420 protein-coding genes, 4 tRNA genes, 5 pseudogenes and 1 riboswitch (1 of these 430 running past the window's edge) are annotated in these 443,075 nt (G+C 70.4%); of the genes and pseudogenes, 226 read left to right on the top strand and 203 right to left on the bottom strand.

All coding sequences use genetic code 11. The features are described from left to right. The first annotated feature begins 145 nt into the window (after positions 1-145). Positions 146-220, top strand: a tRNA-Ser gene (locus EPA64_RS16195). A gap of 89 nt (positions 221-309) precedes the next feature. Here the strand turns inward: EPA64_RS16195 and EPA64_RS00005 are convergent. Both EPA64_RS00005 and EPA64_RS00010 read right to left on the bottom strand, forming a co-directional pair. Beyond that, a complete protein-coding gene (locus EPA64_RS00005) occupies positions 310-873 on the bottom strand; it encodes a UbiX family flavin prenyltransferase (protein ID WP_134724208.1) in 564 nt (187 codons plus the stop codon). Next, the gene (locus tag EPA64_RS00010) at positions 870-2,363 is read right to left on the bottom strand and encodes a UbiD family decarboxylase (RefSeq protein WP_134724209.1); all 1,494 of its coding nucleotides are present in this window, start codon (positions 2,361-2,363) and stop codon (positions 870-872) included. Before EPA64_RS00010 ends, EPA64_RS00005 begins: the two co-directional genes overlap by 4 nt. Before the next feature lie 117 nt (positions 2,364-2,480). Between EPA64_RS00010 and ubiT the strand changes: the two genes are divergently transcribed. The 4 genes from ubiT (at position 2,481) to EPA64_RS00030 (ending at position 5,817) form a co-directional block, all read left to right on the top strand. Further along, on the top strand, positions 2,481-3,026 hold the full coding sequence (gene ubiT, locus EPA64_RS00015) for a ubiquinone anaerobic biosynthesis accessory factor UbiT (protein WP_134724210.1): 546 nt from the start codon (positions 2,481-2,483) through the stop codon (positions 3,024-3,026). After that, positions 3,026-4,003: a ubiquinone anaerobic biosynthesis protein UbiU gene (gene ubiU, locus EPA64_RS00020; RefSeq protein WP_134724708.1), complete on the top strand. Its 978-nt coding sequence runs from the start codon at positions 3,026-3,028 to the stop codon at positions 4,001-4,003. The genes ubiT and ubiU overlap by 1 nt, the downstream gene beginning before the upstream one ends. Before the next feature lie 4 nt (positions 4,004-4,007). Next, positions 4,008-4,901 carry a ubiquinone anaerobic biosynthesis protein UbiV gene (gene ubiV, locus EPA64_RS00025; protein WP_134724211.1) on the top strand — a complete coding sequence of 298 codons (894 nt, stop codon included), beginning with the start codon at positions 4,008-4,010 and terminating at the stop codon, positions 4,899-4,901. Positions 4,902-5,277: 376 nt separating this feature from the next. Next, on the top strand, positions 5,278-5,817 hold the full coding sequence (locus EPA64_RS00030; RefSeq protein WP_342773326.1) for a c-type cytochrome: 540 nt from the start codon (positions 5,278-5,280) through the stop codon (positions 5,815-5,817). Here EPA64_RS00030 and EPA64_RS00035 read toward each other — a convergent pair. From EPA64_RS00035 to EPA64_RS00050, 5 genes and pseudogenes are all read right to left on the bottom strand, one after another. After that, positions 5,814-6,083, bottom strand: coding sequence for a MerR family DNA-binding protein (locus tag EPA64_RS00035; RefSeq protein ID WP_342773327.1), 270 nt, complete (start codon positions 6,081-6,083; stop codon positions 5,814-5,816). The genes EPA64_RS00030 and EPA64_RS00035 overlap by 4 nt on opposite strands. Further along, positions 6,081-6,217, bottom strand: a pseudogene (locus tag EPA64_RS16970) (MerR family DNA-binding transcriptional regulator); the annotation flags it as partial. The gene EPA64_RS00035 and the pseudogene EPA64_RS16970, both read right to left, overlap by 3 nt. Positions 6,218-6,328: 111 nt before the next feature. After that, a complete protein-coding gene (locus tag EPA64_RS00040) occupies positions 6,329-6,739 on the bottom strand; it encodes a c-type cytochrome (protein WP_134724212.1) in 411 nt (136 codons plus the stop codon). A 124-nt stretch (positions 6,740-6,863) separates the two neighbouring features. Next, positions 6,864-8,387, bottom strand: a complete 1,524-nt coding sequence (gene copM / locus EPA64_RS00045; RefSeq protein ID WP_134724213.1) for a CopM family metallochaperone — start codon at positions 8,385-8,387, stop codon at positions 6,864-6,866. A gap of 136 nt (positions 8,388-8,523) precedes the next feature. Beyond that, positions 8,524-9,111: a hypothetical protein gene (locus tag EPA64_RS00050; protein WP_134724214.1), complete on the bottom strand. Its 588-nt coding sequence runs from the start codon at positions 9,109-9,111 to the stop codon at positions 8,524-8,526. Between the two features lie 121 nt (positions 9,112-9,232). Between EPA64_RS00050 and recJ the strand changes: the two genes are divergently transcribed. Continuing rightward, positions 9,233-10,975 (top strand): single-stranded-DNA-specific exonuclease RecJ, encoded by a 1,743-nt coding sequence (gene recJ, locus EPA64_RS00055; RefSeq protein WP_134724215.1) that lies wholly within the window; start codon positions 9,233-9,235, stop codon positions 10,973-10,975. 115 nt (positions 10,976-11,090) lie between these two features. Next, positions 11,091-11,165, top strand: a tRNA-Glu gene (locus EPA64_RS00060). A 563-nt stretch (positions 11,166-11,728) separates the two neighbouring features. Here the strand turns inward: EPA64_RS00060 and EPA64_RS00065 are convergent. Genes EPA64_RS00065 through EPA64_RS00075 form a run of 3 tightly spaced genes read right to left on the bottom strand, consistent with a single transcriptional unit; the run spans position 11,729 to position 14,934 of the window. Further along, complete coding sequence (locus EPA64_RS00065; RefSeq protein WP_134724216.1) at positions 11,729-12,313, bottom strand: Isoquinoline 1-oxidoreductase subunit; 585 nt, start codon at positions 12,311-12,313, stop codon at positions 11,729-11,731. Beyond that, positions 12,313-14,472 (bottom strand): xanthine dehydrogenase family protein molybdopterin-binding subunit, encoded by a 2,160-nt coding sequence (locus EPA64_RS00070; RefSeq protein ID WP_134724217.1) that lies wholly within the window; start codon positions 14,470-14,472, stop codon positions 12,313-12,315. The genes EPA64_RS00065 and EPA64_RS00070 overlap by 1 nt, the downstream gene beginning before the upstream one ends. Before the next feature lie 3 nt (positions 14,473-14,475). After that, a complete protein-coding gene (locus EPA64_RS00075) occupies positions 14,476-14,934 on the bottom strand; it encodes a (2Fe-2S)-binding protein (protein ID WP_134724218.1) in 459 nt (152 codons plus the stop codon). A 232-nt stretch (positions 14,935-15,166) separates the two neighbouring features. Here EPA64_RS00075 and osmF point away from each other — a divergent pair, with 232 nt between their 5' ends. The 4 genes from osmF to EPA64_RS00095 are packed head-to-tail and all read left to right on the top strand — an operon-like array spanning position 15,167 to position 18,974. After that, on the top strand, positions 15,167-16,072 hold the full coding sequence (gene osmF / locus EPA64_RS00080; protein WP_134724219.1) for a glycine betaine ABC transporter substrate-binding protein OsmF: 906 nt from the start codon (positions 15,167-15,169) through the stop codon (positions 16,070-16,072). Between the two features lie 22 nt (positions 16,073-16,094). Then, positions 16,095-17,282 (top strand): ABC transporter permease, encoded by a 1,188-nt coding sequence (locus EPA64_RS00085; RefSeq protein ID WP_134724220.1) that lies wholly within the window; start codon positions 16,095-16,097, stop codon positions 17,280-17,282. After that, positions 17,279-18,241, top strand: a complete 963-nt coding sequence (locus tag EPA64_RS00090; protein WP_134724221.1) for an ABC transporter ATP-binding protein — start codon at positions 17,279-17,281, stop codon at positions 18,239-18,241. Before EPA64_RS00085 ends, EPA64_RS00090 begins: the two co-directional genes overlap by 4 nt. Further along, the gene (locus EPA64_RS00095) at positions 18,207-18,974 is read left to right on the top strand and encodes an ABC transporter permease (RefSeq protein ID WP_134724222.1); all 768 of its coding nucleotides are present in this window, start codon (positions 18,207-18,209) and stop codon (positions 18,972-18,974) included. The genes EPA64_RS00090 and EPA64_RS00095 overlap by 35 nt, the downstream gene beginning before the upstream one ends. 12 nt (positions 18,975-18,986) lie before the next feature. Here EPA64_RS00095 and EPA64_RS00100 read toward each other — a convergent pair whose 3' ends face one another. From EPA64_RS00100 to EPA64_RS00115, 4 genes are read right to left on the bottom strand one after another with little or no spacing between them, the layout of a single operon-like run. After that, positions 18,987-19,754, bottom strand: a complete 768-nt coding sequence (locus EPA64_RS00100; protein ID WP_134724223.1) for an SDR family oxidoreductase — start codon at positions 19,752-19,754, stop codon at positions 18,987-18,989. Further along, positions 19,747-20,481 carry an SDR family oxidoreductase gene (locus tag EPA64_RS00105; protein WP_134724224.1) on the bottom strand — a complete coding sequence of 245 codons (735 nt, stop codon included), beginning with the start codon at positions 20,479-20,481 and terminating at the stop codon, positions 19,747-19,749. The genes EPA64_RS00100 and EPA64_RS00105 overlap by 8 nt, the downstream gene beginning before the upstream one ends. A gap of 5 nt (positions 20,482-20,486) precedes the next feature. Further along, positions 20,487-21,227: an SDR family oxidoreductase gene (locus EPA64_RS00110; RefSeq protein ID WP_134724225.1), complete on the bottom strand. Its 741-nt coding sequence runs from the start codon at positions 21,225-21,227 to the stop codon at positions 20,487-20,489. Between the two features lie 9 nt (positions 21,228-21,236). Beyond that, on the bottom strand, positions 21,237-23,006 hold the full coding sequence (locus EPA64_RS00115; protein ID WP_134724226.1) for an IlvD/Edd family dehydratase: 1,770 nt from the start codon (positions 23,004-23,006) through the stop codon (positions 21,237-21,239). 174 nt (positions 23,007-23,180) lie between these two features. On the opposite strand from EPA64_RS00115, the gene denD reads away from it, so the two are divergent. The 8 genes from denD to otnK all read left to right on the top strand — a co-directional run bounded on the left by denD (position 23,181) and on the right by otnK (position 31,503). Next, complete coding sequence (denD, locus tag EPA64_RS00120) at positions 23,181-24,203, top strand: D-erythronate dehydrogenase (protein WP_134724227.1); 1,023 nt, start codon at positions 23,181-23,183, stop codon at positions 24,201-24,203. Continuing rightward, positions 24,172-24,966, top strand: coding sequence for a GntR family transcriptional regulator (locus EPA64_RS00125; protein WP_220443682.1), 795 nt, complete (start codon positions 24,172-24,174; stop codon positions 24,964-24,966). Before denD ends, EPA64_RS00125 begins: the two co-directional genes overlap by 32 nt. A gap of 25 nt (positions 24,967-24,991) precedes the next feature. After that, entirely contained in the window at positions 24,992-25,726 is a 735-nt protein-coding gene (locus EPA64_RS00130; RefSeq protein WP_134724228.1) for an SDR family NAD(P)-dependent oxidoreductase, read from the top strand. A gap of 111 nt (positions 25,727-25,837) precedes the next feature. After that, positions 25,838-26,896, top strand: coding sequence for an ABC transporter ATP-binding protein (locus EPA64_RS00135; RefSeq protein WP_134724229.1), 1,059 nt, complete (start codon positions 25,838-25,840; stop codon positions 26,894-26,896). Positions 26,897-26,978: 82 nt separating this feature from the next. Continuing rightward, on the top strand, positions 26,979-28,310 hold the full coding sequence (locus tag EPA64_RS00140) for an ABC transporter substrate-binding protein (protein ID WP_134724230.1): 1,332 nt from the start codon (positions 26,979-26,981) through the stop codon (positions 28,308-28,310). Between the two features lie 60 nt (positions 28,311-28,370). Further along, on the top strand, positions 28,371-29,315 hold the full coding sequence (locus EPA64_RS00145; protein ID WP_134724231.1) for a carbohydrate ABC transporter permease: 945 nt from the start codon (positions 28,371-28,373) through the stop codon (positions 29,313-29,315). 12 nt (positions 29,316-29,327) lie between these two features. Next, on the top strand, positions 29,328-30,200 hold the full coding sequence (locus EPA64_RS00150) for a carbohydrate ABC transporter permease (RefSeq protein ID WP_134724232.1): 873 nt from the start codon (positions 29,328-29,330) through the stop codon (positions 30,198-30,200). A gap of 34 nt (positions 30,201-30,234) precedes the next feature. Continuing rightward, positions 30,235-31,503 carry a 3-oxo-tetronate kinase gene (gene otnK / locus EPA64_RS00155; protein WP_134724233.1) on the top strand — a complete coding sequence of 423 codons (1,269 nt, stop codon included), beginning with the start codon at positions 30,235-30,237 and terminating at the stop codon, positions 31,501-31,503. Here otnK and EPA64_RS00160 read toward each other — a convergent pair. Genes EPA64_RS00160 through EPA64_RS00170 form a run of 3 tightly spaced genes read right to left on the bottom strand, consistent with a single transcriptional unit; the run spans position 31,492 to position 34,424 of the window. Further along, positions 31,492-32,247, bottom strand: a complete 756-nt coding sequence (locus EPA64_RS00160) for a hydroxypyruvate isomerase family protein (RefSeq protein WP_134724234.1) — start codon at positions 32,245-32,247, stop codon at positions 31,492-31,494. The genes otnK and EPA64_RS00160 overlap by 12 nt on opposite strands. Next, complete coding sequence (otnC, locus tag EPA64_RS00165) at positions 32,244-32,897, bottom strand: 3-oxo-tetronate 4-phosphate decarboxylase (RefSeq protein WP_134724235.1); 654 nt, start codon at positions 32,895-32,897, stop codon at positions 32,244-32,246. Before otnC ends, EPA64_RS00160 begins: the two co-directional genes overlap by 4 nt. Positions 32,898-32,909: 12 nt before the next feature. Continuing rightward, a complete protein-coding gene (locus EPA64_RS00170; protein WP_134724236.1) occupies positions 32,910-34,424 on the bottom strand; it encodes an aldehyde dehydrogenase (NADP(+)) in 1,515 nt (504 codons plus the stop codon). Between the two features lie 174 nt (positions 34,425-34,598). Between EPA64_RS00170 and EPA64_RS00175 the strand changes: the two genes are divergently transcribed. Then, the gene (locus tag EPA64_RS00175; RefSeq protein WP_134724237.1) at positions 34,599-35,456 is read left to right on the top strand and encodes a fumarylacetoacetate hydrolase family protein; all 858 of its coding nucleotides are present in this window, start codon (positions 34,599-34,601) and stop codon (positions 35,454-35,456) included. 101 nt (positions 35,457-35,557) lie between these two features. On the opposite strand, the gene EPA64_RS00180 is transcribed toward EPA64_RS00175, so the two are convergent. After that, positions 35,558-36,307 carry a GntR family transcriptional regulator gene (locus tag EPA64_RS00180; RefSeq protein WP_134724238.1) on the bottom strand — a complete coding sequence of 250 codons (750 nt, stop codon included), beginning with the start codon at positions 36,305-36,307 and terminating at the stop codon, positions 35,558-35,560. A gap of 86 nt (positions 36,308-36,393) precedes the next feature. Between EPA64_RS00180 and EPA64_RS00185 the strand changes: the two genes are divergently transcribed. Both EPA64_RS00185 and EPA64_RS00190 read left to right on the top strand, forming a co-directional pair. Continuing rightward, positions 36,394-37,302, top strand: coding sequence for a dihydrodipicolinate synthase family protein (locus tag EPA64_RS00185; RefSeq protein WP_134724239.1), 909 nt, complete (start codon positions 36,394-36,396; stop codon positions 37,300-37,302). Continuing rightward, positions 37,302-38,519 (top strand): fumarylacetoacetate hydrolase family protein, encoded by a 1,218-nt coding sequence (locus EPA64_RS00190; protein WP_134724240.1) that lies wholly within the window; start codon positions 37,302-37,304, stop codon positions 38,517-38,519. The genes EPA64_RS00185 and EPA64_RS00190 overlap by 1 nt, the downstream gene beginning before the upstream one ends. Positions 38,520-38,546: 27 nt before the next feature. On the opposite strand, the gene EPA64_RS00195 is transcribed toward EPA64_RS00190, so the two are convergent. From EPA64_RS00195 to EPA64_RS00205, 3 genes are read right to left on the bottom strand one after another with little or no spacing between them, the layout of a single operon-like run. Beyond that, positions 38,547-40,754: a molybdopterin cofactor-binding domain-containing protein gene (locus tag EPA64_RS00195; protein WP_425467001.1), complete on the bottom strand. Its 2,208-nt coding sequence runs from the start codon at positions 40,752-40,754 to the stop codon at positions 38,547-38,549. Next, on the bottom strand, positions 40,751-41,731 hold the full coding sequence (locus EPA64_RS00200; RefSeq protein ID WP_134724241.1) for an FAD binding domain-containing protein: 981 nt from the start codon (positions 41,729-41,731) through the stop codon (positions 40,751-40,753). The genes EPA64_RS00195 and EPA64_RS00200 overlap by 4 nt, the downstream gene beginning before the upstream one ends. Then, positions 41,728-42,264: a 2Fe-2S iron-sulfur cluster-binding protein gene (locus EPA64_RS00205; protein ID WP_246026529.1), complete on the bottom strand. Its 537-nt coding sequence runs from the start codon at positions 42,262-42,264 to the stop codon at positions 41,728-41,730. Before EPA64_RS00205 ends, EPA64_RS00200 begins: the two co-directional genes overlap by 4 nt. 66 nt (positions 42,265-42,330) lie before the next feature. Between EPA64_RS00205 and EPA64_RS00210 the strand changes: the two genes are divergently transcribed. Next, complete coding sequence (locus EPA64_RS00210) at positions 42,331-43,299, top strand: XdhC family protein (protein WP_134724243.1); 969 nt, start codon at positions 42,331-42,333, stop codon at positions 43,297-43,299. 1 nt (position 43,300) lies between these two features. Then, entirely contained in the window at positions 43,301-43,852 is a 552-nt protein-coding gene (locus EPA64_RS00215; RefSeq protein WP_134724244.1) for an NTP transferase domain-containing protein, read from the top strand. Between the two features lie 317 nt (positions 43,853-44,169). Here EPA64_RS00215 and xylB read toward each other — a convergent pair whose 3' ends face one another. From xylB to EPA64_RS00255, 8 genes are all read right to left on the bottom strand, one after another. Continuing rightward, complete coding sequence (gene xylB, locus EPA64_RS00220; RefSeq protein WP_134724245.1) at positions 44,170-45,603, bottom strand: xylulokinase; 1,434 nt, start codon at positions 45,601-45,603, stop codon at positions 44,170-44,172. Between the two features lie 15 nt (positions 45,604-45,618). Then, positions 45,619-46,305 carry an HAD family hydrolase gene (locus tag EPA64_RS00225; RefSeq protein ID WP_134724246.1) on the bottom strand — a complete coding sequence of 229 codons (687 nt, stop codon included), beginning with the start codon at positions 46,303-46,305 and terminating at the stop codon, positions 45,619-45,621. Further along, positions 46,302-47,768: a mannitol dehydrogenase family protein gene (locus tag EPA64_RS00230; protein ID WP_134724247.1), complete on the bottom strand. Its 1,467-nt coding sequence runs from the start codon at positions 47,766-47,768 to the stop codon at positions 46,302-46,304. The genes EPA64_RS00225 and EPA64_RS00230 overlap by 4 nt, the downstream gene beginning before the upstream one ends. A gap of 3 nt (positions 47,769-47,771) precedes the next feature. Continuing rightward, complete coding sequence (locus EPA64_RS00235; RefSeq protein WP_134724248.1) at positions 47,772-48,536, bottom strand: L-iditol 2-dehydrogenase; 765 nt, start codon at positions 48,534-48,536, stop codon at positions 47,772-47,774. Continuing rightward, positions 48,533-49,531 carry an ABC transporter ATP-binding protein gene (locus EPA64_RS00240; protein ID WP_134724249.1) on the bottom strand — a complete coding sequence of 333 codons (999 nt, stop codon included), beginning with the start codon at positions 49,529-49,531 and terminating at the stop codon, positions 48,533-48,535. The genes EPA64_RS00235 and EPA64_RS00240 overlap by 4 nt, the downstream gene beginning before the upstream one ends. Before the next feature lie 15 nt (positions 49,532-49,546). Continuing rightward, positions 49,547-50,377: a carbohydrate ABC transporter permease gene (locus EPA64_RS00245; protein ID WP_134724250.1), complete on the bottom strand. Its 831-nt coding sequence runs from the start codon at positions 50,375-50,377 to the stop codon at positions 49,547-49,549. 4 nt (positions 50,378-50,381) lie between these two features. Next, on the bottom strand, positions 50,382-51,251 hold the full coding sequence (locus tag EPA64_RS00250; RefSeq protein ID WP_134724251.1) for a carbohydrate ABC transporter permease: 870 nt from the start codon (positions 51,249-51,251) through the stop codon (positions 50,382-50,384). Between the two features lie 69 nt (positions 51,252-51,320). After that, entirely contained in the window at positions 51,321-52,637 is a 1,317-nt protein-coding gene (locus EPA64_RS00255; RefSeq protein WP_134724252.1) for an ABC transporter substrate-binding protein, read from the bottom strand. 104 nt (positions 52,638-52,741) lie between these two features. On the opposite strand from EPA64_RS00255, the gene EPA64_RS00260 reads away from it, so the two are divergent. Both EPA64_RS00260 and EPA64_RS00265 read left to right on the top strand, forming a co-directional pair. Beyond that, positions 52,742-53,680 (top strand): sugar-binding transcriptional regulator, encoded by a 939-nt coding sequence (locus EPA64_RS00260; RefSeq protein ID WP_134724253.1) that lies wholly within the window; start codon positions 52,742-52,744, stop codon positions 53,678-53,680. Continuing rightward, positions 53,677-54,708: an aldose epimerase family protein gene (locus EPA64_RS00265; RefSeq protein WP_220443683.1), complete on the top strand. Its 1,032-nt coding sequence runs from the start codon at positions 53,677-53,679 to the stop codon at positions 54,706-54,708. The genes EPA64_RS00260 and EPA64_RS00265 overlap by 4 nt, the downstream gene beginning before the upstream one ends. 10 nt (positions 54,709-54,718) lie before the next feature. Here the strand turns inward: EPA64_RS00265 and EPA64_RS00270 are convergent, their stop codons facing one another. Genes EPA64_RS00270 through chvE form a run of 8 tightly spaced genes read right to left on the bottom strand, consistent with a single transcriptional unit; the run spans position 54,719 to position 63,695 of the window. Further along, positions 54,719-55,570 (bottom strand): SMP-30/gluconolactonase/LRE family protein, encoded by an 852-nt coding sequence (locus EPA64_RS00270; protein WP_134724255.1) that lies wholly within the window; start codon positions 55,568-55,570, stop codon positions 54,719-54,721. Then, a complete protein-coding gene (locus tag EPA64_RS00275) occupies positions 55,570-56,184 on the bottom strand; it encodes a 2-dehydro-3-deoxy-6-phosphogalactonate aldolase (RefSeq protein WP_134724256.1) in 615 nt (204 codons plus the stop codon). The genes EPA64_RS00270 and EPA64_RS00275 overlap by 1 nt, the downstream gene beginning before the upstream one ends. Then, a complete protein-coding gene (locus tag EPA64_RS00280) occupies positions 56,181-57,107 on the bottom strand; it encodes a 2-dehydro-3-deoxygalactonokinase (RefSeq protein WP_134724257.1) in 927 nt (308 codons plus the stop codon). The genes EPA64_RS00275 and EPA64_RS00280 overlap by 4 nt, the downstream gene beginning before the upstream one ends. Next, the gene (locus EPA64_RS00285) at positions 57,104-58,060 is read right to left on the bottom strand and encodes a Gfo/Idh/MocA family protein (protein WP_246026530.1); all 957 of its coding nucleotides are present in this window, start codon (positions 58,058-58,060) and stop codon (positions 57,104-57,106) included. Before EPA64_RS00285 ends, EPA64_RS00280 begins: the two co-directional genes overlap by 4 nt. Next, complete coding sequence (gene araD, locus EPA64_RS00290; protein ID WP_134724259.1) at positions 58,047-59,789, bottom strand: L-arabinonate dehydratase; 1,743 nt, start codon at positions 59,787-59,789, stop codon at positions 58,047-58,049. Before araD ends, EPA64_RS00285 begins: the two co-directional genes overlap by 14 nt. Positions 59,790-59,849: 60 nt before the next feature. Continuing rightward, the gene (gene mmsB / locus EPA64_RS00295) at positions 59,850-61,052 is read right to left on the bottom strand and encodes a multiple monosaccharide ABC transporter permease (protein ID WP_134724260.1); all 1,203 of its coding nucleotides are present in this window, start codon (positions 61,050-61,052) and stop codon (positions 59,850-59,852) included. Then, the gene (mmsA, locus tag EPA64_RS00300; RefSeq protein WP_134724261.1) at positions 61,049-62,575 is read right to left on the bottom strand and encodes a multiple monosaccharide ABC transporter ATP-binding protein; all 1,527 of its coding nucleotides are present in this window, start codon (positions 62,573-62,575) and stop codon (positions 61,049-61,051) included. The genes mmsB and mmsA overlap by 4 nt, the downstream gene beginning before the upstream one ends. Before the next feature lie 55 nt (positions 62,576-62,630). After that, a complete protein-coding gene (gene chvE / locus EPA64_RS00305; protein ID WP_134724262.1) occupies positions 62,631-63,695 on the bottom strand; it encodes a multiple monosaccharide ABC transporter substrate-binding protein in 1,065 nt (354 codons plus the stop codon). A gap of 143 nt (positions 63,696-63,838) precedes the next feature. Between chvE and EPA64_RS00310 the strand changes: the two genes are divergently transcribed. After that, positions 63,839-64,789, top strand: a complete 951-nt coding sequence (locus EPA64_RS00310) for a LysR family transcriptional regulator (RefSeq protein WP_134724263.1) — start codon at positions 63,839-63,841, stop codon at positions 64,787-64,789. Here the strand turns inward: EPA64_RS00310 and EPA64_RS00315 are convergent. After that, a complete protein-coding gene (locus tag EPA64_RS00315; protein ID WP_134724264.1) occupies positions 64,780-65,541 on the bottom strand; it encodes a DeoR/GlpR family DNA-binding transcription regulator in 762 nt (253 codons plus the stop codon). The genes EPA64_RS00310 and EPA64_RS00315 overlap by 10 nt on opposite strands. 117 nt (positions 65,542-65,658) lie before the next feature. Between EPA64_RS00315 and glpD the strand changes: the two genes are divergently transcribed. The 8 genes from glpD (at position 65,659) to glpK (ending at position 74,771) form a co-directional block, all read left to right on the top strand. Further along, positions 65,659-67,209: a glycerol-3-phosphate dehydrogenase gene (gene glpD, locus EPA64_RS00320; RefSeq protein WP_134724265.1), complete on the top strand. Its 1,551-nt coding sequence runs from the start codon at positions 65,659-65,661 to the stop codon at positions 67,207-67,209. Further along, positions 67,206-68,276, top strand: coding sequence for an ABC transporter ATP-binding protein (locus tag EPA64_RS00325; RefSeq protein ID WP_134724266.1), 1,071 nt, complete (start codon positions 67,206-67,208; stop codon positions 68,274-68,276). Before glpD ends, EPA64_RS00325 begins: the two co-directional genes overlap by 4 nt. Before the next feature lie 8 nt (positions 68,277-68,284). Next, the gene (locus EPA64_RS00330) at positions 68,285-69,391 is read left to right on the top strand and encodes an ABC transporter ATP-binding protein (RefSeq protein ID WP_134724267.1); all 1,107 of its coding nucleotides are present in this window, start codon (positions 68,285-68,287) and stop codon (positions 69,389-69,391) included. After that, positions 69,391-70,257 carry a carbohydrate ABC transporter permease gene (locus tag EPA64_RS00335; protein ID WP_134724268.1) on the top strand — a complete coding sequence of 289 codons (867 nt, stop codon included), beginning with the start codon at positions 69,391-69,393 and terminating at the stop codon, positions 70,255-70,257. The genes EPA64_RS00330 and EPA64_RS00335 overlap by 1 nt, the downstream gene beginning before the upstream one ends. Next, complete coding sequence (locus EPA64_RS00340; protein ID WP_134724269.1) at positions 70,257-71,078, top strand: carbohydrate ABC transporter permease; 822 nt, start codon at positions 70,257-70,259, stop codon at positions 71,076-71,078. The genes EPA64_RS00335 and EPA64_RS00340 overlap by 1 nt, the downstream gene beginning before the upstream one ends. Then, positions 71,078-71,473 carry a DUF2160 domain-containing protein gene (locus EPA64_RS00345; RefSeq protein ID WP_181953480.1) on the top strand — a complete coding sequence of 132 codons (396 nt, stop codon included), beginning with the start codon at positions 71,078-71,080 and terminating at the stop codon, positions 71,471-71,473. Before EPA64_RS00340 ends, EPA64_RS00345 begins: the two co-directional genes overlap by 1 nt. Positions 71,474-71,510: 37 nt before the next feature. Further along, positions 71,511-73,226: an ABC transporter substrate-binding protein gene (locus tag EPA64_RS00350; RefSeq protein ID WP_134724270.1), complete on the top strand. Its 1,716-nt coding sequence runs from the start codon at positions 71,511-71,513 to the stop codon at positions 73,224-73,226. A gap of 66 nt (positions 73,227-73,292) precedes the next feature. Next, the gene (gene glpK / locus EPA64_RS00355; RefSeq protein WP_134724271.1) at positions 73,293-74,771 is read left to right on the top strand and encodes a glycerol kinase GlpK; all 1,479 of its coding nucleotides are present in this window, start codon (positions 73,293-73,295) and stop codon (positions 74,769-74,771) included. Here the strand turns inward: glpK and EPA64_RS00360 are convergent. From EPA64_RS00360 to EPA64_RS00410, 11 genes are all read right to left on the bottom strand, one after another. After that, complete coding sequence (locus tag EPA64_RS00360) at positions 74,755-78,174, bottom strand: YhaN family protein (RefSeq protein WP_134724272.1); 3,420 nt, start codon at positions 78,172-78,174, stop codon at positions 74,755-74,757. The two genes, glpK and EPA64_RS00360, sit on opposite strands and share 17 nt — an antisense overlap. Beyond that, positions 78,171-79,445 carry a metallophosphoesterase family protein gene (locus EPA64_RS00365; RefSeq protein WP_134724273.1) on the bottom strand — a complete coding sequence of 425 codons (1,275 nt, stop codon included), beginning with the start codon at positions 79,443-79,445 and terminating at the stop codon, positions 78,171-78,173. Before EPA64_RS00365 ends, EPA64_RS00360 begins: the two co-directional genes overlap by 4 nt. Positions 79,446-79,535: 90 nt before the next feature. Beyond that, positions 79,536-79,862, bottom strand: a complete 327-nt coding sequence (locus EPA64_RS00370; RefSeq protein ID WP_134724274.1) for a DUF1491 family protein — start codon at positions 79,860-79,862, stop codon at positions 79,536-79,538. A gap of 6 nt (positions 79,863-79,868) precedes the next feature. Continuing rightward, a complete protein-coding gene (gene era, locus EPA64_RS00375) occupies positions 79,869-80,816 on the bottom strand; it encodes a GTPase Era (RefSeq protein WP_134724275.1) in 948 nt (315 codons plus the stop codon). 92 nt (positions 80,817-80,908) lie between these two features. Then, a complete protein-coding gene (rnc, locus tag EPA64_RS00380) occupies positions 80,909-81,622 on the bottom strand; it encodes a ribonuclease III (RefSeq protein WP_134724276.1) in 714 nt (237 codons plus the stop codon). Between the two features lie 10 nt (positions 81,623-81,632). Continuing rightward, positions 81,633-82,424, bottom strand: coding sequence for a signal peptidase I (lepB, locus tag EPA64_RS00385; protein WP_134724277.1), 792 nt, complete (start codon positions 82,422-82,424; stop codon positions 81,633-81,635). 104 nt (positions 82,425-82,528) lie between these two features. Further along, positions 82,529-82,927 carry a holo-ACP synthase gene (acpS, locus tag EPA64_RS00390; RefSeq protein ID WP_134724278.1) on the bottom strand — a complete coding sequence of 133 codons (399 nt, stop codon included), beginning with the start codon at positions 82,925-82,927 and terminating at the stop codon, positions 82,529-82,531. 133 nt (positions 82,928-83,060) lie between these two features. Beyond that, positions 83,061-83,798 carry a pyridoxine 5'-phosphate synthase gene (locus EPA64_RS00395; protein ID WP_134724279.1) on the bottom strand — a complete coding sequence of 246 codons (738 nt, stop codon included), beginning with the start codon at positions 83,796-83,798 and terminating at the stop codon, positions 83,061-83,063. A gap of 34 nt (positions 83,799-83,832) precedes the next feature. Beyond that, entirely contained in the window at positions 83,833-84,660 is an 828-nt protein-coding gene (locus EPA64_RS00400; protein WP_134724280.1) for a 4-(cytidine 5'-diphospho)-2-C-methyl-D-erythritol kinase, read from the bottom strand. A 186-nt stretch (positions 84,661-84,846) separates the two neighbouring features. Next, on the bottom strand, positions 84,847-86,982 hold the full coding sequence (locus tag EPA64_RS00405) for a tetratricopeptide repeat protein (RefSeq protein WP_134724281.1): 2,136 nt from the start codon (positions 86,980-86,982) through the stop codon (positions 84,847-84,849). A gap of 148 nt (positions 86,983-87,130) precedes the next feature. Next, on the bottom strand, positions 87,131-88,777 hold the full coding sequence (locus tag EPA64_RS00410) for an electron transfer flavoprotein-ubiquinone oxidoreductase (RefSeq protein ID WP_134724282.1): 1,647 nt from the start codon (positions 88,775-88,777) through the stop codon (positions 87,131-87,133). A gap of 210 nt (positions 88,778-88,987) precedes the next feature. Here EPA64_RS00410 and greA point away from each other — a divergent pair, with 210 nt between their 5' ends. Both greA and EPA64_RS00420 read left to right on the top strand, forming a co-directional pair. Continuing rightward, positions 88,988-89,458 (top strand): transcription elongation factor GreA, encoded by a 471-nt coding sequence (gene greA, locus EPA64_RS00415; protein WP_134724283.1) that lies wholly within the window; start codon positions 88,988-88,990, stop codon positions 89,456-89,458. Beyond that, positions 89,451-90,356: a hypothetical protein gene (locus EPA64_RS00420; RefSeq protein ID WP_134724284.1), complete on the top strand. Its 906-nt coding sequence runs from the start codon at positions 89,451-89,453 to the stop codon at positions 90,354-90,356. Before greA ends, EPA64_RS00420 begins: the two co-directional genes overlap by 8 nt. Here EPA64_RS00420 and EPA64_RS00425 read toward each other — a convergent pair. Continuing rightward, positions 90,351-90,932, bottom strand: a complete 582-nt coding sequence (locus tag EPA64_RS00425; protein WP_167626548.1) for a GNAT family N-acetyltransferase — start codon at positions 90,930-90,932, stop codon at positions 90,351-90,353. The genes EPA64_RS00420 and EPA64_RS00425 overlap by 6 nt on opposite strands. A 718-nt stretch (positions 90,933-91,650) precedes the next feature. Between EPA64_RS00425 and EPA64_RS00430 the strand changes: the two genes are divergently transcribed. Continuing rightward, entirely contained in the window at positions 91,651-92,439 is a 789-nt protein-coding gene (locus EPA64_RS00430) for an AzlC family ABC transporter permease (protein WP_134724286.1), read from the top strand. Further along, positions 92,436-92,777: an AzlD domain-containing protein gene (locus EPA64_RS00435; RefSeq protein ID WP_246026531.1), complete on the top strand. Its 342-nt coding sequence runs from the start codon at positions 92,436-92,438 to the stop codon at positions 92,775-92,777. The genes EPA64_RS00430 and EPA64_RS00435 overlap by 4 nt, the downstream gene beginning before the upstream one ends. A gap of 39 nt (positions 92,778-92,816) precedes the next feature. Here EPA64_RS00435 and EPA64_RS00440 read toward each other — a convergent pair whose 3' ends face one another. From EPA64_RS00440 to EPA64_RS00455, 4 genes are read right to left on the bottom strand one after another with little or no spacing between them, the layout of a single operon-like run. Further along, positions 92,817-93,461 (bottom strand): hypothetical protein, encoded by a 645-nt coding sequence (locus tag EPA64_RS00440; protein ID WP_134724287.1) that lies wholly within the window; start codon positions 93,459-93,461, stop codon positions 92,817-92,819. 51 nt (positions 93,462-93,512) lie between these two features. Then, on the bottom strand, positions 93,513-93,674 hold the full coding sequence (locus EPA64_RS00445) for an aa3-type cytochrome c oxidase subunit IV (protein ID WP_134724288.1): 162 nt from the start codon (positions 93,672-93,674) through the stop codon (positions 93,513-93,515). A 10-nt stretch (positions 93,675-93,684) separates the two neighbouring features. Beyond that, positions 93,685-94,794 (bottom strand): MBL fold metallo-hydrolase, encoded by a 1,110-nt coding sequence (locus EPA64_RS00450; protein ID WP_134724714.1) that lies wholly within the window; start codon positions 94,792-94,794, stop codon positions 93,685-93,687. A 53-nt stretch (positions 94,795-94,847) separates the two neighbouring features. After that, a complete protein-coding gene (locus EPA64_RS00455; protein ID WP_134724289.1) occupies positions 94,848-96,539 on the bottom strand; it encodes an acyl-CoA dehydrogenase in 1,692 nt (563 codons plus the stop codon). 121 nt (positions 96,540-96,660) lie between these two features. On the opposite strand from EPA64_RS00455, the gene EPA64_RS00460 reads away from it, so the two are divergent. Together EPA64_RS00460 and EPA64_RS00465 are read left to right on the top strand one after the other, a co-directional pair. Then, positions 96,661-97,611 (top strand): L-threonylcarbamoyladenylate synthase, encoded by a 951-nt coding sequence (locus EPA64_RS00460; RefSeq protein WP_134724290.1) that lies wholly within the window; start codon positions 96,661-96,663, stop codon positions 97,609-97,611. Positions 97,612-97,671: 60 nt separating this feature from the next. Further along, positions 97,672-98,502, top strand: coding sequence for a uracil-DNA glycosylase (locus EPA64_RS00465; protein ID WP_134724291.1), 831 nt, complete (start codon positions 97,672-97,674; stop codon positions 98,500-98,502). Here EPA64_RS00465 and EPA64_RS00470 read toward each other — a convergent pair. Further along, positions 98,484-99,275: a protein-disulfide reductase DsbD domain-containing protein gene (locus tag EPA64_RS00470; RefSeq protein ID WP_246026532.1), complete on the bottom strand. Its 792-nt coding sequence runs from the start codon at positions 99,273-99,275 to the stop codon at positions 98,484-98,486. The two genes, EPA64_RS00465 and EPA64_RS00470, sit on opposite strands and share 19 nt — an antisense overlap. A 126-nt stretch (positions 99,276-99,401) precedes the next feature. Here EPA64_RS00470 and EPA64_RS00475 point away from each other — a divergent pair, with 126 nt between their 5' ends. The 4 genes from EPA64_RS00475 (at position 99,402) to plsY (ending at position 103,009) form a co-directional block, all read left to right on the top strand. Continuing rightward, the gene (locus EPA64_RS00475) at positions 99,402-100,004 is read left to right on the top strand and encodes a YqgE/AlgH family protein (RefSeq protein WP_134724292.1); all 603 of its coding nucleotides are present in this window, start codon (positions 99,402-99,404) and stop codon (positions 100,002-100,004) included. Positions 100,005-100,092: 88 nt separating this feature from the next. Further along, positions 100,093-101,061, top strand: coding sequence for an aspartate carbamoyltransferase catalytic subunit (locus EPA64_RS00480; protein WP_134724293.1), 969 nt, complete (start codon positions 100,093-100,095; stop codon positions 101,059-101,061). Positions 101,062-101,139: 78 nt separating this feature from the next. After that, positions 101,140-102,414 carry a dihydroorotase gene (gene pyrC / locus EPA64_RS00485; RefSeq protein WP_134724294.1) on the top strand — a complete coding sequence of 425 codons (1,275 nt, stop codon included), beginning with the start codon at positions 101,140-101,142 and terminating at the stop codon, positions 102,412-102,414. Further along, positions 102,407-103,009: a glycerol-3-phosphate 1-O-acyltransferase PlsY gene (gene plsY / locus EPA64_RS00490; protein WP_134724295.1), complete on the top strand. Its 603-nt coding sequence runs from the start codon at positions 102,407-102,409 to the stop codon at positions 103,007-103,009. The genes pyrC and plsY overlap by 8 nt, the downstream gene beginning before the upstream one ends. A 28-nt stretch (positions 103,010-103,037) precedes the next feature. On the opposite strand, the gene EPA64_RS00495 is transcribed toward plsY, so the two are convergent. The 9 genes from EPA64_RS00495 to EPA64_RS16580 all read right to left on the bottom strand — a co-directional run bounded on the left by EPA64_RS00495 (position 103,038) and on the right by EPA64_RS16580 (position 109,530). Continuing rightward, the gene (locus EPA64_RS00495; RefSeq protein ID WP_167626549.1) at positions 103,038-103,520 is read right to left on the bottom strand and encodes an isoprenylcysteine carboxyl methyltransferase family protein; all 483 of its coding nucleotides are present in this window, start codon (positions 103,518-103,520) and stop codon (positions 103,038-103,040) included. Next, entirely contained in the window at positions 103,517-104,605 is a 1,089-nt protein-coding gene (locus EPA64_RS00500; protein WP_246026533.1) for a type III polyketide synthase, read from the bottom strand. Before EPA64_RS00500 ends, EPA64_RS00495 begins: the two co-directional genes overlap by 4 nt. 54 nt (positions 104,606-104,659) lie before the next feature. Further along, the gene (locus EPA64_RS00505) at positions 104,660-105,535 is read right to left on the bottom strand and encodes a 3-hydroxybutyryl-CoA dehydrogenase (RefSeq protein WP_134724297.1); all 876 of its coding nucleotides are present in this window, start codon (positions 105,533-105,535) and stop codon (positions 104,660-104,662) included. Positions 105,536-105,673: 138 nt separating this feature from the next. After that, the gene (locus EPA64_RS00510; RefSeq protein ID WP_134724298.1) at positions 105,674-106,609 is read right to left on the bottom strand and encodes an electron transfer flavoprotein subunit alpha/FixB family protein; all 936 of its coding nucleotides are present in this window, start codon (positions 106,607-106,609) and stop codon (positions 105,674-105,676) included. Beyond that, positions 106,609-107,367, bottom strand: a complete 759-nt coding sequence (locus EPA64_RS00515; RefSeq protein WP_134724299.1) for an electron transfer flavoprotein subunit beta/FixA family protein — start codon at positions 107,365-107,367, stop codon at positions 106,609-106,611. The genes EPA64_RS00510 and EPA64_RS00515 overlap by 1 nt, the downstream gene beginning before the upstream one ends. 131 nt (positions 107,368-107,498) lie before the next feature. Beyond that, entirely contained in the window at positions 107,499-108,071 is a 573-nt protein-coding gene (locus tag EPA64_RS00520; RefSeq protein ID WP_134724300.1) for a cob(I)yrinic acid a,c-diamide adenosyltransferase, read from the bottom strand. A 1-nt stretch (position 108,072) separates the two neighbouring features. Further along, on the bottom strand, positions 108,073-108,273 hold the full coding sequence (locus EPA64_RS00525) for a twin transmembrane helix small protein (protein ID WP_134724301.1): 201 nt from the start codon (positions 108,271-108,273) through the stop codon (positions 108,073-108,075). A 25-nt stretch (positions 108,274-108,298) separates the two neighbouring features. After that, entirely contained in the window at positions 108,299-109,069 is a 771-nt protein-coding gene (locus tag EPA64_RS00530; protein WP_246026577.1) for an SDR family NAD(P)-dependent oxidoreductase, read from the bottom strand. Between the two features lie 101 nt (positions 109,070-109,170). Then, positions 109,171-109,530 (bottom strand): SH3 domain-containing protein, encoded by a 360-nt coding sequence (locus EPA64_RS16580; protein WP_246026534.1) that lies wholly within the window; start codon positions 109,528-109,530, stop codon positions 109,171-109,173. Positions 109,531-109,759: 229 nt separating this feature from the next. Between EPA64_RS16580 and parC the strand changes: the two genes are divergently transcribed. Next, a complete protein-coding gene (parC, locus tag EPA64_RS00535) occupies positions 109,760-111,988 on the top strand; it encodes a DNA topoisomerase IV subunit A (protein WP_134724303.1) in 2,229 nt (742 codons plus the stop codon). 152 nt (positions 111,989-112,140) lie between these two features. On the opposite strand, the gene EPA64_RS00540 is transcribed toward parC, so the two are convergent. After that, entirely contained in the window at positions 112,141-112,920 is a 780-nt protein-coding gene (locus EPA64_RS00540; RefSeq protein ID WP_134724304.1) for an IclR family transcriptional regulator, read from the bottom strand. A gap of 104 nt (positions 112,921-113,024) precedes the next feature. Between EPA64_RS00540 and EPA64_RS00545 the strand changes: the two genes are divergently transcribed. Further along, positions 113,025-115,169, top strand: coding sequence for a malate synthase G (locus EPA64_RS00545; protein WP_134724305.1), 2,145 nt, complete (start codon positions 113,025-113,027; stop codon positions 115,167-115,169). Positions 115,170-115,271: 102 nt separating this feature from the next. Here the strand turns inward: EPA64_RS00545 and EPA64_RS00550 are convergent, their stop codons facing one another. From EPA64_RS00550 to EPA64_RS00560, 3 genes are all read right to left on the bottom strand, one after another. Next, positions 115,272-116,813, bottom strand: coding sequence for a phospholipase D family protein (locus EPA64_RS00550; RefSeq protein WP_425467002.1), 1,542 nt, complete (start codon positions 116,811-116,813; stop codon positions 115,272-115,274). Between the two features lie 96 nt (positions 116,814-116,909). Continuing rightward, positions 116,910-117,293 carry a host attachment family protein gene (locus EPA64_RS00555; protein WP_134724306.1) on the bottom strand — a complete coding sequence of 128 codons (384 nt, stop codon included), beginning with the start codon at positions 117,291-117,293 and terminating at the stop codon, positions 116,910-116,912. 76 nt (positions 117,294-117,369) lie between these two features. Further along, positions 117,370-118,572, bottom strand: a complete 1,203-nt coding sequence (locus tag EPA64_RS00560) for a pyridoxal phosphate-dependent aminotransferase (RefSeq protein ID WP_134724307.1) — start codon at positions 118,570-118,572, stop codon at positions 117,370-117,372. An 86-nt stretch (positions 118,573-118,658) separates the two neighbouring features. Between EPA64_RS00560 and EPA64_RS00565 the strand changes: the two genes are divergently transcribed. Both EPA64_RS00565 and EPA64_RS00570 read left to right on the top strand, forming a co-directional pair. Beyond that, positions 118,659-118,949 carry an FAD assembly factor SdhE gene (locus EPA64_RS00565; RefSeq protein ID WP_246026535.1) on the top strand — a complete coding sequence of 97 codons (291 nt, stop codon included), beginning with the start codon at positions 118,659-118,661 and terminating at the stop codon, positions 118,947-118,949. A 129-nt stretch (positions 118,950-119,078) separates the two neighbouring features. Continuing rightward, positions 119,079-119,534 (top strand): MarR family winged helix-turn-helix transcriptional regulator, encoded by a 456-nt coding sequence (locus tag EPA64_RS00570; protein WP_134724719.1) that lies wholly within the window; start codon positions 119,079-119,081, stop codon positions 119,532-119,534. 35 nt (positions 119,535-119,569) lie between these two features. On the opposite strand, the gene EPA64_RS00575 is transcribed toward EPA64_RS00570, so the two are convergent. Next, positions 119,570-119,998, bottom strand: coding sequence for a VOC family protein (locus EPA64_RS00575; RefSeq protein WP_134724308.1), 429 nt, complete (start codon positions 119,996-119,998; stop codon positions 119,570-119,572). A gap of 89 nt (positions 119,999-120,087) precedes the next feature. On the opposite strand from EPA64_RS00575, the gene thyX reads away from it, so the two are divergent. Further along, on the top strand, positions 120,088-120,996 hold the full coding sequence (gene thyX / locus EPA64_RS00580; protein ID WP_134724309.1) for an FAD-dependent thymidylate synthase: 909 nt from the start codon (positions 120,088-120,090) through the stop codon (positions 120,994-120,996). A 78-nt stretch (positions 120,997-121,074) separates the two neighbouring features. Continuing rightward, complete coding sequence (locus tag EPA64_RS00585) at positions 121,075-122,070, top strand: ParA family protein (protein WP_220443685.1); 996 nt, start codon at positions 121,075-121,077, stop codon at positions 122,068-122,070. Positions 122,071-122,114: 44 nt separating this feature from the next. Here EPA64_RS00585 and EPA64_RS00590 read toward each other — a convergent pair whose 3' ends face one another. The 6 genes from EPA64_RS00590 to EPA64_RS00615 form a co-directional block, all read right to left on the bottom strand. Continuing rightward, positions 122,115-122,957, bottom strand: a complete 843-nt coding sequence (locus tag EPA64_RS00590; RefSeq protein WP_134724310.1) for an alpha/beta fold hydrolase — start codon at positions 122,955-122,957, stop codon at positions 122,115-122,117. Positions 122,958-123,032: 75 nt separating this feature from the next. After that, positions 123,033-123,821, bottom strand: coding sequence for an enoyl-ACP reductase FabI (locus EPA64_RS00595; RefSeq protein WP_134724311.1), 789 nt, complete (start codon positions 123,819-123,821; stop codon positions 123,033-123,035). Positions 123,822-123,840: 19 nt separating this feature from the next. After that, a complete protein-coding gene (gene fabB / locus EPA64_RS00600) occupies positions 123,841-125,070 on the bottom strand; it encodes a beta-ketoacyl-ACP synthase I (RefSeq protein ID WP_134724312.1) in 1,230 nt (409 codons plus the stop codon). Positions 125,071-125,088: 18 nt separating this feature from the next. Beyond that, a complete protein-coding gene (gene fabA, locus EPA64_RS00605; protein WP_134724313.1) occupies positions 125,089-125,598 on the bottom strand; it encodes a bifunctional 3-hydroxydecanoyl-ACP dehydratase/trans-2-decenoyl-ACP isomerase in 510 nt (169 codons plus the stop codon). 119 nt (positions 125,599-125,717) lie between these two features. Further along, a complete protein-coding gene (locus tag EPA64_RS00610; protein ID WP_246026536.1) occupies positions 125,718-126,767 on the bottom strand; it encodes a glycosyltransferase family 2 protein in 1,050 nt (349 codons plus the stop codon). Next, positions 126,764-127,390, bottom strand: coding sequence for a hypothetical protein (locus EPA64_RS00615; protein ID WP_134724314.1), 627 nt, complete (start codon positions 127,388-127,390; stop codon positions 126,764-126,766). The genes EPA64_RS00610 and EPA64_RS00615 overlap by 4 nt, the downstream gene beginning before the upstream one ends. Positions 127,391-127,601: 211 nt before the next feature. Between EPA64_RS00615 and infC the strand changes: the two genes are divergently transcribed. After that, positions 127,602-128,141: a translation initiation factor IF-3 gene (gene infC / locus EPA64_RS00620; protein WP_134724722.1), complete on the top strand. Its 540-nt coding sequence runs from the start codon at positions 127,602-127,604 to the stop codon at positions 128,139-128,141. Between the two features lie 72 nt (positions 128,142-128,213). Here infC and EPA64_RS17025 read toward each other — a convergent pair. Both EPA64_RS17025 and EPA64_RS00630 read right to left on the bottom strand, forming a co-directional pair. After that, positions 128,214-128,336: pseudogene (locus EPA64_RS17025) on the bottom strand (4Fe-4S binding protein); the annotation flags it as partial. Positions 128,337-128,364: 28 nt separating this feature from the next. Next, on the bottom strand, positions 128,365-129,366 hold the full coding sequence (locus tag EPA64_RS00630) for a 2-hydroxyacid dehydrogenase (RefSeq protein WP_134724315.1): 1,002 nt from the start codon (positions 129,364-129,366) through the stop codon (positions 128,365-128,367). Between the two features lie 222 nt (positions 129,367-129,588). On the opposite strand from EPA64_RS00630, the gene EPA64_RS00635 reads away from it, so the two are divergent. Then, positions 129,589-130,224: an SH3 domain-containing protein gene (locus EPA64_RS00635; protein WP_134724316.1), complete on the top strand. Its 636-nt coding sequence runs from the start codon at positions 129,589-129,591 to the stop codon at positions 130,222-130,224. Between the two features lie 85 nt (positions 130,225-130,309). On the opposite strand, the gene EPA64_RS00640 is transcribed toward EPA64_RS00635, so the two are convergent. The 9 genes from EPA64_RS00640 to EPA64_RS00680 all read right to left on the bottom strand — a co-directional run bounded on the left by EPA64_RS00640 (position 130,310) and on the right by EPA64_RS00680 (position 139,500). Then, on the bottom strand, positions 130,310-130,747 hold the full coding sequence (locus EPA64_RS00640) for a hypothetical protein (protein ID WP_246026537.1): 438 nt from the start codon (positions 130,745-130,747) through the stop codon (positions 130,310-130,312). A gap of 7 nt (positions 130,748-130,754) precedes the next feature. Beyond that, complete coding sequence (locus EPA64_RS00645) at positions 130,755-132,803, bottom strand: M3 family metallopeptidase (protein WP_134724317.1); 2,049 nt, start codon at positions 132,801-132,803, stop codon at positions 130,755-130,757. A gap of 243 nt (positions 132,804-133,046) precedes the next feature. Next, complete coding sequence (locus EPA64_RS00650) at positions 133,047-134,162, bottom strand: HesA/MoeB/ThiF family protein (RefSeq protein WP_134724318.1); 1,116 nt, start codon at positions 134,160-134,162, stop codon at positions 133,047-133,049. Between the two features lies 1 nt (position 134,163). Then, positions 134,164-134,652: a dUTP diphosphatase gene (gene dut / locus EPA64_RS00655; RefSeq protein WP_246026538.1), complete on the bottom strand. Its 489-nt coding sequence runs from the start codon at positions 134,650-134,652 to the stop codon at positions 134,164-134,166. A gap of 326 nt (positions 134,653-134,978) precedes the next feature. Continuing rightward, positions 134,979-135,905 carry a prenyltransferase/squalene oxidase repeat-containing protein gene (locus EPA64_RS00660; protein ID WP_134724319.1) on the bottom strand — a complete coding sequence of 309 codons (927 nt, stop codon included), beginning with the start codon at positions 135,903-135,905 and terminating at the stop codon, positions 134,979-134,981. Continuing rightward, positions 135,893-137,023 (bottom strand): hypothetical protein, encoded by a 1,131-nt coding sequence (locus EPA64_RS00665; protein WP_134724320.1) that lies wholly within the window; start codon positions 137,021-137,023, stop codon positions 135,893-135,895. Before EPA64_RS00665 ends, EPA64_RS00660 begins: the two co-directional genes overlap by 13 nt. Then, complete coding sequence (locus EPA64_RS00670; RefSeq protein ID WP_134724321.1) at positions 137,020-137,754, bottom strand: hypothetical protein; 735 nt, start codon at positions 137,752-137,754, stop codon at positions 137,020-137,022. Before EPA64_RS00670 ends, EPA64_RS00665 begins: the two co-directional genes overlap by 4 nt. A gap of 2 nt (positions 137,755-137,756) precedes the next feature. Beyond that, positions 137,757-138,662 (bottom strand): hypothetical protein, encoded by a 906-nt coding sequence (locus EPA64_RS00675; RefSeq protein WP_134724322.1) that lies wholly within the window; start codon positions 138,660-138,662, stop codon positions 137,757-137,759. 10 nt (positions 138,663-138,672) lie between these two features. Next, positions 138,673-139,500 carry a hypothetical protein gene (locus tag EPA64_RS00680; protein WP_167626550.1) on the bottom strand — a complete coding sequence of 276 codons (828 nt, stop codon included), beginning with the start codon at positions 139,498-139,500 and terminating at the stop codon, positions 138,673-138,675. A gap of 582 nt (positions 139,501-140,082) precedes the next feature. On the opposite strand from EPA64_RS00680, the gene EPA64_RS00685 reads away from it, so the two are divergent. The 7 genes from EPA64_RS00685 to EPA64_RS00710 all read left to right on the top strand — a co-directional run bounded on the left by EPA64_RS00685 (position 140,083) and on the right by EPA64_RS00710 (position 149,322). After that, entirely contained in the window at positions 140,083-141,732 is a 1,650-nt protein-coding gene (locus EPA64_RS00685; RefSeq protein WP_134724324.1) for a hypothetical protein, read from the top strand. After that, positions 141,708-143,126, top strand: a complete 1,419-nt coding sequence (locus EPA64_RS00690) for a peptidoglycan-binding domain-containing protein (RefSeq protein ID WP_134724325.1) — start codon at positions 141,708-141,710, stop codon at positions 143,124-143,126. The genes EPA64_RS00685 and EPA64_RS00690 overlap by 25 nt, the downstream gene beginning before the upstream one ends. A 12-nt stretch (positions 143,127-143,138) precedes the next feature. Continuing rightward, positions 143,139-143,306 carry a hypothetical protein gene (locus EPA64_RS16200; protein ID WP_167626551.1) on the top strand — a complete coding sequence of 56 codons (168 nt, stop codon included), beginning with the start codon at positions 143,139-143,141 and terminating at the stop codon, positions 143,304-143,306. A gap of 63 nt (positions 143,307-143,369) precedes the next feature. Next, the gene (locus EPA64_RS00695; protein WP_134724326.1) at positions 143,370-145,181 is read left to right on the top strand and encodes a di-heme-cytochrome C peroxidase; all 1,812 of its coding nucleotides are present in this window, start codon (positions 143,370-143,372) and stop codon (positions 145,179-145,181) included. 13 nt (positions 145,182-145,194) lie between these two features. Beyond that, a complete protein-coding gene (locus EPA64_RS00700; protein WP_134724327.1) occupies positions 145,195-146,463 on the top strand; it encodes a cytochrome P450 in 1,269 nt (422 codons plus the stop codon). Between the two features lie 16 nt (positions 146,464-146,479). Further along, on the top strand, positions 146,480-148,375 hold the full coding sequence (locus EPA64_RS00705; RefSeq protein ID WP_134724328.1) for a peptidoglycan-binding protein: 1,896 nt from the start codon (positions 146,480-146,482) through the stop codon (positions 148,373-148,375). Beyond that, on the top strand, positions 148,372-149,322 hold the full coding sequence (locus EPA64_RS00710) for a S1 family peptidase (protein ID WP_134724329.1): 951 nt from the start codon (positions 148,372-148,374) through the stop codon (positions 149,320-149,322). Before EPA64_RS00705 ends, EPA64_RS00710 begins: the two co-directional genes overlap by 4 nt. Before the next feature lie 58 nt (positions 149,323-149,380). Here EPA64_RS00710 and EPA64_RS00715 read toward each other — a convergent pair whose 3' ends face one another. From EPA64_RS00715 to EPA64_RS00745, 7 genes are all read right to left on the bottom strand, one after another. Next, positions 149,381-150,061: a spermidine synthase gene (locus tag EPA64_RS00715; protein WP_134724330.1), complete on the bottom strand. Its 681-nt coding sequence runs from the start codon at positions 150,059-150,061 to the stop codon at positions 149,381-149,383. A gap of 502 nt (positions 150,062-150,563) precedes the next feature. Beyond that, positions 150,564-151,910, bottom strand: a complete 1,347-nt coding sequence (locus EPA64_RS00720) for an NAD(P)/FAD-dependent oxidoreductase (RefSeq protein ID WP_134724331.1) — start codon at positions 151,908-151,910, stop codon at positions 150,564-150,566. Position 151,911: 1 nt separating this feature from the next. After that, positions 151,912-152,676 (bottom strand): amino acid ABC transporter ATP-binding protein, encoded by a 765-nt coding sequence (locus tag EPA64_RS00725; protein ID WP_134724332.1) that lies wholly within the window; start codon positions 152,674-152,676, stop codon positions 151,912-151,914. Further along, complete coding sequence (locus EPA64_RS00730) at positions 152,676-153,728, bottom strand: amino acid ABC transporter permease (RefSeq protein ID WP_220443686.1); 1,053 nt, start codon at positions 153,726-153,728, stop codon at positions 152,676-152,678. Before EPA64_RS00730 ends, EPA64_RS00725 begins: the two co-directional genes overlap by 1 nt. After that, positions 153,659-154,486 carry an ABC transporter substrate-binding protein gene (locus EPA64_RS00735; protein WP_220443687.1) on the bottom strand — a complete coding sequence of 276 codons (828 nt, stop codon included), beginning with the start codon at positions 154,484-154,486 and terminating at the stop codon, positions 153,659-153,661. The genes EPA64_RS00730 and EPA64_RS00735 overlap by 70 nt, the downstream gene beginning before the upstream one ends. A gap of 559 nt (positions 154,487-155,045) precedes the next feature. Next, complete coding sequence (locus EPA64_RS00740; protein WP_167626552.1) at positions 155,046-155,570, bottom strand: TIGR02444 family protein; 525 nt, start codon at positions 155,568-155,570, stop codon at positions 155,046-155,048. Positions 155,571-155,610: 40 nt separating this feature from the next. Then, entirely contained in the window at positions 155,611-156,942 is a 1,332-nt protein-coding gene (locus EPA64_RS00745) for a formimidoylglutamate deiminase (protein WP_134724335.1), read from the bottom strand. Positions 156,943-157,118: 176 nt separating this feature from the next. Between EPA64_RS00745 and hutI the strand changes: the two genes are divergently transcribed. Genes hutI through EPA64_RS00770 form a run of 5 tightly spaced genes read left to right on the top strand, consistent with a single transcriptional unit; the run spans position 157,119 to position 162,890 of the window. Next, the gene (gene hutI / locus EPA64_RS00750; protein WP_134724336.1) at positions 157,119-158,318 is read left to right on the top strand and encodes an imidazolonepropionase; all 1,200 of its coding nucleotides are present in this window, start codon (positions 157,119-157,121) and stop codon (positions 158,316-158,318) included. 2 nt (positions 158,319-158,320) lie between these two features. Next, positions 158,321-159,850 (top strand): histidine ammonia-lyase, encoded by a 1,530-nt coding sequence (gene hutH, locus EPA64_RS00755; protein WP_134724337.1) that lies wholly within the window; start codon positions 158,321-158,323, stop codon positions 159,848-159,850. Further along, positions 159,850-160,653: an N-formylglutamate deformylase gene (gene hutG / locus EPA64_RS00760; RefSeq protein ID WP_134724726.1), complete on the top strand. Its 804-nt coding sequence runs from the start codon at positions 159,850-159,852 to the stop codon at positions 160,651-160,653. Before hutH ends, hutG begins: the two co-directional genes overlap by 1 nt. A 12-nt stretch (positions 160,654-160,665) precedes the next feature. Then, on the top strand, positions 160,666-162,360 hold the full coding sequence (hutU, locus tag EPA64_RS00765; protein WP_134724338.1) for a urocanate hydratase: 1,695 nt from the start codon (positions 160,666-160,668) through the stop codon (positions 162,358-162,360). Beyond that, positions 162,357-162,890, top strand: a complete 534-nt coding sequence (locus EPA64_RS00770; protein ID WP_220443688.1) for a HutD/Ves family protein — start codon at positions 162,357-162,359, stop codon at positions 162,888-162,890. Before hutU ends, EPA64_RS00770 begins: the two co-directional genes overlap by 4 nt. 8 nt (positions 162,891-162,898) lie before the next feature. On the opposite strand, the gene EPA64_RS00775 is transcribed toward EPA64_RS00770, so the two are convergent. From EPA64_RS00775 to hutC, 8 genes are all read right to left on the bottom strand, one after another. Then, positions 162,899-163,645, bottom strand: coding sequence for a histidine utilization transcriptional repressor HutC (locus tag EPA64_RS00775; protein WP_134724339.1), 747 nt, complete (start codon positions 163,643-163,645; stop codon positions 162,899-162,901). A 64-nt stretch (positions 163,646-163,709) separates the two neighbouring features. After that, positions 163,710-165,086, bottom strand: coding sequence for an FAD/NAD(P)-dependent oxidoreductase (locus EPA64_RS00780; protein WP_134724340.1), 1,377 nt, complete (start codon positions 165,084-165,086; stop codon positions 163,710-163,712). Next, a complete protein-coding gene (locus EPA64_RS00785) occupies positions 165,083-165,403 on the bottom strand; it encodes a (2Fe-2S)-binding protein (RefSeq protein WP_134724341.1) in 321 nt (106 codons plus the stop codon). Before EPA64_RS00785 ends, EPA64_RS00780 begins: the two co-directional genes overlap by 4 nt. Next, a complete protein-coding gene (locus EPA64_RS00790) occupies positions 165,384-166,496 on the bottom strand; it encodes an NAD(P)/FAD-dependent oxidoreductase (protein ID WP_134724342.1) in 1,113 nt (370 codons plus the stop codon). Before EPA64_RS00790 ends, EPA64_RS00785 begins: the two co-directional genes overlap by 20 nt. Next, entirely contained in the window at positions 166,480-167,217 is a 738-nt protein-coding gene (locus EPA64_RS00795; RefSeq protein ID WP_134724343.1) for an aspartate/glutamate racemase family protein, read from the bottom strand. Before EPA64_RS00795 ends, EPA64_RS00790 begins: the two co-directional genes overlap by 17 nt. Beyond that, the gene (locus tag EPA64_RS00800) at positions 167,214-167,810 is read right to left on the bottom strand and encodes a UbiX family flavin prenyltransferase (protein ID WP_134724344.1); all 597 of its coding nucleotides are present in this window, start codon (positions 167,808-167,810) and stop codon (positions 167,214-167,216) included. The genes EPA64_RS00795 and EPA64_RS00800 overlap by 4 nt, the downstream gene beginning before the upstream one ends. A gap of 3 nt (positions 167,811-167,813) precedes the next feature. Beyond that, positions 167,814-169,145: a UbiD family decarboxylase gene (locus tag EPA64_RS00805; RefSeq protein WP_134724345.1), complete on the bottom strand. Its 1,332-nt coding sequence runs from the start codon at positions 169,143-169,145 to the stop codon at positions 167,814-167,816. A 19-nt stretch (positions 169,146-169,164) separates the two neighbouring features. Then, on the bottom strand, positions 169,165-170,022 hold the full coding sequence (hutC, locus tag EPA64_RS00810; protein ID WP_167626553.1) for a histidine utilization transcriptional repressor HutC: 858 nt from the start codon (positions 170,020-170,022) through the stop codon (positions 169,165-169,167). A gap of 209 nt (positions 170,023-170,231) precedes the next feature. Here hutC and EPA64_RS00815 point away from each other — a divergent pair, with 209 nt between their 5' ends. The 7 genes from EPA64_RS00815 to EPA64_RS00845 all read left to right on the top strand — a co-directional run bounded on the left by EPA64_RS00815 (position 170,232) and on the right by EPA64_RS00845 (position 177,764). Continuing rightward, complete coding sequence (locus EPA64_RS00815; protein WP_246026539.1) at positions 170,232-171,692, top strand: aldehyde dehydrogenase; 1,461 nt, start codon at positions 170,232-170,234, stop codon at positions 171,690-171,692. A gap of 5 nt (positions 171,693-171,697) precedes the next feature. Continuing rightward, positions 171,698-173,392 carry a thiamine pyrophosphate-binding protein gene (locus tag EPA64_RS00820; protein ID WP_134724348.1) on the top strand — a complete coding sequence of 565 codons (1,695 nt, stop codon included), beginning with the start codon at positions 171,698-171,700 and terminating at the stop codon, positions 173,390-173,392. 94 nt (positions 173,393-173,486) lie between these two features. Next, positions 173,487-174,509 (top strand): ABC transporter substrate-binding protein, encoded by a 1,023-nt coding sequence (locus EPA64_RS00825; RefSeq protein ID WP_134724349.1) that lies wholly within the window; start codon positions 173,487-173,489, stop codon positions 174,507-174,509. Between the two features lie 94 nt (positions 174,510-174,603). After that, on the top strand, positions 174,604-175,695 hold the full coding sequence (locus EPA64_RS00830; RefSeq protein WP_134724350.1) for an ABC transporter ATP-binding protein: 1,092 nt from the start codon (positions 174,604-174,606) through the stop codon (positions 175,693-175,695). Further along, positions 175,692-176,552, top strand: a complete 861-nt coding sequence (locus EPA64_RS00835) for an ABC transporter permease (protein ID WP_134724351.1) — start codon at positions 175,692-175,694, stop codon at positions 176,550-176,552. The genes EPA64_RS00830 and EPA64_RS00835 overlap by 4 nt, the downstream gene beginning before the upstream one ends. Further along, positions 176,549-177,343 carry an ABC transporter permease gene (locus EPA64_RS00840; protein ID WP_134724352.1) on the top strand — a complete coding sequence of 265 codons (795 nt, stop codon included), beginning with the start codon at positions 176,549-176,551 and terminating at the stop codon, positions 177,341-177,343. Before EPA64_RS00835 ends, EPA64_RS00840 begins: the two co-directional genes overlap by 4 nt. Before the next feature lie 19 nt (positions 177,344-177,362). Continuing rightward, a complete protein-coding gene (locus EPA64_RS00845) occupies positions 177,363-177,764 on the top strand; it encodes a RidA family protein (protein ID WP_134724353.1) in 402 nt (133 codons plus the stop codon). A 424-nt stretch (positions 177,765-178,188) separates the two neighbouring features. On the opposite strand, the pseudogene EPA64_RS17030 reads toward EPA64_RS00845, so the two are convergent. The 3 genes and pseudogenes from EPA64_RS17030 to EPA64_RS00860 all read right to left on the bottom strand — a co-directional run. Continuing rightward, positions 178,189-179,019: pseudogene (locus EPA64_RS17030) on the bottom strand (IS110 family RNA-guided transposase); the annotation flags it as partial. Between the two features lie 98 nt (positions 179,020-179,117). Further along, positions 179,118-179,594, bottom strand: coding sequence for a transposase (locus EPA64_RS00855; protein WP_134724354.1), 477 nt, complete (start codon positions 179,592-179,594; stop codon positions 179,118-179,120). A 407-nt stretch (positions 179,595-180,001) separates the two neighbouring features. Further along, positions 180,002-180,076 (bottom strand) — tRNA-Gly (locus EPA64_RS00860). 144 nt (positions 180,077-180,220) lie between these two features. Here EPA64_RS00860 and EPA64_RS00865 point away from each other — a divergent pair. Both EPA64_RS00865 and EPA64_RS00870 read left to right on the top strand, forming a co-directional pair. Next, positions 180,221-180,844 (top strand): DUF5671 domain-containing protein, encoded by a 624-nt coding sequence (locus EPA64_RS00865; RefSeq protein ID WP_134724355.1) that lies wholly within the window; start codon positions 180,221-180,223, stop codon positions 180,842-180,844. Then, positions 180,834-181,313 carry a hypothetical protein gene (locus EPA64_RS00870; RefSeq protein ID WP_134724356.1) on the top strand — a complete coding sequence of 160 codons (480 nt, stop codon included), beginning with the start codon at positions 180,834-180,836 and terminating at the stop codon, positions 181,311-181,313. Before EPA64_RS00865 ends, EPA64_RS00870 begins: the two co-directional genes overlap by 11 nt. Here EPA64_RS00870 and EPA64_RS00875 read toward each other — a convergent pair. From EPA64_RS00875 to EPA64_RS00885, 3 genes are all read right to left on the bottom strand, one after another. Then, positions 181,280-181,714, bottom strand: a complete 435-nt coding sequence (locus tag EPA64_RS00875) for an OsmC family protein (RefSeq protein WP_134724357.1) — start codon at positions 181,712-181,714, stop codon at positions 181,280-181,282. The two genes, EPA64_RS00870 and EPA64_RS00875, sit on opposite strands and share 34 nt — an antisense overlap. 86 nt (positions 181,715-181,800) lie before the next feature. Beyond that, the gene (locus EPA64_RS00880; protein ID WP_134724358.1) at positions 181,801-185,229 is read right to left on the bottom strand and encodes a pyruvate carboxylase; all 3,429 of its coding nucleotides are present in this window, start codon (positions 185,227-185,229) and stop codon (positions 181,801-181,803) included. A 71-nt stretch (positions 185,230-185,300) separates the two neighbouring features. Continuing rightward, on the bottom strand, positions 185,301-185,750 hold the full coding sequence (locus EPA64_RS00885; RefSeq protein WP_134724359.1) for a nucleoside deaminase: 450 nt from the start codon (positions 185,748-185,750) through the stop codon (positions 185,301-185,303). Positions 185,751-186,987: 1,237 nt separating this feature from the next. Between EPA64_RS00885 and EPA64_RS16610 the strand changes: the two are divergent. After that, a pseudogene (locus EPA64_RS16610) lies at positions 186,988-187,536 on the top strand (pseudouridine synthase); the annotation flags it as partial. 1,326 nt (positions 187,537-188,862) lie between these two features. On the opposite strand, the gene hemP reads toward EPA64_RS16610, so the two are convergent. Together hemP and EPA64_RS00910 are read right to left on the bottom strand one after the other, a co-directional pair. Further along, positions 188,863-189,030, bottom strand: coding sequence for a hemin uptake protein HemP (gene hemP, locus EPA64_RS00905; protein ID WP_134724728.1), 168 nt, complete (start codon positions 189,028-189,030; stop codon positions 188,863-188,865). A 78-nt stretch (positions 189,031-189,108) separates the two neighbouring features. Continuing rightward, a complete protein-coding gene (locus EPA64_RS00910; RefSeq protein ID WP_134724360.1) occupies positions 189,109-190,008 on the bottom strand; it encodes a zinc ABC transporter substrate-binding protein in 900 nt (299 codons plus the stop codon). Positions 190,009-190,083: 75 nt separating this feature from the next. Between EPA64_RS00910 and EPA64_RS00915 the strand changes: the two genes are divergently transcribed. The 4 genes from EPA64_RS00915 to EPA64_RS00930 all read left to right on the top strand — a co-directional run bounded on the left by EPA64_RS00915 (position 190,084) and on the right by EPA64_RS00930 (position 192,596). Further along, positions 190,084-190,566, top strand: coding sequence for a Fur family transcriptional regulator (locus EPA64_RS00915; RefSeq protein WP_134724361.1), 483 nt, complete (start codon positions 190,084-190,086; stop codon positions 190,564-190,566). After that, on the top strand, positions 190,563-191,396 hold the full coding sequence (locus tag EPA64_RS00920; protein WP_134724362.1) for a metal ABC transporter ATP-binding protein: 834 nt from the start codon (positions 190,563-190,565) through the stop codon (positions 191,394-191,396). Before EPA64_RS00915 ends, EPA64_RS00920 begins: the two co-directional genes overlap by 4 nt. Next, positions 191,389-192,168, top strand: coding sequence for a metal ABC transporter permease (locus EPA64_RS00925; RefSeq protein WP_134724363.1), 780 nt, complete (start codon positions 191,389-191,391; stop codon positions 192,166-192,168). The genes EPA64_RS00920 and EPA64_RS00925 overlap by 8 nt, the downstream gene beginning before the upstream one ends. A 200-nt stretch (positions 192,169-192,368) precedes the next feature. Continuing rightward, positions 192,369-192,596, top strand: a complete 228-nt coding sequence (locus EPA64_RS00930) for a hypothetical protein (protein ID WP_246026544.1) — start codon at positions 192,369-192,371, stop codon at positions 192,594-192,596. Between the two features lie 145 nt (positions 192,597-192,741). On the opposite strand, the gene EPA64_RS00935 is transcribed toward EPA64_RS00930, so the two are convergent. From EPA64_RS00935 to EPA64_RS00950, 4 genes are all read right to left on the bottom strand, one after another. Continuing rightward, a complete protein-coding gene (locus tag EPA64_RS00935; protein WP_246026545.1) occupies positions 192,742-193,404 on the bottom strand; it encodes a YjbF family lipoprotein in 663 nt (220 codons plus the stop codon). Then, positions 193,383-195,623, bottom strand: coding sequence for a YjbH domain-containing protein (locus EPA64_RS00940; protein WP_134724365.1), 2,241 nt, complete (start codon positions 195,621-195,623; stop codon positions 193,383-193,385). The genes EPA64_RS00935 and EPA64_RS00940 overlap by 22 nt, the downstream gene beginning before the upstream one ends. 114 nt (positions 195,624-195,737) lie before the next feature. Next, on the bottom strand, positions 195,738-196,274 hold the full coding sequence (locus EPA64_RS00945) for a hypothetical protein (RefSeq protein ID WP_134724366.1): 537 nt from the start codon (positions 196,272-196,274) through the stop codon (positions 195,738-195,740). Positions 196,275-196,399: 125 nt separating this feature from the next. Further along, on the bottom strand, positions 196,400-197,782 hold the full coding sequence (locus EPA64_RS00950) for an L-serine ammonia-lyase (RefSeq protein ID WP_134724367.1): 1,383 nt from the start codon (positions 197,780-197,782) through the stop codon (positions 196,400-196,402). Between the two features lie 236 nt (positions 197,783-198,018). On the opposite strand from EPA64_RS00950, the gene dusB reads away from it, so the two are divergent. The 5 genes from dusB to ntrX all read left to right on the top strand — a co-directional run bounded on the left by dusB (position 198,019) and on the right by ntrX (position 205,481). After that, positions 198,019-199,047 (top strand): tRNA dihydrouridine synthase DusB, encoded by a 1,029-nt coding sequence (dusB, locus tag EPA64_RS00955; RefSeq protein ID WP_134724368.1) that lies wholly within the window; start codon positions 198,019-198,021, stop codon positions 199,045-199,047. Further along, positions 199,044-200,168 (top strand): two-component system sensor histidine kinase NtrB, encoded by a 1,125-nt coding sequence (locus EPA64_RS00960; RefSeq protein ID WP_134724369.1) that lies wholly within the window; start codon positions 199,044-199,046, stop codon positions 200,166-200,168. The genes dusB and EPA64_RS00960 overlap by 4 nt, the downstream gene beginning before the upstream one ends. Positions 200,169-200,283: 115 nt before the next feature. Continuing rightward, complete coding sequence (locus tag EPA64_RS00965; protein WP_134724370.1) at positions 200,284-201,747, top strand: response regulator; 1,464 nt, start codon at positions 200,284-200,286, stop codon at positions 201,745-201,747. An 84-nt stretch (positions 201,748-201,831) separates the two neighbouring features. Continuing rightward, complete coding sequence (locus EPA64_RS00970) at positions 201,832-204,099, top strand: sensor histidine kinase NtrY-like (RefSeq protein WP_246026546.1); 2,268 nt, start codon at positions 201,832-201,834, stop codon at positions 204,097-204,099. After that, positions 204,096-205,481, top strand: coding sequence for a nitrogen assimilation response regulator NtrX (gene ntrX, locus EPA64_RS00975; RefSeq protein WP_134724371.1), 1,386 nt, complete (start codon positions 204,096-204,098; stop codon positions 205,479-205,481). Before EPA64_RS00970 ends, ntrX begins: the two co-directional genes overlap by 4 nt. A gap of 186 nt (positions 205,482-205,667) precedes the next feature. Here the strand turns inward: ntrX and hflX are convergent, their stop codons facing one another. Further along, complete coding sequence (gene hflX, locus EPA64_RS00980) at positions 205,668-207,083, bottom strand: GTPase HflX (protein WP_134724372.1); 1,416 nt, start codon at positions 207,081-207,083, stop codon at positions 205,668-205,670. Continuing rightward, complete coding sequence (gene hfq, locus EPA64_RS00985) at positions 207,084-207,317, bottom strand: RNA chaperone Hfq (protein ID WP_020949330.1); 234 nt, start codon at positions 207,315-207,317, stop codon at positions 207,084-207,086. Positions 207,318-207,623: 306 nt separating this feature from the next. On the opposite strand from hfq, the gene hisC reads away from it, so the two are divergent. Beyond that, positions 207,624-208,727, top strand: a complete 1,104-nt coding sequence (hisC, locus tag EPA64_RS00990; protein WP_134724373.1) for a histidinol-phosphate transaminase — start codon at positions 207,624-207,626, stop codon at positions 208,725-208,727. After that, positions 208,724-209,791, top strand: coding sequence for a prephenate/arogenate dehydrogenase family protein (locus EPA64_RS00995; RefSeq protein WP_425467003.1), 1,068 nt, complete (start codon positions 208,724-208,726; stop codon positions 209,789-209,791). The genes hisC and EPA64_RS00995 overlap by 4 nt, the downstream gene beginning before the upstream one ends. Here the strand turns inward: EPA64_RS00995 and EPA64_RS01000 are convergent. Continuing rightward, positions 209,780-210,805 (bottom strand): DUF2125 domain-containing protein, encoded by a 1,026-nt coding sequence (locus EPA64_RS01000; protein ID WP_134724374.1) that lies wholly within the window; start codon positions 210,803-210,805, stop codon positions 209,780-209,782. The genes EPA64_RS00995 and EPA64_RS01000 overlap by 12 nt on opposite strands. A 70-nt stretch (positions 210,806-210,875) precedes the next feature. Between EPA64_RS01000 and EPA64_RS01005 the strand changes: the two genes are divergently transcribed. Beyond that, positions 210,876-211,421 (top strand): gamma-glutamylcyclotransferase, encoded by a 546-nt coding sequence (locus tag EPA64_RS01005; RefSeq protein WP_134724375.1) that lies wholly within the window; start codon positions 210,876-210,878, stop codon positions 211,419-211,421. Here the strand turns inward: EPA64_RS01005 and EPA64_RS01010 are convergent. Together EPA64_RS01010 and EPA64_RS01015 are read right to left on the bottom strand one after the other, a co-directional pair. Beyond that, on the bottom strand, positions 211,418-212,359 hold the full coding sequence (locus EPA64_RS01010) for a glycosyltransferase family 8 protein (RefSeq protein ID WP_134724376.1): 942 nt from the start codon (positions 212,357-212,359) through the stop codon (positions 211,418-211,420). The two genes, EPA64_RS01005 and EPA64_RS01010, sit on opposite strands and share 4 nt — an antisense overlap. 234 nt (positions 212,360-212,593) lie before the next feature. Beyond that, a complete protein-coding gene (locus tag EPA64_RS01015) occupies positions 212,594-213,634 on the bottom strand; it encodes a LacI family DNA-binding transcriptional regulator (protein WP_134724377.1) in 1,041 nt (346 codons plus the stop codon). A 116-nt stretch (positions 213,635-213,750) separates the two neighbouring features. On the opposite strand from EPA64_RS01015, the gene EPA64_RS01020 reads away from it, so the two are divergent. From EPA64_RS01020 to EPA64_RS01080, 13 genes are all read left to right on the top strand, one after another. Further along, on the top strand, positions 213,751-214,806 hold the full coding sequence (locus EPA64_RS01020) for a sugar phosphate isomerase/epimerase family protein (RefSeq protein WP_134724378.1): 1,056 nt from the start codon (positions 213,751-213,753) through the stop codon (positions 214,804-214,806). Next, positions 214,803-215,903, top strand: a complete 1,101-nt coding sequence (locus EPA64_RS01025; RefSeq protein WP_246026547.1) for a Gfo/Idh/MocA family protein — start codon at positions 214,803-214,805, stop codon at positions 215,901-215,903. The genes EPA64_RS01020 and EPA64_RS01025 overlap by 4 nt, the downstream gene beginning before the upstream one ends. After that, positions 215,900-217,393 (top strand): sugar ABC transporter ATP-binding protein, encoded by a 1,494-nt coding sequence (locus EPA64_RS01030; RefSeq protein WP_134724379.1) that lies wholly within the window; start codon positions 215,900-215,902, stop codon positions 217,391-217,393. Before EPA64_RS01025 ends, EPA64_RS01030 begins: the two co-directional genes overlap by 4 nt. Then, positions 217,390-218,361, top strand: a complete 972-nt coding sequence (locus tag EPA64_RS01035) for an ABC transporter permease (RefSeq protein ID WP_134724380.1) — start codon at positions 217,390-217,392, stop codon at positions 218,359-218,361. The genes EPA64_RS01030 and EPA64_RS01035 overlap by 4 nt, the downstream gene beginning before the upstream one ends. Before the next feature lie 16 nt (positions 218,362-218,377). Continuing rightward, positions 218,378-219,340: an ABC transporter substrate-binding protein gene (locus tag EPA64_RS01040; protein ID WP_134724381.1), complete on the top strand. Its 963-nt coding sequence runs from the start codon at positions 218,378-218,380 to the stop codon at positions 219,338-219,340. A 163-nt stretch (positions 219,341-219,503) separates the two neighbouring features. After that, positions 219,504-221,354 (top strand): sensor histidine kinase, encoded by a 1,851-nt coding sequence (locus EPA64_RS01045; protein WP_246026548.1) that lies wholly within the window; start codon positions 219,504-219,506, stop codon positions 221,352-221,354. Continuing rightward, on the top strand, positions 221,351-222,715 hold the full coding sequence (locus tag EPA64_RS01050; protein WP_134724382.1) for a sigma-54-dependent transcriptional regulator: 1,365 nt from the start codon (positions 221,351-221,353) through the stop codon (positions 222,713-222,715). The genes EPA64_RS01045 and EPA64_RS01050 overlap by 4 nt, the downstream gene beginning before the upstream one ends. Positions 222,716-222,906: 191 nt before the next feature. Then, positions 222,907-223,881 (top strand): tripartite tricarboxylate transporter substrate-binding protein, encoded by a 975-nt coding sequence (locus tag EPA64_RS01055; RefSeq protein ID WP_134724383.1) that lies wholly within the window; start codon positions 222,907-222,909, stop codon positions 223,879-223,881. A gap of 55 nt (positions 223,882-223,936) precedes the next feature. Then, positions 223,937-224,398 (top strand): tripartite tricarboxylate transporter TctB family protein, encoded by a 462-nt coding sequence (locus EPA64_RS01060; protein WP_134724384.1) that lies wholly within the window; start codon positions 223,937-223,939, stop codon positions 224,396-224,398. A gap of 9 nt (positions 224,399-224,407) precedes the next feature. Beyond that, complete coding sequence (locus tag EPA64_RS01065; protein WP_134724385.1) at positions 224,408-225,916, top strand: tripartite tricarboxylate transporter permease; 1,509 nt, start codon at positions 224,408-224,410, stop codon at positions 225,914-225,916. Between the two features lie 57 nt (positions 225,917-225,973). Then, a complete protein-coding gene (locus EPA64_RS01070; protein ID WP_134724386.1) occupies positions 225,974-226,939 on the top strand; it encodes a Bug family tripartite tricarboxylate transporter substrate binding protein in 966 nt (321 codons plus the stop codon). A gap of 188 nt (positions 226,940-227,127) precedes the next feature. Then, positions 227,128-228,936 carry a thiamine pyrophosphate-requiring protein gene (locus EPA64_RS01075; RefSeq protein ID WP_134724387.1) on the top strand — a complete coding sequence of 603 codons (1,809 nt, stop codon included), beginning with the start codon at positions 227,128-227,130 and terminating at the stop codon, positions 228,934-228,936. A gap of 26 nt (positions 228,937-228,962) precedes the next feature. After that, positions 228,963-229,469, top strand: coding sequence for a DUF421 domain-containing protein (locus EPA64_RS01080; RefSeq protein WP_134724388.1), 507 nt, complete (start codon positions 228,963-228,965; stop codon positions 229,467-229,469). 225 nt (positions 229,470-229,694) lie between these two features. On the opposite strand, the gene EPA64_RS01085 is transcribed toward EPA64_RS01080, so the two are convergent. From EPA64_RS01085 to EPA64_RS01100, 4 genes are all read right to left on the bottom strand, one after another. Further along, complete coding sequence (locus tag EPA64_RS01085; RefSeq protein ID WP_134724389.1) at positions 229,695-230,564, bottom strand: NAD(P)H-hydrate dehydratase; 870 nt, start codon at positions 230,562-230,564, stop codon at positions 229,695-229,697. Then, on the bottom strand, positions 230,561-231,328 hold the full coding sequence (locus EPA64_RS01090; protein ID WP_134724390.1) for a histidine phosphatase family protein: 768 nt from the start codon (positions 231,326-231,328) through the stop codon (positions 230,561-230,563). Before EPA64_RS01090 ends, EPA64_RS01085 begins: the two co-directional genes overlap by 4 nt. Positions 231,329-231,359: 31 nt before the next feature. Then, complete coding sequence (locus EPA64_RS01095) at positions 231,360-232,544, bottom strand: zinc-dependent alcohol dehydrogenase (protein ID WP_425467004.1); 1,185 nt, start codon at positions 232,542-232,544, stop codon at positions 231,360-231,362. 131 nt (positions 232,545-232,675) lie between these two features. After that, on the bottom strand, positions 232,676-233,605 hold the full coding sequence (locus EPA64_RS01100) for a class I fructose-bisphosphate aldolase (protein ID WP_134724391.1): 930 nt from the start codon (positions 233,603-233,605) through the stop codon (positions 232,676-232,678). Between the two features lie 157 nt (positions 233,606-233,762). Here EPA64_RS01100 and EPA64_RS01105 point away from each other — a divergent pair, with 157 nt between their 5' ends. Further along, entirely contained in the window at positions 233,763-233,993 is a 231-nt protein-coding gene (locus EPA64_RS01105; RefSeq protein ID WP_134724392.1) for a hypothetical protein, read from the top strand. Positions 233,994-234,053: 60 nt separating this feature from the next. On the opposite strand, the gene EPA64_RS01110 is transcribed toward EPA64_RS01105, so the two are convergent. After that, positions 234,054-235,256 (bottom strand): phosphoglycerate kinase, encoded by a 1,203-nt coding sequence (locus tag EPA64_RS01110; protein WP_134724393.1) that lies wholly within the window; start codon positions 235,254-235,256, stop codon positions 234,054-234,056. A 177-nt stretch (positions 235,257-235,433) separates the two neighbouring features. On the opposite strand from EPA64_RS01110, the gene EPA64_RS01115 reads away from it, so the two are divergent. Then, a complete protein-coding gene (locus tag EPA64_RS01115; RefSeq protein ID WP_134724394.1) occupies positions 235,434-235,940 on the top strand; it encodes a peptidylprolyl isomerase in 507 nt (168 codons plus the stop codon). Beyond that, positions 235,933-236,526, top strand: coding sequence for a peptidylprolyl isomerase (locus tag EPA64_RS01120; protein WP_134724395.1), 594 nt, complete (start codon positions 235,933-235,935; stop codon positions 236,524-236,526). Before EPA64_RS01115 ends, EPA64_RS01120 begins: the two co-directional genes overlap by 8 nt. A 64-nt stretch (positions 236,527-236,590) precedes the next feature. On the opposite strand, the gene EPA64_RS01125 is transcribed toward EPA64_RS01120, so the two are convergent. Continuing rightward, positions 236,591-237,217 (bottom strand): DnaJ domain-containing protein, encoded by a 627-nt coding sequence (locus EPA64_RS01125; RefSeq protein WP_134724396.1) that lies wholly within the window; start codon positions 237,215-237,217, stop codon positions 236,591-236,593. A gap of 72 nt (positions 237,218-237,289) precedes the next feature. On the opposite strand from EPA64_RS01125, the gene EPA64_RS01130 reads away from it, so the two are divergent. The 5 genes from EPA64_RS01130 to EPA64_RS01150 all read left to right on the top strand — a co-directional run bounded on the left by EPA64_RS01130 (position 237,290) and on the right by EPA64_RS01150 (position 242,379). Beyond that, positions 237,290-237,550: a BolA family protein gene (locus EPA64_RS01130; RefSeq protein ID WP_181953482.1), complete on the top strand. Its 261-nt coding sequence runs from the start codon at positions 237,290-237,292 to the stop codon at positions 237,548-237,550. A gap of 209 nt (positions 237,551-237,759) precedes the next feature. Next, entirely contained in the window at positions 237,760-238,725 is a 966-nt protein-coding gene (gene glpX, locus EPA64_RS01135; RefSeq protein WP_134724397.1) for a class II fructose-bisphosphatase, read from the top strand. 357 nt (positions 238,726-239,082) lie between these two features. Next, positions 239,083-240,201 carry an NADH:flavin oxidoreductase/NADH oxidase gene (locus tag EPA64_RS01140; RefSeq protein WP_134724398.1) on the top strand — a complete coding sequence of 373 codons (1,119 nt, stop codon included), beginning with the start codon at positions 239,083-239,085 and terminating at the stop codon, positions 240,199-240,201. A gap of 42 nt (positions 240,202-240,243) precedes the next feature. Continuing rightward, entirely contained in the window at positions 240,244-241,050 is an 807-nt protein-coding gene (locus EPA64_RS01145; RefSeq protein WP_134724399.1) for an HpcH/HpaI aldolase family protein, read from the top strand. 330 nt (positions 241,051-241,380) lie between these two features. Beyond that, a complete protein-coding gene (locus EPA64_RS01150; RefSeq protein WP_181953483.1) occupies positions 241,381-242,379 on the top strand; it encodes a PAS domain S-box protein in 999 nt (332 codons plus the stop codon). A gap of 76 nt (positions 242,380-242,455) precedes the next feature. Here the strand turns inward: EPA64_RS01150 and EPA64_RS01155 are convergent, their stop codons facing one another. After that, complete coding sequence (locus EPA64_RS01155; protein WP_134724401.1) at positions 242,456-243,493, bottom strand: fatty acid desaturase; 1,038 nt, start codon at positions 243,491-243,493, stop codon at positions 242,456-242,458. Between the two features lie 392 nt (positions 243,494-243,885). Further along, positions 243,886-245,208, bottom strand: a complete 1,323-nt coding sequence (locus EPA64_RS01160) for an aminotransferase-like domain-containing protein (protein ID WP_220443698.1) — start codon at positions 245,206-245,208, stop codon at positions 243,886-243,888. Between the two features lie 107 nt (positions 245,209-245,315). Here EPA64_RS01160 and EPA64_RS01165 point away from each other — a divergent pair, with 107 nt between their 5' ends. The 6 genes from EPA64_RS01165 (at position 245,316) to EPA64_RS01190 (ending at position 252,268) form a co-directional block, all read left to right on the top strand. Then, positions 245,316-246,272 carry a substrate-binding domain-containing protein gene (locus EPA64_RS01165; protein ID WP_134724403.1) on the top strand — a complete coding sequence of 319 codons (957 nt, stop codon included), beginning with the start codon at positions 245,316-245,318 and terminating at the stop codon, positions 246,270-246,272. Between the two features lie 40 nt (positions 246,273-246,312). After that, entirely contained in the window at positions 246,313-247,185 is an 873-nt protein-coding gene (locus EPA64_RS01170; RefSeq protein WP_246026549.1) for an ABC transporter substrate-binding protein, read from the top strand. Next, entirely contained in the window at positions 247,182-248,096 is a 915-nt protein-coding gene (locus tag EPA64_RS01175) for an amino acid ABC transporter permease (RefSeq protein WP_134724405.1), read from the top strand. The genes EPA64_RS01170 and EPA64_RS01175 overlap by 4 nt, the downstream gene beginning before the upstream one ends. Beyond that, positions 248,096-248,887 carry an amino acid ABC transporter ATP-binding protein gene (locus tag EPA64_RS01180; protein WP_134724736.1) on the top strand — a complete coding sequence of 264 codons (792 nt, stop codon included), beginning with the start codon at positions 248,096-248,098 and terminating at the stop codon, positions 248,885-248,887. Before EPA64_RS01175 ends, EPA64_RS01180 begins: the two co-directional genes overlap by 1 nt. Positions 248,888-248,907: 20 nt before the next feature. Further along, positions 248,908-250,080: a M20 aminoacylase family protein gene (locus EPA64_RS01185; RefSeq protein WP_220443691.1), complete on the top strand. Its 1,173-nt coding sequence runs from the start codon at positions 248,908-248,910 to the stop codon at positions 250,078-250,080. 247 nt (positions 250,081-250,327) lie between these two features. Continuing rightward, positions 250,328-252,268: an AAA family ATPase gene (locus EPA64_RS01190; RefSeq protein ID WP_167626554.1), complete on the top strand. Its 1,941-nt coding sequence runs from the start codon at positions 250,328-250,330 to the stop codon at positions 252,266-252,268. 411 nt (positions 252,269-252,679) lie between these two features. On the opposite strand, the gene EPA64_RS01195 is transcribed toward EPA64_RS01190, so the two are convergent. Beyond that, entirely contained in the window at positions 252,680-253,747 is a 1,068-nt protein-coding gene (locus tag EPA64_RS01195) for a TAXI family TRAP transporter solute-binding subunit (RefSeq protein WP_246026550.1), read from the bottom strand. A gap of 35 nt (positions 253,748-253,782) precedes the next feature. Beyond that, entirely contained in the window at positions 253,783-255,867 is a 2,085-nt protein-coding gene (locus EPA64_RS01200) for a coiled-coil domain-containing protein (protein WP_134724407.1), read from the bottom strand. Positions 255,868-256,100: 233 nt separating this feature from the next. On the opposite strand from EPA64_RS01200, the gene EPA64_RS01205 reads away from it, so the two are divergent. From EPA64_RS01205 to EPA64_RS01215, 3 genes are all read left to right on the top strand, one after another. Then, positions 256,101-256,724, top strand: a complete 624-nt coding sequence (locus EPA64_RS01205) for a hypothetical protein (RefSeq protein WP_134724408.1) — start codon at positions 256,101-256,103, stop codon at positions 256,722-256,724. Positions 256,725-256,967: 243 nt separating this feature from the next. Then, complete coding sequence (locus EPA64_RS01210; protein ID WP_167626555.1) at positions 256,968-257,750, top strand: Crp/Fnr family transcriptional regulator; 783 nt, start codon at positions 256,968-256,970, stop codon at positions 257,748-257,750. A gap of 122 nt (positions 257,751-257,872) precedes the next feature. Next, positions 257,873-259,144, top strand: coding sequence for an alpha/beta fold hydrolase (locus tag EPA64_RS01215; protein ID WP_181953485.1), 1,272 nt, complete (start codon positions 257,873-257,875; stop codon positions 259,142-259,144). Here the strand turns inward: EPA64_RS01215 and EPA64_RS01220 are convergent. From EPA64_RS01220 to EPA64_RS01230, 3 genes are all read right to left on the bottom strand, one after another. Then, the gene (locus EPA64_RS01220) at positions 259,045-260,544 is read right to left on the bottom strand and encodes a catalase (protein WP_134724411.1); all 1,500 of its coding nucleotides are present in this window, start codon (positions 260,542-260,544) and stop codon (positions 259,045-259,047) included. The two genes, EPA64_RS01215 and EPA64_RS01220, sit on opposite strands and share 100 nt — an antisense overlap. Positions 260,545-260,849: 305 nt before the next feature. Further along, the gene (locus EPA64_RS01225) at positions 260,850-261,257 is read right to left on the bottom strand and encodes a cupin (protein WP_134724412.1); all 408 of its coding nucleotides are present in this window, start codon (positions 261,255-261,257) and stop codon (positions 260,850-260,852) included. A 4-nt stretch (positions 261,258-261,261) separates the two neighbouring features. Further along, the gene (locus EPA64_RS01230) at positions 261,262-262,128 is read right to left on the bottom strand and encodes an NAD(P)-dependent oxidoreductase (RefSeq protein WP_134724413.1); all 867 of its coding nucleotides are present in this window, start codon (positions 262,126-262,128) and stop codon (positions 261,262-261,264) included. A gap of 131 nt (positions 262,129-262,259) precedes the next feature. Here EPA64_RS01230 and EPA64_RS01235 point away from each other — a divergent pair, with 131 nt between their 5' ends. Then, positions 262,260-264,851 (top strand): penicillin acylase family protein, encoded by a 2,592-nt coding sequence (locus EPA64_RS01235; RefSeq protein WP_134724414.1) that lies wholly within the window; start codon positions 262,260-262,262, stop codon positions 264,849-264,851. Positions 264,852-264,908: 57 nt separating this feature from the next. On the opposite strand, the gene metK is transcribed toward EPA64_RS01235, so the two are convergent. The 3 genes and pseudogenes from metK to EPA64_RS01255 all read right to left on the bottom strand — a co-directional run. Continuing rightward, positions 264,909-266,075, bottom strand: a complete 1,167-nt coding sequence (gene metK / locus EPA64_RS01240; protein WP_134724415.1) for a methionine adenosyltransferase — start codon at positions 266,073-266,075, stop codon at positions 264,909-264,911. Between the two features lie 5 nt (positions 266,076-266,080). Further along, positions 266,081-266,129: riboswitch (SAM-SAH riboswitch) on the bottom strand. A 45-nt stretch (positions 266,130-266,174) separates the two neighbouring features. Next, a complete protein-coding gene (lnt, locus tag EPA64_RS01245; protein WP_134724416.1) occupies positions 266,175-267,704 on the bottom strand; it encodes an apolipoprotein N-acyltransferase in 1,530 nt (509 codons plus the stop codon). 1,112 nt (positions 267,705-268,816) lie between these two features. Continuing rightward, positions 268,817-270,244 (bottom strand): annotated as a pseudogene (locus EPA64_RS01255) (DEAD/DEAH box helicase); the annotation flags it as partial. Between the two features lie 316 nt (positions 270,245-270,560). On the opposite strand from EPA64_RS01255, the gene argS reads away from it, so the two are divergent. The 3 genes from argS (at position 270,561) to nagZ (ending at position 274,549) form a co-directional block, all read left to right on the top strand. After that, entirely contained in the window at positions 270,561-272,306 is a 1,746-nt protein-coding gene (gene argS / locus EPA64_RS01260; RefSeq protein ID WP_134724417.1) for an arginine--tRNA ligase, read from the top strand. A gap of 78 nt (positions 272,307-272,384) precedes the next feature. Further along, entirely contained in the window at positions 272,385-273,539 is a 1,155-nt protein-coding gene (locus tag EPA64_RS01265; protein ID WP_134724418.1) for an SPOR domain-containing protein, read from the top strand. Then, positions 273,536-274,549: a beta-N-acetylhexosaminidase gene (gene nagZ / locus EPA64_RS01270; protein ID WP_134724419.1), complete on the top strand. Its 1,014-nt coding sequence runs from the start codon at positions 273,536-273,538 to the stop codon at positions 274,547-274,549. Before EPA64_RS01265 ends, nagZ begins: the two co-directional genes overlap by 4 nt. A gap of 31 nt (positions 274,550-274,580) precedes the next feature. Here nagZ and EPA64_RS01275 read toward each other — a convergent pair whose 3' ends face one another. From EPA64_RS01275 to EPA64_RS01290, 4 genes are all read right to left on the bottom strand, one after another. Next, entirely contained in the window at positions 274,581-276,236 is a 1,656-nt protein-coding gene (locus EPA64_RS01275) for a TrkH family potassium uptake protein (protein ID WP_134724420.1), read from the bottom strand. Continuing rightward, positions 276,236-277,609, bottom strand: a complete 1,374-nt coding sequence (trkA, locus tag EPA64_RS01280) for a Trk system potassium transporter TrkA (RefSeq protein WP_134724421.1) — start codon at positions 277,607-277,609, stop codon at positions 276,236-276,238. Before trkA ends, EPA64_RS01275 begins: the two co-directional genes overlap by 1 nt. A gap of 241 nt (positions 277,610-277,850) precedes the next feature. Beyond that, complete coding sequence (locus EPA64_RS01285; RefSeq protein ID WP_246026579.1) at positions 277,851-279,095, bottom strand: HlyD family type I secretion periplasmic adaptor subunit; 1,245 nt, start codon at positions 279,093-279,095, stop codon at positions 277,851-277,853. A 236-nt stretch (positions 279,096-279,331) separates the two neighbouring features. After that, on the bottom strand, positions 279,332-281,074 hold the full coding sequence (locus EPA64_RS01290) for a type I secretion system permease/ATPase (protein ID WP_134724423.1): 1,743 nt from the start codon (positions 281,072-281,074) through the stop codon (positions 279,332-279,334). Between the two features lie 241 nt (positions 281,075-281,315). Here EPA64_RS01290 and EPA64_RS01295 point away from each other — a divergent pair, with 241 nt between their 5' ends. Together EPA64_RS01295 and EPA64_RS01300 are read left to right on the top strand one after the other, a co-directional pair. Then, positions 281,316-282,068 (top strand): MlaA family lipoprotein, encoded by a 753-nt coding sequence (locus EPA64_RS01295; protein ID WP_134724424.1) that lies wholly within the window; start codon positions 281,316-281,318, stop codon positions 282,066-282,068. After that, positions 282,058-282,654 (top strand): MlaC/ttg2D family ABC transporter substrate-binding protein, encoded by a 597-nt coding sequence (locus EPA64_RS01300; protein WP_134724425.1) that lies wholly within the window; start codon positions 282,058-282,060, stop codon positions 282,652-282,654. The genes EPA64_RS01295 and EPA64_RS01300 overlap by 11 nt, the downstream gene beginning before the upstream one ends. A 112-nt stretch (positions 282,655-282,766) precedes the next feature. Here EPA64_RS01300 and EPA64_RS01305 read toward each other — a convergent pair whose 3' ends face one another. The 3 genes from EPA64_RS01305 to EPA64_RS01315 are packed head-to-tail and all read right to left on the bottom strand — an operon-like array spanning position 282,767 to position 283,972. Then, positions 282,767-282,931, bottom strand: a complete 165-nt coding sequence (locus EPA64_RS01305; RefSeq protein ID WP_134724426.1) for a YdcH family protein — start codon at positions 282,929-282,931, stop codon at positions 282,767-282,769. Between the two features lie 55 nt (positions 282,932-282,986). Beyond that, positions 282,987-283,769, bottom strand: a complete 783-nt coding sequence (locus EPA64_RS01310; RefSeq protein ID WP_134724427.1) for a tRNA1(Val) (adenine(37)-N6)-methyltransferase — start codon at positions 283,767-283,769, stop codon at positions 282,987-282,989. Further along, a complete protein-coding gene (locus tag EPA64_RS01315) occupies positions 283,766-283,972 on the bottom strand; it encodes a putative signal transducing protein (RefSeq protein WP_134724428.1) in 207 nt (68 codons plus the stop codon). The genes EPA64_RS01310 and EPA64_RS01315 overlap by 4 nt, the downstream gene beginning before the upstream one ends. A gap of 70 nt (positions 283,973-284,042) precedes the next feature. On the opposite strand from EPA64_RS01315, the gene EPA64_RS01320 reads away from it, so the two are divergent. Next, positions 284,043-285,044 carry a polyprenyl synthetase family protein gene (locus tag EPA64_RS01320; RefSeq protein ID WP_134724429.1) on the top strand — a complete coding sequence of 334 codons (1,002 nt, stop codon included), beginning with the start codon at positions 284,043-284,045 and terminating at the stop codon, positions 285,042-285,044. A gap of 82 nt (positions 285,045-285,126) precedes the next feature. On the opposite strand, the gene EPA64_RS01325 is transcribed toward EPA64_RS01320, so the two are convergent. After that, complete coding sequence (locus tag EPA64_RS01325; protein WP_134724430.1) at positions 285,127-286,506, bottom strand: ammonium transporter; 1,380 nt, start codon at positions 286,504-286,506, stop codon at positions 285,127-285,129. Positions 286,507-286,882: 376 nt separating this feature from the next. On the opposite strand from EPA64_RS01325, the gene EPA64_RS01330 reads away from it, so the two are divergent. Then, complete coding sequence (locus EPA64_RS01330; protein ID WP_134724431.1) at positions 286,883-289,429, top strand: transglycosylase domain-containing protein; 2,547 nt, start codon at positions 286,883-286,885, stop codon at positions 289,427-289,429. A 210-nt stretch (positions 289,430-289,639) separates the two neighbouring features. Here the strand turns inward: EPA64_RS01330 and phbB are convergent, their stop codons facing one another. Further along, entirely contained in the window at positions 289,640-290,365 is a 726-nt protein-coding gene (phbB, locus tag EPA64_RS01335) for an acetoacetyl-CoA reductase (RefSeq protein WP_134724432.1), read from the bottom strand. 226 nt (positions 290,366-290,591) lie between these two features. After that, a complete protein-coding gene (locus tag EPA64_RS01340) occupies positions 290,592-291,422 on the bottom strand; it encodes an EAL domain-containing protein (protein ID WP_246026551.1) in 831 nt (276 codons plus the stop codon). An 89-nt stretch (positions 291,423-291,511) separates the two neighbouring features. On the opposite strand from EPA64_RS01340, the gene EPA64_RS01345 reads away from it, so the two are divergent. Further along, positions 291,512-292,120, top strand: coding sequence for a DNA-3-methyladenine glycosylase I (locus EPA64_RS01345; RefSeq protein ID WP_134724434.1), 609 nt, complete (start codon positions 291,512-291,514; stop codon positions 292,118-292,120). Here the strand turns inward: EPA64_RS01345 and EPA64_RS01350 are convergent. After that, the gene (locus EPA64_RS01350; RefSeq protein WP_134724435.1) at positions 292,107-292,694 is read right to left on the bottom strand and encodes a TlpA disulfide reductase family protein; all 588 of its coding nucleotides are present in this window, start codon (positions 292,692-292,694) and stop codon (positions 292,107-292,109) included. The two genes, EPA64_RS01345 and EPA64_RS01350, sit on opposite strands and share 14 nt — an antisense overlap. Before the next feature lie 21 nt (positions 292,695-292,715). On the opposite strand from EPA64_RS01350, the gene argH reads away from it, so the two are divergent. The 6 genes from argH to EPA64_RS01380 all read left to right on the top strand — a co-directional run bounded on the left by argH (position 292,716) and on the right by EPA64_RS01380 (position 298,756). Continuing rightward, entirely contained in the window at positions 292,716-294,143 is a 1,428-nt protein-coding gene (gene argH / locus EPA64_RS01355) for an argininosuccinate lyase (RefSeq protein ID WP_134724436.1), read from the top strand. After that, positions 294,140-294,295 carry an argininosuccinate lyase gene (locus EPA64_RS01360; protein WP_134724437.1) on the top strand — a complete coding sequence of 52 codons (156 nt, stop codon included), beginning with the start codon at positions 294,140-294,142 and terminating at the stop codon, positions 294,293-294,295. The genes argH and EPA64_RS01360 overlap by 4 nt, the downstream gene beginning before the upstream one ends. A 69-nt stretch (positions 294,296-294,364) precedes the next feature. After that, positions 294,365-294,586, top strand: a complete 222-nt coding sequence (locus EPA64_RS01365) for a hypothetical protein (protein ID WP_134724438.1) — start codon at positions 294,365-294,367, stop codon at positions 294,584-294,586. An 8-nt stretch (positions 294,587-294,594) separates the two neighbouring features. Next, positions 294,595-294,846, top strand: a complete 252-nt coding sequence (locus EPA64_RS01370) for a DUF2834 domain-containing protein (RefSeq protein WP_246026552.1) — start codon at positions 294,595-294,597, stop codon at positions 294,844-294,846. Then, a complete protein-coding gene (gene lysA / locus EPA64_RS01375) occupies positions 294,846-296,111 on the top strand; it encodes a diaminopimelate decarboxylase (protein ID WP_134724439.1) in 1,266 nt (421 codons plus the stop codon). Before EPA64_RS01370 ends, lysA begins: the two co-directional genes overlap by 1 nt. Positions 296,112-296,215: 104 nt before the next feature. Further along, complete coding sequence (locus tag EPA64_RS01380) at positions 296,216-298,756, top strand: DUF4175 domain-containing protein (protein ID WP_246026553.1); 2,541 nt, start codon at positions 296,216-296,218, stop codon at positions 298,754-298,756. 264 nt (positions 298,757-299,020) lie between these two features. Here EPA64_RS01380 and EPA64_RS01385 read toward each other — a convergent pair whose 3' ends face one another. Then, a complete protein-coding gene (locus tag EPA64_RS01385) occupies positions 299,021-299,218 on the bottom strand; it encodes a hypothetical protein (RefSeq protein ID WP_134724440.1) in 198 nt (65 codons plus the stop codon). A gap of 235 nt (positions 299,219-299,453) precedes the next feature. Then, complete coding sequence (locus EPA64_RS01390; RefSeq protein WP_134724441.1) at positions 299,454-300,173, bottom strand: zinc-ribbon domain-containing protein; 720 nt, start codon at positions 300,171-300,173, stop codon at positions 299,454-299,456. 128 nt (positions 300,174-300,301) lie between these two features. Between EPA64_RS01390 and EPA64_RS01395 the strand changes: the two genes are divergently transcribed. The 6 genes from EPA64_RS01395 to EPA64_RS16620 all read left to right on the top strand — a co-directional run bounded on the left by EPA64_RS01395 (position 300,302) and on the right by EPA64_RS16620 (position 305,746). Continuing rightward, entirely contained in the window at positions 300,302-300,976 is a 675-nt protein-coding gene (locus EPA64_RS01395) for a cell division ATP-binding protein FtsE (protein ID WP_134724442.1), read from the top strand. 125 nt (positions 300,977-301,101) lie between these two features. Then, positions 301,102-301,998, top strand: a complete 897-nt coding sequence (locus tag EPA64_RS01400) for a cell division protein FtsX (protein ID WP_134724741.1) — start codon at positions 301,102-301,104, stop codon at positions 301,996-301,998. After that, complete coding sequence (locus EPA64_RS01405) at positions 301,998-302,786, top strand: lysophospholipid acyltransferase family protein (protein WP_134724443.1); 789 nt, start codon at positions 301,998-302,000, stop codon at positions 302,784-302,786. The genes EPA64_RS01400 and EPA64_RS01405 overlap by 1 nt, the downstream gene beginning before the upstream one ends. 63 nt (positions 302,787-302,849) lie before the next feature. After that, entirely contained in the window at positions 302,850-303,776 is a 927-nt protein-coding gene (locus EPA64_RS01410; RefSeq protein WP_134724444.1) for an ABC transporter ATP-binding protein, read from the top strand. A gap of 5 nt (positions 303,777-303,781) precedes the next feature. Next, the gene (locus tag EPA64_RS01415) at positions 303,782-304,543 is read left to right on the top strand and encodes an ABC transporter permease (RefSeq protein ID WP_134724742.1); all 762 of its coding nucleotides are present in this window, start codon (positions 303,782-303,784) and stop codon (positions 304,541-304,543) included. 126 nt (positions 304,544-304,669) lie between these two features. Beyond that, on the top strand, positions 304,670-305,746 hold the full coding sequence (locus EPA64_RS16620; protein ID WP_246026554.1) for a Hint domain-containing protein: 1,077 nt from the start codon (positions 304,670-304,672) through the stop codon (positions 305,744-305,746). Positions 305,747-305,753: 7 nt separating this feature from the next. Here EPA64_RS16620 and EPA64_RS01425 read toward each other — a convergent pair whose 3' ends face one another. Beyond that, positions 305,754-306,254 carry a hypothetical protein gene (locus EPA64_RS01425; protein ID WP_134724445.1) on the bottom strand — a complete coding sequence of 167 codons (501 nt, stop codon included), beginning with the start codon at positions 306,252-306,254 and terminating at the stop codon, positions 305,754-305,756. A 157-nt stretch (positions 306,255-306,411) separates the two neighbouring features. Here EPA64_RS01425 and rimO point away from each other — a divergent pair, with 157 nt between their 5' ends. The 5 genes from rimO (at position 306,412) to EPA64_RS01450 (ending at position 311,293) form a co-directional block, all read left to right on the top strand. After that, positions 306,412-307,794 (top strand): 30S ribosomal protein S12 methylthiotransferase RimO, encoded by a 1,383-nt coding sequence (gene rimO / locus EPA64_RS01430; RefSeq protein WP_134724446.1) that lies wholly within the window; start codon positions 306,412-306,414, stop codon positions 307,792-307,794. Next, positions 307,791-308,660: a sulfotransferase family protein gene (locus EPA64_RS01435; protein WP_246026555.1), complete on the top strand. Its 870-nt coding sequence runs from the start codon at positions 307,791-307,793 to the stop codon at positions 308,658-308,660. The genes rimO and EPA64_RS01435 overlap by 4 nt, the downstream gene beginning before the upstream one ends. A 67-nt stretch (positions 308,661-308,727) precedes the next feature. After that, complete coding sequence (gene ettA, locus EPA64_RS01440; RefSeq protein ID WP_134724447.1) at positions 308,728-310,383, top strand: energy-dependent translational throttle protein EttA; 1,656 nt, start codon at positions 308,728-308,730, stop codon at positions 310,381-310,383. A gap of 40 nt (positions 310,384-310,423) precedes the next feature. Then, entirely contained in the window at positions 310,424-310,633 is a 210-nt protein-coding gene (locus tag EPA64_RS01445; RefSeq protein WP_134724448.1) for a hypothetical protein, read from the top strand. Continuing rightward, positions 310,634-311,293 carry a hypothetical protein gene (locus EPA64_RS01450; RefSeq protein ID WP_134724449.1) on the top strand — a complete coding sequence of 220 codons (660 nt, stop codon included), beginning with the start codon at positions 310,634-310,636 and terminating at the stop codon, positions 311,291-311,293. Between the two features lie 231 nt (positions 311,294-311,524). Here EPA64_RS01450 and EPA64_RS01455 read toward each other — a convergent pair whose 3' ends face one another. Continuing rightward, positions 311,525-311,731, bottom strand: a complete 207-nt coding sequence (locus EPA64_RS01455) for a hypothetical protein (protein WP_134724450.1) — start codon at positions 311,729-311,731, stop codon at positions 311,525-311,527. 281 nt (positions 311,732-312,012) lie between these two features. Continuing rightward, positions 312,013-313,890: an acyl-CoA synthetase gene (locus EPA64_RS01460; protein WP_134724451.1), complete on the bottom strand. Its 1,878-nt coding sequence runs from the start codon at positions 313,888-313,890 to the stop codon at positions 312,013-312,015. 228 nt (positions 313,891-314,118) lie between these two features. Between EPA64_RS01460 and EPA64_RS01465 the strand changes: the two genes are divergently transcribed. Next, positions 314,119-314,643, top strand: coding sequence for a CAP domain-containing protein (locus EPA64_RS01465; protein ID WP_246026556.1), 525 nt, complete (start codon positions 314,119-314,121; stop codon positions 314,641-314,643). A 294-nt stretch (positions 314,644-314,937) separates the two neighbouring features. Here the strand turns inward: EPA64_RS01465 and EPA64_RS01470 are convergent. From EPA64_RS01470 to EPA64_RS16870, 4 genes are all read right to left on the bottom strand, one after another. Next, positions 314,938-315,013 (bottom strand) — tRNA-Thr (locus tag EPA64_RS01470). Between the two features lie 43 nt (positions 315,014-315,056). Beyond that, positions 315,057-316,826 carry a heme biosynthesis protein HemY gene (locus tag EPA64_RS01475; RefSeq protein ID WP_134724452.1) on the bottom strand — a complete coding sequence of 590 codons (1,770 nt, stop codon included), beginning with the start codon at positions 316,824-316,826 and terminating at the stop codon, positions 315,057-315,059. Between the two features lie 10 nt (positions 316,827-316,836). Beyond that, positions 316,837-318,738, bottom strand: coding sequence for a hypothetical protein (locus EPA64_RS01480; protein WP_181953486.1), 1,902 nt, complete (start codon positions 318,736-318,738; stop codon positions 316,837-316,839). 174 nt (positions 318,739-318,912) lie between these two features. After that, on the bottom strand, positions 318,913-319,614 hold the full coding sequence (locus tag EPA64_RS16870; protein WP_281278533.1) for a uroporphyrinogen-III synthase: 702 nt from the start codon (positions 319,612-319,614) through the stop codon (positions 318,913-318,915). Between the two features lie 91 nt (positions 319,615-319,705). Here EPA64_RS16870 and tsaD point away from each other — a divergent pair, with 91 nt between their 5' ends. The 6 genes from tsaD (at position 319,706) to EPA64_RS01515 (ending at position 324,989) form a co-directional block, all read left to right on the top strand. Beyond that, positions 319,706-320,770, top strand: a complete 1,065-nt coding sequence (gene tsaD, locus EPA64_RS01490; RefSeq protein ID WP_134724453.1) for a tRNA (adenosine(37)-N6)-threonylcarbamoyltransferase complex transferase subunit TsaD — start codon at positions 319,706-319,708, stop codon at positions 320,768-320,770. Further along, complete coding sequence (locus tag EPA64_RS01495) at positions 320,767-321,705, top strand: NAD(P)H-dependent glycerol-3-phosphate dehydrogenase (protein ID WP_134724454.1); 939 nt, start codon at positions 320,767-320,769, stop codon at positions 321,703-321,705. Before tsaD ends, EPA64_RS01495 begins: the two co-directional genes overlap by 4 nt. After that, positions 321,705-321,977: a YciI family protein gene (locus EPA64_RS01500; protein ID WP_134724455.1), complete on the top strand. Its 273-nt coding sequence runs from the start codon at positions 321,705-321,707 to the stop codon at positions 321,975-321,977. The genes EPA64_RS01495 and EPA64_RS01500 overlap by 1 nt, the downstream gene beginning before the upstream one ends. Further along, positions 321,974-322,417 (top strand): EVE domain-containing protein, encoded by a 444-nt coding sequence (locus EPA64_RS01505; RefSeq protein WP_134724456.1) that lies wholly within the window; start codon positions 321,974-321,976, stop codon positions 322,415-322,417. Before EPA64_RS01500 ends, EPA64_RS01505 begins: the two co-directional genes overlap by 4 nt. A gap of 1 nt (position 322,418) precedes the next feature. Next, positions 322,419-322,811 (top strand): DUF1761 domain-containing protein, encoded by a 393-nt coding sequence (locus EPA64_RS01510; RefSeq protein ID WP_134724457.1) that lies wholly within the window; start codon positions 322,419-322,421, stop codon positions 322,809-322,811. A gap of 402 nt (positions 322,812-323,213) precedes the next feature. Beyond that, positions 323,214-324,989 carry an ABC transporter transmembrane domain-containing protein gene (locus EPA64_RS01515; RefSeq protein ID WP_134724458.1) on the top strand — a complete coding sequence of 592 codons (1,776 nt, stop codon included), beginning with the start codon at positions 323,214-323,216 and terminating at the stop codon, positions 324,987-324,989. Here the strand turns inward: EPA64_RS01515 and EPA64_RS01520 are convergent. Then, positions 324,986-326,356, bottom strand: coding sequence for a coniferyl aldehyde dehydrogenase (locus EPA64_RS01520; protein ID WP_246026557.1), 1,371 nt, complete (start codon positions 326,354-326,356; stop codon positions 324,986-324,988). The two genes, EPA64_RS01515 and EPA64_RS01520, sit on opposite strands and share 4 nt — an antisense overlap. Before the next feature lie 122 nt (positions 326,357-326,478). On the opposite strand from EPA64_RS01520, the gene EPA64_RS01525 reads away from it, so the two are divergent. The 5 genes from EPA64_RS01525 to EPA64_RS01545 all read left to right on the top strand — a co-directional run bounded on the left by EPA64_RS01525 (position 326,479) and on the right by EPA64_RS01545 (position 330,817). Further along, positions 326,479-327,549 (top strand): bifunctional transcriptional activator/DNA repair enzyme AdaA, encoded by a 1,071-nt coding sequence (locus EPA64_RS01525; RefSeq protein WP_134724460.1) that lies wholly within the window; start codon positions 326,479-326,481, stop codon positions 327,547-327,549. Between the two features lie 94 nt (positions 327,550-327,643). Then, entirely contained in the window at positions 327,644-328,006 is a 363-nt protein-coding gene (locus EPA64_RS01530; protein ID WP_246026558.1) for a SoxS protein, read from the top strand. After that, entirely contained in the window at positions 328,003-328,356 is a 354-nt protein-coding gene (locus EPA64_RS01535) for an ArsR/SmtB family transcription factor (RefSeq protein WP_220443692.1), read from the top strand. The genes EPA64_RS01530 and EPA64_RS01535 overlap by 4 nt, the downstream gene beginning before the upstream one ends. 68 nt (positions 328,357-328,424) lie before the next feature. Further along, positions 328,425-329,717 carry a serine--tRNA ligase gene (serS, locus tag EPA64_RS01540; RefSeq protein WP_134724461.1) on the top strand — a complete coding sequence of 431 codons (1,293 nt, stop codon included), beginning with the start codon at positions 328,425-328,427 and terminating at the stop codon, positions 329,715-329,717. A gap of 347 nt (positions 329,718-330,064) precedes the next feature. After that, positions 330,065-330,817, top strand: coding sequence for a hypothetical protein (locus tag EPA64_RS01545; RefSeq protein ID WP_134724462.1), 753 nt, complete (start codon positions 330,065-330,067; stop codon positions 330,815-330,817). 1 nt (position 330,818) lies between these two features. Here EPA64_RS01545 and EPA64_RS16630 read toward each other — a convergent pair whose 3' ends face one another. Genes EPA64_RS16630 through EPA64_RS01555 form a run of 3 tightly spaced genes read right to left on the bottom strand, consistent with a single transcriptional unit; the run spans position 330,819 to position 332,275 of the window. Further along, complete coding sequence (locus EPA64_RS16630; RefSeq protein WP_246026559.1) at positions 330,819-331,127, bottom strand: GNAT family N-acetyltransferase; 309 nt, start codon at positions 331,125-331,127, stop codon at positions 330,819-330,821. Between the two features lie 6 nt (positions 331,128-331,133). Next, positions 331,134-331,538: a hypothetical protein gene (locus EPA64_RS16635; RefSeq protein ID WP_246026560.1), complete on the bottom strand. Its 405-nt coding sequence runs from the start codon at positions 331,536-331,538 to the stop codon at positions 331,134-331,136. After that, the gene (locus EPA64_RS01555) at positions 331,535-332,275 is read right to left on the bottom strand and encodes a competence/damage-inducible protein A (protein WP_134724463.1); all 741 of its coding nucleotides are present in this window, start codon (positions 332,273-332,275) and stop codon (positions 331,535-331,537) included. The genes EPA64_RS16635 and EPA64_RS01555 overlap by 4 nt, the downstream gene beginning before the upstream one ends. A 97-nt stretch (positions 332,276-332,372) precedes the next feature. On the opposite strand from EPA64_RS01555, the gene map reads away from it, so the two are divergent. Next, on the top strand, positions 332,373-333,173 hold the full coding sequence (gene map / locus EPA64_RS01560) for a type I methionyl aminopeptidase (protein WP_134724464.1): 801 nt from the start codon (positions 332,373-332,375) through the stop codon (positions 333,171-333,173). Between the two features lie 79 nt (positions 333,174-333,252). On the opposite strand, the gene EPA64_RS01565 is transcribed toward map, so the two are convergent. From EPA64_RS01565 to ccmI, 3 genes are read right to left on the bottom strand one after another with little or no spacing between them, the layout of a single operon-like run. Then, complete coding sequence (locus EPA64_RS01565; RefSeq protein WP_134724465.1) at positions 333,253-333,411, bottom strand: DUF1289 domain-containing protein; 159 nt, start codon at positions 333,409-333,411, stop codon at positions 333,253-333,255. Continuing rightward, positions 333,408-333,866: a Holliday junction resolvase RuvX gene (gene ruvX, locus EPA64_RS01570; RefSeq protein ID WP_425467006.1), complete on the bottom strand. Its 459-nt coding sequence runs from the start codon at positions 333,864-333,866 to the stop codon at positions 333,408-333,410. Before ruvX ends, EPA64_RS01565 begins: the two co-directional genes overlap by 4 nt. Before the next feature lie 11 nt (positions 333,867-333,877). Then, entirely contained in the window at positions 333,878-335,104 is a 1,227-nt protein-coding gene (gene ccmI / locus EPA64_RS01575) for a c-type cytochrome biogenesis protein CcmI (protein WP_167626557.1), read from the bottom strand. Positions 335,105-335,334: 230 nt separating this feature from the next. Between ccmI and EPA64_RS01580 the strand changes: the two genes are divergently transcribed. The 6 genes from EPA64_RS01580 to EPA64_RS01605 all read left to right on the top strand — a co-directional run bounded on the left by EPA64_RS01580 (position 335,335) and on the right by EPA64_RS01605 (position 341,452). Beyond that, positions 335,335-336,645, top strand: coding sequence for a sarcosine oxidase subunit beta family protein (locus tag EPA64_RS01580; protein ID WP_134724468.1), 1,311 nt, complete (start codon positions 335,335-335,337; stop codon positions 336,643-336,645). 67 nt (positions 336,646-336,712) lie between these two features. Next, positions 336,713-336,976 carry a hypothetical protein gene (locus tag EPA64_RS01585; RefSeq protein ID WP_134724469.1) on the top strand — a complete coding sequence of 88 codons (264 nt, stop codon included), beginning with the start codon at positions 336,713-336,715 and terminating at the stop codon, positions 336,974-336,976. A 153-nt stretch (positions 336,977-337,129) separates the two neighbouring features. Further along, positions 337,130-337,462 carry a hypothetical protein gene (locus tag EPA64_RS01590; protein ID WP_134724470.1) on the top strand — a complete coding sequence of 111 codons (333 nt, stop codon included), beginning with the start codon at positions 337,130-337,132 and terminating at the stop codon, positions 337,460-337,462. Positions 337,463-337,567: 105 nt separating this feature from the next. Next, entirely contained in the window at positions 337,568-337,987 is a 420-nt protein-coding gene (locus EPA64_RS01595; protein WP_134724471.1) for a sarcosine oxidase subunit delta, read from the top strand. Beyond that, positions 337,984-340,917, top strand: coding sequence for a sarcosine oxidase subunit alpha family protein (locus EPA64_RS01600; protein WP_134724472.1), 2,934 nt, complete (start codon positions 337,984-337,986; stop codon positions 340,915-340,917). Before EPA64_RS01595 ends, EPA64_RS01600 begins: the two co-directional genes overlap by 4 nt. Beyond that, entirely contained in the window at positions 340,910-341,452 is a 543-nt protein-coding gene (locus EPA64_RS01605) for a sarcosine oxidase subunit gamma (RefSeq protein ID WP_246026561.1), read from the top strand. Before EPA64_RS01600 ends, EPA64_RS01605 begins: the two co-directional genes overlap by 8 nt. Before the next feature lie 19 nt (positions 341,453-341,471). Here EPA64_RS01605 and rarD read toward each other — a convergent pair whose 3' ends face one another. The 3 genes from rarD to EPA64_RS01620 form a co-directional block, all read right to left on the bottom strand. Then, entirely contained in the window at positions 341,472-342,371 is a 900-nt protein-coding gene (gene rarD / locus EPA64_RS01610) for an EamA family transporter RarD (protein WP_134724473.1), read from the bottom strand. Between the two features lie 180 nt (positions 342,372-342,551). Further along, positions 342,552-343,487, bottom strand: coding sequence for a metallophosphoesterase (locus EPA64_RS01615; protein WP_134724474.1), 936 nt, complete (start codon positions 343,485-343,487; stop codon positions 342,552-342,554). Between the two features lie 94 nt (positions 343,488-343,581). Beyond that, the gene (locus EPA64_RS01620; protein WP_134724475.1) at positions 343,582-344,181 is read right to left on the bottom strand and encodes a superoxide dismutase; all 600 of its coding nucleotides are present in this window, start codon (positions 344,179-344,181) and stop codon (positions 343,582-343,584) included. Between the two features lie 207 nt (positions 344,182-344,388). Here EPA64_RS01620 and EPA64_RS01625 point away from each other — a divergent pair, with 207 nt between their 5' ends. The 3 genes from EPA64_RS01625 (at position 344,389) to der (ending at position 348,031) form a co-directional block, all read left to right on the top strand. Further along, positions 344,389-345,099, top strand: coding sequence for a tetratricopeptide repeat protein (locus tag EPA64_RS01625; RefSeq protein ID WP_134724476.1), 711 nt, complete (start codon positions 344,389-344,391; stop codon positions 345,097-345,099). A gap of 82 nt (positions 345,100-345,181) precedes the next feature. Next, positions 345,182-346,540: a PQQ-like beta-propeller repeat protein gene (locus EPA64_RS01630; protein WP_134724477.1), complete on the top strand. Its 1,359-nt coding sequence runs from the start codon at positions 345,182-345,184 to the stop codon at positions 346,538-346,540. Between the two features lie 9 nt (positions 346,541-346,549). After that, positions 346,550-348,031, top strand: coding sequence for a ribosome biogenesis GTPase Der (gene der / locus EPA64_RS01635; protein WP_134724478.1), 1,482 nt, complete (start codon positions 346,550-346,552; stop codon positions 348,029-348,031). A 434-nt stretch (positions 348,032-348,465) separates the two neighbouring features. Here der and EPA64_RS01640 read toward each other — a convergent pair whose 3' ends face one another. The 4 genes from EPA64_RS01640 to cls all read right to left on the bottom strand — a co-directional run bounded on the left by EPA64_RS01640 (position 348,466) and on the right by cls (position 352,903). Next, complete coding sequence (locus tag EPA64_RS01640) at positions 348,466-348,849, bottom strand: hypothetical protein (protein ID WP_134724479.1); 384 nt, start codon at positions 348,847-348,849, stop codon at positions 348,466-348,468. An 11-nt stretch (positions 348,850-348,860) separates the two neighbouring features. Next, on the bottom strand, positions 348,861-349,649 hold the full coding sequence (locus EPA64_RS01645; RefSeq protein WP_134724480.1) for a DUF6478 family protein: 789 nt from the start codon (positions 349,647-349,649) through the stop codon (positions 348,861-348,863). 9 nt (positions 349,650-349,658) lie between these two features. After that, complete coding sequence (ilvD, locus tag EPA64_RS01650) at positions 349,659-351,392, bottom strand: dihydroxy-acid dehydratase (protein WP_134724481.1); 1,734 nt, start codon at positions 351,390-351,392, stop codon at positions 349,659-349,661. 83 nt (positions 351,393-351,475) lie between these two features. Beyond that, positions 351,476-352,903 carry a cardiolipin synthase gene (cls, locus tag EPA64_RS01655; RefSeq protein ID WP_134724482.1) on the bottom strand — a complete coding sequence of 476 codons (1,428 nt, stop codon included), beginning with the start codon at positions 352,901-352,903 and terminating at the stop codon, positions 351,476-351,478. 91 nt (positions 352,904-352,994) lie between these two features. Between cls and accD the strand changes: the two genes are divergently transcribed. From accD to EPA64_RS01675, 4 genes are all read left to right on the top strand, one after another. Next, a complete protein-coding gene (gene accD, locus EPA64_RS01660; RefSeq protein ID WP_134724483.1) occupies positions 352,995-353,978 on the top strand; it encodes an acetyl-CoA carboxylase, carboxyltransferase subunit beta in 984 nt (327 codons plus the stop codon). Positions 353,979-353,985: 7 nt separating this feature from the next. Then, positions 353,986-355,263, top strand: a complete 1,278-nt coding sequence (locus tag EPA64_RS01665) for a bifunctional folylpolyglutamate synthase/dihydrofolate synthase (protein ID WP_134724484.1) — start codon at positions 353,986-353,988, stop codon at positions 355,261-355,263. Between the two features lie 83 nt (positions 355,264-355,346). Further along, complete coding sequence (locus tag EPA64_RS01670) at positions 355,347-356,378, top strand: ATP-binding protein (RefSeq protein ID WP_134724485.1); 1,032 nt, start codon at positions 355,347-355,349, stop codon at positions 356,376-356,378. Positions 356,379-356,507: 129 nt separating this feature from the next. Further along, the gene (locus EPA64_RS01675) at positions 356,508-357,416 is read left to right on the top strand and encodes a Hint domain-containing protein (RefSeq protein ID WP_134724486.1); all 909 of its coding nucleotides are present in this window, start codon (positions 356,508-356,510) and stop codon (positions 357,414-357,416) included. Between the two features lie 5 nt (positions 357,417-357,421). On the opposite strand, the gene zapE is transcribed toward EPA64_RS01675, so the two are convergent. After that, positions 357,422-358,549, bottom strand: coding sequence for a cell division protein ZapE (zapE, locus tag EPA64_RS01680; protein WP_134724487.1), 1,128 nt, complete (start codon positions 358,547-358,549; stop codon positions 357,422-357,424). Positions 358,550-358,609: 60 nt separating this feature from the next. After that, the gene (gene meaB, locus EPA64_RS01685) at positions 358,610-359,611 is read right to left on the bottom strand and encodes a methylmalonyl Co-A mutase-associated GTPase MeaB (RefSeq protein ID WP_134724488.1); all 1,002 of its coding nucleotides are present in this window, start codon (positions 359,609-359,611) and stop codon (positions 358,610-358,612) included. Between the two features lie 206 nt (positions 359,612-359,817). Between meaB and rpmB the strand changes: the two genes are divergently transcribed. The 3 genes from rpmB to EPA64_RS01700 all read left to right on the top strand — a co-directional run bounded on the left by rpmB (position 359,818) and on the right by EPA64_RS01700 (position 361,211). Next, positions 359,818-360,093 (top strand): 50S ribosomal protein L28, encoded by a 276-nt coding sequence (gene rpmB / locus EPA64_RS01690; RefSeq protein WP_134724489.1) that lies wholly within the window; start codon positions 359,818-359,820, stop codon positions 360,091-360,093. Positions 360,094-360,211: 118 nt separating this feature from the next. After that, a complete protein-coding gene (locus EPA64_RS01695; protein ID WP_134724490.1) occupies positions 360,212-360,550 on the top strand; it encodes a hypothetical protein in 339 nt (112 codons plus the stop codon). 40 nt (positions 360,551-360,590) lie between these two features. Then, positions 360,591-361,211, top strand: a complete 621-nt coding sequence (locus EPA64_RS01700; RefSeq protein WP_246026562.1) for a copper chaperone PCu(A)C — start codon at positions 360,591-360,593, stop codon at positions 361,209-361,211. A 178-nt stretch (positions 361,212-361,389) separates the two neighbouring features. On the opposite strand, the gene EPA64_RS01705 is transcribed toward EPA64_RS01700, so the two are convergent. Continuing rightward, the gene (locus tag EPA64_RS01705) at positions 361,390-363,813 is read right to left on the bottom strand and encodes a heavy metal translocating P-type ATPase (protein ID WP_134724491.1); all 2,424 of its coding nucleotides are present in this window, start codon (positions 363,811-363,813) and stop codon (positions 361,390-361,392) included. Positions 363,814-364,235: 422 nt separating this feature from the next. On the opposite strand from EPA64_RS01705, the gene EPA64_RS01710 reads away from it, so the two are divergent. Both EPA64_RS01710 and mnmH read left to right on the top strand, forming a co-directional pair. Then, positions 364,236-364,805 carry a L,D-transpeptidase gene (locus EPA64_RS01710; protein WP_134724492.1) on the top strand — a complete coding sequence of 190 codons (570 nt, stop codon included), beginning with the start codon at positions 364,236-364,238 and terminating at the stop codon, positions 364,803-364,805. Then, complete coding sequence (mnmH, locus tag EPA64_RS01715; protein WP_134724493.1) at positions 364,806-365,903, top strand: tRNA 2-selenouridine(34) synthase MnmH; 1,098 nt, start codon at positions 364,806-364,808, stop codon at positions 365,901-365,903. A gap of 134 nt (positions 365,904-366,037) precedes the next feature. On the opposite strand, the gene EPA64_RS01720 is transcribed toward mnmH, so the two are convergent. Then, on the bottom strand, positions 366,038-366,757 hold the full coding sequence (locus EPA64_RS01720) for an NAD-dependent deacylase (protein WP_134724494.1): 720 nt from the start codon (positions 366,755-366,757) through the stop codon (positions 366,038-366,040). Positions 366,758-366,768: 11 nt separating this feature from the next. Beyond that, positions 366,769-367,071, bottom strand: coding sequence for a hypothetical protein (locus EPA64_RS01725; protein ID WP_134724495.1), 303 nt, complete (start codon positions 367,069-367,071; stop codon positions 366,769-366,771). Positions 367,072-367,312: 241 nt separating this feature from the next. On the opposite strand from EPA64_RS01725, the gene EPA64_RS01730 reads away from it, so the two are divergent. Beyond that, on the top strand, positions 367,313-368,014 hold the full coding sequence (locus EPA64_RS01730) for an HAD family hydrolase (protein WP_134724496.1): 702 nt from the start codon (positions 367,313-367,315) through the stop codon (positions 368,012-368,014). Here the strand turns inward: EPA64_RS01730 and EPA64_RS01735 are convergent. Further along, entirely contained in the window at positions 367,990-368,178 is a 189-nt protein-coding gene (locus EPA64_RS01735; RefSeq protein WP_134724497.1) for a heavy-metal-associated domain-containing protein, read from the bottom strand. The genes EPA64_RS01730 and EPA64_RS01735 overlap by 25 nt on opposite strands. A gap of 52 nt (positions 368,179-368,230) precedes the next feature. On the opposite strand from EPA64_RS01735, the gene EPA64_RS01740 reads away from it, so the two are divergent. From EPA64_RS01740 to EPA64_RS01750, 3 genes are read left to right on the top strand one after another with little or no spacing between them, the layout of a single operon-like run. Next, on the top strand, positions 368,231-369,142 hold the full coding sequence (locus EPA64_RS01740) for a DMT family transporter (protein ID WP_134724498.1): 912 nt from the start codon (positions 368,231-368,233) through the stop codon (positions 369,140-369,142). Positions 369,143-369,181: 39 nt separating this feature from the next. Continuing rightward, the gene (lepA, locus tag EPA64_RS01745) at positions 369,182-370,981 is read left to right on the top strand and encodes a translation elongation factor 4 (RefSeq protein ID WP_134724499.1); all 1,800 of its coding nucleotides are present in this window, start codon (positions 369,182-369,184) and stop codon (positions 370,979-370,981) included. Further along, entirely contained in the window at positions 370,978-371,880 is a 903-nt protein-coding gene (locus EPA64_RS01750) for a DUF6602 domain-containing protein (RefSeq protein ID WP_134724500.1), read from the top strand. The genes lepA and EPA64_RS01750 overlap by 4 nt, the downstream gene beginning before the upstream one ends. A 207-nt stretch (positions 371,881-372,087) precedes the next feature. On the opposite strand, the gene EPA64_RS01755 is transcribed toward EPA64_RS01750, so the two are convergent. Then, positions 372,088-372,585, bottom strand: a complete 498-nt coding sequence (locus EPA64_RS01755; RefSeq protein WP_134724501.1) for an REP-associated tyrosine transposase — start codon at positions 372,583-372,585, stop codon at positions 372,088-372,090. A 244-nt stretch (positions 372,586-372,829) separates the two neighbouring features. Between EPA64_RS01755 and EPA64_RS01760 the strand changes: the two genes are divergently transcribed. From EPA64_RS01760 to EPA64_RS01770, 3 genes are all read left to right on the top strand, one after another. Further along, on the top strand, positions 372,830-373,141 hold the full coding sequence (locus EPA64_RS01760) for a TraR/DksA family transcriptional regulator (protein ID WP_134724502.1): 312 nt from the start codon (positions 372,830-372,832) through the stop codon (positions 373,139-373,141). 92 nt (positions 373,142-373,233) lie between these two features. Then, positions 373,234-373,761 (top strand): cytochrome b, encoded by a 528-nt coding sequence (locus EPA64_RS01765; RefSeq protein WP_134724503.1) that lies wholly within the window; start codon positions 373,234-373,236, stop codon positions 373,759-373,761. 27 nt (positions 373,762-373,788) lie between these two features. After that, positions 373,789-373,992: a hypothetical protein gene (locus EPA64_RS01770; RefSeq protein ID WP_134724504.1), complete on the top strand. Its 204-nt coding sequence runs from the start codon at positions 373,789-373,791 to the stop codon at positions 373,990-373,992. 10 nt (positions 373,993-374,002) lie between these two features. On the opposite strand, the gene EPA64_RS01775 is transcribed toward EPA64_RS01770, so the two are convergent. After that, positions 374,003-374,770, bottom strand: a complete 768-nt coding sequence (locus tag EPA64_RS01775) for an alpha/beta fold hydrolase (protein ID WP_134724505.1) — start codon at positions 374,768-374,770, stop codon at positions 374,003-374,005. Between the two features lie 74 nt (positions 374,771-374,844). Between EPA64_RS01775 and EPA64_RS01780 the strand changes: the two genes are divergently transcribed. Further along, positions 374,845-375,225, top strand: a complete 381-nt coding sequence (locus EPA64_RS01780) for a hypothetical protein (RefSeq protein WP_246026563.1) — start codon at positions 374,845-374,847, stop codon at positions 375,223-375,225. Positions 375,226-375,293: 68 nt separating this feature from the next. On the opposite strand, the gene glyA is transcribed toward EPA64_RS01780, so the two are convergent. Beyond that, the gene (gene glyA, locus EPA64_RS01785; protein WP_134724506.1) at positions 375,294-376,577 is read right to left on the bottom strand and encodes a serine hydroxymethyltransferase; all 1,284 of its coding nucleotides are present in this window, start codon (positions 376,575-376,577) and stop codon (positions 375,294-375,296) included. Positions 376,578-376,727: 150 nt separating this feature from the next. Here glyA and EPA64_RS01790 point away from each other — a divergent pair, with 150 nt between their 5' ends. Next, on the top strand, positions 376,728-377,480 hold the full coding sequence (locus EPA64_RS01790) for an NAD kinase (protein ID WP_134724507.1): 753 nt from the start codon (positions 376,728-376,730) through the stop codon (positions 377,478-377,480). A 113-nt stretch (positions 377,481-377,593) separates the two neighbouring features. Beyond that, on the top strand, positions 377,594-379,192 hold the full coding sequence (locus EPA64_RS01795; RefSeq protein ID WP_134724508.1) for a peptide chain release factor 3: 1,599 nt from the start codon (positions 377,594-377,596) through the stop codon (positions 379,190-379,192). Between the two features lie 37 nt (positions 379,193-379,229). On the opposite strand, the gene gdhA is transcribed toward EPA64_RS01795, so the two are convergent. Then, positions 379,230-380,579, bottom strand: coding sequence for an NADP-specific glutamate dehydrogenase (gene gdhA / locus EPA64_RS01800; RefSeq protein WP_134724509.1), 1,350 nt, complete (start codon positions 380,577-380,579; stop codon positions 379,230-379,232). A 162-nt stretch (positions 380,580-380,741) separates the two neighbouring features. Continuing rightward, on the bottom strand, positions 380,742-381,164 hold the full coding sequence (locus tag EPA64_RS01805; RefSeq protein WP_134724510.1) for an OsmC family peroxiredoxin: 423 nt from the start codon (positions 381,162-381,164) through the stop codon (positions 380,742-380,744). A gap of 95 nt (positions 381,165-381,259) precedes the next feature. Here EPA64_RS01805 and EPA64_RS01810 point away from each other — a divergent pair, with 95 nt between their 5' ends. The 3 genes from EPA64_RS01810 (at position 381,260) to EPA64_RS01820 (ending at position 384,359) form a co-directional block, all read left to right on the top strand. Continuing rightward, positions 381,260-382,144 carry a DMT family transporter gene (locus EPA64_RS01810; RefSeq protein ID WP_134724511.1) on the top strand — a complete coding sequence of 295 codons (885 nt, stop codon included), beginning with the start codon at positions 381,260-381,262 and terminating at the stop codon, positions 382,142-382,144. An 83-nt stretch (positions 382,145-382,227) separates the two neighbouring features. Continuing rightward, the gene (locus EPA64_RS01815; protein WP_134724512.1) at positions 382,228-383,484 is read left to right on the top strand and encodes a hypothetical protein; all 1,257 of its coding nucleotides are present in this window, start codon (positions 382,228-382,230) and stop codon (positions 383,482-383,484) included. Further along, complete coding sequence (locus EPA64_RS01820; RefSeq protein WP_134724513.1) at positions 383,484-384,359, top strand: hypothetical protein; 876 nt, start codon at positions 383,484-383,486, stop codon at positions 384,357-384,359. Before EPA64_RS01815 ends, EPA64_RS01820 begins: the two co-directional genes overlap by 1 nt. Here EPA64_RS01820 and EPA64_RS01825 read toward each other — a convergent pair. Continuing rightward, the gene (locus EPA64_RS01825; RefSeq protein ID WP_134724514.1) at positions 384,356-385,531 is read right to left on the bottom strand and encodes a deoxyguanosinetriphosphate triphosphohydrolase; all 1,176 of its coding nucleotides are present in this window, start codon (positions 385,529-385,531) and stop codon (positions 384,356-384,358) included. The genes EPA64_RS01820 and EPA64_RS01825 overlap by 4 nt on opposite strands. Before the next feature lie 147 nt (positions 385,532-385,678). On the opposite strand from EPA64_RS01825, the gene EPA64_RS01830 reads away from it, so the two are divergent. From EPA64_RS01830 to EPA64_RS01850, 5 genes are all read left to right on the top strand, one after another. Further along, entirely contained in the window at positions 385,679-386,002 is a 324-nt protein-coding gene (locus tag EPA64_RS01830; RefSeq protein ID WP_134724515.1) for a HesB/IscA family protein, read from the top strand. Positions 386,003-386,005: 3 nt separating this feature from the next. Further along, on the top strand, positions 386,006-387,274 hold the full coding sequence (locus tag EPA64_RS01835) for a hemolysin family protein (protein WP_134724516.1): 1,269 nt from the start codon (positions 386,006-386,008) through the stop codon (positions 387,272-387,274). Between the two features lie 46 nt (positions 387,275-387,320). Further along, positions 387,321-388,109: an exodeoxyribonuclease III gene (gene xth / locus EPA64_RS01840; RefSeq protein WP_134724517.1), complete on the top strand. Its 789-nt coding sequence runs from the start codon at positions 387,321-387,323 to the stop codon at positions 388,107-388,109. A gap of 74 nt (positions 388,110-388,183) precedes the next feature. Further along, entirely contained in the window at positions 388,184-390,748 is a 2,565-nt protein-coding gene (locus tag EPA64_RS01845; RefSeq protein ID WP_134724518.1) for a putative PEP-binding protein, read from the top strand. A 268-nt stretch (positions 390,749-391,016) separates the two neighbouring features. Then, complete coding sequence (locus EPA64_RS01850; protein WP_342773332.1) at positions 391,017-391,469, top strand: cell wall hydrolase; 453 nt, start codon at positions 391,017-391,019, stop codon at positions 391,467-391,469. Positions 391,470-391,544: 75 nt separating this feature from the next. Here EPA64_RS01850 and EPA64_RS01855 read toward each other — a convergent pair whose 3' ends face one another. Next, positions 391,545-392,696, bottom strand: coding sequence for a Hint domain-containing protein (locus tag EPA64_RS01855; protein WP_246026564.1), 1,152 nt, complete (start codon positions 392,694-392,696; stop codon positions 391,545-391,547). Between the two features lie 208 nt (positions 392,697-392,904). On the opposite strand from EPA64_RS01855, the gene EPA64_RS01860 reads away from it, so the two are divergent. Genes EPA64_RS01860 through glmM form a run of 3 tightly spaced genes read left to right on the top strand, consistent with a single transcriptional unit; the run spans position 392,905 to position 396,079 of the window. Further along, entirely contained in the window at positions 392,905-393,693 is a 789-nt protein-coding gene (locus EPA64_RS01860) for a dihydroneopterin aldolase (RefSeq protein ID WP_134724521.1), read from the top strand. Between the two features lie 56 nt (positions 393,694-393,749). Beyond that, entirely contained in the window at positions 393,750-394,736 is a 987-nt protein-coding gene (gene folP / locus EPA64_RS01865; RefSeq protein WP_134724522.1) for a dihydropteroate synthase, read from the top strand. Continuing rightward, positions 394,733-396,079 carry a phosphoglucosamine mutase gene (gene glmM / locus EPA64_RS01870; RefSeq protein WP_134724523.1) on the top strand — a complete coding sequence of 449 codons (1,347 nt, stop codon included), beginning with the start codon at positions 394,733-394,735 and terminating at the stop codon, positions 396,077-396,079. The genes folP and glmM overlap by 4 nt, the downstream gene beginning before the upstream one ends. Before the next feature lie 89 nt (positions 396,080-396,168). Here glmM and EPA64_RS01875 read toward each other — a convergent pair whose 3' ends face one another. Both EPA64_RS01875 and dksA read right to left on the bottom strand, forming a co-directional pair. Then, positions 396,169-397,338 (bottom strand): FAD-dependent oxidoreductase, encoded by a 1,170-nt coding sequence (locus tag EPA64_RS01875; protein ID WP_181953487.1) that lies wholly within the window; start codon positions 397,336-397,338, stop codon positions 396,169-396,171. A gap of 4 nt (positions 397,339-397,342) precedes the next feature. Continuing rightward, complete coding sequence (gene dksA / locus EPA64_RS01880) at positions 397,343-397,765, bottom strand: RNA polymerase-binding protein DksA (RefSeq protein ID WP_134724524.1); 423 nt, start codon at positions 397,763-397,765, stop codon at positions 397,343-397,345. A gap of 162 nt (positions 397,766-397,927) precedes the next feature. Between dksA and EPA64_RS01885 the strand changes: the two genes are divergently transcribed. Both EPA64_RS01885 and EPA64_RS01890 read left to right on the top strand, forming a co-directional pair. Further along, positions 397,928-398,770 (top strand): AAA family ATPase, encoded by an 843-nt coding sequence (locus tag EPA64_RS01885; protein ID WP_134724525.1) that lies wholly within the window; start codon positions 397,928-397,930, stop codon positions 398,768-398,770. 76 nt (positions 398,771-398,846) lie between these two features. Then, the gene (locus tag EPA64_RS01890; RefSeq protein ID WP_181953488.1) at positions 398,847-399,293 is read left to right on the top strand and encodes a GNAT family N-acetyltransferase; all 447 of its coding nucleotides are present in this window, start codon (positions 398,847-398,849) and stop codon (positions 399,291-399,293) included. 11 nt (positions 399,294-399,304) lie between these two features. Here the strand turns inward: EPA64_RS01890 and EPA64_RS01895 are convergent, their stop codons facing one another. The 9 genes from EPA64_RS01895 to sucC all read right to left on the bottom strand — a co-directional run bounded on the left by EPA64_RS01895 (position 399,305) and on the right by sucC (position 409,357). Next, positions 399,305-399,796 (bottom strand): lytic transglycosylase domain-containing protein, encoded by a 492-nt coding sequence (locus EPA64_RS01895; RefSeq protein ID WP_134724527.1) that lies wholly within the window; start codon positions 399,794-399,796, stop codon positions 399,305-399,307. 144 nt (positions 399,797-399,940) lie between these two features. Further along, on the bottom strand, positions 399,941-401,329 hold the full coding sequence (lpdA, locus tag EPA64_RS01900; RefSeq protein WP_134724528.1) for a dihydrolipoyl dehydrogenase: 1,389 nt from the start codon (positions 401,327-401,329) through the stop codon (positions 399,941-399,943). Between the two features lie 82 nt (positions 401,330-401,411). Further along, on the bottom strand, positions 401,412-401,813 hold the full coding sequence (locus tag EPA64_RS01905; protein WP_134724529.1) for an MAPEG family protein: 402 nt from the start codon (positions 401,811-401,813) through the stop codon (positions 401,412-401,414). Further along, a complete protein-coding gene (locus EPA64_RS01910; RefSeq protein ID WP_134724530.1) occupies positions 401,810-402,070 on the bottom strand; it encodes a hypothetical protein in 261 nt (86 codons plus the stop codon). Before EPA64_RS01910 ends, EPA64_RS01905 begins: the two co-directional genes overlap by 4 nt. Before the next feature lie 51 nt (positions 402,071-402,121). Next, a complete protein-coding gene (gene odhB, locus EPA64_RS01915) occupies positions 402,122-403,741 on the bottom strand; it encodes a 2-oxoglutarate dehydrogenase complex dihydrolipoyllysine-residue succinyltransferase (protein WP_134724531.1) in 1,620 nt (539 codons plus the stop codon). Between the two features lies 1 nt (position 403,742). After that, positions 403,743-406,709, bottom strand: coding sequence for a 2-oxoglutarate dehydrogenase E1 component (locus tag EPA64_RS01920; protein WP_134724532.1), 2,967 nt, complete (start codon positions 406,707-406,709; stop codon positions 403,743-403,745). A 119-nt stretch (positions 406,710-406,828) separates the two neighbouring features. Then, entirely contained in the window at positions 406,829-407,713 is an 885-nt protein-coding gene (gene sucD, locus EPA64_RS01925; RefSeq protein WP_134724533.1) for a succinate--CoA ligase subunit alpha, read from the bottom strand. 105 nt (positions 407,714-407,818) lie between these two features. Further along, positions 407,819-408,130, bottom strand: coding sequence for a hypothetical protein (locus EPA64_RS01930; RefSeq protein ID WP_134724534.1), 312 nt, complete (start codon positions 408,128-408,130; stop codon positions 407,819-407,821). A gap of 33 nt (positions 408,131-408,163) precedes the next feature. Beyond that, positions 408,164-409,357, bottom strand: coding sequence for an ADP-forming succinate--CoA ligase subunit beta (gene sucC, locus EPA64_RS01935; protein WP_134724535.1), 1,194 nt, complete (start codon positions 409,355-409,357; stop codon positions 408,164-408,166). A 275-nt stretch (positions 409,358-409,632) separates the two neighbouring features. Between sucC and EPA64_RS01940 the strand changes: the two genes are divergently transcribed. Further along, complete coding sequence (locus tag EPA64_RS01940; protein ID WP_134724536.1) at positions 409,633-411,921, top strand: calcium-binding protein; 2,289 nt, start codon at positions 409,633-409,635, stop codon at positions 411,919-411,921. A 116-nt stretch (positions 411,922-412,037) separates the two neighbouring features. On the opposite strand, the gene mdh is transcribed toward EPA64_RS01940, so the two are convergent. Next, positions 412,038-413,000, bottom strand: a complete 963-nt coding sequence (mdh, locus tag EPA64_RS01945; protein WP_134724537.1) for a malate dehydrogenase — start codon at positions 412,998-413,000, stop codon at positions 412,038-412,040. Positions 413,001-413,120: 120 nt separating this feature from the next. On the opposite strand from mdh, the gene EPA64_RS01950 reads away from it, so the two are divergent. Beyond that, the gene (locus EPA64_RS01950) at positions 413,121-413,861 is read left to right on the top strand and encodes a sulfite exporter TauE/SafE family protein (RefSeq protein ID WP_134724538.1); all 741 of its coding nucleotides are present in this window, start codon (positions 413,121-413,123) and stop codon (positions 413,859-413,861) included. A 78-nt stretch (positions 413,862-413,939) separates the two neighbouring features. On the opposite strand, the gene EPA64_RS01955 is transcribed toward EPA64_RS01950, so the two are convergent. Next, positions 413,940-414,488: a YciE/YciF ferroxidase family protein gene (locus tag EPA64_RS01955; RefSeq protein ID WP_134724539.1), complete on the bottom strand. Its 549-nt coding sequence runs from the start codon at positions 414,486-414,488 to the stop codon at positions 413,940-413,942. A gap of 191 nt (positions 414,489-414,679) precedes the next feature. Here EPA64_RS01955 and EPA64_RS01960 point away from each other — a divergent pair, with 191 nt between their 5' ends. From EPA64_RS01960 to EPA64_RS02015, 12 genes are all read left to right on the top strand, one after another. Further along, positions 414,680-415,525, top strand: coding sequence for an HpcH/HpaI aldolase/citrate lyase family protein (locus EPA64_RS01960; protein WP_134724540.1), 846 nt, complete (start codon positions 414,680-414,682; stop codon positions 415,523-415,525). A gap of 61 nt (positions 415,526-415,586) precedes the next feature. Next, the gene (locus tag EPA64_RS01965) at positions 415,587-416,141 is read left to right on the top strand and encodes an NnrU family protein (protein ID WP_134724541.1); all 555 of its coding nucleotides are present in this window, start codon (positions 415,587-415,589) and stop codon (positions 416,139-416,141) included. A 15-nt stretch (positions 416,142-416,156) separates the two neighbouring features. Next, positions 416,157-416,363, top strand: a complete 207-nt coding sequence (locus EPA64_RS01970; RefSeq protein WP_134724542.1) for a DUF1737 domain-containing protein — start codon at positions 416,157-416,159, stop codon at positions 416,361-416,363. Continuing rightward, a complete protein-coding gene (locus tag EPA64_RS01975) occupies positions 416,360-417,394 on the top strand; it encodes a MaoC family dehydratase (RefSeq protein ID WP_134724543.1) in 1,035 nt (344 codons plus the stop codon). The genes EPA64_RS01970 and EPA64_RS01975 overlap by 4 nt, the downstream gene beginning before the upstream one ends. Next, a complete protein-coding gene (locus EPA64_RS01980; protein ID WP_134724544.1) occupies positions 417,391-417,987 on the top strand; it encodes an O-methyltransferase in 597 nt (198 codons plus the stop codon). Before EPA64_RS01975 ends, EPA64_RS01980 begins: the two co-directional genes overlap by 4 nt. A gap of 165 nt (positions 417,988-418,152) precedes the next feature. After that, a complete protein-coding gene (sdhC, locus tag EPA64_RS01985) occupies positions 418,153-418,545 on the top strand; it encodes a succinate dehydrogenase, cytochrome b556 subunit (RefSeq protein ID WP_134724545.1) in 393 nt (130 codons plus the stop codon). Between the two features lie 14 nt (positions 418,546-418,559). Further along, complete coding sequence (locus tag EPA64_RS01990) at positions 418,560-418,949, top strand: succinate dehydrogenase, hydrophobic membrane anchor protein (RefSeq protein ID WP_134724546.1); 390 nt, start codon at positions 418,560-418,562, stop codon at positions 418,947-418,949. Positions 418,950-418,958: 9 nt separating this feature from the next. Beyond that, positions 418,959-420,761, top strand: coding sequence for a succinate dehydrogenase flavoprotein subunit (sdhA, locus tag EPA64_RS01995; protein ID WP_134724547.1), 1,803 nt, complete (start codon positions 418,959-418,961; stop codon positions 420,759-420,761). After that, entirely contained in the window at positions 420,761-421,120 is a 360-nt protein-coding gene (locus EPA64_RS02000) for a hypothetical protein (RefSeq protein ID WP_134724548.1), read from the top strand. Before sdhA ends, EPA64_RS02000 begins: the two co-directional genes overlap by 1 nt. After that, the gene (locus tag EPA64_RS02005; protein ID WP_134724549.1) at positions 421,120-421,440 is read left to right on the top strand and encodes a hypothetical protein; all 321 of its coding nucleotides are present in this window, start codon (positions 421,120-421,122) and stop codon (positions 421,438-421,440) included. Before EPA64_RS02000 ends, EPA64_RS02005 begins: the two co-directional genes overlap by 1 nt. Positions 421,441-421,549: 109 nt before the next feature. After that, positions 421,550-422,329 (top strand): succinate dehydrogenase iron-sulfur subunit, encoded by a 780-nt coding sequence (locus tag EPA64_RS02010; RefSeq protein ID WP_134724550.1) that lies wholly within the window; start codon positions 421,550-421,552, stop codon positions 422,327-422,329. 179 nt (positions 422,330-422,508) lie between these two features. After that, positions 422,509-422,694, top strand: coding sequence for a hypothetical protein (locus EPA64_RS02015; RefSeq protein ID WP_134724551.1), 186 nt, complete (start codon positions 422,509-422,511; stop codon positions 422,692-422,694). An 85-nt stretch (positions 422,695-422,779) separates the two neighbouring features. On the opposite strand, the gene EPA64_RS02020 is transcribed toward EPA64_RS02015, so the two are convergent. Beyond that, positions 422,780-423,151 carry an ArsR/SmtB family transcription factor gene (locus EPA64_RS02020; protein ID WP_134724552.1) on the bottom strand — a complete coding sequence of 124 codons (372 nt, stop codon included), beginning with the start codon at positions 423,149-423,151 and terminating at the stop codon, positions 422,780-422,782. A gap of 180 nt (positions 423,152-423,331) precedes the next feature. On the opposite strand from EPA64_RS02020, the gene EPA64_RS02025 reads away from it, so the two are divergent. The 5 genes from EPA64_RS02025 to EPA64_RS02045 all read left to right on the top strand — a co-directional run bounded on the left by EPA64_RS02025 (position 423,332) and on the right by EPA64_RS02045 (position 426,436). Next, positions 423,332-423,802, top strand: a complete 471-nt coding sequence (locus tag EPA64_RS02025; protein ID WP_425467005.1) for an AtpZ/AtpI family protein — start codon at positions 423,332-423,334, stop codon at positions 423,800-423,802. Beyond that, positions 423,792-424,589, top strand: a complete 798-nt coding sequence (locus tag EPA64_RS02030) for a F0F1 ATP synthase subunit A (protein WP_246026565.1) — start codon at positions 423,792-423,794, stop codon at positions 424,587-424,589. The genes EPA64_RS02025 and EPA64_RS02030 overlap by 11 nt, the downstream gene beginning before the upstream one ends. A gap of 54 nt (positions 424,590-424,643) precedes the next feature. After that, positions 424,644-424,886, top strand: coding sequence for a F0F1 ATP synthase subunit C (locus EPA64_RS02035; protein ID WP_036702121.1), 243 nt, complete (start codon positions 424,644-424,646; stop codon positions 424,884-424,886). Positions 424,887-425,309: 423 nt separating this feature from the next. Further along, the gene (locus EPA64_RS16640; RefSeq protein WP_134724755.1) at positions 425,310-425,879 is read left to right on the top strand and encodes a F0F1 ATP synthase subunit B'; all 570 of its coding nucleotides are present in this window, start codon (positions 425,310-425,312) and stop codon (positions 425,877-425,879) included. After that, positions 425,876-426,436: a F0F1 ATP synthase subunit B gene (locus EPA64_RS02045; protein ID WP_134724553.1), complete on the top strand. Its 561-nt coding sequence runs from the start codon at positions 425,876-425,878 to the stop codon at positions 426,434-426,436. The genes EPA64_RS16640 and EPA64_RS02045 overlap by 4 nt, the downstream gene beginning before the upstream one ends. A gap of 126 nt (positions 426,437-426,562) precedes the next feature. On the opposite strand, the gene EPA64_RS02050 is transcribed toward EPA64_RS02045, so the two are convergent. Beyond that, complete coding sequence (locus EPA64_RS02050; RefSeq protein ID WP_134724554.1) at positions 426,563-427,222, bottom strand: YiaD family glycine zipper/OmpA-like lipoprotein; 660 nt, start codon at positions 427,220-427,222, stop codon at positions 426,563-426,565. A 324-nt stretch (positions 427,223-427,546) separates the two neighbouring features. On the opposite strand from EPA64_RS02050, the gene nth reads away from it, so the two are divergent. Both nth and EPA64_RS02060 read left to right on the top strand, forming a co-directional pair. Next, complete coding sequence (gene nth, locus EPA64_RS02055) at positions 427,547-428,203, top strand: endonuclease III (protein WP_425467007.1); 657 nt, start codon at positions 427,547-427,549, stop codon at positions 428,201-428,203. Between the two features lie 68 nt (positions 428,204-428,271). Then, positions 428,272-429,267 carry an adenosine kinase gene (locus tag EPA64_RS02060; RefSeq protein ID WP_134724556.1) on the top strand — a complete coding sequence of 332 codons (996 nt, stop codon included), beginning with the start codon at positions 428,272-428,274 and terminating at the stop codon, positions 429,265-429,267. 157 nt (positions 429,268-429,424) lie between these two features. On the opposite strand, the gene EPA64_RS02065 is transcribed toward EPA64_RS02060, so the two are convergent. The 6 genes from EPA64_RS02065 to EPA64_RS02090 form a co-directional block, all read right to left on the bottom strand. Then, positions 429,425-431,614: a 3-hydroxyacyl-CoA dehydrogenase NAD-binding domain-containing protein gene (locus EPA64_RS02065; RefSeq protein WP_134724557.1), complete on the bottom strand. Its 2,190-nt coding sequence runs from the start codon at positions 431,612-431,614 to the stop codon at positions 429,425-429,427. After that, complete coding sequence (locus EPA64_RS02070) at positions 431,611-432,081, bottom strand: cupin domain-containing protein (protein ID WP_134724558.1); 471 nt, start codon at positions 432,079-432,081, stop codon at positions 431,611-431,613. Before EPA64_RS02070 ends, EPA64_RS02065 begins: the two co-directional genes overlap by 4 nt. Then, entirely contained in the window at positions 432,081-433,292 is a 1,212-nt protein-coding gene (locus EPA64_RS02075) for an acetyl-CoA C-acetyltransferase (RefSeq protein ID WP_134724559.1), read from the bottom strand. The genes EPA64_RS02070 and EPA64_RS02075 overlap by 1 nt, the downstream gene beginning before the upstream one ends. A gap of 301 nt (positions 433,293-433,593) precedes the next feature. Further along, entirely contained in the window at positions 433,594-435,369 is a 1,776-nt protein-coding gene (locus tag EPA64_RS02080) for an acyl-CoA dehydrogenase C-terminal domain-containing protein (RefSeq protein ID WP_134724560.1), read from the bottom strand. A 16-nt stretch (positions 435,370-435,385) separates the two neighbouring features. Beyond that, complete coding sequence (locus EPA64_RS02085; RefSeq protein WP_134724561.1) at positions 435,386-435,787, bottom strand: MerR family transcriptional regulator; 402 nt, start codon at positions 435,785-435,787, stop codon at positions 435,386-435,388. 101 nt (positions 435,788-435,888) lie between these two features. Continuing rightward, entirely contained in the window at positions 435,889-436,272 is a 384-nt protein-coding gene (locus EPA64_RS02090; protein WP_134724562.1) for a MerR family transcriptional regulator, read from the bottom strand. 106 nt (positions 436,273-436,378) lie between these two features. Here EPA64_RS02090 and EPA64_RS02095 point away from each other — a divergent pair, with 106 nt between their 5' ends. From EPA64_RS02095 to EPA64_RS02105, 3 genes are read left to right on the top strand one after another with little or no spacing between them, the layout of a single operon-like run. Beyond that, a complete protein-coding gene (locus tag EPA64_RS02095) occupies positions 436,379-436,894 on the top strand; it encodes a PaaI family thioesterase (protein WP_246026566.1) in 516 nt (171 codons plus the stop codon). 1 nt (position 436,895) lies between these two features. Beyond that, positions 436,896-437,396, top strand: coding sequence for a PaaI family thioesterase (locus EPA64_RS02100; protein ID WP_134724563.1), 501 nt, complete (start codon positions 436,896-436,898; stop codon positions 437,394-437,396). A 1-nt stretch (position 437,397) separates the two neighbouring features. Next, positions 437,398-438,717 (top strand): MATE family efflux transporter, encoded by a 1,320-nt coding sequence (locus tag EPA64_RS02105; RefSeq protein WP_134724564.1) that lies wholly within the window; start codon positions 437,398-437,400, stop codon positions 438,715-438,717. Positions 438,718-438,736: 19 nt separating this feature from the next. Here the strand turns inward: EPA64_RS02105 and EPA64_RS02110 are convergent, their stop codons facing one another. Further along, positions 438,737-439,051, bottom strand: coding sequence for a DUF1476 domain-containing protein (locus EPA64_RS02110; RefSeq protein WP_134724565.1), 315 nt, complete (start codon positions 439,049-439,051; stop codon positions 438,737-438,739). Between the two features lie 131 nt (positions 439,052-439,182). Between EPA64_RS02110 and purC the strand changes: the two genes are divergently transcribed. The 5 genes from purC to EPA64_RS02135 form a co-directional block, all read left to right on the top strand. Further along, a complete protein-coding gene (gene purC / locus EPA64_RS02115) occupies positions 439,183-439,941 on the top strand; it encodes a phosphoribosylaminoimidazolesuccinocarboxamide synthase (protein WP_134724566.1) in 759 nt (252 codons plus the stop codon). Positions 439,942-439,960: 19 nt separating this feature from the next. Continuing rightward, positions 439,961-440,200, top strand: a complete 240-nt coding sequence (purS, locus tag EPA64_RS02120; protein ID WP_134724567.1) for a phosphoribosylformylglycinamidine synthase subunit PurS — start codon at positions 439,961-439,963, stop codon at positions 440,198-440,200. Between the two features lie 70 nt (positions 440,201-440,270). Beyond that, entirely contained in the window at positions 440,271-441,128 is an 858-nt protein-coding gene (locus EPA64_RS02125) for a LysR family transcriptional regulator (RefSeq protein ID WP_134724568.1), read from the top strand. Positions 441,129-441,226: 98 nt separating this feature from the next. Continuing rightward, entirely contained in the window at positions 441,227-441,742 is a 516-nt protein-coding gene (locus tag EPA64_RS02130; RefSeq protein ID WP_134724569.1) for a formate dehydrogenase subunit gamma, read from the top strand. Continuing rightward, positions 441,742-443,075, top strand: the 5' portion of a protein-coding gene (locus EPA64_RS02135) for a formate dehydrogenase beta subunit (protein ID WP_134724570.1). The gene runs 199 nt beyond the window's last position; 1,334 of the gene's 1,533 nt are visible here — the first part of the coding sequence; its start codon is at positions 441,742-441,744; its stop codon lies off the right edge, out of view. Before EPA64_RS02130 ends, EPA64_RS02135 begins: the two co-directional genes overlap by 1 nt.

A 443,075-nucleotide genomic window follows, 5' to 3' on the forward strand; every position in this document is an offset into this window, starting at 1 on the left:
CCGCCTGAGTGTCCGGCGAAACAGGGGCAAGACCATCCGCTTTCAAAACTGCCGGCTCGGCTTTTGTGGCCGCCGCAGTTGGTTTGACACTCCTGTCGTAAGCAGTTGATCTTCCGTAGCCGGTTTGACGGGCTGCCCGATCAAAGCCTATTGATATTTAACAATAATCTTTGGATTGGAAATCCGCGTGTCGGCGGTTCAAATCCGTCTCCGGGCACCATTTCAACACCCTTCGTATGGCGCAAAATTGCAGTGGCCCTGATGCCGTCGTGCTTTCCGAAAATGGGCCTCCCGTTCTCAACGGAACGCTCAGCCTTCACCGTCCCATGCCGCCGCGACCGGAGGCCCCAGGCGCAGCAGATCGACGGCACGGGCGGCGATCTGGGTGACGATCTCGTCAACCGAATGGGGACGCAGATAGAAGGCGGGCACCGGCGGCAGGATCACCGCGCCCATTTCGGCGGCTGCCGTCATGTTGCGCAGGTGCGCCAGCGTCAGCGGCGCCTCGCGCGCCAGCAGGACAAGGGGGCGGCGCTCCTTCAGCTGGACGCCTGCCGCGCGGGTCAGCAGGTTGTCGTCAAGCCCGTGCGCGATGGCCGCAAGGCTGCGCATGGAACAGGGCGCGACGATCATCCCCGCCACGGGATGCGAGCCCGAGGCGATGGTCGCCCCCAGGTCGCGGATGTCGTGGCGGCGGGCGGCCATCCCTTCCAGTTCGCGCAGGGCGTCCGGCCCGACCTCGGTGTCCAGCGTCCGTTCCGCCATCGGCGACAGGACCAGGTCGATCCGTGTGCCAAGCCGCGCCAGATGCCGCGCGCAGGCCAGCGCCAGCGCCGCGCCGGATGCGCCCGAGACGCCCAGCGCGACCCTCATCGCGCAAGGCCCCGGCGCGCCAGAAGCTCGGCCGCGCGTTCCGCGTGCGCCGGGTCCAATGCCATGACCCGTCCCCATTCGCGCGAGGTCTCGCTGCCGATCTTGGTCGTGGCGTCGAGGCCGATCTTGCCAGCCAGTCCCTCCAGCGGCGAGGCGAAGTCGAGGTAGTCCATCGGCGTGCGGTCCAGGATCGTCACGTCGCGCCCGGGGTCCATGCGGGTGGACAGCGCCCAGGCCACGTCGTCCCAGTTCCGCGCGTCGATGTCGGCGTCCACGACGACCAGCATCTTGGTATAGCTGAACTGCGGCAGCATTCCCCACAGCGCCATCATCACCCGCCGCGCCTGCCCGGGATAGCGCTTGTCGATGGAGATCACCGCCATGCGATAGGAACAGGCGGCGGGCGGCAGCCAGAGGTCGCGGACCTCGGGGATCTGCGCGCGGATCACCGGCAGGGCAAGGTCGTTGAAGACCTCGCCGATTACGGAAGGCTCGTCGGGCGGGCGGCCGGTGACGGTGGACAGATACAGCGGGTCGCGCCGGTGGGTCAGGGCGCTGACGCGCATGACGGGGAAGGGCTCGACGGCGTTGTAATAGCCGGTGTGGTCGCCAAAGGGGCCTTCGGGCGCGGTCTCTCCGGGATGCACCCAGCCTTCGATCACCATCTCGGCCTGCGCCGGGACCAGCAGCGGCACGGTCTTCGCCGGGACCAGTTCGGTCCGGGCGCCGCGCAGGACGCCGGAAAAGGTCAGTTCGGACACGGTTTCCGGCAAGGGCAGGGCGGCGGCCAGCAGCGTGGCGGGATCGGCGCCAAGGACCACTGCGACGGGCATCGGCTCGCCGGCCCGCGCCCAAGTCCGGGCATGGGCCGCGCCGCCGCGATGGGCGAGCCAGCGCAGGATCAGCCGGTCGGTGCCGATCACCTGCGCCCGGTAGACCCCGAGGTTGTAGCGCGCGGCCTGCGCGGCTTCGCTGCCATGCGGCCGCGTCACCACAACCGGCCATGTCACCAGCGGCCCCGCGTCGCCGGGCCAGGGCACCTGCACGGGCAGGGCGGAAAGGTCCGGGGCGGCGTCCACCTGCTGGGCCGGCGCGCGGCCCACGATGCGGGGACGGGTGGACAGCGCCGCGCGCAGCATGGGCCAGCGGGACAGGGCGTCGCGCATCCCCTCCATCGGCGCAGGGCTGCGCAGTGCGGCAAGGAAGGCGCCGAAGCCGGGCACCTGATCCAGTGTCAGCCCCAGCCCCGCCGCGACCCGTTCCCGCGTGGCGAAGAGGTTGGTCACGACCGGGATGGTCGAGCGTTCGCCACCCTCCAGCACCGGCGCGTCGAAGCGCAGCACCGGCCCGCCCGCGCGCAGGGATGCCAGTTGAACCGCCGTCATCTCGTGGCGGATCGGGACGCGATCGGGGATGCGGGCAAGCTCTCCCCGGCTTTCGGTCCAGTCGAGGAAGGCGCGCAGGTCGGGAAAGACGGGAAGGCTTCGCAAGGCAGGCTCCGCAGGGATCAGGGCCGCAGCTAGCAGCGGAAAGGGCAGGGTGACTTGGCTTGGGTCAAGTCGGGGGCAGGGACGCTGCGTTAGGGGTCGGGCCAGAAAGGTGCCCCGATGTCTGATTCCGACCTGCCGCAGTGCCCGCGCCTGATCGCCCGCGCGCTGCGGCCCCTCCCGCCCCTGCCGCTGGGCCTTGCGCTCAGCGCCTTGTCCCGCCGCCTGTCGGCGCGCCATCCCTCGATGCTGCGCCGCCTAGGCGAATATGCCGAGCGCGCGGTGCTGATCGACCCGACCGACCTGCCCTTTGTCCTGCGGATAGAGCCTGCGGCGGGCCCGCGCGTCACCGCCCACCGGCGGGGAAGCGCGCCGCAGGCCGCCGCCCGCATTGCCGGGCCGCTCTCGGCGCTGACCGGGATGCTGCACGGGCGCTATGACGGGGACGCGCTGTTCTTTTCCCGCGACCTGGTGATCGAGGGCGACACCGAGGCCGTGCTGGCGCTGCGCAACGCGCTGGACGATGCCGAACTGGACTTGGCGGCGGAACTGGCGGCGCTGGCCGGTCCCTTCGGCTGGGCGGTCCGGCGGGTGGTGGCAGTGGCCGAGCGCGCCAGCGGGCTCAGCCTTCACCGCGAAGATCTGGCGAATGGAGCCTTCCGATGATGGAACTCGTCTGCCCGGCGGGCACCCCCGCCGCCCTGCGCGCCGCTGTCGAGGCAGGCGCCCACGCCGTCTACTGCGGCTTTGCGGACGAGACGAACGCCCGGAACTTCCCCGGCCTGAACTTCTCGCGCGCCGAGATGGCCGAGGCCGTGGCCCATGCCCATGCGCGCGGCGCCAAGGTGCTGGTCGCGATCAACACCTTCCCGCGCGCCGGGGCCGAGGCGATGTGGCACCGCGCCGTGGCCGATGCGGAAACCGCCGGCGCCGACGCGGTGATCCTGGCCGATCCCGGGCTGCTGGCCCATGCGGCGGAACACCACCCCGGGCTGCGGCGGCACCTCTCGGTGCAGGCGGCGGCCGCGAACCCCGACGCGATCAACTTCTATGCCGAGGCCTTCGGCGTGCGCCGCGTGGTGCTGCCGCGCGTGCTGACCGTGACCGAGATCACCGCCATCAACCGCGAGATCGACGTGGAAACCGAGGTCTTCGTCTTCGGCGGCCTTTGCGTCATGGCCGAGGGGCGCTGCTCGCTGTCGTCCTATGCGACGGGCCGCTCGCCCAACATGAACGGCGTCTGCTCGCCTGCAAGCCATGTCGTCTATTCCGAGGAAGCCGACGGGTTGCGCGCCGCGCTGGGCGGATTCACCATCCACCGCACGCCGCCGGGCCGCCCCGCGCCCTATCCGACGCTCTGCAAGGGCTGCTTCACCTCGGGCGAACAGACGGGGCACGTCTTCGAAGATCCCGTCAGCCTCGATGCCACGCAGCTGATCCCGGCGCTTTCCCGCGCGGGCGTCAGCGCGCTGAAGATCGAGGGGCGGCAGCGCTCGCGCGCCTATGTGGCCGAGGTGGTGCGCGCCTTCCGCGCCGCCGTCGAGGCCGAGGCCGCGGGCCAGCCCCTGCCGGTCAGCCTGCTGGCGCGGCTGACCGAGGGGCAGGCCGCGACAACCGGCGCCTATGCCAAGACCTGGAGGTGAGATCATGGACCTGACCATCGGACCCAACCAGTTCTTCTGGCCCGCCGAAACGGTGCGCGGCTTCTACCGCGAGATGGCCGCCACCCCCGCCACGCGGGTGGTTCTGGGTGAACTCGTCTGCTCCAAGCGCCTGCCGTTCTGGGAAGGCGAGATTCCGGGTGCGATCGAAGTCCTGCAGGCGGCGGGGAAAGAGGTCGCGCTGACCACGCTGGCCCTGATCACGCTGAAACGCGAACGCCGCCTGACCGCCGACCTGATGGACATGGGCTTGCCGGTCGAGGTCAACGACCTGACCGCGCTGCACCACCTGCCCGCAGGCCAGCCCTTCTGGGTCGGGCCGCTGGTCAATGTCTATAACGAGGGCACGCTGCGCTGGCTGGCCAAGCGCGGCGCGGTGCGGGTCTGCCTGCCGCCCGAACTGCCGCTGGCCTCTGTCGCCGTGCTGGTCCGGGCGGGGGCGGATCTCGGCGTCGCGGTCGAGGTCTGGGGCCACGGCCGCCTGCCTCTGGCGGTCTCGGGGCGCTGCTATCACGCGCGGCTGCATGACCGGGCCAAGGACTCCTGCCAGTTCGTCTGCGAGGACGACCCCGACGGCCGCGACGTGGAAACGCTGGACGGCCAGCCTTTCCTGGCCGTGAACGGCATCCAGACGCTCAGCCAGTCCACCGCCAGCGCCGCCCATCAGGTCGAGGCGTTGCGCGAGGCAGGGGTCAGCGCCCTGCGCCTGTCGCCGCAAAGCCGGGGCTTTGCCGAGACCGTCGCGCTGTATCATCGGCGGCTGGCCGGAGGAGTCGCTGCCGACAAGCTGGCCCAAGCGGTGCGCCCCTGGGTTCCCGGCGGGGCGCTTTCCGACGGGTTCCTGACTGGTCCCGCGGGTGCCGCCTGGTCAGGGGCCTGAGGGGTGCAAGGTCCATCGGGTGTCGTCCTTGGATATGTCGCGGTTCGATCAGGACGCTGCTGATCGGGCCATCCGGGTTGGTCGTATGCGGACGGGTCACAGTTCGCTGCTGGTTCGGCGATGATGATGCCGAACGCCCCCGCGCAGGGATCAGGCGCGCGGCCGGGGAACGCCGGGGTTTGACAAGCGCGATGGGGACGGTCCCCATGACCGGGGCAGCTGTGGGGTCGGCCTGCGGGTGGATCGGGCCATGACCTGCATGGATGGGGCCGCAGTGGGCATCGCCGGTGGAAAGACGGCCCGGCTGTGGCGCAATCATGGTGTCCCTGGCCTTGGCATGCCCGCCGGCGCACATCGACGGTGACGGACGCCATCCGTGGATCGGTTGCAGGCGGCGCATAAAGGTCAGGCGCATAAAGGTCAGGCCCGGACTCCCCAGGTTGACCTTTGCGCCAACCCTCGCAATCTGCCCGACATGGTCCGTCGTCTCTTCCTTCCAGCATGCCTGCTTGTTGCAGCTGTCGCATGCGTAGCCGTCTGGGCGGCATGGAGTTATCGCAGCTCAACCCAGATCCGGCACGGCGCGCGGCTTTACGCCGAGCATTGCGCGGCGTGCCACGGCGCCCGGCTGCAAGGTCAGCCCGACTGGCAGGTTGCCGACGACAGCGGGATTTTCCCTGCGCCGCCCCATGACGAAAACGGCCATACATGGCACCATGATGACGCCATGCTGACGGACTATATCCGCCGCGGCGGCCAGGCGGTTCTGGATGACATGGGGGTATCCATGACGTCCGGCATGCCTTCATTCGGCGGAATCCTGACGGACGGCGACATCGCCGCCATCCTCGCGTTCATCAAGTCCACTTGGCCTGACCGGATACGCGCGATCCAGACCGAACGGAATGGCGGCTAGTCCCGGCCCGGGACAGTGCAGTCTTTTGCCAGTGCATCCAGAATCGAGCAATCCGGCTGCCCGTCGCCCGCACAGCGAACAAGCTGCTGCAAGGCCGTGCGCAGCTGCGTCAGATCGGCCAGCCTTTCGTCGACCCGGGCGAGATGGCGCGCGGCAATCTCGCGCACATCGGCGCTGCTGCGGCCCGTGTCTTGGTCCGGCATCAGAAGGTCACGGCAGTCCTGCAGGGATAAATCCAGCCGTCGCGCACGGACGAGGAAGCGCAATCGGTGGACGTCGGCGCGGCTGAAATCGCGATAGCCGTTCGGCCCCGCTGCGGGGCTACAAGACCGATGTCCTCATAGTATCGGATCGTCCTGGAGGTGAGACGCGACGCACGCGCAGCTTGGGCGATGTTCATTCCCGTCGTCCCCTGGCGTGAAGGATACCACCTGCACGCTGACCGGGGATGCGGCAACCTTGCAGCCCGAAGACGCGCACGATCATGGTCGGGCTGCCGAAGACCGGCGGTTTACCGGATGCCGTTTGCAACCTGAACCTCGCGCACGAAACGGATGATGCCGGCCAGTTCGGCGTCCGTGAGGCCCGGCACCGGGGCCATGTCTCCATAGGACCAGTGGTGGGCGCGCACCCCGTTGCGTGCCGCCAGGACGAAAGCCATGTCGCCGTGGTGGCTCGGTTCGTAGACCTTGTGGATAAGCGGCGGCGCGATCCCCTCCCGCCCCTCGGCATCGGTGCCGTGGCAGGATGCGCAATTGGCGGCGAATGCCTGCTGACCGGCTTCGGCGCCGGGTGACAGCGTGGCCGGCATGGTCACGGCCACCAGAGCATCGCCCGTTGGCTTTGCATCGGATTGGCCCGATAGCCACCAGGCACCGCCTGCGGCGATTGCGGCAGTCGCCGCAAGAAGAACAGTTCGCATGATGTCTTTCCTCTGATCGGCCCGCGCGGAGGATGAGCCGCGCGCGGTGCCGGAGAAGCTTGGTCGGGTGAGGTGTCGCTTGGACCGGCGCCGGGATACCCCGGCGCCAGCTTCCGCGATCCGGTCAGTTCGACGGCCCGTGAACGATGCCGTTCGGACGGTCGCCGACCGGCACCGATCCGATCACCTCCTGGCGCGCGACGTCGATGACCGAGACGCTGTCGTCCGCGATGTTGGTCACGAACACGAAGGCGCCGTCCGCCGAAACCGACACCCCATGCGCGCCGGGGCCGGTTTTCAGCGTCTTGACCACCTGACCGGTTGCCGTGTCGATCACCGACACGGTGTCGTTCGGCGCGGCCTCGGTCCCCTGGTTGGCGACATAGACCTGCCTGCCGTCAGGGGTAGCAATCATCTGGATCGGATTGGGACCGACCTCGATCCTGCCCGTGACCTCGCGCGAGGCGGTGTCGATGACCGCCACGCGGTTCTCGTCGCGCAGCGAGACATAGACGCGGCTGCCGTCGGGGGTGAAGCCGACCTGAACCGGCGCCTTGCCCACCGGGATGCGTGCCGCCTCGGTGAGGCTGGCCGTGTCGATGACCGAGACCGATCCGTCCTCGACATTGGCGACGTATAGCTCGGTCCCGTCAGGGCTGAGGCGCAGCCCGTGCGGATAGGCGCCGGTCTTGATGCGGGTGGCGACGGCGGCCTGCGCCAGATCGACCACCGCAATCTCGTCGCCGCCCGACAGCGCGACGAAGGCGCGCCCCTGCCGGTCGGCGACCACATGGGCGGGATGCGCGCCGACCTCGACCGTGGCAGCGGGCTTCGACAGATCCTGCGGATCGAGCATCACCAGAAGTCCGGCGGTGTCGCCGCCCGCATGGTCGTGCCCGTCGCCGTGGTCGCCACTGGCCGGGGTGCCGACCGCCAGCAGGACGCGCCCGTCCGGCGTCAGATCGACGTTATGGGGCGCCACCGGGATCGGCGTCGTGGTCACGGTCCCGGTGCCCAGCTCGATGGCGCTGATCGAGCTGCCGCCCTCATCGGCGGACCAGACGGTGCCGCCGGTCTGGCCGAAGTCGATGGGCGCGGGGCTGGCCTTTTCTGCCAACCAAGCCTCCATCCCGGCGATCTCGCGCTCTTGCGCGGCGATGATCTCGGCCGCCCAGGCCTTTGTCTGGGGGTCGTCACCGTGTTGCTGGACGATCTTCGCCATGTCGATCGCGCCCTGATGATGCGGGATCATGCCCCGCACGAAGGCCGTATCGGGGTCATCGGCCATGATGCCTTCCATCATCGGCCCGTGCATCGCGTCCATCGAATCCACATAGGCGCGGGTGAAATCGGGAACGTTCCCGTCGGCTGGCGCCATCCCGGCAGGCTTCGTTGCATCGGCCGCACCGTGCATCATCCCGCCCTGCATCATCTGCTGCATGGCGGCGATGCACTCGGCAGGCATGGCCTGCATCATGGTCCGGTGTTGCTCTGGCATGTCCGACATCGGCACCGTCGGGGCGGCAGGCGGGGCGGCCTGTCCCTGCGCCTGTGCAGGGTGGTGGGCGTCATGCCCGGCCTGGGCCAGGGCAGCGGCGGGCAGCCCGGCGGCGAGGCCAAGGGAAAGTGCGATTGCGGTTCGTTTCATTGCTGTTCATCCATGCTGACGGGAAGGCAGCGTCACACAGCGGACGCGCGGTTCCCGGTGATCATTGCTGGCTGGTTGGCGTCGTCCCGTCGACCGAAGCGGCCGGACGGCTGGACCTGTCAGGCCCGGAACGCCTTTACGCGGCGATGGATGAACGGGGAGGCCGCAGAAAACCCTCGGGGGCCCGCCCCACGCGGTCCGCCATGACGCCAAGATGGGCTTCCCCACCGGGCGGCGGGCCCGCCCGCGCGCCTTCGGGCAGAAGGGCAGCGATCGTGCAGAACTGATCGCAGCAATCGTCCTGCGCGGCCGCGCCGCCGCAGCAAGCGTCATGGTCTTGCGGGGTCGGCTGGACACATTCTGCCGCCGCATGCGCGTGGTCGCAGCCTTGCTGCAGCGCGACGGCGGCGGCCGGGTTGGCATGGGTCATGTGTTCGGCCGGCAGCACATGGGCCTGGGCCTGCAAAGTCAGGGCGGCGAAAGCCACGAACAGCAATGCGGTCGCGAGCCACCGCCTCCAGCCGCCGCGGGGCGTCATGCCCTTTGTCGCACCCCTGTTCATCAGACCGTTCGTTCGCTTCCTATGGACCGGCTCAGGCTTGCTGCCCGCACATGGCGCATGACGCGGGCCATTTCCGGCAGCGCCATCATCAAACCACGTAATGCCGGATGATGACAGCTGAAAGCGGCCGGGAACAGGTTGCGTCATGATGCCGCCCGTCAAGGGCGCTGACGAACGACGCTGGCCGGGTGGCGGCGCAAGCTTGCCCGGCGATCCCCGGCGCAAGGCCGCCTTGCGCGCCATCCCCCTTGCCCCGGACCGCGCGCTTGGCCAAAACGCCGGTATGGCCGCATTCCTCAACGTCGAACGCTCGGTGACCGGGCGCGCCTGGATCGGGCCGGACCCCGCGCAGGACCGCCTGGCCGAGGCGCTGGCGCAGGAGGCCCGGCTGCCGCTGCCGGTGGCGCGGGTGCTGGCGTCGCGGGGCGTCGTGTCCGAACAGGTGCCGGGCTTTCTGGAACCAAGGCTGCGCGACCTGCTGCCCGATCCGCTGACCCTGCGCGACATGGCCGCCGCCGCGGCCCGGCTGGTCGCCGCCGCGATCGCCGGGCAGCGCATCGCGATATTCGCCGATTACGACGTGGACGGCGGCGCCTCGGCGGCGCTGATCCTGGGGTGGCTGGCGGCGATGGGGCGCGACGCCACGCTGTATGTCCCCGACCGCATCGACGAGGGGTATGGCCCCAACGCCCCCGCCATCGCCGCGCTGGCCGCCGGCCACGACCTGATCGTCTGCGTCGATTGCGGCACGCTCAGCCACGAGGCGCTGGCCGCGGCCACCGGCATTGCCGACGTGATCGTGCTGGATCACCATCAGGGGGGCGAGACGCTGCCGCCCGCGCTGGCCGTCGTGAACCCCAACCGCGCGGACGAGGACGGCGCGCTGGGCCATCTGTGCGCGGCGGGCGTCGTGTTCCTGACGCTGGTGCAGGCCAACCGGCTGCTGCGCGAACAAGCCCGCCCGCAGCCGGACCTGATCGGGATGCTGGACCTTGTCGCGCTGGCGACGGTCGCGGACGTGGCGCCGCTGGTCGGCGTCAACCGCGCCTTTGTCCGGCAGGGGCTGGCGATCATGGCGCGGCGGCAGCGGCCCGGTCTGGTTGCGCTGGCCGACGTGGCGCGGCTGGACAGCGCGCCCTCGGCGTTCCACCTGGGGTTTTTGCTGGGGCCGCGCATCAACGCCGGCGGCCGCGTCGGGCGCGCCGATCTGGGCGCGCGCTGCCTGTCCTGTTCCGATCCGCAGCAGGCCGCGCAGCTGGCCGCGCAGTTGGACGAGCTGAACCGCGACCGCCGCGCGATCGAGGCGGGGGTCCGGGAATCCGCGCTAGCGCAGGTCCAGGCGCGGGGCGATTCGATCCTCGCCTGGGCCGCTGACGACGACTGGCACCCCGGCGTGGTCGGCATCGTCGCCGCCCGCCTGAAAGAAGCGACGGGCCTGCCCGCCGTGGTGATCGGCGTCGCGGGCGGCGTGGGCAAGGGGTCGGCGCGGTCCGTCCCCGGCGTGGACATCGGCCGCGCGATGGCCCGGCTGGCGGCCGAGGGGCTGATCCTGAAGGGCGGCGGCCACGCGATGGCGGCGGGGCTGACCGTCGATCCGGCGATGATTCCCGCGGCAATGGCACGGCTGGCGGACCTGCTGTCGGCCGGCATGGCCGGGCGGCAGGGGGCAGGGCGGCTGCGCATATCCGGCCTGCTGGACCCCGCCGCGGCGTCCGTGGACCTGATCGAGGCGCTGGACAGCGCCGGTCCCTTTGGCGCGGCCGCGCCCGCCCCCCGCTTTGCCTTTGCCGACCAGATCATCGATCAGGTCCAGACGATGGGCGACGGGCATCTGCGCCTGCGCCTGCGCAGCCCCGGCGCGCCCGCGCTGGACGCGGTCGGCTGGGGCGCGATGACCGGCCCGCTCGGCCCCGCGCTCATGGGCGCGCGCGGCCGCCGCTTTCATCTGGCGGGCAAGCTGGAGCTGTCGGTCTGGGGCGGCCGCCAGCGCCTGCGCCTGCGCCTGGACGACGCGGCCGAGGCTTGACGCAGCCCGATCAGCCCGTTGCGCGCCCCGTCCGCATTTTGCGCTTGCGCCCCGCCGCGCTGTCCCCTAAACACCGCCCCACGCCGCGCGGCACAGACCGCGATGATGCGACGGTGGCCCGTTCGTCTATCGGTTAGGACACCAGGTTTTCAACCTGGGAAGAGGGGTTCGACTCCCCTACGGGCTGCCACTTTTCCACGGAAACGTTGTGTTTTAAACGGTTAGCGGCGCAGGCGGCTAACCTCGGGGCAGGTTAGTCCGGCGAACCTTATTTCGTCATGTGATCCTCTCCATCGCTTTGTCGGCCAGCCCGGCACGGGCGACCCCCTCGGTCTACCGCTGGACTTCGGCCAGTCTTGTGCCCCGTCACGGCCGATCTCATGCGGGCCAGCCCCACCTCTGCGATGCGTCTGGCGCACGCCTTGCCAAGCCCGTGGCCTGTGCAGAGCGGCAGACCGGCACTGCCGCACCAGTCGTGCATCGAGTTCCCTGGCCCAGCGGCGGATCGTTGCTTCCCGCCTTGCGTCTGCAAGAACGTGGGCGCCGGTGTCAGCGGGTCAATCCGCCTGACGAGTTCCGGTGCAGCGGGATGTCCACCAGCACGCCGTTCCTGTTCTTCATCTTCTGGCGGCGCTGACGCAGCCTGCGCTTTCCATCCACCGTGGCGCTGTCGTGCGCGATCCGACAGCTATGCCCGGTGTCGGCGATCTGGCGCTTCAGGCAGCGCGCCGGCCGCTGAGCGGGCGACCGGGATCAACCCGGACACGCCGCCCCGGTGTCGATCCAGGCGCGGGTCAGCTGGCCGAAGATGTCCTGCGTGCCGGGCGCGGGGGCGCGCCCCTCGCCGGGGTTCCAGCCCCAGCCGACCAGCCCGTCGGCGGCGTTGTGGTCGTGGATCGCCTCAAGATCCTTGCCGCCGTTGCGCGCGGGATCCTTGATCTGCTCGCAGATCTCGGCCAGCGACCGGCCCTGCCAGCCCATCGACACCGGCGCCAGCGACCACGGCTGATGGCCGGGGATCGATCCGGGCTGGGTGGCGAAGCTGACGTTTTCGGTGCCGTGGCAGGTGGTGCAGTTCATGCCGACCGGCCCGAAATCCGCCTCTCCGCGGACCATCGGCGGGTTGTGGGGGCGCATGTCGTCGCCCTGCGTCGGCCCGCCGGTCACGGGATGACAGTTCAGGCAGCGGGGGTGGGTCAGCACCTTGCCCATTTCCACGAACAGCGCGGCCGACCGGGCGGCGTCATCGGCGCCGGCGATCTGATCGGGCGCGCGCAGATCCTGCGCCAGGGCGGGCTGGACCAGCGCGGCGGCCACGGCAATCGCCACGAACCGCATCACACCACCCCCCCGGTCTGCAGCATGGGCAGGCTGCGGGTCCGCTGCCCGGTCAGCGCGCGCCAGGCGTTGGCGACGGCGGGGCCGATGGGCGGCACGCCGGGTTCGCCGACGCCGGTGGGGGCCTCGGCCGACTTGATGATCGTGACCTCGACCCGCGGCATCTCGCCCATCCTCAGCGTGGGATAATCGTCAAAGTTGCCTTCCTGCACCGCGCCGTTCTCTCCCAAAGTGATGGTGCTGTGCAGGATCGCGCCCAGGCCATAGCCGATCCCGCCCTCCATCTGGGCGCGGATGATGTTGGGGTTGACCGGGATGCCGCAATCGACGGCGCACCACGCGCGGGTGACATGCGGCTGGCCGTCGCGGCTTTCGACCTCGACGATCTGGGCGACATAGGTGCCGAAGCTTTTCGCGAAGGCGACGCCATAGGCCTTGTCGCCCCGCTTGCTGCCCTGCCAGCCGGCCATGTCGCGCACGGCCTCGATCACGGCGCGCTCGCGCAGCGCCTCGGGTTTCAGCAGGTCCAGCCGGCCCTGCACCGCGTCCTTGCCCGCCGCCTCAAGCAGCTCGTCCAGGAACATCTCGGTCGCCATCGCGGTGTGCGTGGAACCGACGGACCGCCACCACAGCACCGGCACCTTGCCGTCCACCCGCCGCCACGCGACGCGGTGGCCGCCGAAGGTCCAGGGCAGGCCGATCGACCCTTCGTAGGCGGTCGGGTCCAGCCCGTCCTGCATCATCATCTCCATCACGGTTCCGGCCACGATGGACTGGTTGGCGACGACGTTTTCCCAGGCGGCGATGCGGCCGTCGGCGTCGATGGCGCCGCGCATGCGGTGGACGGTCATAGGGCGGTAATAGCCGCCGCGGATGTCATCCTCGCGCGTCCACATCAGCTTGTAGCTGCCGTTGCCGCCGGCCTTGGCGACCTCGGCCAGCTCGATGGCGAAATGCGCGCTGCCCTGCGCGCGCCGCCCGAACGAGCCGCCCGCCAGCAGGACGTTGACCCTGACCGATTCGACCGGCAGACCCAGCGTCCTGGCGATGGCGGTGCGGTCCACGCCGGGGAACTGGCAGCCATACCACGCCTCGGCCTTGCCGTCCGAGAGCGTGATGACGCCGTCCAGCGTCTCCATCGGGGCGTGGGCCAGATAGGGAAAGCTGTATTCGGCCTCGACCAGCGTCACGCCCTCGGCGTCAAGGCCCGACAGGTCGCCCGATTCCTCGACCGTGCGGCCCGGCTCGCGGGCGGCGGCGGCCATCTCGGCCATCAGCGCCTGGCTGGTGCGGGTCTCGGCACCCGACAGATCCCAGTCCACCTTCAGCGCGGCGCGGGCCTTCAGCGCGGCAAAGGTGGTGTCGGCATAGACCGCGACACCTTGCGACAGCTGGCGGATCGCGCGCACGCCCGCGACCTGCTTCGCGTCCGTGTCGTCATAGGATTTCACCGTCGCGCCAAAGCTGCGCGGGCGTTCGATCACGACGACCTGCACGCCTTTGGGATACAGGTCCAGCGTGAACTGCGCGCGGCCGTCCGACTTTTCGGCGGTGTCCAGCTTGGGCAGGTCGGTGCCGATCAGCACCCATTGGTCGGGCGATTTCAGCGCGGGTTCCGCAGGCACCGGACGCTGCGCCGCCGCGTCGGCGAGCGCGCCAAAGCCCGACTCCTTGCCCGAGGGATGGGTGATCCGCCCCTTGGCGACGGCGATCTCGGCCGCGGGGACGCCCCATTCCTCGGCCGCGGTTTCCACCAGCATCTGGCGCACGGCGGCGCCAGCCGCGCGCATCTGCAGGAAACTGTTGCCCAGTGCGGTGGACCCGCCCGTGCCCTGCATCCCAAAGGCAAGGTTGGCGTAAAGCGCGTCGTCGGCGTGGGCCAGCGCGCCGCGCATCTGCGACCAGTCGGCGTCCAGTTCCTCGGCCACCAGCGTGGCAAGGCCGGTCAGCGGTCCCTGGCCGAACTCGATATGCTTGACGATCACGGTCACGGTGTCGTCGGGCGCGATGTGGATGAACGCGCCGGGCGGGATGGCGGGCGCGGCGGGGGCCGCCGCCGCCGCGGCGTCCTGCGCCCGGGCCTTCAGCGGCAGGGCGACCGCGACCAGCAGGCCGGACGCGGCGCGCAGGAATCCCCGGCGAGAGGTTGCAAAGCCCATGTCTCAGCCCTCCAGCGTCCTGGCGGCGTCGTGGATCGCGGCGCGGATGCGGTGATATGTGGCGCAGCGGCAGGCGTTGCCCGCCATCGCCTCGTCGATCTGGTCATCCGACGGCGCGGGCAACTGCTGCAGCAGCATCGTCGCGCTCATCACCTGGCCGGACTGGCACCAGCCGCATTGCGGCACGTCCAGCGCCCGCCATGCGGTCTGGATGGCGTCGAACTCGGGGCCGGCCATGCCCTCGATGGTGGTGATGTCCGCGCCGTCGATCATGCCGACGGGGGTGACGCAGGACCGGCGCGGGGCGCCGTCCATCATCACCGTGCAGGCGCCGCATTGCGCCACGCCGCAGCCGAACTTGGTTCCGGTCAGGCGCAGCTCGTCGCGCAGCACCCACAGCAGCGGCGTGTCGGGATCGACGTCCAGCGTGCGTTCGGTGCCGTTGATGGTCAGTGTCGTCATGGCCTGGCTCCGTTGCTGGGCAGCGGCATGTTAGCCCCGAATCGCCTGCGGCAAAAGCGCGCACCGCCCGTCCGGTGAAATCCGCAGCCGCCGCCCACGCGCCCCGGCGATATTTTCACGCCCGCTTGCCACCTTTTGCCCCATCCCGCGCGTTGGGGGACGCTGCAGCTTTCGGGTTGCGCCGACGGCCCGAACAAGTCCCGCTGGGGGCAGGCCCATCAGGAGAGTGCAGATGAAAAGAATCACGACAATCGCCACGGCCCTGCTGATCGGGCTCGCCTCGCAGGCGGCGGCGCGCGACATCGTGGTGTCGTCCAAGATCGACACCGAGGGCGGGCTGCTGGGCAACGTCATCCTGCTGGCGCTGGAAAACGCCGGGATGCCGGTCCAGAACCGGCTGCAACTGGGCGGCACGCCCATCGTGCGCGACGCCATCACCTCGGGGCAGATCGACGTCTATCCCGAATACACCGGCAACGCCGCGTTCTTTCACAATCAGGCCGACAGCCCCGTGTGGAAGGACGCGGCCAAGGCCTATGCAACGGCGGCCGAGCTGGACCGCGCGCAGGACATCGTCTGGCTGACGCCCGCGCCCGCCAACAACACCTGGGCCATCGCCGTGCGCCGCGACGTGGCCGACCAGAACAAGCTGGCCACCATGTCGGATTTCGGCGCCTGGGTGGCGGGGGGCGGGCAGGTGAAGCTGGCGGCCTCGGCCGAGTTCGTGACCTCGCCCGCCGCCTTGCCCGCGTTCCAGTCCACTTACGGGTTCCAGCTGGACCCCGCGCAGCTGGTGCAGCTGTCGGGCGGCGACACGGCGGCCACCATCGCCGCCGCCGCGCAGCAGACCTCGGGGGTGAACGCCGCGATGGTCTATGGCACCGACGGCGGGATCGAGCCTGCGGGGCTGGTCGTGATGACCGACGACAAGGCCGTGCAGCCGTTCTATCAGCCCGCGGCCGTGGTGCGCGCCCCGGTGCTGGCCGAATATCCGCAGATCGCCGAGGTGCTGGACCCGATCTTCGCCGGCTTTGACCTTGCCACGTTGCAGGGCCTGAACGCCCGCATCCAGGTCGGCGGCGAACCTGCGGCCGCCGTGGCGCGCGATTACCTGACGCAGCAGGGCATCCTCAAGTGAGGCGCCGGCGCGGCGCAGCGGGATGATCGAGGCGACGCGACCCACGACCGGCACGCGGCTGCCGCTCAGCCGCCCCGGCGTGCTGTTTGCGCTCGTCGGGCTGGTCGGTCTGGCGCTGCCGCTGGTGCAGTTCCGCGCCAACCGCATCGTCGCGGGCGAGGGCGCGGGCCTGCCCGCCGCGCTGGGCGCGACGGGCTGGGCGGTGGCGGCGGCGCTGGCCGCGGCGCTGATGGCGGGCGTTGCCGCGCGCATGACGCCGGGCCTGCGGCTGCTGATCGCGCTGGCGGGAACGCTTGCATCGGTCGCCGTGCTGGGCGCGGCCGCTGGCGCCCTGACCCCGCCCGGCGACGGCATCGCGCGGGTGTCGCCCGCCGCCGGTTTCTGGCTGCTGGCGCTGGCCTTTGCGCTGGCCGCCGCCGACGCGCTGGCGCGCATCGACCTTGCGCCGTGGCAACGCTGGGCGCTGCTGCTGGGGGCGGTCGCGGCGGTGGCGCTGATCCTGCGGTCGGGTCTGCTGGACGACGTGTCGGTCATGCGCGAATACCACGCCCGCCGCGACGTCTTCGCGCGAGAGGCGGCGCGCCACCTGATGCTGGCCTTCGGCTCGCTGGGGGCGGCGCTGGCGCTGGGGCTGCCGCTGGGCATCGCCGTCCATCAGGTGCCGCGGCTGCGGGCGGGGGTGCTGGGGGCGCTGAACATCGTCCAGACGATCCCGTCGCTGGCGCTGTTCGGCATCATGATCCCGCTGTTCGGCTGGGTCGCGGCCACCGTGCCCGGCGCGGCGGCGGCGGGCGTCGCGGGGATCGGGGCGTTTCCGGCGCTGGTCGCGCTGTTTCTCTATTCGCTGTTGCCGGTGGTGTCGAACATGGTCGTGGGCCTGTCCGCCGTTCCCGCGGCCGTCCGCGACGCCGCCGCCGGGCTGGGCATGACCCGCGCGCAGGTGCTGGCGCAGGTGATGATCCCGCTGACGCTGCCGGTGCTGCTGGCGGCGGTGCGGATCGTGCTGGTGCAGAACATCGGGCTGGCGGTGATCGCCGGGTTGATCGGCGGCGGGGGCTTCGGCAGCTTTGTCTTTCAGGGGCTGAACCAGACGGCGATGGACCTTGTCCTGCTGGGCGCGCTGCCGACCATCGCGCTGGCGCTGTTGTCCGGCATCGCGCTGGACCTGCTGGTTGCGCAGTTGGACGGACGACGGGGGCGCGGCGCATGATCCGGATCGAGCATCTGACGAAGCGATACGGCACCCGCGCGGTGGTCGAGGACGTCAGCCTGACGGTCGAGCGGGGACAGATCGCCGCGCTGGTCGGCACCTCGGGGTCGGGCAAGACGACGCTGTTGCGGATGATCAACCGGCTGGTGCAGCCGACGGCCGGGCGGGTGCTGATCGACGGCACCGACACGGCGACCCTGCCGCCCCACCTGCTGCGCCGCCGCATCGGATACGCGATCCAGGGTCACGGGCTGTTCCCGCATCGCACGGTGGCGCAGAACATCGCCACCGTGCCGCGCCTGCTGGGCTGGGACGCGGACCGAATCCGGGCGCGGGTGGACGAGCTGCTGGCCCTGTTCCAGCTGCCCCCGGCCGAGTTCCGCGACCGCCTGCCGCACCAGCTGTCGGGCGGCCAGCAGCAGCGCGTCGGCGTCTCGCGCGCGCTGGCCGCCCGGCCCGAGCTGTTGCTGATGGACGAGCCGTTCGGCGCGCTGGACCCGGTGATCCGCGCCAGCGCGCAGGCCGACCTGCGCCGCATCCAGCGCGATCTGGGCACGACGCTGGTCATCGTGACCCACGACATCGACGAGGCGATGGCGCTGGGGGACCGCATCGGCGTGATGGACCGCGGCCTGTTGCTGCAATACGCCGCCCCCGGCGCGATCCTGACCGCGCCCGCGACACCGTTCGTCGCCCGGCTGATCGGCACCGACCAGCGGCCGTTCCACCTGCTGTCGCTGACCCGCGTGGCGGATATTGCGACGCCGGGCATGGCCGGCGGCGCCCCGGTGCCGGCCGACGCCACGCTGCGCGACGCGCTGGCGCTGTGCCTGTGGTCGGGGCGCGACGCCCTGCCGGTCGAGGGCGGCGGCGTCGTCACGCTGGACGCGCTGCGCCGCGCCGCCCGGCCGGACGGCCGCCCTGATGACGGCCCCCCGGACGGCGGGGCCGCCGGATGATCGGGGCCGCGCGGTGATCGGCCGCGTCGCGCTGGCGCTGGCGGCGGCGGGACTGGCGGCGTTCCTGCTGTGGCCCCAAGCGTTCGCGCCGCTGCTGCGCCCGCTGACCCAGAACGGCGCGCCGCCGATCTATACCCAGACCAGCCTGCTGGCGCTGACGCTGTGGCATCTGGCGCTGGTGGCGGCGGCGGTCGCGGCCTCGGCCACTCTGGCGGTGGGGCTGGGCATCCTTGTGACGCGGCCGGGCTGGCGCGATTTCCTGCCTCTGGCGCGCACCGTTACCTCGGTCGGCCAGACGTTTCCGCCCGTCGCGGTGCTGGCGCTGGCGGTGCCGCTGATGGGTTTCGGCTCTGGTCCGACGCTGCTGGCGCTGTTCCTCTATGGGCTGCTGCCGATCTTTGAAAACACGCTGGCCGGGCTGACGAACCTGCCGCCCGCGGTGGCCGAGGCGGCGCGCGGCATGGGCATGACGCCCGCGCAACGGCTGGTGCAGGTCGAACTGCCGTTGGCGCTGCCGGTCATCCTGGCCGGGGTGCGGCTGTCGGCGGTGATCGCGCTGTCCACCGCGACCATCGGATCGACCGTGGCCGCGCGCACGCTGGGCGAGGTCATCATCGCCGGGCTGCTGTCGTCGAACACGGCCTTTGTCGTGCAGGGGGGCGTTGTCGTGGGCGTGCTGGCGCTGCTGATCCACGCGGGGTTCGTCTGGCTGGAACGGCGGCTGTCGGCCTGATCGGCCTGCGCGTCACAGGCAGGCGGTCACGCCGCCGTCGACATAAAGGATGTGCCCCGTCACAAAGCTGGCGGCGTCCGAACACAGGAACACCGCAGGGCCGCCCAGCTCCCCCACCTCGCCCCAGCGGCGCAGCGGGGTGCGGTTTTCCAGCCACCCCGAGAATGCCGCGTCCGCCGCCAGCGCCGCGTTCAGCTCGGTGCGGAAATAGCCGGGCGCAAGGCCGTTGACGCGGATGCCATGCGGCCCCCAGTCGGTGGCCATGCCCTTGGTCAGCATCTTCAGCCCGCCCTTGGACGCGGCATAGGGCGCGATGCCGGGGCGGGTCAGTTCGCTTTGGACCGAGCAGACGTTGACGATCACCCCCCGCCGTCGGGCGATCATCCCGCGCGCGACCGCCTGTCCGACCCGGAACGCCGCCGTCAGGTTGGTGGCGATGACCTCGTCGAAGGTTTCGGGCGGAAAGCTTTCCAGCGCGCCGCGGCGCTGGATGCCGGCGTTGTTGATCAGGATGTCCAGCGGCGCGGCATCCTCGATGGCCGCGATCTGCGCCGCCAGCGCGTCGGGGGCGTCCAGCACGTCGAACGGGGCGGCGCTCACCTCCAGCCTCTCGGCCGCCAGCGTGGCGCGGGCGGCGTCCAGCCGCGCCGGGTCGCGGCCGTTCAGCACGACGCGCGCGCCTGCGCGCCCCAGCGCGCGGGCAAGGCCCAGCCCGATCCCGGCGCTGGACCCGGTGACCAGCGCCGTCCGGCCGGTCAGGCCGAAACCCCTGTCAGACATTCGACCAGCCGCCGTCGATGGCGATGGCCTGCCCGGTCACGAACCCCGATTCGTCGGACCCCAGATAGACCGCCAGCGCCGCGATCTCGTCGGGCTGGCCAAGCCGGCCCATCGGCTGGCGCGCGACAAAGGCCGTGCGGGCGGCGGTTTCGTCCCCCGTCGCCCGCAGCCGGTCGGTCAGCGAGGGGCTGTCCACCGTGCCGGGGCAGATGGCGTTGCAGCGGATGCCCTGGGTCACATAGTCGGCGGCGATGGACTTGGTCATCCCGATCACCGCCGCCTTGGTCACGCCATAGACAAAGCGGTTCGGCGCCGCGATGACCGAGCTTGCGACCGACGCCACGTTGACGATCGACCCGGCCCCCGCCGCCAGCATCGCGGGCAGCAGGGCGCGGGTGACGTTATACGGCCCGGTCACGTTCAGCCCGACGGAAAAGTCCCACGCCGTCCGGTCGCAATCCATGATCGCGCCGTGGTGGACGAAGCCCGCGCAGTTGAACAGGATGTCCACCGTGCCCGCCTCGGCCGCCGCCGCGGCGACCTGATCGGGATCGGTCACGTCCAGCCGGCGCACCGTTATCCCCGCGTCGGCCAGCGGCCGCAGCGCGTCCGCGTCGATGTCGGTGGCGATGACCTCGGCCCCTTCGGCGGCGAAGGCGCGTGCGGTCGCCAGCCCGATGCCCGCGCCCGCGGCGGTGACAAAGGCGCGCTTGCCCTGCAGCCGCATCGCCCCTAGCCCCGCCCGATGAACGGCATGTTGGTCGCCATCACCGTCATGAACTGCACGTTCGCGCCCTCGGGCATGCCGGCCATGTGCCAGACGGCGCGCGCGACCTCGACCGCGTCCATCACCGGTTCGACCCGCGTGGACCCGTCGGCCTGGGTCACGCCCTTGGTCTGGGCGGCGGCCATGTCGGTCAGGGCGTTGCCGATGTCGATCTGGCCGCAGGCGATGCCGAACGGGCGGCCGTCCAGCGACACGGTGCGGGTCAGCCCGGTGACGGCGTGTTTCGACACCGTATAGGCGACCATGCCCGGTCGCGGCACATGCGCGCTGATCGAGCCGTTGTTGATGATCCGCCCGCCCTGCGGCGACTGCGCGCGCATCTGGCGGAACGCGGCGCGGGCGCAAAGGAACATCCCCGTGACGTTCACGTCGATGACGGTGCGCCAGTCGTCAAGGGTGGTTTCGTCCACGCTGCGCGGCGGCACGTTGGCGCCCGCGTTGTTGAACAGCACGTCGATGCGGCCCCATTCGGCGGCGGCGCGGGCGAAGGCCGCGTCCACCGCGCCCTCGTCGGTCACGTCGCAGGGCAGGACCAGCGCGCCGTCGTGACCCCCGCCCGCCTCGGCCAGCGCGTCCTGGCGCCGGCCGATCAGCCCGACGCGCCAGCCGTTCTGCAGGAAATGCCGCGCGGTGACGCGGCCGATGCCGCTGCCCGCGCCGGTGATGATGATGGATTGCTCGGTCATGTCCGTCCCTTAATGATTGTCGCGGGGCAGGGTGCGGGCGACCCGCTGGAACGCCGTGGCGCGTTCCAGGCAGCCGCCGTCGGCCAGCTGCCCCACCTCGCGGCGATAGATGTCCTCCCACGGGGTCTGGTTGACCATCTGCGGCGCGGTCCAGGCCGCCTTGCGCGCCTGCCATTCGGCATCGTCCACCAGCGCGTCCAGCCGCCCGGCCGTCAGGTCCAGCCGCACCGTGTCGCCGGTCTGCAGATAGGCGAGCCCGCCACCCACCACCGATTCGGGCGAGGCGTTCAGGATCGACGGGCTTTCCGAGGTGCCCGACTGCCGCCCGTCGCCCACGGTGGGCAGGTGCTTGATGCCCATCTTCAGGATCGCGTCCGGCGGCTGCATGTTCACAACCTCGGCCGAGCCGGGATAGCCGATGCAGCCGACGTTGCGCACGAACATCATCGTCTGCTCGTCGATGCCCAGGCTCTCGTCGTTGATGCGGGCGTGGTAATCCTCGGGGCCCTCGAACACGACCGCGCGCGCCTCGAAGACGCCGTTGCGCAGGAACCGGCGGCGGAAATCCTCGGATATGACGCTGGTCTTCATCAGGGCGCTGTCGAACAGGTTGCCGGTCAGCACGACGAAACCGGCGTTCTCGCGCAGGGGGCGGGACACGGGGCGGATCACCTCGGGGTCGCGGCTTTCCCAGCCCTTCAGGTTCTCGCCCATCGGGCGGCCGGTGGCGGTCATCGCGCCCTCGCGGATCAGGCCCGCGCGGGCCAGTTCGCCCATCACGGCGGGCACGCCGCCGGCGCGGAAAAAGCTTTCGCCCAGGTATTCGCCCGCCGGCTGCATGTTGACCAGCAGCGGGATTTCCAGCCCGATGGTCTGCCAGTCGCGCACGTCCAGCTGAACCCCCATGTGACGGGCCACGGCCTGCAGGTGCGGCGGGGCGTTGGTCGATCCGCCGATTGCCGAGTTCACGACGATCGCATTCTCGAACGCGGCGCGGGTCATGATGTCGCTGGGCTTCAGGTCGTCCAGCACCATCTGCACGATGCGCTTGCCGGTCTCGTAGGCCATCGCCATGCGCTCGCGGAAGGGCGCGGGAATGGCGGAGCAGCCGGTCAGCGACATCCCCAGCGCCTCGGCCATCGCGTTCATGGTGCTGGCGGTGCCCATCGTGTTGCAGTGGCCAAGGCTGGGGGCGCTGGCGCAGACGCGGCTGATGAACTCGTCATAGTCGATCCTGCCCTCGGCCAGCAGGCGGCGGCTTTCCCAGACGATGGTGCCCGACCCGGCGCGCTGTCCCTGCCACCAGCCGTCCAGCATCGGGCCGCCGTTCAGGGTGATCGCCGGAATGTCCACCGTCGCCGCGCCCATCAGCATCGCGGGCGTGGTCTTGTCGCAGCCGGTGGTCAGCACCACCCCGTCCAGCGGGTATCCGTGCAGCACCTCGACGAGGCCCAGATAGGCCAGGTTGCGGTCCAGCGCAGCGGTCGGGCGCTTGCCGGTCTCCTGGATCGGGTGGACCGGAAACTCCATCGGGACGCCGCCCGCCTCGCGGATGCCGGCCTTGATGCGGTCCATCAGGAAGACGTGGATCTTGTTGCAGGGCGACAGATCGCTGCCGGTCTGGGCAATGCCGATGATCGGGCGTTCGGCGGTCAGCTCCTCACGCGTGAAGGTGCTGTTCTGATAGCGTTCCAGATACAGCGCCGTCATGCCGGGGTTGTTGGGGTTGTCGAACCATTCCTGGCTGCGGAAACGCTTGTTGGCGCGGGTGTCGGACATGGGGGGCGATCCTTTGGCGGTCCGCCGGGATCGTAGCGCAAGCCGCAGGCAAGGCAAGGGCGGGCAGCAACGATGTATGCATTGCGTGGCCGTGGGCAGGTGCCGGGTGAAATCGCTTGACGCTGCGGCGCTGCGATGGTGCGTATACACTGCGGAACGCCAAAGGGGGATCACATGAAGGTTCTGGTCATCGGCGCGGCGGGCATGGTCGGCCGCCGCCTGTGCGAACGGCTGCTGGCCGCGGGAACGCTGGACGGGCAGGCCATCACCGCGCTGACCGTGTTCGACGTGGTGGACGCGGGCCTGCCGGCGGGCGCGTTCCCGGTCGATGAGATCGCGGGCGACATCGCCGACCGCGACACCGTGGCCCGGCTGGTCGCGCCCCGGCCGGACCTGATCTTTCACCTCGCCGCCATCGTCTCGGGCGAGGCCGAGGCCGAGTTCGACAAGGGCTATCGCATCAACCTGGACGGCACCCGCCACCTGTTCGAGGAGATCCGCGCCCAGGGGCCGGACTATCGGCCGCGCGTGGTCTATACCTCGTCCATCGCGGTGTTCGGCGCGCCGTTCCCTGACCGCATCGGCGACGATTTCGTCAACGCGCCGCTGACCAGCTATGGCACGCAGAAGATGATCGGCGAGCTGTTGCTGAACGACTATACCCGCAAGGGCATCCTTGACGGCGTGGGCATCCGGCTGCCGACCATCGTCGTGCGGCCCGGCAAGCCGAACAAGGCGGCCTCGGGGTTCTTTTCGGGCATCATCCGCGAACCTCTGGCCGGGCAGGACGCGGTGCTGCCGGTCGAGGATGACGTGCGCCACTGGGTCGCCTCGCCCGACGCGGCGGTCGGTTTCCTGATCCACGCGGCGACGATGGACCTGTCGGGGCTGGGGCCGCGCCGCTGCCTGACCATGCCGGGCCTGTCGATGACGGTGGGCGAGATGCTGCAATCGCTTGCCCGCGTGGCCGGTCCCGATGCGGCGGGCCGCGTCCGGCGGGTGCCGGACGAAACCATCCGGGGCATCGTCGCGGGATGGCCGCGCGATTTCGCCCCCGAACGCGCGCTGGCGGCGGGGTTCACCGCGGATGCCAGCTTTGACGACATCGTGCGCGCCCACATGCGCGACAGCGGTTATGCCGCAGGGGGGCAGGGGAACGGACAGCATGGGCAGCGGGATGGTGGCGCAGACGGCTGACCCGCCCGAACCGGGCGCGCGCACCCGGCCCGAGGGCTGGCCCGGCCGCGACGGGTCGGCGCGCGTCGGGCGGCCGTTGCCGACGCTGACCGGGCTTGCCGCGCTGGGGGCGCGGGACCGCGCCTATCACCATCTGCGCCACCGCATCCTGACCGGCAGCCTTGCGCCGGGCACCACGCTGCTGGAAACCGAACTGGCGGCGCTGCTGGGCGTATCGCGCACCCCCGTGCGCGAGGCGACGATCCGCCTGGCCGAGGAAGGGCTGGTCGAGATCCGCCCCCGCCACGGCGTGCGCGTCCGCGGCCTGACGCTGGCCGACGTGCGCGACATCCTGGACGTGTTCTCGGCGCTCGAGGTGCGGGCGGTGGAGCTGGTCGCCCGCCGGGGCCTTGCCGCGGACGAGGGGCGGGTGCTGACCGCCCTGCTGGCCCGGATGGAGCGGGCGACCGCCGCGGGCGACATCGCCGCCTGGTCGGACCTGGACGACGATTTTCATTCCGCCATCGTGGGGCTGTGCGGCAACCCGCGCCTGCTGGGCACGCTGGGCGAATACTGGGGCCAGCAGTTCCGCGCCCGCGCGCTGATCGTGCCGCTGCGGCCGGCGCCGGTGCAGTCGGACACCGAGCACCGCGCCATCGTGGCGGCGCTGATCGCGGGCGACGCGGGCCGCGCCCGGATGCTGCACGCCGCCCACCGCGACCGCGCCGACGCCCAGCAGATGGACCTGATGCGGCGCAGCCTTGGGGCCGGCGGCCACGTCTGACGCAACCAGCACCGCAGGAGACAGCATGAACCAGATCGACCTTTCCGACCGCCGCGCCGTCGTCACCGGCGGCGCGCAGGGCATCGGCCTTGCCATCGCCCGCCGGTTCGCCGCCAGCGGCGCGACCGTGGAACTGTGGGACCGCGAGGCCGCGCGGCTGGACGCCGCCGTGGCCGAAATTGGCCCCGCCGCCAGCGCCCGGGTCGTGGAACTGACCGACGACGCCGCGGTCGCGGATGCCGCGCGCGCGGCCGGCGCGGTGGACATCCTGGTCAACAACGCCGGGATCACCGGCGGCAACGGCAAGCTGTGGGAACTGGACCCCGCCGTCTGGCGGCAGGTGATGGAGGTCAACCTGACCGCCCCCTATCTGGTCTGCCGCGCGCTGGTCCCCGGCATGGTCGAACGGGGCTATGGGCGCATCGTCAACGTCGCCTCCGTCGCGGGGAAAGAGGGCAACCCCAACGCCTCGCATTACTCGGCGTCCAAAGCCGGGGTGATCGCGTTGACCAAGTCGCTGGGCAAGGAACTGGCGGGCACCGGCGTCATCTGCAACTGCATCACGCCCGCCGCCGCCCGCACGCCGATCTTTGACCAGATGAGCCAGGCGCATATCGACTATATGCTGTCGAAAATCCCCCTGAACCGCTTCCTCGAGGTGGACGAGGTCGCGGCCCTTGTCGCGTGGCTGTCGTCGGCGGACTGCAGCTTTTCCACGGGCGCGGTGTTCGACATCTCGGGCGGGCGGGCGACCTATTGATGTATACATAGTTTCGCGCGCCTGATGTCGGAGTAGGGCAAATAAAGCTTGCGCGGCGGGATGTGCTTTGCAACGCTGCCCTGACAACGGATACCCTGGGGAGGGGACTAGTTGGCTTCCGTAACGATTGATGACGTCCGCAAGTCCTATGGCGCGGTCGAGGTGCTGCATGGCGTCAGCATCCCGATCGACGAAGGCGAATTCGTCGTCCTGGTCGGCCCATCGGGCTGCGGGAAATCGACGCTGCTGCGGATGCTGGCGGGGCTGGAACACATCACCTCGGGGCGCATCCTGATCGGGGATCGGGTGGTCAACGACCTGCCGCCCAAGGATCGCGACATCGCGATGGTGTTCCAGAACTATGCGCTTTATCCGCATCTGACCGTGGCCGAGAACATGGGCTTTTCGCTGAAGCTGGCGGGCGAAAAGCGCGCGGCGATCGCCGAAAAGGTGCGCCCGGCGGCGGAAATCCTGGGCCTTGCGCATCTGCTGGACCGCTATCCGCGGATGCTGTCGGGCGGCCAGCGCCAGCGCGTCGCGATGGGCCGCGCCATCGTGCGCGACCCGCAGGTGTTCCTGTTCGACGAGCCGCTGTCGAACCTGGACGCGAAACTTCGCGTGTCCATGCGGACCGAGATCAAGAACCTGCACCAGCGCCTGAAGACGACGACCGTCTATGTCACCCACGACCAGATCGAGGCGATGACGATGGCCGACAAGATCGTCGTCATGCACGACGGCCGCGTCGAACAGATCGGCGCGCCGCTGGAACTGTATGACCGGCCCGCGAACCTGTTCGTCGCGGGTTTCATCGGCAGCCCGGCGATGAGCATGATCCACGGCACGCTGGCCGAGGACGGCGCCTTCGCCGCCGCCGACGGCACGCGCCTGCCTGTCGCCGACACCGGCCGCGCACGCGCCGGCCAGCCCCTTGTCTATGGCATCCGCCCCGAGGCGATGAGCCCCGGCGGAACGATCCCCCTGCGGGTCGAGGTGACGGAACCGACCGGGTCCGAGACCTATGTCGTGGGCACGATGGGCGGGACCGGCATCACCGGCGTCTTCCGCGACCGCATCGCGGTGGCGCCCGGCGGCACGCTGGACATCGGCATCGACCCGTCCGCCGTGCATCTGTTCGATGCCGGCAGCGGGCAGCGCCTGACGCGCTGACAAGGCAAACCTGTCGCGCCCGACGAGCGAGGCGCGAAGGACGAAAGGCGGGCCAGTCCGCCGCCAGCACGAGGAGGAATACATGACGATCGACCGCAGAACGCTGCTGAAAGGTTCGGCCGCGATGGTGGCGGCGGGCGCGCTGGTCGGGCCGTTCGGGGCCCGCCGCGCCGCCGCGCAGGCCGCAAGCCCCGCCGCCGGCGCCGCGATGTTCACCCCCGAAGAGGGCGCGTCCCTGCGCCTGCTGCGCTGGGTGCCCTTCGTCAAGGGCGAGGAGGAGGCGTGGAACGCCAACACCAAGGCGTTCACCGACGCGACCGGCGTGCAGGTCACCATCGACCAGGAAAGCTGGGAGGACGTCCGCCCCAAGGCCGCCGTCGCCGCCAACGTGGGTTCCGGCCCCGACATGGTGATGAGCTGGTTCGACGACCCCTTCCAATATCCCGACAAGCTGGTGGACGTGACCGACCTGTGCACCGCATTGGGCGAGGCGCACGGCGGCTGGTATGACGGGCTGGCGGCCTATGGCCAGCAGGATGGCAAGTGGATTTCCACGCCCCTTTGCGCCATCGGCAACGCCGTCTGCTATCGCGACAGCCACATGAAGGCGGCGGGTTTCGACCAGTTCCCGGCCGACACCGACGGCTTCCTCGCGCTCTGCACCGCGCTGAAGGAAAAGGGCACGCCGGCCGGTTTCCCGCACGGCAAGGCGGTGGGCGACGGCAACAACTATGCCCACTGGCTCTTGTGGTCGCACGGCGGGCAGACGGTGAACGAGGCGGGCGAGGTCACGATCAACAGCCCCGAGACGTTGGCCGCCATCGACTATGCCAAGAAGCTCTACGCGACCTTCATCCCCGGCACGGAAAGCTGGCTGGACATCAACAACAACCGCGCCTTCCTTGCCGGTGAGGTGTCGCTGACCGCCAACGGCGTGTCGCTGTATTACGCGGCGACGAAAGACCCCGCGATGGCCGAGATCGCTGCCGACATCCGCACGGTGAACCTGCCGGTCGGGCCGGTCGGCAAGTCGGTGGAACTGCACCAGACCTCGACCATCTCGATCTTCAACCACTGCAAGTTCCCGAACGCGGCCAAGGCGTATCTCGAGTTCATGTATCGGTCGGAAAACATGAACCGCTGGCTTGAGGCCGCCAGCGCCTATTGCTGCCAGGCGCTGAAAGAGTTTGCGGCGAACCCGGTCTGGACCTCGAACCCGATCCACGCGCCCTATGCCAAGGCATCGGAATCGCTGCGGGTGAACGGCTATGCCGGGCCGCTGGGACCGGCGTCGGCGGGCGCGATGGCCGATTACGTGCTGGTCGACATGTTCGCCGAGGCCGTGACCGGCCAGCGCACCCCGGAAGAGGCGATCGCCAACGCCGAACGCCGCCTGCAGCGTTACTATCGCTGATCCGTCGGCCGGCGGCGGCCCCGTCGCCGCCGGTCCCCCGCACGCATGCCGGAAATCCCCATGACCAGATCGTCCGCCACCGACGACGCAGCGCAGCGCAGGCCGGGCCTGATGGCGCGGCTGTCCCAAAGCCGCAACGGGTTGGGCTTTCTGTTCATGCTGCCCGCCGCGATCTTTCTGCTGTTCTTCCTGACCTATCCGCTGGGCCTTGGCGTCTGGCTGGGGTTCACCGACACCAAGATCGGCCGCAGCGGCGTCTTTGTCGGGCTTGAGAATTACCGCTGGCTGTTCGACGACCCGGTGTTCTGGCTCGCGGTGTTCAACACGCTGTTCTACACCGTGTTCGCGTCGATCGCGAAATTCGCGCTGGGCCTGTGGCTGGCGATGCTGCTGAACCGGCACCTGCCGTTCAAGAACTTTTTCCGCGCCATCATCCTGCTGCCCTGGGTGGTGCCCACGGTGCTGTCGGCGATGGCCTTCTGGTGGATCTTCGACAGCCAGTTTTCCATCATCTCGTGGGTGCTGATGCGGACCGGGTTCATCGACGCGCCGATCAACTTTCTGGGCGACCCGTGGAACGCGCGCTGGTCGGTGATCGCGGCCAACATCTGGCGCGGCATCCCGTTCGTCGCCATCTCGCTGCTGGCCGGGCTGCAGACCATCCCGCAGTCGCTGAACGAGGCCGCGGCCATCGACGGCGCGACGCCGTGGCAGCGTTTCACCAAGGTCACGCTGCCGCTGCTGACCCCGATCATCGCGGTGGTGATGACGTTCTCGGTGCTGTTCACCTTCACCGATTTCCAGCTGATCTATGTGCTGACCCGCGGCGGGCCGGTGAACGCCACCCACCTGATGGCCACGCTGTCGTTCCAGCGCGCCATCCCCGGCGGCCAGCTGGGCGAGGGGGCGGCCATCGCGGTGGCCATGATCCCGTTCCTGCTGGCGGCGATCCTGTTCAGCTTTTTCGGCCTGCAGCGCCGCAAGTGGCAGCAGGGCAACGATTGAAAGGGGCGCATCATGGCGACCGAGGATAATGTCAGCGCGCTGGAACAGTTCGAAAGCCCGGCCCGCCGCATCCTGATGGTCTGGCTGCCGCTGGCGGTGTTCGTCTTCGTTCTGCTGTTCCCGTTCTACTGGATGGCGATCACGGCGGTCAAACCGGACAACCAGCTGACCGACTACAACAACTACAGCCCGTTCTGGGTGGTCGGGCCGACGCTGGATCACATCAGGTTCCTGCTGTTCGAGACGACCTATCCCCGCTGGATGTGGAACACGGTGATCGTGTCGGTCGCGTCCACCGTGATCTCGCTGGTGGCGGCGGTGCTGGCCGCCTATGCGATCGAGCGGCTGCGCTTTCGCGGGTCGCGCGTCACCGGGCTGCTGATCTTTCTGGCCTATCTGGTGCCGCCGTCGATCCTGTTCATCCCGCTGGCCTTCATCGTGTTCCAGGTCGGCATCTTCGACTCGCGCCTCGCGCTGATCCTGACCTATCCGACCTTCCTGATCCCGTTCTGCACCTGGCTGCTGATGGGCTATTTCCGGTCGATCCCGTATGAGCTTGAGGAATCCGCCCTGGTGGACGGCGCAACGCGCTGGCAGATCCTGACCAAGATCGTCCTGCCGCTGGCGGTGCCGGGGCTGATCTCGGCCGGCATCTTCGCCTTTACGCTGTCGTGGAACGAGTTCATCTATGCGCTGACCTTCATTTCCAGTTCCGAAAACAAGACCGTGCCGGTGGGGGTGCTGACGGAACTGGTGCGGGGCGACATCTATGAATGGGGCGCGCTGATGTCGGGGGCGCTGCTGGGTTCGCTGCCGGTGGTGATCCTGTATTCGTTCTTCGTGGATTATTACGTCTCGTCGATGACCGGGGCCGTCAAGGAATGACGGTGTGGCGCGCCGCTGCGCCCGGTGGCGCGGCATGACCCCGGCGCTGGGCTGCATCGCCGATGACGTGACCGGCGCGTCCGATCTGGCCGCGCTGCTGGCGCGCAGCGGGGCGCGCGTCTCGCTGCGCTTTGGCGTGCCGGACGCGGACGAGGATGCCGACGAGATCGAGGTCATCGCGCTGAAGATCCGCACCGTGCCGGTGGCCGAGGCCGTCGCGCAGGCACGGGCGGCGCTGGGCTGGCTGCGCGCGGCCGGGGCGCGGCGGTTCTTCTGGAAATACTGCTCGACCTTCGACAGCACCCCGCAGGGCAACATCGGCCCCGTGGCCGAGGCGCTGACGGCCGATCTGGGCGCGCCCGCCACGATCTATGCGCCGTCATTTCCCGAAAACGGCCGCACCGTCTGGATGGGCAACCTGTTCGTCGGCCGCCAGCCGCTGGCCGAAAGCCCGATGCGCGACCACCCGCTGACGCCCATGCGCGACAGCGACCTGACGCGGCTGCTGGGCCGCCAGGTGCGCGGCCGGGTCGGGCTGGTGGACGGGCCGACCGTGGCGCAGGGGCCGGACGCGATCCGCGCGGCGTTCGACGCGGCCGTGGCGGACGGCGTGGCGCATGTCGTCGCCGACGCGGTGGATGACGCCGGGCTGGACGCCATCGCCGCGGCCTGCGCGGACCTGCCGCTGCTGACCGGGGGCAGCGCGCTGGCCCGCCCGCTGCCGGCCCTGCTGCGCGCGGCGGGCGAACTGGCGCCGCCGGCGGCGGCCGCATCGCTGGCGCTGCCGGCCGGTCCGGCGCTGGTGCTGTCGGGCAGCTGTTCTGCAATGACGCGCCGGCAGGTCGCCGCGATGATCGACGCGGGCGCCCCGGCCCTGCGGCTGGACCCGCTGGCCATCGCGCGGGACGGCATCGCCGCGGCCCGCGACTGGCTGGCCGCACAGACGCCCGACCGCCCTGCGCTGGTCTATGCCACCGCCGACCCCGACGCCGTGCGGCAGGCGCAGGACCGGCTGGGGCGCGAGGCTGCGGGCAGCCTGGTCGAGGATGCGATGGCGCGCCTGGCGCAGGACGCCCGCGCCCGCGGCGTCACCCGCATCGTCGTCGCGGGCGGCGAGACGTCGGGCGCGGTCGTGGCGGCGCTGGGCGTGCGGCGGCTGGCGATCGGACGCGAGATCGCGCCCGGGGTGCCGTGGACGCGGGCGCAGGATGCGGCGGGGCCGTTCGGGCTGGCGCTGAAATCCGGCAACTTCGGCGGCCCGGAGTTCTTTGCGCAGGCGCTGGCGGCGGCCTCAGCGGCCTAGCGTCGCCATCCACCCCAGCGAGGCGTCGGTGTCCCCCGGCGGCCGGTATTCCGCGCCCACCGGCCGGGTCCAGCCGATGTCGTCCAGCACCGCGCAGATGTGGCGGTAATCCAGCTCTCCGTGATCGGGCGCGCCGCGGTCGGGGACGGCGGCGACCTGCACATGGCCGATGATGCCCGCCATGTCGCGCAGGCGGCGCGTGATGTCGCCGTCCACGATCTGCAGGTGATAGCAGTCGAACATCAGTTTCAGGTTGGGCCGCCCCAGCGCGCCGATCAGCGCCGCCGCCTGATCCGATCCGCGCAGGAAACAGCCGGGCGCGTCGCGGGGGTTCAGCGGCTCGATCAGCACGGTCAACTCGGGGGCGCTGTCGCAGGCGTGGGCCAGGCTGGCGCGGAACGCGGCATCGGCGGCGGGACCATCCGCCACGCCCGCCATGACGTGGATCGCGCCCGCGCCGATGGCGCGGGCATAGGCGATGGTGGCGTCGATCTCGGCCCGCGCCTCGGCCTCGCGCCCCGGCAGGGCGGACAGCCCGTTTTCGCCCGGCCGCCCGCGCCGCGTGTTCATCCCCAGCATCGCAAGGCCGGTGTCCGCCAGCGCCGCGGCGATCGCATCCGGCGGCGTGTCATGGGGCCAGTGACATTCGACCGCGTCGAACCCCGCCGCCGCCGCCGCGCGGATCGCGCCGGGCAGCGGCCGGTCCGCCCACAGAAAGCCCAGATTGGCGGAAAATCGCGTCATGTGTCCCACTCGATCCGGTGAACGGCGACAAGGTCGGCCACCTGTTCGGGCGTCAGCAGCCGGGGCGACAGCCCGCGGGTCAGCAGCGCCAGCCGGGCGGTCGCCTCAAGCTCTTCGATGGCGTTGCAGGCGGCCTCGATGCTGCGGCCCGCGACGACCGGGCCGTGGTTGGCCAGCAGCACCGCCGCGCGCTTGCCGCCCAGACCCCGCACCGCGTCGCCCATCGCCGCGTCGCCGGGGCGGAAATAGGGCAGCAGCCGCACCCGCCCCAGCTGCATGATCGCATAGGGCGTGATCGGCGGCAGCACGTCGTCGGGGTCGATGCCGGGCAGGGTGGACAGCGCGACGGCATGGCAGGAATGCAGATGCACGACGGCACCCGCCGACTGCCGCGTGGCATAGAATGCGGCGTGCAGCGCCATTTCCTTGGTCGGCGGATCGCCGTCCACTTGCCGCCCCGCCGCGTCGAACCGCGCCAGCCGCGCCGGGTCCAGCCGGCCAAAGCTTGTGCCCGTCGGCGACACGATCAGCCCGCCATCCTCCGTCCGGGCCGAGATGTTGCCCGTCGATCCATGCGTCGCGCCGCGGGAAAACAGCGACGCGGCCATGTCGCACAGCGTCTCGCGCAGGCGGGTTTCGGCGGGGGACATCGGGCCGCCCCGTCAGCCCGCCAGATCGGCGGGCATCATATAGTCGGGCAGGTTCTGGAAACACACCGGCCGCAGGAAGCGGCGGATCGACAGCGTGCCGACGCTGGTCGCGCCAAAGTTGGTGCTGGCCGGATAGGGGCCGCCGTGGACCATCGCGTCCGCGACCTCGACCCCGGTCGGAAAGCCGTTGGCCAGCACCCGCCCCGCCTTGCGCGCCAACAGCGGCAGCAGGCGGCGCGCCAGTTCGGCGTCGCCCGCGTCGGTCTGCAGCGTGGCGGTCAGCTGGCCGGGAAAGCCGCGCGCGATGCGTTCCATGTCGGCGCCCGAGGCGGCGCGGACGACCAGCCCCAGCGGGCCGAACACCTCTTCGGCCAGATGATCCTCGCCCAGGAATGCGTCGGCCGTCGTCTCATACAGGTTGGGCGCGGCGTTGCGCCCCTCGCTGGGCGATGTCGCCACGGCGGTCACGGCGTTGCTGCGGCCCATGCGCTCGACCCCCTCGCGATAGGCCTTGGCGATGCCCTGCGTCAGCATGGTCTGGGGGGCGACCTGTTCCAGCGCGGCGCGCGCGGCGGCGACCAGCCGGTCGGCGTCGGGCCCGTCCATGACAACCGCGATGCCGGGGTTGGTGCAGAACTGGCCCGCGCCCATCGTCAGCGACGCGGCCCAACCGGCGCCGATCTCGTCCGCGCGGGCGGCGGCGGCGGGCAGCACGAACATCGGGTTCACCGACCCCAGTTCCCCAAAGAACGGGATCGGCTCGGGTCGGGCGGCGCACAGGTCAAAGAGCGCCCGTCCCCCCGCCAGCGACCCGGTGAAGCCCACGGCCTTGATGCGCGGGTCGGTCACCAGCGCCTCGCCGACCTTGCGGTCGCCGCCCTGGATCAGGGCAAAGACGCCTGCGGGCATGCCGGTGCGCAGGATGGCGGCCAGCACCGCCTCGGCCACGATCTCGGCGGTGCCGGGGTGGGCGGAATGGCCCTTGACGACGACCGGGCAGCCTGCGGCCAGCGCCGCCGCCGTGTCGCCCCCGGCGGTCGAGAAGGCCAGCGGAAAGTTCGACGCGCCGAACACCGCGACCGGCCCGACCGGCAACTGGATCACCCGCAATTCCGGGCGCGGGGCGGGCTGGCGGTCGGGCAGGGCGGCATCGACGCGGCGGTCGAGATAGTCGCCCTTGCGGATGTGGTCCGCGAACAGCCGCAGCTGCCCGGTCGTGCGCCCGCGTTCCCCGTTCAGCCGCGCCGCCGGCAGGCCGCTTTCCTGCGTGCCGATTTCGATGATGGCGTCGGCCCGCGCCTCGATCTCGTCGGCGATGGCGTCAAGGAATGCGGCGCGGTCGGTGCGCGTGGTGGCGGCAAAGGCGTCGAACGCGGCATCGGCCGCGGCGCAGGCCTGCGCGACCAGCTCCGGCGTGCCGACGGCAAAGTCATGCGCCGGCCCGTGCGCCGGGTCCGAGGCGAAGCTGCGGTCCCCCCCGACCCACTGGCCGTCGATCAGGTGCTTGCCGTGCGGGGTGAATGTCATCGCGATCTCCTGCTTGCATGGGGGGCGGCGGGCGGTCAGCCTGACATGGCGGGTCGCGGGCGGTAAGTCAAATCTGGTATGCCAGATTGCGCCGCCCGGCGTGCTTGCATAGGCTGCGGGCGAGCCGACAGGGCGCGCGCGGACGCCAGCCGCGCGCAATCAAGGAGGAATGGCATGAAGCTGCTGCGCTATGGTCCCGCCGGGGCCGAGAAACCGGGCATCCTGGACGCCGACGGCCGGGTCCGCGACCTGTCGGGCGAAATCGCCGACATCGCGGACGACGTGCTGACGCCCGCGGGGCTGGCGCGGCTGGCGGCGCTGGACGTGGCGGCCCTGCCGCTGGTCGAGGGCACCCCGCAGCAGGATCTGCGCCTGGGCCCCTGCGTGGGCAATGTCCGCAAGTTCGTCGCCATCGGGCTGAACTATGCCGACCACGCCGCCGAATCGAACTTGCCCGTCCCGTCCGAGCCGGTGGTTTTCAGCAAGTGGACCAGCTGCATCATCGGTCCCGACGATGACGTCCAGATCCCCCGCGAATCGACCAGGACCGACTGGGAGGTCGAGCTGGGCGTCGTCATCGGCACGCCCGCGTCCGACGTGACCGAGGCCGAGGCGCTGGCCCATGTCGCCGGTTACTGCGTCGTCAACGACGTCAGCGAGCGCGAATGGCAGCAGGAGCGCGGCGGCACCTGGGACAAGGGCAAGGGCTTTGACACCTTCGGTCCCATCGGTCCGTGGATGGTCACCGCCGACGAGATCGCCGACCCGCAGGATCTGGCCATGTGGCTTGAGGTGGACGGCAAGCGCTATCAGGACGGTTCGACCCGGACGATGGTGTTCGGGGTCGCCACGCTGGTCAGCTATTGCTCGCGGCTGATGACGCTGATGCCGGGCGACATCATCACCACCGGCACGCCGCCCGGCGTCGGCATGGGGCAGAACCCCAAGGTGTTTCTGAAGGGCGGCGAGGTGATGCGCCTGGGCGTCGCGGGCCTGGGCGAACAGACCCAGCGCGTCCGCCCCGCTGTCTGAGGCAGGCGCCCTGCCGGACCCTGCGTCCGGCGGGCCAGCCCGCGATCCGGCGCGGCTGGGCGAGGCAGACATGGAACGCGCGGTGCGCGCCGGGCACGCGGTCAGCCGGCAGGTGATCCGCCGCCGCGGGGCGCTGGTCGATCTGGCGTGACCGGGGTCGCGGCTGAGGCCGTGGCCGCATCCGCCGGGCGCAGCTGCCGAACGATGTTGCGTTCCAGCCCGTCGAAATGCGACTCGATCGCGCGTTCCATCGCGGCCGCGTCGCGGGTCTGCAGGGCGTGCAGCATGGCGTCGTGATCGGCCAGCACGCGGCCCGCATCGGCGCGTTCGCGCGCCGACAGGAACCGGACGCGGAACAGCCGCGACAGATATTCGGCATGCGTCCGCGTCAGCGCCGCATTGTGGCCCGCCGCGACGATGGCGCGGTGCATCCGCATGTCCAGGTCGAACACATCCAGCGCGTCCCCCGCCGCGTGGTCGCGCGCCACGGCGGCGACAAGATCGGCGATGGCGGCGATCTCGGCCGGGGTGGCGTTCCGGCACGCCAGTTCGCCCGAAAACAGCTCAAGCCGGCGGAGGACGGCGATTTCGTCCAGCACCTCGGTCAGGTCGGGGTCGGCGACCAGCGGGCTGCGCAGCGGACGCAGCGTGACCAGCCCCTCTTGCGCCAGGATGCGCACCGCCTCGCGCAGGGGGGTGCGACTGACGCCCAGCCGGTCGGCCTGATCGCGTTCCTTGATGGCGCTGCCGGGGGCAAGGACGCCGGTCAGGATCTCGCGCCGCAGCAGCCGGGCGAGCGCCGCCGGGCGGGTCCGGTCTGCGGCCGCGTCCGGTCGGGTGCGGTCGGTCATGGCGTGTCCCCCGTTCGTGGTCCCGGTTGCGGCGCATCCGAAATGGTATACCATCCGCGCCGACAGCAACGCAAAGGGGCGAAAGCATGGCGTATGAGGGGATCTGGCCGGTTGCGCCGACACCGTTCACCGACGACGGCGCGGTGGATCTGGACGGCATGCGCCGGGTGCTGGACTGCATGGTCGACCAGGGCGTGGACGGCATCTGCATCCTGGCCAATTTTTCCGAACAGTTCCTGATCTCGGATGAAGAACGTGAGACGCTGACCCGGCTGTCGCTGGACCATGTGGCGGGCCGGGTGCCGGTGATCGTGACGATCAGCCATTACGCCACGCCCATCGCCGTGGACCGCGCCCGCCGCGCCAGGGCGCAGGGGGCGGCCATCGTGATGATGATGGCGCCCTATCACGGCGCGACCCTGCGCGGCACGGCCGAGCAGACCTTTGACCAGTTCCGCGCCGTGGGCGAGGCGGGCATCCCGATCATGGTGCAGGACGCGCCGATGTCGGGGGTGGATCTGCCGGTGCCGCTGCTGGTGCGGATGGCGCGCGAGATCGAGATGGTGAAGCTGTTCAAGATCGAATGTCCGCAGGCCGCCGCCAAGCTGCGCGCGCTGATCGCCGAAGGCGGCGACGCGATCGAGGCGCCGATGGACGGCGAAGAGGCGATCACCCTGCTGGCCGACCTGGACGCGGGCGCAACGGGGTCGATGACCTCGGCCATGATCCCCGACCAGATCAGGCCGGTGCTGACGAAATGGGCGGCCGGCGACCGCGACGGCGCGACCGCGGCCTATGCCCGCATCCTGCCGGCGGTGAACCACGAAAACCGCCAGTGCGGGTTCCGCGCCGCCAAGGCGGTGATGAAGGAAGGCGGCGTGATCGCGTCCGAGTTCTGCCGCCACCCGATCCCGCCGCTGCACCCGGCGACACGGGCGATGCTGCTGGATCTGGTGCGCCCGCTGGACCCGGTCGCGCTGCGCTGGGGCCGCTGATGGCGGAAAACGCAGGGGCCGGGACCGCGGTGGGCGCCGCAACCGGCGGTGCATCGCGCGCCGGGGCGTCCCGGCAGGCCGCCCTCGGCCTGCCCGGCGGCGGGCGCCCGGTCGGCCGCGTCTGGCGGCCGGGCATCGGGCCTGCGCTGGTCACCATCCGCGCGGGTTCCGTCATCGACGTGACCGCGCCCGAGGCGCCGACGATGCGCGACCTGCTCGAGATGGACGACCCCGCCGGCTGGCTGGATGCGCAGGCGGGCGAGCGGGTCTGCGCGCCGGATGATCTGGCGCAGGCGGGGCAGGGCGCGGACGACCTGCGCCTGCTGTCGCCCGCCGACCTGCAGGCGATCAAGGCCAGCGGCGTCACCTTCGCCGACAGCATGGTGGAACGGGTGATTGAGGAGCAGGCCGCGGGCGATCCCGACCGCGCCGGCGCGATCCGCGCCCGCATCGGCGCGGCCATCGGCGCCAATCTGCGCGGCATCGTCCCCGGTTCGCCCCGCGCGGCCGAGGTCAGGCGCGCCCTGCAGGCCGAGGGGCTGTGGTCGCAATACCTGGAAGTCGGCATCGGTCCCGACGCGGAAATCTTTACCAAGTGCCAGCCGATGGCCTCGGTCGGCTGGGGCGCGGACGTGGGACTGCATCCGATCAGCCGCTGGAACAACCCGGAACCGGAAATCGTGCTGGCCGTGGACAGCCGCGGCCGCATCAAGGGCGCGACGCTTGGCAACGACGTCAACCTGCGCGACGTCGAGGGGCGTTCGGCGCTGCTGCTGGGCAAGGCCAAGGACAACAACGCCAGCGCCGCCATCGGCCCGTTCATCCGTCTGTTCGACGAGACTTACGGCCTGGACGACGTGCGCCGGGCGGAACTGACCCTGCGGGTCGAGGGCGCGGACGGCTTTGTGCTGCAAGGCGCGTCGTCGATGGCGCGGATCAGCCGCGATCCCGCCGATCTGGTGGCGCAGGCCTGCGGGCGGCATCACCAGTATCCCGACGGGTTCATGCTGTATCTGGGCACGCTGTTCGCCCCCACGCAGGACCGCGACGCGCCGGGGCAGGGGTTCACGCACCACAGGGGCGACGTGGTCACTATTGCGGAACCCTCGCTGGGGGCGCTGGTCAACCGCGTGGCGCTGTCCACCGAATGCCCGGAATGGACGTTCGGCGCGGGCGCGCTGATGCGGAACCTTGCCGGACGGGGCCTGCTGGGCTGACCCCGCCCCGCCGCCCGCCCGGTCAGGTCAGGGCAGGCGGTCCAGCAGCTTGTCCACCGTCACCGGGAAATCCCTGACCCGGATGCCGGTCGCGTTGTGGATCGCGTTGACGATCGCGCCCGCAGTGCCGCAGCAGGCCAGTTCCCCGATGCCCTTGGCCTGCATCGGATTGGCATAGGGGTCGCGGTCGGGCAGGAACGTCACCGTCATCGCGGGCACATCCAGGTTCGCCGGGATGTGGTATTCGGCCATGTCGCGGTTGACGAAATGCCCGTCGCGCGGGTCGTTCATCACCTCTTCGGTCAGGGCCGAGCCGATGCCGAAGGTCATGCCCCCAAGACACTGGGAACGCGCGGTCTTTTCGTTCAGGATGCGCCCGCAGGCGAAGGTCGCCTCAAGCCGGCGCAGCCGCACCTCGCCGGTCAGGGCGCTGACCGCCACCTCGGCGAACTGGGCGCCCCAGCTGGCCTGCCGGGTCGATTTCTCGGCCTTGCCGGGCTGGATCAGGCCATTGCCCTTCAGCGTGTCGCCGTCCAGCACCTCGGCCAGCGGGGTGACGCGGTTGCCGGCGATGGCCGCGCCGTCCTTCAGCGTCAGCTCGGCCTCGTCGCAGCCCAGCCGCTTGGCCAGCTGCATGCGGATCGCCTGCGCGGCCAGCATCACCGCGCTGCCGGACGAGGCCGCGCCGAACGACCCGCCCGACCCCGACGCGGGCGGCAGGTCGCTGTCGCCCAGCACCGTCGTCACCCGGTCCATCGGCAGCCCCAGCGCCTCGGCCGCGATCTGGGTCAGGATCGCATAGCTGCCGGTGCCGATGTCGGTCATGTCGGTTTCGACGCGGGCGGTGCCGTCGGGCAGCAGGATGACGCTCGCCTCGGACTCCTCCAGCATGTTGACGCGCACCGCGGACGCCATGCCCAGCCCGATCAGCCATTCCCCCTCGCGCCGCTGGCCGGGCTGCCGGCGCTGCGACCAGCCGAACGCCTCGGCCCCCGCCCGCAGGCAGTCGGCCAGCCGGTTGGACGAAAAATCCTTGCCGGTCGAGGGATCGGAGTCGGGAACGTTCAGGATGCGCAGCTCGACAGGGTCGATGCCCGCGGCCTCGGCCAGCTCGTCCATCGCGCATTCCATGATCGGGACGCCCACCGCCTCGCCGGGGGCGCGCATGGAACCCGCGGTGGTCTGGTTCACCCGCGCGACGTGGTGGCCGATGACGCGGTTCTCGCCGGCATAGGTGAAGGGCGTCGCCTGCGTCACGGGTTCCGAGAATGTCTCGCCTTTCAGGTTTGACACCCAGACCTCGTGCCCGACGCCGGTCAGCCGCCCGTCCGCGCCGCAGGCCAGCCGCACGCGCTGGCGGGTTTCCGACCGGCGCATCGTCGCCTCGAACACGGTGCGGCGGTGCAGGGCCACCGACACCGGGCGGCCCAGCCGCTTTGCGGCGATGGCGGCGGCCACCGATTCATGCGAGATGCCCAGCTTGCTGCCGAAGCCGCCGCCGACATACTGCGACAGGATGCGGACGTTCTTGGCCCGGATGCCGAGCGAATCCGCCAGTTCCGCGACGTTGTGTTTCAGCATCTGGTTCGAACAGCGCACCGTCAGCCGGTTGCCGTTCCATGACGCGACGGCGGCGTGCGGCTCCATCGAGGCGTGGCTCATCGCGGGGGTCGTATAGGTCACGTCGATGCGGTGCGCCGCGTCCGTCATCGCGGCGTCAAGATCGCCCTGCGAGGCCTGCTTGCCGGGCGGGGCGGCATAGTCCTGCCCGTCCACCAGCGCCACCGGCTCGCGCGCCTCATAGGTGGCGCGGATCGCCTGCGCCGCGTGGCGCGCCTGTTCCAGCGTCTCGGCCACGACCAGCGCGACGGGCTGGCCGACATAAAAGATCTCGGCCGGGTTCTGCACGGGCGCGCGCGCCGCCTGTCCCTGCGCCGGGCTGCGCAGCAGGCGCGGGTCGCGGATGACGTCCAGCACGCCCGGCATGGCACGGACCTCGGCGGTGTTCATGCCGACGACCCAGCCGCGCCCGATGGTGGCGCGGGCCAGCACGCCGTGGGCGATGTCGTCAGGATGGTCCTCGTCGGCATAGGTCGCGCGGCCGGTGACCTTCAGCGGCCCCTCGGGGCGGTCCAGCGGGGCCGAGATGACACCCTGCGCGGTGCGGTCCAGCAGGTTGTCGCTGTCCGGGCGGTCCATCTTGTGGTGCAGCTTCGATTCGATCGGGGCGCTCATGCGGCGGTCCTCACGTCGGTTCCGGTGGCCTCGGCCAGCGCCGCGATGATCGTGCGGCGGGCGAGGGGGATCTTGAAGTCGTTCTCGCCCCAGCCGCGCGCGCCCTGCAGGATCGCGTCGGCGGCGGCGGCAAAGCCCGCGGCGTCGGGGCTGCGCCCGACCAGCAGCGCCTCGGCCGCCGGATCGCGCCACGGCCGGGGGGCGATGCCGCCCAAGGCCAGCGCGGCGCGGGTGATGCTGCCGCCCGTGACGGTCACGTCGACCGCGACCGACACCAGCGCAAAGGCATAGGACCGCCGGTCGCGCACCTTGCGATAGACCTGCCGCCCGCCCGTGGGCGCGGGCAGGGTGACGGCGCGGATCAGATCGCCCGGTTCCAGCACCGTGTCGCGTTCGGGCGTGTCGCCGGGCAGGCGGCGGAAATCGCCCACCGGCACGCGGCGGGTGCCGCCCGCGCCCTCGATCTCGACCACGGCGTCCAGGGCGGTCAGGGCCACCGCCATGTCGCCGGGATAGGTGGCGATGCAGCGGTCCGACGCGCCAAGGATCGCGTGGTTGCGGTTCTTGCCCGCCAGCGCGTCGCAGCCGGTGCCCGGGTCGCGCTTGTTGCAGGCGGCGGCCAGGTCATAGAAATACGGGCAGCGCGTGCGCTGCATCAGGTTGCCGCCGGTCGTGGCGCGGTTGCGGATCTGGCCGCTGGCGCCCGCCAGCAGCGCGCGGGACAACAGCGGCCAGTCGCGCCGCACGCGGTCGTCGGCGGCAAGGTCGGCGTTGCGCACCAGCGCGCCCACCCGCAGCCCGTCGCCGTCGGGCGCGATCTCGTCCAGGCCGATGTGGTTCACGTCCAGCAGCCGGTCGGGCGTCTCGACCTCAAGCTTCATCAGGTCCAGCAGGTTGGTGCCGCCCGCGATCAGCCGCCCCGCCGCGCCGATGGCGTCGGCCGGGGTGGCGGCGCGGGCATAGGTGAACGCCCTCATGCCGCATCCTCCGGTGCGGTGTCGGCGACCTCGCGGATGGCGGCGACGATGTTGGGATAGGCGGCGCAGCGGCACAGATTGCCCGACATGCGCTCGCGGATCTCGTCGTCGCTGAGGCTTGGCGCGGTCAGGTCGCCCGACACGACGCTGGGCCAGCCGGCGCGCGCCTCGTCCAGCATGGCGGTCGCCGACATGATCTGGCCGGGGGTGCAATAGCCGCACTGGAACCCGTCGTGATGCAGGAACGCCGCCTGCATCGGGGCCAGCGCGCCGGGCGCGCCCAGCCCCTCGATGGTGGTGATCTGGTCGCCGTCGTGCATCACGGCCAGCGACAGGCAGCTGTTGATGCGCCGTCCGTTGACGATGACGGTGCAGGCGCCGCACTGGCCGTGGTCGCAGCCCTTCTTGGTGCCGGTCAGTTTCAGCCGCTGGCGCAGCGCGTCCAGCAGGCTGACGCGCGGATCGGGCAGGGTCAGCGTTTCGGCCGTGCCGTTGACGGTCAGGGTGATCGAGTGGTCTGATGGGGCGGGCACGGCGTGGCTCCTTGCGGCGGCTGCGTCGGCAGGGAACAAGCGGGTGCGGCAAGGGGTTCCCGTCCGATGGAATTGTTCGATCCTTTCGATACGCTCGCGCGGGCCGCCGATGCCGCGGCGGCCCCGACCGACCCCGTGGGCGACCCGCTTGCCGCGCTGGCCGATGGCGGCGTGATCGCCGTCGTGACCGGCGTCGAGGGGCCGCATTACCGCGCGCCGGGCGCCTTCATGGCGTTCCCGGCGGCGGGCGGGGCGGTTGGCCAGCTCAGCTCCGGCTGCATCGAGGCGGACTTGGCCCTGCATGCCGCCGACGTCGCGGCGACCGGCCGCGCGGTCCGGCTGCGATACGGGCGCGGGTCGCCCTTTGTCGATCTGACGCTGCCCTGCGGCGGGGGCCTGGACGTGGCGCTGGTGCCGGTCCGCGATCCCGCGCCGGTGACGGGCGCGCTGGCCCGGCTGGCGGCGCGGCGGCCCGCGGTGCTGCGGCTGTCCGAGACGGGGCTGGCGGACACTGGGCTGGCGGATGCGGGGCTGGGGCTGGGCGGCGCGGGCGCGGGGTTTGCCATCCACCTTGCCCCGCCGGTCCAGTGCCTGACCGCCGGCACCGGGGTCGAGGCGCTGGTCTTCGCCGCACTGGCCGCGGCGGCGGGGCATCCGGTGCGGCTGGCCACGCCCGATGCGGCCACCGCGCGGGCGGCGGCCGCGCGGGGCGTTCCGGTGACGATGCTGACCCCCGGCGCGACCGGGCTGGGCGCCGACCCCGACCCGTGGACGGCGGTGGTGCTGTTCTTCCACGACCACGACCGCGAGCCGCCGCTGCTGGCCGACGCGTTGCGCTCGCCCGCCTTCTATGTCGGCGCGCAGGGCAGCCTGCGGACGCATCGCGCACGGGTCGCCGCGCTGCGGGACATGGGCCTGCCCGACGTCGCGCTGGCGCGGCTGCGCGGGCCTATCGGGCTGATCCCGTCGGCCCGCGACCCGCAGGTGCTGGCGGTGTCGGTGCTGGCCGAGATCCTGGCCGAGGCCCCGCGCTGACATGCCGGGGACAAGGGTCGGGCTGCTGCTGGCGGCGGGCCACGGGCGGCGGTTCGGCGCGGGCGACAAGCTGGCGGCCGCGGACCGGGGCCGCCCGGTGCTGGGCTGGGCGGCGGACGCGCTGCGCGGCGTTGCGCTGGACGCGCGCATCGCCGTGGTCCGCAACCCGGCGCTGGTCCCCATGCTGGACGGGTTTGCCATCGTCGCGCCGGACGGCGAGGATCAATCCGCCAGCCTGCGCGCAGGCGTCGCGGCGGCGCGCGCCTTGGGCACGGGGCGGCTGCTGATCGCGCTGGGGGACATGCCGGGGATCACCGCCGACCATCTGGCGCGGGTGATCGACGCCTGCACGGACGACCGGCCCGCCGCCACCCTGCATAATGGACGGCCCGGCGTTCCGGCCTGCATCCCCGGCGCGCTGATCGCGGCGCTGGCCGGCGCGCAGGGCGACCGGGGGGCGGGACCGCTGCTGGCGGCGATGAACCCGGTCGGGCTGGCGCTGCCCGCGGGCGCGCGGCGCGACATCGACCGGCCGGGCGATCTGTTGCCCTAGCCGCGCGGCCCCTCGGCGCGGCACCGGGCCAGCGCGTCCCCGAACGCGGGGCGCTGCCCGCGGGCGCGCTGCGCGACATCGACCGGCCGGGCGATCTGCTGCCCTAGCCGCGCGGCCCCTCGGCGCGGCACCGGGCCAGCGCGTCCCCGAACGCGGGGCGCTGCCCGCGGGCGCGCTGCGCGACATCGACCGGCCGGGCGATCTGCTGCCCTAGCCGCGCGGCCCCTCGGCGCGGCACCGGGCCAGCGCGTCCCCGAACGCGGGGCGCTGCCCGCGGGCGCGCTGCGCGACATCGACCGGCCGGGCGATCTGCTGCCCTAGCCGCGCGGCCCCTCGGCGCGGAACCGGGCCAGCGCGTCCTGAAACGCGGGGCGCAGCGCGGCGTCCGGCGCGATCTCGGCCGCGATACGGGGGGCCGTGCAGACTGCCAGCGGGTCGGCCCCCGTGGCCGCCATCAGCCCCAGCCGCGCCGCGCCGAAGGCCGCGCCGAAATCGCCGCTTTCGGGGACCAGCACCGGCAGGTCCAGCGCCGTGGCGATCGCCGCCAGCCAGTAACGCGACCGCGCCCCGCCCCCCAGCGCCAGCAGCGCCTGCGGGTCCGACCCCGCGGCGCGCAGCGCGGCGAGGTTGTCGGCCAGCGCAAATGCCACGCCTTCAAGCACGGCGCGGGTCATCGCCGCGCGGTCGGTGCGGGCGGTCAGCCCGATGAGGCGCGCGGTCAGCGTGGCGTCGTTGTGGGGTGTGCGCTCGCCCGACAGATAGGGCAGGAACAGCGTCTCGGTGGGCGCGGCCAGCCGGTCGCCCAGCTCGGCGGTCAGCGCGGCGGCGGGCTGGCCCAGGATGCCCGCCAGCCATTCCAGCGCCGCGGACGCCGACAGGATCACCCCCATCTGGTGCCACATCCCCGGCAGCGCGTGGCAGAACGCGTGGACCGCGCTTTCCGGCAGCGGCAGGTAACGGTCGGTCGCCGCGAACAGCACCCCCGAGGTGCCCAGCGACACGAACCCCTGACCCCCCGCCACCGTCCCTGCGCCGATGGCGGTCGCGGCGTTGTCGCCCGCGCCGCCCGAGACCACCGTGCCGGGCCGCATCCCCCATTCGTCGGCCAGCGCCATGCGCAACCCGCCCGATGGCGCATTCCCCTCGATCAGCGCGGGCATCTGGTCGGGGCGCATGCCGGACGCGGCCAGCAGCTCGGGCGACCATGCGCGGGCGCCGGTGTCCAGCCAGCTGGTGCCGGCGGCGTCCGACATTTCGGCCACATGCTCGCCGGTCAGCCACAGGCGCAGATAGTCCTTGGGCAGCAGCACGCGGGCGACGCGGGCAAACGCCGCCGGCTCCTCGTCGGCCATCCAGACCAGCTTGGGCGCGGTGAAGCCGGGAAAGACGATGTTGCCCGAGATGGCGCGGAACCGCGGGTCGGCGTCCAGCCGCGCGGCTTGGCGGTGGCTGCGCCCGTCGTTCCACAGGATCGCCGGGCGGATCACCCGGTCGCCGGCGTCCAGCGTCACCGCGCCGTGCATCTGGCCCGAAAGGCCGATGCCCTGCACGCCCGACAGGTCATGGCGCGCGCGCAGATCGGCGACGGCCCTTTCGGTCGCGGCGATCCAGTCGGCGGGTTCCTGTTCCGACCACCCCGGCGCGGGACGCGAGACGGTCAGCGCCGCGGTCGCAGACCCCAGCACGCGCTGGTCCTCGTCCATCAGCAGCACCTTGACACCCGAGGTGCCCAGATCGATCCCCAGATACATCGCCGTCCTTTCCGGTCAGCCCTGCGCGGCCGCCAGCCGCGCCACAATGTCCGGCAGTTCGACGGCCTGCGCAATCACCGCCTCGGGGTCCAGCGCGGGCAGGCGTTCGGCCAGCCGCGCCGCCGCCGCATGGCTGCCGCCGGTAAAGGCGATGCAGCGCATGCCCGCAGCCTGTGCGGCGCGGATGCCGGCGATGCTGTCCTCGATCACGATGCAGTCGGCGGGGCGCACGCCCAGCCGGGCCGCGACATGCAGGAACAGGTCGGGCGCGGGCTTGCCGCGCGCAACCTCGGTCGCGGAATGGATATGCGGGGCGAAGGCGTCCCACAGCCCCGTCAGCCGCAGCGTCTGGTCCAGCCGCGCGGGCGTCGAGGACGAGGCGACCGCGCGCGGCAACCCCGAAAGCGCGGCCAGCGCCGCGGCGATGCCGGGGATGGGGCGCAGTTCGGCGGCAAAGCGTTCCGCCAGCCGCGCGCGATAGCCGGGCAGCAGGGGCGTCGCGTCGATGCCGTGTTCGCCGTGGACCAGCGCGGTGATCTCGGCCACCGACCGGCCGATCATCCGGTCATAGATGTCGGCGTCGCTGACCGGCGCGCCCGCCGCGCGCAGCGCCAGCCCCAGTTCGGCGACCGACAACGGCTCGCTGTCGATCAGCACCCCGTCGCAGTCGAAGATCAGCGCCGGGGCGGCCAGCCCCGTCATCGCCCCAGATACCGGCGCAGGGTCGCCGCCGTGCCGTCCGCCCACAGCATCGCCAGCCAGCGCGCGAACGGCTCGGCCAGCCGCGCGTCCTGTCCGGTCGCGCCATAGATGTCGGCCATGCCCAGCCATGCCGCCGGGTCGTGGCGTGCGGCCTGGGCGGCGGCGGTCAGGCGGTCCCAGTTGGGATCGTTCGGCTCGATCACCGCGCCGCTGTCGGTGGTCCCCGCGCAGTATCGGCACCACAGCGCCGATTCCAGCGCCAGCCCCTCGACCGGCAGACCCCGCGCCAGCCGGTCGGCGATGGTCGGGATGATGAACTTGGGCTGGCGGTTCGATCCGTCCAGACACAGGCGCCGGATCGTGTCGCCGATCTTGGGGTTGGCGCAGCGTTCCTTGACCTTGTCGAAATAGGCGGTCAGGTCGGTGCCGGGCACCGGCGGCACCACGGGGATGATCTCGTCGGTTTCTACCTTGTCGAGGAAGGCGCGGACCAGATCGTCCTGCATCCCCTCGTGGACGAAATGGATGTCCATCAGCCCGGCGGGATAGGCGATGACCGCGTGGCCGCCGTTCAGGATGCGGATCTTCATCATCTCCCACGGGGTCACGTCGGCGACGAACTCGACCCCCGCGCGTTCCAGCGGCGGGCGGCCGGCGGGGAAGTTGTCCTCAAGCACCCACTGGATGAAATCCTCGCAGAACACGGGTGCCGCATCCTCGATCCCGAAGTCGTCGCGGACCATCGCGCGCTCACGCTCGCTGGTGGCGGGGGTGATGCGGTCCACCATGCCGTTGGGGAACGCCACGTTCGCCGCGATCCAGTCGGCAAGCCGCGGGTCGGCCAGGCGGGCGGTTTCCACCACCGCCTCGCGGGTGACGACGCCATTGTGGGGGATGTTGTCGCAGGACATGACGGTGAACGGGACCGTCCCCGCGTCGCGCCGCGCGCGCAGGCCCGCGACGATCAGGCCAAAGACGGTTGCGGGCGCGGCGGGGTTGGCGGCGTCCGCCGCGATGGCGGGATGGGTCGGGTCGAAATGCCCGGTCGCCGCGTCGATGAAATAGCCGCCCTCGGTGATCGTCAGCGACACGATGCGGATCGCGGGGTCGGCCAGCGCCGCGATGGTGCGCGCGGGATCGCCCGGCGGCAGGTAATCGACGGTCGCGCCCAGAACGCGGGCGTCAGACGCGGCGGCGGATTGTTCGACGACGGTATACAGGTGGTCCTGCGCCGCCAGCACCTCGCGCATCCGCGCGTCGGACGGCATGACGCCCGCGCCGACGATGGCAAAGTCGTGGCCCAGCCCGTCATTCATCAGCCGGTCCAGATAGACCGCCTGATGCGCGCGGTGGAAATTGCCCAGCCCGAAATGGACGATGCCCGGCGTCAGCGCGGCGCGGTCATAGGACGGGGTGGCCGCGCCGGTCAGGCCGGGCAGGGTCGCGTTCGACAGTCGGGTCATGGGTCAGCTCATCCAGTTGCCGCCATCGACGTTATACGTCTGGGCGACGATGTAATCGGCCTCGGGCGAGGCGAGGAAAACGGCCATGCCGGTCAGGTCGGCGGCGGTGCCCATCCGGCCAAAGGGGACGGCGGCGCCGACTTCGGCCTTTTTCTGGCCGCGGGGCTTGCCCTCATATGCGGCGAACTTGGCGTCCACGCCGTCCCAATGCTCGCCGTCCACGACGCCCGGCGCGATGGCGTTCACGTTGATGCCGTGGGCGATCAGGTTCAGCCCCGCCGATTGCGTCAGGCTGATGACGGCGGCCTTGGTCGCGCAATAGACGGCGACCAGCGGTTCCCCGCGCCTGCCCGCCTGGCTTGCCATGTTGATGATCTTGCCCCGCCTGCCGGTGTCGATCATGTGCCGCGCCACCGCCTGCAGGGTGAACAGCGCGCCGCCCACGTTGATCGAGAACAGCCGGTCATAGCTGTCGCGGGTGATGTCCACGATGGGCGCCAGGTCGAACAGCGCGGCGTTGTTGATCAGGATGTCGATGCCGCCCAGGTCGGCCACCGCCTGCGCGACGCCCGCGTCGATGCTGGCCTGATCGGTCACGTCCATCACGATCGGCACCGCGCCGATGTCCGCGGCGGTCTGCGCCACGCGGGCCGCGTCGATGTCGGCGATGGCGACGCGCGCGCCCTCGGCGATATAGGCCTCGGCAAAGGCGCGGCCGATGCCGCGCGCGGCCCCGGTGATCAGGGCGGTCTTGCCGGCAAGTCTCATAGTGCCATTCCTTGTGCGTCGAAACGATAGATGCGGCCGTCCTGCGGGGTCAGCCAGATGCGGTCGCCGTGGTGGACGGGCACCTCGCCCGGCGCGCGCACGACGATGGGGGTGCCGCCGTCCAGCCCCACATGCAGGAACGTGTCCGACCCCAGATGCTCGGCCACGCCCACGGTGCCCTGCAGCGCGCCGGCGCTGGTGGACAGCTGCCAGTGCTCGGGCCGCACGCCGATGGCGTGGGCGCCGAGGCGGGCCGCTGCCTCGCCCTCGACAAAGTTCATGTTGGGCGAGCCGATGAACCCCGCGACAAAGCGGTTGGCGGGCCGGTTGTAGAGGTCCAGCGGGCTGCCTACCTGCTCGATCCGCCCGGCCTGCAGCACGACGATCTTGTCGGCCATCGTCATCGCCTCGACCTGGTCGTGGGTGACATAGACCATCGTGGTCGCCAGCTTCTTGTGCAGCTGGCTGATTTCCACCCGCATGTTGACCCGCAGCGCGGCGTCCAGGTTCGACAGCGGCTCGTCGAACAGGAACGCCGCCGGCTCGCGCACGATGGCGCGGCCGATGGCGACGCGCTGGCGCTGGCCGCCCGACAGCTGGCCGGGCCTGCGGTCCAGATAGGGCGTCAGGTTCAGGATGCCCGCGGCCTGGCCCACGCGGGCGTCCTGTTCGGCCGGGGGCAGCCCCGCCATCTTCAGCGGAAAGGCGATGTTCTTGCGCACCGTCATGTGCGGGTAAAGCGCATAGGACTGGAACACCATCGCCAGCCGCCGTTTCGACGGCGCGGCGTGGGTCACGTCCTGCCCGTCGATCAGGATCTGGCCCGCGGTCACGTCCTCAAGCCCCGCGATCAGCCGCAGCAGTGTCGATTTCCCGCAGCCGGACGGCCCGACGAAGACCACGAACTCGCCGTCCGAGATGTCCAGGTCCACGCCCGGAATGACCTCGACCGGGCCGAATGACTTGCGGACCTGGCGCAGGGTGATGCTGCCCATGTGTTCCCCCGTTGATTACTTGACCGCGCCGAAGGTCAGGCCGCGGACAAGCTGTTTCTGGCTGAACCAGCCCATGATGACGATCGGCGCGATGGCCATCGTGCTGGCCGCCGACAGCTTGGCATAGAACAGCCCCTCGGGGCTGGAATAGCTGGCGATGAAGGCGGTCAGCGGGGCGGCCTTGCTGGTCGTCAGGTTCAGCGTCCAGAACGCCTCGTTCCACGCCAGAATGATGTTCAGCAGCATCGTGGAGGCGATCCCCGGCAGCGCCATCGGCAGCAGGACGTGCCGGATCTCGTGCCACAGCCCGGCGCCGTCCATGCGCGCGGCTTCCAGGATCTCGGCCGGGATCTCGCGGAAATAGGTATACAGCATCCACACGATGATCGGCAGGTTCATCAGCATCAGCACGACGATCACCCCGCTGCGCGTGTCCAGCAGGCCAAGGTCGCGAAACAGCAGATAGATCGGGATCAGCACGCCGACCGCGGGCATCATCTTGGTGGACAGCATCCAGATCAGCACGTCGCGGGTGCGCTTTGCCGGCTGGAACGCCATCGACCACGCGGCGGGCACCGCGACCGCCAGCCCCAGCAGGGTGGACCCCAGCGCGATCGCGATCGAGTTCAGGAAGTGGCGCACATAGGGCGAGCGTTCCTGCACCGCCGCATAGTTTTCCAGCGTCCAGTCGAAGAACAGGAACCTGGGCGGGCTGGCGACGGCGTCCCCTTCGGTCTTGAAGCTGGTCAGGACGGTCCACAGGATCGGGAAAAAGATCAGCAGCCCGACCCCCCAGGCCAGCAGGGTGAAGGTCAGCTTGCGCGCGGGGGTGACGGTGCGGGCCATAGGGTCAGTCCAGCGTCCGCCCGATCAACCGCATCAGGAAGATCGCGACGATGTTGGCAAGGATGACGGCCACGATGCCGCCCGCGGATGCGCCGCCCACGTCGAACTGCAGCAGCGCCTGTGAATAGACCAGATAGGTCAGGTTGGTGGACTGGTATCCCGGCCCGCCGTTGGTGGTGACGAGGATCTCGGCGAAGACCGACAACAGGAAGATCGTCTCGATCAGCACGACGACGGTGATCGGGCGCGACAGATGCGGCAGGGTCAGGTGGGTGAACTTGGCCCAGGCGCCGGCGCCGTCCATCTCGGCCGCCTCCATCTGCTCGCTGTCCAGCGACTGCAGCGCGGTCAGCAGGATCAGCGTCGCAAAGGGCAGCCACTGCCACGCCACGATCCCGATGATCGAGGCCAGCGGATACTGCGCCAGGAAATCGACCGGCTGCGCGCCCAGCAGCTTGGCGATCCAAGCGAACAGGCCGTTGACGGGGTTCAGGAACATGTTCTTCCACACCAGCGCCGACACGGTCGGCATGATGAAGAACGGCGCGATGACAAGGATGCGGACGATGCCCTGACCCCACATCGGCTGGTCGATCAGCAGGGCCAGCAGGACGCCCCCCCCCACCGTGATGACCAGCACGCCCCCCACGATCAGCAGCGTGTTGGTCAGCGCCGCCCAGAACGCCGGGTCGGACAGGAAAAAGCGATAGTTCATCAGCCCGATGAACTGTTCCGTCCCCGGCGACAGCAGGTTATAGCTTTGAAAGCTGAACCACAGCGTCATGGCCAGCGGCACGATCATCCAGCCCAGCAGCAGCACCACCGAGGGCGCCACCATCAGCCGGGCCAGTCCGCGTTGATGTCGGGTTGCCATGCCGCGTCCCCTTGCTGGCGGCGTCGAAAGGCCGGGCGGCGGACCGCCCGGCCGGTGGATCGGGTCAGCTCACTTGGGATAGCCGGCCTTGGCCATTTCCCGCTCGGCGATCTGCTGGGACGCGGTCAGCGCCTGATCGACCGGCATCTGCCCGGCGACGGCGGCCGACAACTGCTGGCCGACGGCCGTCCCGATCGCCTGGAACTCGGGGATCGCGACGAACTGCCCGCCGGTATAGGGCGTCTCGGCGACCGACGGACGTTCCGGCGTCGCCGCGTTCATGGATTGCAGCGTCAGTTTCGCGAAGGGCGCGGCCGCCTGGTATTCCGCGTTGTCATACAGCGACGTGCGGGTGCCGGGCGGGGCGGCAAGCCAGCCTTCCTGGCCGGCGATCAGGTTGGTGTAATCCTTGCTGGTCGCCCAGGCGATGAACTTCTGCGCGGCCTCGGGCGCGTCGGTGGACGCCGGCACCGCCAGGTTCCAGGACCACAGCCAGTTGCCGTGGTTGTCCACGCCTTCCTTGTTGGGGAACTGGGCAAAGCCCACCTTGTCTGCCACCGTCGATTCCGCCGGGTTGGTGACAAAGCCCGCGGCGACCGTCGCGTCGATCCACATCCCGCACTTGCCCTGCTGGAACAGCGCGAGGTTCTCGTTGAAGCCGTTGGACGACGCGCCGGGCGGCCCCGCCTCGGCCATGATGGTGACGTAGTCGTTGGCTGCGGCCTTCCATTCGTCGCTGGTCAGCAGGGGTTTCCAGTCCATGTCGAACCACGCCGCGCCATAGCTGTTGGCCATCGCCGACAGGAACGCCATGTTCTCGCCCCAGCCGGCCTTGCCGCGCAGGCAGATGCCATAGATCTCGGCGTCCTTGTCGGTCATCTTGCGGGCGGCATCCAGCAGCTGCGCCCAGGTCGGGCTTTCGGGGATGGTCACGCCCGCCTTTTCGGCCAAGTCGGTGCGATACATCACCATCGCCGATTCGCCATAGAAGGGCGCGGCATACAGCTTGCCGTCCTGCGACAGCGCGCTGCGCAGCGCGGGCAGCAGGTCGTCGACGTCGTATTCGGCGGGCAGCTGGTCCAGCGGCATCAGCCAGCCCTGCTTGGCCCAGATCGGCACCTCATAGTTGCCGATCGTCACCACGTCATACTGGCCGCCCTTGGTGGCGATGTCGGTGGTGACGCGCTGGCGCAGGATGTTTTCCTCCAGCGTCACCCATTCCAGCTGGATGTCGGGGTTCTTGGCCGTGAAATCCTCGGCCATCTTCTGCATGCGGATCATGTCGCCGTTGTTCACGGTGGCGATGGTCAGCGTTTCGGCCGCGGCCGGGATCGCCAGCGCGGTCAGCGCGCCGGCGCCCAGCAGGCGCCGCATCGTGGTGGTCATTCGGTGTCCTCCTCCCCGAGGGGCGTCATTTGCCCTGACTATGGGCAAATGCTCATCCGTGGTGCATCGTTTGTCAAACGGATTCGCGCCGGGTGGATGGTGGCATGACGCGGGACAACCGCAAACAGGATCAGCAGGCCCGCGCGGCGTGGATGTATTACGTCGCCGGCCAGACCCAGGACGACATCGCCCGCGCGCTGGGCGTGTCGCGCCAGACCGCGCAGCGGCTGGTGGCGCAGGCGATGGCGTCGGGCATGGTCAAGGTCCGCATCGACCACCCGCTGGCGCGCTGCCGCGATCTGGGCGACCGGCTGCGCGCGGCCTTTGGCCTGACGCTGGCCGAGGTGGCGCCCGATCAGGCGGGACCGGCAGGCGTGGCGATGGCGCTGGCCGACCTGATCGAGGCCGAGCTTGCCCGCCCCGATCCGCAGATCGTCGCCATCGGCACCGGACGGACCCTGCGCGCCGCCGTGGGGCAGATGTCGCGGATCGACTGCCCGCAGCACCGCATCGTGTCGCTGACCGGCAACATCGCGCCGGACGGCTCGGCCGCCTATTACAACGTGCTGTTTTCGCTGTCCGACCTTGTGACGGCGCGGATATTTCCGCTGATGGTCCCGGTGATCGCCGCCACGGCCGAGGAAAAGGACGCCCTGCACCGCCAGCCCGGCATCGCCCGCGTGATGGAACTGGCAGGGCGCGCGCAGGTGGCGTTCGTCGGGCTGGGGTCCGTGGACCCGGACGCGCCGCTGTTGCAGGACGGGTTCCTGACCGGCCCCGAGGTCGCGGCCCTGCACGACGCGGGCGCGGTGGGCGAAATCCTGGGCCGCGCCTATGACGCGCGGGGGCGCCTGCTGCCGGATCAGGCGCGCGTCGCGGCGGCGCCCTTGCCGGACACGGCGCGCACCCGCGTCATCGCCGCGGTCCACGGCACGTCCAAGCGCGCGGCCGCGCTGGGCGCGCTGCGGGGCGGGCTGGTCACCGGGCTGGTCATCGACGAGGCATCGGCCGAATGGCTGCTGGCGCAAGGGGACGAGGCATGATCCGGCTTGCACTGCCCGGCGGTCTGTCGGCCGAGATCGACCCCTTTGGCGCGACGCTGGTCGCGCTGCGGGTGCCCGACGCGGCGGGACGCGCCGCGGATGTTCTGGCGGGCGTGCCCGATCCGCGGGCGGGGCGCGGTTTCTTCGGGGTCACGGTTGGGCGGTTCGCGAACCGCATCGCGGGCGCGCGGTTCGATCTGGACGGGGTGACGCACCGGCTGTCCGCGAACGACGGCGCAAACACGCTGCACGGCGGGGCCGAGGGGTTCGACCGGCGCGACTGGACGGTTGCCGCGCATGACGCCCGATCCGTCACGCTGGAACTGGTCAGCCCCGACGGCGATCAGGGCTTTCCGGGGCGGCTGGCGGCGCGCGTGACCTATGAGCTGCAGGACAACAGCGCGGCGGGCAATAGCAGCGACGGGCGGCTGGCGATCACCATGACGGCGACCGCCGACCGCGCGACGCCGGTCAGCCTGACGAACCATGCGTTCTTCAACCTCGGCGGGGTGGACGACCCGGCGGCGATCCGGGCGGTGGACGACCACCGCCTGACCATCGCCGCCGCCCGCTATCTGCCCGTGGACGACGCCGCGATCCCGCTGGCGGATGCGCCGCAGCCGGTCGCGGGCACGCCCTTTGACTTTCGCGGGGGCCGCCGGATCGGGGACGGTCTGCGGTCAGGGCATCCGCAGCTGCTGCGCGGGCGGGGCTATGACCATTGTTTCGCGCTGGACGGCGCCGGGTTCCGGCAGGCGGCGCGGCTGGACCACCCGGCGTCCGGGCGGGGCATGGCGCTGTGGACCGACGCGCCGGGGCTGCAGCTTTACACCGGCAATGTGCTGGACGGCACCGTCACGGGCAAGGGCGGCGCGGCTTACCGCATGGGCGACGCCGTGTGTCTGGAACCCGGCGCCTGGCCCGACAGCCCGAACCGGCCGGATTTTCCCGGCTGCATCCTGCGGCCCGGCGGGGAATACCGGCACCGCATGGCGCTGGAGTTCAGCGCCGTCGCCCCTGATCGCTAGGGCAGGCCCCTCAGATCGTCACGCGCGGCGGGGCGACGCCCGCGACGCCCCCCGCGGCGACAAAGGTCTGCCCGGCCAGCGGATCGGCGGCCAGCGCCTGCGGTCCCAGCCCCTGCCGGGCCGAGGTCACCATCAGATCCGACAGCGCCGGCCCGCCGAAGGCCGGGCAGCTGCATTGCCCCGCAGGGACGGGCAGGCTGCGGACCAGCCGGCCGTCCGGGGCGTGGCAGGCGACGCGCCCCGCGCCCCATTGCGCGATCCAGATGTTCCCCGCGGCGTCCGTCACCGCGCCGTCGGGGTTCAGCCCGTCGGCCGACAGGTCCAGGAACACCTCTGCCGTGCCCTGCGGCCAGCCGGTCGCGGCGTCCAGCCCCTGCCGCCAGACGATCCGGCGGGCGGTGTCGGCGAAATACGCGTGGCGGTCGTGAAAGCAGATGGCGTTCGGGATGGTGATGGCGTCGTGCAGGCGGCGCAGCTCGCCCCGCCACCAGCGCCAGATCGCGCCCGCGCCGGGCTGCGCCTGCTTGCCCATCGTGGACGCCCAGAACCCGCCCCACGGATCGGCGCGCCCGTCGTTCGACCGCACCGAATGGTCGTCGGCGGCGATGGCCGCGACCATCTCACGCGCGCCGGTTTCCAGGTTAAACAGCGCAAGGCTCGTTTCCCCCGACAGCATCAGCCGGTCGCGGTCCACCCACCCCATCGCCGAGGTCATCTCGGGCATCGCCCAGCGGCGCGTGCCGCCGGGTTCGGCGGCGAACAGGGTCTTGCCGACGATGTCGAACCACATGAAGACGCCGCGTTCCGGGTGCCAGAACGCGCCCTCGCCCAGCTCGCACGGGGTTGCGTCCAGCACCCGCATCAGCCGTTCCCCGGCACGGCGGCGTCGAACGCCGCGACGATGGCGGTGGCGGCGGCGGCCGTCTGCGCGGGCGTCTGTCCGGGGCGATACAGCGCCGTGCCGATGCCGAACCCGCCTGCGCCCGCCGCCCGCCATTCGGCGAAATTGTCCGCCCCCGCGCCGCCCACGGCATAGACCGGCAGGTCCGGCGGCAGCACCGCCCGCATCGCGGCCATCCCGGCGGGGCCGATCAGGCTGGCGGGGAACAGCTTCAGCCCCGTCGCGCCCGCGTGGATGGCGGCGAACGCCTCGGATGGCGTCATCACACCGGGCCAGCTGTCCATCCCCGCCGCGCGGGTGGCGCGGATCACCGCGGCGTCGGCGTTGGGCGACACGACCAGATGCGCGCCCATTCGCGCCAGCCGCTCCACCTGCGCCGTCGTCAGCACCGTTCCGGCCCCGATCCGCGCCCGCCCCCCGCAGGCGGCCAGCAGCGCCGCGATGCTGTCCCACGGGTCGGGAGAGTTCAGCGGCACCTCGATCAGGGTGATGCCTGCGGCGATCAGCGCCTCGGCGTGGGCCACGGCCTCGGGCGGGGTGATGCCGCGCAGGATGGCGATCAGGGGGCGGGTCATGGATTTCCTTTCGTCAGCGCGCAGGCCTGCGCCAGCCCTGCCAGCGCCGCAGCGTCCGCAGGCAGGGTGCGCGGCGTCACGCCCAGGGGCGCAAGCGCGCGGGCATAAAGCGCGGCAAGCGAGCCCGCGCCGACCAGCAGCACGTCGCGGCCCAGCCACCACGGCCGGGCGGCGGCCAGTTCCGCCCCGATCAGCAGCCCCGACAGGCGGGCACGGGCGGCGGCGGGGGACAGGCCCGCCAGCAGCCCCTCGGCCCGCAGGGTGAACAGGCGGGCGGCCAGCGCCTCGGGGCGGGCCATCGCCTCGGCCACGGCGGCGTCAAAGGCGGCGTCGTCCCAGCCCTCGGCCGCCAGCCCGTGGCGCAGGACCGAGCGGGTGGCCAGCAGGTCGAACAGCTCGCCCGTCATGAAGCTGCGAAAGCTGACGACCTCGCCCGCCGACACCTCGGCCCATTTGCTGTGGGTGCCGGGCAGGCAGACCACGCCGTCGAACCCCGGATGGCCCGCCAGCGCGCCCGCGATCTGGGTTTCCTCGCCGCGCATCACGTCGGCCGAGGGGCGTGTCTGCGACAGCCCCGGCACGATCGACACCGCCAGCCGCGGGTCGGCGGTGGGGGCGGCGGTCAGCGGCAGACCAAGCGGCGGGCAGGGGACGGGGCGATACGCCGCCTCGGCCCAGCCTTGGCGCGCGCCCGCCATGCCGCAGACCAGCACCGGGGTCACGCGGTCCGGGGCCAGCCAGCCCCCGATCAGGTCCAGCAGCGCGGGTTCATACCCGTCGCGGTCCAGCCGGCCCATGCCGCGGCCGCTTTCCGCCTGCGCCAGCACCGCGCCCGCGTCCGAGATCGCCCAGACGCGCAGGTTGCTGGTGCCCCAGTCGGCGGCGATCCAGTCGGCGGCGATACCTTCGAGCGGGGGGGTCATGCCCGCCACTCGAACGGCTCGACGACGGACCAGCGCGCCAGCAGGAAGGCGTCGGCGACCAGCTGAAAGGGCGCGGCGTCCACGTCGCGTTCGCGCCGCGCGATCAGCCCGGCAAAGCGTTCATAGATGCGCCGGTATTCGCCCGGCAGCGCGCCCGCGGCGGCGATGTCCAGCCCCTCCGCCGCGACCGCCGCGCCGCCGCGCGACAGCGTCAGGTCGCCCCGGTCGGTGCGGATGGTCATGTCCCAGCGGGGGGTGCCCTGTTCGCGGAAATCCATGTCCATCGTGACCGGCGCGCCCTCCTCGGTCGCCAGCGTGACGCGGGCGGCGATGGGGGCGGCGCGGTTGGCGGGGACCATGTGTTCGGCGGCGGTCACGCGCAGGGCAGAGGGCAGGATACGGGTCAGCACCGACAGCGCGTTGATGCCCGGATCGTGGACGCCGGTGCCGCCGGGCTGGAAGATCCAGTCTTGGCCGGGGTGGAACTGGCGCACATCCTCGCGCCAGACGACCTCGACCCCGGTCACGCGGCGGCCCGCCAACCAGTCGCGCGCGGGGTCCACGCCCGGCGCGAACTGCGAATGCCAGGCGGTGAACAGCACGCGGCCGTGGTCGGCGGCGATGCGGTCCAGCGCGTGCATCTCGGCCACGGTGACGCCGGGCGGCTTTTCCAGCAGGACGTCGCGGCCCGCCAGCAGGGCGGCGCGGGCCAGCTCGAACCGGACCTGAGGCGGGGTGCACAGCGCGACGGCGGCGATGTCGGGGCGCGTGTCCAGCATCGTGGCCAGATCGGCAAAGTTCCGCACCCCCGCCATCCCGCCCGCAGGATCGACGGTCGCGGCCAGCGTGAACGCGGGCGAGGCGTTGATTTCCGGCACATGCTGGTCGCGGGCGATCTTGCCCAGACCGACGACGGCCAGCGGGATGGCGGCCGGGCTGTCAGTGGCTGTCACGGCCGACCCCCGCGCCCCTGCAACCGCGCAGGAAATCGAAATCCGCGCCGGTGTCGGCGCCCTGCACATGGCTGTGGAAGATCTGCGCGTATCCGCCCTGTGGCGGCGTCACGGCGGGCGTCCAGTCGGCCAGCCGGCGCGCCAGTTCAGCGTCGGGGATGTCCAGATGCAGGCGCCGCGCGGGCACGTCCAGCTCGATCATGTCGCCGGTCTGCACCACGGCCAGCGGGCCGCCGACCGCCGATTCCGGCGCGGTGTGCAGGACGACCGTGCCATAGGCGGTGCCCGACATCCGCGCGTCGGAGATCCGCACCATGTCGGTGATGCCCTTCCGCAAAACCTTGGGCGGCAGGCCCATGTTGCCGACCTCGGCCATGCCGGGATAGCCCTTGGGCCCGCAGTTCTTCATCACCATCACGCAGGTCTCGTCGATGTCCAGCGCCTCGTCGTTGATGCGCGCCTTGTAGTCGTCGATATCCTCGAAGACGACCGCGCGGCCGCGATGGACCAGCAGATGCGCCGACGCGGCGGACGGCTTCAGCACCGCCCCGTCGGGGGCAAGGTTGCCGCGCAGCACCGCGATGCCGCCGTGTTCGGTCAGGGGCCGGTCGGCAGGCAGGATCACGTCCTCGTTCCAGTTCACCACGTCCGCCACCTGCTGCCACGCGGTCTGGCCGCTGACGGTCAGCGCGTCGTTGTGCAACAGCCCGGCCTCCCCCAGCCGCTTGATGACGACGGGTAGGCCGCCGGCATAGAAGAATTCTTCCATCAGGTATTTGCCCGACGGCATCAGGTTGACGATGGTCGGCACGTCGCGCCCCAGCCGGTCCCAGTCGTCAAGGGTCAGGTCGATGCCCACGCGCCCGGCCAGCGCCAGCAGGTGGATGACGGCGTTGGTGGACCCGCCGATGGCGCCGTTGACGCGGATCGCGTTTTCGAACGCCTCGCGGGTCAGGATGTCGCTGGGCTTCAGGTCGTCCTTGACCATCTGCACGATCCGCCGCCCGGTCAGCTGCGCCATCATCCGGCGGCGACTGTCCACCGCCGGGATCGCGGCGTTGCCCGACAGCGCCATCCCCAGCGCCTCGGCCATGCTGGCCATCGTGCTGGCGGTGCCCATCGTGTTGCACGACCCCGCGCTGCGGCTCATCGCGGCCTCGGCCTCGAGGAAGTCGGACTGGTTCATCTCGCCGGCCTTCACCGCCTCGGAGAATTTCCACAGATGGGTGCCGGACCCGACCCGCTCGCCCCGGAACCAGCCGTTCAGCATCGGCCCGCCGGTGACGACGATGGACGGCAGGTCGGTGGACGCCGCCGCCATCAGCAAGGACGGCGTGGTCTTGTCGCAGCCGACCATCAGCACGCAGCCGTCGATGGGCTGGCCGCGCATCTGTTCCTCGACCGCCATCGACGCAAGATTGCGGAACATCATCGCGGTCGGGCGAAAGCTGGATTCGGCGGTGGAAAACACCGGCACCTCGACCGGAAAGCCGCCGGCCTCATAGATGCCGTGTTTGACCCGCTGCGCGAGGTCGTTCAGATGCGCGTTGCAGGGGGTCAGTTCCGACCAGGTATTCATGATCCCGATCACCGGGCGGCCGTCGAACAGATCGGCGGGCAGGCCCTGATTCTTCATCCAGGACCGGTGATAGATGTGGTCGCGCGAGGTGCCGCCGAACCATTCCTGCGACCGCAGCTTCCGCGGCCAGGGCTTGGGGGTGAATGTCATGGAATATCCTTTCGGGCCGCAGGCCGCGGCCTTGGGGGCGGCGGCCTGCGCGGGGGGCGTTCAGCCCTGCTTGTTGCGGTTGTAGACGTCGAAGATCACGGCGGCCAGCAGCACCAGCCCCTTGATGACCTGCTGATAGTCGATGCCGATGCCCATGATCGACATGCCGTTGTTCATCACGCCCATGATCAGCGCGCCGACCACCACGCCGATGATCCGGCCCGACCCGCCCGACATGGACGCGCCCCCGATGAAGACGGCGGCGATCACGTCCAGTTCAAAACCCACGCCCGCCTTGGGCGTCGCGCTGTTCAGCCGCGCGGTCACGATCATGCCGGCCAGCGCCGCCAGAACGCCCATGTTGACGAAGGTCAGAAACACCAGCCGGTCGGTCTTGATCCCCGACAGCCGCGCGGCCTTTTCATTGCCGCCAAGGGCATAGATGCGCCGCCCGGTCGTCGTCTGTTCGGTGAAAAAGCTGTAGAGCACGATCAGCACCGACATCACGATCAGCACGTTCGGCAGGCCCCGGAACTGCGCCAGCTTCCAGCCGACGAACAGCAGCGCCGCGACCACGATCAGGTTGCGCGCCCAGAACAGCCCCGCCGGTTCCGGTTCCACCCCGAAGGCCGCGTCCTGCCGCCGGCCGCGCAGGCCCGACCAGACGATCGCCGCCGCCGCCAGCCCCACCATCACCAGCGCCGTCATGTTGGGCTTGCCCGCGCCGAAGACGTCGGGGATGAATCCGGTGGACAACGACTGGAAGGCCTTGGGGAACGGGCCGATGTTCTGGCCCTGCAGCAGCCACAGCGTCAGCCCGCGGAACACCAGCATGCCCGCCAGCGTCACGATGAAGGACGGGATGCGCCAGAACGCGATCCAGTATCCCTGCGCGGCCCCGATCAGCCCGCCCATCACCAGCGTCGCCGGGATCACGGCCCAGAACGGCCAGCCCCATTTCACCGTCAGCACCGCCGACACCGCGCCGGTAAAGGCCGCGACCGAGCCGACCGACAGGTCGATATGGCCCGACACGATGACCAGCAGCATCCCCAGCGCCATGATGATGACATAGCTGTTCTGCAGGAACAGGTTGGTGATGTTCTGCGCCGACAGGAAGTCGACGCCCTGCGTCGCGCGCACCATGATCAGGAAGAACAGCACGATCGCCAGCAGCGCCAGCACCATCCCGTTCTCGCGCAGGTTGCCGCCCAGATGGGCGCCTATGCCGGGCTTCTTCGCCTCGCTGTCGGCGGTCGTCATGCAGCTTTCCCTTCGCTTTGCAGGATCAGGGCCATGATCCGTTCCTGGCTGGCGTCAGCGCGGGTCAGCTCGCCCACGAAGCGGCCCTCGTTCATGACGTGGATGCGGTCGCACATGCCCAGCAGTTCCGGCATCTCGGACGAGATCATCACCACGCCGCGCCCCTGCGCGACCAGTTCGTTCATCAGCGCATAGATCTCGAACTTGGCGCCAACGTCGATGCCGCGGGTCGGTTCGTCCAGGATCAGCACCTGCGGATCGGTGAACAGCCACTTGGCCAGCACGACCTTTTGCTGGTTGCCGCCCGACAGGTTCACCACGCGCTGGTTCACGCCGGGCGTGCGGATGCGCAGGTCGCGGCGGTATCGTTCGGCGACGCCCTGTTCGCGTCCGGGCGACAGCACCCCGTTCAGCGCGACGCCCGCCAGGTTCGCCAGGCTGATGTTGCGCTGGATCGGTTCTTCCAGGATCAGGCCCAGCGCCTTGCGGTCCTCGGTCACATAGGCAAGGCCCGCGTCGATGGCGCGCCCGACGGTGGACAGGTCGGCGGGCTTGCCGCCCAGTTCGGCGGTGCCCGTGATGTCGCGGCCATAGCTGCGGCCGAACAGGCTCATCGCCAGTTCGGTGCGGCCCGATCCCATCAGGCCCGCGATGCCCACGATCTCGCCCCGGCGGACCTGGAACGACACGCGGTCGATGACCTTGCGCGGCTGGTCGGGGTGCCAGACGGTCCAGTCCTGCACGCGCATCAGCACCTCGCCGATGTCGGGCACGCGGTCGGGATAGCGGTGCGCCATGTCGCGGCCGACCATGTCGCGGATGATGCGTTCCTCGGTGATCTCGGCGCGGTCGAGCGTGGACACGGTCGACCCGTCGCGGATCACGGTCACGCGGTCGGCGACGCGCCGGATCTCGTTCAGCTTGTGGCTGATGATGATCTGCGTCACGCCCTGCGCCTTCAGCTCAAGCATCAGGTCCAAAAGCTTGGCGCTGTCGTTTTCCTGCAGGGCGGCGGTCGGTTCGTCCAGGATCAGCAGGCGCACGTCCTTGGCCAGCGCCTTGGCGATCTCGATCAGCTGCTGCTTGCCGACGCCCAGCTTTTCGACCGGGGTCGTCGGCGCCTCGGACAGGCCGACCTTGGCCAGCAGTTCGCGCGTGCGCGCCCAGGTGCGTTTCCAGTCGATGACGCCGCGGTGGGCGACCTCGTTGCCCAGGAACATGTTCTCGGCCACCGACAGCTGCGGCACCAGCGCCAGTTCCTGGTGGATGATGATGATGCCCTGCCGCTCGCTGTCGCGGATGTCGCGAAAGGCGGTGGCGTGGCCTTCGTAAAGGATGTCGCCGTCATAGCTGCCGTGCGGATAGACGCCCGACAGCACCTTCATCAGGGTCGATTTGCCGGCGCCGTTCTCGCCGCAGATGGCGTGGATCTCGCCCGGCTCGACGGTCAGGTTCACCTGGTCCAGCGCGCGCACGCCGGGAAAGCTTTTCCCGATGCCCCGCATCTCGAGTATCGCTGTCATGGGTGTTCCCCCGCGAATGACGGCCTGCCGCGGCGGGCGCGGCAGGCCGTGCGCATCACTTGATCTGGTCTGCGGTGTAATAGCCGCTGTCCACCAGCACCTGCTGATAGTTGTCGGCAAAGACCGGCACCGGTTCCAGCAGATAGGACGGCACGACCTTGACGCCGTTGTCATAGGTCGTGGTGTCGTTGATCTGCGGTTCCGACCCCTGCAGCACGGCGTCGACCATGCCCACGGTGACCTTGGCCAGTTCGCGGGTGTCCTTGAAGATCGTCGAATACTGCTCGCCCGCGGCCATCGACTTGACGGTCGGGATCTCGGCGTCCTGCCCGGTCACGATGGGCATCTTGAGATCGCCCGAGCCATAGCCCACGCCCTTGACCGACGACAGGATGCCGATGGACAGGCCGTCATAGGGCGACAGCACCCCGTGCAACTGCTTGTCGCCGTAGTTGGCGGACAGGATGTTGTCCATCCGCGACTGGGCGGTCGCCGGATCCCAGCGCAGGGTGCCCACCTTGTCCATGCCGCTCTGGCCGGACGGGATGGCGATCTCGCCCGCGTCGATCATCGGCTGCAGGACCGACATCGCGCCGTCGTAGAAGAAAAAGGCGTTGTTGTCGTCGGGGCTGCCGCCGAACAGTTCGACGTTCCACGGCTTCTGGTCGGGGAAGCGTTCCTTCAGGCCCTTGACCAGCGATTCCGCCTGCTGGACGCCGACCTTGAAGTTGTCGAACGTCGCGTAATAGCTGACCGCGTCGCTGTCGCGGATCAGCCGGTCATAGGCGATCACCTTGATGTCGGCGGCCTTGGCGTTTTCCAGCGCGTTGGTCAGCGTGGTGCCGTCGATGGACGCGATCACCAGCGCCTTGGCGCCCTTGGTGATCATGTTCTCGACCTGGGACAGCTGGGTCGGGATGTCGTCTTCCGCATATTGCAGGTCGGTGGTGTAACCGGCCGCCTGCAGTTCCTTGACCATGTTGTTGCCGTCGTCGATCCAGCGCGCCGACGATTTCGTCGGCATCGCGATCCCGACCAGCCCCTTGTCCTGCGCCATCGCCTGCGAGGCCAGCAGCGCCAGACCCATCGCGGCGGTGGCCGCGAGCTTTCTCAATACCATGTCGTTCCTCCCGTTACGGGGCCGTTGGACCGGCCCGGCCGCCCCGCAAGGCGGGCGCGCACGCGCCACGGTAAAGCGCCGTTGCCGCGCGGAGCAAATCGAAATAAAGGCGTCCGACATAGCAATCATGGTATGGCGCGACGATGCAACGCAACCTGCCCCTGACGCTGAAGGTCGGCCACCTGCGGCTGGTGTCGGCCATCGCCGCGCACGGGCAGATCCAGGCGGCGGCGCAGGCGCTGGGGCTGACGCAGCCCGCCGCCTCGCGCAGCCTGGCCGAGCTTGAGCGGCTGGTCGGCACGCCGCTGTTCGACCGCCATCCGCGCGGCATGATCGCGACGGCCGCGGGCGAGATCCTGGCGCGGCGCAGCAACGAGGTGCTGGCGGGGCTGACGGACATCGCCCGCGACCTGGCCGACGTCGCCGCCGGATCGACCGGAGAGGTCCGCATCGGCGCCGTCACCGGCCCGGCGATGGGGCTGCTGGTGCCGGCCGCGCAGCGCCTGCGGGCCGAGGCGCCGCGCATCCGGCTGTCCATCGACGTCGCGCCATCCATCCAGCTTTTGCAGGGGCTGGAAAGCGGCGCGCTGGATTTCGTGCTGGCGCGGGTGCCGGCGGGCAGCGATCCGTCGGCGCTGCGGATCGGGCCGGGCGCGCACGAGCGGCTGCGCCTTGTGGTGCGCGCGGGCCATCCGCTGGCGGGCCGCGGGCCCGTGCCGCTGGCCGAACTGGCCGGTTATCCGTGGGTGATCCAGGACCGCGGCACCCCCATGCGCGAGGCGGTCGAATCCGCGCTGCGCGGCGCGGGCGCGGGTCCGCCTGCGGACGTGACCACGACGGCGTCGCTGATGCTGACCGTGGCGCTGGTCGCGCAGTCCGACGCGCTGGCCGCTGTCGCCGCCGAGGTGGCGCGCCTTGTGGCCGCGGACGACGGCGGCCCGGGCGCCGCGCTGGTCACGCTGCGGACGGCGGCGCCGTTCGACCTGCCGCCGTGGCACCTGCTGACGCTGCGGCACCGGCGGCTGTCGGCGGCGGCGCAGCGGATGCTGGCGCTGGTGCAGCAGCAGATCGGCGCGGGCGATCGTCAGCCCTGATCGGCCACGACCGTGCGCGTGGCCGCGTCGTCGCACAGCGCCTGCAACGGCGCGGGCAGGGCGCGGTCGGTGAACACCGCGTCCATGCCGGCCAGCGACACGACGCGGATCGGCGCGGTGCGGGCCAGCTTGGTCACGTCGGTGACCAGCCAGCGTTCGCGCGCCTGCCGCAGGATCGCGCGGCTGACCCGCACCTCGGCCATGTCGAAATCGAGGATGTCGCCGTCGCCGTCCAGCGCCGAACAGCCGATGATGGCGTGATCGACCTTGAAGTTCGCCATGAACTCGCTGGTCAGGTCGCCGACAAGCCCGCCGTCCGACCGCCGCACCAGCCCGCCCGCCACGATGATGTCGCAGCTTTCGTTGGCGGCCAGGATGTTGGCGACGTTCAGGTTGTTCGTCACCACCGTCAGGTTGCGGTGGCCCAGCAGGGCGCGGGCCACCGCCTCGGTCGTGGTGCCGATGTTCAGGATCAGCGAGGAATTGTCGGGGATCATCCCCGCGCAGGCCCGCCCGATGGCCGCCTTGGCGGGTTCGTGCAGGGCGCGGCGTTCCTCGTATCCGATGTTGCTGACGCCGCTTTTCAGCACCGCGCCGCCATGCACGCGGTCCAGCATCCCCTGATCCGCCAGTTCGGCCAGGTCGCGGCGGATGGTCTGGTGGGTCACGTCAAAGCGTTCGGCCAGCGCCTCGACGCCGACGCGGCCGGTGGCGCGCACGAGGTTGAGGATCTCGACCTGCCGGATGTTCATGCGCGCAGGAAAACGAACCGGCCGCCGCGCGTCAAGCGAACATCGGCGCGCAGAAAGCGAAAATCCGCGTTGACAGATTGCGGCAGTCGCTGTTCGATCATCCCACAGGGGGAAGCGATGGCGGACGAGACCGACCTCTTCATCATCGGCGGCGGGATCAACGGCTGCGGCATCGCGCGGGACGCGGCCGGGCGCGGCCTGTCGGTGCGGCTGGCCGAGCAGGGCGACCTGGCGCAGGCGACGTCCTCGGCGTCCACCAAGCTGTTCCACGGCGGGCTGCGCTATCTGGAATATCTGGAACTGCGGCTGGTGCGCGAGGCGCTGCGCGAGCGCGAGGTGCTGCTGCGGGCCATGCCCCACATCGCCTGGCCCATGCGTTTCGTCCTGCCGCTGGACCCCGACATGACCTTTGCCGCCGACACGCCGGTGTCGCGGATGATGGCGCTGGCGATGCCCTGGGCGCGCGGGCGCAGGCCCCGGCCGATGATCCGCGCGGGGCTGTTCCTGTATGACCACCTTGGCGGGCGCAAGATCCTGCCCGCGACCTCGACCCTTGACCTGACAACCGCGCCCGAGGGGCGGCCGCTCAAGGGCAGGATGCGGCGCGCCTATGAATACAGCGACTGCTGGGTGGACGATGCGCGGCTGGTCGCGCTGAACGCCCGCGACGCGGCGATCCGGGGGGCCGACATCCTGACCCGCGCCCGCGTGACCGACGCGCGGCGCACGGGCGGGCTGTGGCGGGTGACGCTGGCGGACGGGCGCGCATTTTCCGCCCGCGCGCTGGTCAACGCCGCCGGGCCGTGGGTGGGCCATGTGGTCCACGAGGTCGCGCATCTGGACACCGCGCAGGCGGTGCGGCTGGTGCGCGGCAGCCATATCGTCACGCGGCGGCTGTTCGACCACGACAAGGCCTATTTCTTTCAGGGCGCGGACGGGCGGATCATCTTCGCCATCCCTTACGAGGGCGAGTTCACCCTGATCGGCACCACCGACGCCGAACACCACGGCCCGCCGGGGGATGCGGTCTGCACCGACGCCGAGCGTGATTACCTGTGCGCCGCCGCCAGCCATTATTTCCGCGACCCGGTGACGCCCGATCAGGTGGTGTGGACCTATTCCGGGGTCCGGCCGCTGTATGACGACGGGGCGAAATCGGCGACGGCGGCGACGCGCGACTATGTGCTGGCGCTGGACGAGGCGGGCGCGCCCTGCCTGAACGTCTTCGGCGGCAAGATCACCACCTATCGCAAGCTGGCCGAGGCGGCGCTGGCGAAGCTGGCGCCCCACGTCCGCGCCGGGCGCGGCCCGTGGACGGCGGGCGTGCCGCTGCCCGGCGGGGATTTCCCGGTGGACGGGGTGGACGCGCTGACCGACGCCCTGCGCCGCGGCCATCCGTTCCTGACCGTCCCCTGGGCGCGGCGGCTGGTGCGCGCCTATGGCACCGACGCAGCCCGGATGCTGGCGGGCGCGGGGGCCGCCGCTGCGCTGGGCCGCGACTTCGGCGCGACGCTGACGGAAACCGAGCTGCGCTGGCTGATGGACCACGAGTTCGCCCGCCGCGCCGACGATGTGGTCTGGCGCCGGTCCAAGCTGGGGCTGCGGATGACCCCCGACCAGATCGCCGCCGTGGACGGCTGGATGACCGCGGAAAGGACCGCGGCATGACGCTGGAACTGCGCGGCATCGCACGTCAGGTCGGGGCGGATCACCACATCCACCCCACCGACCTGGTGCTGGAGCGCGGCACCATGAACGTGCTGCTGGGGCCGACGCTGTCGGGCAAGACGACGCTGATGCGGCTGATGGCGGGGCTGGACGCGCCGACCGCCGGGCGGCTGTTCTGGGACGGGCAGGACGTGACCGGCCAGCGCGTGCAGGACCGGCGCGTGGCGATGGTCTATCAGCAGTTCATCAACTATCCGTCGATGAGCGTTTACGACAACATCGCATCCCCTCTGCGGCTGCAGCGCGTCGCGCGGTCCGAGGTTGACCGCCGCGTGCGCGAGACGGCGGCGCTGATGCGCCTGACGCCGATGCTGGACCGCCGCCCGCTGGAGCTGTCGGGCGGCCAGCAGCAGCGCACGGCCCTGGCCCGCGCGCTGGTCAAAGGGGCGGGGCTGGTGCTGCTGGACGAGCCGCTGGCCAACCTGGATTACAAGCTGCGCGAGGAGCTTAGGGCGGAAATCCCCCGCATTTTCGAGCGGTCGGGCGCGATCTTCGTCTATGCCACCACCGAGCCCGAGGAAGCGCTGCTGCTGGGCGGCAACACCGCGACGCTGTGGCAGGGGCGCATCACCCAGTTCGGGCCGACGGCGCAGGTCTATCGCGCGCCGGTCGATGCGGTGACGGCGCGGGTGTTTTCCGACCCGCCGATGAACTTTGCCACCGTCCGCGTGGCGGGCGGGCAGGCGGCGCTGGACGGCGGGCGCTGGCCGGTCGGGCCGCTTGCGGACGGCGATTATCAGGCCGGGTTCCGCCCCGCGCATCTGCGGCTGGACCCGTCGCCGGGCGCCATCGCGCTGACCGCGCGCGTGGACGGGACCGAGATCACCGGGGCCGAGACGTTCCTGCATCTGACCCGCGACAGCGACCGCTGGATCGGGCTGGTCGGGGGCGTCCATCGCCCGGCCGGCGGGGCCGCGCTGACGGTCTGGCTGGACCCGGCGCATGTCTATCTGTTCGGGCCGGACGGGCGCATGGCGCGGCCCGCGCCCTATGCGCAGGCGGCATAGGGGGCGGGATGGCACGGATCACGCTGGACGACCTCGCCCACAGCTATCTGCCGCGACCGGCGGGGGATGATGATTTCGCGCTGAAGCCGATGACGCTGACCTGGCAGGACGGCGGCGCCTATGCGCTGCTGGGCTCGTCGGGCTGCGGAAAATCGACGCTGCTGAACATCATCTCGGGCCTTCTGGTGCCGTCGCGGGGGCGCGTGCTGTTCGGCGACCGCGACGTGACCGCGCTGCCGACGGCGGCGCGCAACATCGCGCAGGTGTTCCAGTTCCCGGTCGTCTACGACACGATGACGGTGCGCCAGAACCTCGCCTTTCCGCTGAAGAACCGGGGCATGCCCGCCGCGCAGATCGCCGCCCGCGTGGCCGAGGTGGCGGCGATGATCGGGATGGCGGACACGCTCGACCGCCGCGCCCGCGGGCTGACCGCCGACGCCAAGCAGAAGATCAGCCTTGGCCGCGGCATGGTGCGCCAGGACGTGAACGCGATCCTGTTCGACGAGCCGCTGACCGTCATTGACCCGCACATGAAATGGGAATTGCGCACGCAGCTGAAATCGCTGCACCGCCAGTTCGGGCACACGATGATCTATGTCACCCACGACCAGACCGAGGCGCTGACCTTTGCCGATCAGGTGGTCGTGATGTCCGAAGGGCGGGTCGTGCAGGCGGGCACCCCGCAGGCGCTGTTCGACCGGCCGGAACATACCTTTGTCGGCTACTTCATCGGCTCGCCCGGCATGAACCTGCTGGACGCCGAGGTGCGCGGCGACCGCGCCACCGTCGCGGGCGCGCAGATCGCGCTGCCGGGCGACCACGGCCTGCCGCAGGGCCGCGTGCAGATCGGCATCCGCCCCGAGTTCGTGACCCCGGCCGCGGGCGGCCCCGGTGGGGACGGCGGGGGCCTGCCGTTCCGGCTGGAACGGGTCGAGGACGTGGGCCACCACCGCATCCTGCGCGGCCGCGCGGGCGACCAGCCGCTGACCATGCTGCTGCCCGAGGATCGCCCGATCCCCGCCGGCATCGACCGGGCGGTGCCCGCGACCGCGCATCTTCATGTCTATGCCGACGACTGGCGCGTCGCGCCCGTTACCGGGGAAAGGGCCGCCTGATGGACAAGCCCGTCAACAACCGCGCATGGTTCCTGGTCCTGCCGGTGCTGGCGCTGGTCGCGTTTTCCGCCGTGATCCCGCTGATGACGGTGGTGAACTATTCGGTGCAGGACACGTTCGGGAACAACCAGTTCTTCTGGAACGGCCTCGGCTGGTTTCAGGAGGTGCTGGACAGCGACCGCATCCGCGCCGCCCTTGGCCGCCAGATCCTGTTCTCGGCCATCATCCTGGCCATCGAGATCCCGCTGGGCATCTTCGTCGCGCTGAACATGCCGAAACGCGGGTTCTGGGCCAGCCTGTGCCTTGTGCTGATGGCGCTGCCGCTGCTGATCCCGTGGAACGTGGTCGGCACCATCTGGCAGGTGTTCGGGCGCGTGGACATCGGCCTGCTCGGCCATACTCTGGCGGCGCTGGGGCTGGACTACAACTATGTCAACGACCGGCTGGACGCCTGGGCCACGATCATCGTCATGGACGTCTGGCACTGGACCAGCCTTGTCGCGCTGCTGTGCTATGCCGGGCTGCAATCGATCCCCGACGCCTATTATCAGGCCGCGCGCATCGACCAGGCCAGCCGCTGGGCGGTGTTCCGGTTCATCGAGCTGCCCAAGATGTCCGGCGTGCTGCTGATCGCGGTGCTGCTGCGGTTCATGGACAGCTTCATGATCTATACCGAGCCGTTCGTCGTCACCGGCGGCGGGCCGGGCAACGCCACGACGTTCCTGTCCATCGACCTGGTCAAGACCGCCATCGGGCAGTTCGACCTTGGCCCCGCGGCGGCGTTCAGCCTGATCTATTTCCTTGTCATCCTGCTGATCTCGTGGGTGTTCTATACGGTGATGACCGCGCAGAAGGATGCCCCCTGATGGCCGCCGTCGCCGAACGCCGCGGGACCGGGTCGGCCATCGTGATGGTGGCCTATCTCATGTTCCTGCTGGTGCCGATCTATTGGCTGGTGAACATGAGCCTGAAGACCAACGCCGAGATCACCGGCACCTTCAGCCTGTGGCCGCAGAACCCGACGCTGGCGAACTATCGCACCATCCTGACCGATCCGTCGTGGTATATGGGCTATGTCAACAGCCTGACCTATGTGGCGCTGAACACGGTCATCTCGCTGGCCGTCGCGCTGCCGGCGGCCTATGCGTTCAGCCGCTATCGGTTCCTGGGCGACAAGCACCTGTTCTTCTGGCTGCTGTCGAACCGGATGGCGCCGGCGGCGGTGTTCGCGCTGCCGTTCTTTCAGCTGTATTCGGCGGTCGGGCTGTTCGACACCCATATCGCCGTGGCGCTGGCGCATTGCCTGTTCAACGTGCCGCTGGCGGTGTGGATTCTGGAAGGCTTCATGTCCGGCGTCCCGCGCGAGATCGACGAGACAGCCTATATCGACGGCTATTCCTTCCCGCGGTTCTTCGTGCGCATCTTCATGCCGCTGATCGCCAGCGGCATCGGCGTCGCGGCGTTCTTCTGCTTCATGTTTTCCTGGGTCGAACTGCTGCTGTCGCGCACCCTGACCAGCGTCAACGCCAAGCCCATCGCCGCGACGATGACGCGCACCGTGTCGGCCTCGGGCCTCGACTGGGGCGTGCTGGCGGCCGCCGGGGTGCTGACCATCGTGCCGGGCGCCTTGGTGATCTGGTTCGTGCGCAACTATATCGCCAAGGGCTTTGCCTTGGGGAGGGTGTGATGGGCCGCGTGACCACCGGCTTTGCCGCCGCCGCCCTGGCCATGCTGGGCGTCCTTGCCTGGCTGATCGCCCTTGTCCCGGTCCGGGACGGCGCCCGCGAATGGACCGGCAGCCTGAACCCCGGCGGCTGGATGGCGTGGACGTTCCCGGCGGCGCTGTTCTTCTGGGTCATCGCCGGCCTGCTGCTGACCTTCACTTGGCTGGCCATCCGGTTCCCGGAAACCCCGCGCCGGGGCGTGCTCGGCATCGCCACGACGCGGGGCGACCGGCTGTTCGTCAGCCTGCTGGGGTCGGCCTTCATCTGCCTGGCCTGGCTGGGCATCATCGGCACGCCGGCCTGGGGAGGGCTGGCCATCGCATTGCTATACGCCGCGGCGGTGTTCCGCTGGGTGTGACAACGCCGGCAACGGCATGAGGGGAGGGGAGAACCCAATGAGACTGCACCTGACGACCGCCATCGCGCTTGCGCTGATGGTGACCGGCGCGCAGGCCGGGATGGACGAGGCCAAGGCGTTCCTGGACGCCGAGATCGGCGACCAGTCCAGCCTGGACCGCGCCGGGCAAGAGGCCGAGATGCAATGGTTCATCGACGCCGCCCAGCCCTTTGCCGGGATGGAGATCAAGGTGGTGTCCGAAACCATCACCACCCACGAATACGAAAGCCAGACCCTTGCCCCCGCCTTCACCGCGATCACCGGGATCAAGGTCACGCACGACCTGATCGGCGAGGGCGACGTGATCGAGAAGCTGCAGACGCAGATGCAGTCGGGCGAGAACATCTATGACGCCTATGTCAACGACAGCGACCTGATCGGCACCCACTGGCGCTATCAGCAGGTGCGGAACCTCACCGACTGGATGGCCAACGCGGGCAAGGACGTCACCAACCCGAACCTCGACATCGACGATTTCATCGGCAAGTCCTTCACCACCGCGCCCGACGGGGACCTGTATCAGCTGCCCGACCAGCAGTTCGCCAACCTCTACTGGTTCCGGGCGGACTGGTTCGACGACGAGACCAACAAGGCCGACTTCAAGGCGAAATACGGCTATGACCTGGGCGTGCCGATCACCTGGTCGGCCTATGAGGACATCGCTGAATTCTTCACCGGTCGCGAGATCGACGGGAAGAAGGTCTATGGCCACATGGATTATGGCAAGAAGGACCCGTCGCTCGGCTGGCGCTTCACCGATGCCTGGCTGTCGATGGCCGGGAACGGCGACAAGGGCATCCCGAACGGGCTGCCGGTGGACGAATGGGGCATCCGCGTGGACGAGAACAGCCGCCCTGTCGGCAGCTGCGTCGCGCGCGGCGGCGACACCAACGGCCCGGCGGCAGTCTATGCGATCCAGAAATACCTCGACTGGATCAAGGCCTATGCCCCGCCCGCCGCGCAGGGCATGACCTTCAGCGAAAGCGGCCCGGTCCCCAGCCAGGGCGAAATCGCCCAGCAGATGTTCACCTATACCGCCTTCACCGCCGACTTCGTCAAGGACGGCCTGCCCGTGGTGAACGAGGACGGGACGCCGAAATGGCGTTTTGCCCCCTCGCCCCACGGCGCCTATTGGCAGGACGGCATGAAGCTGGGCTATCAGGATGTGGGGTCGTGGACGCTGATGAAGTCCACGCCCGACGACCGCGCCAAGGCCGCCTGGCTTTACGCGCAGTTCGTGACCTCGAAGACGGTGGACGTCAAGAAAAGCCACGTCGGGCTGACCTTCATCCGCCAGTCCACCATCGACCACCAGTCGTTCACCGACCGCGCGCCCAAGCTGGGCGGGCTGGTCGAGTTCTATCGCTCGCCCGCCCGGCTGCAGTGGTCGCCCACGGGGACCAACGTGCCGGATTATCCGAAGCTCGCGCAGCTGTGGTGGCAGGCGATCGGCGACGCGGCATCGGGCGCCAAGACCGCGCAAGAGGCGATGGACAGCCTGTGCGCCGAACAGGAAAGCGTGATGCAGCGGCTGGAGCGCGCCGGCGTCCAGGGCGACATCGGCCCCAAGCTGGCCGAGGAGCACGACCTGGCCTGGTGGAACGCCGAGGCGGTCAAGGCCGGCAACCTCGCCCCCCAGCTGAAGCTGGAGAACGAGGATCCGCAGCCGGAAACCATCAGCTATGACGAGCTGGTGAAAAGCTGGCAGCAGTGACGGCCTGACGCCATCGGGGAACCCGGCGCGCCGGGTTCCCCTTTTCCGTTCCAGCAAAGGATCGCCATGCCCATCCTCGCCATCGACCAGGGCACGACCTCGTCCCGCGCGGTCGTCTATTCCGACGACCTGCGGGTGATGGCGTCCGACCAGCAAGAGTTTTCGCAGCATTTCCCCCGCTCCGGCTGGGTCGAACACGACCCCGAGGATATCTGGGCCTCGGTCGCCGCGACCGCGCGGGGGGCGGTGGAAAAGGCCGGCAACCCGCCCTTGGCCGCCATCGGGATCACAAACCAGCGCGAAACTTCGGTCGTGTGGGACCGCCGGACCGGGCAGCCGATCTACAACGCCATCGTCTGGCAGGATCGCCGCACCGCCGACGCCTGCGCCGCGCTGAAGGCGGACGGGCACGAAAGCCGCGTGACGCCGGTGACCGGCCTGCTGCTGGACCCTTATTTCAGCGCCACCAAGATCGCCTGGATCCTCGATCACGTCGAAGGCGCCCGCGCCCGCGCCGAAGCGGGAGAGCTGGCCTTCGGCACCATCGACAGCTTTCTGATCTGGCGGCTGACCGGCGGGCGCGCCCATGTCACCGACGCCACCAACGCCGCCCGCACGATGCTGTATGACATCCACAAGGGCGAATGGTCGGACGATCTGTGCGAATTGTTCCGCGTTCCGCGGTCGATGCTGCCCGAGGTGCGCGACTGCGCCGCCGATTTCGGGCAGAGCCGCGCCGATCTGTTCGGGCGCGAGATCCCGGTCCTGGGCGTGGCGGGCGACCAGCAGGCCGCGACCGTGGGGCAGGCGTGCTTTGCCCCGGGGATGATGAAGGCGACCTATGGCACCGGCTGCTTTGCGCTGATGAACACCGGCGCGACGGCGGTGCGGTCCGGCAACCGCCTGCTGACGACCATCGCCTATCAGCTGGACGGGCGCCCGACCTATGCGCTGGAAGGGTCGATCTTTGTCGCGGGCGCGGTGGTGCAGTGGCTGCGCGACGCGATGGGGCTGATCCGCAACGCCGCCGAGACCGCGCTCCTGGCCGCACAGGCGGACCCCGAACAGGACGTCATCATGGTGCCCGCCTTCACCGGGCTTGGCGCGCCCTGGTGGCGCCCCGAGGTGCGCGGCGCGGTCTTCGGCCTGACCCGCGCCACGGGACCAGCCGAATTCGCCCGCGCCGCCTTGCGCGCCGTGGGGTTCCAGACCCGCGACCTGATCGAGGCGATGCGCCGCGACTGGCCCGATCTGGACCAGTCGGTCCTGCGCGTGGACGGCGGCATGACCGCGTCGGCGCCCGCGATGCAGTTCCTGGCAGACATTCTGGGCGCGCCGGTGGACCGGCCGGTCAACACCGAAACAACGGTGCAGGGGGCGGCGTGGCTGGCGGCGCACCGGGCCGGGCTTGCCGGCGGGCCAGACGACTATGCCAAGGCCTGGGCGCTGGACCGCCGGTTCGATCCGCAGGCCGACGCCGGGCGGCGCGCGGCGCTTTACGACCGCTGGGGCAGGGCGGTGCAGGCGGTTATCGCGATGGGCTGACCGCCCCCAGGACGTGGTGGCGCGCGTCGGGGCACGCCTCGCGCGCAAGGTCGGCGACATGGCGGTGGTGGGTCAGATAGACGACCTGCCCGGTCATCGCCGTGTCGGCCAGCGCCGCCAGCGCGCGGCGCGTGCGGTCGTCGTCAAAGGTTTCCAGCACGTCGTCGCCCAGCACCGGCACCGGCCCGCGCGCGGCGGCGAATTCGTGGAAACCCGCGATCCGCAGCGCCAGATACAACTGGAACAGCGTGCCCTTGGACAGCCCGTCGGTCAGCCGCGTCTCGCCCGACGCGGTGCGGGCGATCAGCACCTCGCCCGCGGCCTGCGGCTGCGTGGCAAGCCCCGCCCATTCCCCCCCGGTGATGGCCGCGAACACGTCCGAGGCGCGCGCGAGCATCCCGCTGCGGTGGGTTTCGCGATAGCTGGCCAGCGCCCGTTCCGTCGCCAGCACGCCTGCGCGCAGCCGCAGCCAGTCGCGGGCGCCATCCTCGATCGCCAGCAGCAGGGCGGCGCGCCGCGCCTCGATCCGGGCGACGGCGTCGTCAAGGCCGATGGCGTCCAGATCACGCTCGGCCGCAAACAGCGCCTGCTGTGCGGCGGCCAGCGCCGCGTCGGCGGCGTCGCGGTCGGCGCGGGCGCGGCTGCGGTCGGCGGCAAGGGTGGCGGCGTCCGCACCGGCCAGCCGCGCCGCCGCCTGCGCCATGTCGGCGGCGCCAAGATCGGCGCGGATGCGGGTGGCCAGCGCCGCGGCCTGTTCGCGCAGGCGGTCCCGGTGCGCCAGCCGCCCCAGCGCCTGTTCCAGGGCCGCGGGATCGGCGACGGCCAGCTGCGCCTGCATTCCCGCCAGTTCGGCATCGACCACCGCCTGGTCGCGGTCCAGGGCGGCCAAAGCCTCGCGCCGGGTGGCGATGCGGGCGGCCAGATCGGCCCGCGCCTGCGTGGCCCGCCCCGCCGCGTCGATCCGGGCCGAGACCGCGCGCAGGGTCGCGACCGGGTCGCCCGCGCCCATGTCCAGCGCCGCGCCAAGGTCCGCGGCGGCGGCGGCAAAGCGCGCCTGGTCATCCTGCATCGCGGCGATGCGGTGGTGCAGCGCGTCCGCCCCGTCGCGCGCGTCCGCAAGCGCCGCAAGATCGGCCAGAACCGGGCGCATCGCGCCGGGCGCGGGCAGGTCGGGCAGGCCCAGCAGGGCGCTTGCCGCGTCCCAGTCGGCCTGCCACGACGTCATGTCGGCGCGGGCGCGGTCCAGTGCGCGGGTTTGCCGGGCCAGCGCCTGCGCCAGCCGCTGGCGTTCGGCACGGTTTGCGGCGTCGGCGTCGATGGCCGCCAGCCGCGCCTCGGCCGCGCGGGCCAGTGTGGCAAGGTCCGCGGGCGCGCCGGGCAGCAGCGCCGACAGGCCGGCTGCGGCGGCGGCAACGGCGGCGGCGGCGCGGCGATGGGCAAGGTCCGCTGCCGCCGCCTCGCGCATCAGGGCCAGCGCGCGGTCGCGGCGGGGCAGCCAGCCGGCCAGTTCGGCCAACGCGTCGGCGTCGGCGCGGGTGGGCAGAACGGCGCATACCCGCGCCGCCATTTCGGCGCGCAGCCGGTCGTGGGCCGCGGCGGCCTCGGCCGCAGGGCCTGCCGCGTCGCGGGCGCGGATGACCGCCGTCGCGGCGGCGGACTGCGCCATCCGCAGCTGGCCCACGTCGGCGGCGCGCGCGAACTGCGCCGCGATGGCGGTGTCGTGGGCGGCCATCGCGGCGGCAAAGCTGTCGGCGCTGACCGCGTCAAGGATCGCGCGATGGCTTGTCCACGCCGCGTCGCGGTCTGCCCGCGCGCGGTCGGCCGCGGCGGGATCGGCCGCGCCCAGCGTGGCCGCCAGCCCCCCGGCCTCGGCGGAGAGGCGCTGCGCCTCGTCCCGCCGCTCGGCCGCGGCGCGCGCGGCGGCGTCGGCGCTGGCCGCGGCCTTGTCCAGCTGCGCGCGCCAGGCGGCCACGGTGTCGATGGGGGGCGCATCCAGTGCCGCCAACGCCGCCGGATCGCCCCGCCACGGCGCCAGCGCCGCCATCGCTGCAGCTAGCGCCTGACCCGCGGCATCGGCCGCGGCCGACGCCTCGTCATGGCGGGCGGCCAGATCGGCGCGGCGCAGGGGTGCCAGCGCCGCCCGCAAGGCCTCGGCCGCGTCATCCTCGGCCGCGGGGTCGGGCGGTCCGCCCGCGTCGTCCAGTTGCGCCTGCGCCTCGCGCAGCGCCGCCTGTGCCCCGGCAAGCGTTGCGGCGGGCGCGGCGCGGTCGTCGATCAGCGTCGTCAGCCGCGCCAGCAAGGCGCGGTCGGGCGCGATGTCGCCGCCCAGCCGTGCCGTCAGGGCGCTGATGCGGACCAGCACGGCGTCATGCTCGTCCCGGCGGCGGGGCAGATCCTCGGCCGCGGCCGCGTGGCGCACATGCAGATCCTGCAGCGCCGCCAGCCGGTCGGCGGCGGCCATCGCCGGCGCATCCTGCGGCGTGGCGTCGAGGGCCGCGGTCAGGTCCGCCAGTTCGGACGCCGCGGCATCGCGCGCGGCGGTCAGGCGGATCGCCTGTTCGCGCAGCGGCCCCGCGCGGTCGTGCCATGCGGCGGGCACGTCCGGCAGCCCGTCCAGCGGCGCCAGTTCGGATGCCAGCCGCTGCCACTGCGGCAGCAGCCCCAGCGCCGAGGTCATGCCGTCCAGCCGCGCGCAGTCGCCCGTCGCGGCCGCCAGCCTGTCGCGCGCGGTGTCGCGCGCGGCGCGCGCGGCCGCCGCGGTCTGGCGCAGCGTCGCGTGGTCGCCGGCCTGCAAATCCACCCGGGCGCGGTCAGCGTCCAGCGTGTCCAGTTCGGCCCGCATCTCGCGCAAGCGGGACTTGCGCGCCGATTTGCGGTGGAAGGCGTCGGCGCGTTCGCGCAGCGCCTCCAGCCGGTCGCCCAGGGCGGCGAGGCCCGCGCTGGCTGAAAACAGCAGCTGCCCCAGTTCGCCCTGGCTGGACAGGATGCTGTCGCCGCCGCGTTTCAGCGTGTCGTCGTCCAGGCAGAACATGGTTTCATAGGCGGCGCGGTCCAGGCCGCCCAGCCCTGCCGCCAGCAGGTTGTCCGGCAGGGGTCGCCCGGCCGGGTCGGTCAGGCTGCCCGCGGGGCGCTTGACGCGCAGGATGTCCTGCGCCGCGCCCGCGATCTCGATCGCGGCGCCGATCTGCATGCTGGCATAGGGATGGCGGAAATTCTGGCTGGTCCGCGCCGGAATGCCGTAAAGCAGGTCCAGCCAGGCGGACCGCAGGGTGGATTTTCCCGCCTCGTTCGGGCCATAGACGATGTGCAGGTCGGGCAGGCCGGGCCGGGCGGGGCCAAGGTCCAGCACGGCGTCGGTGAAATGCCCGTAACGGGTCAGGTCCAGCCGCGCGATCCGCATCATGCCGCCCCTTGCGGGCCGTCGAGCCGGGCCAGCACCGCGTCGCTGCCTTCGCGCGCGAGATCGTCCAGCAGCGCGGCCAGTGCCAGCGGATCGGTGCCGAAGCGGGGGCGAAGGGCCGAAGGCAGCGCCCTGAGCAGTTCGTCGGCCGCCGCCGTCAGGTCGGCGCGATAGACGGGCGAGGCCAGCACCTCGGTCCCGATCAGGCCGCGCAGTTCGGCCAGGGGGCCCGCACCCGTGGGGGCGGCGTCATCGCCCGGCAGGGTGCAGGCGATATCCAGCTTTTCGATCCAGACATTGCCGGTGTCGGCGCCGGCCTGCTCGGCCTCGGCCGTCAGCAGGTCGAGGTCGCGGCGGATGCGCCAGGCCAGCGGCGTTGCCCCGGTGACGTGGACCCGCGCGACCAGATGCGGCGATTGCGCGCCCATCCGTGCCTGTTCCAGCGCCGAACGGATCCGGGCGACCAGCGCGGCCCAGTCGTCGATCCCCGCGACGTCCACGTTCACCCGCGCGAACTCGGCCAGGCTGGTCGGGCGGTCCTGCAGGGTGATCCGCCCGTCCGCGCCGACCGTCGCCAGCACCACGCCGCGCACGCCGGATTCGCCCACGTCGCGGCCTTGCGGGTTGCCGGGCATCACCACATGCGCGCGGCCCGCCATGCTGCGGCCGGGCTTGTGGATATGCCCCAGCGCCCAATAGTCATAGCCGAAGCCGCCCAGGTCGGCCGCGCTGACCGGGGCATAGACGTCGTGCCCCGGCGCACCCCCCAGAGAGCTGTGCATCAGCCCGATGTTGATCGCGCCCGCGGTCGGCGGGGCATAATGCGGCAGCAGGCTGTCGGGCGCGTGGGGGCGCGCAAAGCTGATGCCGTGCAGCACGACGGGCGCGTGCCCGTCCGGGCGGGCCAGCGGCACCGCCTGCGCCCGGTCGCCATAGACATGGACGCTGTCCGGCAGCACCAGTTCGCGCGTGATCCGCGACAGCGCGTCGTGGTTGCCCCGGATGATGTGGACGGCGATGCCGGCCGCGTGCAGCCGCCCCAGTTGCCCGGCGAGGAACCGCGCCGTCTTCATCGAGGTCTGGTCGCCGTCGTAAAGGTCGCCGGCGATCAGCAGCGCGTCCACGCGCTCGGCGAGGCACAGGTCCACGATGGCCACCAGCGCCTGCCGCGTGGCGGTGCCGATCAGGTCCGCCACCTGCGGCGCGCGCAGCGCAAGAGATCGCAGGGGGCTGTCCAGATGCAGGTCGGCGGCGTGAACGAAACGGAAACTCATGCCGGGCAATGTTCCCCGCCGACCGTCCGCGCGCAAGGGGGTCGGCCGGTCCCTATCATGAGTATTTCAGCCAAGAAGAAGCCGCGGGCGTCAGTCCAGCAGGTCGCGGGGGTCGGCGTCCTGCGGCAGTTCCAGTTCGATCACCCACAGATCGGGGTCGCGGGCGCCCCGGCGGGCCAGCGTCGCGTCGATGTCGCGGGGGGCGCCGGTCGTCTCGTGCAGCCAGGCGCGGCTGTCGGCCAGCGGGTCGTAATCCTGCACCCACAGTTCCACCTTACCGCCGGGGCGCAGCACCGTGACGGCCAGCGCACCCGCGGTGTCGTCGCCGCGCCGGACGACATAGGCCGGGCGGCCGGTCAGGTCCATGCGCCGCAGCAGCGCCGCGACGCGCAAGCCCGCCGTCAGCCGCGGTTCCATGCGGCCCTAGTCGCCATCGCGGTAGTCGAGGCCCATCTCGGTGTAGCGTTCCTTTTCGTCCAGCCAGTTTTCCCGCAGCTTGACCTGCAGGAACAGGTGGACGGGACGGCCCATGAACTCGATCAGCTCGGCGCGGGCCTGCTGGCCCACGGCCTTGATCGTCTCGCCGCCCTTGCCCAGCACGATGCCCTTGTGGCCGGGGCGGGTGACATAGACGATCTGGTCGATGCGCGCCGAGCCGTCGGCCTTCTCTTCCCACCGTTCGGTTTCGACGGTCAGCTGATAGGGGATTTCCTCGTGCAGGCGCAGGGTCAGCTTTTCGCGGGTAATCTCCGCGGCGATCATCCGCATGGGCAGGTCGGCGATCTGATCCTCGGGGTAAAGCCAGGGGCTTTCGGGCACGGCCTGCGCCAGCCAGTCCAGCAGGTCGGCGGTGCCGTGGCCGCGTTCGGCGGAAATCATGAAGGTGCGGACGAAGGGAAAGGCGCCGTTCAGTTGCTGGGTCAGGGCCAGCAGTTCCTCGGCCTTGACGCGGTCGATCTTGTTGATCGCCAGCGCGACAGGGGTGTCGCCGGATTTTTCGCGCAGGTTGTCAAGGATCGCCTGCACGCCGTCGGTCAGGCCGCGATGCGCCTCGACCAGCAGGACGACGATGTCGGCGTCGGCGGCACCGCCCCAAGCGGCGGCGACCATGCTGCGGTCCAGGCGGCGGCGGGGGCGGAAGATGCCGGGCGTGTCCACGAACACCACCTGCGACGCGCCGTGCATGGCGATGCCGCGGATGCGGGCGCGGGTGGTCTGGACCTTGTGCGTCACGATCGAGACCTTGGCCCCGACCATCCGGTTCAGCAGCGTCGATTTCCCGGCGTTCGGCTCGCCGATCAGGGCGACGAAGCCGGCGCGGGTGGGGGTGTCGGGGACATCCGTCCCGGGGGTGGTCACGTCATCGGTCATGCGGTGTCCTGCGGCGGGCGAGGGGTGGGGTGGGGGTGCGTATGGGGTGGACCGGTCTGCCGAACGCAGAGTCGGGGGCAGCCGGGGCAAGTTCAAGGGGCGGCGTGCAGCTTGTCCAGCATTGCCTGCGCGGCGGCCTGTTCGATGCTGCGCTTGGTGCCCTGTCCCTGCGCCTCGGCCTGCCGCCCGTCGTCCAGCCGGACGACGATGCGGAACTGCGGCGCGTGGTCGGGGCCTGCGCGTTCGGCGATCTCATAGCGGGGCGGCGTCATGCCCTGCGCCTGCGCCCATTCCTGCAGCGCCGTCTTGGGGTTGAAGGCGGCGCTTTCGGCGCCCTCGATCCGGTCGCCCCACAGCCGCAGGATCAGCGCGCGCGCGGCCGCGAACCCGGCGTCCAGATAGACGGCGGCGATCACCGCCTCCATCGCGTCGCCCAAAAGTGCGTCCTTGCGCCGGCCGCCGGTCATCATCTCGGACCGGCCCAGCTTCAGCACCTCGCCCAAGCCGATCTGGCGGGCGATGTCGGCGCAGGTCTCGCCGCGCACCAGCGCGTTCAGGCGGGGGGCAAGCTGCCCCTCGGTCGCGCGGCGGTCGCCGGTGAACAGCGCCTCGGCGATGGTCAGGCCCAGCACGCGGTCGCCCAGAAACTCCAGCCGCTGGTTGTCGGGGCGGGTCGCGGTGGACAGGCTGCCGTGGGTCAGGGCGCGGATCAGCAGGTCCGGGTCGGCAAAGCTGTGGCCCAGCCGCGTCTGGAAGGCGGCAAGGTCCGCCGCCAGCCGGACCGGGCGCGCGGCCCCGCCGGTCACGCCGGCGCCCTCAATGCACCGCCTTGAAGAAGCGGTCGCCGCGCCATGTCCAGAAATACAGCAGCGACTTGCCCGCGGACGAGAACATGATCCGGTCGGCGCGGCCGATCAGGTATTCGGCGGGCACGAAGCCCAGCCCCCCCGCGATGGCGGGCACGCGGCTGTCCTCGGAATTGTCGCGGTTGTCGCCCATGAAGAAATAGGTGCCGGCGGGCACGGTATAGACCGGCGTGTCGTCCAGCGGCCAGCCGTCCACGATGTTCAGAACCTCGTGGCTGGTGCCGTTGGGCAGGGTTTCGGTAAACCGCGGCTTTTCGCAGGCCCCACCCGCCGCGACCGGTTCGTTGAAGCAGCGCGGCGGGATCTGGCCCGGTCCCTGCGGCAGCTTGGGTTCGGTGAAGACGCCGTCGGGCTGCTGCGGGACCGGCTGGCCGTTCAGGATCAGCTGGCCGTTCTGCATCTGCACGGTGTCGCCGGGCAGGCCGATCACGCGCTTGATGAAATCGACGCCGCGGGTCGGGTGGCGGAACACGACGACGTCGCCGCGCTCAGGCTCGGACGCAAGGATGCGGCCGGGGATCGGGCAGACCGAGAACGGGCAGGAATGGCGCGAATAGCCATAGGCCATCTTGTTGACGAAGAGGAAATCGCCGATCAGCAGCGTGTCCTTCATCGACCCCGAGGGGATCCAGAACGGCTGGAAGAACAGCGTGCGGAACACGCCGGCGATGATCAGCGCCCAGAACACGGTCTTGACCGTTTCCCAGATGCCGCCATCCTTCTTTGCGGTGGTGTCCGCCATGATCTGCCTTTCGCCGCGATGTGCGCGGTTCTTGGGCCTGCGCGGGGCGCAAAGTCAAGGATCGCCTGCGCGGCGGGCCTGTCACGTCGCGGCGAGGCGCGGGGCTAGTCCCGCAGCGCCTCGATCAGGACGAAGGCCTGCGCCCAGGGGTGGTCGTCGGTCAGGGTGACATGGACCACGGCGCGGTGGCCTGCCGGCGTCATCGCGGCCAGCCGCCGTTCGGCCCAGCCGGTCAGGGTCATCGTGGGCTGGCCGGTGGACAGATTCGCCACCGCCATGTCGCGCCACGAAATGCCCATCGCCAGCCCCGTGCCCAGGGCCTTGCTGCACGCCTCTTTCGCGGCCCATCGCTTGGCCAGCGTCGCGGCCTCGTGCGGGCGGCGGGCGGCGCGGTCCAGTTCGGTGTCGGTGAAGACGCGCTTGCGAAAGCGGTCGCCGTGCCGCGTCAGGACGCCCGCGACGCGGTCGATGTTGGCAAGATCGGTGCCGATGCCCAGGATCATGGGGCGGCCCCGGAAAGATCGGACGGTGCGAGGAAGTCCGCCGGCCACGAGGGAAGCTGCGGCCAGTGCCAGCTGCCGCTCACACGCCTGCTGCGTGCCGCCTCGTCGATATCATAGGGCACCAAGGCAAGGTTCATGTCTGCCGCGCCGCGTCCATGCAGGCGCGCATCCGGGCGATGGCGGGGCCGAGGCCGGTGAAGATCGCCTCGCCGATCAGGAAATGGCCGATGTTCAGTTCGACGACCTGCGGCAGGGCGGCGATGGGGGCGACGTTGTCATAGGTCAGGCCGTGGCCTGCGTGCACCTCCAGCCCCAGTTCGGCGGCCATGCGCGCGCCCTGGGCCAGCCCGGCCAGCTCGGCGTCGCGGTCGGCGGTCCGACCTTCGGTGTCCAGGTCGCAGAAGGCGCCGGTGTGCAGTTCGACGACGGCCGCGCCGATGGCGGCGGCGGCCTCGATCTGGCGGGGGTCGTGGCCGATGAACAGCGACACCCGGCAGCCCGCCTGCCGCAGCGGCGCGATGAAATCGGCCAGCCGGGCGCGGTCGCCCGCGACGTCCAGCCCGCCCTCGGTCGTGCGTTCCTCGCGTTTTTCGGGGACGATGCAGACGGCGTGGGGACGGTGGCGCAGGGCGATGGCCTGCATTTCCGCCGTCGCCGCCATTTCCAGGTTCAGCGGCAGGCGCAGCCCGGCCATCAGCCGTTCGATGTCGGCGTCGCCGATGTGGCGGCGATCCTCGCGCAGGTGGGCGGTGATGCCGTCGGCCCCCGCCTCTTCGGCCAGCAGCGCGGCGCGCATCGGGTCGGGCCAGGGGCTGCCGCGGGCATTCCGCACCGTGGCCACATGGTCGATGTTGACGCCCAGTCGCAGCATCTGCGCCCCCGATGATTGACGTTGCACGGGCAACCTAGCCGGGTGGCGCGGCCGTGGACAGCCCCGGTATCGTCACGGTCGGCCGCACCCACCAGCCGGGGCGGGCCAGCGCCTGCGCGGCGGCGCGGGCGGCGGCCGCGTCCGGGAAGATGCCCAGGCACGTCGCGCCGGACCCCGACATCCGCGCCAGCCGCGCGCCCGCGCCGGTCAGCGCGGCAAGGCAGTCGGCGATCGCGGGCGCCAGCGCCAGGGCGGCGGGTTGCAGGTCGTTGCGGGTCTGCGCCAGCCAGCCGGTCAGCGCCGCGGCATCGGCGAACCGGGGCAGGCTGGCGGGCAGGGGCGGATTGTCCCGCGCCGCCAGCGCCGCGAACACGGCGGGCGTGGGCAGCGCCACGCCGGGGTTGACCAGCACCAGATGCAGGTCGGGCAGGGGCACGGGGTCCACGATCTCGCCCACGCCGCGCATCCGCAGCGGCTGGCACAGCAGGCAGGCGGGCAGGTCGGCCCCCAGCGCAGCCGGATCGGCGGGCACCCGCCCCAGCGCGCGCAGGACGGCGGCGGCGTCGGCCGTGCCGCCGCCGATGCCCGACGCCGGGGGCAGCTGCTTGTCCAGCGTGAGCTGCGCGTCCGCCCCCACCGCGCGGGCGGCGCGCAGGCACAGATTGTCGTCGCCCGGCGGGACCGCCGCGGCAAAGGGTCCGGTCACGGTCAGCGACAGCGGACCCGGCGCGACCGACACCCTGTCGCCCAGCGCGGTGAACACGACCAGCGAATCAAGCAGGTGATAGCCGTCGCCCCGCCGCCCGGTGACGTGCAGGGCCAGGTTGATCTTGGCCGGGGCCGGTTCGCTGCGCGCGGTCACGGGCTGGCGGTCACGGGCTGGGGGGCACGGGTTGGGGGGCACGGGCTGGGGGGAACGGGCGGGGGTGTCATGGGCGCGGGCACGGGGCAGGGGGCGCGGGCTGAGGTTCACAGTTCAGGGACAGAGGCCGGCGGCCACGGCAGAAGGGCACGGGCTGCGGATCACGGGGCCGGTCATCACGGACCGTCAGGGACGCGGCGGGGCTGCGTCGGGGTTGTCGGACCCCGCGCCGCCATCCTGCGGCGCATCGGACGCGCCGTCTGGCGCAGCGCCATCGTCAGCCGCATTGCCATCGCCTGCGCCCGCGGCACTGCCATCCCGCGCGGCATCGCCATCGCCCTCGCCATCGCCGGCCGCATCGTCACCGCCGCCCGCATCGTCGTCCGGCGCGGCGGTTTCCTCGGGCTGGCCGAACCCCTGCGGCAGCGTGCCGCCGTTGGCCTTTTCGGCCGCCAGCACGGCGTCCAGCCCGACGTTCAGCTTGGCGCGCACGCGGTTCAGGTCGGTGTCGGTGTCGGCGGGCGTATGCAGGCTTTGCGCGCGCCGCCACTGGATCTCGGCCTCGCGCTTGCGGCCGACCATCCAGTAGATGTCGCCCATGTGGTCGTTGACCAGGCTGTCGTCGGACATCGCCGACACCGCGCGTTCCATCGGCGCCACCGCCTCGTCATAGCGGCCCAGCCGGTAATAGGCCCACGCCAGCGAATCCAGGATATAGCCGTCGTCGGGGCGCAGCTCGACCGCCTTGCGGATCAACTCCAGTCCCTCGTCCAGCCGCACGTTCCGGTCAACCCAGCTATAGCCGAGATAGTTCAGGATCGGCGCCTGTTCGGGCTGCAGCGCCAGCGCCGCCTGGAAATCGGCGTCGGCGCGGTCGAACTGGCCCGACCGTTCCAGCGCCATGCCGCGCGCGTAAAGCGCGAACCAGCTGGCCTGCGGGTCGGCGTCCTTCTGCAGGATCGCAAGGGCGCGGTCATAGACGGGCACCGCGTCCGCGAACCGGTCGCGCTGGCGCAGCAGGTCGCCCAGCGCGACCCATGCCCCGGCAAGGTCGGGGCGCGCCTCGGTCAGGGCGCGGGCCGCGGCCTCGGCGTCGTCCAGCCGGTCGGCGCGCGACAGCGCCTCGATCCGGGCCAGTTCGGCGACCGGGCGCATCTGGCCGCCTTCGCGCAGGGCGGCGAACTCGACCTCGGCCAGGTCGAACTGCCCGACCGTCTGCAGGATCTGCGCGGTCATCAGCCGCGCCTCGGTCAGGTCGGGCGACAGGTATTGGGCCAGCCGCGCATAGACCAGCGACAGCGGCTCGGGCTCGTCCCCGCCCATCAGCGCGCCCGCGAAGGTCAGCAGCACCTGCGCGATGCCGTCGGCGGGGGACCGGACGGCGGTGAAGGGCAGCCGTTCGCCCGCCTGCAGCCGGGCGCGCAGGTCGACCAGCAGCGGCTCGGTCGTCATCGCCTCAAGCCCGTCCAGCAGTGCCAGCGCGTCGGCGTTGCGTTCCAGCTGCGACAGGATCTGCGCGCGCGCCTGGATGCCCAGCAGATGCGACGAGGCCTCGGGATCGCGCAGGGCGACCTCGGCCGCCTCGTAATCGCCGACGCTGGCCTTGGCGAGCGCCAGCTGGAACCGCGCGATCGGCCCGGCCCCGCGCACGTCGGTCAGCGCGTCAAAGGCCGCAAAGGCGTCGGACGCGCGGCCCGCGCCCATCAGCGCCCAGCCGCGCATCATGCCGTCGACCAGCTCGCCCCCGCCGACATTCGCCGAGGGCGCGCTGTCCAGCAGCGCCAGCAGTCCGGCCCAGTCGCCCTGCCGCGCCAGATCGGCGCGGCGCACCAGCAGCGACAGTTCCGTCGCGCGCCCGCCCGCCTGCATCGACTGCGCAAGCGCGGTGGCGGCGGGAAACTCGCCCGCCGCGACCAGCGACAGCACGGCGCTGTCCTGCAGGAACGGGTCCGAGGGGTCGCGTTCCACCGCCTCGCGGAAATAGCGGGCCGCGGCGACAAAGTCGCTGTCGCCCGCCGCCTGCCGCGCGGCAAGATAGGGGCCGGCAAGGCCGGGGATCGGATCGAGCGGCGGGCGCGGGGCGGACGGATCGACCGGAACGGCGTCGGTCCGGGCCGCATCGGTCTGGGTCGCGCCGGCGCGCGCGGGGGCGTCCTGCGCAACACCCTGCGGTGCGGGCTGGGCGACGCCATGCGGCGCGGGCTGGGCGATGCCCTGCGGCGCGAACTGCGCGGGTCGGGGCAGGGGCGGCTGCTGCGCGGCCGCGGGGCCGGTCAGCAGCAGCGCCGCCAGCGTGGCGGTCAGCGGGGTCTGGAACGGCATCAAGGGCAGGGCGCCTCGTTGTGGGATGCGGCCCCCCGGGACGAGGCCCGGGGGCCGACGGTGCTGGGGTCAAATCTGCGTCAGGCGACCCTAGACCGCGCGGCAGGCTGCGGCAACGCCGCGTCCCGCCGCCCGGTTCCGGGCCAGTTCACATGTTCGGGTAATTCGGCCCGTCGCCGCCCTGCGGGGTCGTCCACACGATGTTCTGTGTCGGATCCTTGATGTCGCAGGTCTTGCAGTGGACGCAGTTCTGAAAGTTGATGACAAAGCGCGGCTCGCCCGCCTCCTCGACCACCTCATAGACCCCGGCGGGGCAGTAACGCTGCGCGGGTTCGGCGTATTCCGGCAGGTTCACGCGGATCGGGACCGTGGGGTCTTTCAGCCGCAGGTGGCAGGGCTGGCTTTCCTCGTGGTTGGTAAAGGAAAACGCCACGTTGGTCAGCCGGTCGAACGACAGCCTGCCGTCCGGGCGCGGATAGTCGATGGGCTTGAAGTTCGCGGCCTTGCCCGTGGATGCCGCGTCGGTCTTCAGGTGGCGGCGCGTGCCCAGCGGGTTGAACCGCAGCAGGCTGGCCGTCCACATGTCCAGCCCGCCCAGCGCCAGACTGCCCCACATGCCGCGCGTGGACCATGTCGGCTTGACGTTGCGGACACGCTTGAGGTCGGCCGCGATCGGGCCGGTCCGCAGCGCGGTTTCATACTCGGCCAGCTCGTCGCCCTCGCGGCCCGCGGCGATGGCGGCGGCGGCGGCGTCGGCGGCGTGGATGCCCGACAGGATGGCGTTGTGGTTGCCCTTGATGCGGGGCACGTTGACCAGCCCGGCCGAACAGCCCAGCAGCACCGCGCCCGGCACGGTCAGTTTCGGGATCGACTGCCAGCCGCCCTCGCTGATGGCGCGGGCGCCGTAAGCCACGCGCTTGCCGCCCTCCAGCAGTTCGGCCACCGCCGGATGGTGCTTGAATCGCTGGAACTCGGCATAGGGGTAAAGATAGGGGTTGGCATAGTTCAGGTGGACGACGAAGCCGATGAACAGCTGGTTGTTCTCGGCGTGATAGATGAACGACCCGCCGCCCGCGTTGCTGCCCAAAGGCCAGCCCATCGTGTGGGTGACGGTGCCCTCATGGTGCTTGGCGGGGTCGATGTCCCAGATTTCCTTCATTCCGATGCCGAACTTCTGCGGCTCGTGCCCGGCCGACAGGTCGAAGCGTTCGATCAGCACGCGCGCCAGCGACCCGCGCACGCCCTCGGCGATGAAGACGTATTTGCCGCGCAGCTCCATCCCCGGCTCATAGGACGGGCCGGGGGTGCCGTCGGGGTTCTTGCCCATTTCGCCCGCGACCACGCCCGCGACGCGGTTGCCGTCCCAGACGATCTCGCTGGCGGCCATGCCGGGAAAGATCTCGACGCCCAGCGCCTCGGCCTGCTCGGCCAGCCAGCGGCAGACGTTGCCCATGCTGACGATATAGTTGCCGTGGTTGGCCATCAGCCGGGGCATCGGCCAGTTGGGGATGCGGACCTGCCCGGCCGGGCCGAGGACCAGGAACTCGTCCCGCGTCACCTTGGTCCGGATCGGCGCGCCCCGCTCGCGCCAGTCGGGCAGCAGCCGGTCCAGCCCCGAGGGGTCCAGCACCGCGCCCGACAGGATATGCGCGCCGACCTCGGACCCTTTCTCAAGGACCACCACGTTCAGGTCGGGGTCGATCTGCTTCAGCCGGATCGCCGCCGACAGACCCGCCGGTCCCGCCCCCACGATCACCACGTCGAAATCCATCGCCTCGCGTTCGACTGCGTGCATGGCTGGCCCTCCTTCGCGCTTGCAGCATGATCCGGCATGACGCCTAGCGCGGTTTGCCGCGCTGAACAATCGCCGCGCGACACGACGGCGCGGCCAAGGGCGCTTGCGCCCCGGACGCTGGCGGGGCACGATGCGGCCCGTCACAGACAGCGCCCCCGCCGTTCCGGTCGGGGGCGTTTCGACACCGGCCTGCAAGACCCTGGGGGACGCATGGAAAAGATACCGATGACCCGTGCCGGCTTTGACCAGCTGGACGCGGAACTGCGCGAGCTGAAGGGCGTCGAGCGTCCCGCCGTCATCCGCGCCATCGCCGAGGCGCGCGAGCATGGCGACCTGTCCGAGAACGCCGAATATCATTCCGCCCGTGAAAAGCAGTCCTTTGTCGAGGGCCGCATCAAGGAACTGGAAATGGTGCTGTCGCGGGCCGAGGTCATCGACCCGTCCAAGCTGTCGGGCAGCGTCAAGTTCGGCGCCCGCGTGACGCTGGTGGACGAGGACACGGACGAGGAAAAGACCTTCCAGCTGGTCGGAGAGCAGGAGGCCGACCTGGAGCGCGGCCTGCTGAACGTCCGCTCGCCCCTGGCGCGCGCGCTGATCGGCAAGGACGAGGGCGACAGCGTCGAGGTGGTGACCCCCGGCGGCGGGAAATCGTATGAAATCATCGCGATCAAATATGCCTGACCTGCAGGGACGACTGCGCGGCCTGGTGTCGGGGCAAGAGGCGCGCGACCGCGCCACCACCATCGGGCTGGCGCTGACCGGCGCATGGCTGGCGCTGGTGCTGATCTTCTGGCTGGCGGGCCCGGACGGCGCCCCGGCCAGCGGGCTGGCGCGGCTGATGTCGGCGGTCGGCGTGATCCTGCCGGTGGCGCTGATCTGGATGGCGGTCGGGCTGGCCCGCGCCATCGCCGACCTGCGGGCCGAGGCGCAGGCGCTGCGCGCGCGGGTCGAATCGATGCGCGCATTCTCGGGCGACGCGCCGGTGCCGGCGCCCCCGCCGTCGGCGGGCGTGGCGCGCGCCGCGGCACGCCCCGCCGCCGCGACGCGGGCCGAGACACGGCAAAGCGCGCTGCCGCTCGATGTGCCCGAATCACCCGCGGTCACCCCCGAGGAACTGGTCGCGGCGCTGAACTTTCCCGACGGGCCGGACGACGTCATCGCCATCGAGGCGCTGAAATCGGCCCTGACCGACCCCGAGGCCGCCCGCGTCATCCGCGCCGCGCAGGACGTCATCACCCTGCTGGCCGACAACGGGCTTTACATGGACGACCTGGACCCGCGCCCGGCCGCGCCCGAGGTCTGGCGCCGCTTTGCCGCCGGCACGCGCGGCCCGGCGGTGGCGGCGCTGGCGGGGATCGCCGACGACGACCTGATCGCCGCCGCCGACGCCCTGCTGAAGGGGGACGAGGTGTTCCGCGACGCCGCGCATCATTTCCTGCGCCAGTATGACCGCATGCTGACGCGCGTGGCGGACGACCTGAACGACGCGGGCATGGCGGCGCTGGCCGACACGCGGTCGGGACGGGCGTTCGTGCTTTTGGCGCAGGCGACGGGGGTCGCGCGCCAGCAGGCCCTATAGCGGCAGGCGCAGCACCAGGGCCTGCGCCCGCCAGCCCGTGCGGATGCGTCCCGCGGGCTGGAACCCCAGCGCGCGGTAAAGCTGCAAGGCGGCGGCGTCGCCCGGCGCGACCTCGGCCCGCAGGGCGGCGAAACCTTGCCGGCGGGCGCGGTCGGCGGCGGCGATCACCAGCGCCGAGGCCACGCCCCGCCGCCTGGCACAGGGCGCGACCGCCAGCCCGTCCAGCACCGCATCGGATGTCGCGGGCGGGCGCGGGCGCAGCCTTGCGGCGCGGTCGCGCCAGCGCGCCCACGGGCGCAGGATCATCCGCCGCGCCGCTGGCCGCGGCTGCATCAGCCCGCCGCCGGGGCCGCGCAGGGCGACGACGCCCAGCAGCCCCCCGCAGGGATCCACCGCCGCCAGCATCCGGTCGCGCGCAAGGCAGCGGCGCAGCAGCGCGATGCCCGCGCGGCGCGACGCGCCCGGTGCGACGGCCCGGCCGAACGCCCCCCAGACCAGCGCCGCCGCATCGCCCCTCAGCGACAGCGGCAAGGGGGTCACGATGGTCGGGGCGGCGGCGTGCATCAAGGGTTCCATGCGGCGGCTGACGGGTCCGGGATAGCCGGGCGGGGTGCCGATTGCAGCCCCGGCGGACGGACGGGCGGCTAGGGCGGATGGTTCGAGATGGGTGCGCCTGCTCCGACGAACGGGAACGATACGGCTGACGAAAGAGGTGAGCTCGGAGGGGCGGTAATCCCTCACGGTCCAGGCCGGTTCCCCGTGGCTCGAGCTCATCCTCGAAATAGATCGTTCGGGCGGCGGCGCAAGCGCCGGGCGCAGCCGAGGGGCGGGAACGGATCGGAACCATGCCCAAGCGGTCGGTTAGATGCCTAGCATAGCGCCTTGCCGGGTTCCGACTGCCCGGCATACCCCTCGAGGGAGGAGGCCGCTCCCGGCCCGCTCAGCGTCGCGCCCCAGTTCCCTCCAGAAACCCCCGTTCCCTTCGAGGGAGAAGGCGGCTCGCGGCCCGCTCAGCGCCGCGCCCCAGTTCCCGCCGGAAACCCCCGTTCCCTTCGAGGGAGAAGGCGGCTCGCGGCCCGCTCAGCGCCGTGCCCCAGTTCCCGCCGAAAACCCCCGTCGCCCTGAATTGTTTCACGGGCGATCGGTGCGCGACCGGGCGGGGTCGGCGCATGGCGAACCAGTTTCCATCCATGCAGGGCCGCCCCTTGCCGCGCTGGCCGGGAGTCGTGGGCCGCCCGCCCTTGCGCCCGCCGCCCCCGGCGATAATGTGCGCGCACGCGAAAGGCTGCCGTTCATGTCCGTTCCCCCTTCCTCTCTGCCCGGCGCGGCGGACGCGCGCGCGTTGGGCCGCAGCCCGGCGCAGGCGTTCCGGCACGGGATGGTGCAGGCGCTGCCGTTCCTGCTGGTCATGGTGCCCTTTGCGCTGCTGTTCGGGGTGGTCGCCAGCACGGCGGGGCTGGATCTCGCGCAGACGATGGGGTTTTCGGTGCTGGTGCTGGCGGGCGCCTCGCAGTTCACGGCGGTCCAGCTGATGACCGACCAGGCCCCGGCGCTGCTGGTGCTGGCGTCGGCGCTGGCGGTCAACCTGCGCATGGCGATGTATTCGGCCTCGCTCACGCCGTATCTGGGCCGCGCGCCCGCATGGCAGCGGGGGCTGATCGCCTATCTGCTGGTGGACCAGACCTATGGCATGGCGATCCAGCATTACGAGAAACACCCGCGGCTGACGATCCCCCAACGCATCGCCTATTTCCTTGGCGCCTCTCTGGTCTGCTGCCCGCCCTGGGCAGTGACCACCTGGATCGGGGCCACGGCAGGCAACGCGATCCCGGCGCACTGGCCGCTGGATTTCGCGGTGCCGATCACCTTCCTGGCGATGATCGCGCCGATGCTGCGGACCCGTGCCCATGTCGCGGCGGCGACCGTGTCGGTCATCGCGGCGCTGGCGCTGGCCGGCCTGCCGTCCGGGCTGGGGCTGCTGATCGCCGCCCCCGTGGGCATGACGACCGGCGCGCTGGTCGAGACGCTGGTCGAACGCAGCCGGAACCGGACCGCGGCGGCAGGCAGGGAGAACCGGGCATGAGCGCGCAGATGCCGGGCTGGTCGGACGTGGAAATCTGGGTGGTCATCGCCGTGCTGGCGGTGGGCACGTTCCTGATCCGCTGGTCGTTCCTGGGGATCATGGGCAACCGCCCGCTGCCGGTCTGGGCGCAGCGGCTGCTGCGCTATACCGCCGTCGCGGTGCTGCCCGCGCTGGTCGCGCCGCTGGTCGCGTGGCCCGCGGCGGCGGGCGGGCGGCCGGAACCCGCGCGGATCGCGGCGGCGGCGGTCACGGTGCTGGTCGGGCTGGCCACGCGCAACACGCTGGCCGCCATCATCGGCGGCGCCGTCACGCTGGTCGCGGCGCTGGCCCTGATCTGAACGGGCGCGCGACGGGTCGCCCCGCGCGCGCCGCCGGGATCAGCGCTGGACCACCAGCGTGCCGTTGCGATACCCCTCGATCGCGCCGCTTTTCTGGCGCAGCAGCACGTCGTGGTTGTTGGCCGGGTCGCCGTCCATGTGGCGTTTGGACGTGACGCCGGGCAGCGTCAGGAACCAGTTGCGCAGCTTCAGCGGGCTGAAGCCCGAGGGCGCGCCCTGAAAGCCCGGAACCTGGTTCAGCACCCCGCCGGTCGCGACCGCGCAGAACGACTTGTTGACGACGCCGTTCGCCTCGACCACGCGGATGGCCTCGTCGGCCACCTCGCGGCTGACCGGGACGGTGTCCTCGGCCACCCAATAGGTCGAACGGGCGTGATAATCGATATAGAACCGCTTGAAATTGTCGGTGATTCCATAAAGCACGTCGCCGCGTTCGGGGATGTGCGGGTGATCCCAGCTGCCCGCCGGGTCAAAGATCACGCGCTGGCTGCCGTTGATCATCAGCGCGGAATGCCCGCCCTCGCCCCGCGGGATGCCGATCACGGTGAACAGCGTGATCGACGGCGGCTCGGCCGAGGTAAAGCGCGCCGCCCGGATCGTCGCCGGGTCGGACATCTTGGTTTCGGACCCGCAGGCCGCCAGCGCGGCCGGCAGGGCCAGCGCCATGAATTGTCGCCGCTGCATCATTGCCCCTTTGTTCGGCCGCCGCCTCTGCGGGCGGTCGGCGATGCCGTGTCAGGCGTTCGACAACGCCATGAAGATCAGGATGGCGATCGACGCCACGATCGACCATGCCGACACGCGCACGAACCCCTCGAACACGCGCTGATGTCCGGTGGCGTCCATCGTGCCGTGTTCGTGATGGTCGGTGTCGGTGTGGTGCTGCGGGTTGGCCATCTGGGTTTCCTTAGCCGGGGCGTGTCTGATCGTCGCGGTCGTTGCTAGCCGATCGGGGCGGTGCTGTCACGCCCCCCCACAAACGCCCGCCGTCCGCCGTCTCGCCCGCCGGGCCGACCAGCCCGCGCAGGCGCAGGGCGTTGATGTGGGCCACGGCCTCGACCAGCGCCAGGCCGTATTCGCCGTCGCCGATCCGGCGGCGGAACAGCAGGTCAAAGCAGCCGACCGCCGTGCGCGGCGCGACCGCCAGCGCGGCGGCCAGCCGTTCCAGCGCCGATTCGTGGTTGTCGGCCAGCTGGCCCAGCCGCGCGGGCAGGCCGGTGAAGGGCAGCTTGTGGCCGGGCAGCACCAGATGCCGGTCATGCGCCAGCACCGCCATGCGTCGGCAGGACGCGATCCATGCGCCGACCGGGTCGGCCCCCGGCTCGGTCGGATAGACGCCCAGGTTGGGCGAGATGCCGGGCAGCAGCTGATCCCCGCCGATCACCAGATCGTCGTCCTGCGACCACAGCGTGACGTGTTCGGCGGCGTGCCCCTCGCCCATGACGACGCGCCAGTCGCGGCGGCCAAGGCGCACGACCTCGCCCTCGATCAGGCGGCGGTAGCCCAGCGGCAGGGGGTGGACGACATCGCCGGTGTTCCACGGGCGTTCGGCCGCGCGGGCGGCCAGCCGGCCGGGGTCCATGCCGGCGCGGCGCCAGAAGGCCAGCTGTTCCGGCGTCGCGCGGTCCTGCACGTCCAGCGCCAGCATCCGCGCGAAGAGCCAGGCGGTGCGGCTGGTCCACAGGGCGGCGCCGCGCGACTGGAACCAGCCGGCCAGCCCCATGTGGTCGGGGTGCTGATGCGTGGCCAGGACGCGCACGACCGGCGCGCCGGCCAACGGCCCGTCCAGCAGCGCCTGCCAGATCGCGCGGGTGCGGCTTGTGTCAAAGCCGGTGTCCACCACCGTCCAGCCGTCGTCGTCGCGCAGGGCATAGCAGTTGACGTGGTCCAGCCGCATCGGCAGCGGCAGGCGCAGCCACAGCACGCCGTCGGCGATCTGCGTGGCCTGCCCCTCGGCCGGGGGATCGCGCCAGGGATGCTGGACGCCGCTGGCCGCGGGCGGGGGCGCCGCGGCCATGTCGGCGGCGTCGGCATCGGCGTCCGGCGGGGCCGGGGTATGGCCGGCGCCGGTCACGCCGCGCCGGCGAATGCCGCGTCGGGCACCGCGTTCAGGTCGTCCACGCCGACGCGGGCCTCGGCCAGGTCGGCCGCCGCGCGGGGCAGGATGCGCGCCACATGGACCCGCGCCAGCGCCTGGCGGGCGGGATCGCCGGACTGCGCGGCCAGCAGGTGGAAATGCGCCCCCAGCACGCGCGCGAAGGCCGAGAGATACGGCACCGCCCCGGCAAAGCGGTCGGCCGTGCCCTGGTCCATCAGCGCCTGCGTCGCCTCGCGCAGCGTTTCGGCCGCCTGCCACACCTCGCCGGCAAGGTCGGGCAGGGTGGCCTGCGCGGTCTTGGCGCCGTCCATCACCTCGTCGATCAGGCGCATCGCGGCGTCGCCGCCGTCCATCATCTTGCGGCCGACAAGGTCCATCGCCTGGATGCCGTTGGTGCCCTCATAGATGGGCGTGATCCGAACATCGCGCAGATACTGGGCGGCGCCCGTCTCCTCGACAAAGCCCATGCCGCCGTGGACCTGCACGCCCGCGTCGGCCACGCGGCAGCCGACATCGGTGCCGTAAGCCTTGGCGATGGGGGTCAGGAACGCGGCGCGGGCGGCCTGTTCGGCGTCGCCGGTGGCGCGCGCCAGATCCAGCGCCTGCGCGCAGGCCAGGCAGATGGCGCGGGCGGCGAACACCTCGGCCCGGCTGGTGGCCAGCATCCGGCGCACGTCGGGATGGCCGATGATCAGCCCCATCTGGTTGCGTTCGGCGGCATAGGCGGCGGCGTGCTGCAACGCCGCCTCGGCCACGGCGACGCCCTGGACGCCGACGCCCAGCCGGGCCGCGTTCATCATCGTGAACATGGCGGCCATGCCCTTGTGCTCGTCCCCGATCAGCCAGCCGGTCGCGGCCTCAAAGCTCATGACGCAGGTCGGGCTGCCGTGGATGCCCAGCTTGTGTTCCAGCGACACCACCTTGAGACTGTTGGCCACGCCCGGCCTGCCGCCGTCGTCGGGCAGGTATTTCGGGACCATGAACAGGCTGATCCCGCGCGTTCCCGCGCCGCCGTCGGGCAGGCGGGCCAGCACCGCATGGCAGACGTTGTCGGTCACGTCGCTGTCGCCCCAGGTGATGAAGATCTTTTGCCCCGTGATCCGATAGGTGCCGTCGTCCGCCCGTTCGGCGCGCGTGGTCAGCGCGCCCACGTCCGACCCGGCCTGCGGTTCGGTCAGGTTCATCGTGCCCGACCATTCGCCGGAAATCAGCTTGGGCAGATACAGCGCCTTCAGCGCGTCGCTGCCGTGATGGTCCAGCGCGTCGATCTGGCCCTGCGTCAGCAGCGGGTTCAGCTGCAGCGCCAGGCAGGCGCCGGCCATCATCTCGGCCACCGCCATGTTCAGCGCCTGCGGCAGGCCCGCGCCGCCGTATTCGGGATCGGCGCCCAGCCCGATCCAGCCCCCGTCGGCGATGGCGCGGAAGCCGTCTTCAAAGCCGGGCGAGGACCGCACCGCGCCGTTTTCCAGCCGCGCGGGGGTCAGGTCGCCGGCGCGGTTCAGGGGGGCCAGCACCTCGGTCGCCATGCGCCCCGCCTCGGTCAGGACGGCATCGACGGTGTCGGGCGTCGCCTCGGCAAAGCGGTCGGTGGCGGCGACCGGCGCCATCGGCACGACATGGTTCAGGATGAATGCGATGTCGTCGACCGGCGCGCGATAGGCCATGATGTTCGTTCCCCTATGGCGGGCGCCGCTTGCATTTGGCGGGCGCGCGCGTAATCCCCGATTGACGGCAGCCTATCGGGCGCTGTTTCCGCCGCAACCCGAACCCCGCGTCAGGGCGCCCATGCAGACACTGACCTTGCGTCAAGATCCCCAGGGCATCGCCCGCGCGGCCGAACTGCTGGCTGCGGGACAGGCCGTCGCCCTGCCGACCGAGACGGTCTATGGCCTTGCCGCCGACGCCCGCGACGGGGCGGCGGTGGCGCGCATCTATGCCGCCAAGGGGCGGCCCGCGTTCAATCCGCTGATCGTGCATGTGGCCGACACGGCCGCGGCCCGCGCCATCGCCCTGCTGGACGACGAGGCCGAGCGGCTGGCGGCCGTGTTCTGGCCCGGCCCGCTGACGCTGGTGCTGCCGCTGCGCCCCGGCAGCGGGCTGGCGGGCATCGTGACCGCGGGGCTGGACACGGTCGGCGTGCGCGTGCCCGCCCATCCGGTGGCGCAGGCGGTGCTGGCGGCGTTCGGCGGGCCACTTGCCGCGCCCTCGGCCAACGCCTCGGGGCGGATCAGCCCGACCACGGCCGCGCATGTGCTGGACCCCGACGGCGGGCTGGCCGGGCGCATCGCCGCCGTCATCGACGGCGGGCCGTGCCCGGTCGGGGTGGAATCGACCATCGTCGGATGGCGCGACGGCCGTGCGGCGCTGCTGCGCCCCGGCGGCATCCCCGCCGAGGCGGTCGAGGCCGCGCTGGGCCGACCCCTGGACCGCGCAGGCCATCTGGCCGCCCCCGATTCGCCGGGGCAGCTGTCCAGCCATTATGCCCCGCGCGCCGCCCTGCGGCTGGACGCGGACGCGCCGCGGCCGGGCGAGACCTTCGTTGGCTTCGGCCGCGTGGACGGCGCGGACCTGACCCTGTCGGCCACGGGCGACCTGACCGAGGCGGCGGCGCGGCTGTTCGACGTGCTGCGCGCCGCCGATCGGCTGGGCCGCCCCATCGCGGTCGCGCGGGTGCCCGGCACCGGGCTGGGGCTGGCGATCAACGACCGCCTGCGCCGCGCCGCCGCCCCACGATAGCGGCGGCCCTTTGCCGGCGGCCAGCTTGCCGCGCGGCGCGCTTGGCCCTAGCGTGCCGCCATGACGGCCGACCCCACATGGAACGGCGTGGCGCTGGACGCCGCGACTGCGCTTGCGCTGCTGGATTGGCAGCGCGAGATGGGCGTGGACGAGCCGATGCTGGACGCGCCCGTGGACCGCTTTGCCGAACCGATCCGCGAGGCGGGGGCCGAGATCGCCCGCCAGCCCGCGGCCGTCCCGCCCACCGCCGCGCCGCCGCCCCCGCCGGGGCAAGCGCCGGGGGCCGATGCCGCGCAGATGGCCGCCCGTGCGGGCACGCTGGCCGAGCTTGCGGCCGCGCAGCAGGCCCATGAGGGCCTCGACATCCGCAAGGGCGCCCGCAGCTTTGTCTTTGCCGACGGCAATCCCGCCGCCCGCGTGCTGGTGCTGGGCGAGGCGCCCGGAGAGGAGGAGGACCGGCAGGGCCGCCCCTTTGTCGGCCGCGCGGGGCAGTTGCTGGACCAGATGTTCGCCGCCATCGGCCTGTCGCGCACAGCGCCCGACCCCGACGCGGCGCTGTATATCTTCAACGTGCTGCCGTGGCGGCCGCCGGGCAACCGCCGCCCGGAACAGGCGGAAATCGACGCGATGCTGCCCTTTGTCGCGCGCCACGTCGAACTGGCCGCCCCCGAAATCGTCGTCCTGCTGGGCAACGCCGCGGCGCAGGCAGCGCTGGGCCAGCAGGGCATCCTGCGCCTGCGGGGGCAGTGGACCACCGCGTTCGGGCGTCCGGCGCTGCCGATGACGCACCCGGCCTATCTGCTGCGCAACCCGGTCGCCAAGCGCGAGGCATGGGCCGATCTGCTGTCGCTAAAGGTGCGGCTGATGCAGGGTCAGCCCGCGCAGCCCTGATATTCGACCGCGCCGTCCGGGCCGATCAGCGTCAGCCGCACCTTGGCGGGGTCCAGCGCGAACGGCTTGCCGGTCGGCCCGACGAAATCGGCGGTCGCGGTCAGCCGACCGCCTTCGCGGGTCAGGTCGGCCTGCGAGACCCAGACCCCCGGCTCGGCCAGCTCCATCGCGGCGGCGACGGCATCGGGGTGGGCGGGCGCGGCCAGCCCGGCCGTGACCTGCACCCCGTCGGCAATGTCGGCCAGCGTGCAGTCCAGCGCCGCGTCGCCGCGATCCGGCATGCGGGCCAGCGCCGCCGCGATCAGCGGATCGGCAGGCGTGCCGGGGGCGTCGGGGGCGGGCAGGTCCAGCGTGACATGGACCGGCACGCACACATTCTCGCACACGCCCAGATCGACGGCGACCGGGCCGGTCATCGGCTGGCCGGGGCGATGGGGGGCCAGCTCGATCGGCAGCACCAGCCGGTCGTGATAGCCCAGCGTCCGGTCGCCGCCCGAATCGATCACCTCGGGGGTGGGCCACAGCGGCGTCGCGCCGGCCACGTTGGCGGCCCCCGACCAGTCGAACTGCGGCGGCACCCCGCTGTCGCCGGGGCTGCGCCAATACGTCTTCCACCCCGGTTCCAGTTGCAGGTCCAGCGCCGTGACGCGGGTGCCGTCCGCCGCCGCGTGACCGGGGATAAGCCGGGCCGAGACGATGCCCGGCGGCAGGTCGTCGGCCAGCGCGGGCAGGGCGGTGGCAGCCGCAAGGGCAAGGGTGAATATCGCACGCATGCGTTCCAGATAGGGCGCGGGGGCGCCGCCGGAAAGTCACAACTTCGCCACGGAACGACGCCGCCCCGCCCGCGCGTCTTGCAGACGGCACCCCGCGCACCGATGTTCAGGGGGAAAGGAATCCCGATGATTGCGACCGATACCGAAAGCCTGACCGGCAAGCTGCTGATCGCCATGCCGGGGATGAACGATCCGCGGTTTGCGGGGTCCGTCGTGCTGGTCTGCGCGCATGGCGAGCAGGGGGCGATGGGGCTGGTGCTGAACCGCCCGCTGCCCGAGATCCGGTTTGCCGACCTGCTGGGCCAGCTGGGCATCGACGCGCCGGGGCAGATCCCGCCGCTGCCGGTCCATTTCGGCGGCCCGGTCGAACCGGGGCGCGGTTTCGTGCTGCACCGGATGCAGGCCGACGACGACGCCGACCCGGACGAGGGCGACGGCGAAGGCGGGCGCATGCGGATCGGCGAAGGCGGGCTGGCGATGACCACGACCCGCGACATCCTTGAGGATATCGCCCGCGGCCGCGGCCCCGACCGCGCGGTGCTGTCGCTGGGCTATGCCGGCTGGGGTGCGGGCCAGCTTGAGGGTGAGCTGATGGCCAACGGCTGGCTGACCGCCGACGCCGGCGACGACATCGTCTTTGGCGCCGACAACACCCAGAAATGGCAGGCGGCGCTGAAATCGCTGGGCATCGACCCCCTGATGCTGTCGGCGGCCGCGGGGCGCGCCTGAGGGGTCGGGGCGCGGCATCCGTGCCGCCGCCCCGCTTGCCCGTCGCGCACCCATTTGCCATAGAGGGCCCGGACAACCGGAGGCCCCCATGACGTTCCGCGCCCGTCACCTGCTGGGGGTCGAGCCGCTTGCCCCGGCCGAGATCACGTCCCTGCTGGACCTTGCCGAGACCTATGCCGCGCTGAACCGCCGCACGGTGAAACACGGCGACGCGCTGCAGGGGCTGACCCAGATCAACCTGTTCTTCGAGAACTCGACCCGCACCCAGTCCAGCTTTGAACTGGCCGGCAAGCGGCTGGGCGCGGACGTGATGAACATGCCCGTCGCCCAGTCCAGCGTCAAAAAGGGCGAGACGCTGATCGACACCGCCCTGACGCTGAACGCGATGCAGCCCGACCTGCTGGTCGTGCGCCATCCCCATTCCGGCGCGGTCAACCTGCTGGCCAGCAAGGTCAACTGCGCCGTCCTGAACGCGGGCGACGGGCGGCACGAACACCCAACGCAGGCGCTGCTGGACGCGCTGACCATCCGGCGCGCCAAGGGGAGGCTGCACCGGCTGACCGTCGCCATCTGCGGCGACATCGCCCACAGCCGCGTCGCCCGGTCGAACCTGATCCTGCTGGGCAAGATGGAGGCGCGGGTGCGCCTTGTCGGCCCCGCCACGCTGATGCCGAAAGGCGCCGCCGACTGGGGCTGCGAGGTGTATGAGGACATGCGCGAGGGATTGCGCGACGCCGACGTGGTGATGATGCTGCGCCTGCAAAAGGAACGCATGGACGGCGGCTTCATCCCGTCGGAACGCGAATATTTCCACCGCTGGGGGCTGGACGCCGAAAAGCTGGCGCTGGCCAAGCCCGACGCCATCGTCATGCACCCCGGCCCGATGAACCGCGGCGTGGAAATCGACGGCACCATCGCCGACGACATCAACCGCAGCGTCATCCAGGACCAGGTGGAAATGGGCGTGGCGGTCCGCATGGCCGCGATGGACCTGCTGGCGCGCAACCTGCGCGCCGAACGGGGCGCACGGGCGGCGGAGGGGGGCGCGTATGTCTGACGCCCCGACCCGCAGCACCCCGGCCGCGCCGTTCCCCCATCGTCCGGCTGCGGCCGCCACCGCCACAAGGTCCGTCCGATGATCCTGCATTTCCAGAACGCCCGCCTGATCGACCCGCAGGCGCTGACCGACGAACCCGGCAGCCTGACCGTGCAGGACGGCGTCATCGTCGGGCTGGATGACGACGCGCCCGAGGGCGCGACGGTCATCGACTGCGGCGGGCGCTGCCTTGCCCCCGGCATCGTGGACTGGGGCGTCAAGATCGGCGAGCCGGGCGAGCGGCACCGCGAATCCATGCGCTCCGCCGCGCTGGCGGCGGCGGCGGGGGGCGTGACGACCATCGTCGCCCGGCCCGACACGCTGCCCCCCATCGACACCCCCGAGGGGCTGGAGTTCGTGACCCGGCGCGCCGCCGAGCAGCCGGTCCGCATCCGCCACCAGGCCGCGCTGACCCGCGCGCGCGACGGGCGCGAGATGGTCGAGATGGGGTTCCTGATGGACGCGGGCGCGCTGGCCTTCACCGATGGCGTGCGGGTGGTTTCCGACACACGGCTTTTGTCGCGCTGCATGGGCTATGCGCGGGGACTGGGCGCGCTGATCGTGGGCCACCCGCAGGACGCGGGGCTGTCGCGCGGCGCGGCGGCGACGGCGGGCAAGTTCGCCTCGCTTTACGGCATCCCGGCGGTGTCGCCGATGGCCGAGCGCATGGGGCTGGAACGCGACCTGGCGCTGGTCGAGATGACGGGGGTGCGCTGGCACGCCGACCAGATCACCACGGCGGCCGCCCTGCCGGTGCTGGACCGGGCGCGGGCGGCGGGGCTGGACGTGACGGCCGGCGCGTCGATCCACCACCTGACGCTGAACGAATACGACGTGGGCGACTATCGCACCTTTTTCCGCCTGACCCCGCCCCTGCGGTCCGAGGATGACCGCATGGCGCTGGTCGAGGCGGTGGCCGACGGCCGCATCGACGTCATCGGCAGTTTCCACACGCCGCAGGACGAAGAGTCCAAGCGCCTGCCGTTCGAGGTCGCGGCCCCCGGCGCGGTGGGGCTGGAAACGCTGCTGCCCGCCGCGATGCGGCTTTACCATCAGGGCGGGATCGGGCTGGCGCAGCTGTGGCGCGCGCTGTCGCTGAACCCCGCCACGCGGCTGGGCCTGCCCGGCGGGCGGCTGGGGGCGGGGGCGCCGGCCGATCTGGTGCTGTTCGACCCGGACGCGCCTTTTGTGCTGGACCGCTTCGCGCTGCGGTCGAAGTCAAAGAACACCCCCTTTGACGGCGCGCGGATGGAGGGGCGGGTGCTGGGCACATGGGTCGGCGGCAAGCGCGTGTTCGGGGGCGGCCATGACTGACGCGCTGACGCTGATCGCGGCCGCCGTCGGCGGCTATCTGCTGGGATCGGTTCCCTTTGGCATCGTCATCACCCGCGCGCTGGGTCTGGGCGACCTGCGCGCCATCGGGTCCGGCAACATCGGCGCGACGAACGTGCTGCGCACCGGGCACAAGGGCGCGGCGCTGGCCACGCTGATCCTGGACAGCGGCAAGGGGGCCATCGCCGTCCTGCTGGCGCGCTGGCTGGCGGGCGATGCCGCCGCGCTAGTCGCTGGCGGCGCGGCGTTCATGGGCCATCTGTTCCCGGTCTGGCTGGGCTTTCGCGGCGGCAAGGGCGTGGCCACCTTTCTGGGCACGACGCTGGCGCTGTTTCCCGCGCTGGGCGTGATGGCCTGCGCGCTGTGGCTGGCGACGGCCGCGATCACCCGCATCTCGTCCCTGTCGGCGCTGGTCGCCGCCGCCGGCGCGCCCGTCTTTGCCCTGATCTGGGGGCTGCGCGGGCTGGCGGCCGTCACGCTGTTCATGGCGGTGCTGATCGTCGTGCGCCACCGCGCCAACATCCAGCGCCTGCTGGCGGGCACCGAGCCCCGGATCGGCGGGGCCAAGCCGCGCTAGACGTGAGGCAGGGCAGCACTCGGTGCGCTCAGGAATAAAGCGCCCGGTTTTCCGCACGCAGGCGGATCGACAGCACGGCGGCGTTCAGGACGGTGAACACCGCCGCCACCCCCACCAGCCCCAGCACCAGCGGGGCCACGGCGATTTCCGCCACGACCAGCGTATAGTTCGGATGCCGCAGCCAGCGGAACGGGCCGCGCCGCACCAGCGGCTCGCCCGTGACGATGATCCGCGTCGTCCAGCGCGACCCAAGAGTCGTCAGTATCCACAGCCGCAGCCCCTGCAGCACGGCGAACAGCGCCAGCCAGCCCGCATGGACCGGCTGTCCCCAGCCGAACGCCGCGATGCAGGCCAGCCAGGCCCCGTGCAGCGCCACGATCAGCGGATAATGCGCCGCGCCATGTTCGACCGCTCCCCGCGCCAGCAGCCGCGCGGTGTTGCGCCGCGCCAGCGCCAGCTCGGCCAGCCGCTGAGCGACCAGAAAGCCGATGAACAGCGCCGCGCCCATCACAAATCCAGCGGCAGCATCGACAGCGTGAACCCCGGCCCCAGCGCCGACAGCATCAGCCGGCCCGAGGGCCGCGTCGCCAGCACCCGTTCCAGCACGAACAGCACGGTCGGCGCGGACATGTTGCCGGCGTCGCGCAGCACGTCGCGTTCGGCGTCAAGGCTGCCGCCGGGCAAGCCCAGCGCGGCCTCGATCGCGGTCACGACCTTGGCCCCGCCGGGGTGGCAGACCATGCGGGCGACGGGTGCCGCGCCCAGCGCGGGCTGCATGGCGGCATAGGCGGCGGCCAGCTCCGCCTCGGCAAAGGCGGGGATCGAGCGGTCGAAGATCACCCCCAGCCCGGTGTCGTCCACGTCCCAGCCCATGATGTCCAGCGTGGTGGGCCACATGTGCTGGACACCGCGCCCGACCGCGGGGCCGGTGTCGCCCGCGCCCGACCCCAGGACGACGGCGGCCGCGCCGTCGCCGAACAGCGCGGTGGCGATGATGTCGGCCTTGTCCATCCGGTCCATGCGGAACAGCAGGGTGCAGGTTTCGACCGCGACCATCAGCACCCGCGATCCGGGTCGCGCCGCGGCCAGGTCGCGCGCGATGGAAAGGCCGGTGACGCCCCCCGCGCAGCCAAGGCCGAACACCGGCACCCGCTGGACGTCGGGGCGAAAGCCCATGTCGCGGGCCGCCCGCGCCTCGATCGTGGGGGTGGCGACGCCGGTGGACGAGACGGTGACGATGGTGTCGATCCGGTCGGCGGCCAGCCCCGCCGCCGCCAGCGCGCGGGCCGCCGCGTCCTGGAACAGCGCCGTCGCGCCCGCCAGATAGGCGTCGTTGCGCGTCTTCCACCCGTGCGCGCCGCCGAACCAGCCCATCGGGACGACCGACCCGCGCCGGTCGATGCCCGCGTTCTCGAACGCGGCGGCGATGCGGTCGAACTGGGGATAGCGCGGGGCCAGCAGCTCGCGCGCGCGGGCGATCACGTCGGTCTGGCGCAGGATGTGCGGGGGCAGGGCGGTCGCCAGTCCCAGCAGGCGCACGGGGGTGTCGGTCGCGGGGTTGGGGTCGCCGACGGGCAGGGGCTGGTGAAGGGTCACGATCCGATCCTTTCGGCATCAGCCATCAAGGCGCGGCGCGGCCCGCTTGTTCCATCACCGTGTCGGCACCGGCGTATCGCCGGAATAGTCGTAAAAGCCGCGCCCGGTCTTGCGGCCCAGCCACCCCGCCTCGACGTATTTCGTCAGCAGCGGGCAGGGGCGGTATTTGGTGTCGGCCAGCCCCTCGTGCAGGACGTTCATGATCGCCAGGCAGGTGTCCAGCCCGATGAAATCGGCCAGTTCCAGCGGGCCCATCGGGTGGTTGGCGCCCAGCTTCATCGACTCGTCGATGGAGCGGACGTTGCCCACACCTTCATACAGCGTATAGACCGCCTCGTTGATCATCGGCATCAGGATGCGGTTGACGATGAAGGCCGGGAAATCCTCGGCGCTGGCGGCGGTCTTGCCGATCTTTTCGACGACCTCGTGCAGGGTGCGATAGGTCGCGTCGTCGGTGGCGATGCCGCGGATCAGCTCCACCAGCTGCATGACGGGCACCGGGTTCATGAAGTGGAACCCCATGAACTTGTGCGGACGGTCGGTGCGGCTGGCCAGCCGGGTGATGGAAATCGACGAGGTGTTCGACGTCAGGATCGTGTCGGGCGTCAGATGCGGCAGCAGCGTGTCGAAGATCTGCTGCTTGACCGTCTCGCGTTCGGTCGCGGCCTCGATCACCAGGTCGCAGGCGCCCAGGTCGGTCAGCGTCTGGGTCGTTCGGATGCGCGCCATCGCGGCGTCCTTGTCGGCGGCCGCGACCTTGCCGCGGCTGACCTGCCGGTCAAGGTTGCGGTCGATCAGCGCCACCGCCTTGTCCAAGGCCTCGGCCGAGATGTCGGTCATCAGCACGTCGAACCCCGCCAGCGCAAAGACATGGGCGATGCCGTTGCCCATCTGACCCGCACCGACGATGCCCACCGACTGAACCGCCATGTTCGTCCCCTTTGACTGACCGCGGCGACGATAGGGCCAAGCCGGACGGGTCGGCAATGGCAAACCGCCCGGGGCGAGGGCCACGGGCGGTTGCAGGCATGCAGGCGTGGGGGAGGGAACCGCCTTCGGTTCCCCAACTCACAGTTTTTCGGTCAGTTCCGGCAGGATGGTGAAAATGTCGCCCACCAGGCCATAGTCGGCGACCTGAAAGATCGGCGCTTCCTCGTCCTTGTTGATGGCGACGATGACCTTGCTGTCCTTCATCCCCGCCAGATGCTGGATCGCGCCCGAGATGCCGGCCGCGATATACAGTTCCGGCGCCACCACCTTGCCGGTCTGCCCGACCTGCCAGTCGTTCGGCGCATAGCCCGAATCGACCGCCGCGCGGGATGCGCCGACGGCGGCGCCCAGCTTGTCGGCCAAGGCCTCGATGATGGCGAAGTTGTCCTTGGACCCCAGCGCGCGCCCGCCCGAGACGATGCGCTTGGCCGAGGTCAGTTCCGGGCGGTCGGATGCCGCGACCTTGTCCTCGACCCAGGACGACAGGCCCGATTCCGAACCGGCGACCTCGTTGTGATCGACCGGCGCGGCAGTCCCGCCCTGGCCCGCCGCCTCAAAGCTGGCGGTGCGGACGGTCAGAACCTTGACCTTGTCCGAGGATTTCACCGTCTGGATGGCGTTGCCGGCATAGATCGGGCGGGCGAAGGTGTCGGCGTCCACCACCTCCATCACGTCGGAAATCACCATCACGTCCAGCAGGGCGGCGACGCGCGGCGCGATGTTCTTGGCGCTGGCGGTCGAGGGCAGGACGATGTGGCTGAACCCGCCCGCCATGCCGACGATCAGGTCGGCCAGCGGCTCGGCCAGGCCGTGCTGATGCGCGGGCGAGCTGACGCAGGCGACCTTGGCGACGCCGTCCAGCCTGGCGGCCTCGTCCGCGGCCCCGTGGCAGTCGTGGCCTGCGACCAGCACCGTCACGTCGCCCAGCTTTTTCGCCGCGCTCAGCGCCTTGGCGGTGGCGTCCGTCGCCAGTTCCTTGCCGTTGTTCAGTTCGGCGACCAGAAGAACGGCCATCACACCACCCCCGCTTCTTTCAGTTTCGACACCAGCTCATCGACCGAGCCGACCTTGACGCCGGCCTTGCGGCCCGCCGGTTCGGTCGTCTTGACCACCGTCAGCCGCGGCGAGACATCGACGCCGTAATCGGCGGCGGTCTTCTCCTCCAGCGGCTTTTTCTTTGCCTTCATGATGTTGGGCAGCGAGGCATAGCGCGGCTCGTTCAGGCGCAGGTCGGCCGTGATCACGGCCGGCAGCTTGACGGAAATCGTCTGCAGCCCGCCATCGACCTCGCGCGTGACGCGGGCCGCGTCGCCATCGATCGCGATTTCGGACGCATAGGTCGCCTGGCCCCAGCCCAGCAGCGCCGCCAGCATCTGGCCGGTGGCGTTCATGTCGTTGTCGATGGCCTGCTTGCCGGCGATGACCAGCCCAGGCTGTTCCTCGGCCACGACCTTGGCAAGGATCTTGGCGACGGCCAGCGGCTCAATGTCCTGATGCACGTCGTCGGCGGCGACCACCACGATGCCGCGGTCCGCGCCCATCGCCAGCGCCGTGCGGATGGTTTCGGCGGCCTGCTTGACGCCGATCGAGACGACGACGATCTCGGTCGCGGCGCCCTTCTCCTTCAGGCGGATCGCCTCTTCGACGGCGATCTCGTCGAACGGGTTCATGGACATCTTGACGTTGGCCAGATCGACACCCGATCTGTCCGCCTTGACCCTGGCCTTGACGTTATAGTCGATCACCCGCTTGACCGGCACGAGAACCTTCATCGGCGCCTCTCCACTTCACTGCGTCAAAATCTGGGGACCAGATAGCGGCGGCGGCCGGGGTTTTACAGGGGGAAAATGCCCCGCCACGCCACAACCGGACGACCGCCCGCGCGGGCGGAACCAATGCCCGCCTATCGCGACCCGCCGGGCACCCACAGGATGTCGCCCGCGCCGCCGCCGTTGGCTGCGCGGGCGGCGACGAACAGCCAGTCCGACAGGCGGTTCAGATAGCGGATCGCGACGGGGTTCACGTCGCCGCCAAGGGCCAGTCCGGTCGCGCGGCGTTCGGCGCGCCGGGCCACGGTGCGGGCCAGGTGCAGATGCGCGGCAAGCGCGGTGCCGCCGGGCAGGATAAAGCTGCGCAGCGGCGACAGCGCCGCGTTCATCGCGTCGATCTCGGATTCCAGCCGGTCCACCTGCGACGCGATGATCCGCAGCACCGCATAGGGCGCGTCGGCGTCCGCCGCCATGTTCGGGCGCGACAGGTCGGCGCCCAGGTCGAACAGTTCGTTCTGGATGACGGCAAGGCGGTCGGCCATGTCGCCGCCCGCATGCAGCCGCGCAAGGCCCAGCGTCGCGTTCAGCTCGTCCACCGTGCCATAGGCCTCGACCCGCGCATCGTGCTTGGGCACGCGCGAGCCGTCCGACAGCGCCGTGTCGCCGCCGTCGCCGGTGCGGGTATAGATCCTGTTCAGCACGACCATGTCACTGTCCCCGCATCCAGACATAGGCCAGGATCAGCACGATCGCCACGGCCTGCGCGATCAGCCGCCAGCGCATCATCCGGTTGCCGTGCTTGCGGTTGAACTCGCCACCCCGGGCGAAGCCGCCGATGCCGGTGGCCAGAATCGCGGTCACGACCAGCACCGCCAGCGCCGCCAGGATGAACAGAGGCTTGTCGTGCATGGCGCCACCGCCTTTCGGGCGCACCCTAGCCGCGCCGCGCCACCCAGTCCAGTGCGCGGGTGGACAGCACCCGGCGCGCGACGCCCGCAAGGACGGCGGGGCGGGTGACGGCATAGCGGGCACGGGGGCGCGGGCTTTCCAGCGCGTGGACCAGCCGGTCGCTGACGGCCGAGGGCGGCAGTTCGTGGCGGTCCGGTCCCTTGGGTTCGTAAAGGCGCCGCAGCAGGCTGGCGCGATACTGGTCGGCCCGCGCGCTGGCCTGCCAGTCGATCCAGCGTTCGAAATGCGGGATGGAATTGGCGCGGATGCGGCTGGTGATCGGGCCGGGCTGGATCAGCACGACCTTGATGGGCGTGTCGGACAGTTCCAGCCGCAGGACGTCGGTCATCCCCTCCATCGCGAACTTGGTCGCGACATAGGCGCCGCGCCACGGGATGCCGACCAGCCCCAGGACCGAGCTGACGTTGACGATCCGCCCCCCGCCGTTCGCGCGGAAATGCGGGATCAGGCGGCGGGTCAGGTCGTGGGTGCCGAACAGGTTCGCCTCGAATATGGCGCGCAGCCCGCCGCGGGGCAGATCCTCGACCGCGCCGGGCAGGGCGAATGCCGCGTTGTTGACCAGCGCGTCGATGCGGCCAAGGGCCATCGCGGCCGTGGCGCAGGCGCGGGTGCTGTCCTCGTCCGACAGGTCAAGGGGCAGGGCGGTCATCCCCTCGGCGGCGCGGGCGGCCAGGTCATCGGGGCGGCGGCAGGTGGCGATGACGCGCCAGCCGCGCGACTGCATCCGCCGCGCCATGTCCAGCCCGATGCCGGACGAGCAGCCGGTGATCAGGACGGTCCGGGGCGCGCCGGGTGCAGGGGCGGGCGCAAATGCGGTAGCGGATGCGGGCGGCAAGGTCAGACCGGCCGTTCCGACAGATGCACGGCGGGCACATAGCCGACGCGGCCCTGTGCGTCGCGCACCTCGACAAAGCCGTCGCGGGTGTCGCCCAGGGGATACAGCGGCTCGCCCTGCGGGACATCGCGCACAAGGGCCGCGTCGCGCGCCGGGCGGGCAAAAATGCCGGACCGCGGCCCGGCGACATACAGCGTCGGCAGACCGGCGGCGGGCGCGGGGGCGGGCGTCGCGGCGGGCAGGCCGATCCCCGGCAGCACGCCCGCGCTGAGCGTGGGCGCCGGGCTGCCGGTCCATTCGGTCCCCAGCAGCGCCAGCAGGCCGAACAGGGCGACAAGAGACAGGGCAATCACACGAAACATGGCATCGAACAGGCGCCGGGCAGGGTGCCATCCTTTCTGATTGGCCGCCACAGGGCGACCAGATGGGGACAAAGCCGCGGGCGTGCCGACGACTGGTTACGTGCGAAACGCCCCTTCGTCCGCCTGCGTTCCCGCGCGTGGCTCACCAAGGCGTCATCCCGCCGGGGCTGTTGCACGATTGCCGCGGCCGGGCTGGACCAGCCCCGCAACGGGGCGTAGATCAGCGCCGATGAGCCAGTCCGACGCACCCGATCCCGACCGCCCGCCCGCCACGATGTCGGAACCGCTGAGCCGCGCCATCGGCGAGCGTTACCTGACCTATGCGCTGTCCACGATCATGCACCGCGCGCTGCCCGACGCGCGCGACGGGCTGAAGCCGGTCCACCGCCGCATCCTTTACGCCATGCGGGAACTGCGCCTGTCGCCCACCGGCGCGTTCCGCAAGTCGGCCAAGATTTCCGGCGACGTGATGGGCAACTATCACCCGCATGGGGACGGGGCGATCTATGACGCGATGGCGCGGCTGGCCCAGCCCTTCGCCATGCGCTATCCGCTGGTGGACGGGCAGGGCAACTTTGGCAGCCTGGACGGCGACAACCCCGCCGCCAGCCGCTATACCGAGGCGCGGCTGACGCTGGCGGCCGAGGCGCTGATGGACGGGCTGGCCGAGGATGCGGTCGATTTCCGCCCGAACTATGACGGCACGCTGACCGAACCCGTGGTGCTGCCGGCGGCGTTCCCGAACCTGCTGTGCAACGGCGCGTCGGGCATCGCGGTGGGCATGGCCACCAACGTGCCCCCCCACAACCTGCACGAGGTCGTGGACGCCTGCCTGCACCTGATCAAGTCGCCCGATGCCCGGCACGAGACGCTGATGGCGATCATGCCCGGCCCCGATTTCCCCACCGGCGGCGTGCTGGTCGAGGATGCGGCGACGCTGGCCGATGCCTATCGCACCGGGCGCGGCAGCCTGCGCCTGCGGGCGCGCTGGCAGATCGAGGATCTGGGCCGCGGCACCTGGCAGGTCGTGGTGACCGAAATCCCCTATCAGGTCCAGAAATCCCGCCTGATCGAGCGGCTGGCCGAGCTGGTGACGACCCGCAAGATCCCGATCCTGGCCGACGTGCGCGACGAATCCGCCGATGACGTGCGCATCGTGCTGGAACCCCGCGCCCGCAACGTCGATGCCGCGCAGCTGATGGCGGCGCTGTTCCGGGTCAGCGACCTCGAGGTGCGGTTCGGGCTGAACATGAACGTGCTGATCGACGGGCGCACGCCCAAGGTCTGCTCGCTGTCGGAAATGCTGCGCGCCTTCCTCGACCACCGGCGCGAGGTGCTGCAGCGCCGGTCCGCCCACCGGCTGGAAAGGATCGCGGCCCGGCTTGAGGTGCTGGACGGCTATATCGTGGCCTATCTGAACCTTGACCGGGTGATCGAGATCATCCGCCACGAGGACGAGCCGAAGGCCGTGATGATGGCCGAGTTCGGCCTGTCGGACGCGCAGGTCGAGGCGATCCTGAACATGCGCCTGCGCGCCCTGCGGCGGCTGGAGGAGATCGAGCTGCGCGCCGAACGCGACCGGCTGGCCGAGGAGCAGGGCGGGCTCTTGGCCCTGCTGGCAGACGAGGGGCGGCAGTGGGCGCGCATCGCCGACCAGCTGCGCGAGGTGCGGGGCCTGTTCGGCAAGTCGAACCCCGAAGGCGCGCGCCGGACCGAGATCACCGCCTCCGAGGACGTGCAGCCGGTCGATTTCGACGCCATGATCGAACGCGAGCCGGTGACGGTGATCCTGTCCCGCATGGGCTGGATACGCGCCATGAAGGGCCACCAGCCGCTGGACGCGGAACTGAAGTTCCGCGACGGCGACGGGCCGTTCATGGCGCTGCACGCGGAAACCACCGACAAGCTGATGATCTTCGGCGCGAACGGGCGGTTCTATACGCTGCCCGCCAACAATCTGCCCGGCGGGCGGGGGTTGGGAGAGCCGCTGCGTCTGATGATCGACCTGCCCAACGACGCCGCCGTGCTGGCGATGTTCGCATGGCGCGCGGACCAGCAGTATCTGGTCGCGTCCAAGGCGGGGGACGGGTTCGTGGTCGGCGCCGCCGACATGCTGGCGCAGACGCGGGCGGGCAAGCAGGTGCTGAACGGCGATGCGGCTCTGGTCCGCCGGGTCGAGGGCGATCACGTCGCGGTCGTGGGCGACAACCGCAAGCTGCTGGTGTTCCCGCTGTCCGAACTGCCCGAGATGGGGCGCGGCAAGGGCGTGCGCCTGCAAAAGTTCAAGGACGGCGGGCTGGCGGACGCCAAGTGCATCACCCTGTCGGTCGGGCTGTCGTGGCTGGACCCGGCCGGCCGCACCCGCACGGAACCGGACCTGACCGAATGGCTGGGCAAGCGGGCCACGGCCGGGCGCATGGCCCCGCGCGGGTTCCCGCGCGACAACCGCTTCGGCTGAGGACGCGGGTCAGTCCGCGGGCGGCACGCCCCGACAACCGCTTCGGCTGAAGAGGGCGGGTCTGCGGGCGGCACCCGCTGGCAACCGCTGCGGCTGAAAGCGCGGGTCGGCGGGCGGCACGCCCCGACAACCGTTTCGGCTGAAGGCGCGGATCAGTCCGCGGGCGGCACGCCGCCCAGCAGCGCCGTCAGGTCGGTCGCGGCCTGGCGCACGCGGTCGCCCATCGCGTCCAGCCGGTCGTCCGTCAGCCGCGCCGCCGCGCCGGAAATCGAGATCGCGCAGGCCGCCTCGCCCAGCGGCGACCACACGACGGCGGCAAGGCAGCGCAGGCCGATGCCGAACTCCTCATCGTCCAGCGCCCAGCCGCGGCGGCGGGTCAGGGCGATGTCGGCCAGCGCCGCCTGCGGGGTGCACAGGCTTTTCGACGTCAGCGGCGGCAGCCCGGCGCGGGCGGCCAGCGCCACGATGTCCTCGTCGCGCCAGCTGGCCAGGATCGCCTTGCCCATCGCCGATGAGAACACCGGCACCCGTCGGCCCGGCGGGGACAGGGCGCGGCGGATTTCGCGGCTTTCGACCTGGCTGAGCGTGATGAGGTGGTCGTCGTCCAGGATGCCCAGGTTCGCCGTCTCGCGCGTCAGATCGCGCAGGCGGCGCAGCAGCGGCAGGGCGGGGGCGACAAAGCTGAGCTTGCGGCCGTAAGCCATGCCGGCCGCGAACGCCTCGCGCCCGACATGCCAGACGGCGCCCGCGGACTCGAACTGGGCGAAGCCCTGCTGTTCCAGCGTGGTCAGCAGCCGGTGCGCCGTGGACACCGGCAGCCCCGCCGCCCGCGCCAGATCGCTGAGCCGCGCGCCGCCGTCGCCCTGCGCGATCAGCCGCAGCAGCGACAGCGCCCGCACCACCGACTGAACCCCGTCCCGCGCCTCGGCCATGCCCGCCTTCCCCCGTTGCTTTCCGCATGATGGGAAAAACCGGGGCGAATGTCACGTTCTTCGATGTGCGATGGTATCCCGTGGCCCAACCGCAGGAGGATGCCATGACCGATTACGTCGAACGCCACGGCCTGTCCGTCGCCGCCCCGCTGGCCCGTCTGGTCGAGGATGAGGTGCTGACCGGGGGCGTCACGCCCGATGCGTTCTGGTCGGGCTATGCCGCCATCCTGCGCGACCTGGGGCCGGAGAACCGCGCCCTGCTGGACCGCCGCGGCGACCTGCAGCGCCAGATCGACGACTGGCACCGCGCCCGCCGCGGCCAGCCCCACGATGCCGCCGCCTATGAGGCGTTCCTGACCGACATCGGCTATCTGGTGCCCGCCCCCGCGCCGTTCCGGGTGGCGACGGAAAACGTTGACCCTGAAATCGCGGGCATCGCCGGGCCGCAGCTGGTCGTGCCGGTCAGCAACGCGCGCTTTGCCCTGAACGCGGCCAATGCGCGCTGGGGGTCGCTGTATGACGCGCTGTATGGCACCGACGCGCTGCCGGGGCGGGCCGCGCCGGGCGGCTATGACGCCGCGCGGGGCGCGCAGGTGATCGCCTGGGCGCGGGCGCATCTGGACCGCGTGGCGCCGCTGTCGGGTGCGGCCTGGGCGGACGTGACGGCGATGCGCGTCGCCGACGGCGCGCTGCGGGTGACGGCGGGCGGCGCGGAAACCGGGCTGGCCGATCCGGCGCAGTTCGCCGGATACACCGAATCCGGCGACGTGTTCCTGCGGGTGAACGGCCTGATGATCCGCATCGTCGTGGACCGCGACAGCGTGATCGGCCGCGACGATCCGGCAGGCATCGCCGATGTCCTGATCGAAAGCGCCCTGACCGCCATCCAGGACGCCGAGGACAGCGTGGCCGCCGTGGATGCCCAGGACAAGGTGCAGGTCTATCGCGCCTGGCTGGGGCTGATGCGCGGCGATCTGGCCGAGACGTTTGACAAGGGCGGCCGGACGATGACGCGGCGGCTGAACCCTGACGTGGACTATCTCGACCCGCAGGGCCGGACCGCGACGCATCCCGGCCGCGCCGTGCTGCTGGTGCGCAACGTGGGCCATCTGATGACCACCGACGCGGTGCTGCTGGACGGGCGGGAAACGCCCGAGGGGATCATGGACGCGATGGTGACGGTCGCCGCCGCCATGCACGACCTGAACCGCACCGACGGGCCGAAAAACAGCCGGGCCGGGTCGGTCTATGTGGTCAAGCCCAAGATGCACGGCCCCGACGAGGTGGCGTTCGCCGACCGGCTGTATGGCCGCGTCGAACAGGTGCTGGGCCTGCCCGCCAACACCGTCAAGCTGGGCGTCATGGACGAAGAGCGCCGCACCTCGGCCAACCTTGCGGCCTGCATCGCGGCGGTCCGGGATCGCTGCGTGTTCATCAACACCGGCTTTCTGGACCGCACCGGGGACGAGATCCACACCTCGATGCAGGCGGGTCCGGTTGTCCCCAAGGAGGCGATGAAGGACCAGCCGTGGCTGGCGGCCTATGAGGCGGGCAACGTCGATGCCGGGCTTGCCGCCGGGATGGCGGGCCGCGCGCAGATCGGCAAGGGCATGTGGGCGCGCCCCGACGACATGGCCGCGATGCTGGACGCCAAGATCGCCCACCCGCAAGCCGGTGCCAGCACCGCGTGGGTGCCCTCGCCCACCGCCGCCACGCTGCACGCGACGCATTACCACCTGGTCGATGTGGACAGGGTGCAGCAGTCGCTGGCCGGGCGCGCGCCCGCGTCGCGCACCGCGCTGCTGACGCCCCCGATGCTGGGCGGCGCGAACCTGTCCGAGGCCGAGGTCGCGCACGAGATCGACAACTCGTGCCAGTCGATCCTGGGCTATGTGGTGCGCTGGGTCGATCAGGGCGTCGGCTGTTCCAAGGTGCCCGACATCAACGACGTGGCGCTGATGGAGGATCGCGCGACGCTGCGGATCTCCTCGCAGCATCTGGCGAACTGGCTGATGCACGGGATCATCACCGAGGCGCAGGTGCAGGAATCGCTGGCGCGGATGGCGGCCAGGGTCGATGCCCAGAACGCGGGCGACCCGGCCTATCGGCCGATGGCGCCGGGGCTGGACGGGCCTGCGTTCAACGCCGCCCGCGACCTGATCCTGAAGGGCGCGGACCAGCCGTCCGGCTATACCGAACCGCTGCTGCATGCCGCCCGGCGCGCGGCCAAGCGGCAGGCGGCGGGCTGACGGCGGTAGAGGGCAGGCGAGTTGAGGATGGGAGCCTGAGGCGGGCGCGGCGAGGGAGGCGGCAGGCGGGCTGGGGCGGACACGGGGCCGCGGCTGGGGCCGCTAAAGCAGCCATTCGATCGGCAGCCGGCCCAGCAGCCACAGGAACACCCGCTGGGCCAGGTTGGTGCCCGGCTCGGTCCGGTGGATCGTCACCGGATCGTCGCCGGCCGGCTGGTGCCAGACGATCCGGCCGCGGTCGTCCAGCACCGGGCCATAGGACAGCGTGGGCAGCACCCGGTCCAGCCCCTCGTTGACCTGCGCGGCCACGCGGCGGCTTTCGATCATCACGCCCATTTCGGTGTTGAGCATCACCGATCGCGGGTCGAGGTTGAACGACCCGATGAAGATCCGTTCGCCGTCCACGGTCACCGTCTTGGAATGCAGGCTGGCGCGGGTCGAGGCGCCGGGGACGCGCGGTTCGCGCGGGGTGCCGGCGGTGGCCCGCATCTCGAACAGCGCGACGCCCCCGCGCAGCAGGGCGGGACGGTATTTCACATAGGCCGAATGAACGACCAGCACGTCCGTCGCCTCTTGCGAGTTGGTCAGCACGCGCACGCGCCTGCCCTCGCCCGCCAGGCGCGCCAGCCGTTCGGTCAGCCGCCGCCCCGGCACGAAATAGGCCGACACGATGTCCACCGACCGGTCGGGCGAAGCCATCAGCCGCATCAGCTGGGCATACAGCAGGTCGCGGGTGCGGACCTTGCCAAGCCCCTTGGCGGGATCGTCGCTCATCAACGTGACCGGCGCCCATTCCAGCACCGCGGCCCCCTGCGCCAGCTTGTCCATCAGCGGCGCCGACCGGACCGCCGCCCGGTGAGCAAGCCAGTCGTCGCTTTCGGTCAGCCGGTCCGCATCCGCCTGCGTCCGTTCCAGCCCGCCGGGCGCGTCCGGCAGGATCAGCTCGGCCGGATAGGCCGACCCCGACGCCCAGTATCCGTCGAAATCCGCCCCCGCGTCGGCCGCGACCGCGCCCACCGCCAGCACGTCCGTATCCAGGTAATGCGGCCCCGCGCCGAACGAGAAGTAGATGTCGCCGATGTTGCGCCCGCCCAGGATCGTGACCGCGCCGTCGGCGGTCAGCGACTTGTTGTGCATCCGCCGGTTCAGCCGCAGAAAGTCGAAGGCAAAGCCCAGCGACTTGGGCCGGCGCAGGATGAAGGGGTTGAACAGCCGCACCTCGACCGTGGGCAGGGTGTTCAGCGCGGCAAGGTCGGCGTCCAGCCCCGCGATGCCGTTGTCGTCCAGCAGCAGCCGGATGCGCACCCCGCGGTCGGCCGCCGCGTGCAGTTCGGTCAGCAGCGTCAGGCCCGTCGCGTCGCGCTGCCAGATGTAATACTGCAGGTCCAGCGTTTCCTCGGCGGCGCGGATGACGGCGATGCGCGCGCCCAGCGCGTCCAGCCCGGTCAGCAGCGGCATGACCCCGCTGTCGTGCGGCACGTTCCCCGCGGCCGCCGTCACGGCGCGGCCCAGCGTGGTGCGGTCGGACGCGGGGATGGCGGCGCTGACGCTGCGGCCCGTCATGTCAGGGGGGCGAAACGCGAGATGCGCGGCGAAGATCGCCGCCGCGCAGATGCAGAGCAGGATCAGGGTCGTCGTCAACACCTTGCGCCGCGGCCTTTTCAATGCGGCCTCACCCGCTGGCGCCCGCGCGCCGGTGGCGCGGGCCGATGATGGTCGTCACGTCGCGGGCTTGCGACGTCAGGCCAGCGCGCGGGCGATTTCCTCGCTTGTGGCGGCCGTCAGCGTCTTGGGCAGTTCCTTGACCAGCTTTTGTTCCAGCATCTTGTGATAATGCTTGCGCATCGACCCCAGGGTCGAGGGGTCGGCGATGATCGCCAGCTGATCGATCTTGTTCTGCAGCACCATCGCGTTCAGCCGTTCCGCCAGCTGCTTGGCAAAGGTCGCCTCGTCCTCGTCGCGCGGCGTCGTGTCCTCGGGCTGCCTGCCCTGGCTTTCGTCCTGCAGGTGCTGGGGGGACACCCGCTCGACCTCGTGCAGATCGACCCCGTGCCGCGCGACGTTGCGAAACAGCACGGCGCGATGCCCGTCGGCCACCACGACCAGCGCATTATGAGACAGCATGTCCTTGTCCTTTCGGCGAGCTTTTCGGGCCAACGCCGGCTGGCGGGTCCGGTTCCTGACCGGCCCGCGCCGGGGATCAGGACAGGCTGCCGCAAAAGCCCCGGATGCGCGCCACCGCGTCGGTCAGCTGGGCGTCCGACGCCGCATAGCTGATGCGGAAATGCGGGCTGAGGCCGAAGGCCGCGCCGAAGACGACCGCGACGCCGGTGGCGTTCAGCAGTTCCATCGCAAAGACCTGATCGTCGGTGATCGCCGTGCCCTCGGGCGTGCGCCGCCCGATCAGCCGGGCGATCGAGGGATAGACATAGAACGCCCCCTGCGGGGTGGGGCAGTCGATGCCCTCGCACTGGTTCAGCCCGGCGACCACCAGGTCGCGGCGGCGCTGGAACACGGCGCGGCTTTCGGCGATGTAATCCTGCGGCCCCTCCAGCGCGGCCAGCGCCGCATACTGGCTGATCGAACAGGGGTTCGAGGTCGATTGCGACTGCACGTTGGCCATGGCGCGGATCAGTTCGACCGGCCCCGCGCCATAGCCGATGCGCCAGCCGGTCATCGCATAGGCCTTGCTGACGCCGTTCATGGTCAGGGTGCGGTCGATCAGCCGCGGTTCCACCTGCGCGGGCGTCACAAAGCGGAAATCGTCATAGACGAGATGCTCATAGATGTCGTCGGCCAGCACCCAGACTTGCGGATGGCGCATCAGCACGTCGGTCAGCGCCCGCATCTCGGCCTCGCCATAGCCGGCGCCGGTGGGATTCGAGGGCGAGTTCAGGATCACCCATTTCGTCCGGGACGTGATGGCCGCGTCGAGCTGTTCGGGGGCGATGCGATAGCCGTTCTCGATCCCGGCCTTGATGACGACGGGCGTGCCGCCGCCCAGCGTCACCATGTCGGGATAGCTGACCCAATAGGGCGCGGGGATGATGACCTCGTCGCCGGGATTCAGCGTGGCGATCAGTGCGTTATACAGGATCTGCTTGCCGCCGGTCCCCACCGTCACCTGCTGCGGCGCATAGTCCAGCCCGTTTTCCCGCGCGAACTTGTCGGCGACGGCGCGCTTCAGCTCGGAGATGCCGTCCACGGCGGTATAGCGGGTATGGCCCGCGTCGATGGCGTCCTTGGCCGCCTGGCGGATATGCGCGGGGGTGTCAAAGTCGGGCTCGCCCGCCGACAGGCTGATGATGTCGCGGCCCTGCGCGGCCAGGTCGCGCGCAAGCCCGGTCATGGCGATGGTGGGCGAGGGTTTGACGCGGGCAAGGGTCTGCGACAGAAAGCTCATGTTCCACGCCTTTTTCCGGGGGTTTTCCCGTGATAGGCGCGGCGCGGCGGGGCTGCAAGCCGGGGCGGCATGGAAGGCGGGGCGACATGGAAGACCGGGCGACGCGGCTGAAACGGGTGACGATGCGCAGCTGGCGGCGCGGCATGCGCGAGATGGACCTGATCCTTGGCCCCTATGCCGAGGCGCGGCTGGACGCGCTGGCCGCCGAGGCGCTGGACGCCTATGAGGTGCTGCTGGATGAAAACGACCAGGATCTGTATCTGTGGGTGACGGCCCGGATCAACGGCGGGACCGCCGGGCCTGACCGGCACGCCGCGCTGCTGGACGACATCGCGGCCCATTCCGCCGGGCGCCTGCGGGAAATCCGGGGCGCTTAACCGAATCTTGGGGTTTTTGCGACAGTCTGGCCACATCACGCCCCAACGCGGATGGTGCCGATGACACGCCTTGCCCTGATCGCCTCTGCCAACAGCAGCCTTGACCTTGACGGCGACGACAGCCCGGACATGGCCGCGGCCTATGCGGAAAGCCTGCAGATCCTGGACCGGCTGCACCGGCTGATGCTGGACCTGATCAAGGATGAGTTCGAACGGCTGGCGCAGGACGACCTGACCCCGGTCCAGGCGCTGCTGCTGTATAACCTGGGCGCGGCCGAGGTGTCGGCGGGCGAGCTGCGGTCGCGCGGCATGTATCAGGGATCGAACGTCAGCTATAACCTGAAAAAGCTGGTCCAGATGGGCTATGTCCATCACGCCCGCTGCGACATGGACCGCCGGTCGGTGCGGGTCCGCCTGTCCGACAGCGGCGTCGAGGTCCGCGACACGGTGGCGCGGCTGTTCGCGCGCCACGCCGCAGGGCTGCGGATGTCGGGCGTGCTGGACGACCCGCCGCTGCCGCAGGTGAACCTGCAATGGCGGCGGGTGGAACGCTATTGGGCGGAACAGATCCGCTATATCTATTGACGATCAGCGGCCCGCCCGCGTCGTGAAAGGCGGCGTCACCAGTGTCCGGTGTTCGGCATGCTGGCCCAGGGTTCCTGCGGGGGCAGGTGCTCGCCCTCTTGCAAAAGCTCGATCGACACGTTGTCGGGGCTGCGCACGAACGCCATGTGCCCGTCGCGCGGCGGGCGGTTGATCGTCACGCCGTTGTCCATCAGATGCTGGCACGTCGCGTAGATGTCCCCGACCCGATAGGCGAGATGGCCAAAATGCCGGCTGTCGGACGGCAGGCCCTCGTCCCCGTCCCAGTTGAAGGTCAGTTCGACCGGCGTCTCGGGCTGGCCGGGCGGCGCCATGAAGACCAGCGTGAAGCGGCCCTTGTCGTTCTCGATCCGCCGCGTCTCGACCAGCCCCAGCAGGCTGAAGAAGCGCATCGAGGCGTCGAGGTCGAGGACGCGCACCATCGTGTGCAGATAGCGGATTTCCATGCCGGTTCCTTTCGGTTTGTCGGCGCCATCCTTTCACGGCTGGCGCGGCTCCGCTAGACAGTCGTGGACACGCCGCGAAAGGACCGACCATGCCCCTGACCCCCGCGCAGCAAGCCGAGATCGACGAGGCCCGCGCCACCCCCCGCCCCACCCTGCGCGCCGTGGCCGAGGGGATCGAACGGCACCTGTACGTCGCCCATCCGGTGCTGGACCACGGGCTGGTCCGCGTCATCGACTATATGGGCGACGACGGCGCCATCGTGCAGGCCGCCCGCGTCAGCTATGGCCGCGGCACCAGGGCGGTGTCGAACGACGAGGGGCTGATCCGCTATCTGATGCGGCACTGGCATTCGACCCCCTTCGAGATGTGCGAGGTCAAGTTCCACGTCAAGCTGCCGGTCTTCGTCGCCCGCCAGTGGATCCGCCACCGCACGGCGAACGTGAACGAATATTCCGCCCGCTATTCGATCCTCGACCGCGAGTTCTATATCCCCGCGCCCGAACAGCTTGCCGCCCAATCCACGGTGAACAACCAGGGCCGCGGCGCGGTGCTGTCGGGCGACGAGGCGCAGCGCGTCCTAGACATCCTGCGGGACGACGCGATGCGGTCCTATGACCATTACGAGGGGATGCTGAGCCAGGAGGGGCAGCAGGGTCTGGCGCGGGAACTGGCGCGGATGAACCTGCCGGCGAATATCTATACGCAATGGTACTGGAAGACCGACCTGCACAATTTGTTCCATTTCCTGCGCCTGCGCGCCGACGCCCACGCGCAGTATGAGATCCGCGTCTATGCCGAGGCGATGTGCCGCATCGTGGCCGACTGGGTGCCGCTGGCCTATGCGGCGTTCGAGGACTACCGGCTGGGCGGGGTGTCGCTGTCCGGGAAAGCCGTGGAGGTGCTGAAGCGGCGGTTGGCGGGCGAGACGGTCACGCAGGAGACCAGCGGGATGAGCAAGGGCGAGTGGCGGGAGTTTGAGGGGGTGTGGGGAAAGTAAACTTCTTAGCAATTGCTCTGGTCGGTGTTGACGTGTAGGTTTATCTAACTAAAAGAAATCTAGCTAAAGGATGCAATTGTGGCTACGGTGCTTAGTGTATTCAACAATAAGGGCGGCGTAGGAAAAACAACCTACATGTTTCACATCGCTCACATTCTTGCCCGGCGTGGTCACGCAGTTCTCATGGTTGATTGTGATACTCAGGGGAATCTCACGAATTACTGCCTTAATCCTGATGAAATAGAGGGGGCTTGGCAGTCTAGGGGAAACTCTATCTATCGAGTTGTTGAGCCGATCATTAAGGGTACTGGCGACATTGATTACAGGGCTCCAACGAAGCTGGAAAAGGCGCAAGGCTCGCTTTATCTTGTCCCAGGGGACTTGCGTCTGAGTGACTTTGAAGACCGGCTTGGGGACTCCTGGAACGCGGCGCTTGGCGGTGCAGAGGCTTCGTTGAGAATTCAGTCCGCAATACATCGGTATATAGTAGCGTGTATTAAGGAGTTGAGCATTGATGTCGTGCTTATTGATATGGGACCAAATCTCGGCGCGCTCAATCGCGCTGTTCTCGCTGGAAGTGATTACTTTATGACTCCGGTTGCTCCGGATCTCTTTTCGATTCAGGGCACCGAGAACCTCGGCAGAAAGCTAGTTAACTGGCGAAATCAATGGCAGCAAGTGCACGACAACTGGAAAGGAGACGATTTGTCAATTCCTGCTGGTAGGCCTGTTTATCTCGGGTATGTTCAGCAGATGCACAACATGCGGAACAATGAAGAAGGTATGACAGCTGGGTGGGGTATATACGGCGGTCGGTTGGAGGCGGCAGTTCAGGATAATATTGTCACCAAGCTCGGCGAGGGGCAGGTAATTAATTGGGATGATGGTAATTACAGCTTGGGTAAGATACCGAATCTTCACAGCCTCGTTCCTTATTCGCAGGAGGCTAAGCTTCCAATTTTTGACTGCACTGGTAAGCATGGTTTGAGGGGTGCTCATCAGACAAAGGCGAAAGAAGCTATTTCCCTTTTCGATGAAATTGTTCAAACCATCGAGAATGTAGTGGCTAAGTAGGACTCCAACATGGGTGCGAGCAAAGCTCGCACCCTATCCTATTCTTAGGAACCAACCGCCCCTACAACCCTCCCCACCCATTCCCTGACCACCGCCACACTCTCCCCCTCATCCAGCCACGGGATATGCCCCCGCCCCGGCACCTTCCCATAGATCATGTCCGGCCGCCGCCGCCGCATCTCCTCCACCGCGTCATCCCCCAGCAGGTCTGACCCGTCGCCGTGGATCAGCGCCACCGGCAGCCCCTCCATCGCGTCGAACAGCGGCCACGCCGTCGCGTCAGGGTTCTTGAACGCCGCCAGAAACGCCTCCCGCAGGGCCGGATCATAGGTCAGGTTCACCCCGTCCTCGGCCTGCCGGTAAAGCCGCGCGGCCTCCTCCTCCCACCGGCCCGCGGGCACCTCGCCGAAACCACGCAGCACCCCTGGCAGCTGCTCGGCCACTTCGGCCAGCGTCCGGGCGGTCGGGCGGCGGCCGACATAGTCCATGATCGCCTCCAGCCCCTCGCGCCGCAGCTGGGGGCCTACGTCGTTCAGGCAGACGCCCAGCAGCCGGTCCTTGGCCACCGCCGCCAGATACATGGCGATCAGCCCCCCGCGAGAGGTGCCGACGATCGCCGCCTTCGCAATGCCAAGATGATCCAGCAGCGCCAGCGCGTCCGCGCCCTCGACCGGGACGGTATAGGTCTCGGCCCCGGTCCAGTCCGACTGTCCGCGCCCGCGATAGTCCATTCGGATCATCCGGCAGTCGGCCAGCGTCGGCGCGAGATAGTCGAAATCGTCCATGCTGCGGGTCAGTCCGGCCAGGCACAGGACCGGCAGCCCCGCGCCCTGATCCCGATAGGCCAGTCGTGCGCCGTCCGGCGCGGTGAAGAACTGCGTTTCCATCGGGCCCTCATTCTTCTTGGCGCAAATACTCCGGGGGTCCGGGGGCTGGCCCCCGGTCTGATCCCCGGTCCGGCGTCAGATATTCTCGGACTGCGGCATTCCCAGCACGTGATAGCCGCCGTCCACCTTCACGACCTCGCCCGTTGTGCAGGCGCCCCAGTCCGACGCCAGCCATGCCGCCGTGCCGCCGATCGCCTCCAGCGTGGCGTTGGCGCGCAGGGGCGCGTTGGCCTCGGTGTGGCGAAAGGTCTTGCGGGCGCCGCCGATGGCAGCACCTGCCAGGGTCTTCATCGGACCGGGGCTGATGGCGTTCACGCGGATGCCTTGCGGGCCAAGGTCGTTGGCCAGATAACGCACCGCCGATTCCAGCGCCGCCTTTGCGACCCCCATGACGTTATAGAACGGCGTCACCCGGTTCGACCCGGCATAGGTCAGCGTCAGGATCGTGCCCCCTTCGGTCATCAACGGCATGGCGCGGCGGGCGATCTCGATCAGGGAATAACAGGAAATGTCCAGCGACTGCCGAAAATTGGCGCGGCTGGTGTTGACGAAACGGCCGGTCAGCTCGTCCTTGCTGGAAAAGGCGATGGCGTGGACCACGATGTCCAGCCGGTCCCAGCGGCCGGCCAGCGTGGCAAAGGCCGCGTCCAGCGAGGCGTCGTCCGTCACGTCAACGTCGACCAGCAGATCCGACCCCAACGAGGCCGCCAGCGGCTGGACCCGCTTGGCGAACGCCTCGCCCTGATAGGAAAACGCGATCTCGGCCCCCTGCGCGGACAGCGCGCGCGCGATCCCCCAGGCGATCGAGCGATCATTCGCGACACCCATGACAAGCGCGCGTTTCCCCTGCAGCAATCCAGGCATGTCAAACCCTTGTTGAAAATCAGTCCCGGTAACGGGACAGCACCAGCGTCGCGTTGGTGCCCCCAAAACCAAAGCTGTTCGACAACACGCTGTCAAAGTCCACCCCGTCCACGCGCTGCATGGCGATTTCCTCGGGGCGGATCTCGGGGTCAAGCTGGGTGATGTTGGCGGATGCGGCGATGAACCCTTCCTGCATCATCAGCAGGCAATAGATCGCCTCGTGGACGCCGGTCGCGCCCAGGCTGTGGCCGGTCAGCGACTTGGTGGACGACACCGGCGGCACGCTGCCTTCGCCAAAGACCCGGCGCAGGGCCTGGATCTCGGTCACGTCGCCGGCCTGGGTCGAGGTGCCGTGCGCGTTGACATAGCTGATCTGACGCCCCTCGGGCAGGGTGGCCAGGGCCAGCCGCATCGACCGCTCGCCTCCCTCGCCGGACGGGGCGACCATGTCATAGCCGTCGCTGGTCGCGCCATAGCCGGTGACCTCGGCATAGATCTTCGCGCCGCGCGCCAGGGCGTGCTCCAGCTCCTCCAGCACGACGACGCCGCCGCCGCCCGCGATGACGAACCCGTCGCGGGTCGCGTCGAACGGGCGCGAGGCCGTCGGGGGCGTGTCGTTGTATTTCGACGACATCGCGCCCATCGCGTCGAACAGGCACGACAGCGTCCAGTCCAGCTCTTCGCCGCCGCCGGCGAAGACGATGTCCTGCTTGCCCATCTGGATCTGCTCGACGCCGTTGCCGATGCAATGCGCGCTGGTCGAACAGGCCGAGGTGATCGAATAGTTCACACCCTTGATCGAAAACGGCGTGGCCAGGCAGGCCGAGTTCGTGGACGACATGCAGCGCGTGACCATGAACGGTCCCATGCGCTTGGGCGCGCCCTTTTCGATGACGGTCTGGTGCGCCTGGAAAAAGTTCGAGGTGGACGGCCCGCCCGACCCCATGATCAGGCCGGTGCGGGGGTTGGACACGTCGTCCGGTTCCAGCCCGCTGTCCGCCACCGCCTGCTGCATGGCGATAAAGTTCCAGGCCGCGCCCTCACCCATGAAGCGCAGGTCGCGCTTGTCCACGTGGGCCGCGATGTCGATGTCGGGCCTGCCGTGGACCTGGCTGCGGAACCCGTGTTCGGTGTAATCGGGCGCGGCCACGATGCCCGACCGGCCGACGCGCAGGCTGTCGGTGACCTCGGCGGCGTTGTTGCCGATGGGCGAGACGATGCCCAGCCCTGTGATGACGACGCGGCGCATGGTGCGGCCCTCCTGGCTTCAGCTCTCGGAGAGAGCGACCTTCATGTCCTTGACGAGGTAGATGACCTCGCCGTCGGCCTCGACGATGCCGTCGGCGACGCCCATCGTCAGCCGGCGGGTCTGCACGGCCTTGGTGAAATCGACCTTGTAGGTCAGCATCCTGCGATCCGGGCGGACCATGCCGGTCAGCTTGACCTCGCCCACCCCCAGCGCATAGCCGCGCCCCTGCCAGCCGCGCCAGCCCAGGTTGAACCCGGTCAGCTGCCACAGCCCGTCAAGGCCAAGGCAGCCGGGCATGATCGGGTTGCCGGGAAAGTGGCAGGCAAAGAACCACAGGTCCGGGGTGATGTCGAACTCGGCCACCACATGGCCCTTGCCGTGCAGGCCGCCATCCTCGCTGATGTCGGTGATGCGGTCCATCATCAGCATCGGCGGTTCGGGCAGTTGCGCGTTGCCGGGGCCGAACAGCTCGCCCCGCGCGCAGGCCAGCAGCGCATCGCGGTCAAAGCTGGTTCTGTCCATCGCCATCGTGTGTCCGCCCTGCTATCCGGTCCAGCGCCGGCCGTGTTGACGTTTCGTTTATCATCGCGGCGCGCGGCCGTGCAAGTGCGGGGCCGGTTCCGGGCGGCGCTGCGCGCCGGGGCGGATCAGAACCACTGCCCCGGTTCGATCAGGCCAAAGTCCATCAGCTGCTGCGCGTCCCACCGGAACGGCTGCGAGTTGCGCCAGGCGAAGGTCGCGATTTCCGCGCGCGATCCGGGGTTGCGCGCCAGCGCCTTGGCGACCCGGAACGAGGCGACGGCCGCCGTCAGATTATGGTGCCACTGGCAGGAGTAGGTGTTCATCTCCTCGACGCTCAGCCGGTGGTCGGGCAGCAGGCGCAGCCCCGGTTCGGTGCGGAACAGCGCGATGCGGTCGATGCGGCGGCGGTCGGGGGGCAGGTGCTCCTCGAACCGCCAGCGCAGGCCGCCGAAGAAATCAAGCTGCCGGTCCTTGTGGTGGCCCTGCCGGTCCGTCCGGGCCAGCGCGTAATATCCGGTGCCGTCGAACATCGCATCGGACGTGCTGACGGCGTCGGGGAACCGTGCAAGGTCGGGGGCGTAAAGGTCGATCACATAGGTCAGCATCGCCCGCCGCCGTTCCTCGGCGTGAAAGGCCAGCATCTCGCCGACGGTGCGCGTGTCGGAAAACGGATAGAACAGATATTCGGCGTTATAGCCGTAATACAGCCAGCTGTCGCGGGGCGCGGCCTGGATCACGGCGTTCACGACATCGGTGTGCGCGCCGGGGCGGCGGCTGTCGTGGATCAGATTGACGATACGCCCGCCGGGGTCCAGCGGCATCTGCGCCGCCGCCAGCGGTTCGGGCGAGACGGCCAGGATCGTCTTGAACCCCGCGCGCAGGTGATGTTCCAGCGTCGAGGCGACCTCGACCGCATCCTCGATCAGGATGACGGCGATGGGGCCGCGGGTCAGCGCATCGCCCCGCGCCTCGGTCAGGAATGAGGCCAGCGCCTCGGTCCGGCGGGGCCGCGCCGCGGCGGGGGCGGCGGCGGGCTCGGGCGGGCGGCGGCCGCCGGCGGGGTCGGCGGGCGCGGGACGGATTGTGGGGGCGTCCTGCGCGCCATCGGCCGCGGGCGCGGCGCTGCGCATCGCCGATGCGGGCGCCACCGCGGCCCGCGCGGTGTCCGCCGTCATGGCATCACGGCCTTGACCTGTTCCAGCGCCGACCGCAGCAGGGCGGGGTTCGTCGCGGCGGCGGCCACGACGGCTTTCAGCGTGGTTTTCTGCGCCGGCGCCATGTCGCTGGAATCGATGACCGCGGCCACGCGGTCGGCGTCGAACCCTTCGGGCGTCAGCAGCGCCTCAAGATCGGTGGCGGTTTCGGCGGCGCCCGCCGCGTCGCGGGTGGCCTCGGCCGCCTGGCGCGCGGCGTCGCCCGCCGTCCGGGTCGCTGCGGCCGCGTCGGCCTGGTTGCCGGCCGACGCCTGCGCATCGGCCTGGGCGGCGGCGTCGGCGGCCTGGTCGGCGGCCTTGATCGCCTGCTCGGCGGCGGCCTGCGCGGCCTGCGCCGCCTCGGTCGCGGGGGCGATGGGGGCCTGTCCGGCGGCGGTGGTCGCCTCGGCCGCGGCATCGGCCGCCACGGCTGCGGCGTCGGCCGCGGCATCGGCGGCATCGCCCGCGGCGTCGGCTGCCTGCTCGGGGGCGGTGGCGGGCGCATCGGCGGGCCGCGCAAGACCCGGAATGTCGCCCCGCATCCACAGCCAGCCGCCAAGCCCCAGCAGGACCAGAACCACAACCACCATCACACCGCGCGCCATCGGCCGTCCCCTTGTGTCGTCGCCCGCGGCGCCGCCCGCGCCGGGTGACAAGGCTATGGCACGGATGCGGCGCGGCGAAAAGCCGACCGGGCCGCGAAAACCGTGAGAATACCGTGCAAATGCCCGGCGATCCGCCTGCAAAGCCGGTTGAAAAACACCGCCCGCATCGTTATCTGTCCGCCATCGTATCAGCCATCCAAGGACCACTGCCATAGCCCGCAGACCGCACAATGCCCCGCCGACCCGTGACACCGGCCCCCGGACCAACGACCGCATCCGCGTCCCCGAGATCCGCCTGATCGGCGCCGAGGGCGAGAACATCGGGGTCGTCACCCCTGCGCGCGGCATGCAGCTGGCCGAAGAGGCGGGACTGGACCTGGTCGAGATTTCGCCCAACGCGGCGCCGCCGGTCTGCAAGATCATGGATCTGGGCAAGTTCAAGTACGAACAGCAAAAGCGCGAGGCCGAGGCCCGGAAGAAGCAGAAGATCATCGAGATCAAGGAGATCAAGTTCCGCCCCGGGACCGATACCCATGATTACGACGTCAAGATGCGCGCCGTGATGAAGTTCCTGGGCGAGGGCGACAAGGTCAAGGTCACGCTGCGGTTCCGCGGCCGCGAGATGGCCCACCAGCAGCTGGGCGTCGAGCTGCTGAACAAGATTTCGGCCGACGTCGGCGAGGCGGGCAAGGTCGAATCCATGCCCAAGCTGGAAGGCCGCCAGATGGTGATGATGATCGCGCCGCGGTAAGTGCGCGCGGCCCCTGAATGACGACGGCCTGCCCGCGGGACACCGGGGCAGGCCGTTTTTTTTGTTGCCGCGCATGGCGATCCGGCGCCCCCCCGGCCGCCGGGCCGCGGCGTTGGTCAGTTCCTGCAGGGCGCCGAACGGGCACAGCCAGCCGCAGAACACGCCCCCGCCCCGGAACAGCATGCCGAGGGCGACCCGCCGCGCCGCCCGGCCCGGACGGGCGCTAAAGCATCCCCGGCACGACCAGATCCGGCGGGCGGTGGCCGTCGGCAAAGGTCTTGATGTTGATGATGACCTTTTCGCCCATCTCAAGCCGCCCCTCGACCGTGGCCGATCCCATGTGGGGCAGCATCACCACGTTCGGCAGGTCACGCAGGCGGGGGTTGATCTCGTGCCCGTGCTCGAACACGTCAAGGCCCGCGCCGGCCAGATCGCCCGCGCGCAGCATGCGGGTCATGGCGTTCTCGTCGATGACTTCGCCGCGCGAGGTGTTCACGATCACCGCGGTGGGCTTCATCAGCTTCAGCCGCCGTGCGCTGAGCAGGTGGAACGTGCTGGGCGTGTGCGGCGCGTTGATCGACAGCACGTCGATGCGGGCCAGCATCTGGTCCAGGCTTTCCCAATAGGTCGCCTGCAGCGCCTGCTCGGTCTCGGGGCGCAGGCGGCGGCGGTTGTGGTAGTGGATCTGCATCCCGAAGACGGTCGCGCGCCGCGCCACGGCCTGCCCGATCCGGCCCATGCCCAGGATGCCCAGCCGCCGGCCCGCGATGCGCCCGCCCAGATGGGCGGTGGGGGCCCAACCTTCCCAGCGGCCGGCCTGCATTTCGGCCAGCCCCTCGGGGATGCGGCGGGTGACCGCCAGCATCAGCGCGATGGCCATGTCGGCGGTGTCCTCGGTCGTGGCACCGGGGGTGTTTGCGACCAGGATGCCGCGCTGGCGGGCGGTCGATACGTCAATGTGATCGACGCCCGCGCCATAGTTCGCGATCAGCCGCAGCCGTTCGCCCGACTGCGCCAGCAGCGCGGCATCGACCCGGTCCGTCACCGTCGGAACCAGCACGTCGCAGTCCCGCATCGCCTGCGCCAGCTCGTCCCGGCTCATCTTGACGTCCACGTCGCGCAGCCGCACGTCGAACAGTTCCGCCATCCGGCTTTCGACCGGCTGCGGCAGCCGGCGCGTCACCGCAACCGTCAGGCGGGGGCGGGCGGACGCGGGAACGGTCATGGGAACCTCTTTCATTGCCGGGCCGGTTTTGGCAAACTGCCCGCAAGGCGGGGCAGGCACAAGACCCCGCAGGGGCCGGCCCGGCGGGCCGGTGCCCGAGGCGGAATGGCGGCGCCGCACGCGCCCGGACAGGAAAGAGCGACCATGCACGATTGTCAGCTTTCGCGGGCCGCGGCGGGGCGTGCGGCCGGGTGGACCGGCCTTGTGCGGGGCGCCCGCGCGATGGCCGTGGCGCGGGCCGCGCCCCGATCCCGGTTGGGCGCGGCGACGCTGGCGGTGGCGCTGGCGCTTGGCCTGGCGCTGCCCGCGTCCGCGCAGGACGCGTCCGGCGACGGCAGCGCGGCAAGGGACGCCCCCGTGCAGGTGGACCCGTCCGAGGTCACGGCGGATTCCCTGATCAGCCGCCACCAGTCGCAGCCGCGCGATCCGAACCGCGGGCCTGTCACGAACCTGCCGCTGCCGCGCTATGTCTCGCTGAAGGGGGGCGAGGGGAACGCCCGGCGCGGTCCCAGCCTGTCGCACCGCATCGACTGGGTGTTCCGCCATTCCGGCATGCCGCTGCGCGTGGTGGCCGAGTTCGGCCACTGGCGCCGGGTCGAGGATCAGGACGGCGCCGGCGGCTGGGTGCATTATTCGCTGCTGTCCGGCGTGCGGACCGCGATCATCACCACCGACATGGCCGAACTGCGCGCCCGTCCCGACCCCAACGCCGCCGTCATTGCGCGGGCCGAGGCGGGGGCCATCGTCCGGCTGCACGAATGCGACCCGGACTGGTGCCGCGTTTCGGGCGGCGGCGCCAAGGGCTGGACGGTCAAGACCTCGCTGTGGGGCGTCGACCCGGACGAGACGCGCGAGTGACCGGCCGCGCAAGCGGGGCTGTGATGCGGCCGGGCGTGTGATGCGGCCGGGTCCGGGGGGAACCGGCCGCCGCGTTCGGATCAGGTCAGCTGCACTGGTAATAGGTCAGCGTCGTCGCGCCTTCGGTCACGCGCAGCCGGCCCGGCCGCAGCGAGACGTTCAGCTGGCGGTTCTCGGCCGACGAACAGCCCAGCGTCAGCGAGGTGTAGTTGGTCTGCACCTCGGCCCCGGTCGCGGTGCATTCGGTGGTGGGGAAGGTGAACTTGTTGCCGGCGATGACCATCCGGCCCTCGCTGGCCGGATCGCCGCACTGCGACGCGACCAGGTTCCAGGTGCCGTTCATCGAGTCTGCCCCCTCGACGCCGCTGGTGGCGACGGGCGCGGCCGGCGCAATGGGCGGGCCGTCGACGACGACGACCGGCTCTTCGCCGGGGGTCGAGATGGTGGTGGTGGTGGCACCGGGCATGCATGCCGTCAGGGACATCGCGGCTGCCAGCGCCAGGGCGGGCTTGAGATAGGTCATTTCTGTGTTACTCCCTCTTGAAAACGATCGGCGACAGGCCGCGTCCACGCAACAACGCCTCAACCCCCGGCTTTCGTTCCCGAAATTCGATCCACAGGTCGTCGGCGGGCCGCAAACCGCCCTGTGACAGGATCGCGGCCTCCAGCCGGGCCGCCGTGGCGGGGTCAAAGGGGTCGCCCGCCTCCTCGAACGCGGCGAATGCGTCGGCGTCCATCACCTCGGACCACATATAGCTGTAATAGCCGGCCGCATAGCCGTCGCCCGCAAAGACGTGCTGGAACTGCGGGGTGGCGTGGCGCATCGGGATCGCCGCCGGGGCGCCCAGATCGGCCAGCACCTCGGCCTGCCGCGCCATCGGATCGGCGGGCGGCGGGCCGCTGTGGAATGCAAGGTCCACCAGCGCCGATTCCAGGTATTCGACGGTTGCAAAGCCCGCGTCGGCTTTGTCCGCGGCCACGATCCGGGCCACCGCGTCGGGTTCCAGCGCCGCGCCGGTCTGCACATGGCGGGCGTGGCGGGCCAGCACCTCGGGCACCTCCAGCCAGTGTTCGTAAAGCTGGCTGGGCAGCTCGACAAAGTCGCGCGCGACCGACGTGCCCGAGATCGAGGGCCAGGGCACGTCCGACAGGATGTGGTGCAGCGCGTGGCCGAATTCGTGAAACAGCGTCCGCGCCTCGTCCCAGCTGAGCGTCGCAGGGTCGCCGGGGGTGAAGTTGCAGACGTTGACCACGATGGGCCGCTGGCCCGCGCCCATGTGGTGCTGGGGCTGCAGCGCGGAACACCATGCGCCCGACCGCTTGCCGGGACGCGCGAAGTAATCGCCCAGGAACACCGCCATCTCGCGCCCGTCGCGCAGGATGCGCCAGGCGCGCACGTCGGGGTGCCACAGCGTCGCGGCGAACGGCTCGGCCGTCAGGCCGAACAGGCGGCCCGCCACGTCAAAGGCCGCGGCGATCATCGCGTCCAGCCCCAGATGCGCCTTGACCGCGTCGTCGTCGATGGCGTGCAGCGCCCGGCGGCGGCGCGCGGCATAGTGGCGCCAGTCCCAGGCCATCAGCGGCCCGTTCAGCCCGTCGGCGCGGGCCATCTCCTCCAGCGCGGCCTGATCCTCGGCGGCGCGGGCGACGGCGGGGGCCCAGACCTGCGTCAGCAGATCGCGCACCTGACCGGCGTCGCGCGCCATCTCGTGTTCCAGCTTCATCGCGGCATAGTCGTCGTGGCCCAGCAGCCGCGCCCGTTCGTGCCGCAGCGCCAGGATCTCGGCGATCAGGGGCAGGTTGTCGGTCGCGGCCCCGCCCGCGCCTGCCCCCGACCCGCGCGCCTGAAACGCGCGCTGCGCCGCCTCGCGCAGGGGGCGGTCGGTCGAATGTTCCAGGAACGGGACGATCAGCGACCGGCCCAGCGTCACGATCCGTCCCGACAGGCCGCGTTCCGCCGCCGCCTGCCGCATCGCGCGGGCCAGCCAGCCGGGGATGCCGCCCATGCGGTCGTCGGGGACGGGCAGGACAAAGTCGCGCTCGTCGGCCAGCAGGTTCTGGCCGAACTGCGTGGACAGCACCGCCAGCCGCGACCTGATCTGCGCCATCCGGTCGCGCCCGGCCGCGTCCAGCGCCGCCCCGCCGCGCAGGAAATTGCGGCGCGTCAGCTCGGTCAGCCGCGCCTCGGGCTCGGGCAGGGCGTCGCGGGCGGCCCAGACTGCCTCGATCCGGGACCACAGTCGCGGGTCGGTGACGATTTCCGATCCATAGGCCGACAGCAGCGGCGCAAGTTCGCGCTGGATCGCGTCGCGCACGGGCGTGGCGCAGGTCGAGGCGAGGGTCGAGAACACCGCCATGACCCGGTCCAGCGGCTCGTCGGCCAGTTCCATCGCGGCGATGGTGTTGGCGAAATCGGCGGGGCGGTCGTCGGTCGCAATCGCCTTATGGGCGGCGCGCCCCTGCGCCAGCGCGGCGTGGACGGCGGGCAGGATGTCGCCGTCCGCGATCAGGTCAAAGCGGGGCAGGCCGGCCGGCCCGGTCCACCGGGTCAGCTGCGGATTGGGGGCGGCGTCGGTCATGGGGAAACCTCTTTTCCCCGCAGCTTAGGTCAGCGGCCGGGATTGCGCCATGCCGCCGCATATCGCCCGCACGTCGGGCACGCGTCGGGCCGGTCCAGCGGCTCAGCTGGGGACTGGGCGTTGGCGGTCATGGGGGGAACCTCTTTGCCCCCGCAGTTGAGGTCAGCCGACGGGCCGCGCCATGCCGCGCCGCGAGTTGCCCCGCGTCCGCCCGCTTTCTCGTCCGCCCCGCGCCCCCCGCCCTCAGCCGGTCCCGCCGCACACGGCGCAGCCCGGGCGGGCGCGGGTGGCGATGCTGCGCGTCTCGCCCCACAGGCCGTCGAACAGCACCATGCGGCCGCGCAGGCCCGATCCCGCGCCGCTGTCGGGGATGCCGGACAGGTGCTTGATCGCCTCGATCGCCATCATGCTGCCGACGACGCCGGGCAGGGCGCCGACGACCCCCGCCTCGGCGCAGGACAGCGCAAGGCCAGGGGCGGGCGCGGCCGGGAACAGGCAGGCCATGCAGGGGCCGCCGCGCGCCGGGTCATACAGCGCCACCTGGCCTTCCCACTGGGCGATGGACCCCGCGATCAGCGGCACCCCCGCCGCGACGCAGGCGGCGTTCACGGCCGCGCGGGCGGCAAAGCTGTCGGTGCCGTCCAGCACCAGGTCGTGCGCGCCGACCAGCGCGGCGTCGTCCGCCGTGATCCGGCGCGCCAGCGGGGTGACGGCGACATGGGGGTTCAGCCGCGCCATCGCGTCGGCGGCGGCCCGCACCTTGGGGCGGCCGATGTCGGCGGTGGCGAAGATGACCTGCCGCTGCAGGTTCGACAGGCCGACCGTGTCGTCGTCGGCCACCGTGATCCGCCCCACCCCCGCCGCGGCCAGATAGGACAGCACGGGCGCGCCAAGGCCGCCCGCGCCGACCACCAGCACCCGCGCCGCGCGCAGCCGCCGCTGCCCCGCGCCGCCCAGTTCGCGCAGGACGATGTGGCGGGCATAGCGGTCCAGCTCGGGGTCGGTCAGCGGGCCTTCGGGGTCGGCCGGGGGGGCGATGTCGGGCGCGGGGGCAGGGGGCTGGGCCGGGGCCGCAAGGCGCGCCGCCGGGCCAGGGCGCGCGCCGATTTCGCCCGGCCGCGGGGTCGCGGCGCGGGCCGCCCTGCGCCGCAGCGCGCCGATCAGCAGCGCATAAGCGCCCACCGGCAGCAGCACGGCCCCCAAGGCCAGCCGACCGGTCGCGCGCTCGTCCAGCCCGCCCGCCCACAGGGCCGCCAGCACCCATCCGGCCCACAGCACCGCCAGCGCCAGCAGCACGCGGGCCGCGCCAAGGCGCCACCAGCCAAGCGCCGCCAGCAGCGTCAGGCCCAGCCACGCCATCTCAGACCCCGGTCGAGCCAAAGCCGCCGCTGCGGTCCGAGGCGCGCGAGAACGCCTGCACCACCTGCAGCGCCGGGCGCGCCACCGGCACGAACAGCATCTGCGCGATGCGGTCGCCGGGCCTGACCCGGATCGGCGGGCTGCCCGGCGGGTTGCGGTTCCACAGGCTGACCATGATCTGGTCGGTGTAATCGGCGTCGATCAGCCCGACGCCATTGCCCAGCACCAGCCCGCGATGCCCCAGCCCCGACCGCGGCAGGATCATCGCCGCCAGCAGCGGGTCGGCGATATGGATCGCCACCCCCGAGGGCACCAGCACCGCCGGTTCCTGCGCGCGGACGTCCATGTCCGCGTCCACGCAGGCGAACAGGTCCACCGCCGCCGCCATCGCGGTCTGCGCGCGGGGCAGGCCCCAGTCGTTCAGGCGCGGATCGAGCATCCTGATCTCGACCGGCATGGGCGTGGCGGGAAAAGGGGGATGTGGGGACACGTCGGCGCCTTTCGGATGAACGACGCCATGTTTACGCGCCGCGCGGATTGTGAGCAACGCGGGCGGCGTGGGCATCGCAGGGGGGCGGTGCAGAGGCGCGCCGGGGGCAACGTAGGGGCCAGTCAACGCGGGGGCGGTGGCAACGCAGGCGCGTGGCGGATCGCAGGGGCAGGGGGCGGAACGCAGGCGCAGGAGCATCGCCCGGCGCGCATCGCACAGCAGGCGTTCGCGCGGCCTGCCGAGGCGGCACCGGGGCCGCAGCGGCGTTCGCATGGCCCTCCACCCGCCATCCTGCCGTCCCCTGAAAGGGGCATCGGCCGCGCCCGTCAGGTCCGATCCGCCAAGCCCTGCACCCTCGACAACGCGGCCAGCACCGTGGCCGTGGTGAAAATCCGTCGGGGATCGGCGAACAGCGGGCCGGGGGCGGGGTCGTCCCAAGGGGTGTCGCAGTCGCGCCGCGTGACGCGCAGGGCGGCCGCGCCTTGCCAGCTGCCGTCCGGCGCCTGCGCCGCGATCAACCGCCGGGCGAGATCCTCGAGCCGCGGCGACCGCCCCTGCGCGGCAAGGCAGGAGGCGAGCAGCGCGGCCCCGAGGCTGTCCGTGGGATCAAGCCGCAGCACCGCATCGGGCACGGGTTCGGGACAGCCGGCCGCCGCCAGAACCTCAAGCCCCAGCGCGGTGGCGCCGATGGGCGTCGCCCACCAGAACGCGTTCCAGGTGCCGTCGCCCCGTCGCGCCCGGCGCAGCCACGCGATGCCCGCGTCGATGGCGGGGTCGCGCCGACCCCCTGCAGCCAGCAGCGCCACCGCCGTGATCTCGGGGTGCGACCGGCCCCATGATCCGGTCAGCCCGTCCGGCAGGAACGTTGAAAAGCCGCCGTCCGCGCGCTGGAACCGGCGCAGCTGCGCAATCGCGCCGGGCGGCGCGGGCGTGCCGTTGGACGCCAGGAACAGGATCGCCAGCGCCGTGGAATCCGCGTCGGACGGCACCGCCGGGTTGTAACCCCAGCCGCCGTCCGGGAACCGATGCCGCTGCAGCCACGCGGCGGCCCGCGCCATCGGCCGGGCCAGGTCACGGCGCAGGGGCGCTGCGGTCCGCGACAGGCAGTGGCCCACATAGGCGGTCGTCCATTCCGACGACGGTCCGGGCGGCAGCGACCAGTCCGTCCACGACCCGTCGGCGTTCTGCCGCGCCACCAGCAGATCGGCGGCGCGGCGGGTGGCGTTCTCCAGCAGCGCCCTCAGCCCGGGCATCGGCGCGCGGTCAGGTCGGGCTTCATGTAGACGGTGCAGGCCGGCGGCGCGGCCTTGGCGTCCAGCCCGACGAACGAATGGATACGCGGCGGGCCCGCCGCGTCGGCCCCCGGCTGCATGTGCCGGGCAAGGGTCCGATAGGGGCCGGGGTCAAGGTCCAGCGCCGACAGGAGGGCGAGCAGCCGCTGCCCGGCCTCGGCATCGTTGCGGAAAAGGCAGTGGGCGCAGAACTCAAGATCGACGGGCAGGACCGGGCCCGCGCCGAAGCCCAGCGACACGACCGCGCTGGCCGTGGGGCAGGCCACACCGGCCCCCAGCAGCGCCGCGCCGAAGGCCCGGATCGACTGCGCGTTCACCGGCCCCCCAGCGTGCCACGCGAGTTCGGCGAAATCGTCGAGACGAAGGCCGAAGCCGCGAAGATACAGCGCCCCGGCGGGCGCGCGGCCGGGCGCAAGGGTCAGCGCCACGCCCAGCGGCGACAGGCCGGCGGGCAGCCGTGCCTCGGCCGCGCGCCATTCGCGCGACTGGCCGAAATGCGCGGCAAAGGCCGCCAGGCGGCCGCGCCGCTGCGCCGCGCCGCCCCATGCACCGTTGAGATACAGCCGCATTCGGCCCGCGGTTCCGGGCGCGAAACCCGCCCCGATCCACAGTGCGCCCGCGGGGTCGTCGCGCAGGTGGCGGTCCCCTTCCGGCGCAAGCACCGCCAGCAGCGGACGCAGCCGGTCGAGTTCGGCGCGAATGCCCAGGATGCCCGCCACCTGTTCCATCGCCGCGCGCCCGCGCGCCAGCCGCGCCGCGCCCGTGTCCTGCGGCAGGGCGGGGTCGCCGACCAGGCGCAGCGACGGGATGGCCGGTCCGGCGGCGGTGGCGAACTGGACGGGCGTGCCATCCTCGGACAGGCGCGAATTGCGCTGTGGCCCGGTGCCGGGCGGGGCGTCCAGCGACCCGCCGAAGATCGCGTCATAGCAGGCAAGGATGCGTGTGCGCTGCGCCGCCAACCCGAAATCGGCGATCAGCCCCGAAAGGCGGTCCCGCACGGGAATGGCGCCGCCGCCATCCGTTGCCCGCGCCCATCCGGCGTCGTCCGGCCCCGCCCGGCTGCGGGCGGCCGTGTTCATTCGGCGCGCGGGCGGCGGCGGCGTTCGGCCCGTTCGTCGCCGGTTCGTTCCTCGCCGCCCCGGTCCTCGCCCGTCCGTTCCGGTTTGATGACGATCCGGGCGGGGGCGCGACATTCGAAGATCAGGCCCTGCGCGGGCTGCAGGTCCATCCGTTCGGGATCGAACCCGCCCTCGGTCACGACCACCCGCAGCGGTTCGGGTGGACGATAGCCCGAAAAGGGCTTGGGCGGGCGGCCGACCGTCAGCGCGGCGCGGCCCCTGCCGCGGGTGTTGGCGACGCTGTAGGTGCCGGGGCGCAGGATGCGCGCGCTGAAGATCTGCCCGTCGTCCAGCAGGGTGCTGTTGAAGACCGGAGTATCCTCGCTGGGGTCGGCGCGGCGCATGTTCACCGAATAGCCGCCCTTGCCGCCCGACACGCGAAACAGCGCATAGCCGCGCGGATTGACCGAGAACCGCGTCTCGGCCGGCTTGGGGCAGCAGCAATCCGCCGCGTCGCCCTGCCGGGGCAGCGAGCCGGCCAGACGGGCAAGGTCGATGTCGGCGGCCGCGACCGGGCTTTCCGGGTCGACGGACAGGTAAAAGACGTTCTCGATGTCGTCGCCACGTCGGACCGTGCCGCGGTACTCGCCCGGTTTCTCGAACCGGTGCACGATCGCCCCCAGCATCGTCAGGGCGCCGCTGTCCAGGCCGGACTGCGCGAAAAGGGCGGGGTCGATGTCCAGTTTGCTCATGGCTAACCAATGTCTCCCGTTACGATCATTTCCTGCGAGGTCACGTCGGCCTTGAGGTTTCGCAGGGGAATCTTGACCGGGATCAGCGGACCGTCGGTCAGGATGGGATAAGGATCCTCGAATTGATAGATCGGGTATTTGTTGGCGAAATGATCCGCCACGATGGTTTCGATGATGCCCAGCAGGTCCAGCTGATTGCCCAGAAGATCCTGGATGAAATCCTCGACCGAATCGAAGATGTCCATGACGCCCTTGACGATCTCGACCACGGGGGCCAGGAACGCCATCAGGATGTCCTTGGCGAAACCGGGCAGCCAGCCCGGCAGCAGGTCTTCGATCGCCTGTTCGACAAGGTTCTCGAACAGGTTGCCGACGGTTGCGGGAATGTCGATCGGATCGACACTGACAAAGTCGGGGTCGATGAAGATGCGCCACTTGTTGGGCTTGCCGGCGAACTCGGCTTCAAGGTCGCTCCACGCCGGAAGGCGGCCGGGATCGACGAAATACCTTGCGTCAAGCCGCGCCCGTATTTCCGAGATTTCGCTGACCAGCTCGCTGAGGTTCAGCGGGATGCAGATCGGCCCGCCGATATGGATGTCGGGAATCCCCACCAGGCACCCGTTCCAGGGATCGGGGATGATGCAGAATCCCGGAATGGTAAAGCCCGGAAAGTCGAAGCAGACCTTCAGAAGCAGCGTGTCCCAGACGACGTCCAGCGCCTTGATCTGAACGGTGCCGTCATTGTTCAGCTGGATGGTTCCCTTTTCCAGATGCAGCGCGATCGTATAGCTTGCCGAAAAGGGGCCGAAGCTGCCGCCGTCGGATTTCGCGAAGGTAAAGCCGTCGCGAACCAGCTTGAACAGCTGTTCAAAGGATTTCTCGGATGCGGCAATGGTCAGGTGGCTCATGGCATCTGTCCTATGGCGTCACGGTCATCGTCACGAAGGCTTTCAGCTGGTCCTCCTCGACGGCGGGATTGTGGGGCACCGGCGGGTTCGGCGTCGGCGCCAGCGACACGGTGCCCATCCCGAACAGCGGGAAATCGACGAACAGGGTTTTCAGCGGAATGGCCAGTTTCTGGCGCAGATACAGGCTGACGGCGGTGCGGATATAGCATTCCATGTTCGCCTCCAGCCCCTCGGGGGCGACATCCACGATCTCGATGCCGTCCAGCTTGCCGACCACCCGTTCGACCCCGTTGATGAATTCGCGTTCGACATGCGCCACGGCGAAAACGTCCAGGCAAAAGCAGTTCATCCGCCCCGGAACCTGCACCTGCGGCGGCCGGTCGCGCCCCTCGTTCTTTCGGGGATCGGGGGGCGGCGCGACGGGGATCTTGTCGAGATAATCGCGTTCCGGGCAGCGGATTCCCCCGCAGACCTGGAACTCGATCGCAAGCCGCTGTTCGTCCAGCTTCGAGCCAAGCTCGTCAGGCAGACCGAACACGCTGCTGGGGTGGAAATCGATCTGGGCGCGGGTGATCTGCGCGCAAAAGCCAAGCCCCACCGGCGGCGAATCCGCCCCGATGACCGGCAGATAGGGCATGATGGTGAAGATCGGATTGCCGAACCGGGTCACGTCCCCCGTCGGACGGGGATTAGAGCACCACAGTTCCCGGTTCGCGGCCACGTCGGGGGTGGCGAAATTGAACCAGGACGGGCGCTGCCGCATGATGTGACGGGCGATCCGGTTCATGCCGTCTTCATGGATCGACGCGAACACGTCGCAATTGTCGGTGAATGCCATCGCAATCCCCTTGTGAAGCCGGTCCGACCGGTGGCGATCAGCCATGTCCCCCGCCCCTTTCCGCGCTTGCGATCCGCGGCGCGGGACAATCAGGCAGGCGCGTCAGGATTGACGTTCCGGTCTGGCGGCCGTTTCCATAGCTTTCCGATGATCGGCGCGTAATCATGCGCCAGTCGTTTTCATGCAGAATGACCTCGTCCCGTTTGCCGGCGAGGCGGGCTTTCATTGTCTCAGGCGGGCGACAATGCCGCGAGAGATGTTCGTTCGGCGCCGCGCAAGGCTGGCTGCGCGCGGGCAATCCCGGAATGGTCCACGGATCTGTCGGGAACGAAGTGGCTGCAAGCTACTGCGCCCACGACACGCTTCGCAGACATTCCGGGCTTGGCAGTGGATTCAGTGATGCGTATCTGTTGCGATCGGCCGAAATGGTAAGCGCGGCGTCCGATTCGTGCAACTGTTCTGACGCGGCGCGCATCCCGAAAGTTTCGACGCTGGCCGAAACGGAAAGGGAATGATAGCCTGTGCGGCATCTTCCTTGACGTCTCTGGCCTGTTCCGGCGGGGTGCAATGGAATGGTCTTCGATGCGCATCATTGAGGGACTGGGAACCGCGGTCCTGCTGGGCCTTGCGGCTGTGCCATTCGCCGCGCAACCGGCCCGGGCCGCGCCGTTGCAGGTGTTTTCGCTGACCGCGACGGGGCCGTCGGCCATCCCCGGCCGCAGCGACCTGCGGTTGCGCGGCATCGCATTCGCGGTGTCGCGCGACACGCTGCTGACCGCGCCGCTGGCGATCGGGGTCGCGGCGGATTTCGCGCAGAACCCGCAGTTCGGCCGCGACGGCGTGCCTGCCCGCGCGATCCAGCTGGACGCCCTGGGGCCGGGCGAACAGCCGACGCTGAGCGCGCAGGCGCGGCCATTCGCCGGGCGCGTGGCGGTGCTGGACCGGGGCGCGCAGCAGCCCGCGCTGACCCCCATGCCGCTAAGCGCCTGCGCGGTGCAGGATGCGGACCATGTCGTTCAGGCGGCGGGTGGCGCGGCCGTCACGGTGACGCCCGTCCGCGACGGCGGCGTCGTGACGCATTTCGATGTCGCGCAGCCCGCGGGCGGCTGGGACGCGCGGGCATCCTTGGGCGCGCCGGTGCTGCGCGACGGCCGTGTCATCGGCGTGGTGACGGACGCCACCGCCGACGGGCGCAGCGTCGAGGTCACGCCCATCGCCGCCGTCGCGGATCTGCTGCCCGAGGATGCCGAGGTCGACTGCGACCCGCGGGTCAGCGTCGGCGCGCTGGACGACATGCGCAGCGACATGCAGGATATCGCACGGCGGCTGTCGGGTCTGGACAGCGACATCAGGGCGCAGACCAGCCGCGTCGAGGCCGCCGAACAGACCGCGCAGCTTGCGATGAGCGCGCTGGCCGACGTGGCCGGTGACCTCAGCGACCTGCAGACCGCGCTGACCAGCGGCACCGACATCGAACCCATCCTGAACCGGATGAGCCTGCGGCTGCAACGCAAGCTGCCGCTGGTGAACGCGGTGTCCACCATCGAGGATTACCTGCAGCGCCCGACGTGGAAAGCCCGGGCAAAGTCCGACGGCGGAGAGCTGCAGCTGACGTTCAGCTATCGCACCCAGCTGCCGGGGCCGCAGTTCAGCGACAGGCTGCGATTGTGCATGCGGGTGATCAACCCGGTCCAGTCCAGCGACGACCAACAGCATTATTTCCGCGCCCGCCCGTTCTATGCCGCCGCAGCGCAGCAGGACGAGGCGGGGCTTGTGCGCTGCGAACGGGTCAACGTCGCCAGTTCGGCCGTCCTGACCGATTCGGGCGAATACCGGTTCGAGGTGTGGCGCAGCGACCTGGCCGGCATGTTCGACGATTATCGCGAGGACCGGGACTGGATCCCCCGCGGATACGAGTGGAGCGGCCTGTTCTATGCGGCGCTGGTCCGCCCCGCACCGGGCGGCACTGGACCGGCCGGACCGGCTGGGTCGGCCGACGAGCAGGGCGATCAGGTGATCCTGCGGGTGCTGGTCAAGTTCCCCGACCGGCAGGGAGGCGACGGGGGTGTTGTGCCGGTGCAATGCATGTTGTTCGACAGCGACCAGAGCGTGATCGATTTTCTGGCCCAGCGTGCGCCGCGGTCTGATAGCATGGGCTTTGACGACGTCTCCGGTCTCGACCTCGATCCCCAGAACACGAGCGACGAATGCGTGCTGGCCTCTGCGCAGTGATCGTGCTGTCCACGGCGGCGCAGGCCCAGACGCCCGCGGCCGAACGCGCCAGCGCAGGGTTCGACACCATCTTCAACGTTCCCGGCGTCCAGAGCATCGCCATCGATCCCGCGAACGGCACGCTTTATGCGGCGGCGTCGCCGCGGGCGGAATCGTCCGGCGCGGTGTCGGACATCGTGCAGTGGCAGCTGGACCCGCTCCGGCTGGTGCGGACCTGGCCCACGGACACGCTGGTCAGCGATCTGGCGGTCAGCCCGACGGGCCTTGTCTATGCGGCCGGCCAGCACGGGGCGGCACCCGGCGGGGCAGGCACCAAGGGCGGCGGCGCGCCGCGCAGCGGCAGCCTGGTCAGCCTGGACCCCGGCGGGTCCGCGCAGGCGCCGGCGGTCATCGTCAGCTATGCGGGGCTTGAGGACGTGGCCGCCGTCTCGCGCTTCAACCAGGCGGCGTTCGATGGCGAGGGTCGGGTCTATCTGGCGGCCCCCACGCAGTTCAGCGTGGCGGTCTTTCCCGATACGCGGGCGCCGCTGCAAGGGGCGACGACCATGCCGCGTCTGGTGCTGCAATGCGGCGCGCCCGCGCAGCTGAGCGTGTTCCGGTCGGGCGGCCGGATCGCCTATGCCGCATCGACCACCGACGGCGCGCTGCTGGAAACCGGTTTCGTCAGCATCGCGGCCGACCCCGAGGGCACGGCGACGGCCAGTTGTTTCCGGGTGACGAACGTCTTCGGCTATAAAGAGGCGCCGCCGACGCTGAACAGCCTGGCCCATGCCGTTCTGGCCGATGCCGCGGGCCGCCCCGACGCGGTCCTTGCGCTTGAGCCGAACACCGGCATCCTGCATCTGCTGCGCCTTGATCCGCTGACGCAGCAGCTGGCGCGGGCGGACTGGATCGACCTTGGCACGGGCGCGCCCGGCGCGATCACCCTGCTGGCGGCAAGCGCCGATGGCGCAGTCATCTTTGTCGGCGGCCAGGGACAGACCGACATCCTGCGGTTCCGCCGCGACGGCGACACGCTGGTCCGGGCGGGCAGCTTGCGCAGCACCGGGGGGCTGAGGCAGATCGAGGTCAGCGCCGACGGGACATATGCCGCCGTGGTGGTGCGCGACCCTGCCGGTCTGGACCGCATCCACCTGATCCGCGCGCCCGGCGCGCTGGAGGACGGCGCGCAGGTCATCCCCCGCAGCGCCGAGACACTGCGGCAGGTGCAATCGGAACTGAACCGGCTCGGCTATGGCGTGGGCGCGGCCGACGGCATCCCGGGCCCGCGCACGGCGACCGCCCTCGACCGGCTGGGCGAGCAAGAAGGCGATACCGAATCGGGCCTTTTTGATCTAAAGTCATTGATAGACGGCGTGCTTTTTACGCGGCCGGCTGATGAACGGTCGTATTGAGTGGAGGCTCACATGATCGTCGCCCTGCTGTCCATTGCCCTTGACCTGACGGCCGCCGGGGGCGGCGGCCTTCCCGTGACCGGACCGCCGCAGAATGTCTGCTGCGTCCTGCCGAACGGGCAGCAATGCTGCTCGCCCACCACGGATATCAACGGTCGTCCGAACGGCTGCGGCTGCTAGGCCCGCGCCGGCCGGCATTTCGATCCATCTGCGCGCCCAAGGGGGGCCGATCCAACCTGCGATGTGAGCAGTCTCGTGCCGAACCGTGTTCCCGCTGCCGTCGCCCTGGTCCTGCTGCTTGGCGGGTGCTTTTCGGGGCGCGGGCCGGACGCGGGGCAGGGGTGGACCGCGGCGCAGCGGGAATCGTGGTATTTCGCGACGCAGGGGTCGCGCCTGATGCCCGCCAGCTGGTTCAGGGCGCTGACGCTGCCGGACGGCAGCCGTTTCGCGGACCTCGGCAATCTCGACCGCTATGGCTTTCTGCGTCCGCCCGCCGATGCGCCGCGCGACCTGCCGATCGGTTTCACCCAGGACCGCCAGTCCGATGACCGGCTGCGCGTCAGCAAGCTGCGCTGGTATGCGGGACAGTCGGGCGCCGAAGGGCAGGCCGAGCCGTGGGTCGGGATCAACTGCGCGGCCTGCCACACGGCCCACCTGACGCTGGACGGCCGGTCGCATGTGATCGACGGCGGCCCGGCGCTGATCGACTTTCAGGGCTTTGTCGAGGATCTGGATGCCGTTTTGGCGGCGACGCGCAGCGACCCCGTCCGTTGGGACCGTTTCGCCGCCGAGGTGAACGACGGCCGCGACACGCCCGCGAACCGGCAGCTGCTGGACGCGGCCTTTGGCCGCCTGCTGGCGTGGCAGCAGCAGACGGCCGCGATGAACGACACGCCGCTGCGCTATGGCGCCGGGCGGCTGGACGCGGTCGGCCACATCCTGAACAAGGTGCTGATGTTTTCCGGCGCGGAGGCCAGCGACGGCAACCCGTCGAATGCGCCGGTCAGCTTTCCGTTCCTGTGGGACATCACCCGGCAAGAGCATGTGCAGTGGAACGGCATCGCTCGGAACAGCCGCTTCGCGCTGCCGGGCGACTCCTTCGAATACGGCGCGCTGGGCCGCAACACCGGCGAGGTGCTGGGCGTCTTTGGCGAGGTGGTGGTCACGCCGCAGCCGCCCGGCGCGGGCGACCTGATCCATTACGCCAGTTCGGTGCGGGCCGAAAATCTGGTGCAGATGGAGCTGATCCTGCAGGATCTGAAGGCGCCCGCATGGCCCGACGACTTCCCCGCCATCGACGCCACGCTGCGCGCGCAAGGCGAGGCGCTGTTCGCCGACCGCTGCGCCAGGTGCCACCTGCCGCCCGCGGCGCAGCAGGCGGGCAGGCCCACGGAACGGATGCTGCCCTTCAGCGACGCGCGGCCCGCCGACCTGACCGACATCTGGATGGCCTGCAACGCCTTTGTCTATCAGGGCCCGACCGGACCGATGCAGGGCGTGCGCGACAACAACGGCGAGGTGATGGACGACACCGCGCCGGTGGCGAACATGCTGGCCACCGCCGTGCGGGGGGCGCTGATCGGACAGGCGCCCGCGCTGATCAGGGCGGGGTTCCAGAACTTCCTCGGCCTCAGGCCCCGGCCCTCGTTCGAGGTGGCGCCGCCCCGGCCCGGCGCCGACCCGCGCGCCGCAGACCGGCAGACCTGTCTTGAGGCCGAGAACGAGCCGACGCTGGCCTACAAGGCGCGGCCGCTGGACGGGATCTGGGCCACCGCCCCCTATCTGCACAACGGATCGGTCGCCTCGCTGCATGAGCTGCTGCTGCCCGCCGACCGGCGCAAGACGCAGTTCTGGGTCGGCAACCGCGAATACGACCCGGTCGCGGTCGGTTACGTCGATGCGGATCCGGGCGACGGCCGGGGGTTTCTGCTGCGCACCCGCGACGCCCAGGGCCGGGTGATCGAGGGCAACAGCAACGCCGGGCACGACTATGGCGCGGGCAGTCTGTCGGACGCGGACCGCCGGGCGCTGATCGAATACATGAAGTCGCTGTGAGGGGGCGGGGGGCATGGGCGCGCATCTGGACCGGATCGCCGCGCTGCCCCCCGACCGCCGCTGGGCCGAGGTCCAGCGCCTGATCCTTGCCCGCGCGCTGCCGTTTCTGGCCGAACTGCGGGACGAACGCCCGGTGCTGGTGCTGGACGAGCTGACGCTGGTCGCGCGGCTGGCCGACTGCATGCTGGTGCTGCGCAGGTCTGATACCTTCGGCGTCGATCTGTATGCCCCGAAGCAGGGCGGGTATTTCATGGCGCAGGACGACACCGCCGGGCACTGGCGCGAAAAGTCGCTGATGAAGGCCGTGCTGGACGTCGAGGACATCCCCCGCCTGCGGGCGTGGGTGGGACAGCGCACCGCCGATCTGCTGGACTGCGGCGGCGCCGAGTTCGATCTGGTGCGCCGGGTGACGCGCGGCGTGCCGGTGGCACTGGTGCAGGAATGGTTCGGCCTGACCCGCAGCGACCCCGACCGGCTGATCGAATGGTCCTATTGGAACCAGCAGGATGCGTTCTGGAACCAGCCCTTCGACAGCGTCCGCCCCGGCATCGACCAGCCCGCCATCGTCGCGGCGCGGCAGCGGGCGAATGTGATGATGGCGCTGTATCTGGGCCGGCTGGTCACGCGGCGCAGCATCGCCATCTGGCTGGGGCGGGGCGGCGACGACCCCGCGACGCGGGTGGTGCGGCTGGCGATGCGGGGCAGGCTGCGCTTTGACCGGCGCGACGCCCTGTTCAACATCGGCGGCCTGCTGATCGGCGCGGTGGAAACGACGTCGCACGCCGTCTGCAACGCGCTGGCCGAGCTTGCGTCCGACCCGGCGCGGCTGGCGGCGGCGCGGCAGGCCGCGCAGGACGCCCGCCCGCAGGCGATCGACGGCCATGTGTTCGAGGCGTTGCGGTTCCGCCCGGCATTCCCCTATTTCTTCCGCGTCTGCCATCGCGACACCCCGGTCTGCGCAGGCACCCCGTTCGAGACGCGCATCCCCGCGGGCACCACCGTCCTGGCGCTGACCCATGCGGCGATGTTCGATCCGGCCGGGTTCCCCGATCCCGACCGCTTTGACCCGGGCCGGGACTTCAGCGACGGCTTTACCTTCGGTCACGGCCATCACGCCTGCCTGGGCCGCCATGTCGCCGCCGCGATGGTCCCCGAGATCGTGCGACAGATCCTGCGCCGGGACGACCTGGACCTGGGCGCCGGCCCCGATTTCCAGGGCAACCCCGTGCCGCAGCGGTGGACGGCCACCCGCCGCGCGCAGGGCCATGCCGCCATGACCTGACGCAGGAGAGGACAGGATGTTCCGTGCCGCCGCCTTCGCCGCCGTGCTGGCTGTCGCCGCCCTTTCCGGGCGCGGGGCAACGGCGCAGGATTTCTTCACCGCCGCCGAGATACGGGCCGTCTCGCCGCGCGCCGCCCCCGTGCTTGTGCAGGCGCTGGTCGACAACCAGCGCGCGCTGGCGGCCGCCGACATCGACACGCGCCTGCGGCTGGCGCATTTCCTGGCGCAGGTGATGACCGAAACCGGCGGCCTGCGCCGCCTGGACGAGAACATGAACTACTCCGCCGCCCGCCTGACCGAGGTTTTCAGCCGCGGTGTGGTGACGCCCGCCAAGGCCGGGCAGATTGCGGGCCAGCCCGAGGCCATCGCCAACTGGGTCTATCGCAACCGGCTGGGCAACGGCAGTCCCGAAAGCGGCGACGGCTGGGCCTATCGCGGATCGGGCTATATCCAGTTGACCGGGCGCACCAACTATCGCCTGCGCGGCGAAGAGGTGGGGATACCGCTTGAGCAGCAGCCCGACCTTGCGCGGCAGCCCGGGCCGGGGCTGACGGCGGCGACGGCCTATTGGTCGGCCCGGCGGATCAACGCCGCCGCCGACCTGAACGACCGCCCCGGCGTGCGGCGGCTGGTCAACGGCCCCCGGATGGAGGGGCTGGACCAGGCCAAGCTGTGGCACAACCGCATCTGGGCCGGCATCTATGCCAACCGCGCGCCCTTTCCGGGCGAGGGAGCGGTGACCGAGGCGGGCGAGGCCGCGCCCGAGGACGCAAGCGAGGCGCTGCAGCGCATCCTTGTCGATGAGGGCTTCGCCCTCTCGGGTTCGTTCGAGGCCGGGGGCGACCCGGCGGCCGCCACCGCCGAGGCGCTGCGCGGCTATCAGGAAAGCCGCGGCCTGCCCGCGACGGGTGTGCTGGACGACGACACGTTCTATGCCATCACCGATCCCGCCGAATGGCGCACCACCGACGACACCGAACTGGCCGCGGCCCCGCCGATGGGCGATGCCGACCAGGGCGTGGCGTTCGACCTGCCCGGAACGGCCCCCGCACCGCCCGCGCTGGCGGCGCTGGACCCCGTGACCGGCACCGGCCAGAGCCGCCCCCAGCCGCTGGACGTCAACCAGCTGTCCGCGCTGGGCCGTGCGGGCGGCGCCTATTCCGCCTATGAGACGGCGCAGGGCCGCTATGTCGGCAACGACTTCATCCCCTTCACCGTCATCGGCAACGACGACCGCAAGGTGGTGCTGGACACGACCGCGTTCCCCGCCCGCGCCATCGTGCAGATACTGTTCCGCAAGCGCGAGGGGCTTGGCCAGAACCTGTGTTCGGGGGCGATGATCGCGCCCGACATGGTGCTGACGGCGGGCCACTGCGTCCACGGCGGCACGACGATGGGCCGATGGTATAGCGATTTCGAGGTGTTCCCCGGCCGCAACACCGGCTCGCAGCCCTTTGGCGCGTGCAAGGCCACGCGGCTTTACGCGCTGCGGGGCTGGACCTCGGCCACGACCGTGTCGGATTCGCGGCTGTACGATCTGGGCGCGATCCGGCTGGACTGCGATGCCGGGCAGCGCACCGGCTGGTTCGGCGTGGTGCCGCTGGCGGACGACGCGTCCGGCCAGCCGTCCACGGTCCAGGGCTATGCCGCCGACAAGGAACCGCCGGGGCGGCAGTGGGTCAGCCGCGACCAGTTCCGCGTCGTCGAGACCGAAAAGGCGTTCTACGAGAACGACACCTTCGGCGGCACCAGCGGATCGCCGGTGTTCACCGAGGCGGACAACCACATCACCTGCGTCCACACCAACGGGCTGCACGGAACCGGCAACTGGGCGCGGTTCAACGGCTGCACGCGGATCACCCCGGAACGCCTTGCGACCATCGCAGGCTGGATAAGCGAGCAGACGCCATGAACACCCGCCCGTTCGCAGCCCTTGCCGCCGCCGCGCTGGCGCTGCCCGGCCTGCTGGCCGCGCCCGACGCCCGCGCCGAGGAACTGGACCCCACCATCGTCCACCTCATCTGCAGTTCCAACGGGATGGAGCGGCGCGGCACCGGCGTCGTGGTGTCGCCCGACGGGATGGTGCTGACCGCGCGGCATGTCGTGACGGGCACCGCGGCGGGGGCCACCGCCGACACGGTCTGCACCGGCAGCCTGGGTCACGCCAACGGCGTCCGCGTGACGATGACCATCCAGAAGGTCAGCAGCGAATACGACGCCGCGATGCTGAAATACCCGGGCCTCAGCGGCGCGCCGCATCTGGGTTACTGCGACGTCCTGCCGCGCCACAAGCGCGCGCAGGTCATCGCCGCGGGGTTTCCCCTGCTCAGCGCGACCGGGCTGCCGTCGGAACGGATGGGCATCCTTGCGACCGTCGAACCCGGCGGCGCGGCGGCGCCGGGCCTGATCGAAAGCGACGCCGCCACCACCAGCGGGATGAGCGGCGGCCGCGTGACTTTGGCGGAAAACGGCCAACTGATCGGCATCGTCGCGGGCGTCAGCCCGGACCCCGCGACGGGATATCCCAACGCCTATGCCGTCCTTGCCGCCAGCCGCCTGGCCCCCGAGTTCGGCCAGTACGGGCTGAAGACCGACCCCGCGTCGTGCGAGCCGGTGATGCGCGTCACCCGGCCCCTGCCCGCGTCGGGGGGGCCGTGGCTGGCCGCCGACCCGCCCCTGCCCCTGGGGATGAAGGCGGGCGAGGGGTTCTGCTATCTCGTGCGCGTGTGGGGCGATTTCGACGACCCCCGCGATTCGGTCGAGATCACGGTGACCGCCGATCAGGAATACGCCCTGACCGGCACCGACAGCGCCAGCCCCGGCAACCACGGCGCCGTGGCGCAATGCGTGCGGTTCTGATGGCGTGGCGCGGGGCGGCCCCGCCACGCGCGCGCATGCTGCGGGCCGGGCGGCGCGATCAACTGTCGCTGCGCACCGCGATCCAGATCGTGTGCCGGTTGCCGCGCCTGCCGCCGCTGGCGCGGACGGTGTGGGTGGTGACGTCGAACCCGCAGCGCGACAGCCGTTGCGAAAAGGCCGGAACCGGGGCTGCGGACCACAACGCCAGCACCCCGCCCGGCACCAGCGCCCGGCGCGCCGAACCCAGCCCCGCCTCGTGATACAGGGCGTCGTTGCCGGCACGGGTCAGGCCGTCAGGGCCATTGTCGACGTCCAGCAATATGGCGTCGAACACGCCCGCCGCCTCGCGGATCATGGCGCCGACGTCGCGCGTCTCGACCGTCACCCGCGGGTCGGACAGGCAGTTCCCGAACACCGCCGCCATGTGCTGCCCGGCCCATCCGACCAGTTCGGGCACGATCTCGGCCACGACAAGGCGCGCGGCGGGCGGCGCGACCGTCAGGGCCGCGCGCAGGGTGAAGCCCATGCCCAGCCCCCCGATCAGCACGCGCGGCGCGGGGCGGCCGGTCAGGCGGCCAAGCGCCAGCGTCGCCAGCGCCTCCTCGGAACTGCCCAGCCGGCTGTTCATCAACTCGTTCCCGCCTTTCAGGCGGATCGAGAACTCGTCGCCACGGCGCAAAAGCCTCAGCGTATCCCCGCCCGGCGCGGTCGCCGTCGCCAGCTGTATCCACGGCAGCATGCAACGCCTCCTGTTCCTGATGCAGGCCCTGACCTATCCGGCCGGGGCGGGCGGTTGAAGGGCCATGCGCAAGGGCGCGCCGTGGCTGACAGTCCGGGGCGGCGGGTGCGCCTTATCCACATAAGCCGCGCTGTCCGAATCCATGTGCGCCCATCCGGTTCAGCAAGCCCGACCAGATCGGCGGCATCGCCATCTGGCGCGCGAGTTGGCCCGATGCGTTCCCCGGTCAACGCGGCTTTCGCCGCGCGCGCCCCTTGGCCCGATGCGTCCCCCGGGCCATCTCGGCGGGCGGCTTGAGGTAGCGATCGGCGTGACGCTCGCGGCGGAAGCCGAGTTCCTCCACGGTGGTGTTGTGGCGGATGAGCCCGATGTGCAGTTCAGTTCAGGTCGCTGTTCAGCCATGTCGATCTGGAGGAGCGCAGTCTGACGGTGCACCTGCTGCAGAAGAACCGGGAGGGGGCCAATGACGTGCTGGCGGGCCTTGGGCCGAGGCTGACTTGCTCTACGTCGCCGGTGGTCCTCCCGGCAACGCTCCGGCACGGCCGGCTGCGGTTTTCCCGCGAGACCGATCGGCGATGCGTTGGAACCGCATCGGCGACAGCTCGGTCAGGTCCATCGGTGACGGCCGCCCGCCGGCAAGCTCTGCCATGATCTTGCCGGACATTGGCCCAGGTCCGAAACCATGCCCGCTGAACCCTGTGGCGACCAGCAGGCCTGGCAGCCCCTCCACGGGCCCCATGACGGGGACCATGTCGGGAAGGGTGTCGATGACGCCTGCCCAGACCGCCTCGACTTCAAGATCGGCGAGAGCCGGGAAATACTGGCGGAACTCGCCAAGTGCCTGGGCGACCCTTTGCGGTTCGGGCATTACGTGATCGCGGGTCGGAGGAATGTCAGCGAGGGGCGGTTCGTAGGGCCGGAGGAAAAGGCGTTGCAGGGGGGCAAGGAAGTTGACCTTCGCGGCGCCTGGGTTGTCTTTCCGGGCCTGCGCATAAAGCCGCATGTAGTGCCAGGAATCGAGCCGAAGATCGTATTCGCCCCCCGCGACCGAGATGACGAAGGCGCCACGGCTATCCTGGCGGATGCCCGTGAGCGGTGCCGAAACGCAGGGATCGAGCGGCCGTTCCGGGCAGGGAGAAGTGCGTGCGACCGTGGCGCGGATCCGTTCCTGCGGCAAGTCGATGCCGACCGAATGCAGCAGCCGGCCGCTGCCTGCACCGGCGGCACACAACACGGCCGCGGCCCGGTGCACCCGATCCCCGACCCGTATGCCGGTGACCGCACCCGCGCTGGTCTCGATACCGGATACAGTGGCTCCAAGACTGACCGTGACTCCCTGTTCGACCGCTGCCTCGAAGAACGCGCGCGTCGCGCGACCCGGCTCGGCCCGGCCGTCGGACGCGGTGTACATGGCACTTCTCACCCCTGCATCATGCGCGAGCAGCGGCACCCTGTCGGCAACCTCGCTGGCCGTGAGGATCCGGGTATTAAGTCCGAAGTCGCGGGCCTGAGCCTGCCATTCCGCCTGTGACGCCTCGACGGCTTCGCTGACCGCCAGTGCGACGTTGCCGCCCTGGAACCAGCCGACCTTGCGGCCCAGTTCGGCCTCGATCCCCTTCCATAGCTTCATCGACGCCATGGCGAGCGGAAGCTCGCGGAAATCGCGGCCCTGCTGCCGCACGAAGCCGAGGTTGCGCCCCGACTGGGCGGCGCCCGGCGTCTCACGCTCGACAAGCAGCACACGCAGCCCCGATCGGGCCGCATAATACGCGGCCGAGCACCCGACGATGCCCCCGCCCACGACGATCAGATCCCAGCCCTGCGTGCCATCACCCTTCATGCGGATCATCTCACTGGATCCTGGACAGGAAGGCGCGTGTCCGCCGGAATGCCGGGTCGTCGAAGATCTCGGCCGGGCTCCCGCACTCGACGATCCTGCCGCCTTCCATGAAGGCGATGCGGTTGCAGACCTCGTGGGCGAAGCTCATCTCGTGTGTGACCACCATCATCGTCATGCCGTCCGCCGCCAGTCTCCGCATGACGTCCAGCACCTCGCCCACGAGTTCGGGGTCGAGCGCGCTGGTCGGCTCATCGAACAGGACGACCTTGGGCTTCATGGCGAGCGCCCGCGCGATGGCCACGCGCTGCTGCTGTCCGCCCGACAACATGCGTGGGTAATTGTGCATCTTATCCGCCAGCCCGACTTGGGCGAGCAGTTCGGCCGCTTCGGCCTCGGCTTTCCGCCTGGGAGTGCCCAGCACGTGGACCGGCGCTTCCATGACGTTTTCGAGGGCGGTCTTGTGGCCGAACAGGTTGAAGTTCTGGAATACCATCCCAATGCGCGCGCGCTGCCGCGCGATCAGCTTTTCGGGAAGCTCGAAGGCCAGGTCGCCCACGCGCCGGTAGCCGATCAACTCGCCATCGACGGTGATGCTGCCGCTTTCGATCCGGTCAAGGTGGTTGACGCAGCGCAAGAGCGTTGACTTTCCCGATCCCGAAGGCCCGATCAGGCTGATGACCTCGCCGGCATCTACGGTCAGGCTGACGTCGTGAAGCACGGCAACGTTGCCGTAGCTCTTGGACACGCGATCAAAGACGATCATGGGCTGGGACATCATCGACCCTTCTTCTCGCCGGTGGCGGGGCGTTGCGCGGTCGCGCCGGGCTCCTGGCGCGAGCGGGCGAAGTATCTCTCGATCTGGGCCTGCAGCACGCTCAACACCGTCGTTGCGGCCAGATACCAGATGCATGCGACGATCAGCAGCGGAATGGTCTGAAAGTTGCGTGAATAGATCGTCTGGGCCGAATACAGCAGGTCCGAAAGCGAGATCACGCTGACGAGGGACGTCGTCTTCAGCATCCCGATCGTCTGGTTGCCGGTCGGCGGGATGATCACGGTCATCGCCTGCGGCAGCACGATGCGGCGCAGCGCGCTGCCGTTTGTCATCCCCAAGGCCTTCGCCGCCTGGCGCTGACCCGGATCGACCGACAGCAGGCCGCTGCGGATGATCTCGGACATGTAGGCGCCTTCGTTCAGTCCTAGCCCCAGCACCGCAGCGGTGATCGGCGCGATCACCGTGTTCGTCGGCACCGAGACCCACCACGAGGTGAAGGGGATGCCGATCGAAAGCTCGGGAAACAGCGCGCCGAGATTATACCAGAAGATCAGTTGCACCAGCACGGGCGTGCCGCGGAAGAACCAGATGTATGCGTTGGCGACCGTGGCGACGACGACATTCCCCGACATCGCCATGATCGCGCAGACCGTCCCCAGCACCACGCCGATGACCATGGTCACGATCGTCAGCCAGATCGTGAGGGACAGACCTGACAGGATGCGGGGATCGAACAGATAGCTGCCGACCACATCCCAGCCGAAGTTCGCATTCCCGGCGATCGAAAGCAGGAAATATGCGATCAGGACGACCAGCAGCGCGGCGACGATGCGGCTGCCCCAGGCCTTGGCAGGGACATAGGTGAGCATGGGCCTGTCCGGCCGCAGCGTGACGGCTGCCAAGGGAACATCGGGCATGGCATCGGTTCTTTCGGATGATCGTGTCGCGGGGCCCACGATCGGCCCGCCGGCCCCGCGCGGCATTAATTGGAAGGGACCGTCGTCAGGTTGATGCCCGGCTCGTGGTCGATCATCATGGGCTGGACGTTCCATTCGGCATAGATCTTCTCATAGGTGCCGTCGGCGCGGACCTCCTTCAGCCCGGCCAGCAGCGCTTCCCCCAGATCTGTTTCGTCCTTGCGGAAGGCGATGCCGCTCGGCTTGCGCGGCAGGATCGGCATGGGCACCACCTTCACCGGGCGGGGTGCGGCCTTCATGATCTCTTGCGCGGACGCGGCCGAGGTCAGGACGAAGTTGGTGCGCGCCGAATAGAGCGACAGCAGCGTCGCATCCGAGGTGCCGAACTCGGACAGGGTGGGCGCGGCCTTTCCGGCTTCGGTGCAGGCCCGGGCCAGTTCCGCCGTGATGAACCCGGCCCATTCGGTGCCGCTCTGCGCCGCGCCGTTGAGGCCGCAGAGGTCCAGGTGGCCGTTGACGCTGCCGCCCTTTTCCTCAAGCACATAGGCCGATGAGGTCGTGTAGCCGTAGTCGACGAAGCTGACGACCTGCTGCCGCTCGGCGTTGTCCGTGATTCCCTCCATGGCGATGTCCCAGCGGCCCGACTGGACGCCTGGGATCAGCGAGTCGAACGCGACCGAAGTGACCTCCAGGTCAACGCCCAGCCGCTCGGCGATGGCGTCCCACAGGTCGACCTCGAAGCCCACCATGTTCCCGGTGTCGTCGATATACTGGAACGGGGGGTATTTGGCATCGGTCACCAGCTTGATGACGCCGGCTTCGCGGTACTTGGCGGGCAGCAGGTCGGCCGCCGCCTGGGCCTGGGCAGCGCCCGCCATCAGGATCAGGGCCATCGCCCCGGCAACGCCACCCGCCAGACCGGTGATGCGCCCCTCTTTGTGCGTATTCTTCATTGCCAGTCTCCTGAATTGATGGGCCAGGCTGTTGGACGACCGAGACCCGTGTGAGAAGCTCCGCGCATCAGCCGCGGGGCGCGAAGTGCATGTCCTTGCCCCTCGTCGGACGGGTTCGGCTTGTGGCGGCTGGGCGCAGTCCACCGCGATCTTCTGCTGCTATCGCGTAGTTGGGCAGGGCTTCCGTGTTCTCCGCTCTCTCCCTCTCGCCGCCAAGGCGGCAGGTAGTCTTTCGCCCATCCCGGCTCATGCATGGAAATAATATCACTACTACCTGTCAAGTCTATTCCTTTGGAGCAGAGGTTGCGGCTTCGGGGGGCGGATTTCGGGCAGGGCGCTGACCACGGACCGATCGCCGCGCCCGTAAAAAGGCAATTCGCAGGGCTTCGCGGACCAACAGGTCGCTGCGGATTGCCGCGTTCTTGGCGCGCGAAAAGACGGTCGGATCGCGCCGTTTCCCGATTTCGACGCCAGCAGCGGTCAACGACGGTTCAGGAGATCAGGTGGCGCTGGCCGCAGCCTTCGTGATCAGCGTCATGGCCGGTTCAGGCGGTTCCACGCCCGGGTCCGCGAAATGCTGCATGACGAGAACCAGGGTTGCCCTCAAGCTCGCCTCATCCGCGGAGCGGCCGTCAGGGCGGAGCCCGTCCACCACATGCCCGAGGAAGGCGAGCTGGATCTGCTCGGCTCGCAATTCGAGCGCCTTGACCCCTTCGCGCCAGGCGGGGATGGCGGAATGGGCTGCCATCCATGGACTGACCTTCATGTTGCGCCGGATCGGGCGCAGGGGGCGGATCGCCTGGTCGCGCCAGCCCGCGGTGCTGGCGGCGAGCGTTGCGATCGCGGCTTGATCGACGATGCGGCCCTGAATGCGGGCATAGAGCGCCGCGATCATCAACGGCACGTCAAGATCGAACCGGTCCTGCAGGTCGAGGCAGGCGGGCGCGACCCCCGGCAGGGCGTAGAACCGCAGTGCAAAGTCCCAGAGCGGGCCTTTCAGATCCGGTGCGTCGGCTGAAGCCATGTCTGTCCTCCGGGTTTCGTCGGTTGTCATTGCAGCCTGCTCAACTCAGTTCCCGCAGCACGCGGGCGGCAGCCGAAACGATCCGCTCGCGGTCGCGGTGACGCCCTTCGCTGACCACATGGGCGCCCGCTGCCCAGACGTCGCGGACCCGGATCCCGCGGCCGAAGATCCAGCGGTCCAGCAGGCTTGCGGGCTCGTCAAGCGCAAGGGCGTCGTCGAGCGCGACAAGATCGGCCGGGGCGCCGGCCACGATCTGCGGCACCGGCGCACCAAGCGCCTGTGCGCCACCGCGAAGCGCGCCCGCGAACAGCGCGCCGCCGGTCGAGCCATGCCATGTGCAGACATTCCGGCTGCGATGGGCCAGGCGCTGCGAGTATTCCAGCATGTTCAACTCGCCTGCGGCTGAGATCGCCACATTGCTGTCGGTGCCGATGCCGAAGCGTCCCTCTTGTTCAAGAAACTCGGGGGCCGGGAAGATGCCGTCGCCCAGATTGGCCTCTGTGACGGGGCAAAGCCCGGCCACCGTTCCGCCAGAGGCGATGCCGGCGATCTCGGCTGCGGTCAGATGGGTGGCGTGAATCAGGCACCAATCCGGCCCGACCGGTGCCCGATCCAGCAGAAGCTGGACCGGCCGCGCGCCGGAATGGGCAAGGCAGTCCTCGACTTCCTTCACCTGTTCCGCGGCATGGATGTGGAAGGGCCGGCCCGGCCAGGTCTCGGCGAGTTCCCGGATCTCGTCGATGGTGGCGCCGCGCAGGGAATGGGGGGCAAGGCCCAGCCGGTCCTGCGGGCGCGAGAGCCGGGCCGCGCAGGACTCCATCAGCCGCCCGAAACTGTCGGGCCCATGCAGGAAGCGGCGTTGCCCATCGGCCGCAGGGGTCGGACCGAAGCCGCCATGGGCGTAGAAGACGGGCAGATGCGTCAGGGCGATGCCGGTCGTCTCGGCAGCGGCGAAGATCCGCAGCGACATCTCGGCCGGATCGGCATAGGGGCTGCCGTCGGTGTCGTGATGCAGGTAATGGAACTCGCCCACGCGGGTGAAGCCTGCTTCCAGCATCTCGGCATAGGCAAGCGCTGCCACCGCCTCCATTTCCTCGGGGCCCAGCTGCAGCGCGAAGCGATACATCATCTCGCGCCACGTCCAGAAACTGTCGCGGCTTTCTCCGCGCCATTCCGTCAGCCCGGAAAAGGCGCGCTGGAATGCATGGCTATGCAGGTTGGGCATACCGGGAACCAGCGTCGCGACGCGGATATCGCCAGAGTCCGGGGCGGTGCCGGGGACAACCGAGGCGATGGCCGCGCCATCAAGCGTCACCGCCACATCGCGCGTCCAGCCCCCTGGAAGGAGCGCCGCCTCCGCATGAACCTGCATCCCTCAACCTCCTGCCGATCTGCCGTCTGGCATATCAAGATTCTCTACATGTATATACTTGATTTCGGAATTGGGGAAGTGCACCCTTGGTCTCGATGGCAGCCAGCGTGATTCCCGGCTCTGCGGAATCCGTCCGCCGAGGCCGCCCGGAAACGGGCAAGCGAAGGAAGCGAGAGATGACCAGGACGCTCTGGACCAATGCCCGCGTCGTCACCGCCGACGGCGCCATCGACCGTGCACCGGAGCCCGGCGCGGTAGAGGTGCTGGCGGATGGCGGCCGGATCGTCGCCGTCGGGGCCGACCTGCCGCGCAGCGGGGCGCGCATCGTCGATTGCGAAGGGCGGCTGATGACGCCCGCGCCCATCGACTGCCACACCCATCTGGTGTTCGGCGGCGACCGCGCGCGGGAGTTCGAGATGCGCCTGGACGGCGCGGCCTATGAGGAGATCGCGCGGGCAGGCGGCGGCATCAGGGCCTCGATGCGGGCCACCCGCGAGATGGGAGTGGAGGCGCTGGTCGAGGCAAGCCTGCCCCGGCTGGACCATCTGCTGGCCGAAGGCGTTTCGACCGTCGAGATCAAGTCGGGCTATGGCCTGTCGGTCGAGGCCGAGCTGAACATGCTGCGCGCAGCGCGGCGTCTTGAGGCGCTGCGGGCCGTGCGCATCCGCACCACTTGGCTTGCCGCCCATGCGCTGCCGCCCGAACATGCGGACCGGGCCGGGGAATACATCCGCGAGGTCGCCATCGCGGGTCTGGAACAGGCCCATGCCGAAGGGCTGGTCGACGCGGTTGACAGCTTCTGCGAGACCATCGCCTTCTCGACCGCCGAGCTGGAGCCGCTTTACCAAAAGGCGCAGGCGCTTGGACTGCCGGTCAAGATCCACTCCGAGCAGCTTTCCCATTCAGGCGGCACCGCATTCGCCGCCCGCTTCGGCGCGATCTCTGCAGATCATCTGGAACATGCGACCCCGGCGGATGCCCGCGCGATGGCGGCGTCCGGCACCGTTGCGGTGCTGCTGCCCGGCGCGTTCTACATGCTGCGCGAAACGGTCGTGCCGCCGGTCGCCGCCTTCCGCGAGGCCGGCGTGCCGATGGCGCTTTCGACCGACTGCAATCCCGGCACCTCGCCGCTGAGCTCGATCCTCATGGCGATGAACATGGGGGCGACGCTGTTCCGGCTGACGGTGCCGGAATGCCTTGCCGGCGTCACCTGCAACGCGGCCCGCGCGCTTGGGCTTGCCGGGGAAACCGGCCGCATCGCCGCCGGGCTTTCCGCCGATCTCGCGCTCTGGAATGTCGAGACACCGGCCCAGCTTGTTGCGCGGATCGCGTTCAACCCGCTTCACGCCCGCATCTTCCACGGAGAGACAGTCTGACCATGACCGAAGTGCTTACCCCCGGCGCAGTCTCGATCGGCACGCTGCGGCGGATCTATTGGCAGGGCCTGACGCCAGGACTGGACCCGGCCGCCGCCGAGGGCATTGCCCGCTCTGCCGCCCGCATCGCCGAGGTCGCCGCCGGTGACGCGGCTGTCTATGGCGTGAACACCGGCTTCGGCAAGCTCGCCTCGATCCGCATCGACGCGGGCGACGTGGCGACGCTCCAGCGCAACCTGATCTTGTCGCATTGCTGCGGCGTCGGCCCGTCGCTGCCGGCCGATGTCGTCCGGCTGATCCTGACGCTGAAGCTGATGTCGCTGGGTCGCGGCGCCTCGGGCACGCGGCCCGAGGTGGTGGCGCTGATCGAGGCGATGCTGGCCCGCCGGGTGATCCCGGTCATTCCCGAAAAGGGCTCGGTCGGCGCCTCGGGCGATCTCGCGCCGCTTGCCCACATGGCAGCCGTCATGATCGGCGAGGGCGAGGCATTCTTGGATGGCCAGCGGCTGCCCGGCGCCGAAGCGCTGTCGCATGCCGGACTTACCCCGGTGGTGCTGGCCGCGAAAGAGGGGCTGGCGCTCATCAACGGCACCCAGGTGTCTTGCGCCCTGGCGCTCGCCGGTCTGTTCCGGGCCGAACGGGCGCTGCGCGCCTCGATCGTCACGGGCGCGCTTTCGACCGATGCGGCGATGGGCTCGACGGCGCCGTTCCACGAGGAAATCCACAGCCTGCGCGGTCATCGCGGTCAGGTCGATGTGGCGCTGGCCCTGCGCGAACTGCTGAAGGGCAGTGAGATCCGCGACAGCCATGCCGAGGGGGACGAGCGCGTGCAGGATCCCTATTGCATCCGCTGCCAGCCCCAGGTCGCAGGCGCCGCACTGGATATCCTGCGCCAGTCCGCCGCAACGCTGGAGATCGAGGCCAACGCGGCCACCGACAACCCGCTCGTGCTGTCGGACGGGGCGGTCGTCTCGGGCGGGAACTTCCATGCCGAGCCGGTGGCCTTCGCCGCGGACGTGATTGCCCTTGCCGTGGCCGAAATCGGCGCCATCGCGCAGCGCCGCATCGCCCTGCTGGTCGATCCGGCGCTGAATTACGGGCTGCCGGGCTTCCTGACACCGGCGCCGGGGCTGAACTCGGGGATGATGATCGCCGAGGTCACCGCCGCCGCGCTGATGAGCGAGAACAAGCAGCTTTCCCATCCCGCCAGCGTGGACAGCACGCCCACCTCGGCCAATCAGGAGGATCACGTCTCGATGGCGTGCCACGGGGCGCGGCGGCTGCTTCCGATGACGCAGAACCTGTGGTGGATCGTGGGTGTCGAGGCAATGATCGCCGCCCAGGGGATCGACCTGCGCGGACCACTGAAAAGCTCGCCCCACCTGCAAACTGCCATCGCCGCGATCCGCGAGCGCATCCCCGCTCTGGGTGCCGACCGCTTCATGGGCAGCGACATGGAGGCCGCAGGCGCATTGGTCGCCGAAGGCGCGCTGGAACCCGCCGCGACCGGGCTTCTGCCGGAGGTCGGATGATGGAACCGGTCCGCGTCCAGCAGGGCGACAGTCCCGTCATCCTTGCCTTCCCCCATGTCGGGACCGGACTGCCATCTGCGGTGGCCGAAAGGTTGAACGACGAAGGCAGGCTTCTGCGCGACACCGACTGGCATATCGACGCGCTTTACGCCGGGCTGCTGCCGGGCGCGACTACCGTCACCGCGACCCAGTCGCGATATGTCATCGACCTCAACCGCGACCCTGAAGGCGCCAGCCTCTATCCCGGCCAGACCACCACCGGGCTGATCCCCGAAACCACCTTCGACAACGTCCCGATCTGGCGCGAGGACGCCTGGCCGCGGGCGGATGACGTCGCCCGCTGGCGCGAGGCGGTCCACCGCCCGTATCACGCCGCGCTCTCTGCCGAGATTGCGCGGGTCAGGGCGCTGCACGGGGTGGCGATCCTCTATGATTGCCATTCGATCCGGTCGGTCATTCCCTGGCTGTTCCAGGGGCGGTTGCCGGACTTCAATATCGGCACCGACAATGGCGCGACCTGCGCCGCCGAGGTCGAGGCCGAGGTCCACCGCATCTGCACCGCCGCGCCCCGCTGCACCACCGTGCTGAACTGCCGGTTCCGTGGTGGCTGGACGACGCGCCATTACGGCCGGCCCGAAAGCGGCGTCCATGCGGTGCAGATGGAACTGGCGCAGATCTCGCATCTTGCCAGCGAAGAACCGCCATTCACGCTCGACCCCGACCGCAGCGCAAGGCTGCGCGAAACCCTTGCCGAGATCCTCAATGCGCTGGCCGCACTCGCGCCGCGCCTGGCCCGTCCCTGAAAGGTCAACGACATGAACAACCCTCGTCACAACGCCCGTGTCGTTCTTCCCGCCACCGGCACCGAACTGACCGCGAAATCTTGGCTGACCGAGGCGCCGCTGCGGATGCTGATGAACAACCTGCATCCCGACGTGGCCGAAAACCCGCACGAGCTGGTGGTCTATGGCGGAATCGGCCGCGCCGCCCGGACGTGGAGGGATTTCGACCTGATCTGCGACAGCCTGCGCAGGCTGGAGGCTGACGAAACCCTGCTGGTGCAGTCCGGCAAGCCGGTCGGCGTGTTTCGCACGCATGAGGACGCGCCGCGGGTCCTGATCGCGAACTCGAACCTCGTGCCGCACTGGGCGACCTGGGAGCATTTCAACGAACTCGATCGCAAGGGGCTGATGATGTACGGCCAGATGACGGCCGGCTCCTGGATCTATATCGGCACTCAGGGCATCGTTCAGGGCACATATGAAACCTTTGCCGAAGCCGGGCGCCAGCATTACGACGGCGACCTGACCGGCAAATGGGTTCTGACCGGAGGGCTTGGCGGCATGGGCGGCGCGCAGCCGCTGGCGGCCGTCTTCGCCGGCGCCTGCTGCCTTGCCGTCGAGGTGGACGAAACCCGCATCGACTTCCGCATCCGCACGAAATACCTCGATGCCAAGGCGCGGACGCTGGACGAGGCGCTGGCCATGATCGCCGAATGGACCGCTAGGGGAGAGGCGAAGTCGGTGGGCCTTCTGGGCAATGCCGCCGAGATCTTCCCCGGGATCGTCCGGCGCATGCAAGCGGGCGAGCCGCTGCCGAACGGCCGGCCCGACATCGTGACCGACCAGACCTCGGCCCATGATCCGGTCCACGGCTATTGCCCCGCGGGCTGGAGCGTGGGCGACTGGCGCGCGCGTCAGGAAAGCGCCCCCGCCGAGGTGGCCAGGGCGGCCCGCGTCTCGATGCGCGCGCAGGTCGAGGCGATGGTCGCTTTCCACGACGCAGGCGTGCCGACTGTCGATTACGGCAACAACATCCGGCAGATGGCGCTGGAGGAAGGGTTCGAGCGCGCCTTTGCCTTCCCCGGCTTCGTGCCGGCCTATATCCGCCCGCTGTTCTGCCGCGGCATCGGTCCGTTCCGCTGGGCGGCGCTGTCCGGCGACCCCGAGGATATCCGCAAGACCGACGAGGCGATGAAGCGGCTGTTCCCGGAAAACCTGCACCTGCACCGCTGGCTGGACATGGCGGCGGAACGCATCGCCTATCAGGGACTCCCTGCCCGGATCTGCTGGATCGGTCTTGGCGATCGCCATCGCGCCGGGCTGATGTTCAACGAGATGGTCCGCAACGGCGAGCTGAAGGCCCCCGTGGTGATCGGGCGCGACCATCTGGACTCCGGCTCGGTGGCCAGCCCCAACCGCGAGACCGAGGCGATGGCCGACGGGTCGGACGCGGTGTCCGACTGGCCGCTGCTGAACGCCATGCTGAACGTCGCGGGCGGCGCCACCTGGGTTTCGCTGCATCACGGCGGCGGCGTTGGCATGGGGTTCTCGCAGCATTCGGGCGTGGTGATCGTGTGTGACGGGACCGAGGCAGCCAACCGGCGGCTTGAGCGGGTGCTGTGGAACGATCCCGCGACCGGGGTCATGCGCCACGCCGATGCGGGCTACGAGATCGCGAAGGACTGCGCCCGCGAACACGATCTTTGCCTTCCCGGCATCCTCCGGTGAACGGAATCCATCCGCTGCGGGACCGGGTGTTCCGGCCCTGGAAGAACGGCGGCGGCGACACTGCGGAAATCGTCGTCTCGCCGCCGGGCGCTGGATTCGACGATTTCGAATGGCGGATATCGACGGCGCTGGTGGCATCCGATGGTCCGTTCTCGCGCTTTCCCGGCGTGGACCGGGTGCTGACGGTGATCGAGGGCGGACCGATGGCTCTGACCATCGACGGCCATGTCCGCCAGCTCGATGAACACAGCTCCCCGCTTGCGTTTCCCGGCGACGCGCCCTGCGAGGCGCGGCTTTGCGGCCCGCCGCTGCTGGATTTCAACCTCATGCTGCGCCGCCCCCTTGCGGCGCAGGTCCGCAAGGGACCGCTGCGACCTGCTGGCGGGCGCGCCCTTGCCCGACTGGCGCTGCTGCTGGAGGATCGTGCCGGGCTTTCCCGGCTGGATCTGGTCGATCTGGACGCCGCCGCTCCCAGGCTGGCTGCGGCACTGACAGGGGTGCAGGCGATTTCGGTCGAGATCGGGGGCTGAGGGGCGCTTCAGGCGCTTTCGTCGGTCCCGCCTGGACCGAATTGCGCGACAAGCTGGTGGCGGTCGCCGGGATAGGTCTGGATGGCCAGCGTCACCCATTGGCCCGAGGCTTCGGTCCGCCGCGTCACCTCGAGACAGGCGCAGCCGGCGGCCAATCCAAGGTCGCGCGCGACAAGGCCCGTGGCCGGAACCGCGCGGATGTGGTGCTCGGCCGAGCTCCACGGGATTTCGCGCAGCAGCCACGCGCCGGGCGCGGCGCGGCGGAAGTCGACCTCGGCGGCGCCGGGTGCGGCTTCGGGATTGATGATGCGGATCTCGTGGCAGAAGGGCAGGCCGCCCGCGTGATGCACGCCGCGCAACGCAAGGACGGGAAGCGATGCGTCCACGATCCGCGCCGCCTCTATTTCGCCATGCAGCGGCAGGCGCAGACTGCGTTCCAGCAGGTCGAAGCGCCAGTCAAAGCCAAGTGCGGCGACCTCGGCCTCGATATCCGCGATCTCCATCACGGCGGCCTGTGCTCGCGGCCGGGCGACGAAGGTGCCCAGTTTCCTGCGGCGGACCAGAAACCCCTCGCGTGTCAGTTGCGCGAGCACCTTGTTCATCGTCATCCGCGAGACGCCATGGCTTTCGGCAAGCTGCGTCTCGAACGGAAGTTGAAAGCCCGGCGGCCATTCGCCGGTGGTGATGTGGTCGCGCAGTTCGGTTAGGATGCGCTGATGATGGGTGACGCGTTGCGCGGCCTCGTCCCTGCTCATGGCAAACTCCGAACTGAACATGCCAAAGATTAGGTGATTGCCAGCGATGGGTCCACGAGGTCCGTCACGACCCCGTGAAATCGGCGAGTTCGCCCACGGAAACCGGCCGCAGGGGCGAACGGATGGACAGCCAGCCGGCATCCTCCATCGGCAGGGCCCGCATCTCGGCGGTCAGTCCGGCCAGGAGCGGCCCGCAGGTTCGGCCCTGGCAGGGGCCCATGCCGCAGCGCAGGAACGCCTTGAGCTGGTTGGGCCCGGCGCAGCCGGCGGCGAGGCTGGCGCGAATTTCGCCGCAGCGCACTTCCTCGCAACGACAGGCGATGATCTCATCGGCGGGCGCGAGCAGCTCAGGTCGCGGGCGGTAGATGTGTTCGAGCAGCGGCCGCGCCGCCAGATGCGCGCGCCGCTCGCGGCGGGTGGCGGTTGCAAGCAGTGGATCGACCTGCCGGCCCAGACTTTCGAGAATTGAGATCGCGGCGAGTTGGCCTTCCAGAAGTGCGACCTTCGCGCCGCCGATTCCGCCGGCATCGCCGGCAACGTAGAAGTCCGGCTGCGAGACGCGCAGGTCGCTGTCCCGAACCGGGTGAAATGCTGCGGCCGCTGCCGACCATTCCATGCGGCAGCCAAGGCTGCGCGGAAGATGGGTTTCGGGGATCACCCCTTCGTGCAGCGCGGCACGGCTTACGGACAGGCTGCGCCACGCGCCGCGGATATGGAAGTGGACCGTGAGGCCGTCGCCCGCGCGCTCGATCTCGACCCCCTGGGCGCCGGAATGGACGGGAACGCCGGCCCGGCGCAACTGCCGCAACAGGCCGATGCCCTTGGCCAGATAGGACGGGCCGCGCCCGGCCAGTGCCCTGGCGGCGTGGCGCCAGGCCGTAAGCAGCGCCGTCCGTTTTCCCGTATCGACCAAGATGATGTCACGTTTGCCGGCAGCAAGGCATTGCGCCGCGTAAAGGTAGAAAAGCGGCCCGGACCCGATCAGCGCGAGCGGTCCTGCCGGAAGCAGCCCTTCCCGTTTGAGCAGGATCTGCAGCCCGCCAATGGTGGTCACGCCGGGAAGCGTCCAGCCGGGCACCGGGACCGGGCGCTCCATCGCGCCGGTTGCGATCAGCACATGCCGCGCCCGCTCGGCCCGCAGCCCTGTGGCGTCACCGAGCCAGACCGTGCCGTGCGGCTCGACCCGCCAGGCGCGGGTGCCGAAGGCGAGAACGGCGCCGCTGGCGCGCAGCCGCGCCGCCTCGGGCCGCCCGGCCATGTAGTCGGGGCCGAGAATCCGGGCGCGGCCGTCCGGCACGGTCTCGATCCCGCGCCAGATCTGCCCGCCTGGGCCCGGCGCCTCGTCCACCAGCAGCACGCTGGCGCCATGCTCTGCCAGAACCGCAGCGCCGCCCATGCCTGCGGGGCCGGCGCCGATGACGATTGCATCCCACAGGCTCATGCGTCGCCCCCTGCCGCCGCCGCGTCATGGCGTGAGCCGGTCTGGCGGCGGACCTGCATTCCGGGGCGGGCAGGTGTCATGCAGGCGCGCTGGTTCTCGACCCCGTCGATGCTCACGAGGCATTCGAAGCACACGCCCATCAGGCACCACGGGCCGCGCTCGGCGCCGGTGACGGGGGTCTGGCGGAATGTGTCGATCCCGGCCGCCAGCAAGGCCCCGGCAACGGTATCGCCCTGCGCGAAACGCATTGGCCGGTCCTCGAAGAACAGCTCGGCCGAACTCTCGCAGGGCAGGGGATCAAGCCGGATGAAGGCCAACGCGATTGCTCCGCAAGGATTGGGGGGCGGGGCCGAGATGCCCCTGGGCCAGCGCGGGGCCGAGCTCGAGCGCGTGCAGGCTCGCCAGAGTGACGCCGCTGTGGCAGGTGACAAGGAAGCCGCCCGGAAAATCGGAGGCTTCGTCATAGATCGGCAGGCCATCGGGACTCATGATCCGCAAGGCGCCCCATGCCCGGACCAGACGGGCATTCCGCAAGGCGGGAAACAGGCGGGTGCCGATCCGGCACAGCCGGGAAATCGCATCGACGTCGGTTCCCGTCGAAAAACCGGCATCCTCATGGGTGCTGCCCAGCAGCACGGTGCCCTCGCGGGTCTGGCGGATGGCGCTGGCCGGGTGGTGCAGGAAGGGCGCGACCCGGTCGGTCACGACGATCTGGCCCCGCTCGGGCATGAGCCGGGGTTCAAGCCCGATCTGGCGGGCGAGATCGTTCGCCCCCAGCCCAGCAGCGATGACCAGACGGCGGCCGAGAACCTCGCGCCTCGCCGCATCCTGGACCACAAAGCCGCGGCGCGGGTCGTGGCCGATCCTGGACGCAGTGAAGTTCACCAGCAGCCGCCCACCATGAGCGCGGAACCCCTGCTGCAGGGCGCGCAGGGTGAAAAGCGGGCTTACCTCGCCGTCGAGGTTCGAGAGCGAGGCGCCGGCCACCTCGGGACCGATCCCAGGAACCAGTTGGCGCAGGGCGTCGCGGTCAAGCAATTCGATGCGGATATCCCCGCCCGCAGCGCGGGTGCGCGCGATCAGGGCGCGCCGCTGCTCCCTTTCGGCCTCGGAACAGCAGAAATGCAACCCGCCGCCGCGCCAGCCGACGTCGATGCCGGTCTCCTCGCCCAGGATGCGGGCGAGTTCCGGCCAGCGCCGCCCGGCCCGGATCGACCAGTGCATGTAGTCGGGGTGGTCGATGCCCTTGCCCTGAAGCCAGACGAGGCCGAAGTTCCCGCGCGAGGCGCGGTGGGCGATGTCGCCCTCGTCCAGCAGCAGGCAGTCGGCCCCGGCGCGCGCCGCCCCCCAGGCGAGTGCCGATCCGATCAGCCCTCCGCCGATGACGACAAGATCAGCGGGGCTGGTCATCCGGCCATTCCCTCGGCCGCAGCGAGAGATGCAACCAGCTTGTCAGCGTCACGATATCGAAGACGGGCAGCCCGAACCGGCGCGAAACGGCAGCCGAATAGGGGGGCAGATTGGCGCATTCGAAGACAAGCGCGCCGACCTCGGCGTGGCGCGCAAGAAGGTCCGCGACCGTCAGCATGACATCGGCTTCCTGCGCCGCAGGGTCCACGGCTGCCGCCTGCTCGCGCATGTTGCGCAGCAGCGACCCGTCGGCAGGCAGTGCCGCCATCGGCAGGCCGCGCGTGGCCCCCACGCCGTGGAAATGCCGGTCGCCAAGCGCCGTGGGGTCCGAAACGATCAGTCCCGGAACCCGCCCCGCCGGCAGGATCCGGGCCACCATCGGGATCTGCAGCAGCGCCGACGACAGGAACGGCACCGGCGAATGCCGCGTCAGCTCGTCCTGGACCGCGGCAAGGAAACCGCAGCTGGTGGTGATCGCCGAACAGCCGAGCGCCACCAGATCGTCGATCGCCTGACGGAAGGCGCCGAGCGATTCGCGCGGATCGCCCTCGATCACGTCTCGCGGCCTCACGCCGCGCAGGATGCGGAACTGCACCGGAAACGGCCAGGTGTCGGCATGGGCGATATCCCCCGGCAGGCGACGAAAGCCGGTGTCGAGGACGATGATGCCCAGCATGACGCCGTGGATGCTGCGGCGGACGGGCGAAACGGGTGGGGTCACGATGAATCTCCCAGCGCGTCCTTCAGGCCGTTCCACCGTTTCACCGCGCCGGTATCGATGTCGAACAGGTCAAGTGCGCGGGCGGTGGAATGGGTGACGACCTCATCGAGGCTCTGCGGCATGGCGTAGAACGCAGGGACCGGCGGCATGATGAGCGCGCCCATCTGCGTCAGACGGGTCATGGTTTCCAGATGACCCAGATGCAGCGGGGTTTCGCGCAGCATCAGCACCAGCCGCCGGCGCTCTTTCAGCACCACGTCGGCGGCGCGGCTCATCAGCGTCGAGGTGACGCCGGTCGCGATCTCCGACATCGTGCGGACCGAGCAGGGCGCGATCAGCATCCCCAAGGTGCGGAACGATCCCGAGGCGATGGATGCGCCGATATCGCTCGCGGGATGGATGACATCGGCGCGCCCGTCCAGATCGCCTTTCTGCAGGCCCAGTTCCTGCTGCAGCGTCAGCAGGGCCGAGCGGGAGACGACCAGATGCGTCTCGACCCCGGCGCCGCGGGCAAGCGCCAGCGCGGCGATGCCGTAGGCCGCCCCCGAAGCGCCCGAGATGCCGATGACAAGCCGCCGCGGATTGAGCGTCATGGTTCAGCGCCCCGGAAACCAGTCTTCCGCGCGGACCTTGTCCCCCAGCCGCAGGCGCTTGCGCTCGAACTCGGCCTCGCGACCCCAGGGTTTCGTGGCGTCCACCAGAAGGCGGCCCCAGTGGTCCTTCATCTCGTCACGGTAGAACGAGGGCGTTTCGGGAATGATCATCATGTCCTTGTCGGGCCGGCAGCGGGTGAGGATCGCCCACTGCACGTCGTCCATGTCGTAGATGTCGACGTCCCTGTCCACGACCGTGATCTGCTTGGCCCAAATCGGCTCGGCCCCGATGGTGGCCAGCATGACCTGCCGGGCATGGCCCTCGAACTGCGGTTCGATCTGCACGATGGCGTGGTTGACGAAGGGCTGGCAGGTGACGTTGACGATGCCCGGCAGCGCGGCGCTGAGGCGCTGGAAGATGTTGGCCGAAACCGAAAGCTCCAGCGTCAGCACCTCTTCCGGCGAGCCGCAGAGGATCGAGTGGAACATGGCGTCCTTGCGCACCGTCACGCCCAGCACCTCGAAGACGGCGTTCGGGCCGACGGGGACATAGTAGCCCATGAACTCGCCGAACGGTCCTTCGGGGCGGCGTTCGTTGGGAAGGAAGCGGCCCTCGATCACCACCTCGGTCTCGGCGGGCACCTCGAGATCGATGTAGTTGCACTTGCGCATGGCAATCGGGCGGCCGCGCAGGCGGGCGGCGACCTCAAGCTCGTCCACGTCATAGGGCAGGGGCGCGGCCGCGGTCAGGAACGCATGGGCCGGCGGGCCGATCAGCATGGCGGCCTCCAGCGGCTTGCCCATCTTCTCGGCCTTCTCGTGGTAGATGGTCAGGTGGTGTCGCGGCGCCAGCCGGCAGCGCAGTTCGTCATCGCTGATATACATCGAGCGGTGATAGGACAGGTTGCCGACCCCCGTCTCGGGATCCTTGGCGATGAACATCGCCGAGGTGAAGTAGGCCGCCCCGTCACGGTCCGAATAGGTGATGAGCGGCAGGTCGGAAAGCTTGACCTCGTCGTATTCCGGCAGATCGTCCGGCCGGGCCGGAACCAGCGGTTCGGAAATCCCCGAGGCGCCCAGCGATGCCAGCCGGCTCCACTGGCGGCAGAAATCATTCGGGTCGATGCCGATCACCTCGCCCAGCCGCTCGCGTGTGCTGTAGATGTTGCTGACCACCGGAAAGCGGGTGCCCTTCACATTGGTGAACATGACCGGCTTGGCCCATTTCTTCTGGGCAAGCTGGGTGACGGCAGCCAGTTCATGCGCGGGGTCGATCTCGCGATCGACCACCAGCAGGTCGCCACGTGCCTCAAGGTTGCGGACGAAGTCTCTCATATCGGGTTCCTGTGGTCAGTCAGCGGCCAAGATTGGGGCTGGACGTGGTGACGATCCGGCTGGTGCGGGCCTCGTGCGTCGAACGCAGTCGGTACCGATCGCCCGGATAGATGAAGCGGCTGCGGGTGACGGGTATTCCATCGCGCCAGGTCGAGCGGTCGAGCAGCAGGCACGGCTGGTTCTCGTCGATCTGAAGAAGCTTGCGCGCCTCTTCATCGGCACGAATGGCCCGGATGGTGTTGTCGACGGTGGTGACGGTCGTCTCGCGTAGCAGCCAGTTGTGCGGAGTGACCCGGTTGAAGTCCTGTTCCAGATAACCGGGCGCCTCGGCGGCGTTGACATAGCGATCCTCGAGCTGGATCGGGGTGCCGTCCTCGAGGTGAAGCAGCCGGGAATGGAAGACCACCTCGTCCGGCGGAAGCTGGAGCATGTTCCGGCCGGGACTGTCCCGACCCAGGATCGAATGCTGCAGCACGCGGCATCTGTGGGCCCCGCCGGACAGCGCGACCTCTTCGGCGATGTCGGGCAGGTTGAAGACCGCGCATTGCATCCGCGGCCCGATGACGAAGGTGCCGCGGCCCTGAATGCGCACCAGCACGCCGTCCGCCTGCAGTTCGCGCAGCGCGCGGCGCACGGTCAGGCGCGAGGCCCCGAACTCTCCTGCGAGCACCTCTTCCGAGGGGATCTGGAAATTGGCAGGCCACTCCTCGGCTTCGATCCGCCGATCGATGACGCTCTTGATCTGCTCGTACAGCGGTTGTTCCGTGCTCACATCGTCTTCCAAAGTGATATTACTATCTTGGATGACATGAGCCGCTGGGAAGCGGGAATGCAAGGAAAATCGTCCCGGTCTGTTGCGCGAGGGCAGTGTCGCCATGGCCTCGCGGGCCATTCTACCCAAATATATTTAGATTTAAGATATTTTTTACGACACATAAGTATGTTCTTGACATGGGACATGAATATGACATCCCATGGTCGTAGGCGCAGAAAAGCCGAGACGAACAGTTTGCGGGAAGGGGCCTTTGCATCCGTCACCGCAAGAATGGAGTGAGCATGTCCACCGAAAGCCTGCCGAAACTGTCCATGTATATCGACGGCCAATGGAGCGCCCCGGTTTCGGGAGAGTATATCGAGACGGTGGACCCGTTTACCGCGAAGCCCTGGGCGCTGATCCCGCGCGGCAACGCGCAGGACGCCGACCGCGCGATTCAGGCCGCCCATCGCGCCTTCAAGGATGGTGAATGGGGCCGGATGCACCCCAGCCTGCGCGGGCGCATCATCCAGAGGTTCGCCGACCTGATCGAGCGGAACGCCGATGCGCTGGCTGAGATCGAGGTGCGGGACAACGGCCGCCTGCTAGCCGAGATGCGCCACCAGATCCGCTATATTCCTCGGTGGTACCACTACTACGCGGGACTCGCCGACAAGATCGAAGGCGCCGTCCATCCCTGCGACAAGCCGGCGCTGAGCTTCTCACGCCACGAACCGCTGGGTGTCTGCGTCGGCATCGTGCCGTGGAATGCGCCCTTGTTCCTGTTCTCGCTCAAGGCGGCGCCGGCGCTGGCGGCCGGCTGCACGCTGGTGATGAAACCCGCCGAATACACCTCGGCCACCGCGCTCAAGCTGATGGAGCTGGTCGAGGAAGCGGGCTTCCCGCCGGGTGTGATCAACGTCGTCACCGGCTATGGCCCGGAGGTGGGCGAGCCGCTGGTCACGCATCCGCTGACCCGCCATGTCGGCTTCACCGGATCGACGAAAACCGGGGCGCATCTCTATTCCCTGGCCGCCAGGGACATCAAGCGCGTCAGCCTCGAACTCGGGGGGAAGTCCCCGAACATTGTCTTCGACGACGCCAACCTGGACAACGCCGTGCGCGGTGTCGTGGGCGGCATCTTCGGCGCGGTGGGGCAGACCTGCATCGCCGGCTCGCGGCTGCTCATCCATCGCAAGGTGCACGACCAGTTCCTGGACAAGCTGACGGCCTTCACCCGGACCGCCCGCATCGGCGACCCGAAGCACGAGGATACCCGCATCGGACCGATCGCCAACTCAATGCAGTATGAGAAGGTGCTGGGCTACATCGACGTCGCCCGTCAGGAGGGTGCCGAGCTGGTGCTGGGCGGCAAGCGCCCCGAGATCGCCGAATGTGCCCAAGGCTTCTTTGTCGAGCCGACAATCTTTGCGGGGGTGAACAACGACATGCGCATCGCCCGCGAGGAGGTGTTCGGCCCTGTGCTCGCCGCAATCCCCTTCGACGAGCCGGAAGAAGCCGTCGCCATCGCGAACGACAGCGAGTTCGGTCTGGCCGCAGGGGTCTGGACCGCCGACATGCGCCGCGCCATCCTGATGTCCGAACGGCTCGAGGCGGGCAGCGTCTGGGTCAATACCTACCGCGACGTGTCCTACACCACCCCTTTCGGCGGCTACAAGAAAAGCGGCATCGGCCGCGAGAACGGGATCGAGGGCATCCGCGAGTTCCTGCAGACCAAGGCCGTCTGGCTCTCGACCGCCGAAGAGATCGCCAATCCCTTCGTGATCGGGTGAGTGGCATGAGAAGAGGCGCAGATATCCTTGCCGACGAACTGGCGCTGAATGGCGCCCGGATCGTCTATCATGTCCCTGGAGAAAGCTTTCTGGTCGCACTGGATGCGCTGGCGACCCGGCATCCCGACATCCGCGCCGTCAGCTGCCGGCACGAGAACGGTGCCGCGCAGATGGCAGAGGCGCATGGCAAGCTTACCGGTCAGCCCGGCATCGCCTTCGTCACCCGCAGCCCTGGTGCGACCAATGCCGTGAACGGCGTCCACACGGCGTTCCAGGACAGCTCTCCCATGATCCTGATCGTGGGGCAGGTGAAGCGCTCGATCCTCGAACGTGAAGCCTTCATGGCCTATGATTTCCGCACCATGTTCGCGCCGATGGCGAAATGGGTGGCGCAGATCGACGATCCGGCGAGAATCCCTGAATTCGTCCAGCGCGCATGGGCGACGGCGTTGTCGGGACGGCGCGGTCCGGTGGTGCTGGTCGTGCCCGAGGATGTGCTTGAGGAGGAAAGCGACGTCGCGCCCTCGGCCCGTCCGGCGCAACCCTCGCGCGCCGGCGCGCCGCGCGACGAGGACGTGACGCAGATCTTCGAGATGCTGGCCGCGGCGAAGAAGCCGTTGATCGTCGTCGGCGGCTCGGACTGGACCGAGGCGGCAAGGGGCGACATCCAGGATTTCGCCACCCGCATGGGGCTGCCGGTGGTCACCACCTTCCGCCGCCGGGACATCATCGACCACCGGCTCGACTGCTATGCAGGCGAGATCGGGATCGGCTCGAACCCGGCGCTGCTGGCCCATATCAAGGAGACCGATTTCATCCTGATGCTGAACGACGCGCTGAGCGACGTGAACACCATCGGCGCAGGCTACATGGAGGGGTTCACGCTCTTCTCGATCCCGCATCCGAAGCAGAAGGTCGTCCACGTCATGGCCGACGACGGCGACCTGAACCGCGTGTTCCAGGTGGATCTGGCGCTGGTTGCCGACAACGATGCGACCGCCCGCGCGCTGGCCGGTCATGCGGCCGAGCCGGTCCCGGAACATGCGGAATGGAACGCGACGCTGCGCGCGACGCTGATGGCCGAGCGTGAGCCCCAGCCTTGCCCCGGCGGAATCGACCTGCCCGGCGTGATGACTTGGCTGCGCGAGCGGCTGCCCGAGGATGCCATCGTCACCAATGGCGTCGGTGCCTATGCCACGTGGAGTCAGCGCTATTTCCCGCATTACCGCCTGCATACCCAGCTTGGCCCGATCAGCGGCAGCATGGGCTATTCGCTGCCGGCGGCGATCGCAGCGAAGATCGCCCACCCCGAGCGGATCGTGGTGGAGTTTGTCGGCGACGGCTGCTTCCAGATGAGCAGCGAGGAACTGGCGACGGCGGTCCAGTACGGCGCCAAGGTCGTCATCCTGCTGTTCAACAACGGGCTTTACGGCACCATCCGCATCCACGAGGAAAACCGGCTCGACGGACGGGCGAACGGGACCGACCTCACGAATCCCGATTTCGTCCTGCTTGCGCAGGCCTATGGCGCGCATGGAGAGCGCGTGACGACGACCGAGGAATTCGCCCCCGCCTTCGAGCGCGCGCTTGCGTCGGGCAAGCCCGCCCTGATCGAATTGGTGATCGACCCCGAGGCGATCCATACCCGCTATACGCTGAGCGATCTGCGTGCACGCCGTGCGGCGCGCGCGAAGGCCTGAGCGATGAAGGAATCTGCCGGACCTGACGCAAGAAATGGGCCGGCAGGTAAGACGGGGCAGACACTGCCCGCACTTCCTCCAACAGGAGCAATCCATGAAGACCAAGCAACTTCTCGCCGGTCTGGCCCTTTCGGTGTCCTGGGCAGGTCTGGCCGCCGCGCAGGACTGCACGCTTCGCGTGACCACCTGGGGCGGCAGCTATCAGGCGACCTATGAAACGGTCGCCGAGGCGTTCGAGCAGCAATACGACTGCAAGATCCAGTGGATCGTCGGCGCCAGCCCGGACCACCTCATCAAGGCGCGGCTGGGGCAGGTCGACGTCGCGACCAACACCCTGCTGAACTCGATCGCCGGGGAAAACGAAGGGCTGTGGGCGCCGCTCGACCCGGCCAAGATCCCGAACATGGCCAATCTTTACGATAACGCCAAATATTCGGATCACACGGTATTCGCCAATGTCGGCGACTATGTGCTGACCTACAACACCGATCGCATCCCCGAGGCGCCGACCAGCTGGGACGCGCTGTGGAATCCCGAGTACAAGAACTCGGTGGTGATCTACGGCATCGACCACATCCCGACACTCAGCCTGATGGTGATGGAGGCCGAACAGAACGGCGGCGGCATCGACAGCATGGAGCCGGGCATCGACCGGATGGCCGAGCTGATGAAAAGCGGCAACCTGGTCGGGTCGCTGGATGTCGAAAGCCAGATGGTGTCGCTGTTCGAAACCGGCGATGCCTGGATCGGGATGATGGCGACTGGCCGCCTGCGCGAACTGCTGTCCAAGGGCACGGACAACATCGCCTTCGTCCGCCCCGAGGAGGGGACGTTCCCGCTGATCTCGACGGTGAACATCCACAAGGATGCAACCGATCCCGACATGGCGGCGAACTTCGTCAACTACGTCCTGAGCCCCGAGGTGCAGGTCGCCTTCGCCACGCGCAACCTCTACGCGCCGACCGTGAAGAACGCCGAGATTCCCGCTGACTTCGAGATGAGCGAGCTTCTGGTGTCGAACGAAGAGTTCGGCCGCCTCTATCTGCCGGACCAGGAAAAAGTCCAGGCCAACAAGGCCGAATGGCAGCAGCAACTGAGCCAGAAGGCCTCTCGCTGATCGCAACCAAGCTGCCCCATCTCTGGGGCTTGCCATCTCTCCATGCCGGGTGCGTAGCCCGGCATGTCCGCCCGAAGCAGGATCAAGATAGCCAATGTCCGACGATGCCATCCAAGTTCAGGGGGCGATGAAGCGCTACGGCAGCGTGCTGGCCGTGGACGATGTCTCCTTCAATGTTGCACAAGGCGAGTTCGTCTCGTTGCTCGGACCAAGCGGCTGTGGCAAGACCACCTCGCTGCGCATGATCGCGGGGTTCATCGAGGCCTCGGGCGGAAGCATCCGCGTTCATGGCCGCGACGTGACATATCTGCCGCCCGAACGGCGCGACCTTGGCTTTGTCTTCCAGAACTATGCGCTGTGGCCGCATATGACGGTTGCCGAGAACGTGGCCTTCGGCCTGAAGCTGCGCAAGAAGCCGCGCGCCTTAATCAAGGAGAAGATCGAAGAGTCGCTCTCGATCACCGGGCTGTCGGGCTATGCCGGTCGCCTGCCGCGCGAGCTTTCGGGCGGGCAGCAGCAGCGGGTGGCGCTGGCTCGCGCGCTTGCGCTCGAGCCGCAGGTTCTTCTGATGGACGAGCCGCTGTCGAACCTCGACCGGGCCCTGCGGGTGGTCATGCGGCGCGAACTGAAAGAGCTTCAGGCGCGCATGAAGATGACCACGCTCTACGTGACCCACGACCAGGAAGAGGCGCTGTCGATGTCGAACCGCGTCGTGATCATGAACAAGGGCCGGGTCGAACAGATCGCCGCGCCCTATGAGCTTTACGAGGATCCCGCGACGACCTTCGTCGCCGATTTCGTCGGGATCACCAATTTCCTTGAAGGTGTCGTGGTCGATACCGAACCGGGCTGGGCCAAGGTGAGGCTGGAAACCGGGCAGGTGCTGCGCGCCCTGGCCCGCCAGCCCGTCGGCCGCGGCAGCGCCGTGCGCGCCCTGATCCGGCCCGAACGCATCACGCTGTCCACTGCCCCCCTCGACGGGCTGAACGTGCTGCAGGGCCGCGTCGTGCTGTCCGAGTATTTCGGCGCGGTGCTGCGCTATACGGTAAGGCTCGACGACGGCGGGACGCTTCGCTCCGAGGTGCATAACTTCGACGGCTTCATTGCGCCCGGCGAGCAGGTCTGGATCTGCGCGCTGCCCGAGCATCTGCGGGTGATCCCCCACGACCGGCAGGACGGCAAATGATCCGGCGCCTCATCCTCTCGCTGTCGCCGGGGCTGATCGCGATATTCGTCTTCGTCGCGCTGCCCATGCTGTGGGTGGTGCGCACGAGCTTCAACGACCTGGCGCAGGGCTCCCTCATCGTCGAGACCTTCGCGCTCGACAACTACACGCGTTTTCTGGGAGACCCGTGGTATCTGGTGAATACGCTGTGGTTCACGGTCCGCATTGCCGTCCTGGCCACGGCTGTCTCGGTGATCTGCGCCTATCCGGTCGCGCTTTACATCGCCCGCGCCACGGGCGTTCAGCGCAACATCCTGATGGCGCTCATCATGGCCCCGCTGCTGATCGGGCTGGTGACGCTGGTCTATGGCTGGATCGTCATCTTCCGCGGCGGCGGGCTACTGAATTCGCTGATGATCGCGCTGAATGTCTATGACGAGCCGGTGCGATACATGTGGGACATCAAGGGTGTCGTCATCCTGCTGGTCTATATTGGGATGCCCTATGTCGTGCTGTCGCTTCTGGACAGCATCGAGCGGATCAGCCCCTATCTGGTCGAGGCCGCCCGCAATGTCGGCGCAAGCCCCTGGACCGCCTTCTGGAAGATCGTGTTCCCGCTGACCATGCCGGGGCTTTACGCCGGTCTGGTCATCGTCTTCTCGCTGAACTTCGCGGCCTTTGCGGTGCCGCTGATGATCGGGGACAGCAACACGCAGATGATCGGCCTGGTCATCTATCGCGAGGCGCTGCTGAACAACGACCTGCCCTTCGCGTCGGCGCTGTCGGTCATCATGGTCTCGATGAACGCGCTGATCCTTGTCGGCATGGCCGTTCTCTTCGGCCACCTGATCCTCAACCGTCTCGAGGCCAAGCGATGACACGTTTCGACTTCGGTGCCCTGGCCCTGCGGCTGTTCACGCTGCTGATGATGATCTTTCTGATCTTCCCAATCCTCGTGACACTGGTGGTCGCGGTGAATCCGCGCGAGTTCATCCTGCCGCCCAACGGCTTCACGCTGAAGTGGTTCGAGGCCGCGTGGAGTTCCGAGACCTTCCTGCGCGGCATGGGCGTCAGTCTGGTGCTTGGGATCGTCTCGGCGACGCTGGCCAACGCGCTGGCGCTGCCCGCGGCGATGGCGATGGTCCGGCATGACTTTCGCGGCAAGGCCGTCGTCAACCTGATCCTGATGTCGCCCCTGCTGATCCCGACGACAATCTTCAGCCTTGCCTTGTATATCTGGTTCGTGCGGATCGGTTATGGGGCGGGGCTGCTGCCGCTGTTCGTCGGCCATGCGATCCATGTCATGCCCTATGCGTTGCGCATCCTGACGGCGAGCCTGCACAACTTCGACCCTTCCTATGAGGAAGCCGCCCGGAACGTGGGCGCGGGGCGTGTGCGGACGCTGTTCTCGGTCACGCTTCCGGTGATCCGCACCGGGCTGATCTCGAGCTTTGCGCTGTGCTTCATCCTGTCCTGGAACGACTTCGCGATTTCTGTCTTCCTCGCTCCGCCCGGCTGGACCCCGCTTCCCGTCGAGCTCTACTCTTACATCAAATTCCAGTACGACGCGGTTGCAGCGGCGCTGGCGGCATCGCTGATCCTGTTGTCGATCGTCGCCATGGTCATCCTCGACCGGCTTGCCGGGCTGCGCCGCGTCCTGCGCTCGTGAACAATCCAATGGAGCATCCATGATAAAACGCATCTTCACCGGCGCCCCTTCGGAAAAGCTGGCGGGCTATGCCAAGGCCGTGGTGGACGGAGCCACCGTCTATGTGTCCGGCACGACCGGCCGCGATCCGGCGACGACCGGCTTTCCGGCAGATCCGGCGCAGCAGGCCCGCAACGCTCTTGCCTCGATCGACACGGCGCTGCGCGAGGCGGGGGCCAGCCTTGCCGATGCGGTCGCGAGCCGTGTCTATGTTGCCGACCGAGAGGCTGCCGAGGCCGTCACCCCGGTCCTGGGGGAAATCTTTGCGGACATCCGGCCGACCAGCACGTTTCTGATATGCCAGATTCCGGCCGAAGGGGCACGGGTGGAGATCGAGATTACCGCCTCGATGAACCGGAGGGCGGCGCCTGCGGCGGAATAGGACCGTGCGATGCCCGCCGACTGCGGGGCTGCCTGCTTCGCGCCGGCGGATCGCCTGCTTGAACCCTTGAACCGCCGATTGCATTGCTGGAGATGACGGGGATAACCGCCATTTTTGCTCTCAACCTTCGGCATCCGTCTACTAGCAACTTCTGTGGTTGCCGCCCATTGTGCAAGGGCCTCTGAGGTCTGGGCTGGGTGATCGAGCGCGGTCTTCTGTCAGGCCTGTTCATGCGGCACTTCGGAAGCCGCTGGCCGGGATGGTGATCAGCGAAGCGGGTCCACATCTGTGTCTCGAGCTCGAGTGCTCGCAGTTGCTAGCTGGTTTTCCCGATCCGGATCGTTTCGATCTTTTTGCCCATGAGGTCGTCGGCTTCTCGCACCTCCTTCACCGGTGTCGTCTGCTGTCGGTTGCGCTTGTCACGCAACAGCAGGCGCCTGATGTCAGCCTGTCCGGCTTTCGTGATTCCCCCAAGCGTTCTTTGCCGCCGGATTACCGCTGACGTGGCACAAGTCCGAGCCAAGCGGGAAAGTCGCGTCCACGCCGAAAGGATTTCATGTCCGGTGCGAAGGCCTCGAAGGCCCATACCGTGATCGGACCGACACCCGGCAAGGTTTGCAGACGTTTCGCAGTTCCTGCGCTTTCAGCAAGCAGATGAGCTTTCTGGGTCCGTGCGTTAATGCGAGCCTATTTCTCCTCAATCTGCTGCAGAAGATCTCGGCATTCGTCATGCACCAGCAAAGGAAGCGTTCCGTCATCGGCCTCGAGAACAGCGGCAACGCGACTGATCTGCTCTATGCCTGCTGGAAGAACTTGGCCGAACTCGTAGAGAAGGGCGCCCAAGGCATTCACCAGCTCGGTCCTTTGATGCACGAGGCGCTCCTGGCCCGGAACAGTGCAGCCCGTGATTGCTGCTCCTCGGTCTTGGGCCGAACAAATCGCATCTCTGGTTGGCGCGCTGCAATGACGATCGCCGCCGCATCGGCTGCGTCGTTTTTCTGGCGCTTGACGAAGGGACGCACATACTGCGGAGGGATCAACAGGATCTCGTGGCCAAGCTGCATCAGTTCACGTGCCCAGTAATGGGCGCTGCCGCAGGCTTCCATCGCCACCACAGCCGAGGGATGCCGCGACATGAACCGCAGGAACTGGCCGCGAGGCAATTTCTTCCGGAATACCGGTCGACCGTCAGCTGCTGCACCGTGTAGCTGAAAACCGCCTTTGCCAGATCAACGCCGATGATCATGTCCGTCATCTTGCCGCCCCTTCTCTGTTTCGTGGCAAAGAACAACCACTATGCTGGCACCTCTCGATGCCGTTTGGAGAGGGCGGCAACCATCCCATCTGTATCGTTCAGCCGGCTTGGACGGCCCACGACTTCCGCGATCTGCATAGCGCGTTGGCGATGGTGACAAGCTTGCGGGCGACGGCTGTGATGATGACCTTGTGCGGCTTGCCGGCTTTGCGCAGCCGCTGTGCGAAGGCTTTCAGTGTCGGGTTATGATGCGCGGCGACGAGTGCGGCCTGGAACATGACATGCCGCAAGGCACGTCTTCCACCGGCGATGGCGCGCTTTCCGCGGAGCACGCCGCTGCCATGGGCAATGGGCGCCAGCCCGGTAAGGGCAGCGGTCTGTGCCCCAGAGATGGCTCCCAGTTCGGGCATCTCGGCAAGCAGCATGGCACGGGCAACAGGGCCGATCCCGGGAATGGAGCGCAGGATGCAAGCGGTTTCGGCGAGCGTGCCATCGCTGGCGATCTCGCGGGCGATCCGCTCCTCCATCTCTGCGATCCGAGTATCGAGCAGCCTCTTCAGGTCGCTCAGTGTCAACTTCGCAGGGACTTGGGCCGATCGCCCGCAGACCTGGAATAAAGGTTGTCTGACGCGGCAGACGCAACGGCCTGCCCGGAGCCCCCCAGCCGCGTGATGTCGGAACAGTGTTCAAATCCTGTCCCCGCAACCACTTACCTTGTCGACCCACACTGCATCCACCGGCCCGTACTCTCATGCGGAGAGATTCGCGTCTGCATCGAGTCAGAGTTCGCACTTCGGCTTGTTTTCCCGCTCACCTCGGACGCCGCCTGCTCGATCCGGCCTGAGCCGAAATCGCGCTACGGTAGCCGGCAGTACGCGTTCTTGTGCTTACAAAATGCTTAAACACGAAGGACTTGTCAGCCATGTAAGCAAAGGTTCTCCCGAAGGGAACTTTTTATATTATTCATCGATAAGAGAAAATTTGGAGCGGGCGATGAGATTCGAACTCACGACCCTAACCTTGGCAAGGTTATGCTCTACCCCTGAGCTACGCCCGCGCTCCGTTCCGGTGGGCTGCCCCGCCGGTGACGGGGATTTAGACAACGGCGCGGGGGGGTGCAAGCGGAAAATCAGCCCGCCCCGGCAGTTTTCGCGCGTTGACAGCAGCGCCCCGGTCCGCACCATGCCGTGCAGGAGAAAACATGTCCCGAAGCGATCCATTGACCGAGTTCGTCCACGCCGGGCTGGCGGCAGGCCGCGCCCCGCAGGATCTGCAGGCCGCGCTTGCCCGCGCGGGGTGGAGCGGGCGCGAGATCGCCGAGGGGCTGGACGCCTGGCTGCCGCCCGGCGACGGGCTGCCGCCGGTGCCCCGCCCGCGGCCGCATGTCTCGGCGCGCGATGCGGTCATCTATGGGCTGCTGTTCCTGACGCTGGGCGCGATCTGCTGGCATATCGGTGCGCTGGGCTTTGCCATCATCGACGCCCTGTGGCCCGAGCCGGGGGATTTCTACGCGCCGCCCCGCGCGTCGATGCGCTGGTCGGTCGCGGTGCTGATCGCCGCCGTGCCGCTGTTCTTGTGGCTGAACGCGCGCGTGACACGGGCGACGGGCGACGATCCGGGACGGCGGCGGTCGCTGGTGCGGCGCTGGTTCGCCGCCGTCACGCTGCTTTTGGCGGCGCTGGCGCTGATGTCGGATCTGGTGGCGGTCGTCTATGCGGTGCTGAACGGCGACCTGACGGCGCGGTTCGCCGCCAAGGCGGTGCTGATCGCGGTGCTGGGCGGCGTCGTCTTCGCGTGGTGGCGGGATGAGCTTGATGCCGGCTGACCGCATCCGCACCCAGAAGGGCGCGACAATCGCCATCGCCGCCCTGGCGCTGCTGGCCGTGGTCGGCGGGCTGATGCTGGCCGGCGGTCCGGGCAGGGGCCGGGCCGAACGGCATGACGCCATCCGCGTGGATGACCTGCAGCAGCTGTCGGGCCATGTCGCGTGCCTGTCCACCCGCGACGGCCGGATGCCGGCGGACCTTGCGGAAACCGCGGCGTGCCCCGGCCCCATCCGCCTTGCCGACCCGTTCACCGGCGCGCCCTATCGAATCGAGCCGCTGGAGGCCCGCAAGTTCCGCATCTGCGCGGGGTTCGAGCTGCCGCCCGACCCCGCGCCCCGGCGCTGGTCGGGGCAGGGCCGGGACGGCGACTGCATGGTGTTCGATCTGCCGCGTCCCGACGATCCCGCGCAGGCGACCGAGCCGCCGCCGGTCGATCAGGTCGAGAACGCCCCCGCCGCAGGCCCCTGAGCCAGCGCAATCGTGACCGGAACGCCGCGCGCCAGCGAGTTGCTGACCATGCAGCTGCCCCGCGCCTCGTCGACGATTTCGGCCGGGTCGGACCCGTCCGCCAGCGTGCAGCGCACGGTCATCGCGGCGGCGGTGGCCAGCAGCGGCTCGCCCTCCAGCGTCAGCGCCACGTCGACCTGAACCGTGTCCAGCGTCACCCCGCGCCGCCGCGCGACATAGCGCAGGTCGTTGCAGAAGCATCCGCCGATGGCCAGCGCCAGCAGCTCGGCCCCGTTGAAGCCCAGCCCCATGCCGCCCGCCTTGCCCGGTGGCCGGTCCACCACCATCGTGTGGCTGCCGGCCCAACCCAGCGCCGCGCCGGTTCCGGCGACATTGCGCAGCGCGACATCGACCTGCGGCATGGGCGCGTCCTTCTGACCGGCCTTGCCGCGCAGCATAAAGCCCCCAGGCCCCGCCTCCAAAGGGAATCGGCGGGGGGGCCGCGCGCCTAGTCCAACTCGACCATCAGATCCTTGGCGTCGATCTGCTGGCCCGGCGCGACGTGGACCGCCTTCACGACAGCCTCGCGGTCGGCGTGGATGCCGGTTTCCATCTTCATCGCCTCGATGGTCAGCAGCAGGTCGCCCGCCTTGACCTTTTGCCCGGTCTGCACCGCGACCGTCGCCACGACCCCCGGCATCGGCGCGCCGATGTGGTCGGGGTTGGCGGCGTCCGCCTTGGGGCGCGCGGTGCTGGTCGCGCGGGCGGCGCGGTTGGGGATGCGCACCGACCGGGGCTGGCCGTTCAGTTCAAAGAACACCTTGGCGTCGCCCGCGTCGTCGGTTTCCCCCAACGTCAGCATGCGGATTTCCAGCGTCTTGCCGGGGTCGATCTCGACGCTGATCTCCTCGCCCGGCTCCATCCCGTAAAAGAACGCGCGGGTCGGCAGGGTGCGCACCGGGCCATAGACCTTGTGGCGTTCGGCATAGTCCGAGAACACCTTGGGATACATCAGCCAGCCGTTGAAATCCTCGTCGTCCAGCCGGATGTCCAGCTTCGCCTCGGCCCCGGCGCGGGCGCTGGCCAGGTCGACGGGGGCGAGATGCGCGCCGGGACGGTCGGTGGTCGGCGTCTCGCCCTTCAGCACCTTCCTTTGCAGCGCGGGCGGCCAGCCGCCGGGGGGCTGGCCCAGGTTGCCGCGCATCATGTCCACGACCGATTCGGGAAACGCCACCTCGACCGCGGGGTCGGCGACCTGCGCGGGCGTCAGCCCTTGGGCCACCATCATCAGCGCCATGTCGCCCACCACCTTGGAACTGGGCGTGACCTTGACGATGTCGCCGAACAGCCGGTTCGCGTCGGCATAGGCCTGCGCGACCTGGTGCCAGCGATCCTCAAGCCCCAGCGAGCGGGCCTGCGCCTTGAGGTTGGTGAACTGCCCGCCCGGCATCTCGTGCAGGTAAACCTCGGACGCGGGGGCGCGCGATCCCGCCTCGAAGGCGCAATACTGGTCGCGCACCCGTTCCCAGTAATTCGAGATCTCGCGGACCCTGCCAAGGTCCAGCCCGGTGGCGCGCGGCGTGTTTTCCATCGCGGCCACGATGGACCCCAGGCACGGCTGCGAGGTGCCGCCGGAAAACGCGTCCATCGCCGCGTCCACGCAGGCCACGCCGGATTCGGCCGCGGCCAGCACCGTCGCCCCCGCGACGCCGCTGGTGTCATGTGTGTGGAAATGGATCGGCAATCCGACCTCGTCCCGCAGCGCGGTGAACAGCGCGCGGGCGGCGGCGGGCTTCAGCAGGCCCGCCATGTCCTTGACGCCCAGCACATGCGCGCCCGCCTCGCGCAGCGCGGTGCCCATATCGACGTAATAGCGCAGGTCGTATTTCGCCCGGTCCGGGTCCAGCAGGTCGCCGGTATAGCAGATCGCGCCCTCGCACAGCTTGTTCGCGTCGATCACCGCGTCCATCGCCACGCGCATGTTCTCGACCCAGTTCAGGCTGTCGAAGACGCGGAACACGTCCACGCCCGACTTGGCCGCCTGGGCCACGAAGCTTTGCACGACATTGTCGGGATAGTTGGTATAGCCGACGCCGTTCGAGGCGCGCAGCAGCATCTGGGTCATGATGTTGGGCATCCGCGCGCGGATGTCGCGCAGCCGCTGCCAGGGGCATTCCTGAAGAAAGCGATAGGCCACGTCGAAGGTGGCGCCGCCCCAGCATTCGACGCTGAACAGCTGCGGCAGGTTCGCGGCATAGGCGGGCGCCACGCGGATCATGTCGATCGATCGCATCCGCGTCGCCAGCAGCGACTGGTGCCCGTCGCGCATGGTGGTGTCGGTCAAAAGCAGCCGCGTCTGGCGGCCCATCCAGTCGGCCACCGCCTGCGGGCCGTCGCGGTCCAGCATCTGGCGCGTGCCCTCGGGCGGGTCATGGCGGGGGGCGGGGGGCACGGGCGCGCGGGCCTCGGCCGGGCGGGCGCGGCCCGCAGTTTCCGGGTGCCCGTTCACGGTGATGTCGGCCAGATAGGTCAGGATCCGGGTCGCGCGGTCCTGACGGGGGCGGAAGTCGAACAGCTCGGGCGTGGTGTCGATGAACTTGGTCGTTGCCCGGTCCGACAGGAAGGTCGGGTGTTTCAGCAGGTTGATGACAAAGTCGATGTTGGTGGACACGCCGCGCACCCGGAACTCGCGCAGCGCCCGGTCCATGCGGCGGATCGCGGCGTCCGGCGTCTGCGCCCAGGCCGTGACCTTGACCAGCAGCGAATCATAGAACCGGGTGATGACCGCGCCCGCATAGGCGGTGCCGCCGTCCAGGCGGATGCCGTTCCCCGTCGCGCTGCGATAGGCGGTGATGCGGCCATAATCGGGGATGAAGTTGTTCTGCGGGTCTTCGGTCGTGACCCGGCATTGGATCGCGTGGCCCGACAGCGTGATCGCGTCCTGCGAGGGCATGCCGGTCGCCTCGGCCAGGGACGCCCCTTCGGCGATGCGGATCTGGGCCTGCACGATGTCGATGCCGGTGACTTCCTCGGTCACGGTATGCTCGACCTGGACGCGCGGGTTCACCTCGATGAAATAGAACGCGCCCGAATCGATGTCCTGCAGGAACTCGACCGTGCCGGCGTTGCGATAGCCGACGGCCTGCCCGATCCGCAGCGCCAGCCCGCAGACCTCGGCCCGCTGATCGTCCGACAGATACGGCGCAGGCGCGCGCTCGACGACCTTCTGGTTGCGCCGCTGCACGGTGCAGTCGCGTTCAAAAAGGTGGTAAAGGCCCCCGTGCGCGTCGCCCAAGAGCTGCACCTCGACGTGGCGGGCGCGCTGGATCATCTTTTCCAGATAGCCCTCGCCGTTGCCGAACGCCGCCTCGGCCTCGCGGCGCCCCTCGCGCACCTTTTCAGGCAGTTCGGCGGCCGACAGGATCGGCCGCATCCCGCGCCCGCCGCCGCCCCAGCTGGCCTTCAGCATCAAGGGATAGCCGATGGCCCCGGCCTCGGCCCGGATGGCGTCCATGTCGTCGCCCAGCACCTCGGTCGCCGGGATCACCGGGACGCCCGCGGCGATCGCCACGCGCCGGGCGCTGGCCTTGTCGCCAAGCGCCCGCATCGTCTCGGCCGTCGGCCCGATGAAGGCGATGCCGGCGGCGGTGCAGGCGTCCACAAAGTCGGGGTTTTCCGACAGCAGCCCATAGCCCGGGTGGATCGCGTCGGCCCCGCTTTCGCGCGCCACGCGGATGATGTCCGCAATCGACAGATAGGCCGCGACCGGTCCCAGCCCCGCGCCGATGCGATACGCCTCGTCCGCCTTGAAGCGGTGCAGGCTCAGCTTGTCCTCCTCGGCATAGACGGCGACGGTGCGCTTGCCCATTTCGTTGGCGGCGCGCAGCACCCGGATCGCGATTTCGCCGCGGTTGGCGACAAGGATCTTGTGGAACATCGGTCCCCCCCGAAGGATTTCGGCGGCACCTTTCAGCAGCCTTTGGCTAAGTGCAAGCGCGACAAAGGCGTCTAGCGACGCGCCGCGAAAAAGCCCCGCAGCAACCCGGCCGATTCCCGCACCGCGATGCCGTCATAAACGACGGGGCGGTGATGGCATTGCGGATGGTCGAAGACCCGCGCGCCATGCGCCACGCCGCCCATGCGGGGATCGGGCGCGCCGTAATACAGCGTGGCGATCCGGGCGGCCGAGATGGCGGCCGCGCACATCGGGCAGGGTTCCAGCGTCACCCACAGCGCATGGCCCGGCAGCCGTTCCGACCCGGCGGCGGCGCAGGCGGCGCGCAGGGCCAGGATCTCGGCGTGCGCGGTGGGGTCCGACAATTCGCGCGTGCGGTTGCCGGCGGCGGCGGCGACGCGCCCGGCCGGGTCCACGACGACCGCGCCCACCGGCACCTCGCCCCTGTGGGCCGCGGCACGCGCCTGGGCCAGCGCCTCGTCCATGTGGCTGCGGAATGTCATGGCCCGGTCCTGCACCGGCGCGCGGGATGGCGCAAGAACCGCTTTCGCCCCCGCCGCGTTGGGCGTAACAGGGCCGCTTGCCACCGCAGCGACTGCGAAGGAGATCGCGATGACCGACCCCAACGACCCCGCCCGAGACGAGGACGACCGCCCCGACCTGCCCGCCGACAATGGCGCGGCCCCCGTCGATGCGGCGCCGGACGCCGATCAGGCAGCCGAGCCGGGCGACGAGATCGCGCTGGACGCGCCGGACCGGCAGGGCAACCTGTTCGACGACGACGACGACGACGACGACGACGACGACGACGACGACGACGACGACGACGACGACGACGACGACGACGACGACGACGACGACGACGACGACGACGACGACGACGACGACGACGACGACGACGACGACGACGACGACGACGACGACGACGACGACGACGACGACGACGACGACGACGACGACGACGACGACGACGACGACGACGACGACGACGACGACGACGACGACGACGACGACGACGACGACGACGACGACGACGACGACGACGACGACGACGACGACGACGACGACGACGACGACGACGACGACGACGACGACGACGACGACGACGACGACGACGACGACGACGACGACGACGACGACGACGACGACGACGACGACGACGACGACGACGACGACGACGACGACGACGACGACGACGACGACGACGACGACGACGACGACGACGACGACGACGACGACGACGACGACGACGACGACGACGACGACGACGACGACGACGACGACGACGACGACGACGACGACGACGACGACGACGACGACGACGACGACGACGACGACGACGACGACGACGACGACGACGACGACGACGACGACGACGACGACGACGACGACGACGACGACGACGACGACGACGACGACGACGACGACGACGACGACGACGACGACGACGACGACGACGACGACGACGACGACGACGACGACGACGACGACGACGACGACGACGACGACGACGACGACGACGACGACGACGACGACGACATGGTCGCGCCGCCGCCGCCCGAAAGCGGCGCGGAATATGCCGCGATCTATGCCGACGAGACGCCCGACCCCGAACCGGCCGACGCCGGGGATGACGGCGCGGGCGACGCACCCGAGCCCGCGCGCAAGTCGTCGGGCGGCGAGCGCATCGCCAAGGTCATGGCCCGCGCCGGCGTCGCCAGCCGCCGCGAGGCCGAGCGCATGATCGTCGAGGGGCGCGTCACCGTGAACGGCGACAATATCAGCTCGCCCGCGCTGGACGTGCTGCCCACCGACAAGGTCAGGATCGACGGCCAGCCGATGGACGCGCCGCAGGAAACGCGGCTGTGGCTGTATTACAAGCCGGTCGGGCTGGTGACGTCGGAATCCGACGAAAAGGGCCGCCAGACGGTCTTCGACGCGCTGCCCCGCGACCTGCCGCGGGTGATGAGCGTGGGGCGCCTTGACCTGAACTCCGAGGGGCTCTTGCTGCTGACCAACGACGGAGAGCTGAAGCGCCGGCTGGAACTGCCCGCGACGGGCTGGCTGCGCCGCTATCGCGTGCGGGTCAATGGCACGCCGAACGACCTGACCTTTGATCCGCTGCGCCGCGGCGCCTCGATCGAGGGCGAGGATTTCCAGCCGATGGAAATCAAGCTGGACAGCCAGCAGGGCGCCAACGCCTGGCTGACCGTCGGCATCCGCGAGGGCCGCAACCGCGAGATCCGCCGCGCCATGACCCATGTCGGATTGCAGGTGAACCGTCTGATCCGCATCGGCTATGGCCCCTTCAAGCTGTTGGGGATGGAGCCGAACGAGGTTCGCGAGGTGCGCCGCCGCATCCTGCGCGACCAGCTTGGCGGCCTGCTGACCGGCGACCCGGACGAGGCCCCGCGCGCCCTTGGCGCCGCCGGCCGCGCCAGCGCCGCCGCGGGCGACCGCAGTCCGCGCACCGGCACCGAGGGCCGCCCGCCGCGCAGCCCACGCCCCGAGGGCGCCCCCCCCCGCGCGCCCCGCCCCGACGCGGGCGAGCGCCCCCGCAAACCCCGCACCCCGCGCCGCGACGGCGAGGGGTTCGAAGCGCGCGGCCAGCGGACCGAGGGCGGAGGGTTCAAGCCGCGCAGTCCCCGGGCTGAGGGCGAAGGTTACAAGCCGCGCGGTCCCCGGGCTGAGGGTGAAGGTTACAAACCGCGTGGTCCCCGGGCTGAGGGCGAGGGTTACAAGCCGCGCGGCCCTCGGGCTGAGGGCGAGGGTTACAAGCCGCGTGGTCCCCGCGCTGAGGGCGAAGGTTACAAGCCGCGTGGTCCCCGGGCTGAGGGTGAAGGCTATAAACCGCGCGGTCCCCGCGCTGAGGGCCAGGGTTACAAGCCGCGCGGTCCGCGGGCTGAGGGCGAAGGCTACAAGCCGCGTGGTCCCCGGGCTGAGGGCGAAGGTTACAAGCCCCGCGGTCCGCGGGCTGAGGGCGAAAGCTACAAGCCCCGTGGGCCTCGGACTGAAGGTGACGGCTATAAACCGCGTGGTCCCCGGGCTGAGGGCGAAGGCTACCCCCCCCCCCCCCCCCGGCTGAGGGCGAAGGATACAAGCCGCGCGGTCCGCGGGCTGAGGGCGAGAGCTACAAGCCCCGTGGGCCGCGGACTGAAGGTGACGGCTATAAACCGCGTGGTCCCCGGGCTGAGGGCGAAGGTTACAAGCCGCGCGCTCCACGTCCCGAACGCGAGGGCTACAAGCCCCGCGCCCCGCGTCCCGAGGGCGGTTCCGGTGGGCCGGGCGGGCGCCGTCCGGGACCGGGCGGTGGCAAGCCCGGCGGCAAGCCGTTCGGCAAGCCCGGCGGTCCCCGGCCGGGGGCCGGGGGCGGACCCCGCGGCGGCGGGCCGGGACCGAAGCCGGGGCCGAAGGGGCCGCGCGGCGGCGCTGGCGGTCCTCGCGCTGGCGGGCCGCGTCCCGGCGGGCAGGGGCGTCCGCGGGGCTGAGGCCTCCACCCCAGGGATGCGGGGCCGCTGGACTGACCACCAGCGCCCCGGTCCACTTCTTCACCCGCCCAAAAAAAGGGGCCGCTGGCGCAACCAGCGGCCCCTGTCATGTCCGGCGGGGTGGGCGTTATTTCGTCAGGATCAGCTTGCCCGCGCGGGTGATGCGCAGGTTATAGACCTGGTCCCCCAGCGCGATCAGGGCCTGGTTGCCGCCGCCGGTCAGGGCGTTGGCGTCGTGCAGCGGCATGTTCAGGGCGATGCTGCGGGTGAAATCGGTCGGGTTCAAGGCAGTCATGGCGCGGCTCCGGGTTTGTCCTAAGTCAAGCCTGACGGAATCGCTAACCTATGTCAAAGCGAATTTGTCGGGTAAGCTTCATTGCTGCGGGCACCCGCCGATCGTGGCGGCCAAAGCCTCCAGCACCGCGGGGTAAAGCTGCGGTCCCGGCTCAAGCCCGCTGCCTTCGGGGTCCAGCGGCGGACCGATGGCGATGCCGCTGCCCTCGACCACCGTGGTCAGGGTCGCGGCATCGTGGTTCGCTTCGGGAAAGGCGCAGGCCGCGCCGGTCGCGGCCAGTTCGCGGCGCAGCCCGGTCAGGCGCGCGGCCCCCGGCGTCGCCGCCCCGCCCGACGCCACGGCCAGCGCCGGGCGCAGGCCATAGTGATCGGTGAAATAGCCGAACGCATCATGCGCCACGACGAAGCGAAGCCCGCGTACGGGCGCAAGCTGCGCCTGCAGGCGGGCGTCCAGCGCCGCCAGCGACTCGACCGCATTTGCGGCGTTGGCGCGATAGGTGGGGGCGTTCGCCGCATCGCGCGATGCCAGCGCCTCGGCGATGGCCTGCAACCACAGCGCGCCATTCGTCGGGTCCAGCCAGGCGTGGGGGTCGATGTGCCCGTGCGCATGGTCGCCGTCGCCGTGCCCATGATCGCTGCCGCCGGCCGCGTCGCGCAGGCGGGTTCCCGGCACGTCCAGCAGGGTCAGCACCCGATCCGTCCCCATCGCGTCGGCGGTGCCGTCCAGCCAGCCGGTCATCTGCGGCCCGACCCAGACCAGCAGGTCGGCGCGGCGCAGCGCCGACGCCTGCGACGGCCGCAGCTGCAGATCATGCGCGTCCTGTCCCGCGCCGACCAGCGTCTGCGGCGCCCCCAGTTCGCCCATCACGGCCGCCACCAGCGAGGCGGTGACGGGCGCGTCGGCGACGACGGCGGGCACCGCCAGCGCCGCACCGGGCAGGCACAGCAGCGCGGTCAGGAATTGGGTCAGGCGGATCATCGGGGCGTCCTTGTCAGCGGTTCGGGGCGCCGCTATGTTATACCATCACGTCGGCAGGAAAAGACACAATATCACATGGCACCCGACACGCAGGCCTTTCACGATCATGACCACGGCGCCTGCGCGCGGGGCGCGTTGCAGGCGGCGCTGGACCGTGTGCGTGCGCGGGGCGCGCGCATGACCCCGGTGCGGCGGCGGACGCTGGAAATCCTGCTGGAATCGCACCGCGCGATGGGCGCCTATGAGGTGCTGGACCGGCTGGCCGCCGACGGCTTTGGCCACCAGCCGCCGGTCGCCTATCGGGCGCTGGATTTCCTTGTGGAACAGGGGCTTGCGCATCGCGTTCAGCGGCTGAACGCGTTTGCCGCCTGCGTCCATCCCGACCGCGACCATGCGCCCGCCTTCCTGATCTGCCGCCTCTGCCAGCGCGTGGCCGAGGCTGACGCAGGCCCCGCGGGCGACGCGCTGGGGCGCACCGCCCGTGGTTTCCGGGTCGAACGCCTGACCATCGAGGCGCTGGGCCTGTGCCCCGCCTGCGCCGCGTTGGAACCCGCATGACCGTGCCCGTGACCGTGCCCGCCCACGTGCCCGTTGCCCCGCCGGCCCCGGCCGCCGTCCAGCCGCCGCTGATCGCCGCCCGTGACCTGACCGTGACCCGCGCGGGGCTGGACAGTCCCGTCCTGCAGGGCGTGTCGCTGACCATCGCGCCGGGCGAGATCGTCACCGTCGTCGGCCCGAACGGGTCGGGGAAATCGACGCTGATCCGCGCCCTGCTGGGGCACCTGCCGCTGGACGGGGGCCGGCTGACGCGCGCGCCGGGGCTGCGGATCGGCTATGTTCCGCAGCGGGTGCAGATGGACGCCGCGATGCCGATGACGGTGCGGCGCTTTCTGTCGCTGCCGCAGCGAGTGGGCGACGACCAGGCCGCCGCCGCACTGGCGCGCACGGGCGTCGCGGGGCTGGAACGGCGGCAGATCGCGGCGCTGTCGGGCGGGCAGTTCCAGCGCGTCCTGCTGGCGCGGGCGCTGCTGGCGCGGCCGCAGCTGCTGGTGCTGGACGAGCCGACGCAGGGGCTGGACCAGCCCGGCACGGTCGATTTCTATCGCCTGATCGAATCCCTGCGGACCGAGACCGGCGCCGCCGTCCTGCTGGTCAGCCACGACCTGCTGGTGGTGATGCGCGCGTCCGACCGGGTGGTCTGCCTGAACGGGCATATCTGCTGCGAGGGCACACCCCAGGACGTCAGCGCCGCGCCCGCCTATCGGGCGCTGTTCGGCGACGGGCAGGGGACGCTGGCGCTATATCGCCACCATCACGACCACCGCCACGACGGCGATGCCGTTGGGTCCGCCCCCCACGCCCACGGGCCGGATTGCCGCCATGATTGACGATTTCCTGCTGCGTGCCGGACTGGCCGGGCTGGGGCTGGCGCTGGCGGCGGGGCCGCTGGGGTCGTTCGTGGTGTGGCGGCGCATGGCCTATTTCGGGGACGCGACCGCCCATGCGGCGATCCTGGGGGTGGCGCTGGCGCTGTCGGCGGATCTGCCCGTGGGCTTCGGCGTGCTGGTCGTGTCGCTGGCGATGGCCGCGCTGGTGGCGCGGCTGGTCCGGCGCGGGCAGGGCGCGGACGCCACGCTGGGGGTGCTGGCACATTCCGCGCTGGCGCTGGGGCTGGTCGCCGCCAGCCTTGCCCCCGGCGGCGGCATGAACCTGGACGCATTCCTGTTTGGCGACATCCTGTCCGTGACCCGGACCGATGTCGGCTGGATCTGGGCGGGGTCGCTGTCGGTGCTGGCGCTGCTTGTCTGGCGCTGGCAGCGGCTGGTGACGGCGACGGTCAACGAGGAACTGGCGATGGCCGCAGGCATCGACCCCGCGCGCGAGCGGATGATCCTGGCCCTGGCGCTGGCGGTGGTCGTCGCGGTCGCGATTCGGATCGTGGGCGCGCTGCTGGTCTCGGCGATGCTGATCGTGCCGGCGGCGGCCGCGCGGATGGTCAGCGCCACGCCCGAACGCATGGCCGCCGCGGCGACCGCCATCGCGGCGGGCGCGGTGGTGGCGGGGCTGGCCGGCAGCCTGCGCTGGGACACGCCGGCGGGGCCGTCGATCGTGGTGGCGGCGGCCGCGGCATTCGCCGCGCTGGCGGCATTCCGCCGCTAGAGTCGCATTCCGGCCACAGTCGCGCGGAACGCACGCGGGCACGGAACCGACCCCCCTGCAAGTTGTTGGCGAATATGCAACAGTGGCCCTGACCCGGCCGACCGAGACAAGCGTTCGCGCTTTTCAAGATCGGGGGTTTGTGCAACTGTCGCCTCGATGCTGTCGGACTGGCAGCCTTCAAAAAAGTACGGAGCATGATCATGACCAAATTTGCTACCTTCGCTCTGGCCCTCGGCCTGACGGCTTCGACCGCTATGGCCGGCGGCTATGTTGCCCCCGTCGTCGACGTGGAGCCGGTTGTCGTCGACACCCGTCCCGCCTCGACCAACGCTGGCCTGGTCGTTCCCGCCCTGCTGCTGCTGGGCGTGATCGCTGCCGTCGCTTCGGACGACGACGACGATGATGACGACGACACCACCGGCGAATAATCCACCCGGGTTATTTCTGATGGGGGCCAGTCTTCGGACTGGCCCTTTTCTTTTGGCCCGGTCAGGTGGCCCTGGCCTTCGCGCCCGCCAGGAACAAAAAAAGGCCCCGCCGGAATGGCGGGGCATTTTCATTCGGTGGCGCCGATCAGGGGCGCAGCGTCTGGACCGTCACGTAACCCAGTCCGGGTCCGGCCCATTGCCGCGACACGCCCGCGCCGGGCAGATAGCTGTTCTGGAAGGTCAGCCCGTGGCCGGCGCAATCCTCGACCATGACACCGGCGCGGGGGCCGGGGCCGATGCGGCAGTCGAACACCAGCGGCCGTTCCAGCCCGTCGGCGGAATAGATCCGCATCGTCCGCTGTGCCGCACCCGACCGGCCCGCGCCGATCAGCGCGGCCGATCCCGCCGCCTCGGCGACGGACAGGTCGTTGCCCAGGCCGCGGGTGCCCGTCAGCATGAACCCGCGCATGATGACCGCCTGTTCGTTCTTGGTCATATAGGTGCGCATCCCGCCGTTCTGGCCCGTCATCGCCAGAACCTGCGTGGTGCCCATGCTTTCCAGCCCCACCATGATCAGCGGGCCCTTGTTCACCGCCAATGCCTCGGCCGCCATCGCCTGCGGATCGGGGGCGGGGGCGGCGGGGGCCGCCCGGCGGCCCGCCAGCACCTGCCCCAGCGCCTGCCGCGCGATGCCCAGGTTCGACGGACCATCCGACGCGGTGTTGCCACAGGCGGTCAGGGTGGCCAGCACGGCCAGCGCGGCGAGGCCGCGGGTGAACGTCACGGTCATCGCCAGAATTTCCCCCATCCGTCATACATCCGCGTGCCGTGGCTTTCGCGGATCGTGTCATACAGCCGCCCATCGACCTTGACTCGCTGCCCGCCATCGCGGTTCAGCGACCCCAGCGTGCCGCCGACCGTGCGCTTGGTCGGCGTGCCGATCGCCCACGCCAGCGGCGCGCGCAGCATGATCCCCTTGTCGAACGAGCCCTCGCCGAACTCGTCCTCGCTGAGGTTGGTCTTGGTGACGAAGGCGCCGACCTGCCAGCCGCTGGCGAACTCGCGCGTCAGCGACACGGTCGCGCCATTGTCGCCGGCCAGATACCGGCCGGCGTCCAGCTGCGCGACGAACCCCTGGCCGAACTCGTAATAGGCCGAGACGTGGCCGGTCGTGACCTCGTAGTCCAGGAACTCGAACGCGTCGCGATAGTCGCGCTTGCGCACGCGGTTGATCTCGACCCCAAGGCCCAGCGGCGAATTGACCGGCTTCCACAAGGCCTCGCCCGAGACGCCGGCATACATGCGTTCCAGCAGGCCGACCGTCACGCGGGTATAGGTGGTCGGCGTCGGCCGCGCATACCAGTTCAGCGTCAGTTCCGGCACCTGCAGCTTGTCGTTGCCCGAATACATCCGGCTGTCCGACCGGACGCGATAGACGCCCTCGTTCTCGGCCGTGACCTCCTCGATGGTCATGGCCTCGTATTCCTCGACGGTCATCGTGCCGGGCGCGTCCTGTTCGGCGTTGCCGAACAGGCGCTGGCGGATCGTGCCCTTGGCCAGCAGGCCGGGCAACAGCTCATAGCTGGAGCTCAGCGCGACCCCGACCTCATAGCGGAACGGCTCGTCCGGGTCGAACAGGCCGGTGGTAAAGAACGGGCGCAGCCCCCATTGGAACCGGGGCAGGTTGCCGGGCGTGCCGACCAGCCCGGCGGGGCGCGGATCGGCGTCGGTCAGGACGGCCGCGGCGGCGATCTGCCCGGCCTCGGTATTCTCCAGCCGTTCCACGTCGGCGCGGCGCATGGTCACCGACGACGTCGGGATCCCGTCCTCGACCGAGGTGACGACCAGCGTGTCCACCGACGGCGGCAGCGCGCGGGTCATCAGCCGGGCGGTGCGGCCGACGGCCTGCGCCTGCTGGATATAGCGGTTGTTGCGGATGCGGACCTCGGCGCGGTTGGCGGTCAGCACCATCGATTCCAGCGTCTGCCCCTCTTTCGCCAGGGCGTCGGACAGCGCCTGCTGGATGGCGGGCTGCGCGGTCGGGTCGGCCGACCAGGCGCCGGACCAGCCCTCGGGGTCGGCGCCCGGCGCGACGCGGGGACGCACCGGCGCCGGCGCCTTTTCCAGCCCGGACGGATAGGGCGACTGCTTGGGGTTCAGCGCCAGCGAGAACTGGATGCCCGCGTGCGTGCCGCCCAGCAGATAGCCGCCGACCTGCCACGCCTGCCCGCCCTGCCAGGTAAAGCCAAGGTTCACGTTGTTCTTCAACTCGTCGTCGTCGCTGACCCAGGCGCTGCGCGCGCAGCGGTCCGCGTCGCCCGTCTCGCAGGCATAGTCGTCGCCGGAATATTCGGCCGCCAGCGTCAGCCGGTCGGTTGCCTTCCACTGGACGCCCGCAAAAGGCGCCACCTCGCCCTTGAACCACTGGTCGGCGTTCAGCTTGCCGCCGGTGCCCTCGTCGGGGCCGGGGCGGTCGCCGATGGGCGACCCGATCCCGCCCGAGGACGCCAGCCGCCCCCAGCCCAGTCCGGCGGTGACCCGCAGCCGCGGGTTGATCGTCTTGGTGGCGACCAGATATTCGGCCGAATAGAACCCCGTGCCGATCGCGTCCTGGATGCCGACGGCGACGGCCGGGCGCCAGCCGTTCTCGGCCTCGTCCAGGAACTGATAGCGCAGATCCAGCGAGCGGTCGCGGACATAGCCGCGGCGCTGTTCGGTGCTGTCGAACTTGCCATAGCGCAGCGCGACGGTCATCCGCGGGATCAGCTGGAAGGTCAGCCCGGTGCGCTGGTCCAGCTGCGACGCCGACACGGTCGCGGCCAGCGTGGCGTCGGGCAGCACCTCGGCGGTGGGCGTGTCGATCAGGCCCGGCAGGCCATAGCGGTTCATCACCGTGCCGATCATCGGATCGGCCAGCGCGGCCGTGGGCGCCGCGTTCAGCGGCACCAGGGCCAGCAGCGCGGCGGGGATGGCCGTGGCCAGCAACCGGCTTGTGTGCGGCGTCGGGCGGGTGCGGCGGGGCGTCATCGGGTCTGTCCTTTCACGGTCGGAACCGGGCGGGCCGGCAGTCTGGCGGCGGTGGCCCGGGGGGCCGGGCAGAAGGGCAGGGGCGGGGCGGCCGGGCCGCCCGGCCACGGGGGGTCAGGCCTTGGGCGCGGCGGCAGCGGCAGCGGCACCGGCAGCGGCCGCCGGTGCCGCGCAGCCGGCAAAGGTCCGGCCGTTCGCGCGCAGCGAGGCGGTCATGGGCTGGTTGCCGCAATCCTCGCCCCGGATGGTCAGGGCAAAGGGCTGGCTGTTCAGGGTGCCGATGTATTCCACGCCCCCCGCATAGGGGACGCGCCGCACCGACACCGTGGCGGGTTTGGCGCCCGGCCGCTCGAACCGGGCCGAGCCGTCGCTGACGGCCGCCGTCCACCCCTCGCCCGCGGCGACAAAGGCGGTGACGGCCAGCGTCTCGCGTTCGGCGGTGGCGACGGCGGCGGTCTTGCCGCCCACCTCCAGCGGCTGGTCCAGCGGCGAGGCGCCGGTCGGGTCGGGGATCGCGGGCTTGGGCGGGGCGTTGGGATCGACGGGCGCGACGGCGGGCTTGTCCCAGGGCATGCGGAAATCGGCCATCGACTGCGCGTCGCAGGCGGCCAGCGCCAGCGGCAGCGCCAGCAGGGCAAGGCGGGGTTTCATGTCAGATCCTGTCCGTCGCTCAAGGCTTGTTGTTTGATCCAAGCCTTAGACAGACGCACCTGCCCTGACAAGCGCGGGGCGCAGGCCCGCCCCAGATTTCCGCAGCCCTGCGCGGCGTTTCGCCATCAACAGTTCGGCACGTTGACGGCCAGCCCGCCCAGCGAGGTTTCCTTGTATTTGTCGGACATGTCGCGGCCGGTCTGGCGCATCGTCTCGATCGCGGCGTCCAGGGGCACGAAATGGTCGCCGGTGCCGCGCATCGACAGGCTGGCGGCGCTGACCGCCTTGATCGCGCCCAGCCCGTTGCGTTCGATGCAGGGCACCTGCACCAGCCCGGCCACCGGGTCGCAGGTCATGCCCAGGTGATGCTCCAGCGCGATCTCGGCCGCGTTCTCGACCTGCTCGGGGGTGCCGCCAAGGACCGCGGCAAGGCCTGCGGCGGCCATCGCGCTGGCCGACCCGACCTCGGCCTGGCAGCCCGCCTCGGCGCCCGAGATGCTGGCGTTGTGCTTGACCAGCCCCCCCACGGCAGCGGCGGTCAGCAGGAACTCGTCCAGCTGGCTTTCGGACGCGCCCGGCACATGGTCCAGCCAATAGCGGATGACCGCCGGCACCACGCCCGCCGCGCCGTTGGTGGGCGCGGTCACGACCTGGCCCCCGGCGGCGTTCTCCTCGTTCACGGCCATCGCATAGGCCGACATCCAGTCGTTGATGACGTGCGGCGCGGTCAGGTTCATGCCGCGTTCCGCCAGCAGCGCCTGGTGGATGCCGTGCGCGCGGCGGCGGATGTTCAGCCCGCCCGGCAGGGTGCCGCCCTGCGCCAGCCCACGGTCCATGCAGTCGCGCATGACCTGCCAGATGCGGGCCAGCCCTTCGCGGATCTGGGCGTCGGTCCGGTGGACGCGCTCGTTTTCCAGCTTCATCCGGGCAATGGACTTGCCCGAGGTGCGGGCCATCGCCAGCATCTCGGCGGCGGTCGCAAAGGGGTGTGGCTCGCGCGGGGTGGCGTCGGTGCGCGATTCGTCGCCGCGCGCCGCCATCTCGGCCGCGGTCATCACGAAGCCGCCGCCGATGGAGTAATACGTCTCGGACAGGATCACGTCGCCCTGCGCGTCCGTGGCCATCAGGATCATCCCGTTGGCATGGCCCGAAAGCGGCCGGTCAAAGTCAAAGATCAGGTCGCGCGCCGGGTCGAAGCGCAGCGGCACCAGCCCCGGCGGGGACAGTTGCAGCGTCTCGGCATTGGCCGACAGCGCGGCGTCCGCGGCCTCGCGGTCCATCGTGTCGGGGCTGAAGCCCGCCAGCCCCAGGATGGTGGCGCGGTCGGTGGCGTGGCCCTTGCCGGTGAACGCAAGGCTGCCGTGCAGGCTGGCGCGCAGGCCGTGCGCGCGGAACGGGGCGGCACGCAGCAGGTCCAGGAACCGCGCCCCCGCGACCATCGGCCCCATCGTGTGCGACGACGACGGGCCCACTCCAACCTTGAACAGATCGAACACCGACAGGAACACGCGCGCCTCCTGCACATCCTAGGGCCTCAGCACCGCCAGGCGGTCCTGTGGATGGTGTCGCATTTATACCGGCCCGGCGGCAAGGGCGCGCCGGTCCCGATGTCGTGTTTGCATGCTGCCTGTTTTTTGTGCATGACTGCGCGCGAACAGGCAATCGCGCGTCTTCGGCCGTTCGTCCCGTGCCGGGGCGGCCGCGGCCCCTGTCGCCCTCGCCCCCGTGGACAGACCTTGCAGCCATGACCCGCGACCCGATCCGCCTTGGACCCTTTCTGCTGGACCCGCCGGTGTTCCTGGCCCCGATGGCCGGCATCACCGACCTGCCGTTCCGCCGCGCCGTCGCCGCGCACGGGGCCGGGCTGGTGGTCAGCGAGATGGTCGCCTCGACCGAGATGGTGACCCCGCGCCCGTCCACGCGCGCCGCCGTCCGTGCCAAGGCCCGCATCGGCGGCGACGTGCCGGTCAGCGTCCAGATCGCGGGACGCGAGGCGCAGGCGATGGCGGAAACCGCGCGCATCGTGGCGGGCATGGGCGCGCGGATCATCGACATCAACATGGGGTGCCCGGCGAAAAAGGTGACCGGCGGGCTGTCGGGGGCGGCGCTGATGCGCGAACCCGACCGCGCGCTGTCGCTGATCGAGGCGGTGGTGGCCGCCGTTCCCGACCTGCCCGTGACGCTGAAGATGCGGCTGGGCTGGGACGACGACTGCCTGAACGCCCCCGACCTGGCCCGGCGGGCGCGCGATGCGGGCGTCAGGATGATCGCCGTCCACGGGCGCACGCGGGCGCAGTTCTATACCGGCCGCGCCGACTGGGCCGCGATCCGGGCCGTGCGCGACGCGGTCCCGGACCTGCCGCTGGTCGCCAACGGCGACATCGTGGATGCCGACAGCGCCCGCGCCGCCCGCGCGGCGTCGGGCGCGGATGCGGTCATGGTCGGACGCGGCGCGCAGGGGGCGCCGTGGCGGGTCGCGCAGATCGCCCACGCGCTGCACGGCGCGCCCCCGCCGGTCGTCCCGCAGGGCGCGGCACTGGCCGCTGCCGTCGCGGCCCATCACGACGACATCCTGTCGCACTATGGCACTGATCTTGGCCTGCGCGTCGCCCGCAAGCATCTGGGCTGGTATGCCGAGGCTGCCGATCTGCCCGACCCCGCCGCCGCCCGCCGCGCGCTGATGGCCGCGCCCGATGCCGCCGCCGCGCGGGCCGCCATCGCCGCCGTCTTTTCCGGCGCGGCGGGGCGTCCTCTGGCGGGGCGGGCGGCATGACACCCGCCCAAGGCCGCGTGGCTGCGCCCGACGCGGTTGACGCGGCCGGGTTCGCCGCGCTGCCGCTGCCGGTCGTCATGTTCGACGAACGCGGCCGCTTTCTGCGCCTGAACGACGCGGCCGAACACTGGCTGAACCTGTCCTCGCGCTTCGTCCGGGGGCTGTCGCCGGACGACCCGTCGCTGTTCGCGCGGCTGCGCGTCGCGGTCGAGGTGCCGGCCCTGCTGGCCGCCGCCGCCGCGTCCGAGGAACCCGTCCACCGCCGCCGCCTGACCTTTCAGATCGGCGACCGGGCGGGGGGCTGGACCCTGCGCCGCGCCGCCGTCCACCTGTCGGCGCTGCCCGGTGGCGGCTTTGTCGCCGCGATCATCCCCGACGGCGACGGGGCCGAGCCGCCGCGCCGCGGCGCCCGCGCCGCCATCGGCATGGCCGAGATGCTGGCGCACGAGATCAAGAACCCGCTGGCCGGCATCCGTGGCGCGGCGCAGCTGCTGCGCGACGGGCTGGCCCCCGAGGACCGCGACCTGGCCGACCTGATCGTGGCGGAAAGCCGGCGCATCGTGACGCTGATGGAGCAGGTCGAACGATTCGGCGACACCTCGCCGCCGCGGCTTGCGGCGGTCAACATCCATGACGTGCTGGACCGCGCGCGCCGGATCTTTGAACTGACCGGGCGCGCGCCGCGCATCGTCAGCGACTATGACCCCTCGCTGCCGCTGGCGCGGGTCGATGCCGACGCAATGGCGCAGCTGGTCCAGAACCTGCTGCGCAACGCCGCTGAGGCGCTGGACCGCGCCGCCGGCCCCGACCCCCTGATCCGCATCCGCACCGCCTATGACGGCACGGTGCGGGCCGACGGCGGCCAGCCGCTGCCCCTGCAGGTCGACATCGAGGACAATGGCCCCGGCGTCCCGGATGCCATCGCCGACCAGATCTTCGAGCCCTTCATCTCGGGGCGCGAGAATGGCACCGGGCTGGGGCTGGCGCTGGTCGGCAAGATCGTCACCGACCACGGCGCGCGCATCCGCGTGGACAGCCAGCCCGGCCGCACCCTGTTCCGCCTGTCGCTGCCCCGCGCCGCCCCCGCCGATCGCGCGAACCGCCCCGAAGGAGACCGCTGATGGATGCCACCGTCCTGATTGCCGACGACGACCGCACGATCCGCACGGCGCGGAGGCAGGCCCTGCCCGGCGCAGCCCCCGCTGTTTGCACGAACCGCCGCGAGGGAGGCCGCTGATGGATGGCACCGTCCTGATTGCCGATGACGACCGCACGATCCGCACGGTGCTGACGCAGGCGCTGACCCGCGCCGGCTGCCGCGTGCACGCGACCGGCACGCTGTCGCAGCTGATGCGCTGGGTCGAGGAGGGGCGCGGCGACCTTGTCGTCACCGACGTGATGATGCCCGACGGCAACGGCATCGACATGATCCCCCGCATCGGGCGGATGCGCGCCGACCTGCCGGTGATCGTGATCTCGGCCCAGAACACCATCGTCACCACCATCCGCGCGACCGAGGCGGACGCGTTCGATTACCTGCCCAAGCCCTTCGACCTCCCCGATCTGATGGCGCGGGTCCGCGCCGGGCTGTCGCGCCGTCCGCGCCGCGCGCAGGGGGCCGAGGCCCCGGACTCCGCGCCTGACACCGCGCCCGACATGGCCGGGGCCGATCCGGCGGCGGCGCTGGTCGGCCGCGCGCCGGCGATGCAGGCGCTGTTTCGCATGGTCGCCCGCGTGGTCAACGCCGACCTGCCGATGGTCGTGGCGGGCGAGGCGGGGTCCGGGCGCACCACCGTCGCCCGCGCGCTGCATGATTTCGGCGACCGCAGGGCCGCGCCTCTGGTCCGGCTGACCCCGGCCGATCCGCTGGACTTGCTGGCCGATGCGGTCGCGCGCGCCAGCGGCGGCACGCTGCTGGTCGAGGATGCGGCGGGCTTGGACCCGGTCGCGCAGGGCCGGCTGGTCGGCCTGATCGAAAGCGCGCAGACCGGCCCCGACCGCGCCCGCGCGCCGAGGCTGGTCGCCACCACCGGTCCCGACCCGATGGGCGACGTGGCGGCCGGGCGGCTGCGGCAGGATCTGTATTACCGCCTTGCCGGTCTTGTGCTGACGGTCCCGCCGCTGCGGGCGCGGCTGGACGACATCCCGCCGCTGGCGCGCCATCTGCTGGCCCGCGCGGCGGTGAACGGACTGCCCGCCCGCACCCTGGGCGACGACGCGGCCGAGGTGCTGCGCGCGCATCCCTTCCACGGCAACGTGCGCGAACTGGAAAACCTGCTGCGCCGCCTGTCGGTCACCGGCAGCACCCCCGGCATCGGCGCGGACGAGGTGCGCGCGGCGCTGGACTCCTTCGACCATGCGGCCGAGCGTGCGCCCGCCGCCCGGCCCGCCGCCCGCCCGGCAGCGCCCGAGGCGCTGTCCGCGTCCCAGCCCGCCGCCGCGCCGAACGGGCGGCTGGCGCTGTCGGTCGAACAGCACCTGCAGCGCTATTTCGACCTGCACGGCGACCAGCTGCCCCCCGCCGGGCTTTACGACCGCATCCTGCGCGAGATCGAGCGGCCGCTGATCCAGATCGCGCTGGACGCATCGGGCGGGAACCAGCTGCGCTGCGCCGAACTGCTGGGCATCAACCGCAATACCCTGCGCAAGAAGGTCAGCGACCTGAATATCGAGGTGACACGGCGCCGCCGCCTGATGTAAAACGGTCACAGATGCGACGGGCGGCGTAACGCCCGCGCCACAGTAAGCCGCGACGACAGCGGCCGACCGGAACGAGGCAGGCAGGTGGCACAGGCACTTGCGCGGACATCATGGGACCGGCTGGCGCGGCTGCGCCGGCAGCGGCGCGTGCAGAACGCGGCGACGCTGGCGCTTGCCGTGCTGGGTCCAGCGCTGGCCGTGGCCACCTATGCGGTCATGGGGCCGCTGGGCAGCGCGTCGGAAAGCACCGCCCTGCGGCTGGTGCTGCTGGCGGACCTGATCTATCTGATCCTGCTGGTCGGGCTGGTCGGCGCGCGGCTGGCCCGCATGGTCGCGGCGCGCCGCAACGCCGCCGCCGGGTCGCGGCTGCACATGCGGCTGGTCGGCGTCTTTGCCGGCATCGCGCTGGTCCCCACGGTCTTGGTCGCGCTGTTCGCGGGGCTGACCGTCAACATCGGGCTTGAGGGCTGGTTTTCCCAGCGCGTCCAACAGGTTGTAGCCACTTCCCTGTCCGCCGCCGAGGCCTATCAGGACGAACACCGCCGCGACCTGACCGCCGACGCGCGGCTGCTGGCGCGGGTGATCGACGACGCCGCGCGCATGGCGCCGCTGATCGACGACGGCGCCCTGCGCGCCGTCCTGTCCGAGGGGCAGGGCCTGATCCAGCGCGGCCTGCGCGAAGCCTATGTCATCGACGGCACCGGCGCGATCCGCGCGCGGGGCGAACGCAGCTATCGGTTCTGGTATGAACAGCCCGCCCCCGAACAGTTCCAGGCCGCCGAGACGGACGGGCTGGTGCTGATCGAGGACTGGGACAACAACGAGTTCCGCGCCCTTGTGACGATGCCGCGCCTGCCCAACCGCTATCTGTATGTCACCCGCGACGTGGACGGCGACCTGCTGGGCCTGCTGGACGAGACGCGGGCGACGGTCGGGCTGTATCAGCAGCTGGAACAGACCCGCTCGCGCGTGCTGTTCGAATTCTCGCTGGTCTATCTGGGGTTCGCGCTGCTGCTGGTGGCGGCGGCGATCTGGGCGGGGCTGTGGTTCGCGGAACGGCTGTCGCGCCCCATCGGGCGGCTGGCCGCCGCGTCCCAACAGGTCGGCGCGGGCGACCTGGACGTGCAGGTGCCCCGGTCCGACACCGGGGACGAGATCCAGACGCTGGGCGAGAACTTCAACCAGATGACCCGCCAGCTGAAGACGCAGCGGGCCGAGCTGGTCGAAAGCTATCGCGCGACCGACGACCAGCGGCGGCTGTTCGACAGCGTGCTGTCGTCGGTCACGGCCGGCGTCATCGGCCTGGACGCGGCCGGAGAGATCGACTTCCTGAACCGCTCGGCCACCCGGCTGCTTGGCCTTGACCCGGCCGCGGACCACGACGTCCCCCTGGCCCGCGCCGTGCCCGAGTTCGCGGCCCTTTTCGACCGGCTGGGCCATTCCGTCGCCGACAGCGTCCAGGACGAGGTGCGGCTGACCCGCGACGGGCGGATGGAAAGCCTGCTGGTCCGCATCGCCGCCCGCCTGTCCGCAGGCGGCGCAGTCGAGGGCTATGTGATCGCCTTTGACGACGTGACCGAACTGGTCGGCGCGCAGCGCATGGCGGCGTGGGGCGACGTCGCCCGCCGCGTCGCGCACGAGATCAAGAACCCGCTGACCCCGATCCAGCTGTCCGCCGAACGCATCCAGCGCAAGTTCGGCCGGCTGGCCGCCACCGACGAGGACCGCGAGGCGCTGGCCCAATACACCCAGGTCATCATCCGCCAGACCGGCGATTTGCGCCGCATCGTGGACGAGTTCTCGCGCTTTGCCCGCATGCCGGAACCCGACCGCAAGGAAACCGACTTGGCGGGGTTGCTGCGCGAATCCGTCGTGCTGCAGCAGGACGCGCTGGGCGGGGCGCTGGCCGTGGAAATCCCCGACCGGCCGGTGATCGTGGACTGCGACCCCGGCATGATGCGGCAGGTGTTCACCAACCTGCTGAAGAACGCGGCCGAAGCCGTGCGCGACCGCACCCCCGGCGACTGGCGGCCGACCGTCGGCGTGGCCATGCAGGCGCGGCCCGACACGGTCACGATCCGCATCACCGACAACGGCGTGGGCCTGCCCGAGGACCGGTCCCGCCTGTTCGACCCCTATGTGACGATGAAGCAGGGCGGCACCGGCCTGGGCCTGCCCATCGTCAAGAAGATCGTCGAGGAACACGGCGGCCAGCTGATCCTGACCGACGCCGCCCCCGACGCGGACGGCCACCGCGGCGCGGTGGCGGAAATCAGACTGCCGCGCGAACGCCAGCCGGTGCGGCTGGCCGGCGCGCGCAAAACCAGAACCGATGAGGCGACAGGCACATGAGCGATATTCTGATCGTCGACGACGAACGCGACATCCGCGAACTGATCGCCGACATCCTGCGGGACGAGGGCTATGGCACAAGGCTGGCGGCGAATGCCGACGAGGCGCTGGCCGCCCTGAACGCCGAGGAACCGGCGCTGATGATCCTGGACATCTGGCTGAAGGACAGCCGGATGGACGGGATCGACATCCTGAAACAGGTCAAGCGCAACAACCCCGACGTGCCGGTGGTCATCATCTCGGGGCATGGCAATATCGAGATCGCGGTCGCCGCCATCAAGCAGGGCGCCTATGACTTCATCGAAAAGCCCTTCAACATCGACCAGCTGATGGTCGTGATCACACGGGCGATGGAAACCAGCCGCCTGCGCCGCGAGAACGCGCAGCTGCGCCGGAAAGAGGTCGTCTCGACCGAGATGCTGGGCCATTCCGCGCCGTTCCGCCGCCTGCGTGACAACCTCGACAAGGTCGCCAAGTCGAACGGCCGCGTCATGCTGACCGGAGAGCCGGGCGTCGGCAAGGAACTGGCGGCGCGCTATATCCACGCGCAAAGCCCGCGCGCGGACGCCCCCTTCGTCACCGTGCCCTGCGCCACGATCGAGCCCGAGCGCATGGAGGAGGTGCTGTTCGGCCGCGAGACGCCCGAGCGCGGGATCGAGCCGGGGCTGCTGGAACAGGCCCACGGCGGCGTGATCTATTTCGACGAGGTGGCCGACATGCCGCTGGGCACCCAGCCCAAGATCCTGCGGGTGCTGACCGAACAGCAGTTCGCCCGCGCGGGCGGCAGCGACCGGGTGCGGGTGGACCTGCGGGTGATTTCGTCCACGAATCGCGACCTGGCGACCGAGATCGCCGTGGGACGCTTCCGGCAGGAGCTGTTCGACCGGCTGAACGTCGTCCCCGTCGCCGTGCCCGCGCTGGGCGAACGGCGCGAGGACATCGCCGAGCTGGCGCGCCATTTCATCGACCGCTTCCACGCCAGCCAGGGCCTGCCCGCCCGCGCCTTGCCCGACGAGACCGTCGCCGCCCTGCAGGCGATGCGCTGGCCGGGCAACATCCGCCAGCTGCGCAACGTGGTCGAGCGCGTGCTGATCCTGGGCGACGGCACCGGCCCGATCCAGCCCGCCGAGCTGGAACCGCAGGGCGCGTCGCACGACGGCGGCGAGACGCTGGCGTTGGGGCCCCATGTCACCGCGCTGGCCCTGCGCGAGGCGCGCGAGTTGTTCGAGCGGGATTACCTGCTGGCCCAGATCAACCGCTTTGGCGGCAACATCAGCCGCACCGCCCAGTTCGTCGGCATGGAACGGTCGGCCCTGCACCGCAAGCTGAAGTCGCTGGGCGTCGTCGGCGGGCGGGTCGAGGAAGACGCGATGGTGAAGTAAGGCGGACAGGGCCGCGGGCGGTGTGCCTGCGGCGCGGTTCCGGCGCCTCCGGCGGGGATATTTCAGCAAGGAAGATGGGGCGGCTTGTGCGACCGGGGGCATGCCAGCCGTCGCCATTCATCGGGGGTGATGGACGGACACGGGGGGCGGCGGACTGGGCGCGCCCCCTCGGCTCTCGCCGAACGGTCAGTCGCGGCCCAGCGGATCCCATCCGCCGGGGGTGCGGCCGGGCGGGGTGTCGTCCTCATCCTCGCCGGGTGCGTCAGGGGTGCCGTCCAGCGCCTCGAAGGCGCGGCGCTGGCGGTCTGTCCAGCGGACGTGCAGGCGCTGGGCGTCGTCGCCGGATTCCTCGCGTTCGACGACGCCCGCCGCGTGCAGCCACGCCCGGCTGCGCCCGGCGTCGTGGGGGACCGTCACCACCGCCTCGCTCCGGGGTTCGTCCAGCACCTCGGCCAGGCGGGCGTCGATGGCGGCGACCAGATCGTCCAGCCCCTCGCCGGTCAGGGCGCTGACGGCCTGCACGTCGGCGCGGCGCGAATCGGTGCGGCGCAGGGCGGCGCGCGTGTCGTCCGACAGCGCGTCGATCTTGTTCCAGACCTCGATCAGGGCCACGTCCTCGTCCACGCCCAGGCTGTCCAGGATGTCGCCGACATCCGCCGCCTGCTCCTCGGTTTCCGGGTGGCTGATGTCGCGGACATGCAGGATCAGGTCGGCCTCCAGCACCTCCTCCAGCGTGGCGCGGAAGGCGGCGACCAGTTCCGTCGGCAGGTCGCTGATGAACCCCACGGTGTCGGACAGGATCACCCGCCGCCCCCGCGCCTCGCCGTCCGCGCCGGGCAGGTTGATCGCCCGCATCGTCGGGTCCAGCGTGGCGAACAGCATGTCCTCGGCCATCACATCCGCCCCGGTCAGGCGGTTGAACAGCGTGGACTTGCCCGCGTTGGTGTAACCGACCAGCGCGACGATGGGATAGGGCACCTTGGCGCGGGCGGCGCGGTGCAGGGTGCGGGTCTTGACCACCCGTTCCAGCTGCCGGCGCAGGCGCACCATCTGGTCGTCGATGGCGCGGCGGTCCGCCTCGAGCTGGGTTTCGCCGGGCCCGCCGACAAAGCCGAAGCCGCCGCGCTGGCGTTCAAGGTGCGTCCAGGCCCGGACCAGCCGCGTGCGCTGCCAGGACAGGGCGGCCAGTTCGACCTGCAGCACGCCTTCGCGCGTGCGCGCCCGGTCGGCGAAGATTTCCAGGATCAGGCCGGTGCGGTCCAGGATCTTGACGTCCCAGTGCTTTTCCAGGTTGCGCTGCTGGACCGGAGTCACGGGACCGTCGATCAGCACCAGCTCGGCGCCGTCGCCATCCGCTGCGGCCGCGATTTCGGCGCCCACCTCGTCCAGCTTGCCCGAGGAAAACAGCATCCCCGGCGAGGGGTTGCGCAGCCGCGCGACGGTCGCGCCCACGACCTCGATCGCGGGCAGGGCGCGGGCCAGCGCCACCGCCTCTTCCAGCGCGAGGTCGGGCGAACGGCGCTGGCCGCGGCGGTCGCCCAGGTCGGGATGGATCACGAACGCGCGGGTCGGGCGCTGCCGCGTCTCGAACGCGTCGGCCAATCAGTCCTCGCCTTCGTAAAGGCTGATGGGCTGGCCGGGCATGATGGTCGAGATCGCGTGCTTGTAGACCAGCTGCGACTGACCGTCCCGGCGCAGCAGGACGCAGAAATTGTCGAACCAGGTGATGACGCCCTGCAGCTTGACGCCGTTGATCAGAAAGATGGTGACCGGCACCTTGGCCTTGCGGACATGGTTCAGAAACGCATCCTGAAGGTTCTGCTTGTCACCAGCCATGCGGCGCGCCCTTTTTGTTGTTCTTGGCAGACCGTTCACATTTAGGTCAGCGTTTTCGGCCTTGCAAGCGGCGCTGCAACCGGCGGCTGCACGGTGTTTCCCGTTCGCAACAAGCCGCTTGCGGGGCGCCGGAACGCCAGGCGCGGCCGACGTGACCGGCACGGCGGTTGTATCCCGGCCGCCGGGGGGCCGGGGCGGACAGGCTGCGATGCGCGACCCGCGCCGTCCGGTCCGGGCCGCGGGCTTTCCGACCCTTCCCAACCCGTGCCCGCGCGCCTATGAACCCGTCCATCCGAGGAGAGCCAGATGAGCGACACCGTCCCCCCCCAGCCCGGCATCATGCAGATCGCGCTGTACGAGGCGGGCACCTCGCATCTGGCGGGGCGCACCGACGCGCTCAAGCTCAGCTCGAACGAGAACCCGTTCGGCCCGTCGCAAAAGGCGCGCGACGCCGTGGCCCGGGCGGTCCACCAGATGCACCGCTATCCGCCCACCGACCACGCGGCCCTGCGCCAGGCCATCGCCGAGGTGCACGGGCTGGACCCCGACCGCATCATCTGCGGCGTGGGATCGGACGAGATCATCCATTTCCTGTGCCAGGCCTATGCCGGTCCGGGAACCGAGGTGCTGTTCACGGAACACGGCTTCCTGATGTATCGCATCAGCGCGATGGCTGCGGGCGCGGCCCCGGTGGCGGTGCGCGAGCGTGAGCGCACGACCGACATCGACGCGCTGATCGCGGGGGCCACCCCCGCCACGCGGCTGATCTTTGTCGCCAATCCCAACAACCCCACCGGCACGATGGTGGCGCTGGACGAGCTGGAACGGCTGGCCCGCGCGGTGCCGCAGGCGATCCTGGTGATCGACGCGGCCTATTCGGAATATGTCAGCGGCGACTATGACGGCGGGGCGGAACTGGCGGCGCGGCTGCCCAATGTCGTGATGACGCGGACGTTCTCCAAGATCTATGGGCTGGGCGGGTTGCGCGTGGGCTGGGCCTACGGGCCGCGCGCCATCATCGACGTGCTGAACCGCATCCGCGGCCCGTTCAACCTGTCCGGCCCGGCGCTGGACGGGGCCGAGGCCGCCGTCCGCGACCGCGCCCATGTGGATCACTCGCGCGCCGAGAACGCCCGGCTGCGCGGCTGGCTGGCGGCGGCGTTGGCGGAACGGGGGGTGCCGTCGGACACGTCCTGCGCGAACTTCGTGCTGGCGCGCTTTGCCGACGCGGCCACGGCCGAGGCGTGCGACGCCGCGCTGCGCGACGCGGGCATCATCGTGCGCCGCGTGGCCGGATACGGCCTGCCGCACTGCCTGCGCATCACCATCGGCGACGAGGCGTCTTGCCGCCGCGTCGCCCATGTCATCGGCCAGTTCATGGCCGAGCGCGCGCGGGGCGCGGCGCTATGACCGGTGCGATGACGCCGCCGGACGCGCCGGCTATCGTTCCGTTCCAGCGCGTGGCGCTGATCGGGCTGGGGCTGATCGCCGGGTCGATGGCCCACGCGATGCGGCAGGGCGGCCTTGCCCACCACGTCGCGGGCCACGCCCTGTCGGCCGAGACGCGCGCCATCGCCCTGCAGATCGGGCTGGTGGACAGCGTCCACGACAGCGCCGCCAAGGCGGTCGCCGGCGCCGATCTGGTCGTGCTGGCGGTGCCGGTCGGCGCGATGGCCGAGGTCGCGGCCGCCATCGCGCCGCATCTGGAACCGGGCGCGATCCTGACCGACGTGGGGTCGGTCAAGCAGGCGGTGATCGACGCGGTCGGGCCGCATGTGCCCGCGGGCGTCCATTTCATCCCCGGTCACCCGCTGGCGGGGACGGAACATTCCGGCCCCCGGTCAGGGTTCGCCACCCTGTTCCAGAACCGCTGGTGGCTGCTGACGCCCTTGCCCGACAGCGACCCGGCGGCGGTCGGGCGTCTGTCGGCGCTGGTCCGCGCGATGGGCGCCAGCGTCGAGACGATGGACGCGCCGCACCACGATCTGGTGCTGGCGGTCACCAGCCATGTGCCGCACCTGATCGCCTATACGATGGTGGGCGTGGCCGACCATCTGCGCCGCGTCACGGAATCCGAGGTGATCCGCTATTCCGCCGCCGGTTTCCGCGACTTCACCCGGATTGCCGCGTCCGATCCGACGATGTGGCGCGACGTGTTCCTGCACAACAAGGACGCGACGCTGGACATCCTGGGCCGCTTTGCCGAGGAGCTGTTCGTCCTGCAGCGCGCCATCCGCATGGGCGACGGCGAGCATCTGCACAAGTATTTCACCGGCACCCGCGCGATCCGGCGCGGCATCATCGAGGCCGGGCAGGACACCGCCGCCCCCGATTTCGGCCGGGCGCCGGCGGCGCGCACGACCGATGCGGGGACGAGCGATGCGGGAGCGGGCGGCGCGGGGAAGGGAAGCGCAACGACGGGCGGCGCGGCGATGACCGATGCGGGGACGGCCGGCGCGGGGTCAGCCGGCTGACAGCACCGGCGCCCGGCCCAGCGGCAGCGGGCCAAGGAACATCTTGCCATCCCGGAAGACGAGGGGCAGGCGCATCTCGCCCGCGGCCGCCGGGGCGGGCGGCGTGACGCCCGCGGGCAGGGCGACCTCGGCCGCGGCGGCGGTGGCCAGCGCGGCGTTCGCCAGCGCGACGGCGGGACCGGGGATCAGGCCCAGATCGGCGGCAAGGCCCAGCAGGGCGGGCGCGTCGGCGGTATAGAGGAAGACCGCGCCTTCCGGGCGGCCGTCGGCGGCGATCGCCAGATGCCCGCCCAGCCGCAGCGACAGATCGCCCAGCCGCAGCGAGACGCCGTCGCTGGACAGCCCCCGCAGGGTTGGCCCCGCGCCCTGCCGGACCGCGCCCGCAACCAGCGGCCCGGTCAGGAACAGCCGCGCCGTCCCCTCGGCCGACAGCGGACCCATATCCGCCAGCGCGGCGGCGGCGGGCGTCGGAAGCACACCAAGCGCCAGCCCCGCCAGCGTGCCGCCCACGTCGTAGGCGGCCGCCGCGCCGGCCGGGGCGGCGGCGCCCATCGGGGTCATGCGCGCGGCGACCTGCACGCCCTGGGCCAGTGGCGCGCCGTCCAGCGTCACCGTGCCGCTTTCCAGCGCCGCCAGCCCCACGGCCATGCCGCTGGTGGGCACCACGCGCAGCGTCAGCACCGCGTCCTGCGCCGTGACCTGCCGCGGCGCGCCCGCGACCGGCAGCGTCATCTGCGCGGGCAGGCTGGCGTGAAACTGCGTGGGCGAGGTCGGCGCGGCCCACAGATCCAGCGCCGGCAGGCTGGCCGTGCCCTGCGGGGTCTGCACCGCGACGTCGGTGAACGCCAGCCCGACCCGGCGCAGTTCCCGCAGCGGCGCGACCGCGGCCGCGTCGATGCGGGGGTCGGCCTCGATCCGCTGGGCCGCCTTGCGGGCCAGCCAGCTTTCGCCGCCGATCCATGCGGCCGCGAGGACGCACACCAGCAGGATCACGATCAGCAACAGTATCCGCATTCGTCTCTCCGCGCCTCTTGGCAGGATGGGCGCGCCAGCCGTAACCTGCGCCCCGGCGAAAGGACAGGGGATGGACGCGGGACGTTGGGTGTTTGGCTATGGCTCGCTGATGTGGGCGCCGGATTTCCCGGTGGCCGAGCGGGTGATCGCGCAGGCCGAAGGCTGGCGGCGCAGCTTTTGCCTGCGGTCCATCCGCCACCGCGGGACCGAGGCCCGCCCGGGGCTGGTGCTGGGGCTGGACGCCGATCCGGGCCGCGTCTGCACCGGCGTCGCGCTGCGCGTGGACGAGGCGATCTGGCCCGAGGTCGTGGCGGGGCTGCGCGCGCGCGAGTTGGTGACCGAGGCCTATGCCGAGGCGATGCTGCCGCTGGCGCTGGCCGACGGCCGCCGGGTGCAGGCGCTGGGCTATGTGATGCGGACCGAACACTGGCAATATGCCGGCGGCCTCAGCCCCGCGGAACAGGCCGCGATCATCGCCGGGGCGCGGGGCGGACGTGGGCCGAACGCGGAATATCTCTACAACACCGTCGCGCATCTGGCCGAGATGGGGATCCCCGATCCCGCGCTGGAGCGGCTGGCCGCGCAGGTCCGGGCGATCAAGGGGGGCGCCGCCTAGCGCGGATCCAGCAGCGTGTATTCGTCGGCGAACCGGCCGAGATAATCCAGCATTGCCCCCGAGGCGCGCCACTGGCGCAGCAGCACCCGCGCCAGCCGCCGCCGGTCGGGCCAGTGCCGCGCGGCAAGGTCCGGCGCGTCCGACACGTCCGCGTAAAGGCTGCGCCAGCGCATCGGCACGATGCCCGCCGACCGCGCCAGCCACGGCTTTTCCGGCCCGATGAAATGGACAAGGCACGGGTCCGCCATCGCCGTCAGATGCGCCGAGGCCCAGGTGAACTGCCAGTTCCACAGCGGGCTGATCTCGGTCCAGTCGCCGTGCAGCACGCCGTTGACCAGCGCCTGATCGCGCCCCAGCCCCGCCAGATGCTGGCGCGCGAAGGCCGCGCAGCGGGCGGGCATGTCCTGCGCGGCCCACGCATCCGTGTCGATCATCACCACGCCCGCGTTGAAATAGGGCGCGGCGGGCCAACCCAGCGCCTTGAACTCGGGCGCCTTCTTGCGCGGCTGGCGCCACTGGCGGTTGTCGCGCACGGCGGCGACCGCGCGCCCGCGCATGTCGGCCGCCATCAGCCGCCCGGGATCGCCGCGCTCGAACAGGATGTCGGCGTCCAGCACCAGGATGCGCCGCCAGCGGCCCGCCAGCGCGCGGGCCAGGAAGATCTCCATATAGGTCGCGACTGACCGCCGGGCGTCGGTCGGCAGCGCCTCGATCAGCGCCTCGTCCCGCGCCGCCACATGGCCGATGCCCGCCGCGCGCAGGTCGGCGGGCAGGTCCAGCGGTTCCGGCCCGCCGATCAGCACGTCGAAGTCGCGGCCCGGCGCGGCCGCAAACTGCCGCGCGACCACCCCCGCATAGGGCAGGTAATTCGCATCGCAGGCGACGATCACCGCCCGGTCCGAGGTCTGGGCAAAGCCGGGGGTCATCGCAACGGCCATTTCGGCGCCATTGCGGGCAGGGTGAGGGTCATGTGCTTCTGATCATCCGCGCGCGTGTCACGGGGAACATTGGGCCATTCTGAAGGCGGATAACAGCCCTACCGCAGCCTTGTGCCGAGCGGGCGTCATTTGGCTGATTGTTCCCATCGGCGGCCAGCACAGGCACCGGCAGGACAGGGCGCACGGGTCACTTGCCCCGCCCGAACGGCCCTCCATCGGATGCGCACGGCGGCGTCAGCCCACCGGGGCGGGTCCGGTCGAGGCGCGCACGACCAGTTCGGGGTCAAGGACCGCGACGTCCGGGACCGGCCTGCCGGCGATGCGATCGACAAGGAACTGCGCGGCGCGGCGGCCCAGGTCGCGCTTGGGCTGGCGGATCGTGGTCAGGGGCGTCGGCAGATGGGCCACCCACTCGATCCCGTCAAAGCCCACGACCGACACCTCGGCGGGGACGCCGACGCCCGCGCGGGCCAGTTCGCCCATGAAGCCCGCCGCCATCTCGTCGCTGAAGGCGACGATGCCGGTCGGCCGGTCGGCCGCGGGCTGCGCCAGCCAGCAGCGCGCCGCCTTTGCCCCCGCCGCCAGCGAGAAATCGCCCGCATAGCCCGGCGGCAAGACCCCCAGCGCCCGCGCGATGCCCGCGCAGCGGGCGCGGTGCAGGACGTTGTCGGCCGGCCCGCCGATCCAGCCGATGCGGCCGTGGCCAAGGCCGGACAGGTGGCGCACCGCCAGTTCGGTGCCGCGCGCGTTGTCCAGCACGACGCGGGGCAGGTCCGCGCCCTCGATCCATTCGCAGGCCATGACAAGGGGCGGCGCGCCGGGCAGGGCGGCCAGATCCCCGGCCGTGACCTGCCCGTCCAGAAGGACGATCCCGTCGGCGCGCGACGGGTCCAGGAACCGCGCAAGCGCCCGGTGGCGCCCGCCCTCCTCGGTCGTGTCGCCGACCAGCAGGTCATAGCCGGCGCGGCCGAACTCGGCCCCCATGCCGGCCAGGATCTTGGCAAAGAACGGGTTTCCCAGGTTCGGGACCAGCGCCACCACCGCCCCTGTGCGCTGCTTGCGCAGGTTCCGCGCCGCCAGGTTCACGCGATAGCCGGTGGCCGCGACCGCCGCGCGCACCTGCTCGCGGGTGGCGGTGGACACCATTTCGGGGCGCGACAGCACGCGGCTGACGGTCGCCACCGAAACCCCCGCGTGCCGTGCCACGTCGGCCAGCCGCGCCGGGCCGCCGGACTGCGGAGCGGCCAGCGTGGCGGGGGGCGCGTCGTCGATCATGCGCGACGCTAGCCCCGCCGCGCGCAGGGGCGCAACCGCTGACTGCAGCGCCGCGATTTCCTTGTTGCAATCGTTTGCATGATCGGCTGTTCTGACCGCGGGGAGAGGGGACGGGCATGAAGACGATCAAGGGCCCCGGACTGTTTCTGGCGCAGTTCGCGTCGGACAGCGCGCCGTTCCACGACTGGAACGCGATCACCGCCTGGGCGGCTTCGGTGGGCTATGCGGGGGTGCAGGTGCCCTCGGGCGATGCGCGGCTGTTCGATCTGGACCGGGCGGTCGCGTCGCAGACATATCGCGACGAGTTCCTGGGCGTCGCGGCGCGGAACGGCATCGCCGTGACCGAGCTTTCGGCCCATCTGCAAGGGCAGCTGGTCGCCGTCCATCCCGCCTATGACGCCGGTTTCGACGCGTTTGCGCCGCCCGCCCTGCGCGGCAATCCCGCCGCGCGGCAGGAATGGGCCGTGGATCAGGTCGGCAAGACCATCCGCGCCAGCCGCCTGCTGGGTCTGGATGCGATGGCGACGTTCTCGGGGGCGCTGGCGTGGCCCTATCTGTATCCGTGGCCGCAGCGGGCGCCCGGGCTGGTCGATGCCGCGTTCGACACGCTTGCTGCGCGCTGGCGGCCGCTGCTGGATCTGGCCGACGAACACGGCGTCGATGTCTGCTATGAGATACACCCCGGCGAGGATCTGCACGACGGCGTCACCTTCGAGATGTTCCTGGACCGCGTGGACCAGCACCCGCGCGCGAACATGCTGTATGATCCGTCGCACTATGTCCTGCAGCAGCTTGATTATCTTGCAAACATCGACATCTATCACGACCGCATCCGCATGTTCCACGTCAAGGACGCCGAGTTCCGCCCGACCGGGCGGCAGGGCGTCTATGGCGGCTATCAGCCGTGGGCGGACCGGGCCGGGCGGTTCCGCAGCCCGGGCGACGGGCAGGTCGATTTTGCGCAGGTGTTTTCCAAGCTGGCGCAATATGACTTTGGCGGCTGGGCGGTCGTCGAATGGGAATGCGCGCTGAAGCATCCCGAGGATGGGGCCCGCGAAGGGGCCGCCTTCGTGCGCCGCCACATCATCCGCACGACGCCCCATGCCTTCGACGATTTCGCCGCGCAGGCGACCGATCCCGCCGCCATCCGGCGCGCGCTGGGGCTGGCATGACCGCGCCCATCCCCCTTGGCATGGTCGGCGGCGGCGAGGGCGCGTTCATCGGCGCCGTCCACCGCATCGCCGCGCGGATGGACGGGCAGTTCCGGCTGGTCGCCGGGGCGCTGTCGTCGGACGCGGACCGGGCGGCCGCGTCGGCGCAGGCGCTGGGGCTGGATCGCAGCTATGACGATTTCCGCCAGATGGCGCGGGCCGAGGCCGGGCGCCCGGACGGCATCCGCGCCGTGTCCATCGTGACCCCGAACCATCTGCACGCGCCCGCGGCGGTGGCCTTTCTTGACGCCGGCATTCACGTCATCTGCGACAAGCCGCTGGCCGCGACGCCGGATCAGGCGCGCCAGATCGCCGATGCGGCGGCGCGCAGCACGGCGCGGTTCTTCCTGACCCACAACTATTGCGCCCTGCCGATGGTGCGCGAGGCCCGCGCCATCGTGGCCGAGGGCGGCATCGGCGATCTGCGGCTGGTGCAGGCCGAATACCTTCAGGGCTGGCTGTCGGGCGACGTGCGCAGCAAGCAGGCCGACTGGCGCACCGATCCTGCGCAGGCCGGCGCGGGCGCCATCGGCGACATCGGCACCCACGCCTGGCAGCTTGCCGCCTTTGTCACCGGCCAGACCCCGGTCGCCGTGTCGGCGGAACTGTCCAGCATGGTGCCGGGCCGCCGGGTCGATGACGACGTGCGCGCCAGCCTGCGCTATGCCAGTGGTGCGCGGGGCGGGCTGTGGGCCAGCCAGGTCGCGACGGGGCGCGAGAACGGGCTGTCGCTGCGCGTCTTCGGCACCGCGGGCGCGCTTGACTGGCGGCTGGATGACGCCGAGCGGCTGCTGCACACCCCGACTGGCCAGCCGCCGCGCATCCTGACGCGGGCGCAGGATCGTTCGGGGTCGTTCCGCACCCCGCCGGGCCATCCCGAGGGGTATCTGGAAGGCTTCGCCAACCTCTATGCCGACATTGCCGCGGTGATCCGGGGCGACAATGGCCCGCTGTCGCGCCTGCCGGGGCTGGCGGACGGGCTGTCGGGGATGGGCTTCATCGCGGCGGCGCAGGAATCGTCAGCGCGCGACGGCGCGTGGGTCGAGGTGCGCCCATGACCCCGGTGCTGGCGCTGCAATCGGTGACGAAACGCTTTGGCCCCGTCGAGGTGCTGCACGGCGTCGATCTGGCGCTGAACGCGGCCGAGGTCCACGCCCTGATCGGCGAGAACGGCGCGGGCAAGTCCACGATCATGAAGATCCTGGGCGGCTATCTGGCGCCGACGACGGGGCAGGTGCTGCTGGACGGCCGCCCCGCCGCCTTTCGCAGCGGCCCCGAGGCCGAGGCGGCGGGGGTGGTGGTGATCCATCAGGAGTTCAACCTGGTTCCCGACCTGACGGTCGCGGGCAACATCTTCCTTGGGCGCGAGTTGACGCGCGGCCCGCGCCTTGACCACGCGGCGATGCGGGCGCGGGCGGGCGAGTTGCTGGCCCGGCTGGACACGGCGATCCGCCCCGATGCCCGCATCCGCGACCTGTCGGTGCCCGACCGCCAGATGGTCGAGATCGCCAAGGCCCTGTCGCGGAACGCCCGCGTCCTGATCATGGACGAACCGTCGGCCGCGCTGACCCACCGCGAGGTCGATGCGCTTTACGCGCAGGTGGACCGGCTGCGGGCCGAGGGCGTGGCGCTGATGTTCTGCTCGCACCGGCTGGACGAGGTCGCGCGGCTGGCCGACCGCATCACCGTGCTGCGCGACGGGGCGGTCGTGCGCCGCGCGCGGCGGGGCGAGCTGTCCGAGGATGCGATGGCAACCGCAATGGTCGGGCGCGAGCTGAGGGACGTCTTTCCCGCCAAGGACACCGCCTCAGCCGAGGAGCTGCTGCGCGTCGATGCGCTGTCGGTGCCCGGCGTCGTCCACGACGCCAGCCTGACCCTGCGGCGCGGCGAGGTGCTGGGCATTGCCGGGCTGGTCGGATCGGGGCGCACGGAACTGGCCGAGGCCATCGCCGGGCTGCGCCCCGCCACCGGCCGCATCAGCGTCGCCGGGCGCGAGACGCGGGTCCGCACCCCGCGCGACGCCGCCGCCGCCGGCATCGCCTATCTGACCGAGGACCGGAAAGAGGCCGGGCTGCTGCTGGACAAGCCCCTGGCCGAGAATCTGACCCTGTCGGCGCTGGACCGGCTGGGCTTTCGCATCGACCGCGCCAACGAATCCCGGCTGATGGCGCAGGCCACGCGCGATTTCGACATCCGCGCCGCCTCGGCCGGGATGCCCGCCGGCGCGCTGTCGGGCGGCAACCAGCAAAAGCTGCTGCTGGCCAAGACCATGCTGCCCGAACCCCGGATCGTCCTGATCGACGAGCCGACGCGCGGCATCGACGTGGGCACCAAGCAGCAGATCTATCATTTCGTCCGGGCGCTGGCGCGGGATGGCAAGGGGGTGATCGTGATCTCGTCCGAATTGCCCGAGGTGATGGGCCTTGCCGACCGCGTGCTGGTCATGCGGCAGGGCCGCGTCGCGGGCGAGGTCGCGGGCGACGCCATCACCGAGGAAGCGGTCGTCCGCCTTGCGATGGGCCTTGGCGCCCGGATGGAGCCTGCATGAAACGTCTGGACCTGCATCTTCTGGGGCCGCTGATCGCGCTGGTCGGGCTGTTCATCCTGGGCGCGTTGCTGAACCCGGCCTTTCTGGCGCCCGCAAACCTGTCGAACGTGCTGGCGCGCTCGGCCTTCATCGGGCTGATCGCGGTGGGCATGACCTTTGTGATCACGCAAGGCGGGCTGGACCTTTCGGTCGGTTCGATGGCGGCATTCCTTGCGGGCATCGCGATCATGGCGATGAACGCGCTGGCCCCGATCACCGGGGCGAACTGGGGCACGATCCTGCTGGGCATGGCGGTCGCGCTGGGCGGCGGCGTGCTGGCCGGATACGTCAACGGCGCGCTGGTCACCAAGGCCCGGATCGAGGCATTCATCGTCACGCTGGGCACGATGGGCATCTTTCGCAGCCTGGTCACGTGGCTGGCGGACGGCGGCACGCTCAGCCTCGATTCCGGGCTGCGGACGCTGTATCGCCCGGTCTATTTCGGCGGCATCGGCTGGATCACCTGGCCGATCATCGTGTTCGCCATCGTCGCCCTGCTGGGCGAATGGACCATGCGCCACACCCGCTTTGGCCGCCACGTCGAGGCGATCGGGTCGAACGACCGCGTCGCCCGCTATTCGGCGGTGGACGTGGAACGGGTGCGGCTGCTGACCTATGTGCTGCTGGGCGCGCTGGTCGGGCTGGCGACCATCCTTTACGTTCCGCGGCTGGGTTCCGCATCCGGGTCCACCGGCGTGTTGTGGGAGCTTGAGGCCATCGCCGCCGTCATCATCGGCGGCACCGCGCTGAAGGGCGGGCGCGGCCGGGTCTGGGGCACCGTGGTCGGCGTCCTGATCCTGTCCTTGATCGACAACATCCTGAATCTGACGGACCTGGTCAGCCCGTATCTGAACGGTGCGATCCAGGGCGTCATCATCGTGCTTGCTGTCGTCCTGCAGCGAGAGAAACGCACCGCCGACGAGCGGTGATGGGGGAGGAAGAAGAATGAAACGTCGCAATCTGCTGAAACTGCCGCTGGCCGCCGCGGCGCTGTCGCTGGCGACCGGCGCGGCACTGGCGCAGGACGCCGACAAGACCGTGATCGGCGTGTCGATCCCGTCGGCCACCCACGGGTTCATGGGCGGGCTGAACTGGCACGCGCAGGACACGATCAAGCGGCTGGGCGAGGTCTATCCGCAGGTCGAGTTCGTGCTGGCGACCGCCGGCGACGCGGCCAAGCAGGTCAGCGACATCGAGGACATGATGGCCACCCGCAACATCGACGGGCTGGTCGTGCTGCCGTTCGAATCCGAGCCGCTGACCGACCCGGTCAAGCAGGTCAAGGCGGCGGGCAAGTTCGTGACCGTCGTGGACCGCGGCCTGTCCGAGGAGGGGATCGAGGACCTGTATGTCGCGGGCGACAACACCGCCTTTGGCCGGGTCGCGGGCGAATATTTCCGCGACAACCTGGGCGCGGGCGCCAAGATCGTCGTGCTGCGCGGCATCCCGACCACGCTGGACAACGAGCGGGTCGAGGCGTTCCAGGCGGCGCTGCAGGGGTCCGACAAGGAAATCCTGGACATGCAGCACGGCAACTGGAACCGCGACGACGCCTTCAAGGTCATGCAGGACTATCTGGCCAAGTATCCGCAGATCGACGCCGTCTGGGCGGCCGACGACGACATGGCGGTGGGCGTTCTGGAAGCCATCGCGCAGGCCGGGCGCGAGGACCAGATGGTCGTCGTCGGCGGCGCGGGGATGAAGGACATCGTCAAGCGGATCATGGACCGCGACCCGCAGCTGCCGGTGAACGTGACCTATCCGCCGGCGCTGATCTCCTCGGCCATCGAGATGACGGCGCTGCATTTCGTGTCGAACGCGCCGATGGCGGGGCGCTATATCATCGGCAGCCAGCTGATCACCCCCGAGAACGCGGAAGCCTTCTATTTCCCCGACAGCCCGTTCTGATCCGGGACCGCCGCGCGGGACGGGCGCCCCCCACGCGGGGGCGCCTTTTCGTTGGCTTTGCGTTGCCCGGACTTTGCGGTAAAACGCCCCTGACGCCGTTGTGCGGGCAAGTCGCCTCGCATGACAGCAGCCGAACGTCCCTGCCAGCAGGAGCCGCCGCCCCGTGTCCAGCAGCCTTGCCCCGGTTCCCCGCACGCGGCCCACGCGGATCGTGCTGGGCCTTGGCGTCCTGCTGATGGCGGCGGCTCTGGGGCTGGGGGCGCGGGCGGCGTTCCGGCACAGCTATGAGACCGGCTTCGGCCGGGCCGAGACGGCGCTGCGCCTGACCGTCCACGCGCTCGAGGCCGATCTGGCGCGATACGAGGTCGTCCCGCAGCTTGTCGCCGACCTGGACATGGTCCAGCGGCTGCTGGCGAACCCCGGCAACCCCGCGCTGCGCACGGCGACGAACGTCTGGCTGCTGGACCAGAGCGATGCGGTGCAGGCGTCCGACATCTATGTCATCCTGCCCGACGGCGAGACCATCGCCGCGTCGAACTATCGCAAGGGCGCGGGCAGCTTTGTCGGCCAGAACTTCAGCTATCGCCCCTATTTCACCGAGGCGATGGCCGGGACCGAGGGGCGGTTCTATGGCGTCGGCACCACCTCGGGGGTGCGGGGCTATTACTTCTCGGCCCCGGTGCTGGACGGGGGCGGGCGCATCCTGGGCGTGGTCGCGGTCAAGGTCGGGGTGGACCGCATCGAACAATCGTGGCGCGGTGGCGAATACGGCTTTCTGGTCACCGACCCGGAAGGGCGGGTGTTCCTGTCGTCCGAACCCGGCTGGCTTTACAGCAGCCTGGACACGCCGACGCAGGAACGGCTGGCCCGCACCCTTGCGACCCGCCGCTATGCCGATGCGGAATTGGGCGAGCTGCCGCTGGAACGCCGCCGCGAACTGGGGCTGCCGGTGTTCAGAGTGGCGTCCGGCGACGCGCATCGCGACTATCTGGCGGCATCATACGGAATGGCGGGCGCGGGCTGGACGGTCCACGTCCTGCTGGACACGGCGGGCCTGCGGGCCGAGGCGTGGCGGATCGTCGGCTCGCTGGTGCTGCTGATGTGCGCGGCGGCCTTTGGCGGGCTGTTCGTGATTCAGCGCCGTGCGCGGGTGGCCGAACGGCTGGCGATGCAGCGATACGCCACCGCCGAGCTGGAACGCCGGGTCGAGGCCCGCACCGCCGATCTGGCCCGCGTCAACAGCCAGCTGGGCCAGGAGATCGCCGAGCGTCGCGCGACCGAGCGCGAGTTGCGCGCCGCCCAGGCCAGCCTGGTGCAGGTCGGCAAGCTTGCGGCGCTGGGGCAGATGTCGGCGTCGCTGTCGCACGAGATCAACCAGCCGCTGGCCGCCGCCCGCAACTATGCCGACAGCGCCGCCATCCTGATCGAGCGCGGCGACATCGCGCGGGCACGGGACAACATCGCCCAGATCCTGTCGCTGGTCGACCGCATGGCAGCCATCGGCAAGCATCTGCGCCACGCCGCGCGCCAGCCCGAAGACCAGCTGGGCGCGGTGGCGCTGGCCTCGATCCTGCCCGAGGCGCAGACCATCGTGGCGCAGCGGCTGGCGACAAGCGGGGCGGTGCTGGAACTGGACGTGCCGCCCGACCTGCCGCCGGTCAGGGCCGGGGCCACCCGGTTGCAGCAGATACTGGTGAACCTGATCAGCAACGCCGCCGACGCGGTCGAGGGGCTGCCAGACCGGCGCATCACCCTGTCGGCGCGCGCGGACGCGGGCAAGGTGACGCTGCGCGTCCGCGACCGGGGGCCGGGCGTGCCCCCCGCCATCGCCGAGCGCATCTTCGACCCGTTCTTCACCACCAAGGGCATGGGCGCGGGGCTGGGGCTGGGACTTTCCATCACCGCCAACATCGTGCGCGACTTCGGCGGCACCATCGCCTGTCGCGATGCCGGGCCGGGGGCCGAGTTCCGCGTGACCCTGCCTGCCGCGGACCCCGCGCAGGCCGCCGCATGACCGGCCTTTCCGACGACGCCCCGCGCGTGCTGCTGGTCGACGACGACCGCCAGATGCGCCAGTCCACCGCGCAGGCGCTTGAGCTGGCGGGCTTTGCCGTCGAGGCGCTGGCGTCGGCCGAGGAGGCGCTGGCGCTGGCAGGCCCCGGCTTTGCGGGCGCGGTGGTCAGCGACATCCGCATGCCCGGCATCGACGGCATGACCCTGCTGGGCCGCCTGCACGAGGTCGACCCCGAGATCCCGGTGATCCTGGTGACCGGCCACGCCGAGGTCTCGCTTGCGGTCGAGGCGATCCGCAAGGGCGCCTATGATTTCATCGAGAAACCCTTTGTCGTCCAGGAACTTGCGCAGGTGATCCGCCGTGCCGTCGAACATCGCGCGCTGGTGCTGGACAACCGCCGCCTGCGCGCGGTCGCAGGCAAGCGCGACGACGTCGAGGCGCGGCTGCCCGGCCGCACGCAGGTCATGGTGGATCTGCGCTATCGCCTGCGGGCGATCGGGGCGTCTGACGCCGACACGCTGATCATCGGCCCCACGGGCGCGGGGAAAGAGGTGGTGGCGCGCACGCTGCACGACATCTCGGGCCGCGCCAGCCGGCCGTTCATCGCCATCAACTGCGCGGCGCTGCCGGAATCGCTGATCGAAAGCGAACTGTTCGGCCACGAGGCGGGCGCGTTCCCCGGCGCGCTGCGCCCGCGTTTCGGCAAGTTCGAACACGCGCGCGGCGGGACGGTGCTGCTGGACGAGATCGGCTCGATGCCGCTGGAACTGCAGGCCAAGCTGCTGCGGGTGCTGCAGGACCGCGTCATCACCCGGCTGGGGTCGAACGACCCCGTGGCGCTGGATGTGCGGTTCATCGCCATCAGCAAGGTCGATCTGGCCGGGCTGGTCGCGCGCGGCCAGTTCCGCGAGGATCTGTTCTGGCGGATGAACGTGGCGGTGCTGCACGTGCCCCCGCTGTCGGCGCGGCGCGAGGATGTCGCGCTGCTGTTCCTGCAGCTGGTGCGCGAGGCCGCCGCCCGCCACAAGCGGCCCGAACGCGCCGCCCCGCCCGGCTATCTGTCCGAGCTGGCCGCGCAGGACTGGCCCGGCAACGTGCGCGAGCTGCGCAACCTTGCGGAACGCTTTGTGCTGGGGCTGGAAAACCCCGGCGCGGGCGAAGGGCAGGGCGCGCGGCTGGCCGACCGGGTCGCGGCGTTTGAACGCGGGCTGATCGCGGGCGCCATCGGCGACCACGGCGGCAGGCTGCGCGCGGTCTATGAAACGCTGGGGATCTCGCGCAAGACGCTTTACGAGAAGATGCAGAAATACGGGCTGGACCGCAGGCTGATCGTCGAGCCGGGCGACAGGGACGGCGGCTGATGGACCTTGGGTGGATTTCCACCCATCTGCGCGGGCCGATGTTCCCGCATCCACCCAACATCCGCGCCGCGCCGAACGTCTGGCGCGTGGCGCGGCCATATTTCCTTTGCCTCAAGGCGGCGGATCGCCACAGTCACGCGCAGGGGCGGTGCAGGAGGAGTGCCGCCACCCTTGCCAGATTCGGAGGAGACATGGCTATTTCCCGACTGCTCGGGGCGCTTTGCGCCGCGACGATGCTGACCGCGCCTGCATTCGCGCAGGCATACCCCGAACGCGCGATCACGATGGTCGTCCCGTTCTCGGCCGGCGGGCCGACCGACACCGTGGCGCGGCTGGTGGCCGAACGCATGTCCGCGGACCTGGGCCAGCAGATCACCGTGGAAAACATCGGCGGCGCGGGCGGCACGCTGGGCGCGGGCAACGTCGCCAAGGCCGAGGCCGACGGCTATACGATGCTGCTGCACCACATCGGCATGGCGACCGCGGAAACGCTGTATCGCAACCTTGCCTATGAGACGCTGGACGCCTTTGAATACGTCGGCCTGGTGACCGAGGTGCCGATGGTCGTGACCGCGCGGCAGGACTTTGAACCCGCCGACTTCGCGGCGTTCGTCGACTATGTCAAAGCCAACGCCGACAAGCTGACGCTGGCGAACGCGGGCATCGGGGCGGCGTCGCATCTGTGCGGGATGCTGCTGATGCAGGCGCTGGAAGCGCCGCTGGTCACCGTCCCCTACAAGGGCACGGGGCCTGCGATGACCGACCTTCTGGGCGGTCAGGTCGATATCATGTGCGACCAGACGACCAACACCACCCAGCAGATCAAGGGCGGCACGATCAAGGCCTATGCCGTGACCTCGCCCGAGCGGCTGGACCTGTTCCCCGACCTGCCCACCGCGAAAGAGGCCGGCGTGGACACGATGCAGTTCGGCATCTGGCACGGCATCTATACCCCCAAGGGCACGCCGGCCGAGATCAACCAGCGCCTGTCGGAATCGCTGCAGAAGGCGCTGGCGGACGAGGGCGTGGCCAAGGCGATGGCCGAACTGGGCACCGCGCCGGAACCGGCCGAGAACGCCACCCCCGAGGCGCTGAAGGTCAAGCTGGAAACCGAGATCCTGCGCTGGAAGCCGGTGATCGAGGCCGCGGGCGTCTACGCCGACTGACCGGCATCCCCGCTGCCCGGCCGGGCAGCGGGGCCACACCAAGCGGAGGGCACGCATGTCCACGAAACCCAAGGACAACACCGACCTGATCGCCGGGGTCTTCCTGATGGCCACGGGGCTGTTCTTCGGCTGGCAGGCGCTGGGGCTGGAACTGGGCACCTCGCTGCGGATGGGGCCGGGCTATTTCCCGCTGGTGCTGTCGGGGCTGCTGGTCCTGATCGGGCTGCTGGTCCTGCTCAAGGCCTTCGGGCGCGAGGACGAGCCGTTCGGCCTGATCGCCTGGCGCGGCATCATGTTCATCCTGCCCGCGCCGGTCTTCTTCGGCCTGACCGTGCGTGGGCTGGGCTTTGTGCCGGCGCTGTTCGTCACGACGCTGATCGCGTCGCAGGCGTCGATGCGGATGCGGCCGCTGCCGGCGCTGGGGCTGGCCGTCGCCGTCACGATCCTGGCCACGCTTGTGTTCAGCTATGGGCTTGGCCTGCCGTTCCGCCGCTTTGGCCCGTGGCTGCCGTTCTGAGGGGATGACATGGACCTGCTGAGCAATCTTGCACTGGGCTTCAGCGTTGCCTCGTCGCTGGCCAACCTGCTGTTCTGCCTGATCGGGGTCATCCTTGGCACGCTGATCGGCGTGCTGCCGGGGATCGGGGCGACGGCGACCATCGCCATGCTGCTGCCGATCACGTTCCAGCTGGAACCGGTCAGCTCGCTGATCATGCTGGCGGGCATCTATTACGGCGCGCAATACGGCGGCTCGACCACCGCGATCCTGATCAACATGCCGGGCGAAAGCTCGTCGGCGGTGACGGCCATCGACGGCTATCAGATGGCGCGCAAGGGCAAGGCCGGCACGGCGCTTGCCACCGCCGCCATCGGGTCGTTCTTCGCCGGGACGGTCGCGACGTTCCTGGTGGCGATCTTCGCCCCGCCGCTGACGACGATCGCGCTGAAGTTCGGCGCGGCCGAGTATTTCAGCCTGATGGTCATGGGGCTGGTGATGTCGGTCGCGCTGGCCCACGGGTCGGTGCTGAAGGCGCTGGGCATGGTCGTGTTGGGTCTGCTGCTGGGGCTGGTCGGCACCGACATCTATACCGGCGCGCCGCGCTTCACGATGGGGATCACCCAGTATGCCGACGGGCTGAACTTTGTCGCGGTGGCGGTCGGCGTCTTCGGCATCGCGGAAATCCTGCGCAACCTGGAAGACGAACACGACCGGCAGGTGATGACGAAGAACATCAACCGCCTGTTCCCCACGCGCGAGGAATTGCGCGGGATGGTCGGCCCGATCCTGCGCGGCACGGGTATCGGGTCGGTCCTTGGCATCCTGCCGGGCGGCGGCGCGATCCTGGCCAGCTTTGCGTCCTATACCGTGGAAAAAAAGCTGTCGCGGCACCCCGAGGAGTTCGGCAAGGGCGCGCTGGCGGGCGTCGCGGGGCCGGAAAGCGCCAACAACGCAGGCGCGCAGACCAGCTTTATTCCGCTGCTGACGCTGGGCATCCCGGCCAACCCGGTCATGGCGCTGATGATCGGCGCGATGATCATCCAGGGCATCGTGCCCGGCCCGAACGTCGTGACCGAGCAGCCGGCCCTGTTCTGGGGCATCGTCGCCAGCATGTGGATCGGCAACCTGATGCTGGTCGTGCTGAACCTGCCGCTGATCGGGCTGTGGGTGAAACTGCTGACCGTGCCCTATTACGTGCTGTTCCCGATCATCATGGCGATGTGTTCGATCGGGGTCTATTCCGTCGCCTCGAACCCCTATGATCTGTTCGCCGTCGCGTTCTTCGGGCTGCTTGGCTATGTCCTGTCCAAGCTGCGCTGCGAACCCGCGCCGCTGCTGCTGGGCTTTGTCCTCGGCCCCCTGCTGGAGGAGAACCTGCGCCGCGCGATGATCCTGTCGCGGGGCGATCCGACCACCTTCGTGACCCGGCCCATCAGCCTGGGGCTGCTGATCGCATCGCTGGCCGTGCTGGCGCTGGTGTTCCTGCCGCAGATCCGCAAGCGCCGGGACGAGGTCTTCACCGAAAGCGACGCCTGACAACCGGGCGGCGGGCCGCGCCGTCCGACGATACGGAAAACCACAGGGAGGATACCGATGACGACGACCCTTACCCGCCGCGTCCTGCTGGCCTCGGCGCTGAGCCTTGGCCTTGCCGGCGCCGCCGCGGCCCAGTTTCCCGAACGCGCGGTTACGCTGGTGATCCCCTTTGCCGCCGGCGGGTCCACCGACGTGGTGGGCCGCATCGTGGCCGAGCGGATGTCCCAGGAACTGGGCCAGCAGGTCGTGGTGCAGAACGTGGGCGGGGCGGGCGGCAGCCTTGGCGCGCAGCAGGTCGCCAAGGCCGACGCCGACGGCTATACGATCCTGATGGGGACGGTCGCGACCCACGCGCTGAACCCGCTGATCCTCAAGCAAAAGCCCTATGACCCGGTTGCCGATTTCGCGCCCGTGTCGCTGCTGGTGCTGGTGCCGAACGTGCTGGCGGTGAACCCGGAACTGCCGGTCAACACCGTGCAGGAACTGATCGACCTGGCCAAGACCGACCCGCTGGCCTATGCGTCGTCCGGGAACGGCACGCCGCTGCACCTGTCGGGCGAGCTGTTCAAGTCGATGGCGGGCGTGGACATCACGCATATCCCCTACAAGGGGTCGGGTCCGGCGCTGACGGACGTGCTGGGCAATCAGGTGCCGATCATCTTCGACAACCTGCCCTCGGCCTCCAGCCACATTTCCAGCGGCAAGCTGCGGGCGCTGGGCGTGACCACGACGGAACGCGCGCCGTCCTTCCCGGACGTGCCCGCCATCGCCGAGACGCTGCCCGGCTATGAGACCTATAGCTGGAACGCGCTGTTTGCCCCCGCCGGCACCCCGCCCGAGGCGATCGAGGCGCTGGCCGCCGCCGCCAAGGCCGCGATGGCCGACCCCGCCGTCGCCGGGCGCATGGCCGAGTTCTCGGCCACCATCGTCGCCTCGACCCCCGAGGAACTGGCCGCCCATGTCACGGCCGAGATGGAGAAATGGGCGCCGGTCGTGAAGGACGCGAACGTCAGCCTGGATTGACCGCTGCGGGGCGCGCCCGGCCCTTGCGGACGCCAACCCGATGCCGCGCGGCCACCCCGCGCGGCATCTGCGTTTCGGCAGCGGCAGTCGGGGCGCGCCCCCCCCCACCACACGGCGACGGACCCGGACGCCCCATTGCGCGTTGCCCTTCGGGTTTGGCGCACTTGACGCACGGGGGCTGCGGAACGATGGCGGACACGGTCGCGGATTTCATCTGGCAACGGCTGCACGACTGGGGCGCGCGGCGGGTCTATGGTTATCCCGGCGACGGCATCGGCGGGCTGATCGGCGCGCTGCACCGCATGGACAAGGCCGCAAAGGACGACGCCGACGCGCCCCGCATCCAGTTCGTGCAGGTCCGGCACGAGGAAATGGCGGGCCTGTGCGCAACCGCCCATGCCAAGTTCACCGGCGAGGTCGGGCTGTGCATCGCCACATCGGGGCCGGGCGCGGTGCATCTGCTGAACGGGCTTTACGACGCCAAGGGCGATCACATGCCCGTCGTGGCGCTGGTCGGCCAGCAGGCGCGTACGGCGATGGGGTCGCATTACCAGCAGGATCTGGACCTGCAGTCGCTGTTCAAGGACGTCGCGGGCGCGTTCGTGGCCACCGCCACCGTGCCCCAGCAGGTGCCGCATCTGATCGACCGGGCCTGGCGGATCGCGCAGGCGGAACGGCGGGTCTGCTGCGTGATCCTGCCCAACGATCTGCAGACCCTGCCGATGGAACAGCCCGCGCGGGCGCATGGCGCGACCTTCTCGGGCGTGGGGCTGGCGCGGACGCGGCCGGTCCCCGAACCCGACGCGCTGGCGGCGGCGGCGGTGCTGAACGCGGGCGAACGCGTGGCGATGCTGGTCGGCGCGGGCGCGCTGGACGCCAGCGACGAGGTGGGGCAGGTCGCCGACATCCTTGGTGCGGGCGTGGCCAAGGCGCTGCTGGGCAAGACCGTGCTGCCCGACGACCTTCCGTGGGTCACGGGGTCGATGGGCCTGCTGGGCACCCCCGCCAGCGACGCGCTGATGCGGGGCTGCGACACGCTGCTGTGGGTCGGCTCGGGGTTTCCCTATGCCGAGTTCCTGCCCAGGCCGGGCACCGCGCGGGGCGTCCAGATCGACCGCGACGCCGCCATGCTGGGCCTGCGCTATCCGATGGAGGTGAACCTGCTGGGCGACGCCGCCGCCACCCTGCGCGCGCTGGTCCCGCTGCTGGAACGCAAGCAGGACCGCGGCTGGCGAACCAAGGTCGAGGAGGAGGTTGCGAAGTCGCGCGAGGCGCTGGCGGGCGCGGCCGCGACCGAGGCCGAGCCGATCAACCCCCAGCGCATCACCCGCGAGCTGACCCCGCGCCTGCCCGATGGCGCCATCGTCACCGCCGACAGCGGCACGACGACCGTCTGGTGGGCGCGCGACCTGGACCTGCGCGCGGGGATGAAGGGGTCGTGTTCCGGCACGCTGGCCACGATGGGCTGCGCCGTCCCCTATGCCATCGCCGCCAAGTTCGCCCATCCCGACCGGGCGGTGATCGCGCTGGCGGGGGACGGCGCGATGCAGATGAACGGCATGTCCGAACTGATCACCATCGCGCGTTACTGGCGGCAATGGGCCGACCCGCGGCTGGTTGTCATGGCGCTGAACAACCGCGAGCTGGCCTTCGTCACATGGGAGGAGCGGGTCCAGATCGGCGATCCGAAATGGCCCGCAAGCCAGACGCTGCCCGACATCCCCTATGCCGACGTCGCGCGGCTGATGGGGCTGGGCGGCCGCCGCGTGGAACGCCCCGAGGACATCGGCCCCGCCTGGGACGAGGCGCTGGCCGCCGACCGGCCGTTCGTGCTGGACATCCTGGGCGATCCGAACGTCGCGCCCTTGCCGCCGCACATCACGATGAAACAGGCGCGGGCGTTCGCGCAGGCGCTGTGGCAGGGCGAACCGGGGCCGGGCGCCGCCATCGCGGGCGCGGCGAAACAGGTCATCGGCCGCATCCTGCCGGAAGGCTGACCGGCACACCGTCAACAATCGAGGTCATGATGTTCCAGCTTGAGACGCCACTGTTCGAACTGATCCTGCGGGGCGCGTTCCTTTACCTGCTGTTCCTGGTCCTGTTCCGCATCCTGCCGCGCCGCACGGCCAGCGAGATGGCGTCGATGGACCTGGTGTTCCTGCTGCTGATCACCGAGGCGGCGTCGCACGCGCTGGGGGATTTCTCGTCGCTGACGGGCGGAACGGTGCAGATCATGACGATGGTGGTCCTGAACTGGGGGATCAACAAGCTGTCGTTCCACTTTCGCTGGATCGAGCGGCTGGCCGAACACCGTCCGCTGGTCGTCATCCGCGACGGCAAGACCATCCCCGAGCATCTGCGGCGCGAGTCGCTGACCGCCGAGGAACTGGACAGCAACCTGCGGATGGAGGGGCTTGAGCGCGTCGATCAGGTCAAGATCGCGCATCTGGAAAGCGACGGCCGGCTGAGCGTCATCAAGGCCGACCCGCAGGACGACGAGGGCGGACCGCCGTCGAAGCTGGCCACCTGAGGGCGGGCCGCGGAAGCTGGTCACGTCATACGGCGGACCCGCAAGCGGGCGGGCAGCCATTGCAGCTGGCCACCCTGAGGAGGGCAGCCGCCGACACCGGTCAGGGGATGCGGCGCACACGCTGGCGGACGGGCCGCCCTGAAGCTGTCCACCCGACGCGCGAACCGCAGCCCCGCAGCACGGGCGCGGGCGGCTGCGTCCGGCCGCGGGCGACATGAACGGCCGTCACACGCCCCGCATCAGGCTGGGAAACTCGCCCGGCAGTTCGCGGGCAAGGAAACCCATCGGGCCAAGCCGTTCGGCCAGCCTGCGCCCGGCCTCTCCGTGCAGCCAGACGCCCCAGCAGGTCGCCTGCCACGGCGGCAGGCCGCGGGCGCACAGCCCGGCGATGACGCCGGTCAGCACGTCGCCGGACCCCCCGGTCGCCAGCCCGACGCCGCCGCCGGCATAGACCATCATCTCGCCCTCCGGGTTGGCGATCAGGGTCGTCGCGCCCTTGATCATCAGCACCGCGTTCAGACGGCGGGCAAAGTCGCGGGCCACGTGGTCGCGGCGCGCCTCGATCTCGTCGGCCGAAAGGCCGGTCAGCTGCGCCATCTCGCCCAGGTGCGGGGTCAGGATCGCGCGCCCGCCCAGGGCTGCCACCCGGTCGTGCCGGCCGGCGGCCGCGCCGACCGCCGCCGCGTCCAGGATGACCGGCATTTCCGCCACCGGCAGCAGGGCATCCAGCAGCAGCCCGGCCGCATCGGCTGACGCCATCGCCGGACCGATCGCCAGACAGCCGCAGCGCCCGATGCGGCCGGCGAGATCGCCCGGCCCCGCGATCTCGCCATCGGGCGTCATCGGCAGGGGAAAGAACCCCGCCTCGGGCAGGGCAAAGCCCGCGGGGATCGCCAGCGCCTCGGGCAGGGCGATCTGGACCTTGCCGGCGCCCGCGCGGAACGCCGCCTCGGCCGTCAGGACGATGCCGCCGGGCACCATCCGCGACCCGCCGACCAGCATCACCTGCCCGCGGCTGTTCTTGTCGGTATCCTCGGGGTGCTGCGGCAGCGGGTGGCGGCGCAGCCAGCGGGCGTCCAGCGCCTCGCCGGTCATCCGCGGGTTCCCACGATGGGATCGGGCTCGCGGGTGACGGGCGTGTCCTCGGCCTCCATCGGGGCGGTGACGTTATAGCGGACCAACTCCATCTCTCCATCGGTGTCGGCGGCGCCGGGTGTCCAGCGGTATTCGGTGATCGAGCAGTTGGCCACGTCCTTTTCGCGGTCGATGGCCAGGATCTGCTCTTCGGTCAGGCCCTCGATGATATAGCGCAGGCACAACACGACGACCTGATGCGCCACGATCATCACCCGGCAGCCGCCGTGGTGCAGCCCGACCGTGTCCAGCAGCGCGCGCAGCCGGAAGATCACGTCGCACCAGCTCTCGCCGCCCGGCGGGCGATGATAGAACTTGCCCAGCATGGCGCGCAGTTCGGCCTGCTGGGGCAACTCGGCGCGGATGCCGATGCCGGTCAGCCCGTCGAGGATGCCGAACTCCTTCTCTCGCAGGCGTTCGTCAAGGTGGATGCGCTGGTCGGGCGCGCAGCCGCCTGCGTCGCGGAACAGCCGCGCGGTGTCCTGCGCGCGCAGATAGGGCGAGGACAGGACGACGTTCGGCCGCCCCTCCTCGTTGCCCTGCGCGAACCAGTGGCCCAGGGCGCGCGCCTGCCGTTCGCCCAGATCCGACAGCGGCACGTCCACGTCGCGGCCGGTCAGTTCGATGCGCGCCAGTTGCGCCTGATAGGCGGCGTCGCGGGCGACGTTGCCCGCGCTTTCGCCGTGGCGCACGATCCACAGCCGTTCGGGCCAGCGGGGAGTCATGGCGATCGTCGCATGCCGGGCCGCGCCGGGATCAAGGCGTCATGACGCATTTGAAACATTCGCTGCGGTTGTCGCGGAACGTCTTGTAAAACCCCGGCCCGTCATCCAGCGTGCCGCGATGGGTGATGATGACGCTGGGATCGATGTCGCCCGCGACGACGCGTTTCAGCAGCCGGTCCATATAGGCCCGCGTGTTGGTCTGCCCGCCCCGCAGCATCAGCCCCTTGCCGAAGGCCGCGCCGATGGGGAACTTGTCCACCACCCCGGCATAGACGCCGGGGATCGACACCGCGCCGCCCTTGCGGCAGCACATGATGGCGTCGCGCAGCGCGTTCGGGCGGTCGGTTTCCAGCATCAGCGTCGTCTTGACCTTGTCATAGACGTTGCCGATGACGGATGCGCCGTGCGCCTCAAGGCCGACCGCGTCCACGCAGCGGTTGGGCAGCTTGCCGCCGGTCAGTTCCATCAGGCGGTCATAGCTGTCCTCGCTGGACAGGTCGATCGTCTCGGCTCCGGCCTCGCGCGCAAGCGCCAGCCGACCCTCCTCGAAGTCCAGCGCAAAGACCCGTTCCGCCCCCAGCATCAGGGCCGAGCGGATGGCGAACTGGCCCACGGGGCCGCAGCCCCAGACGGCGACGAGATCGCCCGGCCCGGTGCCGATCTGTTCGACCGCCTGATAGCCGGTGGGAAAGATGTCGGTCAGGAACAGCACCTTTTCGTCCGGCAGCCCCTCGGGGACGGCCAGCAGGCCGACATCGGCGTGCGGCACCCGGACCAGTTCCGCCTGTCCGCCCGCATAGCCGCCGAAAAGGTGGGAATAGCCGAACATCCCGCCCCCGGCCTGGCCGTAAAGCGCCTCGACCTTTTCGTGGTCGGGGTTGGTGTTGTCGCACAGCGAGAACGCATCGACGCGGCAGAACGCGCAGTGCCCGCAGGCGATGTTGAAGGGCACCAGCACCCGGTCGCCGATCTTGTGGCGGGTGACGCCCGACCCGGCGGCGACGATCTCGCCCATGAACTCGTGGCCCACGATGTCGCCCTTGCGCATCTCGGGGATGAAACCGTCGTAAAGATGCAGGTCGGACCCGCAGATGGCGGTGCTGGTCACGCGCAGGACGACATCGCCCGCGTCCTCGATGGTGGGGTCGTCGTGGGTGTCGACCCGGACGTCCCCGGTGCCGTGAAAGGTGATCGCGCGCATGATGCTGTTTCCCATTGGCTGCGCAACGGAAACAGGGCGGGCGCGTCATGGTTCCCGCCGATGTTCATCGCGGGGCTGCGGCGCAATGCCAAAGGGCGGCAGTCGCCCGCCGCCCCCGATCCGGTGCCTGACGGGCGCGCCGCCCCTCAGCCCTTGTTCTGATAGATGTCCACCAGCTTGCCCAGCATCGTCAGCGCATCCTCGCGCGAGCGCTGGAAGCTGTTGCGCCCGATGATGGAGCCGTTGCCGCCGCCGTCGCGGATGGCGCGGGCGTCCTCATAGACCGCGTCCTCGCCCTTGGCAGCGCCACCCGAGAAGACGACGATCCGCCGCCCGCCGAACGCCGCATCCATGCAGTGGCGCACGCGCGCGGCCTGGGTGGAAATGTCGATGCCCTGGTCCTGATAGACCTTCTTCGCATCCTTGTTCTCAAGAACGTCGGTGGACAGCTTGATCTTGATGACATGCGCGCCCAGCAGCGCCGCGATCTGCGCGGCATAGGCGGCGATGTCGATGGCCGTCTCGCCGTCCTTGGTGATCGCCTCGCCGCGCGGATAGGACCAGATCACGGTCGGGATGCCGACGGATGCGGCCTCGGCGCGCATCTCGGAAATCTCCTCGAACATGTCCAGCGCCATGTCCGAACCCGGATAGATGGTAAAGCCGATGGCGGCGCAGCCCAGCCGCAGCGCGTCCTGCACGGTCGCGGTCACGGCCTGGTTCTTGCCGGCGGTGTCGCTCATCAGGCTGTTGGCGCTGTTGCATTTCAGGATCGTGGGGATCTGGCCGGCATAGGTGTCGGCGCCGGCCTCAATCATGCCCAGGGGCGCTGCATAGGCGTTCAGCCCGGCGTCGATGGCCAGTTGATAGTGGTAATGGGGGTCATAGCCCAGCGGGTTCTTGGCAAAGGACCGCGCGGGGCCGTGTTCAAAGCCCTGATCGACCGGCAGGATGATCATCTTGCCGGTGCCGGCCAGCTTGCCGGTCATCAGCATGCGGGCAAGGTTGCCCTTCACGCCGGGGTTTTCGCCCTCATAATTGGCGAGGATCTTCTTGACGGTCTCGGTCATCTGCATGGGACGGCTCCGCATCGGGTTCGGGATGGCCTGCCTTATCAGACCGGGACGCGGGGGAAAGTGCGGTTGCGCTAACGGCACGGGGCTTTGCGGGCAGGGCGGGCGGAACGCGCCCGGATCGCCCGGCGTTGAGGGTTTTTAGCGAGGGAAGACACCCATGTCGCACAACGACGACAATGCCGCGCGGTCGGCGCGCCGTCACCGCCCCGCCATCCTGGCCATCCTTGTCGCGTTGGCGGCAGCGGCGCTGGCGCTGCTGTTCCTGTCGCCCTGGAAAACGCACGAGGACGCCGTCCAGCCCGCGGGCGCGGTGGCCGAGGGTCCGGCGACGTCGGACGCGCCCGTCGTCAGCCCGGAAGGGGCCGCACCGACGCCGCAGAACCCCTAGGGCGGGGGCGGGCGGGCCAGTCCGGGCGGGTCATTGCTCGCCAGTGCGGCCCGCCGCCGGTCAGCGCTTGGCGGCGACCAGGGCCGCGACGCCGGGCAGATCCTTGCCCTCCATCCATTCCAGGAACGCGCCGCCCGCCGTCGAGGTGAAGGTGAAATCGCCCGCGACCCCGGCCTTGTTCAGCGCGGCCACGGTGTCGCCGCCGCCGGCGACCGACACCAGCCTGCCCGCGCGGGTCAGTTCGGCCGCGGCCGCGGCGGCGGCATTGGTGGCGGCGTCGAACGGCTCGATCTCGAACGCGCCAAGCGGGCCGTTCCAGATCAGCGTGCGGCAGGTGGCGAACACGTCGCGGATGGCGGCGACGGTCTGCGGCCCCGCGTCAAGGATCATGGCATCGGGCGGGCAGGCGCTGGCGGGCACCGTCTCGCTGGCCGCGCCCGCCTTGAACTCGCGCGCCACGACCACGTCCACCGGCAGGTGGATGGTGCAGCCCGCGCCCTGCGCGCGGTCCAGGATGTCGCGTGCGGTGTCGGCCATGTCGCGTTCGGCCAGGCTTTTCCCGACCTCGATCCCCTGCGCCACCAGGAAGGTGTTGGCCATGCCGCCGCCGATCACCAGATGATCGACCTTGGCGATCAGGTTCGACAGCAGGTCAAGCTTGGTGGACACCTTGGCCCCGCCCACGACCGCCACGACCGGCCGTTCTGGGTTGCCAAGCGCCGCGTCCAGCGCGTTCAGCTCGGCCTCCATCAGGCGGCCCGCGGCGCAGGGCATCAGCCGCGCCAGCCCCTCGGTCGATCCGTGGGCGCGGTGGGCGGCCGAAAACGCGTCGTTCACGTAAACCTGCCCCAGCGCCGCCAGCGAGGCCGCGAAATGCGCGTCGTTGCCTTCCTCGCCGGGATAGAAGCGGGTGTTTTCCAGCAGCAGCACGTCGCCCGCGGACAGCTCCGCCACGGCGCGCTTGGCCGGGCCGCCGACGGCCTCGTCGGCAAAGCGCACGGGCTGTCCCAGCGCCGCTTCCAGCGCGGGCACGATCTGGCGCAGGCTCATCGCGTCGTTGCGCTGGCCCTTGGGGCGGTCGAAATGCGCCAGCAGGACGGGGATGCCGCCCTTGGCCTGGATATCCTTGACGGTCGGGACGATCTTGTCGATCCGGGTGGCGTCGGTGACGCGCCCGTCCTCGACCGGGACGTTCAGGTCGACGCGGGTCAGCACGACCTTTCCGTCCATGTCCATGTCGTCGATGGTGTTGAAACGGGCCATGCGCATATCCTTTTCCGGGCGGAAAGACTTTTGGCGGTTCTGCGGGATGATGACTTTTTCGTCAACCAGCGAGACGTCGCATCGCCCTGTCAGGGCGGACCCCGCCCGCCGCCCCGCGCGTTGCGCTGGCGGACGGCGGACCCTATGTCCGTCACACCGACCGAAAAGGAGAGCCGGATGGCCGAGATCAAAGACCCGGAGAACACCATCATCATCGAGCTGAAGGACGGCCCCGTGGTGATCGAGCTTCTCAGCGACGTGGCGCCGAAGCACGCCGAGCGCATGAAGGCGCTGGCCCGCGCGGGCGCCTATGACAACGTGGCGTTCCACCGCGTGATCGAAGGGTTCATGGCGCAGACCGGCGACGTGCAGCACGCCAACATGGAAAAGGACTATAACCCCGGCCGCGCGGGCACGGGCGGGTCCGACATGGACGACCTGCCGGCCGAGTTTTCCAGGCTGCCGCATGCGCGCGGCACGCTGGGGGCGGCGCGGTCGCAGAACCCCAACAGCGCCAACAGCCAGTTCTTCATCAACTTCAAGGACAACGATTTCCTGAACGGGCAATACACGGTCTATGGCCGCGTCATCTCGGGGATGGAACACGTCGACAAGATCGCGCGGGGCGAGCCGCCGGCAAGCCCCGACCGCATGATCTCGGTCAAGGTGGCTGCCGATGCTTAAGGTTCTGGTTCCCGCCGCCCTTGCGCTGTCCGCCACGGCCGCGTCGGCCCAGGGCCTGCCGGGCGTCACCGACGGCCCCGGCCCGAACATGGTGATCGAGGTCGCGGACGCTGCAGGCCAGCCCAAGGGCACGATCGTGCTGGACCTGTTCGCCGACAAGGCGCCCGGCCATGTCGAGCGGCTGGTCGCGCTGGCCAAGTCGGGGGCCTATGACGGCGTGGTGTTCCATCGCGTCATCGACGGCTTCATGGCGCAGACCGGCGACGTCCAGCACGGCAAGCAGGGCGGCGACACCGCCCGCGCCGGCATGGGCGGGTCCGAGATGCCGGACCTTGCGGCCGAGTTCAACGACGTCAGCTTTCAGGCCGGCACCGTGGGCATGGCCCGCAGCCAGGACCCCAACAGCGCCAACAGCCAGTTCTTCATCGACCTGGCGCCCGCGCCGTTCCTTGACGGGCAATATACCGTCGTGGGGCAGCTGGTGGACGGCTGGGACGTGCTGAACGCCGTGAAAAAAGGCAATTCCGCCGCCAACGGTTCGGTGGACAAGCCCGACTATATGGCCAAGGTCACGATCGCCGAGTGATCGCCGCTGCCGCGAACGGAAAAGCCCCCGGCGACGGGGGCTTTTTCGTGCGGAAAGCCGCAGTCTAGTCCTTGAAACTGCGGCTGTCCTTGATCTGGTCCCAGGCCCAGACCACCTCTTGCAGGCGATCCTCGTCCGAACGGTCGCCGCCGTTCATGTCGGGGTGAAGATCCTTGACCAGTGACTTGTATTGCTTGCGGATTTCCGGTTTGGTCCAGCTGTCCTTGGCCTCAAGGATGTCCAGCGCGCGGCGTTCCGTGGGCGGCAGCTTGCGGGCGGCGCGCAGCCGGGCGTCGGGGCTGGTGCCGTTCTGGCCGAGGATCTCCAGCGGATCCTCGACCCCGTGGCGCGCCCAGGCCTGTTCCTGCGTCGCGCGGCCAAAGGGGCGGGTGGGGCGTTCCCAGACGGTGGCATTGTCCAGGAACTCCTGGAACTCGGCCTCGGACTGGCCCTGGAAATAGTTCCAGTTCAGGTTGTATTCGCGGACGTGGTCCTTGCAGAACCAGTAGTAATCATCCAGCTGCTTGGGCGATTTCGGCGCGCGATACTGGCCGGGCGCATCGCAGCCGGCCTTGTCGCAGCGCCGGGTCGACGTCTCGAACGCGCCGGACATGCCGCGACGGCCCTTGGTCCGGCGCTTCTTGTCAGAGGCGGCAGAGATATCGAAACCGAACGGGTCGTTGCTGGACATAAGGGGCCTTCTTTGCGACTCGGGACCGGGAGTGTAGGGGTTTTGCACGGCTTTGAAAGAGGGACGGGACGAATGGCGCGACTGATTGCCGACGAGATGCGGGACCGGCTGGCGGCGCTGGCGCCGTCGCGGCTGGAGGTGATCGACGAGAGCGAGCAGCACCACGGCCACGCCGGATGGCGCGAGGGCGGGCAGACGCATTACCGCATCCGCATGAGCGCGCCGGCCTTCGCGGGCATGGGCCGCGTCGACCGGCACCGGCTGGTCAACCGCACGCTGGGCGACATCGTGCCGCGCATCCACGCGCTGGCGCTGGAACTGTCGGCCGAATAGCGCCGCGCCCCGCCGAAGGACGACGGCCGGTCCGGCGGCTTTTGGGGCGGTCCGGCTCCACCGCCCCGGCGCGGCGGGGTCGATGTGGGCGCGGGCCGCGCGCGGGTCAAGTGCCGCCATCTTTGCCGACCGTTAGCGGCCCCAGTCTTGCCGCTGCGTGACCGCGCGCCTAGAACCCGGCCAGCGCTGGCCCAACAAGGAACCTCACCATGACCGCCCCCAAGGATTTCAACGACCGCATGCTGTCCCTGGGACTGGCCCGCGTCAGCGAGGCGGCGGCGCATGCCTCGGCCCGGCTGATCGGGCGCGGCGACGAAAAGGCCGCCGACCAGGCCGCCGTCAACGCCATGCGCGACCAGCTGAACATGCTGGACATCAAGGGCGTCGTCGTCATCGGCGAGGGCGAGCGCGACGAGGCCCCGATGCTGTTCATCGGCGAAGAGGTGGGCACCGGCAACGGCCCCGACGTGGACATCGCGCTGGACCCGCTGGAAGGCACGACCCTGACCGCCAAGGACATGCCGAACGCGCTGACCGTGATCGCGATGGCGCCGCGCGGCACGCTGCTGCACGCGCCCGACGTCTATATGGACAAGCTGGCCGTCGGGCCGGGCTATGAAAAGGACGTGGTCAGCCTTGAGATGTCCCCGCGCGAACGCGTCCTGGCGCTGGCCGCGGCTGGCGGCGTCAAGCCGCAGGACATCACCGTCTGCATCCTGGAACGCCCGCGGCACGAGGAGATGATCGCCGAGGTCCGTTCCACCGGCGCCGCGATCCGCCTGATCACCGACGGCGACGTGGCGGGCGTCATCCACGTAGCCGAGGCCGACAAGACCGGCATCGACATGTATATGGGTTCCGGCGGCGCGCCCGAGGGGGTGCTGGCGGCGGCCGCGCTGAAATGCATGGGCGGGCAGATGTGGGGCCGTCTGATGTTCCGCAACGACGACGAACGCGGCCGCGCCGGCAAGGCCGGCATTACCGACCTGAACCGCATCTATACCCGCGACGAGATGGTGACGGCCGATGTGATCTTTTCCGCGACCGGCGTCACCAACGGTTCCATCGTGCAGGGCTTGCGCCGCGAGCCGCATTTCATCGAGACCGAGACGATCCTGATGCGGTCCAAGACCGGATCGGTGCGCCGCATGTTCTATCGCAACCCGATCAAGTGACGGCGCCGGGCGGTGCCGGGCTGTGGCCCGGTGCCGTCCGTGGCGCGCCTTGCGTTTGCCGCAGGGTCGGGACGCCCGCGTCGAGATCCACCGCGCGGCGGCCGCCCGTAACCGGCAGCTGCGGCGTCGCGTGTCAGGAGACGGGTGCAAGGGGCGCGGGACAACGTCCGGCAGACGCTGAAAGCGCACCCGCCACGCCCGCGCGTCCGCCAGCGGCGCAACGCGCGGTCCGGCGGCCCGCCGGAAGCGCCACTTGCCCGCACCGGGGCGCTCGACTACCAATCCTGCACCCCGGCCTTGTCCCGTGATCGCCGGACGGGCAGGGCGGCGACTGCGGACCAGACACGAGTGGAGCCGATGACCCCCAGTCTTTTCAAGCCCTTCGCTGTCGGCACCCTCAGGCTGGCCAACCGCATCGTCATCGCGCCGATGTGCCAGTATTCGGCGGTCGATGGCTGCACGACGGACTGGCACACGATCCATTACGGCCACCTTGCGCTGTCCGGCGCGGCGCTGCTGACGATCGAGGCGACGGCCGTGCTGCCCGAGGGGCGCATCACCTATGCCGATGTCGGCCTGTGGTCGGACGAAACCGAAGAGGCGCTGGGCCGCACCATCGAAAGCCTGCGCCGCTGGTCGGACATGCCCATCGCCATCCAGCTGGCCCATGCCGGTCGCAAGGCCTCGACGGACCTGCCGTGGCAGGGCGGCGCCCAGATCGCGCCGGATCACCCGCACGGCTGGCAGACCGTCGCCCCCGGCGCGGACCCGTTTCAGGACGGCGATCATGCCCCGGTCGCGCTGGACGACGAGGGGCTGGACCGGGTCCGTTCCGGTTTCGCCGACGCCGCCCGGCGCGCGGCCCGGCTGGGCATCGACGCGGTGCAGATCCACGCCGCGCACGGATACCTGCTGCACCAGTTCCTGTCGCCGCTGTCGAACCGGCGGGGCGACGATTACGGCGGCAGCGCCGAAAACCGGATGCGCTTCCCGCTCGAGGTGTTCGACGCCGTCCGCAGCGCCTTCCCTGCCGATCGGCCGGTGACGGTGCGCGTCTCGGGCACCGACTGGGTGGACGGGGGCTGGGACGTCGCCCGGACCGTCGCGCTGGCGCAGGCGCTGCAGGCGCGCGGCTGCGACGCGATCCATGTGTCCAGCGGCGGGCTTGACCCGCGCCAGCAGATCCCCGTCGGCCCCAGCTATCAGGTGCCGCTGGCCCGCGCCGTCAAGCAGGCGACCACCATGCCCGTGGTCGCTGTGGGGCTGATCACCGGCTATGACCAGGCCGACGCGATCATCGGCACGGGCGACGCCGACCTGATCGCGCTGGCCCGCACGATCCTGTTCGACCCGCGCTGGCCCTGGCACGCGGCGGCGCATCTGGGCGCGCGGGTCAGCGCCCCGAACCAGTATCTGCGCTCGCAGCCCCGGCAGTATCGCGCGCTGTTCGACCTGGACGAAAGCGGCGAAAGCTGAGGCTTTGCGGCGCGGCAAGAACAACACCGGCGGGGCAGGACGATGTTCAGAAACAAGCTCAGGCAGATGCACGCGGGCGGGCAGCCGATCCTGAACGGCTGGCTGTCCATCGGCAGCACCATGACGGCCGAGATCATGGCGGCGCAGGGCTACGATTCGGTCACCATCGACATGCAGCACGGGGCGCTGGATTACCGCGACGCGCTGTTGATGATGCAGGCGATGCGCGGCTGGGACGTGACGCCCGTCGTGCGCGTGCCGTGGCGCGAGCCGGGGATCGTCATGAAGGCGCTGGACGCGGGCGCGCAGGCGATCATCTGCCCGATGATCAACACCGCGCGCGAGGCTGCCGACTTTGTCAGCCTGATCCACTATCCGCCCAAGGGGCAGCGCAGTTCCGGGCCGACGCGCGCGGCGGTCGCCTATGGCGGCTATGGCGTCGAGGCGAACGACGAGGTGCTGGGCTTTGCCATGATCGAGACGCGGGACGGCGTGGAAAACCTGGACGAGATCGTGGCGGTTCCGGGGCTGGGTGGCGTCTATGTCGGCCCCTCGGACCTGACGCTGAGCACGCAGGGTGGGCGGCTTGGGCCCGGCTTTGACCGGGAAGAGCCGGAAATGATCGCGCTGATCCAGACCATACTGGCCGCCTGCAAGCGCCACGGCATCATGGCGGGCCTGCATTGCGGGACGCCCGACTATGCCGCCCGCGCCATCGGCTGGGGATTCGACCTGACGACGCTGTCGGGCGACACGGCGCTTTTGGCCGCCGCCGCGTCCCAGTCGGTTCGGAAATGGCGCGAAAGGGTCGGCGGCGCGCCCGTGGGCGGGGGCGGACGGGCTGGCTAGAACGGGGCGGCCTCCGCGGTCCCCGGCGGCCTGACCCTGCCCTTGCCAAGGCCCGGCCATCCTTTTGTGGCGGTTGGTGTTTTGCACCGGATGTCGGGGCGCCACCCGATTTCCATCACCGGCACGGACAAGGCATCCGCTTTCGCCCCCGGCAGCGTTTCGCTTGTGGGGGGCACGGTCTGTCGCTAGATGTCGGAAAGGTGCGGATTGTCGCCCCGATTGCGCGACCCACGACCAATGGACTCCACGCCTTCGTCCGACAAACCGCCTGCCTCGTCCCATCGGGAAGGGGGAACGAGCGTTCGAACGCTCACCGGTCGAGAGCCATTCGTGCGCCAGATAGAAGACACGCTGAAGCAACACTATGCCGCGATCATCGAGGGTTCCGACGACGCCATCGTCGCCAAGGATCTCAGCAGCATCATCCTGACCTGGAACGGCGGCGCCCAGCGGATCTTCGGCTATGAGGCGCACGAGGTGATCGGCAAGCCGATCACGATCCTTTTCCCGGAAGACCGGCAGGACGAAGAGGCGGGGTTCATCAGCCGCCTGCGGGCGGGCGAACGGATCGACCATTTCGAAACGATCCGAAAGGACAAGAACGGCAATCTGATCCCGGTCTCGGTGACGATTTCCCCCGTTCGGAATGCGGCCGGAGAGATCGTCGGCGCGTCCAAGATCGCGCGGGACATCACCGCGCAGCATCGCGCGGCCGAACAGCAGCGCCTTTTGCTGTCCGAGATGCGGCACCGGGTCGGGAACTGCTTTGCGATCGCAAGCGGGCTGTTGCCGCTGTGCGCGGAACAGGCCGCGACCGTGGACGATCTGGTCAGCCTGATGCGCGGACGCTTTCGCGCGCTTGCGTCGGCGCATGCGCTGGCCGCCCCGACGCTGGCCGTGGACGGGGTCCAGGCGGGCCACCGTCCGCTGGACGCGCTGCTGTCGGCGATCCTCGATCCCTTTACCCGGACGACCCCCGTGGCGGTCGCCGTGGACAGCATCGACGTCGGCAGCCGGGCCGTGACGCCGCTTGCGCTGGTGTTCTATGAGCTTTGCACCAATGCCGTGAAATACGGCGCGTTGTCCCAGCCGACCGGGCGTCTTTCGATCGCGGGCGAACGCCGCGGCGACCGGTTCGTCATCCGCTGGACCGAGGAATGCGAGATCGCGCCGCGCGCGGACGGCGGGCAGGGGACCGGCTTTGGCACCACCATGTGCGAGGCGGCGGTGCGCGACCAGCTTGAGGGATCGTTCCAGCGGACCTTCACGCCGCAGGGGATGCACGCGGTCCTGGACCTCAGCCTCGACTGCCTGACCCGCGGCGACTGACGGCCGCCAGCGCCGGCCGCGTTCCAACCTGACCCGCGGCGACTGACGGCCGCCGGCGCCGCGCCACGCCGGAACGTCAGGCGCCGTAACGCTGCCGGGCCTCGCGGAACGAGGTCAGGCGGCTCAGCTCCTCGTCCCACAGATGCAGCCTGACCGAGCGCAGGCTTTCCCGCGGCGTCAGCCGCTGCGCGTCGGCCAGTTCGGCGTGGTCGCGCAGGATTTCCGGCAGGCGATAGAACGGGATGCGGCTGTAAAGATGGTGGACGTGGTGGATGCCGATGTTGGCGGACAGCCAGCGCAGCGGCGCGGGCAGCACGTAATGCGACGATCCCGCCAGCGCCGCCTCGTGCAGCTGCCATTCGTCGTTGGCGGCCCAGTGCGTCTGCTCGAACTGGTGCTGGACATAGAACAGCCAGACCCCGATGGTCGCCGCGATCACCGAAGTCGGGATATAGATCAGCAGCACGGGCGTCATGCCCCCCAGCCAGATCATCAGCGCAAGGACGATGGCGATGGTGGCATTCGTCCCCATCGCCGAAATCCAGTATCGCCAGCCGGACGCCATCAGCCCCAAGGGCAGGCGGTTCTGCAGCAGGAACAGATAGCTGGGGCCCAGCACGAACAGCACCAGCGGGTGCCGGTAAAGGCGATACATCAGCCTGCCCATCGGCCCGCGCGCGCGGTATTCGGCGACGGTCAGCGTCAGGACGTCGCCGATGCCGCGCTGGTCCAGGTTGCCGTGCTGGGCGTGGTGGATGGAATGGGTGCGCCGCCACACGTCATAGGGCGTCAGCGTCAGCACCCCCAGGCAGCGGCCGACCCAGTCCTGCGCCCTGCGGCTGTGAAAGAACGAGGCATGGCCGCAATCGTGCTGAATGCAGAAGATGCGCACCAGGAACAGGCCATTCAGTATCGCGATGCAGACGGTCAGCCAATAGCCGACCGACATCGCCGCCCAGGCCAGCGCCCACAGCAGCACAAAGGGGACCAGCGTGACCACCAGTTCAAGGATGCTGCGGCGGGTGGACGGCTCGCGATACTTGGCAAGAACCCGGACCCAGTCCTTGGCCGAACGCGCCTGGCCAGCCGGCGCGTCGTCGAAAGTTGTCGGCATTGACGCCCCTGTGCTTGAGCCACGTATGCCCATCGGCCCGCACGGCGTTTCCTGTTGGCGTCATCTAGGGGGCGCGGACCGTCCCGGCAAGCGGCGACGTCAAGACCGGCAAGGTTGCGGCCCGCCGGGCGTTGGCGGAAGGGTGCGGCCGGGAAGAACGGAACGGTCACGGCCCCGGGGGTGTCGGTTGGCGGACGCGGCCGAACCGGCCACCTTGGGACGCGGGCGCCGTCGCCACGCGGGCGGCGGCCTGCGCGTCGGCGCGTCACGCCCGTGACCCTGCCGCGGGTGCCCCGCCGCCTGCTCCCCGCCAAGGCCGCTTGTCGCGCGCCGCACGTCCCGCCGCAGTTTCGTGGCGGCGCCGCCTTGCCCCTGCACAAGGGCCGCGTGGTTCAGCCGCCCTTGCAGGCCAGGACGATATGCGGCGCCGTCGCCTGCAGGACGCGTTCATCCATGATGCCCGTGGCGATGCGGACGTGATGCGAAGGGCCGAAGCTCGACTTCGATCCCGGCTGGACGGCGATGCCGCGCGCAGCCAGCGTGACCAGGGCATAGCTTTCGGACCGCACCGGCGCGCGCAGGCACAGCCCGCCCCCCGGCCCGATCGGGATGGCGTCGTCGCGCAGCCGGGTGGCCAGCGCGTCGCGGCGGTCCTGATAGGTGCGGCGCGCGCGGTCCAGCAGTGCCTGCGCCTGCGCGTCCTGCAAAAGCCAGCATGCGGCGCCCTGCAGGATGCGGCTGGTCCACCCCGAGCTGAACAGGCGGAAGGCCTGGATTTCCTCGATCAGGGGGACGGTGGACGACATCACCGCCAGCCGCAGATCGGGGCCAAGCGATTTCGAGAAGGACAGGATGTGGATGACCCGGTCCGGCAGCCAGCGGCCAAGCGACTGCCGGGGCAGCATCGCCAGATCGCCCACGCCGTCATCCTCGATGATCAGCGTGTCCGATGCCGCAAGCACGTCGCGCAGTTCCGTCAGGCGCGCGGGCGTCAGCATGTGGCCGGTCGCGCCATGCAGGCGCGGCTGGAACAGGAAGGCCGACGGGCGCTGCGCCAGCGCCTGCGCCAGCAGGTCCGGGCGCGGACCCTGATCGTCGCAATCGACGGGCAGGATCGTCAGGTCCATGTCCTCCAGAATGTCCAGCAGGCGCATGGGGGTCGGATGTTCGACCGCGATCACCGCGCCGGGACGGATCAGCGCGTGCAGCGCCGTATAGATGCCGTTGTATCCCCCGTTCACCGCCAGCAGCGCGCCGGCGTCATAGGGCCAGTCCCGGCGCAGGCAGCGGTCAAGGGCGGGCAGGATGCGTTCGCGGTCATAGCTGTTGAGACCGGCGACCGCCGCCCCGGCCGCCAGCGCCGGTTCCAGCGCGGGCAGCAGCCGCGTGTCGGGGGCCGCGCGGGACAGGTCGATGATGTCGGGGCCGTAATTGGCCACGCTGGCCATGCGTTCGGGGCGCGCGCCGCCGCCCACGCTGGCGCTGACGCGGGTGCCGCGCCGGCCGCTGCCTTCGATGACCCTGTGCCGGCGCAGGCTTTTCCACGCCTGCGACACCGTGGCGGGGCTGACGCCCATCTCGCGCGCAAGTTCGCGGATGGTGGGAAGCTGGGCGCCGACCGGCAGTTCGCCCGACCGGATCAGGGCCGACACCTCATGCGCGATCGCGCGGGCCGAGCGGCCGGACATGCGCGCCGCCAGCCAGTTTGCATCCATACCCAAGGTTCGCATCCGCCCTTATTTCGATCAGTAACGTAATACTCTTTGATCAGGGTTTGTATAGGTCATATCGTTGAACAAAGGGCCGGCAAAAAGGATCGAACATGACGCAGGTGACGCTGAGGGTCGCGACGCGGGATTGGGACTATCTGACCCCGCTGGTCCTGAACGAGGTCGCGTCCGACCGTCTGCGGCTGGACATCGACCGCGTCGGCACGCTGGTCGGCAAGGCGGGCGGGCCGTATGACGCCGCGGAAACCTCGTTCAGCCGCTATGTTTCGGCCTGCGCGCAGGGTGACGACAGCATCGTGGGCGTCCCCAATTTCATCATGCGCGGCTTTCGCCATCGCTGCGTCATCGTGCGTGCCGACAGCCCGCTGCAGGCGCTGGGCGAGTTGAAGGGCAAGCGGATCGGCGTCACCGGCTGGCGCGATTCGGGCAATACCTGGACCCGCGCCGCGCTGCGCCGCGAGGGCGTGGGGGTCGAGGATGCGATGTGGTTCGCAGGCCGCCTGACCGGCGCGCATCCGGTCACCGACCGTCTTGACGGCTTTGGCCGCCCGGGCCGGATCGAGGCGATGCCGGACGAGGAACCGATGATGGACGCCCTTGCCCGCGGCGCGCTGGATGCGGTGTTCACCCCCTTCATGCCCGACGGCTATTTTTCGGCCGCCAGCCCATTCCGCCAGCTTGTGCCGGATTTCGTCGCCGCGGAGCGGGCGTATTTCGACGATGTGGGCTATATCCCCGGCATGCACATGATCACCCTCACCGCCAAGGTGAACGAGGCGCATCCCTGGGCGGGGGCCGAGATCAGCCGCATGATCGACGACTCGCGCCGCATCTGGACGGCCAAGCGCCGCAAATACGCCGATACCAGCCCGTGGACGCTGGACGAGTTGCTGCGCGCCGCGCGCGACCTGCCCGAGGATGTGGACGCAAGCGGCCTGGCGGCGAACCGGCGCATGATCGACGATTTCGGCCGCGAACTGCACGAACAGGGCATCCTGGACCGCGCGCTGGGGGCCGATGACCTGTTTCCCGATTCCTGCGTGCCGTGACGCGGCAGGACCACCGACAGACCGAGGAGGAATGACCATGATGACCAGCAAACTCGCGCTCGCTGCGCTGTTTTCGATGACCGTTGCGCTGCCCGCGGCGGCGCAACTGGCGCAGAACGACGAACTGCGCGCCCGTCTGCCGCCCGAGATCCTGAAGTCCGGCCAGATGGTCTCGGTGAACAACGGCTCGTTCCCGCCCTATCAGATCGTCGAGGGCACCGAGCTGACCGGCGCCACCCGCGACCTGTCCGACGCCATCGGCCAACTGCTGGGGGTCGAGATCACCCACACCTCGGTCGCGGGCCTTCCGGCGGTGCTGACCGGGATCGCGTCGGGCCGCTATACTTTCGCGATCGGCCCGGTGGGCGATTATCCCGACCGCGAGGCGGCCAACGATTTCGTGGACTGGGTCAAGGAATATGTCGTGTTCGGCGTCCAGTCGGGCAACCCGGCCGGGATCACCGACCTTGCCGCGACCTGCGGCAAGCGGATCGCGGTGATGGCGGGCGGATCGGCCGAGGGCGTCATCAACACGCAATCCGCCAACTGCGTCGCCGAAGGCAAGCCGGCGGTCGAGGTGCAGTCGTTCGCCGACCAGCCCAGTTCGATCCTTGCCGTGCGGTCGAACCGCTCGGACGCGTTCTTTTCCTCGCAGGCGCCGCTGACCCATTTCGTCCAGCAGTCGGGCGGGGCGCTGGAACTGGCGGCGGTGGGACAGGACAACGGGTTTGGCGACATCCACCAGGGCGCGGTCGTGCCCAAGGATTCGCCGCTGGGTCCGGTGCTGCTGGATGCCTTCCAGATCCTGATGGACAACGGCACCTACAAGGAAATCATGACCAAATGGGGCCTTGAGGGCAACATGACCGACGCGCCCGGCATCAACCTTGCCGGGAAGGAAGCCGCGCAATGAGCGCAGCTGACCGGACGGCCGGGCTTGCCCGGCCCGACGACCCGCTGCGCGACGTCGCCCGCGCCCATCGCCCGTTCCCCTGGGGACGGGTCGCCCTGTGGGCCGTGGTGCTGGTGTTCGTGGCCGATTTCGCGCTGCTGGTCGCGGGGAACGAAAGTTTCGGCTGGCCGGTCGTCTTCCGCTATCTGTTCGATCCGGTCGTCCTGCAGGGCCTGTCGGTCACGCTGATCCTGACGGTCGTGGCCATGACGCTGGGCGTGGCGCTGGGCCTGCCCATCGCCATCGCCCGCATGTCCGACGACAAGCTGCTGGGCGGGCTGGCGTGGATTTTCGTCTGGTTCTTCCGCGGCACCCCGCTGCTGGTGCAGCTTATCATCCTTTACAACCTGTCGTTCCTGTTCCCGCAGCTTTCCATCTCGGTCCCGTTCGGGCCGACGCTGCTCAGCTGGAACACCAACGACGTCATCACGCCGCTGACCGCCGCCATCCTCGGCCTTGCGCTGAACGAGGCCGCCTATATGGCCGAGATCATCCGCGCCGGCCTGCTGTCGGTCGAACGCGGCCAGATCGAGACCGCCGAGTCCTTTGGCATGAGCCGGGGCCGGACCTTGCGGCGGATCGTGCTGCCGCAGGCGATGCGCGCCATCGTGCCGCCCACCGGCAACCAGTTGATCAGCATGATCAAGGGCACGTCGCTGGTCAGCGTCATCGCAATGTCGGACCTGCTGTATTCCGTGCAGTCGATCTATAACCGCACGTTCGAGGTCATCCCGCTGCTGCTGGTCGCGGTGATCTGGTATCTGGCGATCACGTCCATCCTGAACGTCGTCCAAAGCCGCATCGAACGCTATTATGGTCGCGGGCATGACCGGGCCGCCGTCGCCGCCGACCTTCCGCAGGAGGCGAAATGATGGCCACCCCCAAGACCCGCAACGATGCAGCGCCCCTGCTGCGTGCCCGCGACGTCCACAAGGCGTTCGGCCCGAACGAGGTGCTGAAGGGCATCGACCTTGACGTGATGCCCGGCGAGGTGGTGGCGGTGCTTGGCCCCTCGGGGTCGGGCAAGTCCACCTTTCTGCGCTGCATCAACCGGCTGGAAACCATCGACCGCGGCTTCATCGAGGTCGATGGCGCGCAGATCGGCTATAAACTGCAGGGCGACCGGCTGACCGAACTGACCCATGCCGAAATCGCCCGCCAGCGCCGCCACATCGGCATGGTGTTCCAGCAGTTCAACCTCTACCCCCACATGACCGTGCTGCAGAACGTGACCGAGGCGCCCATCGGCGTCCACGGCCGCCCCAGGGCGCAGGCGGTGGCCGAGGCGCGGGCGCTGCTGGAACGCGTGGGGATGAGCCACAAGGAAAGCGCCTATCCGCGCCAGCTGTCCGGCGGCCAGCAGCAGCGCGTGGCCATCGCCCGCGCGCTGGCGATCCAGCCCCGGCTGATGCTGTTCGACGAGCCGACCTCGGCCTTGGACCCCGAGCTGGTGGGCGAGGTGCTGGCCACCATGCGCGATCTGGCGGGGCAGGGGCTGACGATGATCGTCGTCACCCATGAGATCGGCTTTGCGCAAGAGGCCGCCGACCGCGTCGTCTTCATGGACGGCGGCGTCGTGGTCGAGCAGGGGCCGCCGGGCGAGGTGCTGGTCAACCCGCAGCACCTCCGCACAAGGGCCTTCCTGGGCCGTTTCATCAACTGACCACCGCAGGAGCACGCAAGATGACCGGCAGCACGACGCTGGACGAAGTCGCCCCGATGAAGGATGAGCTTGTCGCCCTGCGCCGCCAGCTTCATGCCGCACCGGAACTTTCGGGCAAGGAATCCGCCACCGCCGCGCTGGTCGCGGACAGGCTGGAAGGCTGGGGGTATGAGGTGGAACGCGGCGTCGGCGGCCACGGCGTCGTCGCGCGCCTGCGGGCGGGCGAGGGGAACCGCGCCATCTCGATCCGCGCCGACATGGACGCGCTGCCGATCGCCGAGGCGACCGGCCTGCCCTATGCCAGCACCAACCCCGGCGTCATGCACGCCTGCGGCCACGACGGCCACACGACCATGCTGCTGGGCGCGGCCGAACACATCGCCCGCACCCGGCGGTTCAGCGGCACCGTGAACCTGATCTTTCAGCCCGCCGAAGAGATCGGCAGCGGCGCGCTGGCGATGATCGAGGACGGCGTGCTGGAACGCTATCCCTGCGACGCGATCTTTGCGCTGCACAACCATCCCGGCGCGCCCGCCGGCAGCTATCGGATGCGGTCCGGGCCGCTGATGGCCGCGTCGGACACCGCGACCGTGACCGTAAGGGGGCGGGGCGGCCACGCCTCGCGCCCGCATCTGTGCATCGACCCGGTGGTCGCGGCATCGGCCATCGTCATGGCGCTGCAGACGGTGGTGTCGCGCAGCATCGACCCGACCCAGACGGCGGTCGTGACCGTGGGCACGATCCACGGCGGATCGGCCGTGAACGTGATCCCGTCCGAGGTCACGCTGGAGATCAGCATCCGTTCCTTCTCGCGCGAGGTGCGGGCGCAGTTGCAGGCGCGCCTGACCGACCTGTGCCAGCAGCAGGCCGCCAGCTTTGGCGCCACAGCCGAGGTCGCGTTCGACCACGGCAACCCGGTGGTGCTGAACACCCCTGACGAGACGGCCATCGCGCTGGAGGTCGTGCGCGACGTCGTCGGCGCTGAAAACGTCGCTGAATGCGAACTGATCCCCGGCAGCGAGGATTTCGGCTTTTTCCTTGAACGCAAACCCGGCTGCCTGCTGCGGCTGGGCAACGGCAAGGACAGCGCGATGCTGCACAACCCCGGCTATGACTTCAACGACGACAGCCTGACGGCCGGGGTGGCGATGTGGTCGCGGCTGGTGGAACGCTATCTGCAGCCGGGCGCCTGACCGGCGGGGCGGTCCCTTGATCGAAAGCTAAGCAGGTCTGTCGCGGCCACGGCGGCGGCGGGGGACCGGCCCGCCGTCCCGTTGCGGGGCCGACGATGGTTCCGGGCACGGCAGCATGGCGACGGACGGCATGGATGTTCGCCCCGAACCGCGTTCCGGCGCAGTCGCTGTTCGTTCTGTGATCGGCTCGCCGCCCGCCCGGCTTGCGCGCGTGCGGTCAAGTCGGCACGATCAAGGGGTCATGTCAGTGACCTGTCTTGAACATTTCGGCCTTCGTCAGGCGCCGTTTGGCCTATCGCCAGACCCGGCCCTGTTTTACGTCTCGCGCGCCCATCAGCGCGCGCTCGACTGGATCGAGGATGGGATCGCCGCCCGCGCGCCCGTCCTTGCGCTGACCGGCGCGGCGGGGACAGGCAAGACGACCCTGCTGCGGCTTTTGCTGGACAGGCACGCGGGCGACTGGACCGCGGGGCTTGTCACGGCCGCGCATGGCGGGTCGGGCGACATCCTGTCGCAGGCGCGTCAGGCCCTGCGCCTGCCCGATCAGGGCGACGGCCCCGGCGTGGCCCCCGGCCGGCCCGGCGGGCCTGCCCCTGTGACGCCGTCAACCGGCCGCGTCGTCGTGCTGATGGTGGATGACGCGCAGGCGCTTGACGCAGAAAACCTGTCCGCGCTGGCCGCGCTGGCCGCCGAGCGCGCCGGGGGCGGTGCGTCGACGCTGCTGCTGGCGGGCGGGCCGGAACTGCGCGCCCTGCTGGACGCGCCCGGATTGCGCAGCCTCGGCATCGCCCACGCCGTCCTGGCCCCGCTTGGCGCGGGCGATACGGCAGGCTATGTCGGGCACCGGCTGGCGCGGTCGGGGGCGCGCGCGCCGATCTTTGACGCGGATGCGATGCAGGTGCTGCATTCGCTTGCCGAGGGCGTGCCGCTTGTCATCAACGTCATGGCCGGTCATTGCCTGACAGCCGCCGCAGCGGCAGGGGTGTCGCGGCTTGACGGCGACTGGGTCGGCGCCACGCTGCACCACGCCGGCGACGAACTGCGCCGGTTTGCCGACACGGTGGCACAAGGGCGGCCCCGACCGGCGGATGGTCCCGCCACCGGCACACCCGAATCCGCCCCGCCGCAGCATCTGACGACGGCACGTGCCGCCGGCCGTGCCGCCCAGCCGGTCCTTGCCGGGACCGATCCGGCCCTTGCGCCAGCCGCCCCGCAGGCCGCGCCCGCGGTGGCAGAACCGCACGGGGAACCGCAGGCATGGGATGGCCCGAGTGACGGCGACCCGCCCGTTGCGGTGGTTGACCCCCGGCGCGCCGATCCCGGCCCCTATGCCGCGCCGCCTGTCATCGTCGGGCCGGATCAGGCCCCCTATCCTGTGGTCGATCCCGTGCCGCTTTCCCGGCGCAGGCCCGGGCTGCATCTGCTGGCAGTGGCGGCGGTCCTGGCCCTGGCCGGTGGCGCGGCCTGGGTCTGGTATGAACCGCCCACCCCCGACGATACCGGCGTCCCGTCGCCTTCGACCGGCACTGCCGAGCAGGCATCCTCGCAGCCCGCCCCCTCGCCGGTCGCACCCCAACCTTTGGGGTCGGTCCCCCCGCCCGTCGCCATCACGCCCGAGCCGACGGTCGCGGCCCTGATGCAGCGCGCGCTGGAGGTCGAGACCTATGATCCCGCGCAGGCCGCCCTGGCCTATGCCCGCGCGGCGATCCGGGGCGACGGCCGTGCGGCGTATTACCTGGGACAGTTGCATGAAACCGGCACGGGTGTCGCGCCAAGCCCCGGCCTTGCCCGGCTGTGGTATGCGGCGGCCGCCGATTTGCCTGCGGCGCAGCGACGGCTGCAGGCGCTGTCCGCCGCCGATGCGCCGCCCGGCACCCCGGCCCAGCCCGTCCCGATCTTTCAGGCCCGGCCCAGCAACGGCGTCAGCGAGATGATCTGGCAGGTGCCCGCGGGCGTCACGCCCGTCCGCTTTCGGGTCGAAACGGTGGGTCCATCGGACGAACCGATGCCCGGCCGGGAAACCGAGGTGCCGGGGTTGATCGTGCCGACCCCGGTCATCGCATGGCGCGTGGTGGCGATCGGCGCGGACGGCACCGAAAGCGCGCCCTCTGCGACGGTGCGCATGATCCCCGAGGTGGTGCCACCGCTTGAGCGGACACTCAGATGGCTGCGGATCGAGCCGCGATGAACGGACGCGGGCAGGGGAAAGTCCAGCCCTGACCGCAAGGGACTGCCGAGGCATGGCCGATGGGCCGGGCGGGAACCCCCGCCGGCCCGGTCCCTGCAGTCAGTCGCGGCGTGCGCGGACGGCCGGTGGTTGCCGCAAAAGGGAACGGGACGAGCGGGAACCCCGGCGGGCCCGGTCCCGGCGGTCGCGGCGTGCGGGGGCTGCGAGTGGTTGCCGCAAAAGGGAACTGGACGAGCGGGAACCCCGGCGGGCCCGGTCCCGGCGGTCAGTCGCGGCCTGCGCGGACGGCCGGTGGTTGCCGCAGCACGGGAGCTGGACGGGCCGGAACCCGGCCGGTCAAACCCCGGCAATCCGGCCCGGCCCGCGCGGGGCCGCCCCGTCAGGGTCGGGACCAACCGTGCGGGCCGTCGATCAGCATCCCAGCGTGGCGCAGATATACTCGCGATAGGCGCGGTTCGCCTCGCTTTCCGCGGCCTCCTCGGGCGCGGGTGCGGGTGCGGGCGTGGCGGTCGGGGCCGCGCATTGCAGTTGATAACCCGGCTGAAGCCCCAGGTTGACGCAGCTGCCGATGTCCCAGCCCGGCGGAATGTCCTGCAGATCGACGTTCTTCCACTTGGGGTGGCCGCTTTCCTGCAGTTGCGGCAGTCGGGTCAGCATCAGGTTGGACAGGTCGGACACCGCCTTGCAGCTTTGCGTCTGATAGCTGTTGCCGCGGGGGTTATAATCATAGGTCATCAGCAACGCCTTGACGGCGATCCCGGTGACCGCCTCGGGCTGGAACGGATAGGTGTTCGCGGGGATCGTCGCCGGGGCATAGACGCTTTGCAGCGTCTGGTCCGCGATCGGCACCAGATGGAACTTTTCGCCGTCGATCCCGCCTTCGGCGAAAAGGGCCGTGGGCGCGCCCGCGACATAGAAAAAGGCGTCGATGTCGCCCGCCTTCAGCGCGGGCAGCGCGTCGGCGGGCGCGATCTGGCGCCGTTCGGCGGGCCGGGCGCCGGTCAGGTCCAGCACCAGCGATGCGGTCAGGAAGGTGCCGCTGTTCTCGACCCCGATCGCCACGCGCTTGCCCGCCAGATCGGCAAGGCTGTCGATGTCCGACCGGGCCAGAAGATGCACCTCCTCGTCGTATAGCGGGAAGGCGATGCGCACGCCATAGATCGCGCGGGCGACGTCGGGATCGTTGGCGGAATAGGTCTTGAGATATTCCAGCACGTCGTTCTGCACGATGCCGAACTGGGTGTTGCCGCGCGTGCGCACCGCCATGAAGTTTTCCAGCGAGCCTGCGGATTCCACCACGTTCAGCGTCTGGCCGCACTGGCCCATCAACCCGGCCAGGTCGCGGCCGATCTGGATATAGGTGCCTGTCGCCCCGCCCGTCATCACCGCCTTGCCGAACTCCTGCTGCGCGGCGGCGGGGCCGGTCGCCAACGCCAGCATCGCGCCCAGTGCCGCGCCCAGCCATCTGGTCTTGCACATCTCGTCTTCCCTCCGTTTTCCGCTGTGGGGCGTGATCAGTTGCAGGCGCCAAGTTCGGCGACCAGGGTCAGCAGGGTCTGCCGGTTGATCTGGCCATAGGCGGCCCTGAGCGCGTCCGGCGCGCATTCCCCCAGCGACAGGCGGCGCTGCAACTCGGCGCGCTGCGGGCCGGTGCCAAGCGCCGGCGCCCGCGCCAGGGCGGCCGCGATCTGTTCGGCCGTCCAGCGCGGGGGCTGGGGTGCCGACGGGGCCGCGGCTGTCTGCGCGGCGGCGGGCGTTTCCGCCGGAGGCTGGGGCGGCGCGGCCTGCGCGGCGGGGGCGGTTGCGGGCGGTTGGGGCGGCACCGTCCGCGCGGCGGTCCCCGCGGTTTCCCCTGCGGGCGCTGCCGCCACGGTTTCCCCTGCGGCCGCTGTGGCCACGGTTTCCCCGGCGGGGGCGGGCTGGGCCTGCTGCTCCTGGCGCGCGGCGGTCAGCCGGGCGACCTCCTCTTCCAGCGCGCGGCGCGATGCCGTCATCCGTTCAACCTGCGCCGCGGTTTCGGCCAGCGCCGCCTCGGCCGTGGCGCGGCGTTCCTCGGCGGCGGCAACGGCCTGTTCGGCGTCATCCCGGCGGCGCTCGGCCGCAAGGGCAGCCGCCGTCGCGGCGGTCTGCCGGGTCGTCGCCTCGTCCAGCCCCTGGCGCAGTTCCGCCGCCTGCTGCTGCGTCTCGGCCAGCGCCGCTTCGGCTTCCGTGCGGCGGGTGTCCAGCGCGGTGATTTCGCTTTCCGCGCCCGTGCGCTGCGCGGCAAAATCGGCGGCCTGCTGCTGCGTCTGGGCGAGCGCCGCCTCCGCTTCCGTGCGGCGGGTGTCCAGCGCAGTGATTGCGTCCTCGGCCGCTTTGCGCTGCGCGGCAAAATCGGCGGCCTGCTGCTGCGTCTGGGCGAGCGCCGCCTCGGCTTCCGTGCGGCGGGTGTCCAGCGCGGCGATCGCGTCCTCGGCCCCTTTGCGCTGCGCGGCAAAATCGGCGGCTTGCTGCTGCGTCTCGGCCAGCGCGGCTTCCGCTTCGCGCCGGCGGGTGTCCAGCGCCGTGATCGCGCCCTCGGCCGCTTTGCGCTGCGCGGCAAGCTCGTCCGCCTGCTGCTGCGCTTGGGCCAGCGCGGCCCCCGCTTCCGTTCGACGCGTGTTCAGCGCGGCGATATCGCTCTCGGCCGCCGTGCGCTGCGCGGCAAGGTCAGCGGCCTGCTGCTGCATGTCGTCGAGCGACTGGCGCAAGGCGGCGAGCTGTTGTTGCAGTTCCGCGCGCTGCTGCCCCATGTCGGCCAGCCGGGTTTCGGCGTCGGCCGTCTGCTGCTGCAATCCGGCAAGGCGCGCCTGGGCGTCGGCCAGCGCGGCCGCGTCCTTGCCTTCGCGCGCACCGGCCTCGCGCAGCGTTGCCAATTCCTGCCGCACCGCGTTCAGTTGCGCGGCCAGATCGGCGCGCGCCCCCTCGGCCGTCTGCCGGGCGGCATCGGCCTGCGTCAGGCGCGAACGCAGATTGGCCAAATCCTTTTCGGCGCCAGCCCGCGCATCGGCGTCGGCCCCCGCCTGCGCGGCCAGTTCCCCGGCCTGCGCCAGCTCGGCCTCGCGCGCGGCCAAGGACGCCTCGACCGCCGTCAGCCGCTGTCCGGCCGCCGCTGCGCCCTCGCGCGCGGCTTGCAGCTGCGAGGCGAGTTCCGCGGCCTTGCCCTGGGCCGCCTGCAACGCCTCGGCGCTGGCCGCCCGGGTTGTCGCGGCCTGCCGGGCGGCCTGCAGTTCCCGGGTGCGCTCGTCCAGTGCGCGTTCGGCGGCGGCAGCCCGTTCCTCGGCCGCGCGGGCACCTGCCTGCGCCGTTTCCAGCTGCCGGGCCAGTTCGGTCGGCTGCGCGGCGGGCGCGTCGGGTTCGGAGGCCGCGGCGTCCCGGACAGCCCCCTCGGCCAGTTCGTCGCGCATGGCTTCGATCTGCCGGCGCAGGTCGGCGGCCTCATCCTCCATCAGGACGATGATTTCACGCAGCGCGCTGGCCTTTTCCTGCGTCGGCAATTCGCCCGACGCGCCGCCGACCTGCGCAGAGGCCACGCCGGCCATGACGGCCCAGACTGCACTTGCGGCAAGAAGCTTGTTCACATCCCACCCCGTTTGCCATCATCAAGCGCGACCGCGGACGGACCTGTCAAGCGCGGCCGTCGCGCCGTCAAAGAATGTCAATGCCGCACGCAGGGGTTCATGCCGTTCGATGCAACCTTGACGTGTGCGGCTGCGGCCGCCGACGATTTCGGAACGGAAGGCTCACCAACATTGTTAGTATCGCCCCCGCGGAACGCCCGCCGCCGCGCGGTGTTTCCCATCGTCGGCGTCTGATGCCGACCAACCGGAGAGGGAATGTCATGCAGAGTTTTGCGCGCGGTCTTGCGATTGCGGGACTGGTCACGACCTTCGGCGGCGGCGCCTTTGCCCAGGCGGCCGATCCGGCAACGACGACCTGCGCCGAGTTCGCGGCGATGACCGCGGATCAGCAGATGGCCGCGATGACCGCGATGCGCGCGGCCGGGTCGGGCGGCGGCACTGACGCGGCCGCGACCGGCGGCGCGGCCACCGGCGATGCCGCGTCGGCGGCGTCGGGCAGCAGCGGAACGATGGCCAGCAGCGATGCCGGCAGCGCCGCGCCGGCTGGAGCGCCGGCTGGAGGCACGATGGCCAGCAGCGACGCGGGCAGCGCAGCGACGGGCAGCGGTTCCGGCGATTCGGGCACCACGGGCGGCGGCATGGGTTCCGACGCCGCGGCGGGCGGCGCAAGCGGCGCGACCGGCAGCGGCAGCATGGCGCCCTCGGGCGACAGCAGCGGCGCGGCCGGAGGCACCGGGATGGCGGGGTCATCCGCGTCGGGCGACGGCACCTCCGCCGATCCGCAGATCGCGGCCTTGCTGGCCGCCTGCCAAGGCAACGACTCGGCGCACGTGATGGACAAGATGTCGTCGATGTAACACGCGCAGGGATCGCGGCGGATGCTGGTGCCGCCGCGATTTCGCGGGCTTTGAGGAATCGGCCCGTCCCGGCATTCGAATGTTGCGGCCCGTCGCCGGTGCGCACTTGGTCGCCGCCTGACGGCGCTGGCGACTGCCCGCGGCCCGCCGGTCGGGAACCTGCCGCCGCTGGAAAGCGTTCCGGATCGCTTTACGTCGCATCCGGGGGCTGGCTTGCCCGGCCGAAAGGTTCCCATGTCGGAAATGACGCTTTCGCAGGCGTGGCCTGACGTTCTCACATCCGCCGAGGCGCAGTTCCTGTCCGATCTTCAGGGCGGACCACAGGCGTTTCGGCCGCGACAGCCGATCATGCGCTGCGAGCAGCCGGTCGAAAGCGCGCTTTACCTGTGCAGCGGCTTTGCGGGGCGCTATCGCTCGGACAAGACGGGCCGGCGGCAGTTGCTGGCGTTGCAGGTGCCCGGCGACTATATCGATCTGCCGGGCTTCGTGCTGGGGCATCTGGACCACGATCTGGACGCCCTGGGTCCGGTGGTGGTCCGCGGCACGCCCCATGACCGGCTTCAGATGCTGTACGGCCAGGCGCCGGAACTGGTCCACAAGCTTTGGCGCATCTCGCTGATCGACGCGTCGATCCATCGCTACTGGATCTTTCGCATCGGACGGCTGGCCGGGCGGGCGCGCATCGCCAATTTCTTCTGCGAGATGCTGCTGCGGCTTTATGCGCGCGGGCTTTGCGATTTTCATGCGTTCCAGCTGCCGCTGGCGCAGGTCGATCTGGCCGAGGCCTGCGGGATGACCCCGGTCCACGCCAACCGGATGCTGGCGGAACTGCGCGACGAAGGCATCTGCACCTTTGCCGACGGGTCCGTGCAGATCGGCAAGCTGCCGAAGCTGTTCCAGATCGGGCAATACAGCTGGAATTATCTGTATCTCGCGCCCGACCTCGATGCCGAGATCCGCGGGCGGGTGATCGGGCCGGGCCGCCCGGCGGCCGGGGCGCTGTCTGCCGCAACAAGCGCCGCGTGACCGGCGCGCGGCATCTCTGCTGGGGAGCACATCCGACGGAACCGGCGCGACCGGCAGGGTTGTGCTGCAGTGCAGCATTGCCGGGCGTCCGACCTGCCCGATAAACAGGAATGACACGCCCCATGAACGCCCAGACCTCCCACGACGATCACCCCCGGCCCGCCGCCCGGCGACCGCCCCGGTCGCGGGCCGCTTGGGGGGCCGTCGGTGTGGCGGCGCTGGCGGCGGCCGCCGTGTTCAACGCGCGGCGCGCCCGGCAGGCGGAACGTGACAATCCCCCCCTTGGCCGCTTTCTGACCGTTCAGGGCGTCAGGCTGCATTATCTGGAACGCGGGACCGGCCCGGTTCTGGTGCTGCTGCATGGCAACGGCAGCATGATGCAGGATTTTCTGTCCAGCGGTCTGGTGGACGAGGCGGCGCGAACCCATCGCGTGATCGTGTTCGACCGTCCGGGCTATGGCCACAGCGAACGGCCGCGGGACAGGCTGTGGACCCCCGATGCGCAGGCCGACCTGCTGGCCGCCGCATTGCGCGCGATGGGCGTCGCGCAGGCGGTCGTGCTGGGTCATTCCTGGGCCGGGGCGGTGGCCGTGGCGCTTGCCGACCGGCACCCGGATCTGGTCGCCGGGCTGGTGCTTGCGGCGGGCTATTACTATCCCTCGGCGCGGCTGGACGTCGTGGCGCTGTCCGCGCCCGCCGTGCCGGTCCTGGGGGATGTGCTGCGTCACACGATCTCGCCGCTGGCCGGGCGGCTGATCTGGCCGCGGCTGATGCGCAAGATCTTCGGCCCGGACCCGATGCCCGACAAGTTCCGCGCCTTCCCGCGCGAGATGGCGCTGCGCCCCTCGCAACTGCGCGCCAGCGCCGAGGAGACGGCGTTCATGATCCCTGCCGCAGCGGCCGCGCGGGACCGCTATGCAAGGCTGCGGGTGCCCGTCGCCATCATCGCCGGATCGGGGGACCGCATCGTCGACCCCGACGACCAGTCGCGCCGCCTGCACGCGGACATCCCCGGCAGCACGTTCGAGTGCGTCGCGGACACCGGCCACATGGTCCACCAGACGGCGACCCGCGCCGTCTTGGCCGCCATCGCCAGCGTGACGGACAGGGCGGCGGGCAGGGTTGCCGCACCGACGAACTCATCCGGCGACATACTCTCGCCGCCAATGCAGACGGCCGGCGCCATTCCGGGCGCCGGCCGTCAGGTTCAGGGTTCACAGGCGCGGCCGGTGGCCCCGCCAGCAAAGGCAGCGGGCGCGGACGTGGCCCGCGTCCCGCAAGTGCCGGTCCGGTCTCAGGCCTCGCCCATGCCCTCGGCGGGCTGCGGCGCGGAACCGGAACGGACCTTTTCCTCGATCCGGCGGCCGACATCGGGATCGACCGATTTCCAATAGTCGAAGGCGCGGCCCAGCACGGGTTCGCGCACGCCGCCCGACAGGCTGCCCGCGACGGTGTCGACCAGCGCCGCGCGTTCGGCGTCGTTGAACACCTCGCGCACCAGGATGCCGGGCTGGGTGAAATCGTCGTCACCCGCGCGCAGGCGATAGGCGCTGCGCACCATCTCGCCGTCCGCCTCCCAGCCGTCGTGGACCGCGCCGGTCTCGTCCGACCACGTGCGGCCCTCGCTGTTGGGGGCATAGACCGGGGCCGCGCCGGTGTGGTGATAGTTCATCGGCCCGTCGATCATGTAGGTGTTCACCGGCACCTTGGGCTGGTTCACCGGCAGCTGGTGAAAGTTCGCGCCGATGCGGTTGCGCTGCGCGTCGTTATAGGCGAACGCGCGGCCCTGCAGCATCTTGTCGGGCGACAGCCCGATGCCCGGAACCGTGTTGCCGGGCGAAAACGCCGCCTGCTCGATCTGGGCGAAGAAGTTTTCGGGGTTGCGGTTCAGCGTCATCGTGCCGACCGGGATCAGCGGGTAATCCGCATGCGGCCAGGTCTTGGTCAGGTCGAACGGGTTGATGCGATAGGTCTTGCCGTCCTCATAGGGCATGACCTGCACCGACAGCTTCCACGAGGGGAACTCGCCGTCCGCGATCGCGGCGAACAGGTCGCGGCGGTGGAAGTCGGCGTCAGACCCGGACATGGCCGACGCTTCCTCGTTCGAGAAGAACTTCATGCCCTGCTGGGTGTGGAAATGGTATTTCACCCAGAACCGCTCGCCCTGCGCGTTCACCCACATATAGGTGTGCGAGCCATAGCCGTTCATGTTGCGCCACGTGCGCGGCAACCCGCGCGGGCCCATCAGATAGGTGACCTGGTGGGCGCTTTCCGGGTTGTTGGTCCAGAAATCCCACTGCATGTGGTTGTCGCGCAGGCCGCTGGCGGGCAGGCGCTTCTGGCTGCGGATGAAGTGCGGGAACTTCATCGGGTCGCGCACGAAGAAGATCGGCGTGTTGTTCCCCACGAGGTCATAGTTGCCCTCGGAGGTATAGAACTTCAGCGAAAAGCCGCGCACGTCGCGCCACGTGTCGGGGCTGCCCTGCTCGCCCGCGACGGTCGAAAACCGCGCCAGCATCTCGGTCGCGGCGCCCTTCTGGAACAGCGCGGCCTTGGTGTATTTCGACACGTCCTCGGTCGTCTCGAAGATGCCGAAGGCGCCGGCGCCCTTGGCGTGGGGCTGACGCTCGATCGTCTTTTCACGGTTGAAATGGGCCATCTGTTCCAGAAAATGCACGTCGTGCAGGACGATGGGGCCGTCCTGGCCGATGGTCAGGCTGTGGCGGTCGCTGACGGCCGGCGCGCCGGTCGTCGTGGTCGACGGGAACTTGCCGGTTGTTGGCTGATCGGACATCGTATTCCTTCCTTTTGTCGCGTGGCCGACGCCCCCGGTGGGCGTCGCGCATGAAAACTCGTCCCGGCCGGTCGGCGCTGCGGGGCAACTGCCGCGGCCCCGCAGCGCCGTGTCCGCCCCCGCGTCAGGCGGGCCGCGGGGGGTGGCCCCGCGCCGGATCGCGCAGGCGGGGCAGGGCCCCCGAAGCGCGGCAAGCTATCGCAGGCGACCGCGACAAGCAAGCAACGGTCGCGCGCGGCAACGGGCGCAAAGGCATCGGTTCGCGCATCCGCGCGCCCGCCCCGGCGGCCGGGGGCCGCGCCCCGTCATGCGGCCGCAAACCCCTTGCCCGGACCCAGCACCGGGTCGGCGGGCGGGCGCGGGACCGCGGCCAGCGGGTCGCCGTCGCCCTGCTGCATGTCGGGCGTCGCGCCGCCCGGATAGGCGCCGACGACGCCGAAATCCCGCGACGCGCCAAGGTTGCAGTGCGCCACCCCCGCCGGAATGACGACCACGTCCCCGGCGGTGATGTCGTGGACCGGCCCGTCCGGCCCGCCCAGCTGGATGCGGGCCGACCCGGCATGACAGCCCAGAACCTCGTGCGTGGTGCTGTGGAAATGGTGCCAGCGATAGACCGTGTCGCGCCAGGCGCCCGTCCAGCCGTTGGCGGCAAAGGTGCGCTCGAACCACGCGGGGTCGGCCGGGCCTGCGGCGCGGTGGATCAGCGGTTCCATCCGCTTACCGCCGCAGCCGGGCGATCAGGGACGAGGTGTCCCAGCGCCCGCCGCCCATCGCCTGCACGTCCTTGTAGAACTGATCGACCAACGCCGTGACCGGCAGGCTGGCCCCGGTTTCGTCGGCGGTCGCCAGGCAGATGCCCAGATCCTTGCGCATCCAGTCCACCGCAAAGCCGAAATCGAACCGCCCCTCGGCCATCGTGGCGTGGCGGTTCTGCATCTGCCAGCTGCCGGCGGCGCCCTGGCTGATGACCTCGACCACGTCGGGGATCGACAGGCCCGCGCGTTCGGCAAAGTTCAGCGATTCCGCCAGCCCCTGCACCAGCCCGGCGATGGCGATCTGGTTGGCCATCTTGGTCAGCTGTCCCGCGCCGCTGTCGCCCATGCGGCGGCAGATCTTGGCATAGGCGTCCATCACCGGGCGGGCGGCGTCATAGTCGGCCTGCGCGCCGCCGCACATGATCGACAGCTGGCCGCCCTCGGCGCCCGCCTGTCCGCCCGAGACCGGCGCATCGACAAAGCCCGCGCCGAAATCGGCGGCGGCGGCCGACAGTTCGCGCGTCACCGCCGCCGACACGGTGGTGTGATCGACGAACCGCGCGCCCGGCGCCATCCCGGCGAACGCGCCGTCCGGGCCGGTGCAGACCGCGCGCAGGTCGTCGTCGTTGCCGACGCAGGCCATCACGAAATCGGCGCCCTGCGCGGCCTCCCGCGGGGTGGGCGCGGACGCGCCGCCATGCCGGGCGACCCACGCCCCGGCGCGGGCGGGCGTGCGGTTATAGACCGTGACGGCGTGCCCGGCGGCGGCCAGGTGGCCCGCCATCGGAAAGCCCATCACGCCCAGCCCCAGAAAAGCCACATTCGCCATGCTCGCGCCCCTCGCCCTCGTTGATCTGCGGTGGCGGCTGGCCTATCAGCCGCACGCGACAACCATTCCCACCGCCCCGCGCCACGGTCAACGCCCGGCCGCGGCGCCGCCCGCCAAAGGACCGCCCCGCCATGCTTACGCTGTTCCGCTGGCTGGTCCGGCTGACCGTCGGGCTGATCGTGGGGCTGGTCGCGATGGCGGCGCTGGCGTGGTATTTCGCCGTCCGCTCGCTGCCCGATTACGACGCCGACCTGCGCGTCGCGGGCATCAGCGCCCCGGTCGAGATCGTGCGCACGACCGAGGACGTGCCCCACATCTTCGCCGGCAACGACGCCGACGCATTTTTCGCGCTGGGGCTGGCGCATGCGCAGGACCGGCTGTTCCAGATGGTCGTGCTGCGCCGCGCGGCGCAGGGGCGTCTGGCCGAGATCTATGGCGCGCGTGCGTTTCCCGCCGACGACATGGCGCGCAGGCTGGGGCTGTGGCGCGCGGCGCACGCGTCCTTGCCGTCGCAGGACGCGGCCACGCAGGCGGCGCTGACCGCCTATGCCGCGGGGGTCAACGCCTGGATCGAGCAGATCAACGCCGGGGCGCGGGGCCGCGGCGCGCCCGAGTTCTTCCTGTATCGCGGCGACATCGCCTATTGGCAGCCGGCGGATTCGCTGGCCATCCTCAAGCTGGTGGCGGCGGGGGCCACGTCGCAGCTGCGGGCCGAGGTGACGCGCGCGCAGGTCGCGCTGGCGGTGCCGGACCGGGCCGCCGACCTGGTGTCGGGCGCGGACGAACCGCCCTTGCCCGACTATGCCGCCCTGTTCGGGGACGCGCGTTTCCCCCCCGCGCGCGAGGATCTGGACCCCGACTGGTTCGACCGTCTGGCGGGGTTCGTCGTGCCGGGGCTGGGGACCGGCGGCAACGGCTGGGCGGCGGACGGCAAGCGCACGGCGGCGGGCGCGCCGATCCTGGCCAACGACCCGCAGGTGGCGCTGACCGCGCCGTCGCTGTGGTATCTGGCGCGGATCGAGCTGGCCTCGGGCGGGGTCATCGGCGGCACCATCCCCGGCATCCCGGCGGTGCTGTCGGGGCGCAACCCGCATCTGGCCTGGGGGCTGACGCCCGCGTCGGTGGACGACCAGGATGTCGTCATGGTCGAGGCGCAGCCGGGCATGCCCGACCGCTATCTGACCGCGCAGGGCTGGACCGACTTTGCCACACGGCGCGAGATCATCCGCGTCAACGGCGCCCCCGACCGCGAGATCATCCTGCGCGACAGCATCGCCGGGCCGGTCATTCCCGGCGCCCACGCGGGGCTGGCCTCGGTCACGCCGGGCGGCCATGTCGCGGCGCTGCGCTGGTCGGGGCTGTCGTCAAGCGACACCACCATGTCGGCGCTGGTCGGGCTGATGGCCGCGCCGGACCGCGCGGCGGGCCAGCGGGCGGTGGCCGCCATCGTGGCGCCGACCGTTCAGGTGACGCTGGCCGACGCGGGCGGGGTGGCGCAGGTGCTGGCGGGGACGATCCCGCGCCGCCCGGACGATCACCCGACGCTGGGGCGGATGCCCGCGCCGCTGCGGACGGCAGGCACGCGCTGGCTGGACCCGCTGCCCGCCGACGCCCCGCAGCGGATCAGCCCGCCCGCGGACGGCATGGTCGTGGCGACGGGGGCCGGAACGGGGGGCTTTGCCGGTGCCGCGGGGCAGGGGCCGGCCGCCCCGCCCCCGCCGGCCGTCGGGGCGGCGGTGCCGCAGGGACCGCTGGGGCCGGACGCGGCGCAGCCCGCCGACGCCCCTGTGCCCGCCGCGCCCGCCGCCAGCTTTCCGCTGGGCTATGACCGCGACGACCCGCTGCGCATGGCGCGGCTGGACCGGCTGCTGGCGGGGCGCGAGATCCATTCCCGCGACAGCTTCATCGACGCGCAGCTGGACACGGTCAGCCCCGCCGCCCGCGCCCTGCTGCCGCTGGTCGGCGCCGACCTGTGGTTCACCGGCGAACCCGCCGCCCCCGGCACGCCTGAGCGCCAGCGGCAAGAGGCGCTGGGGCTGCTGGCCGAATGGGACGGCAACATGAGCGAGCATCGCCCCGAGCCGCTGATCCACGCCGCCTGGATGGCCGAGCTGCAGCGCCGCCTGATCCACGACGAGCTGGGGCGCATCGGCGACCGCATCGGCGCGCGGCTGCGCCCGGCCTTCATCGACCGGGTGTTCCGCAATACCGATGGCGCGGCCGTCTGGTGCGACGTGGTTCAGTCGGCCCCGGTCGAGGATTGCGTGACCATCGCCCGGCAGGCGCTGGACGCGGCGCTGGTGGACCTGACCGCCCGCTTTGGCGGCGACGTCAGCAGCTGGCGCTGGGGCGACCTGCATGCGGCGCGCCACGAACATCCCGGGCTGGGGCGGTTGCCGGTGATCGGCTGGATCGTCAGCCTGGTGCAGTCGACCGCGGGCGACAGCTTTACCGTCGCGCGCGCCGGCACGCTGAACGGGCCGGGGGCGGCCAACCCCTATGCCCATGTCACCGGCGCGGGGTATCGCGGTGTCTATGATCTGGCCGACCCGGACAGCTCGGTCTTCATCATCTCGACCGGGCAGTCGGGGCACCCGCTGTCGCGCCACTATGACGATCTGGCGGAACTCTGGCGGCGGGGCGAATACATCGGCATGTCGCTGGACCCGGCGCTGGCCCGCGCCGCGGCCGAGGGCGTGACCCGCCTGACGCCTGTCGAATAGACGCATGAAAAAGGCCCGCCCGGACAAGGGGCGGGCCGGTTTGCCGTGCAGCGAGCCTTACAGCCCCCGCGTCAGCGCCGCCGCAAGGTCGGTGCGTTCCCAGCTGAACCCGCCGTCCGCATCCGGCGCGCGGCCGAAATGCCCATAGGCCGCCGTGCGTCGATAGATCGGGCGGTTCAGGTCCAGATGGTCGCGGATGCCCTTGGGCGTCAGGTCCATCGCCGCGCCCACCGCGCGCTCGATCTCGGCGTCCTTGACGGTGCCGGTGCCGAAGGTGTCGGCATAGATCGACAGCGGCGCCGCGACCCCGATCGCATAGCTCAGCTGAATGACGCAGCGTTTCGCCAGCCCGGCGGCGACCACGTTCTTGGCCAGATAGCGCGCGGCGTAGGCGGCCGAGCGGTCCACCTTGGTCGGATCCTTGCCCGAAAACGCGCCGCCGCCGTGCGGGGCCGCGCCCCCGTAGGTGTCCACGATGATCTTGCGCCCGGTCAGCCCGGCGTCCCCGTCCGGCCCGCCGATGACGAACGTGCCGGTCGGGTTGACGTGCCAGACGGTCTCGTCCGTCAGCCAGCCCTCGGGCAGCACCTCGCGGACATAGGGTTCCACCAGGGCGCGGATGTCGTCGCTGGTCTGGGATTCGTGCTTGTGCTGGTGGCTGACCACGATCTGGGTCACGCCGACCGGCTTGCCGTCTCGGTATTTCACCGACAGCTGCGACTTGGCGTCGGGGCCCAGGGTCGGCTGCTCGCCGGATTTGCGCGCATCCGCCAGGCGGCGCAGGATGGCCTGGGCATACTGGATCGGGGCGGGCATCAGTTCGGGCGTGTCGTCCACGGCATAGCCGAACATGATCCCCTGGTCGCCCGCGCCGTCGCGGTCCACCCCTTGGGCGATCTGCGGCGACTGCTGGTGCAGAAAGTTCATCACCTCGCAGGTGTTCCAGTGGAACTTGTCCTGTTCATATCCGATGTCGCGGATCACCTCGCGCGCGATATCGGGGACGCGGGCCATCAGTCCTTCCAGCCGGTCGCGGTCGCTCAGCCCGATCTCGCCCCCGATCAGGACGCGGTTCGTGGTGGCGAAGGTCTCGCAGGCGACGCGCGCGGACGGGTCTTGGGTCAGCAACGCGTCCAGCACCGCGTCCGAGATCTGGTCGCACAATTTGTCGGGATGCCCTTCCGAGACGGACTCGGAGGTGAAGACATAGTTCTGCCGCGGCATGGGGTTGCTCCATTGATATATCGCCGCCACGCCAGGAAGCCGTTGTGACGGTCGCGTGCGGCGACTACGCCAGCGCGGGGCCAGCGTCAACCGCGCGGATCAACCTGTGCGTGTGCGCAGCCTGCGCCAGATCAGCGCGGCCAGCGCCGCCGCCAGCGCGGCCAGAATCGGCGCGTCGCCCCAGCGCCACCACAGCGTGGCCGGCAGCGCGCCCGGCAGAACGGCGTCCAGCGCCCCCGAGGTGCCAAGCGCCAGGCTGCCCCGCAGCCTGCCGCGCGCATCCACCGCCGCCGAGACGCCGGTGTTGGCCGACCGCAGCAGCGGCAGCCCGGACTGGATCGCCCGCAGCCGCGCCTGCGCCAGATGCTGATAGGGGCCGGACAGCGTGCCGAACCAGGCGTCGTTGGTGATCTGCAGCAGCCATTCCGGGCGGCGCCCGGCGTGGCGGGCCAGATCCTGCGGAAAGATCGCCTCATAGCAGATCAGCGGCTGCACCGGCGGCAGACCGGCAAGGTCCAGCACCCGCGGTCCCGGCCCGGCGGCATAGCCGCTGCCGGACTGCGCGGCGAATGCGGTGATGCCGACGCGGGCCAGCGCGTCCCCCCAGGGGATGTATTCGCCGAACGGGACCAGGTGGAACTTGTCATAGACCTGCCCGATGCGGGCGTCGGCGGTGAACTCGGCCAGGCTGTTGAACCACGCCATCCCCTGCGACCGCTGGATGCCGACCAGCGTCGGCGCGCCGGACGCCGCGGCGATCTGGGCCAGCGCCGGTTCGGCCTGATCCAGCAGGAACGGAACCGAGGTTTCGGGCCAGACCACCGCATCCGGCCGCCGCCCGTCCGATGACCCGCCCATAGGGGCCGACGACAGGTCGATCAGCCGCTGATAGAACTGCGGCGCCCAGACGGGATCCCATTTCAGCGTCTGGTCGGCGTCGGGCTGCACCAGCCGGATGACATGGGGCGTGTCGGGGGGCAGCGGCTGGGCCAGCCGCGCAAGGCCCGCCAACCACGCGGCGCCCACCAGCATCGCGGCCAGCACCGTGCCGCGGCGCAGCCCCTGCGTCACCGGCAGGACCGCCGCGGCCATCGTCAGCGCCGACAGCGCCAGCGCGCCGCCCCAGGCCGCGATCTGCGCCGCGGGCGTGTCGATCCAGACATGGCCGGTCAGCGCCCAGGGCAGCCCGGTGAAGATCCAGCCGCGCAGCCAGTCGGACCCGACCAGCAGCACCGCGACCGCCACCGCCCGGCTGGCCGCATCATGCCCCAGCCGGTGGCCCAGCCAGCCCGGCGCGGCCCAGAACAGCCCGCCCCCGAGCGCGGTCAGGGTCAGGGCAAAGGGCGCCATCCAGCCATAGATCTCGGGCTGGACGAGGAATGGCTGCGCGATCCACAGCATGGCGACGGCGAAATGCCCGGTGCCGATGGCAAGGCTGCGCCGCAGGGCCGCGCGCGCGTCCGGGGCGCGCGAGACGCGCCACAGCATCACCGCCATCGCCGCCAGCGTCACCGGCCACAGCCCCCAGGGCGCCTGCCCCAGCGCCGCAGCCGCGCCCGTCAGCAGGTCCAGCGCGAACCGCGCCCAGGCCGGGGGGGCGGGCGCGGTGTCGGGGCCGCGTGACGGCATGATGGAAAACCGCCGCGCCGGTCGCGTCAGGCGCGCGCCGGGGCCGCGTCGGGGTCGGCATGCGCGTCCAGCCCGTCCTCGGTCATCGGCGGTTCGGCGTCACCGCTGTCCGAGGGAGCGGGCTGCTGGACCCCTGCCGTGGCGGGCGTGTCGGGAACGTCATGCGCGTCCAGCCCGTCCTGGGTCATGGGCGGTTCGGCCGGCGCAGCCTGCGGGACGTCCGCATCGGCGGTTGCCGGTGCGTCGGTCGCCTGCGCGGCGGCGTCAGCTGCGGCGTCCGGGGCCGAGGCGGCGTCGCGCAGGGCCTCGGGGGCGGCGGCCTCGCGCTCTTCGGGCAGGGCGTCGGCCGGGGCGGGCGGGGCGACCGCCGGCGCGGCCTCGGCGCTGGCGGCGTCCGGGGCGACGGCTTCGCGTTCCTCGGGCAGGGCAGGGGCCGGTTCGCGCGCGGCGTCGGCCTTGGCCGCGTCCGCTTCGGCCCCGGCGGGCGCATCCTGCGCGGCGTCGGCCTGCGTGGCGTCGGCTTGCGCCGCCTCGGCCTCGGGCGCGGCTTCGACGGGCTTCTTGCGGGCGCGGGTGCGAGTGCGCTTGGGCTTGGCGGGGGCTTCGGCCACAGCCTCGGCCACGGGTTCCGCCGCAACTTCCGCCGCGGCCGGGGTGGCGGCTTCGGCGTGCGCGTCCAGCCCGTCCTGGGTCATCGGCGGGGTGTCGGTCGCGGCCTGTCCGGCCTGCGGGGTCTGCGCCGGTTGCGCCTGCGGCTCGGCCGCGGGTTGAAGCGCCTCGGCGGCCTCGGCCGCACCGATCCGCGCGGCGGTCGCCGCGATCGAGGGGGTGAAGCTGGTCAGCAGGAAATCGGGCACATGCTCGCCCATGCCCATCACCGCCGGGCCACGATCCCGGTCGCGGCCACGGTCGTTGCGGTCACGGTCGTTGCGGTCACCGCGCCGGTCGTTGCGCTCGTCGCCCCGGCGGTCGTTGCGCTCATCGCTGCGGTCGCCCCGTTCGCCCCGGCGGTCATTGCCACGGTCGTTCCCACGCTCGCGGCGTTCGTCGCCGCGGTCCGTGCCGCGCTCTCCGTTGCGCTCGCCGCCACGCTCGGCCTGGCGTTCGGACTGGCGGTCGCCGCGGCGGTCGTCGCGCTCGCGGCGGTCGTCGTCGCGGCGGCGCGGCTCGGGGCGCGCATCCGGGCGCGCCTCGACGCGGGTCTCGGGCTGCTCGGCCAGTTCGGGGACGGCCGCGGCGGGTTCGGCCAGGGGCGCGGCCTCGACCGGCTTGCGCTCGCCGCGCACGCGGCTGCGGGTGCGGCTGGCGGGCGCGCGGCCGCCGCGTTCCGACGGCGGGCGGGGCGCCGACATCGCCGCCTCGGTCAGCGAGAACCCTTCCGGCAGCGGCGCGCGGGGCAGGGTCTGCTTGACCAGATTCTCGATGGCGGCCAGATACTTGTCGTCGGCCGGCGTGGCGATGGAAATGGCGGTGCCGGTGCGCCCGGCGCGGCCCGTCCGGCCGATGCGGTGGACGTAATCCTCGGCATGGCTGGGCAGGTCGAAGTTGAACACATGGCTGACCGCCGGGATGTCCAGCCCCCGCGCCGCCACGTCCGACGCGATCAGGAACCGCAGCGCGCCTTCGCGGAAGCCGTCCAGCGTGGCCATGCGCTGGCGCTGTTCCAGGTCGCCGTGGATGGGCGCCGCGTCATAACCATGCGCCTTCAGCGACTTGGCGACGATGTCCACCTCGGTCTTGCGGTTGCAGAAGATGATGGCGTTCTTCAGCCCGCCCGTCTCGGATTCCGGGCCCTCGGCGTCGATCAGCGCGCGCAGCAGCTCGCGTTTCTGCTTGGCGGACTGGTCCTTGCGGGTCGGCGTGATCTCGACCAGCTTTTGCACGATCGTCTCGCTGGTGGTGGCCTGGCGCGCGACCTCGATCCGCTCGGGGTTGTGCAGGAAGGTGTTGGTGATGCGCTCGATCTCGGGCGCCATCGTGGCGCTGAAGAACAGCGTCTGGCGGGTCAGCGGCGGGGTCAGCTGGAAGATCCGCTCGATATCCGGGATGAACCCCATGTCCAGCATCCGGTCGGCCTCGTCCACGACCATGATCTGCACGCCGGTCAGCAGCAGCTTGCCGCGTTCGAAATGGTCCAGCAGGCGGCCGGGCGTCGCGATCAGCACGTCCACGCCGCGGTCGATCAGCTTGTCCTGCTCGCCAAAGGAAACGCCGCCGATCAGCAGCGCCTTGGTCAGGCGGGTGTGTTTCGCATAGGTGTCGAAGTTCTCGGCCACCTGCGCGGCCAGTTCGCGCGTGGGGCACAGCACCAGGCTGCGCGGCATCCGCGCGCGCGCCCGGCCGCGGCCCAGCAGGGTGATCATCGGCAGCACGAAGCCCGCGGTCTTGCCGGTGCCGGTCTGGGCGATGCCCAGCACGTCCCGACCTTCCAGCGCGGGCGGGATCGCCCCGGCCTGGATCGGGGTCGGCGTCTCATAGCCCGCCTCGGCCACGGCCTGCAGCACCTTGGGGTCAAGCTTGAGATCGGAGAATTTTGTCATCAGTAGACTTTCATGAGGAAATGCAGCGGTCCGACGCGCCGGCGCACGGCGCGGTTGCGGGACGCGGCCAACCTCATGCGCCCCTCGGTCGCCCGCCGGATGCGGGCTTGCGGCCCTTAGCGCAAAACTTGCATCCAGTCAACTTGGGCCACGGCCGGGCGGCGGGGAACGCCGCGGTGCGGCGCAGCGAAACGGGGGCGCGGGCATGGCGGTGGACGCCGCCCGATGCCGTGCCGTCCGCCGCGTCCGCCGTGCGCCGATGTTGCGGCGGGGCCTGCACTTCGCTATCCGAACCGGCGACGAAGGGATTTTTCGCATGAACCTGTTTGCCGATATCCGCGTGCTGGTGGTGGATGCGCTGGCCGCGTTGGGCGCCCGCGGCGTGCTGCCCGCCGGGCTGGACCTGTCCGCCGTCGCGGTCGAGCCGCCGCGCGACGCCGCCCACGGCGACATGGCCACCAACGCCGCGATGGTGCTGGCCAAGCCCGCCGGACGCAAGCCGCGCGACATCGCCGAGGCGCTGGCCGCCGAACTGGCCGCCGACCCCCGCATCGCCGCGGCCGAGGTGGCGGGGCCGGGGTTCCTGAACCTGCGCCTTGCCCCCGGTCAGTGGCAGCGGGTGCTGACCGCCGCGCTGGAACAGGGCGCCGACTTCGGCCGCGCCGCCGCGGGTTCGGGCGAGTGCATCAACGTCGAGTTCGTCAGCGCCAACCCGACCGGCCCGATGCATGTGGGACACATGCGCGGCGCGGTGTTCGGCGACGCGCTGGCCAACCTGCTGGCCTTTGCCGGCCACGACGTCACGCGCGAATACTATATCAACGACGGCGGCGCGCAGGTCGATGTGCTGGCGCGTTCCGCCTATGAACGCTATCGCGAGGCGCACGGACTGGACCCGCAGATTGCCGAGGGGCTGTATCCCGGCGACTATCTGATCCCCGTGGGCGAGGCGCTGAAGGCGGAATACGGGCCGACCCTGCTGGACCGGCCCGAATCCGAATGGCTGGCGCCGCTGCGCGAGTTTGCCACCGACCGCATGATGGCCATGATCCGCGAGGATCTGGCCCTGCTGGGCGTGGCGATGGACGTCTATTCGTCCGAAAAGGCGCTGTATGGCACCGGCCGGATCGAATCCGCCATCCGGCGGCTGGATGATGCCGGCCTGATCTATGAGGGCGTGCTGGCGCCCCCAAAGGGCAAACTGCCCGAGGACTGGGAGGCGCGCGAACAGACGCTGTTCCGGTCCACCGCGCATGGCGACGACGTGGACCGCCCGGTGCGCAAGTCGGACGGGTCGTGGACCTATTTCGCGCCCGACATCGCCTATCACTGGGACAAGATCGACCGCGGGTTCGACCAGCTGATCGACATCTTCGGCGCCGACCACGGCGGCTATGTCAAGCGGATGCAGGCGGCGGTTTCGGCCCTGTCGGGCGGGCGGGTGCCGCTGGACGTCAAGCTGATCCAGCTGGTCAAGCTGTGGAAGAACGGCGAGCCGTTCAAGATGTCCAAGCGCGCGGGCACCTTCGTCACGCTGCGCGACGTGGTGGAACAGGCGGGGCGGGACGTCACGCGGTTCCACATGCTGACGCGCAAGAACGACGCGGCGCTGGATTTCGACTTTGACCGCGTTCTGGAACAGTCCAAGGACAACCCGGTCTGGTATGTGCAATATGCCAGCGCCCGGACCCATTCGGTGCTGCGCCGCGCGGCCGACATGGGGGTGGACACCTCCGACGCCGCGCTGGCCGGGGCGGATTTGTCGGGACTGGACCATCCGGCGGAACTGGCGCTGGCGCGCAAGATCGCCGAGTGGCCGCGCCAGGTGGACATCGCCGCCCGCGCGCACGAGCCGCATCGCGTGGCCTTCTACCTCTATGATCTTGCGTCCGACCTGCATGCGCTGTGGAATCGCGGCAACGAGGAACCCTCGCTGCGGTTCGTCCAGGATGGTGACCCGACGGCAACAGCGCCGAAAATAGCGCTGGTGCGCGCCGTCAGCGTTGTCATTTCGGCGGGCTTGGGTATCTTGGGCGTCACTCCGGTCCAGGAAATGCGCTGACCAAGGCGTGGCCTGCCGGGGGACGAGAGCGGTCAACGAATAACCGGGCCAACCCGGTGGACAGGCAGGAACATTGCGATGACGGTGCTGGATTTCCGCGCGGGCGGATACGACGGCGCGCGTGGCCGGGCCGGTCACGGCGTTCACGACGAATCCCTCGATGATTTTCTGGCGCATGACTGGCCGGACGAGGCGTGGGACGACGCGCGCCCCGCGGGCGCGCCCGCCCGCATCACCGACCGCGACAGCGTGCTGGGGCGCGTCGCGCGGCTGACGCATTACCTGGGCGCGCTGGTCTCGGTCCTGCTGATGTGCGCGCTGGCGGTCTGGGGCTATCGCCTGGTCGTGCGCGACGTGTCGGGCGTGCCCGTCATCCGCGCGGTCGAAGGCGACGCCCGCATCGCCCCCGACAATCCGGGGGGCGAGCTGAGCGACCGCACCGGCCTTGCCGTCAACGCCGTGGCCGCCGGGACCGGCGCCGCGCCCGTCGAACGGGTGGCCATCGCGCCCGCGCCGACGGCGCTGTCGGGGCAGGACGTGGCAATGGGCGAACTGGGCGCCACGGCGCATGAACCCGCCGCCGCCAGCGACCAGCCGCTGGTCGAGGACGCCGCCGACACCGTCGCGCTGACCGACGCCGAGGCCGCGCGCCTTGCCGCCGATCAGGCCGCAGCCGACACTGCCGCCGACACCGCCGCGCTGGCGCAGGTTCCCGCCGTGGCCCCCGGCGACACCGACGCGCAGCCCGTGGGCGCCGCCGTCACCACCGCCGACGGCCGTCCGGCGCAGGACACCGCCATCACCGCCGCGCTGGCCGAGGCGGGGGCCGTCCCCTCGGTCACCACCGCGAACCGGCCGCTGCCGCGCCCCCGCCGGCTGGCCGCCGCCGCGCCCGCGTCCGACGCAGCCCCGGTTGCGGCGCTGGCGATCGCGCCCGAAAGCGCGCCCGCCGCGGAACCGCCCGCCGCCGCCCGCCCCGCCGCCGGCGCGCCGCTGGTCCAGATCGGGGCGTTCGACAGCAACGCCATCGCGCAGTCGGAGTTCACCCGCGTCTCGGGCCGGTTCGGGGCGCTGTTCTCGGGCAAGGCGCCGGTCGTGCAGGAACATCAGGTCAACGGCCGCACCTTCTATCGCCTGCGGGTGGCCGGGTTCGACAGCCGCGACGACGCCCGCCGCTTTTGCGCCGCGCTGATCGAGGCCGGGACCGACTGCATCCCCGCCGTCGCCAAGTGACCCCGAAGGGCACCGCCCCGCAGGGCGGGGCGCCCGCGTCGGCCACCATCCTGGGGGTCGAGGGGCTGGCGCTGGGACGCGACGAGCGTGCGTTCCTGCGCGACGCCGACCCCTGGGGGTTCATCCTGTTTGCCCGCAACGTGGACACGCCCGCGCAGGTCGCCCGCCTGACGGCCGGGCTGCGCGAGGCGGTCGGCCGCGACGCGCTGGTCATGACCGACCAGGAGGGCGGGCGCGTCCAGCGCCTGCGCTCGCCCCACTGGACCGACTGGCCCGCGGCGATGGACAGCGCCGCCGATGGCGCCCGTGCGGTCCATCTGCGCCACCGCCTGATGGGGCGCGAACTGCGCGCGGTGGGCATCGACGCCAACGCCGCCCCCTGCCTGGACATCGCGGACGACGCGACCCACCCATTCCTGCGCAACCGCTGTTTCGGGACCGACGCCGCGAGTGTGGCCGCGATGGGCCGGGCGGCGGCGGACGGGCTGCTGGCGGCGGGCGTGCTGCCCATCGTCAAGCACATGCCGGGCCACGGGCGCACGCGCGTGGACAGCCACCACGACCTGCCCGTGCTGGACGCCGGACTGGACGACCTGGACGCCACCGATTTCGCGCCGTTCCGGGCGCTGGCCGACCTGCCGCTGGGGATGACGGCGCATATCCGGCTGACGCGGCTGGACGACCGGCCCGCGACAGCCTCGGCCGCCGCGATCGGGCTGATCCGCGACCGCATCGGCTTTGCCGGGCTGCTGATGACCGACGACATCGGCATGAACGCGCTGTCCGGGACGCCCGCGGAACGCACCACTGCGGCCATCGCGGCGGGCTGCGACGTGGTGCTGGCCTGCAACATGACCCGGGCCGAGTTCGCCGCCGTCACCGCCGCGGCCGGGCGCCTTTCCCCGGCGGCGGTGGCGCGGGCCGACGCCGCGCTGGCCCGGCGCGGACCGCCTGATGACGACGAGGACGACGCCCTGCGCGCCAAGCTGGCGGCGCTGACCGGCGACTGAGGCGCCCCCCGGGCGCGCGGCGACTGTGCCGTCAGCGCAGCCAGCCCGCCCGCCCGCCGGTCCGCCAGCCCGCAGGCGCCAGCAGGGCCAGGATCGCCAGCGTCTCGATCCGGCCCGCGACCATCGCGGCCGCCAGCACGGTCTTGGTCAGCACCGACAGCCCCGCCCAGCCCTGCCAGGGTGCGCCGGCGATGCCCGCGCTGCCGTCGAAGACCGCCACCAGGGGGATCGCCTCGGCCAGCTGGCCGGTGTTGGTCAGTGCGGCCACGCTGAGGATCGTTGCCGTCTCGAACGCGACGGGCCGCAGCGAGACCAGCGCCACCGTCAGCCCGATCGACAGCGCGAACAGCATGAAGAAGATGAAGGCGAGATACGCGCCCTCGCCCCGCAGCCGCCGCTGGATGGCGCCGCCGCCCGCGATGGATGCGGGGTGGACGATCTTGTCCAGCTCGCGCCGGCTGTGCATCGCCAGCGCGTGGACGCGCAGCAGCTTGACGCCCCCGGCCGCGGTGGCGACGCCGCCGCCCATGATCGCCAGCCCCGCCAGCATCAGACCGGGCGCGGACAGGCCCGACCAGGCGCGCGCGCCGTCCCAGTGGACCGATGTCCAGCCGGTCGTCGTCAGATAGGACAGCGCGGTGAAGGCCGCGCCCCATGCGGCGGCCGCCGCGCGCGCAAGGCGGCCGGTCAGCGTGTCGGCAGCGGGCAGCGGGTCGCCCGTGGGCGCGACAGCCTCGAACGCGCCAAGGAAGGGGCGCAGGAACAGGACCAGCGTCACCAGCAGGATCAGCCCGGCCGCCATGCGCAGTTCCGGGTCGCCGCGCAGGCGGGGGCTGGCCAGCAATTCGCCGCCGCCGGGCCAGGTGCGGCGCGACAGGGCGAACAGCAGGAACGCCGCGACGATCAGCTCGGCCGCGACGCCGCCGGTCTGGCCCACGGGGCCGGCGCGCGCGGCCACGCCGCTGGTCGACAGCGTGCCCATCGCGCGCACCAGCGCGTGAAAACCGCTGTCGCCCGCCAGCATCAGCCCCAGCCACAGGGCCAGCGTCAGGCCGACATACAGGGGCGCGATGGCCGCGCCCCAGCGCACCAGCCGCAGCGCCGGATCGGCCAGATGCGCGGCATAGTCGCGGCCCGGGCGCAGCTCGGGTCGGGCAGAGGTGTCCTGCAGGCGCTGGAACCGTTCGTCGGCGCCGGTGGAGCGGTCCATGATCTCGAACCCGCCGACCCGCAGGGGGGCCATCAGCGCGATCGCGGCGACCAGGATGAACAGCCCGCCCAGCCATCCGGTCGTCGCGCGCCACAGATGCAGGCTGGGGGCCAGCAGTTCGGCGTCATACAGCGTGGCGCCCGTGGTGGTCAGGCAGGACAGCATCTCCCACCAGGCATGAAACAGCCCGGTGTCGGTCTGCACCGCCGCGAAGGGCACCGCCGCCATCAGCGGCAGCCCGCCATAGACCCCGATCATCGTCATCAGCACCCCGCGCGAGGGCGCGGCGGCGGGCGGCGCCGCGGTCGCCAGCGCCACGATCGCGCCCGCGACCAGGCCGACGGCCGCCGCGCCGGCAAAGATCGCCGCGATGTCGCGGCGCCCGGTGGCCAGGGCATGGATCGCCGGCAGCGCCATCGCGGCCGCCATCACCAGCCCCGCGATGACCAGCACCGGCAGGCGGGCGACGCGGTCCATCAGAACCAGTCGGCCGAGACCTGCAGCAGGCCCTCGACCTCTTGTATGTCGCCGGCCAGCGCAAAGATCAGCACCAGATCGCCCTGGTCCAGCCGCATGTCGGGGCGGGGCTTCAGCACCTGCCCGGCCTTTTCGACCGCGGCCAGCAGCGCGCCGCGCGGCAGCTTGAGGTCGCGCACCGTCGTTCCCGCCAGCGCCGATCCGGCCAGCACCTGCGCCTCGATCAGCTCGGCCTCGGCGTCGCCAAGGGAATAGACGTCGCGGACGCGGCCCCGCCGGACGTGGCGCAGGATGGTGGACACGGTGGCCGCGCGCGGGCTGATCTGCGCGTCGATGCCCAGGTTGGCCGCCAGCGGGATCAGCGAGGGGTCGTTGATCAGCGCGATCACCATGCGCGACCCCGCCTGCCGCGCGCGCACCGCGGCCAGGATGTTGGTGCGGTCGTCCTGCGTCAGCGTCAGCACCACGTCGGCCTGCGGCACGCCCGCCTCGGCCATCAGGTCGGCGGCCATGCCGTCGCCGTTCAGCACGATGGTCCGCCCCAGCAGGTCGGCCGCCGCCTCGGCCCGGGCGCGGTCGCGTTCGATCAGCTTGACGTGCAGGTCGCCCTGCCGTTCCAGCGCCTGCGCCACCGCCACCCCGACATTGCCGCCGCCGATGATGACGACCCGCCGGACGCCGTGGCTGGGCCGGCCGAAGATGTCCAGCGTGCGGTCCACGTCCGGCGTCGCCGCCACGACATAGGCCTGGTCGCCCGGCATCAGCTGGTCGCCGGGTTCCGGCGCGAACAGCCGCGTGCCGCGGCGGACGCCGACCACCACCGCGCGCAGGCCGAAAAACGTCTGGTCCAGCTGGCGCAGCGGCGTGTGCAGCACCGGGCAGTCGGCGGGCAGCGCCAGCCCCAGCATCCGCACCCGCCCGTCCATGAAGGTTTCCGTGTCAAAGGTCGTCGGCGCGTCCAGACGGCTGAGCGTGGCCAGCGCGATTTCCCGTTCCGGGCTGATCAGCACGTCGATCGGCAGGTGCTTGGCGCGGTAAAGATCGGCATAGCGCGGGTCCAGATAGGCCGGCGCGCGCAGCCGGGCGATCTTTCGCGGCACGTCGAACAGCGCGTGCGCGACCTCGCAGGCGACGATGTTGACCTCGTCCGAGGCGGTGGCCGCGATCAGCAGGTCGCAGTCGCGCGCGCCCGCGCGTTCCATCGCGTCGGGGTGGCTGGCGTGGCCGACGATGCCCTGGACGTCCAGCGCCTCGTTAGCCTGCTGGATCAGGCGTTCGTCCTTGTCGATCAGCACGATGTCGTTGCCTTCGCCCGACAGCTGCCGGGCGATCTGCCAGCCGACCTGCCCGGCGCCGCAGATGATGATCCGCATGGGTCTGGCTTTCCTTGTGGGCGGGTTTGCCCGCGCGTCCTGCGGCCGCGTCGTGCCGACAGGCTTAGGCCGGGGGGACCGCCGGGGGCAAGCCGCTTGCGGGAAACGGCGGCGGTGGCGTGGGCCGGCTGCCGTCGCGGCCCGCCGGGTTGGCGCGATCCATCCTGCGGTGGCGTTCCGCCGCTCGCGCCATGCATGGCCCCCGGCGGCGGCAGCGGACGGCGGGGAGGTGGCCACCGAGTCAGCTTTCCCGGAAGGCGCGGGCGAAATAATCGGTCAGCGGGCGCATCAGATAGGCGATGGGGCTGCGTTCGCCGGTCTGGATATAGACTTCGACGGGCATCCCCGGGATCAGGGCCATGTCGCCCAGCTTGGCGCGCTCATCCTCGGGGATGGTCACCTCGGCGCGGTAATACTGCATCTGCGTGGCCTGGTCGACGACGGCATCGGCCGAGACCTGCGCCAGCACGCCCTGGATCTCGGGTGTGGTCCGGCTGGAGAAGGCGGAAAACCGCAGCATCACGTCCTGGCCGGCGCGGACCTCGTCGACGTTGATCGGGGCAAGCCGCGCCGCGATCACCAGCGGCCGGTCCTGCGGGACGATATACAGCACCGGTTCGGCCGCGCGGATGACCGATCGGGGCGTCGTCACCTGCATCTGGTGGACGATGCCCGACACCGGCGCGCGGATATCCAGCCGTGCGATCTGTTCGATCAGGCCGCGGCGGCGCTCGGCCAGTTCCAACTCGCGATAGCCCTGGTCGCGCAGTTCGGTTTCGGCGGTCTCGCGGCGTTCGGCGGCCTGTTTCAGCTTGGTGATGTCGATCTCGGTCAGGCGCGTCTCGCCCTGGGCACGCATCGCGACAGCCTCGCCCCGGCGGCCGTCCAGGCTCGCGGCCTCACGCTCCAGCGCCAGAACGCGGGGGGCCTGGGCCAGGCCCTTGGCCAGCAGGCTGCGCTGGTCGGTCAGTTCGCGGCCGATCAGTTCGCGCTGCGTGGCAAGCGCGGTCGTCTGCGCGTCGATGCCGTCGATCTGCAGGCGGACCTGTTCGGCCTGCTTGTCCAACTGGTCGACCGACTGGGCCAGCGTGTCGCGCCGGGTGTTGAACAGGCTGGTCTGTCCGTCCATCAGCGCCCCCAGTTCCGGCCGTTCGGCGGCGACGTTCCGCAGCTCGTCGGGAAAGGCGATGCTGTCCGCGTCGGCGCGCTCGGCCTCCAGCCGGCCGCGGCGGGCGAGGATCTCGAAATACTGGCCCTCGACGATGGCCAGTTCGGTCTGCAGCAACGTGCCGTCCAGCCGGATCAGCGTGTCGCCTGCGGCGACCCGTTGCCCGTCGCGAACCAGGATCTCGGCCACGACGCCGCCGTCGGGGTGCTGGACGATCTGGCGGTGCTGCTCGACCTCGACCTGGCCGGGGGCGACGACGGCGCCGGCGATGCGCGAAAACACCGACCAGCCGCCGAAGCCGCCGATCAGCAGCAGCATCCCCACCAGACCCAGCCACAGCGCGCCGCGTGCGGGCCAGCGCCCCTCCCGGTCGCCCTGCGCCGCGGCGGGCGCGGGAGCGGCGCTGTCCCCGGGCGCGGGCCGGGGCCGGACCAGCCGCGGCAGGGGGGCGGCCGGATCGACCGTGGCCACCGGCGCGGGGCGCGGGCTGACCTTGCCGGGACGCCCGGGCGGGACCGGGGCGTCGGGTGCAGGGGGGGGCAGGGGGGGGCGTGTCATGTCACGCCCCCGCCCGCGCCCTTGGTGCGGCTGATTTCCTCGGCGTTGCGGACGGTGGATTTCAGCACCTCGTCGCGCGGGCCGAAGGCGCGGCGGATGCCCTGTTCCATGACCAGCAGCAGTTCGCATTCCGCGATGGCCGCGGGGCGGTGCGCCATGATGATGACCGCGCCGCCGCGCGCCTTGATCGCGCGGATGGCGATGTTCAGCGCCTCGGACCCCTCGTTGTCGAGGTTCGAGTTCGGCTCGTCCAGCACGAACAGCACCGGTTCCTGATACAGCGCGCGCGCCAGCCCGACCCGCTGGATCTGGCCGCCCGACAGCCGCGCCCCGGCCTGCGCGATGGGGGTGTCATAGCCCTGCGGCAGGTCCAGGATCATGCGGTGCGCGGCCGCGGCCGTGGCGGCGCGGACCACCGCGTCGGCATCGGGACGCGGCGACAGGCGGGCGATATTCTCGGCGATGGTGCCGTCGAACAGCGTCACCTGCTGGGGCAGATAGCCGATCAGCCGGCCCAGCACGTCGGGGTCGTACTGGTCCAGCGTCGCCCCGTCCAGCCGGATGCTGCCGGCGGCGGGCGGCCATGCCCCGATCAGCGCGCGGGCCAGCGTCGATTTCCCGGCCCCCGACGCGCCGATCACCCCCAGCGCCTGCCCGGGCGCAAGGGTAAAGCTGACGCCGCGCAGGGTGGCGGCGGATTGGCCGGGGGGCACGACCGACAGGTTCGCGACCTCAAGCCTTGCGGCGGGGCGGGGCAGCGGCGTGCGCTGCGGTTCGGGCGGGCGGCGCGTCAGCAGGGCGCCCAGACGGTTCCATCCGTCGGTCGCGCGCTGCACCAGCGACCAGCCGCCGACCACCTGTTCCACCGGCGCCAGCGCCCGACCCATCAGGATCGAGCTTGCGATCATCGCGCCGGGCGTCACCTGCTGGCGCAGGACCAGCCACGCGCCCGCGGCCAGCAGCGCCGATTGCAGGAACAGCCGGAAGGTGCGCGAAAAGACCGAAAACCCCGCGCCCCGGTCGCTGCCCAGCATCGTCGCGTCGGCGGCGCGGTCGCGGGCGTCCCGCCAGCGCGAAAAGCTGGCCTGCCGCATTCCCAGCGCGCCGATCAGCTCGCCCTCGTCGCGGTAGAGGTCGGCGGCGCGGTCGGCCGACTGCCCGGCCACGACCGCGGTCTGCAGCGGCAGGCGCGTCATGCGCTGGTTCAGGAACGTCGTCATCACCAGGATGATGCCGCCGATCACCGCCACGACGCCAAGCACCGGATGAAACAGGAACAGCCCCGCCAGGAACAGCGGCGCCCAGGGCAGGTCGAACAGCGCCATCAGCACCGGCGAGCCGATCAGCTGGCGCACCGATTCAAGGTCGCGCAGGCCGCCCTGGGCCGCGGCCTGCTGGCCGGTCAGCGCGCCTTCCTGCAGGGCGGCCTGGAACACGCGCGATTCCAGCCGGTCCTGGAAACGCATCGCGACGCGGGTCATCACCCGGCTGCGCGCCAGGTCGATGACGCCCATCATGGCGAACAGGAACGCAACGACCCCGAACAGCGCCACCAGCGTCGGCACCGAGCCGCTGCCCAGCACCCGGTCATAGACCTGCATCATGAACAGCGGCCCGGTCAGGTTCAGCAGGTTGACCGCCACGGAAAACAGCGCGACCGCCGCGATCAGGGACGTGTTTCCGCCCCGCGCGGCGCGCAGTTCGGCAAACCCGTCATGGCGCCCCGTCATCGCCGCCATCGTCCCCGCCGTTCCCTGTTGGGCCACCGCCCATGCCGTCCTGCTCGCCGGGCGCGCCCGGCCAGCCGTATTGCCCGCGCGCCGGGCCGGCAACCCCTTGCCGCCCGTGCGCCCGATCCGCTGCGCGGCAGTTGCCGCGAGTCCATCCAATGTCTATCCCATCGGCAGCCCCCGAAACAGGCCCCCTGTTCGCCGGCACCCGTCGCAGCCCTGATAGCGGGCAACCTTTAAGGAATCGTTCGTGCGCGCCGCAATCCTGCTGATCCTGACGCTGTCCGCCTGCGCCCCCGCCGCGCCGGGCGCGGTCAACGACCCGTATGAGCCGATGAACCGGCGCGTCCACGCGTTCAACAAGGGGCTGGACGCCGCCGTGCTGCGACCCGTCGCACGCGCGGCGGGCGGCGGGGACGATGCCGCCGCCGCCACGACCGCTGCCGCGCCCGCCGGGCCCACGGCGATTCCCGCGGGGCCGATCGCGGCCATCGGCAACTTCGGGTCGAACCTGTCGCTGCCGGGCAAGGTGGTCAACAGCCTGCTGCAGGGCCGCCCCGAACCGGCGGTGCGCAACACGTTCCGCTTTCTGGTGAACACCACGGTGGGCCTGGGCGGCGTCCTGGACCCGGCGGGCGCGGATTTCGCGCTGCCCGAGATCGACACCGACTTCGGCGAGACGCTGCACGTCTGGGGCGTCCCCGAGGGGGCGTATCTGGAACTGCCGGTGCTGGGGCCGTCGACCGAACGCGACCTGGCGGGCAAGGTCGTGGACCTGTTCATCGACCCGCTGGACAGCGTCCTGACCGACGAGCAGAAGATCGCGGGCACCGGCGCGCGTATCGTGTCAAAAGCCGGTGATCGGGCGCAATTCGGCTCGACGGTCGACTCGGTTCTGCATGACAGTGCCGACAGTTACGCGCAGACGCGGCTGCTGTATCTGCAGCACCGCCGGTTCGAGCTGAAGCAGGAGCAGGACGCCATTGACCCTTATGCCGAATGACACCCGCCGCGGATTCCTGGGGCTGGTCGCGGGGGGCTGCGTGCTGGCCGCGGCGCCGGCGCGCGCGCTGGACCAGAACGGGGCCGTCGCGCTGATCCACCGCGCCGTGGACGAGGTTTATGCCGTCATCAACTCGGGACGCCCGGCCGCGCAGATGCTGCGCGACTTCGAGGGGATCTTCGCCCGCCATGCGGACGTGGACGCGATGGCGCGATCGGCGCTGGGGCCGGTCGCGCGCCAGATCGGGGGCGCGCAGTTCGCCGAGTTCAAGGCCGCGATGCAGGGCTATATCGCGCGGAAATACGGCAAGCGGTTCCGCGAGTTCATCGGCGGCCGGATCGAGGTCGGGGCCGCGCGGCCGCTGAAATCGTTCTGGGCCGTCACCTCGACCGCCTATCTGCGCGGGCAGAACCCGATGGCGGTGGAATGGCACGTCTCGGACCGCTCGGGGCGGCCGCGGTTCTTCAACATCATCATCGAGGGGGTGAACATGCTCGCCTCGGAGCGCGAGGAGATCGCGGCGATGCTGGCGCGGCGGCGCGGCGACGTGGCGGCCCTGACCGCCGACCTGCGGCAGGCGGGCTGACGTCCCGCCCGAGGCGGCGGCCCTGCAACACAAAGGCCGGCGCAAGGGGCGCCGGCCTTTCGATTCCATGTCCCGGGTCGATTCGCGCGGGCCGCGTAGTCAGTGGCGGTGGTCAGTGGCCGAGACGGGAAATCTCTTCCTTGAGCCGCAGCTTTTCCTTTTTCATGGCTGCGATCGCAAGATCGTCCGAGCTGGGCGTTCGCTGCGCCCGCTCGACCTCGTCCGACAGATTCTGGTGCTTCCTGCGCAGTTCCTGGACATGGGACTGAACGGTCATCTCATCCTCCTGACTGTGGTCGATGTCATGATTCCATCACACATCCGGGCAACTGTCACCCCCCGCAAAACAACCATGACGGGATCGGCGCCCCGTCGCGCAGGACTGCCTGCGCGGCGGGCGTCAGATCCTCGGCGTCGCGCAGATGTGCCGCCGCTGCGTGCATGACGAAGGGCGCCAGCAGGCGCAGCGGGCCGCGCGCACCCTTGCGCGCGCCGACGATGACGCGCCCGGCATCCCGCCCCGCCCGCGCCGCCACGGGCAGGACCGTGACCGCCCCCGCGCGGCCGTCCAGCGCGACCAGGATGCGGTCCAGCGCCGCCGCGCGGTGGATCAGCGTCAGCGAGCCGCCGGGGACCAGTCGGCGCAAGGCGGCGTCGATCCAGTCGGCAAGCGGCGTCGCCTCGTGCCGGGCGGCGGCGCGGGCGGGGTCCGGCGCCTGCGTGCCGGGGCCGAAGAACGGCGGGTTCGCGATGGCGTGGTCAAAGCTCTCGGCGCGCAGCGCGGCGGGAAGGGCGGTCACGTCGGCGGTGACGATGCGCGCCTCGATGCCGTTCGCCGCCGCGTTCGCGCGCGCCAGCCCGGCGGTGTCGGGGTCGCGTTCGACGCCCGTCAGGGCCAGCCCCGGCACCCGCGCGCCCAGGCACAGCAGCGCGGCCCCCGCGCCGCATCCCAGATCCAGCACGCGCGCGCCCGGCGCGGCGGGACAGGCCGCCGCCAGCATCACCGCGTCCGCCCCCGCGCGATAGCCGTGGGCAGGCTGGATCAGCTGCAGCCGCCCGCCCAGGAACGCGTCGCGGCGGGTCGCCTGCGGGGCTGCGGTCGCGGCCGCGGTCATCCGATCCCCATGTCGCGCAGGATCGCCGTGGCGCGGAAGTGATCCTGGTCGGCCACCATCAGCCGTCGCGGCAGGATCCCGATCGAGCCGTCAAGCACGCTCATGTGCCGGTCGAACTCAAAGCTGGGGATGCCCTCGCCCGACAGGACGGCGGCGGCATGGGTCAGGGTCAGCGGATCGGTGGCGCGCAGGATTTCCTTCATCTTTCCACGCTAGGGCGCGGTTGCGAAACTGTCCACGGCATGGCAATCCCCGCGCGAAAGGGTGGGTGACATGGGTGTGAACGAACAGGTCTCGAAACCGCTGGACCGGCTGTCGGGCCTGCTGGCCGCCGACATGGGCGCGGTCGATGCGCTGATCCGCACGCGCATGGAAAGCCGCCACGCCCCCCGCATCCCCGAGGTGACGGCGCATCTGGTCGGCGCGGGCGGCAAGCGGCTGCGCCCGCTGCTGACCATCGCGGCGGCGCGCCTGCTGGGCTATCAGGGCACGCACCACCATCTGCTGGCGGCCACGGTCGAGTTCATCCACACCGCCACGCTGCTGCATGACGACGTGGTGGACGAAAGCAGCCAGCGCCGCGGGCGGCCGACCGCGAACCTGCTGTGGGACAACAAGTCCAGCGTGCTGGTCGGCGATTACCTGTTCGCGCGCAGTTTCCAGCTGATGACCGAAACCGGCAGCATGCGGGTGATGGACATCCTGGCCAGCGCCGCGGCCACCATCGCCGAGGGCGAGGTGCTGCAGCTGACCGCGGCGCAGGATCTGGCCACCGACGAGGACATCTATCTGCAGGTCGTGCGCGGCAAGACGGCGGCGCTGTTTTCCGCCGCGACCGAGGTGGGGGGCGTCGTCGCGGGCGGCACGGACGCGCAGGTGCGTGCGCTTTTCGATTACGGCGACGCGCTGGGCGTGGCGTTCCAGATCGTGGACGACGTGCTGGACTATAGCGGCTCGACCGAGACGATCGGCAAGAACGTCGGCGACGATTTCCGCGAACGCAAGCTGACGCTGCCGGTCATCAAGGCGGTGGCGCAGGCCGACGCGGACGAGCGCGCGTTCTGGGAACGCACCATCGAGAAAGGCCAGCAGCAGCCCGGCGACCTGGACCGCGCGCTGGCGATCCTGGCGCGGCACGGGTCGATCCAGGCGGCGCGGGACGACGCGCTGGGCTGGGCCGGGCGCGCCCGCGCGGCGCTGGCCGACCTGCCGGGCGGAGAGCTGCGCGACCTTATGGGCGAGCTGGCCGATTTCGTGGTCGCGCGGGTGGCCTGACCGCACGGGTGGCGATGCCCCCGAAAGACCCCACGCAAAAGGCCCGGCGCCGTCGCCGGGCCTTTGTCATTGGTGCGGGGCCTCAGTTATAGGCGTTCTCGCCGTGGGTGGTCAGGTCCAGCCCCTGGCGTTCGTCGGCGGTGGCGACCCGCAGCCCGATGACCGCGCGGACGAGGTGGATGGCGACGAACGACACGACGCCCGACCACGCGATGCAGATCGCCACGCCCAGCGTCTGGACATAGACCTGATGCCCCATGTCGAAATCGGCCACGGCATTGGCGGCATAGTCGAAGACGCCCGACCCCCCCAGCGACGGCGCGGCGAAGACCCCGGTCAGGATCGCCCCCACGATGCCGCCGACGCCGTGGATGCCGAACACGTCAAGGCTGTCGTCGATGCCGATGCGCGATTTCAGCGTCACGACGACCCACATGCAGGCCAGCCCCGCGACCAGCCCGATGGCGATGGCGCCCATCGGCCCGACGAACCCCGCGGCCGGCGTGATGCCCACCAACCCCGCGACGGCGCCCGACACGCCCCCCAGCAGCGAGGGGTGGCCGCGCATGATCCACTCGCCAAAGCTCCACGCCAGCGCTGCGGCGGCGGTGGCGACGGCGGTGTTCAGGATCGCCAGCGCGGTCAGGCCGTTCGCCTCGAGGTTGGAACCGGCGTTGAAGCCGAACCAGCCGATCCACAGCAGGCAACCGCCGATCAGGGTGAATGTCAGGTTGTGGGGGGCCATCAGCTCTTTGCCCCAGCCGATGCGGGGACCGGCGACCAGTGCCGCGACCAGTCCGGCGACGCCCGCGTTGATGTGGATGACCGTGCCGCCGGCAAAGTCCAGCGCGCCGTGCCCGAACAGATAGCCCGACGGCGCGTCATGCGCGCTGGGACCGCCCCACCACCAGACCATGTGGGCCATCGGCAGATAGGAAAACACGAACCAGATCACCACAAAGGCGAGGATGGCGGAAAACTTCATCCGCTCGGCCGTGGCGCCGACGATCAGCGAGGGCGCGATGCAGGCGAACGCCATCTGGAAGATCACGAAGGCATATTCGGGGATGAACACGCCCGCGGAAAAGCTTTCCGCGACGGTGCCGGGGTTGACGCCTGCCATGAAGGCCTTGGACAGCCCGCCGATGAACGGGGTCAGCGGGCCTGCGTCCCCGGCGGTGGCGGCCCCGGTGAAGGCCAGCGAATAGCCGAAGACGACCCACAGGATCGCCATGACGCAGAATGTCGCCAGCACCTGCATCAGCACCGACAGCACGTTGCGCGACCGCACCAGCCCGCCATAGAACAGCGCAAGTCCCGGCAGGGTCATCATCATCACCAGAATGGCCGAGATCATCACCCAGGCGGTGTCGCCCTTGTCGGGGACCGGCGCGGCGGCGGCCGTATCGGCCACGGGCTGCGCCAGCGCCGCATCGCCAGCCAGAACGACGGCCGCGATCATCGCGGCGGGCAGGGCATGGCGCCACGGCGCCCGCGGGACAGCGCGGGCGGGGTCAAGCGGCGGGCGGCACGGGGCCGGGTGCGTTGGGCTGTGGGTCATCTTCCCTCGATCCGTCTGACGCGGCCCGCGGGTCGGGCCGCCATGACGCCAAGGGGAACCGCCGCACCCGCCCGGTCCAGTCCGGGGCCGGCCCTTGCCCGCGGATCGCGGGCGATTGCCCAAGGCTTGGGCAGTCCGCGTGCAGGCTGGCGCGGAACACGGCAGGTCACGACTGGGCGACCGCGCGCCCACGCCCCGCCGCGCCTGTTTTCAGCGGGGGCGGGCTGATGTATGACGGCGCGAAACGCCGCGCGGACGGCCGGGCAGGAACACAGGCATGAAACGACCGACAGGTCCGCGGCGGATCACCGCCGACAAGCGCTATTCGGACGCACCGGCACCGGGGGGCAAGCCGCCGACGGGCGGGCTGCCGCCGCAGGCCGCGCGCCGCCGGGGGGCCGCGCCGCCCCCTCGCCGCAAGCGCGGCAATGCCGTGACGCGCGGCGTCGCCGGCACGCTGGGGCTGATCTGGCGCGTGCTGTGGGGATCGGTCTGGCGGCTGGGGCTGACGGTCGCGCTGATCCTGGGCGTGTCGGTCGCCTATTACTGGTCGACGCTGCCCGAACCCTCGGCGCTGTTCGACGGGCGCGCGCGCGGATCGGTCACCATGCTGGACCGCGACGGGCGGGTGTTCGCCTGGCGGGGCGAGACCTTCAACACCGTCGCGTCCGACCACATCGCCCCGGTGCTGCGCGACGCCGTCGTCGCGACCGAGGACAAGCGGTTCTTTTCGCATCTGGGGATCGACCCGCGCGGCATCGCCAGCGCGATCAAGATCAACATGGCGGCGGGCCGCGGCCCGCTGGAGGGCAACGGCGGGTCCACCATCACCCAGCAGGTGTCCAAACTGCTGTGCCTGGGCGAAGAGTTCGACCCGATCCAGTGGAAATCCGAGGCCGAATACGAGGCCGAGTGCCGCACCTCCTCCCTGTGGCGCAAGGTGAAGGAAGTCCCCTATTCGCTTGCGATGGAAGCGAAATATTCCAAAAGCGATATCCTGAACATCTATATGAACCGCAGCTATCTGGGCGCCGGCGCACGCGGGTTCGAGGCGGCGTCGCAGCGTTACTTCGGCAAGCCCGCCGCCGACGTGAACGCGGCCGAGGCGGCGATGCTGGCCGGGCTGCTCAAGGCGCCCAGCTATTTTTCGCCCACGTCGAACCTGCAGCGCGCGCAGGACCGTGCCGCGGTGATCCTGGGGCTGATGCACGAGCAGGGCTATCTGGACGACGCCGAGTTCGCCGCGACCAAGGCCAACCCCGCGGTGCTGAGCCGCGCCGCCGCCGCCCGCGCCGGCGGTTATTTCGCCGACTGGGTGATGGAATCCGGCCCCGGTTTCCTGACCACCGAGACGACCGAGGACGTGACCATCACCACGACCTTTGACCAGCAGATCCAGCGCGCCGCCGAACGCGCGATGCAGAAGGTGTTCGACGAGAAGGTCAACGAGGGGTCCAAGGCGCAGGCGGCGGTCGTCGTCATGTCCGCCGACGGCGCGGTGCGCGCGATGATCGGCGGGCGCGACACGACGACGACCGGCACCTTCAACCGCGCCACGCAGGCCAAGCGGCAGACCGGGTCGTCGTTCAAGCCGTTCATCTATGCGGCGGCGCTGGACCAGGGCTTCGGCCCCAACGACACCATTCAGGACGCGCCGCTGACGATCCACGTCAAGGGGTCGGGCCCGTGGTCGCCCAAGAACTATACCCGCAACTACAAGGGCACGATCACGCTGACCTCGGCGCTGTCGCAGTCGATCAACACGGCCGCGATCCGCCTGCAAGAGGCGGTGGGCCGCGACAACGTGCGCCGCGTGGCGCAGGATTTCGGCTTTGCCCATGACATGGCCCGCGGCCCCGCGCTGGGGCTAGGCGTGGACGAATCGACCCTGCTGGAGATGACCGGCGCCTATGCCGGCATCCGCAACGGCGGCACCTCGGTCCGCCCCTATGGGCTGGTCGAGCTGCGGATCAAGGGCGACGACAAGCCGCTGATCGGGCAGGCGGGGGGCCTGGGCGAACGCGTGATCTCGCCCAAGGCCGCGACCGAGCTGATCTACATGATGACGCAGGTGATCGAGAACGGGACCGGCCGCCGCGCCCGGCTGGACGGGCGCGAGGCGGCGGGCAAGACGGGCACCACCTCGTCCTATCGCGACGCCTGGTTCATCGGGTTCACCGAGCAATACGTGACCGGCGTCTGGATGGGCTATGACGACAACACGCCGCTGAAGGGCGTGACCGGCGGCGGCCTGCCGGCCGAGATCTGGCAGGCGGTCATGGCCGAGGTGCACGAGGGCCTGCCGGCCAAGTCGCTGGACGTGGTGGCGCCCGGCGCGGCGGGGCAGGTGATCGCGGCGTCGGACGTGATCTCGACCGACGCCAACGACCCGCTGGCCGCGGCGCTGGCCGAGGCGGTGGCCGCCGCGCAGCCCGTCGAGGGGCAGGGCGCGCCCGCGGTCGAGATCGGGACGCCGGGGGCGGTGCTGTCCCCGGACGGCCTGCCGGGGGGGCAGGCGGATGCCCTGTCCGCGGCGATGGCCGAGGCGATGGGCGAGCCTGCGCCCGCGCCCCAGCCCGCGCCGGTTCCCCTGACGCAAGCGCCGCTGCCGGCCGAGGTGCGCGTGACGCCGGTGCCCGACCAGCCCGGCGCCCCCCCGCGCAGCGCCGGATCGACGGTCGGGGTCGGCGACACGCTGGACGCCATGCAGGCCGCGGTGGCCGAGGCCCGCGCGGGCAACGTGCCCGAGGCCGACCTGGCGCAGCCTGCCGCGGTCGAGGACGCGCTGAGCCAGGCGTTGCGCGGGATACCGGGCCTGAACTGAGCGGGGCCTGAACCGGGCGCGGCAATGCAGTCGGCCGGCCCCGAGGGGGACCGGCCGTGATGCAACCCGTTAGTCGCGCGGGTCATGCGCTGAGCCAGACGTTGCGCGGGATACGGGGCTGAACTGAGCGGGGCGTGAACCGGGCGCGGCAATGCAGTCGGCCGGCCCCGAGGGGGGACCGGCCGTGATGCGACCCGTTGGTCGCGCGGGTCAGCCGAAGAACTGCGCCCCGTTGGCGCTGATGGTCGATCCCGAGATGAAGCCCGCGTCGTCGGACGCGAGGAACACGACGCAGCGCGCGATTTCTTCGGGTTCGCCCAGGCGACCCACGGGGATCTGCGGGATGATGCGTTCGTTCAGCACCTTTTCGTCGATGGCGCGCACCATTTCCGTCCCGATGTAACCCGGCGCGACGGCGTTGACGGTGATCCCCGCGCGCGCGCCTTCCTGCGCCAGCGCGCGGGTAAAGCCGATGTCGCCGGCCTTGGCGGCGGAATAGTTCGCCTGGCCCGCCTGGCCCTTTTGCCCGTTGACCGAGCTGATGTTGATCACCCGGCCGAACTTGCGGTCGCGCATCCCGTTCCAGACCCCGTGGGTCATGTTGAACAGGCCGGTCAGGTTGGTGTCGATGACCTCTTTCCACTGCTGCGGGGTCATCTTGTGGAACATGCTGTCGCGGGTGATGCCGGCGTTGTTGACCAGCACGTCGACGGGGCCCAGCTCATCCTCGACCTGCTTGATGCCGGCGGCGCAGGCGTCATAGTCGGCGACCGACCATTTATAGGTCTTGATCCCGGTTTCGTCGGTAAATGCCTTTGCGGCCTCGTCGTTGCCGGCATAGACCGCCGCGACGGTATAGCCCGCGTCCTTGAGCGCCCTGGAAATCGCCGCGCCGATCCCGCGCGAGCCGCCTGTCACCAATGCCACTTTCGCCATCGTCCCCTCCCTGTAAGCCAGCCGCAATGCTGTTGCGTTCCACGCCTAGAACGGGACAGATTGTTTCGCAAGACCTTGCGCGGCAATAAGGATGTTGCGGGTGCTGGCTGCGCCGGATAGGATGACTCGCCCCTGACGGGCGTGCCGCCAGGCCTTTTCGCCGGCCCGACGTCCGGCAGCCGGTCGGTCAGCCATCCCCCTGCACGCCGTATGTAACCCCATTGTGTCAGCGGCGCGCGGCGGAATGGGGGGCGCGCCACGGCGGGTTGATCGTCGGCGCGCCGAAATAGAACCCCTGCAGGCAGTCGATGCCCATGTCGATCAGATAGGCGGCATCCTCGGCCGTCTCGACCTGTTCGGCCACCGTGAACATGTCGAAGTGATGGGCGATGGACTGCAGCGCGCGGGCCAGCACCTGGTTGTCGGGCTGGTCCGAGATCGCGCGGATGAACTGTCCGTCGATCTTGATCATGTCGAACGAGAAATCGCGCAGATAGCGGAACGAGGTATAGCCCGCCCCGAAGTCGTCCAGCGCAAAGCTGACGCCGCGGCCCTGAAGTTCGCGCATGAACTGGATCACCAGGTCGGGCATCCCCATCGCCGAGCTTTCGGTGATTTCCAGGATCAGGCGTTCCGCGATGCTGTCGTCCACGCCGATCCCGCGCCGCATGGTTTCCAGCCAGTCGGGATAGCCGATGGACCGCGCCGACATGTTGATCGACAGGCGCAGCCCCGGTTCCTCGGCCAGGGCGCGCAGTCCCAGCGCCAGCGCCAGGCAGTCGATCCTGCGGCCGAGTTCGGTGGTTTCCGCGTGCCACATGAAATCCCGCAGCGGCACAAAGCGTCCGGTGTCGTCGATGATGCGGATCAGCCCTTCGTGAAAGGCGGGCTTGTCCGGGCGCGCGGACTGCACGACCGGCTGGAACGCCAGCACCCCGTCGCCCCGTTCGACCGCCCGCTGCACCGTCGTCAGCGTCAGCCGCGACAGTTCGCCGACCGCGAAATCCAGGGGCGATCCGCGCTGAGGCTTGTCCTGATCGTCGTCGAATCGGGTCACGGCAATCTCCTTGGTGATGCGGACACACTGGCAAGGATGCCCTAACATCCGGTAAAAGCGACCGGACTTCGGCCGGAAAGGTTAACGCGATGACCCAGCGCTGCGCGTGGTGCGGGACCGACCCGCTGTATGTGGCCTATCACGACCACGAATGGGGCGTGCCGGAACACGACCCGCGCGCGCTGTGGGAAAAGCTGGTGCTGGACGGGTTCCAGGCGGGGCTGAGCTGGATCACCATCCTGCGCAAACGCGACGATTTCCGCCGCGTGTTCGACGGTTTCGACCCGGCCCGCGTCGCGCGCTGGGGCGAGGCCGAGGTGGCGCGCGCGCTGGCCGACCCCGGCATCATCCGCCACCGCGGCAAGATCGAGGCGGCGGTGCGGGGGGCGCGCATCTATCTGCAGATCGAGGAAACCCAGGGTTTCGCGCCGTTCCTGTGGGATTTCGTCGGCGGGTCGCCCCGCCTCAACCGCTGGGACAGCCCGGCGCAGGTGCCCGCCCGGACGCCGGAATCACAGGCGATGGCGCGGGCGCTGAAGCAGCGCGGGTTCAACTTTTGCGGGCCGGTGATCGCCTATGCCTTCATGCAGGCGACGGGGATGGTGAACGACCACCTGACCTGCTGCCACCGCCACCCCGACCGCCACCCCGACCGGCGGGACGCCGGACCGGGGGCCGTTCCGCCTAGCGCGGCTTGAGCTGCGCGATCAGGGCCAGCGCGGCAGGCGACGCCCAGTCGGCATCGCCCGACATGCGCGCGATCTCGTTGCCGTCGGCGTCCACCAGCACGCTGACCGGCATCGCCATCACGCCAAAGGCGCGCGCCAGCGCCATCGTCGGGTCGGTCAGCGTGGGCAGGTCGGTGATGGCCGATTCCTCGAAGAACTTGCGGATCGCGGGCGGCGGGTTGCGCCCCGACGCGATGGTCAGGACGGCGAAATCCTCGTCCCCCATCTGCCGCTGCAGCGCGTCCAGCGAAGGCATCTCTTCGCGGCAGGGCGCGCACCAGGTCGCCCAGAAGTTTACCAGCAGCAGCTTGCCGCGATAATCCGCCAGGCTGTGCGTGCCCCCGTCGATGTCGGAAAACGGAACGTCGGGCACCGGGGCGGGCGACGATTCGACCAGCTTGGGCAGGCCCGCGTCGCGCGCCGCCTGCCAGTCGACGGGGCCGGGCTGCGCCGCCTGCGCGCCGCCCGCGGGCGTGGCCGAGGCGACGGCCGGCAGGTTTGCGCCAAGGGCGAGCGCCGTATAAAGCACCAGGGAACGCAGCATGAAACCTCCGAAGGACAGACGATGACCGACCGCCCCGCCCCGACTGATGCCGCGACCGGGGCCGCGAACAGCATGTGGGGCGGGCGCTTTGCCGCCGGGCCGGACGCCATCATGGAGGCGATCAACGCCTCGATCGGGTTCGACCGGCGGCTTTACGCCCAGGACATCCGGGGCAGCCGCGCCCATGCGGCGATGCTGGCAGCAACGGGCATCATCAGCGATACCGATGCGGCGGCCATCGGGGAAGGCCTGCTCACCGTCTTGTCAGAGATCGAGGCCGGCGAGTTCCAGTTCCAGGCCGCGCTGGAAGACATCCACATGAACGTGGAATCGCGGCTGAAGGCGCTGATCGGCGAACCGGCGGGCCGCCTGCACACGGCGCGGTCGCGCAACGACCAGGTGGCGACCGACTTTCGCCTGTGGGTGCGCGACCAGTGCGATGCCGCCGTGGACGGGCTGCGGGCGCTGATCGGGGCGCTGCTGGCGCAGGCCGAGGCGGGGGCGGACTGGGTGATGCCCGGCTTTACCCATCTGCAGACCGCGCAGCCGGTGACATGGGGGCATCACATGATGGCCTATGTGGAAATGCTGGGCCGAGACATCGGGCGGTTCACCGACGCGCGGGCGCGGATGAACGAATCGCCCTTGGGGTCGGCCGCGCTGGCCGGGACGGGGTTCCCCATCGACCGACACGCAACGGCCGCGGCGCTGGGCTTTGACCGGCCCACGGCGAACAGCCTTGATGCGGTCAGCGACCGGGATTTCGCGCTGGAGTTCCTGAGCGCCGCCGCGATCTGCGCCACGCATCTGTCGCGGCTGGCCGAGGAGCTGGTGATCTGGTCCAGCGCCCAGTTCCGCTTTGTCGCCATGTCCGACCGCTGGTCCACCGGGTCCAGCATCATGCCGCAAAAGCGCAACCCCGATGCGGCGGAGCTGATCCGCGCCAAGATCGGCCGCATCCTGGGGGCGGCGGTGGCGTTGTTCACGGTGATGAAGGGACTGCCCTTGGCCTATTCCAAGGACATGCAAGAGGACAAGGAACAGGTCTTCGACGCCGCCGACACGCTGATGCTGGCGCTGGCCGCGATGACCGGGATGATCGGCGACCTGACCGTGAACCGCGACCGGCTTGAGGCTGCGGCCTCGTCGGGATTTTCGACCGCGACCGACCTTGCCGATTGGCTGGTGCGCGCGGCCGGGCTGCCGTTCCGCGACGCCCACCACGTCACCGGCAGCCTGGTCGCGGCGGCCGAGGCGCGGGGCGTGGACCTGCCCGATCTGACCCTGGCCGAGATGCAGGCGGTGCATCCGGCGATCACGGATGCGGTATTCGGCGTGTTGGGCGTTCACAACTCGGTCGCGTCGCGGCAATCCTATGGGGGCACGGCGCCCGACCAGGTGCGCGCGCAGATCGCCCGCTGGCGCGGCATCACGGAGGGTTGGGGTTGAGAGCGGTCGCAATCATGGCAATGCTGGCGCTGGCCGCCTGCGGGGTCGATGGCCCGCCGCATCAGCCGGGAACGGACAGCGGCATCACGACCGGCGCCACCCTGACGATCGAGGCGCCGGGCGCGGACGATCCGCCGCGCGTCCGGCCCTGAACGCCGGGCGCAAGAACAGGAACAAGGCCGCAGAGACGGCTTCATGAGGCAAAAGGCAGGACAACGAGCATGGCGATGTTTCACAAATCGGCGACACGGCTGCGGGCGGCGGGCGCGACGGCGCTGCTGGCGGCCCTTGCGGCCTGCGGCGGCGGAGGCGGCGGCAGCGGCACCGTAGCCGGACAGGACGAGGTGATGATCCAGAAGGGCACCTATGTCTATGACCCGGCCCGGCGGCATGCGCCGGTGTCGCTGTCGGGGTCCGATCTGGTCGGGCTGGAGCCGCGCTGACCGTGCCATTGGGCCTGACCCCGCTGCGATCACTGTGGCTGGGTCTGGCGCTGGCGGGGGCCGGGCTGGCCCTGATCGCGGGCGTGCCCCCGCCGCGCGGGGGCGACTGGGCGGGCATCGCCGCGCTGGCGGTCTGGTGCCTGGTCGAGACGATGGTGCGCCGCAACTGGGGCGCGCTGGCCACGCTGCCCGCGCTGGCGCTTGGCCTTGGCTGCGCCTTGCCCCTATACCTGTTCCTACGTTCCCGCAGAGTCGCCTGATGGATCACTTCAACTATGCCGGCGGCGTCCTGCACGCCGAGGATGTGCCGCTGCCCGAAATCGCGGGCCGCATCGGCACGCCCGTCTATGTCTATTCGGCGGCGACCCTGACGCGGCATTTCAACCTGTTCCGGCAGGCGCTGGCGTGGACCGACCATCTGGTCTGCTTTGCGGTCAAGGCGAACTCGAATCTGGCGGTGCTGCGCCTTCTGGGCGACCTGGGCGCCGGGATGGACGTGGTGTCGGGCGGCGAATACTGCCGCGCCCGCGCCGCCGGCGTCCCCGGCGAGCGGATCGTGTTTTCCGGCGTCGGCAAGACCCGCGACGAGATGCAGTCGGTGATTTCCGGCGGCATCCGCCAGTTCAACGTCGAATCCGAGGCCGAGCTGATGGCGCTGTCCGCCGTCGCCGCGGCGATGGGCGCGGTCGTGCCGATCACCGTGCGCGTCAACCCCGACGTGGACGCCATGACCCACGCCAAGATCGCCACCGGCAAGTCCGAGAACAAGTTCGGCATCCCCATCGCCCGGGCACGCGAGGTCTATGCGCTGGCCGCGACCCTGCCGGGGCTGCGCGTGGTCGGCATCGACATGCACATCGGCAGCCAGCTGACCGACCTGGAACCCTATCGCGCGGCCTATGCCAAGCTGGCGGTCCTTGCGCGGGCGCTGCGGGCGGACGGGCACGACATCGCGCGGCTGGACCTGGGCGGCGGGCTTGGCATCCCCTACCGCCGCGACAACGCCGCCCCGCCCCTGCCGATGGAATACGGGCAGGTCGTGCGCGAGACGGTGGGCGACCTGGGTTGCGAGATCCAGATCGAGCCGGGGCGCAACATCGCCGGCAACGCGGGCGTGCTGCTGGCGTCCGTCATCTATCTGAAACAGGGCGAGGGGCGCGATTTCCTGATCCTCGACGCCGCGATGAACGACCTGATCCGGCCCGCGATGTATGACGCGCACCACGACATCATCCCGGTGCGCCAGCCGGTGGTCGGCGCGGCCGTGTCCCCGGTGGACGTGGTCGGTCCCGTCTGCGAGACGGGCGACACCTTCGCCCGCGGCGCGCAGCTGCCGGCGCTGGGTCAGGGCGATCTGGTCGCGTTCCGGTCGGCCGGGGCCTATGGCGCGGTCATGGCGTCGGAATACAACACCCGCCCCCTGGTCCCCGAGGTGCTGGTGTCCGGCGACCGCTGGGCGCTGATCCGCGCCCGCCCCACGATCGAGGAGATGCTGGCCCGCGACAGCATCCCGGCCTGGCTGTGAGACGGCGCTGGCGCAGCGGGAAAGCTGGGCCGGCGCCGGACCACGGGGCGCTGCCCGGCACGGGCGGGGTGGCGCGGGCCGCGCCCCCGCAGGCCCGGCGCGCGGTGCGCTGGACGCTGTGGGGCCTGTGGTACGAGGCGGGGCTGCGCGCCTTCTGGCTGGCGCTGAGCCTTGCCGGGCTGGCGCTTGCGGCGCTGGCGCTGGGGCTGGTCGCGCCGCTGCCCGCCCGCGCGCTGGCCCTGGGGCTGGCGCTGTGGGGCGGGGCGCTGACCGTGGCCGTGGCATGGGGCGCCGGGCGGTTCCGCAGGCCCGTTCCCGACGCCGCGCTGGCGCGGGTCGATGCGGCGCTGCCGGGCCGGCCGTTGTCGGCGCTGGGCGACCGCATGGCGTTGGGCGGCGAGGCGGCGGACGGGCTGTGGCGCGCCCATCTGGACGCCGCCCGCGCCGCCGCCGCCCGCGCCCGGCCGGTCGCCCCGGACGCCGGGCTGACCCGCCGCGATCCCTTTGCGCTGCGGCTGGTGGCGCTGACCGCGGTGGGCATGGCCGCGATCTTTGGCGGGGCCGGACCGGCGGGGCAGGGGCTGGCCGCGCTGGCCGCCACATGGAAGCCCGCGCCCCGAGCGGGCAGCGCGCCCGCCGCCGGCCCCTCGTGGGAGGGGTGGGCCGCGCCCCCCGCCTATACACGGCGGCCGACGATCTATTTGAACGCGCTGCCGGGCGACGCGCTGACCGTGCCCGAAGGCTCGGTCCTGACGTTCCGGCTGTATGGCAACGGCCAGGGCGTGACGCAGGACATCGGTCCCCCCGCCGGCGACGCAGCCCCCGAGATGCCCGAGTTCACGGCCGAGCGCGATGGCACGGTCACGGTGGGCGGCCGCAGCTTTGCCGTGACGGTGCTGCCCGACGCGGCCCCGGCGGTGACGCTGGCGGCGCTGGCCGAACGGCGCGCGGACGGGCGGCTGGTGCAGGGGTTTTCGGCCAGCGACGACAACGGCATCGCCACGGGGCAGGCTGTGCTGACGCTGGATCTGGCGGCGGTGGATCGCCGCCACGGGCTGGCCGCCGACCCGGAACCCCGCGACGCGCTGGCGCTGGACCTGCCGTTGCCCGGCGCGGGCGCCCGGCGCGACGTGACCGCGACGCTGGCCGCCGATCTGGCCCGCCACCCGTGGGCGAACCTGCCGGTGACGCTGCGGCTGACGGTGGCGGACGGCATCGGGCAGGCGGCCGAGACCCCTGCGGCGGCGATGATCCTGCCGGGGCGGCGCTTTTTCGACCCGCTGGCGGCGGCGCTGGTCGAACTGCGCCGCGACCTGCTGTGGTCGCGGGCGAACGCCCGGCGCAGCGCGCAGCTGCTGCGCGCCGCGGTGTGGCAGCCTGGCGACGGCATCAGCCCCGACACCGCGCGCGCGGTCGCCGGGGCAGTGACCGCGCTTGAGGCCGGCCCCCTGTCGCCCGAGACGCGCGACCGTCTGGCCGAGGCGCTGTGGACCGCCGCCGTGGCGATCGAGGATGGCGGCCTGCCCGACGCGCTGGCCCGCATGCAGCAGGCGCAGGAACGGCTGTCCGAGGCGATCCGCAACGGCGCCAGCCCCGACGAGATCCAGAAGCTGATGGACGAGCTGAAGGCCGCGACCGACGCCTATACCGACATGCTGGCCCAGCAGGGCGCCGATCCCGCCGACCGCTTCGACCGCTCGCCCCGCCAGCAGGGTCAGCAGATCACCGGCGACCAGATCCAGCAGATGATGGACGAGATCCAGCGCCTGATGAACGAGGGTCGCATGGCCGAGGCCGCCGAGCTGCTGGAGCAGTTCAACCGCATGATGGAAAACCTGAAGGTCACGCAGGGCCAGGGCGGAGAGGGGCAGGGCGGCCCCTCGGGCCGGCTGGCCGAGACGCTGCGCGAGCAGCAGCGTCTGGCGGACGAGGCGATGCGGCAAGCGCAGGATCCCTTGGGCGACTGGCAGCAGGGCGGCACGCCCGGCGATGGGCAGCAGCCGGGCCAACAGGGCGAGGGGCAGCAGGGCCAGGGTCAGCCGGGCGACGGCCAGCAGGGACAACAGGGCGGAGGTCAGCAGGGCGGGGGTTCGCTTGCCGACCGGCAGCGCGCCCTGCGAGAGGAGCTGGGCCGCCAGCGCGGCCTGCTGCCGGGCCGCGGGACCGAGGCTGGCGACCGCGCCGGCCGCCAGCTGGACGAGGCCGGCCGCGCGATGGAGGACGCCGAGAACGCCCTGCGCGACGGCGATCCGGCCGGCGCGATGGACCGCCAGGCCGACGCCATCGAGGCGATGCGCGAGGGGATGCGCGCGCTGAACGACCTGAACGAAGGCCAGTCGGGCGATCAGGGAGAGGGCCAGCAGGGACAGGGCCAGCAGGGACAGGGCGAGACGCCCGGCCAGCAGGGCGCGGCGCGGGCCGACGGGGGGCAGGGCCGGGGCGACCTGCGCCCGGGCCGCGATCCGCTGGGCCGCGACATCGGCGGGCAGGGCGGCAACGTGACCACGGGCGACGCGCTGGCCGACGCGCAGGACGGCACCGGCCGCGCCCGTGACCTGCAGGACGAAATCCGCCGCCGCAGCGGCCAGCCCGACCGCCCCCGCGACGAACGCGACTATCTGGGACGGCTGCTGGACAGGTTCTGAGGAAAAGACACGCCGCGCGGTCCGGCGTGAGCGGGCCGGACGGCGGGGGGCTGGCCCCGCCGGTCTGCTGGCGGCAAAGCTGCCGCGCAGGCTCAGGAAATCCCGTTCAGCATGCTGCGGTCATCCACCCGCGCCACCTCGCGCGGCTTGTTCGGGAACAGCGGCTGGATCAGCGCCCGGTCGACATCCGTCAGATCAAAGCGCGCCATCCCCGGTCCTCTTCTGGCCGAGTGAATCACGCCACCGCAATCAACGGAATCCAGCTCAGGGGTTCGCACCCTGGTCGGACAGCGAACGCACCCTGTCGGTGGCGTCCTGCAGCAGGTGATCCCCGCGCAGCTCCAGCCAGTCGCGGCCGGCGTTCACCTGCTCGCGCCAGCCCATCAGCTGCGCGCCCAGCGGCCCCTGGTCGGCAAGGCGGGGCGCCAGCGCGTAAAGCGCAACGGCCACCAGCGCGACCATGACCGCGACGTGAAAGCCGGCGTCGTGGCGGCGGCGGCCGCGGGCCGCAGCGGGTGCCCGCGGCGTGGGTCGCGCAGCGGGGTAATGCGGGGCCGCTGCAACGGCTTGCGGCGCGCGGGGCAGCGACAACTGCGGCGGCGCGTCGGGCGCGGCCGGGCTGCCCGGATCGTCCAGCAGATCGGCGGGATCGGGGCTGCGGAGCGGTTCGGCTGCGCTATGCCGGGGCGGCAGGTCGTCACCCGCCCGCCCGCCGGACAGCGCGTCGTCGGGCGGGGCGTCCAGCGCGCGCGGCCTGCGGGGCGGGCGGCGTCCCTGCCGCGATCCGGCGGGGCGGGATGTCGTCGCGGGCCAGCCCGCCGGGCAGGGTGTCGTCCAATGGCCGGGCGGCCGGGGCGACCAGTGGCCGCGTGCCCGGCGCGACGGGCGTCTCGCCCGGTGCGGACAAGGCGGGGCGGACCTCCGGCCCCTCAGCGTGCGTGTCCGCTGTCTCGCCCCTTGCGGACGCATCCCGGCGGTCCTTCGGTCCCTTGGCGTCCGTGTCCTCAGTCCCGGCGGGCGCAAGCGACTGCACGTGCGCGACCGTTGCGGGCACGGCGGGCGCTGTCGTCAGAGAGGAGGGCGGGGCAGTCGAGGTATTCGCCCCCGCATCGGGCCCCGCCGCCCCTTCGCGCGGGCGTTGGAACTGGACCAGCGCGGCGGTGGTGCGTTCCACCGCGCGTTCGGCGGCACGCTCGGCGGCGCGGGCCTCAAGCTCGCGCGCGGCCTCTTGCCGCAGGATGTCCAGCACCGAATCGTTCAGCGGCCGGCTGAGCGTCGGGCGCGCGGCCGGGTCAAAGGGCCGGGTCGCCCGCCAGACGTGGTCGCAGGACGAACATTCCACGTCGCGGCCCTGCGGTGGGATCGCGGCGGCGTCGATTTCGTATTGCGCGCCGCAGCGCGGGCAGACCAGCCGCATTCGTCCCGTCCCCGTCCGGCCGGCACCCGAAGGCCCGTGGTTTTCATTGCCGCACGGACGTTCTATCAACGCCCGGTCCGGTCGCCAAGCAGAGCCGACCAGGAGTGCCGGGCGAGCGAGGTGCGGGCGTGATCGAGATGCGGGATGTGGCGTTCGGCTATCGCGGCGGGGGTGACTTGCTGCACGACATATCGCTGAGCCTGCCGCGCGGATCCTTCCACTTCCTGACCGGCCCGTCCGGGTCGGGCAAGACCACGTTCCTGCGGCTGTGCATCGCCGACCTGCTGCCCACCGCGGGCAAGCTGGTGGCGTTCGGCCAGGACGTGGCGGGGCTGGGCCGCGACGCCATCGCCTCGCTGCGCCGCAGGGTGGGGGTCGTGCAGCAGGACGCGCAGTTCCTGGACCATCTGCCCGTCGCCGAGAACATCGCCCTGCCGATGGTGCTGTCGGGCGAACCCGTCGACATGCAGGCCATTCGCGACCTGCTGGCCTGGGTGCAGATGACCGGCCACGCCCGCGCCCTGCCGCCCGCGCTGTCGGGGGGCGAACGCCAGCGCGCGGCGCTGGCCCGCGCGGTGATCCTGTCGCCCGACCTGATCCTGGCGGACGAGCCGACGGGCAACCTGGACTGGGACATGTCGATGCGGCTGCTGCAGCTGCTGGTCGAACTGAACCGGTCGGGCAAGACGGTGCTGGTCGCCACCCATGATCTGAACCTGATCCGCGCCGCCAAGCAGCAGGTGTCGGCGCGGGTGCTGCGGATCGCGGGCGGCCGGCTGCAAAGCGCGGGGGCCGAGCTGTGAGCGCCGACCACATCCCGAACGACGAGATCCCGAACGGGGACGCCAAGGATGCGCGCGCACCCGATCCGGCACCCGCCACTGCCCCCCGCCAGCGGCAGGCCCGCACCGATCTGCGCGCGCTGGACCTGCGGACGCTGGGCCGCGCGCTGATCGGGCGTCAGGCCGGCATTGCCGACCGCATCGTGCCGCCCAGCGGCGCGACCGCGCGGCTGACCATGTTCACGGCGGGGGTGATGGCGTTCCTGGCCGTGTTCGCGCTGGCGCTGGCGCTGGCCACGGGCCGGCTGGCCGACCGCTGGGCCGAGGGGCTGGCCCAGACCCTGACCATCCGCGTGTCGGCCCCCGCGGCCGAGCTGGACGCGCAGACCGCCGCCGTGATGGCCGCGCTGGCCACCATCCCCGGCGTCGAGGCCGCGCGCGAGCTGCCCGCGGACGAGGTCGGCGCCCTGCTTGAGCCGTGGTTCGGCCCCGACGTGCCGGTCGACGCGCTGCCCATCCCCCGCCTGATCGAGGTGCGGCAGTCGGCCGGGTTCGACGCGCAGGCCCTGCGCCTGCGGTTGGCTGGCGAGGCGCCCGGCGCGGTGCTGGACGACCACACCGAATGGCGCCGCCCGCTGATCGGCGCGGCCGCAAGGCTGCGCATCCTGGGCTGGCTGTCGCTGGGGCTGATCGCCGCCGCCTCGGCCGCGATGCTGACGCTGGCCGCGCAGGCGGCGCTGGCGGCGAACGGGCAGGTGATCCGCGTCATGCGCCTGATCGGGGCGCGCGATTTGACCATCGCGACCGCATTCGTGCGCCGCTTTACCCGCCGGGCCGCGGGCGGCGCGGCGGTGGGCACGCTGGCGGGGATGGCCGCGATCGCCGCGCTGCCCGACATGCAGGCGGCGGGCGGGTTCCTGACCGGCCTCGGCTTTGCCGGCTGGGGCTGGCTGTGGCCGCTGCTGGTGCCGGTGATCGGCGCGGCCTTGGGCTTTGCCGCGACGCGGGCCGCCGCGCTGCGGATGCTGCGCGGGCTGCGCTGATGGCGGGCCGGGCGCCGGATTACCGTCCCGGCCGGCTGGGGCCGCTGTGGTGGCTGCGGACGCTGACCTATTACCTGCACGTCAGTCTGGCGACGCTGGTGCTGGGCATTTGGGGACTGCCCAAGGCCCTGACCGGCGGGCGGCAGGGGGCGCAGCGGGTGGCGACCGTCTGGATCGCGCATATGCTGCGCGCCGCGCGCTGGCATTTCGGCGTCCGGGTCGAGGTGCGGGGCACGCCGCCCGCCGCCGACTGCATCGTGGCGGCCAAGCACCAAAGTTTCCTCGACATCCTGGCGATCTCGGACGCCTGCCCGCAGCGCGCCTTTGTCATGAAAAAGGAAATCATGCGCGTGCCGATCATGGGCTGGTTCGCGCGCGAGGTCGGGTCCGTCCCCATCGACCGCGGCCGCGGGGCCGAGGCGCGCAACGCCATGATCCGCGCCGTCAACGCGGCAATGGCGCAGGGCCTGGGCCAGCTGATCATCTATCCCGAGGGCACGCGAACGCGCCCCGGCACCCGCCGCCCGTGGAAGGCGGGCGTCGCCACGCTGTATCAGGCGACGGGCCTGCCCTGCCAGCCGGTGGCCGTGAACTGCGGCATGTTCTGGCCGCGCGAGGGACTGCGCGTCCGCCCCGGCGTCGCGGTGATCGAGTTCCTGCCCCCGATCCCCCCCGGCCTGCCGCCCGCCGACCTGCTGGCGCGGGTCGAGGCCGAGGTCGAGGCCGCCTCGGACCGGCTGATGGCCGAGGCGGGGCTGGCGCTGCCGGCGCGCCCGCACGTCGCATGACACTGGACATCGCGCGCCCCCGCGCCTAGCCCTTGGCGGTTCCCCGCAGCCAGAGCCCGCGCGATGCCCCCCATCATCGAGATCGACCACCTGTCCAAGCGTTACGATAGCGGCACCCACGCGCTGGACGACGTGTCCCTGACCATCGAACCGGGCGAGATCCTGGCCCTGCTGGGACCGAACGGAGCCGGCAAGACGACGCTGATTTCCACCATCTGCGGGCTGGTCGTGCCGACATCGGGCACGGTCCGCGTTGGCGGTCACGACATCCGCAGCCAGTGGCGCGCGGCGCGCCGCCTGATCGGGCTGGTGCCGCAGGAAATCGCGCTGGAACCGTTCGAGAAGGTGGCGGACTCGGTCCGCTTCACCCGCGGGCTTTACGGCGAGGGGCCGGACGAGGCGCACCTGGAAAAGCTGTTGCGCAGCCTTGCGCTGTGGGACAAGCGCGACGCGAAAACGCGCGAGCTGTCGGGCGGGATGAAGCGCCGGGTGCTGATCGCCAAGGCGCTGTCGCACCGGCCCAAGGTGCTGTTCCTGGATGAACCCACCGCGGGCGTGGACGTGCATCTGCGCCGCGAGATGTGGCAGGTCGTCCGCGACCTGCGCGCCGAGGGCGTGACCATCATCCTGACCACCCATTACCTGGAAGAGGCCGAGGACATGGCCGACCGCATCGGGGTCATCGACAAGGGCCGCCTGCTGCTGGTGCGCCCCAAGGCCGAGCTGATGGGCGAGTTCGGCCGAAAGCAGCTGCGGGTCGAACTGGACCGCCCCCTGAACGGCCTGCCCCCCGGCTGGGACGAAGGGGGGCTGTCGCTGTCCGACGACGGCAGGGTGCTAACCTATGACTATGACGCGCGGGCCGAACGCACCGGCATCGGCCGCCTGCTGGCCGAGCTGAACGCGGGCGGGGTGGGCGTGCGCGACGTGGCGACGCGGCAATCCTCGCTGGAGCAGGTGTTCATGTCGCTGCTGGAGGAGAACGCATGACCGCGATCAACTGGCCGTCGGTGCGCGCCATCTTCCACCACGAGATGTCGCGGTTCTTCCGCACGATCTGGCAGTCGCTGGCCTCGCCGGTGATCTCGACGGTGCTGTATTTCATCGTCTTCGGCGCGGCGATCGGCGGGCGCATCCAGTCGATCGAGGGCGTGGCCTATGGCGCGTTCATCGTGCCCGGCCTGATGATGCTGACGGTGCTGCAGCAGTCGGTGTCGAACGCCAGCTTTGGCATCTATTTCCCCAAGTTCTCGGGCACGATCTATGAATATCTGGTCGCGCCCACCGGCTGGATCGAGGTGACGCTGGGTTTCGTCGGGGCGGCGGCCGCCAAGGCGGTGCTGATCGCGCTGGTCATCCTGCTGACCAGCTTTTTCTTTGTCGGCGCCCATGTCGCGCACCCGGTCTGGATGCTGGCATTCCTGATCCTGACGGCGGTCGGATTTTCCCTGCTGGGGTTCATCGTCGGGCTGTGGGCGCGCAACTTCGAACAGCTGCAGATCGTGCCGCTGATGGTCATCACGCCGTTGGTCTTTCTGGGGGGCGCGTTCTATTCGGCGTCGATGCTGCCCCAGCCGTGGGACGCCATCGCGCGGTTCAACCCGGTGCTGCACCTGATTTCCGGGTTTCGCTGGTCGTTCTTCGACTTTGCCGACGTCCCCGTCGGGCTGTCGCTGGTCGCCGTGACGGCGATGATCGTCGTCTGCCTGGCGGTGATCCGCTGGATTTTCGCGACGGGCTGGCGGCTGCGCGACTGAGGCGGGGATGTGGCCGCCGTGACTCTTCTGCAGGTTGTTTTTCGCGGCCTGCTGAAATTGCTTGTATTTAGCAAAATCAAGGACATTGTGCAACTCAAAGACAACTAAAAGTTGAAGGGGCGGGCCGTGTTCACCATTTACAACGCAAGCATTCTGCTGGACGGGATGCCAGCTGCCGGTGAACTCATCGTCCCCATGCACTCGGAGATGATCGCGGACGGCGAAATGTCGCGGACGCTGCCCGGGTTGACGGTCCAGAATGTCACTGCCGGACGGGTGTCGCGGGGCGACACGATCACGGTCAAGGACGTCGATTACAAGGTCGCCAATATCCACTGGGTTGACGGCGTCTACGAACTGGGAAACGGGTTCGGCTCGTCTCCATCGACGGTGCTGACGATGACCGGCGGGGACGGAACGACGCTGCGCCTTTGGGTGCCGATAGATGGCTATATTCCGCCTGGCACTCAGGTCGACCCCAAGGCCGGGCAGTTGTTCTCATACCAGGTCGACAACATTTATCCTGAGATCTACATCCCCGCGGACATGATCGACACCGACGAACGCGTCTTCGTCATGTGCTTTGCCAGCGGCACCATGATCGAGACGGCGGACGGGCCGCGTCCGGTCCAGCGTCTGCGGGTGGGCGACCTGATCGTGACGCGCGACCACGGGCTGCAGCCGCTGCGCTGGCTGGGCGGGCGCCGCCTTGACGGGGCGACCCTGCAGCGGCAGCCGCAGCTTGTCCCCGTGCGGATCGCGGCGGGCGCGCTGGGGCGCGGGCTGCCCGCGCAGGATCTGGTCGTCTCGCCCCAGCACCGTATCCTGATCCGCTCGTCCATCGCCCAGCGGATGGCAGGTTCGCCCGAGGTGCTGGTCCCGGCGATCCACCTGCTGGACCTGCCCGGCGTGGACCGCGCCCCGGCGGCCGGTGGCGTCGCCTATTGGCACCTGATGTTCGACGCGCACGAGATCGTGCTGGCCAACGGGGCCGAGGCGGAATCGCTTTACGCGGGGCCGGCCGCGCTGGCGGCGATGGACCCGGCCGCGCGGGACGACCTGCTGGCGATCTTTCCCGACCTTGCCGGGGCGAACGGCGACGAACGGCCGACGGCGCGGCCGGTCCTGCCGGGCCGCCGCGCGCGCAAGATGGTGGAACGCGCGGTCCGCAACGACAAGCCGCTGGTCAGCGCGCCGGCCTGACGGCGGCCTAGCGGGCGCACAGCCTGATCTGCGGGTCCAGCGCCTTGACCTGCCGCGCCTTCAGCTTGGTCATGTTCAGGTCGTGGCGCCATTCGGCGTTCCATTTCCGCAACACGCCGTTGCGGTAATGGGCGGCCATGATCTGATCGACCAGCGGGGGGATGATGCGCGTGCCGGGCAGGCGGGGCGCGTGAAAGCCCACGATGGCGTTCGGACCGAGGCACGCGTTCCGCATCGTCAGATACAGCGTGCAGGCCGACCGGCAATAGCCCCGGATCTCGACCGGGCGGCCGGACGCCTCAAGCTCGGCGCGGCGCTGCACGGCCGCCATGACGTTGCCGCCCTTGTCGTTGACGATCAGGATCGGCTTGGCGCGCGTGGCGGCCAGATGCAGCGCGGCCGTCCCGCCCGCATGGGCGCGATCGGCGGGAACGGGCGACTGGGCCGCGACGGCGGGGGACAGGCCCGACAGGGTCAGCGCGGCGACGAGGAACAGGTGTCTGATCATGCCGCCATCCTGCCGCGCGCGCGCCCGCGTGAAAAGCCACGCTTGCGCGAGCGTGCCGCGCGCCTGCCATCCGCGACCCCGGTGCCCCGAAGCAACCGGGCGTCGCACGCTGCGCAGGCGCTTTGCGCGGCCGGCCTTCGTCGCTATATGCGGTCGCATGAGCCTGAATCCCCCGAACCTGCGGCCCGACCTGGCCCCCGCGCCATCCTTTGGCGACGACCGCCGCGCCGGCCAGCCCACCATCGGCATGGTCAGCCTGGGTTGTCCCAAGGCGCTGGTCGACAGCGAGCGCATCCTGACCCGCCTGCGGGCCGAGGGTTATGCGATCAGCCCCGATTACACCGGCGCGGATGCGGTGATCGTGAATACCTGCGGGTTTCTGGACAGCGCCAAGGCCGAAAGCCTGGACGCCATCGGCGAGGCGCTGACGGAAAACGGCCGCGTCATCGTCACCGGCTGCCTGGGGGCGGAACCCGACTATATCACCGGCGCCCATCCCCGCGTGCTGGCCGTGACGGGGCCGCATCAATACGAACAGGTGCTGGACGCCGTCCACGCCGCCGTGCCGCCCGCGCCCGATCCGTTCATCGACCTGCTGCCCGCGGCAGGCGTGCGCCTGACGCCGCGGCATTTCGCCTATCTCAAGATCTCCGAGGGCTGCAACCACGCCTGCAAGTTCTGCATCATCCCCGACATGCGCGGGAAACTGGTCAGCCGCCCGGCCCATGCGGTCGTGCGCGAGGCGGAAAAGCTGGTCGAGGCGGGGGTGCGCGAGCTGCTGGTGATCAGCCAGGACACCAGCGCCTATGGCGTGGACCGCAAGTTCGCGACCGAGCGCGGCCACCGCGCCCATGTCACCGACCTCGCCCGCGATCTGGGCCGCCTCGGCGCGTGGGTGCGGCTGCACTATGTCTATCCCTATCCGCATGTGCGCGACCTGATCCCGCTGATGGCGGACACGGCGGCGCGGGGGGCGGGGGTGCTGCCCTATCTGGACATCCCGTTCCAGCACGCCCACCCCGATGTGCTGAAACGCATGGCGCGGCCCGCGGCGTCGGCCCGCACGCTGGACGAGATCGCCGCATGGCGCGCCGCCTGTCCGGGGATCACGCTGCGGTCCACCTTTATCGTCGGCTATCCCGGCGAGACCGAGGCCGAGTTCCAGTATCTGCTGGACTGGCTGGACGAGGCGCAGCTGGACCGCGTGGGCTGTTTCCAGTATGAAAACGTGCGCGGCGCGCGGGCCAACGCGCTGCCCGACCATGTGCCGGACGAAATCAAGCAGGACCGCTGGGACCGCTTCATGACCCGGGCGCAGGCGATCTCGGCCGCCAAGCTTGCCGCCCGGGTCGGCACCCGCCAGCAGGTCATCGTGGACAGCGTGGACGAGGGCGGCGCGACCTGCCGCACGATGGCCGACGCGCCGGAAATCGACGGCAATCTGTTCATCGACGACGGCTTCCAGCAGCTTTCGCCCGGCGATCTGGTGACGGTGACGGTGGACGAGGCCAGCGAATACGATCTGTGGGGGTCGGTGTGACCGACCTGCCCAAGTGGGATCCCGACGGCCGCCCGAAAAAGCCCGGCATCGTCGGGATCGGCGCGCAAAAGGCGGGGACCACGTGGCTCTCGCAGATGCTGTCCCAGCACCCGCAGGTCTGGACGCCGCCGTTCAAAGAGGCGCAGTTCTTCAACCACCGCTTTGTGCCCGAACACCGCGACTGGCTGCCCTGGCATTTCCGCCGCGCCCGGCAGAACCAGCACAAACGCTATGAAAGCCGGGGCCAGACCATTCCCGCGCCGCTCGCCGCCTATCTGGACCGCATCACGCGGGGCGAGATGTTCACCAACCACTGGTACAAGCAGGTCTTCGCCCCTGCGCCCGCGGGCACCATCCCCTGCGACATCACGCCGGAATATTCGACCCTGCCGGACGAGGGCGTGGATTTCGTCGCCCGCTTCCTGCCGCAGGCGCGGTTCATCTATGTCATCCGGCACCCGGTCGATCGCGCGATCAGCCAGCTGAAGATGAACCTGACCCGCAAGAACCGCCGCCCGCCCTCGGTCGAGGCGTGGCTGGCCGAGATCGACGACCCGGTGCTGTATGACCGCGGCGATTACGCGACCTATGTCCCGCGCTGGCAGGCGCGGATCGATCCCGACCGGCTGATGATCCTGCCATTCGGCCGCATCGCCGCGGACCCGGTCGCGGTCCTGCGCGAGGTCGAGGCGTTCTGCGGCCTGCGCCCCCACAGCTATCGCAACCCGGACGCCAAGGTCTTTGCCGCCGCCTCCGGCCTGTCGGTGCCCGAACCCGCCCGCGCCGCACTGCGCGCCCGGCTGGAGCCGCAGTTCGCCTTCCTCGACGCGACGTTCGGACCTTCGTTCACGTCGCAGATGCGCTGACGCCGACGCTTCAACTTGCGGCCAAGGTCGCCTAGATAGCACCCAACCCAGCACAACGAGGCGGATCATGGCCAGTTATCAGTATGTCTATCACATGGAGGGCGTCTCCAAGGGCTATGGCACCGGAAAGAAGACGTTCGAGAACATCCACCTGAACTTTCTGCCCGGCGTCAAGATCGGCGTCGTCGGCGTGAACGGCGCGGGGAAATCCACGCTGCTGCGGATCATGGCGGGCATCGACAAGGATTTCCAGGGCGAGGCATGGGCCGCCAAGGGCGCGACCGTCGGCTATCTGCCGCAGGAACCGCAGCTTGACCCGGCGCTGAACGTGCGCGGCAACGTCATGGAGGGCGTGCGCGCCAAGCAGGCCAAGCTGGACCGCTATAACGAGCTGGCGATGAACTATTCCGACGAGACGGCCGACGAAATGGCCGCCCTGCAGGACGAGATCGACGCCCAGAACCTGTGGGATCTGGACAGCCAGGTCGATGTCGCGATGGAGGCCCTGCGCTGCCCGCCCGACGACGCCGACGTCGAAACGCTGTCGGGGGGCGAGCGCCGCCGCGTGGCGCTGTGCAAGCTGTTGCTTGAGGCGCCCGACATGCTGCTGCTGGACGAGCCGACCAACCACCTGGACGCCGAAACCATCGCCTGGCTGCAAAAGCACCTGATCGAATATCCCGGCACGATCCTGACGGTGACGCACGACCGCTATTTCCTGGACGACATCACCAGCTGGATCCTGGAACTCGACCGGGGCAGGGGCATCCCCTATGAGGGCAACTATTCGGCGTGGCTGGAACAAAAGGCCAAGCGGCTGCTGCAAGAAGCGCGCGAGGACAAGGCCAAGCAGAAATCGATGGAGCGCGAGCTGAACTGGATTCGCGCCGGCGCCAAGGCACGTCAGGCCAAGCAGAAGGCGCGGATCAACGCCTATAACGAGATGGCGTCGAAATCCGAACGCGAAAAGATCGCCAACGCCCAGATCGTCATCCCGAACGGCGAACGTCTGGGGGGCAAGGTCTTCGACGTGACCGGCCTGAAAAAGGCGATGGGCGACAAGCTGCTGATCGAGGATCTGACGTTCTCGGTTCCGCCGGGCGCCATCGTCGGCGTCATCGGCCCGAACGGCGCCGGGAAATCGACGCTGTTCCGCATGCTGACCGGAAACGACACCCCCGACGAGGGCGAGATCGTCGTCGGCGAGACGGTCCAGCTGTCCTATGTGGACCAGTCGCGCGACGCGCTGGACCCGAATGCGACCGTGTGGGAGGAAATCTCGGGCGGGGCCGAGGTGATCCAGCTGGGCGACGCCAGCATGAACAGCCGCGCCTATGCCGGGGCCTTCAACTTCAAGGGCGGCGACCAGCAGAAAAAGGTGGGCCTGCTGTCGGGCGGCGAACGCAACCGCGTCCACATGGCGAAGCTGCTGAAATCCGGCGGCAACGTCCTGCTGCTGGACGAGCCGACCAACGACCTGGACGTCGAAACCCTGCAGGCGCTTGAAGCCGCGCTGGAGGATTTCGCCGGCTGCGCCATCATCATCAGCCACGACCGTTTCTTCCTGGACCGCCTGTGCACCCATATCCTGGCGTTCGAGGGCGACGCGCATGTCGAGTGGTTCGAGGGCAACTTCGAGGCCTATGAAGAGGACAAGGTGCGCCGCCTGGGGCCGGATTCGATCGAGCCGAAACGGGTGAAATACAAGAAATTTGCGCGGTGAGGGGCCGGATGCTATGATCGGCCCCTCAGGAGGTGGCAATATGGCGTATCCGGATCAGATCACGGCAACCGTCCGGCGGGTGTCAGACGACGGGGTGGTCGTCGCGGTGGACGGGCGCCAGCGTGCGCATGCCTTCGATGTCGCCGAGATCGGCGTCTGCGAGACATCAAGGCAATCCCTGCCGGTCGAGATTGGCGAGACGATCACGATCATCTCTGACGGCATGAGGACCACGGTGACGCTCGACTGAATGCAGTTCTTCGAGTTCGCTCCGGATTTGCTGGATCGTGAGGCGCTTCAGGTCAGCGCAGCGCCTCACCTTCCCGCCTTTCTGAGCGAGAGGGGCGTTTTCCCCGACCTCAAGCCGATGCTTCCCGGGGCGGTCGTTCTTTTCGCCCCCCGCCGGCCCGGTGTCGGTCAGCGGCTGATAATCGAGTCGCAAAAGCGCAAGGTCTCGGCAAAGCATGCGCAATGGACCCACGTCGGCATCTATATCGGCGACGGCTATGTGTGCGAGGCGATGCCCGAAGGCGTCATCATCGGCAACGTCTATTCCAAGTTGCAGACGCAGCGCATCCGGTTCCGGTATCATGCGAAAATCAGCCGAGAGCAAAGCTATGTCGTTGCCATCAAGGCATTGCTGAGACGTGGCGACCGATACGGCTGGCGCAGGATCGCCGCGCATGTGAAGACATATCTTCGCGGACACGATCTGTTGCCGAGGTCCGGCATCAGCCGTCTTGCCGAGGAATCGCGGCACGTCTGTTCGACGCTATGTCATGAAGCGATCTATCAGGCGACCCGTCTTCCATGCTTTTCGCATCCCGTGGACTCACCCAGCCCCTGCGACTACTCGATCTCGAACGAACTGGTCGACCACGACCATAACTGGCTGTCGTTCGTGGACTGAAATCCGCGCGTGTCCTGCCGCGCGGCTTCTCCCATTCATCCTACGGTCCTTGCGCCCCGCAGCCCCGGACCCCGCCGGCCGGGACGCGCCCGTGGCAACGCGCCGGCCGGATGGCTTCCCGCCAGCCTTGTCCGGCCGGGTGTGCGGGGGTTCGAACCGCGTCGCAAACGCCAGCGGATCAACGATCCCGGCCGGCAAGCCACCGCACAGCAAGCGCGTCTGACCCCGCGGTCAGGACGACAGGTTCCGCCCCTTTGACGCGCAACCGCTGCCGCTTGCGGCCTTGGGCCGGACTGTTGCCGGCGCTTCGGCGGGCGCGGGGGTCTGCCCCGTGGCGACGGGCGGCGTCGGGGTGGGGCTGTCCTGGGCCAGCGTCGGCGACAGGCTGGCGAAAACGAAGATTACAGCCGCGGGGGCCATCGACAGCAGGCGCTTCATGACACACCTCGTTCTGAAGACTCGGGGACTCAGGGGATCGAAGATCGTGTTCCCCGACTATGCGCGCGCCGCGGGCGTGTGACAACGCCGATGGTCGGCGCCGTGGAACTCGCTGCCATCGCAACGGGTTGGCTGTGCGAACGTCACGAAAGGACCACCCATGAAAGGCGCGCTTGCCTGGCTGATCGGCATCCCGATCCCCATCATCATCATCCTGTATCTGCTGGATGTGTTCTGACCCGTGCAGCGGGCGGGCTGCCGGTGGCGGGCCGCCGTCGCGTTCAGACGATATCCCAAGGCACGGTGAACTCACCCAGCTTTGCGCGCAACGCGGCCTCGTCGGCGGAGCCGCGGGCGACCTTGGCGACCAGTCCGCGCTTCTTGTCCTCGGCGACCTCGACCACCCTGGCGCCCGTTCCCGACAGCGCGCCGTTCAGCACGCGCGCGATGGCCAGGCGGCGCAGGTCGGGCTTGAAGATCTTGCCGACGGCCGTCTTGGGCAGCTCGGGCAGGATCTCGAGGTGTTTCGGCACGGCGGCGCGTTCGTGGATGTGGCGGCGGGCGTGGTCCATCAGCTCGGCCTCGGACGCCGAGGCCCCGGCCACCAGTTCGACATAGACGCAGGGCAGCTCGCCCGCAAAGCTGTCGGGCTGGCCGATGGCCCCGGCGACGGCGACGGCCGGATGGCTCAGCAGCGCCGTCTCGATCTCGGCGGGGTCGATGTTGTGGCCGCCGCGGATGATCAGATCCTTGGCGCGGCCGGTGATCCACAGATAGCCGTCGGCGTCCAGCCGCCCCAGATCGCCGGTGCGCAGATAGCGTCCCTCGGCGAACAGGTCGCGGTTCTTGTCCGCCTCGGTATAGGTAGACCCCTCGAACACGCCGGGGTTGGCCACGCAGATTTCCCCCACCTCGTCCACGCCGCAATCCACCACCCCCGCAGGGGTGTGGCGCAGGATGCGGACATGGGTATAGGGCAGGGGAATCCCCACCGACCCCACCTTTTTCAGCCCGTCCACCGGGTTGCAGCTGACCAGGCAGGTCGCCTCGGTCAGGCCATAGCCTTCGGCGATCTCGACCCCGGTGGCGGCCTTGAAGCGGTTGTAAAGCTCGATCGGCAGCGCGGCCGAGCCCGAGATCGCGGTCCGCAGCGATGACACGTCGGCGTTCACCGGCCGCTGCATCAGCGCGGCGATGGCGGTCGGGACCGTGATCAGGAACGTCGCCTGCCAGCGTTCGATCAGCTTCCAGAAATTGTCGAAGACGCCGTCGCCGCGATAGCCGGCGGGCGTCGGCAGGACCATATGCGCCCCCGACCGGATGCAGGCCATCAGGATCGGATAGGCCGCAAAGACGTGGAACAGCGGCAGCGGGCACATCAGCACGTCGGTTTCGTCGAACAGCAGCTCGCCGCCCAGAAAGCCGTTATAGATCATGCCGGAATATTTGTGCTGCGCCACCTTGGGCATGCCGGTGGTGCCGCCGGTGTGGAAATAGGCGGCAACGCGGTCCTGTGCGGGGTCGTCGAACGTCAGCTTGTCGTGGCGCTGCGCGGACGCCGCCGCCTCGAAGTTCAGGACGCGCGCCTTGTGGCGTGCGACCACGCGGGGGCGGATCAGGGGGACGATCAGCCGTTTCGCGCCGGTCAGATAGCGGGCTAGATCGACCTCGATCACGGTCTGGACGTTCGGCGCGAGCGCCAGCGCCTCGGCCGCCTTCTGGGCGACGTCGGTCTTGGGCATCGACTTCAGCGTGACCAGCACCTTGGCGCGGGTTTCGCGCAGGATGCCGGCGATATGCTCGGGGTCCAGCAGCGGGTTGATCGGGTTCACGATCCCCGCGGTGGCCCCCGCCAGCAGCACGGCAGGGGTTTCCAGGCAGTTGGGCAGCAGATAGGCGACGGTGTCGGTCGGCCCGACCCCAAGGCTGCGGAACAGGTTCGCCGCCTCGGTGACGCGCTCGTGCAGCTCGGTCCAGGTCAGCGTGCAGGCGCGGGCGCGCGGGTCCGACATCAGCTGGAACGAGATCGCCGGCCGGTCGCCGTGGCGGTCGCGCACGTCGGTCAGAAAGCCATAGATCGTGCGGGGAAGGTCGCGGTCCTCGTAAGCGGATTGTTGTTCGATCCGGTTGCGATCGGCGAAGGTCGAAAAGCGGCCCATGTTCCCCCCAAAATGCCGGTTGTCCCGGCGTGTCCCGTGCCGGCGTCAGCGTCCGGTCCCCCACCGGCACAATGGGCCGGAATCCGCCGGCCGGGCAAGCGCGGGTAAGCGGTTATACGCAGCGTCAGCCCGCGGGGGCGCCGGATCGTTCAAGTTCTAGACAACCGGCGGTTGCGCGAGCGATTTGCTTGTCCTAGTTGCTGCCTGCAGCAAACAGAGGATTTCCTGATGTTCAAGGGACGACTGGGACTGGCGGCGGGCACGGTCGCGGCACTGGCGATCACCGCGATGGCCGCGCAAGCCGAGGTGAGCGTCAAGGCGGCACCGGCGGGCGCTGCCAACTGCACGGCCACCAGCGGCCAGGACAACCGCGCGGGCGCTGCCGCCACCAGCCAGCTGCGCGCGCAAGCGGGCCTGCCGCCGGTGCGCGCCAGCGCGCTGCTGGCCAAGGTCGCCGCGGCGCACGCCTGCGACATGGCCCGGCGCGGCACGATGGCCCATGCCGGCAGCCGCAGCAAGGGCCCGGCGCAGCGCGTCAAGCAGATGGGCTATGCCCCCCGCGTCACGGCCGAGAACATCGCGGCGGGACCATTCGGACTGGGCCAGGTTCTGGGCGCGTGGAACGGATCGCCGGGACACCGCGACAACATCATGATCCCGCAGGTCCGCGACTATGGCATCGGCCGCGCGGTCGGCGCGGACGGCAAGACGGTGTTCTGGGCGGCCGTCTATGCGGCGCCCAAAGGCCGCTGAGGGTTCGTCGGGTCAGCGCGGCGCGTTGGCGCGACGGTCCGGCAGGAATGCGGCCATAGCCGCGATGGCGTGACAGTGATCGACCCCGCAGCGGGCGCCCGGTCGGTCCGGCGCCTGGTGCCGGGTGGCGCCCTGTGACGGGCGGCAGACCCGCGATTCGGCGACGCAAGAACGGCAAGACGGCGCGGGCTGACTGTCAGTTGCGCTGACGAACCCCTCGCCGCCGCCCCCATGTTGCGACGGTGTGGCGCTGTCGCGGCTGCGCCGCTGATTTCGTCACTAATCAACTGGAATTGGTGCCGCAGAAGGGATTCGAACCCCCGACCCCATCATTACGAATGATGTGCTCTACCAGCTGAGCTACTGCGGCGTGCCGCGCGAATTAGCACAGGGTCTCGCGCGGGGGAAGGGGGTCAGGCGTTTTTTGCGGCCTCGTTCGGCACGATCGGCTCGACGTCCGGGCGGACGGGCGGGTTGCCGGCGTCGTTGATGGCCGTGGCGGCCGCGGGGGCCGGAACAGGGGTGATCGTGACCACCGTCGCAGGCTCGGCCGGGTGCGCGGGCGGCTGCACGGGCCGGGCCACGGGGTCGGGATGGGTCACGGTCATCGACGGGGCATAGTCGGATTCGCGCGGCACCATGCCCGGGCGCACATTGGCGATTTCGGGGGCGGGGCGCACCGGCGACGTGGCAGCCGTGGCCGCAGGCGCAGGGTGGGACGATGCCGCCACGCGGCCCGGATGGGGCAGGTTGCGGCGTGCGCCGTGGTCGTCGGGATCGGGGTCCGGCACCGAGGCCCCGGCGGGGCGGCCGACGATCAGGGGCAGCATCTCGACCCCGTTGGCGCTGGCGGCGCGAAGCGGCATGGGCGGCTCGCGCCAGGTCAGCGTGTCGAACCCGTGGCAGCTGTCGCAGACCGGCGCCCAGTCGGTCATGATGTTGTGGCAGTTGTCGCAGACCCACTGCGGGCCGCGGCTGGCGTTCATGGCGCGCGCAAGCCAGCCCCGCACGACGCTGTCGTCCGCCCCCTCGCCGCGTTCGACGGCGGCCATGATCGCCAGCGACCGCACGGTCGGGTGCTTTTCGGCGATGGTGCCCAAGGCGCGGCGCGCGGCGGGGAAATCCTCGGCGGCCAGCGCCAGCTCGGCCTGCAGCAGGCGCGATTCCTCGTGCGTGGGGGCTTGGCGGACCAGCTCCTCGAACCGGCGCTGGCGCTGCGCGGGCGTCTCGTCGGGGACGATCTCGGCATAGGCCGCGGCCAGCGCCGGGTGGGGTTGCGCCGCCCAGGCCTTTTGCAGCAGGCGGGTGGCGTTGCGGGTGTCCTTTTGCGCCAGATAGCTGCGCGCCGCCAGCACCGCCGCCGGCACCAGGTCGGGCGAGGCGCGGTTGGCGCTGATCGCCGCCTCGCGCGCGCTGATGGAATTGCCGTGCGCCAGCACCTCGCTGGCCTCTTGCAGGGCCAGCACAGCGTCGCGGCGCAGGTGCAGATCCTGCGGGATCGCGCCCTGGCGGCGCTTGTCCTTCAGCGTGGCGCGCGCGCCCTTCCAGTCATGGCTCTGCGTCTGCAGCCCCAGCAGCGTGTCCTGCAGTTCGGGCAGCGACGGTTTCAGCGCATAGGCCTTTTCGGCCAGTTTCAACGCCTTGTCGGTGTGCCCCAGCGCCATCTGGCGCTGCATCAGGCCGCGGATGCCGACAAAGCGGGTGCGCTGGTCGGCCAGCATCTCGCGATAGACGGTGTCGGCGCGGTTGGCGTCGCCGGTGATCTCGGCCGCCTGGGCGGCCAGCAGGTTGGTCAGGTGCGGCTGGTCCAGAAACCGGGCCGCGCGCGACGCCTTGTCCTGCGCCAGCCGCCCCTCGCCCGAGGCGACGGCCAGCATCCCCTCGGCCAGCGCCTGATATCCCTTGCGCTCGCGCGAGCGGTCGAAATAGCGGTCGATGGCGGTGCGGTCGCCCATCAGGAACCGCAGGAAGGCCAGCGCCAGCCGCAGGATCTGCACGACCAGCCACGCCGCCAGGATCAGCACGATGACCGCCACGGCGGCCTGCACCGGACCCAGCGCGAATTCGGTGCCGTTGAACCGGACGATCAGCGCCTGACCGGTTTCGGCCAGCCGCATCGCCCCCAGCGCCGCCGCCAGGACCACGGCGAAGAAGAACACGATCTTGAGCAGCGACAGCAGCATCGGGCGGACCTCAGTTGGACGGGGCGGCAGGGGCGGCGGCCGCGGGGGATTTTTCGTCGTCGGCGGCGGCGGCAGGCTGGGCCGCAGCGGGCGTGGACGCAGGCGCAGTGCCGGGTGCTGTGGCTGGCGCGGGCGCGGTGGCTGGCGCGGGCGCGGGCGCGGGCGCTGGCGTGGCGGCTGGCGCAGGCGCTGGCGCCGTCGTGGCGGCTGGCGCAGGCGCTGTGGCCGCGTCGGCGGGCGTGGCGGGTTCCGCCGCCGTGCCGGTCGCCCCGGCCGGCGCGGTCAGGCCGGACAGCGCCGCCTGCGCGTCGGCATAGGCGCGCGCCTTGGCGGTCCAGTCGGCCATCGCCGGGCGCGCGGCTTCGGGCAGTCCCTCGATCTCGGCCAGCGCCGCGGGGATATCGCCGCGCCCGACCGCCTCGCCCGCGCGCGACAGCACCGCGTCGGCATCGGTCCCCGCGCGCGGCGCGACCGAGCGCGCGCCGGTCTGGGCGCGCAGGAAATTGCCGATCGTGCTGCCCTGACCCTGCGCGGAACGGGCGCGCAGGTCCGCGGCCACCGCGTCGCGGGCCGCGTCGTCGAACTCGGCGATCAGCGTGTCCAGCGGCACGACCGGCACGGTCAGCGCGGCCGGGGCCTCGACGCCCGCGTCGGCCAGCTGCGCCAGCGCCGCGTCGCGCGCGGCACCGGTCTGGATCGCGGTTCCCAGCGCGGCGGCGGCGGCGGCCGACTGCGCGCGGCGTGCGGCGTCGTCGGCCGCGCCCTGCAACTCGGCGGCCCGCGCCTCGGCGGCGGCCAGCCGGGCGTCGGCCTCGTCGGCGGCGGCGATGATGCGCGCCTGCGCCGCCTCGGCCTGCGCGGCAAGCTGGATCACCTGTGCGATCTGCGCGGGATCGACGGCGGGGCGGGCGGCCAGCGCCTCGACCTGCGCGGTCAGCGGGGCCAGGTCGGGCCCGGGCTGGGGTTGCAGCGCGGCGATCCTGGCGTCCAGCGCCGCAAGCTGTTCGGCCTGGGCGGCCAGCGTCGCGGCCAGGTTGCCGTCGGGCTGCGGGGTGGCCGGGGCTTCGGCGATCAGCTTGCGCGCGGCGTCGGCCCCGGCGGCGCTGGCCGCCTCGCGCGCTTGCGCCAGCAGCTGGTCGCCCCGCCCGGTCAGACTGGCGGCCGAGGATGCCAGCGCCGCATCGGCGGCGGCGGTGGCGGCGGACTGCGCGGCCGCGACGCTGCGCTGCTCGACGGCGGCGGCCTGGGCGGTCATTTCGGCGCGGGCGGCCTCGACGGCGGCGGCGCGGGCCTGTTCGGCCAGGGCGGCGCTGTCCACGGCCGGGGCCGCGGGCACCGGCTGCCACGCGGCGGGCAGGCGCGGGATCGCCCACCACGCAGCGCCCGCGCCCAGCCCCGCCGCGACCACGCCGCCCAGGACCAGCGGGGCAAACCCGCCGCGCCGTGCGGGCGTCGGGGCGGGCGCGGCCTTGCGGACGACGGGCGCAGGCTGCGCCGCGGCGCTGTCCTGGGACCAGACCGGCGGGGGCGGCGGTGCGTCGGACGACGACGGCCCCAGCGGCCGGTCGGCAGATGCGGCATGGTCGCGGCCCGCATCGTCGCCGTCCGCGCCGTCTGTCACGTCTGCCGGCCCAACCGCATCGCCGAAGGCGCCGGATCTGGGCAACGCGGCGGGGCGATCCCCGCCCGCGCCGACAAGGCCCGATTCGATCATGGGATGGTCGCTCACGGGGGCGTCGGCGTCCGGTCCGGGCAGCGGGGCGGCCCCGGTGTCGCGCAGGTCCAGCGCCGCGCCGGGTGCGGCGGGCTGGCCCTCGCGCGGGGCGGAAAGGCCCCCTTCGTCCGTTGCGCCGTCGAACGCGGCGGGCTGGTCCCCGGCGGGATCCTGGGTGCGGTCGATGTCGCTCGTCATGGCGCGGCGTTCCCTGCGGCGGCCGGCCGCGCAGGGCGGCCGATCCGGTCAACAATTCAGTATGGTCGGCCGCCCTGTGCGCGCCGGGTCGGGCCACACTAGACGCGGCGTGCCACCGGCTCAACCCGGGGCCGATGCGAATGTTCCGGGCGCGGGCGGGCGCGCGACGCGGCGTCAGCGCGGCGTGTCGCACAGCGCCGCGACGGCGGCATGGACCCCCGGCGCATCCGGCGTCAGCGCCACGATCCGCCGCGCCGCCGGGGCGTCAAAGGCCAGATCGGCGGCGGCGCTGATCGGCGCGATCCACAGGGGCGCGCGCGCCCGCGCGACCGCCGCCGCCGCCAGCCGGGCCGAGCGGGGCGAGAACAGCGGCAGGATCACCGGCGCGCCCCCCGCCAGCGCCTCCGCGGCCCGGGCGGGCAAAGGCAGCGCCGTCTGCGCATAGGTCACGACCGCAGGCAGCCCCAGTTCCGCCGCGACATGGGCGCCGCGCACATGCACCCAGCCCGGCCCCAATCCATGCAGCATCGGCATCAGCCGCGCCGCGTCGCCCGGCCCGGCCTGCGCGGCAAAGCCCGCGGCCGCCGCCACCTCGGCCGTGCGGGGTCCGACGCAGAGCGCCGGGCGTCCGCGACCCGGCCCCGCGAAGGCCACGCCGTTTTCCGACGTGAAGACCAGCCCCGCCGCCCCGTCGACAGCCGCGCGGTCGTGGGGCAGCGGCTCGATCCGCATCAGCGGCGCGATGATGGTGTCCAGCCGCAGATGCGCAAGCTCGGCCGCCAGCCGCAGGGCGGCGGGTTCGGGCCGGGTGATCAGCAGCACGGGACGGGGGCCGTCCGCCGGGCCGTTCATGTCGGGGGAAGGGGGCGCGCGCATGGTGTTTTCCTTGGCCCGATGATAACCGGGGCCAGACCGACTAGGCGCTTGCGCCACCCGAACTCAACCCCTCAGCCGCGCCAGTGTCCCCATGATCCTGACCTTTCTTGGCATCGAAAGCAGCTGCGACGACACCGCCGCCGCGGTCGTGCGCAGCGACGGGACGATCCTGTCGTCGGTGGTCAGCGGCCAGACGGCGCTGCACGCGGCCTTTGGCGGCGTCGTGCCGGAGATCGCCGCCCGCGCCCATGCGGAACGCCTGGACGGCTGCGTCGAACAGGCGCTGGGTCGCGCGGGCGTCGCGCTGCGCGATATGGACGGCATCGCGGTCACGGCCGGGCCGGGGCTGATCGGGGGCGTCATGGCGGGGGTCATGCTGGCCAAGGGGCTGGCCGCGGGGACCGGGCTGCCGCTGGTCGGCGTCAACCACCTTGCGGGCCACGCGCTGACCCCGCGGCTGACCGATGCGGTGCAGTTTCCCTATCTGATGCTGCTGGTGTCGGGGGGGCATTGCCAGTTCCTGCGCGTGGACGGGGCGCAGGATTTCACCCGGCTGGGCGGCACCATCGACGATGCGCCGGGCGAGGCGTTCGACAAGGTCGCCAAGCTGCTGGGCCTGCCCCAGCCCGGCGGCCCCGCCGTCGAAGCCGAGGCCGCGCAGGGCGATCCCGCCGCGATCCGCCTGCCGCGCCCGCTGCTGGACCGTCCGGGCTGCGACCTCAGCTTCTCGGGGCTGAAGACGGCGGTGCTGCGCGCCCGCGACGAGGCGATCGCCGCCCACGGCGGGCTGCGCCTGCAGGACCGCGCCGATATCTGCGCCGCGTTCCAGGCGGCGGTGGCCGAGGTGCTGGCCGAAAAGACCCGCCGGGCGCTCGCGGCCTCGCCCGTGCCGCTGATGGCGGTGGCGGGCGGGGTCGCCGCGAACGGGGCGATCCGGGCGGCGCTGGACGGCGTGGCGCGCGAACGGGGCGTGCGGTTCCTGGCCCCGCCGCTGGCGCTGTGCACCGACAACGCCGCGATGATCGCCTGGGCCGGGATCGAGCGGTTCCGCCTGGGCCACCGCGACGGCCTGGACCTGGCCGCGCGCCCGCGCTGGCCGCTGGACCATGCCGCCGCCCCCATGCTGGGTGCGGGCAAGCGGGGCGCCAAGGCATGAGCGTCGCGGTCCTTGGCGCAGGCGCCTTCGGCACCGCGCTGGCGGTGGCGCTGTCGGCCAGCGGGCCGGTGACATTATGGGGACGGCGCATCGGCTGGCGCGGGGAAAACCCGCATCTGCCCGGCGTGGCGCTGCCCGCGAACGTCACCGTGACGGACCGGCTGGACGACATCGGCGCGCCGATCCTGCTGATCGCCATTCCCGCGCAGGCGCTGGCGGGCTTTCTGGGCGACCACGCGGCCGCGCTGGACGGGCGGGCGCTGGTCAGCTGCGCCAAGGGCATCGACCTCGGCTCGGGCCGCTCGCCCGCCGGGATGCTGGCCGCCGCCTGCCCGGCGGCGACCGTGGCCGTCCTGACCGGCCCCAGCTTTGCCGCCGACATCGCGCGCGGCCTGCCCACCGCGCTGACGCTGGCCTGCGCGGACGCGGACGCGGGCTTGCGCCTGCAGCACGCGCTGGCGACGCCGGCGCTGCGGCTTTACCGCACGACCGACGTGACCGGCGCGGAACTGGGCGGCGCACTGAAGAACGTGATCGCCATCGCCGCCGGCGCCGCCATCGGCGCGGGTCTGGGCGACAGCGCCCGCGCCGCGATCGTCACGCGCGGCTTCGCCGAGATGGCGCGGTTCGCCGCCGCGCGCGGGGCCGAACCCGACACGCTGGCGGGGCTCTCCGGCCTTGGCGACCTGATCCTGACCGCGACCTCGGCGCAGTCGCGCAACTTTCGTTTCGGCGTGGCGCTGGGGCAGGGGGCGGGGTTCGACCCGACCGTCACCGTCGAGGGCGCGGCCACCGCCCGCGCCGTCGCCGCCCTCGCCGCGCGGGACGGGGTCGAGATGCCCATCTCGGCCCTGGTCGCCGGGCTTGCCGAGGGGCGGATCGGCGTTAAACAGGCGATGGACCAGCTGCTGGCCCGCCCGCTCAAGGAGGAATGATGCCGCTTTTTGCCGTGATCTGCCGTGACAAGCCCGGCGCGTTGCAGACCCGACTGGACAACCGCCCCGCCCATCTGGCCCATCTCAAGGACAGCGACTGCGTCCGCATGGCCGGCCCGCTGGTCGAGGACGGCGAGATGCGCGGATCGCTGATCGTGCTGGAATGCGACGACGCGGCCGCCGCGCAGGCATGGGCCGACGCCGACCCCTATCGCGCCGCCGGGCTGTTCCGGTCGGCCGAGGTGATCGCGTGGAACAAGGTGATCGGATGAGCCGCCGCTGGCTGTTCAAGTCCGAACCCGACGTCTTCGGCTGGGACGACCTCGTGGAACGCGGCGCGGCGGGCGAGGAATGGAACGGGGTCCGCAGCTTTCAGGCCCGCAACCTGATGCGCGAGATGGCCGTCGGCGATCTCGGGTTCTTCTACCACTCCAACATCGGCAAGGAGATCGTCGGCATCGTCGAGGTGATCGCGCCCGCGCATCCCGATTCCACCGATGACAGCGGCAAGTGGGAATGCGTGGATGTGCGCGCGGTGGAACCGCTGCCGCGCCCGGTCACGCTGGCCGAGGCCAAGTCCGACCCGGCCTTGGCCGGGATGGTGCTGGTCGTCAACTCGCGCCTGTCGGTGCAGCCGGTCACGGAGGGGGAATGGGCCCGCATCCTGACGCTGGCCGGGAACGACGGCCCGGACGCAAGGGCGGAGGCCTGAGATGGAGCTGATGATCGTCATCGCCGCCGCGATCCTGGCGTGGGTGCTGGGGGCGCTGTGGTATCGGCTGACCGGCCGCATGTATGCCAACGCCTCGGCCCTGCAGGTGCGCAACATCGGCGACCCGCGCCGCCTTTCCGTCGTGCCGTATCTGCTGGCGGGCGTGGCGCTGGTCGCGGTGGCCGCGATGATGCGGGTGCTGTTCGTGCGCGCCGGCATCGACGGCCTTGCCGCGGGGCTGGTCTGGGGCGGCGGCCTGGGCGCGTTCCTGGTCGCGCCGTGGTTCCTGATCGAGAACACCTATTCCCCCCGCCCCGCGATGATGACGGTCATCGACATGGGCTATGCCGTGCTGGCCTGCGCGGCCATCGGCGTGGTGATGGGCGGGATCTGACCGGAGCCGGCCCGGTGCAACCTTGGGGCGGGCGGCATCGGCGCGGCCTGTCGGCCAGCGTCCGCGCCGTGACGCAACGGCAAGCGCCCGGCAGGCTTCTGCGCGGCGACCGGCGCGATGATGGACGGGACGTGACGACACGGGACCGACGGTCTCCGGTGCCGCCTTCGCACGGGACAAAGGGAGGCAGCCCCGGCCCGGACCGCTGGTCGCCGGCCTTGCGCAAGGTTCCCGTGCGGTGATGCGCCCACACGCGCCCGTCAGGCTGCCGCGCCGTCGCGCCGGTCGCCGACGCCCCCCGCGCCCATCCCCGCGCCGCATCGTCGCACGCCCCGCCGGCCCGGTCGCCTTGCCCTTGCCGCGCATGCTTCCTAAGACCCCCGGGTCATACGGAGGACAGACATGGCGCGCGGACCCAGGGTGATCGTGGACAGGCCGGCCACGAAACGCATCGGCGCGCTGCGGGCGCTGTGGCCCTTCGTGCGGTCCTATCGCGTGCTTCTGGTCGGGGCGGTCCTTGCGCTGATGCTGACCTCGGGGATCAGCCTGATCCTGCCCGTGGCCGTGCGCCGCGTCGTCGACGGCTTCAACCACGAGGCCGAGCTGCTGGACCAGTATTTCCTGGCAGCGCTCGGCATCACCGCGCTGTTGGCCGTGGGCACCGCGCTGCGTTATGCGCTGGTCACACGGTTGGGGGAACGGGTCGTGGCCGACATCCGCCGCGCCGTGTTCGACCGCGTCATCGGCCTGTCGCCCGCCTTTTTCGAACGCGTCATGACTGGCGAGATCATCAGCCGCATCACCACCGACACCACGCTGATCCTGTCGGTCATCGGGTCGTCGGTGTCGGTGGCGCTGCGGCAGGGGCTGGTCGTCGCGGGCGGCCTGGTGATGCTGCTGTTCACCTCGGCCAAGCTGACGGGCCTGCTGATGCTGGTCGTGCCGGTCGTGCTGGTGCCGATCATCGTGCTGGGGCGCCGACTGCGGGGGCTGTCGCGCGAAAACCAGGACTGGATCGCGGCGTCGTCCGGGTCGGCGTCCGAAAGCCTGCTGGCCGCGCAGACCGTGCAGGCCTTCACGGCCGAGGCGGCGACCCGCGCGGCCTTCGCCGACGTGACCGAGAAATCCTATGTCGCCGCCCGCCGCCGCATCACCACCCGCGCGGTGATGACCGCCGTGGTGATCTTCCTGATCTTCGCCGGCGTCACGGGCGTCCTGTGGGTCGGCGCGCGCGACGTGCGCGCCGACATCATGACGGTGGGCGAGCTGGTGCAGTTCGTCATCTATGCCGTCATGGTCGCAGGCTCGGTCGGCGCGCTGTCGGAACTGTGGGGCGAGCTGCAGCGCGCGGCGGGCGCGACCGAGCGGCTGGGCGAGCTGCTGGCGACACAGGACACGCTGACCGATTCCGCCGACCCGGTGGCGCTGCCTCATCCCGCGCAGGGCCGGATCGAGTTCCGCGACGTCACCTTCCACTATCCCACCCGCCCCGACGTGTCGGCGCTGAACGACGTCACGCTGACCATCGCGCCGGGCGAGACGGTGGCGCTGGTCGGCCCGTCCGGCGCGGGCAAGACGACGGTGGTGCAGCTGATCCAGCGGTTCTGGGATCCCGAAAGCGGCAGCGTCTGCATCGACGGCATCGACCTGCGGCGCATGACGCGCGCCGATTTCCGCCGCGCCATCGCGCTGGTCCCGCAAGACCCGGTGATCTTCGGCGCGACCGCGCGCGACAACATCCGCTTTGGCCGCCCCGACGCGACCGACGCCCAGATCGAGGCCGCCGCCCGCGCCGCCCACGCGCATGATTTCCTGACCGCGCTGCCGGGCGGCTATGACAGCTTTGTCGGCGAACGCGGGGTGATGCTGTCGGGCGGCCAGAAACAGCGCATCGCCATCGCCCGCGCCATCCTGCGCGACGCGCCGATCCTGCTGCTGGACGAGGCGACCAGCGCGCTGGACGCCGAATCCGAACGGCTGGTGCAGGATGCGGTGGACGTGCTGGCGCGCGGCCGCACGACGATCATCGTCGCGCACCGGCTGGCGACGGTGAAAAAGGCCGACCGCATCGTCGTCATGCAGGACGGCCGCATCATCCAGCAGGGCACCCACGACCAGCTGGTCGCGCGCGAGGGTCTTTATGCCCGGCTGGCCCGGCTGCAGTTCACCCAGGGCTAGCGCAGCATCGCCCGCATCAGCGACCGGAACCGCCGGCCATAGGGCGGCGCGACAAGGCCGGTGCCGTTCCAGCGCGCCTGCACCACCACCGCCGTCAGGTGCGACATCCGGTCGAACCCCGCCCGGCCGTGATAGGCGCCCGTGCCGCTGGCCCCCACGCCGCCAAAGGGCAGGTCGTGCTGGGCCACGTGCAGCAGCGTGTCGTTGACCGTGACGCCGCCCGCCACCACCGCATCCAGCAGCCGGTCGCGCGTGGCGCGGTCATCGGTGAACGGATAGAACGCCAGCGGGCGGGGGTGGCGGGCGATCACGGCCAGCGCCTCGTCCAGCGAAGCATAGGGGATCACCGGCAGCACCGGGCCAAAGATTTCCTGCTCGGCCAGCGGCCCGGCCGCGCCCGTCACGATCAGCGGCGGCAGCAGGCGGCGGGCGGGGTCCGGGGCCGCGTCGCTTAACGGGTGCAGGGTCGCGCCTTGCGCGCGGGCGGCCTCGATCCACGCCGCCAGCCGGTCGAACTGCGCGGCCGAGATGATGGTGCTGTAATCCGGGTTGCCGCCAAGCTGCGGGTAATGCCGCCCGACCCACGCCCGGCAGGCCGCGATGAAGGGCTGGACGCCGCTTGTGGGCACCAGCGCGTAATCCGGCGCGATGCAGGTCTGCCCCGCGTTCAGCAGCTTGCCCGCCATGATCCGCGCGGCCGCATGGTCCAGCCGCGCATCGGGCGCGACCAGCGCGGGCGACTTGCCGCCCAGCTCCAGCGTGACGGGGGTCAGGTTCGGGGCGGCAGCGGCCATCACCTTTGCCCCCACGGCCGTCGATCCGGTGAACAGCAGGTGATCCCAGGGCAGGGCGGTGAAACGGGCGGCGATGTCCGGCCCGCCGGTGACGGCCGCCACCTCGGCCGGGTCGAAATGGCGGCCGATCAGCGCGGCCAGGCTTTCGGCGAACTGCGGCGCGTGTTCCGACAGCTTGATCATCGCCCGGTTGCCCGCCACCAGCGCCGAGGTCAGCGGCCCCGCCGACAGCATCAGCGGATAGTTCCAGGGCGCGACGATCCCCGCCACGCCCAGCGGCTGCGGGCGGATCATCGCGCGCGCCGGGCGGAACCACAGCCCCACGCCCGCCCGGCGCGGCGCCATCCAGCGGCGGCCGTGGCGGCGGGCGTGGGCGATGCCGGCCAGTACGGGGAACAGCTCGGCCAGCTCGGTCTCGGCTGCCGGGCGCTGGCCGAAATCGGCGGCGATGGCGCGGGTCAGGGCCGCGCGGCCGTCGCGCAGCGCGCGGTCCAGCGCCGCCAGCCGCGCGTCCCGCGCGGGCCAGTCCACGGCGGGCTGGGCGCGGCTGGCGCGATGCTGGGCGTCGAACAATGCATCAATCGTTTCAGGTCGCATGGCCGCCTTTCTGCTGGTTGCGGGCGTCGTTCCAAGCCGCGTGAAAGCCGCGCCCGATTTCCGTGCGCGCGCGGCCTGCGTTCGGGTAAAGTCGTCGCATGGACACGCTGTTTCCCCTTCCCGATCCCGACGCGCTGTATCGCGCCCTGACCGCGCGCGACCCCGCGTTCGACGGCCGCGCGCTGGTCGGCGTCACGACCACCGGCATCTTTTGCCGCCTGACCTGCCCGGCGCGCAAGCCGCGACCGGAAAATTGCCGCTGGTTCGACAGCCCGGCGGCCGCGCTGGGGGCGGGGTTCCGCCCCTGCCGGCGCTGTCATCCGCTGGGACCGCAAGCGGACGGCGATCCCGTCATCCGCCGGATGCTGGCCGCGCTGACCGCCGATCCCACCCGCCGCTGGTCCGAGGCGGACGTCGCCGACACCGGCATGGACCCGTCCACCGTGCGGCGCGCCTTTCGCCGGCACTATGGCCTCAGCTTTCTGGAACTGGCACGGCAGATGCGGCTGCGCGCAGGCGTGGGCGCGCTGCGGGGCGGGGCGCAGGTGATCGACGCGCAGCTGGACGCCGGCTTCGACAGCGCATCGGGGTTCCGCGAGGCGTTCGCCCGGCTGTTCGGCCATCCGCCGCAGGCGATGACGCAGGGCGCGCCCGGGCTGGTCGCCGACTGGATCGACACGCCGCTGGGGGGCATGATCGCGCTGGCCGACGCGCGCAGCCTGCATCTGCTGGAGTTCGTGGACCGCAAGGGACTGGGCGCCGAACTGCGCGCCATGTCGGCGGGCGCGGGCGGGCGCATCGGGCTGGGCCGCACCGCCGTCACGGAGGCCGCCGAGGCGCAGCTGGCCGACTATTTCGCCGCCCGCCGCCCCGGCTTTGACCTGCCGCTGACGCTGCATGGCACGCCGTTCCAGCGCGCCGTCTGGCAGGCCCTGCGCGAGATTCCCGCCGGCGCGACCGTCAGCTATGGCGATCTGGCCGCCCGGCTGGGCAGGCCCACCGCGGCGCGCGCCATCGCACGGGCCAACGGCGCCAACCAGATCGCCATCGTCGTGCCCTGCCACCGGGTCATCGGGGCGGATGGCACGCTGACCGGCTATGCCGGCGGGCTGTGGCGCAAGCAGGCGCTGATCGACATCGAACGGCGGCTGGCCCGGGGGCGCGGGTGACCCCGCCCGCCGCGCTTGCGTGAAAACCGGTGCGCGCCTAGTGTCGGCCCCGGTTTTCGGGGGGTCCGCGTTGCCGGTTTCGCGTCGTCACGCCATGCAGGGGCTGATGCTGGCCCTTGCGCTGCCCGCCGTGGCGGGTCGGGCGCGGGCGGCCGTCCCCGCGTCCGGCCCGGCGTTGATCATGGTGGACCTTGCCGGATGCAGCTTCTGCGCGGCGTGGCGGCGCGAGATCCTGCCCGGCTATGGCGCCCATCCGGTGGGGCGCGCGCTGCCGCTGACGATCGTGCCTCTGGACGGCCCCTGGCCCGACGGTCTGGTGCTGGACCGCGCGCCGCGGATCACCCCCAGCTTTCTGATCCTGCGCGACCGGATCGAGGTGGCGCGGCTGGAAGGCTATCCCGGCCCCCGCCATTTCTGGCCCGCGCTGGTTCAGGTGATGAACGGGGGCGGGGCATGACCGCGCCCGCGCCGCAGCCGCTGCGCCCCGACCCCGCCGCCGAGCCGGGCCTCATGGCCGCCCGCGCGGCCGAGGCAGCGGCGCTGCTGAAGGCGCTGGCCCACGAGGGGCGGCTGATGATCCTGTGCCACCTTGTCACGGGCGAAAAAAGCGTGGGCGAACTGGAAACCCTGCTGGGCCAGCGCCAAGCGGCCGTCAGCCAGCAGCTGGCCCGCCTGCGCGAGGATGGGCTGGTCAGCTGCCGCCCGGACGGCAAGGCGCGGCTTTACGCGCTGGCCGACGACCGCGCGGCCGAGATGATGGGCGCGCTGCACCGCGTGTTCTGCGCCGACCCGGCCGGGCGCCCGTGACGCCCCTTTGCTCGCCCCGGCCGCTGCGCTAAAGCCTGCCCGACCGCTTGCGACAGGGAAACAGGCCAATGCACGACATCCGCATCATCCGCGACGACCCCGCCGGGTTCGATGCCGCACTGGCGCGGCGCGGGCTGGCGCCGATGTCGCCCGCAATCCTTGCGCTGGACGCCGAACGCCGCGCCCGCATCGCCGAGGCCGAGGCCGCGCAGGCCGACCAGAACCGCGCCAGCAAAGAGGTGGGCGCCGCCAAGGCCCGCGGCGACGATGCCGGGTTCGAACGGCTGCGCGCGCTGGTCGCCGACAGCAAGGCGGCGGTCGCCGCCCAGTCCGCCCGGGCCGAGGCGCTGGACCGCGAATTGCGCGACCTGCTGATGACCATCCCCAACCTGCCGTTGGACCGCGTGCCCGACGGCGCGGATGAACGCGACAACGTGGAAATCCGCCGCTGGGGCCAGCCCCGGGCGCTGGATTTCACGCCGTCCGAGCATTTCGACATCGCGGGCGTGCAGGGCGGCATGGACTTTGCCACCGCCGCCAAGCTGTCGGGGGCGCGCTTTGTCGTGCTGAAGGGGGGCGTCGCGCGCATTCACCGGGCGCTGGCGCAGTTCATGCTGGACCTTCACGTCACCCGCCACGACCTGCTGGAAACCTGGACGCCGGTGCTGGTCCTGCCCGCCATGATGGAGGGGACGGGCCAGCTGCCCAAGTTCGGCGAGGACAGCTATCAGACGCGCGAAGGCTGGTGGCTGGTCCCCACGGCCGAGGTGACGCTGACCAACACCGTCCACGGCGATCTGGTCGATCACGCCACGCTGCCCCGCCGCCACGTCGCCCATACCCAGTGCTTCCGGTCGGAAGCCGGGTCGGCGGGGCGCGACACGGCGGGCATGCTGCGCCAGCACCAGTTCGAAAAGGTCGAGATGGTGTCGATCACCGACGCCGCCTCGGGTCAGGCCGAACACGCCCGGATGACCGAATGCGCGCAGGCCGTGCTGGAGGCGCTGGAACTGCCCTACCGGACCATCGTGCTGTGCACCGGCGACATGGGGTTTGGCGCGCGCATCACCCATGATCTGGAAGTGTGGCTGCCCGGGCAGAACTGTTACCGCGAGATCTCCTCGGTCAGCTATTGCGGCGATTTCCAGGCGCGGCGGATGAACGCCCGCTATCGCCCCGAGGGCGGCGCCCGGCCCGAGTTCGTCCACACGCTGAACGGCTCGGGCCTGGCGGTCGGGCGGGCGCTGATCGCGGTTCTGGAGAACGGCCAGCAGGCGGACGGCTCGGTCGATCTGCCTGCGGTCCTGCACCCCTATCTGGGCGGCGCGACGCGGCTGGGCGCGGACGGCCGCCTGGGCTGAGCCGGGCGGCCACGCGGTCCCGGCAAAACGGCTGCGCGGGCGGAACCGGCCTTGGTTTGCGGTTGGTTTGCCCGGCGTTCTGCACCCCTATCCGGGCGGCGCGATGCGGCTGGAACCCGGCGGCGGGCTGGGCTGGGCCGGGCGGCCGCGGCGGTCCGGCAGAACGGCCGCGCGGGCGGAACCGGCCTTGGTGCGCGGTTGGTCGGCACGCGGTCCTGCACCCCTATCCGGGCGGGGCGACGCGGCTGGAACCCGGCGGCCGTCCGGGCTGGGCCGGGCGGCCGCGGCGGCCCGGCGAAACGGCCGCGCGGGCGGAACCGGCCTTGGCCCGCTCGGCGTTAGGCTGCATGTTCCGCGCGATCGCCGCCTTTCTGGAAAGCTTTGCCGTCGGGTGCTTTGCGCTGACGACGCTGGCCATCGCCGGGGCGGAACGCCAGGCCGCGCCGCAGGTCCGCAGCCTGGCATCGCTGGACATGCTGCTGCGGCCGGTGAACGCGCCCGCGATCCCGGACGTGCCGATGGGCATCGTCGCGCAGCCGGTCAACGGGGTGCTGTGGTCGCTGATGTGGCTGGCGGTGGGGTGCGCGTTTCTTCACGTTGTCGTGCGCCTGTCGCGGCGGTTCTGCGCGCCGCCGCGGGTGATGGTCTCGGTCGGGCTGCTGGCCGGGGCGGTGGCGCCGTGGATCGTCCCGCATTCGCAGGTGCTGGGGCTGGCGATCGGGGTGCTGGGCGTGCTGGCGCTGGTCCAGGGCCTGTTCGACGACACCGCGGCGCACGGCGACGAGGATTGGGGGCTGATGCCGCTGGGGATCGTGACGGCGTGGGCGATGCTGTCGCTGATGTGGGCTGCGGGCATGGCGATGCAGCACCGGTGGGGCGTGGACCCGCAGCGCGCGGCGCTGCTGGTGCTGCTGGCGGCGTCGCTGGCCGGGGCGCGCATCCAGTTGTCGCTGGGCCGCAACATCGCATTCTCGCTGACGCTGATCTGGGCGATGATCGGGATCGCCGCCGCCGCGCTGGGGGGCAGCATGACGGTGGCCACCGCCTGCGTGCTGGGCATCGCGTCGATGGCGGTGGTGATCGTCCGGGTCACGACCTGACCTACGTCCCGGCGGGCGCCCAATAGGCATAGCCGCCGATCTCGGCGAACCCCAGCGCGTCATACAGCGCAAGCGCGGCGGTGTTGTCGCGCAGCACGGCCAGCGCCAGCACCTCGGCCCCGTCGCGCGCGCCCAGTTCGGCCGCGCGGCGGACCATCCACCCCGCGACCCCGTGCCGGCGCGCGCCCGGCACCACGGCCAGCGCGTGCAGCATGGCGACCGGACCCAGCGTGGCGACAAAGGCGCAGCCGGCCGCGCGGTCGCTGACACGCCCCAGGATCGACGACTTGGGCACCGTCGCGCGGTCCATCACCGCCTACCGGGCCGGGCCGACGCCCAGTTCCGTCCACAGGTCGCGCTGGATCGCCAGCGGCGGCCAGACCGGCAGGGCCGTCATCGTCGGGATCGGCCGGTGGGCCAGCATCGCGGCGGCGGCCTGCATCAGCACGGTCGGCCGGAACGGCCGCCATCCCCGCGCCGACAGCGCCTGGGCAAGCGCGCGGTCGCCGTCATCGACGGCGAACAGGGGCGGCTGGTCCCAGCCCCGCTGAACCGCGATGGCCGCGTCGATGTCGGCGGGCCGCCACGGCCCCGTCGCGCGCGCGGCGCTGACCCGGCCGCCGCCGCCCAGTCCGCGGCCGACCGACAGTCCGCCCGCCTGAACATGGTCCGCCGCAGGCCAGGTGGCGCGGAACGCCGCGTCGAAGGCGGGCGAGATCACAGCCCCAGCCGGTCGCGCAGCGCCGCCACGGCCGCCGCCACGCGCTGGCTGTCCAGCCCGCGGATGACCAGGTTCGTCCCGTAGGCGCCGTCGCGGCTAAAGGGATAGCTGCCCAGCGACAGGTCGGAAAAGGCGCGGGCGATGTCGCGCAGGCCGTCGGCCACTTCGGATTCGGGGCGGTGGATTTCGATCGTCTCGCTGACCGGGGGACGGCCGGGGTTCAGGCGCGGGACCAGCGCCTCGACCATGCTGCGGAACACCTCGGGGACGCCGGCCATGACGTGGGTGCCGCCGATGGAAAACCCCGGCGCGGCGGACACGACGTTCCGGATCAGCGCGGCGCCCGCGGGGATGCGCGCCATCCGCAGGCGGCTTTCCGTCATCTCGACCCCGCGCGCGGCCCAGCGTTCGGCCATGACGCGGCGCGCGTCCTCGTTCATTTCTATCGCCACGCCGAAGGCGTCGGCCACCGCGTCGGCGGTGATGTCGTCATGCGTCGGCCCGATGCCCCCCGAGGTGAAGACCATGTCCCACGCGCCCCCCAGCGCGCCGTCCAGCGCCCGCAGCGCCGCGACGATGGCGGCGTGGTCGTCGGGCACGACGCGGATTTCGCGCAGGTCGATGCCGATGCCGTTCAGGATGCCGGCAAGGTGGTGGGCGTTGGCGTCGCGGGTCCGCCCGGACAGGATTTCATCGCCGATCAGCAGGATCGCGGCGGTCGGGTTGTCGGATTGCATCGGCTGCTCCGTTGTTCGGGCGCATCATGCCCGCGTGCGGGGGGCTGGAACAAGGGGCGGGCGCGGACTATCTGGACGGGGAACGAAAGGACCGGCCATGAACGACGCCCGCGTGACCCGCGAGGGTATCCGCATCCACGCCCCCGAGGATTTCGCGGGCATGCACGCCGCAGGCCGCATGGCCGCGCTGATCCTGGACGAGGTCGGCCCCCTGGTCGTCCCCGGTGCCACCACCGGCGCGCTGGACGATTTCATCCGCGGCCGGGTCGAGGAGCTGGGCCTGACCAGCGCCACCATCGGCTATCGCGGCTATCAGCACGCATCCTGCATCAGCGTGAACCATGTCGTCTGCCACGGCATCCCCGGCGACAAGCTGCTGGCCGACGGCGACATCCTGAACATCGACGTGACGGTGATCCAGGACGGCTGGTTCGGCGACAGCTCGCGCATGTATGTGGCGGGGACGCCCAGCGTCAAGGCGCGGCGGCTGATCCGGGTCACCCACGACAGCCTGATGAAGGGGATCGAGGCCGTGCGCCCCGGCGCCACTTTCGGCGACATCGGCGCGGCCATCCAGACCTATGTCGAGGGACACAAGATGTCGGTGGTGCGCGATTTCTGCGGCCACGGGCTGGGCCGCGTGTTCCACGCCCCGCCGAACGTCCTGCATTACGGCCGCCCGGGCCGTGGCGCGGTGCTGGAGGAGGGGATGTTCTTCACCATCGAGCCGATGGTGAACCTCGGCCGCCCCGAGACCAAGGTGCTGGCCGACGACTGGACCGCCGTCACCCGCGACAAGTCGCTGTCGGCGCAGTTCGAACATGCCGTGGGCGTGACCGCGGACGGGTGCGAGATCTTCACCCTGTCGCCCGGCGGGCTGTTCTATCCGGCGATCTGACGGGCGGCGCGGCCGGACCGGGGCGACGTCAGACCGGGGCGCTGCCCCGGACCCCGGAGTATTTGCGCCAAGAAGAAGTTCAGGCGCCCGCCGCCAGCCGCTCCATGATGGCGCGGCGTTCGTCGTCGGGCATCGTGGCCCAGCGGGCGATCTGGTCCAGGGTGCGGCCGCAGGCGGTGCAGACGCGGCTGGCCGGGTCCAGCGCGCACAGCTTGCGGCAGGGGCTGGGGATCGTCATTGCGCCCCCAGGTGGCGCAGCCGGTCCAGCGCCCCTTGCAGGATATAGCCCGCCGCGACCTGGTCGATGACCTCGGCCCGGCGCTTGCGCGATGTGTCCGCCTCGAGCAGGGCGCGTTCGGCGGCGACCGTGGACAGGCGTTCGTCCCAGAAAGCGATGGGCAGCGGCGTCAGCCGCTCCAGGTTGCGGGCGAAGGCGCGGGTGGACTGGGCGCGCGGCCCCTCGGTCCCGTCCATGTTGCGCGGCAGGCCCAGCACCAGCCCGACCAGCCCGCGTTCCGCCGCGATCCGCAGCAGGGCGGCTGCGTCCAGCGTGAACTTCTCGCGCCGGATCACCGTCAGGGGCGAGGCCACCTGACGCAGCCCGTCGCTGACCGCCACGCCGATGGTCTTGGTGCCCAGGTCCAGCCCTGCCACCGCGCCCGCGCGGGGCAGGGCGGCGGCGAAATCCGCCATCTCGGCGCAGATCACAGGCCGGCACCCGCGGCCGCGTCGTTCAGCGCCGCCAGTCCGGCGGCGTCGCCCTGCAAGGCCGCGCGTCCCCGGTCCAGCATGGCCACGGCCTTGTCCATCTGCCCGGTGACGGTCAGCGCGCTGACCAGACGGCCCCATTCCGCGCCCGTGCCGCCCGTGGTGGTCAGCCGCTCCTCGAGCTGGCGGACCATGCCGGCGATCATCTGCTCGCGTTCCTCGGCGGTCATGTCCTCGGCGGCTGCGATGGCCGCAGCATCGGGGCCGGGCGTCGCCTGCGCGCCGTCGGGCGAAGGGGGCTGGTAATCGGCATGGCCCGCCAGCCAGGCCAGGTCGGGGATCATCTGGCGGATGGGGGCGATCCACGGCGCGTCCTCGGGGCCGCGTTCCAGAAGGCCGCGCCACACCGGGAACGCCAGATCGGGCCTGTCGGTCTGCGCCAGCATCAGCCCGCGCATGTAAAGCGCCTGCCCGTTCTGCGGGTCCATCGCCAGCGCCCGGTCCAGTTCCGCCTCGGCCTCGGGGGTGACGAGGCCGCCGGCGGCCTCGACCATCAGCGCGGCCAGCCGGGCGTGGTCCATCGCGCCCGCGCGGTCGCCCAGGGCGGCGACCAGTTGCGCCTGCGCGGTCCGCGCCGCGACCAGGTTGCCCAGCCGCAGTTCGTGTTCGGCCAGCAGCGCCAGCCCCTGCGGATCGTCGGGGTGCCGGGCCACGGCCTGGCGCAACTTGTCGATCAGCTCGACATAGGCCGGGTCGGGCGTGGGCACGGCCCGCGGCGCGGCGGTGGTTTCCGCCTGCGCCTGCGCGGGACGGTCCTGATAGCGCGCGTCGGCGGCGGCGATCCGCGCCGCCAGCGGCGCGTCGGGCAGGCGCGGGGCGCCCAGTTTCCAGTAAAGCCCGCCCGCCGCGGCGACCAGCACGACCAGCAGAAGGGTGGCAAGCGCACCGCGCGACGCGACCGCCCCGCCGGACGCCTGCCCCGCCAGAGCGCGGTCGGCCTCCAGCACCTTGCGCCCGATCTCGGTGCGCAGGCGGTCGGCCTCGTCCGCGGTCAGGACGCCGCGGGACAGGTCGCGGTCCACCTCGCGCAGCTGGTCGCGATAGACGCGCAGGTCATAGGCGGCCGCCGGTTCCGCCGCCGCCGCCGCGCCCGGACGCAGAAAGGGCAGCAGCATGGCCACCGCCACCAGCACCGTCATCGCCGCAGCCATCATCCAGAACATCGCAGCCCCCAGTTCATCGGTCGGGGGACAGATAGGCAGTTTCGCGCCCCGGTGAAAGCGCGAGGACGCCGCAGGCAAACCGGGACCGCACGCCGGCGCGCGGCCGCCCCCTGTCGCGCCTGTCCGGCGCCGGTTGTCGCACTGGAACCATGCCGCTGTCGCAGAACGTCTTGCAGCGGCACCGATGCCTGCGCCAAGGTCGGCCCGCATCCTCAGCCCCAAGGTCCGCGATGTCCGTCCCGCCCCCCGCCGCAAACGCGACCCCCGCCCCGAACGCGACGCTCGCGCGCAAGTCGGGGCGCTATTCCGTCTTTGCCATCGCGCGCCAGGCGATGCGCCTGCACAGCGGCTGGGGCCGCGCCTGGGCCAACCCGGAACCGCGCAGGCGCTATCAGGTCGTCGTCGTGGGCGCGGGCGGGCACGGGCTGGCGACCGCCTATTACCTGGGCAAGAACCACGGCATCCGGGACGTGGCGATCATCGAAAAGGGCTGGCTGGGCGGCGGCAACACCGGGCGCAACACCACGATCATCCGGTCGAACTATCTGCAGGATCCGTCGGCCGCGATCTATGACAAGGCGCTGAAGCTGTATGAGACGCTGAGCCAGGATCTGAACTATAACGTCATGTTCAGCCCGCGCGGGCTGATCATGCTGGCGCAGACCGAACACGAGGTCCGCGGATACCGGCGGACCGTGCATGCCAACCACCTGCAGGGGGTGGCGACGCGCTGGATCGACCCGGCCGAGGTCAGGCGGCTGGTGCCGATCATCAATATCGCCGGGCCGCGCTATCCGGTGCTGGGCGGGCTTTACCAGGAACGCGGCGGCACCGCGCGCCACGACGCGGTCGCCTGGGGTTATGCCCGCGCCTGTTCCGACATGGGCATGCACATCATCCAGAACTGCGAGGTTACGGGCATCGACACCGCGAACGGTCGTGTCCGCGCGGTGGAGACCGCGCGCGGCCGGATCGAATGCGACAGGCTGGCGCTGGTCGTCGCCGGCCATTCCAGCGCGCTGGCCGCGATGGCCGGGTTTCGCCTGCCCATCGAATCGGTCGCCCTGCAGGCGCTGGTCAGCGAGCCGATCAAGCCCTGCATGGACGTGGTCGTGATGGCCAACACCGTCCACGGCTATCTGTCGCAGTCCGACAAGGGCGAGATGGTGATCGGCGGCGGCACCGACGGGTTCAACAACTATACCCAGCGCGGATCGTGGCACCACGTCGAGGAGACGGTGCGCGCGCTGATCGAGACCTTTCCGATGCTGTCGCGGCTGAAGATGCTGCGCCAGTGGGGCGGCATCGTGGACATGACGGGCGACCGCTCGCCCATCCTGTCGGCGACGCCGGTGGGGGGAATCTTCGTCAACTGCGGCTGGGGCACCGGCGGGTTCAAGGCCATTCCGGGATCGGGATGGGCGATGGCCGAACTGGTCGCCGGGGGAACGCCGGGGCCGCTGGCCGCCCCCTTCGGGATCGAACGGTTCGCCGAGGGCCGGTTCATCGACGAAAGCGTGGCGGCGGGGGTTGCCCATTGACCGTGCTTGTCTTTTCCGCCGCCGGGCATCATTCCTGCGCCGTTCCTTCAAGCATGGAGTGCCGCATATGGCGACCAACGACAAATCGAGTTCAGGGCTGTGGTTCCTTATCGGGGCGGTCATCGTCGCGGTGGCGGCGATCATCTGGTATCTCGGCGCGGGCGGCGATGTCGCCGCGACCGCGCCCGCGGGCGACACCACCAGCGTCACCGTCACGGCGCCTGCGGCAGACACAGCCGCTGACAGCGCGCCCGCCGCAACCGACGCCCCCGCTGGCGGCGCGACGGCCACCAGCACCACCACGACGACCACGACGGCTCCGTCGAACTGACGGACCGGGCCGCCGGGGCCCGGCCCCGGCGGTCACGCACGCGCTGCGGCGCGCCGCGTTCACGGCCGCGCCCCATGCGGCGGCGCGCCGCAGGTCGGGAACCCGGCCCGGCCCTGGCCCGTTCTGCAAGCGCCCCCAGCAGGAGTTCTTGCCATGCGTGACCCCCAACAGCGCGACACCCGCACCGGACCGGCCGCGGACAGCGGCCGGCGTGAAGTCGGCATCCTGCCGCTGGTCATCGGGGCGGTGGTGGTCATCCTTCTGGTGCTGTGGTTCGCGCTTGGCGCCGACGTGCCCGACCCGGTTCCGCTGCCCGACAGCCCCGCCGCCCACGGCACCGCAGGCCAGCCGGCCGGCACGACCGGCGCCGCCGCCGAACCCGGCGCACCCGTCGGCAGTCAGGCGCCTGCGGGCACCGAGGCCGTCCAGCCCAACCCCGACCTCGCGCCCGGCACCGGCGTCGACACGACCCGCGGCAGCAACTGACCGCGCGACCCGGCCGCCCCCGGCAGCACGGCCCTGCCTGCCCTGCGCGACGTCCGCGCGGGGCTTTTCCCGTTCCGCTGACCCCACCGCAAGGACCGGCATCCCATGCTGACCCTGACCTGCCCCTATTGCGGCATCGCCGCCGAGGAAACCGAGCTGCACGCGGGGGGCGAATCGCATCTGAAGCGTTTCGGCCCCGGATCGTCGGACCCCGAGTTCGAGGCCTATCTGTTCGCCCGCAAGAACCCCAAGGGCGTCCATTTCGAACGCTGGCGGCATCTTTACGGCTGCGGCAAGTGGTTCCTGGCGGCCCGCGACACCGCGACGCTGCAGGTGTTCGGCACCTATCGCGCGCAGACACCCGTGCCCCCGCCCGAAATCGTGGCCGCCATCCAGGCCGCCCGGCCGGGCTGGCAGCCGGACTGGGACAGCAATCCGCGCGCGGCCGACGACGGCGACAGCGCGCCGGGCCTTGGTGACGATCCCGCCCCGAACCCCACGCCTTCACGGGACAGCTTTGCATGACCAGCCGGACCGGACCCTTCCGCCTGCCCACCGGCGGCCGCCTGATCGACCGCGCTCAGCCTCGCGGCTTTCGCTTTGACGGCCGGCAGCTGACCGGGCTGGCGGGTGACACGCTCGCCTCGGCGCTGCTGGCGAACGGGCAGCTGATGATGGGCCGCAGCTTCAAGTATCACCGCCCGCGCGGCCCCGTCGCGTCGGGCGCCGAGGAGCCGAACGCGCTGCTGGGGCTGGGCCAGGGCGGCCGGTTCGAGCCGAACCAGAGGGCGACGACCACGCCCCTGGTCGCGGGCATGGTCACGACCAGCCAGAACGCCTGGCCCAGCCTGAACCGCGACATCGGCGCGGTGAACGACTGGATGTGGCGGTTCCTTCCGGCCGGGTTCTATTACAAGACCTTCATTCACCCCCGCGCGGCGTGGAAACACCTGTTCGAGCCGGTGATCCGCCGCGCCGCGGGCCTTGGCCGGGCGCCGGAACTGCCCGATCCCGACCGTTACGAACAGGCCTATGACTTTGCCGATGTGGTCGTGGTCGGCGGCGGAATCGCAGGACTGGCGGCGGCCGAGGGCGCGGCGGCGGCGGGCGGCCGGGTGATCGTGCTGGAGCAGAACGGCCACTGGGGCGGGCGCACGCCGGTCGATCACGGAGACGGGCAGGGGCGCGTCGATGCGGCGCTGGCGCGGCTGCGCGCGATGCCCAACGTCACGCTGCGCCGCAACACGATGGCGACCGGACTTTACGATCACGGCTATCTGCTGGCGCGCGAGGCGCTGGCCGACCACGACCCGAACGCGGGCCTGCCGCGTCAGCGGCTGTGGCGCATCCGCGCGGGCCGCGTCGTCACCGCGACCGGCGCGCTGGAACGGCCGCTGAGCTTTGCCGGAAACGACGTGCCCGGCGTGATGCTGGCCTCGGCGGTGCGCGACTATCTCGTGGACTACGGCGTCGCGGTGGGCCGCCGGGTGGCCATCGTCACCAACAACGACGACGCCTATCGCACCGCGCTGGCGGCGCTGGACGCGGGGCTTGCCGTGCCGATCGTCATCGACGCGCGCCCCGTTGCCGACGGGCCGCTGGCGCAGGCGGTGCGCGCGCGGGGCGTCCGCGTCGCCACCGGATCGGCCATCGCCAAGGTGCTGGGCAAGAAGGCCGTGAACGGGCTGAAGCTGTGCGACCACGCGGGCGAAGGCGATCCGCTGGGCGTCGTCGATTGCGACGTGATCGCCATGTCCGGCGGCTGGTCGCCCGTGGTTCACCTGTGGAGCCATTGCGGCGGCAAGCTGAACTGGGACGAGGCGCAGGCGATGTTCGCCCCCGACCCGAACCGCCCGCCGACCGGCGCCGACGGCAAGGGCAACGTCACGGCGGCGGGGGCGGCCTCGGGCGATCTGGCGGTCGCCGAGCTGACGGGGGCCGCCCCGGAAAGCCCGATCCTGCCGGTCTGGGTCATGCCCCGGAACGCCACCCGCGCGGCGCGCTTCAAGATGTGGCTGGACTATCAGAACGACGTCAAGGTCAGCGACGTGGAACTGGCCGGGCGCGAGGGTTACGCCAGTGTCGAGCATGCCAAGCGATACACCACGCTGGGCATGGCGACGGATCAGGGCAAGATCAGCAACATCAACGGTCTGGCTGTGCTTTCCGATACTCTGGGTCAGCCGATCCAGGCGACCGGCACGACCACCTTCCGCCCGCCCTATACGCCCCTGACCCTTGGCGCCATCGCCGCCGAGGCGCGGGGCGAGGTGTTCCAGCCCCTGCGCAAGACGCCGATGCACGGCTGGCACGAACGCCACGGCGCGCATTGGGAACCGGTCGGGCTGTGGCGCAGGCCCTATTGCTATCCGCGAGGCGCCGAGACGCCGCACGACGCGGTCGCGCGCGAGATCCTGGCCGTCCGCGGCGGGGTCGGCACGCTGGATGCCTCGACGCTGGGGAAAATCCTTGTGAAAGGGCCGGATGCGGGCCGTTTCCTTGACATGATCTATACCGGGATGATGTCGTCGCTGCCGGTCGGCAAGTGCCGCTATGGCCTTGTCTGTTCGGAAAACGGCTTTCTCGTCGACGACGGCGTGGCGGCGCGGCTGTCGCATGACAGCTGGCTGGTCCACACCACCACCGGCGGGGCCGACCGCATCCACGGCCACATGGAGGACTGGCTGCAGTGCGAGTGGTGGGACTGGAAGGTCCATACCGCCAACCTGACCGAGCAGTTCGCCCAGATCGCCGTGGTCGGCCCCAAGGCCCGCATGGTGCTGGACAAGCTGGGCGGCATGGATCTGTCGGCCGCGGCGCTGCCCTTCATGGGCTGGGCCGAGGGCGTGCTGGCGGGCATCCCCGTCCGCGTCTATCGCATCAGCTTTTCGGGCGAGCTGTCCTTCGAGATCGCCGCCCCCGCCCGCCGGGGGCTGGAACTGTGGCAGGCGATCCATGATGCGGGGGCCGAGTTCGGCATCACCCCCTATGGCACCGAGGCGATGCACGTCATGCGCGCGGAAAAGGGTTTCATCATGATCGGGGACGAAACCGACGGCACGGTGATCCCGCAGGATCTGGGCATGTCGTGGGCGATCAGCAAGAAAAAGCCCGACTATATCGGCAAGCGCGCGCAGGAACGCAGCCACATGGCCAGCCCCGACCGCTGGCGGCTGGTCGGGCTGGAAAGCCTCGACGGCCGGGTGCTGCCGGATGGCGCCTATGCGGTGGCCGACGGGGTGAACCCGAACGGGCAGCGCAACACGCAGGGGCGGGTGACGTCCACCTATTTCTCGCCCACGCTGAACCGGCCCATCGCGATGGGGCTGGTCCATCGCGGCCCCGAGCGGATGGGCGAGGAGCTGGAGTTCCCCGTTCCCGGTGGGGCCAGCCACCGCGCGCGGATCGTCGATCCGGTGTTCTTCGACAAGGAAGGGACCAAGGCCAATGTCTGACCTGTCGCCTGTGATCGGGATGACCCCGCTGGCCAGCGTCACCGAGGTTTCGGGGCTGGGGATGGTCGCGGTCCGCGCCGACCTCATGCGCGCGGGCGACGCCATCGCGCATGCGGCGGGGCTGTCCATCCCCGCGCCGAACCGCTTTGTCACCGACGGGCGGCGCTGGCTGGGCTGGATGTCGCCAGACGAGCTGTTGCTGATCCTGCCGCAGGGCGAGGTCGCGGACGCGCTGGCGGCGCTGACCGACGCGCTGGCGGGCGAACACGCGCTGGTGGCGGACGTCAGCGACATGCGCTGCGTCTTTGACGTGGGCGGCCGCAAGCCCGCGCAGGCGCTGGCCAAGCTGTGCCCGGTCGATTTCGCCGCGCTGCCCGACGACGGCCTGCGCCGGACGCGGGCCGCGCAGGTCGCCTTCGCGGTGTGGCGGCAGGGCGGGGGCTGGCGGATCATCGCGTTCCGCGCCGTGACCGATTACCTGCGCGGCGTCCTGACGGCGGCGGCGGCGCCGGGCACGGACCTCGACCCGCGCTGATGGCGCGGGGGCGGGCGCGTCACGCGTCCGCCCGCGCCCCGCTGCGCCGCCATGTCGCGGCGGAATAGATCGCCAGCGCCGCCCAGATGATCGGAAAGGCGACGCCGTGCCAGAAGGTGAACGGCTCGCCCAGCAGCGCGACGGCGCAAAGCAGCTGCAGCGTCGGGTTCAGATAGCCGAGCAGACCCACCGTCGCCAGGTTCGCCCGTTGCGCGCCCAGGGCGAACAGCATCAGCGGGACCGCCGTCATCGGCCCCGACAGGATCAGCAGCAGCGTCACCCAGGCATCGTCCCCGAAACGCCCGTTGCCCGCCCATTTGGGCAGCCAGCCCGCGTGCAGCGCCACCAGCCACGCCAGCGCCACGGGCGACAGCACCGCCACCTCGGCCGTGACGGACAGCACCGGGTCCAGCGGCAGCGCCTTTTTCACCACGCCATAGACGCCCATGCTGACTGCCAGCACCAGGCTGATCCACGGCGCGGCGCCCAGTCCCCAGGTCAGCAGCGCCACCCCCAGCGCGGCCATGCCGACGGCCAGCCGCTGCCCGCCGTTCAGCCGCTCGCCGAACAGGACGATACCCAGGACCACCGCCACCAGCGGAAAGACGTAATAACCCAGCGAGCTTTCCATCACATGGCCGTTCTGCACCGCCCAGATGAACATGCCCCAGTTGGCCGAGATCGCCACCGCCGCCAGCGCGATCCGCCCCAGATGGCGCGACGCCAGCGCCCGGGGCAGGGCCGCCAGCCGTCCCTGCGCCGCCAGCACCAGGCCGAACAGGACCAGCGACCACAGCGTGCGATGGGCCAGCACCTCGGCCGCGGGCACGCCGGACATGGCGCGGTAGAAGACGGGCGAAAAGCCCCACAGCACATAGGTGCCCAGCAGGGGCCACAGGCCGCTTGTCCGATTGGTCATCCGCGCGTCCCCTCTGCGCCCGCCCCGGGTGTGGCGCTTGCCGCGCCCGCCCGCAAGGGCCGCCCGCGCAGGTCAGCCCTGCGGCGGGATCAGGTCGATCACCGTGATGTGGGCGAGCATGCCAAGCACCCCGGTCGACACGATCAGGCCGCGCCCGCCCGCAAGGGCTGTCCGCGCAGGTCAGCCCTGCGGCGGGATCAGGTCGATCACCGTGATTTCCGGCACCATGCCCACGCGCATCGGCAGGACCGAACAGCCGACGCCGCCCGACACGATCAGGCTACGCCCACCCTCGTCATAGCGGCCCCAGCTGTAGGTCTCGTTCTCGGACGCCATGATCAGGGGCGATCCGCCGAACAGCCGGATCTGGCCGCCGTGGGTGTGGCCCGACACCTGCACGGCGATGTCGCGCCCGGCCGCGTCGCACAGCTCGTCCAGGCGGGGGAAGATGTCGGGTTCATGCGCCAGCAGGACGATGGGCGCGTCGTCGTCGGTGACGCAGGCAAGCGCGGTTTCCAGATCGTCCATCCCCTCGCCGTCCGGGCCTTCGTCGAAGGGGCGCTGGTCGCCGATGCCGGCCAGCCAGAACCCGTCCGCGCCCCCCAGCCGAACGGCCTTGTTGTCCAGCACCGGGATGCCGTGACGTTCCAGCACGCATTCCGCCTCGACCGGGCCGCAGCGGTCGGTCTGGGCGCGCACGTCCTGCCACCAGTCGTGGTTGCCCACGACGGCAAAGGTGCCCAGCGGCGCGGTGAAATCGCGCAAGACCGCCACGATCTCGTCCTTGGCGGTGAAACCGCAGGTGAACGGATGGGCGGCGGAATAGTCGCCCAGCAGGATCGCCACGTCGGGTTTCAGCGCGTTCGCCCGCGCGACGATCCGCGACACGCGGCCCCGGCCCAGATGCGGCGCGCCCGCATGCAGGTCGGCGATGACCACCAGCCGCACCGGCGCGTGCCCGCGCCAGCGTTCCGGCGACAGCGTCCAGCGCACGACGCGCAGCCGCATCGCCGGTTCCCACCACAGCGCATAGCCAAGGGCGGCGGCCGCCCCCAGCCGTGCGACCAGCCCCAGCGGGCCTGGCCCGCGCCGCGCCGTGCGCCTGTGTCGCGTCATTCCTGCGCCATCCTGCCTTCCGTCTGCTGCACGCAAACGCCCGCCCCTGAACGGGACGGGCGCGGATCTGTCCTGCCGCCAGTCGCGGCCCGCCTTACATGCGGCCGGCGACGTTTTCCCAGTTCACCAGATTGTCCAGGAAGTTCTTGAGGTAGTCCGGCCGCTTGTTGCGGAAGTCGATGTAATAGGAATGTTCCCACACATCGCAGCCCAGCAGCGCCACCTGGCCCTTGCACAGCGGGTTCACCCCGTTTTCGGTCTTGGTGATCTCAAGCCCGCCCTGGGCGTTGCGCACCAGCCACGCCCAGCCCGAGCCGAACTGGCCGACGCCCGCCTCGGTGAACTTTTTCTTGAAGTCGTCGACCGAGCCGAAGCTGTCCTTGATCGCCGATTCCAGGTTGCCCGGCATGGCGCCGCGGTTCGGCCCCATCATCTCCCAGAACTGGGTGTGGTTCCAGTGCTGGCTGGCGTTGTTGAAGATGCCGTTCTGGGCGACCGCGCCGTCCTGATAGGTGCCCTTGACGATCTCTTCGAGGCTGGCGCCTTCCCACTGGGTGCCGGCAATCAGCTCGTTCAGCTTGTCCACATACGCCTTGTGGTGCTTGTCGTGGTGGTATTCCAGCGTCTCGGCGGACATGCCGGCCGACGCCAGCGCGTCGTGGGAATAGGGCAGGTCGGGCAGGGTGAAAGCCATTTCGGTATCCTCGGCAAGGGGTTGCGGCCATGATATCAGCACGGCTTGGCCGGCAAGGCCAGCCCGCCGGCGTCGGCATTGCAACGCCGGGGACGGGGGGCGGTTCCCGCCGGAGGCGGCGCAGGGACCAGCGGGGGGCGCGGCATCCGCATTGGCAAGCGCCGCCCTGCGCGTATAGAAGGGCGCGAGGGACAGGCAGGACGCACGATGACCAACCAGAACGACAGATTCATCGACGAGGTCACCGAGGATCTGCGCCGCGACAGGCTGTTCCTGATGATGCGCCGCTATGGCTGGATCGTCGTGCTGGCGATCCTGCTGGTCGTCGCGGGCACGGCGTGGCGCGAGTGGACGCAGTCGCGCGACACCCGGCAGGCGCGCGCCTTCGGGGACAGCATCCTGGCGGCCGAGGGGGCGGGCGGCGATCCGGCCGCCGACGCCGCGGCGCTGGCCGCCGTGCCCGCCGCCCGCCCCGGCCAGGCCGCGCTGCGCGACCTGCTGGCGGGCGGCGCGTGGGCGCAGGCGGGCGACGACGCCAAGGCCGCCGCCGCCTATGACGCGGCCGCCGCGGCGCTGCCCGACGATGTGGTCATGCGCGACCTGGCGCGGCTGAAATCGGTGCTGGCGCAAGGGCCTGCGATGGACCCCGCCGCCCGCGACGCCGCCCTGACCGGCTTGTCCGCCCCCGGCGCGCCGTTCGAGATGATCGCGCTGGAGCTGAAGGCCATCGCGCTGGTCGGCGCGGGCCGCGACGAGGACGCGATCACCCTGATCCGCCAGATCCAGCAAAAGGACGGGCTGAGCGAACAGATGCGCCGCCGCCTGTCGGAACTGATGATCACGCTTGGCGTGGACCCCGAACCGGCCGAGGCGGCGCAGGCCCCTGGCGCGGCCGCCCCGATGCCCGCCCTGAACTGACCCTTTCGGCGCGGGCGGGCGCGTCGGCCCCCCGCTGCGCCACGATCAAGCCGACCCCCGCGACCCCAGCCCGAGGCCCCCGATGTCCCGATCCCCCGCCGTTCGCCGCCCCCCAGCCCTGCGTCTTGGCGCGCGGGGGCTGTTGCCGCTGGCGGTGCTGGTCGCCCTGTCGGCCTGCGCCGAACGCGAGGTGGTGCTGCCGGGCACCCGGATCAGCCCGCGCGACGTCGTCTCGCCCGAAGGACCGGCGATCGTGCAGGGGGGCGGCGTCACCTCGACGGCGCTGTCGCTGGCCGCGCCCCGGTCCTTTGAATGGCCGCAGCGCGCGGGCAACGCCCAGCACCTGATCGGCCACGCCGCGCTGTCCGGCGGCACGACGCGGATCTGGTCGGCGGCGATCGGCCAGCCCTCGGGCAAGCGCCACCGCATCACCGCCGATCCGGTGGTGGCGGGCGGGCGCGTGTTCACGCTGGACAGCCTGGCCCGCGTCACCGCGACCGCGCTGTCGGGCGGCACGGCATGGTCCGCGAACCTGGTGCCCGCGACGGAACGCGGCGACAGCGCGTCGGGCGGCGGGCTGGCTTACGACGGCGGGCGGGTGTTCGCGACGACCGGCTATGGCGAGCTGGTGGCGTTGGACGCGGCCAGCGGCGGCGTCATCTGGCGCCAGCGCGTCGATTCCCCCATCGGCGGCGCGCCCACCGTCACGGGCGGCACCGTCTATGTCACCGCGCGGAACGGCACCGGCTGGGCCGTGCGCGCCAGCGACGGCAAGGTGCTGTGGACCGCGGCCGGCATCCCCAGCCAGTCCGGCGTCAGCGGCGTCGCGGCGCCCGCGGTGGACGGCGACCTGGCCATCTTTCCCTTTGCATCGGGCCAGCTGCTGGCCGTGGACGCCGCCACCGGCGAGACGCGCTGGTCCGCGCAGGTCGCCGGATCGCGCGTCGGCCGCGCCATCGCCTTCATCCGCGACCTGACCGGAGAGCCGGTGATCGCCGGCAACGTGGTGCTGGCGGGCTCGTCCTCGGGGCGCATCAACGCCTTTGACCGCGCCACCGGGGCCGAGCTGTGGTCCGACCGCGACGGGGCGAACAGCCCCGTCCTGCTGGCCGGGGGGTCGGTCTTTGCGATCAACGACCAGGCGCAGCTGGTCCGGCTGGACGCCGCCACGGGCGGGCGCATCTTTGCCATCGACCTGCCCTATTTCACCACCAACCGCGTCAAGCGGCAGGAGGATGTCTTTGCCCATTACGGGCCCGTGCTGGCCGGCGGCCGGCTGTTCGTCGCCTCGTCCGACGGGTATCTGCGCGCCTTCGACCCGCGGTCGGGCGCGCTGGTCGGGCAGGCCGCCATTCCCGGGGGGGCTGCGACCGCGCCCGTGGTGTCGGGCGGCACGCTTTACGTCACCGGGCGCGACGGGCGTCTGCACGCCTATCGCTAGGAAACCGCAGTGACCTTTACCCTTGCCATCGTCGGGCGGCCCAATGTCGGCAAGTCCACCCTGTTCAACCGCCTTGTCGGCAAGCGGCTGGCGCTGGTCGATGACCAGCCCGGCGTCACCCGCGACCTGCGCGAGGGGGACGCCCGGCTGGGCGACCTGCGGTTCATCGTGATCGACTCGGCCGGGCTTGAGATGGTCGAGGACGACAGCCTGCAGGGCCGGATGCGCCGCCTGACCGAGCGCGCCGTGGACGAGGCCGACATCTGCCTGTTCGTCATCGACGCCCGCGTCGGCGTGACCGCGGCCGACGAGTATTTCGCCGACATCCTGCGCAAGCGCGCGCGCCACGTCGTGCTGGCCGCCAACAAGGCCGAGGGCCGCGTGGGCGAGGCGGGCGCGACCGAGGGCTGGGCGCTGGGTCTGGGCGAGCCGCTGCGGATTTCCGCCGAACACGGCGAGGGGATGGAGGATCTGTATCGCGCGCTGCTGCCGCTGTCCGAGATCGTCGAATCCGACCGCCCGACCCCCATCGCGCCCCAGACCGACGTCGCCCTGACCGACGAGCAGGCGGAGACCGGCGCGGGGGCCGAGGACTGGCGCCCCAGCGCGCAGCGCCCGCTGCAACTGGCGGTGATCGGGCGGCCGAACGCCGGGAAATCGACGCTGATCAACAAGATCATCGGCGAGGACCGCCTGCTGACCGGTCCGGAAGCCGGGATCACCCGCGATTCGATCAGCGTGCAGGCGGATTTCATGGGCACGCCCATGCGCATCTTCGACACCGCCGGGATGCGGAAAAAGGCGCGGATCAGCGACAAGGTTGAAAAGCTGTCGGTGGCCGACGGCCTGCGCGCCGTCCGCTTTGCCGAGGTCGTGGTCGTGCTGCTGGACGTGGGGATCCCGTTCGAGCAGCAGGATCTGCGCATCGCCGATTTCGCCGAGACCGAGGGGCGGGCCGTCGTCGTCGCCGCGAACAAGTGGGATCTTGAGGACGACAAGCCCCACAAGCTGAACGAGCTGCGCGAGGCGTTCGAGCGGCTGCTGCCGCAGCTGAAGGGCGCGCCGCTGGTCACCGTGTCGGCGCGGACCGGCAAGGGGCTGGACCGGCTGCACAACGCCATCCTCAAGGCGCACGAGGTCTGGAACCGCCGCATCGGCACGGCGCGGCTGAACCAGTGGCTGATCGCCATGACCGAGGCGCATCCGCCGCCCGCGCCGGGCGGCCGCCGCATCCGGCTGCGCTATATGACGCAGGTCAAGACCCGGCCGCCTGCCTTTGTGGTCATGGCGACGCATGTGGACCAGATCCCGGAAAGCTATCGCCGCTATCTGGTGAACGGGTTGCGGGCCGATTTCGACATGCCGGGCACGCCGATCCGCATCACCTTCCGCGATCAGGGCGACAAGAACCCCTACAAGGACCGGTCGAACAAGCGCCAGACCGGCGCGCTGGCCAAGCACAAGGACCGCCAGCGGCCCAAGGAGGCCTGAGGCCGCCCCCGCGGGGCGGGGCGCATCCGAGGGGGCGGGCGCGTGCGCAGACCGCAAAAGGCGGGCGGCGTGGCGGCCGCGTCCCCGCAAGGCAGCGTTTCAACCCGCCGACGCCCGGCGACGCGCGGCGGATCGGCAGCGCCCATGAGCATGCTGCCGACCGCCAGCGGCCCTGCGCGGTGCGGGGCGGACCATGCTGCCGACCGCCGGTGCCCCAGCGCGGCTCGGGAACACCATGCTTCCGACAGTCAGCGCCCATGAGCGGCCCGGGGCGGATCATACTGCCAAGGCAGCGCCCCAGCGCCACCCGGGGCGGTCCATGCTGCCGACCGGCCGCGTCCCGGCGCAGGCCCGCGGCGGTCTGTGCTGCCGACCGGCCGCGCCCATGAGCGGCCCGGGGCCGCTCAGCGGCGCCCCAGCGCGGCCCGGTCCGCTCAGGCCACCGCCAGCCGCCGGAACTCGCGTTTCAGCAGGTCCAGTTCCGCCCGCAGCAGGTCGATCTCGGCGCGCAGATCCTCGTCCAGCGCCACGCCCGCGATGACGGGCAGCGCGGCAAGGCGGATCGCGCCGGGGCGCGGCCCCTCGTCGGCGTGGCCATCGTCCGCGATCAGCAGATAGGTCTGCGCGCCCTGCGCCAGCGATCCGGCCGGCAGCGCGGCGGACACGCGAAAGCGCCCGTCGCCATCGGGGATCACCGCCGCCTCGGCCAGCGTGCGGCCATGCAGCACCAGCGCGACCCGTCCAGGGCGGTCGGCGTCGGTCAGCACCCCTTCCCACACGCCGGATTTCAGACCAAGCGAGGTGAAGTCGCCGCGCATCGCGTGTCCTTTCAGATTTCGGCGCGCAGGTGGCGCGACAGGAACAGGTCGCGCAGCACCACCGCATTCATCTGCGGCGTCTCGAAGATCAGGTCCAGCCAGACCTTGTGCAGCCGCTTTTCGTTCATTTCCAGGTAATACAGGTCGAACTCGATCACGGTGCCCTGCGCGGGGCCGGCGGTCAGGTCGCCCAGATGGCGCAGCAACTCGTCGGTGTTGGGACCGTGGCCGACGTTCAGCCGGGCATAGATGCTCATCGGGCGCTCGACGCTCAGCGTGGGGGCCAGGCGGATGATGTGGCTGCGCGACAGCCCGTCCAGCGCCGCCTGCGGCAGATCGACCGAGATAGACAGGAAGCTGCCGGTAAAGCCCATCGTTTCCAGCCGCAGCCCGAAGGGCGACAGATCGTCGGCCTCGCGGTTGACGGACTGGCGCAGGATCAGCGCCCGGTTGGGGCAATCGTGCCAGACCGCCGCCTCGTCGCCCAGCCGCGTGCCGTCGCGGGGCGCGGCGTGGCCGGACGGCGAAAGGCGCGCCGACAGGAACGTGGGCCGCCAGTGCCAGTCGGTGCCGGCGGGCAGGCCGGGCACGTCCGCGCCGACGCGGGGGATGCGGTCGAGCCGGGCACGGGCGCGGGCAAGAAAGCGGTCCAGGTCCAGCCGCAGGGCGCGCGCCTCATCCGACAGGCGGCGCAGGCGCGAGGACGGCAGATCGGTCCCGGCTTCGGCCAGCGCCGTCCACTGACGGGCCGCGCGGGCGCGGCCCTGACGTCTTGCCCAACCGCGCAGGTCGCCCGCCATCGGCTGTCCTCACTGATCCATGTAGACGTGGGATTCGACCTTGGCGCCCGGATGGGTCACGGCGCCGTGGCGGGCCGAACCGACCAGCCGGGCGTATTTCCACAGCGCCCCGGCGTTATAGTCGGTCTGCCGCGGCCCGGCCCATTCGGCCTTGCGCTGCGCCAGTTCCGCGTCGGTCAGGGCTACGGACAGGTCGCCGGTCAGGGCGTTCAGGGTGATCATGTCGCCGTTGCGGATCAGCGCGATGGGGCCGCCATGCGCCGCCTCGGGGCCGACATGGCCCACGCAGAACCCGCGTGTCGCGCCCGAAAAGCGGCCGTCGGTGATCAGCGCGACCTTTTTGCCCATGCCCTGGCCCGACAGCGCGGCGGTCGTGGCCAGCATCTCGCGCATGCCCGGCCCGCCCGCCGGGCCCTCGTTGCGGATGACGAAAACGCAGCCTTCGGCATAGCTGCGGGACTGGACGGCCTCGAACGCGTCCTCCTCGCATTCAAAGACCAGCGCGGGGCCGGTGAAGACTTGATCGGCCTCGCTCATCCCCGCGACCTTGACGATCGCGCCCTCGGGGGCAAGGTTGCCGCGCAGGCCGACGACGCCGCCGGTTTTCGTCAGGGGCGTGGCGACCGGGTGGATGACCTTTCCGTCCGGTTCGCCGCGGATTTCCTCCAGCTCCTCGCCCAGGGACCGGCCCGATGCGGTGATGCAGTCGAGATGCAGCAGCCCGGCCTTGGCCAGTTCCTTCATCACGACGGGGATGCCGCCGACCTCGAACAGGTCTTTGGCGACATATTCGCCGCCCGGGCGCAGGTTCACGAAATAGGGCGTGTCGTGGAAGATGTCGCAGACGTCGAACAGGTCGAAGTCGATCCCCGCCTCATGCGCGATGGCGGGCAGGTGCAGGCCGCCGTTGGTGGACCCGCCGGTGCAGGCCACGACGCGGGCGGCGTTTTCCAGCGACTTGCGGGTGACGATGTCGCGGGCGCGGATGTTCTTTTCGATCAGGTTCATCACCGCCACGCCCGAAGCGTCGCAGAACTGGTCGCGGGATTCGTAAGGGGCGGGCGCACCCGAGGAGTTCAGCAGCGCCAGCCCGATCGCCTCGGACACGCAGGCCATCGTGTTCGCCGTGTATTGCGCCCCGCAGGCGCCCGAGGACGGGCAGGCCACGCGCTCCATGATGTCCAGTTCCGCGTCCGAGATCAGCCCGGCCGCGTGCTTGCCCGCCGCCTCGAACATGTCCTGCACCGTGATGTCGCGGCCCTGATAGCGGCCGGGCAGGATCGAGCCGCCGTAGATGAACACGCTGGGCACGTTCAGCCGCACCATCGCCATCATCATCCCCGGCAGGGATTTGTCGCAGCCCGCCAGCCCCACCAGCGCGTCATAGCAATGCCCGCGCATGGTCAGTTCCACCGTGTCCGCGATGGCGTCGCGCGAGGCCAGCGACGACCGCATCCCCTCGTGCCCCATCGCGATGCCGTCGGTGACGGTGATGGTGGTGAACTCGCGGGGCGTGCCGCCGCCCTTCTTGACGCCCATCTTGACGACCTGCGCCTGGCGGTTCAGCGAGATGTTGCAGGGCGCGGCCTCGTTCCAGCAGGTGGCGACGCCGACCAGGGGCTGGTGGATCTCTTCCTCGGACAGGCCCATCGCATAGAGATAGCTGCGATGCGCGGCGCGCGCCGGCCCCTCGGTCACGTGGCGACTGGGCAGTTTCGACTTGTCGAAGCGCGTGTTGTGCATGGCTATCCCCCTTGGCTTGGCACGGGAATAGTCGCGCGGGCGCAGGGGGGCAAGGGCGGGATGGCCGGGGCGCGCGCCCGGCCTCACAACAGGGGCGAGGCCAGCGCCAGCAGGTTGTTGCGCAGCCGCCGCCACGGCGTCCAGCGCCTGATGGCCGCCAGCCGCAGGGGTCTGGCGCGCGCGACATAGCTTTGCTGGCGCCGGTCCAGTTCCGCCGTGGTGGCCTGATCCACGATCATCAGGTTCATCTCATAGTTCAGCTCAAAGCTGCGGCGGTCCAGGTTGGCGGACCCGACCATCGCCATGCACCCGTCCACGGTGATGATCTTGGCGTGCAGCAGGCCCGGCCCGAACAGCATCAGCCGCACGCCCGCCTGTGCCAGCCCCCAGAAAAACCCCTCGCTGGTCGCGCCGACCAGCAGCGAATCGTTGCGCGCGGGCAGGATCATCGTCACCCGCACGCCGCGCAGCGCCGCCCCCCGGATCGCCGCGTCCAGCGCCGGGACGGGGACGTAATAGGGCGTCGAGATGGTGATCGAGCGCCGCGCGCCGTGGATCATCGTCGCCATGCAGTCGGCCAGCGAGCCGCGGCGCACGTCCGGCCCGGTCGCCACGACCTGCGCGATCCCGGTCCCCGCGGGGGCGGGCGGGTCGCGGGTCAGCATCGGGCCCAGATCCTCGCCCGTCGCGCTCATCCAGTCCTGCAGGAACACGCCCTGCATCTGGTGCACGACCGGCCCCTCGACCCGCAGCATGACGTCGATCCAGGGGGCGAACCGGGGTTTGACCGCGAAGGCCGCGTCGGCGCAGTTGCGGCTGCCGGTCATGCCGATGGCGTGGTCGATCACCACGATCTTGCGGTGGTTGCGCAGGTCGATGCGCTGGATCAGCGCCTGCACCAGCGGCAGCCGGATCGCCCCCGCGCCGTGGCACAGCGCGCCGGCGCGGCGCAGCGCGGCCCAGTGCGGCGACCGCATGAAGCCGCGCGACCCCAGCGCGTCGACCAGCACCCGCACCGTGACGCCCCGCGCGGCCGCACGGGCGGCGGCTTGCGCCACGCGGACGCCGGACCGGTCGGGCAGCCAGATATAGAACAGCAGGTGGACGTGGTCGACGGCCGCGTCGATGGCCGCGACCAGCTCGTCGATGGCGCCGTCATCCTCGGGCAGCAGGTGAACCGCGTTGCCGGCCAGCGCGCGGAACCCGCCCGCGGCGCGGTTCGCGGCCAGCACCGGCTGGGCAAAGGGCGGCACCTCGGCCAGCGCCACCGCCTCGGGGCCGCGCAGGCCGGTCAGCCGCGCGCGGATGTCGGCGCGGCGCTGGCGTTCGCGGCGGTTCATGCGGATCTCGCCGAAGAACAGATAGGCCACGATGCCGACAAGGGGCAGCGACTCGATCACCAGGATCCAGGCCAGCCGGACTGACGGTTCAAGCCGGGGGCGCATCAGCACCCGGATGCCGAACCCCAGCCCCGCCACGATATGAAGCCATACGCCGATCTGCGCCCACATGGCGGCATCTGGACCGGCCAGGGCGCCGATTGCAATCAGGCCCGCCGCGGCCTATCTGACCGACGGTGCAGGAACAGCGGAAGGTTGCAGCATGAACTGGATCACCAACTATGTCCGGCCGCGCATCAACTCGTTGTTCTCGCGCCGCGAGGTGCCCGAGAACCTGTGGACCAAGTGCCCCGAATGCGGGACCATGCTGTTTCACCGCGAACTGGCCGACAACCTGAACGTCTGCACCAACTGCGATCATCACCTGGCGATCACGCCCCGCGCGCGCTTTACCGCGCTGTTCGACGGCGGCGTGTTCACCGAGGTGAAGGTGCCCGAGCCGGTGGCCGACCCGCTGGGGTTCAAGGACCAGAAGAAATACCCCGACCGGATGAAATCCGCCCAGAAATCGACCGGCGAGCGCGAAGCGATGCTGGTCGCCGAGGGCGAGATGGGCCGCACCCCCATCGTCGCCGCCGCGCAGGATTTTTCCTTCATGGCCGGGTCGATGGGGATGTATGTCGGCAACGCCATCGTCGCCGCCGCCGAGCGCGCCGTGAAGCTGAAACGCCCGCTGGTGCTGTTTTCGGCCGCCGGGGGCGCGCGGATGCAGGAAGGCATCCTGTCGCTGATGCAGATGCCGCGCACCACCGTCGCCGTGCAGATGCTGCGCGAGGCGCGGCTGCCTTATGTCGTCGTGCTGACCCATCCGACGACCGGTGGCGTCACCGCGTCCTATGCGATGCTGGGCGACGTCCAGATCGCCGAGCCGAACGCGCTGATCTGTTTCGCCGGTCCCCGCGTGATCGAGCAGACGATCCGCGAAAAGCTGCCCGAGGGGTTCCAGCGCGCCGAATACCTGCTGGAACACGGGATGCTGGACCGCGTGACGCACCGCAAGAAACTGCGCGAGGAACTGGTGACCATCCTGCGGATGCTGACGCGCCAGTCCGCGCCCATCGTGGCCGACCTGCCCGCGCCGGGCGTGATCCCGTCCGCGCTGCCCGACGCGGATGCGGCGCCCGACGACGACGCCTCGGCCGCCACCGAGGGCGCGACACCCGCGCCCGCCGCCGCCAAGGCCTGACCGCGCCATGTCGGCGGCCACCGACGCGATCCTTTCGCGGCTGACGACCCTGCACCCCAAGGTCATCGACCTGTCGCTGGACCGCATGATCGCGCTGCTGGCCGATCTGGGCGATCCGCAGCGCGCCATCCCGCCCGCGATCCACATCGCGGGGACGAACGGCAAGGGGTCCACGCAGGCGATGATCCGCGCGGGGCTGGAATCCGCGGGGCTGCGCGTCCATGCCTATACCTCGCCGCATCTGGCGTATTTCAACGAACGCATCCGGCTGGCGGGCGCGCTGATCGGCGATGCGGCGCTGGCCGACACCCTGGCCGAGGTCGAGGCGGTGAACGCCGGCCGCCCGATCACCTTCTTCGAGGTGACGACGGCAGCGGCGTTCCTGGCGTTTTCGCGCACGCCCGCGGATTTCACGCTGCTCGAGGTGGGCCTGGGCGGGCGGCTGGACGCGACCAACGTCATCGACCGGCCGCGGCTGTGCGCCATCACGCCGGTCAGCATCGACCACACCCAGTATCTGGGTGAGACGCTGCCCGAGATCGCGGGCGAAAAGGCGGGCATCCTGAAACGCGGCGTGCCCTGCGTGGTCGCCCGCCAGGACGACGCCGCGCGGGCGGTGATCGAGGCGCGGGCGGCGCGGCTGGGCTGCGCGCTGTCGGTCGCGGGCCAGCACTGGACCGCCGCGCGCGACGGCGACGCGCTGGTCTTTCAGGACGAACGCGGGTTGCTGGACCTGCCGCTGCCGGTCCTGCCGGGCCCGCATCAGATCGACAACGCGGGCACCGCCATCGCCTGCCTGCGTGAACTGGGGCTGGGGCAGGATCAGGCCGCCGCCGCCGTCACCCGCGCCGACTGGCCCGCGCGGATGCAGCGCCTGACGCACGGCCCGCTTGCGCAGGCGGCGGCCGCGCGGGGCTGCGAATTGTGGCTGGACGGCGGCCATAACCCGGCGGGCGGGGCCGCCGTCGCCGCGACGCTGGCCGCGATGCCCCGCCGTCCCACGCATCTGGTCTGCGGGATGCTGAACACCAAGGACGTCTCGGGCTATATGCGGGCGCTGGCCCCGGTCGCGGCCAGCCTGACCGCCGTCACGATCCCCGGCGAGGCGGCGACCCTGCCGGCCGCGGCGACGCAGGCCGCGGCCGCCCGGGCGGGCATCCCCGCGGCATCCGCGCCAGACGTGGGCGCGGCCGTCGCCACGCTGTCCGCCGCCCATCCGGGCGCCCGGCTGCTGGTCTGCGGATCGCTGTATCTAGCCGGGCGGGTGCTGCGCGACAACGGCTGAACCCCGCCGCACGGATGCGCCGGCGCTGGCGCAGGGCGGGCATGGCGCGGTAACTGTCTGGAAAGCCCGCGGGATCGTGAATCATGGTCAAGACCTCTGCCCATTTCGAGACGCTGTTCACGGCCATCGACCAGGGCTATTGCCTGTGCGAGATCATCCGCGACGCCGACGGCAGGGCGGTCGATTACCGTTTTCTCGACACCAATCCGCAGTTCGACACGATGACCGGACTGGCATCGGCCGTCGGGCGCACCGCGCGCGAACTGGTCCCCGATCTCGAGGAGGAGTGGTTCCAGACCTATGGCGCGGTCGCCGCCGGCACGCCCGCCCGTTTCCAAAGCCATTCGGCGCCGATGGGCCGCTGGTTCGACGTCTTTGCGACCCCGGTCGCCCCTCAGGGGCATTTCGCGCTGGTCTTCCGCGACATCACCGCCCAGCGGCGCGCCGAGGCCGAACGCGCCGAGGCCACCGCCCGCGCCGAGCGCCTGCTGGTCGAGGTGAACCACCGCGTCATGAACACGCTGGCGATGATCGGGTCCATCGTGCGGATGGAGGCGCAGCTGCTGGACCCCGATGACCCCGGCAGCGCCCCCATCGCGCGCCTGCAGAACCGGTTGCAGGCGGTTTCGACGCTGTATCGCGCGCTCAGCAACACCGCGGCGGTCGAGATGGTCGAGGCCGCGCCCTATCTGTCGCAGGTGGTCAACGCCGTCGCCGGGTCGATCGGCCAGCCCGGCCAGGTCGAGATCGACTGCCAGGTCGCCCCGCTGACGCTGCCGACGGCGCAGGCGGCGCCGCTGGGCCTGCTGGTCAACGAACTGATGACAAATGCGATGAAATACGCCTTTCCCGACGCTCGCCCCGGCCGGCTGACGGTGGCGCTGGATCGCGGCGCGGACAACCGGCTGCGCCTGACCGTCGCCGATGACGGCGTCGGCGTCGAGGCGGCGGCCGCCGGGCCGGGCGATGCCCGCCCGCGCGGCGTCGGCAGCCTGCTGGTCGCGGCGTTTGCCGAACAGCTGGGCGGGCAGTTGCACCGCGACAGCGGTCCCGCCGGCACCACGGTCATCGTGACCTGGCCTGATACCGGGAGCGGGCCGGGGCAGGGCGCTTAATTCCGCGTTAACTATCTGAAAACAAGATACAATCTTAGCGGTCATATGGATTTGTGACTGCCGGGGTGCGATCGATCGTGCCAGTCCGAGGCGGCGTGGTGCCGCCAGCGGCGCTGCGAAAGCGATCGAATGAAGTCGATTACCGCCGAACTTTACATGACCCGCGTGGTGAACGGGATCGTCCAGTGCGACTCGGTCGCCACGACCATCTCGGTCAAGGATCTGAACGGCGACGGGCTGATCTCGCCCTTGGACTGGACCGTCGCCACCCGTGACATGCCGTGGCACAACGGCGGGTCCGCGCAGGCGCTGTGGCAGGGCGTCAAGCTGGGGAACTTCAGCTCCGGCGTCCTGTATTCCCGCACCCGCTATCAGGCCGGCGACGACGCCCGCCCCGCGCTGGGGGCGTTGCGGCATCTTTTCAGGCCGGTCGATCCCGACGCGCTGGCGATCTGCTTTGCGGCCGGCACGCTGATCGCGACGCCGGGCGGCCCGCGGCCGGTGGAAACCATCCGCGCGGGCGACCTGGTGCTGACCGTGGACGACGGCGCGCAGCCGGTGCTGTGGGCCGGGCAGCGCCATCTGGACGCCGATGCGCTGGACCGCGCCCCGAACCTGCGGCCGGTCCGCATTGCGGCGGGCGCGCTGGGGGCTGGCCTGCCGCGCCGCGACCTGACCGTCTCGCCCCAGCACCGCATCCTGATGCGCGGGGTCGCGGGGGACGAGGGGCGCGGCGTCCTGGCCGCCGCCCGGCACCTTGCTGAGGCCGCCATGCCGGGCATCGACGTGCTGACGGACGCGCGCGCCGTCACCTATTGCCATCTGGCGCTGGCCGGTCACGCCATCCTGCTGGCCGAGGGGGTGGCGGCGGAATCGCTGTTCACCGGGCCGCAGGCGCTGCGCGCCCTGTCGCAGCCGCAGCGGGACGAACTGACGGCGGTGTTCCCGTCGCTGGCGCGGGGCGAAAACCCGATGTCCCCGGCGCGGCCTTTCGCCCGTCGCAAGGATGTGCTGCGCGCAATCCGCGTCCCGGCGTGACCCGGTCAGCGGCCCCAGTCCGCCCCGCGCATCTCGCGCAGGCGGCTGGCGGTGCGCTCGAACTCGAAGCTGCCCTCGCCCTCGATATACAGCCGCTCCGGTTCGTCCGCGGCCGAGGCGATCAGCCGGACCCGCGCCTCGTAGAGCGTGTCGATCAGGGTGACAAAGCGCTTGGCGGCGTCATAGTTCTGCGACCCCAGCCGCGGGATGCCGTCCAGCATCAGCACGTCGACCGCCTGCGCCAGCGCCAGGAAATCGCCCGGTCCCAGTGGCTTGCCGCACAGATCCCAGAACCCGGCGCGGGCCACGCGGTCGCATCCGGCGGGCAGTTCGACGATCCTGCCCTTGACCTCGATGCGCAGCGGTTCGGGATCGGGGCACTCGGTCAACTCTGCCCACAGCGCGTCGATGCTGGCGCGGGCGATGGTGTCGGCGGGCACGAACCAGACCTGCCCGCCCGCCAGCCGGTCCTGCCGGTGGTCGATGGGGCTGTCCAGCCGGACCACGTCCATGCGTTCGCGGATCAGCGCGATGAAGGGCAGGAACAGCTGCCGGTTCAGCCCGTGCTTGTAGAGGTCTTCGGGCACCCGGTTCGAGGTGGTGACGACCGTCACGCCCTTGTCGAACAGGATCTGGAACAGCCGCCCCACGATCATGGCGTCGGCGATGTCGGTGATCTGCATCTCGTCAAAGCAGAACAGCCGGGTGCTGGCGGCGATCGCCTCGGCCACCGGGCGGACGGCGTCGGGCGCGCCCGACTGGCGGGCGGCGGTCAGTCCGGCCTGCACCTCTTGCATGAAGCCGTGGAAATGCACCCGGCGTTTCGCGGCGGTGGGCGCGGCCTCGGTGACCAGGTCCATCAGCATGGACTTGCCCCGGCCGACCCCGCCCCAAAGGTAAAGGCCCCGCGGTCCCGGGGCTGCGGTCGCGGCCGCGCCGCCGCCCAGCATCCGGCCCAGCCAGCCCGCGCGCGCGGCCGCGGGGGGCGGCGCGTCGGACAGGCCCGCGACCAGCCCGTCCAGCGCGGGCAGGATCGCCCGCTGCGCCGGATCGGCGACCAGCCGCCCCGCGGTCACGCGCGCCTCGTAGAGCGCGGTGACGGGACCGGGGTTTGCGGTGGAAGGGCTGTCCATGCCGCGACGGGTGCCAAAGAACCCGGCCTGCCGCAAGCCGATTTGCGCCGCCGCGCGCCCCTAGTCCAGCGAGGCGAGCATCGTTGCCGCCGCCGCCACCGGGTCGGCGTGGCCGGCCGCGACCTGCGCGCCCAGATCGGCCAGCCGCGCGGCGGTCCGGGGGTGGGACAGGCGCGCCAGCAGCCCGGCGCGCACCTCGGACAGGAACCAGCGTTCGGCCTGATCGGCGCGGCGGCGGTCGAAATGGCCGTGGGCGCGGCGCCAGTCGGCCAGGGCGCGCATCTCGTCCCACGCCTGCGCCAACCCGACGCCGTCCAGGGCGGACACCGGCATCGCCTTGGGGAAACCCGGCGGGTCTTGCGGCCGCCGCCGCAGCAGCCGCAGGGCCCCCGCGTAATCGGCGACAGTCCGCAAGGCCGCGGCGCGCAGATCGCCATCGGCCTTGTTGACCAGGATCAGGTCGGCCATTTCCATGATGCCGCGCTTGACCCCTTGCAGTTCGTCCCCCCCGGCCGGGGCCAGCAGCAGGATGAACAGGTCGGTCATGTCGGCGACCAGCGTTTCGGACTGGCCGACGCCCACCGTCTCGACCAGCACCACGTCGAACCCCGCCGCCTCGGCCAGGCGGATCGTCTCGCGCGTGCGGCGCGCGACGCCGCCCAGTTCCGCCCGCGAGGGCGAGGGGCGGATGAAGGCGTTCGGATCGCGGCTCAACCGCTCCATCCGGGTCTTGTCGCCCAGGATCGACCCGCCCGACCGCGCCGACGACGGATCGACCGCCAGCACCGCGACCCGCAGGCAGGTGCCGGTCAGCATCAGGCCGAACGCCTCGATCAGGGTGGACTTGCCCACGCCCGGCGTGCCCGACATCCCGATCCGCAGCGCCTGGCGCGGCGGCAGCGCCGCCAGCAGCGCCACCGACTGGTCGCGGTGGTCGGCGCGGGTGCTTTCGATCAGCGTGATCGCGCGGGCCAGCGCGCGACGGTCGCCTGCGGCCAGCCGGCTGGCCAGTGTCTGGGTCTGGTCGTCCACGGCGCCCGTCCTGTCGGTTGCTGCGGCCATGTCGTAGGACGTGGGCAGGCGCTTGCCAAGCGGCGCCGCACAGCCCCCCGCGGGGGCCGGTGCCGCGATTCGGGCTTGACGCGCGGGCGTCCGGCCCCTAATCACGCGCAACGGATTTCCGGGCGCTGCCTTGGCAGGCGCCCTTTCATTTTCCGGCCCCGGACCCGCCCGGGTGACCGGACGCTGCAAACGAAGGAAGCAAGATCATGTCGCGCGTCTGCGAACTGACCGGCAAGGGGCCGATGACCGGCAACAACGTCTCTCATGCCAACAACAAGACCCGCCGGCGTTTCCTGCCGAACCTGAACGATGTCACGCTGATGTCGGACAAGCTGGGCCAGTCCTATTCGCTGCGCATCTCGGCCGCGGCGCTGCGGTCGGTGGACCATCGCGGCGGTCTGGACGCGTTCCTGGGCAAGGCCAAGGACGACGAGCTGTCCGCCCGCGCGCTGAAGATCAAGCGCGAGCTGGCCAAGGCCTGATCCGCATTTCAGTCTTGTCAACGGCCCCGCCGACCGGCGGGGCCGTTGGCGTTTGCCGCCTGCGGTCCGCCGCGCGGCGGTTTGCGCGCGCCCCACGCCCGCGCTAATCCTGTGCGGGATGAAACGCGCGCTGCATCTTTCGCTGATTCTGCTGCTGGTCGTCACCGGCCTGTCGCTGGGCGCGGCCCGCGGGCAGGCGCGCGTGGCCGGGCAGATCGTGCTGTGCGCGGGCGGCGCGGCGGTCGTGCAATCGGTCGATTCCGATGGGCAGCCGGTCGGACGGACGATGGTCTGCCCCGACATGGCGCTGTCGCTGCTGGAAGCGGTGGCAAGCCCCGCCGCGCAGCCGGTCCCGCCGCAGGGCGGGCACCGGGTCGGGGCGTTGGCGCCGCGCGTGGCGCTGGATGGGCGGGGGCCGCGGCCCCGGCAGGGGCGGGGGCCGCCCGCGCAGGTCTGAGTGACCTGCCGAACCCCACCCTTTAGCGAAAGCGACCGAGATGAAAACCAAGCTGACCCTTGCCGCGCTTGCGGCCCTGCTGCCCCTGTCCGCCCTTGCCTGCGCGGCCCACGATCCGGCGAAATCCGCCAGCGGCCCGGAAACGCTGACCCTTGCCGCGATGACCACCCCGGCCGAGGCCGCGCCGGCGCCCGCCGGGCCGATCACCGTGACGGACGCCTATGCGCGTTCGGCCAATCAGCAGACCGGGGCGGCCTTCATGACGCTGACCAACGCCGGGACCAGCGCCTGCACCCTGCGCGGCGTGACGTCGGACGTGGCCCAGCGGGTCGAACTGCACACCCACAAGGACGAGGGCGGGGTGATGAAGATGGTCCCGCTGGACGGCGCGACCGTCCCGGCGGGCGGCAGCCACGCGCTGGCCCGCGGCGGCGACCATGTCATGTTCATGGGGCTGAACCGGCCCTTGGCCGATGGCGACAGCGTGGCGCTGACGCTGGATCTGGGGGATTGCGGGCAGGTTCCGGTGACGGTGCCGGTGGACAACGCCGCGGGCATGGCGACCCAGGCCGGGGGGGGGCAGGCCGGGGCGGCGAAGGCGGGGGCGGCCGGGCACGCGGGCATGGACCACGGCCAGGCGCACGGCCAGCCGTCGAACTGATCGCCGGAAAGCGCGGGCAAGGGCCGGGGGATCTCCCGGCCCTTGTTGCGTCTGGGCATGCGCCCGCCCTTGTCATGGCCGGCGGGCAATCGTTCATCCCCGCGCGCGGCTCAGGCGCGGGCGTTTCCCGGCCGCGGTGAATCGCGCGGGACGGGCGCAACCGCGCGCATCCGCACCCTCAGGCAAAACGCCGCAGGCGCAGGGCGTTGGTCACGACGAACACCGACGACAGCGCCATCGCGCCCGCGCCCAGCATCGGCGACAGCTGCGGCCCGCCGAACGGGACCAGCGCGCCCATCGCCACCGGGATCAGCGCAACGTTATAGGCGAATGCCCAGAACAGGTTCTGCCGGATGTTGCGCATCACCGCGCGGCTGAGGCGGACCGCGCGCGCCACCCCGGCGGGATCGCCGGAAGACAGCACGACCTCGGCCGCCTCGATCGCGACGTCGGTGCCGGTGCCAATGGCGATGCCGGTTTCGGCGGCGGCCAGCGCCGGGGCGTCGTTGATGCCGTCGCCGACAAAGACGCTGCCCGGCCCCATCGCGCGGATCGCGTCCAGCTTGCCTGCGGGCAGGACGCCGCCCAGCACGCGGTCGATCCCCAGCCGCCCGCCGACCGCCTGCGCCGCCGCGGGCACGTCGCCCGAGATCATGGCCGTCTGCAGGCCCATGCCGTGCAGCGCGTCCACCGCAGCCTTTGAGGTTTCGCGCACCGGGTCGGCCATGCCCATCACCGCGACATGGCGGCCGTCCACGGCCAGATGCACCGGCGTCGCGGCATCGGCCGACAGCGCATCCGCGCGGGCGACCAGCGTGGCGTCGGGGGCGACGCCGCCCTGTTCCAGCGCCCGGAGGTTGCCGATCAGCACGGCGCGCCCCTCGACCGTGGCGGTCAGGCCGTGACCCGCCTGCGCGGCCACGTCCTGCGCCTGCGGCGGCGTGATCCCCTCGTCGCGCGCCGCCGCCAGCACGGCCGCGGCCAGCGGGTGTTCGGACCGCGCCTCGGCCCCGGCGGCCAGGCGCAGCGCCTGCGCCCGGTCGATGCCCGCCGTGTCCAGCGCGACCAGCGCCGGTCGCCCCTGGGTCAGTGTCCCGGTCTTGTCAAAGGCCACAATCCGCGCATCCGCCAGCCGTTGCAGCGCGTCGCCGCGGCGGAACAGGATGCCCAGTTCGGCCCCCCGCCCGGTGCCGACCATGATCGACATCGGCACCGCCAGCCCCATCGCACAGGGGCAGGCGATGATCAGGACCGAGATCGCGGCGACGACCGCATGGGGCAGGGCCGGGTCGGGGCCGAAGGCCAGCCACAGCCCGAAGGCCAGCACCGCCAGCGCCATCACCACCGGCACAAAGACGCGCGTCACCCGGTCCACCAGCGCCTGCACCGGCAGCTTGGCGGCCTGCGCGTCCTCGACCAGGCGCACGATGCGGGCCAGCGCGGTGTCGGCCCCGGTCGCGGTCACGCGATAGGTCAGCGCCGACGGCCCGTTCAGCGTGCCGCCCGTGACCCGTGCGCCGGGCGCCTTGGTGACGGGCAGCGGCTCGCCGGTCAGCATGGATTCGTCGATCGCGCCCGTGCCCTCGACCACCTCGCCATCGACGGCGACGCGTTCGCCGGGCACAAGCTGCACCAGATCGCCGTGCACGAGTTCCGCCACGGGGACGGTCACGGCCGCGCCGCCGCGGATCGCCCGCGCCTCGGCGGGCGCAAGCTCGACCAGCCGCCGGATCGCCTGGCCGGCATTGCCGCGGGCCCGCGCCTCTAGCCAGCGGCCCAGCAGGATCAGGGTGACGATGACGGCCGCGGCCTCGAAATACACATGGCGCGCGTCCGGGGGCAGCAGTCCGGGCGCAAAGGTCGCGACGGTGGAATACAGGAACGCCGCCCCCGCGCCCAGTGCGACAAGGCTGTTCATCTCGGGCGCGCCGCGCAGCAGGGCGGGGATGCCGTGGGCGAAAAAGACCCGCCCCGGCACCGCCAGCACCGCGAAGGCCAGCACGAACTGGACGATCCACAGCGGCCGCGAGCCGACGGCATCCATCAGCCCATGGTGAAACGGCGGATAAAGATGCCCGCCCATTTCCAGGATGAACAGGGGCAGGGTCAGCACGGCGGACAGCACAAGGCTGCGGCGCAGCCGGGTCGTCTCGTCGGGGCCCGACGCAGGCGCTGCGGCATCCGCCGCGTCGGGCGGGGTCGCGGCATAGCCCGCGCGCGTCACCGCACCGGCCAGCGCCGCCGGGGTCACGCCGGGCGCATGGGTCACGCTGACCGACCGCGTGGCCAGGTTCGCCGCCGCCGCCGTGACGCCGGGCAGGGCGGTCAGCGCGCGTTCGACGCGGCCGGTGCAGGACGCGCAGGTCATCCCCTCGACCGCAAGGCGGGTGGTGGCCAGCTCGGCCGGATAGCCGGCGCGGGCCAGCGCCTGGGTCGCGGGGCCAAGGGCGGCGCCGTCATCCAGCGTGATCCGCGCCCGGTGCGTGGCCAGGTTGACGGACGCGCCGGAAACGCCGGGAACGGCCGTCAGCGCGCGTTCGGCACGGCCGACGCAGGACGCGCAGCTCAGCCCTTCAAGCTGCAGTTCGATCTGTTGTGTCATGGTATCCTCTTTGGTCGGAACTTGCGTTGCGGACAAAGAGGAACAGGGGCGGCGCCTGCGGCCGGCCGGGCGGGCGGCTTGCGGCCTCGTGCGGGCGGGGCGGCGCCAGAAGCACCGGGGGGCGGATCGGCATGGTCTGCGCGCTGGCGCGCCGGTTGCGCGGGAAACAGCGGCAGCCCCGTCCGCCCCGGCCGTTGCAGTCATGCGCCGCACGCGCGGCAACCCGCCGCGGCGGGCGTGGCGGTGTGGCGGCTGGGCGAGAGCAACAGGGCATGGCGGCGTCCTTCATGCGCTCGATATGTGGTCCCGCCGGCCGGGGTGCAAGCGACGGGGGGCCGATTCACGCCGCTTTGAGTTGAAACCGGCCATCCGAACGGCTAGCGCGGAGGTCAGTCAAGAAAACACCGCGACGAGGACACACGATGAACCGCCGCCAGATGCTGATGCTGACCCTGCCGTTGCTGGCCGCCCCGCAGGCCCTGCTGGCGCAGGCGGCGCCCGCCAAACAGGCCGCCCGCGCCGCCGACCCCTATGCGCCGACCGAGGTCGCGATCCGCGAGGGGTTCGAGGTGGGGTCCATCGTCGTCGTGTCGCGCGATTATTTCCTGTATCACGTCATCGCGCCGGGCCGCGCGATCCGCTATGGCGTTGCGGTCGGCACGGACGAGCTGGTCTGGAAGGGCCGCGCGCTGGTCGGCCGCAAGACCGAATGGCCCAGCTGGACGCCCACGCCGTCGATGATCGCGCGCAAGCCCGAGCAGTACAAGAAATACGAAAACGGCATGCCGGGCGGCCCGCAGAACCCGCTGGGCGCGCGGGCGCTGTATCTGCACACCGCCAACGGCAACGACACCGCGATCCGCATCCACGGCACCACCGATCCCGGCTCGATCGGGCGGGCGGTGTCGAACGGCTGCATCCGCATGCGCAACGAGGCGGTGATGGCCCTGTTCGACCAGGTGCCCATCGGCACGCCCGTCTACGTCTACTGATTGCCGGCCGCGTTCCGCCCCGGCGCGCTGGCCGATCTTGCGGCGGCGGGGTTCGATGACGTCATCGACGTGCGCTCGCCCGCGGAGTTCGCCGAGGATCACCTGCCGGGCGCGATCAACCTGCCGGTGCTGGACGACGCCCAGCGGGCCGAGGTCGGCACCATCTACAAGCAGGTGTCGCCGTTTGACGCGCGCAAGATCGGCGGCGCGCTGGTCGCCGCCAACGCCGCGCGCCACATCGCGGGTGCGCTGAGCGACCGGGGCGGCGGCTGGCGGCCGCTGGCCTATTGCTGGCGCGGGGGGCAGCGGTCGGGGGCGTTCGCCACCATCCTGGACCAGATCGGCTGGCGGGTCAGCCGGCTGGACGGCGGCTGGAAGACGTGGCGCGCGCTGGTGATCGACCAGGTCGAGCGCCGCGGCTTTGGCGCGCCGGTCATCGTGCTGGACGGCAACACCGGATCGGGCAAGACGGCGATCCTGCATCGGCTGGCCGCGCGCGGGGTGCAGGTCGTGGACCTTGAGGGGCTGGCGAACCACCGCGGCAGCCTGTTCGGCGCGATGCCCGGCGGCCAGCCCCCGCAAAAGCTGTTCGAGACGCGGCTGGCGATGGCGCTGGCCGCCCTGGACCCCGCCCGCCCCGTCGTGGTCGAGGCGGAAAGCTCGCGTATCGGCGAACGGGGGCTGCCCCGCGCCGTGTGGCAGGCGCTGTGCGCCGCGCCGCGCCTGCGGCTGGACGCGCCGCTTGCGGCCCGCGCGGACTATACCGCGCGCAGCTATGCCGGTGCGGTGGCCGAACCGGGGCGGGTGGCCGACACGGTGACGCGGCTGGCGCCCCTGCACCCGGCCGACCGCATCGCGGCTTGGGCCGCGATGGCCGAACGCGGCGACTGGGCCGCGCTGGCCCAAGGGCTGATGCGCGACCACTATGACCCCCGCTATCGCAAGCACCGCGACCGCTATGGCGACCGCGAGGCGGGGGTGATCGCCGCGCCCGCGCTGGACGATGCCGGGCTGGACCGGATCGCGGCCGAGGTCGAGCGGGCCGTGGCCGGAATGGGGCGGGATGGCGGCCCTGCCGGTGCAGGGGCCGGGGCTTAAGGCGCGCGGGGCGCGCCGGCATCGACGCGGCGCGCGCCTTGTGGTTGCGCCGCCCGTGCAAGGGGCAGGGCTTGGGCCGGCGCGGGGCGCGCGCCCGCCCGGATGCGCCGCGCGCCTTGTCGCGGCGTCGCCGGTCAGGCCGGGCCGATCAGCCCGTCCACCCACGCGGGCACGGTCTCACCTGCCGGCCCCGCGATGCTGTCGTCGAAACGGTCGCGGGCGTCGTCGGTGGGGACCAGGTTCAACTCGACCGTCCGGGCGCCGACCGAGCGCGCCAGATCGACGAAACCCGCGGCGGGATAGACCTGCCCCGAGGTGCCGATGGCGGCGAACAGCTGCGCGCCCGCCAGCGCCTGTTCGATGCGGTCCATGTGATAGGGCATCTCGCCGAACCAGACGATGTCGGGGCGCGTGGCGGGGCGACCGCAGGCGGGGCAGGGGTCCGATGTGGCCATCGCCGCGGGCGCGGTCCAGCGGTGGCCGCAGGCCGCGCACAGCGCGCTGTCGATGCGGCCGTGCATGTGGATCACGTCGCGCGCGCCCGCCCGGTCCAGCAGCGTGTCGATGTTCTGCGTGATCAGCGTGACGCCCGGATGGTGCGACAGGCGGGCCAGTGCCGCGTGGGCCGGGTTCGGGCGGGCCGTGGCCGCCGCGGCCCGGCGCATGTCATAGAACCGCAGGACCAGCGCGGGATCGCGGTCGAACGCCTCGGGCGTGGCCACATCCTCGATCCGGTGGCGTTCCCACAGCCCGTCGCCGTCGCGGAACGTCGGGATGCCGCTTTCCGCCGACAGGCCCGCCCCGGTCAGCACGACGATGCGGCCCGGCTGATCGGGCGGGCCGGCGGGGCGCATTCGCGCGCCGCTCAGCGGGTGCAATACGCCTCGGCCGTGGCGGCGAATGTCTTGTAGCGCGCCCAGAATGCGTTGTCGGCGGCGGACTTGGACATCCGCACCTCTTGCGCGCGTTGCGCGTCGCGGAAAAAGATCGCCGCCCGGCGCTGGTCGCTGCGCGACAGCGTCATGTCGGCGACCTGCTGGATGCAGCCGCACAGACTGGCATTGCGCGCGCCGCGTTCCGACCGCACGCAGGCGTTGTCGATCGGACCGGCAACGGCCAGCGGCGCAGTCAGGATGACGGCGGCCGCGACGACCACGGGTTTCAGCATGCTCACTCTCCTCGTCCCCACGCTGCCTTGGCGGCAGTCGTCCCCTCGCCGGTCGGGCCGGCGGCTGGGTCACAGTATACCAGACGAATTAACAGGCAACAAACGCGACAGCGCGGCAGATTTTCCACGCGCGCCGCCGCCCGCCCCCAGATCATGTGGCGCCCCGCCGCATCCCGGACGGGCGCGCGCCGAATCGCCCCGCGCCCTTGGCCGCCGCCCGCCGCGCTGCTATCCCGGCGCGATGCTGACCATCGCCTTTGACGCCGACGACACGCTGTGGGAAAACGAGACGTTCTTCCACCTGACCCAGGACGATTTCGTCGCCCTGCTGGCGGGGCACGCCGACCCGGCCACGGTGCGCGCCCGGCTGCACGAGACGGAAATCCGCAATCTCGACATCTATGGCTATGGTATCAAGGGGTTCACCCTGTCGATGATCCAGACCGCGCTGGAACTGACCGGGGGCGAGTTGCCCGGCGCCACCGTCGCCCGGCTGCTGGCGCTGGGCCAGCAGATGCTGCGCCATCCCGTGCGCCTGCTGCCGGGGGTGGAACCGGCGCTCGCGGCGCTGCGCGACCATCGGCTGTGGCTGATCACCAAGGGCGACGTGCTGGACCAGGAACGAAAGATCGCGGCGTCCGGCCTGTCGCCGCTGTTCGACCGGATCGAGATCGTGCAGGACAAGACCCCGGAATCCTATGACCGCATCCTGCGCCGGGCGGGCGTGGCGGCCGCCGACCTGCTGATGGTCGGCAACGCCATGCGGTCGGACGTGCTGCCGGTGCTGGCGCTGGGTGGCATCGGCGTCCATGTGCCCAACGAACTGGGCTGGGCGCACGAGCAGGCGGACGACCCCGACGATCCGCGGTTCCACCGGCTGGCCCGTCTGGACGAGCTGCCGGCGCTGGTGCGCCGCCTTCAGTCCAGCGGCTGGGGGGTATAGCCCGCCTCGCGGATCAACTCGGCCGCGCGGGCGGTTCCCAGCCCGTCCACGGTCACGGTCTTGCTGGACAGGTCGGCCGTGGCGGTGCCGCCCGCGTCCCGGACCGCGTTTTCGATCGCGGCGGTGCAATGGCCGCAGGTCATGTCATCGACTCGGAACTTCATGGTGTGGCTTTCCCGCTTGACGCTTTGCGCCGACTGTAACATCGCCCGCAGGATGAGCCAGTCCCCCGCCACGATTCCGCTGACCCACGGCCACGCCGCGAACCGCCGCGCGGCGGGGCTGATGGTCGGCGCGATGGCGATGTTCGCGGTCGAGGATGCGGGCATCAAGACGCTGGCCGCGCGGCTGCCGGTGGGGCAGGTGCTGGCGACGCTGGGGCTGCTGGGGCTGTGCGTCTTCTGGGCCATGCTGGCGCGCGACGGCCACCGGATGTGGACGCGCCACCTGCTGCTGCGGCCGGTGATGCTGCGCAACCTGGGCGAGGCGATAGGCTCGCTTGGCTTTACCTCGGCGCTGGCGCTGACGGATCTGTCGTCCGCCTCGGCGATCCTGCAGGCGCTGCCGCTGGCGCTGGTCATGGGGGGCGCGCTGTTTCTGGGCGAAAGGGTCGGCTGGCGGCGCTGGACGGCGATCCTTGTGGGCGCGGCCGGGGTGCTGCTGATCATCCGCCCCGGCGCCGCCGGGTTCCAGCCGCAATCGCTGCTGGCGCTGGTCGGCGTGGCGGGGCTGGCCGTCCGTGACCTTGCCACGCGGCGGATGCCGGGGGATGTCCGCTCGCACCAGCTGTCGGCGGCGGCCTTCGGCTCGTTGATTCCCGGGGGGCTGCTGCTGGCCTGGGTGCTGGGAACGCCGCTGCTGGTCCCATCGGGGGCCGAGACGCTGGGGTTTCTGGGCTGCATCGGCTTTGGCGTGGCGGGCTATGCGATGATGGTCACCGCCACGCGGGTCGGCGAGGCGTCGCTGGTCGCGCCCCTGCGCTATGTGCGGCTGGTCTTTGCGCTGATGATCGCCGTCGCGGTCTTTGGCGAACGGCCCGACGCGGCAACCCTGGCCGGGGCCGCGCTGATCGTCGGATCGGGCGGCTTTGCGATGTGGCGCGAACTGCGTCGCGGGCGGCGTTCCTGACCCCTTTCCGCAACCCCGGGCGCGCTGTATAGCCCGGCCATGACCCAGCTTTCCCTGATCCGCAACTTTTCGATCGTGGCCCATATTGACCACGGCAAATCCACCCTGGCGGACCGGCTGATCCAGTCCACCGGCACCGTCGCCGACCGTGACATGAAAGAGCAGATGCTCGACAGCATGGATATCGAGCGTGAGCGGGGCATCACCATCAAGGCCAACACCGTCCGCATCACCTATCCGGCGAAGGATGGCCAGACCTATGTGCTGAACCTGATCGACACCCCCGGCCACGTCGATTTCGCCTATGAGGTCAGCCGGTCGATGCGCGCAGTCGAGGGCTCGCTGCTGGTCGTGGACGCGACCCAAGGGGTCGAGGCGCAGACGCTGGCCAATGTCTATCAGGCCATCGACGCGGGCCACGAGATCGTGCCCGTCCTGAACAAGATCGACCTGCCCGCGTCCGAACCCGACCGCGTCAAGGCCCAGATCGAGGACGTGATCGGCATCGACGCGTCCGACGCGATCCCGATTTCCGCCAAGACCGGCCTCGGCATCCCCGACGTGCTGGAAGCCATCGTCCACCGCCTGCCCGCGCCCAAGGGCGACCGGGATGCGCCGTTGAAGGCGATGCTGGTCGACAGCTGGTATGACGCCTATCTGGGTGTCGTCGTGATGATCCGCGTCATGGACGGCGTCATCCGCAGGGGCGACCGGGTCCGCATGATGCAGACCGGCGCGGTCTACGGCATCGACAAGCTGGCCGTGCTGACCCCCGCCATGCGCGATATCGCCGAACTGGGGCCGGGCGAGATCGGGGTCTTCACCGCCTCGATCAAGCAGGTCCGCGACACCCGCGTGGGCGACACCATCACGCATGAGCGCAAGGGCACGACCACGCCGCTGCCCGGCTTCAAGCCCGCGCAGCCGGTGGTGTTCTGCGGGCTGTTCCCCGTGGACGCCAACGATTTCGACGCCCTGCGCGACGCCATCGAGAAGCTGGCGCTGAACGACGCGTCCTTCAGCTATGAGATGGAAACCTCGGCCGCGCTGGGCTTTGGCTTTCGCTGCGGGTTCCTGGGGCTGCTGCATCTTGAGGTGATCCGCGACCGGCTGGAACGCGAATACGACCTGGACCTGATCACCACCGCGCCCAGCGTCGTGTTCCGCCTGCACATGCGCGACGGCGAGGTGCGCGAGCTGCACAACCCCGCCGACATGCCCGACCTGACGCTGGTCGACCACATCGAAGAACCGCGCATCAAGGCGACGATCATGGTCCCCGACGAGTATCTGGGCGACGTGCTGAAGCTGTGCCAGGACCGCCGCGGCATCCAGCTGGACCTGACCTATGCCGGTTCCCGCGCGATGGTCGTCTATGACCTGCCGCTGGCCGAGGTCGTCTTCGATTTCTATGACCGGCTGAAATCGGTGACGAAAGGCTATGCGTCCTTCGATTACCAGATTTCGGAATACCGCGAGGATTACCTGGTCAAGATGTCGATCCTGGTCAACGACGAACCCGTGGACGCCCTGTCGATCATGGTCCACCGCGACCGCGCCGAGGCGCGCGGCCGGGTGATGGTGGAAAAGCTGAAGGAGCTGATCCCCCGCCACATGTTCAAGATCCCGATCCAGGCGGCCATCGGCGGGCGGGTGATCGCGCGGGAGACTTTGGCGGCGCTGAGGAAGGACGTGACGGCCAAGTGCTATGGCGGCGATGCGACCCGGAAGAAGAAGCTGCTGGAGAAGCAGAAAGCCGGGAAGAAGAAGATGCGCCAGTTCGGGAAGGTGGAGATCCCGCAGTCGGCGTTTATCTCGGCGTTGAAGATGGATGGGTGAGGGATGCGGAAGCTGTGGTCAACATTTCGCAGGTCTTCTCGGCGAGTGAAGCAATCCTCACTGCACGCGTCGAGCAGATAAAGGCAAGTCTCGCGCATCCTGGCCTAAAAGGCGGCGCTGTTGAGGAAGCAGTTCGTAATCTGCTTCAAGACTACCTGCCAAAGAATATCGGCATCGGAAGTGGGGTTGTAATCGACTCGGCGGGAAGCCAGTCGGCGCAGATTGACATCATTCTCTATGACGCACAAAAAACACCGACCTTCTTCCGAAGTGGTGATGCGGGAGTGTTCCCTATCGAGTGCGTATATTTTGCCATCGAAGTCAAGACGAGCATCAATGCAAGCAACTTCGCCGCCTGCGTTAAGAATATGGCATCATTGAAGTCTTTGTCTCGTAAGGCCTATTATCCAAGCTCCGGGCCGATAATTGAAACGGTCGAGACATTTTCTGGCTTCCCCAGTCCAACTTGGGATCCGATTTATCTCGTGTTTGCGCTCGGTGCAGACGTGAGATATCAGCCTTTGATTTCCTATCTTGACGAGCATAGGCAAAATAGCGCGGACATTCGAGGTCAGATAGACTCCCTGTATGTGCACGGCATTGGCCTGCTAACAAACATCACTCTTGTTCCACCCAAGGCGTTCAAGTTTAACCTTACTCCAGATAGCCGTTCACTCGTAGGTTTGGTCGACAACCAGCCTCTGCTGACGTTTTTCACTCTGTTCAGCCGCTATTATAATCAAGCCCAGATGCCGTTGGCGTTTGATTTTTCCCGCTATACCTTGTCGTGCATATCCGGATCACCTAGCGTGTTTCTAAACACAACGTCTCGAAACCAAGCTGCTATCGACGAAGCCAACAAACAGGGTGGGCAGTTCGTCCTTCCACAGCAAGCGTAGGGTGGGGTTTCACCCCACCTTCGCCCGCCCCACTCATCCTTGCGTGCCGAACGGTGGGGTAAACCCCACCCTACATCCACCCGGCACGCCCACCGCCTCCGCCGTCTCGGGCCAATGATGGTTGATGGTGGGGTGGAACCCCACCCTACGCACCCGCGCCCTTGCTCGCCGGATACCGCTCTGCGGATGGTGGGGTGGAACCCCACCCTACCATTCCCACCTTGGACCGCCGATCTCGCGGTGGACCGACGAATATGGCCAATCCTCCACCCGCCGCACCAACCCGTGCTTCACCGGATTAAACCAGCAATACCGAAGATGCGCCGCGAAATCCGCGTCATCGCGGCAATGATGCTCCCAGAACCGCCGCTGCCACACCCCCGCCTCGCCCTTCGCCGCCTTCGAGGGCGACCGTAGGGTGGGGTTCCACCCCACCGCTTTCACGCCACGGGAAAACCGTGCCTTGATCGCCCCCCAGCGGACCGAGTAATCCGCATCCCCCTCCGGCAGCCGCCAGATGCAGTGCAGATGATCCGGCAGCACCACCCAGGCTTCGATCTCGAACGGCCGTTCGTCGCGGGTCTGCCGCACCGCCTGCCGCAGCCGCTCCACCTCGGCGACCAGCAGCCACGATCCCCGGTCCGCGAGGGCGACCGTGAAGAAGATCGGCACCCCGAGCAGGCGCGGGCGGATATAACGCGACATCCCCGCACTCTGCCGCACCAGCGGTTAACAAAGCCTCATCGCATTGACCCGCCGGCATGCACGGCGGCAAGTGTAGCCGGCCCACTTCACAGCCGTCATCCCGCAAAGCCTCGCATGAGCTTCGCCTTAGCTGACGCCCCCTCAAGCCGCGTCCAGCTTCCATCCTTCCGGCCCTCGGGCTTGACGAACCGCGCCGCCGCCGCTGTTCTGGGCCACAGCACACCCAGGACAGGGACGCCACGCCATGACCCCCGACACCGCCCGCGAAACCCTTCTCGCCCGTCGCGCCGAACTGCTGGGCAACCTCGAACGGATCGAGGATCAGCTTGACGATCCCGTCTCCAAGGACTGGGAGGACGCGGTGTCCGAACGGCAGGGGGACGAGGTGCTGTCGGCGCTGGGGCAGTCCGACCGGGCGGAACTGCGCCGCATCGATGCGGCGCTGGCGCGGGTGCAGGCGGGGGAATACGGCGACTGCGTTCGCTGCGGCAATCCCATCGCGGAAAAGCGGCTGCAACTGCTGCCCGACACGCCGTTCTGCGCCAACTGCGCCTAAGCGGTTGACGCGCAAGATTTTCGCGCGGTTGGGGAACGCGGGGGCGGGCCGGTGCATTTCAGCCTTGACCGTCCAGCGCGAAAGGCCGCCCCATGCGCCATCCAGCACGATATTCCGCCATCCAGATCGCGCTTCACTGGGCGGTCGTGGTCCTGATCGTCGTCCAGCTGCTGACCGGCGACCTGATGAGCCATTATTTCCGCGACCTGATGCGCGCCGCTGAAACCCGTCCGGAACTGGGCAACGCCGTGTGGCACATGGTGTCTGGCGGGACGATCCTGATCCTGATGCTGACGCGGCTGGCGCTGCGGTTCACCCACGGGACGCCGCCGCCCAAGGCGGGCTCGCCCTCGTGGGACGTCATGCTGTCCAAGCTGAACCACTGGCTGTTCTATGTCGTGGTGATCGCGATGCCGGTCGTCGGGCTGTCCGCCTATCTGATCCCCAGCCGGGCGATGGGCGAGCTGCATGAAAACACCGTCCCGGTGCTGCTGGCGCTGATCGCGCTGCACCTGGCGGGCGTGGTCTATCACCAGTTCATCCGCAAGGATCACCTGATCCGCCGCATGACAAGGCCGGAACAGGGGGTCGAGCATGTGCCCCCCGCCCGGCCGCGCTGACCGGATGACGCCAGGAAAGGTCTGCCGATGTCGCGCCTGATGATGTTTCTGATGATGATCGCGGTCCCGTCGCTGGCAGGGGCGGGCGTGATCGTCATGCTGGTGCTGGGGTATTACGACTGGCGGGCGATGCTGGCGGCCGCGGTCGTCGGCGGGGTGGCCGGGGTGCCGGTCAGCCTGCTGGTCGCGCGGCGCATCCGGCAGATGGACCCCAAGGACAGCCTCGACTGACCGGCACCGCTCAGCCGTTCAGGAAGGACGCGACGCGGTCGGCAACCTCGGCCGGCTTTTCGGCGTGCAGCCAGTGGCCGGTGCCGGGCACCGTCTCGACCTGCGCCTGCGGGAACAGGCTGCGGATCGCCGCAAGGCCGCTGTCGTCCACATAGTCGCTGTCACCGCCGCGCAGGAACAAGGCCGGGCCGTCGAAGGGCGCGCCGCCGTCGGGCCAGCCGGTCAGCCGGTCCATCTGCGCGCGCAGCACGTCCAGGTTCATCTTCCACCGCGGGGGGTCGGATTTCACGTCCAGCGATTGCAGCAGAAAGGCGCGCACGCCCGGATCGTCCAGCTGCGCCGCCAGCGCCGCATCGGCGGCGGACCGGGTGCGCACGCCGGACAGGTCCGTCGCCTCGATCGCGTTGATGATGCCGTGCTGGCTGTGCCGATAGGCGACGGGCGCGATGTCCAGCACCGCCAGCCGCCGCACCGTTCGGGGCCGGGTCACGGCCAGCCACATCGCCGCCTTGCCGCCCATCGAGTGGCCGACGACATCCGCAGTCCCGCCGTGATTGGCGATGACGCGGGCAAGGTCGCCCGCCATCGCGTCATAGGAATGGTCGTCGTCCCTGAACGATTCGCCGTGATTGCGCATGTCCACCGACAGCACGCGGCGCGTGTCCGACAGCGTGCGGGCGATAACGCCCAGGTTGCGCCCCTGTCCGAACAGCCCGTGGGCGACGATCACGGGGGGCAGGGCGGATTGCGGGCCGGTCGCGGTGATGTTCAGCATCATGGGCGCCATCCTAGCGTCACTGGAAACCGCCCGCCAAGCCCCCTATCCTGCGGGGCAGGAACCAAGGGGGCGCCGTGACGGACGATGTGCAGGCGATGGCCGACGAGGTCGCGCAGTTGATGGCGCAGCGGCTGGGCGGCGCGCGCCGGGGCGCGAGGCCCGATCTTGCGACCATGCTGCGCCGCCGGGGCGGGGCGCTGCCGCGCCGCCAGCGGCGCGCGGCGCAACTGCTGGCGCGGACACAGGCGCAAGCTGGCATCCCCAAGGTGGCGCGCCAGATCGACACGCGCCGTGCGGCGCGCGCGCATGCCGATCTGGTCCGCTATCTGCGCCCGCTGGGCAAGGCCGCACGCTGGCAGGCGGGGGCGCTGAACCTGGCGGCCGCCGTCATGTTCGGGCTGATGCTGCTGGCGGCGGGCGTGCTGTGGGTGCTGGTCTGGCGCGGGTTCGTCTGAGGCTTTCCGCGCCGACAAAGGCCCGCGGCTGATGCGCGGGCCTTGGCGGTCTGCCGGTCAGGCGGCCGTCACAGGTCGGGATACAGCGGGAACCGGGCGCACAGCGCCTTGACCTCGGCTGCGACCTTCGCCTCGACCTCGGCGTTGCCGTCGGCGCCGTTGGCGGCCAGCCCGTCCACCACCTCGGTGATCCAGCGGCCGATCTGGCGGAACTCGGCCTCGCCAAAGCCGCGGGTGGTGCCGGCGGGCGAGCCGAGGCGGACGCCCGAGGTTACGGTCGGCTTTTCCGGGTCGAAGGGGATGCCGTTCTTGTTGCAGGTGATGTGGGCGCGGCCCAGCGCGTCCTCGGTCTGGTTGCCCTTGACGCCCTTGGGACGCAGGTCGACCAGCATCAGATGCGTGTCGGTGCCGCCGGTGACGATGTCGAGTCCACCCTTCATCAGCTCGTCCGCCAGCGCCTGCGCGTTGACGATGACCTGCTGTGCGTAATCCTTGAAGTCCGGCCGCAGCGCCTCGCCGAAGGCCACGGCCTTGCCGGCGATGACATGCATCAGCGGGCCGCCCTGAATGCCGGGGAAGATGGCCGAGTTCACCTTTTTCGCAATGTCGGCGTCGTTGGTCAGGATCATCCCGCCGCGCGGGCCGCGCAGGGTCTTGTGGGTCGTGGTCGTCGCCACATGCGCGTGCGGGAACGGCGAGGGGTAAAGCCCCGTCGCGACCAGACCGGCGAAATGGGCCATGTCCACGATGAAATACGCGCCGACCTGATCGGCAATCTCCCGCATCCGGGCAAAGTCGATGATGCGCGGAATGGCCGAGCCGCCGGCGATGATCGCCTTGGGCTGGTGCTCGTTCGCAAGCTGCTCGACCTGATCGTAATCCAGCAGGCTGTCCTGCTGGCGCACGCCGTATTGCACGGCGTTGAACCACTTGCCCGACTGGTTGGGCTTGGCCCCGTGGGTCAGGTGGCCGCCGGCGTCAAGGCTCATCCCAAGGATGGTGTCGCCGGGCTTCAGCAGCGCCTGAAACACGCCCTGGTTCGCCTGGCTGCCGCTGTTCGGCTGGACGTTGGCGAACTCGCACCCGAACAGCTGCTTTGCCCGGTCGATGGCGAGGTTCTCGGCGATGTCCACGAACTCGCAGCCGCCGTAATAGCGCCGGCCGGGATAGCCTTCGGCGTATTTGTTCGTCATGACCGAGCCCTGCGCCTCCAGCACCGCCTGGCTGACGATGTTCTCGGACGCGATCAGCTCGATCTCGTCGCGCTGGCGGCCCAGTTCCTTGCGGATGGCGTCAAAGATCGCGGGATCGCGGTCGGCCAGCTTCTCGGTGAAAAACGCGTTGTCCGTCATGGGATTCCTCCGGCGGGTTTGCAGGGGTGTTAGCCGCTTTGCCGCCCCGGTTCCAGAACGCAAGCGACGGTGGCGGCGCGGAAATGCGTTGCCGGCCGTCACGCCGCCGGCAAGGCTTGCCAAGTCGCGGCCGGGGTGCAGGATGCCCCCATGACCGCCATCCATTTCGCCGCCAACGAGACCGAGATCGCGACCAGCGCGCTGGGACGGCTGATGCACCGTTACGGGCAGGCGCCCGCGTCGCGCGCCGACGTGATCGTGGCCCTGGGGGGCGACGGGTTCCTGTTGTCCACGCTGCGCCAGAACCTGGGGCGGCCGGTCTATGGCATGAACCGCGGGACCGTCGGCTTCCTGATGAACGACTATGCCGAGGAGGATCTGCCCCGGCGCATCCGCGCGGCCGAGGAAACGGTGATGCATCCGCTTGCCATGACCGCCAGCACCCCCGAGGGCGAGGAGCACAGCGCCCTTGGCATCAACGAGGTCAGCCTGCTGCGCGCGGGCGCACAGGCGGCCAAGCTGCGCATCAGCGTCGACGGCAGGGTGCGGATGGAGGAGTTGATCTGCGACGGCGTGATCCTGGCGACGCCGACCGGGTCCACCGCCTATAACTATTCGGCGGGCGGCCCGATCCTGCCGCTGGGGTCGGACGTGCTGGCGCTGACCGCCATCGCGCCGTTCCGCCCGCGCCGCTGGCGGGGCGCGATCCTGCCGCAGTCGGGCGTCGTGCGCATCGACGTGCTGGACCCGTCCAAGCGCCCGGTCATGGCCGACGCCGATTCCGCCGCCGTCGAGCGCGTGCGCTGGGTCGAGATCCGCAGCGAGCCCAGCATCTCGCACCGCATCCTGTTCGACCCCGGCCACGGGATGGAGGAGCGGCTGATGCGCGAGCAGTTCATCTAGCGGGACGTTCCTGAAACCGCGCGGGCGGTTTCCGCGCGCGCGGCCGCATGGATATTTGAACAAGGAAGAATGCGCGTGTTGCGAGGGGGGCGCGCGCGCGGTAAAGCCCGCCCATGCTGGACAACCGCCCCCAACTGCCCCCCGACATCGCCCGCCGCCGGACCTTTGCGATCATCTCGCACCCCGACGCGGGCAAGACGACGCTGACCGAAAAGTTCCTGCTGTTCGGGGGCGCGATCCAGATGGCGGGGCAGGTCCGCGCCAAGGGCGAGGCGCGCCGCACGCGGTCCGACTTCATGAAGATGGAGCAGGACCGCGGGATTTCCGTCAGCGCATCCGCCATGAGCTTTGATTTCGGTGAATATCGCTTCAACCTCGTGGACACCCCCGGCCACAGCGATTTTTCCGAGGATACCTATCGCACCCTGACCGCCGTGGACGCCGCGATCATGGTGATCGACGGCGCCAAGGGTGTGGAAAGCCAGACCCGCAAGCTGTTCGAGGTCTGCCGCCTGCGCGACCTGCCCATCCTGACCTTCTGCAACAAGATGGACCGCGAAAGCCGCGACACGTTCGAGATCATCGACGAGATCCAGGAAAACCTGGCCATCGACGTGGCGCCGGCAAGCTGGCCCATCGGCATGGGCCGCGACTTTCTGGGCACCTATGACCTGCTGCACGACCGGCTGGAGCTGATGGACCGCGCCGACCGCAACCGCGTGGCCGAGTCGATCAAGATCTCGGGCCTGGATGATCCCAGGCTGGCCGACCACGTGCCCGAGGGCCAACTGGCCAAGCTGCGGGAGGAGGTCGAGATGGCGCGCGAGCTGCTGCCCGCGTTCGACCGCAAGTCCTTCCTGGAAGGGCACATGACCCCGATCTGGTTCGGCAGCGCCATCAACAGCTTTGGCGTCAAGGAGCTGATGACCGGCATCGGCGAATACGGCCCCCAGCCGCAGCCCCAGACCGCCGCCGAACGCCAGATCGCCCCCGAGGAGGAGGCCGTCACCGGCTTTGTCTTCAAGGTGCAGGCCAACATGGACCCCAAGCACCGCGACCGGGTGGCCTTCGTCCGTCTTGCCTCGGGCCACTTCGAGCGGGGGATGAAGCTGCTGCACGTCCGGTCGAAAAAGCCGATGGCGGTCAGCAATCCCGTGCTGTTCCTCGCCGCCGACCGCGAGCTGGCCGACGAGGCGTGGGCCGGCGACATCATCGGCATCCCGAACCACGGCCAGCTGCGCATCGGCGACGCCCTGACCGAGGGCGAGGCGCTGCGCTTTACCGGCATCCCCAGCTTCGCGCCCGAGCTGTTGCAGACCGTGCGCGCGGGCGACCCGATGAAGGCCAAGCATCTGGAAAAGGCGCTGATGCAGTTCGCCGAGGAAGGCGCGGCCAAGGTCTTCAAGCCCGCGATCGGGTCGGGGTTCATCGTCGGCGTGGTCGGACCCCTGCAGTTCGAGGTGCTGGCCAGCCGGATCGAGCTGGAATACGGCCTGCCCGTCCGGTTCGAGCCGTCGCAGTTCACCAGCGCCCGCTGGGTCTCGGGTCCGCGCGAGGCGGTCGACGCCTTCGCCGCGACGAACAAGCAGCACATGGCGGCCGATCACGACGGCGACCTGGTCTATCTGACGCGGCTGCAATGGGACATCGACCGCGTCGTGCGCGACCATCCCGACCTGAAGCTGACGGCGACGAAGGAGATGATGGTCTAGGTGGAACAGGGGCGGCCTTGCGCCGCCCCGTCGCGTTTCAGACCACGCCAAGCGCCTGCATCGCCTCGGCCACGCGGACAAAGCCCGCGATGTTCGCGCCCAGCACATAGTTGCCCGGTTCGCCGTATTCCTCGGCGGTGGTGGCGGATTCGTCGTGGATGGTGCGCATGATGCCTTCCAGCCGCGTCGCGGTGGTGTTGAACGACCAGCTGTCGCGCGAGGCGTTCTGCTGCATTTCCAGCGCCGAGGTGGCGACGCCGCCCGCGTTCGCGGCCTTGCCGGGCGCGAACAGGACGCCGGCCTTGTGGAACGCCTCGATCGCCTCGGGGGTGGTGGGCATGTTGGCGCCCTCGGCCACGACCTCGACCCCGTTCTTGATCAGCGTGCGCGCGTCGCGGCCGTGCAATTCGTTCTGGGTCGCGCAGGGCAGCGCCACGGCGCAGGGCACGTCCCAGACCGAGCCGTTGGCCACGAAATGCGCGCCAGTGCCCCTGAGCCGGACATAGTCGCCGATACGGGCGCGGCGGACCTCCTTGATCTCCTTGATCAGGTCCAGGTCCAGGCCGGCCTCGTCCACGACATAGCCCGAGCTGTCCGAGCATGCGACGACGATGCCGCCCAGCTGCTGGACCTTTTCGATGGCATAGATGGCGACGTTGCCCGACCCGGACACGACGACCTTGCGTCCTTCCAGCGACTTGCCCCGCGCGGTCAGCATGCTGTCCACGAACCAGACGGTGCCATAGCCGGTCGCCTCTTTGCGGGCGCGCGAGCCGCCATAGGACAGGCCCTTGCCGGTCAGCACGCCCGCCTCGTAGCGGTTGGTCAGGCGCTTGTATTGCCCGAACATGAAGCCGATCTCGCGCCCGCCGACGCCGATGTCGCCCGCCGGGACGTCGGTGTATTCGCCCACATGGCGCCACAGCTCGGTCATGAACGACTGGCAGAACCGCATGATCTCGCGTTCCGACCGGCCCTTGGGGTCAAAGTCCGACCCGCCCTTGCCGCCGCCGATGGGCATGGTGGTCAGGGCGTTCTTGAACGTCTGCTCGAACCCCAGGAACTTGATGATCCCCAGGTTGACGGACGGATGGAACCTGATCCCGCCCTTGTAGGGGCCGAGCGCGCTGTTGAACTGGACGCGGAAGCCGCGGTTGATCTGCACGTCGCCGGCGTCGTCGATCCACGGCACGCGGAAGATGATCTGGCGTTCGGGTTCGCAGATGCGCTCGATCAGCGCGGCGTCGGCATAATGGGGGTGCTTGGCCAGCACGCGGCCGAGGCTGTGCATCACCTCGTGGACGGCCTGGTGAAACTCGGGTTCGCCCGGATTGCGTCGCAGGACGGTCGCGGTGATCTGGGCCAGAACGGCCTCCTGGTCGGACATTGTCGGCGTTTCCCTTTCGCAAGCCGTGCCGGGAAAAATCGGCACGGCTTGCGCATAGGGACGGCGGGCGCCACCGTCAATGCGACCTTCGCAGGCAAGGGACGCGGCGTCCGGGCCGCGGTTGCGGGGCGGGCCGGTCATCCGCCCCGGCCGGCGGGCGTATCAGCCGACCGACACGTCCATCGTGATGTCGGCTTTCAGCAGCTTGCTGACCGGGCAGCCCAGCTTGGCCTTTTCGGCCGCGGCCCGGATCGCGGATTCGTCGCCCGATCCGCTGATGGCGGTCGTCAGATGCGCGGTCTTGATGGCGAAGCCGTCGCTTTCCTGGTCCAAGCCGATCGCCGAGGTGGTCTGGATCGAGACGCCGGTGATGCCGTCGTCGGCCAGCACCTTGGACAGCGCCATGCTGAAGCAGGCGGCGTGGGCCGCGCCGATCAGCTCTTCCGGGTTGGTGCCGGGCTGCCCCTCGAAGCGGGCGCGCACCCCATAGGGCTGCGCCGACAGCGCGCCGGATTCGGTCGAGACCTCGCCCGAGCCGTCCTTGAACCCGCCCTTCCATTTCGCGGAACCTGTCTTGGTGATCATGGAACCCTCCTTTGTGTTCGCCGCCCAACGCGGGGCGCGTTGCGTCGGTTCAACGGGCAGGCTAGGCGCTGAACCCGCGCGAGGGAACGATCCGCATGCCGATCCACGAACTGGCCGCCCTGGGGGCGGCGACCTGCTGGGCGATGACCGGCCTGCTGGCGGCGGGGCCGGTCAGGGCGCTGGGGCCGTTCGGGTTCAACCTGATCCGGCAGGGCTTCGTCACGCTGCTGCTGGCGGTGCTGGTGGCTGTGACCGGCAGCTGGCGGGGCATCGACCCGGACTGGCTGGCGCCGCTGGTCTGGTCGGGGCTGGTCGGAATCTTCCTTGGCGATTCGGTCCTGTTCTTTGCGCTGCAGCGGCTGGGGCCGCGCCGCACCGGGGCGCTGTTTGCCATGAACGCGCCGATCGCCGCGCTGCTGGGCTGGCTGTTTCTGGGCGAGACGCTGTCCCCGCAGGGCATCGCGGGGGTGGTGCTGTGTTCGGCGGGCGTCGCGGTCTGCGTGCTGGGGCGCGGCGGGTCGCATCATTTCGACGCGGTGCGCGGCCCGGTCTGGATCGGGGTCGCGCTGGGGCTGGTCGCCGCGGTGGGGCAGGCGGGCGGGTCGCTGATCGCGCGGCCCGCGATGGCGGCGGGCATGGACCCGATGGTCGGCTCGCTGATCCGGGTGGCGGTGGCCGTGGCCTGCCTGTCCGCGCTGAGCGCGACGGGGGGGCGGACCTTTCGCCCGGCGGGGCCGATGACCGCCCCGGTGGCGGCGCAGATCGCCGCCTCGGGCATCCTGGCGATGGTCGTGGGCATGACGCTTTTGCTGTTTGCGCTGCAGGGCGGCAAGGTCGGCATCGTGTCCACCCTGTCGGCGCTGTCCCCGGTGCTGATCCTGCCGATCCTGTGGGCCGTGACGGGGGAACGCCCGACCGCCGCAAGCTGGCTGGGCGCGCTGATCGCCGTCGCCGGGATGGCGCTGATCTTCTCGCGCTAGGCGAGTCCGGCTTGTCCCCCCCCCCCCCGCGTGTAGGTGTCCGCGCGGGTGCGCGCGGACACCTGCATCGGCAAGGCACGATCATGATCAATCTTCTAAAAGAGCGGATGCATTTTCCGGTGGCGCGCGCGCTTATCCGGCTCAAGTCCGAGCAGGCGCGGGTCAGGGCGATGGGCAAGTCGCCCGTGGTCCACATCGAGGAGCCTTACACCGGGCAGAAAATCATGCTGCTGGCGCTTTACGAAAAAGGCGTCCTTCGCCCGGACGTGCTGCGGCTGTTGCGGGTGGCCCGGCAGGCGGGGCTGTATGTCCTGGCGGTCAACACGCTGAAGCTGGCGGACCCCGGCGCGCTGCGCGGACTGGTGGACTGCTATATCGAGCGGCCGAACTTTGGCCGCGATTTCGGCAGCTACAAGACCGGATTCCTGCATGTCTATGACCGGGGCTGGCACAAGACCTGCCCGCGGCTGCTGATGATCAACGACAGCGTTTATTTCAACAGCACCCGGATGCCCAAGTTCATCGACGACATGATGTCGTCGGATGTCGAGGCGCTGGGCAGCACCGAGAACTTCGAGCACGAATACCATCTGGGGTCGTTCTGCATCGCGCTGGGACGCCCGGTGCTGAAACATGCGCGTTTCGTGAGATACTGGCGCAATTACCGGCTGACCGACGTCCGCCCCGCGGTGATCCGGCGCGGCGAGATGGGTTTGTCCCTGGTCCTGAAACGCTGCGTGTCGGCGCCGTCGCAGATGCAGGCGCTGTATGGCGCATCGCGGTTCGCCGAGGAAATCGAGCGTGATCCTCATCTGATGGCATTCACGATCCAGAACGCCCGCCGGTCGGATCGTGCGCACTGGAAACGCGCGACGCCGGAGAGTCTGGTCGGCTATCTGCTGGGTCGGTATTCGATTCCGACCTATCTGACGAAGCCTGACGAAATCTCGCTGGAAGCGTCGTTGGCGGATGTCGATCGCAACGAGTGGATCGCCAGCTATGACGATGTCGTGCGGTCGGTCAGAAACCGGGTCGAAAATCCTCAGCTGATCGACGACGCGTCGGTTCGGCGCACTCTCGCCTCGCTGCTGGTGGAAATCTTCATGGTCGGAAGTCACATCCACCAAAACCTCGCCTCGCTGGTGTATCTCGGACTTCCGCTGATCAAGCTGGACGGGCTTTATCGCGGTGTGCATAACATCGAGGACATCAACACGGTCGGCAATCTGCTTCCGGATGCCGAAGCGGTCGAAATGCGCAAGCTGCTGATGGAACGTCCATACGGCGAGAATACCCTGTATGGGTGGAAACGGGCGGCGTTCATGCGGGGGTATCTGTGATGGGTGAGCAGTTAGTCGGGGAGTGCGCCACGGCCATCAACAATGGCCCGTCCGATCTCAAGCGTATCCTCGTGATCGGAGTGGCCAAGACGGGCACGACGGTAATCAGCAAAACCATTCAAAACACCCTCCAACTTGGCGGGTATAATCTCGAGCCAAAAACAGCCGCGTTCTTCGAGGAGTTGGCGAAGAACTCGCATGAGACGGTCGTCAAGATATTGTATGATCATTGGATGGATCGGCCCAGACTTCTCAATTCCATCATTCACAATGAATTCAGGACTGGATTCGACGTCAACCTGTTTATCGTTCGCGATCCGCGGGCCGAGTTCATTAGCCGCTTGCATTACATCGCGTTTCCGTATTTTTCTGGCGTCGTCCGGCCAGAAAAAGATGTGACGGATTGGACTGATCTTTTTGAAAGGCTTGAGACGGACCCAGCGTTCGGACTGGTTTCGATGCTGGCCGCCATGCGGGATCGCTTTGGCACTGACTTGACGGGCGACATCAGGCGCGCGGCAAGCGTTCGCTTGGCTACGTATATTCGGCAGCTGCCGCCCCACCTTTATCACCTGATCAAGTACGAAGACTTCATGTCGGGCCGTACCGATGATCATCCGCTGGCCCATATGTTCAGTGGCAGCAGGAATGTGGGTGGAGAACTGAGTAGGACCAAACGATCCGACGACCCAAATGACTGGAAGGCCTATGTCAAGACCAGCGAGGACAAGGCTTGGCTGCAACGGCAACTCTCGTCGGCTTGCGAGGTTGCGGGCTATGAAGACAGTTTTGACGACGGTGGTATGATCAACCCCGACAACTGTTCAGTATACGTCAAGCGCCTGATACGCGAGGCACGGCAGGGGCGGCGCTAAGGCGAGCCCGTCAGCCGCCCATACTCCGCAATCGCGAACCGGTCCGTCATCCCGGCGACGTAATCCAGCACCACCCGCGCGCGCTGGATGCGGTCGGGGGCGGCGGCGGCCTCGGCCTGCCAGTCGGGGGGCATCAGGCGCGGGTCGTCCAGCAGCATCGGGAAGATCGCGTTCAGCATCGCCGTCACCCGCGCGCGTTCCTCCATGACCGAGGGGGCGCGATACATCCGCGTGAACAGGAACCCCTTGATCGCCTTCAGGTTCTGATACAGCGGCTTGGAAAAGCGGATGATCGGGCCATCCATCGCGCGGATCGCGTCGGCGCTGTCGGGCTGGGCCGCGTCCAGGCGGCCCTGCGCCACGGCGATCACATCCTCGACCATGACGCCGAACACCCGGCGCAGCGCCTCATACCGGCGGCGCATCGGGTCGAGGCCCGGATGCAGGCGGTCCACATCGGCAAAGGCCGGACCGATCAGCGGCAGTTCGGACAGGTCGCGTTCGGTGAACAGCCCCGCCCGCAGCCCGTCGTGCAGATCGTGGTGGTTATAGGCGACGTCGTCGGCCACGGCCGCGACCTGCGCCTCGGCGCTGGCGTGGGTGGACAGGCGCAGATCCCAGGCGGCGTTCACCTCGGCCAGGGCCCAGGGCAGGGGCGCGTCCGCCCGGCCCGGCGCGACGACGGGACCGTTGTGCTTGGCGATCCCTTCCAGCGTTTCCCAGGTCAGGTTCAGCCCGTCGAACCCGGCATAGTGGCGTTCCAGCCGCGTCACGATCCGCAGCGCCTGCGCGTTGTGGTCGAACCCGCCATAGGGCGCCATCAGCGCCGCCAGCGCATCCTCTCCGGTGTGGCCGAAAGGGGGGTGGCCCAGGTCGTGGGCCAGCGCCACGGCCTCGGCCAGGTCGGTGTTCAGGCCCAGGACGCCCGCGATGGTGCGGGCGACCTGCGCCACCTCGATCGTGTGCGTCAGCCGGGTGCGGTAATAGTCGCCGCGGTAATCGTCGCCGTCCTGTTCCACGAAGACCTGCGTCTTGTGCTTAAGCCGGCGGAATGCGCTGGAATGGATGATGCGGTCGCGGTCGCGCTGCCAGGGGCTGCGAAAGCTGGACAGATCCTCGGAAAAGCGGCGTCCGCGGCTGTCGGCGGGGTGGCAGGCATAGCGGGCGGTCATCGGTTGTCCTTGGCCAGTCCGGGGCCGCCGCCCGTGGCGCAGGCGGGCGCGGGCCGGCGGTCGGGACGGGGCAGAGGAGGGCGCGCCTTGCGACGGCCCGGCCGTCATCCTATATTCAGCCACACGCCACCGGAACGGGAACGCCCCATGAACCTGCCCCCCAAGGTCACGCCCCGCGCATTCGCGCGGCTGGCCGACATCAATGCGGGCGGCGACGGGCAACCGCTGCGCGTCGCCGTGCTGGGCGGCGGCTGCTCGGGGTTCCAGTACGAAATCCGCATGGACGCGCCCGCCGACGGCGATCTGGTGATCGAGGGGCAGGGACAGCGCGTGGTCGTCGATCCGGTCTCGCTGCCGTTCCTTGCGGGCGCCACCATCGACTGGTCGGACGAACTGATCGGCGCGCGCTTTGTCATCGACAACCCCAACGCCAGCACCTCCTGCGGCTGCGGCACCTCGTTCTCGATCTGACGCATGCTGCTTGAGATTCTGCTGATCCTGGCGCTGACCGTCGTGAACGGCCTGCTGTCCATGTCCGAACTGGCGGTCGTGTCCTCGCGTCCCGCGCGGCTGGCCAGCATGGCCGAAAAGGGCGATCACGGCGCCCAGACCGCGCTGGTCCTGCTGGAGGAACCCGGCAAGTTCCTGTCCGCCGTCCAGATCGGCATCACGCTGGTCGGCGTGCTGCTGGGGGCGGTGTCGGGCGCGACGCTGGGCGCGCGCGCCGGCGCCGCGCTGGTCGGGCTGGGCGTGCCTTACGGTCTGGCGCAGACGCTGGGCGTGTTCCTGGTCGTGGCCGCGATCACCGCGTTGTCGGTCATCATGGGCGAACTGGTGCCCAAGCAGATCGCCATGTCCAACCCCGAAAGCATCGCCTCGCGCGTGGCGCCAGCGATGCGGATGGTGGCGCGCATCGGCACGCCGCTGGTCTGGTTCCTGGATGCCGTCAGCCGGCTGGTGCTGCGCCTGATCGGCATCCGCGACAGTTCCGACCGCGCCATCACCGACGAAGAGGTGCGGATGACCATCGCCGAGGCGACGCAGGCCGGCGTCCTGATGGAGGGCGAGCGCGGCATGATCGCGGGCGTGATGCGCGTGGCCGACCGCTCGGCCGCCGCGATGATGACGCCGCGCCGCGACGTCGAGACGATCGACCTGAACGACCCCCCCGCCATCGTCATGGAAAAGGCCCGCAACGCGCGGTTTTCCCGGCTGCCCGTCACCGACGGCACCGCGAACGAGATCCTGGGCGTCGTCGCCCTGCGCGACCTGATCGGGGTCGAGGCCCCCGACCTCAAGTCGCTGATGCGCGAGGCGCCGACCGTGCTGGACGCCGCCGACGCCCTGTCGGTGATCGAGGTGATGCGCGCTACGCCGTCGCGCATGGTGCTGGTCTATGACGAATACGGTCATTTCCACGGCATCATCACGGCGATGGACCTGCTTGAGGCAATCACCGGGGATTTCGTGGACCGCGACGGTGAGGAGCCCGACATCGTGCGGCGCGCCGACGGGTCGTGGCTGGTGGCGGGCGGCGAAAGCGCCGACGAGTTCGCCGGCGAGACGGGTTTCCCGGTGCCCGCAGGGGATTTCAACACCGTCGCCGGCATGGTGCTGGCGATCATCAACCGCATTCCGCGCACCGGCGACGTATTCACCCACGACGGCTGGACGGTCGAGATCGCGGACATGGACGCGATGCGGATCGACCGGCTGATCGTGACCGGCCCCGCGCCGGAATAACGGGCCCAGCCTTGCCCCCCGCCGCCGTGCTGCTAGGGTCGCGGCCATGAAGATCGCCAGTTTCAACATCAACGGCATCAAGGCGCGGCTGCAGCAGCTGACCGCCTGGCTGCCCGAGGCGCAGCCCGATGTCGTCGTGCTGCAGGAAATCAAAAGCCAGGACGAGGGGTTCCCGTCCGAGGCGATCGAGGATCTGGGCTGGCGCGTCTGGACCCACGGCCAGAAAAGCTGGAACGGCGTTGCCGTCCTGTCGCGCTTGCCCGTCGAGGAGATCCGCCGCGGCCTGCCCGGCGATGACGCCGACGAACAGGCCCGCTGGATCGAGGCCGACGTGATGGGCGATCGCTGCATGGTCACGGTCGCGGGCCTGTATCTGCCCAACGGAAACCCCGCGCCGGGGCCGAAATACGACTATAAACTCGCATGGATGGAACGGCTGCGCGAGCGCGCCGCGGCGCTGCTGGCGACCGAGGCGCCGGTGGCGATGCTGGGCGACTATAACGTCATTCCCGAACCGCGCGATGCGTCGCGGCCGGAAAAATGGACCGACGACGCGCTGTTCCTGCCCGAAAGCCGCGCGGCGTTCCGCCGCATCGTGAACCAGGGCTGGACCGATGCGATCCGCATCCGCGCGCCGCAGGCCACGCGCGGGCCGTTCACCTTCTGGGATTATCAGCGCCAGTCGTGGGAACGCGACAACGGCATCCGCATCGACCACATCCTGCTGTCGCCGCAGGCCGCCGACCGGATGCGCGACGCGGGCATCGACCGCGACCAGCGCGCCGGCGAAAAGCCCAGCGACCACGTGCCCGTCTGGGTCGATCTGGCGGCCTGACGCCCCGCGGCGCGGGCCGGCCGCAGCGTTCGCGCTTGCAGCATCGGCGGGCCCGCGCTTAGGGTCGCGCCATCATGGACCAGCCACGCGACCCATCACTGATCGTCGAGATCACGCCATCGGCGGACATTTCCACCGCTCTGCACGGCTGGCGCGCCAAGTGCCTGCAGCGGCTGATCCGCATGGACCTGCCGGTTCCGCGCAGCTTTGCGATCTCGGCCGCCGCGGTGCGCGGCATCGCCTCGGGGCGGATGCCGCCGCGCGATGATCTGGACCGGATGTTTTCCGCCGCGGGCAGGCTGGTCGGGGTGCGCCCCTCGGCGCTGAATCCCGAATGGGGCGGGCCGGGCACGGTCCTGAACGTGGGCATCAACGCGGCCTGCCATGCCAGCCTCGCCCAGAGGCTGGGCCACGAGGCCGCGGACGCGCTGTATCGCGGGTTCGTCCAGTCCTATGCGATCCACGTCGCGCGGCTGGACCCGGACATGTTCTCGGACCCCGAGGCGACGCTGGCCGACGCGCTCGCCGCCTATCGCGACGAGACGGACGAGGATTTTCCCCAGGACCCGGCCCGCCAGCTGGCCGAGGTGCTGCGGTCGATGGCGCGCGCATGGGACGGGCCAAGCGCGCGGCTGCTGCGCCAGGCCAAGCGCGCCCCAGCGGACGCCGCGCTGGGGCTGGTCGTGCAGGACATGGCGCTGGCGCTGGGGCCGGGCGTCACCGGGTCCGGCACCATCCAGTTCACCGATGGCGTGACCGGCGCGCCCGGCATCACCGGCCGCTTTCGCGGCCAGACGCAGGGCCGGGCGGTGCTGGCGGCGGCCGAGACGCTGTATCTGACGCGCGACCCGCGCGGCCACTCGCTGGAAGAGGCCGCGCCGGGGGTGTTCGCCGATCTGGTCCGCTTTGGCGTGGCCGCGCGCGAGCGTCTGCGCGAGGAAATGCAGATCGAGTTCGTCGTGGCCGACAGCGAGCTGTCGATCATCGACGCGATCCGGGTGCAGCGGTCGTCGCGCGCGGCCGTCCGCATCGCGGTCGCGCTGGTCCGCGACGGCGTCATCCCCCCTGACGAGGCGGTGATGCGCGTCCAGCCGCGCGCCCTGTCGGACCTGCTGCACCATCAGGTCGATCCGCGCGCGCCCCGCGACCTGATCACGCGCGGCATGGCCGCAAGCCCCGGCGCCGCGACGGGCCGCATCGTCTTTACCGCCGCCGCCGCGCAGGCCGCCGCCGCGCGCGGCGAATCCTGCGTGCTGGTGCGCCGCGAGACGGTCCCCGAGGACGTGCGCGGCATGCACGCCTCGGTCGGCGTGCTGACCGAGCGCGGCGGCATGTCCAGCCACGCCGCCGTCATCGCCCGCGGCCTTGGCCTGCCCTGCATCGTCGGCGCCTCGGGGATCAGCATCGACGCCCGCGCCCGCATCCTGACCGCCGGCCCCCGCAGCTTCCGCGAGGGCGAGGAGATCACCATCGACGGCACCTCGGGCGAGGTGCTGGCGGGCGCGGCCGCGATGCTGGAACCGGCGCTGGACGACGCGTTCAACCAGCTGCTGGAATGGGCCGACGCCGCCTGTTCCATCGCCGTGCGCGCCAACGCCGACACGCCCGAGGATGCGCGCACGGCGCGGATGTTCGCCGCGCAGGGCATCGGCCTGTGCCGCACCGAACACATGTTCTTTGACGAAGAACGTCTGCCCGCCATGCGCGAGATGATCTTCGCCGACCGGCCCGAGGATCGCCGCCTTGCGCTCGACCGCCTGCTGCCGATGCAGCGGGCGGATTTCACCACGCTGTTCCAGATCATGGACGGGCTGCCCGTCACCATCCGCCTGTTCGACCCGCCGCTGCACGAGTTCCTGCCCCACGACCGCGAGGGGATGCGCGAGCTGGCCGAGACGCTGGACCTGCCGCTGTCGGACGTGGTTCGGCGCGTCGATGCACTGAGCGAGTTCAACCCGATGCTGGGGATGCGCGGCGTGCGGCTGGGCATCGTCGTCCCCGAGATCTATGAGATGCAGGCCCGCGCCATCTTCGAGGCCACCGTGGCCGCCAGCCGCCGGGGCGAGGGCGTCGTGGCCGAGATCATGATCCCGCTGGTCAGCGCCATGCGCGAGGTCGAGCTGGTCCGCCACCAGATCGAGGGGGTGGCCGCCTCGGTCCGGCAGGAAACCCGCACCAGCTTTGACTATCGTCTGGGGGTGATGGTCGAGACGCCGCGCGCCGCGCTGCGGGCGGGCGACATCGCCGAGCATTGCGCGTTCCTGTCGTTCGGCACCAACGACCTGACGCAGATGACCTATGGCCTGTCGCGCGACGACGCCGGCCGGTTCATGAGCAACTATGTCGGGCAGGGCGTCTATGCCGAGGATCCGTTCCACATCCTGGACCAGGAAGGCGTGGGCGAGCTGATCCTGACCGGCGTCACGCGCGCGCGCGAGCGCAAGCCCGGCATCACCATTTCGGTCTGCGGCGAACACGGCGGCAACCCCGAATCCATCGCCTTCTGCCTGCACGCGGGGGTTGACTATGTCAGCTGCTCGCCCTTCCGGGTGCCGTTGGCGCGGCTGGCGGGGGCGCAGGAATCGATTCGCGCGCGGCGCGCGGCGGCGGGTTCCGCAGACGCCGCGCAAGGGTCTTAGGCCCGGGGCGGATTCGCGCAGTCCCGCCGATCGGCCCTGCACCCCTAGGCGGTAAACTGCCGGAAATGGCGGAATTAGCGTCGGTTCCATCCCTCACGGCCCTGTGCGCTGGCGCGACGCGTCCGTTCACCGCACGTCAGTCCTCGACAGGCCCGCGGCTGCCACCGCGGGCAATGCCGAAACGATACAGGACCGACCAATGCAAAAGCTTCTTTCGCGGCTGGCGCGCATCTGTGTGTGTGTAGCGTGTGCCCTGCCCGTGATCTCGATGACCTCTGCGCCTGCCGCAGCCGAGGCGCCGCTGAACCCCGCGCGGGTGTCCACCAAGGGCGGCCAGTCCATGAAATGCCTGACCGAGGCGCTGTATTTCGAGGCGCGCGGTGAATCGGTCAAGGGCCAGCGCGCCGTGGCCGAGGTGATCCTGAACCGCGTCGATCATCCCAGCTTTCCGAAATCGGTCTGCGGCGTGGTCAACCAGCGCGGCCAGTTCAGCTACAAGGGCGGCAGCCTGCGGATGCGCGACGGTGCCGCCGCCGCCCGCGCCGCCAAGATCGCCGCCGCCGCGCTGGCCGGCGCGCCCCGCGACCTGACCAACGGCGCGACCTATTTCCACACGACCCAGGTCCGCCCGTCGTGGTCCAAGCGGTTCACCCGCACGACGCGCATCGGCGCGCACATCTTCTATCGCCGCGGGGGCGGGCAGCGCGTCGCCTCGAACTGAGGGGCGGCCGGCAACGGCCTTTGACATCGGGGCGCAGGGCGGACACCGCCTGCGCCCTTTTTCATGGCCGTGGCCTTAGCCGTGGATCAGCGGGCGCTCGTTCGCGATGTGCCGTCGGGCCAGCTGCCGCCCCTGCCGTCCGGGGACAAGCGGCCGTGCGGGCCGGGGCGCCGGGGCGTTCGCCAGTTCGGGGAACAGGGCCAGGATCTCGTCCCGGGCGGCACCGGGCAGCGTCCTGATCGCCTCGGCCCCGGCATAAAGCGACTCGGTTGCCGCACCCTCGGCAAAGACGACCTGATGCCGGTCGCACATGAAATGGACATAGTCCACGCGCTCGCAGGTCGCGACGGCGATGCCCGGCAGGCCGATTAGGTGCTTGGCGGCGACCAGCACCTCGGGCGCGCCGAACATCCGCTGCGCGATGGCCGACCGGACCAGCATCCGGTGCTGGGGCGAGACCAGCAGGTCGCGCCCGGGCCTGCCTTCACCCAGCGCACCGACCGCGATGCGGATCGGCCGCAGCCCCGGACGACGGGCCAGGTCGGCCCGGTCCAGCGTCCTGGACCCGATCCAGCGGATCGGCTGGAAACCGTGGGCGGCCGTGCGGACCAGATCGCCCGCGCGCAGGCGTTCGACGGCGACCGGGCCGCGCACCGTGTCGATCAGCGTGCCCGCCGCAAAGCACGGGAACGCCACGTCGAAGATTTCCGGTCTGAAACTGGTGGTGTGGTTGATCGCCCCGAAGGATTCCGAGACGCGCTGATCGACCGCAATAACCTCGATGCTGTGGACGCGGTCGATCGTGGCCCAGTCGCCGACCGTCGCGGAAAAGGGGCGAAAGAACAGGTCGCCGTTCGACATCTGCACCAGCGTCGCCTGCTGGTCCTGAAAGACGTCGGGCTGCGATCCCGTCTGGATGCGCATGGTCACCCGGAACGCCGAAATGGCGTTCACGCCCGTCACCTGCCGGTCGTCCGCGTCATAGGAGAAGGTGGTCGGTCGGATGCCGCGGGCCGTCCCGTCCCACACCGTGACAAAGCTGTTCGGACTGGCCGGGGTGAGGGTGGCATAGTTCCCGTCGAGGGACACTGCCTCGATCTGGTCGCGCCCCTCGACCCGGTGGCCCAGGATGGCATTGCGCTGCGCCACGTTGATGCTGGTCAGCGGCGACGGGTCCAGCATCGGCCGGTTGCCGATCCACAGCCAGTTGACGGTCGAAATCGGCATGCAGCCCTCCATCGGCTTTGGGCAGGTCTGGCGGTCGATGACTGCCACAGCGGCGTGAACGGACGGCGGGCCGGCCGGTTCCGCGGCCCGCCGTGCAGCCACTATCGCCCGCGTTCACAGGTTATTCCAGACTAAATGCCTCGATAAAGGGCGCCGCCGAACTTTGCCCGCATCTTGCGGCGGGTCTGTTTCCGTTTAAGCAGGCGGCATGGACCAGCCCGACCGCATCCACCTGCGCGACTATGTCGTCACGGCCGACATCGGCGCGTTCCAGACCGAACGCGGCAACCCGCAGCGCCTGCGCTTTGCGGTCGAGGTCGAGCTGGCCGAGCCGGTGTCAGGCGCGGACGACCACGTGGACCGCATCCTCAGCTATGACGTGCTGACCGGGGCGGTGACTGCGGCGCTGGCAGACTCGCGCGTGGCCCTGCTGGAGACGCTGGGCGAACGCATCGCGGCGCAGGTGCTGGACCATCCGCGTGCCGCCCGCGTTGCCGTGACGATCGAAAAGCTGGACCGCGTGCCCGGCGCGCTGGGCGTGTCGCTGGTGCGCCGCGCCGCGCGGGTGCGGGCGGTGCCCGCCGGCGCGGCGCCGGCCGTGCTGTTCATGGGGGCGGATGCCGGACTGCCCCCGGGCGCGGTCGTGGTGGCGCCCGACGCGCCCGGCCTGCCGCTGCCGCAAGGCGGGGACGCGCGGCGCATCGCGCTGCTGGCGCTGGACCAGGCGGCGTGGGCGCTGGCCGGGCGGCTGGGGGTGACCGTCGCGGACAGCCGGACCGAGATCGACTGGGCTGCGACCGAGGGGCGCGCCGTCGTCTGGGCGCCCGCGCGCATGGCGGCCGACGTGGCGGACCTGCCCGCGGATGCGGTCGCGCTGGCCTTCTGGATCGCGCAGCGGCTGGGCGCGCCGCGGCTGGATATGGCGCTGCCGCCCGGCGTGCCCTTGCCCCCGCCCTTGGCGGATTTCCGCGGCACCGTGGCGCGCGCCGGGCGCTGATCTTGCCCGCCGACCGGCTTTGTGAGCACCCTGCGCCCTGATCCCGAATGACCCCGATGCAGCACCCCCGGACCTACTGGCGACCCATCCCCGACCCGACCGGCGGGCGCTGGCGGCTGGCGGGCGGCTGGGTCGGATTCTCGCGGCTGGAACGCCTGACGCGAGGCGGGCCGCCGGAAATCGTGGAGGACGCGCCCGACGACGTGCTGGCCGCGCTGACCGCCCCGCGCCCGCCTGTGCTGGGCGTTTCGATGGACCGGCCCCGCGTCATGGGGATCGTCAACGTGACGCCCGACAGCTTTTCCGACGGCGGGTGCTGGGATGCGGACGGCGCGGCGCATGGGCGCGACCTGCTGGCGGCGGGGGCCGACATGCTGGACATCGGCGGCGAGTCGACCCGCCCCGGCGCGGCCGAGGTGCCGGTTGCCGACGAGATCGTCCGCGTCGCCCCGGTGATCGCGGCGCTGGCCGGGGCCGCGCTGTCCGTGGACACCCGCAAGGCTGCCGTGGCGCGTGCGGCGGTGGCCGCGGGGGCGGGGCTGGTCAACGACGTGTCCGGGCTGGATTTTGACACCGGCATGGCGGCGGCCGTGGCCGAACGCGGGGCCGCTATCTGCCTGATGCACGCGCAGGGCGTTCCGCAGACGATGCAGGACGATCCGCGATACGACGACGTGCTGCTGGACGTCCATGACGCGCTGGCCGACCGCATCGCCCGCGCCGTCGCGGCGGGCATCCCGCGCGACCGCATCGTGGTCGATCCGGGCATCGGCTTTGGCAAGACGCAGGCGCACAACCTGGCGATCCTGCGCCGCATCGGACTGTTTCACGGCTTGGGCGCGCCGGTCCTGCTGGGCGTGTCGCGCAAGCGGTTCGTGGGCACGATCGGGGGCGCGGACACGCCCGCCGACCGCGACCCCGGAACGTTGGCGCTGACGCTGGCGGCGGTGGCGCAAGGTATCCAGATCCACCGGGTCCACGACGTGGCCGGCATCAGACAAGGCCTGTCCCTGTGGCAGGCCGTCGAAGGGACACAGACATGACCAGACAGCTTTTCGGCACCGACGGCGTGCGCGGCCGGGCCAACACCCACCCCATGACGGCGGAACTGGCGCTGCGGCTGGGCGCCGCCGCCGGCCGCTATTTCCGGCAGGACGGCAGCAACGGCCATCGCGTGGTGATCGGCAAGGACACGCGGCTGTCAGGCTATATGCTGGAAAACGCGCTGACGGCGGGGCTGACCAGCACGGGGATGAACGTGCTGCTGCTGGGGCCGGTGCCGACGCCCGCGGTGGGATTCCTGACGCGGTCGATGCGGGCCAGCGTGGGCATCATGATCTCGGCCAGCCACAACCCGGCCGAGGACAACGGCATCAAGTTCTTCGGCCCCGACGGCTTCAAGCTGTCCGACGAGGCCGAGGCCGAGATCGAAACGATCCTGCAGGGCGAGATCCCCTTGGCCCCGCCCCGCCAGATCGGCCGCGCCCGGCGGATCGAGGACGGGCGCGGGCGTTATGTCGAATACGCCAAGACGACCTTTTCTGCGGGCCAGCGGCTGGACGGGCTGAAGGTGGTGATCGACTGCGCGAACGGCGCGGCCTATCGCGCGGCGCCCGACGTGCTGTGGGAACTGGGGGCCGAGGTGATCGCGCTGGGCGTCAAGCCCGACGGGTTCAACATCAACGACGGCGTGGGGTCCACGCATCCGCAGGCCTGTGCCGAGGCCGTGCGCCAGCATGGCGCGCATCTGGGGATCAGCCTGGACGGCGACGCCGACCGCGTGATGATCGTGGACGAGACGGGCGCGGTGGCCGACGGCGACCAGATCATGGCGCTGCTGGCGGGACGCTGGGCGGACCAAGGGCGGCTGCGCGGCGACGCGCTGGTCGCGACGGTGATGTCGAACCTGGGGCTGGAGCGCCACCTTGCGCGCCGCGGCCTGCGGCTGGAACGCACGGCGGTCGGCGACCGCTATGTCGTGGAACGCATGCGCGCCGGCGGGTTCAACCTGGGGGGCGAGCAGTCGGGCCATATCGTGATGACCGACTATGCCACCACCGGCGACGGGCTGATCGCGGGCCTGCAGTTCCTGGCCGCGCTGGCCGACAGCGGCGAGCGGGCCAGCACCCTGGTGCGCCAGTTCGACCCGGTGCCCCAGATGCTGCAGAACGTGCGGTTCCGCGCCGGTGCCGACCCGCTGTCGGCCGACGCCGTGCGGGCCGAGATCGCGGCGGCCGAGGCGCGGCTGGCGCAGTCGGGCCGCGTCCTGATCCGCAAATCCGGGACCGAGCCGCTGATCCGCGTCATGGCTGAGGCCGAGGACGAGATCGTCCTGCGCGAGGTCGTCGACGGGATCGTCGCGGCGGTGGAGCGGGCGGCGGCGTAGGAGTGGGGGCGCTGCCCCCGTCGCCTGCGGCGTGAATGGGGCCTCACCCCATTCACCCCCCGGGATATTTCGGCAAGGAAGAAAGCCGGTCAGGCCGAGCGCGCGACGGTCGGGGGCGCTGGGGCCGGGTCGATGGCGGTCGGGTCGTAATCATAGACCCAGGCAAAACGCTCGAACACCGCGCGGGGGGCCAGCCGGTCGGCCAGCCGCAGCGCCGTGTGCCCGGCCATGCGGCGCGGGCCGGACAGGTGATAGTTGCGGGCGTTGTCGTTTGCCGCCTGCACGATGCGGACGCAGCGCGGCCGGCGCAGCGCCTGATAGCGGGTCAGCGCGCGGGGCTGGTCGGCATCGGCGTCAAGGCACGCGGCCAGCACCCACGCATCCTCGATCGCCATGCAGGCGCCCTGCGCCAGGAACGGCAGCGTCGGGTGCGCCGCGTCGCCCAGGATCGCGCGGCGGTCGTCGTGCCAGCGCGCGGCGACCTGGTGGCGGTGCAGGCCCCAGATGCTGCACTCCGTCACCTGCGCCAGCCAGCCCGGCACCGGGCCGCCGAAGCGCGCGAAGGCCGCGCGCAGAGTGTCGGGGTCGTCGGGCCGGGACCAGTCCTCGGGCGTCCAGGCGGTGCGTTCCTCGACCGCGACGATGTTGCGCAGGCCGTGGGCCAGCGGATAGCTGACGAGGTGGCGCCCCGGTCCCATGAACACCTGCGCGCCATTCGCCGCGCCCGGTTCCAGCGCGATCAGCGCCCGCCATGCCGCCTGCCCGGTGAAGAACGGCGTCTCAGCCCCGTTCAGCGCGGCGCGGACGCGGCTGTGCAGCCCGTCCGCGCCGATCAGCAGGGGCGCGTCGGGCAGAACCTCGACAGGGCTGTCCAGCCGGATCGCGGCGCCCGCGGCCCGCACCGCCCGGTCCAGCACCTCGATCAGCCGGGCGCGATGCACCGTGCGGAACGCCGCTGCGGGGCGTGCCTTGGCAAAATCCATGTGCAGGACGCGTGCCCCCGCCGCATCGCGCAGCGTGACCCCGTGCGACGGGGCCGAGACCGTGGTGAAATCCGCGCCGGCCCCCAGCGCGTCCAGCACGCGGGCGGCGTTGGGGCTGACCTGGATGCCCGCGCCCACCTCGCGCAGCGCGCCCGCGCGTTCCAGCACGGTCACGGATGCGCCCCGCCGCGCCAGTGCCAGCGCGGCGGTCAGCCCGCCGATGCCGGCGCCGATGATGGTGACGGGGCGGCCCGCCAGCGCACCCGCGCCGGCCACGGCCTTATTCCTCGCGGTGGACGCGTTCGCGGCGTTCGTGGCGTTCCTGCGCTTCCAGCGTCATGGTCGCGATGGGGCGGGCGTCCAGGCGGCGCAGGCTGATCGGCTCGCCCGTCATTTCGCAATAGCCGTACTCGCCCGTCTCGATCCGGCGCAGCGCGGCGTCGATCTTGCTGACCAGCTTGCGCTGGCGGTCGCGGGTCCGCAGCTCGATGGCGCGGTCGGTTTCCTCGGATGCGCGGTCGGCGATGTCGGGGACGTTGCGGCCGCTGTCCTGCAAACCCTCCAGCGTTTCGGCGGACAGGTCCAGCAGCTCTTGTTTCCACGCCACCAGCTTGCGCCGGAAATACTCAAGCTGGCGATCGTTCATGAAGGGCTCGTCTTCGGCCGGGCGATAGTCTTCGGGCAGAAAGGTCTGGCGCTTCATTGTTCCTCCGGCCGGACCGGGCAGGGCGACCCGGCTCCTCGCGCGTCCGCATAAAGGATGAGGGGCCGGAAGGGAAGTGCCGCGACAGCGGCCGCCGGTCACAAACTTGCGGCCCGCCCCGACCGCGACTAGGGTCTGGCGCGACCCTGGAAAGGATGCAGGATGCAGTTCCGTTCAACCGACCGCTATGTGGCGCCCCCCGAACTGGCGCTGGCCGTGAACGCGGCCGTGACGCTGGAACGCCCGCTGCTGGTCAAGGGCGAACCGGGCACGGGCAAGACCGATCTGGCCCGCCAGGTCGCGGCGTCGCTGGGCCTGCCGATCATCGAATGGAACGTCAAGTCCACCACGAAGGCGCAGCAGGGGCTGTACGAATACGACGCCGTCAGCCGCCTGCGCGACAGCCAGCTGGGCGATGCGCGGGTGCATGACGTCGCCAACTATATCCGCCGCGGCAAGCTGTGGCAGGCGTTCGACGCGCCCGCCAAGGTGGTGCTGCTGATCGACGAGATCGACAAGGCCGACATCGAGTTTCCCAACGACCTGCTGCAGGAACTCGACCGGATGGAGTTCCACGTCTACGAGACGGGCGAGACGGTGGCGGCGCGGCACCGGCCGGTGGTCATCATCACCTCGAACAACGAAAAGGAACTGCCGGATGCGTTCCTGCGGCGCTGCTTTTTCCATTACATCCGCTTTCCCGACGCCGAGACGCTGAAGCAGATCGTGGCGGTGCATTATCCGGGGCTGAAGCCGCGGCTGCTGGACGAGGCGCTGTCGCAGTTCCTGGAACTGCGCGAGGCACCGGGGCTGAAGAAGAAGCCGTCCACCAGCGAGCTGCTGGACTGGCTGAAGCTGATCCTGGCCGAGGATCTGTCCCCCGAGGATCTGAAGCGTCCGCCGGGCGAGATGCTGCCGCGCCTACACGGCGCGCTGGTCAAGAACGAGACCGACGTCGCGCTGTTCGAGCGGCTGGCCTTTCTGGCCCGGCGCCAGGGGCGCTGAGGCGGCGCGGTGGAAGGGGGGCGCTGCCCCGTCGCGTTCCGCGACTCCCCGGGATATTTGGTCCAAGGTGAATGTGATGCTGACAGTCAGGGCGATCGAGGCCGCGGACCGGGCGGAGTGGCAGACGCTGTATCGCGGCTATCAGGCGTTCTATGGCTTTCACGACCGGCCGGACGGGTTCTATGACACGGTGTTCGGGCGGCTGACCGCCGGCGGCCCCAGCGATTTCCGGGGGCTGCTGGCTGTGGCGGACGACCGGCCCATCGGACTGGTCCACTATGTCTTTCACCCGAACCTGTGGCGGCCCGAGGGCGTGTGCTATCTGCAGGATCTGTTCACCGACGCTGAGGCGCGCGGCCAGGGCGCGGGGCGTGCGATGATCCAGGCGGTCTATGCTGCTGCCGATGCGGCGGGCGTGCCCTCGGTCTATTGGCTGACGGCCGAGGACAATTATGCGGGCCGGTTGCTTTACGACCGGGTGGCGGTGAAATCGCCCTTTATCCGCTACAACCGGCCGGCCTGAGGCTGCCGCCGTCAGCGCAGGCCGGTTTCCTTCAGCAGGCCCTTGCGCTTGGCCTCATAGTAATAGCCGCGCGAATACCATTTCACCGCCGCGTCGGGGTTGCCGTCCGCGACCATATAGGCCCCGCGCAGGTATTTGACGCCGTATTTCAGGTTGGTTTCCGCATCCAGCAGCCCGGCGGGCGAACCCTTGTAGCCCATGCCGCGCGCCGTGGCGGGCAGCATCTGCATCAGCCCGTAATAGGGGCCGTTGCGCGCCCCCGGCCGATGGCGGCTTTCGCGGATCACCACGCGATGGACAAGCGATTCCGGCACGCCGTACTGGGCCGAATACTTGCGGATCAGCGCGCGCAGCTGCGGCGTCTCGTTGGGGTGCAGGTCGGCCTGCGACACGCGCGGCTGGGCCAGATACATGCGGTTGTCATGGTCGATCTGGCTGCCGCCGCAGGCCGCAACCGAGACGGTCAGGGCCAGCACGGCCAGCCGCGGGAATGTGGGGATCATCACTGCCTCGGGGGATCGTGTCGTTGAGATTGCAGGCACGATAGCGCAGCCGCGCGGTGGCGGAACTGACAATGCGCAAGGCCCCGCCTTGGCGGCGGGGCCTTCGGCGGATTACCGCCGGCGCAAGGGGCGCGAAGTTCTTGGTCAGACGTGGATCGCGCCGTCGCCGCAGGCCAGCGCCGCCTCGCGCACCGCCTCGCTGACGGTGGGGTGGGCGTGGCAGGTCAGCGCGATGTCTTGCGCGGCGGCCCCGAACTCCATCGCGACGCAGATCTCGTGGATCATCTCGCCCGCGCCGGGTCCGATGATGTGGCAGCCCAGGATGCGGTCGGTGTCGGCATCGGCGATCAGCTTGACGAAGCCTTCGGCCTGCAGCATCGCCTTGGCCCGCGCGTTGCCCATCAGGGGGAACTTGCCGACCTTGATCTTGCGGCCCGCGGCTTTCGCGGCCTCTTCGGTCAGGCCGACGCTGGCGACCTCGGGGGTGGTATAGATCACGCCGGGGATCACGTCATAATTCACGTGGCCATGCTTGCCCGCGATGATCTCGGCCACGGCCATGCCCTCATCCTCGGCCTTGTGGGCCAGCATCGGGCCGGGAACGGCGTCGCCGATGGCGTAGATGCCGGGGACGCTGGTGGCGAAATGGTCGTCGATGGCGATCTGGCCGCGGTCGGTCAGCTTGACCCCTGCCGCATCCAGCCCCAGGCCGTCGTGCCAAGGGCGGCGGCCGGTCGCGACCAGCACCACGTCCGCCTCGATCTGCTGTTCGTCGCCGCCCTTCTTCGGGGCATAGACGACGGTCGCGCGGCCGTCCGCCGTCTCGACGCCCGACACGGCGGCGCCCATGACGAACTTGAAGCCCTGCTTGGTCAGGATGCGCTGGAACTGCTTTTGAACCTCGGCGTCCATGCCGGGGGTGATCGCGTCCAGGTATTCGACCACCGTCACCTGGGTGCCAAGGCGATTATAGACGGAACCCAGTTCCAGCCCGATCACGCCCGCGCCGATCACGACCATCGTCGCGGGGATCTTGGGCAGGGCCAGCGCGCCGGTGGAATCGACGACCACGCCGGCGTCGTTGTCCACGGTGACGCCCTTCAGCGCGGACGGGACCGAACCCGACGCGATGACGATGTTGCGCGTCTCGTGCGTCTGGTCGCCGACCTTGACCTTGCCCGGCCCCGCGATCTCGGCCCAGCCTTTCAGCCAGTCGATCTTGTTCTTCTTGAACAGGAACTCGATGCCCTTGGTGTTGGTGCCGACCGTCTCGGCCTTGTAGGCCTGCATCCGGTCCCAGTCGATGTCGGCATGCGCGTTCATCAGGCCCAGCGTGGCAAAGTTCTCGTGCATCTCGTGCGCCATGTGGCTGGCGTGCAGCAGCGCCTTGGACGGAATGCAGCCGATGTTCAGGCAGGTGCCGCCCAGCGTCTCGCGCCCCTCGACGCAGGCCACCTTCAGGCCAAGCTGGGCTGCACGGATCGCGCAGACATAGCCGCCCGGTCCCGCGCCGATCACGATCAGATCATACATTCACGTCGTCCTTTCCTCATGCCGCGGGCCGAGGGCCTGCCGCCTTCGGACCACCCGCGGGTTATTTGCTGCGCCGGTGGCGTCAGAACAGCGCGGTCAGGATCATGACCATCGTGGCCAGGAACCCCATGCCCCAGATGACCGAACGCCACGGAGACCACGCCCACGCATAGGCCGGGACATAAAGCGCGCGCGCCGCCAGATAAGCCCAGGCGCAGGCGGCGGTCAGCGTGCCGTTCGACCCAGTCAGCTGGACCAGCACCACGGCGATGGTAAAGAACGCCAGCCCCTGGAAATGATTGTCCACGGCGCGGCGCAGCCGCCCCGTCAGGGGCGACAGCGGCGGCTTGTCGTCGCGCGGCCCCGCGTTCCAATCGGCGCCGGCGTCGCGGTTCATCGACCACCCCGCCAGCCCGATCTGGAACGCCTGCAGCAGCGCCGCCAGTCCCAGCACCGTCAGTTCGGGCGTGGGCGGCAGGCTCATGCGGTTTCCAGCATGTGGAACTCGGTCCGCGCCACGCCGGCCTGGCTGTCGAACACCGCCGAGGCCTGCCCCAGATAGTCGCGGGCCTTGGCTGCGTTGGCCACCTGATACAGCACCCACGCCCGGCTGCCACCCTCGCGCCAGATCTGCAGGACCGACATCGAGGCGTTGCCCCGATCCTCGGAATCGGCGTCGAACGCCGCTTTCCAGGTGTCATAGTCGGCGATGTCATAGCGGGCGAGAAGCTGGTTCGTCATGGCGTGATCCTTGCAAACGATGTCATTGCAGCGTCAACGGATCTGCCGCGATCAAAGATCCATCAGCAGCCTGCGCGGATCTTCCAGCGCCTCTTTCACCCGCACCAGGAACGTCACCGCGCCCTTGCCGTCCACGATGCGGTGGTCATAGCTCAGCGCCAGATACATCATCGGGCGGATCACGATCTCGCCTTTGACCACGACCGGGCGGTCCTGGATCTTGTGCATCCCCAGGATGCCCGACTGCGGCGGGTTCAGGATCGGCGACGACATCAGCGAACCGTAGACACCCCCGTTCGAGATGGTGAAGGTGCCGCCCTGCATGTCGGCCATCGTCAGCTTGCCGTCGCGGGCGCGCGCGCCCAGCTCGGCGATTTCCTTCTCGACCTGGGCGAAGGATTTCTGGTCGGCGTCGCGCACGACCGGGACGACCAGCCCGTTGGGCGTGCCGACCGCGACCCCCATGTGGACGAACCGCTTGTAGACGACGTCGCCGCCGTCGATCTCGGCGTTGACCTCGGGCACCTCTTTCAGGGCGTGGGAACAGGCCGCGACGAAGAACGACATGAAGCCCAGCTTGACCTTGTGCTTCTTCTCGAACGCGTCCTTGTATTCGCTGCGCAGGGCCATGATGCCGGACATGTCCACCTCGTTATAGGTGGTCAGCATGGCGGCGGTGTTCTGCGCGTCCTTCAGCCGGCGGGCGATGGTGGCGCGCAGGCGGGTCATCTTGACCCGTTCCTCGCGCGCGGCATCGTCCGCGCTGGAGGGCGCGCGCGGGGCCTGCGCCGGGGCGGGGGCGGGCGACGAAGCGGATGCGGGCGACGAGGCGGCGGCGGACGCCGCCTGCGGGGCGCGCGGGGCCTGCGCGGCGCGGGCCACGTCGTCCTTCATCACGCGGCCGTCCTTGCCGGTGCCCTCGACCTGATCGCGGCCGATCCCGGCCTCGGCCATCGCCTTTTTCGCCGACGGCGCGTCCTCGACATCGCCGCGGGGGATCATCTGTTCGGGGCCGGCGCCGGGCGATCCCACGTCGCCCGCCGTCACCCCGTCCTCGCCGCCCGAGGCCGGACCCACGGGCGCGGCCGTGCCCTGGCTGCGCGGCGCGTCGGCCGACGCGCCCTCGGTGATGATGGCAAGGCGGGCCTTGGCGTCCACGGTGGCGCCTTCGGGCGCCAGAATCTCGGCCAGCACGCCGGCGGCAGGTGCGGGCACCTCGACCGAGACCTTGTCGGTTTCCAGCTCGCACAGCATCTCGTCCTGCGCCACGGCGTCGCCGGGCTGCTTGAACCAGGTGGCGACCGTCGCCTCGGTCACGCTTTCGCCCAGCGTGGGCACCATCACGTCAACGGCTTTCCCGCTCATCTTCGGCTCATCCCTGTCTGCGGCCGGCTGGCCGTTGGTGGTCGTCTGGGCGGGCGCGGCGGCCTGCCCGGATTCGTCGATCTGCGCCAGCAGCGCGTTGGGGCTGACCGTCTCGCCCTCGGCCGCGACGATTTCGGCCAGGGTTCCGGCAACGGGCGAGGGCACCTCGACCGTCACCTTGTCGGTTTCCAGCTCGCACAGCATCTCGTCCACCGCGACCCGGTCGCCGGGCTTCTTGAACCAGGTGGCGACCGTGGCCTCGCTGACGCTTTCGCCCAAGGTGGGCACGCGGACTTGGGTGGTCATCTCAGGCTCCGATCTTCAGCGCGTCGGCGACCAGCGCCTCCTGCTCGGTCTTGTGGCGGCTGGCGAGGCCCGTCGCAACCGAGGCCTGCGCCGCCCGCCCGGCATAGCGGGGGCGGCCGTGGGTCGCGCCGACGCGGTTCAGCACCCATTCCAGGTTCGGTTCGACAAACGACCAGCCGCCCTGGTTCTTGGGCTCTTCCTGGCACCAGACGATTTCCGCCGTCTTGAAGCGTTCCAGTTCCTTGGACAGCGAATGCGCCGGGAACGGATAGAACTGTTCCAGCCGCAGCAGATAGGTGTCGCTCAGCCCCGCCTCGTTCCGCGCGGCCAGCAGGTCGTAATAGACCTTGCCCGAACAGATCACGACGCGCTTGATCTCGGCGTCGGGCAGCAGGCTGAAATCGGACTTGCCGCGGTCTGCGTCGTCGCACAGCAGCCGGTGGAAGGTCGAGCCGGTGGTGAACTCGTCAGCCGAACTGACCGCCTGCGGATGGCGCAGCAGCGATTTCGGCGTCATCAGCATCAGCGGCTTGCGGAAACCGCGATGCAGCTGGCGGCGCAGGATGTGGAAATAGTTGGCCGGGGTCGTCAGGTTGGCGACGATCCAGTTGTCCTCGGCGCACATCTGCAGCCAGCGTTCCAGACGCGCGGACGAATGTTCCGGCCCCTGGCCCTCGAAGCCGTGGGGCATCAGCACCACAAGGCCCGACATCCGCAGCCATTTCTTTTCGCCCGACGAGATGAACTGGTCGAACATGATCTGCGCGCCGTTGGCAAAATCGCCGAACTGCGCCTCCCACAGGGTCAGGGCGTTGGGTTCGGCCATCGAATAGCCGTATTCGAACCCCAGCACCGCGTATTCCGACAGCATCGAGTCGATGACTTCGTAGCGCGCCTGTCCGCCGCGGATATGGTTCAGCGGATAGTGCCGTTCCTCGGTCGTCTGGTCGATAAAGGCCGAGTGACGCTGGCTGAACGTGCCGCGCGTGCTGTCCTGACCCGACAGGCGGACCGGGTGCCCCTCGACCAGCAGGCTGCCGAAGGCCAGCGCCTCGGCCGTCGCCCAGTCAAAGCCCTCGCCGGTCTGGAACATCTGCCGCTTGGCGTCCAGCAGGCGCGTGACCGTCTTGTGCATGTCGAACTGATCGGGCGCGCGGGTCAGCGCGGCCCCGACCTCGGCCATCGTGGCGGGGGCGATGGCGGTGTTCCCGGCCACATAATCCTCGCCCTCGGGGCCCAGGCCCGACCACTTGCCGTCCAGCCAGTCGGCCTTGTTCGGCTTGAAGTTCTTGCCGACCTCGAACTCGGCGTTCAGATGCGCCTGGAAGGCGGCCTTCATGTCCTCGATCTCGCCCTCGGGGATCAGGCCGTCGCGGACCAGCCGTTCGGTGTAAAGCTGCAGGGTCGTCTTGTGGCCTTTGATCTGCTTGTACATCGCCGGGTTGGTGAACATCGGCTCGTCGCCTTCGTTGTGACCGAAGCGGCGATAGCAGAAGATGTCGATGACCACGTCCTTGTGGAACTTTTGCCGGAACTCGGTCGCGACGCGCGCGGCGTGGACCACGGCCTCGGGGTCGTCGCCGTTGACGTGGAAGATCGGCGCCTCGACCATCAGGGCGATGTCGGTCGGATAGGGCGAGGTGCGGCTGAAATGCGGCGCCGTGGTAAAGCCGATCTGGTTGTTGACGATGATGTGGATCGTGCCCCCGGTGCGATGACCGCGGATGCCCGACAGCTGCAGACATTCCGCCACCACGCCCTGGCCGGCAAAGGCTGCGTCCCCGTGCAGCAGGATCGGGATGACGCTGGTGCGGGTGTTGGTGTCGGAATACTGGTCCTGCTTGGCGCGGACCTTGCCCAGCACGACCGGGTTCACCGCTTCCAGATGCGAGGGGTTGGCGGTCAGCGACAGATGCACCTCGTTGCCGTCAAACTCGCGGTCGGACGATGCGCCCAGGTGGTATTTCACGTCGCCCGAGCCGTCCACGTCCTCGGGCTTGTAGCTGCCGCCCTGGAATTCGTGGAAGATCGCGCGGAAGGGCTTGCCCATGACGTTGGCCAGCACCGACAGGCGGCCGCGGTGGGGCATGCCGATCGCGACCTCTTTCGCGCCCAGCGCGCCGCCGCGCTTGATGATCTGTTCCATTGCCGGGATCAGCGCCTCGCCGCCGTCCAGCCCGAAACGCTTGGTCCCCATGTATTTGACATGCAGGAACTTCTCGAAGCCCTCGGCCTCGACCAGCTTGTTCAGGATCGCGCGGCGGCCTTCGCGGGTGAAGGCGATTTCCTTGCCATAGCCCTCGATCCGCTCTTTCAGCCAGGCGGCCTGTTCGGGGTCGCTGATGTGCATGAACTGCAGCGCGAAGGTGCCGCAATAGGTGCGGTTCATCAGCTCGACGATCTGGCGGATGGACGCGACCTGCAGTCCCAGCACGTTGTCGATGAAGATCGGCCGGTCCATGTCGGACGCGGTGAAGCCATAGGTCGCCGGGTCAAGCTCGCCCAGCGGCGGCATCTCGCGGATGCCCAGCGGGTCCAGGTCGGCGTGCAGATGGCCGCGGATGCGATAGGCGCGGATCAGCATGATCGCGCGCACGCTGTCCAGCACCGCCCGGCGCAGCTGGTCGTCCGACAGGGCCACGCCCTTGTCGTCGGCCTTGGCGGTGATCTTCCTGATCGCGGACTTGGCCTCGGCGTCGGTCGCCATCGGCCATTCGCCGGTCAGCGCGGCGGTGTTCTCGTCGGCCGGCATCGGCGGCCAGTCAGGCCGCCGCCAGCTGGCGCCCTTGGCGCCGCGCGCGACCGTCGCCTCGGCGTCGCCCAGGCTGCGGAAGAACTCGTCCCATGCCGCATCCACCGCCGCCGGGTCGTTCGCCCACTGGCCATAAAGCTGTTCCACATAGGCCGCGTTCGCGCCTTGCAGGAACGAGCTGTCACGGAATGCGGCGTTGGGGGATTGGTCGTTCATGGGATCACCTGGCCCGGTTGAAGCCTGTTTCATGGCGGTGCCGCGCGCGGGTCCGCGCCGCCGCCCATCATCTGTGTCGCCGCCCCAACCTAAGCAGGGACGGCGCATCGTCCAATAGTTTAGCGACCCAGCGCCTTCAGCACCGCCTCGCCCAGGCCCGCGGGGCTGTCGGCGACGACGATCCCGGCGGCCTTCATCGCCTCGATCTTCGATTCCGCGTCGCCCTTGCCGCCTGAAACGATGGCGCCGGCATGGCCCATGCGGCGGCCGGGGGGGGCGGTGCGCCCGGCGATAAAGCCGGCGGTCGGCTTCCAGCGGCCGCGCTTTTTCTCGTCGGCCAGGAATTGCGCGGCCTCTTCCTCGGCGGAACCGCCGATCTCGCCGATCATGATGATCGATTCGGTTTCCGGGTCGGCCAGGAACATTTCCAGGATGTCGAGGTGCTCGGTCCCCTTGATCGGGTCGCCGCCGATGCCGATGGCCGAGGACTGGCCCAGCCCCACGTCCGACGTCTGCTTGACCGCCTCATAGGTCAGCGTGCCCGACCGCGACACCACGCCCACCGACCCGCGGCGGAAGATGGAACCGGGCATGATCCCGATCTTGCATTCGTCGGGGGTCATGACGCCGGGGCAGTTCGGCCCGATCAGCCGCGACTGCGACCCCTGCAGGGCGCGCTTCACCCGCATCATGTCCAGCACCGGGATGCCCTCGGTGATGCAGACGATCAGCGGGATCTCGGCGTCGATGGCTTCCAGGATCGAGTCCGCGGCGAAGGGCGGCGGGACATAGATCACGGACGCGTTCGCGCCGGTGCGCTCGACGGCCTCGTGGACCGAGTTGAAGACCGGCAGGTCCAGATGCGTGGTGCCGCCCTTTCCGGGGGTCACGCCGCCGACCATCTGCGTGCCATAGGCGATCGCTTGCTCGGTGTGGAAAGTGCCCTGAGAGCCGGTGATGCCCTGGGTGATGACTTTGGTGTTCTTGTCGACGAGAATGGCCATGTGTTGGCGTTCCTTGGCGTAGGGTGCGCTTCAGCGCACCGTTATTCTGGAATGGTGCGCTGAAGCGCACCCTACGGTTGGTTTTCCCTTATCCATGCGCCGCCTTTATTGCGTCTGGCGATATCGGATGGCGAGGAAAGCGGTTAGCGCGGGCCAGAGAGCCATGAGCGGAAAGACCACGATCCCGGCTTTGCGTCGCGTCGGCAGCGGCAGGCCCGAGTCGATGCCCGCAAGCGCCATCACCCACAGGCATCCCGCGGCAAGTGCGAGCAGGACCGAGAGCCACTGCACCACGCGCCACCGGCCGAGGATAGCAGGCAGGATGATGACGGCGCAGGTCAGCACGATCGAGAGCGCCGACCAAATCGCGAATCCCAGGGCGGCCCAAGCCGGGAGGATCAGGATATCGGTCAGCATGTCTGCTCGTTTCCGGCACTGACATGGTCAGGCTTAGCCCTTCACGGCCTTCACGATCTTCTCGGCCGCGTCCGACAGATCGTCCGCCGCGATCACGTTCAGGCCGGATTCCGAGATGATCTGCTTGCCCAGATCCACGTTCGTCCCCTCAAGCCGCACGACCAGCGGAACCTGCAGGCCCACCTCCTTGACCGCGGCGATGATGCCCTCGGCGATGATGTCGCAGCGCATGATGCCGCCGAAGATGTTGACGAGGATGCCCTTCACGTTCGGGTCGCTGGTGATGATCTTGAACGCCTCGGTGACCTTTTCCTTGGTCGCGCCGCCGCCCACGTCGAGGAAGTTCGCCGGTTCCGCGCCATACAGCTTGATGATGTCCATCGTGGCCATCGCCAGGCCCGCGCCGTTCACCATGCAGCCGATCTCGCCGTCCAGCGCGATATAGTTCAGGTCGAACTTGGACGCGGCCAGCTCCTTGGGGTCTTCCTCGCTTTCGTCGCGCAGCGCCATGATGTCGGGCTGGCGATACAGGGCGTTGTTGTCAAAACCCATTTTCGCGTCCAGGCATTTCAGGTTGCCGTCGGTGGTCACGATCAGCGGGTTGATCTCCAGCATCTCCATGTCCTTTTCGACGAACATGCGATAGAGGTTGCGGATCAGCGCCACGCACTGCTTGACTTGGTTGCCGGTCAGCCCCAGCGCAAAGGCCACGCGGCGGCCGTGGAAATCCGACAGGCCGGACGCCGGATCGACGCTGAAGCTGACGATCTTCTCGGGGGTGTTGTGGGCCACCTCCTCGATGTCCATCCCGCCCTCGGTCGAGGCGACGAAGCTGATGCGCGAGGTGCTGCGATCCACCAGCAGCGCCAGATACAGCTCGCGCGCGATGTCGCTGCCGTCCTCGATATAGATGCGGTTGACCTGCTTGCCGGCGGGGCCGGTCTGGTGGGTGACCAGCGTGCGGCCCAGCATCTGGCGGGCCAACTCCTCGGCCTCGGTCGTGGACTTGGCCAGCCGCACGCCGCCCTTGTCGCCCGCGTCGGCTTCCTTGAACTTGCCCTTGCCGCGGCCGCCCGCGTGGATCTGGGACTTGACCACCCAGAGCGGGCCGTCCAGTTCCGATGCCGCGCGCTTGGCCTCGTCGGCCTTGAGGACGACACGGCCGTCCGACACCGGGGCGCCATATTGCTTGAGCAGGGCCTTGGCCTGGTATTCGTGGATGTTCATCGTCGACCTCGCAGGAAAACTCGCCTGCGGTCTGCCACAGATCGGGGTGAAAGCAAACGAATCCCTGCGGGCCGCGGCAGCGCGCCGGCAAATACCGGCGGGCGTGATCACGGGGCGGAAACGTGTGATCACATCCCGCCTGCCACGGCATGGATGCGTCCGCGCCACACCGCCGCGGGCGGGTGGCGATCAGCTGTAAGGCGAGTTGACGGTGGGCTGCCGGGCCGGGCAATGCGGGACAGGTATTTCTTGGACTGTTTGAGGAGCGCGCCATCATGCCGGACATCCCCCATAATTCGACGACGACCGCGGTCCTGACCGGGACGGGCGACTTCCGTTCGTCGCTGGAACTGAACCAGGACACGGACTGGTGGCGGGTCGAGCTGACCGCCGGCCTGACCTATGATTTCCAGCTGATCGGCGACGGCACCGGCACGTCGATCGACGGGTACATGGCCCTGCTCGACGGGCTTGGGGGTTCGATCACCTCGGTCGGCGACGGAAACTGGCTGTCCTATACGGCGGCGACGACCGGCAGGTTCTTCATCGAGGTGCGCGACAACTACATCTACGACAACGAGGCCGAGGGCGCCTATGTCATCCGCGCGCGGATGGCGGACACGGTGCTCAGCAACAGCGCCACCACCTCGGCCATCCCGGGCAGCGGCACCATCACCGGCAGCCTGGAAGCCAACAGCGACAGCGACTGGCACCGGGTCGAGCTTACCGCCGGGCAGCGCGTCGGCTTTTCGGTGACGTCGAACGGCGACCTGAACTTCAACGACGCCCAGGTGCGGCTGCGCGACCAATATGGCACGATCCTCGACACCGTCTCGGACGGGGCCGACTATCAGGCCGTGTGGACGGCGGCGACCAGCGGCACCTATTTCGTCGAGATCGTGGACGCCAATCCCTATGACGATGCGCCCGAGGGCGCCTATACCGTGGTGTCGCGCATCTCGGACAATGTCTGGGGCAACAGCACCACGACCTCGCGGCTGATCGACGGCGGCATCCTGCGCGGCGCCATCGACGCCCGCGGCGATTCGGACTGGCACGCGTTCAGCGTCGTTGCGGGGCGCAGCTACAGCTTTACCATGACCGGCACCGCGGGCGCGGACAGCCTGGCGTCGATGGTGCTGTATCTGCGCGACGGCGCGGGGGCCGAGATCGACTCTCGGATCGGCTACACCACCTCGGGCGGGGCAGTTGTCACCTGGACGGCGACGACGACGGGGACGGTCTATCTGGACGCGACCTATCGCAACTATTCGCTGGATATCGGCACCTATACGCTGGCGGTGCTGTCGGATTCCCCGGTGCTGAACGGCACGGCCGGCAACGACATCCTGAACGGCGGTGCCAACGCCAATACCGTCTGGGGCGCCGCCGGTGCGGACCGCATCCTTGGCAACGCCGGCAACGACACGCTTTACGGGCAGTCGGGCGACGATACGCTGAACGGCGGCGAGGGCAACGACCTGCTGGTCGGCGGCGAGGGCAACGACGTGCTGAACGGCGCCGACGGCTTCGACACCGCCAGTTTCGCCGGGACCGGCGTGGCGATCACCGTCGACCTGACGCGGGCGGGGGCGCAGGCGACCGGACTTGGCATGGACCAGCTGATCGGGATCGAGCATGTGACCGGCGGCAGCCGCGCCGACAGCCTGACCGGCAACGCGGTCGGCAACGCGCTGACCGGCGGGCTTGGCGACGACACGCTGCTGGGCGGCGGCGGCAACGACACGCTGAACGGCGGCACCGGCAACGACCTGATGAACGGCGGGATTGGCGCCGACACGGCGGTCTTTGCAGGCACGGCCGCGGTCACGGTCGACCTTAACCTGACGGGCGCCCAGAATACCGGGCAGGGGCTGGATACGCTGATCGCCATCGAGCATGTGGCGTCCGGCGCGGGCCATGACCGGCTGACCGGCAATGCGGTGGCGAACCTGCTGACCGGCGGCATGGGCAACGACACGCTGCTGGGCGGGGCCGGGTCCGACACCCTGGACGGCAGCTTCGGCAACGACGTGATCGATGGCGGGCTGGGGGTGGATACCGTGGTCCTGGGTGGCGCGGGCGCGATCCGCATCAACCTGGGCCTTGCCTCGGCGCAGAACACGCTGCGCGGGATCGACACGATCCGCAACGTCGAGAATGTCATCACCGGTTCCGGCGACGACTGGATCGCCGGCAATGCCGGGGCCAACGTCCTGCAGGCGGGGTTGGGCAACGACACGCTGCTGGGCGGCGCCGGCAATGACGTGCTGCACGCGGGCGCGGGCCATGACCGCCTGACCGGCGGCGCGGGGGCCGACAGGATGACGGGCGGCGAGGGCGCGGATGTCTTCATCTTCGGCAGCCGCGACGGCCAGGACCGGATCCTCGACTGGCAGGACCGCGCCGACCTGATCCAGATCACGGACGGCGCCAGCCGATTCTCCGACCTGAACGTCCTGCAGGCCGGCCCGGACACGCTGATCAGCTTTGGCGGGACGACGATCACGCTGGCGGGCGTCTCGTACTGGACGATCTCGGCCAGCGATTTCGTGTTCGGCTGAATCCTTGGCAGGCAAGGCCCCGCGCCGGAAATGCGGGGCCTCGTTGCTGGCAGGCTGCAAGAAAAAGCCCCGCGCCCGGAAAGGCGCGGGGCTTGTTGTCCCGGCGGCGTCGGCGATCAGGCCAGCGAGGCGTCGATGTCCTTGCAGGCCGCGACCAGGCCCTTCACGGCGTGCACCGATTTCTGCATCATCGCCTGCTCGGCGTCGTCCATCTGGATCTCGATGACCTTCTCGATGCCGTTGGCGCCGATGACGGTCGGCACGCCGACATACATCCCGTCCAGCCCATAGGCGCCCTGGACATAGGCCGCGCAGGGCAGGACGCGCTTCTGATCCTTGAGATAGGCTTCGGCCATCTCGATGGCGCTGGTCGCGGGCGCATAGAAGGCCGATCCGGTCTTCAGCAGCGCCACGATTTCCGCGCCGCCGTCGCGGGTGCGCTGGACGATGGAATCCAGCTTCTCCTGCGTGGTCCAGCCCATCGCGACCAGGTCGGGCAGGGGGATGCCGCCCACGGTCGAATAGCGGACCAGCGGCACCATCGTGTCGCCGTGGCCGCCCAGCACGAACGCGGTCACGTCGCGCATCGAGACGCCGAACTCCTCGGCGAGGAAATGGCGGAAGCGCGCCGAATCAAGCACGCCGGCCATGCCCACGACCTTCTCGTGCGGCAGGCCGGAAAACTCGCGCAGCGCCCAGACCATCGCGTCCAGCGGGTTGGTGATGCAGATGACGAACGCGTCCGGCGCATGGGTCTTGATGCCCTCGCCCACGGATTTCATGACCTTGAGGTTGATGCCCAGCAGGTCGTCGCGGCTCATCCCCGGCTTGCGCGGGACACCCGCCGTGACGATGCAGACGTCGGCGCCCGCGATGTCGGCGTAATCGTTGGTGCCCTTGAACTTGCCGTCAAAGCCCTCGGACGGGCCGGATTCAGCGATGTCCAGCGCCTTGCCCTGGGGCGTGCCCTCGGAAATGTCGAACAGGACGACGTCGCCCAGTTCCTTGATGGCGGCGAGATGCGCCAGCGTGCCGCCGATCTGGCCGGCGCCGATTAGGGCGATCTTGGGACGGGCCATGAAATCCTCCGTTTGGCTGATGGGTCGGGGTCGCACTAGACCCTTGCCCCCGACCGCGCAAGACGGTTGGGTGCGCGCCGCGCGGGCTGACGGCGCGATGACACGGCGGACGGGTGCGGGATGGATTGGCAGGTCTGGGCGTTGCTGGCCGCAGCCTCGGCCCTGGTCGGGCTGGCCAAGGGCGGGCTGTCGATGATCGGGATGCTGTCGGTCCCGATCCTAGCGCTGGCGATGCCGCCGGTGCAGGCGGCGGCGGTGCTGCTGCCGGTCTATGTCGTGTCGGACGTGTTCGGGCTGATCGCCTATCGCCGCCACGTGGACCGACGGGTGCTGGCCTGCCTGCTGCCGGGGTCCATCGTCGGAATCGGGCTGGGCTGGGCGACCGCCAGCCTTGTGGACGACCGGGTCGTGGGCGGGCTGGTGGGGGTGATCGGCGCGGCCTTCGCCGTGTTCAACCTGCTGCGGCCCGCCGCCGACGACGCGCCGCGCAGGCAGGCGGGCTGGGGCCGGGGCACCGCCTGGGGGCTGCTCGCCGGCTATACCAGCTTTGTCAGCCATTCGGGCGCGCCGCCCTATCAGGTCTATGTCCAGCCGCTGCGCCTGGGAAAAGAAACCTATGCGGGCACGGTCACGGTCTATTTCGCGGTGGTGAATGCGGTCAAGCTGATCCCCTATGCCGCGCTTGGGCAGCTGAACACGGCGACGCTGGGCCACGCCGCCGCGATGATCCCGGTCGCGGCGGGCGGGGTCGCGGCGGGCGTCTGGCTGGTCCGGCGCATCCCGCAGCGGGCGTTCTATCTGTTCATCACCTGGGCGCTGCTGGCCGTATCGCTCAAGCTGATCGGGGACGCGCTGCGCTGATCCGCCCGCAGGCTGACGGCCCGCCGGTCCGGCGGGCCGCAATCGATTCAACCGCCGACGATTGCGCCGGCGCGCCGATCAGGCCTGATCGTCGTCGTCATCCTCGTCGTCGTCCTCGTCGTCCATCCCGCCGGCGGCAGCGGGATTGGCGCTCGACTCGGCGATGTCGGACAGCTTTTCGTCGGCGGCCTCTTCCTGCGACAGGATGCCGTCCAGGATCTCGGCCACCTCATCCATGCCCAGCAGCGAGGCATAGGCGCGCAGGCTGCCATAGCGCGCGATCTCGTAATGCTCGACCGCCTGGCACGAGAAGATGATGGCCGCATCGCCTGCCGGGGTGCCGCCGAAATCCTTCAGCAGCTTGTCGCCTTCGGTCAGGATGCCGTCCATCGCATCGCATTTCTCGGCCTTGGCCTTTTCGCCCATCAGCTCGAACGCCTCCTCGAGGCGGGCGATCTGGTCGTTGGTCTCCTCCAGATGCTGCTCCAGGGCCGCCTCGAGGTCGGGATCCTCGGCCGCCTTGATCATCTTGGGCAGGGCTTTCTGGATCTTGCTCTCGGCGTAGTACATGTCCTTCAGCCCGTGCTTGAGCAGGTCTTCCAGTCCCATCATCTCTTTCTCAGCCATTGCGGTCTCCTGCATTGTGCGACCGGCCGGCCCGGTCACCTGCCCCTCAATGCGCGACGCGGCGTTCCGTTCACGGGGGGCGCAAAAATCCTTTACCGCCGCAGCGCAGCATTTCCGGGGTTGTCGTTTCGGTCGATTTGGGACACGCCGGACGCACGAATGTTTCCCCACCGTGACACAATGGACCCCCGATGACCCAGGCGCGCCCCTTCCGATCCGTCCTGTATATCCCGGCGTCGAACGCCCGCGCGATGGACAAGGCGCGGACGCTTGCCGCCGACGCGATCATCTTCGATCTGGAGGATGCGGTCGCGCCCGCCGAAAAGCCGGGCGCGCGCGACCTGCTGCGCGCGGCGCTGGCGCAGGATTACGGCGGTCGCGCGCGGATCGTGCGGATCAACGGGCTGGACACGGAATGGTGGCGCGACGATGCGGCCATGCTTGCCGCCGCCGCCGATGCGGTGCTGGTGCCCAAGGTCAGCCGCCCGCAGGATCTGGACGAGGTCGCCGCGCTGACCGGCGACGCGCCGCTGTGGGCGATGATGGAAACCGCGCTGGGGATGCTGAACGCCGCCGCCATCGCCGCCCATCCGCGGCTGGCCGGCATGGTGATGGGCACCAACGACCTGGCCAAGGAACTGGGCAGCCGCAACCGCCCGGACCGGCTGGCGATGCAGGCGGGCCTGGGCCTGTGCCTGCTGGCGGCGCGGGCGCATGGCCGGGTGATCGTGGACGGCGTCTTCAACGCCTTCAAGGATCAGGACGGGCTGCGCGCCGAATGCGAACAGGGCCGCGACATGGGGTTCGACGGCAAGACCCTGATCCACCCCGCGCAACTCGACATCGCCAACGCGGCGTTCGCTCCGTCGGACGCCGAGGTGGACCTGGCCCGCCGCCAGATCGACGCCTATGACGCCGCCATCGCCGAGGGAAAGGCGGTCGCCGTGGTGGACGGCCGCATCGTCGAGAACCTGCACGTCGAGACGGCGCGCCGGACGCTGGACAAGGCCGCCGCCATTGCCGCGATGAACGGATGATGGCACATCAGGCGCGGGCTGGCGTTCCGCCGCGCCCACATCCAGCCGCGAGAGGTGCCAGATGCTGATCCTGATCCTTGGTGTCCTGCTGTGGTGGGCAGCGCATCTGTTCAAGCGCGCGGCCCCGGCCCGCCGCGCCGCGATGGGCGACAAGGGCAAGGGCCGCGTCGCGATCGCGCTGGCGGTGTCGGTCCTGCTGATGATCGTGGGCTATCGCATGGCCGACATCGGCACGGTCTGGTGGGGACCGTCGGCGGCGATGAAGGGCATCAACAACCTGCTGGTGCTGGTCGCGATCTATCTGTTCGCGTCGTCCGGGATGAAGAACCGGATCGGGACGCAGATGCGCCACCCGCAGTTGACAGGCTTTGCGCTGTGGGCGTTCGCGCATCTGCTGCCGAACGGCGACCTGCCATCGTTCGTGCTGTTCGGCGGGCTGCTGGCGTGGGCGCTGGTCGAGATCGCGGTCATCAACCGCAGCCAGCCGGGCTGGACGCCGCCGCCGCACCGCACCGTCATCCGCAAGGAGGCGACCTCCGCCATCGCCGCCGTCGTGGTGTTCCTGGTCGTGGGCCTGATCCACGGCTGGATCGGCCCGAACGTGTTCGGCGCCTGAGAAGGATCGGTTCGAATGGCCACGCTCTATCGCCTGCTGACCGAGGACGACACGTCCGCGTTCTGCCACAAGATCACCCTTGCGCTGTCGCGCGGCTGGGTGCTGCACGGCGCGCCCGGCATCGCCTTTGACCCCGTGCGCGGCGCGATGCGCTGCGCACAGGCCGTCACCAAGGAAATCGACGGCGACTATCACCCCGACATGAAACTGGGCGAGCAATGAGCAAGACCAACCCCGGCCGCTTTTTCGAGGATTACCGCGCAGGCGACGTGATCCGCCACGGCGTTCCCCGCACCGTGGCCGAAGGCGAACGGGCGCTGTATCACGCGCTGTATCCGGCGCGTCACGCGCTGTATTCCTCGGACGTGTTCGCCACCGAATGCGGGCTGGACGGCAGCCCGGTGGACGATTTGCTGGCGTTCCATGTCGTCTTCGGCAAGACCGTCCCCGATGTCAGCCTGAACGCCGTGGCCAACCTCGGCTATGCGCAGGGGCGCTGGCTGCTGCCGGTGTGGCCGGGCGACACGCTGCGCGCGGAATCGCAGGTGATCGGCGTCAAGGAGAACTCGAACGGCAAGACCGGCGTCGTGCATGTCCGCACCCGCGGACTGAACCAGTCGGACGAGGTGGTGCTGGAGTATGTCCGCTGGGTCATGGTCCGCAAGCGCGACGCCGCATCCCCCGCGCCCGCGCCGGTGGTGCCCGACCTGCCGGGCGCCGTCGCGGCGGCCGACCTGATCGTTCCGGACGGTCTCAGCTTTGCCGACTATGACTTTGATCTGGCGGGTGAACCGCATCGCTGGGGCGACTATGCCGTGGGCGAGATCATCGACCACGTCGACGCCGTGACCATCGAAGAGGCCGAGCATATGCTGGCCACCCGGCTGTGGCAGAACACCGCCAAGGTGCATTTCGACGCCACCTTCCGCGACGACGGGCGGCGGCTGATCTATGGCGGCCATATCATCAGCATGGCGCGCGCGCTGTCCTTCAACGGGCTGGCGAACGCGCAGATGATCGTGGCGCTGAACGCGGGCGCGCACGCCAACCCCTGTTTCGCGGGCGACACCGTGCGGGCCTGGTCCGAGGTGCTGGACCGCGCCGAAACCGCCGCGCCGGGCGTGGGCGCGATCCGGCTGCGGACCGTCGCGCACAAGGGTCCGGCGGGCGACACCAGCCTGCGCGGCGCGGACGGCAGATACGCCCCGCATATCCTGCTGGATCTGGATTACTGGGCCTTGATGCCGCTGTGACCGCGGCGCCCAAAGACCCGCCCGACCTGTGGATGCCCGACGCCGAGGCCGAGGCGCTGCGCGCGGCCTATCGCGGCGCGCGCCGGATCGTAGAATACGGCGCCGGTGGATCGACGCTGTTCGCCGCGCGGCACACCGATGCCGATCTGGTCAGCATCGAAAGCGACGAGACGTGGGCGCGCGACATCCGCGACTGGATGGACCGGCTGGGCTGCGCGCGGGACGGCATCGACCTGCGCTGGGTGGACGTCGGTCCGGTCGGGAAATGGGGCATGCCGACAGGCCCGGCGGCGTTCCGCAAGTTCCCGAACTATGCGCTGGCGCCCTGGGCAGGGGACGCGCCCATGCCCGACCTGGTGTTCATCGACGGGCGGTTCAGGCTGGGCTGCTTTGCCGCGACACTGCTGCATGCCACCGCGCCGGTGACGGTGCTGTGGGACGATTACGGCGACCGCACCGCCTATCACGCGGCCGAGGCGCTGGCGCGTCCTGCCGCGATGATCGGCCGCATGGCCCGGTTCGACGTGACCCCGCGCACGCTGGCCCCGGCCGAGATCGCGCGCATGGTTCCGTGGTTTTCGCTGCCGGGCTGATCTGTGATCACGCGCTGCGGGTGCGTGATCACAATCCACGAAATGCGGCCTCCCGGGCCGGAACCTCTGGCGTCCGGCCGTGACATCGCTATGAACGGCGCTATCACACGCCAACGAAAGCCAGCCGTGGGCCAGCGCGCCCGCGCCGTCATCAAGGAGCGTCTCATGGGTGACATTCCCCGCGGAAACCGCCCGCTCTCTCCGCATCTCAGCGTCTATCGCCTGCCGCTGTCGGCCATCACCTCGATCATGACGCGCATCACCGGCCAGTCGATGCTGGCGGGGATCCTGCTGATCGTCTGGTGGCTGCTGGCCGCGGTGACCGGTCCCGACGCCTTCGCCGCCGCCGACTGGGTGCTGCGGTCGTGGCTGGGGATGCTGGTCCTTGTGATGTCGCTGTGGTCGCTGTGGTATCACTTCCTCGCGGGGATACGGCACCTGTTCTATGACGCGCGGCTGCTGCTGGAGATCACCGAGGCGCGGCAGGCCAGCAAGGTGATCCTTGTCGGCTCGGTCGTGCTGACCCTGCTGACGCTGATCCTGTTCGTCCTGGCCTGAGACCGGAGGCACCGATGCGCTATATCACCCCCCTCAAGGCGGCCAAGGGACTGGGCGCCGCGGGCCCGGCCAGCGCCACGCACCGGCACTGGTCGCTGACCGTCAGCTCGGTCGCGCTGGCGATCCTGACGCCGGCGTTCATCCTGGTCGTCGGCAGCGCCATCGGCCTGCCCCGCGCGGGCGTGCTGACCTATTTCGCGCAGCCCTATCCAGCCATCGTCACGGCGCTGTTCCTGATCGTGGGCATGCTGCATTTCATCAACGGCACCCGGATCATGATCGACGACTATCTGGATCATACGGAACGCAAGGTCGCGATCATCCTGTCGCAGCTGTTCGCCTGGGCCGTCATCGCCGCCGCCGTCTATGCGCTGGCGCGCATGGCGCTGAGCCCCGTCGTCTGAGGAACCCTTATGTCCGCATATCCGATCCAAACGCATGATTACGACGTCGTGGTCGTGGGCGCCGGCGGCGCGGGCCTGCGCGCCACGCTGGGCATGGCCGAACAAGGGTTCCGCACCGCCTGCGTGACCAAGGTCTTCCCGACCCGCAGCCACACCGTCGCGGCCCAAGGCGGCATCGCGGCCTCGCTGTCGAACATGGGGCCGGACAGCTGGCAATGGCATCTTTACGACACCGTCAAGGGGTCGGACTGGCTGGGCGACACCGACGCGATGGAATACCTCGCGCGCGAGGCGCCGAAGGCCGTCTATGAGCTGGAACACTATGGCGTGCCGTTCAGCCGCACCGAAGAGGGCAAGATCTATCAGCGCCCGTTCGGCGGCCACACGACGGAATACGGCGAAGGCCCGCCCGTGCAGCGCACCTGCGCCGCGGCCGACCGCACCGGCCACGCCATCCTGCACACGCTGTATGGCCAGAGCCTCAAGGAAAAGGCCGAGTTCTTCGTCGAATATTTCGCGCTGGACCTGATCGTCACCGATGGCGTCTGCACCGGCGTCGTCTGCTGGAAGCTGGACGACGGCACGATCCACGTCTTCAACGCCAAAATGGTGGTGCTGGCCACCGGCGGCTATGGCCGCGCCTATTTCAGCGCGACATCCGCCCACAGCTGCACCGGCGACGGCGGCGGCATGGTGGCGCGGGCGGGCCTGCCCTTGCAGGACATGGAGTTCGTGCAGTTCCATCCGACCGGCATCTACGGCTCGGGCTGCCTGATCACCGAGGGCGCGCGCGGCGAGGGCGGATACCTGACGAACTCGGAAGGCGAGCGTTTCATGGAACGCTATGCGCCGACCTACAAGGATCTGGCGTCGCGCGACGTGGTCAGCCGCTGCATCACCATCGAGATCCGCGAGGGCAGGGGCGTCGGGTCGAACAGCGACCACATGCACCTGAACCTGATGCACCTGCCGCCCGAAAGCCTGCACGAACGCCTGCCGGGCATTTCCGAATCGGCCAAGATCTTCGCGGGCGTGGACGTCACCAAGCAGCCGATCCCGATCCTGCCGACGGTGCATTACAACATGGGCGGCATCCCCACGAACTTCTGGGGCGAGGTGCTGGCCCCCGTGCAGGGCGAACCCGACCGCATCTTCCCCGGCCTGATGGCGGTGGGCGAGGCGGGCTGCGCGTCCGTCCACGGCGCGAACCGCCTGGGGTCGAACAGCCTGATCGACCTGGTGGTGTTCGGCCGCGCGGCTGCGATCCGCGCGGGCGAGGTGGTGGACCGCGCCGCCGCGATCCCCGCGACCAACAGCGCCGAGGTGGACCGCGCCCTGGCCCGCTTTGACGGGCTGCGCCACGCCAACGGCGGCACGCCCACGGCCGCGCTGCGCCTTGAGATGCAAAAGACCATGCAGTCCGACGCCGCGGTGTTCCGCACCGACAAGACGCTGGCCGAGGGCGCGCAGAAGATGACCGCCATCGCCGGCCGCCTCGGCGACCTCAAGGTCACGGACCGCAGCCTGATCTGGAACAGCGACCTGATGGAAACGCTGGAGCTGACGAACCTGATGCCGAACGCGCTGGCGACCATCGTCGCGGCCGAGGCGCGCAAGGAATCCCGCGGCGCCCACGCGCACGAGGACTATCCCGACCGCGACGATGCGAACTGGCGCAAGCATTCGCTTGCATGGGTCGATGGGAATGAGGTCAAACTGGCCTATCGACCTGTCCATCTGGAACCGCTGACCGCGTTCGAGGATGGCGGGATCGACCCCAAGAAGATCGCACCGAAAGCGAGGGTCTATTGATGCGTCTCACCGTTCTTCCCGTTCTGGCCGCGGCGCTTGCGCTGTCGGGCTGCGTCGTCGCCGTGCCGCCCGGCGCGCAGGTCGCCACGCCGCCCGTCGTCGTCACCCCGCCGGTCACCGTGACGCCCGCGCGGCCCGACAATGTCGCGGCGCGCCAGGTCGTCAACGCCGAAATGGCCAAGCGCCTGCCCGGCCGCAATGTCGCACCGCTGACCGACTGCGTCGTCTCGAACGCCACGATGGCCGAAATGGCCGACCTGGCGGCGATGCAGGGCACGACCGGCGCGGCCGATGCCGTCGCCTCCATCGTCAAGCGTCCGGCGGTGTCGCAGTGCATCGCCCGCGCGGCGGTCGCCTGATGGCCCCGCGCCCGTCCATCGCGGCGGCGGGCCTGCTGCTGCTGGCGGGGCTTGCGGCCTGCGGACCGGTCCCGGTCGCGCAGGCCGAACGCAACTGCCTGGACGACGCCCGTGCCGCCGACCGCCCGCGGGCCGAGGTGGGGCTGGGCGTGGGCACCGACGGCGACCGGGTCGTGGCGATGACCGGGATCAGCATGACCGTCTCGTCCGACTATGTCGTGGGGCGCGACCCGTCCGACGTGTTCAACCGCTGCGTCATGCGGCAGTCGGGCCAGTTCCCGTCCCGCCCGCTGGCCGACCAGCCCGGCTGGCGAAGGTAGCGTGGCGGCGCGGTCCCCGGCCGGGGCCGCGCGGGTGGCCGGTGGGCTGCCCCATTCATTCGATCAAGCCGGCGCCGATCCGGGCGTCGCCGCCAGAGGAGTGTGACCGATGGTCCAGTTCAACCTGCCCCAGAACAGCCGCATCAAGGTCGGCAAGACCTGGCCCAAGCCGCAGGGCGCAACCCGCGTGCGCCGGTTCAACATCTATCGTTGGGATCCCGAGACCGGGGATAACCCGCGGGTCGACACCTATTGGATCGACCTCGACGATTGCGGGCCGATGATCCTGGACGCGCTGATCAAGATCAAGAACGAGATCGACCCGACCCTGACCTTCCGGCGGTCCTGCCGCGAGGGGATCTGCGGGTCTTGCGCGATGAACATCGACGGCGGCAACCGGCTGGCCTGCATCTATGGCATGGACGAGGTCGCGGGCGACGTGAACATCTATCCGCTGCCGCACATGCCGGTCATCAAGGATCTGATCCCGGACCTGACGCATTTCTTTGCCCAGCACGCCGCCGTCCATCCCTATCTGCGCACCGAGACGCCCGCGCCGGGCAAGGAATGGCGCCAGTCCATCGAGGATCGCAAGAAGCTGGACGGGCTGTATGAATGCATCCTGTGCGCCTCCTGTTCGACCTCGTGCCCGTCCTATTGGTGGAACGGCGACAAGTTCATGGGTCCGGCGGCGCTGCTGACCGCCTATCGCTGGATCATCGATTCCCGCGACGAGACGACCGGAGAGCGGCTGGACGAACTGGAAGACCCGTTCAAGCTGTATCGCTGCCACACGATCATGAACTGCACCAACACCTGCCCCAAGGGGCTGAACCCGGCCAAGGCCATCGCCGAGATCAAGCACCTGATGGTCGACCGGCTGGTCTGAACCGCCGGCCGCGGCGATCCGTGGGGCCGTCCGCAGGGGGCGGCCCTTTTTCCATGTTCCCGCGGCAAGCTGCTGATCTTTCGCGATGACGCAGCGTCGGGGGGATGGAAGCGCGGCCCCGGACGGCCTATCTGATGCGGCAGGGAGGAATTGACAATCATGCACGAATGGTGCCGCCGATGATCCGTGACCTGACCGAAGACCGCCCCGAATCCCTGCTTGAGCCGATGGAAAGCCGCCGCGCCATCGTGCGCCATCTGCCGAACCGCCGCGCCCTTGAGGTGCTGGCCCAGATGTATGGCTATTACGAAAACCAGTCGTCGGACCATGTCGTCATCGACGACAGCTATGACGCCGCCGCCTGACCGGCGCTGACGGGCGGTTTGTGACAAGGGGGTCGCCGGGCGGTCCCCTTTTGCATTGGGCCGGTCGCCGGGATGGCGCGCGCCGTCAGCCGCCGTCGCCGCCCCGGCGTGGCGGATCGTCGCCCGCAAGCTCGACCGCCAGGAAGCGTTCGAAATCGTCCAGGTCCAGCGGGTCGAACTGCCCGAAACCGCGCATCCAGACGCTGGCCGCGCGCATCCCCTCCGGGTCCAGCTTGCACCAGGTGATGCGGCCCCGGCGATCCTGCAGGATCAGCCCCGCCGCCGCCAGCGTCGCCAGATGCTTTGAAATCGCGGCCAGGCTGATGCCGAAGGGGGCCGCGACATCCGTGACGGCCATGTCATCCTCAAGCAGCATCGACAGGATCGCGCGCCGGGTCGGGTCGGCCAGCGCGGCGAAGATCGCGTCGAGTCTGGATGAGGCGTCGGGCAGGGTCATGCGGGTTGTTCAACTTTCGGGTTGAATGATGGACCGCGCGGCGGGCGCGGGCAAGCTGATCGCCGCGCATGGCACGCGCCGGGCAACACGCTTGCGGATCAATGGGTTGAGGCGGCGCGGCCGCTGGTTGACTCGGGCCGGGGGGTTGCCTATCAGCACCGCAACCGAACGGGGGGCGCCTTGGCCGACAACGACGCGGGCGACGATCAGGCGGACGGGGCGGACAACGCCGCCAGCCGTGATGTCGATGCCCGTGCGCGGGACGCCCAGCGTCTGGCCGCGCTCGAGGCGCGGCTTGCGCAGATGGGGGGCGACGACAGGCCCGCCACTCCGGGGATGGACAAGTTCCATCACGCCAACCAGGCGTGGCGGATGGTGGTCGAGCTGGTCGCCGGTCTGGCGATCGGGTTCGGCGCGGGAATGGGGCTGGATTGGCTGCTGGGCACCGCGCCCGTCATGCTGATCATCTTCGTCTTTCTGGGCTTCGCGGCCGGGGTCAAGACGATGCTGCGGACCGCCGCCGAGATGGGCGGCGCCGCGACGGACACCACGCCGGGCAAACCGGCGGACGGACAGACGCCGGCACAACCGGCAGGCGGACAGACGCCGGCACAGCCGGCAGATACGAAGGGGACAAAGCGTGGCGACTGAAGCGCAGGGCGAAGGTTCGGGTCTGGTCTTTCACCCGATGGACCAGTTCATCGTGAAGCCGCTGTTCCGGGACATCGCGCCCGGAAGCTGCAACCCCGCCGCCGGCATGACCGACGGCTGCGTCCGCTGGTACGAGCCGACGAACGTCACGCTGTGGCTGGCGTTGGCCGCGCTGATCGTCTTTGCGCTGTTCGTGCTGGGCACCCGCGGCCGGGCGCTGATCCCGTCGCGCGTCCAGTCGGTCGCCGAACTGACCTATGGCATGGTCCACAAGATGGTCGAGGACGTCAGCGGCAAGGACGCGCTGCGTTACTTCCCCTATGTCTTCACGCTGTTCTGCTTCATCCTGTTCGCCAACCTGCTGGGCCTGCTGCCCAAGTCGTTCACCACCACCTCGCATATCGCGGTGACGGGCGTGCTGGCGCTGTCGGTGTTCCTGGGCGTGACCATCCTGGGCTTTGTGCTGAACGGCGCGCATTTCCTGAACCTGTTCTGGGTCAAGTCGGCGCCGCTGGCGCTGCGCCCGGTGCTGGCGGTGATCGAGCTGATCTCGTATTTCGTGCGCCCCGTCAGCCACTCGATCCGACTTGCCGGCAACCTGCTGGCGGGCCACGCGGTCATCAAGGTCTTTGCCGCCTTTGCCGCCATCGCGGTCGTGGCGCCGGTCTCGATCCTCGCCATCGCGGGCATGTTCGCCTTCGAGGTGATGGTCGCCGTGATCCAGGCCTATGTCTTCACCATCCTGACCTGCGTCTATCTCAAGGATGCGCTGCATCCGGGCCACTGACGCGCCCCGCAGGATCTGATTTCCAACCGTTTCCAAAGCCTCAAGGAGCATACCATGGAAAACGTCGCGACCTATGCCGAACTGGGCAAATACCTGGGTGCCGGCCTCGCCTGCATCGGCATGGCGGGCGCCGCGATGGGCGTGGGCAACGTCGCCGGCAACTATCTGTCGGGCGCGCTGCGCAACCCCTCGGCCGCTGCCTCGCAGACCGCCACGCTGTTCATCGGCATGGCCTTCGCCGAAGCCCTGGGCATCTTCTCGTTCCTGGTCGCCCTGCTGCTGCTGTTCGCAGCCTGATCCCGACGCCGTTCCTTGCTTTTGGGTGAGGCGACCCGCCTCACCCGATTGCCAACCGCAGGCCAGGGATAGGACATGTTCAGCCTTTTGCAGCAGACCGCCCCAACCGCGGTCCAGACGACCCCCGCGACGCCCCCGTCCGGGACAACGACGACGACCGTGACCGTCCCCATCGGCGACGCCGCGGCAACCGCGCCCGCCGTCACGACGGCGCCGGCGGATTCCGCCGTGGTGGTGACGCCCGCCGCCGATGCCGCGGCTTTGCCTGCCGGTGACGCGCAGACCCATGCGACCGACGCGATCCAGGTGCCCGCCACGGGTGCCGGCGATGCCGCGCCCGTCGCCGAGATCGGGGTGGGGCACGCGCCCGCCGTTTCCGATGCGGGCCATGCCGTGGTCGCGACCGACGGCACGCATGCCGTCGTGACCTCTGCCGTTCCCGGAACCGACGCGGCGCATGCGGCGGCCGCGGGCGGCCATGACGCCGCCGCCGCGGTCGGGATGCCGCAGCTCGACTTCTCGACCTTCGGCAACCAGATCTTCTGGCTGCTGGTGACGCTGGCGGTGATCTATCTGATCCTGTCGCGCGTCGCGCTGCCGCGGATCAGCCGGATCATGGCCGACCGGCAGGGGCTGATGACCTCGGATCTGGCGACGGCCGAGGATTTCAAGCGCAAGGCCCGCGACGCCGAGGCCGCCTATGACAAGGCGCTGGCCAATGCCCGCACCGAGGCGGGCAAGATCGTCGCCGCCAACAAGGCCGAGATCGACGCCGAACTGAAGCAGGCGATCGCCAAGGCCGACGCCGAAATCTCGGCCCGCGCCGTCGAATCGGAACGCCGCATCGGCGAGATCCGCGCCTCGGCCGCGCAGGACGCGCGCACGGTGGCGCAGGATGTCGCGGCGGAACTGGTGCGCGCCTTTGGCGCCACGCCCGATGCCGCCGCGCTGGACGCCGCCGTGGACGCCCGCATCAAGGGAGCCGTGCAATGATCCGCCTGCTGACCGCCTGCGCGCTGGCGCTGGGGGCGACCCCCGCGCTGGCCGCGACCGGCCCGTTCTTTTCGCTGCGCAACACCGATTTCGTCGTGCTGGTGGCGTTCCTGGTGTTCGTCGGCATCCTGCTGTATTTCCGCGTTCCCGCGGCCATCGGCAAGCTGCTGGACAAGCGCGCCGACGGGATCAAGGCCGACCTGGCCGAGGCCCGCCGCCTGCGCGACGAGGCGCAGGAAATCTATGCCAGCTATGAACGCCGCCAGCGCGAGGTTGCGGGCCAGGCCGACGAGATCGTCGCCAACGCCCGCCGCGAAGCCGTGGCGCACGCCAACAAGGCCAAGGTCGATCTGCAAAAGTCGATCGAGCGTCGCCTGCAGGCCGCGCAGGACCAGATCGCCTCGGCCGAGAACGACGCCGTGCGCGCCGTCCGCGACCGTGCCGTTCAGGTGGCCGTGGCGGCTGCGTCCGACCTGTTGGCCCGCCAGATGGGCAGCGAAGACAAGTCGGCCCGGATCGACCGCGCCATCGACGACGTGGCGCGCCACCTGAACTGATACAAGAACAACGACGGACAGTGACATGGCCCCCGGCGGAAACGCCGGGGGTTTTTCATGCGCGGGGGCGGGGCGCATGAAAAAGGCCGGGACTGTGCCCGGCCTTGCTCTGCGATGCCCTGACGGTCAGCGTGTCGGGCGGATCACGATCTCGACCCGGCGGTTCTGCGCCCGGCCCGCGGCGGTTGCGTTCGACGCGACCGGCTGGGTGATGCCCATGCCCATCGTCGCGATCCGGTTCGGGCTGACCCCGCCTGCGGTCAGCACGCCCGCGACGGACCGCGCCCGGCGCTGCGACAGGTCCATGTTATAGGCGGCGGCGCCCGTGTTGTCGGTGTGGCCGACGACCTGCACGGTCGAGTTCGGATACTGCTGCAGGTTGCGGGCCAGCGCATACAGGTCGTTCTGCGCGGGGCCGGACACGGCGGCGCTGTCAAAGGCGAACAGCACGCCCTCGGGCAGGGTGACGTTCAGCGTCTGGCCGGTGTTCACGACGCTGACGCCGGGCGTGGTCATCTGCTGTTGCAGCGCGCGGGCCTGCGCGTCCAGCACCGACCCGGCCAGACCGCCGGCCGCCGCGCCGACGATGGCGCCCTTGATCGCGTCGCGCCCGCGTCCCCGGCTGTCGTCGTCGCGGGTTCCGGCGACGACGGCGCCGACCGCGGCGCCAGCGATCGCGCCCTGCTGGGCGCGCGACATCTGCACCGGTTGCCCATACTGGTCGGTGCAGGCCCCCAGCGCGGTCAGGGCGGCGGTCGCCAGAAGAAGAGAGAAGCGGGTGGACATGACACGAGTCCTTTCGGATGAAGGCCCGCCGGGCGGGCTGGAGGTGATAGGGTGCGCCACGCGGGGCGGCTGTGGGAAGACTGCCACGCGGGGCACCGGGGTGCCAGCGCGGGCGGCGCGAAACCTCTGACGCGCCGTCACAATGCGGGGAAGGCGGCGCGAGGCTGCGGTGAACGCCCCGCCGGCCAATTGATCGGCGGGCTTGCGATGGGCGGGCTTGCTTGGCATCACCGTGGCATGTCCGACAACCCCGACCCCGCCGCCCCCGGTGCAGCCGCCCCCCGTCCGCGCGCGGTCCGCGCCGCGGCACCCCGCCGGTTGCGGCTGCCCGCGGCGCTGCCGTATGCCGCGCAGGCGGCGATCTTTTCGCGCCTGCGGGCGGCCAACCCGCATCCGGTGACGGAACTGGAATACCGCGACGCCTTCACCCTGCTCGTCGCCGTGGCGCTGTCGGCGCAGGCGACCGACGCGGGCGTGAACAAGGCCACGCGCGGATTGTTCGCCGCCGCCCCCACGCCGCAGGCGATGGTGGCCCTGGGGGTCGAGGGCGTGACCGAACATATCCGCACCATCGGCCTGTTCCGGCAAAAGGCGCGCAACGCCGTGGCGCTGTCGCAGCGGCTGATCGACGAATACGGCGGGCAGGTGCCCTCGTCGCGCGCGGCGCTGATGACGCTGCCGGGGGTGGGGCGCAAGACGGCGAACGTTGTGCTGAACTGCATCTGGGGCCTGCCGGCGCAGGCGGTGGACACGCATATCTTCCGGGTCGGCAACCGCACGCAGCTTGCCCCCGGCCGCGACGAATCCGAGGTCGAGCGCGCCATCGAGGACAACGTCCCGGCCGAGTTCCAGGGCAGCGCCCATCACTGGCTGATCCTGCACGGCCGCCACATCTGCCAGGCGCGGCGGCCGCGCTGCACGATCTGCCCGATCGCGGATCTGTGCCCCTATGAGCCGAAGACGACCGACCCCTTGCCCTGAGCCCCCCTTGCCCTGAGCGCCGCCAGCCGCCATTGACGCCGGGAACGGCGGACAAGCAGGGGGCAGCCATGACGCGGGTCATCGGAATCGGCAACGCGATCATGGACGTGATCGCCCCGACCACGGATGCCGAGCTGGACCGGCTGGGCATCCACAAGGGGATCATGCAGCTGATCGACCGCGAGCGGTCGGAATACCTGATGGCCGCGCGCGAGACGTCCGAGCAGCGCTCGCGGCTGGTGCCGGGCGGGTCGGTGGCGAACACGCTGGCGGGGATCGGGCGGCTGGGGCTGCCCACCGGGTTCATCGGCCGGGTCGCCGACGACGACCTGGGCCGCGCCTATGCGCGCGAGATGGCGGCGGACGGGACCGATTTCGTGAACCCGCCGGTCACCGGGTCGCCGCTGCCGACGTCACGGTCCATCATCCATGTCACGCCGGACGGCGAGCGGTCGATGAACACCTATCTGGGCGTCTCGGCCGAACTGGGCGAAGGCGACGTGGACCCGGCGCTGTTCGGCAAGGGCACGTGGCTGTTCCTCGAGGGCTATCTGTTCGACAAGCCGGACGGCAAGGCCGCCTTCCTGAAGGCGGCGCAGGCATGCCACGCGGCAGGCGGACAGGCCGGCATCGCGCTGAGCGATCCGTTCTGCGTGGACCGCCACCGCGACGATTTCCGCAGGCTTGTGGCCGGGCAGATGGATTACGTCATCGGCAACATCCACGAATGGCAGTCGCTGTATCAGGTGGAAAACCTCGACGCCGCGCTGGCGCAGGCGGCGGCCGACTGCGGGACGGTGATCTGCACGCGGTCGGGACAGGACGCGATCCTGATCCGCGGGGCCGAACGGGTGACGGCGCCAGTGCGCCGCGTGACTCCGGTCGATGCGACGGGCGCGGGCGACCAGTTCGCGGCCGGGCTGATCCATGGCCTGGCGACCGCCCGCCCGCTGGCCGTCGCGGGGCGCATGGGCTGCATCGCTGCGGCCGAGGTCATCGGCCACATGGGCGCGCGCCCCGAGGCGGACGTGATGGCGCTGTTCAAGGCCGAAGGGCTGGCCTGACGTCACGCAAGGGGGCTTCCGCCCCCGTCGGCTTCGCCGACTCCCCCGAGGATATTTCGACAAGGAAGAAGGGCCGCCCACGCCAGGCGGCCCTTTCTTTCTTGCCCAAATATCCCCGCCGGAGGCCAAGGCCGGGCGCATGCCCGGCCTTTCTCGCTCAGGCCGCCTTCTGCGCCGTCTTGTCGAAGCGGCCATAGAAGGTCTGCCCCTTTTCGGCCATCTCGCGCAGCAGCGCGGGCGGGGCAAACCTCTCGCCATGCTGCGCCGCCAGACGGTCGGCGAGCTCGACCGCACGGGGCGCGCCCAGCATGTCCAGCCAGCCGAACGGGCCGCCGGTCCAGGGCGCAAAGCCCCAGCCCAGGATCGCGCCCACGTCGCCCTCGCGGATGTCTTCCAGCACCCCGGCCTCGAGCGCGCGCACGGCCTCGAGCGCCTGGGCGAACATCAGGCGATGCTGCACCTCGGTCAGCTCGGGCTGATCGTCGGCGGGAGGCCAGTTCGCCCCCAGCTCGTCCCACAGGCCCTGCCGCTTGCCCGCCTCGTCATAGGCGTAAAAGCCCGCGCCGGCCTTTTTCCCCATGCGGCCCGCGTCGGCCATGCGGAACAGCACCTCGTCCACCGCATCGTCGGCATAGGCGCCGCCCATCGCGGCGCGCGTGGCCTTGGCGATCTTGACGCCCAGGTCGATCGAGGTCTCGTCCACCAGTTGCAGCGGTCCCAGCGGCATGCCCATCATCTTGGCCGCATTCTCGACCAGCGTCGGGTTCACCCCCTCGCCGACCATGCGGATGCCCTCGTTGATATAGGGGATGATGCAGCGGTTGGCATAGAAGAACCGCGCGTCGTTGACGACGATCGGCGTCTTGCGGATCTGGCGCACGAAATCCAGCGCCTTTGCGACGGCGCGGTCGCCGGTTTCGGCGCCCTTGATGATTTCCACCAGCATCATCTTGTCCACCGGGGAAAAGAAGTGGATGCCGATGAACTGCTCGGGCCGGGCGCTGGCCTTCGCCAGATCGCCGATGGGCAGGGTCGAGGTGTTGGTGGCAAAGATCGCGTCCTGCGGGATCACGGCCTCGGCCCGTTTCGTGACCTCGGCCTTGACGCCCACATCCTCGAACACCGCCTCGACGATCAGGTCGCAGCCATCCAGCGCCGCATAGTCGGTTGTGGCGGTGATGCGGCCCAGGATCTCGGCCTTTTTCTCCTCGGTCATCTTCCGGCGGCCAATGCCCTTGTCCAGGATGCCGGTCGAATAGGATTTGCCGCGGTCGGCGGCGTCCTGCGTCGAATCGATCAGCACGACCTCGATCCCGGCGTTCGCCGCGACATAGGCGATGCCCGCGCCCATCATCCCCGCGCCAAGGACGCCCAGCTTGCGGACCGACTGGTCCGGTGCGTCGGGCCGGTTCGCGCCCTTCTCCAGCGCCTCCTTGTTGATGAACAGCGACCGGATCATGTTGCCGGACGACGGGTTCATCATCACATGGGTGAACCAGCGCGCCTCGATCCGCAGCGCCTGATCAAACGGGACCAGCGCGCCTTCGTAGACCGCGCTCAGCAAGGCCTTGGCGGCGGGGTAGACGCCCATCGTCTTGCCGTGGACCATCGCACTTGCGCCGACCATCGTCATGAAACCCGTCGGGCTATAGGGCGCGCCGCCGGGCATCTTGAAGCCCTTGGCGTCCCAGGGCTTGACCAGGTCGGCGTCGCTGGCGTTCAGCACCCAGTCGCGCGCGGCGGCGACCGGGTCGGCCACAACCTCGTCGATGACGCCCGCGGATTTTGCCTTGGCGGGGTCGTTCAGCTTGCCCTCCAGCAGCAGGGGCGCCGCTGCCATCGCGCCCAGCTTGCGGACCAGCCGCGTGGTGCCGCCCGCGCCGGGGAAGATGCCGACCATGATCTCGGGCAGGCCGATCTTGGCGCGGGGGTTGTCGGCGGCAAAGATGCGGTGGGTGGCCAGCGGCAGTTCAAGCCCGATCCCCAGCGCGGTGCCGGGCAGGGCGGCGGCGATGGGCTTGGCCCCTTTCAGCGTCTTGGGGTCCATGCCCGCGCGCTCGATCTTGCGCAGCAGGTGGTGCAGGTTCATCACGCCGTCGAACACGCCCTGCGCGCCGCCCGCGTCCTTCATCCCGGCGATGACGTTCAGGTCCATCCCGGCGGCAAAGTCCTTTTTGCCGCTGGTGATGACGATGCCCTTGACGCCGTCGTCGGCCAGCGCGTCGTCGATCAGGCCGCTCAGCGTCGCAGCGCCGTCCATCGACAGCACGTTCATCGACTTGCCCGGCACGTCCCAGGTGATCAGCGCGACGCCGTCGGCGTCCTTCTGCATGGTGAAATCGGTCATTCGTGTTCTCCCTTGGCCGGGTAGGGGGTGCCGTCCAGATGCGTGTACCCCGCCGGCGTCGCCAGAAGGTCGATGCCGGGATAGTGGCAGATGTTGTTCGGGTTGCGGCTGCCCGCGATCAGATAGGTCGCGGGCCGGTCGGTGTGGTTGCGCAGCGTGTGCGCGACCGGCGTGCCCGCCTTCCAGCAGCAGGCGTCGCCCGGATGGATGACGGTTTCCACGCCATCCTCGATCACCGTCAGCTGACCCGCGAGCATATAGAGGAACTCGTCCTCGTGCTCCTCCCAGTGCGGCTGGCTGCTCTGGCGGCCGGGATGCAGCGTCTCGACGGCGGCGCCGAACTGGGTCAGGCCGCCCGCCTCGGTGATATGGCGATAGCTGACATGGCCGCGCCCGAGGTTCCAGGGGTCGGGATAGCCGGAATCCCCGGTCGTCTCGGCCACGCTGTCCTTGCGGAAGATCGCCATCACACGCGCTCGATGATGGTCGCGGCGCCCATGCCGGAGGCGATGCACAGCGTGGCAAGGCCGGTGGACAGGTCGCGCCGTTCCAGCTCGTCCAGCAGGGTGCCGATGATGATCGCGCCGGTCGCGCCCAGCGGGTGGCCCATCGCCATCGCGCCGCCGTTGACGTTCACCCGGTCGGGGCTGACCTGATAGGCCTGCATGAAGCGCAGGACGACCGCGGCGAAAGCCTCGTTCACCTCGAACAGGTCGATGTCGCCGATGCTCATGCCGCTGTCGCGCAGGATCTTGTCGGTGACGGGCACCGGGCCGGTCAGCATGATCGTGGGATCGGTGCCGATCTTGGCGGTGGCGCGGATGCGGGCGCGGGGTTTCAGCCCCATCGCGTCGCCCCATTCCTTGCTGCCGATCAGAACGGCCGCCGCGCCGTCCACGATGCCGGACGAGTTGCCGGCGTGGTGGATGTGGTCGATGCGGTCCAGATGGGGATACTTCAGCATTGCCACCTTGTCGAAGCCGGGCATGACCTCGCCCATTTCCTTGAAGGCGGGCTTCAGCCGGGCCAGATCCTCGATCGTGGTGCCGGGGCGCATGTATTCGTCGCGGTCAAGGATCGTCAGGCCGTTCTGATCCAGCACCGGCACGATGGATTTGTCGAACCGCCCCTCGGCCCAGGCCTCGGCGGCGCGGCGCTGGGATTCGACGCCAAGCGCGTCGGCCTCGTCGCGGGTAAAGCCGTATTCGGTGGCGATGATGTCGGCGGAAATGCCCTGCGGGACGAAATAGGTCTTCATCGCAAGGCTGGGGTCGATGGCGATGGCGGCGCCGTCGCTGCCCATCGCCACGCGGCTCATCATCTCGACGCCGCCGGCGATATAGGCCTGGCCCGCGCCGCCGCGGATCTGGTTGGCGGCCAGGTTCACCGCCTCCATCCCCGACGCGCAGAAGCGGTTGATCGACAGGCCGGGGATCGACTGGTCGAGATCGGACATCAGCACCGCCGACCGCGCAAGGCAGCCGCCCTGTTCCATGACCTGGGTGACGTTGCCCCAGATCACGTCCTCGACCGCGTGGCCGTCCAGCCCGTTGCGGTCCTTGACGGCGTTCAGCAGCCGCGCCGACAGCGCCAGCGAGGTCACCTCGTGCAGGCTGCCGTCCGGGCGGCCCTTGCCGCGCGGGGTGCGGGCGGCGTCATAGATATAGGCTTCGGTCATGCGGTCCTCCGATGATCTGTCGTGCCCGGCGGCAAGGCGGGGGGCTTCGCGCCCCCCGGACCCCCCGCGGGATATTTCCTCAAGGAAGAACGGGCGTGGTAACGGTCCGTTAACCTGGGACCGTTATCCCGAGCGGCACGGTACAGGCTGGGAAGCCGATGACCGTCAAGGGAGAAAGCCCCGGTCCGCCACTGATGCCTGTGGCCGCGCGGACCGGGGCCGCCGCCTCTCGCCGTTCTTCCTTGTTCAAATATCCCCGCCGGAGGCACGCGGCCGCGCCGGCGGCGGGGACGGTGGTGATTCAGAACCGGTCGGCGGCCAGCGCCATCACCGGTTCGGCCCCCGACCGGATGCGCGCCAGATGCGTTGCGGTCATCGGCAGCTGCCGTTTCATATAATAGCGCCCGGTGGTCAGCTTGTCCTGATGGAACGCCGCATCGGCCGTCCCGGCATCCAGCGCCCCCTGGGACGCGACGGCCATGCGGCCCCACATCAGCCCCAGCGCGACATGGCCGAACAGGTGCATGAAGTCATAGCTGCCCGCCAGCGCGTCGTTGGGGTTCTTCATCCCGCGTTCCATGAAGAACATGGACGCCGCCTGAAGATCCTTGGACGCGGCCTTGAGCGGATCGAGGAAGCCGGCCTTGAGCGACTGATTTCCTTCGTTTTCCTTGACGAACGTCTTGACCATCTCGAAGAAGGCCATGACGTGCTTGCCGCCGTCCTGCGCCAGCTTGCGGCCGACCAGGTCCAGCGCCTGGATGCCGTTCGCGCCCTCATAGATCATGGCGATGCGGGCGTCGCGCACGAACTGCGACATGCCCCATTCCTCGATATAGCCGTGGCCGCCGAAGACCTGCTGGGCCTGCACCGCGCCCTCGAACCCCTTGTCGGTCAGGAAGCCCTTGATGACCGGGGTCAGCAGCGACACCAGCCCCTCGGCCGCGGCGTCGCCGTTGTGGCCGCGGTCGATCATGTGCGCCCCCCAGAAGGCCAGCGCCCGCGCGCCCTCCAGAAAGGACCGCTGGTCCATCAGGTTGCGGCGGATGTCGGGGTGGACGATGATCGGATCGGCGGGGCCTGCGGGGTTTTCCGTCCCCGTCACCGCGCGGCCCTGCAGCCGGTCGCGGGCATAGGCGACGGCGTTCTGATAGGCCGCCTCGGCCACGGCATAGCCCTGCAGGCCGACGCCCAGCCGCGCCTCGTTCATCATGGTGAACATGGCGCGCATGCCCTTGTGCAGGTCGCCCAGCAGCCAGCCGCGCGCGCCGTCAAAGTTCATCACGCAGGTGGCATTGCCGTGGATGCCCATCTTTTCCTCGATCTTGCCGACCGAGACGGGCTGGCGCTCGCCCACCGCGCCGTCTTCGTTCACCAGAAACTTGGGCACGATGAACAGGCTGATGCCCTTGGTCCCCTCGCCCCCGCCGGGGGCCTTGGCCAGCACCAGATGGATGACGTTGTCGGCCATGTCGTGATCGCCGGCCGAGATGAAGATCTTTTGCCCGGTGATCAGATAGCTGCCGTCGTCCTGCGGTTCCGCACGCGTCCGCAGCAGGCCCAGGTCGGTCCCGCAATGCGGTTCGGTCAGGTTCATCGTGCCGGTCCAGTCGCAGGACACCATCTTGGGCAGATAGGTCGCCTTCTGCGCGTCGGTGCCGTGGGCGTGGATGGCCGAATAGGCGCCGTGGGTCAGTCCCTGATACATGTTGAAGGCCATGTTGGCCGACACGAAGATTTCCCCCGTCGCCAGCCCCAGCACATAGGGCATGCCCTGACCGCCATAGGCGGGATCGCAGTCCAGCCCCGTCCAGCCGCCGTCCTTGACCGCCTCGAACGCGGCCTTGAACCCTTGCGGCGTGCGCACGACGCCGTTTTCCAGCACGCAGCCCTGCTGGTCGCCGACAAGGTTCAGCGGCGCCAGCACGTCGCTGGCAAGCTGCCCCGCCGCGTCCAGGATCGCCTGGGTAAAGCTGGCGTCCAGGTCTTCGTGTCCGGGCAGGCCGGATTGCGCGACGTTCAGCACGTCGTGCAGCAGAAACTGCATGTCGCGGACGGGGGCGTGATAGACGGTCATGGTCGGTCCTGTCTGGTCAGCGGATGGGGGTCGCGGCGGGGGGCAGCGCGTCCAGCCGCGCCTGCGCCTCGTCGATGTGGGATTGCAGGTCGGTGATGGCCAGCGCCAGCTCGTCGTGCTGGCGGCGCATGTGGTCCAGATGGCCGCGCGCGGTGGCCAGCGTCCGCGCGATCTGGTCGCGGTTCTGCGCGCCGGGCACATACAGGTCGAGAAGCTGGCGGATCTCCTCGAGCGAAAAGCCGAAGCGCTTGCCGCGCAGAATCAGCACCAGCCGGCCGCGGTCGCGGCGGTCATACAGGCGGTGCTGGCCGCGGCGTTCGGGAAACAGCATCTCGCGCGATTCATAGAACCGCAGCGCGCGCGGGGTGACGCCGTAGCGATCGCACATCTGGCGGATGGTCAGCAGCTCGTCGGTCATCCGCAGCGCCTCCTCTCGCCCGGTGGTGACCTTTCATATAGCGCAAGGTTGACGTTCGCGTAAACGAAACGTCACGTCATCCGGGCGCGCCCCCCGCGCAGTCAGGCGGGCATGTCGGCCAGCAGCGCCGCGGTGTCGTCGCGCAGCGACTTCAGGTCGGCCATCGCGGCCTCGACCTCATCCCGCTGGCGGGCCAGCACCTGCAGCTGCCGGTCGGCCAGATCCAGCCAGACGCGATATTGCTCGCTCGTGCCCTTCTGCTCATAGATTTCCAGCCACTGGCGGATATCCTCAAGCGAGAAGCCGAAGCGGCGTCCGCGCATGATCAGCTTCATCCGCGCGACCTCGCGCGGGCCATAGTGGCGCGAGCGGCCGTCGCGCCGGGGGCTGAGCAGCTCGATATATTCATAGTAACGCAGCGTGCGGGGGGTCACGTCAAAGCGTGCGCACATTTCCTTGAAGCTGATATAGGTTCCGTCGCCCATCGCGCGCCCTCCCTGACAGTTTGACGCTAGATCAACGTAAGGGCGACCTCAACCAACTGCGTCCCGGCGCTTGCCGCCGATGCGGGCGCAGGGCAGACACGGGCGGATGGACGCGCAGGACGGGGCGGGACGGATGCAGGATGACGACGCAGTCGCGCCACGCGCGGGCGCAGCAGGGGACGCGGGTCCCGAAATCGGGCCGGACGCAGACCAGCGGCTGGCGCTGGCGCGGCAGTTCCTGGAACAGATCCCCCATGCCCGCGCACTGGGCATGGTCGTGACCGCGCTGGGCGCCGGCCGGGCCGAGATCGCGATGAAGTGGCGGCCCGAGTTCGTCGGCGACCCGCGCACCGGCGTCCTGCATGGCGGCGTGGTGTCGGCGCTGATGGACACCTGCTGCGGGGCGGCGGTCATGGCCGACGACAGCGGGCCGCGCAGCACCGCGACCATCGACCTGCGGATCGACTATATGCGCGCGGCCAAGCCCGGGCAGGACATCCGGGCGCGGGCCGAATGTTTCCACATCACGCGCTCCGTGGCCTTCGTGCGCGCGTCGGCGCTGGACGACGACGACGGCAACCCCGTCGCGACCGCGACCGGCGCCTTCACCGTGGAGCGTTGAGATGGCCGACCGCAACGAACCGCTGGCGCAGGTGAAATCGCGCCGCGACACGGCGCTGGCGACGCTGGTCGGGGGCGTGCCCTATATCGCCTGGCTGGGCGTCAGGTTCGACCGGCGCGGGGACGAGCTGACGGCCGTCCTGCCGTTCGCCGACCGGCTGATCGGAAACCCGATGCTGCCCGCGCTGCACGGCGGGGTCACCGCCGCGTTCCTTGAGGTTTCGGCGATCGTCGGGCTGACCTGGACGGCGCTGTGGGACGACATGGAGGCCGGGCGCATCGCCCCCGACGTGGCGCGGCCCGACAGCCTGCCGCGGCTGCCCAAGACCATCGACTTTACCGTCGATTACCTGCGGTCGGGCCTGCCGCGCGACAGCTATGCTCGGTCGCGCATCTTGCGGCTGGGCCGCCGCTATGCCAGCGTCCAGGTCGAGGCGTGGCAGGACAACCGGGACCGGCCTTTTGCGCAGGCAACCGGGCATTTCCTGATGCCGCAGGGCTGACGTGGCCGCCCCCGAGGCGCCCCTGACCCATCGGCGCGTGCTGGCCATCGCGCTGCCCATCGTGCTGTCGAATGCAACCATTCCCCTGCTGGGGGCGGTGGACACGGGCGTCGTGGGCCAGCTGGGGCAGGCCGCGCCCATCGGAGCGGTCGGCATCGGGGCGGTGATCCTCGCGTCGGTCTATTGGGTGTTCGGGTTCCTGCGGATGGGCACCTCGGGGCTGGTCGCGCAAAGCCACGGGGCGGGGCGGGCGGGCGAAAGCGGGGCGCATCTGGTCCGCGCGCTGGCCATCGCGCTGGCCGTGGGCATGGCCTATGTCGCGGTGCAGGGCCCGCTGACGGCGGCCGCGTTCCGGCTGGCCCCGGCCTCGGCCGAGGTCGAGGCGCTGGCGCGCCAGTATCTGGCGATCCGCATCTGGGGCGCGCCAGCGACGATCGGGATGTATGCGCTGACCGGCTGGATGATCGCCACGGAACGCACGCGCGCGATCCTGGCCGTGCAGATGCTGATCAACGTCGTCAACATCGTCCTGGACCTGTGGTTCGTGCTGGGCCTGGGCTGGGGGGTGCGCGGGGTCGCCGCCGCCACGCTGATCGCCGAGACGGCGGGCTTTGCGCTGGCGCTGTGGATCGCCCGCGGCGCGCTGACGGCCGGGCTGGCGCAGGCGGGGCTGTTCGCGCGCGACCGGCTGGCGCAGCTGGGCCGGGTCAACGGCGACATCATGATCCGGTCGGTCCTGCTGCAGGGGTCGTTCACCACCTTCATCTTTTTCGGCGCGGCGCAGGGTGACGTCACGCTGGCCGCCAACCAGGTGCTGATGCAGTTTCTGGAAATCACCGCCTATGCGCTTGACGGGTTTGCGTTTTCGGCCGAGGCGCTGGTCGGGCAGGCGGTCGGCGCCCGGCGCCCCGCGCTGGTCAGGCGCGCGGCCGTGCTGACGGCGCAATGGGGCGTCGGCGGCGCGGTCGCGCTGGGGCTGCTGTTCGCGGCGGGCGGGGGCGCGGTGATCGACCTGCTGACCACCTCGGCCCCGGTGCGCGAGATGGCGCGCGAGTTCCTGCCATGGCTGGCCTTTGCGCCGGTGATCGGCGTCGCAAGCTGGATGTTCGACGGCATCTTCATCGGCGCGACCCGCACGGCCGAGATGCGGCGCGCGATGATCCAGTCGGTCGCGGTTTATGCGGTGGCGCTGGCCGTCCTGCCGCAGATCTGGGGCAACCACGGGCTGTGGGCGGCGCTGATGGTGCTGAACGCGACGCGGGGCCTGACGATGGCGCGGCTGTATCCGCGGGCCGAGGCGGCGGCGCGCGCCCCCGGCTGAGGGCGCGCGGGCGCAGGCATCAGGTCTCGTCGACGACCTGGCGGCGCGCTTCGGTGCGCAGCTCGTCCATCTTGGCGCGGATCGTCGCCTCGTCGGACTTGCCCGACAGGTCCGCGACCAGCTTGCGCAGCACGTCGCCGTCGCCCGGCTCTTCGAAGTCCGACGTCACGACGGTCAGCGCATAGGTCCGCGCCTCGTCGCCCGACTTGCCCAAAAGGCCCGCCGCCCATTCCCCCAGCAGCCGGTTGCGCCGCGCCTCGGCCTTGAAACGCAGGTCGGCGTCGTGGGCGAACTTCGCCTCGTAAGAGCGTTCGCGGTCGTCAAAGGTGGTCATGTCGGCCTCCGTTTCGGTGTGGGCCTGATATGCCCACGGGCCCCCGCTGCCGCAACCCCGGATTGCCACGGGCTGCCGTTCGGGTCTATGGGGGGACCGAACGGACCCTTGGCCCACGAAAGGCGCAAGACATGGCCCCACGGCGCAAGAAAATCTATGAAGGCAAGGCCAAGATCCTGTACGAAGGCACCGAGCCCGGCACCCTCATCCAGTATTTCAAGGACGACGCCACCGCCTTCAACGCCCAGAAAAAGGCGGTGGTGGACGGCAAGGGCGTGCTGAACAACCGCCTGTCCGAGTTCTTCATGCAGGGGCTGACCAACATCGGCGTGCCCAACCACTTCATCCGCCGGATCAACATGCGCGAGCAGCTGATCCGCCAGGTCGAGATCATCCCGCTTGAGGTGATCGTGCGCAACTTCGCCGCCGGCTCGATTTCCAAGCGGCTGGGGCTGGAGGAGGGGACGGCGCTGCCGCGGCCCATCGTCGAATACAGTTATAAGAACGACGAGCTGGGCGACCCGATGGTGTCCGAGGAATACGTCATCGCCTTCGGTTGGGCGTCCCAGCAGGATCTGGACGACGTCGTCAGCCTGGCGCTGCGCGTCAACGATTTCCTGTCGGGCGTGTTCTATGGCGTCGGCATCAAGCTGATCGATTTCAAGATCGAGATCGGGCGCATCTGGGACGGCGATTTCATGCGGCTGATCGTCGCCGACGAGATCAGCCCCGACAGCTGCCGCCTGTGGGACGTCAAGACCGGGCAAAAGCTGGACAAGGACGTGTTCCGCCGCGACCTGGGCAACCTGACCGATGCCTATACCGAGGTGGCGCGCCGGCTGGGCGTCATGCCCGCAGCCCCCGTCGCCAAGCCCACGCTGATCAACTGACCCTGCCCGAGGACCGCCGATGAAAGCCCGCGTCACCATCATGCTGAAGAACGGCGTCCTGGACCCGCAGGGCGAGGCGATCCGCCACGCGCTGGGCAGCCTGGGCTTTCAAGGGGTCGAAGGCGTGCGCCAGGGCAAGGTGATCGAGCTGGACCTGGCCGCGACCGACGCCGCCGCGGCCGAGGCCGAGGTCGGCCGCATGTGCGAAAAGCTGCTGGCGAACACCGTCATCGAAAGCTGGCGGGTCGAGATCCTGTAAGTTGCGGCGGGTGCGAGGCTCCGCCTCGCGCTCGGGGATATTTGCAGCCAGAAGATGGGGCGGGACGGCGATGATCGACCGGCTCAACATGTTCATGGTGCTGGCGCGCGAACAGCATTTCGGCCGCGCCGCCGAGGCGCTGGGCATCACCCAGCCATCGCTGTCCTCGGCCATCCGCGCGCTTGAGGACCAGCTGGGCGTGCAGCTGGTCCGGCGCGGGTCACGCTATGGCGGGCTGACGCCCGAGGGGGAACGGGTGCTGGACTGGGCGCGCCGCATCGTCGGCGACGCCCGCACCATGCAGGCCGAGATGCGAGCCCGCCACAAGGGCGTCAGCGGGCGCCTGCGAATCGGCGTGATCCCGACCGCCATGCCGCGCATCGCCGACCTGACCGCGCCCTTCCTCGCCCGCCATCCCGCCACCGAGGTCACGATCCTGTCGCGGTCCTCGGACGAGATCCGCGACCAGATCGCCGCGCTGGAGCTGGACGCGGGCGTGACCTATCTGGACAGCGAGCCGCTGGGCAAGGTCCAGTCCCTGCCGCTGTTCCGCGAGACCTATTGCCTGGTGGACCGGACCCAGCGGGCCGGCCCCGTGGCCTGGGCCGATGCGGCGACGCGCCCGCTGTGCCTGCTGACCACCGACATGCAGAACCGGCGGATCGTCGCCCGGCATCTGGCCGACGCGGGGGCGCGCGATGCGCCGCGGGTCGAATCGAACTCGATGCTGGCGATCCTGTCGCACGTGGCGACGGGCGACTGGGCCGCGGTTCTGCCGCAGGCGCTGGCCGACGGGCTGCCGCTTCCGGGCGGCGTCCGGTCGCGGCCGCTGACCGGGGCCGAGGGGCACATGGTCGGCCTGATCGTCGCCGCGCGCGAGCCGCACCCGCCGCTGATCCGGGCGTTGCTGGATGCGGGGGCAGGTTGATAGTGTCTGTCTATCGGTTGACGGGTCTTTGGGATTGATTTGCCTATCGTTGCAGACATAGGATTTCGCGGATCGTCTCGCCCGGAAGTATCCCTGCCATGACCCTTGCGGCCAACACGCCGACCGCCCCGAACAGCCTGCCCGTTTCCGCCCTTGATGCCGACGCGCTGGATCGGCTGAACGCCATCCTGGCCCGCCACGCGGGGCGCGAGGGGCCGCTGCTGCCGATCCTGCACGACGTGCAGGCCGAGTTCGGGCTGATCCCCGAGGCCGCGCAGCCGATCATCGGCAACGCGCTGGGGATGAGCCCGGCCGAGGTTTACGGCGTCGTCAGCTTTTACCACGATTTCCGCGAGCATCCCGCCGGGCGGCATGTGCTGCGCCTGTGCCGGGCCGAGGCCTGCCAGTCGATGGGCGCCGACGCGCTGGCCGCGCAGGTGCAGGCGGCGCTGGGACTGGGTTGGCATCAGACGACGACCGACGGCCGGCTGACGCTGGAGCCGGTGTTCTGCCTTGGCCTGTGCGCCTGCGGTCCCGCCGCCCAGATGGGCGACCGGCTGGTCGGGCGGGCGACGCCCGAGCGGGTCGTGGCCCTTGCCGGGGGGGCGCGCTGATGCGGATCTGGGTTCCCGTGGACGCCGCCGCCCGCGCGCTGGGTGCGGACGACGTCGCCGATGCGGTCCGGCGCGAGGCTGCGGCCCGCGGGCTCGACATCGCGCTGGTCCGCAACGGCACGCGCGGCATGATCTGGCTGGAACCGCTGGTCGAGATCGAGATCGGCGGCGTCCGGCACGGCTTCGGTCCCGTGACGCCCGAGGATGTGCCGGCGCTGCTGGCCGATCCGGCCGGGCACCCGCTGGCGCTGGGGCCGGTGGACGAGTTGCCGTGGATGCGGGCGCAGACGCGGCTGACCTTTGCCCGCGTGGGGCTGATCGACCCGCTGTCGGTCGAGGATTATGAGGCGCATGGCGGGCTGGCGGGCCTGCGCGCGGCATTGGCGGCGCCTGACCGCATCGTGGGCGAGATCACCGAATCCGGCCTGCGGGGCCGGGGCGGGGCGGGTTTTCCGACCGGGATCAAATGGGCCACCGTCGCCAAGGCCGCCGCCGACCGCAAATATATCGTCTGCAACGCCGACGAGGGCGACAGCGGCACCTTCGCCGACCGGATGCTGATGGAGGGCGACCCCTTCACCCTGATCGAGGGCATGGCCATCGCGGGCGTCGCGGTGGGCGCGGCGCAGGGCTATGTCTATATCCGCAGCGAATACCCCGACGCGATCCGCGCGATGGACAGCGCCATCCGTATCGCCCGCGCGGCGGGCGTGCTGGGGGCGTCGGTGCTGGGGTCCGCCCACGCCTTCGACATGGAGGTGCGGGTCGGCGCGGGCGCCTATGTCTGCGGCGAGGAGACCAGCCTGCTGAACAGCCTGGAGGGCAAGCGCGGCGTGGTGCGCGCCAAGCCCCCGATCCCGGCGCTGGAGGGGCTGTTCGGCAAGCCCACGGTCGTCAACAACGTCCTGTCGCTGGCCACCGTGCCGTGGATCATGGCGAACGGCGCCGCCGCCTATGCGGCCCACGGCATCGGGCGGTCACGCGGCACCATGCCGCTGCAGATCGCGGGCAACGTCAGGCGTGGCGGGTTGTATGAGGTCGCCTTTGGCCTGTCGCTGGGCGAGATCGTGAACGGCATCGCGGGCGGCACCGGCAGCGGGCGGCCGGTCAAGGCGGTGCAGGTCGGCGGCCCGCTGGGCGCCTATTTCCCGCCGTCGCTGTTCGACACGCCGTTTGGCTATGAGGAGTTCGCGGGCAAGGACGGGCTGGTCGGCCACGCGGGCATCGTCGTCTTTGACGACACCGCCGACATGCGCGCGCTGGCCCGTTTCGCGATGGAGTTCTGCGCCGTCGAATCCTGCGGCAAATGCACACCCTGCCGCATCGGCTCGAC

The organism is Paracoccus luteus (assembly GCF_004522155.1).
GTDB classification, from domain to species: domain Bacteria; phylum Pseudomonadota; class Alphaproteobacteria; order Rhodobacterales; family Rhodobacteraceae; genus Paracoccus; species Paracoccus luteus.

What these genes read in the sequence shown, in the direction of transcription:
- EPA64_RS00005 (WP_134724208.1), bottom strand. Translation starts at nt 873, where the DNA reads ATGAGGGTCGCGCTGGGCGTCTCGGGCGCATCCGGCGCGGCGCTGGCG.
- ubiT (WP_134724210.1), top strand. Translation starts at nt 2,481, where the DNA reads ATGTCTGATTCCGACCTGCCGCAGTGCCCGCGCCTGATCGCCCGCGCG.
- ubiU (WP_134724708.1), top strand. Translation starts at nt 3,026, where the DNA reads ATGGAACTCGTCTGCCCGGCGGGCACCCCCGCCGCCCTGCGCGCCGCT.
- ubiV (WP_134724211.1), top strand. Translation starts at nt 4,008, where the DNA reads ATGGACCTGACCATCGGACCCAACCAGTTCTTCTGGCCCGCCGAAACG.
- EPA64_RS00040 (WP_134724212.1), bottom strand. Translation starts at nt 6,739, where the DNA reads ATGCGAACTGTTCTTCTTGCGGCGACTGCCGCAATCGCCGCAGGCGGT.
- copM (WP_134724213.1), bottom strand. Translation starts at nt 8,387, where the DNA reads ATGAAACGAACCGCAATCGCACTTTCCCTTGGCCTCGCCGCCGGGCTG.
- recJ (WP_134724215.1), top strand. Translation starts at nt 9,233, where the DNA reads ATGGCCGCATTCCTCAACGTCGAACGCTCGGTGACCGGGCGCGCCTGG.
- EPA64_RS00065 (WP_134724216.1), bottom strand. Translation starts at nt 12,313, where the DNA reads ATGCGGTTCGTGGCGATTGCCGTGGCCGCCGCGCTGGTCCAGCCCGCC.
- EPA64_RS00070 (WP_134724217.1), bottom strand. Translation starts at nt 14,472, where the DNA reads ATGGGCTTTGCAACCTCTCGCCGGGGATTCCTGCGCGCCGCGTCCGGC.
- EPA64_RS00075 (WP_134724218.1), bottom strand. Translation starts at nt 14,934, where the DNA reads ATGACGACACTGACCATCAACGGCACCGAACGCACGCTGGACGTCGAT.
- osmF (WP_134724219.1), top strand. Translation starts at nt 15,167, where the DNA reads ATGAAAAGAATCACGACAATCGCCACGGCCCTGCTGATCGGGCTCGCC.
- EPA64_RS00085 (WP_134724220.1), top strand. Translation starts at nt 16,095, where the DNA reads ATGATCGAGGCGACGCGACCCACGACCGGCACGCGGCTGCCGCTCAGC.
- EPA64_RS00090 (WP_134724221.1), top strand. Translation starts at nt 17,279, where the DNA reads ATGATCCGGATCGAGCATCTGACGAAGCGATACGGCACCCGCGCGGTG.
- EPA64_RS00095 (WP_134724222.1), top strand. Translation starts at nt 18,207, where the DNA reads ATGACGGCCCCCCGGACGGCGGGGCCGCCGGATGATCGGGGCCGCGCG.
- EPA64_RS00100 (WP_134724223.1), bottom strand. Translation starts at nt 19,754, where the DNA reads ATGTCTGACAGGGGTTTCGGCCTGACCGGCCGGACGGCGCTGGTCACC.
- EPA64_RS00105 (WP_134724224.1), bottom strand. Translation starts at nt 20,481, where the DNA reads ATGCGGCTGCAGGGCAAGCGCGCCTTTGTCACCGCCGCGGGCGCGGGC.
- EPA64_RS00110 (WP_134724225.1), bottom strand. Translation starts at nt 21,227, where the DNA reads ATGACCGAGCAATCCATCATCATCACCGGCGCGGGCAGCGGCATCGGC.
- EPA64_RS00115 (WP_134724226.1), bottom strand. Translation starts at nt 23,006, where the DNA reads ATGTCCGACACCCGCGCCAACAAGCGTTTCCGCAGCCAGGAATGGTTC.
- denD (WP_134724227.1), top strand. Translation starts at nt 23,181, where the DNA reads ATGAAGGTTCTGGTCATCGGCGCGGCGGGCATGGTCGGCCGCCGCCTG.
- EPA64_RS00125 (WP_220443682.1), top strand. Translation starts at nt 24,172, where the DNA reads ATGGGCAGCGGGATGGTGGCGCAGACGGCTGACCCGCCCGAACCGGGC.
- EPA64_RS00130 (WP_134724228.1), top strand. Translation starts at nt 24,992, where the DNA reads ATGAACCAGATCGACCTTTCCGACCGCCGCGCCGTCGTCACCGGCGGC.
- EPA64_RS00140 (WP_134724230.1), top strand. Translation starts at nt 26,979, where the DNA reads ATGACGATCGACCGCAGAACGCTGCTGAAAGGTTCGGCCGCGATGGTG.
- EPA64_RS00145 (WP_134724231.1), top strand. Translation starts at nt 28,371, where the DNA reads ATGACCAGATCGTCCGCCACCGACGACGCAGCGCAGCGCAGGCCGGGC.
- EPA64_RS00150 (WP_134724232.1), top strand. Translation starts at nt 29,328, where the DNA reads ATGGCGACCGAGGATAATGTCAGCGCGCTGGAACAGTTCGAAAGCCCG.
- otnK (WP_134724233.1), top strand. Translation starts at nt 30,235, where the DNA reads ATGACCCCGGCGCTGGGCTGCATCGCCGATGACGTGACCGGCGCGTCC.
- EPA64_RS00160 (WP_134724234.1), bottom strand. Translation starts at nt 32,247, where the DNA reads ATGACGCGATTTTCCGCCAATCTGGGCTTTCTGTGGGCGGACCGGCCG.
- otnC (WP_134724235.1), bottom strand. Translation starts at nt 32,897, where the DNA reads ATGTCCCCCGCCGAAACCCGCCTGCGCGAGACGCTGTGCGACATGGCC.
- EPA64_RS00170 (WP_134724236.1), bottom strand. Translation starts at nt 34,424, where the DNA reads ATGACATTCACCCCGCACGGCAAGCACCTGATCGACGGCCAGTGGGTC.
- EPA64_RS00175 (WP_134724237.1), top strand. Translation starts at nt 34,599, where the DNA reads ATGAAGCTGCTGCGCTATGGTCCCGCCGGGGCCGAGAAACCGGGCATC.
- EPA64_RS00180 (WP_134724238.1), bottom strand. Translation starts at nt 36,307, where the DNA reads ATGACCGACCGCACCCGACCGGACGCGGCCGCAGACCGGACCCGCCCG.
- EPA64_RS00185 (WP_134724239.1), top strand. Translation starts at nt 36,394, where the DNA reads ATGGCGTATGAGGGGATCTGGCCGGTTGCGCCGACACCGTTCACCGAC.
- EPA64_RS00190 (WP_134724240.1), top strand. Translation starts at nt 37,302, where the DNA reads ATGGCGGAAAACGCAGGGGCCGGGACCGCGGTGGGCGCCGCAACCGGC.
- EPA64_RS00195 (WP_425467001.1), bottom strand. Translation starts at nt 40,754, where the DNA reads ATGAGCGCCCCGATCGAATCGAAGCTGCACCACAAGATGGACCGCCCG.
- EPA64_RS00200 (WP_134724241.1), bottom strand. Translation starts at nt 41,731, where the DNA reads ATGAGGGCGTTCACCTATGCCCGCGCCGCCACCCCGGCCGACGCCATC.
- EPA64_RS00210 (WP_134724243.1), top strand. Translation starts at nt 42,331, where the DNA reads ATGGAATTGTTCGATCCTTTCGATACGCTCGCGCGGGCCGCCGATGCC.
- EPA64_RS00215 (WP_134724244.1), top strand. Translation starts at nt 43,301, where the DNA reads ATGCCGGGGACAAGGGTCGGGCTGCTGCTGGCGGCGGGCCACGGGCGG.
- xylB (WP_134724245.1), bottom strand. Translation starts at nt 45,603, where the DNA reads ATGTATCTGGGGATCGATCTGGGCACCTCGGGTGTCAAGGTGCTGCTG.
- EPA64_RS00225 (WP_134724246.1), bottom strand. Translation starts at nt 46,305, where the DNA reads ATGACGGGGCTGGCCGCCCCGGCGCTGATCTTCGACTGCGACGGGGTG.
- EPA64_RS00230 (WP_134724247.1), bottom strand. Translation starts at nt 47,768, where the DNA reads ATGACCCGACTGTCGAACGCGACCCTGCCCGGCCTGACCGGCGCGGCC.
- EPA64_RS00235 (WP_134724248.1), bottom strand. Translation starts at nt 48,536, where the DNA reads ATGAGACTTGCCGGCAAGACCGCCCTGATCACCGGGGCCGCGCGCGGC.
- EPA64_RS00240 (WP_134724249.1), bottom strand. Translation starts at nt 49,531, where the DNA reads ATGGGCAGCATCACCCTGCGCCAGGTCCGCAAGTCATTCGGCCCGGTC.
- EPA64_RS00245 (WP_134724250.1), bottom strand. Translation starts at nt 50,377, where the DNA reads ATGGCCCGCACCGTCACCCCCGCGCGCAAGCTGACCTTCACCCTGCTG.
- EPA64_RS00250 (WP_134724251.1), bottom strand. Translation starts at nt 51,251, where the DNA reads ATGGCAACCCGACATCAACGCGGACTGGCCCGGCTGATGGTGGCGCCC.
- EPA64_RS00255 (WP_134724252.1), bottom strand. Translation starts at nt 52,637, where the DNA reads ATGACCACCACGATGCGGCGCCTGCTGGGCGCCGGCGCGCTGACCGCG.
- EPA64_RS00260 (WP_134724253.1), top strand. Translation starts at nt 52,742, where the DNA reads ATGACGCGGGACAACCGCAAACAGGATCAGCAGGCCCGCGCGGCGTGG.
- EPA64_RS00265 (WP_220443683.1), top strand. Translation starts at nt 53,677, where the DNA reads ATGATCCGGCTTGCACTGCCCGGCGGTCTGTCGGCCGAGATCGACCCC.
- EPA64_RS00270 (WP_134724255.1), bottom strand. Translation starts at nt 55,570, where the DNA reads ATGCGGGTGCTGGACGCAACCCCGTGCGAGCTGGGCGAGGGCGCGTTC.
- EPA64_RS00275 (WP_134724256.1), bottom strand. Translation starts at nt 56,184, where the DNA reads ATGACCCGCCCCCTGATCGCCATCCTGCGCGGCATCACCCCGCCCGAG.
- EPA64_RS00280 (WP_134724257.1), bottom strand. Translation starts at nt 57,107, where the DNA reads ATGACCCCCCCGCTCGAAGGTATCGCCGCCGACTGGATCGCCGCCGAC.
- araD (WP_134724259.1), bottom strand. Translation starts at nt 59,789, where the DNA reads ATGACATTCACCCCCAAGCCCTGGCCGCGGAAGCTGCGGTCGCAGGAA.
- mmsB (WP_134724260.1), bottom strand. Translation starts at nt 61,052, where the DNA reads ATGACGACCGCCGACAGCGAGGCGAAGAAGCCCGGCATAGGCGCCCAT.
- mmsA (WP_134724261.1), bottom strand. Translation starts at nt 62,575, where the DNA reads ATGACAGCGATACTCGAGATGCGGGGCATCGGGAAAAGCTTTCCCGGC.
- chvE (WP_134724262.1), bottom strand. Translation starts at nt 63,695, where the DNA reads ATGGTATTGAGAAAGCTCGCGGCCACCGCCGCGATGGGTCTGGCGCTG.
- EPA64_RS00310 (WP_134724263.1), top strand. Translation starts at nt 63,839, where the DNA reads ATGCAACGCAACCTGCCCCTGACGCTGAAGGTCGGCCACCTGCGGCTG.
- EPA64_RS00315 (WP_134724264.1), bottom strand. Translation starts at nt 65,541, where the DNA reads ATGAACATCCGGCAGGTCGAGATCCTCAACCTCGTGCGCGCCACCGGC.
- glpD (WP_134724265.1), top strand. Translation starts at nt 65,659, where the DNA reads ATGGCGGACGAGACCGACCTCTTCATCATCGGCGGCGGGATCAACGGC.
- EPA64_RS00325 (WP_134724266.1), top strand. Translation starts at nt 67,206, where the DNA reads ATGACGCTGGAACTGCGCGGCATCGCACGTCAGGTCGGGGCGGATCAC.
- EPA64_RS00330 (WP_134724267.1), top strand. Translation starts at nt 68,285, where the DNA reads ATGGCACGGATCACGCTGGACGACCTCGCCCACAGCTATCTGCCGCGA.
- EPA64_RS00335 (WP_134724268.1), top strand. Translation starts at nt 69,391, where the DNA reads ATGGACAAGCCCGTCAACAACCGCGCATGGTTCCTGGTCCTGCCGGTG.
- EPA64_RS00340 (WP_134724269.1), top strand. Translation starts at nt 70,257, where the DNA reads ATGGCCGCCGTCGCCGAACGCCGCGGGACCGGGTCGGCCATCGTGATG.
- EPA64_RS00345 (WP_181953480.1), top strand. Translation starts at nt 71,078, where the DNA reads ATGGGCCGCGTGACCACCGGCTTTGCCGCCGCCGCCCTGGCCATGCTG.
- EPA64_RS00350 (WP_134724270.1), top strand. Translation starts at nt 71,511, where the DNA reads ATGAGACTGCACCTGACGACCGCCATCGCGCTTGCGCTGATGGTGACC.
- glpK (WP_134724271.1), top strand. Translation starts at nt 73,293, where the DNA reads ATGCCCATCCTCGCCATCGACCAGGGCACGACCTCGTCCCGCGCGGTC.
- EPA64_RS00360 (WP_134724272.1), bottom strand. Translation starts at nt 78,174, where the DNA reads ATGATGCGGATCGCGCGGCTGGACCTGACCCGTTACGGGCATTTCACC.
- EPA64_RS00365 (WP_134724273.1), bottom strand. Translation starts at nt 79,445, where the DNA reads ATGAGTTTCCGTTTCGTTCACGCCGCCGACCTGCATCTGGACAGCCCC.
- EPA64_RS00370 (WP_134724274.1), bottom strand. Translation starts at nt 79,862, where the DNA reads ATGGAACCGCGGCTGACGGCGGGCTTGCGCGTCGCGGCGCTGCTGCGG.
- era (WP_134724275.1), bottom strand. Translation starts at nt 80,816, where the DNA reads ATGACCGATGACGTGACCACCCCCGGGACGGATGTCCCCGACACCCCC.
- lepB (WP_134724277.1), bottom strand. Translation starts at nt 82,424, where the DNA reads ATGGCGGACACCACCGCAAAGAAGGATGGCGGCATCTGGGAAACGGTC.
- acpS (WP_134724278.1), bottom strand. Translation starts at nt 82,927, where the DNA reads ATGATCCTGGGCATCGGCACCGATCTTGCCAACATCGACCGCGTCGCG.
- EPA64_RS00395 (WP_134724279.1), bottom strand. Translation starts at nt 83,798, where the DNA reads ATGCTGCGACTGGGCGTCAACATCGACCATGTGGCCACGGTGCGGAAT.
- EPA64_RS00405 (WP_134724281.1), bottom strand. Translation starts at nt 86,982, where the DNA reads ATGCCGTTCCAGACCCCGCTGACCGCCACGCTGGCGGCGCTGCTGCTG.
- EPA64_RS00410 (WP_134724282.1), bottom strand. Translation starts at nt 88,777, where the DNA reads ATGCACGCAGTCGAACGCGAGGCGATGGATTTCGACGTGGTGATCGTG.
- greA (WP_134724283.1), top strand. Translation starts at nt 88,988, where the DNA reads ATGGAAAAGATACCGATGACCCGTGCCGGCTTTGACCAGCTGGACGCG.
- EPA64_RS00420 (WP_134724284.1), top strand. Translation starts at nt 89,451, where the DNA reads ATGCCTGACCTGCAGGGACGACTGCGCGGCCTGGTGTCGGGGCAAGAG.
- EPA64_RS00425 (WP_167626548.1), bottom strand. Translation starts at nt 90,932, where the DNA reads ATGGAACCCTTGATGCACGCCGCCGCCCCGACCATCGTGACCCCCTTG.
- EPA64_RS00430 (WP_134724286.1), top strand. Translation starts at nt 91,651, where the DNA reads ATGTCCGTTCCCCCTTCCTCTCTGCCCGGCGCGGCGGACGCGCGCGCG.
- EPA64_RS00435 (WP_246026531.1), top strand. Translation starts at nt 92,436, where the DNA reads ATGAGCGCGCAGATGCCGGGCTGGTCGGACGTGGAAATCTGGGTGGTC.
- EPA64_RS00440 (WP_134724287.1), bottom strand. Translation starts at nt 93,461, where the DNA reads ATGCAGCGGCGACAATTCATGGCGCTGGCCCTGCCGGCCGCGCTGGCG.
- EPA64_RS00445 (WP_134724288.1), bottom strand. Translation starts at nt 93,674, where the DNA reads ATGGCCAACCCGCAGCACCACACCGACACCGACCATCACGAACACGGC.
- EPA64_RS00450 (WP_134724714.1), bottom strand. Translation starts at nt 94,794, where the DNA reads ATGGCCGCGGCGCCCCCGCCCGCGGCCAGCGGCGTCCAGCATCCCTGG.
- EPA64_RS00455 (WP_134724289.1), bottom strand. Translation starts at nt 96,539, where the DNA reads ATGGCCTATCGCGCGCCGGTCGACGACATCGCATTCATCCTGAACCAT.
- EPA64_RS00460 (WP_134724290.1), top strand. Translation starts at nt 96,661, where the DNA reads ATGCAGACACTGACCTTGCGTCAAGATCCCCAGGGCATCGCCCGCGCG.
- EPA64_RS00465 (WP_134724291.1), top strand. Translation starts at nt 97,672, where the DNA reads ATGACGGCCGACCCCACATGGAACGGCGTGGCGCTGGACGCCGCGACT.
- EPA64_RS00470 (WP_246026532.1), bottom strand. Translation starts at nt 99,275, where the DNA reads ATGCGTGCGATATTCACCCTTGCCCTTGCGGCTGCCACCGCCCTGCCC.
- EPA64_RS00475 (WP_134724292.1), top strand. Translation starts at nt 99,402, where the DNA reads ATGATTGCGACCGATACCGAAAGCCTGACCGGCAAGCTGCTGATCGCC.
- EPA64_RS00480 (WP_134724293.1), top strand. Translation starts at nt 100,093, where the DNA reads ATGACGTTCCGCGCCCGTCACCTGCTGGGGGTCGAGCCGCTTGCCCCG.
- pyrC (WP_134724294.1), top strand. Translation starts at nt 101,140, where the DNA reads ATGATCCTGCATTTCCAGAACGCCCGCCTGATCGACCCGCAGGCGCTG.
- plsY (WP_134724295.1), top strand. Translation starts at nt 102,407, where the DNA reads ATGACTGACGCGCTGACGCTGATCGCGGCCGCCGTCGGCGGCTATCTG.
- EPA64_RS00505 (WP_134724297.1), bottom strand. Translation starts at nt 105,535, where the DNA reads ATGGCGGTTCAGTCGGTGGGCATCGTCGGTGCGGGTCAGATGGGCAAC.
- EPA64_RS00510 (WP_134724298.1), bottom strand. Translation starts at nt 106,609, where the DNA reads ATGGCCGTTCTTCTGGTCGCCGAACTGAACAACGGCAAGGAACTGGCG.
- EPA64_RS00515 (WP_134724299.1), bottom strand. Translation starts at nt 107,367, where the DNA reads ATGAAGGTTCTCGTGCCGGTCAAGCGGGTGATCGACTATAACGTCAAG.
- EPA64_RS00520 (WP_134724300.1), bottom strand. Translation starts at nt 108,071, where the DNA reads ATGGTCGTGCTGAACAGGATCTATACCCGCACCGGCGACGGCGGCGAC.
- EPA64_RS00525 (WP_134724301.1), bottom strand. Translation starts at nt 108,273, where the DNA reads ATGCACGACAAGCCTCTGTTCATCCTGGCGGCGCTGGCGGTGCTGGTC.
- EPA64_RS00530 (WP_246026577.1), bottom strand. Translation starts at nt 109,069, where the DNA reads ATGGCGCGGCGGATGCAGTCGCGCGGCTGGCGCGTCATCGCCACCTGC.
- EPA64_RS16580 (WP_246026534.1), bottom strand. Translation starts at nt 109,530, where the DNA reads ATGTTTCGTGTGATTGCCCTGTCTCTTGTCGCCCTGTTCGGCCTGCTG.
- parC (WP_134724303.1), top strand. Translation starts at nt 109,760, where the DNA reads ATGAGCCAGTCCGACGCACCCGATCCCGACCGCCCGCCCGCCACGATG.
- EPA64_RS00540 (WP_134724304.1), bottom strand. Translation starts at nt 112,920, where the DNA reads ATGGCCGAGGCGCGGGACGGGGTTCAGTCGGTGGTGCGGGCGCTGTCG.
- EPA64_RS00545 (WP_134724305.1), top strand. Translation starts at nt 113,025, where the DNA reads ATGACCGATTACGTCGAACGCCACGGCCTGTCCGTCGCCGCCCCGCTG.
- EPA64_RS00555 (WP_134724306.1), bottom strand. Translation starts at nt 117,293, where the DNA reads ATGCTGTCTCATAATGCGCTGGTCGTGGTGGCCGACGGGCATCGCGCC.
- EPA64_RS00560 (WP_134724307.1), bottom strand. Translation starts at nt 118,572, where the DNA reads ATGAGCTTTCTGTCGCAGACCCTTGCCCGCGTCAAACCCTCGCCCACC.
- EPA64_RS00565 (WP_246026535.1), top strand. Translation starts at nt 118,659, where the DNA reads ATGGAAGACCGGGCGACGCGGCTGAAACGGGTGACGATGCGCAGCTGG.
- EPA64_RS00570 (WP_134724719.1), top strand. Translation starts at nt 119,079, where the DNA reads ATGGCCGCGGCCTATGCGGAAAGCCTGCAGATCCTGGACCGGCTGCAC.
- EPA64_RS00575 (WP_134724308.1), bottom strand. Translation starts at nt 119,998, where the DNA reads ATGGAAATCCGCTATCTGCACACGATGGTGCGCGTCCTCGACCTCGAC.
- thyX (WP_134724309.1), top strand. Translation starts at nt 120,088, where the DNA reads ATGCCCCTGACCCCCGCGCAGCAAGCCGAGATCGACGAGGCCCGCGCC.
- EPA64_RS00590 (WP_134724310.1), bottom strand. Translation starts at nt 122,957, where the DNA reads ATGGAAACGCAGTTCTTCACCGCGCCGGACGGCGCACGACTGGCCTAT.
- EPA64_RS00595 (WP_134724311.1), bottom strand. Translation starts at nt 123,821, where the DNA reads ATGCCTGGATTGCTGCAGGGGAAACGCGCGCTTGTCATGGGTGTCGCG.
- fabB (WP_134724312.1), bottom strand. Translation starts at nt 125,070, where the DNA reads ATGCGCCGCGTCGTCATCACAGGGCTGGGCATCGTCTCGCCCATCGGC.
- fabA (WP_134724313.1), bottom strand. Translation starts at nt 125,598, where the DNA reads ATGGCGATGGACAGAACCAGCTTTGACCGCGATGCGCTGCTGGCCTGC.
- EPA64_RS00610 (WP_246026536.1), bottom strand. Translation starts at nt 126,767, where the DNA reads ATGACGGCGGACACCGCGCGGGCCGCGGTGGCGCCCGCATCGGCGATG.
- EPA64_RS00615 (WP_134724314.1), bottom strand. Translation starts at nt 127,390, where the DNA reads ATGGCGCGCGGTGTGATGGTGGTTGTGGTTCTGGTCCTGCTGGGGCTT.
- EPA64_RS00630 (WP_134724315.1), bottom strand. Translation starts at nt 129,366, where the DNA reads ATGACCGTTCCCGCGTCCGCCCGCCCCCGCCTGACGGTTGCGGTGACG.
- EPA64_RS00635 (WP_134724316.1), top strand. Translation starts at nt 129,589, where the DNA reads ATGGCCGTGGCGCGGGCCGCGCCCCGATCCCGGTTGGGCGCGGCGACG.
- EPA64_RS00640 (WP_246026537.1), bottom strand. Translation starts at nt 130,747, where the DNA reads ATGACCTATCTCAAGCCCGCCCTGGCGCTGGCAGCCGCGATGTCCCTG.
- EPA64_RS00645 (WP_134724317.1), bottom strand. Translation starts at nt 132,803, where the DNA reads ATGACCGACGCCGCCCCCAATCCGCAGCTGACCCGGTGGACCGGGCCG.
- EPA64_RS00650 (WP_134724318.1), bottom strand. Translation starts at nt 134,162, where the DNA reads ATGGCGTGGCTGGGCCTGACGCTGCTGGCGGCGCTTGGCTGGTGGCGC.
- EPA64_RS00660 (WP_134724319.1), bottom strand. Translation starts at nt 135,905, where the DNA reads ATGCCCGGGCTGAGGGCGCTGCTGGAGAACGCCACCCGCCGCGCCGCC.
- EPA64_RS00665 (WP_134724320.1), bottom strand. Translation starts at nt 137,023, where the DNA reads ATGAACACGGCCGCCCGCAGCCGGGCGGGGCCGGACGACGCCGGATGG.
- EPA64_RS00670 (WP_134724321.1), bottom strand. Translation starts at nt 137,754, where the DNA reads ATGAGCAAACTGGACATCGACCCCGCCCTTTTCGCGCAGTCCGGCCTG.
- EPA64_RS00675 (WP_134724322.1), bottom strand. Translation starts at nt 138,662, where the DNA reads ATGAGCCACCTGACCATTGCCGCATCCGAGAAATCCTTTGAACAGCTG.
- EPA64_RS00680 (WP_167626550.1), bottom strand. Translation starts at nt 139,500, where the DNA reads ATGGCATTCACCGACAATTGCGACGTGTTCGCGTCGATCCATGAAGAC.
- EPA64_RS00685 (WP_134724324.1), top strand. Translation starts at nt 140,083, where the DNA reads ATGCGCATCATTGAGGGACTGGGAACCGCGGTCCTGCTGGGCCTTGCG.
- EPA64_RS00690 (WP_134724325.1), top strand. Translation starts at nt 141,708, where the DNA reads ATGCGTGCTGGCCTCTGCGCAGTGATCGTGCTGTCCACGGCGGCGCAG.
- EPA64_RS16200 (WP_167626551.1), top strand. Translation starts at nt 143,139, where the DNA reads ATGATCGTCGCCCTGCTGTCCATTGCCCTTGACCTGACGGCCGCCGGG.
- EPA64_RS00700 (WP_134724327.1), top strand. Translation starts at nt 145,195, where the DNA reads ATGGGCGCGCATCTGGACCGGATCGCCGCGCTGCCCCCCGACCGCCGC.
- EPA64_RS00705 (WP_134724328.1), top strand. Translation starts at nt 146,480, where the DNA reads ATGTTCCGTGCCGCCGCCTTCGCCGCCGTGCTGGCTGTCGCCGCCCTT.
- EPA64_RS00710 (WP_134724329.1), top strand. Translation starts at nt 148,372, where the DNA reads ATGAACACCCGCCCGTTCGCAGCCCTTGCCGCCGCCGCGCTGGCGCTG.
- EPA64_RS00715 (WP_134724330.1), bottom strand. Translation starts at nt 150,061, where the DNA reads ATGCTGCCGTGGATACAGCTGGCGACGGCGACCGCGCCGGGCGGGGAT.
- EPA64_RS00720 (WP_134724331.1), bottom strand. Translation starts at nt 151,910, where the DNA reads ATGATCCGCATGAAGGGTGATGGCACGCAGGGCTGGGATCTGATCGTC.
- EPA64_RS00725 (WP_134724332.1), bottom strand. Translation starts at nt 152,676, where the DNA reads ATGTCCCAGCCCATGATCGTCTTTGATCGCGTGTCCAAGAGCTACGGC.
- EPA64_RS00730 (WP_220443686.1), bottom strand. Translation starts at nt 153,728, where the DNA reads ATGGAACGTCCAGCCCATGATGATCGACCACGAGCCGGGCATCAACCT.
- EPA64_RS00735 (WP_220443687.1), bottom strand. Translation starts at nt 154,486, where the DNA reads ATGGCCCTGATCCTGATGGCGGGCGCTGCCCAGGCCCAGGCGGCGGCC.
- EPA64_RS00740 (WP_167626552.1), bottom strand. Translation starts at nt 155,570, where the DNA reads ATGGCTTCAGCCGACGCACCGGATCTGAAAGGCCCGCTCTGGGACTTT.
- EPA64_RS00745 (WP_134724335.1), bottom strand. Translation starts at nt 156,942, where the DNA reads ATGCAGGTTCATGCGGAGGCGGCGCTCCTTCCAGGGGGCTGGACGCGC.
- hutI (WP_134724336.1), top strand. Translation starts at nt 157,119, where the DNA reads ATGACCAGGACGCTCTGGACCAATGCCCGCGTCGTCACCGCCGACGGC.
- hutH (WP_134724337.1), top strand. Translation starts at nt 158,321, where the DNA reads ATGACCGAAGTGCTTACCCCCGGCGCAGTCTCGATCGGCACGCTGCGG.
- hutG (WP_134724726.1), top strand. Translation starts at nt 159,850, where the DNA reads ATGGAACCGGTCCGCGTCCAGCAGGGCGACAGTCCCGTCATCCTTGCC.
- hutU (WP_134724338.1), top strand. Translation starts at nt 160,666, where the DNA reads ATGAACAACCCTCGTCACAACGCCCGTGTCGTTCTTCCCGCCACCGGC.
- EPA64_RS00775 (WP_134724339.1), bottom strand. Translation starts at nt 163,645, where the DNA reads ATGAGCAGGGACGAGGCCGCGCAACGCGTCACCCATCATCAGCGCATC.
- EPA64_RS00780 (WP_134724340.1), bottom strand. Translation starts at nt 165,086, where the DNA reads ATGAGCCTGTGGGATGCAATCGTCATCGGCGCCGGCCCCGCAGGCATG.
- EPA64_RS00790 (WP_134724342.1), bottom strand. Translation starts at nt 166,496, where the DNA reads ATGACCAGCCCCGCTGATCTTGTCGTCATCGGCGGAGGGCTGATCGGA.
- EPA64_RS00800 (WP_134724344.1), bottom strand. Translation starts at nt 167,810, where the DNA reads ATGACGCTCAATCCGCGGCGGCTTGTCATCGGCATCTCGGGCGCTTCG.
- EPA64_RS00805 (WP_134724345.1), bottom strand. Translation starts at nt 169,145, where the DNA reads ATGAGAGACTTCGTCCGCAACCTTGAGGCACGTGGCGACCTGCTGGTG.
- hutC (WP_167626553.1), bottom strand. Translation starts at nt 170,022, where the DNA reads ATGGCGACACTGCCCTCGCGCAACAGACCGGGACGATTTTCCTTGCAT.
- EPA64_RS00815 (WP_246026539.1), top strand. Translation starts at nt 170,232, where the DNA reads ATGTATATCGACGGCCAATGGAGCGCCCCGGTTTCGGGAGAGTATATC.
- EPA64_RS00820 (WP_134724348.1), top strand. Translation starts at nt 171,698, where the DNA reads ATGAGAAGAGGCGCAGATATCCTTGCCGACGAACTGGCGCTGAATGGC.
- EPA64_RS00825 (WP_134724349.1), top strand. Translation starts at nt 173,487, where the DNA reads ATGAAGACCAAGCAACTTCTCGCCGGTCTGGCCCTTTCGGTGTCCTGG.
- EPA64_RS00830 (WP_134724350.1), top strand. Translation starts at nt 174,604, where the DNA reads ATGTCCGACGATGCCATCCAAGTTCAGGGGGCGATGAAGCGCTACGGC.
- EPA64_RS00835 (WP_134724351.1), top strand. Translation starts at nt 175,692, where the DNA reads ATGATCCGGCGCCTCATCCTCTCGCTGTCGCCGGGGCTGATCGCGATA.
- EPA64_RS00840 (WP_134724352.1), top strand. Translation starts at nt 176,549, where the DNA reads ATGACACGTTTCGACTTCGGTGCCCTGGCCCTGCGGCTGTTCACGCTG.
- EPA64_RS00845 (WP_134724353.1), top strand. Translation starts at nt 177,363, where the DNA reads ATGATAAAACGCATCTTCACCGGCGCCCCTTCGGAAAAGCTGGCGGGC.
- EPA64_RS00865 (WP_134724355.1), top strand. Translation starts at nt 180,221, where the DNA reads ATGTCCCGAAGCGATCCATTGACCGAGTTCGTCCACGCCGGGCTGGCG.
- EPA64_RS00870 (WP_134724356.1), top strand. Translation starts at nt 180,834, where the DNA reads ATGCCGGCTGACCGCATCCGCACCCAGAAGGGCGCGACAATCGCCATC.
- EPA64_RS00875 (WP_134724357.1), bottom strand. Translation starts at nt 181,714, where the DNA reads ATGCCGCAGGTCGATGTCGCGCTGCGCAATGTCGCCGGAACCGGCGCG.
- EPA64_RS00880 (WP_134724358.1), bottom strand. Translation starts at nt 185,229, where the DNA reads ATGTTCCACAAGATCCTTGTCGCCAACCGCGGCGAAATCGCGATCCGG.
- EPA64_RS00885 (WP_134724359.1), bottom strand. Translation starts at nt 185,750, where the DNA reads ATGACATTCCGCAGCCACATGGACGAGGCGCTGGCCCAGGCGCGTGCC.
- hemP (WP_134724728.1), bottom strand. Translation starts at nt 189,030, where the DNA reads ATGACTGCCTTGAACCCGACCGATTTCACCCGCAGCATCGCCCTGAAC.
- EPA64_RS00910 (WP_134724360.1), bottom strand. Translation starts at nt 190,008, where the DNA reads ATGATCCGCCTGACCCAATTCCTGACCGCGCTGCTGTGCCTGCCCGGT.
- EPA64_RS00915 (WP_134724361.1), top strand. Translation starts at nt 190,084, where the DNA reads ATGGCACCCGACACGCAGGCCTTTCACGATCATGACCACGGCGCCTGC.
- EPA64_RS00920 (WP_134724362.1), top strand. Translation starts at nt 190,563, where the DNA reads ATGACCGTGCCCGTGACCGTGCCCGCCCACGTGCCCGTTGCCCCGCCG.
- EPA64_RS00925 (WP_134724363.1), top strand. Translation starts at nt 191,389, where the DNA reads ATGATTGACGATTTCCTGCTGCGTGCCGGACTGGCCGGGCTGGGGCTG.
- EPA64_RS00930 (WP_246026544.1), top strand. Translation starts at nt 192,369, where the DNA reads ATGACCAAATTTGCTACCTTCGCTCTGGCCCTCGGCCTGACGGCTTCG.
- EPA64_RS00935 (WP_246026545.1), bottom strand. Translation starts at nt 193,404, where the DNA reads ATGGGGGAAATTCTGGCGATGACCGTGACGTTCACCCGCGGCCTCGCC.
- EPA64_RS00940 (WP_134724365.1), bottom strand. Translation starts at nt 195,623, where the DNA reads ATGACGCCCCGCCGCACCCGCCCGACGCCGCACACAAGCCGGTTGCTG.
- EPA64_RS00945 (WP_134724366.1), bottom strand. Translation starts at nt 196,274, where the DNA reads ATGAAACCCCGCCTTGCCCTGCTGGCGCTGCCGCTGGCGCTGGCCGCC.
- dusB (WP_134724368.1), top strand. Translation starts at nt 198,019, where the DNA reads ATGACCCGCGACCCGATCCGCCTTGGACCCTTTCTGCTGGACCCGCCG.
- EPA64_RS00960 (WP_134724369.1), top strand. Translation starts at nt 199,044, where the DNA reads ATGACACCCGCCCAAGGCCGCGTGGCTGCGCCCGACGCGGTTGACGCG.
- EPA64_RS00965 (WP_134724370.1), top strand. Translation starts at nt 200,284, where the DNA reads ATGGATGGCACCGTCCTGATTGCCGATGACGACCGCACGATCCGCACG.
- ntrX (WP_134724371.1), top strand. Translation starts at nt 204,096, where the DNA reads ATGAGCGATATTCTGATCGTCGACGACGAACGCGACATCCGCGAACTG.
- hfq (WP_020949330.1), bottom strand. Translation starts at nt 207,317, where the DNA reads ATGGCTGGTGACAAGCAGAACCTTCAGGATGCGTTTCTGAACCATGTC.
- hisC (WP_134724373.1), top strand. Translation starts at nt 207,624, where the DNA reads ATGAGCGACACCGTCCCCCCCCAGCCCGGCATCATGCAGATCGCGCTG.
- EPA64_RS00995 (WP_425467003.1), top strand. Translation starts at nt 208,724, where the DNA reads ATGACCGGTGCGATGACGCCGCCGGACGCGCCGGCTATCGTTCCGTTC.
- EPA64_RS01000 (WP_134724374.1), bottom strand. Translation starts at nt 210,805, where the DNA reads ATGCGGATACTGTTGCTGATCGTGATCCTGCTGGTGTGCGTCCTCGCG.
- EPA64_RS01005 (WP_134724375.1), top strand. Translation starts at nt 210,876, where the DNA reads ATGGACGCGGGACGTTGGGTGTTTGGCTATGGCTCGCTGATGTGGGCG.
- EPA64_RS01010 (WP_134724376.1), bottom strand. Translation starts at nt 212,359, where the DNA reads ATGGCCGTTGCGATGACCCCCGGCTTTGCCCAGACCTCGGACCGGGCG.
- EPA64_RS01015 (WP_134724377.1), bottom strand. Translation starts at nt 213,634, where the DNA reads ATGATCGACGACGCGCCCCCCGCCACGCTGGCCGCTCCGCAGTCCGGC.
- EPA64_RS01020 (WP_134724378.1), top strand. Translation starts at nt 213,751, where the DNA reads ATGAAGACGATCAAGGGCCCCGGACTGTTTCTGGCGCAGTTCGCGTCG.
- EPA64_RS01025 (WP_246026547.1), top strand. Translation starts at nt 214,803, where the DNA reads ATGACCGCGCCCATCCCCCTTGGCATGGTCGGCGGCGGCGAGGGCGCG.
- EPA64_RS01030 (WP_134724379.1), top strand. Translation starts at nt 215,900, where the DNA reads ATGACCCCGGTGCTGGCGCTGCAATCGGTGACGAAACGCTTTGGCCCC.
- EPA64_RS01035 (WP_134724380.1), top strand. Translation starts at nt 217,390, where the DNA reads ATGAAACGTCTGGACCTGCATCTTCTGGGGCCGCTGATCGCGCTGGTC.
- EPA64_RS01040 (WP_134724381.1), top strand. Translation starts at nt 218,378, where the DNA reads ATGAAACGTCGCAATCTGCTGAAACTGCCGCTGGCCGCCGCGGCGCTG.
- EPA64_RS01050 (WP_134724382.1), top strand. Translation starts at nt 221,351, where the DNA reads ATGACCGGCCTTTCCGACGACGCCCCGCGCGTGCTGCTGGTCGACGAC.
- EPA64_RS01055 (WP_134724383.1), top strand. Translation starts at nt 222,907, where the DNA reads ATGGCTATTTCCCGACTGCTCGGGGCGCTTTGCGCCGCGACGATGCTG.
- EPA64_RS01060 (WP_134724384.1), top strand. Translation starts at nt 223,937, where the DNA reads ATGTCCACGAAACCCAAGGACAACACCGACCTGATCGCCGGGGTCTTC.
- EPA64_RS01065 (WP_134724385.1), top strand. Translation starts at nt 224,408, where the DNA reads ATGGACCTGCTGAGCAATCTTGCACTGGGCTTCAGCGTTGCCTCGTCG.
- EPA64_RS01070 (WP_134724386.1), top strand. Translation starts at nt 225,974, where the DNA reads ATGACGACGACCCTTACCCGCCGCGTCCTGCTGGCCTCGGCGCTGAGC.
- EPA64_RS01075 (WP_134724387.1), top strand. Translation starts at nt 227,128, where the DNA reads ATGGCGGACACGGTCGCGGATTTCATCTGGCAACGGCTGCACGACTGG.
- EPA64_RS01080 (WP_134724388.1), top strand. Translation starts at nt 228,963, where the DNA reads ATGATGTTCCAGCTTGAGACGCCACTGTTCGAACTGATCCTGCGGGGC.
- EPA64_RS01085 (WP_134724389.1), bottom strand. Translation starts at nt 230,564, where the DNA reads ATGACCGGCGAGGCGCTGGACGCCCGCTGGCTGCGCCGCCACCCGCTG.
- EPA64_RS01090 (WP_134724390.1), bottom strand. Translation starts at nt 231,328, where the DNA reads ATGACTCCCCGCTGGCCCGAACGGCTGTGGATCGTGCGCCACGGCGAA.
- EPA64_RS01095 (WP_425467004.1), bottom strand. Translation starts at nt 232,544, where the DNA reads ATGGGAAACAGCATCATGCGCGCGATCACCTTTCACGGCACCGGGGAC.
- EPA64_RS01100 (WP_134724391.1), bottom strand. Translation starts at nt 233,605, where the DNA reads ATGCAGATGACCGAGACCGTCAAGAAGATCCTCGCCAATTATGAGGGC.
- EPA64_RS01105 (WP_134724392.1), top strand. Translation starts at nt 233,763, where the DNA reads ATGTCGCACAACGACGACAATGCCGCGCGGTCGGCGCGCCGTCACCGC.
- EPA64_RS01110 (WP_134724393.1), bottom strand. Translation starts at nt 235,256, where the DNA reads ATGGCCCGTTTCAACACCATCGACGACATGGACATGGACGGAAAGGTC.
- EPA64_RS01115 (WP_134724394.1), top strand. Translation starts at nt 235,434, where the DNA reads ATGGCCGAGATCAAAGACCCGGAGAACACCATCATCATCGAGCTGAAG.
- EPA64_RS01120 (WP_134724395.1), top strand. Translation starts at nt 235,933, where the DNA reads ATGCTTAAGGTTCTGGTTCCCGCCGCCCTTGCGCTGTCCGCCACGGCC.
- EPA64_RS01125 (WP_134724396.1), bottom strand. Translation starts at nt 237,217, where the DNA reads ATGTCCAGCAACGACCCGTTCGGTTTCGATATCTCTGCCGCCTCTGAC.
- EPA64_RS01130 (WP_181953482.1), top strand. Translation starts at nt 237,290, where the DNA reads ATGGCGCGACTGATTGCCGACGAGATGCGGGACCGGCTGGCGGCGCTG.
- glpX (WP_134724397.1), top strand. Translation starts at nt 237,760, where the DNA reads ATGACCGCCCCCAAGGATTTCAACGACCGCATGCTGTCCCTGGGACTG.
- EPA64_RS01140 (WP_134724398.1), top strand. Translation starts at nt 239,083, where the DNA reads ATGACCCCCAGTCTTTTCAAGCCCTTCGCTGTCGGCACCCTCAGGCTG.
- EPA64_RS01145 (WP_134724399.1), top strand. Translation starts at nt 240,244, where the DNA reads ATGTTCAGAAACAAGCTCAGGCAGATGCACGCGGGCGGGCAGCCGATC.
- EPA64_RS01155 (WP_134724401.1), bottom strand. Translation starts at nt 243,493, where the DNA reads ATGCCGACAACTTTCGACGACGCGCCGGCTGGCCAGGCGCGTTCGGCC.
- EPA64_RS01160 (WP_220443698.1), bottom strand. Translation starts at nt 245,208, where the DNA reads ATGGATGCAAACTGGCTGGCGGCGCGCATGTCCGGCCGCTCGGCCCGC.
- EPA64_RS01165 (WP_134724403.1), top strand. Translation starts at nt 245,316, where the DNA reads ATGACGCAGGTGACGCTGAGGGTCGCGACGCGGGATTGGGACTATCTG.
- EPA64_RS01170 (WP_246026549.1), top strand. Translation starts at nt 246,313, where the DNA reads ATGACCAGCAAACTCGCGCTCGCTGCGCTGTTTTCGATGACCGTTGCG.
- EPA64_RS01175 (WP_134724405.1), top strand. Translation starts at nt 247,182, where the DNA reads ATGAGCGCAGCTGACCGGACGGCCGGGCTTGCCCGGCCCGACGACCCG.
- EPA64_RS01180 (WP_134724736.1), top strand. Translation starts at nt 248,096, where the DNA reads ATGGCCACCCCCAAGACCCGCAACGATGCAGCGCCCCTGCTGCGTGCC.
- EPA64_RS01185 (WP_220443691.1), top strand. Translation starts at nt 248,908, where the DNA reads ATGACCGGCAGCACGACGCTGGACGAAGTCGCCCCGATGAAGGATGAG.
- EPA64_RS01195 (WP_246026550.1), bottom strand. Translation starts at nt 253,747, where the DNA reads ATGTGCAAGACCAGATGGCTGGGCGCGGCACTGGGCGCGATGCTGGCG.
- EPA64_RS01205 (WP_134724408.1), top strand. Translation starts at nt 256,101, where the DNA reads ATGCCGACCAACCGGAGAGGGAATGTCATGCAGAGTTTTGCGCGCGGT.
- EPA64_RS01210 (WP_167626555.1), top strand. Translation starts at nt 256,968, where the DNA reads ATGACGCTTTCGCAGGCGTGGCCTGACGTTCTCACATCCGCCGAGGCG.
- EPA64_RS01215 (WP_181953485.1), top strand. Translation starts at nt 257,873, where the DNA reads ATGAACGCCCAGACCTCCCACGACGATCACCCCCGGCCCGCCGCCCGG.
- EPA64_RS01220 (WP_134724411.1), bottom strand. Translation starts at nt 260,544, where the DNA reads ATGTCCGATCAGCCAACAACCGGCAAGTTCCCGTCGACCACGACGACC.
- EPA64_RS01225 (WP_134724412.1), bottom strand. Translation starts at nt 261,257, where the DNA reads ATGGAACCGCTGATCCACCGCGCCGCAGGCCCGGCCGACCCCGCGTGG.
- EPA64_RS01230 (WP_134724413.1), bottom strand. Translation starts at nt 262,128, where the DNA reads ATGGCGAATGTGGCTTTTCTGGGGCTGGGCGTGATGGGCTTTCCGATG.
- EPA64_RS01235 (WP_134724414.1), top strand. Translation starts at nt 262,260, where the DNA reads ATGCTTACGCTGTTCCGCTGGCTGGTCCGGCTGACCGTCGGGCTGATC.
- metK (WP_134724415.1), bottom strand. Translation starts at nt 266,075, where the DNA reads ATGCCGCGGCAGAACTATGTCTTCACCTCCGAGTCCGTCTCGGAAGGG.
- lnt (WP_134724416.1), bottom strand. Translation starts at nt 267,704, where the DNA reads ATGCCGTCACGCGGCCCCGACACCGCGCCCGCCCCCCCGGCCTGGGCG.
- argS (WP_134724417.1), top strand. Translation starts at nt 270,561, where the DNA reads ATGAACCTGTTTGCCGATATCCGCGTGCTGGTGGTGGATGCGCTGGCC.
- EPA64_RS01265 (WP_134724418.1), top strand. Translation starts at nt 272,385, where the DNA reads ATGACGGTGCTGGATTTCCGCGCGGGCGGATACGACGGCGCGCGTGGC.
- EPA64_RS01275 (WP_134724420.1), bottom strand. Translation starts at nt 276,236, where the DNA reads ATGGACCGCGTCGCCCGCCTGCCGGTGCTGGTCATCGCGGGGCTGGTG.
- trkA (WP_134724421.1), bottom strand. Translation starts at nt 277,609, where the DNA reads ATGCGGATCATCATCTGCGGCGCCGGGCAGGTCGGCTGGCAGATCGCC.
- EPA64_RS01285 (WP_246026579.1), bottom strand. Translation starts at nt 279,095, where the DNA reads ATGCTGCTGCTGATCGGCGGCTTCGGCGGCTGGTCGGTGTTTTCGCGC.
- EPA64_RS01290 (WP_134724423.1), bottom strand. Translation starts at nt 281,074, where the DNA reads ATGGCGGCGATGACGGGGCGCCATGACGGGTTTGCCGAACTGCGCGCC.
- EPA64_RS01300 (WP_134724425.1), top strand. Translation starts at nt 282,058, where the DNA reads ATGCCGAATGACACCCGCCGCGGATTCCTGGGGCTGGTCGCGGGGGGC.
- EPA64_RS01305 (WP_134724426.1), bottom strand. Translation starts at nt 282,931, where the DNA reads ATGACCGTTCAGTCCCATGTCCAGGAACTGCGCAGGAAGCACCAGAAT.
- EPA64_RS01310 (WP_134724427.1), bottom strand. Translation starts at nt 283,769, where the DNA reads ATGACCGCGGCCGCGACCGCAGCCCCGCAGGCGACCCGCCGCGACGCG.
- EPA64_RS01315 (WP_134724428.1), bottom strand. Translation starts at nt 283,972, where the DNA reads ATGAAGGAAATCCTGCGCGCCACCGATCCGCTGACCCTGACCCATGCC.
- EPA64_RS01320 (WP_134724429.1), top strand. Translation starts at nt 284,043, where the DNA reads ATGGGTGTGAACGAACAGGTCTCGAAACCGCTGGACCGGCTGTCGGGC.
- EPA64_RS01325 (WP_134724430.1), bottom strand. Translation starts at nt 286,506, where the DNA reads ATGATCGCGGCCGTCGTTCTGGCTGGCGATGCGGCGCTGGCGCAGCCC.
- EPA64_RS01330 (WP_134724431.1), top strand. Translation starts at nt 286,883, where the DNA reads ATGAAACGACCGACAGGTCCGCGGCGGATCACCGCCGACAAGCGCTAT.
- phbB (WP_134724432.1), bottom strand. Translation starts at nt 290,365, where the DNA reads ATGGCGAAAGTGGCATTGGTGACAGGCGGCTCGCGCGGGATCGGCGCG.
- EPA64_RS01345 (WP_134724434.1), top strand. Translation starts at nt 291,512, where the DNA reads ATGACCCAGCGCTGCGCGTGGTGCGGGACCGACCCGCTGTATGTGGCC.
- EPA64_RS01350 (WP_134724435.1), bottom strand. Translation starts at nt 292,694, where the DNA reads ATGCTGCGTTCCCTGGTGCTTTATACGGCGCTCGCCCTTGGCGCAAAC.
- argH (WP_134724436.1), top strand. Translation starts at nt 292,716, where the DNA reads ATGACCGACCGCCCCGCCCCGACTGATGCCGCGACCGGGGCCGCGAAC.
- EPA64_RS01365 (WP_134724438.1), top strand. Translation starts at nt 294,365, where the DNA reads ATGGCGATGTTTCACAAATCGGCGACACGGCTGCGGGCGGCGGGCGCG.
- lysA (WP_134724439.1), top strand. Translation starts at nt 294,846, where the DNA reads ATGGATCACTTCAACTATGCCGGCGGCGTCCTGCACGCCGAGGATGTG.
- EPA64_RS01385 (WP_134724440.1), bottom strand. Translation starts at nt 299,218, where the DNA reads ATGGTCGCGCTGGTGGCCGTTGCGCTTTACGCGCTGGCGCCCCGCCTT.
- EPA64_RS01390 (WP_134724441.1), bottom strand. Translation starts at nt 300,173, where the DNA reads ATGCGGCTGGTCTGCCCGCGCTGCGGCGCGCAATACGAAATCGACGCC.
- EPA64_RS01405 (WP_134724443.1), top strand. Translation starts at nt 301,998, where the DNA reads ATGGCGGGCCGGGCGCCGGATTACCGTCCCGGCCGGCTGGGGCCGCTG.
- EPA64_RS01410 (WP_134724444.1), top strand. Translation starts at nt 302,850, where the DNA reads ATGCCCCCCATCATCGAGATCGACCACCTGTCCAAGCGTTACGATAGC.
- EPA64_RS01425 (WP_134724445.1), bottom strand. Translation starts at nt 306,254, where the DNA reads ATGATCAGACACCTGTTCCTCGTCGCCGCGCTGACCCTGTCGGGCCTG.
- rimO (WP_134724446.1), top strand. Translation starts at nt 306,412, where the DNA reads ATGAGCCTGAATCCCCCGAACCTGCGGCCCGACCTGGCCCCCGCGCCA.
- ettA (WP_134724447.1), top strand. Translation starts at nt 308,728, where the DNA reads ATGGCCAGTTATCAGTATGTCTATCACATGGAGGGCGTCTCCAAGGGC.
- EPA64_RS01445 (WP_134724448.1), top strand. Translation starts at nt 310,424, where the DNA reads ATGGCGTATCCGGATCAGATCACGGCAACCGTCCGGCGGGTGTCAGAC.
- EPA64_RS01450 (WP_134724449.1), top strand. Translation starts at nt 310,634, where the DNA reads ATGCAGTTCTTCGAGTTCGCTCCGGATTTGCTGGATCGTGAGGCGCTT.
- EPA64_RS01455 (WP_134724450.1), bottom strand. Translation starts at nt 311,731, where the DNA reads ATGAAGCGCCTGCTGTCGATGGCCCCCGCGGCTGTAATCTTCGTTTTC.
- EPA64_RS01460 (WP_134724451.1), bottom strand. Translation starts at nt 313,890, where the DNA reads ATGGGCCGCTTTTCGACCTTCGCCGATCGCAACCGGATCGAACAACAA.
- EPA64_RS01465 (WP_246026556.1), top strand. Translation starts at nt 314,119, where the DNA reads ATGTTCAAGGGACGACTGGGACTGGCGGCGGGCACGGTCGCGGCACTG.
- EPA64_RS01475 (WP_134724452.1), bottom strand. Translation starts at nt 316,826, where the DNA reads ATGCTGCTGTCGCTGCTCAAGATCGTGTTCTTCTTCGCCGTGGTCCTG.
- EPA64_RS01480 (WP_181953486.1), bottom strand. Translation starts at nt 318,738, where the DNA reads ATGACGAGCGACATCGACCGCACCCAGGATCCCGCCGGGGACCAGCCC.
- EPA64_RS16870 (WP_281278533.1), bottom strand. Translation starts at nt 319,614, where the DNA reads ATGCGCGCGCCCCCTTCCCCCGACATGAACGGCCCGGCGGACGGCCCC.
- tsaD (WP_134724453.1), top strand. Translation starts at nt 319,706, where the DNA reads ATGATCCTGACCTTTCTTGGCATCGAAAGCAGCTGCGACGACACCGCC.
- EPA64_RS01495 (WP_134724454.1), top strand. Translation starts at nt 320,767, where the DNA reads ATGAGCGTCGCGGTCCTTGGCGCAGGCGCCTTCGGCACCGCGCTGGCG.
- EPA64_RS01500 (WP_134724455.1), top strand. Translation starts at nt 321,705, where the DNA reads ATGCCGCTTTTTGCCGTGATCTGCCGTGACAAGCCCGGCGCGTTGCAG.
- EPA64_RS01505 (WP_134724456.1), top strand. Translation starts at nt 321,974, where the DNA reads ATGAGCCGCCGCTGGCTGTTCAAGTCCGAACCCGACGTCTTCGGCTGG.
- EPA64_RS01510 (WP_134724457.1), top strand. Translation starts at nt 322,419, where the DNA reads ATGGAGCTGATGATCGTCATCGCCGCCGCGATCCTGGCGTGGGTGCTG.
- EPA64_RS01515 (WP_134724458.1), top strand. Translation starts at nt 323,214, where the DNA reads ATGGCGCGCGGACCCAGGGTGATCGTGGACAGGCCGGCCACGAAACGC.
- EPA64_RS01525 (WP_134724460.1), top strand. Translation starts at nt 326,479, where the DNA reads ATGGACACGCTGTTTCCCCTTCCCGATCCCGACGCGCTGTATCGCGCC.
- EPA64_RS01530 (WP_246026558.1), top strand. Translation starts at nt 327,644, where the DNA reads ATGCAGGGGCTGATGCTGGCCCTTGCGCTGCCCGCCGTGGCGGGTCGG.
- EPA64_RS01535 (WP_220443692.1), top strand. Translation starts at nt 328,003, where the DNA reads ATGACCGCGCCCGCGCCGCAGCCGCTGCGCCCCGACCCCGCCGCCGAG.
- serS (WP_134724461.1), top strand. Translation starts at nt 328,425, where the DNA reads ATGCACGACATCCGCATCATCCGCGACGACCCCGCCGGGTTCGATGCC.
- EPA64_RS01545 (WP_134724462.1), top strand. Translation starts at nt 330,065, where the DNA reads ATGTTCCGCGCGATCGCCGCCTTTCTGGAAAGCTTTGCCGTCGGGTGC.
- EPA64_RS16630 (WP_246026559.1), bottom strand. Translation starts at nt 331,127, where the DNA reads ATGGACCGCGCGACGGTGCCCAAGTCGTCGATCCTGGGGCGTGTCAGC.
- EPA64_RS01555 (WP_134724463.1), bottom strand. Translation starts at nt 332,275, where the DNA reads ATGCAATCCGACAACCCGACCGCCGCGATCCTGCTGATCGGCGATGAA.
- map (WP_134724464.1), top strand. Translation starts at nt 332,373, where the DNA reads ATGAACGACGCCCGCGTGACCCGCGAGGGTATCCGCATCCACGCCCCC.
- EPA64_RS01565 (WP_134724465.1), bottom strand. Translation starts at nt 333,411, where the DNA reads ATGACGATCCCCAGCCCCTGCCGCAAGCTGTGCGCGCTGGACCCGGCC.
- ruvX (WP_425467006.1), bottom strand. Translation starts at nt 333,866, where the DNA reads ATGGCGGATTTCGCCGCCGCCCTGCCCCGCGCGGGCGCGGTGGCAGGG.
- ccmI (WP_167626557.1), bottom strand. Translation starts at nt 335,104, where the DNA reads ATGTTCTGGATGATGGCTGCGGCGATGACGGTGCTGGTGGCGGTGGCC.
- EPA64_RS01580 (WP_134724468.1), top strand. Translation starts at nt 335,335, where the DNA reads ATGTCCGTCCCGCCCCCCGCCGCAAACGCGACCCCCGCCCCGAACGCG.
- EPA64_RS01585 (WP_134724469.1), top strand. Translation starts at nt 336,713, where the DNA reads ATGGCGACCAACGACAAATCGAGTTCAGGGCTGTGGTTCCTTATCGGG.
- EPA64_RS01590 (WP_134724470.1), top strand. Translation starts at nt 337,130, where the DNA reads ATGCGTGACCCCCAACAGCGCGACACCCGCACCGGACCGGCCGCGGAC.
- EPA64_RS01595 (WP_134724471.1), top strand. Translation starts at nt 337,568, where the DNA reads ATGCTGACCCTGACCTGCCCCTATTGCGGCATCGCCGCCGAGGAAACC.
- EPA64_RS01600 (WP_134724472.1), top strand. Translation starts at nt 337,984, where the DNA reads ATGACCAGCCGGACCGGACCCTTCCGCCTGCCCACCGGCGGCCGCCTG.
- EPA64_RS01605 (WP_246026561.1), top strand. Translation starts at nt 340,910, where the DNA reads ATGTCTGACCTGTCGCCTGTGATCGGGATGACCCCGCTGGCCAGCGTC.
- rarD (WP_134724473.1), bottom strand. Translation starts at nt 342,371, where the DNA reads ATGACCAATCGGACAAGCGGCCTGTGGCCCCTGCTGGGCACCTATGTG.
- EPA64_RS01615 (WP_134724474.1), bottom strand. Translation starts at nt 343,487, where the DNA reads ATGACGCGACACAGGCGCACGGCGCGGCGCGGGCCAGGCCCGCTGGGG.
- EPA64_RS01620 (WP_134724475.1), bottom strand. Translation starts at nt 344,181, where the DNA reads ATGGCTTTCACCCTGCCCGACCTGCCCTATTCCCACGACGCGCTGGCG.
- EPA64_RS01625 (WP_134724476.1), top strand. Translation starts at nt 344,389, where the DNA reads ATGACCAACCAGAACGACAGATTCATCGACGAGGTCACCGAGGATCTG.
- EPA64_RS01630 (WP_134724477.1), top strand. Translation starts at nt 345,182, where the DNA reads ATGTCCCGATCCCCCGCCGTTCGCCGCCCCCCAGCCCTGCGTCTTGGC.
- EPA64_RS01640 (WP_134724479.1), bottom strand. Translation starts at nt 348,849, where the DNA reads ATGCGCGGCGACTTCACCTCGCTTGGTCTGAAATCCGGCGTGTGGGAA.
- EPA64_RS01645 (WP_134724480.1), bottom strand. Translation starts at nt 349,649, where the DNA reads ATGGCGGGCGACCTGCGCGGTTGGGCAAGACGTCAGGGCCGCGCCCGC.
- ilvD (WP_134724481.1), bottom strand. Translation starts at nt 351,392, where the DNA reads ATGCACAACACGCGCTTCGACAAGTCGAAACTGCCCAGTCGCCACGTG.
- cls (WP_134724482.1), bottom strand. Translation starts at nt 352,903, where the DNA reads ATGTGGGCGCAGATCGGCGTATGGCTTCATATCGTGGCGGGGCTGGGG.
- accD (WP_134724483.1), top strand. Translation starts at nt 352,995, where the DNA reads ATGAACTGGATCACCAACTATGTCCGGCCGCGCATCAACTCGTTGTTC.
- EPA64_RS01665 (WP_134724484.1), top strand. Translation starts at nt 353,986, where the DNA reads ATGTCGGCGGCCACCGACGCGATCCTTTCGCGGCTGACGACCCTGCAC.
- EPA64_RS01670 (WP_134724485.1), top strand. Translation starts at nt 355,347, where the DNA reads ATGGTCAAGACCTCTGCCCATTTCGAGACGCTGTTCACGGCCATCGAC.
- EPA64_RS01675 (WP_134724486.1), top strand. Translation starts at nt 356,508, where the DNA reads ATGAAGTCGATTACCGCCGAACTTTACATGACCCGCGTGGTGAACGGG.
- zapE (WP_134724487.1), bottom strand. Translation starts at nt 358,549, where the DNA reads ATGGACAGCCCTTCCACCGCAAACCCCGGTCCCGTCACCGCGCTCTAC.
- meaB (WP_134724488.1), bottom strand. Translation starts at nt 359,611, where the DNA reads ATGGCCGCAGCAACCGACAGGACGGGCGCCGTGGACGACCAGACCCAG.
- rpmB (WP_134724489.1), top strand. Translation starts at nt 359,818, where the DNA reads ATGTCGCGCGTCTGCGAACTGACCGGCAAGGGGCCGATGACCGGCAAC.
- EPA64_RS01695 (WP_134724490.1), top strand. Translation starts at nt 360,212, where the DNA reads ATGAAACGCGCGCTGCATCTTTCGCTGATTCTGCTGCTGGTCGTCACC.
- EPA64_RS01700 (WP_246026562.1), top strand. Translation starts at nt 360,591, where the DNA reads ATGAAAACCAAGCTGACCCTTGCCGCGCTTGCGGCCCTGCTGCCCCTG.
- EPA64_RS01705 (WP_134724491.1), bottom strand. Translation starts at nt 363,813, where the DNA reads ATGACACAACAGATCGAACTGCAGCTTGAAGGGCTGAGCTGCGCGTCC.
- EPA64_RS01710 (WP_134724492.1), top strand. Translation starts at nt 364,236, where the DNA reads ATGAACCGCCGCCAGATGCTGATGCTGACCCTGCCGTTGCTGGCCGCC.
- EPA64_RS01720 (WP_134724494.1), bottom strand. Translation starts at nt 366,757, where the DNA reads ATGCGCCCCGCCGGCCCGCCCGATCAGCCGGGCCGCATCGTCGTGCTG.
- EPA64_RS01725 (WP_134724495.1), bottom strand. Translation starts at nt 367,071, where the DNA reads ATGCTGAAACCCGTGGTCGTCGCGGCCGCCGTCATCCTGACTGCGCCG.
- EPA64_RS01730 (WP_134724496.1), top strand. Translation starts at nt 367,313, where the DNA reads ATGCTGACCATCGCCTTTGACGCCGACGACACGCTGTGGGAAAACGAG.
- EPA64_RS01735 (WP_134724497.1), bottom strand. Translation starts at nt 368,178, where the DNA reads ATGAAGTTCCGAGTCGATGACATGACCTGCGGCCATTGCACCGCCGCG.
- EPA64_RS01740 (WP_134724498.1), top strand. Translation starts at nt 368,231, where the DNA reads ATGAGCCAGTCCCCCGCCACGATTCCGCTGACCCACGGCCACGCCGCG.
- lepA (WP_134724499.1), top strand. Translation starts at nt 369,182, where the DNA reads ATGACCCAGCTTTCCCTGATCCGCAACTTTTCGATCGTGGCCCATATT.
- EPA64_RS01755 (WP_134724501.1), bottom strand. Translation starts at nt 372,585, where the DNA reads ATGTCGCGTTATATCCGCCCGCGCCTGCTCGGGGTGCCGATCTTCTTC.
- EPA64_RS01760 (WP_134724502.1), top strand. Translation starts at nt 372,830, where the DNA reads ATGACCCCCGACACCGCCCGCGAAACCCTTCTCGCCCGTCGCGCCGAA.
- EPA64_RS01765 (WP_134724503.1), top strand. Translation starts at nt 373,234, where the DNA reads ATGCGCCATCCAGCACGATATTCCGCCATCCAGATCGCGCTTCACTGG.
- EPA64_RS01770 (WP_134724504.1), top strand. Translation starts at nt 373,789, where the DNA reads ATGTCGCGCCTGATGATGTTTCTGATGATGATCGCGGTCCCGTCGCTG.
- EPA64_RS01775 (WP_134724505.1), bottom strand. Translation starts at nt 374,770, where the DNA reads ATGATGCTGAACATCACCGCGACCGGCCCGCAATCCGCCCTGCCCCCC.
- glyA (WP_134724506.1), bottom strand. Translation starts at nt 376,577, where the DNA reads ATGACGGACAACGCGTTTTTCACCGAGAAGCTGGCCGACCGCGATCCC.
- EPA64_RS01790 (WP_134724507.1), top strand. Translation starts at nt 376,728, where the DNA reads ATGACCGCCATCCATTTCGCCGCCAACGAGACCGAGATCGCGACCAGC.
- EPA64_RS01795 (WP_134724508.1), top strand. Translation starts at nt 377,594, where the DNA reads ATGCTGGACAACCGCCCCCAACTGCCCCCCGACATCGCCCGCCGCCGG.
- gdhA (WP_134724509.1), bottom strand. Translation starts at nt 380,579, where the DNA reads ATGTCCGACCAGGAGGCCGTTCTGGCCCAGATCACCGCGACCGTCCTG.
- EPA64_RS01805 (WP_134724510.1), bottom strand. Translation starts at nt 381,164, where the DNA reads ATGATCACCAAGACAGGTTCCGCGAAATGGAAGGGCGGGTTCAAGGAC.
- EPA64_RS01810 (WP_134724511.1), top strand. Translation starts at nt 381,260, where the DNA reads ATGCCGATCCACGAACTGGCCGCCCTGGGGGCGGCGACCTGCTGGGCG.
- EPA64_RS01815 (WP_134724512.1), top strand. Translation starts at nt 382,228, where the DNA reads ATGATCAATCTTCTAAAAGAGCGGATGCATTTTCCGGTGGCGCGCGCG.
- EPA64_RS01820 (WP_134724513.1), top strand. Translation starts at nt 383,484, where the DNA reads ATGGGTGAGCAGTTAGTCGGGGAGTGCGCCACGGCCATCAACAATGGC.
- EPA64_RS01825 (WP_134724514.1), bottom strand. Translation starts at nt 385,531, where the DNA reads ATGACCGCCCGCTATGCCTGCCACCCCGCCGACAGCCGCGGACGCCGC.
- EPA64_RS01830 (WP_134724515.1), top strand. Translation starts at nt 385,679, where the DNA reads ATGAACCTGCCCCCCAAGGTCACGCCCCGCGCATTCGCGCGGCTGGCC.
- EPA64_RS01835 (WP_134724516.1), top strand. Translation starts at nt 386,006, where the DNA reads ATGCTGCTTGAGATTCTGCTGATCCTGGCGCTGACCGTCGTGAACGGC.
- xth (WP_134724517.1), top strand. Translation starts at nt 387,321, where the DNA reads ATGAAGATCGCCAGTTTCAACATCAACGGCATCAAGGCGCGGCTGCAG.
- EPA64_RS01845 (WP_134724518.1), top strand. Translation starts at nt 388,184, where the DNA reads ATGGACCAGCCACGCGACCCATCACTGATCGTCGAGATCACGCCATCG.
- EPA64_RS01850 (WP_342773332.1), top strand. Translation starts at nt 391,017, where the DNA reads ATGACCTCTGCGCCTGCCGCAGCCGAGGCGCCGCTGAACCCCGCGCGG.
- EPA64_RS01855 (WP_246026564.1), bottom strand. Translation starts at nt 392,696, where the DNA reads ATGCCGATTTCGACCGTCAACTGGCTGTGGATCGGCAACCGGCCGATG.
- EPA64_RS01860 (WP_134724521.1), top strand. Translation starts at nt 392,905, where the DNA reads ATGGACCAGCCCGACCGCATCCACCTGCGCGACTATGTCGTCACGGCC.
- folP (WP_134724522.1), top strand. Translation starts at nt 393,750, where the DNA reads ATGCAGCACCCCCGGACCTACTGGCGACCCATCCCCGACCCGACCGGC.
- glmM (WP_134724523.1), top strand. Translation starts at nt 394,733, where the DNA reads ATGACCAGACAGCTTTTCGGCACCGACGGCGTGCGCGGCCGGGCCAAC.
- dksA (WP_134724524.1), bottom strand. Translation starts at nt 397,765, where the DNA reads ATGAAGCGCCAGACCTTTCTGCCCGAAGACTATCGCCCGGCCGAAGAC.
- EPA64_RS01885 (WP_134724525.1), top strand. Translation starts at nt 397,928, where the DNA reads ATGCAGTTCCGTTCAACCGACCGCTATGTGGCGCCCCCCGAACTGGCG.
- EPA64_RS01890 (WP_181953488.1), top strand. Translation starts at nt 398,847, where the DNA reads ATGCTGACAGTCAGGGCGATCGAGGCCGCGGACCGGGCGGAGTGGCAG.
- EPA64_RS01895 (WP_134724527.1), bottom strand. Translation starts at nt 399,796, where the DNA reads ATGATCCCCACATTCCCGCGGCTGGCCGTGCTGGCCCTGACCGTCTCG.
- lpdA (WP_134724528.1), bottom strand. Translation starts at nt 401,329, where the DNA reads ATGTATGATCTGATCGTGATCGGCGCGGGACCGGGCGGCTATGTCTGC.
- EPA64_RS01905 (WP_134724529.1), bottom strand. Translation starts at nt 401,813, where the DNA reads ATGAGCCTGCCGCCCACGCCCGAACTGACGGTGCTGGGACTGGCGGCG.
- EPA64_RS01910 (WP_134724530.1), bottom strand. Translation starts at nt 402,070, where the DNA reads ATGACGAACCAGCTTCTCGCCCGCTATGACATCGCCGACTATGACACC.
- odhB (WP_134724531.1), bottom strand. Translation starts at nt 403,741, where the DNA reads ATGACCACCCAAGTCCGCGTGCCCACCTTGGGCGAAAGCGTCAGCGAG.
- EPA64_RS01920 (WP_134724532.1), bottom strand. Translation starts at nt 406,709, where the DNA reads ATGAACGACCAATCCCCCAACGCCGCATTCCGTGACAGCTCGTTCCTG.
- sucD (WP_134724533.1), bottom strand. Translation starts at nt 407,713, where the DNA reads ATGGCCATTCTCGTCGACAAGAACACCAAAGTCATCACCCAGGGCATC.
- EPA64_RS01930 (WP_134724534.1), bottom strand. Translation starts at nt 408,130, where the DNA reads ATGCTGACCGATATCCTGATCCTCCCGGCTTGGGCCGCCCTGGGATTC.
- sucC (WP_134724535.1), bottom strand. Translation starts at nt 409,357, where the DNA reads ATGAACATCCACGAATACCAGGCCAAGGCCCTGCTCAAGCAATATGGC.
- EPA64_RS01940 (WP_134724536.1), top strand. Translation starts at nt 409,633, where the DNA reads ATGCCGGACATCCCCCATAATTCGACGACGACCGCGGTCCTGACCGGG.
- mdh (WP_134724537.1), bottom strand. Translation starts at nt 413,000, where the DNA reads ATGGCCCGTCCCAAGATCGCCCTAATCGGCGCCGGCCAGATCGGCGGC.
- EPA64_RS01950 (WP_134724538.1), top strand. Translation starts at nt 413,121, where the DNA reads ATGGATTGGCAGGTCTGGGCGTTGCTGGCCGCAGCCTCGGCCCTGGTC.
- EPA64_RS01955 (WP_134724539.1), bottom strand. Translation starts at nt 414,488, where the DNA reads ATGGCTGAGAAAGAGATGATGGGACTGGAAGACCTGCTCAAGCACGGG.
- EPA64_RS01960 (WP_134724540.1), top strand. Translation starts at nt 414,680, where the DNA reads ATGACCCAGGCGCGCCCCTTCCGATCCGTCCTGTATATCCCGGCGTCG.
- EPA64_RS01965 (WP_134724541.1), top strand. Translation starts at nt 415,587, where the DNA reads ATGCTGATCCTGATCCTTGGTGTCCTGCTGTGGTGGGCAGCGCATCTG.
- EPA64_RS01970 (WP_134724542.1), top strand. Translation starts at nt 416,157, where the DNA reads ATGGCCACGCTCTATCGCCTGCTGACCGAGGACGACACGTCCGCGTTC.
- EPA64_RS01975 (WP_134724543.1), top strand. Translation starts at nt 416,360, where the DNA reads ATGAGCAAGACCAACCCCGGCCGCTTTTTCGAGGATTACCGCGCAGGC.
- sdhC (WP_134724545.1), top strand. Translation starts at nt 418,153, where the DNA reads ATGGGTGACATTCCCCGCGGAAACCGCCCGCTCTCTCCGCATCTCAGC.
- EPA64_RS01990 (WP_134724546.1), top strand. Translation starts at nt 418,560, where the DNA reads ATGCGCTATATCACCCCCCTCAAGGCGGCCAAGGGACTGGGCGCCGCG.
- sdhA (WP_134724547.1), top strand. Translation starts at nt 418,959, where the DNA reads ATGTCCGCATATCCGATCCAAACGCATGATTACGACGTCGTGGTCGTG.
- EPA64_RS02000 (WP_134724548.1), top strand. Translation starts at nt 420,761, where the DNA reads ATGCGTCTCACCGTTCTTCCCGTTCTGGCCGCGGCGCTTGCGCTGTCG.
- EPA64_RS02005 (WP_134724549.1), top strand. Translation starts at nt 421,120, where the DNA reads ATGGCCCCGCGCCCGTCCATCGCGGCGGCGGGCCTGCTGCTGCTGGCG.
- EPA64_RS02010 (WP_134724550.1), top strand. Translation starts at nt 421,550, where the DNA reads ATGGTCCAGTTCAACCTGCCCCAGAACAGCCGCATCAAGGTCGGCAAG.
- EPA64_RS02015 (WP_134724551.1), top strand. Translation starts at nt 422,509, where the DNA reads ATGATCCGTGACCTGACCGAAGACCGCCCCGAATCCCTGCTTGAGCCG.
- EPA64_RS02020 (WP_134724552.1), bottom strand. Translation starts at nt 423,151, where the DNA reads ATGACCCTGCCCGACGCCTCATCCAGACTCGACGCGATCTTCGCCGCG.
- EPA64_RS02035 (WP_036702121.1), top strand. Translation starts at nt 424,644, where the DNA reads ATGGAAAACGTCGCGACCTATGCCGAACTGGGCAAATACCTGGGTGCC.
- EPA64_RS02045 (WP_134724553.1), top strand. Translation starts at nt 425,876, where the DNA reads ATGATCCGCCTGCTGACCGCCTGCGCGCTGGCGCTGGGGGCGACCCCC.
- EPA64_RS02050 (WP_134724554.1), bottom strand. Translation starts at nt 427,222, where the DNA reads ATGTCCACCCGCTTCTCTCTTCTTCTGGCGACCGCCGCCCTGACCGCG.
- EPA64_RS02060 (WP_134724556.1), top strand. Translation starts at nt 428,272, where the DNA reads ATGACGCGGGTCATCGGAATCGGCAACGCGATCATGGACGTGATCGCC.
- EPA64_RS02065 (WP_134724557.1), bottom strand. Translation starts at nt 431,614, where the DNA reads ATGACCGATTTCACCATGCAGAAGGACGCCGACGGCGTCGCGCTGATC.
- EPA64_RS02070 (WP_134724558.1), bottom strand. Translation starts at nt 432,081, where the DNA reads ATGGCGATCTTCCGCAAGGACAGCGTGGCCGAGACGACCGGGGATTCC.
- EPA64_RS02075 (WP_134724559.1), bottom strand. Translation starts at nt 433,292, where the DNA reads ATGACCGAAGCCTATATCTATGACGCCGCCCGCACCCCGCGCGGCAAG.
- EPA64_RS02080 (WP_134724560.1), bottom strand. Translation starts at nt 435,369, where the DNA reads ATGACCGTCTATCACGCCCCCGTCCGCGACATGCAGTTTCTGCTGCAC.
- EPA64_RS02085 (WP_134724561.1), bottom strand. Translation starts at nt 435,787, where the DNA reads ATGACCGACGAGCTGCTGACCATCCGCCAGATGTGCGATCGCTACGGC.
- EPA64_RS02090 (WP_134724562.1), bottom strand. Translation starts at nt 436,272, where the DNA reads ATGGGCGACGGAACCTATATCAGCTTCAAGGAAATGTGCGCACGCTTT.
- EPA64_RS02095 (WP_246026566.1), top strand. Translation starts at nt 436,379, where the DNA reads ATGGACGCGCAGGACGGGGCGGGACGGATGCAGGATGACGACGCAGTC.
- EPA64_RS02100 (WP_134724563.1), top strand. Translation starts at nt 436,896, where the DNA reads ATGGCCGACCGCAACGAACCGCTGGCGCAGGTGAAATCGCGCCGCGAC.
- EPA64_RS02110 (WP_134724565.1), bottom strand. Translation starts at nt 439,051, where the DNA reads ATGACCACCTTTGACGACCGCGAACGCTCTTACGAGGCGAAGTTCGCC.
- purC (WP_134724566.1), top strand. Translation starts at nt 439,183, where the DNA reads ATGGCCCCACGGCGCAAGAAAATCTATGAAGGCAAGGCCAAGATCCTG.
- purS (WP_134724567.1), top strand. Translation starts at nt 439,961, where the DNA reads ATGAAAGCCCGCGTCACCATCATGCTGAAGAACGGCGTCCTGGACCCG.
- EPA64_RS02125 (WP_134724568.1), top strand. Translation starts at nt 440,271, where the DNA reads ATGATCGACCGGCTCAACATGTTCATGGTGCTGGCGCGCGAACAGCAT.
- EPA64_RS02130 (WP_134724569.1), top strand. Translation starts at nt 441,227, where the DNA reads ATGACCCTTGCGGCCAACACGCCGACCGCCCCGAACAGCCTGCCCGTT.